334 protein-coding genes, 3 tRNA genes, 3 rRNA genes, 2 other RNA genes, 5 pseudogenes and 1 riboswitch (2 of these 348 cut by a window edge) are annotated in these 461373 nt (G+C 63.2%); of the genes and pseudogenes, 159 read left to right on the top strand and 188 right to left on the bottom strand.

Features of this window, described 5'->3' with window-relative positions; genetic code table 11:
- The 7 genes from BUS42_RS15365 to BUS42_RS15335 form a co-directional block, all read right to left on the bottom strand.
- Positions 1-306, bottom strand: the start of a protein-coding gene (locus BUS42_RS15365) for an ABC transporter permease (protein WP_074307665.1). Its footprint begins 1110 nt before the window's first position; the window shows 306 of its 1416 coding nt (coding positions 1-306); it begins with the start codon at positions 304-306; its stop codon lies off the left edge, out of view.
- Positions 307-351: 45 nt separating this feature from the next.
- A complete protein-coding gene (locus BUS42_RS15360; protein WP_410001712.1) occupies positions 352-1008 on the bottom strand; it encodes an ABC transporter ATP-binding protein in 657 nt (218 codons plus the stop codon).
- Complete coding sequence (locus BUS42_RS46475) at positions 912-1523, bottom strand: HNH endonuclease (RefSeq protein WP_410001711.1); 612 nt, start codon at positions 1521-1523, stop codon at positions 912-914. The genes BUS42_RS15360 and BUS42_RS46475 overlap by 97 nt, the downstream gene beginning before the upstream one ends.
- A 56-nt stretch (positions 1524-1579) precedes the next feature.
- A complete protein-coding gene (locus BUS42_RS15350) occupies positions 1580-1792 on the bottom strand; it encodes a DUF896 domain-containing protein (protein ID WP_074307659.1) in 213 nt (70 codons plus the stop codon).
- 220 nt (positions 1793-2012) lie between these two features.
- A complete protein-coding gene (locus BUS42_RS15345; RefSeq protein WP_074307658.1) occupies positions 2013-2954 on the bottom strand; it encodes an IS630 family transposase in 942 nt (313 codons plus the stop codon).
- A gap of 145 nt (positions 2955-3099) precedes the next feature.
- Positions 3100-3399: a type II toxin-antitoxin system RelE/ParE family toxin gene (locus tag BUS42_RS15340; RefSeq protein WP_074307657.1), complete on the bottom strand. Its 300-nt coding sequence runs from the start codon at positions 3397-3399 to the stop codon at positions 3100-3102.
- On the bottom strand, positions 3396-3680 hold the full coding sequence (locus BUS42_RS15335) for a type II toxin-antitoxin system ParD family antitoxin (protein ID WP_074307656.1): 285 nt from the start codon (positions 3678-3680) through the stop codon (positions 3396-3398). The genes BUS42_RS15340 and BUS42_RS15335 overlap by 4 nt, the downstream gene beginning before the upstream one ends.
- 120 nt (positions 3681-3800) lie before the next feature.
- Here BUS42_RS15335 and BUS42_RS15330 point away from each other — a divergent pair, with 120 nt between their 5' ends.
- Both BUS42_RS15330 and BUS42_RS15325 read left to right on the top strand, forming a co-directional pair.
- Positions 3801-4082: a hypothetical protein gene (locus BUS42_RS15330; protein WP_074307655.1), complete on the top strand. Its 282-nt coding sequence runs from the start codon at positions 3801-3803 to the stop codon at positions 4080-4082.
- Positions 4079-4519, top strand: coding sequence for a CRISPR-associated protein Cas4 (locus BUS42_RS15325; protein WP_143206339.1), 441 nt, complete (start codon positions 4079-4081; stop codon positions 4517-4519). The genes BUS42_RS15330 and BUS42_RS15325 overlap by 4 nt, the downstream gene beginning before the upstream one ends.
- 86 nt (positions 4520-4605) lie before the next feature.
- On the opposite strand, the gene BUS42_RS15320 is transcribed toward BUS42_RS15325, so the two are convergent.
- Entirely contained in the window at positions 4606-4905 is a 300-nt protein-coding gene (locus BUS42_RS15320; protein ID WP_074307653.1) for a hypothetical protein, read from the bottom strand.
- Positions 4906-4909: 4 nt separating this feature from the next.
- On the opposite strand from BUS42_RS15320, the gene BUS42_RS15315 reads away from it, so the two are divergent.
- Complete coding sequence (locus tag BUS42_RS15315; RefSeq protein ID WP_074307652.1) at positions 4910-5176, top strand: hypothetical protein; 267 nt, start codon at positions 4910-4912, stop codon at positions 5174-5176.
- Here the strand turns inward: BUS42_RS15315 and BUS42_RS15310 are convergent.
- Positions 5160-5357 carry a hypothetical protein gene (locus tag BUS42_RS15310; RefSeq protein ID WP_074307651.1) on the bottom strand — a complete coding sequence of 66 codons (198 nt, stop codon included), beginning with the start codon at positions 5355-5357 and terminating at the stop codon, positions 5160-5162. The genes BUS42_RS15315 and BUS42_RS15310 overlap by 17 nt on opposite strands.
- 158 nt (positions 5358-5515) lie before the next feature.
- On the opposite strand from BUS42_RS15310, the gene BUS42_RS15305 reads away from it, so the two are divergent.
- Positions 5516-5731 carry a hypothetical protein gene (locus BUS42_RS15305; RefSeq protein WP_159452228.1) on the top strand — a complete coding sequence of 72 codons (216 nt, stop codon included), beginning with the start codon at positions 5516-5518 and terminating at the stop codon, positions 5729-5731.
- Between the two features lie 3 nt (positions 5732-5734).
- Here the strand turns inward: BUS42_RS15305 and BUS42_RS15300 are convergent, their stop codons facing one another.
- The 8 genes from BUS42_RS15300 to BUS42_RS15265 all read right to left on the bottom strand — a co-directional run bounded on the left by BUS42_RS15300 (position 5735) and on the right by BUS42_RS15265 (position 13704).
- Positions 5735-7066, bottom strand: a complete 1332-nt coding sequence (locus BUS42_RS15300) for a hypothetical protein (RefSeq protein ID WP_074307649.1) — start codon at positions 7064-7066, stop codon at positions 5735-5737.
- Entirely contained in the window at positions 7063-7710 is a 648-nt protein-coding gene (locus tag BUS42_RS42750) for a hypothetical protein (protein WP_143206337.1), read from the bottom strand. Before BUS42_RS42750 ends, BUS42_RS15300 begins: the two co-directional genes overlap by 4 nt.
- 376 nt (positions 7711-8086) lie before the next feature.
- Positions 8087-8797, bottom strand: a complete 711-nt coding sequence (locus tag BUS42_RS15290; protein WP_254053533.1) for a tyrosine-type recombinase/integrase — start codon at positions 8795-8797, stop codon at positions 8087-8089.
- A 36-nt stretch (positions 8798-8833) separates the two neighbouring features.
- The gene (locus BUS42_RS45135) at positions 8834-9088 is read right to left on the bottom strand and encodes a hypothetical protein (protein ID WP_254053532.1); all 255 of its coding nucleotides are present in this window, start codon (positions 9086-9088) and stop codon (positions 8834-8836) included.
- A gap of 9 nt (positions 9089-9097) precedes the next feature.
- Positions 9098-9298 (bottom strand): hypothetical protein, encoded by a 201-nt coding sequence (locus BUS42_RS15285; protein ID WP_074307647.1) that lies wholly within the window; start codon positions 9296-9298, stop codon positions 9098-9100.
- Between the two features lie 548 nt (positions 9299-9846).
- Positions 9847-11220, bottom strand: coding sequence for a Gfo/Idh/MocA family protein (locus BUS42_RS15275; RefSeq protein ID WP_074307646.1), 1374 nt, complete (start codon positions 11218-11220; stop codon positions 9847-9849).
- A gap of 232 nt (positions 11221-11452) precedes the next feature.
- On the bottom strand, positions 11453-13231 hold the full coding sequence (locus BUS42_RS15270) for an ATP-binding cassette domain-containing protein (protein WP_074307645.1): 1779 nt from the start codon (positions 13229-13231) through the stop codon (positions 11453-11455).
- A 281-nt stretch (positions 13232-13512) separates the two neighbouring features.
- Positions 13513-13704, bottom strand: coding sequence for a hypothetical protein (locus tag BUS42_RS15265; protein ID WP_074307644.1), 192 nt, complete (start codon positions 13702-13704; stop codon positions 13513-13515).
- Between the two features lie 506 nt (positions 13705-14210).
- Here BUS42_RS15265 and BUS42_RS15255 point away from each other — a divergent pair.
- The 4 genes and pseudogenes from BUS42_RS15255 (at position 14211) to BUS42_RS15240 (ending at position 19148) form a co-directional block, all read left to right on the top strand.
- Positions 14211-17000, top strand: coding sequence for an MGH1-like glycoside hydrolase domain-containing protein (locus BUS42_RS15255; protein WP_254053531.1), 2790 nt, complete (start codon positions 14211-14213; stop codon positions 16998-17000).
- A 162-nt stretch (positions 17001-17162) separates the two neighbouring features.
- Positions 17163-17291, top strand: a pseudogene (locus BUS42_RS46470) (DUF2252 family protein); the annotation flags it as partial.
- Positions 17292-17373: 82 nt separating this feature from the next.
- A complete protein-coding gene (locus tag BUS42_RS15245; RefSeq protein WP_074307642.1) occupies positions 17374-18249 on the top strand; it encodes a bile acid:sodium symporter family protein in 876 nt (291 codons plus the stop codon).
- Positions 18250-18359: 110 nt separating this feature from the next.
- A complete protein-coding gene (locus tag BUS42_RS15240; RefSeq protein WP_074307641.1) occupies positions 18360-19148 on the top strand; it encodes a bestrophin-like domain in 789 nt (262 codons plus the stop codon).
- Between the two features lie 251 nt (positions 19149-19399).
- On the opposite strand, the gene BUS42_RS15235 is transcribed toward BUS42_RS15240, so the two are convergent.
- Together BUS42_RS15235 and BUS42_RS15230 are read right to left on the bottom strand one after the other, a co-directional pair.
- Positions 19400-19948, bottom strand: coding sequence for a hypothetical protein (locus BUS42_RS15235; protein ID WP_074307640.1), 549 nt, complete (start codon positions 19946-19948; stop codon positions 19400-19402).
- A gap of 210 nt (positions 19949-20158) precedes the next feature.
- Positions 20159-20932 (bottom strand): class I SAM-dependent methyltransferase, encoded by a 774-nt coding sequence (locus tag BUS42_RS15230; protein ID WP_074307639.1) that lies wholly within the window; start codon positions 20930-20932, stop codon positions 20159-20161.
- 193 nt (positions 20933-21125) lie between these two features.
- Between BUS42_RS15230 and BUS42_RS15225 the strand changes: the two genes are divergently transcribed.
- Complete coding sequence (locus tag BUS42_RS15225) at positions 21126-22643, top strand: hypothetical protein (RefSeq protein ID WP_254053530.1); 1518 nt, start codon at positions 21126-21128, stop codon at positions 22641-22643.
- Positions 22644-22654: 11 nt separating this feature from the next.
- On the opposite strand, the gene BUS42_RS15220 is transcribed toward BUS42_RS15225, so the two are convergent.
- Complete coding sequence (locus BUS42_RS15220) at positions 22655-23131, bottom strand: hypothetical protein (protein ID WP_074307638.1); 477 nt, start codon at positions 23129-23131, stop codon at positions 22655-22657.
- 423 nt (positions 23132-23554) lie between these two features.
- Between BUS42_RS15220 and BUS42_RS15215 the strand changes: the two genes are divergently transcribed.
- The 7 genes from BUS42_RS15215 (at position 23555) to BUS42_RS15185 (ending at position 33186) form a co-directional block, all read left to right on the top strand.
- Positions 23555-24355, top strand: coding sequence for a hypothetical protein (locus BUS42_RS15215; protein ID WP_074307637.1), 801 nt, complete (start codon positions 23555-23557; stop codon positions 24353-24355).
- Complete coding sequence (locus BUS42_RS15210) at positions 24352-25707, top strand: phenylacetate--CoA ligase family protein (protein ID WP_143206335.1); 1356 nt, start codon at positions 24352-24354, stop codon at positions 25705-25707. The genes BUS42_RS15215 and BUS42_RS15210 overlap by 4 nt, the downstream gene beginning before the upstream one ends.
- Positions 25708-25877: 170 nt before the next feature.
- A complete protein-coding gene (locus tag BUS42_RS15205) occupies positions 25878-26609 on the top strand; it encodes a hypothetical protein (RefSeq protein ID WP_074307635.1) in 732 nt (243 codons plus the stop codon).
- Between the two features lies 1 nt (position 26610).
- On the top strand, positions 26611-28023 hold the full coding sequence (locus tag BUS42_RS15200) for a hypothetical protein (RefSeq protein WP_074307634.1): 1413 nt from the start codon (positions 26611-26613) through the stop codon (positions 28021-28023).
- A 245-nt stretch (positions 28024-28268) separates the two neighbouring features.
- Complete coding sequence (locus BUS42_RS15195) at positions 28269-31331, top strand: mechanosensitive ion channel family protein (protein WP_074307633.1); 3063 nt, start codon at positions 28269-28271, stop codon at positions 31329-31331.
- A 411-nt stretch (positions 31332-31742) separates the two neighbouring features.
- Positions 31743-32717: a DUF1559 domain-containing protein gene (locus BUS42_RS15190; protein ID WP_074311084.1), complete on the top strand. Its 975-nt coding sequence runs from the start codon at positions 31743-31745 to the stop codon at positions 32715-32717.
- A complete protein-coding gene (locus BUS42_RS15185) occupies positions 32704-33186 on the top strand; it encodes a hypothetical protein (protein WP_074307632.1) in 483 nt (160 codons plus the stop codon). Before BUS42_RS15190 ends, BUS42_RS15185 begins: the two co-directional genes overlap by 14 nt.
- A gap of 85 nt (positions 33187-33271) precedes the next feature.
- Here the strand turns inward: BUS42_RS15185 and BUS42_RS15180 are convergent, their stop codons facing one another.
- From BUS42_RS15180 to BUS42_RS15155, 6 genes are all read right to left on the bottom strand, one after another.
- Complete coding sequence (locus BUS42_RS15180; RefSeq protein ID WP_074307631.1) at positions 33272-33976, bottom strand: ABC transporter ATP-binding protein; 705 nt, start codon at positions 33974-33976, stop codon at positions 33272-33274.
- A 61-nt stretch (positions 33977-34037) separates the two neighbouring features.
- A complete protein-coding gene (locus BUS42_RS15175; protein ID WP_074307630.1) occupies positions 34038-35531 on the bottom strand; it encodes a DUF3526 domain-containing protein in 1494 nt (497 codons plus the stop codon).
- 437 nt (positions 35532-35968) lie between these two features.
- Positions 35969-37399: a DUF3526 domain-containing protein gene (locus tag BUS42_RS15170; protein WP_074307629.1), complete on the bottom strand. Its 1431-nt coding sequence runs from the start codon at positions 37397-37399 to the stop codon at positions 35969-35971.
- Between the two features lie 65 nt (positions 37400-37464).
- A complete protein-coding gene (locus BUS42_RS15165) occupies positions 37465-38184 on the bottom strand; it encodes a hypothetical protein (protein WP_074307628.1) in 720 nt (239 codons plus the stop codon).
- A gap of 67 nt (positions 38185-38251) precedes the next feature.
- Positions 38252-38479 (bottom strand): hypothetical protein, encoded by a 228-nt coding sequence (locus tag BUS42_RS15160; RefSeq protein WP_074307627.1) that lies wholly within the window; start codon positions 38477-38479, stop codon positions 38252-38254.
- 51 nt (positions 38480-38530) lie between these two features.
- Complete coding sequence (locus tag BUS42_RS15155) at positions 38531-39622, bottom strand: DUF1559 family PulG-like putative transporter (RefSeq protein WP_143206482.1); 1092 nt, start codon at positions 39620-39622, stop codon at positions 38531-38533.
- Positions 39623-40264: 642 nt separating this feature from the next.
- On the opposite strand from BUS42_RS15155, the gene BUS42_RS15150 reads away from it, so the two are divergent.
- From BUS42_RS15150 to BUS42_RS15115, 8 genes are all read left to right on the top strand, one after another.
- Positions 40265-44203 (top strand): DUF6797 domain-containing protein, encoded by a 3939-nt coding sequence (locus BUS42_RS15150; protein WP_254053529.1) that lies wholly within the window; start codon positions 40265-40267, stop codon positions 44201-44203.
- Positions 44204-44774: 571 nt separating this feature from the next.
- Positions 44775-48200, top strand: a complete 3426-nt coding sequence (locus tag BUS42_RS15145) for a DUF1553 domain-containing protein (RefSeq protein ID WP_254053528.1) — start codon at positions 44775-44777, stop codon at positions 48198-48200.
- An 83-nt stretch (positions 48201-48283) separates the two neighbouring features.
- On the top strand, positions 48284-49741 hold the full coding sequence (locus tag BUS42_RS15140) for a DUF1501 domain-containing protein (RefSeq protein WP_074307625.1): 1458 nt from the start codon (positions 48284-48286) through the stop codon (positions 49739-49741).
- A gap of 210 nt (positions 49742-49951) precedes the next feature.
- Positions 49952-53086 (top strand): c-type cytochrome, encoded by a 3135-nt coding sequence (locus BUS42_RS15135; protein WP_074307624.1) that lies wholly within the window; start codon positions 49952-49954, stop codon positions 53084-53086.
- 642 nt (positions 53087-53728) lie between these two features.
- Entirely contained in the window at positions 53729-56893 is a 3165-nt protein-coding gene (locus tag BUS42_RS15130) for a PSD1 and planctomycete cytochrome C domain-containing protein (RefSeq protein WP_074307623.1), read from the top strand.
- A 402-nt stretch (positions 56894-57295) separates the two neighbouring features.
- On the top strand, positions 57296-58738 hold the full coding sequence (locus BUS42_RS15125) for a DUF1501 domain-containing protein (RefSeq protein ID WP_074307622.1): 1443 nt from the start codon (positions 57296-57298) through the stop codon (positions 58736-58738).
- A gap of 133 nt (positions 58739-58871) precedes the next feature.
- Entirely contained in the window at positions 58872-60800 is a 1929-nt protein-coding gene (locus BUS42_RS15120; RefSeq protein WP_074307621.1) for a PSD1 and planctomycete cytochrome C domain-containing protein, read from the top strand.
- A gap of 19 nt (positions 60801-60819) precedes the next feature.
- Positions 60820-62265, top strand: a complete 1446-nt coding sequence (locus BUS42_RS15115; protein ID WP_074307620.1) for a DUF1501 domain-containing protein — start codon at positions 60820-60822, stop codon at positions 62263-62265.
- Between the two features lie 218 nt (positions 62266-62483).
- Here the strand turns inward: BUS42_RS15115 and BUS42_RS15110 are convergent, their stop codons facing one another.
- From BUS42_RS15110 to BUS42_RS15090, 5 genes are all read right to left on the bottom strand, one after another.
- Positions 62484-63797: an MFS transporter gene (locus BUS42_RS15110; RefSeq protein WP_074307619.1), complete on the bottom strand. Its 1314-nt coding sequence runs from the start codon at positions 63795-63797 to the stop codon at positions 62484-62486.
- A 102-nt stretch (positions 63798-63899) separates the two neighbouring features.
- Positions 63900-65483 (bottom strand): carboxypeptidase-like regulatory domain-containing protein, encoded by a 1584-nt coding sequence (locus BUS42_RS15105; RefSeq protein ID WP_254053527.1) that lies wholly within the window; start codon positions 65481-65483, stop codon positions 63900-63902.
- Between the two features lie 347 nt (positions 65484-65830).
- Positions 65831-67273 (bottom strand): DUF1501 domain-containing protein, encoded by a 1443-nt coding sequence (locus BUS42_RS15100; RefSeq protein ID WP_074307617.1) that lies wholly within the window; start codon positions 67271-67273, stop codon positions 65831-65833.
- A 24-nt stretch (positions 67274-67297) separates the two neighbouring features.
- Positions 67298-69922: a PSD1 and planctomycete cytochrome C domain-containing protein gene (locus BUS42_RS15095; RefSeq protein ID WP_074307616.1), complete on the bottom strand. Its 2625-nt coding sequence runs from the start codon at positions 69920-69922 to the stop codon at positions 67298-67300.
- A gap of 360 nt (positions 69923-70282) precedes the next feature.
- The gene (locus tag BUS42_RS15090) at positions 70283-73828 is read right to left on the bottom strand and encodes a PKD domain-containing protein (RefSeq protein ID WP_074311078.1); all 3546 of its coding nucleotides are present in this window, start codon (positions 73826-73828) and stop codon (positions 70283-70285) included.
- A 427-nt stretch (positions 73829-74255) separates the two neighbouring features.
- Here BUS42_RS15090 and BUS42_RS15085 point away from each other — a divergent pair, with 427 nt between their 5' ends.
- The 3 genes from BUS42_RS15085 to BUS42_RS15075 all read left to right on the top strand — a co-directional run bounded on the left by BUS42_RS15085 (position 74256) and on the right by BUS42_RS15075 (position 80141).
- Entirely contained in the window at positions 74256-75647 is a 1392-nt protein-coding gene (locus tag BUS42_RS15085; protein ID WP_074307615.1) for a GntP family permease, read from the top strand.
- Between the two features lie 290 nt (positions 75648-75937).
- Positions 75938-78604, top strand: a complete 2667-nt coding sequence (locus BUS42_RS15080) for a PSD1 and planctomycete cytochrome C domain-containing protein (protein ID WP_074307614.1) — start codon at positions 75938-75940, stop codon at positions 78602-78604.
- Between the two features lie 73 nt (positions 78605-78677).
- Complete coding sequence (locus tag BUS42_RS15075) at positions 78678-80141, top strand: DUF1501 domain-containing protein (RefSeq protein ID WP_074307613.1); 1464 nt, start codon at positions 78678-78680, stop codon at positions 80139-80141.
- 89 nt (positions 80142-80230) lie between these two features.
- Here BUS42_RS15075 and BUS42_RS15070 read toward each other — a convergent pair whose 3' ends face one another.
- Positions 80231-80560 (bottom strand): STAS domain-containing protein, encoded by a 330-nt coding sequence (locus BUS42_RS15070; RefSeq protein ID WP_254053526.1) that lies wholly within the window; start codon positions 80558-80560, stop codon positions 80231-80233.
- Positions 80561-80637: 77 nt separating this feature from the next.
- Positions 80638-82686: an FAD-dependent oxidoreductase gene (locus tag BUS42_RS15065; RefSeq protein WP_074307611.1), complete on the bottom strand. Its 2049-nt coding sequence runs from the start codon at positions 82684-82686 to the stop codon at positions 80638-80640.
- Positions 82687-83120: 434 nt separating this feature from the next.
- On the opposite strand from BUS42_RS15065, the gene BUS42_RS45130 reads away from it, so the two are divergent.
- Positions 83121-83288, top strand: coding sequence for a hypothetical protein (locus BUS42_RS45130; protein ID WP_254053525.1), 168 nt, complete (start codon positions 83121-83123; stop codon positions 83286-83288).
- A gap of 316 nt (positions 83289-83604) precedes the next feature.
- On the top strand, positions 83605-84417 hold the full coding sequence (locus tag BUS42_RS15050; RefSeq protein WP_074307609.1) for an efflux RND transporter periplasmic adaptor subunit: 813 nt from the start codon (positions 83605-83607) through the stop codon (positions 84415-84417).
- A gap of 139 nt (positions 84418-84556) precedes the next feature.
- On the opposite strand, the gene BUS42_RS15045 is transcribed toward BUS42_RS15050, so the two are convergent.
- Complete coding sequence (locus BUS42_RS15045; RefSeq protein WP_074307608.1) at positions 84557-84940, bottom strand: DUF2500 domain-containing protein; 384 nt, start codon at positions 84938-84940, stop codon at positions 84557-84559.
- 1122 nt (positions 84941-86062) lie between these two features.
- Here BUS42_RS15045 and BUS42_RS15035 point away from each other — a divergent pair.
- The 4 genes from BUS42_RS15035 to BUS42_RS15015 all read left to right on the top strand — a co-directional run bounded on the left by BUS42_RS15035 (position 86063) and on the right by BUS42_RS15015 (position 92968).
- Complete coding sequence (locus BUS42_RS15035) at positions 86063-87541, top strand: sulfatase (RefSeq protein ID WP_074307606.1); 1479 nt, start codon at positions 86063-86065, stop codon at positions 87539-87541.
- A 148-nt stretch (positions 87542-87689) separates the two neighbouring features.
- The gene (locus BUS42_RS15030; protein WP_074307605.1) at positions 87690-89297 is read left to right on the top strand and encodes a sulfatase family protein; all 1608 of its coding nucleotides are present in this window, start codon (positions 87690-87692) and stop codon (positions 89295-89297) included.
- Between the two features lie 359 nt (positions 89298-89656).
- Positions 89657-90820: an SGNH/GDSL hydrolase family protein gene (locus BUS42_RS15020; RefSeq protein WP_254053524.1), complete on the top strand. Its 1164-nt coding sequence runs from the start codon at positions 89657-89659 to the stop codon at positions 90818-90820.
- 1038 nt (positions 90821-91858) lie between these two features.
- Positions 91859-92968, top strand: a complete 1110-nt coding sequence (locus tag BUS42_RS15015) for a DUF1559 domain-containing protein (RefSeq protein WP_074307603.1) — start codon at positions 91859-91861, stop codon at positions 92966-92968.
- A gap of 511 nt (positions 92969-93479) precedes the next feature.
- Here the strand turns inward: BUS42_RS15015 and BUS42_RS15010 are convergent.
- Together BUS42_RS15010 and BUS42_RS15005 are read right to left on the bottom strand one after the other, a co-directional pair.
- Positions 93480-94805 carry a PHP domain-containing protein gene (locus BUS42_RS15010; protein ID WP_254053523.1) on the bottom strand — a complete coding sequence of 442 codons (1326 nt, stop codon included), beginning with the start codon at positions 94803-94805 and terminating at the stop codon, positions 93480-93482.
- Between the two features lie 285 nt (positions 94806-95090).
- Positions 95091-95621 carry a hypothetical protein gene (locus BUS42_RS15005; RefSeq protein ID WP_074307601.1) on the bottom strand — a complete coding sequence of 177 codons (531 nt, stop codon included), beginning with the start codon at positions 95619-95621 and terminating at the stop codon, positions 95091-95093.
- A 665-nt stretch (positions 95622-96286) separates the two neighbouring features.
- Here BUS42_RS15005 and BUS42_RS15000 point away from each other — a divergent pair.
- The gene (locus tag BUS42_RS15000; RefSeq protein ID WP_074307600.1) at positions 96287-97795 is read left to right on the top strand and encodes an Ig-like domain-containing protein; all 1509 of its coding nucleotides are present in this window, start codon (positions 96287-96289) and stop codon (positions 97793-97795) included.
- 119 nt (positions 97796-97914) lie between these two features.
- On the opposite strand, the gene BUS42_RS14995 is transcribed toward BUS42_RS15000, so the two are convergent.
- Positions 97915-99300, bottom strand: coding sequence for a Gfo/Idh/MocA family protein (locus BUS42_RS14995; RefSeq protein WP_074307599.1), 1386 nt, complete (start codon positions 99298-99300; stop codon positions 97915-97917).
- A 727-nt stretch (positions 99301-100027) separates the two neighbouring features.
- Here BUS42_RS14995 and BUS42_RS14990 point away from each other — a divergent pair.
- A complete protein-coding gene (locus tag BUS42_RS14990; protein WP_074307598.1) occupies positions 100028-100303 on the top strand; it encodes a hypothetical protein in 276 nt (91 codons plus the stop codon).
- 207 nt (positions 100304-100510) lie between these two features.
- Here BUS42_RS14990 and BUS42_RS14985 read toward each other — a convergent pair whose 3' ends face one another.
- Positions 100511-100903: an ArsR/SmtB family transcription factor gene (locus tag BUS42_RS14985; RefSeq protein ID WP_074307597.1), complete on the bottom strand. Its 393-nt coding sequence runs from the start codon at positions 100901-100903 to the stop codon at positions 100511-100513.
- A gap of 218 nt (positions 100904-101121) precedes the next feature.
- Positions 101122-102771 (bottom strand): long-chain fatty acid--CoA ligase, encoded by a 1650-nt coding sequence (locus BUS42_RS14980; protein WP_074307596.1) that lies wholly within the window; start codon positions 102769-102771, stop codon positions 101122-101124.
- Between the two features lie 525 nt (positions 102772-103296).
- Here BUS42_RS14980 and BUS42_RS14975 point away from each other — a divergent pair.
- Both BUS42_RS14975 and BUS42_RS14965 read left to right on the top strand, forming a co-directional pair.
- The gene (locus BUS42_RS14975; protein WP_074311074.1) at positions 103297-104211 is read left to right on the top strand and encodes an alpha/beta hydrolase; all 915 of its coding nucleotides are present in this window, start codon (positions 103297-103299) and stop codon (positions 104209-104211) included.
- Positions 104212-104682: 471 nt separating this feature from the next.
- Complete coding sequence (locus tag BUS42_RS14965) at positions 104683-105621, top strand: alpha/beta hydrolase (protein WP_159452227.1); 939 nt, start codon at positions 104683-104685, stop codon at positions 105619-105621.
- A gap of 140 nt (positions 105622-105761) precedes the next feature.
- Here BUS42_RS14965 and BUS42_RS14960 read toward each other — a convergent pair whose 3' ends face one another.
- The 6 genes from BUS42_RS14960 to BUS42_RS14940 all read right to left on the bottom strand — a co-directional run bounded on the left by BUS42_RS14960 (position 105762) and on the right by BUS42_RS14940 (position 112364).
- A complete protein-coding gene (locus BUS42_RS14960; protein WP_074307595.1) occupies positions 105762-107258 on the bottom strand; it encodes a DUF1501 domain-containing protein in 1497 nt (498 codons plus the stop codon).
- A gap of 76 nt (positions 107259-107334) precedes the next feature.
- On the bottom strand, positions 107335-107907 hold the full coding sequence (locus tag BUS42_RS45125; protein ID WP_254053522.1) for an amidase family protein: 573 nt from the start codon (positions 107905-107907) through the stop codon (positions 107335-107337).
- Positions 107856-109100, bottom strand: coding sequence for an amidase (locus BUS42_RS14955; protein WP_254053521.1), 1245 nt, complete (start codon positions 109098-109100; stop codon positions 107856-107858). Before BUS42_RS14955 ends, BUS42_RS45125 begins: the two co-directional genes overlap by 52 nt.
- Positions 109101-109431: 331 nt before the next feature.
- Positions 109432-110754 carry a DegT/DnrJ/EryC1/StrS family aminotransferase gene (locus tag BUS42_RS14950; protein ID WP_074307594.1) on the bottom strand — a complete coding sequence of 441 codons (1323 nt, stop codon included), beginning with the start codon at positions 110752-110754 and terminating at the stop codon, positions 109432-109434.
- Between the two features lie 42 nt (positions 110755-110796).
- Positions 110797-111582 (bottom strand): amidohydrolase family protein, encoded by a 786-nt coding sequence (locus tag BUS42_RS14945; RefSeq protein WP_074307593.1) that lies wholly within the window; start codon positions 111580-111582, stop codon positions 110797-110799.
- Positions 111579-112364 carry an amidohydrolase family protein gene (locus tag BUS42_RS14940; protein WP_074307592.1) on the bottom strand — a complete coding sequence of 262 codons (786 nt, stop codon included), beginning with the start codon at positions 112362-112364 and terminating at the stop codon, positions 111579-111581. Before BUS42_RS14940 ends, BUS42_RS14945 begins: the two co-directional genes overlap by 4 nt.
- A gap of 296 nt (positions 112365-112660) precedes the next feature.
- On the opposite strand from BUS42_RS14940, the gene BUS42_RS14935 reads away from it, so the two are divergent.
- Positions 112661-113107, top strand: a complete 447-nt coding sequence (locus BUS42_RS14935; RefSeq protein WP_074307591.1) for a pentapeptide repeat-containing protein — start codon at positions 112661-112663, stop codon at positions 113105-113107.
- Between the two features lie 42 nt (positions 113108-113149).
- Here the strand turns inward: BUS42_RS14935 and BUS42_RS14930 are convergent, their stop codons facing one another.
- Positions 113150-114523: a transposase gene (locus BUS42_RS14930; protein WP_074307590.1), complete on the bottom strand. Its 1374-nt coding sequence runs from the start codon at positions 114521-114523 to the stop codon at positions 113150-113152.
- 565 nt (positions 114524-115088) lie between these two features.
- Here BUS42_RS14930 and BUS42_RS14925 point away from each other — a divergent pair.
- The 6 genes from BUS42_RS14925 to BUS42_RS14900 all read left to right on the top strand — a co-directional run bounded on the left by BUS42_RS14925 (position 115089) and on the right by BUS42_RS14900 (position 125734).
- Positions 115089-115817, top strand: a complete 729-nt coding sequence (locus tag BUS42_RS14925; protein ID WP_254053754.1) for a tetratricopeptide repeat protein — start codon at positions 115089-115091, stop codon at positions 115815-115817.
- A gap of 446 nt (positions 115818-116263) precedes the next feature.
- Positions 116264-118288, top strand: coding sequence for a PQQ-dependent sugar dehydrogenase (locus BUS42_RS14920; protein WP_074307588.1), 2025 nt, complete (start codon positions 116264-116266; stop codon positions 118286-118288).
- 446 nt (positions 118289-118734) lie between these two features.
- Entirely contained in the window at positions 118735-119367 is a 633-nt protein-coding gene (locus tag BUS42_RS14915) for a TetR/AcrR family transcriptional regulator (protein WP_074307587.1), read from the top strand.
- A 131-nt stretch (positions 119368-119498) separates the two neighbouring features.
- Positions 119499-122768 (top strand): efflux RND transporter permease subunit, encoded by a 3270-nt coding sequence (locus BUS42_RS14910; protein ID WP_074307586.1) that lies wholly within the window; start codon positions 119499-119501, stop codon positions 122766-122768.
- A gap of 4 nt (positions 122769-122772) precedes the next feature.
- Entirely contained in the window at positions 122773-124083 is a 1311-nt protein-coding gene (locus tag BUS42_RS14905; RefSeq protein ID WP_074307585.1) for an efflux RND transporter periplasmic adaptor subunit, read from the top strand.
- Positions 124084-124648: 565 nt separating this feature from the next.
- Complete coding sequence (locus BUS42_RS14900; protein ID WP_254053519.1) at positions 124649-125734, top strand: hypothetical protein; 1086 nt, start codon at positions 124649-124651, stop codon at positions 125732-125734.
- A 28-nt stretch (positions 125735-125762) separates the two neighbouring features.
- Here the strand turns inward: BUS42_RS14900 and BUS42_RS14895 are convergent, their stop codons facing one another.
- From BUS42_RS14895 to BUS42_RS14875, 5 genes are all read right to left on the bottom strand, one after another.
- Complete coding sequence (locus BUS42_RS14895) at positions 125763-126083, bottom strand: hypothetical protein (RefSeq protein WP_074307583.1); 321 nt, start codon at positions 126081-126083, stop codon at positions 125763-125765.
- 284 nt (positions 126084-126367) lie between these two features.
- Positions 126368-127237 carry a glycerophosphodiester phosphodiesterase gene (locus BUS42_RS14890; RefSeq protein WP_083670205.1) on the bottom strand — a complete coding sequence of 290 codons (870 nt, stop codon included), beginning with the start codon at positions 127235-127237 and terminating at the stop codon, positions 126368-126370.
- A gap of 352 nt (positions 127238-127589) precedes the next feature.
- Entirely contained in the window at positions 127590-129011 is a 1422-nt protein-coding gene (locus BUS42_RS14885; protein WP_083670204.1) for a DUF1254 domain-containing protein, read from the bottom strand.
- 750 nt (positions 129012-129761) lie between these two features.
- Positions 129762-129836: transfer RNA gene (locus BUS42_RS14880), tRNA-Pro, on the bottom strand.
- A 93-nt stretch (positions 129837-129929) separates the two neighbouring features.
- A tRNA-Pro gene (locus BUS42_RS14875) sits at positions 129930-130004 on the bottom strand.
- An 84-nt stretch (positions 130005-130088) separates the two neighbouring features.
- Between BUS42_RS14875 and pyrF the strand changes: the two genes are divergently transcribed.
- Positions 130089-131036: an orotidine-5'-phosphate decarboxylase gene (pyrF, locus tag BUS42_RS14870; protein ID WP_074307582.1), complete on the top strand. Its 948-nt coding sequence runs from the start codon at positions 130089-130091 to the stop codon at positions 131034-131036.
- A gap of 176 nt (positions 131037-131212) precedes the next feature.
- Here pyrF and BUS42_RS14865 read toward each other — a convergent pair whose 3' ends face one another.
- Complete coding sequence (locus BUS42_RS14865; RefSeq protein WP_074307581.1) at positions 131213-131938, bottom strand: SIR2 family NAD-dependent protein deacylase; 726 nt, start codon at positions 131936-131938, stop codon at positions 131213-131215.
- Positions 131939-131947: 9 nt separating this feature from the next.
- The gene (locus BUS42_RS14860; RefSeq protein WP_074307580.1) at positions 131948-132187 is read right to left on the bottom strand and encodes a hypothetical protein; all 240 of its coding nucleotides are present in this window, start codon (positions 132185-132187) and stop codon (positions 131948-131950) included.
- Between the two features lie 381 nt (positions 132188-132568).
- Between BUS42_RS14860 and BUS42_RS14855 the strand changes: the two genes are divergently transcribed.
- On the top strand, positions 132569-133000 hold the full coding sequence (locus BUS42_RS14855) for a hypothetical protein (protein WP_074307579.1): 432 nt from the start codon (positions 132569-132571) through the stop codon (positions 132998-133000).
- Positions 133001-133182: 182 nt separating this feature from the next.
- Here BUS42_RS14855 and BUS42_RS14850 read toward each other — a convergent pair whose 3' ends face one another.
- From BUS42_RS14850 to BUS42_RS14805, 11 genes are all read right to left on the bottom strand, one after another.
- Entirely contained in the window at positions 133183-133728 is a 546-nt protein-coding gene (locus BUS42_RS14850) for a hypothetical protein (RefSeq protein ID WP_074307578.1), read from the bottom strand.
- A 10-nt stretch (positions 133729-133738) separates the two neighbouring features.
- Positions 133739-135313 (bottom strand): spermine/spermidine synthase domain-containing protein, encoded by a 1575-nt coding sequence (locus BUS42_RS14845; protein ID WP_143206333.1) that lies wholly within the window; start codon positions 135311-135313, stop codon positions 133739-133741.
- A 38-nt stretch (positions 135314-135351) separates the two neighbouring features.
- Positions 135352-136422 carry a DUF420 domain-containing protein gene (locus tag BUS42_RS14840; RefSeq protein ID WP_074307576.1) on the bottom strand — a complete coding sequence of 357 codons (1071 nt, stop codon included), beginning with the start codon at positions 136420-136422 and terminating at the stop codon, positions 135352-135354.
- A gap of 153 nt (positions 136423-136575) precedes the next feature.
- Positions 136576-136989, bottom strand: a complete 414-nt coding sequence (locus tag BUS42_RS14835; protein ID WP_074307575.1) for a cytochrome C oxidase subunit IV family protein — start codon at positions 136987-136989, stop codon at positions 136576-136578.
- A gap of 76 nt (positions 136990-137065) precedes the next feature.
- Positions 137066-138136, bottom strand: a complete 1071-nt coding sequence (locus BUS42_RS14830; RefSeq protein ID WP_074307574.1) for a cytochrome c oxidase subunit 3 — start codon at positions 138134-138136, stop codon at positions 137066-137068.
- 145 nt (positions 138137-138281) lie between these two features.
- Positions 138282-138560, bottom strand: coding sequence for a UbiA prenyltransferase family protein (locus BUS42_RS45120; protein ID WP_254053518.1), 279 nt, complete (start codon positions 138558-138560; stop codon positions 138282-138284).
- A complete protein-coding gene (cyoE, locus tag BUS42_RS14825; RefSeq protein ID WP_254053517.1) occupies positions 138530-139153 on the bottom strand; it encodes a heme o synthase in 624 nt (207 codons plus the stop codon). The genes BUS42_RS45120 and cyoE overlap by 31 nt, the downstream gene beginning before the upstream one ends.
- Before the next feature lie 56 nt (positions 139154-139209).
- On the bottom strand, positions 139210-140193 hold the full coding sequence (locus BUS42_RS14820; protein WP_074307573.1) for a COX15/CtaA family protein: 984 nt from the start codon (positions 140191-140193) through the stop codon (positions 139210-139212).
- Between the two features lie 141 nt (positions 140194-140334).
- A complete protein-coding gene (locus BUS42_RS14815) occupies positions 140335-142170 on the bottom strand; it encodes a cytochrome c oxidase subunit I (RefSeq protein ID WP_074307572.1) in 1836 nt (611 codons plus the stop codon).
- On the bottom strand, positions 142167-143003 hold the full coding sequence (locus BUS42_RS14810; protein ID WP_074307571.1) for a cytochrome c oxidase subunit II: 837 nt from the start codon (positions 143001-143003) through the stop codon (positions 142167-142169). The genes BUS42_RS14815 and BUS42_RS14810 overlap by 4 nt, the downstream gene beginning before the upstream one ends.
- A gap of 195 nt (positions 143004-143198) precedes the next feature.
- Positions 143199-144506, bottom strand: coding sequence for a c-type cytochrome (locus BUS42_RS14805; RefSeq protein ID WP_074307570.1), 1308 nt, complete (start codon positions 144504-144506; stop codon positions 143199-143201).
- Positions 144507-144893: 387 nt separating this feature from the next.
- Here BUS42_RS14805 and BUS42_RS14800 point away from each other — a divergent pair, with 387 nt between their 5' ends.
- Together BUS42_RS14800 and BUS42_RS14795 are read left to right on the top strand one after the other, a co-directional pair.
- The gene (locus BUS42_RS14800) at positions 144894-145742 is read left to right on the top strand and encodes a CPBP family intramembrane glutamic endopeptidase (RefSeq protein WP_074311064.1); all 849 of its coding nucleotides are present in this window, start codon (positions 144894-144896) and stop codon (positions 145740-145742) included.
- Positions 145743-145773: 31 nt separating this feature from the next.
- The gene (locus tag BUS42_RS14795) at positions 145774-146712 is read left to right on the top strand and encodes a metallophosphoesterase family protein (protein WP_074311062.1); all 939 of its coding nucleotides are present in this window, start codon (positions 145774-145776) and stop codon (positions 146710-146712) included.
- A gap of 102 nt (positions 146713-146814) precedes the next feature.
- On the opposite strand, the gene atpC is transcribed toward BUS42_RS14795, so the two are convergent.
- From atpC to BUS42_RS46465, 9 genes are all read right to left on the bottom strand, one after another.
- Positions 146815-147261: an ATP synthase F1 subunit epsilon gene (gene atpC, locus BUS42_RS14790; RefSeq protein WP_074307569.1), complete on the bottom strand. Its 447-nt coding sequence runs from the start codon at positions 147259-147261 to the stop codon at positions 146815-146817.
- 44 nt (positions 147262-147305) lie between these two features.
- Positions 147306-148742: a F0F1 ATP synthase subunit beta gene (gene atpD, locus BUS42_RS14785; protein WP_074307568.1), complete on the bottom strand. Its 1437-nt coding sequence runs from the start codon at positions 148740-148742 to the stop codon at positions 147306-147308.
- Positions 148743-148865: 123 nt separating this feature from the next.
- Positions 148866-149795 carry an ATP synthase F1 subunit gamma gene (atpG, locus tag BUS42_RS14780; protein WP_074307567.1) on the bottom strand — a complete coding sequence of 310 codons (930 nt, stop codon included), beginning with the start codon at positions 149793-149795 and terminating at the stop codon, positions 148866-148868.
- Positions 149796-149927: 132 nt separating this feature from the next.
- Positions 149928-151637: a F0F1 ATP synthase subunit alpha gene (gene atpA, locus BUS42_RS14775; RefSeq protein WP_074307566.1), complete on the bottom strand. Its 1710-nt coding sequence runs from the start codon at positions 151635-151637 to the stop codon at positions 149928-149930.
- The gene (gene atpH, locus BUS42_RS14770) at positions 151594-152235 is read right to left on the bottom strand and encodes an ATP synthase F1 subunit delta (protein WP_074307565.1); all 642 of its coding nucleotides are present in this window, start codon (positions 152233-152235) and stop codon (positions 151594-151596) included. Before atpH ends, atpA begins: the two co-directional genes overlap by 44 nt.
- Entirely contained in the window at positions 152232-152927 is a 696-nt protein-coding gene (atpF, locus tag BUS42_RS14765; protein WP_074307564.1) for a F0F1 ATP synthase subunit B, read from the bottom strand. Before atpF ends, atpH begins: the two co-directional genes overlap by 4 nt.
- Before the next feature lie 139 nt (positions 152928-153066).
- Positions 153067-153381, bottom strand: coding sequence for an ATP synthase F0 subunit C (gene atpE, locus BUS42_RS14760; RefSeq protein WP_074307563.1), 315 nt, complete (start codon positions 153379-153381; stop codon positions 153067-153069).
- Between the two features lie 145 nt (positions 153382-153526).
- Positions 153527-154348, bottom strand: coding sequence for a F0F1 ATP synthase subunit A (atpB, locus tag BUS42_RS14755; RefSeq protein ID WP_074307562.1), 822 nt, complete (start codon positions 154346-154348; stop codon positions 153527-153529).
- A gap of 136 nt (positions 154349-154484) precedes the next feature.
- A complete protein-coding gene (locus tag BUS42_RS46465) occupies positions 154485-154703 on the bottom strand; it encodes an AtpZ/AtpI family protein (protein WP_074307561.1) in 219 nt (72 codons plus the stop codon).
- A 662-nt stretch (positions 154704-155365) separates the two neighbouring features.
- Here BUS42_RS46465 and BUS42_RS14745 point away from each other — a divergent pair.
- The 4 genes from BUS42_RS14745 to BUS42_RS14730 all read left to right on the top strand — a co-directional run bounded on the left by BUS42_RS14745 (position 155366) and on the right by BUS42_RS14730 (position 158551).
- Entirely contained in the window at positions 155366-156439 is a 1074-nt protein-coding gene (locus tag BUS42_RS14745) for a DUF4912 domain-containing protein (protein WP_074307560.1), read from the top strand.
- A 289-nt stretch (positions 156440-156728) separates the two neighbouring features.
- Positions 156729-157487 carry a UvrB/UvrC motif-containing protein gene (locus tag BUS42_RS14740; protein WP_074307559.1) on the top strand — a complete coding sequence of 253 codons (759 nt, stop codon included), beginning with the start codon at positions 156729-156731 and terminating at the stop codon, positions 157485-157487.
- 178 nt (positions 157488-157665) lie between these two features.
- Positions 157666-157822, top strand: a non-coding RNA gene (gene ssrS, locus BUS42_RS14735) — 6S RNA.
- Positions 157823-157909: 87 nt separating this feature from the next.
- Positions 157910-158551: a 5-formyltetrahydrofolate cyclo-ligase gene (locus BUS42_RS14730; RefSeq protein ID WP_074307558.1), complete on the top strand. Its 642-nt coding sequence runs from the start codon at positions 157910-157912 to the stop codon at positions 158549-158551.
- Between the two features lies 1 nt (position 158552).
- Here BUS42_RS14730 and BUS42_RS14725 read toward each other — a convergent pair whose 3' ends face one another.
- The 4 genes from BUS42_RS14725 to BUS42_RS14710 form a co-directional block, all read right to left on the bottom strand.
- The gene (locus BUS42_RS14725; RefSeq protein ID WP_074307557.1) at positions 158553-160532 is read right to left on the bottom strand and encodes a hypothetical protein; all 1980 of its coding nucleotides are present in this window, start codon (positions 160530-160532) and stop codon (positions 158553-158555) included.
- Between the two features lie 174 nt (positions 160533-160706).
- Positions 160707-161975 carry a DUF6807 domain-containing protein gene (locus BUS42_RS14720; protein ID WP_074307556.1) on the bottom strand — a complete coding sequence of 423 codons (1269 nt, stop codon included), beginning with the start codon at positions 161973-161975 and terminating at the stop codon, positions 160707-160709.
- 397 nt (positions 161976-162372) lie between these two features.
- Positions 162373-162843, bottom strand: a complete 471-nt coding sequence (locus BUS42_RS14715; protein WP_074307555.1) for a carboxypeptidase-like regulatory domain-containing protein — start codon at positions 162841-162843, stop codon at positions 162373-162375.
- A 109-nt stretch (positions 162844-162952) separates the two neighbouring features.
- Positions 162953-163963 (bottom strand): DUF1559 domain-containing protein, encoded by a 1011-nt coding sequence (locus BUS42_RS14710; RefSeq protein WP_074307554.1) that lies wholly within the window; start codon positions 163961-163963, stop codon positions 162953-162955.
- A gap of 1059 nt (positions 163964-165022) precedes the next feature.
- Between BUS42_RS14710 and BUS42_RS14695 the strand changes: the two genes are divergently transcribed.
- The 3 genes from BUS42_RS14695 to hemW all read left to right on the top strand — a co-directional run bounded on the left by BUS42_RS14695 (position 165023) and on the right by hemW (position 167028).
- Positions 165023-165376, top strand: a complete 354-nt coding sequence (locus tag BUS42_RS14695) for an RNA recognition motif domain-containing protein (protein WP_074307551.1) — start codon at positions 165023-165025, stop codon at positions 165374-165376.
- A gap of 119 nt (positions 165377-165495) precedes the next feature.
- Positions 165496-165753, top strand: coding sequence for a NifU family protein (locus BUS42_RS14690; protein ID WP_074307550.1), 258 nt, complete (start codon positions 165496-165498; stop codon positions 165751-165753).
- Between the two features lie 135 nt (positions 165754-165888).
- A complete protein-coding gene (gene hemW / locus BUS42_RS14685) occupies positions 165889-167028 on the top strand; it encodes a radical SAM family heme chaperone HemW (protein WP_074307549.1) in 1140 nt (379 codons plus the stop codon).
- Between the two features lie 115 nt (positions 167029-167143).
- On the opposite strand, the gene BUS42_RS14680 is transcribed toward hemW, so the two are convergent.
- Positions 167144-168025 carry a ParB/RepB/Spo0J family partition protein gene (locus tag BUS42_RS14680; protein WP_074307548.1) on the bottom strand — a complete coding sequence of 294 codons (882 nt, stop codon included), beginning with the start codon at positions 168023-168025 and terminating at the stop codon, positions 167144-167146.
- Between the two features lie 149 nt (positions 168026-168174).
- On the opposite strand from BUS42_RS14680, the gene BUS42_RS14675 reads away from it, so the two are divergent.
- Positions 168175-169047, top strand: a complete 873-nt coding sequence (locus BUS42_RS14675; RefSeq protein ID WP_074307547.1) for an SDR family oxidoreductase — start codon at positions 168175-168177, stop codon at positions 169045-169047.
- Between the two features lie 97 nt (positions 169048-169144).
- Positions 169145-170485, top strand: a complete 1341-nt coding sequence (locus BUS42_RS14670; protein WP_074307546.1) for a monooxygenase — start codon at positions 169145-169147, stop codon at positions 170483-170485.
- Between the two features lie 144 nt (positions 170486-170629).
- Here BUS42_RS14670 and BUS42_RS14665 read toward each other — a convergent pair whose 3' ends face one another.
- Together BUS42_RS14665 and BUS42_RS14660 are read right to left on the bottom strand one after the other, a co-directional pair.
- On the bottom strand, positions 170630-172111 hold the full coding sequence (locus BUS42_RS14665; RefSeq protein ID WP_074307545.1) for an APC family permease: 1482 nt from the start codon (positions 172109-172111) through the stop codon (positions 170630-170632).
- Between the two features lie 88 nt (positions 172112-172199).
- On the bottom strand, positions 172200-174581 hold the full coding sequence (locus BUS42_RS14660) for a M28 family metallopeptidase (protein ID WP_074307544.1): 2382 nt from the start codon (positions 174579-174581) through the stop codon (positions 172200-172202).
- A gap of 414 nt (positions 174582-174995) precedes the next feature.
- Here BUS42_RS14660 and BUS42_RS14655 point away from each other — a divergent pair, with 414 nt between their 5' ends.
- Positions 174996-175517, top strand: coding sequence for a hypothetical protein (locus BUS42_RS14655; RefSeq protein WP_074307543.1), 522 nt, complete (start codon positions 174996-174998; stop codon positions 175515-175517).
- Between the two features lie 94 nt (positions 175518-175611).
- Here BUS42_RS14655 and BUS42_RS14650 read toward each other — a convergent pair whose 3' ends face one another.
- From BUS42_RS14650 to BUS42_RS14640, 3 genes are all read right to left on the bottom strand, one after another.
- Positions 175612-177798, bottom strand: a complete 2187-nt coding sequence (locus tag BUS42_RS14650) for a site-2 protease family protein (RefSeq protein WP_074307542.1) — start codon at positions 177796-177798, stop codon at positions 175612-175614.
- Positions 177799-177946: 148 nt separating this feature from the next.
- Positions 177947-178879, bottom strand: coding sequence for an efflux RND transporter periplasmic adaptor subunit (locus BUS42_RS14645; RefSeq protein ID WP_074307541.1), 933 nt, complete (start codon positions 178877-178879; stop codon positions 177947-177949).
- 152 nt (positions 178880-179031) lie between these two features.
- A complete protein-coding gene (locus BUS42_RS14640; RefSeq protein WP_074307540.1) occupies positions 179032-181101 on the bottom strand; it encodes an efflux RND transporter periplasmic adaptor subunit in 2070 nt (689 codons plus the stop codon).
- A 375-nt stretch (positions 181102-181476) separates the two neighbouring features.
- On the opposite strand from BUS42_RS14640, the gene BUS42_RS14635 reads away from it, so the two are divergent.
- The 15 genes from BUS42_RS14635 (at position 181477) to BUS42_RS14570 (ending at position 203949) form a co-directional block, all read left to right on the top strand.
- Positions 181477-182016 (top strand): RNA polymerase sigma factor, encoded by a 540-nt coding sequence (locus tag BUS42_RS14635; RefSeq protein ID WP_074307539.1) that lies wholly within the window; start codon positions 181477-181479, stop codon positions 182014-182016.
- 11 nt (positions 182017-182027) lie between these two features.
- Complete coding sequence (locus tag BUS42_RS45115; RefSeq protein WP_254053516.1) at positions 182028-184850, top strand: YfbK domain-containing protein; 2823 nt, start codon at positions 182028-182030, stop codon at positions 184848-184850.
- Between the two features lie 218 nt (positions 184851-185068).
- Positions 185069-186109, top strand: a complete 1041-nt coding sequence (locus tag BUS42_RS14625; RefSeq protein WP_074307538.1) for an NAD-dependent epimerase/dehydratase family protein — start codon at positions 185069-185071, stop codon at positions 186107-186109.
- 235 nt (positions 186110-186344) lie between these two features.
- The gene (locus BUS42_RS14620) at positions 186345-189266 is read left to right on the top strand and encodes a zinc-dependent metalloprotease (protein ID WP_074307537.1); all 2922 of its coding nucleotides are present in this window, start codon (positions 186345-186347) and stop codon (positions 189264-189266) included.
- Positions 189267-189410: 144 nt separating this feature from the next.
- Positions 189411-190424 (top strand): LacI family DNA-binding transcriptional regulator, encoded by a 1014-nt coding sequence (locus tag BUS42_RS14615; RefSeq protein WP_254053515.1) that lies wholly within the window; start codon positions 189411-189413, stop codon positions 190422-190424.
- A 457-nt stretch (positions 190425-190881) separates the two neighbouring features.
- Positions 190882-192072 carry a DUF1549 domain-containing protein gene (locus tag BUS42_RS45110; RefSeq protein WP_254053514.1) on the top strand — a complete coding sequence of 397 codons (1191 nt, stop codon included), beginning with the start codon at positions 190882-190884 and terminating at the stop codon, positions 192070-192072.
- Between the two features lie 32 nt (positions 192073-192104).
- On the top strand, positions 192105-194159 hold the full coding sequence (locus tag BUS42_RS45105) for a DUF1553 domain-containing protein (RefSeq protein WP_254053513.1): 2055 nt from the start codon (positions 192105-192107) through the stop codon (positions 194157-194159).
- A gap of 17 nt (positions 194160-194176) precedes the next feature.
- On the top strand, positions 194177-195652 hold the full coding sequence (locus BUS42_RS14605; RefSeq protein ID WP_074311056.1) for a DUF1501 domain-containing protein: 1476 nt from the start codon (positions 194177-194179) through the stop codon (positions 195650-195652).
- Positions 195653-196084: 432 nt separating this feature from the next.
- A complete protein-coding gene (locus tag BUS42_RS14600; RefSeq protein ID WP_074307536.1) occupies positions 196085-197098 on the top strand; it encodes a LacI family DNA-binding transcriptional regulator in 1014 nt (337 codons plus the stop codon).
- A 455-nt stretch (positions 197099-197553) separates the two neighbouring features.
- Positions 197554-197991: a hypothetical protein gene (locus tag BUS42_RS14595; RefSeq protein WP_074307535.1), complete on the top strand. Its 438-nt coding sequence runs from the start codon at positions 197554-197556 to the stop codon at positions 197989-197991.
- A 49-nt stretch (positions 197992-198040) separates the two neighbouring features.
- Complete coding sequence (locus BUS42_RS14590; protein ID WP_074307534.1) at positions 198041-198964, top strand: DUF1559 domain-containing protein; 924 nt, start codon at positions 198041-198043, stop codon at positions 198962-198964.
- A 231-nt stretch (positions 198965-199195) separates the two neighbouring features.
- Positions 199196-200521 carry an MFS transporter gene (locus BUS42_RS14585; RefSeq protein ID WP_074307533.1) on the top strand — a complete coding sequence of 442 codons (1326 nt, stop codon included), beginning with the start codon at positions 199196-199198 and terminating at the stop codon, positions 200519-200521.
- 15 nt (positions 200522-200536) lie between these two features.
- A complete protein-coding gene (locus BUS42_RS14580) occupies positions 200537-201985 on the top strand; it encodes a hypothetical protein (RefSeq protein ID WP_074307532.1) in 1449 nt (482 codons plus the stop codon).
- A gap of 118 nt (positions 201986-202103) precedes the next feature.
- Entirely contained in the window at positions 202104-203282 is a 1179-nt protein-coding gene (dgoD, locus tag BUS42_RS14575) for a galactonate dehydratase (protein ID WP_074307531.1), read from the top strand.
- 127 nt (positions 203283-203409) lie between these two features.
- Positions 203410-203949: a hypothetical protein gene (locus BUS42_RS14570; protein ID WP_074307530.1), complete on the top strand. Its 540-nt coding sequence runs from the start codon at positions 203410-203412 to the stop codon at positions 203947-203949.
- A 36-nt stretch (positions 203950-203985) separates the two neighbouring features.
- On the opposite strand, the gene BUS42_RS14565 is transcribed toward BUS42_RS14570, so the two are convergent.
- Positions 203986-205908, bottom strand: a complete 1923-nt coding sequence (locus BUS42_RS14565) for an SUMF1/EgtB/PvdO family nonheme iron enzyme (RefSeq protein ID WP_074307529.1) — start codon at positions 205906-205908, stop codon at positions 203986-203988.
- A 522-nt stretch (positions 205909-206430) separates the two neighbouring features.
- Positions 206431-208092 carry a tetratricopeptide repeat protein gene (locus BUS42_RS14560; RefSeq protein ID WP_074307528.1) on the bottom strand — a complete coding sequence of 554 codons (1662 nt, stop codon included), beginning with the start codon at positions 208090-208092 and terminating at the stop codon, positions 206431-206433.
- Positions 208093-208515: 423 nt separating this feature from the next.
- On the opposite strand from BUS42_RS14560, the gene BUS42_RS14555 reads away from it, so the two are divergent.
- Positions 208516-209139: a 3-keto-disaccharide hydrolase gene (locus tag BUS42_RS14555; RefSeq protein WP_074307527.1), complete on the top strand. Its 624-nt coding sequence runs from the start codon at positions 208516-208518 to the stop codon at positions 209137-209139.
- Between the two features lie 293 nt (positions 209140-209432).
- Positions 209433-210857: an IS1380 family transposase gene (locus BUS42_RS14550; protein ID WP_074307526.1), complete on the top strand. Its 1425-nt coding sequence runs from the start codon at positions 209433-209435 to the stop codon at positions 210855-210857.
- A gap of 455 nt (positions 210858-211312) precedes the next feature.
- Here BUS42_RS14550 and rho read toward each other — a convergent pair whose 3' ends face one another.
- Positions 211313-212557, bottom strand: coding sequence for a transcription termination factor Rho (gene rho, locus BUS42_RS14540; RefSeq protein ID WP_410001710.1), 1245 nt, complete (start codon positions 212555-212557; stop codon positions 211313-211315).
- A gap of 418 nt (positions 212558-212975) precedes the next feature.
- Complete coding sequence (locus tag BUS42_RS14535; protein ID WP_074307525.1) at positions 212976-214175, bottom strand: RNA-guided endonuclease InsQ/TnpB family protein; 1200 nt, start codon at positions 214173-214175, stop codon at positions 212976-212978.
- A 161-nt stretch (positions 214176-214336) separates the two neighbouring features.
- Here BUS42_RS14535 and BUS42_RS14530 point away from each other — a divergent pair, with 161 nt between their 5' ends.
- Both BUS42_RS14530 and BUS42_RS14525 read left to right on the top strand, forming a co-directional pair.
- Positions 214337-216376, top strand: coding sequence for an ATP-dependent helicase (locus tag BUS42_RS14530; RefSeq protein WP_074307524.1), 2040 nt, complete (start codon positions 214337-214339; stop codon positions 216374-216376).
- A 140-nt stretch (positions 216377-216516) separates the two neighbouring features.
- The gene (locus BUS42_RS14525; protein ID WP_254053511.1) at positions 216517-218112 is read left to right on the top strand and encodes a hypothetical protein; all 1596 of its coding nucleotides are present in this window, start codon (positions 216517-216519) and stop codon (positions 218110-218112) included.
- A 152-nt stretch (positions 218113-218264) separates the two neighbouring features.
- Here BUS42_RS14525 and BUS42_RS46015 read toward each other — a convergent pair whose 3' ends face one another.
- The 7 genes from BUS42_RS46015 to BUS42_RS14495 all read right to left on the bottom strand — a co-directional run bounded on the left by BUS42_RS46015 (position 218265) and on the right by BUS42_RS14495 (position 225987).
- Positions 218265-218390, bottom strand: a complete 126-nt coding sequence (locus tag BUS42_RS46015; RefSeq protein WP_256386149.1) for a hypothetical protein — start codon at positions 218388-218390, stop codon at positions 218265-218267.
- Between the two features lie 363 nt (positions 218391-218753).
- Positions 218754-218987, bottom strand: a complete 234-nt coding sequence (locus BUS42_RS14520; protein WP_074307522.1) for a hypothetical protein — start codon at positions 218985-218987, stop codon at positions 218754-218756.
- A 6-nt stretch (positions 218988-218993) separates the two neighbouring features.
- Positions 218994-219986 carry an FAD binding domain-containing protein gene (locus tag BUS42_RS14515; protein ID WP_074307521.1) on the bottom strand — a complete coding sequence of 331 codons (993 nt, stop codon included), beginning with the start codon at positions 219984-219986 and terminating at the stop codon, positions 218994-218996.
- 3 nt (positions 219987-219989) lie between these two features.
- The gene (locus BUS42_RS14510) at positions 219990-222140 is read right to left on the bottom strand and encodes a xanthine dehydrogenase family protein molybdopterin-binding subunit (RefSeq protein ID WP_074307520.1); all 2151 of its coding nucleotides are present in this window, start codon (positions 222138-222140) and stop codon (positions 219990-219992) included.
- A gap of 3 nt (positions 222141-222143) precedes the next feature.
- Positions 222144-222785, bottom strand: a complete 642-nt coding sequence (locus BUS42_RS14505; protein WP_074307519.1) for a (2Fe-2S)-binding protein — start codon at positions 222783-222785, stop codon at positions 222144-222146.
- Between the two features lie 283 nt (positions 222786-223068).
- Complete coding sequence (locus tag BUS42_RS14500; RefSeq protein WP_074307518.1) at positions 223069-223518, bottom strand: OsmC family protein; 450 nt, start codon at positions 223516-223518, stop codon at positions 223069-223071.
- Positions 223519-223794: 276 nt separating this feature from the next.
- Positions 223795-225987, bottom strand: a complete 2193-nt coding sequence (locus BUS42_RS14495; RefSeq protein WP_074311052.1) for an arylsulfatase — start codon at positions 225985-225987, stop codon at positions 223795-223797.
- Positions 225988-226214: 227 nt separating this feature from the next.
- On the opposite strand from BUS42_RS14495, the gene BUS42_RS14490 reads away from it, so the two are divergent.
- The 5 genes from BUS42_RS14490 (at position 226215) to BUS42_RS14470 (ending at position 234322) form a co-directional block, all read left to right on the top strand.
- Entirely contained in the window at positions 226215-226469 is a 255-nt protein-coding gene (locus tag BUS42_RS14490) for a hypothetical protein (protein ID WP_074307517.1), read from the top strand.
- 738 nt (positions 226470-227207) lie between these two features.
- A 16S ribosomal RNA gene (locus BUS42_RS14485) occupies positions 227208-228721 on the top strand.
- A 620-nt stretch (positions 228722-229341) separates the two neighbouring features.
- Positions 229342-232151, top strand: a 23S ribosomal RNA gene (locus tag BUS42_RS14480).
- A 251-nt stretch (positions 232152-232402) separates the two neighbouring features.
- Positions 232403-232511, top strand: a 5S ribosomal RNA gene (gene rrf, locus BUS42_RS14475).
- The 16S, 23S and 5S rRNA genes sit together here, the layout of an rRNA operon.
- Before the next feature lie 443 nt (positions 232512-232954).
- Positions 232955-234322, top strand: coding sequence for a transposase (locus BUS42_RS14470; protein ID WP_074304734.1), 1368 nt, complete (start codon positions 232955-232957; stop codon positions 234320-234322).
- A gap of 220 nt (positions 234323-234542) precedes the next feature.
- On the opposite strand, the gene BUS42_RS45100 is transcribed toward BUS42_RS14470, so the two are convergent.
- The gene (locus BUS42_RS45100; RefSeq protein WP_254053510.1) at positions 234543-235055 is read right to left on the bottom strand and encodes a sulfurtransferase; all 513 of its coding nucleotides are present in this window, start codon (positions 235053-235055) and stop codon (positions 234543-234545) included.
- The gene (locus BUS42_RS45095; protein ID WP_254053509.1) at positions 235052-235405 is read right to left on the bottom strand and encodes a rhodanese-like domain-containing protein; all 354 of its coding nucleotides are present in this window, start codon (positions 235403-235405) and stop codon (positions 235052-235054) included. Before BUS42_RS45095 ends, BUS42_RS45100 begins: the two co-directional genes overlap by 4 nt.
- Positions 235406-235553: 148 nt before the next feature.
- On the opposite strand from BUS42_RS45095, the gene folP reads away from it, so the two are divergent.
- Complete coding sequence (gene folP / locus BUS42_RS14460; protein ID WP_074307516.1) at positions 235554-236405, top strand: dihydropteroate synthase; 852 nt, start codon at positions 235554-235556, stop codon at positions 236403-236405.
- The gene (locus BUS42_RS14455) at positions 236402-237679 is read left to right on the top strand and encodes a glutamate-5-semialdehyde dehydrogenase (protein ID WP_074307515.1); all 1278 of its coding nucleotides are present in this window, start codon (positions 236402-236404) and stop codon (positions 237677-237679) included. The genes folP and BUS42_RS14455 overlap by 4 nt, the downstream gene beginning before the upstream one ends.
- A 115-nt stretch (positions 237680-237794) precedes the next feature.
- Here the strand turns inward: BUS42_RS14455 and BUS42_RS14450 are convergent, their stop codons facing one another.
- The 20 genes from BUS42_RS14450 to BUS42_RS42740 form a co-directional block, all read right to left on the bottom strand.
- Positions 237795-238133: a GlsB/YeaQ/YmgE family stress response membrane protein gene (locus tag BUS42_RS14450; protein WP_074307514.1), complete on the bottom strand. Its 339-nt coding sequence runs from the start codon at positions 238131-238133 to the stop codon at positions 237795-237797.
- Positions 238134-238169: 36 nt separating this feature from the next.
- Positions 238170-238706 carry a hypothetical protein gene (locus BUS42_RS14445; protein ID WP_074307513.1) on the bottom strand — a complete coding sequence of 179 codons (537 nt, stop codon included), beginning with the start codon at positions 238704-238706 and terminating at the stop codon, positions 238170-238172.
- Positions 238707-238744: 38 nt separating this feature from the next.
- Positions 238745-239614, bottom strand: a complete 870-nt coding sequence (locus BUS42_RS14440; protein ID WP_074307512.1) for a hypothetical protein — start codon at positions 239612-239614, stop codon at positions 238745-238747.
- A 561-nt stretch (positions 239615-240175) separates the two neighbouring features.
- Positions 240176-241906: a vWA domain-containing protein gene (locus BUS42_RS14435; protein WP_074307511.1), complete on the bottom strand. Its 1731-nt coding sequence runs from the start codon at positions 241904-241906 to the stop codon at positions 240176-240178.
- Positions 241907-242200: 294 nt separating this feature from the next.
- The gene (gene lptE, locus BUS42_RS14430) at positions 242201-242752 is read right to left on the bottom strand and encodes an LPS assembly lipoprotein LptE (RefSeq protein WP_074307510.1); all 552 of its coding nucleotides are present in this window, start codon (positions 242750-242752) and stop codon (positions 242201-242203) included.
- A 55-nt stretch (positions 242753-242807) separates the two neighbouring features.
- A complete protein-coding gene (locus BUS42_RS14425) occupies positions 242808-244106 on the bottom strand; it encodes a tetratricopeptide repeat protein (protein ID WP_074307509.1) in 1299 nt (432 codons plus the stop codon).
- A gap of 4 nt (positions 244107-244110) precedes the next feature.
- Positions 244111-244857 (bottom strand): DNA repair protein RecO, encoded by a 747-nt coding sequence (recO, locus tag BUS42_RS14420; protein WP_074307508.1) that lies wholly within the window; start codon positions 244855-244857, stop codon positions 244111-244113.
- Positions 244858-245017: 160 nt separating this feature from the next.
- Positions 245018-246304, bottom strand: a complete 1287-nt coding sequence (locus BUS42_RS14415) for a hemolysin family protein (protein ID WP_074307507.1) — start codon at positions 246302-246304, stop codon at positions 245018-245020.
- Positions 246292-246816 carry an rRNA maturation RNase YbeY gene (gene ybeY / locus BUS42_RS14410; protein ID WP_074307506.1) on the bottom strand — a complete coding sequence of 175 codons (525 nt, stop codon included), beginning with the start codon at positions 246814-246816 and terminating at the stop codon, positions 246292-246294. Before ybeY ends, BUS42_RS14415 begins: the two co-directional genes overlap by 13 nt.
- Positions 246816-249056 (bottom strand): HD family phosphohydrolase, encoded by a 2241-nt coding sequence (locus BUS42_RS14405; RefSeq protein WP_074307505.1) that lies wholly within the window; start codon positions 249054-249056, stop codon positions 246816-246818. Before BUS42_RS14405 ends, ybeY begins: the two co-directional genes overlap by 1 nt.
- Before the next feature lie 111 nt (positions 249057-249167).
- Positions 249168-250196: a PhoH family protein gene (locus BUS42_RS14400; protein ID WP_074307504.1), complete on the bottom strand. Its 1029-nt coding sequence runs from the start codon at positions 250194-250196 to the stop codon at positions 249168-249170.
- A 573-nt stretch (positions 250197-250769) separates the two neighbouring features.
- On the bottom strand, positions 250770-251687 hold the full coding sequence (locus BUS42_RS14395; RefSeq protein WP_074307503.1) for a phosphatidate cytidylyltransferase: 918 nt from the start codon (positions 251685-251687) through the stop codon (positions 250770-250772).
- A 269-nt stretch (positions 251688-251956) separates the two neighbouring features.
- Positions 251957-252775 (bottom strand): isoprenyl transferase, encoded by an 819-nt coding sequence (locus BUS42_RS14390; RefSeq protein ID WP_074307502.1) that lies wholly within the window; start codon positions 252773-252775, stop codon positions 251957-251959.
- Between the two features lie 179 nt (positions 252776-252954).
- Positions 252955-254262 (bottom strand): adenylosuccinate synthase, encoded by a 1308-nt coding sequence (locus tag BUS42_RS14385; protein WP_074307501.1) that lies wholly within the window; start codon positions 254260-254262, stop codon positions 252955-252957.
- Between the two features lie 174 nt (positions 254263-254436).
- Entirely contained in the window at positions 254437-255588 is a 1152-nt protein-coding gene (gene carA / locus BUS42_RS14380) for a glutamine-hydrolyzing carbamoyl-phosphate synthase small subunit (RefSeq protein WP_074307500.1), read from the bottom strand.
- A 152-nt stretch (positions 255589-255740) separates the two neighbouring features.
- The gene (locus tag BUS42_RS14375; protein ID WP_074307499.1) at positions 255741-257444 is read right to left on the bottom strand and encodes an ABC transporter permease; all 1704 of its coding nucleotides are present in this window, start codon (positions 257442-257444) and stop codon (positions 255741-255743) included.
- A gap of 129 nt (positions 257445-257573) precedes the next feature.
- On the bottom strand, positions 257574-258944 hold the full coding sequence (locus BUS42_RS14370) for a DUF1501 domain-containing protein (RefSeq protein WP_074307498.1): 1371 nt from the start codon (positions 258942-258944) through the stop codon (positions 257574-257576).
- Between the two features lie 651 nt (positions 258945-259595).
- On the bottom strand, positions 259596-260066 hold the full coding sequence (locus BUS42_RS14365; RefSeq protein WP_074307497.1) for a hypothetical protein: 471 nt from the start codon (positions 260064-260066) through the stop codon (positions 259596-259598).
- A 61-nt stretch (positions 260067-260127) separates the two neighbouring features.
- Positions 260128-261204, bottom strand: coding sequence for a DUF1559 domain-containing protein (locus tag BUS42_RS14360; RefSeq protein WP_074307496.1), 1077 nt, complete (start codon positions 261202-261204; stop codon positions 260128-260130).
- A gap of 559 nt (positions 261205-261763) precedes the next feature.
- Positions 261764-262018: a TOBE domain-containing protein gene (locus BUS42_RS42740; protein WP_074307495.1), complete on the bottom strand. Its 255-nt coding sequence runs from the start codon at positions 262016-262018 to the stop codon at positions 261764-261766.
- Positions 262019-263158: 1140 nt separating this feature from the next.
- On the opposite strand from BUS42_RS42740, the gene BUS42_RS14345 reads away from it, so the two are divergent.
- The 3 genes from BUS42_RS14345 to BUS42_RS14335 all read left to right on the top strand — a co-directional run bounded on the left by BUS42_RS14345 (position 263159) and on the right by BUS42_RS14335 (position 265988).
- Entirely contained in the window at positions 263159-263743 is a 585-nt protein-coding gene (locus BUS42_RS14345; RefSeq protein WP_074307493.1) for a hypothetical protein, read from the top strand.
- Positions 263744-263908: 165 nt separating this feature from the next.
- Positions 263909-265177: a metallophosphoesterase family protein gene (locus BUS42_RS14340; RefSeq protein WP_074307492.1), complete on the top strand. Its 1269-nt coding sequence runs from the start codon at positions 263909-263911 to the stop codon at positions 265175-265177.
- Between the two features lie 94 nt (positions 265178-265271).
- The gene (locus tag BUS42_RS14335; RefSeq protein WP_074307491.1) at positions 265272-265988 is read left to right on the top strand and encodes a DUF2278 family protein; all 717 of its coding nucleotides are present in this window, start codon (positions 265272-265274) and stop codon (positions 265986-265988) included.
- Between the two features lie 488 nt (positions 265989-266476).
- Here the strand turns inward: BUS42_RS14335 and BUS42_RS14330 are convergent, their stop codons facing one another.
- From BUS42_RS14330 to BUS42_RS14320, 3 genes are all read right to left on the bottom strand, one after another.
- Positions 266477-267574, bottom strand: a complete 1098-nt coding sequence (locus tag BUS42_RS14330; RefSeq protein ID WP_074307490.1) for an ABC transporter ATP-binding protein — start codon at positions 267572-267574, stop codon at positions 266477-266479.
- A complete protein-coding gene (locus BUS42_RS14325; protein WP_074307489.1) occupies positions 267571-268899 on the bottom strand; it encodes a hypothetical protein in 1329 nt (442 codons plus the stop codon). The genes BUS42_RS14330 and BUS42_RS14325 overlap by 4 nt, the downstream gene beginning before the upstream one ends.
- 247 nt (positions 268900-269146) lie before the next feature.
- A complete protein-coding gene (locus BUS42_RS14320) occupies positions 269147-271042 on the bottom strand; it encodes a M20/M25/M40 family metallo-hydrolase (RefSeq protein WP_074307488.1) in 1896 nt (631 codons plus the stop codon).
- Between the two features lie 264 nt (positions 271043-271306).
- On the opposite strand from BUS42_RS14320, the gene BUS42_RS14315 reads away from it, so the two are divergent.
- Both BUS42_RS14315 and BUS42_RS14310 read left to right on the top strand, forming a co-directional pair.
- Entirely contained in the window at positions 271307-272404 is a 1098-nt protein-coding gene (locus BUS42_RS14315; protein ID WP_074307487.1) for an aminopeptidase, read from the top strand.
- 103 nt (positions 272405-272507) lie between these two features.
- Positions 272508-273797 (top strand): hypothetical protein, encoded by a 1290-nt coding sequence (locus BUS42_RS14310; protein ID WP_074311050.1) that lies wholly within the window; start codon positions 272508-272510, stop codon positions 273795-273797.
- Positions 273798-273871: 74 nt separating this feature from the next.
- On the opposite strand, the gene BUS42_RS14305 is transcribed toward BUS42_RS14310, so the two are convergent.
- The 10 genes from BUS42_RS14305 to BUS42_RS14250 form a co-directional block, all read right to left on the bottom strand.
- A complete protein-coding gene (locus BUS42_RS14305; RefSeq protein ID WP_074307486.1) occupies positions 273872-274570 on the bottom strand; it encodes a pirin family protein in 699 nt (232 codons plus the stop codon).
- 107 nt (positions 274571-274677) lie between these two features.
- On the bottom strand, positions 274678-275139 hold the full coding sequence (locus BUS42_RS14300) for a DoxX family protein (RefSeq protein WP_074307485.1): 462 nt from the start codon (positions 275137-275139) through the stop codon (positions 274678-274680).
- Positions 275140-275423: 284 nt separating this feature from the next.
- The gene (locus BUS42_RS14295; RefSeq protein ID WP_254053508.1) at positions 275424-275699 is read right to left on the bottom strand and encodes a hypothetical protein; all 276 of its coding nucleotides are present in this window, start codon (positions 275697-275699) and stop codon (positions 275424-275426) included.
- Between the two features lie 763 nt (positions 275700-276462).
- Positions 276463-276533 (bottom strand) — tRNA-Cys (locus tag BUS42_RS14290).
- A 2754-nt stretch (positions 276534-279287) separates the two neighbouring features.
- A complete protein-coding gene (locus tag BUS42_RS14275) occupies positions 279288-280139 on the bottom strand; it encodes a tetratricopeptide repeat protein (RefSeq protein ID WP_254053507.1) in 852 nt (283 codons plus the stop codon).
- A gap of 192 nt (positions 280140-280331) precedes the next feature.
- The gene (locus tag BUS42_RS14270; RefSeq protein WP_254053506.1) at positions 280332-281336 is read right to left on the bottom strand and encodes a biotin--[acetyl-CoA-carboxylase] ligase; all 1005 of its coding nucleotides are present in this window, start codon (positions 281334-281336) and stop codon (positions 280332-280334) included.
- Between the two features lie 74 nt (positions 281337-281410).
- On the bottom strand, positions 281411-282325 hold the full coding sequence (nadC, locus tag BUS42_RS14265; RefSeq protein WP_074307481.1) for a carboxylating nicotinate-nucleotide diphosphorylase: 915 nt from the start codon (positions 282323-282325) through the stop codon (positions 281411-281413).
- Positions 282326-282662: 337 nt separating this feature from the next.
- Entirely contained in the window at positions 282663-284735 is a 2073-nt protein-coding gene (gene uvrB, locus BUS42_RS14260) for an excinuclease ABC subunit UvrB (protein ID WP_074307480.1), read from the bottom strand.
- Between the two features lie 10 nt (positions 284736-284745).
- Entirely contained in the window at positions 284746-285147 is a 402-nt protein-coding gene (locus tag BUS42_RS14255) for a ComEA family DNA-binding protein (RefSeq protein ID WP_074307479.1), read from the bottom strand.
- 133 nt (positions 285148-285280) lie between these two features.
- Entirely contained in the window at positions 285281-286765 is a 1485-nt protein-coding gene (locus tag BUS42_RS14250; protein ID WP_074307478.1) for a HEAT repeat domain-containing protein, read from the bottom strand.
- 325 nt (positions 286766-287090) lie between these two features.
- On the opposite strand from BUS42_RS14250, the gene BUS42_RS14245 reads away from it, so the two are divergent.
- From BUS42_RS14245 to ftsY, 9 genes and pseudogenes are all read left to right on the top strand, one after another.
- Complete coding sequence (locus tag BUS42_RS14245) at positions 287091-288713, top strand: trypsin-like peptidase domain-containing protein (RefSeq protein ID WP_074307477.1); 1623 nt, start codon at positions 287091-287093, stop codon at positions 288711-288713.
- A gap of 102 nt (positions 288714-288815) precedes the next feature.
- Positions 288816-289117 (top strand): annotated as a pseudogene (locus tag BUS42_RS45090) (response regulator); the annotation flags it as partial.
- Positions 289115-290263, top strand: a complete 1149-nt coding sequence (locus BUS42_RS14240; protein WP_410001709.1) for a sigma-54 interaction domain-containing protein — start codon at positions 289115-289117, stop codon at positions 290261-290263. The pseudogene BUS42_RS45090 and the gene BUS42_RS14240, both read left to right, overlap by 3 nt.
- A gap of 331 nt (positions 290264-290594) precedes the next feature.
- Positions 290595-293144: a hypothetical protein gene (locus BUS42_RS14235; RefSeq protein ID WP_074307476.1), complete on the top strand. Its 2550-nt coding sequence runs from the start codon at positions 290595-290597 to the stop codon at positions 293142-293144.
- A 335-nt stretch (positions 293145-293479) separates the two neighbouring features.
- The gene (gene uvrA / locus BUS42_RS14230) at positions 293480-299878 is read left to right on the top strand and encodes an excinuclease ABC subunit UvrA (RefSeq protein ID WP_074307475.1); all 6399 of its coding nucleotides are present in this window, start codon (positions 293480-293482) and stop codon (positions 299876-299878) included.
- Between the two features lie 1130 nt (positions 299879-301008).
- Positions 301009-301638 (top strand): transcription antitermination factor NusB, encoded by a 630-nt coding sequence (gene nusB, locus BUS42_RS14225; RefSeq protein WP_254053503.1) that lies wholly within the window; start codon positions 301009-301011, stop codon positions 301636-301638.
- 53 nt (positions 301639-301691) lie between these two features.
- Complete coding sequence (locus BUS42_RS14220) at positions 301692-302129, top strand: TIGR03067 domain-containing protein (RefSeq protein WP_074307474.1); 438 nt, start codon at positions 301692-301694, stop codon at positions 302127-302129.
- A complete protein-coding gene (locus tag BUS42_RS14215) occupies positions 302116-303144 on the top strand; it encodes a PHP domain-containing protein (RefSeq protein WP_254053502.1) in 1029 nt (342 codons plus the stop codon). The genes BUS42_RS14220 and BUS42_RS14215 overlap by 14 nt, the downstream gene beginning before the upstream one ends.
- A 1-nt stretch (position 303145) precedes the next feature.
- Positions 303146-304051 (top strand): signal recognition particle-docking protein FtsY, encoded by a 906-nt coding sequence (gene ftsY, locus BUS42_RS14210; RefSeq protein ID WP_074307473.1) that lies wholly within the window; start codon positions 303146-303148, stop codon positions 304049-304051.
- Positions 304052-304343: 292 nt separating this feature from the next.
- On the opposite strand, the gene BUS42_RS14205 is transcribed toward ftsY, so the two are convergent.
- Both BUS42_RS14205 and BUS42_RS14200 read right to left on the bottom strand, forming a co-directional pair.
- The gene (locus BUS42_RS14205; RefSeq protein ID WP_074307472.1) at positions 304344-304706 is read right to left on the bottom strand and encodes a hypothetical protein; all 363 of its coding nucleotides are present in this window, start codon (positions 304704-304706) and stop codon (positions 304344-304346) included.
- A gap of 781 nt (positions 304707-305487) precedes the next feature.
- Positions 305488-305850 carry a hypothetical protein gene (locus BUS42_RS14200; RefSeq protein ID WP_074307471.1) on the bottom strand — a complete coding sequence of 121 codons (363 nt, stop codon included), beginning with the start codon at positions 305848-305850 and terminating at the stop codon, positions 305488-305490.
- A 697-nt stretch (positions 305851-306547) separates the two neighbouring features.
- Here BUS42_RS14200 and BUS42_RS14195 point away from each other — a divergent pair.
- Together BUS42_RS14195 and BUS42_RS14190 are read left to right on the top strand one after the other, a co-directional pair.
- Positions 306548-307150, top strand: coding sequence for a sigma-70 family RNA polymerase sigma factor (locus BUS42_RS14195; protein ID WP_074307470.1), 603 nt, complete (start codon positions 306548-306550; stop codon positions 307148-307150).
- Positions 307151-307263: 113 nt separating this feature from the next.
- Positions 307264-308835, top strand: coding sequence for a serine/threonine-protein kinase (locus BUS42_RS14190; protein ID WP_074307469.1), 1572 nt, complete (start codon positions 307264-307266; stop codon positions 308833-308835).
- A gap of 107 nt (positions 308836-308942) precedes the next feature.
- Here BUS42_RS14190 and BUS42_RS14185 read toward each other — a convergent pair whose 3' ends face one another.
- From BUS42_RS14185 to BUS42_RS14165, 5 genes are all read right to left on the bottom strand, one after another.
- The gene (locus BUS42_RS14185; RefSeq protein WP_074307468.1) at positions 308943-309980 is read right to left on the bottom strand and encodes a redoxin domain-containing protein; all 1038 of its coding nucleotides are present in this window, start codon (positions 309978-309980) and stop codon (positions 308943-308945) included.
- Positions 309977-311395 carry a hypothetical protein gene (locus tag BUS42_RS14180; RefSeq protein WP_074307467.1) on the bottom strand — a complete coding sequence of 473 codons (1419 nt, stop codon included), beginning with the start codon at positions 311393-311395 and terminating at the stop codon, positions 309977-309979. The genes BUS42_RS14185 and BUS42_RS14180 overlap by 4 nt, the downstream gene beginning before the upstream one ends.
- Before the next feature lie 52 nt (positions 311396-311447).
- Positions 311448-312419 carry a DUF1559 domain-containing protein gene (locus tag BUS42_RS14175; protein ID WP_074307466.1) on the bottom strand — a complete coding sequence of 324 codons (972 nt, stop codon included), beginning with the start codon at positions 312417-312419 and terminating at the stop codon, positions 311448-311450.
- Positions 312420-312596: 177 nt separating this feature from the next.
- Positions 312597-313040: a hypothetical protein gene (locus BUS42_RS14170; protein WP_074307465.1), complete on the bottom strand. Its 444-nt coding sequence runs from the start codon at positions 313038-313040 to the stop codon at positions 312597-312599.
- Positions 313041-313247: 207 nt separating this feature from the next.
- On the bottom strand, positions 313248-314432 hold the full coding sequence (locus BUS42_RS14165) for a hypothetical protein (RefSeq protein WP_254053501.1): 1185 nt from the start codon (positions 314430-314432) through the stop codon (positions 313248-313250).
- A 158-nt stretch (positions 314433-314590) separates the two neighbouring features.
- On the opposite strand from BUS42_RS14165, the gene BUS42_RS14160 reads away from it, so the two are divergent.
- The 6 genes and pseudogenes from BUS42_RS14160 to BUS42_RS14130 all read left to right on the top strand — a co-directional run bounded on the left by BUS42_RS14160 (position 314591) and on the right by BUS42_RS14130 (position 327922).
- The gene (locus BUS42_RS14160) at positions 314591-316186 is read left to right on the top strand and encodes a DUF1549 domain-containing protein (protein ID WP_074307463.1); all 1596 of its coding nucleotides are present in this window, start codon (positions 314591-314593) and stop codon (positions 316184-316186) included.
- Between the two features lie 370 nt (positions 316187-316556).
- Positions 316557-318068 carry a neutral/alkaline non-lysosomal ceramidase N-terminal domain-containing protein gene (locus BUS42_RS14155; protein ID WP_410001708.1) on the top strand — a complete coding sequence of 504 codons (1512 nt, stop codon included), beginning with the start codon at positions 316557-316559 and terminating at the stop codon, positions 318066-318068.
- A gap of 843 nt (positions 318069-318911) precedes the next feature.
- Positions 318912-323471: an Ig-like domain-containing protein gene (locus BUS42_RS14150; RefSeq protein WP_083670201.1), complete on the top strand. Its 4560-nt coding sequence runs from the start codon at positions 318912-318914 to the stop codon at positions 323469-323471.
- A gap of 370 nt (positions 323472-323841) precedes the next feature.
- A pseudogene (locus BUS42_RS14145) lies at positions 323842-324054 on the top strand (hypothetical protein); the annotation flags it as partial.
- A gap of 450 nt (positions 324055-324504) precedes the next feature.
- Complete coding sequence (locus BUS42_RS14140; RefSeq protein WP_074307459.1) at positions 324505-325998, top strand: IS701 family transposase; 1494 nt, start codon at positions 324505-324507, stop codon at positions 325996-325998.
- A 676-nt stretch (positions 325999-326674) separates the two neighbouring features.
- Positions 326675-327922, top strand: a complete 1248-nt coding sequence (locus tag BUS42_RS14130) for an IS256 family transposase (RefSeq protein ID WP_074304623.1) — start codon at positions 326675-326677, stop codon at positions 327920-327922.
- On the opposite strand, the gene BUS42_RS14125 is transcribed toward BUS42_RS14130, so the two are convergent.
- Positions 327824-328732 (bottom strand): LLM class flavin-dependent oxidoreductase, encoded by a 909-nt coding sequence (locus BUS42_RS14125; RefSeq protein ID WP_083670199.1) that lies wholly within the window; start codon positions 328730-328732, stop codon positions 327824-327826. The two genes, BUS42_RS14130 and BUS42_RS14125, sit on opposite strands and share 99 nt — an antisense overlap.
- Positions 328733-329476: 744 nt before the next feature.
- Here BUS42_RS14125 and BUS42_RS14120 point away from each other — a divergent pair.
- On the top strand, positions 329477-330511 hold the full coding sequence (locus tag BUS42_RS14120) for a DUF1559 domain-containing protein (protein WP_074307457.1): 1035 nt from the start codon (positions 329477-329479) through the stop codon (positions 330509-330511).
- Between the two features lie 429 nt (positions 330512-330940).
- On the opposite strand, the gene BUS42_RS14115 is transcribed toward BUS42_RS14120, so the two are convergent.
- The 3 genes from BUS42_RS14115 to BUS42_RS14105 all read right to left on the bottom strand — a co-directional run bounded on the left by BUS42_RS14115 (position 330941) and on the right by BUS42_RS14105 (position 335885).
- Complete coding sequence (locus BUS42_RS14115; RefSeq protein ID WP_410001685.1) at positions 330941-331888, bottom strand: ROK family protein; 948 nt, start codon at positions 331886-331888, stop codon at positions 330941-330943.
- A gap of 255 nt (positions 331889-332143) precedes the next feature.
- Complete coding sequence (locus tag BUS42_RS14110; protein WP_143206332.1) at positions 332144-333604, bottom strand: DUF1501 domain-containing protein; 1461 nt, start codon at positions 333602-333604, stop codon at positions 332144-332146.
- A gap of 22 nt (positions 333605-333626) precedes the next feature.
- Positions 333627-335885, bottom strand: coding sequence for a PSD1 and planctomycete cytochrome C domain-containing protein (locus BUS42_RS14105; protein WP_074307455.1), 2259 nt, complete (start codon positions 335883-335885; stop codon positions 333627-333629).
- 292 nt (positions 335886-336177) lie between these two features.
- On the opposite strand from BUS42_RS14105, the pseudogene BUS42_RS14100 reads away from it, so the two are divergent.
- Positions 336178-337523: pseudogene (locus BUS42_RS14100) on the top strand (DUF1501 domain-containing protein).
- A 55-nt stretch (positions 337524-337578) separates the two neighbouring features.
- Here BUS42_RS14100 and BUS42_RS14095 read toward each other — a convergent pair.
- From BUS42_RS14095 to BUS42_RS14085, 3 genes are read right to left on the bottom strand one after another with little or no spacing between them, the layout of a single operon-like run.
- Positions 337579-338694: an MBL fold metallo-hydrolase gene (locus BUS42_RS14095; protein ID WP_074307454.1), complete on the bottom strand. Its 1116-nt coding sequence runs from the start codon at positions 338692-338694 to the stop codon at positions 337579-337581.
- On the bottom strand, positions 338691-338936 hold the full coding sequence (locus BUS42_RS14090; protein WP_074307453.1) for a DUF3006 domain-containing protein: 246 nt from the start codon (positions 338934-338936) through the stop codon (positions 338691-338693). Before BUS42_RS14090 ends, BUS42_RS14095 begins: the two co-directional genes overlap by 4 nt.
- Positions 338937-338977: 41 nt before the next feature.
- Entirely contained in the window at positions 338978-340153 is a 1176-nt protein-coding gene (locus tag BUS42_RS14085) for a sialidase family protein (protein ID WP_074307452.1), read from the bottom strand.
- Between the two features lie 343 nt (positions 340154-340496).
- Here BUS42_RS14085 and BUS42_RS14080 point away from each other — a divergent pair, with 343 nt between their 5' ends.
- Complete coding sequence (locus BUS42_RS14080; RefSeq protein WP_074307451.1) at positions 340497-341435, top strand: alpha/beta fold hydrolase; 939 nt, start codon at positions 340497-340499, stop codon at positions 341433-341435.
- A gap of 233 nt (positions 341436-341668) precedes the next feature.
- Here the strand turns inward: BUS42_RS14080 and BUS42_RS14075 are convergent, their stop codons facing one another.
- The 3 genes from BUS42_RS14075 to BUS42_RS14065 all read right to left on the bottom strand — a co-directional run bounded on the left by BUS42_RS14075 (position 341669) and on the right by BUS42_RS14065 (position 346669).
- Positions 341669-343999 (bottom strand): FdhF/YdeP family oxidoreductase, encoded by a 2331-nt coding sequence (locus tag BUS42_RS14075; RefSeq protein ID WP_074307450.1) that lies wholly within the window; start codon positions 343997-343999, stop codon positions 341669-341671.
- A 140-nt stretch (positions 344000-344139) separates the two neighbouring features.
- Positions 344140-345249: an alkene reductase gene (locus BUS42_RS14070; RefSeq protein WP_074307449.1), complete on the bottom strand. Its 1110-nt coding sequence runs from the start codon at positions 345247-345249 to the stop codon at positions 344140-344142.
- A 478-nt stretch (positions 345250-345727) separates the two neighbouring features.
- On the bottom strand, positions 345728-346669 hold the full coding sequence (locus tag BUS42_RS14065; RefSeq protein ID WP_074307448.1) for an IS630 family transposase: 942 nt from the start codon (positions 346667-346669) through the stop codon (positions 345728-345730).
- Positions 346670-346826: 157 nt separating this feature from the next.
- On the opposite strand from BUS42_RS14065, the gene BUS42_RS14060 reads away from it, so the two are divergent.
- Positions 346827-348080: an IS630 family transposase gene (locus BUS42_RS14060; protein ID WP_074306086.1), complete on the top strand. Its 1254-nt coding sequence runs from the start codon at positions 346827-346829 to the stop codon at positions 348078-348080.
- 294 nt (positions 348081-348374) lie between these two features.
- Positions 348375-348806, top strand: coding sequence for a hypothetical protein (locus tag BUS42_RS14055; RefSeq protein WP_074307447.1), 432 nt, complete (start codon positions 348375-348377; stop codon positions 348804-348806).
- A 397-nt stretch (positions 348807-349203) separates the two neighbouring features.
- On the opposite strand, the gene BUS42_RS14050 is transcribed toward BUS42_RS14055, so the two are convergent.
- From BUS42_RS14050 to BUS42_RS14040, 3 genes are all read right to left on the bottom strand, one after another.
- A complete protein-coding gene (locus tag BUS42_RS14050; RefSeq protein WP_074304624.1) occupies positions 349204-350568 on the bottom strand; it encodes an IS701 family transposase in 1365 nt (454 codons plus the stop codon).
- A gap of 102 nt (positions 350569-350670) precedes the next feature.
- Complete coding sequence (locus tag BUS42_RS46460) at positions 350671-350934, bottom strand: zinc ribbon domain-containing protein (RefSeq protein ID WP_074307446.1); 264 nt, start codon at positions 350932-350934, stop codon at positions 350671-350673.
- Positions 350886-351590 carry a transposase gene (locus BUS42_RS14040; protein ID WP_074307445.1) on the bottom strand — a complete coding sequence of 235 codons (705 nt, stop codon included), beginning with the start codon at positions 351588-351590 and terminating at the stop codon, positions 350886-350888. The genes BUS42_RS46460 and BUS42_RS14040 overlap by 49 nt, the downstream gene beginning before the upstream one ends.
- A 44-nt stretch (positions 351591-351634) precedes the next feature.
- Between BUS42_RS14040 and BUS42_RS14035 the strand changes: the two genes are divergently transcribed.
- Both BUS42_RS14035 and BUS42_RS14030 read left to right on the top strand, forming a co-directional pair.
- Positions 351635-352582, top strand: coding sequence for an aldo/keto reductase family oxidoreductase (locus BUS42_RS14035; protein WP_074307444.1), 948 nt, complete (start codon positions 351635-351637; stop codon positions 352580-352582).
- A 38-nt stretch (positions 352583-352620) separates the two neighbouring features.
- On the top strand, positions 352621-353223 hold the full coding sequence (locus tag BUS42_RS14030; RefSeq protein WP_074307443.1) for a TetR/AcrR family transcriptional regulator: 603 nt from the start codon (positions 352621-352623) through the stop codon (positions 353221-353223).
- 302 nt (positions 353224-353525) lie between these two features.
- On the opposite strand, the gene BUS42_RS14025 is transcribed toward BUS42_RS14030, so the two are convergent.
- Entirely contained in the window at positions 353526-355358 is a 1833-nt protein-coding gene (locus BUS42_RS14025) for a hypothetical protein (protein ID WP_143206331.1), read from the bottom strand.
- A gap of 446 nt (positions 355359-355804) precedes the next feature.
- On the opposite strand from BUS42_RS14025, the gene BUS42_RS14020 reads away from it, so the two are divergent.
- From BUS42_RS14020 to BUS42_RS14010, 3 genes are all read left to right on the top strand, one after another.
- Positions 355805-356479 (top strand): PP2C family protein-serine/threonine phosphatase, encoded by a 675-nt coding sequence (locus tag BUS42_RS14020; RefSeq protein ID WP_074307441.1) that lies wholly within the window; start codon positions 355805-355807, stop codon positions 356477-356479.
- A 182-nt stretch (positions 356480-356661) separates the two neighbouring features.
- A complete protein-coding gene (locus BUS42_RS14015) occupies positions 356662-356943 on the top strand; it encodes a hypothetical protein (RefSeq protein WP_074307440.1) in 282 nt (93 codons plus the stop codon).
- Between the two features lie 56 nt (positions 356944-356999).
- Positions 357000-359795 carry a heparinase II/III family protein gene (locus tag BUS42_RS14010; protein WP_074307439.1) on the top strand — a complete coding sequence of 932 codons (2796 nt, stop codon included), beginning with the start codon at positions 357000-357002 and terminating at the stop codon, positions 359793-359795.
- Positions 359796-360120: 325 nt separating this feature from the next.
- Here BUS42_RS14010 and BUS42_RS14005 read toward each other — a convergent pair whose 3' ends face one another.
- Complete coding sequence (locus tag BUS42_RS14005) at positions 360121-362874, bottom strand: glycoside hydrolase family 15 protein (RefSeq protein ID WP_074307438.1); 2754 nt, start codon at positions 362872-362874, stop codon at positions 360121-360123.
- 240 nt (positions 362875-363114) lie between these two features.
- Between BUS42_RS14005 and BUS42_RS14000 the strand changes: the two genes are divergently transcribed.
- Positions 363115-364014 (top strand): sugar phosphate isomerase/epimerase family protein, encoded by a 900-nt coding sequence (locus BUS42_RS14000; protein WP_074307437.1) that lies wholly within the window; start codon positions 363115-363117, stop codon positions 364012-364014.
- Between the two features lie 28 nt (positions 364015-364042).
- Here the strand turns inward: BUS42_RS14000 and csrA (BUS42_RS13995) are convergent, their stop codons facing one another.
- Positions 364043-364249, bottom strand: coding sequence for a carbon storage regulator CsrA (csrA, locus tag BUS42_RS13995; RefSeq protein ID WP_074307436.1), 207 nt, complete (start codon positions 364247-364249; stop codon positions 364043-364045).
- A 298-nt stretch (positions 364250-364547) separates the two neighbouring features.
- Positions 364548-365405, bottom strand: a complete 858-nt coding sequence (gene aroE, locus BUS42_RS13990; protein ID WP_074307435.1) for a shikimate dehydrogenase — start codon at positions 365403-365405, stop codon at positions 364548-364550.
- A gap of 144 nt (positions 365406-365549) precedes the next feature.
- On the opposite strand from aroE, the gene BUS42_RS13985 reads away from it, so the two are divergent.
- Positions 365550-365738 carry an ATP-binding cassette domain-containing protein gene (locus BUS42_RS13985; RefSeq protein ID WP_074307434.1) on the top strand — a complete coding sequence of 63 codons (189 nt, stop codon included), beginning with the start codon at positions 365550-365552 and terminating at the stop codon, positions 365736-365738.
- Here BUS42_RS13985 and BUS42_RS13980 read toward each other — a convergent pair.
- Both BUS42_RS13980 and BUS42_RS13975 read right to left on the bottom strand, forming a co-directional pair.
- The gene (locus tag BUS42_RS13980) at positions 365725-366429 is read right to left on the bottom strand and encodes a metallophosphoesterase (protein ID WP_074307433.1); all 705 of its coding nucleotides are present in this window, start codon (positions 366427-366429) and stop codon (positions 365725-365727) included. The genes BUS42_RS13985 and BUS42_RS13980 overlap by 14 nt on opposite strands.
- Positions 366426-367051 (bottom strand): annotated as a pseudogene (locus BUS42_RS13975) (MBL fold metallo-hydrolase). Before BUS42_RS13975 ends, BUS42_RS13980 begins: the two are co-directional and overlap by 4 nt.
- A 416-nt stretch (positions 367052-367467) precedes the next feature.
- Between BUS42_RS13975 and BUS42_RS13970 the strand changes: the two are divergent.
- The 9 genes from BUS42_RS13970 (at position 367468) to BUS42_RS42725 (ending at position 378495) form a co-directional block, all read left to right on the top strand.
- The gene (locus BUS42_RS13970) at positions 367468-368658 is read left to right on the top strand and encodes a DUF1571 domain-containing protein (RefSeq protein ID WP_074307432.1); all 1191 of its coding nucleotides are present in this window, start codon (positions 367468-367470) and stop codon (positions 368656-368658) included.
- A gap of 471 nt (positions 368659-369129) precedes the next feature.
- Positions 369130-369660, top strand: a complete 531-nt coding sequence (gene rimI, locus BUS42_RS13965) for a ribosomal protein S18-alanine N-acetyltransferase (protein ID WP_015249875.1) — start codon at positions 369130-369132, stop codon at positions 369658-369660.
- Between the two features lie 341 nt (positions 369661-370001).
- Positions 370002-370931, top strand: a complete 930-nt coding sequence (locus BUS42_RS13960; RefSeq protein WP_254053498.1) for a hypothetical protein — start codon at positions 370002-370004, stop codon at positions 370929-370931.
- A gap of 180 nt (positions 370932-371111) precedes the next feature.
- Positions 371112-372479: an outer membrane protein assembly factor BamB family protein gene (locus BUS42_RS13955; protein ID WP_074307431.1), complete on the top strand. Its 1368-nt coding sequence runs from the start codon at positions 371112-371114 to the stop codon at positions 372477-372479.
- A gap of 140 nt (positions 372480-372619) precedes the next feature.
- Positions 372620-374218, top strand: coding sequence for a bifunctional phosphoribosylaminoimidazolecarboxamide formyltransferase/IMP cyclohydrolase (gene purH, locus BUS42_RS13950; RefSeq protein ID WP_074307430.1), 1599 nt, complete (start codon positions 372620-372622; stop codon positions 374216-374218).
- A 506-nt stretch (positions 374219-374724) separates the two neighbouring features.
- Positions 374725-375414, top strand: a complete 690-nt coding sequence (locus BUS42_RS13945) for a peptidoglycan recognition protein family protein (protein ID WP_074307429.1) — start codon at positions 374725-374727, stop codon at positions 375412-375414.
- A gap of 857 nt (positions 375415-376271) precedes the next feature.
- Positions 376272-376676, top strand: coding sequence for a GntR family transcriptional regulator (locus BUS42_RS13940; protein ID WP_074307428.1), 405 nt, complete (start codon positions 376272-376274; stop codon positions 376674-376676).
- 16 nt (positions 376677-376692) lie between these two features.
- Entirely contained in the window at positions 376693-377649 is a 957-nt protein-coding gene (locus BUS42_RS13935; RefSeq protein ID WP_083670197.1) for an ABC transporter ATP-binding protein, read from the top strand.
- Between the two features lie 645 nt (positions 377650-378294).
- Positions 378295-378495 (top strand): hypothetical protein, encoded by a 201-nt coding sequence (locus tag BUS42_RS42725; RefSeq protein ID WP_143206329.1) that lies wholly within the window; start codon positions 378295-378297, stop codon positions 378493-378495.
- Between the two features lie 240 nt (positions 378496-378735).
- Here the strand turns inward: BUS42_RS42725 and BUS42_RS13925 are convergent, their stop codons facing one another.
- The 4 genes from BUS42_RS13925 to BUS42_RS13910 form a co-directional block, all read right to left on the bottom strand.
- On the bottom strand, positions 378736-381468 hold the full coding sequence (locus BUS42_RS13925) for a YXWGXW repeat-containing protein (protein ID WP_074307425.1): 2733 nt from the start codon (positions 381466-381468) through the stop codon (positions 378736-378738).
- Positions 381469-381726: 258 nt separating this feature from the next.
- Positions 381727-382974 carry a DUF1501 domain-containing protein gene (locus BUS42_RS13920; protein ID WP_074307424.1) on the bottom strand — a complete coding sequence of 416 codons (1248 nt, stop codon included), beginning with the start codon at positions 382972-382974 and terminating at the stop codon, positions 381727-381729.
- A gap of 75 nt (positions 382975-383049) precedes the next feature.
- Positions 383050-384423, bottom strand: a complete 1374-nt coding sequence (locus BUS42_RS13915) for a DUF1800 domain-containing protein (protein WP_074307423.1) — start codon at positions 384421-384423, stop codon at positions 383050-383052.
- Between the two features lie 333 nt (positions 384424-384756).
- Positions 384757-386535 (bottom strand): DUF3352 domain-containing protein, encoded by a 1779-nt coding sequence (locus tag BUS42_RS13910; protein WP_254053497.1) that lies wholly within the window; start codon positions 386533-386535, stop codon positions 384757-384759.
- 260 nt (positions 386536-386795) lie between these two features.
- Between BUS42_RS13910 and BUS42_RS13905 the strand changes: the two genes are divergently transcribed.
- Complete coding sequence (locus BUS42_RS13905) at positions 386796-387335, top strand: FHA domain-containing protein (protein ID WP_074307422.1); 540 nt, start codon at positions 386796-386798, stop codon at positions 387333-387335.
- A 58-nt stretch (positions 387336-387393) separates the two neighbouring features.
- On the opposite strand, the gene BUS42_RS13900 is transcribed toward BUS42_RS13905, so the two are convergent.
- Positions 387394-388359: a TauD/TfdA family dioxygenase gene (locus BUS42_RS13900; RefSeq protein WP_074307421.1), complete on the bottom strand. Its 966-nt coding sequence runs from the start codon at positions 388357-388359 to the stop codon at positions 387394-387396.
- A gap of 292 nt (positions 388360-388651) precedes the next feature.
- On the opposite strand from BUS42_RS13900, the gene BUS42_RS13895 reads away from it, so the two are divergent.
- Genes BUS42_RS13895 through BUS42_RS13885 form a run of 3 tightly spaced genes read left to right on the top strand, consistent with a single transcriptional unit; the run spans position 388652 to position 391316 of the window.
- Complete coding sequence (locus BUS42_RS13895) at positions 388652-389647, top strand: sulfonate ABC transporter substrate-binding protein (protein WP_074307420.1); 996 nt, start codon at positions 388652-388654, stop codon at positions 389645-389647.
- Between the two features lie 58 nt (positions 389648-389705).
- Entirely contained in the window at positions 389706-390542 is an 837-nt protein-coding gene (locus BUS42_RS13890) for an ABC transporter permease subunit (protein ID WP_074307419.1), read from the top strand.
- Positions 390543-390584: 42 nt separating this feature from the next.
- A complete protein-coding gene (locus BUS42_RS13885; protein WP_254053496.1) occupies positions 390585-391316 on the top strand; it encodes an ABC transporter ATP-binding protein in 732 nt (243 codons plus the stop codon).
- 179 nt (positions 391317-391495) lie between these two features.
- Here BUS42_RS13885 and BUS42_RS13880 read toward each other — a convergent pair whose 3' ends face one another.
- From BUS42_RS13880 to BUS42_RS13860, 5 genes are all read right to left on the bottom strand, one after another.
- Complete coding sequence (locus BUS42_RS13880) at positions 391496-391849, bottom strand: hypothetical protein (RefSeq protein ID WP_074307417.1); 354 nt, start codon at positions 391847-391849, stop codon at positions 391496-391498.
- 674 nt (positions 391850-392523) lie between these two features.
- Complete coding sequence (gene csrA / locus BUS42_RS13875) at positions 392524-392793, bottom strand: carbon storage regulator CsrA (protein ID WP_015249859.1); 270 nt, start codon at positions 392791-392793, stop codon at positions 392524-392526.
- 136 nt (positions 392794-392929) lie between these two features.
- Positions 392930-393406, bottom strand: coding sequence for a flagellar assembly protein FliW (gene fliW / locus BUS42_RS13870; RefSeq protein ID WP_074307416.1), 477 nt, complete (start codon positions 393404-393406; stop codon positions 392930-392932).
- A gap of 414 nt (positions 393407-393820) precedes the next feature.
- Positions 393821-395122 (bottom strand): DUF6807 domain-containing protein, encoded by a 1302-nt coding sequence (locus BUS42_RS13865; protein WP_074307415.1) that lies wholly within the window; start codon positions 395120-395122, stop codon positions 393821-393823.
- A gap of 92 nt (positions 395123-395214) precedes the next feature.
- Positions 395215-395502, bottom strand: coding sequence for a hypothetical protein (locus tag BUS42_RS13860; RefSeq protein WP_074307414.1), 288 nt, complete (start codon positions 395500-395502; stop codon positions 395215-395217).
- A gap of 317 nt (positions 395503-395819) precedes the next feature.
- Between BUS42_RS13860 and BUS42_RS13855 the strand changes: the two genes are divergently transcribed.
- Positions 395820-397127 carry a BRCT domain-containing protein gene (locus BUS42_RS13855; protein WP_074307413.1) on the top strand — a complete coding sequence of 436 codons (1308 nt, stop codon included), beginning with the start codon at positions 395820-395822 and terminating at the stop codon, positions 397125-397127.
- On the opposite strand, the gene BUS42_RS42720 is transcribed toward BUS42_RS13855, so the two are convergent.
- On the bottom strand, positions 397110-397424 hold the full coding sequence (locus BUS42_RS42720) for a hypothetical protein (RefSeq protein WP_143206327.1): 315 nt from the start codon (positions 397422-397424) through the stop codon (positions 397110-397112). The two genes, BUS42_RS13855 and BUS42_RS42720, sit on opposite strands and share 18 nt — an antisense overlap.
- 1305 nt (positions 397425-398729) lie before the next feature.
- Between BUS42_RS42720 and BUS42_RS13845 the strand changes: the two genes are divergently transcribed.
- The 3 genes from BUS42_RS13845 (at position 398730) to BUS42_RS13835 (ending at position 405386) form a co-directional block, all read left to right on the top strand.
- Complete coding sequence (locus tag BUS42_RS13845) at positions 398730-403748, top strand: diguanylate cyclase domain-containing protein (protein ID WP_083670544.1); 5019 nt, start codon at positions 398730-398732, stop codon at positions 403746-403748.
- Between the two features lie 574 nt (positions 403749-404322).
- The gene (locus BUS42_RS41900) at positions 404323-404643 is read left to right on the top strand and encodes an FmdB family zinc ribbon protein (protein ID WP_159452225.1); all 321 of its coding nucleotides are present in this window, start codon (positions 404323-404325) and stop codon (positions 404641-404643) included.
- Positions 404644-404942: 299 nt separating this feature from the next.
- Complete coding sequence (locus tag BUS42_RS13835; protein ID WP_074307411.1) at positions 404943-405386, top strand: CBS domain-containing protein; 444 nt, start codon at positions 404943-404945, stop codon at positions 405384-405386.
- A 968-nt stretch (positions 405387-406354) separates the two neighbouring features.
- On the opposite strand, the gene BUS42_RS13825 is transcribed toward BUS42_RS13835, so the two are convergent.
- A complete protein-coding gene (locus BUS42_RS13825; protein ID WP_074307409.1) occupies positions 406355-407425 on the bottom strand; it encodes an isocitrate/isopropylmalate dehydrogenase family protein in 1071 nt (356 codons plus the stop codon).
- A 131-nt stretch (positions 407426-407556) separates the two neighbouring features.
- Positions 407557-408504, bottom strand: a complete 948-nt coding sequence (locus tag BUS42_RS13820) for a DUF1571 domain-containing protein (RefSeq protein ID WP_074307408.1) — start codon at positions 408502-408504, stop codon at positions 407557-407559.
- Between the two features lie 325 nt (positions 408505-408829).
- On the opposite strand from BUS42_RS13820, the gene thiC reads away from it, so the two are divergent.
- From thiC to BUS42_RS13800, 6 genes are all read left to right on the top strand, one after another.
- Positions 408830-410176, top strand: a complete 1347-nt coding sequence (thiC, locus tag BUS42_RS13815; RefSeq protein ID WP_410001684.1) for a phosphomethylpyrimidine synthase ThiC — start codon at positions 408830-408832, stop codon at positions 410174-410176.
- Positions 410177-410321: 145 nt separating this feature from the next.
- The gene (locus BUS42_RS13810) at positions 410322-410552 is read left to right on the top strand and encodes a DUF433 domain-containing protein (RefSeq protein ID WP_074307406.1); all 231 of its coding nucleotides are present in this window, start codon (positions 410322-410324) and stop codon (positions 410550-410552) included.
- 1 nt (position 410553) lies between these two features.
- A complete protein-coding gene (locus BUS42_RS46455) occupies positions 410554-410712 on the top strand; it encodes a DUF5615 family PIN-like protein (RefSeq protein ID WP_159452224.1) in 159 nt (52 codons plus the stop codon).
- Positions 410709-410918, top strand: coding sequence for a DUF5615 family PIN-like protein (locus BUS42_RS46450; RefSeq protein WP_410001707.1), 210 nt, complete (start codon positions 410709-410711; stop codon positions 410916-410918). The genes BUS42_RS46455 and BUS42_RS46450 overlap by 4 nt, the downstream gene beginning before the upstream one ends.
- A 21-nt stretch (positions 410919-410939) precedes the next feature.
- Positions 410940-411338: a 5'-nucleotidase gene (locus BUS42_RS46445; RefSeq protein WP_410001683.1), complete on the top strand. Its 399-nt coding sequence runs from the start codon at positions 410940-410942 to the stop codon at positions 411336-411338.
- A complete protein-coding gene (locus BUS42_RS13800) occupies positions 411254-412618 on the top strand; it encodes an IS701 family transposase (RefSeq protein WP_074304624.1) in 1365 nt (454 codons plus the stop codon). The genes BUS42_RS46445 and BUS42_RS13800 overlap by 85 nt, the downstream gene beginning before the upstream one ends.
- A gap of 299 nt (positions 412619-412917) precedes the next feature.
- On the opposite strand, the gene BUS42_RS13795 is transcribed toward BUS42_RS13800, so the two are convergent.
- From BUS42_RS13795 to BUS42_RS13780, 4 genes are all read right to left on the bottom strand, one after another.
- Positions 412918-413673 carry a gamma-glutamyl-gamma-aminobutyrate hydrolase family protein gene (locus tag BUS42_RS13795; protein ID WP_074307405.1) on the bottom strand — a complete coding sequence of 252 codons (756 nt, stop codon included), beginning with the start codon at positions 413671-413673 and terminating at the stop codon, positions 412918-412920.
- Positions 413674-414291: 618 nt separating this feature from the next.
- Positions 414292-416133: a cytochrome b N-terminal domain-containing protein gene (locus tag BUS42_RS13790; RefSeq protein WP_074307404.1), complete on the bottom strand. Its 1842-nt coding sequence runs from the start codon at positions 416131-416133 to the stop codon at positions 414292-414294.
- Positions 416126-416656 (bottom strand): QcrA and Rieske domain-containing protein, encoded by a 531-nt coding sequence (locus BUS42_RS13785; RefSeq protein WP_074307403.1) that lies wholly within the window; start codon positions 416654-416656, stop codon positions 416126-416128. The genes BUS42_RS13790 and BUS42_RS13785 overlap by 8 nt, the downstream gene beginning before the upstream one ends.
- A gap of 185 nt (positions 416657-416841) precedes the next feature.
- Complete coding sequence (locus BUS42_RS13780; protein ID WP_074307402.1) at positions 416842-417834, bottom strand: DHH family phosphoesterase; 993 nt, start codon at positions 417832-417834, stop codon at positions 416842-416844.
- A gap of 600 nt (positions 417835-418434) precedes the next feature.
- Here BUS42_RS13780 and BUS42_RS13775 point away from each other — a divergent pair.
- Both BUS42_RS13775 and BUS42_RS13770 read left to right on the top strand, forming a co-directional pair.
- Positions 418435-418986: a hypothetical protein gene (locus BUS42_RS13775; RefSeq protein ID WP_074307401.1), complete on the top strand. Its 552-nt coding sequence runs from the start codon at positions 418435-418437 to the stop codon at positions 418984-418986.
- 1069 nt (positions 418987-420055) lie between these two features.
- A complete protein-coding gene (locus BUS42_RS13770) occupies positions 420056-420301 on the top strand; it encodes a hypothetical protein (RefSeq protein ID WP_074307400.1) in 246 nt (81 codons plus the stop codon).
- A gap of 101 nt (positions 420302-420402) precedes the next feature.
- Here BUS42_RS13770 and BUS42_RS13765 read toward each other — a convergent pair whose 3' ends face one another.
- Positions 420403-421386, bottom strand: a complete 984-nt coding sequence (locus tag BUS42_RS13765; protein WP_074307399.1) for a GDP-mannose 4,6-dehydratase — start codon at positions 421384-421386, stop codon at positions 420403-420405.
- 277 nt (positions 421387-421663) lie between these two features.
- On the opposite strand from BUS42_RS13765, the gene BUS42_RS13760 reads away from it, so the two are divergent.
- Complete coding sequence (locus BUS42_RS13760) at positions 421664-422491, top strand: hypothetical protein (protein ID WP_254053495.1); 828 nt, start codon at positions 421664-421666, stop codon at positions 422489-422491.
- Between the two features lie 119 nt (positions 422492-422610).
- On the opposite strand, the gene BUS42_RS13755 is transcribed toward BUS42_RS13760, so the two are convergent.
- Complete coding sequence (locus tag BUS42_RS13755; RefSeq protein ID WP_074307397.1) at positions 422611-423045, bottom strand: hypothetical protein; 435 nt, start codon at positions 423043-423045, stop codon at positions 422611-422613.
- A gap of 541 nt (positions 423046-423586) precedes the next feature.
- On the opposite strand from BUS42_RS13755, the gene BUS42_RS13750 reads away from it, so the two are divergent.
- Positions 423587-425260 carry a hypothetical protein gene (locus BUS42_RS13750; protein WP_083670192.1) on the top strand — a complete coding sequence of 558 codons (1674 nt, stop codon included), beginning with the start codon at positions 423587-423589 and terminating at the stop codon, positions 425258-425260.
- Between the two features lie 170 nt (positions 425261-425430).
- Positions 425431-426612 carry a tetratricopeptide repeat protein gene (locus tag BUS42_RS13745; RefSeq protein ID WP_254053494.1) on the top strand — a complete coding sequence of 394 codons (1182 nt, stop codon included), beginning with the start codon at positions 425431-425433 and terminating at the stop codon, positions 426610-426612.
- On the opposite strand, the gene BUS42_RS13740 is transcribed toward BUS42_RS13745, so the two are convergent.
- The 6 genes from BUS42_RS13740 to BUS42_RS13710 form a co-directional block, all read right to left on the bottom strand.
- Positions 426593-427741, bottom strand: coding sequence for an aminotransferase class V-fold PLP-dependent enzyme (locus BUS42_RS13740; RefSeq protein WP_074307395.1), 1149 nt, complete (start codon positions 427739-427741; stop codon positions 426593-426595). The genes BUS42_RS13745 and BUS42_RS13740 overlap by 20 nt on opposite strands.
- 355 nt (positions 427742-428096) lie before the next feature.
- Positions 428097-429143 carry a ThiF family adenylyltransferase gene (locus tag BUS42_RS13735; RefSeq protein WP_074307394.1) on the bottom strand — a complete coding sequence of 349 codons (1047 nt, stop codon included), beginning with the start codon at positions 429141-429143 and terminating at the stop codon, positions 428097-428099.
- 330 nt (positions 429144-429473) lie between these two features.
- A complete protein-coding gene (locus BUS42_RS13730) occupies positions 429474-429746 on the bottom strand; it encodes a MoaD family protein (protein ID WP_074307393.1) in 273 nt (90 codons plus the stop codon).
- 144 nt (positions 429747-429890) lie between these two features.
- Positions 429891-431159, bottom strand: a complete 1269-nt coding sequence (gene thrC / locus BUS42_RS13725) for a threonine synthase (protein ID WP_074307392.1) — start codon at positions 431157-431159, stop codon at positions 429891-429893.
- Positions 431160-431361: 202 nt separating this feature from the next.
- Positions 431362-431501, bottom strand: a riboswitch (SAM riboswitch).
- 928 nt (positions 431502-432429) lie between these two features.
- Positions 432430-433812 carry an ankyrin repeat domain-containing protein gene (locus tag BUS42_RS13715; protein WP_074307390.1) on the bottom strand — a complete coding sequence of 461 codons (1383 nt, stop codon included), beginning with the start codon at positions 433810-433812 and terminating at the stop codon, positions 432430-432432.
- 233 nt (positions 433813-434045) lie between these two features.
- Positions 434046-434510: a nuclear transport factor 2 family protein gene (locus BUS42_RS13710; RefSeq protein WP_074307389.1), complete on the bottom strand. Its 465-nt coding sequence runs from the start codon at positions 434508-434510 to the stop codon at positions 434046-434048.
- 710 nt (positions 434511-435220) lie between these two features.
- Here BUS42_RS13710 and BUS42_RS13705 point away from each other — a divergent pair.
- Complete coding sequence (locus BUS42_RS13705) at positions 435221-435955, top strand: class I SAM-dependent methyltransferase (protein WP_410001706.1); 735 nt, start codon at positions 435221-435223, stop codon at positions 435953-435955.
- 414 nt (positions 435956-436369) lie between these two features.
- Here the strand turns inward: BUS42_RS13705 and BUS42_RS13695 are convergent, their stop codons facing one another.
- Positions 436370-437119 (bottom strand): ATP-grasp domain-containing protein, encoded by a 750-nt coding sequence (locus tag BUS42_RS13695; RefSeq protein ID WP_074307387.1) that lies wholly within the window; start codon positions 437117-437119, stop codon positions 436370-436372.
- A 417-nt stretch (positions 437120-437536) separates the two neighbouring features.
- Here BUS42_RS13695 and BUS42_RS13690 point away from each other — a divergent pair, with 417 nt between their 5' ends.
- Positions 437537-438181, top strand: coding sequence for a hypothetical protein (locus BUS42_RS13690; protein WP_143206325.1), 645 nt, complete (start codon positions 437537-437539; stop codon positions 438179-438181).
- A gap of 145 nt (positions 438182-438326) precedes the next feature.
- On the opposite strand, the gene BUS42_RS13685 is transcribed toward BUS42_RS13690, so the two are convergent.
- Positions 438327-438623: a hypothetical protein gene (locus tag BUS42_RS13685; protein ID WP_074307385.1), complete on the bottom strand. Its 297-nt coding sequence runs from the start codon at positions 438621-438623 to the stop codon at positions 438327-438329.
- A gap of 871 nt (positions 438624-439494) precedes the next feature.
- Here BUS42_RS13685 and BUS42_RS13680 point away from each other — a divergent pair.
- Both BUS42_RS13680 and BUS42_RS42715 read left to right on the top strand, forming a co-directional pair.
- Complete coding sequence (locus BUS42_RS13680) at positions 439495-440346, top strand: DUF1559 family PulG-like putative transporter (RefSeq protein ID WP_143206324.1); 852 nt, start codon at positions 439495-439497, stop codon at positions 440344-440346.
- Positions 440346-440732, top strand: a complete 387-nt coding sequence (locus BUS42_RS42715) for a DUF1559 family PulG-like putative transporter (RefSeq protein ID WP_143206323.1) — start codon at positions 440346-440348, stop codon at positions 440730-440732. The genes BUS42_RS13680 and BUS42_RS42715 overlap by 1 nt, the downstream gene beginning before the upstream one ends.
- Before the next feature lie 93 nt (positions 440733-440825).
- Here BUS42_RS42715 and BUS42_RS13675 read toward each other — a convergent pair whose 3' ends face one another.
- The 4 genes from BUS42_RS13675 to BUS42_RS13660 form a co-directional block, all read right to left on the bottom strand.
- A complete protein-coding gene (locus BUS42_RS13675; RefSeq protein WP_074307384.1) occupies positions 440826-441722 on the bottom strand; it encodes a sugar phosphate isomerase/epimerase family protein in 897 nt (298 codons plus the stop codon).
- 41 nt (positions 441723-441763) lie between these two features.
- Positions 441764-443167, bottom strand: a complete 1404-nt coding sequence (locus tag BUS42_RS13670; protein WP_074307383.1) for a DUF1501 domain-containing protein — start codon at positions 443165-443167, stop codon at positions 441764-441766.
- Between the two features lie 241 nt (positions 443168-443408).
- Positions 443409-445838, bottom strand: coding sequence for a tetratricopeptide repeat protein (locus tag BUS42_RS46145; protein ID WP_261340753.1), 2430 nt, complete (start codon positions 445836-445838; stop codon positions 443409-443411).
- Positions 445839-445974: 136 nt separating this feature from the next.
- Entirely contained in the window at positions 445975-447021 is a 1047-nt protein-coding gene (locus tag BUS42_RS13660; RefSeq protein WP_254053493.1) for a YybH family protein, read from the bottom strand.
- A gap of 401 nt (positions 447022-447422) precedes the next feature.
- Here BUS42_RS13660 and BUS42_RS13655 point away from each other — a divergent pair, with 401 nt between their 5' ends.
- Positions 447423-450491 (top strand): proline dehydrogenase family protein, encoded by a 3069-nt coding sequence (locus tag BUS42_RS13655; protein ID WP_254053492.1) that lies wholly within the window; start codon positions 447423-447425, stop codon positions 450489-450491.
- Positions 450492-450609: 118 nt separating this feature from the next.
- On the opposite strand, the gene BUS42_RS13650 is transcribed toward BUS42_RS13655, so the two are convergent.
- Positions 450610-451107: an aminoacyl-tRNA deacylase gene (locus tag BUS42_RS13650; RefSeq protein WP_074307380.1), complete on the bottom strand. Its 498-nt coding sequence runs from the start codon at positions 451105-451107 to the stop codon at positions 450610-450612.
- A gap of 204 nt (positions 451108-451311) precedes the next feature.
- Here BUS42_RS13650 and rnpB point away from each other — a divergent pair.
- From rnpB to dacB, 7 genes are all read left to right on the top strand, one after another.
- Positions 451312-451758, top strand: an RNA gene (gene rnpB / locus BUS42_RS13645) — RNase P RNA component class A.
- A 249-nt stretch (positions 451759-452007) separates the two neighbouring features.
- Positions 452008-452283: a hypothetical protein gene (locus tag BUS42_RS13640; protein ID WP_074307379.1), complete on the top strand. Its 276-nt coding sequence runs from the start codon at positions 452008-452010 to the stop codon at positions 452281-452283.
- A 758-nt stretch (positions 452284-453041) separates the two neighbouring features.
- Positions 453042-453587 (top strand): succinate dehydrogenase, cytochrome b556 subunit, encoded by a 546-nt coding sequence (locus BUS42_RS13630; protein WP_074307377.1) that lies wholly within the window; start codon positions 453042-453044, stop codon positions 453585-453587.
- A 77-nt stretch (positions 453588-453664) separates the two neighbouring features.
- Positions 453665-454105 carry a succinate dehydrogenase hydrophobic membrane anchor subunit gene (locus BUS42_RS13625; RefSeq protein WP_254053491.1) on the top strand — a complete coding sequence of 147 codons (441 nt, stop codon included), beginning with the start codon at positions 453665-453667 and terminating at the stop codon, positions 454103-454105.
- A gap of 65 nt (positions 454106-454170) precedes the next feature.
- Positions 454171-456018, top strand: coding sequence for a succinate dehydrogenase flavoprotein subunit (gene sdhA / locus BUS42_RS13620; RefSeq protein WP_074307375.1), 1848 nt, complete (start codon positions 454171-454173; stop codon positions 456016-456018).
- Between the two features lie 40 nt (positions 456019-456058).
- On the top strand, positions 456059-456802 hold the full coding sequence (locus BUS42_RS13615; RefSeq protein WP_074307374.1) for a succinate dehydrogenase iron-sulfur subunit: 744 nt from the start codon (positions 456059-456061) through the stop codon (positions 456800-456802).
- A 98-nt stretch (positions 456803-456900) separates the two neighbouring features.
- Complete coding sequence (gene dacB / locus BUS42_RS13610; protein ID WP_074307373.1) at positions 456901-458526, top strand: D-alanyl-D-alanine carboxypeptidase/D-alanyl-D-alanine endopeptidase; 1626 nt, start codon at positions 456901-456903, stop codon at positions 458524-458526.
- Between the two features lie 310 nt (positions 458527-458836).
- Here dacB and BUS42_RS13605 read toward each other — a convergent pair whose 3' ends face one another.
- Complete coding sequence (locus BUS42_RS13605; RefSeq protein WP_143206321.1) at positions 458837-459535, bottom strand: hypothetical protein; 699 nt, start codon at positions 459533-459535, stop codon at positions 458837-458839.
- Positions 459536-460374: 839 nt separating this feature from the next.
- Here BUS42_RS13605 and BUS42_RS41895 point away from each other — a divergent pair.
- Positions 460375-461373, top strand: the beginning of a protein-coding gene (locus tag BUS42_RS41895; RefSeq protein ID WP_254053490.1) for an SGNH/GDSL hydrolase N-terminal domain-containing protein. Its footprint extends 1941 nt past the window's final position; the window shows 999 of its 2940 coding nt (coding positions 1-999); it begins with the start codon at positions 460375-460377; its stop codon lies beyond the right edge, outside the window.

Genomic DNA, 461373 nt, shown 5'->3' with positions numbered 1-461373 from the left:
CTCGAGGTGGACCGAGACGCCGGTGTAGGGGTCGACCCCCGGGTCGACGAACGCCAGCGGCGGCTTGGGCTTGAACACGTAGAGGCCGTAGTGTGCCGCGGCGTGCGGGTTCTTCTCCTCCTGGTCGTCGAAATGCTCTCGGGCTTCGACCTGCGCCCGGTCGTGCTCGTCGCGGAGCTCGCACCAACTGCGCCAGCTCACGGCCGTCGCGGCCACCAGCAGCACCGTGACGATCGCCGCCGACCAGCGGAACCGGCCGTCGCGGATCAGGTCGCAGAATTCTTTGCGCGCAATGCGAAGGATCATGAATCGCCACCCCGCCAGACCGTTACGATTGATGCAAAAACAGAATCAATCGTGCATGTGTTCCAGGTAGATGCGTTCGAGGTCGGCGTGCCCGACCTCGTCGGTTTCCAGGCTGGCGACCATTCGTCCTCGCTTCATGATCCCGACCCGCGTGCCGGTCTCTTTGGCGTGGAACAGGTCGTGCGTGGCCATCAGCACGGCGACGCCTCGGTCACGCAGCGTGCGGAGCAGGTTCGCGAACTCGTTGGAGGCCTTCGGGTCGAGGCCCGAGGTCGGCTCGTCGAGCAGGAGCGACTCGGCATGTTTCGCCAGGGCGATCGCGATCCCGACCTTCTGCCGCATCCCCTTCGAGTACGTCCCGACCCGTCGCTCGGCCGCCTCCTCGGGGAGCCCGGACTGGCGGAGGAACTCGCGCAAGTCGGTCGGCGAGTACTCATCGTGACCGGCCAGCGCCGCGAAGTACGCCAGGTTCTCGAGACCCGAGAGGTTTTTATAGAGCATCACCGTTTCGGGGATGTAGGCGACGTACTTCTTGGTCTCCAAGGGGTTGGCAACCACGTCGAGCCCTCGGATCGTGACGGTTCCCGAGGTCGGCGCGATGAAGTTCAGAAACAGGTTGATCGTCGTCGTCTTGCCGGCGCCGTTGGCCCCCAGCAAGCAGAAGATTTCGCCCGCCCGCACCGAGAGGTCGAGCGAATCCAGGGCTGTGAACCCGTTGTACGACTTCGTGAGCGACCGGGCTTCAAGCATGAGCGAGGCAACTCCATCGGGGGGGACTGTTGCGAACAGGATGGTTTTGCCAGAGGCGGCCACACGATAGCCTTGAATCGTCGGCTCGTTGACCGGTTTTCGGGGTCGGGGGTGTACCTCGAACGGATGCGACCGATGCCACTCGACGAGTTTGCCACCGAGACCACGCGGTCAAACGTTTGGGTTACGATTGCGGAAATCGTAATACTGTCCGAAAGGATGATGATAGACGGCCGCCAACCCGGTTGCAAGGGGCGATCGTCGGCCATTTTTCGGGGGTTGAACAAGGGCTCGATTCTCCCGGTATCCGGGTCGATGCCCGTGAGATTCGGCCCCTTCTTGTGCGAATTGCATCGCCCGCACGCGACGCACAGGTTCTCGGGCTCATCCGAGCCGCCGTGCTGCTTCGCGGTGATGTGCTCGATGTGGAAGCCGATGAAGGGCTGGCCCCTTGCGGAAGGCGGCAATATTCGCAACGACCCTCGGCTCGCTGCCTCACGAATCTGCGGGTGCCAGCATTCATTTACGAGTTCGGCTGCTTGGCGGGCACGGAGCGGGCTTTTGCCTGGAGGATGGCAATCACGTCGAAGGCATCGATGTAGGCGGTGTACTTAGCCCGTTCCTCGTCGGTCAGCTCTCCCTCGTTGGACTTGTCGGCCAATTCATCGATTCGAGCCTGAACATCGGGTACGGCCCGAAGTCCCGCCAGTTCGCGAGCGAACGAGAGGGGCATCATCTGCCCGACGGGCTCGAGGAGCTGCGAGAGTACGTCGGGGTGTGGTGAATCTGGCTCATGGGGTCCTGCTCCTCAGCGATGCGTCTTCCGAGCCTCCAGGACATCACCGGTGAAGGGGCCTGGCACGCACGTTGTTGCGTCGGAAGGTTTTGAGGGAGTTGGCTCGTGTCGTACCCATGAGTTATCGGCCCATCGCTCGGGTGATTACGACTAGAGCGCCTCACAGTTGCATAGCATACGCCGCACGGTCCTGGAACCATCCGGCGATGTTTTCGGGGGTGACGTCATGCAAGGCCGAACCGAACGCCGCATAGACCGTCTCCTTCGTTCGCGCCGCCGCCGACCTCATCGCACCCTTGACCTTCGAAAACATCTCCTCAATCGGTGTCAGGTCCGGACTCCACGGCGGCAACGGCACCACCTCCGCTCCGGCCGTCTCGACGGCCTCGATCGCATCTTCCGACTGGTGCGGCTTGAGATTGTCCCAGATCACCACGTCCCCCGACTTCAACTCCGGGACCAACACCTGTTCCACGTAGGCCTCGAACACGTCGGTGTTGGTGGCGCCCGGGAAGGCCAACGTCGCCGTCACCCCGGAGAGGCCCATCCCGCTGGTCAGCGTGATCGAATCCCAGTGCCCGGGCGTCGTGGAGTAGACGCGTTCTCCCACCGGGGCGCGGCCGTAAGTCCGGGTCATCGCCGTGTTGGCCCCGCATTCGTCCACGAAAACCAGGCGTTTCGGGTCCACGCCAGCGAGTCGCTCGCAGAATTCGCGCCGCTGCTCCTGGACGTCCGGGCGGTCCTGCTCCTGGGCACGGGGCACCTTCTTCTTGCGCGGCAGCCCCAATTGGCTCAAGGCGCGCGAGATGGTCATCAGGCAGCACGAGAGGCCGAGTCGTTGGCGGCATTCCTCGAGTGTGGCATCGGGTTGCTGGCGGATCAATTCTCGAAGCCGTTCCAAGTCCTCGGACCCGAGCACGGCGGGGTTGCCACCGCCGTGCGGTCTGGGTTCGACCGAGCCGGTCGTGCGATGGAGTTGGAGCAAGCGTGTGACGAAGGAGATACTGACCAGGAACCGGTTCGCGATCTGGCGTACCGACCCGTCACCGCGCTGGATCGTCTCGAGGACCCGCAGTCGGAGATCTTGAGAATAGGGTGTCATCGGCCACCTCCTAACTCAGATCTCCTTTCAAATGGCGTGCCATCCAACTGTTAGGCGCTCTAACGGGCCCGGTCAGGACCGTTCGGCTCGCTCCTCCTCAATGATGGCCTGGGCCATCGACCCCGGAATCCGAGACGTCTCCTGATTAAGCCTCGCTCATGATGCTCTCGACGTCGCGTCGTCCGTGGAGGATGCGGAGCACGACGATGGTATCCATGTGAGGGCGAAAAAACGCGACGTAGGGACGCACCACGACGCATCGGAGTCCGGGAGAAATCTCTTCGCGGAGTCGCCCGGTCTCTGGGAATGCGGCTTTCGAGCGGCACGCGTCGAGGATTTTTCGATGGATCCGATTCGCCGTCCGCTCGTCCCTCGCATCGGCGATGGTCGCCCAAATCTCGGCCAGGTCGTCTTTGGCTTCGTCGGTGAGTAAGGGCTCTTTCATCGAGACTTCGATGCCTTCTTCGCCGCGAGTCGCTGTCGACCTTTCGTCTTGGCCTCTTCCAAAGTCGCCTCGTTGAACGGCGACACCTGACCCCGGTCGGCCTGGTCGATGCCGACCTGAATCTCGCGTCGAAGCTCGATGAGCTTCCGTTGATGAAGCTCCTCCTTCTCCTTCAAGAGCCTGAGCCCTTCGCGGATGACCTCGCTTGCCGAGTGGTACATCCCGCTCTGGACTTTGCCGTCCACGTACTTTTCAAGCTCCGGGGTCAGTGAGACGTTCATGGGCTGGGTTCCCTGGGGAAACAATCGGTTTTTCGAAGCGTACACCCGATAACAGTAAATAACAATTTTAGTTATTCAGCAAAGGTCGTCGGCCCTTCGGGCTGACGTTCCGGCAGAGGGGTGTTAGCTTGGCCTGGATGCGAAACCTCAAACCTCGATGACTACGTCAAAGCCACCGAAATCGGCTCCTACGCGTACTGCCCGGAAGCCTGGCGACTTGGCGACGGCTTGAGGCTTCGCTCAAGCAATGAATTCAACCTCAGACGGAGCGAGCAAACGCACGTCGAGACCGCGAAGGTCGAGCTGCGAAGTCAGTCGGCGAGCCGTGCCGGGTGGGTGCTGCTCATCGTTGCGGGGCTCATCCTGCTCGCCATCGTTCTCTTCTACAGTGCTGGCCGATGAGGGAGCAGCTCCTCCTCGTCGCCCTGGTGCTCGCCTTCCTGGGAGCACTGCTCCTCTGGTGGTCCGCTCGTGCACGAGAGGGGATGGGTTTGGGCTCCGGTGAGACAATCGCCCTCGACAATCAAGAGCTGGTCTCGGAGCGGTTAAAGCTCATCGGGCGTCCCGACCGCATCGTGCGGGAGGATGGCGGTTTGATTCCCGAGGAGGGGAAGCCGTCCGCGAAACGGGTCTATCCGGGGCACCGCCTCCAGCTCGGGGCCTATCTCCTCTTGATGGAGGAGGAGTTCGGAGAGCGGCCGCCGTACGGCGTGGTCGTGATTCGAGACGGCGAGAGGGGTCGAGTCGAGAACACCGAAGCCCTTCGCGAGGAAGTGCTCGCGGTTGCCGAGAAGAATTCGAGAGCATTCGGACAAAACTCAACGACGAGATATGCGTGAGGCAACCCGTCTGGAAGTGTCGTGCCTGCGGCCAGCGGGGGAACTGTCGGCAAGCCGGCTCGCGAGCCCGATTGTGCGAGAGCAGCCTACAGTCTTGGGCCGCGTCGTCGACGAATCTGCTGCTCGGGAGCTTGCCCCGATGGCTTCTCAGGGGCCTCGGGACTCAGCTTCTCCCGCCGTTCGAGTGCGAGGGCCTTTTGCAACCTCGAGGCGTCGACGAGGTCCTGCGGCTTTCCCGCCGCGAGGTTGGCGGCGAGGAGCTTCTCCAGGCTCGGGAAGTTCGCCTCGACCTCTCCGAAGCGGAACACCTTCTTCGAGGCCCAACACTCGTTGAATTCGACGCCGTCGATGCTTTTAAGGATGTCGATTCGGTTGGGGGAGGCCACGCCGATGGTCAGGAAGGAGTCCCTCTCTGTGAAAAACCCCTCCGAAATGCTGACTGACCATCGGGGATCCATACTCCTTCAGGGCCGCATAAACGAGCTTCGCGTTCTCGGCGGTGCGATTGACCCAGACGTCGAGGTCTTTGGTCGCCCGAGGTTCTGTGTGGACACCCAGGGCGTGGCCGCCGATGACGAGATACTCGACCCTCCACTTGTTGAGGAGTTCGAGCAGATCCTTCAGGTCTTTGCTGAGGGAATCAGCCACGGAGGGTAGGCTCCGCGGCCTCGGAGCGACGGAGGACGGGGTGAATCTCGACGTGACTGCGGTCGATACGCTGGGCCTCGGGGTCCATGCCGCGAGCGAGGAACCACAGGTCGAGCATCTCGTAAATGGCGTCCCAGACGGCTGTGGGGCCGAGCTGCCGCCAATGGAGGATGCTCTCTTCAAGGAGCATCTCTCCGGCTTCGGGGCCACGTATTGTAAATGCGGACCTGCATGTCCTGCCTGGGGCTCATTCCGGTCTTCTCCTCGCTACGGTGGTCTGTTCAGGGTAGCACGAATCGAAGAGGCAAGCACGCAGGATTCAACCTTGTGACGGGCTACGAGTCGCTCATGGCTTCGGTCCTCGCGGAGTATTCCATCGAGGCGATGCACTCCGACGAGTTCATTGTGAACCTTTGGAGTGAATCCCCCGATGCCGTACTCGAAGCGGTACGTGGGCAGAGGGCGAATCCGCAGAAATCGGCGGAAGTACTCCTCGCCATGCTGGAGAAGTGCGGCCTCTCCGAGACGGTCGCTCGCATGCGTGCCCAAAGCAGCGAAAAGTGAAATCTAAGTAGTAATAAGAGTTCTGAGTTCAGCTGCACGAGCAGAAACAGAAGACAGGCTTACATGTGGCTCTGTGCTGCTATGAAGAAGGTGTCGAACTGTTTTGTCGTTAAATGTCATTTTTGAAAGGTTGTATGTTTTGACCAATTCAGGCCAGCGAGAAGCTGGCTTCCCGCCGTAGTTGAGCTTGTCGAGCAAAGTCTTGTCGCGTGGAAGGCATTCGTTGATGTAATACTCCCACTGTTCAGGCCTTAGCATTGTCAGCAGATTGGTGGCGTATTGAATGGCAGTCCAGGATTGCCCGTAGGAGTTGCCCAGCCATACAGCGAGCGTGGCCTCTATGCACTTTCCGAATGCTGGTTTAGGTATGGTCGTACCCAGGCTTGCAAGGTTGGACATCGGAGCCGCCTCGTTGTGAAAGTTGTTGATGCCAAAATGGGCGTCCAAAACTTTCGCCGCTGCATCGATGAAAGTGTTCGACCGTAACGACTCCGGCACGTAGTCAAAGCCGTGAACGCTTGTCAAAGCCCGCTTCAGACCGGCAGTGGCGGGGCGGTTTCCTGCGGAATTGACCTCTGCGTACGCTTGGCCGACCTGCCATTTTTCCTGAGTTTTGAGCTTGTCCCATAAGATGGGAACTATCAGTGTCGTGTTACCGACCGCGTGCTCAAGAGCGGCTCCTTTATCCGTCTTGACGAGTGAAAGTAGTGCGGTGACCGTCGTTCGGATAAAAAAGTAAGGGGATGATTTGATTGTTTGGACTTCGCTGTCTGTCGCGTTGAAAGAACGTTCGGACAAAGACTTGCGGAATTCAACAAAATGAATGGCGTTCTCGAATCTGGCCTTGCCAAGAATGCTTGTGATGCAAGCCTTCAATAGAGATAAGGCCTCCTCTCGCTCCATCGACTCGTACGTATCGCCTGTGAATTCGAGATTTGCGAAATGCGTGACAATTTCAAGCGAATGTTTTAGACGCATCGATTGAGTCGTCGTCACCAGACCCAAGTCTTCGGCCAGCGATATGGCCTCGATGTCGCTGATGGAAGTAGAGGGGTCTGATTCGTCAATGAAGTCCGAGCGACCGAGCATCTCCCCGACAAACTCCATGCCCAGCGTCGCCAACTGCCTCTTCAGGGCGGCGGAAGCTTTGGCCCAGACGAAGGTCGCCACCATCTCATAGCTTTCAGAATCGAATCCGGCAGCGATTGATTTTTGGTCTCTTGGCGAAAGAGTAGGCGTCGCATAACGCAGCACATCTGTCGGTGTGGAAGTTCCTGCTGGAATGACGACAAGGTCTGTCGGCTGCCACACGGTAATCTCGTGGTTGTCGCTCATGATTCCCCTCCCGCACATTCCGTATCGCCATCCTGAGACCTGAATAGAGCGGCCATCAACGTAACATTCGTGCGATTCCGCATAAGCTCATAGGTGCGCCGACGCCCGCCACCTTTTTCGGCAAGAGCCTTCTTTTCCGCGTCGTCCGGCTTCAAGAAGACGCGGAATGCACGTAGCGTCCCATCGGCACCGAACACCACGACGCCGTCACTGTTGACCATACCCTCCAGTAAAACCTCTGACGCCTGTAGTTCTGCAAGGGCGATAGCGGTCCTCTCTGTAATGGCTCTGGAGTATCTAGCGGCTAAATCAACCACGGGACTTAGCCAGGTTCCTGCGTCCAGTGTGTGGTCGTGTGATTTGAGTGTGGACGACGAGTCGACTACCGCGAGGAGAGTACCATGTGAGTGGAGAAGTTTGTCTGTCATTAGGCTTTTGAGGTATGGGACAAATCCAGCCCGCCTGTCGTCTGCTATCTGGCTGGCAGCAATGCAAGCAAATTTGGAAACGTGGTCGGAGAGCGTGGATTTTGAGGCCGGTGATGAGGTGAACGATACCGTGTATGTGCGATGTTTACTGATGAGGAGTTCAACCACGAGGTGTCCTCTGTTTCGTATCATCAGCACAGGAGAAGTTGGCTCCATGTCGGCTAGCGACTCTTCCGCACTGAGAGCGACAGAGTGGATTTGGGACCGGAAAATGCCATATTGGAATTCAGGTGGGGTCGTCCAAGTGATGAATACTGACCATCCTTCGGTCGCCAGTCCAGCACTGTTTTTCAGAATGTCTTTTGCGGAGTCGGGCGAGTAATTCGACGTTCCTAGGGTGATGCGGTCGGCACCTGGGGCTATCGCCGTGAGTGTATCGAGATTATTAAAAATATAGATTTGAGGAAATAACGGGGTGTTCTCCTCGCGATACGATGAGAGTAAGCAGACGATGTCTCTTACAAGTGCTTATGTTATTATGTACGCGAATCCCGTGGCCTGTACGAACTCTTGTAGATGACCTTGGAGCGATTCACGTATTGAAAAAGCCGTCAGCATACCAGGTGTCCATTTGTGTCGTTGTCCGCTCGATTTCAGCGAGCGTGATTTCGTCGTCGGTTCGGTCGTAGAGCTGTGTCGTCTTGGTGCTCGCGTGGCCTGCGATTTTCCGGGCTTTCTCGATGTTGCCTCCTGAAGCCATGAGCGCGGTGACTCCCGTCGCCCGGAACGAGTGGTTGCAGAGCTTGTGCGTGAGGCCGACCTCGGCCACTCTCCGCTTCACCATCCCCCATGCGTCGTTTCGCCGAAGCGACGTCGCTTTCAACTCGCCGCTCCTGCGGTTGCCCGCACGAAAAAGCGGCCCTCGCTTGTCGCCCTCGATTCTCGCAGATTGGATGTAGGCATCAAGGTGCTCCTCCGCTTTATGATGCACCAGCACCTCCAGACGCCTCCCGCCCTTCTTGTGGAGCCTGAGCCGCCACTTCTTCCCGTTCGCATAGTAGTCGTCCACGGTCAGCGAGAGAGTCGCTGAGATGCGGGCGAACGAGTAGGTCATCACGGCGATGAGGGCTCTATCCCTGAGCCCCAAGAGAGTTGAAGGCTCGATGCTCGTGAGAAGCGTTCGAGTGTCCTCGGCCGAGAGATACGGCGTCAGCCCCTTCGAGACGACGTGCTTCAGGCCACTCACGGAAGCTGCGGGGTTCACCGGGATGATTTGTCCGGTCACCATCCAGTCGAGCAGCATCTTGATGGCGGCTAGGTGTTGCTTGACCGTGGGCTTCTACCTGGTGGCACCCAGCTTCTCGACGTAGGCGGCGACGGCGACGGGTTCGAGCGTTTGAAGAGTGAGCTTGCGGTCCGTATACCACCTTAGGAACTGAGCAACGGGCTGGGTGTAGGCCGCTCGCGTGTTGGGGTTCCGAATCTGAGCGGTGAAGAACTCGATGAAGCGTCTCCCGGCCCGGTCGCCCTCCTGGGCGATGAGGGCGGGCAGGACGATTCCGCCGCCTCTATGCTGGACAAGCTCTCCGCTCATCACTCGACTCTAAGGATCGATCGGACGAGCCGCATCGTCGGGGGTTTCGACGGTGAGGACGAGCTGTCGCTCTTCGTTGAAACAGATATCGACGATGCGGCACCCTCGCAACTCATTAGCGGGCAGCTTGTCACCGAGAAAGTAGAACGCCTGTTGGCCCCCAATCTCGGGGTTTTCATCGAAGTCGATGTAGAACGAGCAGCGTCTCATTTTGCCGGTCCCTCTCAGGTCTTTGAATGCACGCATGTTTTGCCCGATTTTTGCCGGAAAGAAAGGGCGTTATGTCCTGTAATCGGGCCATGGGGCCAGGGGGATGGGGGCCTGTACGAATCCGCCGGCTTCCGGCCGGAACCATGTTGGCATCAAATTGAATGCATTCAGGTTCATCCGGCGGAAGCTCACGCAGCCCGGGAAACATCGATACTGCATTATTCAACCAATTTGTATCTCGTCTCGTGGATCGCCAGGATCTTCAGTTTGAAGAATTCCTTGTCGCGAAACCCATAGGCTTGGCGCTTCATTGTCTTGATCTTGCCAACCCCATGCGAACCAGGGTTTTGTTAGACGCTCTTAAGACTGGACCAGATTTTGGGGGGCAGGCCATACGTTAACCTGTTTCTCAACAACCTTCTCTCTCTCCTCCGCGTCTCCGCGTGAATCGATTTTCGCGTCGAGCCCAATGCGCTGCGAGGGGGGCGGGCGTCATCCGCCGGCCCCCCTCGCATCAGGTTCGTATTGCAGAACGGGCGATCGTGCGCTCAGGAGAGGGACCAGCCCTTGCGGGGCTCGCGGCGGATGAACGGCTCGGCTTCGGGAGCGTTCGGGGCGTAGACCTTTTCCGAGTCCCACTCGAGCTTTTTGCCGGTGCGATAGGCGACGTTGCCCAGGTGGTTCGCCTCGGTGAGCCAGCCGGCGTACTCGAAGTTGCTCATCGTCGGTGAGCCGGTCTTACAGGCTGCCACCCATTCGGCCCAGTGGCCGATCGACTTGGGGATGAACGGCTCGGGGGGCTTGAAGTCGACGAAGTCTTTCTCAGGGAGGAGCTTGTGCTTGCCGTAGTCGGCCAGGATCATTCCCTTGGAGCCGATGAATAGCATGCCGTTGTCCCACTTGGGGATCCCGCCATCGGTCCAGATCTTCGGCTTGTCCTCGCCCTGATACCAGGTCAAGGCCACGGCGGGCAGGTCGCCGCGAGCGTCATATTCGTATTTGGCGTGCATTGAGGCCGGGGCGATCTCGGGGTGGGGCGGCGGGCCGAACGCTTCGATGGTCCGAGGCGCCTGGAGCTTGAGGGCCCAGAATGGCAGGTCGTTCCAGTGGCTCCCCAAATCGCTCATCGTGCCGTTGCCGAAATCCCACCAGCGATACCACTTGGGCCCGGGGAAATAGGCGTCGGCGAACGGCCGGTTGGGCGCGGGGCCGATCCAGAGGTCCCAGTCCAGGCCGGTCGGGATCTTCGAGGATTCGCGGGGCCGTTCCACGGTCGAGAGCCCGCCGAGATCGAGCGTCTTCGCCTTCTCCGGATCTTGCCAGCCCCAGGCCCGCGAGACCCAGACGTGAACTTCGCTCACCGGGCCGATGGCGTTGGTTTGAACCAGTTCGATGACGCGGCGGAAGTTATCGCTGGCGTGCATCTGGTTGCCCATCTGCGTTGCCACCTTGGCTTTGGCGGCGGCCAGGCGGATGACCCGAGCCTCGGCGATGTTGTACGTCAGCGGCTTTTCGCAGTAAACGTGCTTGCCGAGTTGGAGGGCCGGCAGCGTGGCATAGGCGTGGGTGTGCTCGGCCGTGCTCACGACCACCGCGTCGAAGTCTTTGGCGTGGTCGTAGACTCTGCGGAAATCCGCGAACTTTTTGGCTTTGGGGAAGGTCAGTGCGGCCTTGGCGACCGCCGGCTCATAGACGTCGCAGAGCACCACGATGTTCTCGCCGGAGAACTGGTCGAGGTTGTGGGCCCCTCGGCCGCCGGTGGCGATCATGGCGATGTTGAGCTTCTCGTTCAGGTTCCGGCCCCGAACGACGGCGGGAGCGGCGAACGCCCCGAGCGCCGTGCCTGCCACGACCTGAGCGAACTGGCGGCGTGTGGGCTGAGACTTCGGCTGTTCGGCCGACGAGGAAGAGGTCTGGTCCATTGAGCTGGCTCCAGTTTGACCCGTTCGAACCGCGTGACCCAAAGGGGCGGGCTCCCGCCCCTCTCGCGTCCCACATGATGGACCGCGCCTCGACCGGTCGCAAGCCCTTAGTGCTCGGACCCGCGCGGGACCGCCTTGGCCTGTGACGCACGGGTTCCGTACTCGGAACCCGTGCGGGAACCGCTTGGTCCGTGGCACCCAGACAGAGCCCCCTCGTTTCCCCGGATGTCGGTCATGCCAGGGCTTCTAGCGTCTCCCAACGCTCATAGGCCAGGGCCAGGTCGCGTTCCAGGGTTTCGAGCTGCTCCTTGGCCACGGCGATCTCGCCGCCATCCTTGCGGTAGAAGGCGGGATCGGCCATTGTTTCGTGGAGCGCCCGTTGCGCCTCCTCCAACTGATGGATCCGCTTGGGGAGGTCGTCCAGTTCCCGTCGTTCCTTGCCGTTCAGCTTGCGGGGCCGCTCGGGCGGAGCGTTCTCCTTGGTCGGGGTGGAGCTGGCTCGTTCCTTGGGGTCGGCCGGTTTCTCGGTCGGTCGCTGTCTGAGGTAGTCGTCGTAGCCGCCGTCGTACTCCTTGACCTGGCCGTCGGCCTCGATCGCCAGGGTGCTGGTCACGACGTCGTTGAGGAAGGCCCGGTCGTGGCTCACCATCAGCACTGTCCCTTGATACTCGACGATCAGGCTCTCGAGCAGCTCGAGGGTCTCGATGTCGAGGTCGTTGGTCGGCTCGTCGAGCACGAGCACGTTCGAGGGCTTGGTGAACAGCTTGGCCAGGAGCAGGCGGCTCCGTTCCCCTCCGGAAAGCACCCGGGCCAGGCTTCGCGATCGCTCGGGTGGGAAGAGAAAGTCTTGGAGGTAGCCGATGATGTGCCGGGACTGGCCGTTGATCGTGATCGTGTCGTAGCCGTCGGAGACGTTCTCCTGAACCGTCTTCTCCTCGTCGATCGTGGCTTTCAACTGGTCGAAGTAGGCGACTTCGAGGTTGGTCCCCTGACGGACCGTTCCCGCTTGCGGCTCCGATTGCCCGAGCAGGAGTCGAATGAGCGTCGTCTTGCCCGAGCCGTTGGGGCCGATGATCCCGACCTTATCGCCGCGCATGATGGTGGTCGTCAGGTCGCGGATCACCGTGCGGTCGCCGTAGCCGGCGCTGGCCCCTTTGGCCTCGATCACGAGGCTGCCCGACCGGTCGGCCTCCTGGACCTGCATTTTCGCCGCGCCCGAGCGTTCCCGCCGCCGTTGCCGGGCGTCGCGCATCGCCTTCAAGGCCCGCACTCGTCCTTCGTTCCGGGTCCGCCGCGCCTCGACCCCCTTGCGGATCCAGACTTCCTCCTGGGCGAGCCGCTTGTCGAAGAGGGCATTTTGCTTGCTCTCCGCGTTGAGAACCTCTTCTCTACGCAGGAGGAACGTCGGGTAGTCGCAGGCCCAGTCATGAAGCGCCCCGCGGTCGAGCTCGACGATCCGGGTCGCCAACCGCTCCAGGAACACGCGGTCGTGGGTCACGAAGATCAAGGTGCCGCCGAACCGGAGCAAGAAGTCTTCTACCCAGCGAATCGACTCGATGTCGAGGTGGTTCGTCGGCTCGTCGAGCAGCAGGATATCGGGCTCGGCCACCAGGGCCTTCGCCAGCAAGACCCGGCGCTTCATCCCCGAGGAGAGCGCCTCGAATCGAGCGTCGGGGTCCAGCCCCATCCGCGAGATGATCGTGTCGACCCGATAGTCGACCCCGTGCCCCGGGTCGTCGAGGCCACCGGAAACCTCCTCGGCGACCGTTTTTTCCTTGGCCCGGGGAACTTCCTGCGGGAGCCGCGCAATCCGCAGCCCTTGCTGGCGGATGACCTCTCCCTCGTCCGCTTGCAGTTCTCCCTCGATCACCCGCAGCAGCGTGCTCTTTCCTTCACCGTTGCGTCCGAGCAGACAGAGTCGCTCGCCCCGCTCAACCTGGATGCTGACCTGATCGAGCAGCCGAGGACCACCGAAGGCCAGGCTGACGTCTCGCAAGCTGAGTAATGCCATGGATCCTCTTGCCATCAACGGTCGAGCGACCCTCGTCGGCCTGACTCCGAGATGGGTCGCGCAGATCGGTCGTTAATGGCCAACGTAACAAAGGAAGTGCCCAAAGATCGAGGCGAACTCTTCGGGACACACAAAAAAAGGGGTCGTGGACCCTTGTCTCACCCCTCGGACCTTGACCGGGAATACCTTCTCCAAGGCGAAAATGGTGCTCCTGCAGGGGCCGCACTCGACGGGACCTCGGGACCACTCGGTCGTTGGTCCTCTCGCAGTGGGGGCCGTCCTTACCCTTGGCCCCAGAGCTGACGCTGCCGCCAGAGGATTTCCTTCGAGGCCAGGGCAGACCGCTCGCTGGCCTGGAGGCCGGTTCGAGCAACCTTTCGGATGATGAACGAATCGGTCGGCGTCTCGCAGGGAACAGCCGGTCGGCCTTCCCGGCCGTGAGGGCTCACGCAGGTACTGGTAGGTTTGAGCATCCCCTTGGATCACGCGAGACTTGTCTGCCAAGCGTCGAGAACTTTCTGGATCATCGACTTCCGTATCGATAACGGAGTCCTGCAGATCCTCGACGACGTGCCCCTCAGTATTTCGTAAACAATGACATGTGGGCGGGGCATGGCACCAGTATAATCAATATAGTTGAAATGGAAGAAGATTTTGCCTCGCTGGTCTGACGAGGGGCGTTGAGGGCGAACCCGGAGCCTCGCGACCGATCGTCGCGTTGGGGAAGAGGAAATCGATTCCGAATATCCCGGATTGCGATTTCGACGGATACGAAAAGACGAAGCGAAGTCGTACGCCCTCTGAGGGAACAGGCGGTGGCACCTTTCATCGGCAGGTCGGTTCGACGATGGGTCGTGCGAGACCCGGAAGGGATCTGCTGGCTTTGGCCCCCGAGGCGAAATTGTGTGACCAGCACGAACTGTTTCGGGCGACTCAGGACCTCGGTCTGGTCCCGGGGAATGACAAGGATATGTAAGATTTGCCATTCGGAACCGAAGGCAGGTGCCATGTGACCGCGGAACACGTTCGGCTTGAGGAGGCCAACGAGCGGAAGGTCCCCTGGAAGGCGTGGGGGCCGTATCTTAGCGAGCGGCAGTGGGGGACCGTGCGCGAAGACTACAGCGAGAGCGGCGACGCCTGGAACGACTTCACCCACGACCAGGCCCGCTCGCGTGCCTATCGCTGGGGGGAAGACGGCTTGGCGGGGATCTCCGACGATCAGCAGCGGCTCTGCTTCGCGCTGGCCCTCTGGAACGGGAAGGATCCGATTCTCAAGGAACGCCTGTTCGGCCTGACCAATAGCGAGAGCAATCACGGAGAGGACGTCAAGGAGTACTACTTCTACCTCGACAATACTCCGACCCATTCGTACATGAAATATCTCTATAAGTACCCGCAGGGGACGTTTCCCTACGGCGACCTTGTCGAGACCGGGCACCGCCGGGGTCGGGATGAGTTCGAGTACGAGCTGCTCGACACGGGCGTGTTCGATGAGGATCGCTACTGGGATGTGTTCGTGGAGTATGCCAAGGCGTCTCCGCAGGACATTTTGGTCGCGATCAGCGTGTACAACCGCGGCCCGGAGCCGGCCCTCCTGCACGTACTGCCCACCCTCTGGTTCCGGAACCAGTGGTCCTGGCATGATCGCCCCGACCGCCCGCGCCTCCAGCAGGTTGCCGGCACCGGCGCAAGCATCATCCGGGCCGTCGACAGCAAGCTGGGGGAACGATACCTCCATTGCGAGGGGGATGTCCCCCTGCTTTTCACCGAGAACGAAACGAACACACAGCGGATCTTCGGTGTCGCGAACCGGAACCCGTACGTCAAGGACAGCATCGATCAGTGCGTCGTCCACGGCCTCGACGGTGCCGTGAATCCGGAGAAGACCGGGACCAAGGCGGCGGCCCATTATCGCCTGACGGTCGGCCCCGGCGAATGCCGGGTGATCCGGCTCCGGCTGTCCGACGTCGCGCCCTCGGCCGTGCCCCAGGGCAACGGCGACGGCCCGTTCGGCGATCGCTTCGATGCGATCATTCGGACGAGGCACGCCGAGGCGGACGAGTTCTACGCCGCCCTGATTCCTCGCTCATTGGACGCCGACGCTGCCAACGTGATGCGCCAGGCGCTGGCGGGGATGCTGTGGTCCAAGCAGTTCTACCATTACGACGTCGACAAGTGGCTCGAGGAACGCGGGTCCGACCCATTCCAGGCAACGCGGAAGGCCTCCCCGCGCAACGAACACTGGCATCATATGTATAATGGCGACATTATCTCGATGCCGGACAAGTGGGAGTACCCCTGGTACGCCGCGTGGGACCTCGCCTTCCACGTCCTCGCGCTGACGCTCGTCGACCCGGACTTCGGCAAGCAGCAACTGAAGCTGATGCTGCACGAGCGGTACATCCACCCGAACGGCCAGATCCCGGCCTACGAGTGGAACTTCGGCGATGTCAACCCGCCGGTGCACGCCTGGTCCACCATCTTCACCTACCGTCTCGAAGCGGCACAACGCGGGGAGGGAGACAAGGATTGGCTCAAGAGCAGCTTTCAGAAGCTGCTGCTGAACTTCACCTGGTGGGTCAACCGCAAGGATCGGACGGGGCGAAACGTCTTCGAGGGGGGCTTCCTGGGCCTCGACAACATCGGGGTCTTCGACCGCAATGCGCCGTTGCCGACCGGTGGGTGTCTCGAACAGGCGGACGGTACCGCCTGGATGGCCTTGTACTGCCAGAACATGCTCGAGATCTCCGTCGAACTGGCGAAGACGGATCCGGACTATGGGGAGATGGCACTCAAGTTCGTCGAGCATTTTCTGTGGATCGCCTCGTCGATGGCGCACCTGGGTGAGGACACGGGGATGTGGGATGAGGAGGACGGCTTCTTCTACGACGTCCTTCGGCTGCCCGACGGCCAGGCACGGCGACTGAAGGTCCGGTCCATGGTCGGCCTCCTCCCACTCTGCGCCGCCACGACGATGGAGGGGGAGTTACTGGCCAGGTATCCCGAGCTCGGGGAGCGGTTCCAGTGGTTCCTCGAGTCCCGGCCCGAGCTCTATGCTGCGATCCACGATCCGACGAAGCCCGGCGTCGCGGGGCGACGGCTCGGGTCCATTCTGGACGAGGTGAAGCTCCGCCGGGTCCTGTCGAAGATGCTCGACGAGAAGGAGTTCTTGAGCCTGTACGGGATCCGCTCCCTGTCACGCTATCACGCCGACCATCCCTATGTGATCTCCGCGGGGGGGCAGGATTACAAAGTGGCCTACCTCCCTGCCGAGTCCGACACTGGCATGTTCGGGGGCAACTCGAACTGGCGCGGCCCGATCTGGATGCCGGTGAACGCCCTGATCATCCGCGCCTTGCTGCACTATTACCTCTACTATGGCGACGGATTCACCGTCGAATGTCCCACCGGATCCGGTCGCCGGATGACCTTGTATCAGGTGGCCGAGGAGCTCTCCCGGCGCCTGTCCGCCCTCTACCTGAGGGGCCCGGACGGCCGCCGTCCGGTCTACGGCGGTTCGCGGAAGTTCCAGGAGGACCCGCACTGGCGTGATTATCTGCTGTTCTACGAGTACTTCCACGGCGACAATGGGGCCGGGCTCGGGGCGAGCCACCAGACCGGCTGGACCGGGGTCCTCGCTCGCCTCATGCACCTCTTCGCGACCCTTACACCCGAAGAGGCCCTGGCAGGCGGCAAGGCCTCCTATTTCAAGATGACCGCGACTGAGCGAAACGGCCCGAGGGCGCACGCCCCCAAGGTCGGCGGGTGATCAATTAGTATAGACGTGAAGAAATGAAAATATTCTGATGAAAAAGGTCCAGGGTTCGTCCCGGTCCGGCCCGTCCCCCGCGATCGAGAGTATCCCGTCCACGGGGACCGATCACTCACTGGCGGAACTCCGTCAAATGGACAAACGCCTCCGAGAGAACGGCCCATTCGCTACGAACGCATGATGCGGAGTCCCTTCACCTGGTATCGCGGCGCGGTGCTCAACATGGCTGCGGACCCGGCAACCACGCCGGTGTCCGGTCCGCTCCGCCGATCAGAGCGAGCGCGATGACGAGGGGGCCACAGGGCCGGTTTGATGAAGCGCACGGCCTATTCAGGGCCTGAGTATTCAATCAAAGAATAAGGATAAAGCGATGGGTGACGCCCTCATCAAGCTGCTGAACGTCATCGCCCTCATGGCGATGATGTTGTCGATCGGGCTGACGGTGAAGTACGAGCAAGTGGTGGCCTCGATCAGGCAGACCCGTCTGGTCGCACTGGCGCTCTTGGCCAATTTCGTGCTGATACCTTTGATCACAGTCGGTCTGCTCGCCGGCTTTCAGGCCCAGCCTTTGGTCTCGGCGGGATTTCTCATCCTTGCCGTTTGCCCCGGCGCACCCGTCGGACCACCCTTGGCCGCTATCGCCAAGGGGAACGTCGCGGTCGCAACCGGCCTGATGGTCATCCTGGCGGCCTTGTCCGCGGTACTCTCCCCGGCACTACTGAGCATTCTCCTGGCCCGGATTTCGCCCGAGGGCAACCTCCACGCCGACTATCTGGCGATCGTCCAGAGCTTGCTGATCACCCAATTGCTGCCCCTGGGCTTGGGGCTGGCGATCCACCACTGGGCACCCTGGTTCACACGAGGGGTCGTCAAACCGATTGGCATCCTGGCGAATGTTTTGCTTCTTGGCCTGGTCGGACTGATTGTGGCCGTCCAGCATGAAACCTTGGCGGCCATCCGGTTCCGCGGTTGGGCGGGGATGATCCTTCTCCTGCTCGCTAGCCTGGGAATCGGCTGGGGCTGTGGGGGGCGCGATCTCTCCAATCGGAAAGCTTTGGCCACGACCACTGCAACTCGCAACCTGGCCGTGGGACTGGTGATCGCCGGCGGCAACTTCGCGGGCACTCCGGCTGTCACCGCCGTGGTTGCCTACGGGCTCGTCTCCATTGTCGGCGCATTGGGTTGTGCCCTGCTGCTCGGTAGGTACGTCGCTATCGAACCCAAAAATGCCCATATCAGGCCATAAAGCCGGATCGCCGCGAACGGATCCTGGTTGTGGTGATTCCTGAAGCTGAAACCAATAAATTGTCAGGGTTTGATCATTCCGCAAATAGTCTGAGGCGGAGCGAGAAAAACATGGACCGCGGCGGCCCGATCGATCTCTTCACGATCTGGGAAGTCTTCCTGGCCACCGTGGCGGTGGTTCTGCTCTCGATCGAGGGGGGATTCCGTCTTGGGCAGTATCGGCGTCGGCGTTCGGAATCGGAGGATCGGCCGCCGGTCGGCGAGATGGTGGCGGCCACTCTCGCGTTACTCGCGTTCCTGCTCGCATTCACGTTCGGCCTGGCCGCTTCGCGCTTTGATGTGCGACGGGGGCTGGTCATTGATGAGGCAAATGCGATTGGCACGACCTACTTGCGTGCGGCGTTGCTCCCCGAGCCCCATCGAACGGAGGTCCGAGCCCTCCTCGGCGAATACGTGGACGTGCGTCTGCAGGCCGTCGAGACGGGGAAGCTGGCCCGGAGCATCCGCCGATCCGAGGAGTTGCACGCTCGGCTCTGGGCTCATGCGGTCGCCGTTGGAGAGAAAGACCCCCGCTCGATCGTCGTGGGCTTGTTCATCGGGTCGCTGAACGAAGTGATCGACCTCCACACCAAGCGCCTCTCACTCGGGGTGGGGAATCGGATCCCCGGGACCATTTGGGCGGCGCTCTATTTCGTGGCGATTCTTGGCACCTCGGTGATGGGATACCATTCCGGGTTGGCCGCCGCAGGGAGGTCGCTGGCGATGCTCGCGCTTGTTCTTGCCTTCTCGGCGGTCATGACGTTGATCGCCGACCTTGACCGCCCCCAGGAAGGGATGCTTCGAGTGAGTCAACAAGCGATGACGGATCTCCGCCATTCGTTCACGGAGAAGCGTCCATGAACCGGGGAGCGCCCTGGGCACGTCTTCCGTCTCGGGCGAATTCCGACCGGGACACCCACCGATGGCGGGTCCCCGAAGACAGATCCCCACCCCCCTGGTCGTCGATAATGGCCATGGGGCCATTCCATTCGACCAGGTCCTGGTTGGGGGGGGCCGCCATTCCGGATCCGACGTCCGCAACGAATCGGCCCGGGTCTCCCGGCGGTACGGCTTGCCTTGGCAAGAATCGCGAGGAGGGCTTCGGCACGTTCCTACTCGATCCCGTAGGACCGAGGCGCCTGCCGCCACGATTCCATGGCTTCGCCTGTGACCGGATCCCGGTCGGGGATCGGCAAGGTCGCGATCCGCAAGATCGCGTCCCGGGTTTCCGCCGCGGACGCCTGGTCGTCGCGGACCAGATCCCAACTGCGGCCTTCGGGGTAGCCTCCGACAATGAACAGATCGCTCGACTCGCCGATCTGGATGTGCGACACGCCGGCGGCCATCACGAGGACATCGCCCGCCGAGAGCCTCACTTCAGGGCCGCCTTCACCGCCGAGCCGCAGGTCCGAGTACCCACGCGCGAAGCCAAGCACCTCGTGCGTGGTCGAATGATAATGATAGTAGTTGTAAACCGCGGGCTCACGCCAGTTATTCAGCCAGTTGTTCCGCCTGAAGGTGGCTTCGATCACGTCGGTAAGGTCGACGCCAGGATCGGCCTTGATCGCGGCCCGGTAAATGAGCACGGGAAAGCGACTGTTGGGCGCGTTCCCATTGGGCTTCAACTCCAGCGTTTCGAGACGGGGACCGCCTTCAGCCATGACTTTGCCTCATTGAGCGTCGGGAGAAAACGGCTCATTCTAGGTCTGGGCTTCGCTCATGCAACCAAAATCGGTTCCCGATTCCCGGGGGTCGAGATTGACGGCGATTGAGGGTATGCGTGTTTTTATGACTGCCGATGTTTTTGATGCGTGTGTGGGTTAGGTTTGTTGGGCTGAGGGCATCGACTCGCCCAGGCAAGGGCAAGGCGTTCAGGACGGGGTGCGTCCGACGCGCAGGTGGAGTTTCCATTGCACGGCACGTCTCGCGCGTCGGCCGCGTCTCCAGGTCGCGGCGATGCGCTTCAACTGGGCGGAGACGAACTCGACGGCCTCCGGGTCGTCTTCGGAGTCGGTGATCGCCTGCCAGGTGCGCAGGTGGCCGATCAAGGAGTCCAGGGACCAGGTCTCCTCGGCCACGAACTCGGGGGCGCGGAGCTCGAGGAACGGGAACCGGAGGTGGAGGTAGCTGTCGTCGAGCTCGCGGCGGTCGGGGGGCCAGTAGGAGGCCAAACACGGGGCGTCGTAGAGTTCGTTGATCATCCTGTCGAGCTGGCCCTGGTCGACGACCGGGAGGTCGTGGCACCAGACCGCGAGGACACCGCCGGGAACGAGGACGCGCCTGGCTTCGGCATAGAACGAATCGAGGTCGAAGCAGTGAACCGCCTGGGCCGCCGTCAGTAAGTCGACCGAAGCATCGTCGAGACCGCTCCGCTCGGCGGGCTCGCGACGAAACTCGACGCCCGGGTAGGGGTCGACGATCGCGATCTGCTTGTCTGACGCGTCGGTTGCGATCACCTGGCCAAAGTGGGCGGCCAGTCCCCGGGCGGCCTGGCCACCACTGCCGGTGCCGCAGTCCCAGGCCCGCTCCTTGCGGGCGGCCAGGGACGCGAGATAACGGAACAGGGATTCGGGATACCTTGGGCTGTACTGCTTATACCGAGCGGCAACCACCCCGAAGAACTCGTCTGCGTCACGGTGCGGCATTCCACGGAACTCACAACGGGGCTTGGATCCGGCGCTAAGCGTGGTCTGAACTATCTCCGACCTGGCCCGAGACTGCAACCCTTTTGGCGGATCCTTTACCCCTCTCTTGCCCGTCACGAAGGGGCCGGCTAGTGTCGTCTCTCGCGGTCACAGGCCTTCACGAATCCCAAGGCGACGGGACGACCCCAACCTCATGGCCACGATCCAAAGCGATCTTCCGTTCAATCCCTCGCCGGGCGATGTCGGGAGCCGAGGGAGCGGGCTTGAACTCTTGCGGGCGGTCGTCCTCGGCGCGATGGCCGGCGGCCTGGGGTGGGGGATTCGCGGGCAGTACGGCCATGAGACCGGCGCGATGATCGCCGGGGTCCTGATCGGGTTCGTGCTGGTGCTTCTGTTCATTCCCCGCGCGACCTCGCTCCAGGGGGCTCGGGCGGTGGCGCTGACTGCCGTCGGCATTGCCTTCGGGGGGTCGATGACGTACGGCCAGACCGTCGGACTGACTCACAACCCGTTCTTCGTCGGCAACTGGGCGGCGCTGCGCTGGGGGATGCTCGGGCTCTTCCTCAAAGGGGGAATCTGGTTTGGGTTCGCCGGCGCCTTCCTCGGCATCGGGCTGAGTGGGAAGCGGTGGCGCCCGTGTGAGATGCTGAGATTACTGGTGGCGATGATGGGCCTGATTCTCGTGGGCGTGCGGGTCTTGAACCGGCCGTTCGACCCCGCGCACCGGATCTTGCCGCCCCTCTATTTCTCGTTCGACTGGTACTGGCAGCCGAACGCAGGGGCGGAGCTGAAGCCGAGGCCGGAAGTCTGGGGTGGCTTGCTGTTCGCCCTGGCCGGGCTGACCGCCTATGCCCAGTGGGTCCGCCGCGACCGGCTCGCGCGCAACCTGACCGCCGTCGGCTTCCTCGCGGGGGGGCTTGGGTTCAGTCTCGGCCAGTGCATCCAGGCATTCCATGGATGGAATCGAGAAATGTTCCAATCAGGCGTCTTGCAGACGGTGGAGACGTACACCAACTGGTGGAACATGATGGAGACCACCTTCGGAGCGATCGGCGGCGGCGGGCTCGCGCTCGGCCTCTGGTGGAACCGTCGGCTGATTTTGGAAGAGGCCTCGGGGGATCAGGTGTCAATCTCGCCCCCTTGGGAGTTCGTGATGGTGGCCGCCCACCTGATCCTGCTCGTCGGGGCGGAGTTCCACCTGATTCCAGGCCTGGATTATTTTCTGGCGTTCGGCCCGTGCATGGCGGTAGTGGCCCTCCCCGGAATCGTGGGCGGGCGGTACTGGCCCTCCCTCTTTGCGCTCCCGATCGTGGCCGTGCCGATCGCAGGCAAGACACTGCTGGCACTCTCCTACAAGGAGCAGGTGGTTTCACGCCCGCTCGGCTGGGGCCTTCTCGTGGCGTTACCGCTTGGCCTGACGCTGTGGGTGGCGTTCTGGCTGGTTCGGAGGGGAAGGGCAGGGCAGTCGGCCGCGCGATCCGCGGCTACGGGCTTGCTGCTGACCACCTGGCTCTATTTCGCGCTGAACTTCGCGTTTTTCCGGTGGCCCTGGCCTTGGGCCGAGTGGACCATGCGCACGCCCAACGCGCTCATTTTTGCGGTCTGCGCAGTCGGTCTGACCACTGCGGCGGTGGCGCTGAGATCGTCCGGAGACGGGGGGCAAGCGGAGGAGTCTCCCGGCGAATCCCCTACGGGCGTGCCGCCGGGGTGACACCCAAGCGGTCATCGATTCGGCGCTGGCAGGAGGTCAATGCCGGAATGGTCCGCCCGGACGCGCAGGCGAATACAGCGGATACCGTTGTTTTTCGCATCCTCGGTCCGGTGGCTGCCGGTCGCGATAGACGTGATGAAGAGCGACCCGTCGGGGAGTCCCATCGCCTTGCCGTAACCGGCGGACGCATGCCAGTAGCCCGCGTTGAAGCCGACGAGCCACACGCCATTTTTGAGCCGGATCGGCGACTCCCAGCCCACGAAACCGCCGTAACCGGGGAAGTGATCGGGCTGATTGACTCCCACCCCGACGATGATTCCACGGCAGTCTTCGGGTTTCCGCTTGGAATCGCCGTTTTCGATGACTTTGACCCGAGGATGCGGGGCTCGCTCCTGTTCGCGGGAGTTTGACGGTGGTGGCTCGCCTTGCGCCAGGGCAGCAAGGTCACCCAGGAACGAGATCGAGACGATGACTGTAAAAAATATCAAGGTTCGTGGACGAGGTGATAAATAAATTATCGTTATGCGATAATGGCTTGATGTTGTTGCTGCGTTTGAGGGGGCGACGGACTAACCCGGCGAAGTGCGCCCCTGGGATTGGACCAGTACCATCGTCAATACTGGCCATCCAGGAGCCTCCTTACAATGCCTAAACGCCGTCGCCGGCCACCGCGGTCCAATCAGCTTCTCCTCTGGACACGAGACCTCGGCCCGTATCCAATGAAGCGGCCAGTCCAAGCCCAGGCGCGGTTCCGGCGGTGCGGGGCCACACTCATCCGGGGAATTCCGGCTGGATGAAGTCGGTCGTCGCTCTGCTCCGAATTGCCCGACGGAGGGTCCGGAACTTGGCTAGACATTGATGTTTGTGTGTTGTGGTGTTGAGTGATTTGATGTTACGTCCTGGAGCGGTTCATGTCCGATGTCGAGGACGTTCTGATCGCCACGGCCGGCAAGGCTTTTCGACTGACTCGATTCTACGGCGAGGTGTATGAGGCGGAGCCGGCCGACGTCTCCGAGATCCCGTTCGTCTCAGTCTCGGACTATCACCGGGCGGCCGGCCTGCTCGACTGCGTCGTCGACCGGGAGGCGATGATCGGGACCTTGCCGCCGTATTTCAAGGACGCGAGCCGGTTCCCGTTCACCGTCCCCGAGGACGAGGCCGAGCTCGTGCTCAGGCAACGGCGGATCGTCCGGGCGTTGCACGATCTTGGCGTCGACTTCGGCGCGTCCCCGCGATTCCTGATCGTGGCCGACGGGCGGCGCGGGCCGTTCGCCTGCGAACTCGCCAAGGGGATCTACTGGGAGGGGTTCCAGGCTTCCGTGACCTTCCTGAACGGAGCGGGCGACGATCTCCGGGAGGACGTCGCCATCCACGATCCCGACTATGTTGTGCTGACGAGCCGCCGACATCTGCGCCATGCGCTCGAGCGGCCGCGACACACGGTGATGCTCGTCGAGCATTGCGGCGATCGCCCGATCGACGATCTCGAATACCCTTCGCTGCTCTACGCCGACGAGGTCGACCTCATCGGATCGCGTGCGGCCGGCCGGCCCGTGTACGACTATGACGCGGAACAACTGCTGATCGAGGTCGACCCGGCGTCCCTCCTCTCGCACGTCAGCAAGCTGCAATTCACGTGTTTCCCACTCGTCCGTTACGGCCTCGGTCAGCGCCTGCCGACGGCAAATGCCCCGAAGAAGGAAGCCTCATGATGGTCCGGTTTCATCGTCATGAGGACGGGTCGGTGAGCCTCCTCGGGACGCGCGAGCGCGACCTCGATCGGATGAGGCGATTCTTCGCGCGGCTTTACCGCGAATTCGGCCACTACCGGGCCGTCATGGATGGCTCGGGGTTGCTCCCGGAGGATTCACCCATCGAGGTCCTCGGCCGGTTCCCGCACACGAGCCGGGAGGACTATCGCGACATCCTCCAGCCCGAGGCGCTCTCGCGGCTCAGCGGCGACCGATTTGTCTGCGATTACAGCTCGGGATCCACCGGCCGATGTGTCCTGCGGCTGGCGACCCCGGCCGACGAGCTCGCCGAGCAGGCGATCACCGCGCGGGTCTTCCGCAGGGCCGGGATGCGGGGCGGGGATACGTTCGTCTGCGCCGACGTCGGATTTCCCGAGATCTACGACTTCTACTTCCGGGCCGCGAGGGACGTCGGGGTCCGGCGGGCGACCTTCCTCCACCTCAATCGCGATTACGGGCGGTCGCTGAAGCCAATTCGAGGCCTCGCGCCGGACGTATTCCTCACACTACCGAGCCTCCTGGTCCGGTCCTGGCCCCACCTGCGGTCGGTCTGGCCCCGCCGCCGGTCGCCCATCCGTTCCCTCATCTCCATGGGCGAGCCGATGCACCCCGAGTTCAGGAGGGAGATCGCCGAAACGCTCGGCTGCCGCGTCTATTCCTTCTATGGAACCACCGAGACCGGCGGGTTGGCCGGCGAGTGTGACTGCGGGGCAGGGGACCACTTCGATCCGACTCTGATCGGCGCGACGATCGCCCGGCCGGAATTCGTCGACGATCAGACGGTGCAGGGCGAGCTCTACTTGACGACCTGGCACCTCCGCGACCACCCCGTCGTGAAATATCGCGTCGGCGACGTGGTCCGGGTCACGACCCGGCCGTGCGGGTGCGGAGAGGCCTCTCCCCGGCTGACCGTCGTCGAGCGCACCCACGAGGGTTTCGTGCTCGCCGGCATGAAACTCCGCTATCAAACCATCCTCGACGCCTTGAATCGGGTCGCCGGGGACCTCGGCCTGCTCGCGATCACCCTCAGCGACCTCCCCGAGTCGGAGGGGCATACCCTCATGCGGATCGACCTCCCGGATCGGTTGGCGCCGCTCGAACGCGAGCTCCTGGACGTCCTGAGATACGAGATCTTCGAACTGGACGACCTCTACCAGTTCGGGCTCGTGCGCTTCCAGTTGGACTTCCACACCGACGAGGCGTTCGACCGGCGCAAGGTCCGCCGCGTGACCGATCGACGTCGCTACCTGGGCGACGACTCGTGGGAGGACGCCGATGGTTCGTCGCCGGATCGGACACCCGGCGGCCTCTGACCTTGAGCAGTGCCGGCCGATCCGGGAATCCGATGCCCTTGCCATGGTCGAGCAGGCCCACTAGGGTGGGAAGATCGGGACTCGAGTGAATTCCGCAATTTGCCCGGCCGGCGTGTCCGCCGGGGCGGGTCTCGAGATCAGCGAGTACGCCTTGGTCCGGGAGTCCGCCCGTGTGTGCCTATGCCAAGACCGCGCCCGGCGAGACGTTGACCTACCGTCCGCCCGACCTGCAACGGTACGCAGGGGAGCAGTTCTGCCTCCGGATCACGCCGGAGGACCTCGATCTCGATCGCTGCTTCTTCGTCTACCTCGACGAGCGGTTCGAGGGCTATTCCCTCCGCAAGCTGTTCCAGACCTACTTTTTCGCCCCCGGGCCCGAGCAGGAGGCCGAGATGGCATCCTGGCTGGAGCCGTGGCTGCACATGGACCCGATGCTGCCGAAGAAACGCATGCTCCTCCGGCAAATGTTCGCCAAGGTGCGCGAGCATTCGGGCAAGGTGCTGTTTTACATCAATCACGGGCCCGGTCCCCTCAACCCCGATGACACCGTCCGCAGCCATCTTGGGACCAGCGTGTTCGACGACGGCAGCTTCGACGACAAGATCCTGGACGTAGTGATCGAGTTCTACGCCGACGACGAGCCCCTGCCCGAGCTGGATCAGTGGGCACGGTTCGACCCGATCGACACCTCGCCCGCCGGTGCCGGTGCGGGTGCGTGGGCGGGTGCAGGCGCGGCAGGACCCGCCGCGGACTTCAATCGGAGGAGCATCTTCGGCACACTGGGCATGCTCATGATCGCCATGTTGAGCTTGCCCTTCCTGTTGTTCAGTTGCAGGGGGGGAAGAGGTGGCAATCCCCGACGTGGCTTCGGGGGAGGTGGCTTCGGGGGAGGGATGCTCTAAATTGACAGGCCGGTTCGAATTCGTCCTCATCGACCCCGTCCGGGACTCGTCCCTGAAGATCGCCATACCCCATGCCTGTCGGGTCCGGACCCTCGGGGACCTGTTCTCGTTCTATCGCTTCGCTGATCTTGAGACGCTCGCCTCCGCCTCCGCCTCCGCCTCGGCAGGGCAACTCCTCGAGCTGAGACGATACGCGGACAGCCTGTTCCTCCTCACGGACGGGGGAGCCCTGGGCGAGCTCGACCCCGACCTCCGGTTCAAGATCGGCGGCCGGGCGTGCGATCTGGATCATCGGTTCGACGGCGCGACTGCCGCCGGCCCGATCCCGATCGAGATCGACCGATCCCACACGGGCTATACCCGGAATTGGCCGGCCTACCTGTCGCGGCGCTGGGGACTCAGGGCCGACGCCTTTTCGGAATTCGTCGAATCCGTCGTCGAGGAGGCCTACGGCCGGGAGGCCGGGACTGTCCTGCGGCTCGACGCCCCTGACCGGGTCCGCCGCTTCCTCACCGCGGTCGCGGGACGGATCCATGCCGCTCCTTACGAGACCTATTCCCGCTACCTCGAGCCTTGCTCGCCGTTCAGGGGCTGCGATCAGACCCTCGATCGGATCCTCGAAGGCGACGGGGGCAACTGCGCCGAGAAGGCCATGGCGCTCTATCTCGTCGCGCACGCCTACGGGATCCAGGCCGAGGTCGTCCTCGGGGGCGAAGAGGCCGTGGGGAGCTTCCCCTATCGTACCCTCCGGTCGATCCTCGACCGGCGCACGTTTGACTTCGCGGGCACCCAGGACGCGCAGCGCTACTGGCAGCACTACGCCATCCTCTGCCGGTTGGCCGGAGACGCCGAGGAGCACCTGTTCTGCGATGTCGCGGGGTCGAACATCCCGTTCCTCTGCCTGTGCACCGAGGAGGCCTCGGCGTACCTAAACCCGGCGTGCAGGAAGGCAATCCGGGTCGCCATCACCCTCGAACCGATCCGGCTCTATTACCACAGGCTCGCACGCCGCCAGGACTTGCCCCTGGATCTCTACTACGCCATGGAGCACTTCATCGAGTCGATCGATGTGATCCAGACGGTCGACAACGAACTCGGCCTCCTGCACACCGGCGACTATTGGGTCGGCGCGGTCGCCTACCGCGGCCGACGCGAGCTTGGCCGTATCATGGGCGAATACGAACGATTCGTCGGTCGGGCGGGCTTCGACGCGCGAGCCGACCTCTGTTTCACCCGGAACTTGATCTCGGCCCGACATCCCCTCCTCGAGCAGTTCCTCGGTGCCTACCCACGCGGGGCCAGCCGGATCAACGCGGCCGACACACGGATCCGGCAGCGTATCCGTTCCGCGGATCCTCACCTCGAAACGTGTTATGTCATTGTCAACCTGAAGAAGAAGGCCGTCCGATCGTAGGCCAGGGCGGGTGCCAGCCGCCGGACGGCCCGATCATGAGCCGCTGCAACGATTGGCGCTGCAACGGTGCGTCATTTGCCCGAAATGATGGTGATCGTTGCAAAAGATGGGCTTGTGATTCGACTTGATTCGATGTGAGGAACGAGTATCCTCCATGCCCCCGAGCCGGGTGGCCCGCGATCCGAAACAGGCGGGATCAGGACTGACGCCCGGCTCGTTCCGCATCGCGAGGCAGGGACGTCCCCATGAACATCTTGAGGCTCTCGCTGATCTTGATCGTTTTGGTGCTCGGATCGCCGGCGCTGCCGGCTCAGACCTCCGACCCCAAAGCCCCCACTATCGAACTCCCCCCACTCCCCGCTCTGACCCCCGACCCCAAAACTGCCGACACTCCCGCCGCCCCCGCCCCCGCTGCCGAGTACGCCGGTGCGAAGCCGAGTGAGGCCGCGCGCTGGAATAACCGTACGACGCCGCGCAAGATGTTGGAGACGTTCTACTTCGCGATCACGGGCTATGACCGCTCACCCAGCCTGATCGTCAATGCGATCGACTGCCTCGACCTGAACGGCCTCGACCCCGAGATGCGCGAGCGGGACGCCGCGCTGCTCGCCCATCAACTTGAATTCATCCTGAATCGCCAAGGGATCCCACTCTACTCAGTCCCCGATCACTCCGAAGGGGACCGGGTGGTGCTGGACGAGGTGGGGGGACAGCCGATTGCGTTGGCGAAGCAGGCTGACGGCCTCTGGCAGTTTGACTCGACCACGGTTGGGCGGATTGGGCGATTGAGGAAGCTTGCTTCCGCCGGGCAACATGAGGCGCAAGAGGCCCGGTCGAAAATGGCCGAGGGGCGGACCGATCCGGCCGCGACGATTCGCACGTTCGCCGGGGCCGCGATGGGTCGGCGCGACTTCGCGGCGGCCGCACGGTGCCTGGACCTTCGCGACATCCCGTCCAAGCTCCGCGCCACCGAGGGCGCGAAGATGGCGCGGAAGCTCGCGTTCGTGATGCAGCGGTGTGGGTTCATGTTCTCACAAGAGGTCCCCAACGACCCGGAAGGCTATCGCTACGTCTGGCACTCCAACCATCGCGGGCGGATCATGCTGGAGCGGGTCCGACTTCCCGAAGGGCAGGACGCCTGGCTGTTCACACGCGGTAGCCTGCGCAACCTCGATGCGCTGGTCGAGGGGTTTCGCGCCAGGACGCCCGACCCACGCTACGCCACCATCGGCGTGGTGATCGGTGAGGACGTTCTGGTCACCGACCGCGAGGCGAAGGTGCCGCCGCCGGCGGGCGTGCCGGCCGGGCTGGGCTCGCCCCGAAAGACGCTCCGCCTGTTTCTCGAGTCGATGGACGAGCTGGAGTTCGACGGCGATCGGTCGCGGGACTTGCTCGCCTGCCTCGAACTCGACTCGCTGGCGCCTGAGATTCGCACCAGCATGGGGCTGCGGCTGGCCGCCAAGCTCGAAGCGGTCTTGCACCGGCTCCGCGTCGATTTGATGTCGGTCGCCGACACCTGGGAGGCGGACTCGCTGGTCCTCGGTCGCGACACCGATTGGCAGGTCACCCTGGCTCGAAGCAAGGATGGCGCCTGGCGATTCGACCGTGAGACCGTGTCCCGCGTGCCCGACCTGTTCGAGCGGCTCACCCCCGAGGAGAAGACGGCCCGCGAACGGCGGTCGAACTTTCACTCGGCACAACAGGTCATGCGAACCCTTCTGCATGCCTCTGACAATGGCGATCTCGATCTGGCGGCCCGCTGCCTCGACCTCGACGGCGTGCCTCAGGGCGCCCGTGAAGAGCTGGGCACGATCCTCGCCTACAAGCTCAAGTTCGTTCTTGACCGGATCGGCCGAGTGGCGGTGGAGGAACTCCCATCCGAGGCCGACGGCCCCCGGTATCACTATTACCGTGGCCCGTTGGGGCGGATCGACCTGGTAAGACGCTCCGAAGAGCCTCGCCTCGGCGACTGGCAGTTCTCACGCGAGACGGTCGCGCGGATCGAGTCGATGTTCCGCGGCCTGGCCGATCGCCCGGTCGACGCGACCTTGTCACGCGAGCGGGCGGTGACGGCGATCCCCTCGATCCGGGTGGTTCCCTCGCTCTGGCTTCGCCATCAGTTGCCCGCCTGGCTCCGTGGCCCTGCGCCGGGGCTCGACCTCTATCAGTGGGTCGGCCTGGCAATCGCCCTGCTGACCTGCGGGGTCGCGTCGTGGTTGGGGCTCCAGGTCATCGAGCGGTTGGCCTGCCGCGCCCTGCGTTGGGGCGGGTTCGACCTCGATCGCGAGCTGGTCGCCAGCAAATTGCGGCCCCTCTCGTTCCAGCTCGGCCTGATCTGCCTCTACCACCTTCTCCGGTTGCTCGACCTGCCCGCGGCCGTCGTCGGGGCCACGATTCCGGCCGTGAAAGTGGTCTGGATCGGCCTGCTGGGCTGGACGGCCTTCCGCCTGATCGACCTGGGAATGATCCTCTACGCCCGGAGCGAGCGGCTGCACGACCGCCGCAGCCTCAGCGACATGATCGTGCCGACGGCCGCCAACGGCATGAAGCTGGCCGTGCTGGTGGTGGTGGCCTCCTGTCAGGTCTACCTGATCGGCAGCCGCGAGACCCTCACCCAGCTTCTCGCCGGGCTCGGTTTGGTCGGTTTGGCCGCGTCGCTCGCGGCCCAGGACACCCTCAAGAACTTCTTCGGAACCCTTCTGCTGATCGGCGAGCATCCGTTCCGCATCGGCGAACATGTCGCGGTCCAGAACGTGGAAGGAACGGTCGAGAGCGTCGGCTTCCGCTCGACCCGGCTGCGCACCTTCGAGGACTCGTTGCTCACGATCCCCAACTCAGTCATGGCCGCCGCCCTGATCGACAACCGAGGCGCCCGAACCTGCCGACGCTTCCGCACCACCATCTCGCTGGCCTACGGCACGCCGACTGACAAACTCGTCGCCTTGCGTGACGCCCTGAGGGCGTTCGCGGCGAGCCAGCAGCCCCGGTTCATCCCCGACAAGATCGAGATTCATATCGGTGGCCTGAGTGCAAGCTGCGTGGAGCTTTTCATCCAGCTCTTCTTCCGAGTGCCTTCCTTCACCGAGGAAATGGCCTGCCGCGACGAGCTGAGTCGGGAGATCCTGGTGCAGGCCGAGCGTCTTGGCGTCGAGCTCGCCTTCCCGACCCAGACGATCCACCTGGCCAGCTCCGGCGCCGAGCCCACGCCGGGCCCTCGGATGTCGAAGCCGTTCGGTCGCGAACGCCCGGAGGCCTCGCGGCACGGGATCAGCTTCCCCGCCAGTGGGTTCTCCACTTCGACCGATTGACCGACCGTCCCCCGCGACCCGAATAAGGATACGATCCTCGCGAGCGGCCCTGATCCGCTTGCGGGGATCGTTCTCGTTCCATCATGGTCGCATGTTGATTCCTTCGCTTGCTCCCTTGCGTTGTGCCAGGGCACTCGGTAGTTTAACAAAAATATGACTGTGATTGATGGGCGTCGGAGACCAACACGCTTGATCTCGCCGTTCTGATTCCTGAAAACCTACGCACACGCCAAGCTTTTCGTCTCTTCGCATGCCGACGCTCGCTGAGAGCACCACCGACTCGCAGACACCATCATTCCTCCCGGCGCACCGAACCCGGCACGGCCCCTCCGACGGCGGGGTGATGCAATGCGCAAGCCGCATCGTGATCCGATCCGGGTGAAGTCACGGGGATATCCGGAGGCCAGGATCATGAAGTCGAGCCGACGCGACGCGTTCACCCTGATCGAACTGCTCGTAGTGATTGCGATTATTGCCGTCCTGATCGCCTTACTTCTCCCCGCGGTGCAGGCGGCGCGCGAGGCCGCCCGGCGGATGCAGTGCGTGAACAACCTCAAGCAGCTCGGCCTGGCGCTGCACAACTATCATGGTGTGAACGATCGGTTCCCCATCGGCGTCGGTCGCAACCCGCTCACCGGAACGAGCATGATCGACCCGATTACGAACCTGCCCACGACCTTCAAGCAGCCGTTTGTGGTGGGCCTGTTGCCGTACTATGAACAGCAGAGTGCTTACAATGCTTATAATATGAACCTGGTCTTTAATACTCCCGACAATCTGACCACACGCACCGTCCGCCTGGCGATCTATCAGTGCCCGTCCGATACCCCGCAAGTCTTCGGCCAACTCGCCGGCGCCGCGAATGACCCGAGGGACCCGAAGGGGAACTACGGCCCGAACTGGGGAACGAAGGAATACTGGGACCAGGGGTTCGGGACCAAGGTGGCGGCGGCTCCGTTCTACATGAGCTATGGGGCCAGTTTCGCCGAAATCATCGATGGGACCAGCAACACGCTGGCGATGTTGGAGATGCGTCAGACCCCCTCACCCAGCGGGAATCCGCAAGCCACTGACCGCCGCGGCCGGCTCTGGAATGACGACAGTGCCTGCTATCAGGTCTCGACCCGGTTCGGACCCAACAGCCGTCTGCCGGACCTCAGCGTTTGCGTTCACGACCCTGGGCAAGGCATCCCTTGTATCAACGACACCGACTCCACGCACTCCTTGACGTTCTACATGGGCGCCCGCAGCCGGCACCCGGGCGGCGTCAATGGCCTGCTCTGCGACGGCTCGGTCCGCTACTTCAAGGACTCGATCGCGCTGCCCCCTTGGCAAGGGCTGAGCACCATGCGGGGCGGGGAGGTGATCTCCAGTGACCAGTACTGATTCGTTTCGCACGGTCAGGGGTCGGCCGTCGGTGGCGCTTGGTCTCGCACTCCTCATCGCGTCGGTCGCCGGGTGCGGCGGCTCGTCGGCCGACGGCTTCTCAAGGTTCCCGGTCGAGGGCACGGTCACGCTCGACGGGAAACCACTCAACACCGGCACGATCAGCTTCAACGCGCTCCAGCAAGGCGCCTCGGCCTCGGGCCCGATCGCCGATGGGGCGTTCCGGCTCGCCGATGCCGACGGCCTTAGCCCCGGCCCCTATCGCGTCGAGATCTACAGCCTCCAGCCCACGGGGAAGAAGGTCCCGCATGCCGACGACCCGGGGATGCTGGTCGACGCGACGGTCAACGTCGTCCCCAAGTCGTACAACATCAACTCGGTACTCAAGGCCGAGATTCCCTCCGGGGGACCGAAGGAGCCGTTGTCCTTCCCGCTGGTCAGCCCGCCCGCCAAACCACTGAAGCGGTAACCGAGCCGCCTGCCGTCCGGGGACCAAACACCGGACGGCTCGACCTGGGGTGGAGGGGACAATAGATTTGCGGGTGTTGATGGGATCAGTCATGCATGTGGCTGAGGTAGAGTCGCTCCAAATCGGCGTGACCGATCTCGTCGGTGCGCATCGTGTCAACCAATTGACCTTGTTTCATGATCCCGAATCGGGTGCCCGACTCCTTGGCGCGGAAGAGGTCGTGGGTGGCCATGAGGACTGCGACGCCCGCATCACTGAGCTGTTCGAGCAGTCCCGAGAACTCGTTGGAGGCCTTCGGGTCCAGGCCGGAGGTCGGTTCGTCGAGCAGGAGTGCCTCGGCCTCCTTGGCCAGGGCGATTGCGATTCCCACCTTTTGACGCATCCCTTTCGAGTACGTCGAGACCCGCCGACTCGTTGCCTGGGCCGGCAGCCCGGAACGAGTGAGGAAGTCGGCCAGATTCTCGCGAGAATAATGACCTTTACCGGCCAGGGTGGCAAAGTATTCCAGGTTTTCCAGGCCCGAGAAGTTTTTATAGAGCATGACCTGCTCAGGGATGTAGGACAGGTATCGCTTGGTCTCGAGCGGGTTCTCAACCACATCCAGCCCCTTGACGCGAACCGTCCCCGAGGTCGGCTGGATGAAGTTGAGGAAGAGGTTGATGGTCGTCGTCTTGCCCGCACCGTTGCCCCCCAGGAGGCAGAACACCTCCCCGGGCTCGATTGTGAGGGTGAGTCGGTCGAGGGCGAGCTGCCCGTCGTAACGCTTCGTCAGACCGATCGCTTCAAGCATCGAACAGGTCTCGTTGAGGGAAATAAAGGGGGCGAATCCAAGGATTCACGAAAATGCAAATTCAAGACGTCGTGATGGGACTGCGCAAGCGAACCAACCCGACGACGTAGAGAGTCGCGGTCCAGGAACCGAGGATTAGAAAGCTCCGCCCGAGCTGCGTCGGGTGAAGTCGTTGCCCGAGGTCAAGCCCGCTGTAGCTCGGTAGGCGGTCGTAGTCGTCCAGGATCAGATCGTCTCGGGTCATCATCTTCGGACGCAGATAATCCATGAACTCGGTGTGGTACTGCTCGGCGAGCGCCGTGAACTCGAGGTGATGTGTGAGGCTGGTCCCGGCGAGGTCGTCCATCGCCGCCTTGACGGCGAGGGCCGGGGAGAGGGACTGCCACAGCCCCGCGAATCGGACCTGATCCGTAATCCGATCGCGATGACGCTGGAGGACGGGCCGCATCTGCCGATCGACTTCGAACCCGATCACGTTCCAACGCATTTGGCCATAGGGATCTGCTTGCTTGTTCGGCCGTTCCAGCTCGGGATGGTCGCGATAGTATTGATCGAGGAGTTCCCGGCCCTTCTTCTCGGCTTCGGCGTTGACTTCGCGCTCGAAGGTAATGAGCTCGGCTCGAGGGGGGGGCGGTGAAGCGAAGGCGGCCCCTTTGCTGATCGCGGCCGGGACGACGATGACCATCCCAATCCAGCAGGCCATCAGGGCGATCGCGTGGGCAATCGACGAGCCGCCGAGCGTGTTCAAAGTCAGAGCCAGCCCCCCCCAGAGCGCACCGTAGACGAGGACGAGCGCGGCCCAAACTGTGAACCGGGCCGCCGTCGCAGGATTGAGAAGGTTCGTCCCCCCCGCGAGCAGCCCTAGCGCGGACACGCCGACGACCAGGGACACCGGCACGCCGACGCGGACAAGGAGCCTGGCCAGGACAACCTGGAGATAGGGAGTCGGCTGAGAGAGCGTCAAGGCCAGGACGCCTCGCTCGCGGTCCGTCGAGATCAGGTCGTGGTTGAGCACGAGCAGGACCAACGGGAAGAGAGCGACAGCCAGCGAGGCGAGGTCGAAGGGCCCGGTCGCGAGCTGGAACGGGTTGATGATGTCTTCACGCTCGAAATTGGTCCGCTTCGATCGCGCCGTGATTTTGAGGCGGTCCGGCCAGAGGTCGCTATGGCCGATCGAGAGGGGAGCAAGCGGCGCCGGGGGAAGTAACGCATTCCAGAGCGCCCCGAAATAGGCGAGCGACGTCGGCAACTTCGCGATCACGCGCACGGTCTTCGCGTGCGACTTCTCATGGTCGTTCAGCGAGCGGCCCGCGATTTGTTCGAGATCGGTCTGATCCGTGAAGGCCGAGCGGAGGAACTTGTGGTTCTCGATCTCCTTGGCTCGAAACTGATCGATGACGGCCCGGCGTTCACCAGACCACGACAAGCCCACGCCGAAGGCGAGCCCCGTGAGCACGGCCAGAATCGCCAGCGTCAATCCGAAGGACCGTTCGGCTGCCGCGAGCCGCCATTCCCATTTGACTAAATGAAAGAAATGCGGAAGTGTTGAGTGCATGCCAATCGACTCCAGCACTGAGGGGGGGGGCACCGTTTACAAGGCGGGCGAGAGCGGAATGCCCCTCGCATTGCATTCAAGTGGAGGAATCGAGGGAACCAGCTCTGATTCAGCCCCGATGTGTGGCGCATGACAGTTCGGGATCGTTCGCCGAGTCCCATGCTTTCTACCAAGCGGGGCGGCCCGAGGTTTCTCAGGGCAGCCCGCTGGAGACCCGCCCAGGACGCTCATTCGCCCTGAAAGGCGGTCGAACGGGGGACGCCCACCGGGGCCGAGGGGTGTGGGCTTTATCCTCCCCCGAGTTAGGCTATCCTGTTGTGTGTTTGGAGTGGAGACATGACGAATAAATTGTTCATTGTTCATTGTTCGGGGTTACTGGGGTCGCCACGTCGGGGCGGATACCGGCGCGAGCGTGGGTAACTCGGCGGTAGGCCTCTCTATTCGTCGTTCTGAATCCGGGGTTTGGCCGTAAGGGCGAGGCCGGCTGAGAGGACGAACCAGGCCTGGAGCAGGATGAGCCCGGGGGCGGAGTTACGGGCGGCCCAGGTCCAGTCAGGCATTCGATAGCGGAACGTATCCACCGACTCCCACAGGTCTCGGCCGGCCTGCCCGCCTTCCTCCGTCGGCCCCGCCGGCTTCTGGCGGGCGAGGGCTTCATTCATCGCCCGAATGAGGCCGCGACGATACGTCTCTGCGGCCCGGCTGAATCGCTCATGGTGCGGCCGGTCGGTCCCCGTCAGCGACATCGAGGCCATCCGGATCGCGAGAAAGGGCGACGCCCAGGCGCAACTCCCCACGACCTGGTCCTGGCGGCCGAAGATCGCCTCGAGGGATGCGTTGGCTTCATCGTGGAGTTTGTCCGTGAATTCTTCGGAGGCCTGCATCATGACGCCCTCGAAGTTGATCGGGAGGTCTTGCTTCCGCTTGACCTGATATTTCGCCAGGTACTTGGCCTCCAGCTCATTGACCATCGCGCGGACCGGATTCTCACCTTTGGCGTTGAAGCGGGCGGCGCGGTTGGACTTCTGCTCGAGCTCCTCCTGCGTGGGGAGGGGATGGAGGCGGCTTGCCGACTCGTTCGCCAAGCGGGGCACGAGCAGCGTCGACGTCGCCCAGACGGCGATGAGAAGGATGAGGGCCACCTTGGAGGACTTTGCCCGAGCAGAGACGGCCAGGGTGAAGCCGATCCACCCTCCCAGGTAGGCCGCGTAGCCGAACGCGAGTAGGCCCGCCCGGATCACGATATCTGAGGGCGAGCCTCCATCCTCCGTAGTCGTGAGGACCCAGCCAAAGATCGGGGCGAGTGGCGCGATGATGAGCCCGACCACCGCCAGGATCGCGATCGATTTGCCGAGGACCAGCGTTCGGTTCGGGATCCCGAGGCTGAGCACGAGGGGAAGCGTCCCTCGCTCACGCTCTCCGGAAACGGCCGAGAAGCCGAGCAGGATAACGACCAGAGGGAGCACGACCTGGAGCATGAGGGCCGTGGTCGAGGCGTCGAATCGCAACGAGTCCGTCGCGTCCGCGGCCGGTCGGTTTGCCAGGCGATGCTGATGATGCGCCTCGATCCTGACGGTTGTTCCCAGGTAGGGGTCGAGTCCGGGGTCGAAGAAGGCCAAGGGGGGCTTCGGCTTGAACAGGAAGATGCCGTGATGGGCTGCGCCGTGGGGATCGCGCTGGCCTTGATTCAGCCAGTTCTCCCGCGCGGCGTGCTGCGACTGGCGCTGGACGTTACCGAGCCGCCGCGATTCGTACCCGCCGATCGCGAGGACGCCAACGAGCAGAACCGGGACGACGGCGACCGACCGGCATAGCCGTTGATCGCGGGAAAGCTCGCGCAGTTCTTTGCCGACTACCTTCCAGAGCATAGGGGATCTCGTTCCTCGATATCGATCATGCAAAAAATGAGGCCGCGTGATCGGGAGGGGGACGCTCAGGAAACCTGTTCCGAAGGGGGAGAGGTGGCCGGATAGCCAACCCGGCTGGCGGCGAGACCGGCGGCAACCACGCCGATCATCGACCAGGCCAACGCGACGGCCCTCCGCTCCGGGATCAATTGCTCGACATAGATCCAGGGGGAGAACCAGGCGAGCAGCGGAGGATAGAGGACACCCCAGGCAAGGCCGCCTGCCCCTGCTCGGGCCACGGCGCGGCGGCCTTCTGTCGGATCCGAGCACCTGAAGCCAGCTGCTATACCGGCCGCGATCCCCAGCACGGCCCAGACGAGACCGTGGATGATCGAGGCCAGGGCGAGGTCCTGGTCGCCGACTCCGCGGAGGCCGAAGGAGGCGAATCCCACCGCGCCCGCCAAGGCGCCGAGTGCGAGACCGACCAGGCCGGCCTTCGACATGCCGGTGATCGTTGCTCGACGGATCGACTTGGCTCGGGGCGTCGCGAGGTAGGATGTGCCACCCAGCGCCAGTCCCATCAGGCCCAGGCCGAGCGACGCTCTGGCCAATTTCTGCCGGCGGAACAAGGTTTCCAGCCGGATCGCAACCGACGGTAGGGGAGCCTCGCCCGATTTGGCAATGGCCTGGTCGGCGAACGTGAACGACTGCTCGGTCGCCACCAACAATACCCAAGCGAACGCCCCTCCGAGGCCGATGCCCAACAGCGAGGACCAGACTCCGCCCTTGTTCCTCGCGTTCCTCATCGCGCCTCCCCCGCCGTCACGACGGATCTCCTCATCACCACAGAGCCTTGCACCTTGTCGATCCCGATCATTTCGGGGCGAGATCGCCGTATTCCAATTCGAGACGTTCCTGGCGAATCCGCTTCTCTCTCTCGCTGAGCCCAGGCGGATTCTTCTTCTGTTGCTCGTACTCTTCCCGGCGTTGTTCATCCTGTTTCGCGATGATCCCCGGAGAAGGTCCGCACCCGCTCGTATGCCCCAGCGTGAGCAGTAGGAATCCGAGGCGCCAGTTTGTGCTGTTCGCAGTCATGCTCATGCCTCGCTCGGTTCCGATGGAAGTGCCGCCGACTTCAGGGGCGAGGCGACGTCACCACTGGTCTCCACCGATGCTTTCCCCGCCGTTGTTCGATCCCAGGGCCCACCAGACTCTCGGGTCGATCGTCTGTTTCGCGAACCGGACGGAGCCGTCGCCCATCAAGGTGTTGACTCCCCCCGAGTGGGCGCTGCTCGCGGTGGATCCGCCGTCGCCGTCCCATTCGTGGACGTTGTCGGCCCAGTCTGAGCTATTCGGGAAGTAGCACGACTTCTGGTTCGGGGTCATGAGGTGATTGTAGGTGTTGTGGTTGGAGACATATCCATCGAGCCATTGAGCGCCCACACGAATCGATGCGGCCCATCGGTCGCTCAGGGGCAGGGCCTGGCAGCGCGCGGCCAGGGAGACGAGGGTTTCCGGCGCGGTGTTTGCGAGCCAACGATAGACGACTCGGGTATCGGGGACGCTGGTGTCCAGGTAGAGCAGGCCGTCGTTCTTGAGCCGTTCGCTGTAGGCGACGGTGTTGGAGAGACCGTCGCTGACCGTTGCGGGGGTGATCTTGATCCTCGGGTCGGACCTGGCCGCCGCGAACCGCTCGGTCGCCATGTCATAGTCGAGGGAGACCAATCCATTGGGCTTCGGCCAGGCGGTGTCGCTCATGGTCCGTTCGCCGTTGACACCGGTTGCGTTCCGGGGCCAGCCGAAGTTGCCGACGTAGCTCAGGTTGCCGAAAATCCTTGGGCTGGGGAGCAGCTCGTTGCGGCGGTTCTTCACCGGATCGGAGGGGCAGAGGAAGACGGCGATCGTCGCCTCTCTCGCCGTCCGGTTGCCCGAGTGCCCTGAATAGACGTATGCGTTTGGGTCGGAGAGAATGATTCCGTTGGCGACTGTCGGGTCGATGTAGGGGAGCATTCGGGTCTGCGCGGTGTAGTACGTGGCGGCCGGGTCGTTGGCGGGGAAGAAACCGTGGGTGTCGAGATGGTTGTGCATCGCCAACCCGATTTGCTTGAGGTGGTTCGTGCATTGGGCCCTCCGCGCCGCCTCGCGGGCTGCCTGGACCGCGGGAAGCAGGAGCCCGATAAGGATCGCGATGATGGCGATGACCACCAAGAGTTCGATCAGTGTAAAGCCGTTCCGTCTCATCATCTTCACCTTGCGTGTCAATATTTATTGAAAGGGAAGGGGAACAGCCATCGATTTAGGGGAGAACCTTGTCGATGCCGAGCGTCTCGGCTACGTCCACGGGTTACACTATCATTTGTGCCGGCCAACGTTCTTTCGTTCCCACTCTGCTGCTTTTCGTCCCTCGCGCCCTAATCATGCCCCGCTTGGGTCGCTTCTCCTGGGACCGCGGGCGTCCCGCCTACGGTCCCAGGGGATATCGGAAAAGGAATCCACACGTGATGCAGACCCCGCGGGGGCGACCGTCAGTGCCAGCCCGACGCGTTCGACGGGCACCCTTTAGGGGCTGCGAATTATTCGGATTGGATTATGTTTCGTTCTCAAGGGGCTTGCGCCCTTGGTTAGGAACAGTTGCCCGTAGGGGCGGCTCGGAGGAGCGCTCGATCGCCGATTCGAGAGCAGAGCCTCCTCCTCGGCCTCGGCGCTCCGTATGATATGGCCCTGACGAACTTCCCCGGTGTGGACCATGCTTGCATGGCGGGCCACGGCGAGAAGACGGCACCTACGACACCCACCTTCGCGGAGTACCGCCGGATGACGTGTGACTCAGAGAGAAGTCGAAGCCGACCCCGTTCTCGGCTTGGACTGACGCTTGGAACGTGGCTTTTGGGTCTCCTGTCACCGGCCCTGGCCTTGGCGCAAACGCCGCCGGGTCAAGGTAATCCGCTTCAGTCGGGCAAGGCCGACGACGGGAAGGCCTTGTTCTCGCGAGAGAATCTGGTCGCCTGGTGCATCGTCCCGTTTGATTCCAAGAAGCGCGGGCCCGAAGAGCGGGCGGCGATGCTCGAGCGGCTTGGGTTCAAGCGGTTCGCCTACGACTGGCGGGCCGAGCATATTCCGACGTTCGACGCGGAGATCGAGGCCCTCAAAAAGCATGGTGTGGCGCTCGATGCGTTCTGGGTGGCGCCCGGGGAGCTGAATCACGAGTCGAAGCTCATTCTCGACGTGCTCAAGCGCCACAAGATCAAGGTGCAGCTCTGGGTGCTCCTGGACTTCGGGGCCGACAAGGTCTCGGGGGCCGAGCAGGACCGGCGGGTCGAGGCGGCCGTGGCGAAGCTCCGGCCCCTCGCCGAGGCGGCCCAGGCGATTGGGTGCACGCTGGCGCTCTACAACCACGGCGGTTGGTTCGGCGAGCCCGAAAATCAGCTGGCGATCATCGACCGGCTCAAGCGGGACGGCGTGACCAACGTCGGGATCGTCTACAACTTGCACCACGGGCACGCTCACGTGGCGCGGTTCCGGGAGCTTCTCGCCTTGATGAAACCCCACTTGCTGGGGTTGAACCTCAACGGCATGGGCCCCGAGGGGGATGCGAACGGGCGAAAAATTCTGCCGCTCGGTCAGGGAGCCTTCGACCTCGACCTGCTTCGGACGATCCGCGATAGCGGCTACGGCGGCCCGATCGGGATCCTCGGCCATACCCAGGACGACGCCGAGGAACGGCTCAAAGACAACCTCGACGGTCTCGACTGGCTTCTGCCCCAACTCGAAGGGAAGCCGGCCGGCCCGCGGCCGACTCCGCGCACGCCGGTCCCGGGCCTGCCGCCGCAACCGAAGGTCTCGGACGCGGACCGGCGGACCATGGACACGCTCATCGCCGAGTCGCGCGCGCAGGGCGATCCCAGGCGGGGGGCCGAGGTGTTCGCCGCCGCGCAGTTCGGCTGCCTCTCGTGCCACAAGGTCGGCGAGCAAGGGGGAGCGATCGGCCCTGAGCTGACGAAAGCGGGGGTCTGCCTGACCCCCGAGCAGATCGTCGAGTCGGTGCTCTGGCCCAAGCGCCAGGTCAAGGATGGATACAACGCAACCGTCGTGGCGACCACCCAGGGCACCCTGATCCAAGGGTACATCCAGTTCGATACCGAGCGCGAGCTTGGCCTCCGCGAGGCGACCTCGGGGAAGACGCTTCGCCTGGCGAAGACCGACGTCGAGGGGATGAAGGAGCAGGGGACCCTCATGCCCGAGGGTTTGGCCGAAGCGATGACCACCCGTCAGCGCCTCGACCTGGTCTGCTTCTTGATGACGCTCGGCCTGCCCGGCGATGCCAAGGCCACCGCAATCCTCAAACAGTCGCACGCTCCTGCAAAATTTACTTATGAGAAAGGGCCTATCGCACCTGAGCTCTGGCCCAACCGGGACCACGCCGTGAACCGGGATCGGATCTATGACTTCTACGCGAAGGAAGCCGAATCCTTCGCGAAGCAGCCGGAAATCCCGCCGCTCTTGCCGGCGTTTCCGGGCCTCGACGGTGGCCGCGACGGCCACTGGGGGAACCAGAACGACGACACCTGGATCGACGGCCGCTGGAACAAGACCGACCTGGGGTCGGTGCTCAGCGGGGTCTTTCGAGGGGCGGGGGTGACGGTCCCCAAGGGGGTCTGCGTCCGCCTGGGCGAGCGCGGGGAGTTGGCAGCCTGCTTCAATCCTCAGACGCTCAACTATGAAGCGGTCTGGCAGGGGGGCTTCGTGACGATCTCGCCCCGCCGCCACGGCCTGCTTGAAGGGCTGACCCTGGAGGGAACACCGCTCGAGCGTCCTGCCGGCAAGAAGCCTGACGAACCGTTCGTCTACCATGGGTTCTACCGCCATGGGAAGCGGGTCGTCTTCTCGTATCGCGTCGGTGACGTGGAGCTGCTCGACGCCCCCTGGGTCGAGGAGGGCCGGTTCTCCCGCGTCGTGGCGCCGGCCGCCACGCATCCGTTGGCCGCGCTGGTGCGCGGCGGGCCGCCGCAGTGGCGGCAAGTGCTCGAGACCAAGGGGGCGCGAGGGGAGACCCGGCCCTATGCCGTCGACACGATCGAGGTGCCGTTCAAGAATCCGTGGAATGCCTTGATGTTCTTCGGCGACCACGACTTCCTCGCCGATGGTACGGCCTTCCTCTGCACGATGACCGGCGACGTCTGGCGCGTCGATGGGATCGACGGTTCGCTCGCTTCGGTCCGCTGGCGACGCGTCGCCTCGGGGCTCCACCATGCCCTTGGCCTCGTGATCGCCGAGGACCAGATCTACGTCCTCGGCCGCGACCAGATCACCCGGCTGCACGACCTCAATCACGACGGTGAAATCGATTTTTATGAGTGCGTGAGCAATGCTTATGAAACCTCGGCGGCTGGCCACGACTTCATCGCCGGCCTTCAGCGCGACCCGGCCGGCCGATTCTACACGGCGTCGGGCAACCAGGGCCTGATCCGGGTCGACCCCAACGGCAAAGACGTCGCGGTGCTGGCGACCGGCTTCCGCAACCCCGACGGCCTTGGCCTTTCCCCCGAAGGGGTGCTCACCGTGCCCTGCTCGGAAGGGGACTGGACCCCGGCCTCGATGATCTGCGAGATTCGCCCCGGTGGTTTCTACGGCTATGGCGGCCCCAAAGGGGGACTCCCGCCCGACTTGCCGCTGGTCTACATGCCTCGTGGCCTGGACAACTCGAGCGGCGGCCAGGTCACCGTTCCCGACGACCGCTGGGGACCGCTCAAAGGGCAGATGATCCACCTGTCGCATGGGTCCGGCACCCATTTCCTCCTGCTTCGCGACCAGGTCGACGGCCAGCCCCAAGGCGCTGCTGTCCCGCTCCCCGGCGACTTCCTCTCGGGCGTCCATCGCGCCCGGTTCAACCCCAAGGATGGTCAGCTCTATCTCTCCGGCATGACCGGTTGGGGCACGTACACGCCGGCCGACGGCTCATTTCAGCGGGTTCGCTACACCGGCGATCCGGTCCAGTTGCCGGTCGAGCTCCATGCCCGCGAGAACGGAATGCTCGTCACCTTTTCCTCGCCCGTCGATCGAGCGGTGGTTGAGTCGCCGGAGAACCGGTTCGCCCAGGCGTGGAACTATCGCTACGGGCCGGGCTATGGCTCACAAGAATTCTCACCCCATCACCCGAGCATGCCTGGACACGATGCGCTGACGATCCGCTCGGTCACGCTCCTTGAGGATGGACGATCCCTCTTCCTCGAGATCCCCGACTTGCAGCCCGTGAATCAGCTTCACCTGCACCTTCGAGTCGATGCGTCGCGGCCGGTCGACCTGTTCGCCACGGTCCACAAGCTTGGGACTCCGTTCACGGGCATCCCCGGCTATCGTCCGGTTTCGAAGGTCATCGCGGCCCACCCGATCCTGAGCGACCTCGCGCTCGCGACCCACGCGAAGCCGAACCCGTGGGGCAGGAAGAACCCGAATGCGCGACCGATCGTTCTCGAGGCGGGGAAGAATCTGACGTTCGTTCCCGCGTCGTTCGAGGTTCAGGCGGGCGAAATGGTTCAATTGACGTTCAAAAACCCGGATGTGGTTCCCCATAACTGGGCCTTGATCCGGCCGGACTCGCTGCCTCGGATCGGCGAGCTGGTCAACAAGATCATCGCCGAGCCCGACGCGGTCGCACGCCACTACATTCCCAAGTCGGACGACGTCCTGGTTTATGCTGATATGGTCGCTCCCCAGGATCAGTTCATCATCTCGTTCCAAGCCCCGGCCGAGAAAGGGCGCTATCCGTACGTCTGCACGTTTCCCGGCCACTGGATGGTGATGAATGGGGTTATGATTGTAAAGTGAGGCAATAAGCGACACTGTAGCAAGGAGACCGGGTTGATGGATCTGGGTGGCCCGGACAACTTGCTTGTCCGGGTCGCGAAGCGACAAGAGGCTTTGGGTTTGGCCCGGCCCGAGCGAAAGTCGCGGCCGACCGGACGCCTCTTGCGGCTTCGCCGCCCGGACAAGCAAGTTGTCCGGGCCACTCGGCCACTGGATGGTGATGCATGGGGTCATGTTTGTAAAATGATACCGCGGACGAACGTGGTATGTCGATCCGAGACGAGACCTACCGTCGGCGCAAGCCTCTCGCTTGGGGGGCGGACGATGCGTTATACTCCGGGGTGCCGCTGGCCAAGCCCTGGCGGTCGCATGAGGCGGCATCCCCAACCCCACCCACCTTTTTTTGCGTAAACGGTTGCTAACCATGCACTGTACGCCCCCTTCGCCGATTTTCACCGAAAATCGGCGCAACCGGCTTTCTGCGAGCGGTCTTGCTGCCAGCCTGGGTGCCACGGGTCCCCGTCGGCGTCAGGTGCCGTCGGCTGCGTTCGTCCTGGCTATGGTGTTCGTACACGTGTCCGGGGGAGGAGCGTTGGCTGGCGACCCGCCGGCCCGGCCGATCGACTTCAACCGGGAGATCCGGCCGATCCTGTCGAACGCTTGCTTCACGTGCCACGGGCCGGATGCCGCCAAGCGGAAGGGGGTCACGAAGCCACTCCGCCTCGACAACGAGGCCGGGGCGTTCGCCGACCTCGGGGGGTATGCGGCCATCGTTCGAGGCGATCCCGCCGAGAGCGAGCTGATTCAGCGGATCCTCTCCGACGACCCGATCGAGAAGATGCCGCCGCCGCAGCACGGCAAAACGCTCGCACCGAAAGAAATCGAACTGCTGAACGAATGGGTCCGGCAAGGTGCCCCCTATGCCAAGCACTGGTCGTACGCCAAGCCGGTCAGGCCGCCGCTGCCCAAGGTGAATGACACCGCCTGGCCGAGGAACGCGGTCGACGACTTCATTCTCGCTCGCCTGGAACGCGAAAAGCTCAAGCCCAGGGCCGAGGCCGACCGGTTCACCCTGATCCGCCGGCTGAGCCTTGACCTGACCGGGCTACCGCCGACTCTTGAAGAAGTCAACGCATTCGTTAATGACACAAGCCCTGACGCCTACGACCAGCTCGTTACCCGCTTGCTCGATCGGCAGACCTACGGCGAGCACTGGGCCCGGATGTGGCTCGACCTGGCCCGCTACGCCGACTCGGCTGGCTATGCCGACGACCCGCCGCGGATGATCTGGGCCTATCGCGACTACGTCATTCGGTCGCTCAACGCGAATAAGCCGTTCGACCGATTCACGATCGAACAGCTCGCGGGCGACCTCCTGCCGAACCCGACCGAAGAGCAGCTCATCGCGACCGCCTTCCACCGCAACACGCTGACCAACAACGAAGGCGGGACCAACGACGAGGAGTTCCGCAACGTCGCCGTCGTCGACCGGGTCAATACGACGATGGCCGTCTGGATGGGGACGACGATCGCCTGCGCCCAGTGTCACGACCATAAATATGATCCACTCACCCAAGAAGAATACTTCAAGCTCTTCGCGTTTTTTAACAACACCCAGGACCGCGACCTCAAGGACGAGAGTCCGCTGATCTCGTTCTTCACCGACGACCAAAAACAGCGCAAGGCGACCTTGGAACGCGAAATCATCGCCCTCAAGCAGACGCTCGACACACCGACTCCCGAACTGCTCGCCAGCCAGCAACGGTGGGAAGATGCGTTCCCGACCGAGCTGCGCTGGAAGCCGCTCCGGCCCGCTGGCATGAAGCCGCGAAGCGCGGCCAAGCTTTCCCTGCTCGACGATCAATCGGTCCTGGTGGAATCGGCCGGGGCGAACACCGACGTTTATACGTTGAAGCTGGCCGCGGACGGGGGACGACTCAGTGCGCTGAGGCTCGAGACCTTGCCGCACGAGACGCTTCCTGACCGTGGGCCCGGGCATGCGCCGGGGGGGAACTTCATGATCTCCCGGGTCCTGGCGTCGGTCACGCCGCCCGGGGACGGCAAGCCGGCCGGCCGGTTCGTGCGGGTCGAAAACCCGGGGCCAGAGAAGATCCTTTCGCTGGCCGAAGTGCAAATCTTCCGCGGCTCGGAAAACGTGGCGTCGCGGGGCGAGGCCACGCAGAGCAGCACCGGATTCGAGGGCCCGCCCCGGTTGGCGATCGACGGCAACACCAACGGTGACTACACCGAGGGCAAGTCGACGACTCATACCGAGGTCTCGAACAGTCCCTGGTGGGAGCTGGACCTGAAGCAGACGCAACCGGTCGACCGGATCGCGATTTGGAACCGGACGGATCACGGCTTGCACACGCGACTCAGTGGTGCTCGGGTCAGCTTACTCGACGAGAAGCGGGAACCGGTCTGGACGCAGGTGGTGGAGACGGCCCCACAGCCGAGTGCGGAGTTCTCGCTCAGCAAAGCCAGAGACATCACCTTCGTGGCGGCTCTCAGCGATGATCCGGAGACCTCGGCGACCGCGGCCGATGTTTTGAACAACCAGAAGGTGGCCACTCAAGGCTGGGGACCGGGGGGAACGGCCGGGCATCCCCGCGCCTTGACGCTCCTGACTGCGGCCCCACTCGCGATTGAGCCCGGTTCGACGCTGACCGTTACCATTGAACAGGTCTCCAAGCGAGCGAAGCACACGCTCGGCCGGTTCCGGCTCCTGGTCTCCGACGACGAACGCGCGGGGGAACTCGCGCGGACGCCAGAGAATGTGCTGGCCGTTCTGAGGACACCACGAGCAGACCGCACTGACGCTCAGCGCCAAGACCTGGCCCGGCACTACCGGGCCCTGGTCGCGCCCGAGTTGAAGGTCCCGCGCGAGCGGCTCGCGGCGGTCGAGAAAGAGCACGCCGCGATCAAGCCCGAAACGAGCGTGCCGGTCCAGCGCGAGCTCGCCAAGGCGGACCGCCGCAAGACGAAGCTTCAGCGGCGTGGCAACTATCTCGACCAGGGGCAAGAGATCGTCGAAGGGGTTCCCGCCACGTTCCCGCCGCTCCCGGAGGGGGTGCCGGTCGACCGGCTGGCGCTGGCACGCTGGTTGGTGGCCGAGGAAAACCCGATGACGGCCCGGGTGATCGCCAATCGCTGCTGGGAGCAAATCTTTGGGGCCGGTCTGGTCCTGACGAGTGAAGAGTTCGGCTCGCAAGGGGAGCCACCGACCCATCCCGAGCTGCTCGACTGGCTGGCGGTCGAGCTGGTTCGCGGTGGCTGGGACTTGAAGGGGTTCATCAAGCTGCTGGTGACCTCGGCGGCCTATCGGCAAGACTCGCGGGTCGACCCCGAGTTGCTCGACCGCGACCCGGAGAACCAGCTCCTTTCGCGCGGGCCTCGGTTCCGGCTCTCGGCCGAGATGATCCGCGACCAGTCGCTGGCGGTGAGCGGCCTACTCAGTCCCAAGATGTATGGACCGCCGGTCAAGCCGCCGCAGCCGTCGTCGGGTCTGGCCGCCGCGTTCGGCGGAGGGATCGACTGGACGACCAGCCCGGGGGCCGACAAGTATCGTCGCGGGCTTTACACGACCTGGAGACGCTCCAACCCCTATCCTTCGATGGCGACCTTCGACGCCCCCAATCGCGAGGTCTGCATCGTGCGGCGGATGCGGACGAACACGCCGCTCCAGGCACTCGTCACCCTGAACGATCCGGTCTACATCGAGGCGGCCCAGGCCCTGGCGCGGCGGATCGCCGCGCGGGGCGGGACGGCCGCCGAGAAGGTTCAGTTTGGGTTCCAGCTCTGCCTGTCCCGGCCCCCGACGGATGCCGAAGTCGAGCGTTTGGTCCGGCTCTATGAAACCACACGTGCGCCGTTCACCAAGGATCTCAAGCGGGCCAATGACCTCGCCGCCAACCCGCTCGGGCCGGTGCCGGCCGGCTCCGACGTCGCGGAGCTGGCTGCCTGGACGGTCGTCGGTAACGTGCTTTTGAACCTGGATGAAATGCTCATGAAACGTTAAATGGATTGGGATGCTCCTCGCCGCTCTCGTCGTTTCGCGTTCCAGGACAATTCTCACTCTGAGCCGCCTTGGGGGAACGTTTGATGGATCCTCGACTCGAACGACTCCAGCACATCACGCGCCGGCACTTCTTCAAGGAGAGCCAGGTGGGCCTGGGCGCGATCGGGCTGTCGTCACTGCTGGCCGGCGATGCGCCGGGGGCGAGTGTGGCATCCAAGGTTGTGGATCCCCTGGCTCCGCGGCTGCCGCACTTCGCGCCCAAGGCGAAGCGGGTGATCTACCTCCACCTGACCGGGTCGCCGCCGCACCTCGACCTGTTCGACTACAAGCCTGAGTTGGCCAAGCGGGACGGGCAAGATTGCCCCGACACGTTCTTGAAGGGGAAGATGTTCGCGTTCACCTCGGGAACGCCCAAATTGCTGGGGACCCGACGCAAATTTGCCCAGTACGGCGACGGGGGAGTCTGGATGTCGGACGCCATCCCGCACCTCCAGACGGTGGCCGACGACGTCTGCGTGATCCGGTCGATGAATACCGACCAGTTCAACCATGCGCCCGCGGAGTTGCTGCTCTATACCGGTTCCCCGCGCTCGGGTCGCCCTTCGCTCGGAGCCTGGACGACCTACGGGCTCGGGACGGAGAACGAGAACCTCCCCGGATATGTCGTCTTGATCTCGAGTGGAGTTCAGCCTAACGGCGGGAATAGCTCGTTCGGCAGCGGTTTTCTCCCCTCGGTATTCCAGGGGGTGCAGTGCCGCTCGAAGGGGGATCCGGTCCTCTATGCCTCCGACCCCTCGGGGATGGATCGCACGCTCCGGCGGGAGAGTCTCGATGCGCTCCGAGACCTCAACGAGATCCAGGCGAAGGAGCTGGGGCATCCTGAGACGCTCACGCGGATCGCGCAATATGAGCTCGCGTTTCGGATGCAGACGTCGGTGCCTGAGGTGATGGACATTGGTCGCGAACCGCAATGGATGCTCGATGCGTACGGGGCCAAGCCGGGGGCGTCGAGCTTTGCCAACAACTGTCTGCTGGCCCGTCGCCTGGTCGAGCAGGGGGTTCGGTACGTCCAGCTCTTCGACTGGGGCTGGGATTTCCACGGCACGAGCGCTGACCAGGATATCGTCGGCGGCCTCACGAATAAGTGTGCCACGATGGATCGGCCGGTCGCGGCCTTGATCAATGACCTGAAATCACGTGGCCTTCTGGACGAGACCCTGATCATCTGGGGCGGCGAGTTTGGCCGGACCCCGTTCCGCGAGGGGCGCACCGCCACCAGCTCCCTGCTGGGGCGCGACCACTTCCCCGACTGCTTCTCAATGATGATGGCCGGCGCCGGCGTGAAGCCAGGGTTCATGTATGGCGAGTCGGACGAGCTTGGGTTCAGCGTCGCTCGCGACAAGGTTCATATCCACGACCTCCAGGCCACGATCCTCCACCTGCTCGGGTTCGACCATGAGCGTCTGACGTATCGCTTCCAGGGACGTGACTATCGGCTGACCGACGTGCATGGGCATGTGGTCAAAGATGTCCTGGTGTAAGGAGTCTGCTTGCTTGTTGGTGCCGTTGAGCCCTGGCGTTCGGTGCTTGAATGGCAATGGTCGCGGTCTTCCCCAGGGTGTCACGGGTTGAGTCCAACTTGTGGCACCCGAGGCAAGTCAATCCCTCCCCCCCACCCCTTGGTAGATGAATCGTATTTGCACGCATGAGGGTGTGTTTCACGACCTCGTTTGGTTCATTGGAGAGATCGAGTGCCTTTCTTCCCACAGCGATGTTCACGGGGCGTATCGTCCCTGGTCTTCATGATGGTCGCCGGCTTTGCCGCCCACGGATCGCCATCCCGGGGGGCCGACAAGTCGGACCGTGAATTCACCCAGAAGCCTGAGGTCGCTCCGTCCCAGGTCCGGGGCCAGGCCAAGGAAGCGCCCAAGCTGAACCCGGCGCCGGACAAGCTGAAGCAAGGCCCGGCGCCGACCTGGATCTGGGGGGCGAAAGCCGACTCCCGCTATTTCCTGCGGAAGGAGTTCGCCGGCGATGCGAAAACAGCCTGGCTCAAAGCGACTTGCGACAACAGCATGGTGCTCTTCCTCAACGGGAAAAAGCTCGCCCAGAGTGGGGAATGGGAGACGCCGGTCGAGCTGGAAGTTCACGACCTGCTGCGCCCGGGCCTGAACGAGATCGTCGCTCAGGTCGACAACGAAGGCGGGTCGGCCGGGTTTGTGTTCAAGCTTGCCCTGACCATGCCCGATGGAAGCACGCGCTACGTCGTCTCCGACGCGAGCTGGACCGCGGCCGACCGCCGCAGCGCCAAGACCGGGGAGGCGGTCCAGACCCATGGAACGATGGGCGTGGGCCCTTGGAATGACGTCTTCTCCAAGCCGTCCGGCCTCGCGTCGACGACCCGCGACGTGTTTGAGCTCTTGCCCGGGTTCCAGGCCGAGCGGCTCTTCACGGTCCCGCGCGATACGCTGGGCTCGTGGGTTTCGATCACCGTCGACAACAAGGGACGGCTCATCACCAGCGACCAGGGAGACAAGGGACTCTGCCGGATCACTCCTGCTCCCATCGGCAGCGATCAGCCCACGAGGGTCGAGCGGCTCGACGTCAAGATCAGTGGAGCGCACGGCCTCCTCTACGCGTTCGATAGCCTTTATCTCTCGGTCAACGACGGGCCGAAGAGCGGCCTCTATCGGGCCCGGGACACGGACAGCGACGACCAGTTCGACCAGGTGGTGAAGCTGGCCGAGATCCTGGGCGCGGGGGAGCACGGGCCGCACGGCTTGCGGCTCTCGCACGACGGCAAGTCGATCCTGATCGTCTGCGGCAACCATACCAAGCTCCCCGCGAACGTCCACGAAGGGGGCGTGCCTCACGACTGGAGTGAGGATCACTTGCTCCCTCGTCAATGGGACGCCAACGGCCACGCGCGGGGGATCCTCGCTCCGGGCGGGTACATCGCCAAGACCGACCCCGACGGCAAGAGCTTCGAGATTCTCAGCAGCGGCTGTCGCAACGCCTATGACTTCGACCTCAACCAGGAAGGGGAACTCTTCGCCTACGACTCGGACATGGAGTGGGATATCGGCATGCCTTGGTATCGCCCCACCCGGGTGGTCCACGCGACCGACGGCAGCGAATTCGGCTGGCGGAGCGGGACCGGCAAGTGGCCGGTGAGCTACCTCGACAGCCTCCCTCCCATGATCAACATCGGCCCCGGCTCGCCGGTCGGCGTCACGTTTGGCTACGGCGCCAAGTTCCCGGCCAAGTACCAGAAGGCGCTCTACATCCTCGACTGGACCTTCGGCACGATCCGGGCGCTTCACCTCGAGCCAGACGGTGCGAGCTACCAGGCCAAGTCGGAGGAATTCGTCTCCCGCACCCCACTGCCGCTGACCGACGCGACGATCGGACCCGACGGCGCCTTTTACTTCACGGTCGGCGGGCGCGGGACCCAGTCGGAACTCTTCCGCGTCTCGTACGTCGGCAACGAGCCGACCAACCGGTCCGACGCCCCCGACCCTCGGTTCGCGGAGTTGCGGACCCTGAGGCGGAGCCTCGAGCAGTACCACCACCGCGCGGCCGAACCGGCCAAGGCCGTGGCGTACATCCTCCCTTATCTCGGACATGCCGATCGCTTCATCCGGTTCGCCGCGCGGATCGCGCTGGAACATCAAGACGTGACGCTCTGGCAGAAGCAGGTGCTGGCCGAGCGGTCGCCCGAAGCGTTGATGACGGGAATTGTCGGTCTGGCTCGCAAGGGCGACAAGGCGCACCAGCCCGATCTGATCAAGGCGCTCGCTCGGCTCAATTTCAATGCGCTCGACGAGGCGAAGCAGCTCGACCTGCTACGGACCTGGTCCCTGGTCTTCATCCGAATGGGTGAGCCCAGTCCCGAGTTGGCCTCCCGATTGGCGAAACAGTTCGACAGCGTCTTCCCGGGCAAGTCCGAGCTGCTGAACCGCGAGCTGGCCAACATGCTCGTCTACCTCAAGTCGCCGACGATTGCCGCCAAGTTGATTGCCCTGATGAAGCAAGAGCGGGGAGCGGAGACGACCGAGTCCGCCGACCTGCTCGCACGCAACCCCGGCTACGGCGGAACGATCGCGCGGATGCAGGCCAATCGGCCCGATGCGCAAAAGATTCACTATGCGTTTGCGCTCCGGAATCTGCGTGAAGGATGGACGCTCGACGAGCGGAAGTTCTACTTCCAGTGGCTCGAGACCGCGCGCAAGTGGAGCGGAGGCGCGAGCTATCAGGGGTTCATCAATAATATTGATAAGGACGCATTCGAGAACGCGTCCGAGTCCGAGCGTCTGGCCGTGGAAGCCGCGGGGGCCCGCAAGCCGTTCCGCCTCAAGGAGCTTCCCAAGCCCAAGGGCCCCGGCCAGCATTGGGACCTCAACGCGGTGCTCGGGTTGAGCCCGGCCCGCCTCTCCGGCCGTAACTTCGCGCAAGGGCAGAAGATGTTTTCCGCGGCCCGCTGCGTCCTCTGCCACCGGTTCGGCGGCGAAGGGGGCGCCACCGGCCCTGACCTGACCCAGGCCGCCGGCCGATTCAGTCTCAAGGACCTGACCGAGGCGATCGTCGAGCCGAGCAAGGTGATTTCGGACCAGTATCGCGCCACGGTGATTGCCACCAACGCGGGCAAGGTTCACACGGGCCGGATCGTCAGCGAGTCGGACAAGTCGTACACGATGGTCGTCGACCCCGAAGATCCGACCAAGGTCGTTGAGATTCCCAAAGCCGACGTGGAGGAACAGGCCCCCTCGAAGGCTTCGCTGATGCCCGACAAACTGCTCGACACGCTCAGCCCCAACGAGGTGCTCGACCTGCTGGCCTATCTCCTCTCGCGCGGCGAGGCCAACGACCCGATGTTCCGGAAGTAAGCGGGCCCGCTCTCTGCCTCTCCAAGGCCGATTCGGTGGTGGGCTGTGCCCACCATCGCGATTCTTTGTGCCAAAAAGACGCGGATCTTAACCACGAATCACACGAATGACACGAATGAATTTAAATTTAAAAAACAATTGCAATTAACGATTGTTTTTTGAGTGATTCGTGTCATTCGTTTGATTCGTGGTTAAAATTCTTTGTTTTCTCTTGGTTAGTTTGATCCATTTGAGTGAATTCGGTTGCCAATTGCTGTCGATTCTATAGAATCGTGGGGGTGTTCTGCAGAATCTGGTTGCGTTGGATCGCTGGTTTCGCTACGATTTAAGAGGGACGGGTTCGTTTCGAGGTCGCGGGTGCGCGCTGGAATCGAGGGGCCTGTTCCGTTTCATTGAGTCGAGTGACGTCCGGAACCTGATGCCTGCCCACCGATACGGATGTGGGGTTCGCGAGGATCGGCTCAAGATCCTTGTTTCTTACCTTCCGCGCCGTGTCGTACACTCAAGACCAGCGACACTTCGTCCTTCTTTTTCACTGTGCGGGGCCAGGTCTCGGTTTGGCCTGAGTAAAGAAGTGGGACGGGACGAGGTCAGCAACCCAGCCAGTCTCTCCGCTTGAGAATGAATTCACGAGGGCCGCTCATGAGCCGTCGAATCGGGGCCGAGAACTCGGGTCATACCAGGAATCGGGCCGTTGCCGCCGCACTCCTCTGGCCGCTCTTACTCGGGATGGGGGCCGCCCCCGGTGCGTCAGCCCAAGCCAAGCGGCGGCCGATCGAATTCAATCGCGAGATCCGGTCGATCCTCTCCGAGAACTGCTTCGCGTGCCATGGGCCTGACAAGAGCCATCGCAAGGCCGACCTCCGCCTCGATCTCCGCGAGGCGGCGCTGGAGAAAGAGGCGTTCGTTCCCGGGAAGCCCGAGGAGAGCGAGGTCATTTCTCGAGTCTTCAGCACAGCACCAGACGAGGTGATGCCCCCGCCTCAGTCGCACAAGACGCTCACCACCGCACAGAAAGACTTGCTCAGACGATGGGTTGAGGACGGGGCCGAGTATCAACCGCACTGGGCTTATGTCATCCCCCAACGCCCCGAGGTCCCGGCCGTCAAGCAAGCGGGCTCGGTTCGTGGCCCGATCGATGCGTTTATCCTTCGTACGCTGGAGTCGAAGGGGATCAATCCGTCGCTCGAGGCCGATCGGCGCACTTTGCTGAGGCGTCTCAGTCTCGACCTCACCGGCTTGCCCCCCACGCCAGCCGAGGTCCAGGCCTACGTCTCTGATGACGACCCGAAAGCCTACGAACGGCAAGTCGATCGCCTGCTCGACTCCCCGCACTATGGCGAGCGGATGGCCGTCCCCTGGCTCGACCTGGTGCGGTTTACCGACACGGTCGGCTATCATGGCGATCAGAATCAGCGGATCTTTCCGTATCGGGATTACGTGGTCGACGCGTTCAATCGCAACCTGCCGTTCGACCAGTTCACCGTCGAGCAACTGGCCGGTGACCTGCTCCCCAGCCCGACTCCCCGGCAGCTTGTCGCCACCGGTTTCAATCGCTTGAACATGATGACCCGCGAGGGGGGCGCCCAGCCCAACGAGTACCTGGCCAAATATGCCGCCGATCGGGTGCGCACGGTGGCGATTACCTGGCTCGGCTCGACTCTGGGATGCGCGGAGTGTCATGATCATAAGTTTGATCCATTCACGACCAAAGACTTCTATAGCCTGAGCGCTTTCTTCGCGGATGTGAAGCAATGGGGTGTCTACTCCGACTACGGCTACACCCCGAACCCCGAACTCAAGGGCTGGACCAACGACTATCCGTTCCCCCCTGAGATCGAGGTGGAAAGCTCGTACCTGGTGCGGCGGCGTGAACGGCTCGAGCAGCGGATCGAGCAAGTGGTGACGCGGTCCGCCGAAAAGTTGGCGTCCACTGCCGACGCGCAGCAGGCATTCGAGGCCTGGCGGAACGCGAGCCTTCAGTTCCTCGCGAAGTGGCCGGCAACCTGGGCGGTGGCTCCGGCGATCGCGGACGACAGCGACGAGGCCGTGGCCCAGGCGGATGGGAGCTTCCTCCTGAGTGGCTCAGCGAAGGAAAAGGCGAAAACGAATAAGAAAGTCAAAGATGACTTTGGTTTTCGATTGAAGCCAGGACCCGGTTGGTTGGCCTCGATTCGCCTGGAAGTGCTCCCGCACGCAAGCTACGGCGGATCGATCGTGCGGGGCGGTGCGGAAACCACGACCATCCAACTTACGGCGAAGGTCAAGTCGGCCAAGACCGGAAAAGAGACCGGGCTGACGTTCGCGTATGCCGACGCCGATCACAAGGATGAGCGTTACGCCAACGGCGCTGCGTTGCTCGGGGTGAAGGCGGCCTGGAAGACCTCGACTCGGGATCGCAAGTCTCCGCAAACCTCCGTCTGGCGGCTCACCCAGCCGATCCGACTGGCCGAAGGGGACGAGCTGATCGTCACCGTCAAGAGCGACGGCGCGGGCTGTGTTCGGCTTGCGGTCTCGCCGTTCGGGTACGACGACCCCAGGGAGCGAAGGCTCGGCACGCTGCTGGCGGCCGCCCTTCGAACGGCGCCCGAGGCGCGGACTTCGGAGCAGTCGTCGCTGTTGCAAGCTGCCTACCTGGATGGCACCGGCTGGGATTCCGCGGCCCTGGCCGAGGTCAACGGGCTCAGGCAGGACGTCGAGGAATGCCGTGGCGGCCGTGCCTTCAGCATGATCACCGAGGCTCAAAAGCCGAGGCCGATGCGCGTGCTGGGACGCGGCAACTGGCAGGACGAGAGCGGCGCGATCGTCGTGCCGAGCGTCCCCGGCTTCCTCCCACAACCCGCGAATCCCGAAGGCCGCCGGCTCACGCGGCTCGACCTCGCCCGCTGGCTCACCGCTCCGGAGAATCCGCTGACGGCCCGCGTTTTCGTCAACCGCCTCTGGAAGCAATTCTTCGGCATCGGCATCAGCAGTGTCATGGAAGATGTGGGAGCGCAGGGCGAATGGCCCGTCCATCCCGAATTGCTCGACTGGCTGGCCGTCGAATTTCGCGAGAGTGGCTGGGACGTCAAGCACGTTGTGAAACTGATGGTGATGTCGGCAACTTACCAGCAAGATTCGCGACTCCGGCCCGACCTGGCCGAGATCGACCCGGACAACCGCCTGCTTGCCTGGCATTCCCCGCGCCGGCTCGAGGCCGAGTTCGTCCGCGATAACGCCCTGGCCGTCGCCGGGCTCCTCAACCTCGAGATCGGCGGCCCGAGCGCTCACCCCTATCAACCCGAGGGGTACTATGCCAACCTGCAGTTTCCCGACCGGGTGTACAGGGCCGACGACGATCTGAGGCAGTATCGCCGCGGCGTTTACACCCACTGGCAGCGCACCTTCATGCACCCGATGCTGGCCAACTTCGACGCTCCCTCACGCGAGGAATGCACCGCCTCCCGGCCGCTCGCCAACACGCCGCAGCAGGCCTTGACGCTACTCAACGACCCGACGTTTGTGGAGGCGGCCCGTGTTCTGGCCGTGTCGCTCGTGACGGCAAAGGAGGAGTCGGACGACCAACGGATGGACCGTCTCTTTCGCAAAGTCCTGGCGCGGCCGGCCCGCGCTGGGGAGACGCGCTCGCTCTTGACCTTCCTGAACTCGCAGCGCAGCCTCTACGCCAGTCGGCCCGACGACGCCAAGAAACTGCTTCATGTCGGCCTGGCCCCAGTGCCGCCGGGCCTCAACGAGCGCGAAGCCGCGGCCTGGACGAGCGTCTGCCGGGTTGTCCTCAACCTCAATGAGACCATTACGCGGTATTAATGTGGGTGGGGATATGTTGATTGGTTAGACGCTGCCCTGGGCTACCTTTGGCCGCCCTTTCGGGGCTAAACCGGCGAGAGTCTACTTGTCATTTGTTTGAATTTAGCCCCAACGGGGCGGTCCAAGGAAGCCCAGGGCAACGCCCTGGGGAATCAATATGTTCGTGTTTGAGAGCCCTGAAAGGGCGACCTAATGGGGCATGCCAGCACGACCGGCGTCACCAGGTTATCGCTCGGATTAGGACGCCCTTGCAGGGCTTGTGAAGTTGGATATGACGATTTCCCGGGGCGTTGCCCCGGGCTTCCTTGGGCCGCCCCGTTGGGGCTAAGACCGGCGAGAGCGTGCGTATCGCGTCGGTAAACCGCTGTAGGAATCGGTCCAGTGAGATAGGTGCTAAAGACCATGACTCACGACATTAACGCATGTCAGCGGAGCTTGTCGCGACGGACCTTCCTCGGTCGTTCCGCCTACGGTTTGGGAGGGTTGGCGCTCTCGAGCTTGCTCGAGCCGCAACTGCACGCGGCGCCCGCGGCGAATTCCGCGGGGCGCTGGCAGGGGGTGGTTCGTCCGCCGCACCTGCCGGTGAAAGCGAAGCGGGTGATTCACTTGTGCATGGCCGGGGGGCCATCCCAGTTTGAGTCCTTTGACTATAAGCCTGAGTTGAAGCGGCTCGACGGCAAGCCGTTCCCCGAGTCGTTTACCAAGGGCCAGCAACTCGCGCAGTTGCAGAATGCCGCGCTCACCGCACGCGGGTCGTTTGTCGACTTCCGCAAGTATGGTCAATCCGGTCAGGAGGTCTCGGACCTCTTCCCGAACATTGCCCGTGTTGCCGACGACATTTGCATTGTCCGATCGATGCAGACGGAGCAGATCAACCACGACCCGGCTCATGCATTCATGAACAGTGGGTCGATCATCAAGGGGCGGCCGAGCATGGGCTCCTGGCTGCTCTACGGCTTGGGGTCGGAGGCGGAGGACCTGCCGGGGTTCATCGTGCTCACCTCCTCGGGCAAAACGGGGCTTCAGCCGGTCTCCGCGCGACAGTGGTCGGCGGGCTTCTTGCCGAGTAAGTTTCAGGGGATCCTCTTCCAGTCGAAGGGGGATGCCGTGCACTACATCGGGAATCCCGAGGGCGTCTGCCAGAGCGCCCAGCGCCAGGTGGTCGAGGAGGTCAACCGGCTCAACGGTCTGCTCGCCGAGGATCGCCTCGACCCGGAGATCCAGACCCGGATCAGCCAGTACGAGATGGCGTTCCGGATGCAGTCGTCCGTGCCCGAGCTCACCGATTTCGCGAGCGAGCCGGCCCACATGCTCGACCTCTATGGTGTCAAGCATCCTGGCGATGGCAGCTTCGCCTCGAACTGTCTACTCGCCCGCCGGCTCGCCGAGCGCGGGGTGCGGTTCATCCAGCTCTATCACCGCGCCTGGGACCATCACGGGAACATCGAACCCGGCATGCGATCGGCCGCCGAGGATGTTGACCGTCCCAGCGCCGCACTCGTGAAAGACCTCAAACAACGTGGTATGCTTGACGAGACCCTGATCATCTGGGGCGGCGAGTTTGGCCGGACCCCGATGGGGCAGGGGACCGGCCGGGACCACCATATCCTCGGCTTCTCCCTCTGGATGGCCGGCGGAGGAATCCAAGGGGGCCTGACCCACGGCGCCAGCGATGAACTCGGCTACCGCGCCGTCGAGGACGTGGTCCACGTGCGTGACTTTCATGCCACCTTGCTGCACCTCTGTGGGATCGACCACCGCCGGCTCTCTTTCAAGTATCAAGGGCTCGACGTGCATCTCACAGGTGTTGAACCGGCCAAGGTGGTCAAAAAGATTCTCGTTTAGCAAGATGTGTGCACTTTTATCTCCATCTCGGCGCCCTGTTGCCGTCGGGTATGGTGATACCCGATAATAAGCTGAGATCAGGCCAGTTTGACCTGGCCTTTGGCTTTATCGATTCGATCGTCAGGGTCGCTCCATGAGACAAAATCTCTCGTTCCGGTTCGCCGCCGGGCTGATCGCCCTCGGTTTCGTCGTGTCGTCGGGGTTTGCGGCCGATCCGAAATCGGTGGACTTCGCCCATGACATCGTGCCGCTGATCAAGGATCGGTGCGCCAAGTGCCACACCAATGGAACGTACAAGGGGTCGTTCTCGCTGGACACGCGTCAGGCGACGCTCAAGTCAAAGGCGGTGGTCCCCGGCAAGAGCGAGGAGAGCGAGCTGGTCGCTCGGCTTTTGAGCGACGACCCTGAAGAACAGATGCCCCCCAAGGGGAAGGGGGAGCGGCTCACGGTGGCGGAGGTGGCCCTGTTTCGAGGTTGGATCGACCAGGGGATGCGCTGGGAAGAAGGATTTACGTTCAAGCAGGGGACTTACGTCGCCCCCTTGAAGCTGAAGCAGGTCGAACTTCCCCCCGCCCGGGACGGTCGCGACCACCCGATCGATCGGATCGTCGACGCCAATCTCGCCGAGCATCAGGTCGCTCGGCCGCCTGCGATTGATGACGCCACGTTTCTGCGGCGGATCGACCTTGACCTCAGCGGGATCTTACCCAAGCCCGAGGCGCTCGAAGCCTTCCTGAACGATTCGAGCGGCGACAAACGGGCGCGTCAGGCCCGTCGCCTGCTCGATGACAAGGAAGTTTACGCCGAACACTGGCTGACGTTCTGGAACGACCTGCTCCGCAACGACTACAAAGGGACCGGCTACATCGACGGCGGTCGCAAGCAGATCACCGGCTGGCTCTATCAATCGTTGGTTGAGAACACGCCGTTCGACCGGTTCGTCTACGAGCTGATCAGCCCCACGGCCGAGTCGGAGGGGTTCATCAACGGTATCAAGTGGCGCGGGCGGGTCAACGCCAGCCAGGTGCCCGAGATCCAGTTCTCACAGAACGTGTCGCAGGTCTTCTTTGGCATCAACATGAAGTGTGCTTCCTGCCACGATAGCTTTATCGACCGCTGGAAGCTCGACGACGCCTATGGCCTGGCCGCGATCATCGCCGAGCAACCGCTGGAAATTCACCGGTGCGATAAGCCGACCGGCCGGATGGCCGAGCCGAAGTTCATGTGGCCCGAGCTCGGATCGATCGATCCCTCGTTGTCGAAGTCGGAACGCCTGGCGCAACTGGCCCGGCTCGTGACCGACAAAGACAACGGCCGATTCTCGCGGACGATCGCCAACCGGATCTGGCAGCGCTTGATGGGCCGTGGGATCGTCCACCCGGTCGACGTCATGGCCAACGAGCCCTGGAGTGAAGACCTGCTCGACTACCTGGCCGGCTACCTCGTCGACCACAAATACGACCTCAAAGCGCTGATCGAGCACATTGTGACCGCGCAGACCTACCAGTCGCGTCCGGCCGTGCTGAAGAGCGAGGCTTTGGGGGATGATGACTACGTTTTCCGAGGCCCCGAGGTCCGGCGGATGACGGCCGAGCAGTATCTCGACGCCGTGTGGGCGATCACAGGCGCTGGGCCGAGCAAGCCGGATGCGCCGGTGAAGGGGGCCGCGGCCCGGGCGGCCGAGTCCAAGGCTCGTCCCAAGGTACGGGCCTCGATGGTCAATTCCGACCTGCTGATGAGGTCGCTCGGCCGCCCGAACCGCGAGCAGGTCGTGACGACGCGCGGCGACGTGCTGACGACCTTGCAGGCCCTCGATCTGTCCAACGGCCAGATCTTGACCGACCTCGTGACCCAAGGGGCCGCCAACCTGCTCAAGGCGCAGCCCGAGGCCACCGCCGATCATTGGATCGAGTCGATCTATCTACAGTCCCTCAGCCGCCGTCCGAGTGACGGTGAGCTCACGACCGCCCGCGAGCTGGTTGGCTTGCCTGCCACGCCGGAGGGGCTGGCCGACTTGTTGTGGGTGGTGTTCGTGCTCCCCGAATTCCAGTTGATTCGTTGAAGAATTAAAGAGGACTGTCATGGGACACCGTTTCGATGACGATCGCCACCCGAGCCGTCGCGAATTTCTTCAAGGGGTGAGCGCGGCCACCTTGGCGGCCCTGGCGATGGGCGAGCCCCGGTTCGTCCGGGGCGAGGAGCCGGTCCAGCAGCCCACGCCCACGGCCGACACCTGCATCGTGCTCTGGATGGCCGGGGGGATGGCCGCGCCCGAGACGTTCGACCCCAAGCGGTATACTCCGTTCGAGGTCGGCGTCCCGTCCGAGAAAATTCTCTGCACGTTTCCAAGCATTGATACGGCCGTCGACAACATCAAGATCTCCCAGGGACTCGAAGAGATCGCCAAGGTCATGGACCGGGCGACCTTGATCCGAGGGCACGTGGTTGCCGATCTGGGCAACATCCTCCACTCGCGCCACCAGTACCACTGGCACACCGGCTATGTTCCGCCCCAGACGGTTGCCGCGCCCCACATCGGCGCCTGGATGGCGAAGGTCCTGGGGCCGAAGAACCCGGCGATCCCCGCGTTCCTCAACATCGGTCAGCGACTCGAGGGGCACGGCGAGTCGGAGGAACTGAAGGCGTTCACGACGGCCGGGTTCCTCGGAAGCGAATACGGCCCGTTCAACCTGCCGTACCCGCTCGACGCCGTCGCGGCGGTCCGTCCCCCCAAGGGGATGTCGCGCGACCGGTTCGCGAACCGTGAGCGTCACCTCAAGGCGTTGATCGCGCAGAGCCCGCTCGGTGAGCTGGCGAGCGACTACCACCAGGAGTCGATCGTCCGCGCCTTCGAGAACGCGCATCGGCTCCTCAACTCGCCCCATCGGGACGCCTTCGACCTGACCAAGGAGCCGAAGGAGAGCTTCGAGAAATACAACACGGGCCGGTTCGGCCAAGGTTGCCTGCTCGCCCGCCGCTTGACCGAAGCCGGCGCACGGTACATCGAGGTGACGACCGAGTATGTGCCGTTCGTGAGCTGGGATACGCACGAGAACGGCCACACGACCGCCGAGGAAATGAAGAAGTCGATCGACCGACCGATCGCGCAGTTGATCCTCGACCTCGAAGAACGGGGTTTGCTCGACCGGACCCTGATCGTTCTGGCCAGCGAGTTCAGCCGCGACATGATGGTCGAAGGGGTTCCTGGCAGCACCGCGAAAGACCAGTCGCGGGCCTCGTCCGACGTCATGAAGGAGATGAAGCACTACGGCCTCCACCGGCACTTCACCGGCTCCGGGTCCGTTGTCATGTTCGGCGGCGGGATGAAGAAAGGGTTCCTTCACGGCGAGACCGCTCCCGAGCGTCCGTTGCTCACGGTCAAAGACCCCGTCTCGATCTCCGACCTGCACGCGACCATCTTCACGGCCATGGGGATCTCGCCCAAGACCGCGTTCGACGTCGAGAAACGCCCGTTCTATGCGACCGAGGACGGCAAGGGTGTGGCCGTCAAACCCTTGTTTGCCTGATCTGGCAATACCTGATGGACCGTGCCTAGAGCGGTTCCCGACCGGCTGGCGCACGGAAAAAGGGGACAGGCACCCGGCCTCCAAAGCGTTTGGTGAAATTCAAGGGCTCAGGGGCCGGGAGCCAGTCCCCTTTTTCCTCCGCTGTGCGCAATGCAAAGGAGAACCGCTCTAAGCGATGAGAGGGCACGGCCCACCAGGCGATTCGTTGTTGACGTGGATCAGGCTCTGACTCGGCGTACCACGGCCGATTGGTTCGGGTTGAGAAATAACCAGGCGATGCTGCCGGCCAGGTAGATGGCGGCGAACATGTAGAGGACCCAATCCCAGTTGCCGTTGGTCGCTCGAATGTGGGCGATCAGGTATCCGACGGCGATCGGGCAGGCGATGGCTCCGATGTTGCCCGACATGTTCATGATGGCAAAACCGAGCGCGGTGTGCCGGCCGCTGATGTCCATGGTGGCGGCCCAGGTGGTGGGCGAGGCCAGGCCGGAGAGCAAGGCACCTAGCGAAAGCATGGCGACGGCCGCGAGCGGATTGTTGACGAACGTCGCTGCCAGGGTGGCGAGGGCGCACGTTCCCAGCGAGAAGGCGGCCACGCCACTCCGGCTCAGCCAACGGCTACCGGTCCTGACGAGGATGACGTCGACGACCGGGCCGCCCAGGAAGCTGCCGACCACGACCCCGGCCAGGGGGAGCATGCTCAGGTCGCCGGCCCGCGAGGTCGCGACGCCGAAACCCTGCTCAAGGTAGGCGGGGAACCAGGTGATGAACAGGGCGTAGCCGAACGCCCGGAAGAATGCCTGGATGCAAAGCGCCCACATGCTTACGCTCAATGCCATGCTCATTAGCACCGCACCGAACGAGGTCACCTCAACGGTGCTCTTGTCCTTCGCGTGCGTAGCGACGTCGGCAAGGTCGAGCTCCGGGTCGTGGAGCCGCGACCGGATCGGAGCGACCTCGCGAATCAGTTTGAGTTCCGCGAGGTTGACGCCCGAGTGTTCGGCGGGCGTGTTGCGGAACCAGAGGGCGAAGGCCACCGCCCAGACCACGCCGACCAGCGCGTAGACCTCGAACGCGCCTCGCCAGCCGAGCGGGTCGAGGAGGCGGACGGTCAGGCCGCTGGCGATGACCGCTCCGACCGACATCGAGCCGGTGATCACCGCGCCCGCGGTCCCTCGGCGCGATTCGGGGAACCAGTCGGCCAGCGCCTTGATGATCACGGCGAACAAACCGGCCTGGGCGGCTCCCATGGCGATCCGCGACCATCGGAGCACTTCATACGACGGTGCCAGGGCCGAGGCCAAGGTCATCAGTGACCAGAGCAGCGCGAACGTCGTGAGCGTGATCCGGGCCCCGATCCGGCCCCCCAGCCAGCCTCCGGGGATTTGCAGCCAGATGTAGCCCATGAAGAAGCCGCCCAGGACATAGCCCATCTGGACGGCGTCGAGCTGGAGATCGGCCTGGATGGTCGTGGCCGCCGTGGAGATGCTCGCGCGGGTCAGGTACGACACGATCGCCGCGCCGGCGAGCATGGCAAGTACCCCCCAGCGGACGTTCGTCGGGCGCTCGGAAAGCGGACTCGTCGTCGGCTCAGGCTCAGGGGGGTCGTAGGGGGATTGCGAAGTGGTCGTAATTCAGGCCTCCAGAAAGCGGTTGAGGACGTTCGAGGTGATCCGTGACACATGGTCGTCGACCAGCACCGCACTCGTCCAGGTGATCGAGCCGGCGGAAAAGACGGCCCCGCCGCCGTCCGCCTCATAATAAGCGAGGTCGGCCCCTCCCTCGTCGGGGTTGAGCCCCTTCGCGAGCCGGACGACCCCTGCGGGTGAGCTCGGCGAGACCTTGTCGGTCTCATGCCCCGAGGCCCCCCCTGCGCAACGCATGTGCAAGCTGTTCTGGCCGAAGACATCGCCTGTTTTCAGACCTGTGCCGGCATAGATCCAATGCGCGGCGTTTGAGACCCGGAACGGGGCGGAAGTCATGATCCCCTTTTCGTCGTAGACGACCCCGAGCAGGTTGGCCTCCGACTCGCCACGCATGTGGAACCGGCTCTCGAGCCCCAGGCGGATCAGTTCGCGGGCGTCGCCGTTTTGATAGATGACGGCCGAGGGTTCGACCAGGTCGACCTCGCAGTTGATCCCATTCCCCCCCAGGTACATCAACCGCCCGCCGCGCTGATGGACCCAGGCTTTGACCCGGTCGTACATCTTCCGCGTCCAGTATTCCGGATGCGTGCTGATGATCAGAACTTTGTAAGCGTCGAGGTTGAGGACCCCCGAATCGAGCTGGGTCTCGGCATAATAGTCGTACGCGAACCGGTTCTTTTCGAGCCAGCCCAGGAGCCGCCACTCGGCGGGTGCCAGGTGGCAGGCCGCGCGGCCTTCGATCGGGTCGGTCACCTTTTCGGTCTCGGCAATGTGGTTGATCGCCTCGGGCCGCTCGAAGGAGAGGGGGGCGTAGTAGTCGCCGGCGTAGGTGACGTTCTCGGGGTCGGTGTACCGCCTCAGTTCGAGCCGAGAATTGACGATCGGGGTGGGAGGCAACTGGTCGGGGTTGATGTAGTTGCTCCGGCCACCGAAGCTGTTATAAGCATTCCAGGAGATGTTTGAGGCGAGCACCGCCACCGGGGCCGAGGGGGCGGCGGGGGCCACGATCCAGGGGAACGAGAACTCCGCGCCTCGGGCGGTGTGGGCGTGGAAGTAGTAGAGCCCGGACCGCTCCGGGGCGTCGACGTACTGCTTATGATGCGGGCTCGTATACCCTTGCTTGTTCCACTCCGCGCCGGTCTGGCTGAAATCACCGTCGGGCGTGATCTGCATCGTGGCGCGAGGGCCGTGCTCGTCGAACCAGCCGAGATTACGGATGAATTCCTTTTCGAGTCCGTACCGCCAGAGCCCGAGTTTGTACGGCTCGACCGAGTGGACCCGAAACTCCGACTTCTCGCCCGACTGGACCCACTTCGGCCAGGCGTAGCCGAGCAGGCCGTCGGTCAGCAGTCGGAACTGGACGGGTGGCCCCCCTCCCAGCTTGACTTGCACACTCTTCGAGCCATAGCCCGGTTTGGCGAGCGTGACCTTGTACGAACCGGGCTTGAGGTCGACATGAACCGAGCCGGAGGCACGCGAGCGGGTCTCGAACGAACCCGACTCGTTCTCGAACTCCAGGAGCACGTCGGGAAGAGCGACGTAGCGTTCATCACTCACGTAGCCGATCAGCATTGCAAAGCCCCAGCGCGATTGCCGCAGCGCCGGGTTTGGAAAACGACGATCATCGCTTCTGCTTCCCCGCCGAGCGTCTCGAAGACCAAGGACATCCAGCCTGCCCGCCGCAATCTTCGACGGAATCGAATTGTGACAGGTCGCACGCCCTCGCTCCAGCGGTTACCGGTCCGGAATCCGCTTGCGGCGGCTTCGCTGCGTTTCTTCTCGGGTGGGCATGGCCCACCAGTCTTGTCTTGGAGGGGAGGCCCCAGCCTTCCACCACCCCAAGAAAGCGGCAGGCTGAAGCCTACGCTCCAGGAGAAGATGAAGATGGTGGGCCGTGCCCACCCTACGAAAACAAATTCTCAGGCGAGCAAGCCTTGAACGACTCGCGCCGGCTGGCCGTCGACCAACGAGCCGTTGCCGTTGGGGCGTTTGAAGACGAGGGTTTGGTGGTCGAGGCCGAACAGGTTGAGGAGGGTGGCGTGGTAGTCGGAGTGGGTCACGACGTCGTCGACGGCCTTGTGGCCGAGCTCGTCGGTCGCGCCGTGGACGTGGCCCGCTTTGAAGCCGCCGCCGGCGAGCCACATGCTGAAGCCATAGGTGTTATGGTCGCGGCCGACGTTCTTCTCGTTCTGGACGACGGGCAGGCGGCCCATCTCGCCGCCCCAAGCCACCACGGTCGAGTCGAGCAGCCCGCGCTGTTGCAGGTCGCGAACGAGGGCGGCCGAGGGCTGGTCGACCTTGTGGCACATCGCCGGCAACTGCTTGAGGATGCCGCCGTGATGGTCCCAGTTCTGGTTGCCGGTGCAGACCTGGACGAACCGGACGCCACGCTCGACCAGGCGTCTGGCGATCAGGCAGCGGGTGCCGAACTCGCGGGAAGCCGGGTCGTCGAGGCCGTAGAGCGTTTGCGTCGCGGCCGACTCCCCGGAGATGTCGAGCGCTTCCTTGGCGGCCGTCTGCATCCGCGCGGCCAGCTCGTAGCTGGAGATCCGCGCGGCCAGGTCTTGCTCGCCGGGCCGCGCTTCGAGATGGTCCCGGTTGAACCGGTCGAGATAGTCTAGATAGCGGCGCTGGACGCCTCCCGCTAAATGAGGCGGAGGATCGAGGTTGGGGATTCGAGGCTCGGTGGGGCGGATCACGGTCCCCTGATAGAGCGAAGGGAGCCAGCCCCCTGTCCAGTTATCGACCCCGATGACCGGGAGACCACCGGGATCGGTCAGGACGCAGTAGGCGGGGAGGTTCTGGCCCTCGGTGCCCAAGGCATAAGTGAGCCACGCTCCCAGGACTGGCCGGCCCGCCGCGATTCGTCCGCCATTCAGCGCATTGATGGACTGGCCATGGTTGTTCACGCCAGTCTGCATCGATCGGACCAGGGTGATCTCGTCGGCAATTCCGCCCAGGCCGGGGAGCAGCTCGCTGAGCTCCATCCCGCATTGCCCGTGGCGCTGGAATTTCCAGGGGCTGCCCAGGAGTTTGGCGCTCGCCTGGCCGGCGTTGTCGTATTTGATGTCGCCGGTGAAGCTCGTACCATTTCGCTTGGTGAGCTCGGGCTTGGGGTCGAACAGGTCGAGGTGGCTCGGCCCCCCTTGCATGAACAAGGAGATCATGGCGCGGGCGCGTGGCGGCGCGGGCGGAGTCTTGGGGGTCAGGTCATAGACCGGCCGCACAAAGTCGGGCTTGGCCGGGGCGGCTAGGGCCCCTTCCTGATTCAAGAGCCAGGTCAAGGCTAACGAGCCGATCCCCATGCTCTGCCGGGCCAGGAAGTGGCGCCGCGATGAGACCTCGAAAGTATTGTCCGACATGGCTCCTCCCCCCCCCTTTCCGCGTCAATCCACGTAGAGAAATGCGTTGGAGCTGAACAAGGCCTGGCAGAAAGTGGCCAGGGCCTGGTGGGCCGGATCGGCCTTCTTGCTCGGCTTGGCGTTGCGGGTGGCGGCAAAATCCGCTTGCTGGTCGGCCAGGAAGCGCACGGCCGATTCGACCTGTTCCGGGGCGGGTTCGAGGGCCAGAGCCAGTCTCCAGGCGAGCTCGACTCGCGCCTTTGGAGCGTCGCCCGCTTCGTGGGCGACTCGGCCGGCGAAGGTCTCGGCCTGTTGCACCACGAAATCGTTATTCATCATCATGAGTGATTGTGGGGCGACGGTCGAGCTCGTCCGCCGTTCGCAATTGGGCGTCATCGGCGGTGCATCGAAGGTTTCCAGGAGGCCGAGCGGGAGGCTGCGGCGGACCTGGATGTACAGGCTCCGACGCCACTCCTCGGCACCCAACGAGGCACGCTGGCTGACGGGGCGGCCCGCTGCATCACGGTTGTCAATGCCGACGATGACCTGCCCCGCCTCGTCGATGGCGACCGGAACGGGGGGACCGTACATCGTGGGCGTGAGCTGACCGCTCACGGCCAGCATGGCGTCGCGGACCGCCTCGGCCTCGAGGCGACGGACCGGCATCCGACCGAAGAGCCGGTCGTCGGGATCGATCGCCTCCAGCTTCGGCTCGCGCCGGGACGATTGGCGGTAGGCGGTTGAGGTCAGGATCAACCGATGCAGTTTTTTGAGCGACCAGCCGTTGCTCATGAATTCATCAGCGAGCCAGTCGAGCAAGGCGGGATGCGAGGGGCGGTCGCCGAGCATGCCGAAGTCGCCCGGCGTGTTCACGATCCCCCGCCCGAAATGGTGCAGCCAGACCCGGTTGACCAGCACCCGAGCGACGAGCGGGTGCTTGCCGTTGGTCAGGTGACGCGCGTAGGCGAGCCGCCGCCCCGAGGTTGGGAGGGCGGGATCGTCGACCGGAATGTCCGGGGTCTCCGAGGCCGCGGTCAGTACGACCAGTTCCCCCGGTTGGACGGCCTGGCGGGGCTGCTGGATGTCGCCGCGGAAGAACAGGTGCGTGGTCGGGATCTGTCCCGGCACCTCGGTCAGGGCGTGCACGAAGTCTTCGGCGGGCCGTTTTTCGCGGGCCTTCGCCACCTGGCTGGCGAAATCCTTGGTCAGAGCGGCGAACGCTTTCGCGTCGTAGAGGCTGACGTTTCCGGGCGAGACGTTCAGCCGCGGGTAGGTCTTGAGCCACTGCTTCTGCGCGGCGGTCCGTTTCGCCGCGGGGGTGTCGCGGGCCTCGCGAAGCTCGCCACGCAACTCCTCAGGTGCCTCGGCCAGCTCTTGGTCGAAGACCTTCTGGACCAGGACCGCGAGCGCCTTGGCCCGCTCGCTGTCGATCGCCTTGACCTCGGTGTCGACGCTCGCGGCGCGGCTGCGTTCGTCGGCCGTCCAGAGCGAGACCAAGCGGGCCGCGGGCGGTCGCCAGTTCTCCGGGTTGTAGGCCGGCTCGAAGAGGGCTCGGAACCGGTAATAATCGTCCGCCGGAATCGGGTCGTAGCGGTGGGCGTGGCACTGGGCGCAGCCGACGGTCAGGCCGAGCAGTGACGTCGAGACGATCTTGATCGTCTCGGCGATCGTGTCGTTGCGGGCCAGGGCCTGCTCGGCCTCCGGATCGCTGCTGCCGTCGGGCGCCATCCGGAGGAACCCGGTCGCCACCAGCTTGTCGACCGCATCGGGAGCGAGGTCCTGGTAGGGGGGAGTGAGCATCTCGTCCCCCGCCAATTGCTCGCGGATCAACGTGTCCCAGGGCCGGTCGAGGTTGAGCGACCGGACCAGGTAGTCACGGTATTTGTAAGCATATTTCCGCTCCGCGTCCTTGGCGGAATAACCGTCGCTGTCGGCGTACCCGGCCACGTCCAGCCAGTGCCGGGCCCAGCGCTCGCCGTAACGGGGCGAGGCGAGCAGCCGGTCGACCAGCCGCTCGTAAGCGTTGCTGTCTTCGTCGGTCAGGAAGCGATCGACTTCCGCCGGGGTAGGGGGGAGTCCCGTGAGTGTGAACGTGACCCGACGGATCAAGGTTCGCTTGTCAGCCTCCGGGGCGAATTGGAGGTTTTCCTTCTCGAGTGGTTCGAGCAAGAACGCGTCGATCGGGACCCGGACCCGCGCTTGATTTTGGACGCGTGGCGGATCGGTGCGGCGGATGGGCTGGAATGACCAGAACGCCTTTTCCTCGTCGGTCGGCTCGACGCCCGGCGCGAGCTTTGCGGGTTCGGGCCGCGCGGTGACCGCTCCTTGATCGATCCAGGCGGCGATGAGTTCCTTATCTTTGGCCGAGAGCTTCTTGTCGAGCGGCGGCATCTCTTCGTCGTCGATCCGCTGCCAGAGAAAGCTCTCTTGATGGTTGCCGGGGACGAGCGCCTCGCCGGAAACTCCCCCTTGCTTCATCAAGCGGACCAAGCGAAGGTCGAGCTTGCCCTTGGGCTTCTCTTCCTCACCGTGGCACTGAAAGCAGTGCGCCTTGAGGATCGGCCGGACATCCTGCTCGTACGTCAGCCGTCGACTCTCGGGTTCCGAGGCGCTGACGCGGGGAGGAAGTGCCAAAGCCAGCGCCAACAAGAGGAGCCAACGTGTCATCATCACCGTGGACTCCGGCGGCCAAGGGGCCGCATTACGGTGGGAAGGTTGCAACCGTAAGAGTCAAACCAAGGTGCAATCAGGGCAGGGCGGGTGGTTCGAACGTCGATTTCGTGGAATCGACCGGACGGACCTCGTTTAACAATAGTCGAACCTCCCGGGGCATGCAAGAGAGTCCGGCTGGCGTTTTTGGCCTCTCCTTTTTCCTTCCCTATTCCCCCCTGGGACGCCCGCGGTCCCAGGGGAATTGAAATGAATCGATTAATCAACTAGTCAAGTGGTGTGAATGCTGTTGGGCGTAAAGCTGATTCACCAAAGACAGGGAGCTTACGCTCCCCGCTCGCCTATCAGGCGAGCGAACAATTACTTGGCGTTCGGTTCGTCGACGACGACGTGGAGTCTTGCAACCGCCTTGGCGCCTTGGCGGTTGGCGCGCTCGACGCGGACGAGATAATGACCGGGCTTGGCGAACGGGTGGGTCAGGATCGCATAGCCGTCTTTGGCGAGCGGCTTGACGGTGCCGTCGGAGTGGCTTGTGACGGCCGGGGTGCCGTCGCCGAAATCCCAGGTTTCTTCGCCGTCGGTGGTTCGAAACGTCCGTACCTTGAAGGTGACTGGCTCGCCCGGCTTGATCCCGGTCGTGGGCATGAATGAGGCGTGGATGGTAGGCGGAAGCTGGTCCGGGTTCGAGCGGTCGAGCACCTGGACGATGGCGAAGTCGTAGTCGACGTGGCCCTGACGATCGGTCACTTTGAGAATCTCGGTGTACGCACCAGGACGATCGTAGACGTGCTCAACTTTTGGTCCATTGATGGAGGTGCCATCGCTCAACGTCCATTCATAACGGGCGAGGCTCCCTGAACGGCTCCATGACTTGGTGCCGTCGAGGGTGACCGGCTCACCGGTCCAACTGAGCCGATGAGGTCGGGCCACGGCTACGAGGTCGGGCTTTTGCTCGCGCTGAGCGGCTTGCCAGAGGTAGGCGTAGCCTTCCTCGGTGCCCCAACGGCCGGATGGCTGCTGGCTCTTGATCTCGAAATGGAGGTGGGACCAGCCGCCGCTCGCCCCTTCTTTGCCGAGAACGCCGATCTTCTGCCCTTTGCGAACCGACGCCCCTGGGGTGATCGCCGGGTCGATCGATTGGAGATGACTGTAGCGGTAGTACCAGCCTTGGGGATCGACCAGGTAGACGACGTCATAGCGTGGGCGGGCCGGCGTATCCTGGAAGCCCGGTGTGAGCGTGGTCCCGGCGCTGGCGACGAAGCCATCGGTCGCCGCCACGACGTCGACAAGGCCCTCTGCGCCGCCGATGTCCAGGCCGCTGTGATAGTAAATCTTCTTGACGTCGGGCTTCTCGCCGCCATCGACATAGACGGGTTCGTTGGCCATTTGCGTGCTCGTGGCGAACCAGCGCTGGCGGACCGGGTAGCTGAAGGCCGTCGGATCGATCCAAGGTGATTTTGCCGGCCAGAGCCGGATCCGGGCATCCTTCTCGAGCGCCCACGAGTCTTCGCCGCTGTTGCCGCGGCATCCCCCCGTGATCGGGCAATCCACCTGCACGCCTCCGGCGGGAACCGGCAAGTTGTAGTTGCCCGTGGCGAGGGTGACAGGCTTGCCATTGACCTCGACTTTGACCTGGGCGCCACGCACGGCCTGGCGGATCGGGTCGCGGTCTTCCTTGAGGTCGATCAGCTTGACGGTTGCCTCCTTGCCGTCGGCGAGCGTAACCACCGCCGATTCGCCCACGGAGAGGTCAACCACCCGAACCAGAGGCTCCGTCGTGGGCCGGGGCGGGCCGGGCTTCAGGGACAACTTCGCGTTCGCGTCCTGGGCTTGGTAGGCCTTGGTGCTCAACCGGTAGGCCGCGGCGACCTGCTCCGGCGACAAGGGGCGTCCGGCCGGGTCGACCGACGCGGCGATTGTGAGCGGGCGAGGTGCGACGAGCGCCGCCAGGTCGGGCAGGTCGTAATCGACGAGGGCGCCGGGGACAGTGTTGGAGAGCTGGTCACGCGTGATCGGTGTCCGCACGATGTCGGACCAAGAGGTAATCGCGCTGTCAAGCGAAAGGGCGTTGATCCTTGGTTCGAGTGCCGTGGCATGAAGGGCGATCGGGCCGGCCGTCCCCTGGCCGATCAGGGCGATCCCGTCTTGATACTCAGCGGCGACGGCACCAATCACGGAGAGCAGGTCGCCCACGCGTTGCCCGAGCAGAGGGCGGCCGAGGTTGATCGCGAGGAACGCCTCCTTCGAATCCACGCCGAATGGCCCCGACTTCGTGCTGGGAGCGGTCTCGCCCATTCCCCGGAGGCCCACAATCAAAACGGGATTCCCTGACTTGGCCAGGGGCTCGCTCTGATGCCCCAGGGCCAGGCTCTCGCGTTTGTCGTCTCCAACGACGACAGTCAGGCGCTTGCCTTCCCCTGTCTTCTCAGGAATGAGGAGCAGAGCGGGCACCTTGATCCCGGGTTCGGTTGTGAACACAAGCTTGCGGATCGTGTAGCCAGACCGTTTGAGTGCCTCACCCCGTTCTTCGCGATCGGCGGGCGTGATCGAGTCGCGGAGGCCAATCCGCCGGCGCACCTGGGCGAGCCGGGTGGCCTTGTCTTGTTTCGCTTGCGATTGCTCGCGGCGCCGGGCGAGTTCGTCGGCGTGCTCGATGTTGAGGTCGAAGACCGACTTGCCGTGAAAGCTGCTCAAGACCTGGCCGGTCTCGGTGCATTGAAGCTGCGCGTCGGTTGCGATCGCGAAGTCGCTCTCGACCGGGGCATCATCAATCTTCAAGAGCCAGCGCCTCAGCCAGCGGGTCGCGGCCTCGCGCCTTGGCTTGGTGAAGCCGTGGGGTTCGTCCGACTCGAACAGGTCGACCCGTTCGCCGAAGCCGAGCCGGCCGTAGACCAGCTTCACCTCACGAAAGGTATCCCAGCTTCCCTGGATGTCGAAGAAGTCACGCGTGCCGACCGAGAAGAGGGTCGGCTTGGGAGCGCGGAGGATCGCATAGTCGCCGTGGTCCATGCCGAAGGCGACCTGGCCGGTGATGTTTTGCTCGGCGTCTTGCGGGCCGATCGTGCTGAAGAGCCGGTCGAGCGAGGTGAGATAGCACGACGGCGCGGCCACGGCGATCCGGTCGTCGAGGGCCATCAGGTAGGCCGTCAAGGTGCCGCCTCCCGAGTTCCCCGTGCAGCCGAGTCGCTTCGGGTCGACCTCGGGGCGCGAGGCGAGGTAGTCGAGGCTTCGAATGCCGTCCCAGATCCGGTAGGACGCCAGCGAGCGGCCGACGAGTAATGACCCGATCCCGGCCATGGTATGCTCGGTGGTGCTTCCTAGAATCGCAGCTTTCCCCTGGTCGTCGAGCAGTTGGAGCCTCTCCCCCTGGCCGATCGGGTCGTAGCAGAGCGCGGCCATGCCGTTCTTTGCCAGGGAAATGCAAATGCGCTGATAAGTGTCGCCCGCCTTGCCGTTCTGGCTGTGGCCGCAAGGGACCAGGACTCCCGGAACGGGTGAGTCCGTCGTGGGCAAGTAGAGCACCCCCGTGACGTGGTGACCGGGCCGGCTCTCGTAGACCAGACGCTCGACGCGGTAGCCGTCGCGCGGGTCGGTGGCGACGACGCGGGCGTTGAGCGGCGTCTTCTCGGGCAGGTCGCCCAGCGCCTCGAGGAACTTGGCACGGATCTCCGTCTGCCGCTGGCGGACCGCCTCGGGCGTCTGCAAGCCGGCGACCGTCTTGCGTCGCGCTTCGAGAAGTTCGTGGGCTTGGCGCTCCAAGGCTCGGTAGAGCATGGTTCGAGGCTGCTCGTCGGACTTGAGCACGGTGCCGATGTCCTCGGCCCGAAGCGGGCCGGCCCCGAGGACGATCCAGACGCCGAGGACCAGGCAGAATCGAGAACAGATCGAAGAGTCGGCAGGTTTCATGTCCGCGGCTCCCAGGAGGCTGTCAGGCCGGTACGGCACGATTTTGGCCACGTTTGCGTCGTTTGCCAAAGGGGCAAGAGGCGGGATTGTCGTCGAGACGGCTCGTCTCTTGTGGTGTGGACGGCTTGCCACAATAATCGGTCCGATCCGTCGGGGAAATCCTTTGCTCCCGAAGCGCCTTCGAAAAAGGATTCTCCAAACGAGACTGTAGCAAGGATACCGGGATCTCGTTCCCACGCTCTGCGTGGGAACGAGTTTTTGTCGCGAGTTTCGGCCTCCGGAGCAGACAGAAGGCCCGGTTTCCTTGCGACAGACTTCTCCAAACCGCTCGACGACCTCGGCTCGCACCGTCTGAGAAAAATCGCGACGAGCCCGTCCGCCTTATGAGGCGATTGGTTATTGATGATATTTAATAAGAGGAAGATGAATGAATCTTGAAGTTCTTGCGATCGTGGTCTCGTTGGCCCTTTTGATGGTGCTGGCCTACCGGGGGTTCCCGGTGATCATCTTTGCCCCGATCTGTGCGCTGCTGGCGGTCGGGCTTTCGGGGAGGGCGCTCCTGCCGAGCTATACCGAGACGTTCATGACGGCCGCGACCGGTTACATTCGCTCGTTCTTCCCACTCTTCTTGATGGGCGCGATCTTTGGCAAGTTGATGGAGACGAATGGGTCGGCCGCGGCCATCGCTGGGTCGATTGCCGGGTTACTGGGGGCGCGGCGGGCGATCCTGGCCGTCGTGCTCGCCTGTGCGGTGCTGACCTACGGCGGGGTCTCGCTCTTCGTCGTGGCGTTCGCCGTCTATCCGTTTGCCTCGGCCTTGTTCCGCGAGGCGGATATCCCCAAGCGGCTGATCCCGGGGGCGATTGCGTTGGGGGCGTTCACGCTCACGATGGATGCGCTGCCGGGTTCGCCGCAGATTCAGAACCTGATTCCCACCCGCTTTTTTGGAACCGATACCTACGCCGGGCCGGTGGTCGGCATCATCGGGGGCGTGTTGGTGCTTCTGGGCGGCCTCTTCTGGCTTGACCGTCGTCGCGCGATGGCGGCCGCCGCGGGCGAGGGGTACGGCACGGGGCATCGCAATGAACCGGAGGTCGGGTCGAACGAAGGGCGGCCCCCCTTGTTCGTCGCCTTGATCCCCCTGGGCCTGGTCTTGGGGGCGAACTTCGTTCTGAGCCGGACGGCGTGGTCGGTCGCGAACTGGTATCCCGATGCGGTGCTTCATCGCGACTTTCCCGCGGTCAACGTCGCGGCTTCGGCACCGACCTGGGCCTTGATCGTGGCCCTGGCGCTGGGGATTACCGCCGCTTTGGCGATCAACCCAAAGCGCTGGAAGGACCGGTTCTCGGGAACCCTCACCGCCGCCACCTCGGGCGCTCTGCTCGCGATCTTCAACACGGCGTCGGAGGTGGGATTCGGTAACGTCGTCAAGACCTTGCCCGGCTTCTTCGTGATCCGGGACAGCGTCTTCCTCGTGAGCCGTCACGTCCTCGTGGCCGAGGCGGTTGCCGTCAACGTGCTGGCCGGGATCACCGGGTCGGCCTCGGGGGGGCTCTCGATCGCCCTGGAGGTGATGGGCGCACGCTACCTGGAACTGGCCCGAGCCCAGGGGATCAGCCCTGAGCTGCTCCATCGGATTGCGTCGATGGCGTCCGGCGGTATGGACACCCTCCCGCACAACGGCGCGGTGATTACCTTGCTGGCGATCACCGGCTTGACACACCGCCAATCCTATCCCGATATCTTTGCGATCACCATCCTCAAGACCGTAACCGTGTTCGCCATGGCGTTCGGAGTCTCGGCGTTCCACGGGGGCTGATTTACAAAAGAGGCAGAGCGCCTGCCCGCTACGGTTACGATGGCAAGGGGAGCCCCCCGGATCGCTCGCTGGGAAGCCCGTCGACGCCGGTGGGGAAGATGTTGTAGAATATAAATTCAACGCAGGCCGCTTGCCGACACCTCCCTGAGGGTTGCGATCGCCACAGCCTGGGGGCCAGCTCCCACGGGGCTTCGGCAACGCAACGGGGAGCCTGCCTCTTCCTCCATATAACAAACCTCGACGGACGTGTCAGCCGTATCAAAATTCATCCGACGACGATGGGACAGGCCATGCGAACCATGCTGACGACGATGCCTGCCAGTCTGCTCGCGACGGGGTGGCTCGCCATCGCCGTTTCGGTGGCGCAAGGGGGAGACGGAGACCCGCGGTTCAACCGCGACGTCCGTCCGGTCCTCGCCGAAACCTGCTTTCGCTGCCATGGGCCGGGGGTCAAAAAAGCGGGTCTGCGGCTCGATCAGCGCGAGGCGGCCCTCAAGCCGACCGAGAGTGGCGAGATTCCGATCGTCCCGGGCAAGACGGACGAGAGTGAGCTCATCCGCCGGATTTTCAGCGAAGACGAGAGTGAGGTCATGCCTCCTCCGAGCGCGAAGAAGCCGTTGACCCTCGAGCAAAAGAATCTGCTGAAGCAGTGGGTGGAGCTCGGCGCACCCTACGAGGCTCACTGGTCGTACACCGCCCCGGTCAAGGACCAGGCACCACGCCCGCAGAAGGGGGCCAGCGCAGGCGCAGGGAACCCGATCGACGCGTTCATTGCCGACCGGCTCCAGCGCGACGGCTTATCGATGACGCCCGAGGCCGATAAGGAAACCCTGATCCGTCGCGTCGCGTTCACGCTCACCGGGCTGCCGCCGACGCCCCGCGAGGTGGATGCGTTCCTGGGTGATTCCTCGTCGAAGGCTTATGAAAACATGGTGGAACGCTATCTCTTCTCGCCGCGGTACGGCGAGGAGATGGCCCGCCACTGGCTCGACGTCGCCCGCTATGCCGATACCCATGGACTCCACCTTGATAACGAACGGCAGATGTGGCACTACCGCGACTGGGTGGTCAAGTCGTTCAACGACAACCAGCCGTTTGATCGGTTCACGATCGAACAACTGGCGGGGGATTTGCTCCCGGAACCGACGCCCGACCAACTGATCGCGACCGGCTTCAACCGGTGCGGGGTGACGACCAGCGAGGGGGGCTCGATCGACGCCGAGTGGTACTTTCGCAACGCTGTGGAACGTGTCAGCACGATGGCCGAGACCTGGATGGGAATGACGGCCGGTTGCGCCGTCTGCCATGACCACAAGTTCGACCCGCTCTCGGCGAAGGAGTTCTACTCGCTCTACGCCTTTTTCTACTCGGCGGCGGGCCCCGCGATGGACGGGAACGCCCTGCTGCATGAGCCGACTTTGAAGTTGCCGACACCGCGGCAAAAGGGGACGCTCGCGGAGCTCGATGCGCGGCTCGCGGAAGTTCGCCAGGAGCTGGACCGACAACGTCAAGCGCTCGCCTATCGCGACCCCGCCGAAACGGCCAAGCCGGTTGGTGCGGATCAGGCGGCCTCGAAACCGTCGGCGGAGGGGGTCGACCCTCGGGCGAACGACCCGAACCAGTCGTTCCGCGCCTGGTCGAAACTAGGGGGAGTGACCGAAGCAAAGTCCGCCCCGGCCGGGATTCAGGCGCTGCTCAAGAAGGCCCATGCCGGTCCCTTGCCTCCGGCGGAAGAGTCGTCTCTTCGCGCTTACTACCTCGAGAATGTCTGCGAAGCGACCAAGGGGCCGTTCAAGCCGCTGCTCGAGCAGGTGACCGCCTTGACAAAGGAACGCACCGAGCTGGACGCTCAGATCGTCGCTACTTACATTTTCAAAGATCTGGATAAGCCACGCGACGCGTTTGTCATGCTTCGCGGCCAGTACGACGCGCCGGGAACCAAGGTCGAGCCCGGCACCCCCGCCGTCTTGCCCCCGCTCCACCGTGGCGGGACGGGCACTCGTGCCACGCGCCTCGACCTCGCGAACTGGCTGGTGTCGCCGGAGCATCCGCTGACGGGGCGCGTGACCGTGAACCGGTTCTGGCAGCAACTCTTCGGCACCGGACTCGTCAAAACCGCCTTCGACTTCGGCACGCAAGGGGAACCACCGAGCCACCCCGAGTTGCTCGACTGGCTCGCCGTCTCGTTCCGGGAGAGCGGCTGGGACGTCAAGGCGCTCGTCCGGCTGATGGTGAACTCGGCGACGTTCCGCCAGTCGTCGCGGATCACGCCTGACCTCTTGAAACGCGACCCGGAGAACCGGCTCTACGCTCGCGGCCCGCGGTACCGACTCGACGCCGAGCAGATTCGCGACAATGCCCTGTTCGTGTCCGGGCTGGTCAACTTTGAAATGGGGGGCAGGGGAGTGCGGCCCTATCAGCCGCCCAACATCTGGGAGCCGGTTGCCTTCACGGGGTCGAACACGCGCTCCTATCAGCCGGACACGGGCGCCGCGGTCTATCGCCGGAGCCTGTATACGTTCATGAAGCGGACAGCGCCGCCGCCGTTCCTGACGAACTTCGATGCGCCGAACCGCGAGGCGTTCTGCACCCGCCGTGAGCGGAGCAACACCCCGCTCCAGGCGTTGCAACTGATGAACGACGTGCAGCACTTCGAAGCGGCCCGCGCTCTTGCCGAACAGATGATGAGCGACGGCGGCGCGACGCCCGCCGACCGGATCCGCCACGGCTTCCGTCTGGTGCTGGCCCGCCGGCCGGAAGCGGAGGAGCTCAGCACCCTTGAAGATCAGTTCGGCAAGCACCTCGCCCGGTTCGTCCGCGATCCCGAAGCGGCGAAAAAGGTCGTTCACGTCGGCAACACACCATCGCGGGCGACACTGCCTGAGCTCGAGCTGGCCGCCTACGCACTCGTGGCCAATACGCTTCTCAACCTGGATGAGACGGTGACCAAGAACTGATCTGGTCTCGCCGTTGATGTCGATCTGAGATCATCGCCCGCCCGACTTAAATCTCTGCCCGAGGTCCTGGCGCATGAACCCGCTCTTCGAATACCAGCAGCAACAGAACCGCCGTCAGTTCTTCGGCGACGTGGGGCTCCGTGCCGGTGGGATCGCCCTGGGAATGCTCCTGGGTGAGTCGGCCGCACGAGCCGCCGCAACCGATCGGATCCAACCCGCGCGGGCCGACCTGCCGCACTTTCCGCCCAAGGCCAAGTCGCTCATTTATCTTCACATGAACGGTGGCCCGTCCCAGCTCGACCTCTGGGACTACAAGCCGCAGCTTCAAAAACACTTCGAGAGCGACCTCCCCGCGAGTATCCGCAACGGCCAGCGGATCACGACGATGACCAGCGGCCAGACCCGGTTCCCCGTCGCCCCCTCGAAGTTCGCCTTCCGGCAAGCCGGAGAGTGCGGGACCTGGATCAGCGAGCTCCTGCCGCATACCGCGCGGATCGTCGATGAGATCGCCTTGATCAAGTCGGTGCACACGAACGCGATCAATCACGACCCCGCCTGCACGTTCGTCATGACCGGCAGTGAGATCCCGGGCAAGCCGAGCGTCGGCTCGTGGCTCTCGTACGGCCTCGGGAGCGAGAGCAACGACCTCCCTGCCTTCGTCGCGTTCACGCCGACGTTTCCGAAGTCGGGCAACGGCCAGGCGCTGTTCACGCGGATGTGGAGCAGTGGCTTCCTGCCGACCACGCACAACGGCGTTGCGCTCCGCGGAACGGGGGACCCGGTTCTCTACCTTCAGAACCCGTCGGGCGTCACCGGCGACGATCGCCGCGCCATGCTCGATGCGCTGGGCAAGCTCAACAACCGCCAGCTCGAACGGTTCGGCGATCCCGAGACCCGAACGCGGATCGCCCAGTACGAGATGGCCTTCCGGATGCAGTCGAGCGTGCCCGAGCTCGTGGACGTTTCCAAGGAACCGGCGCACATCCTCGACCTCTACGGCCCGAACGTGCAGACGCCCGGCACCTTCGCCCACAGCGCCTTGATGGCGCGTCGGCTTGTCGAGCGCGGAGTGCGCGCGGTGCAGATCCTCCATCGCGGCTGGGACCAGCACTCGGTGCTTCCGATGGCGCTGGGGAACCAGTGCCTCGACACCGACCAGGCCACCGCGGCGCTCGTCCTCGACCTCAAGCAGCGCGGCTTGCTCGACGACACCCTCGTCGTGTGGGGAGGCGAGTTCGGTCGCACCGTCTATTCTCAGGGGACGCTCACGAAAGACGACTACGGCCGCGACCATCATCCCCGGAACTTCTGCATGTGGATGGCCGGGGGGGGAATCAAGAAAGGGATTGTCGTCGGCGAAACCGACGACTTCAGCTACAACGTGGTGGACGAGCCGGTGCACGTCAACGACCTCAACGCCACGATCCTCCATTGCATGGGAATCGACCACGAACGGTTCACATACAAGTTCCAGGGCCTCGATCAGCGCCTGACCGGCGTCGAACCCGCGAAGGCCGTCGCCAAACTGCTCGCCTGATCACAATATATCAAAAGGCGAGCAGGGGCTGATTGCTCCTTCGCTTTCCTCTTCATATCGCGAGCCAAAGGCGAGCGAATTCTTCGCGCTCAGGGCGTAAACGCTTTCAAGGCCGCGGCCTCATGGTCGTGGATCTCGACATACTTGCTGAGGCCGATGATATCGGCCCCGACGCGAACGTCGGGGTCGAGTTCACAGAGCTTGATTTGCTGCCCGGTCGCGTTGGCCCCGTTCATCAGCTTGGCGAGGACGGCGAACCCGGTGCTGCTGAGGAAGCGGACATGGCGGAAGTTGAGCAGGAGCCGCTGCGCCCATTCCTGGCCGGCCACGGTGCTCAACTCGGCGCCGAGTTCGAGAGCCAGGTCGGGGCCACGCAGGTCCTTGCTCGTAATCTCGACGACTGCAACATCGTTGACCATGCTTACGTCGATATGTTTAAAATCAGCGGTAGCCATTCTAGAGACCTTTCTCGGGCAGTCGAACGCAGGGATCCGGTTTAGCGGGCAGTCTTGAGGAACTGGACCGCGTCGATGATGACGTGGCCCGTCGTCCCCTCGTTGAGGATTTCCACGGCCGCCTTGTCATTGAGGTCGAAAGTGCCGATTCGGACGAACGGCTCGTCCGACTTCGGTGGCCCTTTCTTCTGGTCGAGTGTGACGCGGGCGATCCCGTTCGCGTGGTGGATTCGGATCGGGATCGCCGAGGCGCGATTGTCGTTCGCCGTGTAGGCGACCCGGACTTCATATCGGCCTGGTTCCAGCTTGGCGCGGAAGGTGGCCGACTTTTTGCCTTTATCGGTGTTGCCGTCATGGCGGTAGCCGGCGCCGACGAACGGACCGACGACCGAGCTGGTGCCCCAGTTTCCGGTGAGCTCGGCCGCTTCGTCATCGACGACGACTCCGGGGAGCGATTGGGTCGAGAGCACTTGTCGTGCGGTGCGGGGCAGGTCGAGCACCTGGTGGTCGGCCAGCAGTCTGCGCTGGAGCGGGGCGTAGTCAACGTCTTGGACCCCGGTGCCGGCATCGATCGCGGCGGCGGCCGCGGTGGCCGCGGACTGGCCGAGGATCAGGAAGACCGGCTCCATCCGGATCGAGCCGTAGGCGATGTGCGACGACGAGAGGCAGACCGGCACGAGCAAGTTGGTGCACTCGGCGGCCTTCGGCACAATGGCGCGGTAGCTGATCGGGTACGGGCCACCGGGGCTGACCTGGATGTCTCCTTCGTTGCGGGCCTGGCCATTCGCATCGACATAACGCTGGACGTGATGTGAATCCATGTTGTAGGAACCCATCCCGATCGGCTCGGGCGTCGGCTCGGTCCCTTGCAGGTGGCGTTCGGTCATCACGAAATCGGTGACCATCCGCCTCGCTTCGCGGACGTAGATCTGGTGCGGCCAGTGGCCGTTGTCGGTGAACTCGTCCTTGGGAAGACCCCAGCGGCTCATCGCGGTGCGGATCGGCTCGGGAACCCCGGGATCGTTGGCGATGTAGTACATCAGCCCCTTCTGATAGAGCTCATGTTCCTTGATGATCTCCCGGCGCCGGTCGTACGACCCTTCCGGGTAATCGTAGTTCATCCCGATGTTGTCGGTCGAGAAACCACCGTGGTTGTTCGTGTCGGTCTTATGATTGGGGACCGGGTCGAACTTGTTGAAGACCCCTTTCCAGCCGGTCCGGAGGTAGCGGCCGAGCAGTTCGTACTGCTTCGGGTCGTATCCGTTCGGCTTCTCGAACGGGATTCGGTTCCCGTCGTCGTCGGTCAGGCACATCCGGAAGCAGTAAGCCTGGATCCGGTTGTCCGCTTCGCCATCCTGGCCCGGCGAACCCGCGTGGATCCGGGGGAGCAGGCCGCTCGAGGGGTCGCCGGGGACGACATAAGGGTCGACGGGCTTCTCGAACTGGTGGCTGACCGCGCGACGGGTCTGGACGCCGTTCATCGTCTCTCCATACTTCGCGTTCGCCTCGCGTCCGACGGTAAATGAGACGCCGGCCGCGGCCATCAGGTCCCCCTCGTAGGTGGCGTCGATGAAGACCTTGCCACGATAAGTCTTGCCGCTCAGCGTGCGGATCGCGACGATCTTCGTCCCTTCCTTCGTGACCCCTTTTTCGCGGTCGAGCCATTCGTTGCGCACGACCGGGATTTTCGATTCGGCGACCAGCTCTTCGAAAACTTTCTCGGCGATATGAGGCTCGAACGCCCAGATCGCGTCCTCCTTGCGGTGATAAAGGCGATAATCCTCGGGTTTCTGCTGCTTCCAGTTCTCCGGCTTGTCATAGTGGGCCTTGATGCGGCGATAATACTCGAGCGCCAGGCCGCCGACCGCTTCCTTGCGGCCGCTGTCGGTCCAGCCGAGCCCGCCACTCGTCAACCCGCCAAGGTGCACCTCGGGCGCGACGACGACGACCGACTTGCCCATCCGCGTGGCTTGCACCGCCGCGCTGATGCCGGCGGAAGTCCCCCCGTAGACGACCACGTCATAGGGGTCACGGACGGGTTCATCAGGTTGCGGCGCGGCGATAACCGCGCAAAGCAGCAGAGCGTACATCGGCAACAAACCTCGACATTTGGAGTTTCAGGCCCCCGTGGGGGGAGAGGGCAGGGTCGACCGGTTCCGGGGAAAGCAACGGCGGATCGCCTTTGTCACATTGAGGTTACAGGCGGAGCTAGGCCGAGGCAATCGTGAGTGCCCTTGAATCGGCGATTCGCCGCCTTTTGACCGAGCGTCGAAGCGATTCCAGAGGTCGGAACGCTTGCCCTTTGGTCCTTACCGATACCGTTCGGACGATGATGTCATTGACGGTCTTGGTTTTGACCGTGGCCGAGAGGGGACCGCATTCGCGGGTTCCGGATGCCATGGCGTCTGATTCAACGGTTCCAAGTCTCGAACACTTGACCCACCCCAAGCGATCATTGCGGGGCGCTTCAACGAAGCTCATCTCTTGGTTCTCGCAACGGCTCACGAGAGTTTGGAGTCTCTTTATGAAGCGACCTGAGCGGAATGCGGGATTGTCGTGGCTCTCCTCGTATGGCAAGCGCTGGTGGGACGGCTTCAGTCTCGTTTTTACCACGATGTGTGCGTTTGCGGTCGTACTCTTGCCGTTTCGACTGTGGGACCACCTGGAGAAACAATACGGAGCCGATTTTTAATGACTTACTTATGTTCATGTCGCGTAGATCGTGCTTGGTGGCCCGCCGTTTTTTAGCATGATTTTCCGCGCTCTGAACTTTGAGCGTTCGAGAGCCGGAGAGCCCGGAATTTGACGACGGTGTTCCGGGAACCGTCCAAGAAGCTTAGCTGTTCATAAGGCGTCGCGTGTTAAATTATCGCATGGTTAAGAATTGAAAGGTTGTCGGCATGAGCGAAAGAAATTCCCGGCGACGGTCATGAGGTCGACGAAGGCTGGACAACCCCGCAGGCCCGGCAGATACTGGGCTCACCCCCTCTCTGCCTGGAGACTCTCCGATGCGAGCCACGATGTTCGTTCTGGTTGCGGGACTGGCTTTCCGATCCGCCGACACACGCGCTGACGACCCGCCGAAGGGCTGGGAGTTCACTGGCCGGACGCAGGCCACCGCCGTCGATGTACGGGCGCGGGTGACGGGCCACCTGACCCGGGTTGCGGTCCGTGAGGGGGATGCGGTCGCGGCAGGGGATTTGCTAGCCGAGATCGACCCGCGGGTGTACCGGCTTGATCTGGAGGCGGCCAAGGCTCGGCTGATGATGGCCGAGGCCAAGATGCAGGTGGCCAAGATCAAGGCCGCCAACACCAGGAGTTTGCTGGAGAAGAAGGTGATCAGCCAGGACGAGCTGGTCCTGCACGCGGCGGTGGAAGCGGAGGCGGAAGCCTCACTCATCGTCGCGAAGGTGGAGGTGCAGCGGGCGGAACTGATCCTGTCGTGGACGCGGGTCACTGCCCCTTTCAAGGGCCGGGTGAGCCAGATCCAGGCCAACGAGGGCAGCCTCGTCACCGCCGACCAGATGCACATCCTGACGGTCGTGGCCACCGAACCGCTGTATGTGACGTTCAAGGTGCCCGAGGCCATCGTTTTGCAATTACGCCGCGACGGGCTGTCCGAACCGGGTAAGCTGGTCGTGGCGGTCGCGTTCGCCAACGAAGAGGGATACCCTCACCTGGCGGAGCTGAACCTGATCGATCCGGAGGTCGATCCGAGGACCGCGACCGTGCGGTTCCGGGCCACGGTCCCAAATCCGAAGGGGCTCCTCTCGCCCGGGATGTCCGCCCGCGTTCACCTCACCCCTGCACCCAAATCGTGAAGGCGATGCGACCTGGCGCGGGGCGAAGTGGCGAGGCATCGGTCGATCCTCCGAGGGGGGGCTTGGCGGGAACGCCGTCATGCTGATGCCCTGCGACTCGAGGACGTGACGGGCATTTTCAGCGATCTCAAATCGCGATTCACTCCGTCACGCGCAAAGGCCGCCTGTCGAACCCGTGGTAGCGGGTGCCCTGGTATGTCAGCACTCCCTCATCCCCCTCCACGAGCAGGCCGTACTCTGCATCGGAGATGCCGAACTCCACTCGTTCGCCGGATTTCATCTCGAACGTGGTGAAGTAGTACGTCCTGACCCGCCCGTGGGAATGCATGTGGGAATGCGAATGGGACATCCCGCCTCGCACGTCGCTCCGCTTTGCCACGATGCGGGCGGGCACCGCCTGGACCGGCAGGCTGTTGTTGCGCGACCACTCCGCGAGCCCGGTGACGGCTTGGTAAGCGATGGTGCCGATGACAAGTACGAAAACCGCGCCGATGAAAAGCGGAACGAGCACGAACGGATCCATCAGGCAACCTCCGGCTGCGTTCAAGGGATGGGCGATTTTTGCGAGGGCAGGGGAGCCCGCGCCAGGGTGGACAGGAAGCCGTAGCGGGATTCTACTCGGGCGGTGTTCGTTTGGCCAGAGACGTGAGACGAGTCGCAGATTGGGGACTCAGAGTCTGTCTCGCAAGCTCAGGGTGAACCGGTAAATGAAGGATGTTTGGGGGCCACGAGTTCCGTACTCGGAACCCGTGCGCGCCAGGCCCAGAAGGCATTCCCACTTCACCTGCGTCTTGAAACGATTCCGGATTCGGAGCGATTGCCCCTCAGTGCCAACCGAATACAATACGGGCATCATGATTGAATCGGCCTGGGTCGTATCGACCTTGGCCGAGACGGGGGGCTCTGTCGCCTGGCAGAGGGCCGCGGCCGGACCCAGGATGACGGCAAGCCAACGGTCAGGCGCTCAACGATGGCCATGTCCCCGTGAAATTCAAAAACTTGGCGATGTGTTGGAGCTAAGATGATTCCGTCGGATGCGAGTAGGGGCGTGTCGTTGGTATCTTCGCTTGGCAAGCTCTGGTGGGACGGCTTTAGCCTCGTTTTCACCACTATGTGCGCAGCGACGGGGGTTGCTTTGCCCTTTCGCATCTTGTACCACCTGGAGCTACGGTTGGGAGGTGTGACTCCATGGCTTGGGGGTATGAACGTCGCGTTGCTGGTTTTGGGCGGCCCCCTGATCTTTCGTACGGTTTTCCGCGCACTGAATTACAAACGACCAAGAAACGAGAGACTGTAGTCACGATCCCGGGCTCTCGTTTCCACGCTCGGCGTGGGAATGCCGTCTGCGACGCTCCGCGTCGTCTTGTCTTCCCCGGCGGGCGGGGCCGCAGAGCGTGGGAACGAGTTTCTCCCGCGAAGTTCGGCCTCCGGGGCAGACAGACGGCCCGGTTTCCTGGCGACAGACTCAGAAACGAAGTGACTGAAATTTGAAGATTATTCATGAATGATGAAATGATGATTCTTGTTCGCTGATTGATTAAGAAGCATTTGTGATGATTGAGTGTAGGGCCTGTGCTGTTTTGTCTTGGAGGCAGCGTACCCGCGATAAAATCACGAGAAGACCTCAAAAGGGAGAGCTTCGCTCATGCTCGGTGCGTTGACCTGTCTCGTATTGGCCCTGGTTGCTCCCGGTGAGGGCCAGCCGGGCGCGGACTCGCGCGATGGCAGGCCCAATGTCCTCTTGATCGCGGTCGACGACCTCAACGATTGGGTCGGCTGCCTGGGTGGGCACCCGCAAGCGCAGACGCCGAACATCGATCGGCTCGCCCGGCGCGGCACGCTCTTCACGAACGCACATTGCCAGGCGCCGCTCTGCAATCCGTCACGATCGAGCGTGTTGACGGGGCTCCGGCCGTCGACCACGGGGATTTATTCGCTCCAGCCGGGCCTTCGCGCGGTGGAGGCGCTCAAGGATCAGGTCACGCTCCCCCAGGCTCTCGCGGCGCAAGGGTACTCGACCTTCTGTGCGGGCAAGATCTTTCACGACGGGGCCATTCCTCCCCGCGATCACGCGCAGGAATTTCAGGTTTGGGCGGTGACCGGAGGGATGCCGTTCCCACCCCACAAGTTCGTCGAGACCCCCGATCCGATCAAAGCGATGGATTGGGGCCCTGTTTCTGGGAAGGATGAAGATCAGGCCGATTGGAAGAGCGCCGACGCCGCCATTGCGCGGTTGCAGTCGCCCCCGCCGGGCAAGCCATTCTTCGTCGCGGTCGGCTTTCGCTTGCCGCACGTCCCTTGCTTCGCCACCCCGCGCTGGTTCGACCTCTACCCCGACGACGAAACGCTCGTCATGCCCCCGGTGAAAGACGGCGATCGCGACGACGTGCCTGAATTCTCCTGGTACCTCCACTGGAAGCTCCCCGAGCCGCGCCTGTCCTGGTTGCTCGAGGCCAAGCAGTGGCGCCCGCTCGTACGCTCTTACCTCGCGAGCATCAGCTTCATGGACAGCCAGGTCGGCCGCGTACTCGATGCGCTCGAGGCGAGCGGCCAGGCCGATCGAACGGTCGTGGTGCTCTGGTCCGACCACGGCTGGCACCTGGGGGAAAAAGGGATCACCGGCAAAAACACCTTGTGGGAGCGGTCGACCCGCGTCCCGCTCATTTTCGCCGGCCCCGGCATCGGAGCCGGCGCCCGCTCTGCCCGGCCAGTCGAGTTGCTCGACCTCTATCCGACCCTCGTCTCGCTTTGCGGACTTACCGAACGCCCGGGACTCGAAGGCCACAGCCTCACGCCTCAGTTGAAAGACGCCTCCGCGCCTCGGGCCTGGCCGGCGATCACGACCCACAACCAAGACAATCACGCGATTCGCACTGAGCACTGGCGATTCATCCGCTACGCCGACGGTTCCGAGGAACTCTACGATCACCGATCCGACCCGAACGAGTGGTCGAATCTCGCCAACGACCCGCAACACGCCGAACTCAAACGCGAGCTCGCGGGCTGGCTCCCCAAACGGAACGAACCCCCCGCCCCCGGGAGCTTCGCGAGGTTGCTCACGAAGGTGAACGGTGTCTGGACCTGGGAACGCAAGCCGATCATCCCGGCCGAGAAGAATCCCTGATGTCTTGAGCCTGACCCGGTTTGGCCGTAGAACAATGAGGAAGGGTCGGGTGGGCGGTGTGCCCCCTTTGTCAGCAAGTCGCGTATGACGACGCGTGGGTCGTCCCGCCTTGCATGGGATCCCGTCCGCGTGTCGAGAGCGTATCTCCATGTGCAGAGTACTACCCAATAGCAGGCCCGCTCGCACCCTTGAGCGACTCGGGGCCTTCTTGATCGTCTGCGGTTCCCTGATGGCAGCGCCGCCGCCGCGTGTGGTGGCCGCGGAGCCTACCAAGCAACCTAATATCCTGTTCATCTTCTCGGACGATCACGCGTACCAGGCGATCAGCGCCTACAACGATCCCCGCAAGCTGATCGAAACCCCCAATATCGACCGGATCGCCACAGAAGGTATGCGGTTCGACCGTTGTGTCGTACCCAACTCGATTTGCGGTCCCAGCCGCGCGACCGTGCTCACGGGGAAATACAGTCATGCCAACGGGTTTTATAACAACTCGGGCAGCCGGTTCGACGGCTCGCAGACGACCGTGGCCAAGCTGTTGAAGGGGGCGGGCTACCAGACGGCCGTCGTCGGCAAGTGGCACCTGGTGAGCGATCCGACCGGGTTCGATTACTGGCACATTCTGCCGGGGCAGGGGGTCTACTACAACCCGCCGATGATCGACAACGGAACGCGCGTGAAGCATGAGGGGTACACGACCGATATCATCACCGACCTCACGATCGACTGGCTCAAGAAGCGGGACAAATCGAAGCCATTCCTGATGATGAGCCAGCACAAGGCCCCCCACCGTGAGTGGGCCCCCGCGCTCCGGCACCTCGGGCACGACAACGACCGAAACTATCCCGCGCCTGCGACGCTGTTCGACGACTACGCCGGCCGGGGCAAGGCCGAGCATGACCAGGACATGACGATCGCCAAGACGATGACGGCGAAGGACCTCAAGTTCGAGGCCCCTCCGCAACTGACCCCCGACCAACGCCAGGCCTGGGATGCCTACTATGCGCCACGGAACCAGGCGTTCGAGAAGGCCGACCTCAAGGGGGACGACCTGGTCCGCTGGAAATACAACCGCTACATGCACGACTATCTCGCCTGCATCAAGGCCGTCGATGAGAGCGTCGGGCGGTTGCTGAAGTATCTCGAGGACGAGGGGCTGGCTGAGAACACGATCGTCGTCTATGCGGCCGATCAGGGCTTCTATCTCGGAGAGCACGGCTGGTTTGACAAGCGCTGGATCTTCGAGGAATCGTTGCGGACGCCGTTCATGGTGCGTTGGCCCGGTGTGACCAAGCCCGGGAGCGTGAACACCGACCTCGTCTCGAACCTCGACTTCGCCGAGACCTTCCTTGAAGCCGCGGGCCAGCCTGTTCCGGCCGAGATGCAAGGAAAGAGCCTGGTCTCCGTGCTCAAGGGACGTACGCCCGAAGATTGGCGGAAGAGTTTTTATTATCACTACTACGAGTATCCCGGCCCCCACAACGTGCGCCGGCACTATGGCGTGGTGACCGATCGGTACAAGCTCGTCCGCTTCTACGGTCCCGACGTGGATGAGTGGGAACTCTTCGACCTCAAGGAAGATCCGCAAGAGCTGCGGAGCGTCCACGGCCAGGCCGGCTACACCGAGATCCAGAAAGAACTCGAGCAAGAGCTGGCCCGCCTCCGCAAGGAACTCAACGTCACCGAGCAGGACCCGCCCGAATCGGTCATCCGCCCGGCCACACCGAAGGCCGCGGCCAAGAAGCAGGCTCGTTGACACTCATCACACACCGCGTCGTCCCCGGAATTCGTCCGGGATCGTAGGGCGGGCACGGCCCACCAGGTGATGCGATTTTTATCAACAACATGCCATCGAGCTAAGAATCCCCCTCGTTCCCACGGTCCTCCGTGGGAATGCCGTCCCCGACGCTCCGCGTCGTCTGGCCCTCGCAAGCCGAGGACGCAGAGCGTCCCAGACTTCATTCCCACGGGGGACCGTGGGAACGAGTCGCGAGCGGCTTCCTCGCCCTGGATCGGGTCGTTGATTTTTATGAGTTTTGTGGCATTGTGGTCCGTGCCTTCTCAAAGAAGGACATGGCATTGATCTCCATGTAAAAAGGTATATAGAGAGTGGTGATGATGATGATGATGATGAAATCTTGTTTTCGATATCGTGCCATCTCAATCTTTTTGCTGTTGTGCATCAGCGTCTCCGTGGCGATCGGCGCCGAGGCGACGAAGCTCGATCCCGCCCGCGCCAAGAGCGAGCCAGGCTCGGCGACCTTGTGGTACGACATTCGCGACCTGGGGGTCGAGGGGCAGGGCTGGGAGGAGACCAAGAGTCCGTTTGACCGGCTCCCCGCGAAGGCCGAAGCAGTCGTGCGGAAGCCGGTCTGGGACTTGTCCCGAGACTCGGCCGGGCTCTGCGTCCGCTTTGTCACCGACGCGCCGACGATCGAGGCGCGTTGGACGCTGAACAAGGCCTTGCTGGCGATGCCCCACATGCCCGCCACGGGAGTGAGCGGGCTCGACCTCTATGCACGAGCCGACGATGGGAAGTGGCGATGGTTGGCGGTCGGCCAACCTAAGGTCTCACCCACGAACGCCGTAAAGCTGGTTACCGGCCTTCCCAACGGCCCACGCGAGTTTTTGCTCTATCTGCCGCTCTATAACGGGGTCTCGTCGGTCGAGCTCGGGATTTCCAAGGACCACCAGATCGCCCGGGCGGAACCTCGCACTGTGGAGTTGCGGAAACCGATCCTCTTCTACGGCACATCGATCACCCAAGGCGGCTGCGCTTCGCGTCCGGGAATGGTCCACACGGCGATCCTCGGCCGTCAGCTCAACCGGCCCGTCATCAACCTCGGCTTTTCGGGCAACGGCAAGATGGAGCCCGAGCTCGCCGACCTGCTGGCCGAACTCGATCCGGCCGTCTATGTTCTCGATTGTCTTCCCAACATGAGTTCCAAGGACGTCGAAGAACGGGTCGAGCCATTCGTGCATAAGCTCCGCAAGGCGCATCCCGACACGCCGATCGTCCTGGCCGAGGACCGGAACTATACCAGCGGGTTCATTCTGACCTCACCCCGCGAGCATAATGAACGCAATCACGCCGCGCTGCGGATCGCGTACGAGCACCTGGTCGCCGCGGGCGTGAAGGGCCTGCACTATCTTCCGGCCGACCTGCAGATCGGCAGCGACGGCGAGGGGACCGTGGACGGCTCACACCCGACCGATCTCGGCTTCATGCGGATGGCCGAGACCTTTGGCGCGGTCCTCGGGCCGATCCTCGGCAAATAGGCTGCAACGAAGGTCCCATGAGGGGACGATTTTGACTCTCGCATCTCCGTGACAAGCCTAGTGGCCGCATGCCATCGCGCTTCCCTCGCAAGCGAAACGCCTATCCCCTCCGATCCACCCGAAACGGGAACTGAGCGGGGAGTCTGGGTGTCACGGAGCCCAAGTCCGGGACCCGTGGTACTCAGCCTCCCCTTTGCTTAGGAACGGGACGCAAATCACTTCCCGATTTCAGAACGATTCACGGACATGCCCCGCTACGCCGTTAATACTTATATGAGAATCTAAAACTGCAAAACAAGCTTATGTCTTGAATACGCCTCGGGCTATTTGGTTTAAATTCAGCCCCAACGGGGCGGTCCAAGGAAGCCCAGGGCAACGCCCTGGGGGTTCAACCACGACGCTTAGCAGCCCTGAAAGGGCGACTTAAAAGGTTATATCAGAACGACCTACATCGCAAGTCCGCCGCTCGAACTAGGCCGCCCTTACAGGGCTATGCTATTTAAACGTGTCGATTTCCCGGTGCGTTGCCCCGGGCTACCTTGGGCCGCCCCTTTGGGGCTGAAACCGGCGAGAGCGTGCGCCACTCGACGGTAAACCGCTGTAGGTCTCGCCCCGGCCTACCTTCGTGGGGTTAGACTCGGGAAGTGATTTACGTCCCGTTCCTTAGTGATCGACAACGATTTGCGGGTTTCCGTCCACGTGGGACTGCGACTCAATCAAATTTAAAAAGCGACGGACTGCCTGATACCACTCATCCATTTTTGTGTGGCAATCGCCAATTTGATAGAATCGTGCCTGTTGGCAGTTGGCAATCTAGGCGCAGCAATCGCTGATTTGATAGAATCGCGACTGCTTGACCGCCAATAATTTCAGAAGATGAATCGGGGCGTTCGCGATCTGGAGACTCCCTGTCTCTTGCGTGCTCGTTTGCGCCTCATGCGCTAAATCAAATTGAATGATGCCGATATTGTTAATTCAATTATAGTGGCATCATTATCTGTTTGTGTCACGATCGATTCCTTTGTCAAGGAGCATCGAATGCGCCGGCGTGGATTCACATTGATCGAATTGTTGGTCGTCATCGCGATCATTGCCGTTCTGATTGCCTTGCTCTTGCCGGCGGTTCAGGCGGCGCGGGAGGCGGCCCGCCGTTCCCAATGTATCAACAACCTCAAGCAAATCGGTTTGGCCACCCACAACTACATCTCGGTGAACAATGTCTTTCCGCTTGGCGATCTGTACCCCTCTGGCTCGAACCAGACGGGGGTGAACGGGATCAAAGCCAACGGCAACAGCACGTATAGCTACGGCTGGACGCTCAGTATCGCGCCTCAGATGGAACAGCAGGCCGTTTTCAACGCGTACAATTTCTGCTTTTCCTTCTCCGACGCCACTGGGTCGACGGCCACCAACTCCACGGTCACCTATAACCAACTCGCCGGCTTGCTCTGCCCGTCCGAGAACTCGCCGGGGCGGCCGCAGGCCCCCTATGCGACGCTCAGTTATGTGGGCAATATTGGTGGCTCGGGGGCGATCCGAGTCTTCTCGGGGACGATTATCAGCCCCACCTTCAAGACCGGCGCGTTCGCGAGCGGAGTTTCCCCAATCAACACCATCGGGGTTGAGTCCGTGACTGATGGACTGAGTAACACGGCGATGTTCAGCGAGCGGCTGACGGGCGTCCCCGACAACGCCGCCGTCTACCGAAGCGATACGAATAACGCGAAACGCGCCATGTTCCAATCCAATCAGAATGCGACGATCAATTCCAACGATGTTGCTGGGGCCCTGGCCGTCATGAATGGCTGTAAGGCTTTGCCGCCGACCGCCAAGGCGGTCACCTCGTATCGCAACGGGCAGATCTGGATTATCGCCCACCCTTGGGCGACCGTCTTCAACCGCTACAACCATCTCGGGACCCCGAACACGATCTCGTGCGAGTCGAGCAGCAATACCGGCACTGTCAATGGGGCCGGCCAAGGTGGAGCGCTTGCGACCGTGCCACCGACGAGCAACCACTCCGGTGGGGTCAATATGGCCCTGGCGGATGGTTCGGTACGGTTCATCAAGGACTCCGTCAACCTTCAGGCTTGGTGGGCACTTGGCACCCGTGATGGCGGCGAAGTCGTCAGCGCTGATTCCTACTGAGGGGCGATCCGCAAGATTTGTTGAGGGCGAGGTCCTCAGGGCTCGGTCGCCCTGATCCGCGGTCAACGCGTGCCCCCCGCATTCCTCCCATTAACCCGAGAGTGATCCTCAATGTTGCGCACCGCAACCCGTTGGTCTTTCGTGCTCGCGGCATGTCTCTTCTTTGGTTGTGGACCGGCGGGCGGTATTCAGCCGGGAATCCCGTCCGACACCACGCCTGCCGTTCCGTCGAATCCCACGCCCGATATGGCCCCCAATCCGGCACCAACCAAGATATAAACTGATAGCGTCGGGAGAGCCGGTCGGTCCGACGCCCGCCGGCGCGTCGTCGAGCCCACCCGAACCGCCCAGCCAAGAGGCCGTTGCAAGACGCCAGCTTGGCGAGGGCGGTTTACTTTCGGGGTGCACACACAAGGAAGGGACACGGGTTCGAGCGGTTCGTTGGCTGATGGCGCGTGGTGCCTGTCCCAACGGTTCGACGAAATCTTCCAGACCGAGAAGCGAGCCATCATCAGCGCGGATCGTCCTCTTGGGCTTTGGACCCTGCGGGCTTCGGGGTGCCGGCGGCCGCGATCCGTTTCTCCCAGCCGACGGGCTGCGTCCAGGCCTGCTCGACCTGGTTGGCGAACGCGGGGTTCTCGGGTGGTTTCGACGAGCTGACGATGGCCCGCACGTAGAGTTCGTTGCCGGTTAACTCGTAGCGGGCCTTGGTCCCTTCGACGGTGGCCAGGACCCGGCCCACGTCGTCCGAGTACCGCTGGGTCACTCCGAGGTCTTTGCCCGCCTTGTCGGTCATCGGCTTGCGGGTGCGGTCATACCCTTCCAGGGTGCCGACGAACTCGGTGGTGTACTGGGCATCGCCATCGGGCTCGATTTCCAGTTCCAGGCTCTGGCTCTCGGGCGAATAGCGGACGTCGCGCAAGGTGACGCCGCTGGAGGCGTAGAAGTCGCGCGACTCGATCGCGAGGATGATCGACTCCGGTGTCAGGTGCCGCGAACGCACCATGATCCAGCCGCGGCCCGGCGAGGCCTCCGCTTGGCCGAAGTAGTTGTGAGAGTCGTCGGTGCCCAGGCCGGAGACAGGCGCCTCGTTCATCTCGCCGATCCGTAGGGTGTTCACGATGTCCCACATCCGATCGATCCCCACATGCGTCGCGTCGCCCAGGTGATTGACTCCCGGATGGCCGTTGTAGACTTCGAAGAACCGCTCCTTCGTCACCATCGCCAACTCTTCGCCGGTGATCCCATACTGGAAGTTCGGGTGGTTGACGTGCCCCAAGATGGGCCGGCCCAGCCGTTCCCCCTGCTTCTGCATGGCGTCCAGGTTGTTCTTCATCACCTCCACGACGCTTTTTCCCCCCTGGGGCGCGATCAGCTCCAGCACGTTGCTGGCGTTCATGTGGATTGGCTTTTTCTCGAAGTGGTCGGTCAGCTCTTCCCCCTGGATCATCAAGAATCGTCCGGGCTGTTCGAGCAGGGCACGAAACTCACTGAGGGGCTTGAGCCGGACTTGGCGGTCGCCTTTGACCGTGCGGGTCTCGACCCACGAGGCGCCGAACCGCTCGCGATAGCGTGCGAATCCGTCGTTTTTGGCCTTTGCGTTGACCTTGGCCACGCTCACCCACTTCGGGCCCTGGCTGAGGATGTTGTGGTCGGAGAGGGCGAGAAAGTTATAGCCGTGCCGGACATACCAGTCGGCGATCATTTCAGGATAGTCGTTTCCATCACTCCAGAGGGTGTGCGTGTGGAGGTTCCCCTTGTACCAGGTGAGGGGCGGGTCGGAGACCACCAGGTCGCTCGGCCTGGGTCGCGTTTGACCGTCGCCCGCGAATGCCAAAGTTGTGAGTCCGAGAACGGTAATTGCAGAATAGCAAAAACGAGTCATATGCGAATTCCAGTGCGAAAACCGGGAGGTCAATCTCGGCCTGTTCCCATGGTTCTTGATTGAATGATCTTATGAAACGGTGGCTCGGACATCCCATGGTCCGGGCCACCTCGCCCAATCTTGAGGAGGCATCGGGAGAATTCAGGTCAGACTTCGACCCCGATCCCGGCCCCTGCTTTTCGCGCCGGGACGTGGATCGTGTCCAGCCTGTTTTGGCCCGTTCGTTCCCGGGATCGATCAGGGCTTGATCTGGACGTGGAACCCGGCGGCGTTCAGGGCGTTGACCACCTCGGCGGCGTTGAAGTCGCCGGTCACCTCGAAGTCGGCCTCCTTCGGCTTCACGGTGTTGCCGCTGACGCCGGCGACGCTCTTGACCGCTCCCTGGATGGCGTTGCCACAGGACTTGCAGCAGTTGTGCAGGTTCGTCAGCGCAAGGCTTTTGACCTTGCCGGTCGGCACATTGGTTTCTTTCTTGATCGAGAGCGTGCTGCTCGCGATGTCGCCGTGGTAGCCGGCCGCCGCCAGGGCGTCGATGGCCGTTTGCGCGGCCTGGTCGTTGGTGGCGGTCAGCGTTACCGTCTTCTGCTTGCGGTCACTGACCTGGCTGACGCCGTCGAGGCCCTTCAAGGCCGTGACCACACCCTTTTCGCAGGCGCCACAGCAGAGGTGGACACCTTTGATCTCCACCTTGGTCTCAGCGTGTGCCACGTTCCCCACGCTCGAGAGGCTCAGCAGGCTCGTCGCCACCATCCCTAAAAACAGTCGCATGCGATTGCTCCGAATCCGACCGCCCGGTTTCCCGCTTCAAGGGCCGCGATCGGCGATCGCGCGTCATCAGAAGTCCCTTGAATGAACGCGGGCGCATGTTGGAATCACCCAACATCGCGAACGAGATTACCCGATGGCCCGCGCTCGCGACAGGATTCTCCCCATCGGAACCGTCTGAGCTCAGGGGGAGCTTTCCCCTCGGTTCACCCACGCGACAGACCGTGATCGCCCGGCCGCAACGGTCGTGGAAGCAGTGAAGGTCTCGGCGAATTTCGACGGTTGGGCTTGTGGTGGGATTCCCGACGGTTGTGCCGGCTGCGTGACGGCAAGATCGCGTTGTCGTTTGGAAGGGTTGGCGGGTGGAATTCGACCAGGTGGGCCGGCGGTACGTGGGGCTGACTTAGAGCGAATTGACTCTCTCCAAGTGATTACCAAATGGGTTTTTAGCTTTCCTCAACGTGACGATCGTTCTGAGGTTGAGGGTTTTTATACGGCTCCACGCATTGACTTGACCGGATTTGGCGCTAAGGTGGGCAGTGGTGATGATATCGAGAAAACTGCTTTCAAGATCGGCGATTCCCCCTGTCGATGAGCGCTCTGTGGCGGGCCGTCGTACTGCTCAGCGTGATGCCGGCCCCGGGCTCTCGCTCCGAAGGGTCATTTCCATGAAGACTGATGGTAAGATGCGTCGGGGCTTCAGAGTCCACTCGAAACGAGTGGGCTCGATCCGGCCGGGCATCGAGGCGCTGGAACGTCGGGAATTGCAGGCGGCGTTAGGTTCCGCGGTCGTTTTGGACTCGCTCTCAACCCTCGACTCTCAGGGGGTGACGGTCGAATATGACGTGTTGAACGCGGATCACGGCCAGCCGTTCGAGCTGGGCATTTATCGTTCGTCGGACGACCGGTTTGATGCAGGCGACCAGACGGTGGCGACCTTGATGGTCGGCGGGCCGGGCACGCCGGCTCGCGACGACCTGGGGGCCGCGCCGCTGGCGGAGGGGCACCACCGGCTCACGCTCGCGTTGCTCGGTGGCCTTCCCCCCACGCCGGAGCAGCCGTATGTGCTCGCCGTCGCCGACCCATCGCGAGCCCTGAGCGGGGGCGCCGAGGGCGAGAACACGGTGGCGTTCCGGAAGTATACGATCGGCGTGCTGACCCACGGCGGGTTCCAGACCATGTCGTGGAAAGATCGCGGGGCGCCCTGGGCGCTCCAGATGGCGAAATCACTCCAGGCCCAAGGGTACGACGCGGTCATTCCCTATAATTGGGTCGCCGAGAGCCGGACGCCGGGCGCGGCGGCGAAGCAAGGACCGCGGGTGGCCCGGCTCGTCGAGCTCGCGGCGAATCAGGCGCCCGCAGGGGAACCCGTCGACGTCCACTTCATCGGCCACAGCGAAGGGACCGTGGTCAACAGCGTGGCGATCCGCTACCTGGAGAAGAACGAGCCGGAGTCACTCGCCCGAGGCTTCATGAAGGCCACCCTGCTCGACCCCCACGCGGCGAATAACAACGCCCCCGGCGGTCGCCAGTACAGCGTCTCAAAGGGGCTGATCGGCGACCTGGCCCGGTGGATCATGGACGGCTATCAGAAGAAGGCCAAAGATCCGTTGCCGGTCGTCTGGGACAATGTCGACGCGGCCGACGTCTACTATCAGCGCACGCCGATCTCCGCGGCGAAGGGCTCGAATAATGGGATCTACAACCTTTGGGGCCAGGTGCCGGTCCCGGTTCAGGGCGACACGCCGGTCCGCTACTACAACTTAACCGGGGTTGGGATTAGCCATACGGGATATGTGAATGTCGTGGATTGGTATCAGGTGCATGTCGTGCCGACCCTGGGCGAGAATTCCCCGTTTACCGACCCGAGTTTGTTGAGCGGTGAGCCCGCACCGGGTTCCGACGCCACGCAGGTGCGAACCCCGACCTTTCAAGGGACGGCCGCGCCTGGGACCCGGCTGAGCTTACGCGCCGCGCCTCGCGCATCATCGCAGCCGATCGTCCTTGGTGATGTGGTCGCCGACGCGGATGGTAAGTGGTCCTTGACCAGCCGGCCGTTGCCGGACGGACGGTATCACGTCCGTGCCAAGGGAGTGGCCGTCGCTGACCCGAAATGGCCCCGGGTGCTGGTCATTCCCAAGACGACGATCGGGACGATCACCGTCGACGCTCATTGAACCCCAAAAAAAATGACCGCGTCCCTCTCACCCCCTCGGCCGCATGGGATCGCGGCCGAGGGGGTGGATGGTTCGCGGGTTTCGCGTTGCGGAACGCGCCAACGAGTCTGGCGTGCGGCTCAAAACTCTCGGTTTCTCACGATCCCCGGCTGGGGCACGGCGTAGAGGCCGTTGGGGCCCTTCTGGAGCGGGGCGGGGGAGTCGAGCGTGAGCTGGTCGACGTACGGGGCGAACTCATGTTCGCAGTTGAGCATTTCATCAAAGGTGACGACCTGACCGGTGTGGCAGGCCATCCGGCCCATTGAGGTGACGAGGCTGGCCTCGGCGCCTCGCTTGACCTCGTTGTACGGCTTGTCATTCCGGATCGCGTCGATCAGGTGGTCCCACTCGAGCTGGTACGGGTTGGCCTCGGGTTGGGGGGCGGACCAGACGAGATCTTTGCGGGTGACCTTCTGCCCCTTGTAGATCCGGCACTTGGCGGGCGAGTGGCCTGAGGTCGAGATCACCGCCGAGCCCTTCGAGCCGTGCGCGTAGCTGGCGAACTCCTGGTGGCAGCCGGTGATGTTCCGACCTTCGAGGAAGAACTTGGTGCCGTCGTCGAAGGTGTACTCGACGGAGTAGGTGTCAAAGTTCTGATCGATGTTGTCTTCGCGATAGGTGCGTGCTCCGCTCCCTTTCGCGCTGACCGGCCAGGCATCCTTCATCCAGCAGCATTCGTCGATGTTGTGGATCAGGAAGTCGCTATAGCAGCCGCCGCTCGCCCAGAGGAAGCCGTGGAACCGCTTGATCTGGTACATCAGCTCGCTGATGTCGTCGGGCTTGGGGCCGGTGAACGCCGTGCCGACCGGCCCGGTCTGGCGGTAGGCCCGGAGCGTGAGCACGTCGCCGATCTCGCCGTTCTTGATCCGGTCGAAGAGCTCGGTGCGCGCCGCACAGTGACGGCACATCAGGCCGACGCCGACCTTGAGGTTCTTCTTGACCGATTCCTCGCCCAAGGCAAGCATTCGGCGCGTGCTCGGCCCATCGACGGTGACCGGCTTCTCCATGAAGACGTTGAGGTTGCGGGCGATCGCCTCGGTGAACTGGACCCAGCGGAAGGCGGGGGGGGTGGCCATGATCGCCACGTCACCCGGCTCGAGACATTCCATCGCCTTCTTGTAGGCGTCGAATCCGATGAACTTGCGGTCGTTAGGGACGTCCACCGTGTTGGTCTTGCTCGCGTCGGCAAACTCTTTCGTGAGTTGGTCGTGAGCGCGGTCGAGCTTGTCCTGGAAGACGTCGGCCATGGCTACGAGCTTGATCGGTCCCTTCTGGACCGACAGGGCGTTCGCCGCCGCGCCTGTGCCTCGTCCGCCGCAGCCGATCAAGGCCACCTTGATGGTATTGTTCTCGCCAGCGTGCACGCTGGGGATGGCAATCCCGGCCAGGGCTGAGGTCGCGGCCGCTATCCGGCCCGTGTCCTTGAGGAATTCGCGACGAGACGTCCCACCCTTCGGTTCGGTCATGGAGAGGGTCCTTCGGCAGGGAAATCAGGGGTTCGTGCGAATCCACGAGAGGAGTCGCGATCAAGGGGGGGAGCCACGGATCGACCCGCTACAGCAAATCGTCAGCGTGGAAGCCGGCTCCCGGTCATGGGGTAGGCTGGGGCGTCGACTGCCTCATCATCAGAAAGTCGCGCTCGCCCGCCCACGGGGAGCGAGCCTATTCATCAGCCTAACAAACCCGCGACGATCCGCAAGTGGGCTGATGCGTGATCGTTCGGCATACCGCTTGCCCAAGGGCCGCTGGACCGCCTCGACCGGACGCCGCCGGGGCCGGCCGTCCCTGGCCTGCGAGTCCTAAAAATCTAAGGTTGGCATAATCGCTTTGTTTAGCTCGATCGTCGGTCAAAAAGCTTGCACAGATTCGATTTTTTTGTTGACAGTTTCGGGTGGCACTTGGAAAATGCAAGCGCAATAGAAAGTGGACTGGTCTGGTGCGAGACCACTCGCACGCAATCACGCTTGTTCACGTTGGGGGCGGGTCGGCTCGACGGGTAACGTCGGAGCGGATCGAGTTCATCCCAATCTGTTGTCTGCAACGATTACCATCGGACGGAGAGGGATCGCGATGCGGCGTTCCTACCATTTTCGCGTTGGATGGTATGAATTGTGATCATTTCGATTTAAGTGAGTCCGTAAGTTTTTAAGTTCGAGCTGCCGATGTCCGCCTGTTGGCGAAGGAGCCAGAGCGATGGAAAATCGCTTCGACCTTTCCTGGGATTCATTTCCCAATGATGGGGCGTCCGCCCCGGTCGCAGTTCCGACGGCCGTCGATCCTGACGAGTATGATGAACTCTTCCGCGCCTGGTGTCAGGAACGGCGTGAGAGTATCGAGTTAAAACTTTGTCTCGACGAAGCGGTGCGGCTACTTAAGCATTTGTTTGCCAAAGGGGAGGTCACCTCGGAGTGCCGCCGCCGGGCGAAGCAGTTACTCCTGGCAATCAAGAATACCGAGCACGGTCCGTGATCGGGTCGACCGACCAGGCCTCAGGCTCTTAAATAATCAAAGGTTGTCACGGCCGGGCCGCTTGGGTGGTTCCCGGCCATCTTCGTTTTTTTGGGGGTCGGTCGCACTCGATTCTCCCCGACAAGGCTCCAGGGCGGACTCCCCCGTGAGACCAACTCGGGTGCAGCCGAGTGGCGAGGGAGATCGACGTGGAGCCGCGCGAGGGAATCAGCCCTGGTAGGTGAGGGTGAAGTCGTGGAACTTGACCTTCTTGGGAGTCTCGCCGAGGGCGGAGAAGAGGGTGAGCAGTAAGTCGCCGAACGCCTCGGTGCGGACGCTATAAAAGTTATGCTTGGCTTCCCGGCGCGCCTCGATGAGGCCGGAGACGCGCAGGAGCGCCAGGTGGTGGCTCACGGCGGGCTGGCTCTGGCCGAGCCGGGTGCACAGGTCGGTGACGTGAAGTTCCTGGTTCTGGACCAGGTAAAAAAGGATCCGGAGTCGCGTCTCATCTCCGAGCAGCCGGGACACTTGAACCAGTTCCCGGATCGCGTCTTCGAAGACCCGATTCGCCTCGGTTGACCCGTTGCGGGACTCTCCCTCTCGCTTGACGGACTTTGCCATGATGTCTCAGCGACTCCCCTTCGTTGTTGGTGAATAGCACGCAGTGCGAAAGGGAGCAGCAGAAGTCATACCGAAAAAGCAGATTCTTTGGAGAAAGATTGAGATTAACTGTGTGCGAAGGATTTCATGGTCATGAGCCATGGGACGCGTGCGTGCGCGAGCCCGCTCGTGACGGTTGAGGTTCGCGCGAATTTGTCGGGGCGCTGACTGCGGGGGGCTCAGGTTGGTTGGGTCTCGAGCGGTGGGCAGGGGAGCAACAGCCGGATCGCTTTCTTGTCGATCTTGCCGATGCTCGTTTTGGGTAGCACCGTCACGAGATGGACATCCTCGGGTTTGGGGAGTTGCCAACGGGCGAACTTGCGGCCGAGCAGGGCGATGACATCCTCGGGATCCACCGGCGCTGCGAGTTCGTTGCGCATGACTAAGAAAAGGACCGGCAACTCGTCGCACGCATCGTCGGGCCGGCCCACCACCGCGGCCTCGAGGACCCCCGGATGCGCCAGGGCCTCGTTTTCCATGTCGACGCTGGAAATCCATTCCCCTTTGCGTTTGATCAGATCTTTCTTGCGGTCGGCGATTTGCATGTAGCCCCGCTCATCCATCGTCGCCATGTCCCCGGTTCGGAACCAGCCGTCGGAGGTGAAGGAGGCATCGGCTTCCGGATTCTCATAGTATGCGCTGGCGACCCAGGGGCCTTGCACGACCAACTCGCCCACGTGCTGGCCGTCCCAGGGAAGATCCAGGCCGGTGTCATCGAGTATTCGGGCCTCGAACGTGACGACAGGGATGCCTTGCTTGACCTGGACCTGGAGCCGTTCGGTTTCGGTCCAGCCGACCATGGCCGACTTGAGCCGAGACATCGTGCCGACGGGGGAGGTCTCGGTCATCCCCCAGCCTTGAACGACGTTGATCCCAAAATCCTGCGCGAATCCCTCGATCAAGGTCCGAGGGGCGGCGGCTCCGCCGACGAACAGGGTGTGTAACCGCGAGAGGTTGTGCCGGTTCTCTTTGAGGTATTGGTAGAGCCGGTTCCAGATGAGGGGGATGCCGACGGCGATGGTGACCTGCTCGGCCTCGAGAAGCTCGGCGAGCGGGCGGTCGAGCACGAGCGGACCGGGAAAAACCTGCGTCGCCCCGGCCAGGGCGCTGGAGTAGGGGAGGCCCCAGGCGTTGACATGAAACATTGGCACGACCGGGAGCACGACCTCGCGCTCGCTGACGGCCGAGCAATCGACCATGCATCCGGCCATCGCGTGCAGGTAGGTTGAGCGATGGCTGTAGAGCACCCCCTTGGGTTCGCCGGTCGTTCCCGAAGTGTAGCAGAGCCCAGCGGCCGTGTTCTCGTCGAATTGGGGGAACGCTTCGTGGTCGCTGGCGGCCTCCATCAATTGCTCGTAGTCCACCCAGGGGGTAGGCAAGTCGGCCGGCTCGGGGCCGCGCTCGTCCATGAGGATGTAGCGTTCGACCGACGGCAACTCGGGTTGCAGACCCGCGAGCAGGCCCGCCAGGGCGCGGTCCGCGAAGATGACGCGATCTTGCGCGTGGTTGAAAATGTATCGAAGTTGGTCGCGATGGAGCCGGAGGTTGACCGTATGGAGGACCGCCCCGAGGCAAGGAACGGCAAAGTAAAGCTCGAGGTGGCGACGGTGGTTCCAGGAAAAGGTGGCGACCCGGTCTCCCGGCTTGATTCCGAGGTCACGCAGCACATTCATGAGCCGGACCACCCGCGCGTGCAACTGGCCGTAGTTCGAGCGGTGGATCGATTCATCCTCGAACCGGCTGACGATCTCCTTCTCGGGGAAGTAGCGAGCCGCTCGCTTCAAGATGCCCGAGATGACCAGAGGACAATCCATCATCAGGCCGTTCATCACGCATCTCCGAGGTCGGTTTCTTGACGACAGTCAAAGCGATTCATGCAACGGATGTGTGAGGATAATCGGGCGGTGGCCCGGATGCTATCCGACAGCGGAAAACAATCGTGGCTTCTCGACTCGGCCCAAGTGGCTCTTTTGCCGGGCCGGTTCCACGGCACTTGGAAGCCTTATTCATGAAGTTTGATGGTTTTTAACGTTAATGGATTTGGAATTGTAGAAAATGTGGAATGTCTAAATGATTGATTGTGAAAATGGATTACGGACAGGCGGTGCGGTTGCGGTCCCAGGAGGGGGCTCTCGGTTTTCGCGAGACTGTCGCAAGGATCCCGGGATCTCGTTCCCACGCTCTGCGTGGGAATGCCGTCTGCGACGCACCGCGTCGTCTTCCCTGGCGGGCGGGTCCGCCATCGGAGAGGCTTGAGCCTCACCGCTTGGCGGCTGGCGTGGGGTCGGTTATCGTTCGAGGTCGATCCGTGGGTGAAGGTCGCGCTTGCCAACCAACCAGAAAGGACAGACCTCATGAAGATTCAAGCCATGGGCCTGGGATTGATCCTCACGCTCGGCACCTCGATGGCGATCGCTTTCGAAGCCCAAGCGCCTCGAACGCTCGACGTCTGGCCGGGCCCCGCACCCGGAGAGGTCGGTTCGATCGGTGAGGAGCAGGCCAAGAAGAAGGCCGATGGGACGACCGTCACGAGCCTGACCAACGTGACGAAGCCGACGATTACGCTCTACCGGCCGGAGGCGTCAAAGAACAGCGGGGTCGCGATCCTCGTTTGCCCGGGGGGCGGGTATCGGAACCTGGCCTGGGACCACGAAGGGGAGCAGGTGGCGCGTTGGCTCAATGAGATCGGGGTCACGGCAGCCTTGCTCAAGTATCGGGTTCCGCGCAGGGAGGGCACCCCGGACAGTCAGCCTCCTCCGCAGGCGCTCATGGACGCCCAGCGTGCCCTGAGCCTGATTCGCAGCAATGCCGCCGACTGGGGGATCGACGCGAAGCGAATCGGCATCCTCGGCTTCTCCGCCGGCGGGCACCTTGGCGCCTGGGCCGCGACCAATGCCGATCAGCGCGGCTACGAACCAATCGACGCGGTCGATCGCGTCGATTGCCGCCCTGATTTCGCGGCCCTGATCTATTCGGGGGGAGTCATCAAGAAGGGGGCAAGCGAGCTGACGCCCGAGATTCGCGTGACCTCGCTGACGCCGCCGATGTTCCTGGTCCATGCCAGCAACGATAACGTGAGCCCGGAGAACAGCGTCCAGCTCTATCTCGCCCTGAAACGGGCCGGCGTGCCGGCCGAGATGCACCTCTATGCCACGGGAGGCCACGGCTTCGGCATGCGGCCGAGCGAACACCCCAGTTCCACCTGGCCGCAACGGTGCGAGGATTGGCTCCGTGCCCAGGGGATCCTCAAGGCGGATAAGACGCGTTGATGAGAATGTTTGCCCTTGGTCGCGGTTGCGGTCATCAGGGCCCGCTGTGTGCTGACGTCTCGCCCTCGGTTCCAGGGCGAGACGACTGTGTTCTCGCCCGGGCAAGGTGCATCAACCGGAGCGCCTCCGCCTTGGACTTTCGACCGAGCTCGCGGGCGAGTTTCGCCTCTTGAACCGCCCGCAATTGCGCTTGCCTGACCTGCTCCCACCCGCGAATCGCTCGGGAGAGCGGGTAAAGCAGGAGAGCACAGCCTGCAACCGCGATCATCAACGATCGCAAATTGAGCCGAAATCGACGAGGTGGCACGGCCTCCAACATCTTTTGGGTCTCCTTGGTCCGTGTCGCTCTCCCATCATACCGTCGGGGCCGGAGTGATTGAACTCGACCGGAAACTTCGCCGCTCAGCGCCTGGTATCGACTGAGGATGTCTCGATCGGAGATCGAGATCAAAACAAAGGGAGGTTGTGATCGTGAGGGAGTTTCGGTCGACGCTGTTCGTCACGCAGAGGATCACCCCCAAACGTATCAAACATTGTTCGTGGCTTCTCGCGGTCGTGGTTCTGATCTGGCTGGTCGGTTCCCTGGTGGTGGCCCATCGACTGACCCGGCGTCGTCGCGCTCCCTTCGCCGAGCCGGCCCCGACCGTGGCCTGGGGAGCGTTCGAGTCGACCCGGCTCTCGACTCGAGACGGACAGAAGCTCGGGGCCTGGTATGCGGAGGGGAAGGAGGAAGCGGCTTCGGTCCTGCTGCTGCACGGCAACGGAGGCCGCCGCGGGAACTGCCTCGATCGGGCTCAGATCTTTGCGGCCGAAGGCTGCTCGGTGCTTTTGATCACGCTCCGGGCTCACGGTGACTCCACGGGGCAGATCAATGATATTGGCCTCAGCGCTCGCCACGACGTGGTCGCCGCTGTCGATTTCCTCGAGCGACGTCGGCCAGGCCGGCCGGTGGTCGTGCTCGGAACCTCGATGGGCGCGGCGGCGGCGATCTTCGCGTCCGGAGAACTCGCTCATCGGGTCAGCGGTTATATTCTGGAAAGTCCCTATGAGCATTTGAGGAGAGCCGTGCGGAACCGCACCGAAACTGCGCTGCCGCCGCTCCTGGATTGGGTCGCCTACCAGGGCCTTCTGCTCGCCTCTTACGTCGTCCTTCCCGACTTGGACGCGATTTCGCCGGTCAAGTCCATTGAAGGCATCCCACCCGACGTACCCGTCCTGATCCTTGCGGGGGGAGCCGACCGTAAAGCACGTCCTCAGGAAGCCAAGGCGCTCCACCGCCGCGTGAAGTCTCACGGCCGGCTGATCCTGTTCGAGAAGGCCGGCCATCTCAATTTCCTCGAGACGGACGGCACGCGCTATCGCCGTTCGCTGATCGACTTCGTTCACTCGCTCAAACCTGGGACGACGTGATTCTGATCCTCGTCTCGCACAGGGTTGTTGAAGCTATGTCGAACCCGTGATGTCTTTATCGGTAATTTGCGATTTCCCGTTGGGTGGGCACGGCTACCCCAACGGGAATCGTTGGACCGACGATGACGGCCGCGGTTGGCTCAGGCGAGGATCTCGCGGATCGGTTTGCCGAGGTCGATCTCGAGCCGTTTCTGGCCGGGGACTTCGAGGCGCCGGGGGTCGAGGCCGAGTTGATGCATGACGGTGGCGTGGATGTCGGTGACGTAGTGGCGATTTTCGACGGCGTGGAAGCCGAGCTCATCAGTGGCGCCGTGGACGACGCCCCCTTTGATTCCGCCGCCGGCGAGCCAGACCGAGAATCCGAAGGGGTGATGGTCGCGGCCGTCGGCCCCTTGGGCGCCGGGGGTGCGGCCGAACTCGCTCGCCCAGACGACCAGGGTTTCGTCGAGCAGTCCTCGCCTCTTCAAGTCTTTGATCAAGCCGGCGATCGGGGCGTCGACCTGGCCGCAGAGCTGGGTATGGCCGGCGCGGAGGTTGCTGTGCGCGTCCCACGCCCCGGCGCCGCCATTGGCGCCGTGGAAGATCTGAACGAACCGGACGCCGCGCTCGACCATCCGTCGCGCGGCCAGGCACTGGCGACCGAACGGCCGGGTGGCGTCCTGGTCGAGGCCGTAGAGGGCCTGGGTTTCGGGACGTTCGTTGTCGAACCGGACGACCTCGGGAACCGCCAACTGCATCCGGGCCGCCAGTTCATACGACCGGATCCGGGCCCGCAAGGCAGGATCGTCCGGATAGCGCACGGCGGACATCTGGTTGAGCCGACCGAGCAGCGCAAACTCTTGCGCCTGCTCTTCGCGGTAGATCTCCGGCCCGGGCGAGGCGAACGGGAGGGGATCGTCGGGGTTGGCTTCCAGGCGGACCCCGTCATGCTCGGGGCCGAGGTAGCTGCCGCCGTGCCCCGCCATGCCGCCGCAGCAGTCGGCCAGGGGATCGCCGAGGACCACGAAGCTGGGCAGGTCGTCGTTCAACGAGCCGAGTCCGTAGTGAATCCACGAGCCGATGGTCGGGAACGGGCCTTCAAGCGCGTGCCGGCCGGTGTGGAACTGGAGCTGGGCGCCGTGGTCGTTGTCGGTCGTCCACATCGAGCGGACGACGGCGATGTCGTCGATACAGCCGCCGACGTTCGACCACCAGTCGCTGACCTCGATCCCGCTCTGGCCCCGCTTGCGGAACCCGTTCTGGAGCGGATAGATCTTGGGCTGGATGGCATGGTTGCCGGCGACGAACTCGCGGAGGTTCTTCTTGTTGTACGGCGAGTCGAGCACGCTGTTCAGCGGCGTCTCGGCGATCGTCTTGCCGGCGTACTTGGTCAGGCTCGGCTTGGGGTCGAACCCTTCGACGTGGCTGACCCCGCCCACCATGAAGAGCCAGATGACATTCTTGGCCTTGGGGGCAAAATGCGGCAGACCGTTGGGCGGAGCCCAACCGCCGCCGATCTCCTCGGCGCGGGTGACGCCGTCGCGATTGAGCATGGCGCTGAGGACCAGGCCAGTGAAACCGAACCCGAGGTCGGCGAGGAAGGCGCGCCGGGGGGTTCGACCGCAGCTCGGATCGCCTGAGTGTTTGGACACCGTCATCGGTAAGTTCCCTCGGGGATCCTGGATCGACTCGCTCGATCGTAGCGTCGGCGGGGAGTCGGGACAAGCAATACCGTCAGTTCTCGGCCTTGGTCACCGTGGTCTCCTCGGCCAGGAAACGCTCCAAAGGGGGGCGTTTGAGGTGGTGTCCCGCAGCCTGCTGATAGGCGTTGGCCACGGCCAGCAAGGTCGTTTCGCCGTAGAGGCGGCCGGTGAACGTGATCGAGCCGGGGGCGTCGCGCCCCTGGCGACTCGCGAACGTGTCGGGCAGGACGGCGGTCGGGTGGCCGGTCAGGTTGGTGATCTCGAGGTCTTCGCCATCACCGACGTAGAGGTCGACGGTCTCCATCAGTCGCGCCATCGATCGCATCAGGAGCGAGCGGACCCGGGCGGCGCGGAGGTACTCGACCGCGGGGGTGAACTGCCCCTGGATAAACGCGGCCGGCCAGGTGTTCAGACCTTCCGTGACATGTTTACGGGTCAGTTCGTCGAACACGGCGGCCGCCTCGGTACGAAGCATCAGTGAGACGGCCGAGGCGGGATAGTCGTCGGGCAGCGCGATCGGAACCAGGGTGACGCCCAGTTCGCGGAGAATTTTCAGGTCCTCGCGTTTGTCGACGGGGCGGTCGGACTTCTCGAAGTACCCCACCTTGAGCCCGCGGAGGGCCACTCGGGGGGCCAGGCGAACGGATGATCGACGGCGCTCGGGTCGAGGCCGTCGAACCCGTGGATCGCGTCGAGCACCAAGGCACAGTCTTCCATCGAGCGGGCGATCGGGCCGAGCTTATCCATCGACCAGGAGAGGGACATACAGCCATGCCGGCTGACCCTCCCGAACGTCGGGCGCAGCCCCGATGCGCCACAGGCCTTGCACGGGGAAACGATGCTCCCGAGCGTCTCGCTGCCGATTGCGAACCCGACCAGGCCGGCCGCGACCGAAGCGGCGGACCCGGCCGACGAGCCGCTCGACCCGCGGCGCGGGTCCCAAGGGCTGCGCGTCATGCCGCCGAACCAGCGGTCTCCCTGGGCGAGGGCTCCGAGCGTGAGCTTGGCGACGAGCACCGCCCCCGCCTCCTCCAACCGCGCGGCCACGGTGGCCTTCTCATCGATCACGCGATCCTTGAACGGAGTCGCCCCCCAACTCGTCGGATAGCCCGGATAGGCGATCAGGTCCTTGGCTCCCCACGGGATCCCGTGCAAGGGCCCGCGATAAATCCCGGCAGCCAGCTCGGCGTCGGCCTTGGCCGCTTGCTTCAATGCGAGTGCTTCAGTCAGCGTGACCACGCACTTCAAGAGGGGGTCGAACCGTTTGAGCCGGTCGATGTAGAGAGTCGTCAGCTCGGTCGCGCTGACTTGCCGGGTGCGGAGCAAGGCCGAGAGTTCCGTCACCGGTAGGAACGCCAGAGCCTCGTCGGAATCGGGACGTTTGGGAGCCTGCCATTCGGTCGGACTGGCCTGGTTGCGGCGGACCCCTTCGGAAGGGCGAAGCCCCGGGGCCGGCACGAACGAGAGGGCCGGCGGGACGTCGTAGTCGACCTCGACCGCGCGGAGCGTTTTGAACGCGTCGAGGCTTCTCTGCACTGAGCGGGCCGCGGTCTTGCGCTCTTCGTCGGTCAGCTCCAGGCCGGCGATCCACTCGGCCTGCTTGATCATCTCCGGCGAGACTTTTCCCGCCTCGTCAGCCTGGACCGCCAGGGCGCGACGGAACGTGGCCGTGCCGATCCCGAGTGCCGCCAGGGCTTTCAATGTCGCCCGTCGGGTCGATCCTTCACGGATGTCGTTGGAGTTCCTCGCAGTCGCTTCTGAGGAACGACCTGGGACACTTGGGGTCTCGTGGGGCATGGAGGTCTCGTTTCGTCCGAGGTGGGAGAAGTGCGGTACGCGACTCATGGATTTGTACTTTCCGGATCGCCTGGCGCCCGATCGAAAAAATGGGCAAGCTCTCGCCGGATGGTGTGCGCCATCGGACGAACTCAAAGAAAGAATTGAAGATTTTGACCACGAATAACACGAATGACACGAATGGAAGCAATGACTGGGGATTCAAATTGCCAAAAAACATGTTGAGTTTCGTTGGCGTTCATTCGTGTCATTGAATTCATTCGTGGCTAAGTCTTCTCTGCTGGGAAGCACCTCATCCTCTGGGCGTGACCTCGCGATCTTGTTCGCTGTTTCAAACGGCGTAGTGGGTTGCCACTTTTTGGACGGCCGCGGCCAGGCTCAGGACGTAGTCCTCGCTCATCCCCTCGTGAATCGTGATCCGGACGCCAGTCTTGAGGATCGCTTCCGCTTCGGGGCAGGAGACCTTGGCGTAGTCCATCGTGGTCAGGCCGAGCTCTTTCACGGGCCAGCGGCCGGCGAAGAAGCCATGTTTCTGGAAGACAGGGTTGCCGTAGAGCGGCACGGGAATGTATCCCGCCGAGGCGGGAACGCCTTCCGCGGCCAGGGCCTTGACGAATTCGGCTCGATCGCACTTGAAGGCTTCGGGCCGGAGGCGGAACATCAAGAACCAGTATGTCGAGCGGTCGTCGGCATGGATCTGGTGGGGCTCGATTCCGGGAGCGCCGGCGAGCTTGGCGTTGAGCCGATTGCCGAGCTGTGAACGCTTCTCCGCGATCCCTTCCACCCGCGTGAGCTGGGCGGCGGCGAATCCGGCTTGCGGCTCGCTCATCCGGTAATTCGTGGCGAAGACCTCGAACAGGCCCCCTTTGGCGAGTCGGTCCATTCCTTTGTCGCCGAACCGCTGGAGGAGCGGGCCGAACCGGGGGTCGCTCGAGGCGACCACGCCCCCTTCGCCGCTGGTGACGTGCTTGGCGGCTTGCAGTGAGAAGCAGCCGATATGTCCGACCGTGCCGATCGGCTTGCCGCGGAATTTGGCCCCCCAGGCCTGGGCGCAGTCCTCGATGAGGACCAGGTTGTGCTGGTCGGCCAACGTTTTCAGGGCGTGCATGTCGCACGGGTTGCCGGCCAGGTGAACGGCGATGATCGCCTTGGTCTTGGGCGTGATCCGCTGCGCCACGTCTTCGGGATCGAGGTTGTACGTGTTCCGCCCCAGGTCGGCGAAGACGGGGACGGCCTGCTGGTAGATGGTGCCGATCACGGTGCCAATGTCGGAGATCGGGCTGGTGATGACCTCGTCCCCCGGCTCGATCCCGGCCGCCGCGACGGCGATGTGCAAGGCCGCGGTGCCGGACGAGCAGGTCATCACGTGCTCAAGCGGGCAGGTCTGCCGGAACCGATCGATCAGCAAGGTCGTCTGCGGCCCCTTCCAATAGAACATGTTCGCTTGATCGATGAGGGCATTCATCTGCTCGCGTTCGGGCTCGCCCCAGCGGACATGCTTGGGCATGGCCCCTTGCACGGCCTTTGGCCCTCCTTGCAACGCGAGTCGCTCGGATGGGGTCGCCTCTTCCTGACCGTATAGCTTGGCGGCCCCCATGGCACCCGAGGTCGCGGCGAGGAACTGGCGGCGAGAGAAAGGATTCTTGGGTGTCATGGCAGAAATCCTGTTCAGATGTTTTGTTGTGGACTCGTCGGTTCAACGCGCCGCGGGAATCAATTGCCGCGCGTTTTGCTCCTGGATCGCCCGCAATTGAGCCGGGGTCAGGTCCGACTCTTTGAGTTTCAGGAGGGCCGACTCGAAGTAGAGGTAAGGCGCATGGGACCCGAAGAGAACACGATCGACGGGCACCTCCTCGAGCAGGCTCGCCACGCCACCGGCACCTTCACGTGAGGAGAGATCCACCGAGACGTCGCCGGCCCTGACCACCTTTTGAAGCGCTGGCCCGCGAATGACGCTCAGTGAGTTCAGCAAGAGCAGACGAATGCCTGGAATCGTTTCGATCACCGCCACGAGCGGGGCCGGGTTGACCGGGGCGACCCGGAATGCGTGGTGCATCATCCGTTCGTCCTCCATCTGGAGGCAGAGCGCGACCACCAGGTTGCGCTTGGTCGCCAGCGCGAGGAGTTGGGCGAACGCCGGGTGGTCGAGTGCATACCCGTGGTAGTTCGGGTGGAGCCGGATCCCCGGCATCCCGTGCTCCTCCACGCATCGCCGGAGATCCTCTTCCCAGTCGGGCTGGGCTGGATTGACCGACCCAAACGGAACGAGGCGGATGCCGGACTGGGCACGACACTCGTGGGCCAGGCGCGCGTTAACGCTGGCCAGATCCTTGTGGAGCAGGCCGTCATAGCTGCCGGCCCAGGCCTCGACCACGCCCTGGCCGCTCAGTGTCGCCACGAGCCGGGCCGGGTCATCGTGAGGCACGCGGCGGGTTGGCCAGCGCGAGAGATTCACGTTGGCGTCGATGATACGAGGCGTCACAGTCGGACCCCCTTCGCCTGGAGGATCGGCCCGAGCAGCCGCTTGAGGTTGCCCGCGAGAATCAGTTTCTTGGCCGCATCAGGAATGTCGGCCCCATGCACCTTGGCGAGTTGCGACGCAAAGCTCCGTCCACCGGCGTCGCTGCCGTAGATCACGCGCTCCGCGCCGAGCTCGCGCACCGCCATTTCGGTGATCCCGGCCACCGGGTCTCCGCCAGCCAGGTCCGCCGCCACATTCGGTCGCGCCCGGATGGCCCGGATTCCCAATTCCCAATCCCCCCCGGTATGCCCGCAGATCAGCGTGGCCTTGGGATGCCGACCTGCCAGGGCCGCGAGATCCATCGGAGTCGACTCTCCCGGGAGGTTTCCCGTGGCTTTGATCCAGGTATGCTGAAAAATAACGGCGTTGAGCTCCGCCGCTCGCTCGACGATCGGATCCAACTCCGGGGCGTCCGCATGCTGCGCCACCCAGAGCTTGACGCCGACCATGGGGCCGTCGCGCACGCAACGGTCGAGCTCGGCGAGGCTCTCCTTGACGTGTTTCGGGTTGAGATAGACAAACCCGAACGCCCGGTGGTGCCAGTGACTCAACGCCTGGAGGACTTCGTCGTTCTGCTTGCGGAAATCGTCGGGGGAGGGGTCGTACGACCAGTTCATCCCCATGTAGACGCAAATTCGGGCAATCCCCATCCGGTCGGCGTACTTGATGAGCTGAACCATGCGCTCATCGGGTGTCCGGCCGGGAACCCCGGAGAGATGGCAGTGTAGATCCCAGACCTCCACAGGTTCTCCTTTGTAGTCGTCGATTGTTCCCAGGCAGACGAGGGCGTACAGTCACCGATGCGGCGCTGTCCGATCGTACGAAGCGATGCCTACCCTTACAAGAAAAAGAACGACAAATCCATGCCGAGGAGGCGCTGCCCGATCGTACGAAGCGGTACTTTCGCTCTTGGAGGGTCGGCTACAGTCTGCCTCCCTCTTTTTCGAGATTTTGGCAGGCTGAAGCCGACCCTCCGAGGATAATCGGGAAGGTCATACCGTCGGCCGACAAGAAACTGGAGTCGTGCCGAGGTGATTCCATGCGGATTACGACCTCAGGAGGCAGGGTTCTCCTCGAACGCGAAGGGAATCTGGAACGGGCCGAGCTCTCGGGCCTCAAGCTGTCCGATGCCCATTTCGCTCATGAATTCCTCGTCGGCGCGAACCTGACGAGCGCGATACTTATAGGTGCCAACTTTGATGAGGCGGATTTGTCGGACGCATGCCTCGTGGATGCTTTGATGTCCGGAGCATTTTTGATGTCCGCAAAATGCGATAATACAAACATGAGAGGTGCTGACCTCTACTGGGCTCTGGGGTTCCAGGCGTCGTTTCGCGGCGCCGATCTGACCGGAGCGGATTTTCGAGGGGCGGACTTGCAGGAAGCCGACTTTACGGGAGCAAGCCTTGAGCAGGCCAACTTCGGCAGAGACAACCTCAATGGCTCGACTAAGCAGGTGGACATGGTCTTCCATAACATCGAATGATGTGCAAAGCCTGGGTGCCACGCAACGTCGATTACTGATGCCTCATCCTACTGCACTCATGTGCTTGTTTAGCAAGGCTTTCTGTTCCTGAGTCAGGGTGTGGAGCACAGGCGGTTTCGGCGGCTTATGCGGTTTGCGACGAGGCCACTTGCGTGTGGCTTTCGGGCTCTTCTGCTTCCGGCACCCGGCGCGGCAGCCCGCGAGTCGCTTGTGGTAACACTTGGCCTTGGGTTTCACGGCCGCGTCGATCTCCTTGCGGATCTCGATCAGAACTTTGCGGGGGCTGATCACTGGGCCATCGGTCGCCGACGCCGACGCCGACGCCGGCCGAAGCGCCAGGTCGGCATGCGCCAGGAGGATCTGCGTGGCCAGCAGTGACAACTCGGCCTCGCGATGCACCAAGGCCACCGTGCGGCTAGCGAGTTTCAATTTATTGATTATACGCTTGTATGTGCGAAATAGTCCTTCATTACGCCATCTCCAGCGGTAGAATTTGGCGGCCGTCGCCGCCGACATCCGGGCTGGGTCGAGGACGTCGGTCAGGAGCCAGACGTCGCGTTTGACCGACCCCTTACCCTTGCCCTTGGCCGGGATCCGGATCAAGCGGCATTGGATCGGCGCTTCCCCTTTCTTCTGGACATAGTTCGGCCAGTACAAGACAGGGCCTTCGGTCCAATCCTCCAGGTTCGCCACTTCGAGGGTGTAGAGGTCGACCCGCGACGACATCCGGAACAGGAACGATCGCTTGACACCGAGGATCGCCCGGACCAGATCGAAGCCCATATAAGCGGCGTCGCAGACGATCAGGGCCTCGGGCGAGAGGGTGGCGAGCAAGTGCCTCAAATGCTCTTGCTCGGCCGCGGTGCCCGGGCCGAGTCGCCACGACCAAAGCAGTCCCGTGGGCAAGTGGACGAACGCCGTCAGCCAGACGTTGGGGGCCGCGTCGTTCTTGCCGGCCTGCCCGAGTCCCCGTTCCAACTCGGGGGTGCGGGGGCACTCGATCCGCGAGCCGTCGCAGCCCATCGGCTCGAAGCCGTCGACAATCCGCCGCGACCCCAGTCGGGCGTGGATCTGTTGCCGAACCCCCGCGGCCAACGCCCTGAGTTGTCGCATGGGGACGCGTCGCATCGCTTTCTGGAAGCCGACGAGGGTCTTTCCCGGGCGTCTTCGCGACTCATGGCAGGCGACGTAGTATCCCCGGGCCTTCTCAAACCTCTCGGACTCGGAGTCGCCGGTGGCCCAGGTCATGGCGAGCATGACCACGACCAGTGGCTGGAGATCCCACCGCGGCGCCGACCGCCTTTGAGGAACAACCCCTCGGGCTTGCTTCCAGACCGTCGGGGTGAGAAACTGTCGGACATAGCCGATCAACGACTGCGGTTGCTGCAAGCCTTGCAGCGTCCGAGCTGCCTTCATCGCCGTTCTTCCTCAATCCAGGTGAGTGCCGGTTGCTAGCCGCACCCATCATGACGAAGAACGGCGATTTTTTGCCCCCCCTTCTCTCGAACGAACCGCAGCCACGGAGCGGCAGTAATTCTCTGGTCCGGTGAGAGTTACATCCGTTGTTGACGACGCCGAGTTACTGACGTTGGGTGCCACGGGTTGTACTCAACCCGTGAGCCAAAAACCTGGGTAATCGCTCACGGGTTGGGTACAACCCGTGGCACCCAGTGGGCTTTGCATCCCCGAGGTCACCCATCAGAAAATCAAAGGAAACCGAGACCAACGGCTTAGCGTTCAAGGAACCAACTTTAGCGAGACGGACCTGAAAACAGCCCTCTTGGAAGGGGCCTTGTATGACTCACGAACACGCTTCCCCGAGGGATTCAACCCGAAGACGAGAGGCATGATCTTTCGTGAGCAAATCAATTAAACATGGAATTTAAATAAATAAAATTTGTGATTTGAGGTTACGAAAATGGATAGGCAAAAGCTCACGCCAAGAGATCTCAAATGCAAATGGATTGCTGCTCGATTGCTCATGGTGTTCGGGGCCCTTGGGCTGGCGGGTTATGCTCTTAGCTCGGAGGCTGGGAAACCGCTGGCCTGGCTCCTGGTCGTGGGCATCCTTTTTCTTTTCATGGGCCATCAGGAGCAAATGGAACGGCTCAAAGATCGGGTTGTGCAGTTAGAGAAGGCGAACCGGGTTTCCCTCGATGCCCACCAACGACATTTGGACGCTTGGGCCAGGTTCAAGGGACCGGAAAGTCAGGACGTGGCCGAGGCCCTTCATCGCTTCGCGCTTCTCAATGACGAATTGGGCAAGCCTGGGGAAGCAGAACCACTCTACCAGCGGGCGTTGAGCCTTTGGGAGAAGACGCTGGGAGCTGAGAGCGAGGAGGTGGCGGGGTGCCGCTCCAATTTGGCGATCCTCTACCTCGATCAAGGGCGGTTCGAGGAGGCCGAACCGTTATTTCAACAAGCCCTGGCGGTCCGCGAAAAAGTGCTGGGAGCCGATCATTCTGAAGTCGCGATCAGTCTCACCAATCTGGCCTCGTATTACCAGGCGCGGGGCAACTTCTCCGAGGCTGAGCGACTCCAGCAGCGGGTGATATCGATCTGGGAGAATGTGTGGGCTTCCGATCATCCTGATCTCATCACCCCTTTGGAATTTCACGCGAGTTTGCTTCGAAGAACCAAACGATACTCGGAGGCGCGGTCGGTTGAAAAACGGATCAAGGCGATCCGTGAAAAGCAAATGGGGCGATAACCGCCCAGTCTATAAAAGTCAACGACCCGCCATGGAGCGAGGATTCACCCTCGTTCCCACGGTCCTCCGTGGGAATGCCGTCCCCGACGGTCCGCGTCGTCTGGCAGGCCTTTTCCCCCATTCTGGCGGCTCATCCCGCGTTTGGGGGTGGCCAGGATCGGAGGAGTTCCCGATAGTGGAGATCGTTTTCGAATGGCTGCGTTTGCGCTATGATCGTGTCATAGCTCGCCATGCTTGTGGCGGTTCGCAGGCTGTTGGTATAACGGGCCATCCCGGCGCGATGGCGGCGGTTTCTGACACGATCGTAGCGGCGGGCGTGGTGACCATTCCGCGGCGATCGGGTTGCAAACGATGCGAACCGTCGTCGCTCCCGAGTCCGGCTCGTTTTGTTCGCAGTGCGGTGTGGCACCAAGGTGGGGTGCCCCCGAGTCACAGGAGTGTTCGCAATGAGGCAATTGCTGTTAGGTCTGGCATGGGTGGTGGGTGGTGCGGTTTCTCAGGCGGGGGCTCAGACGCCGCCCAAGGTCGTGGTGACGGGCCTGACGAACCCGGAGTCGGTGGTGGTGAACTCGCAAGGGCAGGTTTTCGTCACGGTCATCGGCGAGCGCGAACGCGATGGCGACGGCGCCGTGCTGAAGATTGAACAGGGCAGGGCCGTGCCGTTCGCCTCGGGTCTCGACGACCCGAAGGGGCTGGTGGCTCACGAACAATGGCTGTACGTGGCCGACAAGACGCGGGTCTGGCGGATCGATGGGAAGGGCAAGGCGGAAGTCTTCGCCCCCGCCTCGGCGTTCCCAACGCCCCCGTTGTACTTCAACGACTTGGCCGTGGATGTGGAGAGCGGGACGCTCTATGTCAGTGACTCGGGAAACCGCAAGGGGGAAGGCGGGGCGGTCTTTCGGATCTCGCCGAAGGGGGTCGTGAGCCGGGTTCTCGACAAGACCCAGTTTCCGAAGCTCCACACACCGAACGGCTTGCTGCTCGATGGGGCGTCGCATCTGCTCCTGACCGATTTCGGCACGGGCGTGGTCTATCGGATCAAGCTGGCCGATCATTCGGTCGAGCCGATCGCCGACGGCCTTGGGGCTCCCGACGGGCTCGCCTGGGACCAGTTCGGGCGTCTCTTCGTGACCGACTGGAAGGGCGGCCGGGTGTTCGTCATTGCGCGACCCGGGGCCAAGCCCGTACTTCTCGCCCAGGGCCTCAAGAACGCGGCCGACCTCACGGTCGTATCCGCCACCAAGCGGCTTTTGGTTCCCGACATGGGTGGGGGCACGGTGGTCGAGGTGCCAATCACCGTCCCGGGCGCTGAGGTTAACGAAGAACCGCTTCCCTTGAAAACGGCGGTTGCGTTCCCCGACCTGCAGTGGGCTGGTTGGAAGGGCGAGACCGAGGACGGCCTGGTCCATACTTTGCGGCCGGTCGTTCTGACGCATGCCGGCGATGGCTCGAACCGCGTCTTCGTCGCCACCCAGCACGGCGTGATCCACGCGTTCGCCAACGATCAGAAGGCGACCCAGACTACCCGTTTCCTCGATATCCAGGATCGCGTTTCCTACAAGGACGAGACCAACGAGGAAGGCTTCCTGGGGCTCGCGTTTCATCCGAAATTCAAGGAAAATGGATATTTTTACGTTTTCTACACGCCGAAGTCGGAGAAGCTGACGAATATCGTCTCGCGGTTCCAGGTCCGCAAGGACGACCCCACCCAGGCTGACCCGACCTCCGAACTGGAAATCATTCGGTTCACCAAGCCTTACTGGAACCATGACGGTGGCACGATCGTCTTCGGGCCGGACGGCTTCCTCTACCTCACGCATGGCGACGGAGGCGCAGGGAACGACCCCCACGAGAACGGCCAGAATCTGAAGACCCTGCTCGGTAAGGTCCTCCGGATTGATGTTGACCACAAGGAAGGCGGCAAGAACTACGCGATCCCCAAGGACAATCCGTTCGTCTCCCAGGCCGACGTCCGTCCCGAGATCTGGGCCTATGGAATTCGCAACATCTGGCGGATGGCATTCGACCGCAAGACCGGCTGGCTCTGGGCGGGTGAGGTCGGTCAGAACCTCTGGGAAGAAATCGACATCATCACCAAGGGGGGGAACTATGGGTGGAACCTCCGTGAGTCGCTGCATCCGTTCGGCGCCAAGGGCGTCGGCCCTCGGCCCGACTTGATCGACCCGATCTGGGAGTACTCCCATCATGACACGGGCAAGTCGATCACCGGGGGCACCGTCTATCGCGGTTCTCGCCTGCCGGAGTTGGATGGGGCCTACCTCTACGCCGATTACGTGACCGGACGCCTTTGGGCCCTGCGTTATGATGAGTCCCAGCGCCGCGTCGTCGAGAACCGCTCGATCCCGTCGCCCGGCTTGCCCGTCCTGTCGTTCGGGCAGGACGAACAAGGGGAGGTTTACTTCCTGACCACCACCAACACCGGTCAGGGAATCTATTGGCTCACGAAGTGATCGAGTGACGATATCAATGCCTTATCGCTCCGTACTTACGGAGCCTGAGGACTTCTTGGGTGGCCCGGACAATCCGTTTCCGGGCCACCCTTTTTCGTTGGCTTGTGTGGCATGAAAGCGAAAACCGCGACCACCTTTTGAGGGCCTCTGATCCTCCGTTGTCGAGACGATGGGGCGTTATTGGTGAGCTATCGAATCCGTGGGTGGTTGCGTGGATTTTTTTTGGAGGGGAGGGCGAGGCCGAGTCTGGTTCCGGAATCGATGAGGGGCGTCGATCTCGAATGGTTCATCGGCTCTTCTTGATCGTCTCACGCTTTCGCATGAACTTTCCGCCCTGCGATTGCGCCGACGTGTTTTGGGTGGGCACGCGGGAAAAACGACCCGTTTCGGACTTGAGAAAAGGGGCCCCTCTTGACTAGTTGACCGATCAGTCTAGTATTGGCAACATGAGTGAAACGCGAACAAAGCGACCGCCTGTCGCGACCCGGACAGCCTTGATCACGGCGGGAACGCACCTGATCTTGGAGAAGGGGTACAACAATTGTGGCCTGGAGGAGATCCTCAAGGAAGCGAAGGTTCACAAAGGTTCGTTCTATCATTTCTTCAAGAGCAAGGAAGACTTCGGGCTGCACGTCGTCGCCGAATACGCCGCAATGCGGATGGCGAGTCTTGACGAGCAACTTAATAATACCGAGGTAAGGCCGCTGGCTCGGCTCCGTCGGTTTTTCGAGTTGGCGGCGCTTCGGCATCAGTCGCTGGGGTATCGAAAAGGTTGTCTCTTCGGCAACCTGGGCCAGGAGATGGCTGACCACAGCGAGGTCTTCCGGACACGACTTGAAGAGGTGCTGACCGAGTACCGGGCGAAGATCGCTCGCTGTTTCCGCGAGGCCCAGCAGGTTGGCGACCTGCGCGCTGACTTCGACGCGGACCGACTGGCCGGGTTCTGCCTGAACAGTTGGGAAGGGGCCATCCTCCGCATGAAGGTCGCCAAGAGCTATGAGCCTCTCGACGACTTCCTCTTCGTGATGTTCGAGACTGTTCTCAAGAGCAGCTCTCCCTCGGACACACGTCCCGTTTGACACGGGTCGTCGGGCTTCGGCCCCGGCCTTTTTTTGATTGATTTTCAACGCCTACCCTTGGCCTGTGCGGCGCCACGGCACGATCGATCATCGATCGCGTCCGCCGCTCCTCAGGAAGGTTTCGCTCCCCCATGTGGATCGTACGTCTCGCACTGCGACGGCCGTATACGTTCGTCGTGATGTCGCTTTTGATCGCCGTGCTCAGTGGCGTGACGCTCTTGCGCATGCCAATCGACATTTTTCCGGAGATCAACATCCCGGTGGTTGCCGTGGTGTGGACCTATCCCGGCATGTCGCCCGATGAGATGGAGAAGCGAATCGTCACGATTCACGAGCGGGCGATGACGACCACGGTCAACGACATCGAGCATATCGAGTCGCAGAGCCTGTCCGGCGTGAGCGTGATCAAGGTCTTCTTCCAGCCCGGCGCCAAGATCGAAGCCGCGGTGGCCCAGGTCAACGCGATCAGTAACGCGGTCCTCCGCGTCCTGCCGCCGGGGATCACGCCCCCGTTCATCATCCGCTTCAGTGCGTCGAACGTCCCGATCCTTCAGGTGGGCGTCGGTGGGGACGGGCTCTCGGAGCAGCAGCTCTACGACATGGGCCAGAACTTTATCCGGACCAGGCTAGCGACGGTCCAAGGGGCGCAAATCCCGCTGCCGTTGGGGGGCAAGCCCCGCCAGGTCATGGTCGACCTCGACCCCGATGCGCTCTATGCGAACAACCTTTCACCCTCCGACATCTCGCTCGCGATCAATGCCCAGAATTTGATCTTGCCCGCCGGAAACGCCAAGATCGGGCCTCGGGATTACCAGGTCCAGCTCAACAGCAGTCCCGACGTGCTCGAGGCACTTAACGACCTGCCGATCCGCCACGTCGGAGGCGCGACGATCCATATCCGCGACGTCGCCCAGGTCCGCGACGGGGCGGCCGTGCAGTCGAACATCGTCGTCAAGGACGGCCAGCGCGGCAGCTTGCTGACCATCCTCAAGGCGGGAGGCGCTTCCACGCTTGACATCGTGGCTCGAGTCAAGGCCGCGATGCCCTTGATCAAGGCGAGCTTGCCCGATGCGCTCAAGATCGACTTTCTGTTCGACCAGTCGGTCTTTGTCCGCCACTCGATCGAGGGGGTGTTGCACGAGGCGGCGATCGCGGCCGTGCTCACGGGTCTGATGATCCTGCTTTTCCTGGGAAGTTGGCGGAGCACCTTGATCGTCACGATCTCGATTCCGTTGTCGATCATGATCTCGATCTTGATCCTGTCGGCCCTCGGGCACACGATCAACACGATGACCTTGGGCGGTCTGTCGCTGGCGGTCGGGATCCTCGTGGACGACGCGACGGTCGAGATCGAGAACATACACCGCAACCTGGCGATGGGGAAACCGTTGAAACGCGCGATCCTCGACGGGGCCGAGCAGATCGCCGTGCCTGCCTTCGTCTCGACGCTGGCGATCTGCATCGTGTTCATCCCCGTGACGTTCCTCTCGGGGGCGGCCCAGTCGTTGTTCACGCCCTTGGGAATGGCGGTCGCCTTCGCCATGATGGCGTCTTACTTCCTGTCTCGTACCCTGGTGCCGACGATGATCAACGGCATGCTCGGTAAGGAAGTGGAGCTCTACCGCCAGAACGCGCACGAGCTCGAGGAAGAAGGGATCCACGTCGAGTACACGCCCGAGCTCGATGCGTTCGGTCAGCCGAAGCCTCCGGCCAAGGGCGACATCTTCTGGCGGATCCATCGCGCGTTCAACCATCAGTTCGAGAAGGTCCGGGGTCTCTACACCGCGATGCTCGACTGGGCGCTCGAGCATCGCGCCTTGGTCTGCTTGGGCTTTGCCTCATTCGTGGGGGGCACCTCGCTTCTGTTCGGCGAGTTGGGGCAGGACTTCTTTCCGACGGTGGACGCCGGCCAGATCCGGATGCACATCCGGGCGCCGTCCGGGACCCGACTGGAAGAGACCGAGAAGCTGTTCACTCGGGTCGAGGAGGTGGTTCGCAAGACGATCCCGCCCCACGAGGTGGCCACGATCCTGAGTAACATCGGCCTCCCCGCCAACGGCATCAATCTCGCGTTCGGCGACTCGGCCACGGTGGGCTCGGCGGACGGCGAGATGTTGATCGCGCTTCATGAACATCACGGCTCAACTCCCGAATACGTTGCCAAGCTCAGAAAGCTTCTGAGTCACGACTTCCCCGAGGCCACCTTCTTCTACCAGCCGGCCGATATCGTGGGCCAGATTCTCAACTTCGGGCTGGCCGCGCCGATCGATATTCAGATCAGTGGGAACCGACGTGATGAAAATTACAAGGTCGCTCGCGAGATCGAGAAGGAGGTCGCCAAGATCCCAGGGGCGGTGGACGTCCACCTGCACCAGATTGTCGACGCCCCGATGCTCCAGGTGAACGTCGACCGGACGCGGGCCGATCAGGTGGGACTGAGCCAGCGCGACGTCGCGAACAGTTTGCTCGTCACGCTCGCCTCGAGCGGCCAGGTTGCGCCGAACTACTGGATCGACCCCAAGAACGGAGTCAACTACCCGGTCGCCGTTCAGACCCCCCAGCGTCTGATCGACTCGATTGAGGCCTTGAACAACACTCCGATTGTCGCGCCGGGCGCCTCGGCGAACTCGGCCCAACTGCTCACCAACGTGGCGGACGTCGATCGTGGCGTGACGGCGGCGGTGGTGAACCATTACAACGTCCAGCCTGTCTTCGACGTGTACGCCAGCGTGCAAGGCCGCGACCTGGGGGGCGTCGCGGCCGACCTCGATCGGGTGATCGAGAAGATCGCCGGCCCGGTCGATCCGCTGACCGGGATCCGGACGAAACTGCCCAAGGGATCGAACCTGATCCTCCGCGGGCAGGTGGAGAGCATGAAGTCGTCATTCAAGGGGTTGGCGTTCGGGCTCGTCTTCGCGGTCCTGCTCGTTTACCTGCTGATGGTCGTGAACTTCCAGTCCTGGCTCGACCCGTTCATCATCCTCTGGGCGTTGCCGGGGGCCGTCGCCGGGATCATCTGGATGCTCTACGCGACTCAGACGACGATCAACGTCCCTTCGCTCATGGGAGCGATCATGTGTATTGGTGTCGCGACGGCCAACAGCATCTTGATGGTGACCTTCGCCAACGGCCGGCGTCTCCAAGGCGACGACGCCCGCACCGCCGCGCTGGCCGCGGGTCGGACCCGGTTCCGCCCCGTCTTGATGACCGCCCTGGCGATGATTATCGGCATGCTGCCGATGTCCCTGGGCATGGGCGAAGGGGGCGAGCAGAACGCCCCACTCGGCCGAGCGGTCATCGGTGGCCTGAGCGTGGCAACTCTCGCCACCTTGTTCTTTGTTCCGGTTATTTACAGCCTGCTGCGGCGCAAGCCGCCCATCGTTCAGACAGACGAGGATTGAGCCCATGACCACGGTGAACCTCACGCCGGACCAGACGCTGCCGGGCGTTAGCGTCCCTTCCGAGCATCCCAGGCCCGCCCGTTCCTGGAAGCCCCTCTTCGCCGTCTTCGGCCTGCTCGTCCTGTGCGGAGCGGTGTTAGGTGGCCTCTTTACCGTTGGCCGACGGCCCCGGCAAGAGCAACGGACCACCCTTTATGCCGAGACGGCCGAGGCGATCGCGAGCCGGCCTCGGGTCCAGATTTCGGTCCCGTTTCGGCGTGACAAGCCGGCGGATCTGACGCTTCCAGGCGAAATCCGCGCATTTCAAGACACCAACATTTTTGCTCGGACCGATGGGTACGTCAAACGCTACCTTGTGGACATCGGCGACAAGGTCGAGGCGGGGGCGCTGTTGGCCGAGATCGATACTCCTGAGCTTGACCAGGAGCTTAAGCAGGCCCAGGCGCTTCTGGCCCAGTCGAAGGCTAACCGCCAACTCGCCGAGTCGCGGCTCGAGCTGGCCGGGCTCACCCTCAGACGCTCCCAGCAACTCAATAGTCGAGGGGCCGAGACCCGGCAAGTTCTTGACGAGTTCACCGCGGAATTCAAGGTGGCCGAGGCGACGCTCCTGACCGCCGCGGCCGATATCGAAGCCAAGGCCGCCAGCGCCAACCGGCTGGCCGAGCTTCAAAAATTCCAGAAGGTCTTCGCCCCCTTCCGCGGCGTCATCACCGAGCGAAACATCGACACCGGCGCGCTCATCAGCTCGGGCTCCAGCCAGCCGCTCTACCGGATCGCGCAGACCGATAAGCTCAAGGTCTATGTCAACGTGCCGCAAGCGAACGCAATCGGCATCAAAGCAGGCCAGCATGCCGAGGTCTTGGTACGTGAACAGGCCAACCGGAAATTCGTCGGCAACGTGACGCGAACCTCCGGGGCGATCGAGACCCGGTCGAGAACCTTGCTCACCGAGGTTGTCCTCCCCAACGAGAAGGGCGAGCTCTACGCGGGCATGTACGTGAGGGTCCGCTTCGACGAGGCAGGGGGCCGCCCGCTGCTGATCCCGGCCACCACCCTGGTGATCAATACCCTCGGCACCCGCGTCGCGATTGTGGGCCCGGACGACGCGTTGCACTACCAGGAGGTTCAGCTCGGACGCGACTACGGCCAAGACGTCGAGATCCTCCAGGGCCTTTCGGGCACCGAACGGCTGATTCAGAATCCCACCGAGAATCTTGTCGAAGGCGTGAAAGTCGAGCCGACCGAACCCGCTCTGAAGACCGCCGCGTTGATTGGGGCCGGCGCGATCGCCGCGAAGACCACGGCCCGGCAGTAAAGCTTCGCCGAAGCCGTGATGAATTCATCAATGCTTTGCGATCGATCGGCGGTCCGGATCGGATTCATTCCGTCGGGTGGGTACGGCCCACCTGACGGGAATCGTTGGACCCACGATGACGCCAGGGCCGATTGCGCCGAAGCAGGGGGAAACGGGTTCGGCGAAGCTTGACTTAGGAGTGGGAATGGGTAAAGTCGCTGTCGCAGGCCGTTGGCCATGCGGCTTGAAATCAGATTGCCGTTTTGAGCGAATGCTGTTTCTGGATCAGAGCGGCGATGCCTGAACATCCGCCGGACCTTGGTTCTCGAGGTCTTGTCCTCCGATAACGGTCGGTCGGTCGTTCGGTTCTGGTGGTGGTTCGCTTTGGAGTTGCTCCATGCGGTTGCCGGCTACCTGCCTGAATCGCCTGGTTGCCGTTGCGGCTCTTGGCCTCATCGTATTTGCCGTAAGGCTTGGCAGAATTGACGGCGGGCCGCGGTTCGCCAGGTTGGGCGCGGCGCCTCGATGTCGGGCGGTCAGTCACCAGGTCTTGATTGACCCCAACACGCACTCATCGATCAACCTGTTGAACCTTGAGACGGGTGGGATCGAACGCATCTCGGTCGGCCGGCCGGATACGTTCGCGTACTCCGTCTGTTCTCCCTGGCGGGACGGGCTGGGGCGGATGCATCTCGTCGCCCAATGGCGCGGCTATGATGAAAACGGCGGCTGGGCCGCGGGTCTGGCGCGGTACGCGCTCCCCGGCGGCGAGGTGCTCGATCGCGTCACGCTCGATGTGCCGTCGACCGGCCCGCCCTGCTGGTCGCCGGACCTGTTGGCGACGATCCTGTTCGCGGGGACCGACGGGCGGCTTTACTGCCTTGGCTTCAGCCACCAGGGCGACTTCAGGCGGCCTGGAGGGCACGTTCCGGCCCCTCATCCACTGGCCTGGAAAAACCCGCTTCGCGGCGCCACCGTGGTTCGGATTCTGGATCCGACCTGGCCGACTGATCCGAGGCTGGGGAGGACGCTCCTTGTCTCGATGGCAGTCCGGGAAGATGAAGATGCGGTCGGCAGGGCGAACCCGGAATTGCCGCAGTTGTGGTGGCTCCGGCTTTGCGCCGATGGCCTGGCGATCGAGTCGGCGGGACGGCTCGTTCAACCATCGCTCGAGCATTCCGCCTTGCCGATTCAAGAAGAACGCATGGCCCGCATTTCCACGACTCCCGACGGTGGCTTGGTCCTGGCCTTTCTGGTCCGTCATGTCGGGCGCACCGACCTCCAGTTGCGACTGGCGACGGTGGCCCACGACGAGGAAACAGGAACGCTCCAGGTTGATGGGTCGGAGGTGGTCGCGTTGGCTGAGGGGCTCGCTTGCAGCCCCCCGGTTTTCTCCGAAGACGGTCGATGGGTCTACGCCACGGTCAAACGCGGCTTAGAGGAGGTTCAGGCCGAAACACCCGTGCGGGTCAAGCGATATTCCGTCGGCGATGCGCTGCGCAAGCCGTCGATTACGGGGCGTCCTTGTACGTTTCTCGGTTTCGCCCCACGAGAATGGGAGCCCTCACACGTTGATGGGAACCGAGGCTGCGAGGCCTGTGGAGAGGCTGAGCTTCCTCTCCAGTGGAGGACCTGTCCCGCATCCACTCCGCCGTTGAGCAAACGCGGGTGATCCTGACAAGTGGTCGGACAATTGGCTCTCAGTCAGCTTGCCTTGCCTTGATTTCCATTCCTTCGTAGGCGTTGACAACCTCGACGACGGCGACCGTGAAGGCCCGGATCGTCGTTCCCTCGGGAAGGCTTGCTCGATACTGCTGGAAGTCGGCGTTCGCGTCGTCCCAATCGGTGAACACGAGCGCGAAGTCGGACAGGTGGGCGAGGGTGCCGATGGGGCTGGTGTACCATTCCGCCGGGTCGTTGAGCGTGGTGTCATCCAAGAGAGTGGGGATCTTCCCGTCCGGGGTGACGACCGCGTAGAACTCGAAACTGCCGTCGAGGTCTCCGAAATCCGTCATCATCATGCCTCCCGCTCTGTGGTCGTTTGTCCTCTCGACGAGAGGGAAGCCAACAGTCTCTCATAAGCTTACCGTTTTTGCACGGAGCGGGGGACAAGTTGACGCGGTTCGCTGCTGCCCGGTTTGAGGCTTCATCTGTCAGACGATCCGGTCCGCCATAGACTTACCGCGGAGTCGCAACGGGTTGAGCACGCGGTTCGGCTCAACCTGGCGTTGCCAACCCGCCGGCTCGCGGGAACGCTTGCCAGCAAGATGATGTCATTAAACCCGCGCAATCCGACGGTAAACCGCTATGAAAAAACATTTATGGGGATATCGTCATTCAAACAAACGAGTTGAATTTGCTCGTTTTTGGCTTTCCAAGTTTGAATGGCGACGGGAATGTCACAGCAAATGGCATCCACCCCGAGTCCGACGGCGAGCTGGTAATCTTGCAGAGTGTGCCCCGGCCAGCCATTGACGAGGAGTCCCGCGTTCTGGGCTTCGCGGACCGCGGCTCGGCTTGTTCCTTCCATTCGGCAGCCGATCCGTTTCACCCCAAGCTTCTGCGCCTGCTTGATGAATTCCGGAGAACAGGGGCCACCGGTGATCAACAGCAGATCGGCATTGGCATCCAGGCCCTTGACAATCTTCAGAGGCCGTTCATCAAACGAAGTGAAAATGTAAAATGATCCTTTCGGCTGGCGGGCCACGACGGTCTCGTGCAGTTTCCGGCAATACTCCTCCAGTCGTGCGTCCGGGTACAGCTCCTTGTTGCCGGTCTTCATTTCCAGCTCGAGGTAAATTCCGGGTTTGTCGGCGAGAAAGGAGAGGAGTTCATCCAGAAACAGGAAGCCTTGGCCTTTTTTCTTCGTCGTGATCGTGCGTAACTCGGCGGCCGTTTTGTGTTCCACCGACCCGGTCGCGTTGTGGGTGCGGTCGAGCTTGTCATCGTGCAGAATGACCAGTTCACCATCCTTGGTCATGCGGACGTCGGTCTCGAACCCGCGTAACCCTTTTTCATAGCTGCCCCGAAAACCCTCCATCGTGTTTTCTTCGAACTCGAACGCACCACCTCGGTGAGCGTAGAGAAGTCCCTTTTCCTGCGCGGTGGCCTGACCAACCGCTCCGAACAACCCGCCAGCCACCAGGATGAACGCAAACCAGAGCCGAGTTCTCATCGTACTTGCTTTTCCTTTTGGTTCGTGTGCCGTCCGCTTGCCTTGACGGAAGGCCTACCCTTTCGAAGGATAGCAGAAGCGTTGACCGTTCGAAATGGCCCGCTGAATGCCACGGGGTTGGCGTTCCCGACGGGGCGTCGGTTTAGTAGTTGTGATATGAATTAATGGGGTTGTATTGACTGGAATGCGGGTGGGGCGGTTCGGAGTGATGGGAACAAATGTTTGGAAAAGGTGGGGTTGCGAGAGCACATCCTGGCCGATCGATCAATTGCGTTGGCCCGGAGAACCAGCAAATCCCGCCAACAGTCGTGTTTACGACTGTTGGCGGGATTGATTCTGCGATCGGTCTCTCTTATTTGACCCGCTCGATCGCGGGTGGTTTCCAACTGCCGTCGAGGATCGCCTGCTTCGGCCAGTACAGCCGCATGAACAGGTTGAACGAATCCTTCGGGGCAGGCAGCCAATTCGGCTCTCTGTCCTTCCCAGGGGACTCGTTCTGGAAGGAGAGGGTGAGTGACCCGTCCTCGTTGAACTGGAGTTTGTCCCGATTCCCAATGGCGTACCGATCGATCGGGTTATCGACAAAGAATTGCTTTGAGTTGTACATGGTAATGGACCAGAATGCTTCAACCGGAGGGAGTTGGCCCCTTGGGAAGTGAATCGTGTATCGGTTCGCGCCGCTGAGTGGTTTCCCGTCCGAGTCAACCTTTGCATGCGGGTAGATCGCGTCGTCGGGGAGATTGGCACCCAGGCCCACCAGCGCGACGACCGCTCGGAACTGGTAATTCGTTCCGTACCGACCGATGTCCATCATCATGTCCCAACCGTTGACCAGCTTCCCTTGCGGCTTCTTCGCCTCGGCGATGATCGAGTCTCGTCCCGCTGATACCCCCCGTTCGAGTCCCTTCGCCACCCCTTCGTCGAGTTTTGCTGGGACGAACGGCTTGCCGGGCACGACCCCGATTTTGGCGAGATTTTCGACCATCTCCTTGTCGGCCGCCGCTGGCGGGTTGTCCCTTAATAGGTCCGCCAGCCGGCCGAAAAATGCGGCGGCATCCATTTTTGCGACCTGCTCGACAGGTGGCGTCTTGGCATCGACCTTCGGGTTCACCGGCTCGTCGGCCGGCGGATTGTCGTTCTTCCCCCAGGCGGATAGCGGGATGAGCTTGTACTGAGCCTTGAGTGCGCAGACGGCCGCGAAGTCCGATTTGCCGTCGGTCTGTGTGCGACCGATGATCCACACCAAGCTCGTCGGTGACTTGATCTCCGTCACTGCGTCCGGGACCTTGCCGGTGAAGTTCGGGCCGACGATTGCATAGGCGCCCTTCTTGTTGCCGGTCGTGCGCGTGCCGGGAGAGGCGAATACATTGGTCCACCCATCGAGCATCTGCATCAGGTAGTACCGATCACCCATATCCGGCAGGATCAAGACGAGCGGCTCTTTCGAGAGGTCGAGCCAAGAAAAAGAGTACAAGGTGTCTGCGTTCGGGCTGACCACGCTGGTGAAGGTGGCGTCTGGGAATTCCTTGGAGTCGTTGAACTGGTTGATTGGCGCTGCCGTCGTGGTCGGCTTCGGAACTGCAGTCATGACTTGCCGGCTGATGTCCATGAGGACCAGGGGGTAACCGTAGACGTAGGCTTCGGTCGCGAGCTGAGCGGCCTCTGCTTCGGTGAGTTTGCCCGGCAGATCAGCGGCTGTGGCGGACGCCAGCCACGCGAACAGCGTGCCGGCAAATAGCATCGTCGGGGCGGTCAGAAGCACAGGCGTTCGCATGGTGTCATCTCCTGGAGTTCGCTCTCTGGCAATCTCGAAGTCGAGGTCTGATAATGGGAACAATCGTCAGGGTTGATTCTGCCCATGCGGCGTGGAATCGCCACGATCCATGCTTGTTTGTACCGCCGAATGCGCAACTACGGCAAGGGATTACAGCAAATGGAAGAAAAACGCCCCATCCAAGCCACACTCAATTTGAACTAAGGAACGGGACGCAAATCACTTCCCGATTTCAGAACGATTCACGGACGTGCCCGCTATGTCGTTAACCCTTTATGCGACTCTATGGCCGCAAACAGCCTTATGTCTTGAATGCGCCATGGACTATTTGGTTTGAATTCAGCCCCAACGGGGCGGCCCAAGAAAGCCCAGGGCAACGCCCTGGGGACTCGTTCACGAGAATGAGCAGCCCTGAAAGGGCGACTTAAAAGGTTGTACCAGAACGACCTACATCGCAATGCTGCCGCTCGGACTAGGCCGCCCTTACATGGCTCTCAAGTATGATCATGTCGATTTCCCGGGGCGTTGCCCCGGGCTACCTTGGGCCGCCCCGTTGGGGCTGAAACCGGCGAGAGCGTGCGCCACTCGACGGTAAATCGCTGTCGGTCTCGCCCCAGCCTACTTTCGTGGGGTTAGACTCGGGAAGTGATTTGCGTCCCGTTCCTTAGTGTTCATACACGAAAAAGCCCGGGACTTAAACCAGAAAAGCCCTTCGGTCTGATGACCGAAGGGCTTTTCTGGATAACATAGTCGGGGCGGCGGGATTTGAACCCACGACCTCTAGACCCCCAGTCTAGCGCGCTAGCCAAACTGCGCTACGCCCCGATGATTTGCAGGCAACCTCATGTTGTGAAAAGAAAAAAAGGTGTGCGGTTGTTTACCGCAAACCTTGATTCTTGCGATCCTTCACTCAGTAAGTCGGGGCGGCGGGATTTGAACCCACGACCTCTAGACCCCCAGTCTAGCGCGCTAGCCAAACTGCGCTACGCCCCGAATTCTTGCAGACGACTGCGTGTTGAGTCGGTATTATAGAGGGGGGAACGGATCTGTCAATGCAGTACCGAGAGGAATTACGTCGTGCACTTCGCGGATCGCTTGAATGCAGCCGTAAAGCGAGTGGGAACCCCGATCTGTGTGGGGATCGATCCGCGGCCTGAGGACCTGCCACCGGAGTTTCTCGACAAGTTCCCGGGCGATCGGCCGGGAGTGGCGGAATCGCTCCGTGTGTTCGGGAGTGGCGTTGTCGATGTGGTCGCTCCGCTCGTGCCGATCGTCAAATTCCAGGCGGCGTTCTACGAGGCGTATGGACCCGAAGGGGTGGGGGCGCTTCACGCCACCGCGCAGTACGCCCAGGAAAAAGGACTTCTCGTCCTGATCGACGGTAAGCGGAACGACATTGGTTCCACGGCCGACGCCTATGCTCGGGCCTATCTCGGCAAGGTTCCCGTGGGCGAGAAGTTCGAGCCTGCCTGGCACGCCGACGGGCTGACGGTCAATCCGTACCTCGGGAGCGATGGGATCTCCCCGTTCGTCAAAGTGGCTGCACGCGAGGGGAAGGGACTCTACGTCCTCGTCCGGACGAGCAACGCCTCGGCCGGTGAGTTCCAGGACCTGGTCGCCGGCGGGAAGGCGATCTACCAGCATGTCGCCGAACGCTTGGCGCAATGGGCCGAGCCGTACCGAGGCGAGTCCGGGTATAGCCTGCTCGGCGCGGTCGTGGGGGCAACCTATCCCGATCAGCTCGCCGAACTGCGGGCGGCTCTGCCCGGCATCCCGTTCTTGGTGCCAGGTTACGGCACCCAGGGAGGCTCCTCCAAAGACGTCGCTCCCGCATTCGATGCCGACGGTCTCGGTGCGATTATCAACAATTCACGCGGACTCACCTACGCCTACAGCCGACCCGCCGCTCGTGCCAAGTACGGCACCGATTGGCAAGCGGCGATCGAAGGGGCCGTCCACGAGATGATCGACGACCTCGCCGGCAATACGAACGCGGGCAAGCTCCGCCCGCCCGCCGCGGAGTGAGCTGAGCGTTGTCTACGAGGGGAAGGTCGGCTTGCTTGTTTTTTTCGATCCTCAGGCGAGCGGGGAGCGTGAGCTCCCTGTCTTTCGAGGTCGGATGAGGACAGGGAGCTCACCCTCCCCACTCGCCTGGATGAAATCCGAACGGCCGGCCTGAGCCCGTTCAACGGTCGGTTCAATCAGAGAAGGTCGGCGAGGAGTGGCAAGATTTCCGCGGCCTTGCCCTGCAGGACGAGGTCGACCTCGTCGCTGATGGGAGTGGGCTCGAGATTGATTTCGATCACGGTACTTCCCGCGCCTTGGGCGGTGGCGACAAGTCCGGCGGCGGGGTAGACGACCGCGCTGGTGCCGACAACCAGGAGAAGCCGAGTGTGGCGGACGGCCGTTTCGGCGGCCTCCCACACGTCGGGCGGGAGTGTCTCGCCAAACCAGACGACGCCCGGGCGGAGGAGCTGGCCGCACGCCTCGCAATGGGGCAGGGGGGCGAGCGTCTTTCCCACGCTGTCAAAAGTTTGCGCACAGCCGGTGCAGCGGACGTCGAAAAGGTTGCCGTGCAACTCGAGAACGTCGCGACTCCCGGCGCGCTGATGGAGCCGGTCCACGTTCTGGGTCACTAGCGTGAGGCTGGTCAGATTGCTGGCGAATTTCGTGAGTGCCCGATGTCCGGGATTGGGCTCGGCCCGCGTAACCAGTTCGCGGCGCCAGTTGTAGAACTCCCAGACGAGCTCGGGATTGGCGGCGAACGCCTGAGGAGTGGCGAGGCTCATCGGGTCGCGCCCGTTCCAGAGCCCTCCCAACCCCCGAAACGTCGGGATCCCGCTCTCGGCCGAGATCCCCGCGCCGGTCAGGACCGCGACTTGGCTCGCTTGGGCCATGAGTCGCGCTGCGTTCTTGAGTTCATTCATGACGGAATCTTAGAACTCAGGCAGGCTGCCCCGCTTGACGCCTCGAGCGATCATCAGTGCCCCGGTGCCGAGCAGGGTGAAGGGCATTCCCATCATGAACAGGACACTCCAGTTATAGCCGTTCTTCATGTTGGCCACTTCGCTCGGCTGCGCGGCGACCGCTTCCTTGCAGTTGGGACAAGCCGAAAGGTCGGCTGAAAGCCCCAAAACCAAGACGAGGACCGGGAGAACTCTGCCTACATGTCGCATCCGGCGGCTCCCTGGCAACAACGACCCTTAGCCGATTCAGAAAACCTCAAACTGATAATCACTTACGTATTCTAAGCCGGCCCGCCCCCCGGGTCAATTCCATCGCCCACCCGGCCGAGCATCGACCGCACCCGAAAAAATGGAGCAGTCCGGCGGGCGATGACGCTTTGCACGTGCCAACTCCCGATGCGGATCGTAATAAGAATAACCTCGAGGGAACGGAGTCTCTCGAGGGTCCTAATAGTTGATTAACTCGATCTGGATGGTAGCGTTAAAGGAAGTTAGTGCGAAGTTCGTCCTGGGGTCTTGTCGATCTTATCAAAGTCGGCCTTCGTTTCCGGGGGTCGTCCACTTGATCTTCCAGAGTGAGGGATCGCGTCGATGAATGCCAAACTGTTTGCGGGTTTCGTGCTCGCGGTCATGGCGTTGGGTGCGGCTCCGGAGTCGAACGGGGACTTGCCCAAGCTCCAGGGACGGTGGGAGACGAAGGTCGGGCTTCGCAAGGCGACGGTCGTCTCGATCGAGATCAAAGGGAATGCGGTGTTGGCCACGATCGCGACGCCACAGGGGCGGAAGATTCAGGCGGACGGAGAGTTGAAGATCGATGAGACGGCGACGCCCAAGGCGTTGGATTGGGTGAAATTCACCACGATCGACGGCGAAGAGGTGCCCGAGATGCACGCGATCTATCGCCTTGAAGAGGGGCGGCTCTATATCCGAAGCGGTGGATTCAACGATGACCGCCCGACCGCTTTCGACGCCGGCGAAGGCGTCTGGGCGAACGTCCTGGTCTTTCAGCGCCCGGCGAGTTGACGCCGGGCCGGTGACGGGCGAGGAAGCGGTTTTCCTCACGATCAGAAACGTCATGTCTGCATTTCGCAGCCCTGCGGGGGCGACCGTCATGCGCCGAGGGGTGGTTCAGACGGTGGAACCTCCGGGGCTGAGCAGGCCCCGCCCGTCCCAAAAAAACGGCGTGGGCTTTTCATTTCTGACTCTCAGTCGCCGGAGATCAGGGATGGGGCCTCGCTACGGCGAGGGCGGACGGCGCCCTTGAGTTGGCAGAGGGCACTGGCTGCGTAGGCTCCGATCACGAGGAGCATCAGGGCGGAGTTGCCGGTGGCCATGCCGATGTACTCGCAGAATCCACCGATCATCGCCCCCACCAGGTTGGCGCCGAAGAGCGCTCCAGGAGTGAGTGTGCCTCGAAACGTGGTCGAGAAGATCAGGCCGGCGAAGAAGATCGGCAAGGGGACGACCAGGAGCGCCCACGCAACGCGATTCATGAGGGGCTGAGAAAGCACGAATTCATGGGGGACATAGTAGAGGATGAGCAAGGCGGCAAAGAGGGGGACGTACAAGAGAAGAGAGAAACGGATCTTGCTGGCAAGCATGTTTGCGGCGAGCACCATCACGAGCACCCCCGCAACGACGATCGTGGTCACCAGCCAGGTGGATCCGAAGTAGAGCGAGCAGTCTCCGATGCTCTTCGTCTCCAGAAGCAGGAACCCGAGTCCCAGGAAGAGGAAGTGGGCATCGTTCACTCCCCAGCGTTCACTTCGGAGCCGGACGATACTCGCCAAGGAGATCGCGAGGTTCGCCCCGATGACCAGGAGATAGTCCCCCGGAATCGTCTTGGACTGTAAGTAGAGGAACGGCCAGTCGTCGGTGGCCGGTTCGATCTTCGAGAACCGGGCGAGGTCGTAGCGAAGGTGGTTGAATCGACCGAACCGCGAGACGGGTTCGATCGTCGTCTTTGCCTTCAGCGCACAGACGATGAGTTGGCCGCCGTCCATGTAGACGATCGGGGTCGTCCCCGTTGCATTCGCAACCATGAGAATGATCTTTTCCGCCAGCCAGGGGCGTGCCACCGCGAACGAGAGAGAGCATCCCGCCGTCATTGAGGAGGCGATAGGCGGTCCGAAGGCTCTCGACGGTGTAGGTGAAGCCGTCGAGTCTCAGGTTGCTCATCGACGTGAAGAGGGCCTGGGAGTCAAGGAAGCCGAAGACGACCAGGTCGTAGCCCGGGCGCGCGTTCTGGAGGAAGGCCCTGGCGTCGTTGACGTGAACGCTCACGCGTGGGTCGTCGTAGCAACCCGCGGCGTTATCCCTGCGCGAGAGCTCGATGAGCTTCGGGTCGATGTCCACCGCGTCGACGGTTCGGGCCCCTGACAGGAGCGCGGCTTCCATGTCCATCCCCCCGCCGGCGCCGAGAACGGCGACCCGCGTCCGACCCGTCGCCAGTGTGTAGGGGAGCAGGTACTGATCGCGAAGATAACGGACGAGCCTCGCTTGCGGGGCGTCGGGCGCGTAGCGCTCGAGGTCGATCGTACCGTGCATCTGGTAGAAGTCTTGGTTGACGCTCACCGAGTAGATCGGCGGGTTCCGCATCGTCCGCAAGTCCGCGGGCGGGGGAGGAACGATTGCGGCAGGCTGATTCGGGTCGTGGACGGTGATGTAGTAGTAGGGCGACCAGATCGCTCCCGAAGGGTTTGACCAGGCCAACGCGCCCAGGCAGACGAGCACGGTGGGCACGTTCCAGATCCAGTGCTTGCGCGCTGAGAGGGCCAGCACGACGATCAGGATGGCGGCCATCCCGAGCACCGGGGAAAAAAAGAGGAACGAGAAGAGGCCGAAGCTGAGCGTGCCCGTGAGACTTCCGAGCAGGTCCCAGGTGTAGGCCCGCAGCGTGGGCAGCCTGCCGAAGAGTTCGCCGATCTGTTCACCGAGGGGAATGAAGAGAACGGCATTGGCGAGGAAGACCCCAATCAGGGTCAGATAGTTCATCGCCGTGCTCCCCGCGGCGAAGAAGCGGATCTCGCTCCCACTGTCCGGCAAGGTGGCGGTTCGGCAGAGGAGCAGGACCCCGATGTTGCCGGCAACGAGGAGGGGGAACCATCGAAACAGGTTCCACCTCCGGCTCGATGTCAGCGCCCCCCAACCCAGCCCCAGGAAGGAACTGACGAGCAGCAAGTTGGCATAGTAGGCCACCAGTCGCACGACCGAAGGCGCCCATCGGATCAGCAACAGTTCGAGAAAGAGGGCGATGAAGGACATCGCGAACAGTCTTCGGGCGCATGCCCGAGCGGTTGCAGCGTCATCCTTGGCGGGGGGCACCTCGGTAGACATGGGCAGGTATCCAACGATCGGTCGAAGGAAGAACGTGGTCAGCCGTGGGGAAACTGATAGAGCATCAAATAGATGATGACGCCCGTGATCGAGACATAGAGCCAGAGAGGAAAGGTAACCTTGGCGATCCGCGCGTGGCGCTCGAACTGGCGGCGCAGGGCGCGGACCAGGGTGATCGCGATCAAGGGGACGATCGCCGCCGCCAGAACCACGTGCGAGAGCAGGATCGTGAAGTAGAGCGTCCGAATCGGCCCGATGCCGCGGAACGGGACGCCTCCGCCGATTTCATAGTGGTAGACCAGGTAGCAGATCAGGAAAAGGGTCGAAACGGCGACGCAACAGGACATGCAAACCGCGTGAGCCTGGACGCGGCCGCGGCGAATCAAGGCCCAGCCGAGCAGGAGAAGCACGCCGGAGGTCGCGTTCAAGGTCGCGTTCACCGCGGGGAGCTGACGGGCCCAGGCGGGTCCTTTGGGGGGGGCCGGGGCCAGTTGCTTGGCTCTCGCCGTCAGGGCGTCGAGCGTGGCGCGATTGGTCGTGTCGAAGTAGCCGATGACCTTGTTGCCGGGTGCGACCAGGGCCAGCCGGTCGCTGTGCGAGATCGCCTCGGCCCCGGCCTCGACTTCGCTGGGGCTGGCGTCGGCCAGGCCGAGCTTGAACCGGTCGAGAACCAGAGACTTGACCTCGGCTTTGGGACCGGTCAGGAACCACCAGCGATTCGGGTCGGCTTTGAACGTTTTCGCATAATTGGCGAGCACCTCGGGCGTGTCGCGTTCGGGGTCGACCGAGAGACTGACAAGCTGCACCGAGGTGTCGGCGAGCTTCTCTTGAAGGCCCTTCATGACCCCTGTGATCCGGGGGCACGAGAGCGGACAGTGGGTGAAGATGAAGGAAGCCACCCAGACCCGACCGGCCAGGTCCGCCTCGGTGATCGATTTTCCCGATCGCTCTGTGAGCTGGAATTGCCCGAGCTCGAACGGGTGATCGCTGAGGTCGTGCCCGGCGGGCGCGGGGGTGGCGGTGCGTCGCGCGGCCGCGAGGCAGAGTCCGGCCGACACGAGGACAGTTCCCAGGAGCACGGAGAGGCCGAGGCGGTAGGAAGCATCCACGGTGGGCGGGCCATTTGCGGTTGGAGGAGGGGAAGGAGACGTGTTTTGTTGTTGCTATTGTTATTAGATTCAAGCGAATCGCGAACGATTGCCGACCCGGCCCGTCCCCCTCTTTTTTTCAAGGGAGTACGGACGGGGTCGGCTCCTGATCGATTAGCCGACCGGCTTCGATGCCCGAAGAATCGAGACGGCGGCCCCGGGCTGGACCGGGGTGGTCTCAACCCCTTCGAGGTCGGGGTTCTCTTCGGTCACGGGTTGCATGGCGACGTCAGGGAAGAGGGCGAGGGTCAGGACCATCGCCAGGATGCTCGCCGGGATCAGCATGGCGTAGACCCACTTCCCCTCAAACTTGAGGTGCATGAAGTAGAGCCCGACCAGGGTCGCCTTGATGATCGCCATCGACATCAGGCCGAGTACCAGGACGATAAACGCGTGGTTGGCGAAGATCGACGCGTAGAAGTATTCGCTGAGGGTAAAGACGATCAGGATCAGGAAGATCTTGATGTACTGTGAAAAATGCGACTCGACGGCCATCTCCTGCTCGTGAGTCAGGTTCGTGTTGGACATTGGCGTGCTCCCCTATGACATCGCGGAATCCGCGGACGAGGTCCGCCGTTTCCGATCAGATCAGATCCAAGGTCGATCAGATGAGGTAAACGACGGTGAACAGGAGGATCCAGACCAGGTCAACGAAGTGCCAGTAGAGGCCGACCAGTTCGACCGGGCTGTAGTGGTCCTTCCGGAACGACCCGGTGAGCGCGGATTTCAGGGTGAGGCAGGCGAGCATGATCACCCCGCCGGCGACGTGGGCCCCATGGAACCCGGTCATCGTGAAGAAGCAGGAGGCGAAGATGCTGACGCTCGGGCGGAAGTGTCCCGTGGCGCTGATGCCCGGCGGGTAGTGGTGTCCGAACATCAACTGGTAATATTCGTAAACCTGAATGCTGAGGAACCCCGCCCCGATCAGTGTGGTGGCCGCCAGCCAGAGCGTTCCCTTTTTGCGTTCGTCACGCTGAAAGCTACTGAGAGCGAAGACCATCGTCACTGATGAGCAAATGAGCAGGAACGTGTTGGCCGCGGTCAGGTCGATGCTCAGCGGGTTGGTCATGAAGTCATACGGCTTCGGCCAGTTGAAGAAGGCGAGTGGCACGATCGAGGTCGTGGCGCCGACGCCGTCGAGCTCGTCGTGAACCTTCTGGGCCTTTTCGGGCGCGACGCCGAAGAGGACTCCGGCCGGCAGCGAGTGGACCAGGTGTTCGGCCTGCTCGTGCTTGAACTCCTTGGTCAGCTCGTCCTTGAGCTTGTTCGCCTTGGCGTCGTCGGGCTCCCTGCGTTCGATCGCCAGCAGCCGCTTGCCGAGCTCCTCGGTCTGATACTTGTCGAAGGTCGTGTTCCGCTCGAGGATCTCCACGACCTCTTCATGATTCGGGCCGACGGCCTTCAGGATCACGCCCTGGGCATTCTTATTGACCGTGCTGAGGTCGGTGGTGGTGGCGGGCGGAAACAGGTTCGAGAACGAGGAGGGCGGGCTGCCGGCTCTCAGGACGATATACGACCCGATCAGGCCGGTGAAGAACATGATCTCGGTGGCCAAGAACAGCCACATCGCCACCTTGCCGGGAGAGACAGGCGGGTGCTGGACGGCCGTTCGGGCGGCCGGCGTCTTGTGGCCGGCAAGCTCGGAGCTGTTCGGAGGATCAGCGACGTGTGCCATCTCTCAACCTCGGTAGAAGAAAAACCATTAGAGAGCACGAAGACACGAGCGAAGAGAACGATGCTCAGAACTTTGGGTCCGGATCCCCTTTTTCCCTCGTCGCTTCGTGCCTTTTATAGGGTGCAGAGTCGGGCGTTTCGTCAGGTCAGGCCGGTAACGGGTTCAAGAGCAGGAGCAGCAGGATCGCCGGCAGATAAACGAACGAGGCCCACATCAACCGGCGGGCCGACTGATCCGAGACCCCCGCCCAGAAGCGGACCGAGTAGTGCAGGTAATAGATCGCCAGGGCCAACGCCCCGGTGAAGTAAACCGGGCCAGCCAGGCCGATCGTCGCCGGGAGGAGGCTGGCCGGAACCAGGGCCAAGGCGTAGCTGGCCGCTTGCCGGCCGGTCATCACGCCATCGGGGTCGACCACCGGCAGCATCTTATGCCCCCCCTGGCGTAGTCCTCACGATAGATCCAGGCGATCGCCAGGAAGTGGGGAAACTGCCAGAGGAAGACGATCAGGAACAGGGCCCACGCCTCGATGCCGAGCCGGCCGGTGGCCGCGGCCCAGCCGATCACCGGGGGAAGCGCTCCCGGGATGGCGCCGACGGCCGTATTCAAGGTTGTGACTGGCTTGAGCGGGGTGTAGACGCAGACGTAGAGCACGAAGGTCAAGAGCGCCACGCCCGCGGCGATGAGGTTGGTGGCGACCACCAGGATCGCGACCCCGGCGAACGCGATCAGAGCGCCGAAGAGGGCGGCCTCACGCGGCGCGAGCCGGCCACTGGGCAGCGGCCGGCCGGCCGTTCGCCTCATCAAGACGTCGCGGCGCCGTTCCAGATACTGGTTCCAGGCACTGGCGCCCGAGGCGACCATGCCGGTCCCGAGCAGTGTCAGCAAAAGGGTGGACGGGTGTGAGGAGCCACGGGCGCCGAGCACGAACCCGGCCGCCACGGTGGCCAAAACCAAGGTGGCGACCCGGAGCTTGGCCAGGGCGGCGTACGCGGCGAGCCGACCTCGGACATCGGCCATGGCCGTCTCAGTCGACGATTCGGCCAGACCCGGCCGGGCGAAAGACACCGCGGTCTTCAAGCGACTACCTCCAAACCAGGAGCGGACTGGCTCGACCAACCCGGCGCTTTGTGCGCTGGGGTCAGGTGCCGGTACGCTCGGAAAGTCAAAACAACCGACGTTGCAAGGAGCAAGGCTCCGTTCGCTTGGTGTCCGGTTCGGACCATCGCCTGGAGGATCGTGACCGTCCGCGGGATCCCGTCAAACGGCCGAAGCATCCACCAAGAGGCGACCCCCAGGACGACTTGGAGCATCACCACGAGTGCCATCGCTCGCGCGGACGGAACCAACTCAGGGAGCGCGCCGCGGTTCCGTTCAACCCGCCAGGCGAGCATCGCGGCGTGGCCCCAAACCGCAAAACCGAGCAAGGCATGAGTCAGGAGTGACGCCGACGCCATCCAGGGGAAGTGGCGCAGCCAGGCGCCGACCGCGATTTGCGCGGCCACCAGAAAGAGAGTCACCGCCGACCGGCGTCGCAAATGCGACGAATCGACCGTCGGTGTCGTGCTCGTGATCCAATCGCGTCCTGTGAGGACGCAGAGGCTGACCATCAGTGCGAAGAAGGCTTGCGCGGTGACGCCGTGGACCGCGGCCAAGACGGTCGAGTTCTGGGTGACGCGCGTGCCCCCCAAGACCCCTTGGCCGATCACCGTCACCAGCGCGAGGACCCCGAGCCATTTCATCGACCGCCGCGGTTCGGCGGCCAAGAACCAGATGGCCAGAATCAGAGTCGTGAACCCGACCGCGGCGCCGTAGAGCCGGTGGGTATGTTCAACGCGAACGCCGAAGGGAGCGTTCCAGAAATCATAGAGGAACATGTTGATGCCGAACGTGGTCGGCCAGTCGGGCACGGCCATGCCGACGCGGTAGGTGGTCACCGACCCCCCGACGAAGATCAGGGGCCATGTGAACACGGCCGCGACCACGGCCACCCAATGGGGACCGGGCTTGTACGCCGGCGCGGACGCAGATCGGATCGGGTTGAGACGGTCGTTGGCCATGGAGGATCGATCGAACTCGCGTACGGAAGTAATCCATCAGTGCTGGCGTGTCGCACACACCCTGAGGTAACGGACCGGGCGCCCTCGCGGTTCGCTTTGGAGTCGAGGATCGCCCGGTATCGAATCAACTGTGCCGGCGGATCAGGCCATGACCGGGTCGAGTGGGCCGGCCTCGGCCGGCCGGGGCATCGTCTGCGGCAAGAAGTCGTCAGGCAGGCCGGGGACGCTGAACTCGTAGGCCGGGTGGTAAACCGTCGGGATCGTCGCGAAGTTATAGTGCGGCGGCGGCGAGTCGGTGGCCCACTCGAGCGAGTTGGCCTTCCAAGGGTTGGGCCCGGCCTTCGGGCCGGCGACCATGCTGTAGAAGAAGTTGATCGCGAACGGGATCTGCGCCAGACCCAAGCCAAAGGCGCTGTAGGTCATGATCACGTTCAAGTGGCGGAGGCTCGGGGTGTTCAGGTAGGGGAACGCCGAGAAGTCCGCGTAGCGGCGTGGCATGCCGTGCATGCCCACGATGTGCATCAGGAAGAAGGTGCCGTTGAAGAAGATAAAGCTCAAGAAGAAGTGGACCTTGCCCCACCGTTCATTGAGCATCCGGCCGAACATCTTCGGGAACCAGTAGTAGATGGCCGCGAAGATGCCGAAGGTGGCGCCACCGAAGAGGACGTAGTGAATGTGGGCCACGATGAAGTAGGTGTCGTGGATGTGCATGTCGACCGGGGTGGCCGCCATGAAGATTCCGGACAGCCCGCCGATGACGAACATCGCCACGAACGCCATGGCGTTGAGCATCGCCGTGGTGAGCTGGAGCCGTCCGCCCCACATCGTGCCCAACCAGTTGAACACCTTCACGGCCGAGGGGAGGGCGATCATCATCGTCGAAAGCATGAACGTGGCCCCGAGGGCGGGGTTCATGCCCGACTGGAACATATGGTGTCCCCAAACGATGAAGCCGAGCCCGGCGATTCCGGCGATCGCGAAGACCATCGGCTTGTAGCCGAAGAGCGGCTTACGCGAGAAAGTTGCGATCACGTCCGAGACGAATCCCATCGCCGGCAGGATCATGATGTAGACGGCCGGATGGGAGTAGAACCAGAAGAGGTGCTGCCACATCAGGGTCTGGCCGCCGCCCACCACCGGCGGGGCGTTGGCCACGCTCCAGCCGACCGGGCTGAAGAAGTTGGTGCCGGCGGTCCGGTCGAGCAACTGCATCACCAGGGCCGAGGTCAGAACCGGGAGCGCGAACGCTTGGAGGATTGCCGTGATGAACAAGGCCCAGACCGTCATCGGCATCCGGAACATTTTCATTCCGGGAGCGCGAAGCATGATCACGGTTGTGATGTAGTTGATCGATCCCATCAACGACGAGACGCCGGCGAACAAGATCGCGATCAGCCACCAGGTTTGCCCGTTCAGCGACCCGGGGGTCGACCAGCGAGCGACGGTCAGGACCGGGTAAGAGGTCCAGCCGGCCTCGGGCGATCCCCCCTCGACATAGAACGAGTACATGATCGCGACCATCGCGAACGGCATCGCCCAGTATGAGAACATGTTCAGCTTCGGGAAGGCCATGTCCCGGGCGCCGATCATGAGCGGGATCAGGAAGTTGCCGAACGCACCCGTCAGGAGCGGGATGACCACGAAGAAGATCATGATCGACGCGTGCATCGTGAACAGCTTGTTGAAATATTCCGGCGGCATCCGGTAGCCGAGCGCGGGGCTGGACCAGAGCGACTTGCTCAAGATCGGGATCGGCGACCAGGGCCAGGCCAGTTGCCAGCGGACCGCCATCGCCAGGAGGCCGCCGAGGACGAAGAAGATCAGGCCCGAAATCAAGAATTGGATGCCGATCACTTTGTGATCGGTCGAGAACACATATTTGGTGAGGATGTTGCTGGGGGCCGGGTGAATGTGGTCTTCGTGTCCGTGCGATTCGGCAGTATGACCGTGCCCGTTGCCGGCGTGTTGTGCGCTCATCGTGGATTCACCTCTCCCTGAGGGCCGCCGACCGCCGCGAGCTGGCTGACGTTTTGCGCGTCGATGGCTCTCTTCATCCAGTCGTCGAACTCCGACTGGTTTTCATGGACGGTTACGTTGCCCCTCATCTTGTAATGGCCCCAGCCACAAAGCTCTGCGCAGGCCAGGTCGTAACTCCCCGCGCGGTCCGCGTCGAACCAGACCGGGATGCTCAGACCGGGCACGGCGTCTTGCTTGATCCGCATCTGCGGCAAGAAGAACGAGTGGAGCACGTCGGACGACTTCAGGTGGATCAACGTGGTCTTGCCCTTCACGAAGTGCAAGTCGTTGACCAGGTGAAGGTCATCGGGCGTGTGGAGCCGGCCGTCGGGGCCGGGATACCGCATCACCCACTGGAACTGCCGCGCAGTGACCTCGGCCAGCGCTTGCACCTTGGGGGCGTTGCTGCGGAACTTGATATCGGCCCACGTCCCCATCTGGTAGAGCGCGATGAACACCAGAATCGCCGCCGGGATGATCGTCCAGACCACCTCGAGGCTCTGGCTGCCGTGGAAGTAAGTCGCCTTACGAACCGGCCGGCCTTCACTATCGGTTTGATCCGCGAAGCGGAAAGTCACCCAGACCAAGGCGACCTGCGTGCCGATGAACGTGATGCCCGTGATCACCAGGATGATGATGAACAGGCTGTCGATCTCGCGACCGAAGGTTGAGATCGTGTGATACGGCTCGCTCGGGCTGTTCGGCAACCACCAGTCCGGGTTGAACGGCGCATAAACAAATGCGCCAATACAAAACAGCGCGGCCAGTGCAAACAGCAGACTCCAATAACGCACGGAAACGCTCCCTTGATCGAGCTTCGAGTGCGAGAGGTCGGAGAGCGGCGGTGGCGTCCGACTCGAAACGATCCGGATTCATGAATTCAGGTTCAACGTGTGGTCATGGCTCGCTCGGCACGACTCACCAACTCGGCAACAACTCGGGGAATGACTCTCTTCAGATCCGAACCAGAGGATGCTCCGGCGCGCTCCTCAACGCTGGGCCACGGCCGGCTTGGCCGGGGTCGCGTTGGCGGGAACCGCCCCCTCGAGCAGCTTCGGTTCGTAAGGCAGGGCGAGGACGAAGTTCACGACATCCCAGATTTCGTCCGCCTCGAGCGTGGGGTAGTGACCCGGCATCTTGGCGCCCGTGATCCCCTTGGCGATTCGCCAGTAAATGTCGAGCGGTCGCCGGCCCCCCTTGAACACGCCCCGATTGAGGTTGTTCGGTCGGAGCGGGTTTCCCCAGTCGTCGAGCGAGTTCTTCCACTGCTCACGAATCTCTTTGCGGTAGTTCTGGAGCCGCTCTTCTTGGAGGCTCGGATCCCCGCCGAAGACCACGTCGTTGAAGACGTCTTGAGCGACGAAGCTCACGCCGTTGCCCAACGCTTGGGGACCATGGCAGCCGACGCAGTCGACGCTGTTCCCCTTGCGGGATTTGTGGCCCAAGAACAGGTCGCGACCCCGGAGGATACTCTGCCGGGTGGCCGGCGTCCGCGCCACCGGCGGGTTGAACACCTGGGCTTCGACCGATGTCCACTTGTTGATGACGTTCTTCACGACCCCGTCAACGACTTCATCCGAGAGCGCCTCGGGATCGTTCTCATCGGCGATCGAGGCCTCGTCGATCAGGCCCAGTTCGGTCTCGCCCCGCATGCTGAGGAAGATCGCGTAGTCGAGGACTTGTTCGATTTCGCCGTCGGACATCAGCGAGTCGAACGCCGGCATCGAAGTGCCGTGCAGGCCGTCGCGAATCGTCCGTCGCAGGTCGTCCCGAGTCGGCTTGGCGCCGTTGGGTGTGGAGGTGAACTTGAACTTGCCCGGCCGGTAGTCGCGGGGCCGGGGGTAGAGGAAGTCGGCGGTCGGGCCATTGCCCGCTCCGGTGACGCCGTGGCAGTGCAGGCAATGGCGGCGATAGAGCGCATAGCCGCCATCCTGTCGCTCTTTGACAGGGGGCTGGCCTGGTTCCGCCGCGCGGAGCACATAGATTTGTTTCGGTCGCGCTTCCACGCTTTCGCCGACGGCGATCAGGTTCGCCAGGCGGCGACCTCCCGAGGGCAGGCCGGAGCCCGGTGGAACGTGAATTTCTTGGGGGTTCGGCCCGAACTGCTTGGCCAGTCCTTTACGAACCCCATCTTGGAGCTTGGGCTTCCCGGCGAGGTTGGCCTTGGTCTTGTCGGCCAACTCCCGGGTCAGAGCCTCGGATTCCTCGTACTGCAACGGGCCGGGATTGAAGGAGCCTCCGCATCCGGCCAGTGCCAACGAACCGACGATCCAAGCGAGACGAAACCGCGAAGTCACGCGCCAACCCTCCCTACGCGGGCATTCCCGTACGACCCCCAGAACCCTCGAACCTCTGCGGTTACGAGGGAATTTCTCCCGCTCGATTCGGATCAGAGTGAGGCCGAGCCGGACACGCAAGAGCATCTCAAGCGGATGCTAGTGTCCCAGTGGCGAGGGCAAAAGTTGTGAATGGTTGAGGATGGCTTCCGCAGTCGCCGCGTCCTGACCATCCCAAGAATATGGCTCATCGGCCATCCGCTTATGTTAGCCGTCCACCGAATCGCCTACAAGGTCCCGTGCTATTTCGTTGTTTTCGGTCTTTGCAGAAATTATGACAATTATGAAATTGCCAGAGCTTCAGCGCGCGGCTGGATTTTTTGGTTGATTTTGCCGATTTCTGAAGATGTGCGTACTTCCACCCGACGAGTCCCACCGCCGCCTGCCCGGCGCCGGTCCCGTTTCGGTTACGACCACCGCTGGTGGGGCGAAACCGAAGGGACGGCTGTCGAGGATCGTCGTTCCTACTGGACGCTCACACGCAGGCCGCTTCCCTGCCTCGCCTTTGTCACGCCGATTTTGCTGACCTATGAATTCGGGGTGCTCTGGCTGGGAGGCAAGTCGGCCGCTTCGTATCGGACAGGCGCCGACGCCTGGATGCGACACGTCCTGGCCGGCGTGGGCCTGACCGATCATTGGTTCCTCCCGTTCTGTCTGATCATCGCCTTACTCGCCTGGCATGCCACCAACCCGCGTGACTGGAAGTTCAGACCGTCCTCGCTGATGGGCATGGCCTTTGAGAGTGTGCTCCTGGCGGTTGCCTTGGTGGGCCTGAGTCGGGTCGTCGATATTGGGTTCACTTGCTTGGAGCATGCCCCCACGGTGGTCTCGCTGGGGGCGGAGCCGTCGGCTCAGGTGCATCCCGCCGCGCCTCTGATTGGGTTCCTCGGTGCCGGTGTCTATGAAGAAGCGCTGTTCCGCCTCGCCCTCGTCCCCTTCTTTTTCGGCGTCCTCCGACTGTTGCAGACGCCGACCGTCCTGGCAAGCTCGATCGCGGTGACCACGTCGGCCTTGCTCTTTTCCCTGGCACACCACGCCGGAAGCCCCGGCGAAACCTTCACCTGGTTCGCCTTCATTTTCCGCTGGCTGGCCGGGGTTTATTTCGCCTGGGTCTTCGTGGTCCGCGGGTTCGGCGTCGCGGTCGGCACGCATTCTGCTTATGATGTGCTGGTGGGTTGGATCGGCTGGCACTTATAGGTCGATGACGCGTGTGCGGAACGGGGGCGGCGTGCGGATCATTCACCTTTCCGACATCCACGTTTGGCGGTATGCGTTCAACCCGCTCCGGCTGTTGAACAAGCGGGCGGTCGGCATGTTCAGCCTGCTCGCGGGGCGCGCCGGCAGGTTTCGCCTGGAGCGGCTGCACGAGGTCGTCACGCGGGTCGTTGGCCTGGCTCCCGATCATGTGCTGATCACGGGCGATCTGAGCACGACCGCCCTGGCCGACGAGTTTCGGGAAGCGCGGTCGGCGTTGGCCGAGCTCCTCCTCGACTCGACCCGGGTGACGGTGATCCCGGGCAACCACGATCGCTACACGACCGGTTCGGTGCGCTATCGCCTGTTCGAGGAATGGTTCGGGATGTTCTCACCTCCCGGGCCTTACCCCTGGCTTCGCCCGCTCGACGACGAGACCGCGATCCTCGGCCTGGACGCCACCCGGTCGCACCTCTCGGCCCGTGGTTATCTTCCCACGGAGCAACTGGATCGGGCCCGCGCGCTGACGGGCGGGTCGACCGCGTTGCCGAAGCGATTGATTGTCGCCTGTCATTATCCCGTGGTCGCGCCGGCCCCTTACGCGGTCGAGCTCGAGCCCAAGCGGATGACGAACGCGGTCGAGGTCTCCGACTGGCTGGCGACGATCGGCAGGCACCTCTATTGTTGCGGGCACGTGCATGCGGCCTGGGCGTTCGTCCCCGAGGCCTTGCCCGATCAGCTCTGCCTGAATGCAGGCGCGCCGCTGCTCCGCGATCCGACCGGCCACCGCCCGCCCGGATTTCTTCAGATCGAGCTCGAGGGGAACGAGGTGACCACGATCCACCATGCCTGGACGGGCCATGAGTGGTCGACTCGTCTGCTCTCTCAGACCCCGGATTTCTTCCGCGCGCAGCTTCACCCAACCCCGGTTCAGGATGATCTCTGCAACCGTTTGAGGCGAGCGGAGAGCTGATCGCTCTCTGGCGTCCGGTCGACTTGTTTGCCCGGGCTCGAAGACAGGAAGCTTACGCTCCCCGCTCGCCCTTTGGGGGGCGAGCGGGGAGGGGCAGGCTGATTACTTGGCTGCGCCGATGTGGAGTTGAGCGCGAGCTCGGGAGATCGCCTTGTCCTTTTCGGCTTGTTCGAAGTCGGTTGCGGCCCGTTGAACCTGGGCCTGCTCGAGTTCGCGGGCGGCGGCCGCGGTATCGAGCTTGGCGGCGGGAATGGCACGGTTGGTGAGCACGGTCACCACATCGTCACGGACTTCGGCGAAGCCGCCGTCAATGAAGTAGCGCTGGGTGATCCCGTCGCTCTTGGTGCGCAACTCGCCGTAGCCGAGCCGGCCGATCAAGGGAGATCGGCCGGGGAGGATACCGAGTTCGCCGTCGTAGAGCGGCAGGACGACGAAGTCGACGAGTTGGTCGAACAGCGTGCGTTCCGGGGTGACGACCACGCACTGGAGCCGGTCGCCCTGTTTCTTGCCGGTCTTATTGACCGGCTCCATCGTCTCGTGGGTAGCCATCGCGAGGCACGCTCCTGGAAAATCCGCAACGGGGTCGACTGCGCTCAGCGCGCCATTCGCTTGGCTTGTTCTTCGGCCTGATCCACCGAGCCGACGTAGAGGAAGGCCCCTTCGGGGAGGTGGTCCCACTTGCCGTCGCAGATTTCCTGGAAGCTGCGGATCGTATCGGCGAGCGGCGTGTACTGACCGGCCTTGTTCGTGAACGGCTCGGCCACGAAGAAGGGCTGCGAGAAGAACCGCTCGAGCCGGCGAGCGCGATGGACGATCGTCTTATCCTCTTCGGACAGTTCGTCGACGCCGAGGATCGCGATGATGTCGCGAAGCTCGCGATAGCGCTGGAGGATCGACTGGACCCGGCGGGCGACGTCGTAGTGCTCTTGGCCGATGTACTGGGCGTCGAGAATACGCGAGGTCGAGCCGAGCGGGTCGACCGCCGGGAAGATTCCCTTTTCGGCGATCGAGCGCTGGAGCACGATGAAGGCGTCGAGGAAGCCGAAGGTCGTGGCGGGGGCCGGGTCGGTGTAGTCGTCGGCCGGAACGTAGACGGCCTGGACCGAGGTGATGGCTCCCTTGCTAGTCGATGTGATCCGCTCTTGCAGAGCACCCATCTCGCTCGCCAGGGTCGGCTGGTAGCCCACGTTCGACGGCATTCGGCCGAGGAGCGCGGAGACTTCGCTACCGGCCTGGCTGAACCGGAAGATGTTGTCGATGAAGAGCAGGGTATCGGCACCGGTCGAGTCGCGGAACCACTCGGCCATGGTCAAGGCCGAGAGAGCGACGCGAAGGCGGGCGCCGGGGGGCTCGTTCATCTGGCCGAAGCACATCACGGTGCTATCGATGACCGACTTGCCGGTGGCCCCGATCTTGGTGTCCTGCATTTCGAGCCAGAGGTCGTTCCCTTCGCGGGTCCGCTCGCCGACCCCGGCGAACACGGAGTAGCCGCTATGGACCTTGGCGATACGAGCGATCAGCTCGGTGAGGATGACCGTCTTGCCCAGCCCCGCGCCTCCGAAGAGGCCGATCTTGCCGCCGCGGACGAACGGCGTCAGCAGGTCGACGACCTTGATACCGGTCTCGAAGACTTCGGTCTTGGGCGACAACGAGTCGAATGCCGGGGGAGTGCGGTGGATCGGCCAGTGCTCGGAGGTCGGCACCGGGCCGCGACCGTCGATCGGCTTGCCCAGCAGGTTGAACACCCGCCCGAGCGTTTCCTTGCCGACGGGGACGGAGACCGGTCCACCGGTGTCGACCACGGCCATCCCGCGGACCAGGCCGTCGGTCGAGCCCAGGGCCACGCAACGCACCCGGTTCCCGCCGAGTTGCTGCTGGACCTCTCCGGTCAAGCTGATCCGGACACCCTTTTGTTCGGAATCAACCGTCAAGGCGTTGTAGATGTTGGGCAAGTGCCCATCCTCGAACTCGACGTCGAACGTCGAGCCGATCACCTGGGAAATCCGTCCATATGCAGTCGCGGTGGCCATTGGGCTATCCCCTGTCGGGTAGTTGATCATCAGGGATTCACCACAACGACCCTGAGATCCACGACGCAGGGATGAAGCAGACTTTCGTCTATTGCGTCGTTGTGGTGAGTTGAGTTCATCTTCTTATTCGAGAGCCGCGGCACCGCCGATAAGCTCGGCCAGTTCGCGAGTGATCTGCGCCTGTCGGGCACGATTGTAGAGCCGGGTCAGCGACTTGATCATGTCGTCGGCGTTTTCGGTCGCCCCTCGCATGGCGACCATCCGCGCGATCTGTTCGCTGACGGCCGCGTCGAGGAAGCACTTGAAGAGCCGGACCTTGAACGAGACCGGCACGATCTCCTCGAGAATGCTCTTGGAGTCGGGCAAGAACTCGTAGGGGACAGCCTGGGCCTTCGAGGTCGCGGCCGGGCCGCCGATCGATGTCACCGGCTTCGCCTGACGAACCGACGCGGTGGCTTCCGCAACCTGCGCCGTGGTCATCGGCAAGAGGGTTTGAACGACCGCCGTCTGGCGGGAACTGGTGACGAACTGGGTGTAGGAGACGTCGAGTCGATCGATCTCTCCCTTGATGTACATCCCAATGTACTTGTTGGCCAGCGCCTCGATCTCGTCGAATTGGGGCCGGTCTTCAAACTGAGTGTACGAGGTTGCGGCCGGGGTGCCGCGGAACCGGAAGTAGTTGATCCCGCGCTTGCCAGCCACTTCCAAGGTGGTCGGGATCCCTTCCGCCTCGTTGTCCTGGAGGACCCGAGTGGCGACCCGCAGGACGTTGCCGTTGTAACCGCCGGCCAGACCTCGGTTGCTGGAGAGAACCAGGAGGAGCGAGCGACGCACCGGCTCGCGCACCTCGAGCAACGGGTGCGAGACGTCGAGCGAGGTGGCACCGAGGTTGGCCACCAGCTCGGCAATTTTGCGCGTGTACGCCTCGGCCTCGGTGGCGCGATCGAGCGCCTTCTTGAACCGGGCGGTGGCGATCAGCTCCATCGTCCGGGTGATCTTGCGAATGTTTTGCACCGACTTGCGGCGCTTGACGATCGCTCGGGCCTTGGCCATCGGTGGGTCTCGTGGAAGCTGGGATGATCCGCTAAGAATTCAGGGAGTCGATTTCCGGCTGCGGTGGAGACTCCGAAACGAGTCTTCACCGCAGCCGGTCACCGAACCGTATCCGTCCGGAAGCAATCGTCGTCAGGCCCCTGCGCCGGCCAGAGCCGGCGTCTTCGAGGCGGACGGGCGATAAAGCGCCTTGAACTCAGTCAGCGCCGCCTTCAGGTCCACGATGATCGCGTCGGAGAGCTTCTGCTCTTTGTCGAGGCGAGTCCGGACGCCCGAGCGATGGTCGCGGACGAACGCCAGGAACTCCTGCTCCCAACGGGAGACCTCTTTGATCGGCACGTCGTCGAGGTAACCTTCGGAGCCGGCGAACAGGCTCATCGCCTGGTCGATCGCCTCCATCGGCTGATACTGCGGCTGCTTGAGCAGTTCGACCATGCGATAACCGCGATCGAGCTGCTGCTGAGTCGCCTTGTCGAGCTCGGTGCCGAGCTGAGCGAACGCCTCCAGTTCACGGAAGGCCGCCAGGTCGAGCCGCAAGCTTCCCGCCACCTTCTTCATGGCCGGAATCTGGGCTTTGCCACCGACCCGGGAGACGCTGATGCCGACGTCGACAGCGGGACGAACCCCCGCGAAGAAGAGGTCGGGCTGGAGGTAGATCTGGCCGTCGGTGATCGAGATCACGTTGGTCGGGATGTAGGCGGAGACCTCCCCTTCCAGCGTCTCGATCAAGGGCAGGGCGGTGAGCGAGCCACCGGAGGTCGTCGTTTTCACGACCTTATGCCCTTGCGCGTACTGTGCCTTGAGGTCGTGCTTGGCCTCTTCCAGGCCCGGAACGCCAAGGTAGACCTTCTTGTTGACTCCCCACTCCTCCGTGACCGTTTCGGTCTCGGTGGGCGCGTGGTCGGGGACGATCACGTATTTGTTGGCCAGCTTCGCCGAGCGCTCCAGGAGCCGGGAGTGCGCGTAGAAGACGTCGCCGGGGTACGCTTCGCGACCCGGCGGGCGGCGGAGCAAAAGGGAGATTTCGCGGTAGGAGACGGCCTGCTTCGACAAGTCGTCATAGACGACCAGGGTCGCGCCCCCCTTCTCGTACATGAAGTACTCGGCCATGGCACAGCCGGCGTACGGGGCGATGTACTGGAGCGGAGACGGGTCGCTGGCACCGGCCGAGACGACGATCGTGTAGTCCATGGCGCCGTGGCGGCGGAGCACGTCGACCAGGGCGGCCGTCGTCGATTCCTTCTGGGAAACGGCGACATAGACGCAGATGACGCCCTTGCCCTTTTGGTTGAGGATCGCGTCGATCGCAATGGCGGTTTTCCCCGTCTTGCGGTCGCCGATGATCAACTCACGCTGACCGCGGCCGATCGGGGTCATGGCGTCGATCGCCTTGATCCCGGTCTGCATCGGCTCTTCGACGGGCTGACGATCGACGATCCCGGGGGCCGGCGATTCGACGAGCCGGGACTTGTCGGTGACGATCGGTCCCTTATTGTCGATCGGCTCGCCGAGCGGGTTGACGACGCGGCCGATCAGGGCCTCGCCCACGGGAACGCGGAGCAACTGCCCGGTCGCGGTGACGGTCTCGCCTTCGTGGATCGTGGTGTAATCCCCGAGGATGATCACGCCGACCGACGATTCCTCGAGGTTGAGCGCCATTCCCTTCACGCCGTTATCGAACGCGACCATCTCGCCGGTCATCACGCCCGAGAGGCCGTGGATCCGCGCGATGCCGTCGCCAACCTCGAGCACGCGGCCGACCTCGGTCCGGGTGACCTGGGCCTGGAACTGCTCGATCTCACTCTGAATCACTGAAGTGATTTCGTCGGCTTTGAATTTCATGCGTCTTTCCTTCGATCAGTCGTTGGCGAAGCTGTTCGAGGCGGTTGCGGATCGAGGCGTCGTACACGTCGTCGTCGAGCTGGATGACCATGCCACCGATCAGGGACGGGTCGACTTCGAGCTGGACGAGAGGCGTCGCGCTGAGCATTCGGCCGAGATGTTCGCGGAGCGCGTCTTGCTGGGCGTCGTCGAGCGGAACCGCGGTCCGGACCAGGACCGGCCGGCGGTTCTGCCGCTTGTCCCAGAGGGCCCGGGCGGCCTTGACGGTGGCGCCCAGGGACCCGAAGCGGCCGTGGCGGTTGAGCACACGGAGGAAGTTGATGACCGTCGGGTGGACCCGACCCTCGAACACGGAAACGAGGGTCCGGTCCTTGTCGGCGGGCGAGACGAGCGGCGAGGCCAGCACGGCGGCGAACTCCGTGTCGGGCCCGAGCACCTCGTTGAAGATCGCATCGAGCTCGTCGAGGATCTCGTCAACCTGCCCCGCGTTCTGGGCGGCGTTGACCAGCGCTTCGGAGTAGGACCGCGTCACCTGGGGGACGTCTTCGAGGACCGTCCCGTGGACCGACGGAGTCGCGGCGGTGTCTGCGGCGGTCATGCGGAGTGGCTCCCCTGACCGTTGCCCAACACCGGCAGCTCGCTCATCGCGGAAGCGACGAGGCGGCGGTGGTCGTCACCGCTGAGGTCCTTGGCAAGCACCTTGCCCGCGACCGAGACTGCCAGGTCGGCCGTCTTGGTCCAGATCTCGGAAAGCGCGTGGTCGCGTGCCGTCTCGATTTCGTGGCGGGCGCGCTTCTGCTCGACCTCGGCTTCGGCTCGCGCTTTCTGGATGATCTCCTCGGCGGTGGCGCGGGCCTGGGTCCGTGCTTCTTCGATCAGGGCGCGAGCCGAGGCCTCGGCCTCGGCCACCTGACGTCGATGTTCCGCGAGCAGCTTCTCCGCTTCGTTGCGAGCGCGCTCGGTGTCGAGCAACACGTGCTCGAGGTGCTCTTCACGCTGGTGGAGCGCCAACAAGAGCGGCTTCCAGGCAAATTTGCCCAGAACAAACAAGAGTCCCAGGAAAACGACAACCGTCCAGATCGCCACGGACGGCTGGGGTTCGAGAATATTGGGCTTGGCTTCCCCGTGACCCGAGGGAGCATGCGCCTCGCCCGCCCCCGCGGCCGCACTATCATGAGCGCGAACCTCGGTGTTGTGGGCTTCAGCGGGTTTGGGGGTATCGGCCGCCCGGGCGAGCGGTCCGAATGCCAAGGCCATCAAGGCAATGGCCGCAATCAGTTGCCGGGGCATGGATGAGGACCTCGTGAATGGTTCAGTGCGACCCGCCCACGACCGAGAAGGCCGGGGGAGACGACCGGATGACCCTCGACACAGGTCGAGAGCCACCGGTCCGACGGCTCGTGGTCCGAACGTTCCGCCGATCGTTCGCTCAGTACGTTTGCAGCAAGATGATGATCAACGCGAAGAAGGTCACACCTTCGATCAGCGCGGCCGAGATGATCATCGCCGTCTGGATGTTGCCGGCCGTTTCGGGCTGACGAGCCATGCTCTCGACGGCCGACTTGGTCAGGCTGCCGATCCCGTAGGCGGCACCCATGATCACGAGGGCGACACCGATGGCCCGGAGATCCGCGAACGGAGCACTCGGGGCCCGGACCGGCTCGGGAGCCGTCTGGGCGGACGCGGAACCCTGAGCAAGCAGCAGCAGACCGAAGGCGAGGACGGCGGACTTAACGAATTTCATCGGACCTTTGTCTCCTAGATGGTCTCACATGAGGGGAGAATCTGCGGTTGCCGTGTCCGGCCCGCCGTGTTGAAAGGGGCGGCGCGCCGAAATCAGCTTCCGCCCCGGGTGACACGACCACCCGTACGACCGCACTTGCCCCGGCTCAGTGCGGGTGAACCGCCGAGCCGATAAACAACGCGGACAAGAAGGTGAAAATGTACGCTTGCAAGAACGCAACGAACATTTCGAGAAGGCTCAGGAGGATCAAGCCGAAGACGCTTGCCCCCATCACCGGCCAGAAGATGAATCCTTGGGCCATGATGATAAACCCAAGGATCACCGCCAGCACGACGTGCCCGGCGAACATATTCGCAAACAATCGAACCGCCAGCACGACGTGGCGAATCAAGAGGCCCGCCACTTCGATCACGAACATCAAGCCCCAGAGTGGCGGCTTGAGCCACCAAGGGACGTCCAGGTGCGGCACGATTCCAATCCAGAATCCAGCCACCCCCATCTCACGCATCCCGGCCAGAACCACCGTGCCGAGCGTCATCAAGGCCAGGACCGCGGTGACGTTGATATTCCCCGTCGCCGACGCCATGCCCGGGACCAGGCCCAGCAGGTTGTTGAACAGGATGAAGAAAAACAGGGTCCAGAGATAAGGGAGAAACTTGTCGGCTCCGTGCCCGCCGATCGCGGGCCTCGCGACCTGGTCGCGAATAAACAGGAGCAGGGCTTCGAAGAGATTCACGAACCAACCACGCGACACCGGAGTCTTGCGGATCTGGCGGACCACCAGAGGCAGGATCAGCAGCATCAATATCGCGGCGACCACCTCGGTGACCATGAACCGCGTGATCTGCAGACCGGCGATCCGCGGTAGCTCCATCTCCAGCGAATAAGTCGGACCTTGCCAGTGAGGGAATTCCAGACTGGGATGGTCGACAACGTGGCTGAGTGGACTGTGACCGTGCTCAGGCATGGCTGCTTTGATCCTGTTCTCTCATCAATCCGCGACAGCGATCGACACGTCACCGAGACTGGCCAGGGCGAACCAATCCGCCCAGTCAGCCCGTCCGTCCGGCTTCCCCCTCGACTTCAGGGAAAGCGTTGCTTGATCATCGGGATCCTTCGCGAGCGATCCGGAGGAGGTGCATCATTCCGACCGCAAAACCCAAGACCGCCCCAATTAGGGTGGCCAGGGGGCTGGTTCGCCACCAGCGGTCGAGTCCCGCACCCATCAATGGAGGGAGCGCGAACTCCAACCCGATGGTGGAGATTCGGGAAGCCCACTGGATTCCGACGGACAGTCTCGAGCGTGGTTCAGGCTGGTTCACAAGCGCCTCCCGCGCCCTTCCATCTCAGGACGGAGGGCGAGACCCCGAACGATTTCGATCAGCCGGGAGACCTCGCAGCAGTGGCGAACCAACGTTTCGAGAATATTTATACCCGCCCCATTTGCCCTGTCAACCGTCCACAGGCAATCTTCGAGAAATTTTTCACAATGTCATCGATTGTGTTGTGGCAACAGGTTTTGGGGAGTTCGCGAACCCCCACGGTTGGGGGGCGGGCCGGTTCGTTCGGAATGTTACAGATTTCGGGATTTGTCCACGGGCGGACACTGAGAGGGGATTTTTGTTTGACAGCAGAGGTGGGATTTGTTATGACCTACGAAGCGAGTTGCTAGGTATTAGTCCGGTATGAGCCAGAGTGGGGACCTGCATATGATGTCACCCTTGCGCTCCGGATCCGATCAACGTGAAAGGCGGCCTCTTCCCGTAACCTGACGGGCGAGAGAGTCGCCTTTTATTCGTTTGATGGGCCTCCGAACGCGGGCGTTGGTGGCATCGCCTCTCTCCTTTTCGTGGCTGACTGGACGGTTCCTCAGTCCGGGAGGCATGGAGTTTTCCGGATCGGCTCACTCAGGGATGATCCACGCGTTCCTTGTCCGAATCCGCGTTCCCTCAGCAACACCGCGGATAGAGACGGAGTGGCCCGCATGACCGTCGATACGCTCAAGGACTGCAATAAGAAGTATCTGGCGCAATTGGCCAAAGATCAAGGGATTGTCGGGTGGCATGCGATGCGCAAAGATCAACTGATCAAGGCGTTATCCGTCCCTGCCACAACGCCGAAGAAGTCGGCAGGCAAGTCCGCGGTAAAATCGGTTCCGTCAGTGGAGATCAATCCGAACGCGTCGCGCAAAATGCCCGCGCCTTCAACCCCCGCCCGTCCGTTGACGGTCGTCCCGCCTCGGTCCCTCGACCACGCCTGCGTGAAGGACCGGATCATCGCCATGGTCCGCGATCCGTACTGGCTGCATGCTTACTGGGAGTTGAGTCGTTCGACGCTGGCCCGGGCCCAGGCGGCACTCGGGCAGGACTGGCACACGGCCCGGCCGATCCTTCGGGTCGTGGATGTGACCAGTGAAGATACGACCTCGGCATCGGAACGTCATGTCCGCGACATCGAGATTCACGGGGGGGTGAACAACTGGTACATCGACGTCACTTCGCCCCCGCGGGCGTATCGAATTGACATTGGCTACCTGGCTCGTCGGGGCAAGTTCTTTGTCCTGGCGCGATCGAACGTCGTCAGCACTCCCAAGGCGGGTGTTTCCGACGTGTTGGACGAGAACTGGGCCAGCGTGCAGGAGCAGTTCCAGAAGATCTACAGTCAATCGGGGGGGAACGCGAGTCACCCCGCCGGGACTAACGATCTGCGGGACTTGTTCGAGGAGCGACTGCGGCGGCCGATGCAGGGCCTCTCGCTCCAGAGTCTCGGCACGGGGGCGTTGGCGTCGCTCGGGCGCGATTTTCACTTCGAGATCGACGCGGAGCTGATCGTCTACGGCACCACCGAACCGAATGCTCGGGTCACGCTCCAGGGAGAGCCGGTGCAGCTGCGGCCTGACGGGACCTTTACCGTTCGGTTCAGCCTCCCCGACTCTCGGCAGATCATCCCGGCGGTCGCCGCCAGCCCCGACGGGGTTGAAGAGCGGACGATCGTGTTGGCCGTCGAGCGGAACACCAAGGAGTTGGAGCCGATGATTCACGACGGCAACGAACTCTGAGACTCGTCGGCGACCGCGTTTGATGCGATCGCCTTCACGACGACACCTCGCGGCCCGCGCCGAGCACCCTTTGCTCGACGCGGGCCGCGTGGTGTTTTCCAGGGATCGAGCGTCGCGGCCTCACGAACCAGAGGGGCCGTGGCACCAAGCCCGGCGCGGAGTCAAACGGAAATCATCCCTCCCCTTTTACCAATCCTCGATGGTCCCGCTTTCCTCGTCACCGTACAATTCCCCTTGGGATGAAAACAGGATCCGAGAACCGCGGCCCAAGACAGGGGAGGCGCATCGATTGAGCAAGGACATCACGCCCATCCTGACTGGCTGGGAGCATGACCCGGACGAAATGCAGGTCCGGATCGTGACGGGAGACGACGGCCGCGACAAGATCCAGATGCGGATGGACCTCGGTCTGCTTCAGATGGAAATGTCGGGTCGGCCCGATGGCCGGAGACCCGACGATCACGAGTCGCTGCTGGAACTCTACGAGGCCCGCTCCTCAGCCGACGACTTCTCCCTCGACATCGCCGCCTGCGCGGCCCTGATGCAGGAGGGGAGACAGTATTATCAGCGTTATCTTGCGGCGTTCCATCTCCAGCGGTACGACCTGGTGGTGCGGGACACCGACCGGAACCTCCGCCTTTTTGCCTTCGTGGTCCGGCATGCGTCGCGCCCGCGGGACAAGATCGAGTTCGACCAATACCGACCCTACGTGATGATGATGCGGACCCGCGCCCTGGCGCTGGACGCGCTCGCGAAGAACGACTCCTCCCAGGCGATCGTACAAATCGACGAAGGGATCGAGGGGATCCGTGAGTTCCTCAAAGACTACGAGCAGTCGGACCACGAGGCCGAATGCATGGAGTTGGGCTTCCTGATCCGTTGGAAACGCGACATCGAGAGCAACCGCCCTCGAGGTCCCCTGGAACGACTGGAGCAGCAGCTCGAGCTGGCGGTGGCCCTGGAAGACTATGAAGAGGCCGCCCGGATCCGCGACCAACTCGTGCGCCTTCGAGGGACCGAGATCGCCTCGTCTGAGCCGCATCCCTAGACCCGTCTTGGCGACCAGCGAGCTCCCCGCTCGCCTTACGGGCGAGCGAATCATCGAAATCCTGGTGTTCTGTTTCCACGATGGGGGGCGAGCGGGCGGTCGGGTCGTTTTCGTCCTCTTTCTGCTTGAAGGCGAGGTCAGTCGCGGCTAGACTAAGCCTGTCTGGTCTCGGCTGGACATGCCTCTGCCATGTACGAGAAGGGGTGTACTTTTGGCGAACCAATGAAAACCCGTTGGGAGCCGATTCAATACCTCTGGGCTTGTCCCTGAAGGTCTAAGGCGCCCACTTGAACTGCGGGTTCTCAAAAGCGCTCCGACGGCATTGCGGTGGAGGCCAACCTAATCGTGCCCGTGGTTACTTCCGGGATTCCGGACGTGATCGCGGGCCGATTCTTTTTTCCCTCGGTCAGGACGTTAAGGCCATGGATCTCCGGGCGCGGAAGCGAGAACTCCGCAAGGCGATGGTCGAGCGGATCCTGGCACTCGACCCGGCGGATCGACGGACTCATGAGGCGAACCTCGCCGCGCGATTCACGAGTCTTCCAGGGTTCGCCGCCGCAAAGTCGGTCTTGCTCTACGCCACGGCCTTTCCCGAAGAGATCGCGACTCAGTCGATGTTGGAGGTCGCGCTGGAGCAGGGCAAGCACCTGGTCTGTCCCCGCGTCGATCGAGTCCAACGGCGACTCCGGCTCTACCGGGTCGGGGACCTCAACACCGATTTCAAACGTGGGATGCTCGGGATTCCCGAGCCGCACGACGGCTGCCCCGAGGTCGAACCGGAACAGGTCGACTGGGTTCTCGTCCCAGGGCTTGCATTTGATGCCCGCGGGTATCGGATCGGTCGAGGAGCGGGGCACTACGACCGCTTGCTGCCGACCCTTCGACACGACGTGCCGCGCTGGGCGCTCGCGTTCGATTGCCAGATGGTCGATGCGCTGCCCGTCGAGCCTCATGACGTGTCGCTCGACGGCGTCGTCTCACCAGGGACGACCGTCGTCTGTCCTCGACCCGAGGACACGGGGGCGAATCCCGTGTGGCGGGACGACGATTCCGATCGCGCTTGAATCAGGTCGCGAGCGGGGCCTGGTTCCACCGCCGCCGGCAAGCCAGGGCCGCGCTGAGGACGACAGCGATTCCGAAGGCGTGCAGTCCCCAGCCGAGCGCGAGGCCCTTAGGTGCGATCCGCAACTCGAGACGGCCCTGGGAATCGGCCCGTGCCACGAACGGTTTCGTCCACTCCGCGCATTTCTGGTTCGGGAACGCGAACGCGCCGTTGATCCGCCACCATGAGCCGGGATTCTGGTTGATCTCGACCACTTGCCCCGGCCGCGTCCGATACACGATTCGATTCGGACTCCAGAACTCGGTGGTCAGAGGCGCATCGTCGTTGGTCCAGGCCTCGCCTCGGTAACGGGTGTGGCCCTGCCAGAGCCGGGCGGTCGGTAGGTTGCGGTCGTAGCCGAGCAGGGGTTGATAGCCCCGGACGATCCCGTAGCCTCGGAGGACGGCCGCGAATCCGAGACCGTTCTCGACGTTCACCAACGTGGCGGTGGGGGGGCCTGGAAAGAGCGACTCCACCGGCTCGACGCTCGAGGCGACCGCGAAAATCTGATGGCCGTAGCCAATCAGATCGGCCGCGATCATGATGACCAGGCCCGCGGCCAGAGCGCGGTGGAACGCGTTCCCCTGAGTCCGCCACCGGGCGAGGACGCTTGCGGCCGAGAGGCCAAGCCCGAGCATGGCGGGAATCCGCCATCGGGTCACGACGTGCATGGTGGAGAAAACCGGTCCTTGCGCCAGCCAGTAGCTCGGATGGGTCCAGCGGATCGAGCCGATGGCCAACCAGAGACCGAGGAAGGTCAGCGTGTGCCACCACCGCCAGCCGTGAATCAGGCTGATCAGGGCCAGGAGGAGGACGGCCGGCCCGACGTAGCAGGCGGACTCCCAGAAGTAGGTCGAGGTGGCGGCCTTGAGGACGGCCGGCCCCGGCTTGTAGAGCATCCAGTCGAGGACCTCGCCGACCGAGGCGTCGAACGACGACTGCCACTTCCGCGGAAAGTCGGCTAACACGAGCGCGGTGGTGGCCAGCCGCCAGCCGGCCAGGGCGAGCCCGACGCCAACCGCCGCGACGGTATGCCACACGAGTCGGCCGCGAAGCGGTCCTGGCTGGACGCGCAAGGCGCGAATCCAGACGAGCCCGGCGAGAAGCAAGCCGTAGAGGGTGGGATACTGGATTCCGCTGAGCACCGCGAAGGCGGCCCAGAAGCCGAGCCAGAGGCCATCCCGGAACCGGTGGCCGATCCGGAATGCGGAGAGGAGGAGCCAGGGCAGAGCGCAATAGCTCATCGGGATGAAGTGCCCGGCGACCGTGTAGACGAGCACGCCGCCATTGACCCCGTAGATCAGGGCCGCCGCGGCCGCCGCCCAGGGCTCGCGGAACCAGGTCCAGGCGAGCCGGCGCGCCCCCTCGACGGCGATCATCAGGTCGATCACGGTAGCCAGATGCAGCCCCGTCGACGTTCCGAGCAGCAAAACCAGGGGCGTGGCGATCGAGAAGACGCCACACTGCGGGTCGCTCGCCAGGGGGAAGCCGCCCCGGCACCACGGGGTCCACCAGGGAAACTGGTGCGCGACGAGGATCACCCGCCGGATGCTCTCAAATTTTTCGAGGAAATAGTCCCAATCCCCGAAGCCGAGGTTTTCGGGATGACTGAGCAGGGGCACCGCCAATGAGGCGACCGCGATCTGCAAGGCCCAGGGCAGCCAGACGCTCGAGCGGTCGGCACCGGCTTCGCGGGACGGGGCCGGCCAGGCGTCCCCGGGCTTTACGGTCAGAAGGCGGCGGAACCCCAGCGCCAGGATCGTCAGGAAAATGGCCTGCCCCATTCGCTTTCGCGTGGGCCAAGGGATGACCATGAATAGGTCGAAGAGTAACGGTCCGAGCAGAATCGCCAGCGCGACGAGCGCCAGAATCGCCAGCGGCCAGCGCGAACTTGGCCCTGGACGCTTTCGCAGGACTGCGAGCAGCGAAGGACCAATCGCCATAGCAACAACTCTCGGAAAGGCCGCGAGGAGGACGCGCCGACAGGGGAGGGGAAAGATCGTTCCCCAGGGTGGACCCGTCTATTGTTTCAACTCGGAGACGGGACCACCAGAGCAACCTGACCTGACCCCCATCAGACGGCTTGCCTCAGCGATTCGTGTGTCGCGGTCACACCGTCACTTGGCCTCGACTTCGACGCGCGGTGGCTTGGCATACGCCTGGAATTCGGCGGGCAGGTTGGCCGCAGCCGTGTCGCCGGCGTGGAGAATCAGGCGGTAGCGGAACCGGATCGACTCCCCGTTCGGGAGCACGTACTCGCCGGACCGCGGCTGGCCGAAGTCGTGCCAACCGAACGGATTGGCGGCGAAGAGGCCGTAGGTCCGGACGTGCCAGGTGGTCGGATAGCGGAAGCTATCGGGGTGGTTCAGGATCGCAATTCCGACCGTCTTCCCTTCCACCGGGCCCGTGTAGTCGACCCAGGGGGAGGCCTTGCCCCAGGCTCCGTCGTCGGTGAGCCCCTCGGCGTTGACGATCTTGCCCCCGGCGTTGGTCTTGCTCTTCACGTCCATGCTCGAGGCGACTCGGAGTCCGAACATCCCCTCCTTCGTGTCGCCGAAGGTCACCGGACCGTCGGTCGCCTTCAGGGTCACGTCGAAGTCGATGACCCGATTCTTCCCGAGCCCGTAGAAGCCGACCACGCGTTCGTCTTCGAGCACCTTCTTGCCATCGGGCCCGACCCAATCGTCGGTCGTCCGGATCACGGCGGCGAGCTGGCCATTGTGAACGATGGTGCGCGCGGTTTCCTTGATCGATCCGAACTTGGGATTGGGTTTGTTCTTCGGGTCGGAAGCCCAGAAATCGAAGCCGTTCACATTTCCATGTGTAAAAAACAACGACCGTTGATGGGGGTGATCCTCATCTTCCCCTTTGACCACCTTCATGGGGTAGGCCCGGGTGTAGGAGGCGCCGGTCGGTCCGATGACGGGAAAGTAGTATGGTTTGAACGGCTCACCGCTGATGTAAGTCGCAAACGGTTGACCGCCGGTCTCGATGGGAATCTCATTGGCCTTGAGGCGGTCAGGGGCGATGGCTTGGCCCGACTCGGTCGCTTCACGCCCCGAGATCGTGTAGGAGCCGGTGCCGTCGGCCTCGGCGCGGTCGGTCGTCAGGGCGATGAACGTCTTACCCGCCGATTCGAAGACCTCGGCCGGTGAGGCCGTGCCATTGTCGCCCTGCTTCAGGGTGTAGAGGCCCGGAGGGAGCGTTCCCTTGAGCTCGGCGACCACGAAACGGCCGGCGCCACTCGCTCCGTTCGCATGAATCACGACGGGCCGATTGACGATCGAACGAGGCGAGGCGTCCGCCGCGCTGGCCGGCCTCCCCGAAAGCAGGGCCAGAGCCCAGCCGAGTACCGCGAGTGGGGTGTACCGCGTCGAGGCAGTCATGGGACGACTCCGAGGTTCGAGGCGTTTGCAGATCGTGACACCCCTCGCCGATCGCCGCCGACTACCGGGTCGGAGCGTTTGCGACGACCCCTGCCATCGGCATCGCGGGCATTGCAACGATTTTCGGTGGTGGTCGGCGAGCCGTGTCCCATTGAGTGGTTCCGCGATACGTCGTAATCGCCCATGGAGCCGGTTGCAAGGGAAAAGCCCCAAGGATTCCTAAGCCTTGTGGACGTCGGGACGGCGATGCGGCCTCGGCGGAGCGCGGGAAACCCCGTCAAGAAGGAACTGAAACCCACAAATGAAGCGGGGCGGAACGGTTTTCACCGTCCCGCCCCGCTGCATGATTTGGAGTGCGGAAGCTCAAGTTCAGGGCCATTCCCACGGGGAAAGGAACTTACTTCTTCTCGGTCGCGGTGGTCGACTTCGACTTGATATCGAAGTCCATCACCGGTTCCTCAGCGGTCACTTCACGCTCGAAGTTACCTTCGAGTGTTGCGGACGCCGGATCATTCTTCTTCTTCGCGTCGGGTGCCGATGCCGAGAGCTGTGCCATGAACGGGTCGTCCTTGAACGATTCGTTCGTGCTCGCGGGTGGAGGAGGGACCTTGAGGACCGCGACCTGAAACTTACCAGCCGCCACTCCCGGTTGGTCGCGGGTCATGAGCTGATACTTCCCGTCGGGTCCACTCTCGGCGGTCGCCGGCTGGGCGAGAGCGTTCGACGGTTCCGGGGTAAAAATTACGCTCGCCCCTTCGACGGGCTTGCCGTTGTTCGTGACTGTACCACTGATGGGAAGCAGTTTCGGGCCCGATTCGCCACAACCGCTCAACAACACGGCCATGGCGGCCATGATCATTCGTCGCATTATTGTCCTCGTCAAATCAAGTCGTGATTCGTTCGGGGCGGCGAACAGAATGTCTTGAGTGGCTTCGACCACGAATGGGGCCGAAGTCACCCAGCCCCCTTGGTGATGGTCAATAAGCATCAGCGCTAATAATTTCACCATTTCGCATGGTGTGAAGTGCACACCATGTGTAGGGATTGATCGAGTTCTTGATGAAACGGACGCTGCCGTCGGCGAAGGCTACGTTGATACCGCCGGAGTGGGTGCTACTGAAGGTCCAGGCATACCCCAGTTTCTTGGGGTTGTTCGCCGGGGACACGAGCCGGGGGAGAGCCGGTGCGTTGGGAAGCGTGTACAGGAAATTGTCGGCAACGCCGCCCGGGTAGACCATGCCGTGGGTCGAGGTCCACATACCTTGTCCCCACCATGCACCATAATCGGGGTTCGTCTTCTCGTGCCTGGATTCGCCGACAAACACGGTATTGCTGGTGCCGTCTTTGATGGATGCGAGGGAGGTCGACCAATCGGTTCCCGAGAAAACTCCTTCATCCACCGGACGTCCACTCGCCCAATTGCGGGCGTTGTAGGTCTCGTAGTACTGGCTGGCGGCGAGTAGGTAACTGGTGCGAACCGCATTGTTGGCGGGATAGGCCGCGGAGGTCGACGTATAGGGAGCCGGGGTGATGTCGGACGGACAGAGGTAGCTGGCCACCATGGAGCAGGTGACCGTGGTGTTGCTCAGGTAAGCGCTCGTGCCCCCGACCAAAACCTTATTGACTCCCGAGTTGACCGCGTTGGTCGACGGGAGGCTGAAGTTGTATGCGTTGTAGAGCGCCGTCTGCTCCAGAAAGCTCAGGATCATGGTGTGGGCCGTGGTATTCAACACGAGCCCCTGGCCACCGGCGTCGTTGGAGACCGCCAAGGTGCCCGCCGAAAAAATTTTCGCCGGCGGTAACCCGCCGTTTGAGCTCTCGTAATTGTGCATGGCCAGGCCGATCTGCTTCAGGTTATTCACGCACTGCGACCGGCGTGCGGCTTCCCGGGCGGCTTGGACGGCAGGCAAGAGAAGCGCGATCAAGACGGCGATGATTGCGATGACGACCAACAGCTCGATGAGCGTAAAAGCATGGCGTTTCTTCATGAATCGAATCCTTGGAGCGAGAGATGTTAGCGACTGATCAGTAACGAAACAAATACCGTGAAGACGACAGGGAACGAGAAACCCGATCAGGGAGTGAAGGCGTGCCCTGAAAGGTATAAAAACATAAATGAAAATGCGAAGGGGGGATTGTTTTAGACTTGATATTCCGCTGGGCAAGATCGAAGTGGCGCTCGACGGCGTCGTCTCACCCACTCGGTTGCAACACAAAACCAGGAAGGTGGAAGCAAGAACAGCGATTCCGTGTCACCTACTTTCGATCATCAGCGGATTGATACACGCCACTGTAGCGGTCGAGGTTGCCATGTGGATAGACTAGATTTACAGTAAATCTCTCGAACCCGTTATTCGTCTCAGGCTAATGAAATCAAGGTTGACCGAGGCCCCCCTCATCAAATGGCCTTTGAACACTTGAATTGAGGAGCACACCCAGGGGAGAGCCATTTTTTCATTAAGCGATCAAGGGGTGCAGGGTGGCCCATGAATGTTTCCGCTGGTTATGGCGGCCAGTGGCTTTCCGTGACGTTTTTGAGGCAGGTACTCCTGGCCACGATGCGCGGCGAAGCGATCACGCGGGCGAAGTCGAGCATGCCGTCCTGGTTCTCGAGGTTGACTCCGGGGCCGCTTGGGCCGGCGGATCGAGGCGTCTTGCTCGGGAGCTTTGGCGGGATAAGTGATCCATGTTTGTGGGTATTTGGGCGGATGAATCTTTTCGGGATCATTTGGCTTGGATCCGAATGCCGCTCCCTTGAGCCCTTCGCCACCCGAATGGACGTCCACAACGGCTTTTGCGTTGAAGCGGGGAGTGGTCCAGGCTTATACTAATAAGGAGGGCAAACGGGAATCCGGGCTCGTCCGGCGTCCTGCTTATGCCTCGAGGAATTCGAACTGGCGAGTCGGAAGTCGGGCGGGGAACGCTCGAGACGGCAGCCATGACGGTTGAAGACGCTGTCGGCTCGGGTGATGGTCCTTTCGGGGGGACCCGGGCACGCCTTGTTGTGGATTTCGGCGCAAGGGGAGAGCCTGTTCTAGGCAAAAGCGATGGCTAAGCGGCTTTATGTGGGAAACCTTGGCTTTTCGGTGACCTCGGAAGAACTCCAGGCCCTCTTCGAGTCGTTTGGAGCGGTCTCCACCTCTCAGGTTGTCGACGATCGCGAAACGGGTCGAAGCCGTGGCTTCGCGTTTGTCGAGATGGTCAACGACGCCGAAGGCGATGCCGCGATCCAAGGTCTGGACGGCAGTGACTTTCAGGGGCGCCGGCTCAACATCAGCGAAGCGCGGCCTCGAACGCCCGGAGGTGGCGGCGGTGGGGCTGGTCCCCGACTGGGTGGGACCCGAGGTGGCGGGTATGGGGGTGGTGGCGGCGGGTATGGTGGCGGGAGCCGGGCCTATTGATCGAGACGGTAAGGAGAGAAGCATGCTGGGGAAACGCGTCGGGCATTCCGAGAGCCGTTGCCCTGGCCATTGATTGTTTCGCCGACACGTATCACGAACCGCCATGTCCGGAACCTCTTATGACTGACGCGAACCTGCAACGCCAAGAACTGAAGCAACGCGTGGAAGCGGTCCTCGATGAGCACGTTCGGCCGAACCTTCGGGCCGACGGGGGCGACCTCGAACTGGTCGACATCGACGAGGACAATATCGTGCAAGTTCGATTGCAAGGGGCGTGCCAGGGCTGCTCGTCGGCCTCGTATACGTTGACCATGGGGGTCGAGGCGACCCTGAAGTCACACGTCCCTGAGATTCGGTTTATCGAGGCCGTGCTTTGAGTTGCGTGGTTCTCGGGTCTCGATCTCACGATCCGCGAAACTTGAGTGGCTTCTCTTGCGCTCGGGCGGTTTTGCTTGCGGGTTGTTCATGCTTGCTTTGTTTGTTGGCAATATTTTTGAAGTTGGTTGTCGAAAATGGTTGACTCTTGGATTTGGCCACGCGCCGCTTACATCCACATTCCTTTTTGTGCCCATAAATGTGGCTATTGTGACTTTGCTTCGCTCGCTGGCGTCGACCATTTGGCCGACCGCTACCTCACCGCCCTGGAGAGTGAGATGGCGAGGATGGGGACTCCCCAACCGGTGGAGACCATCTTTGTGGGGGGCGGGACGCCGACTCGGCTCGACGCGGGTCAGTTGCGGCGGTTGCTGGCGATGATCGGGCGCTGGTTTCTCTTGGAGCCAGGCGGGGAATGGACGGTCGAGGCGAACCCGGGGACACTCGATGAGGAAAAGGCCGACGTCCTGGCGGCGGGCGGGGTCAACCGGGTGAGTCTGGGAGCGCAGTCGTTCCAGCCGGCCTTGCTGCAGGCCCTGGAGCGGAATCATGCCCCCGAAGAGGTGGCGCGAGCGCTCGACTTGATCCGGCCGCGATTCCCGTACTGGTCGTTCGACCTCATCTTCGGCGTGCCCGGCTCCACGCTCCCGCTCTGGGAGGCGGACCTCGAAACGGCCCTGTCGCTCGGACCGGCCCATCTATCGTGCTACGGCCTCGTCTACGAGAAGGGCACGGCGCTCTGGAAGCAGTGGCAGGCCGGCCAGGTGCGCGAGGTCGACGAAGAAGCCGAACGGGCGATGTACGAGCACACCATCGACCGCTTGCGGCAGGCTGGGTTGCTGATGTACGAAATCTCCAACTTTGCACGCCCTGGCCACGAGTCGCGGCACAACCTCATCTACTGGGCGAACGACGCCTACTTCGGGGTCGGCGTGGGGGCGGCCCGCTACGTTGACGGCATCCGTTCGGTGAACACACGCGATCTGCCGGCGTACCTGCGACGGATTGAAGAGGGGCGGGAGGCGACCGGGCCCACCGAATCGCTGGAACCGGAGGCCCATGCGCGCGAGACGGCCGTCCTGATGCTGAGGCGGACCATCGCCGGTATCGATCGCTCAGACTTTGCGCGGCGAACGGGCTTCGACCTTGACGAACTTGCGGGTCCCACACTCAAAAAGTATGTGGGGAGGGGCCTGCTCGAAGAGGACGGTAACCGGGTGCGCTTCACTCGAGAGGGCCTGTTCCTGGCCGACAGCGTGCTCTGCGAGTTGGTTTGAGCGGACTTGCCGGCTTGGGCTTTGATTTTCAGGCGAGCGGGCTCCAATGAATCCCGTCGGGTGGGCACGGCCCACCCGACGGGCGATTTTCGCTCCAGAACGCGACATCGACGGGTCAGAGTTTGCGGAGTTGGTCGGCCCGGGCGGCGAGCTTGATGACGGCGGCCTGGAAGAGACCGCGTGTGTTCGCGCCCGCGGATCGGTAGGCTTCGGTGAACCCTTCCGCTTGCGTCCAGTTGATGACTTCCATCACCTGCTTGGACATCAGCGAGAGCATCTCATCGATGGTGGGGGCCGCCGAGGGGACGGGGTCAGAGAGCGCAACGGCCTTGGAGTCGGCATCTTGCCAGGGGGCCAGGCCGGTCGGCTCTCGCGATACCGCGGGCATCGGCGACGTGGCGTCGTCCCAAGGGGGGGCGTCGCTTTCGCGGCCCCCTCGGTCGCGCGGGTCGTCCTGCTGGGCGCTCGACTTACCCTTGGGCAGGTGCTCGTTCGGATCTTTGGGGAGACCGGCCGAGGAATAGGTCTTTCCGTCCGCTCCGACCCGACCGGGGTTGTTCGGGATCTGGTTGCCCTCGATCAGGCTGCGCCGCGTCTTGGCGACCAGTTCCCGGCTCACTCCCAGTTCCTCGGCCATCCGCCGATCGGACCAGTCGTGATGGAGCCGAAGTTTGACGTCGACGGCTCGCCGACGCTCGGAGCGGGTTAACGGCAAGCCGTGGAACAGGTTAACGCTGGAAACGAAGTCGAGTGCCTCTTCGAACGACCCCTCGACGATCTCTGCCTTGATCGTCCTTCGCCCGAGTGTGATGGCCGAGGCATGGCGGTGGAACCCGTCCGCGACCAACCAACGCCCGTCGATCTCGTAGACGGTGATCGGTGGCAGTCGATCCCAGGATTCGGCATAACGTTCGACTGTGAAGTCGTCGAGCCGGTCACGCAAATTCAGATTCGGGTCGAGGACCAACTCGTCCAACGGCAATTCGCGAATGTTCATCACGGTCCCTCTCCTCAACAAGTTGATCCTGTCCCGCTCCTCTGAATCTGTTCTGGATCCTCCTGTCGGCTTATCATCGGCCTGGTCGATGCTCGTCTTGCGGAAAATGTATTGAATGCGGGATTTAAGAAACCAAGGGGGTTCAGGAGATGCGGGTTGTTCTCACAGGGGCAAGCGGTCAGCTTGGGTCGACTCTTCTCGTTCAACTGGTCGAGGGCGGGCATGAGGTCCGGGCCTGGAGCGGCTCCGAGGTCGGGACGCGCGGGCCGATTTCCTTGCGGCCCGTGGACCTGACCGAGGAGCAGGCGGTGGCGCGGGAGTTGTCGGACGCGGATCCCGAGGTCGTGATCCATACGGCGGCGCTGAGTTCGGCCGAGGCGGTACGTCGCGACCCGGTTCGTGGGCGCGCTGTCAACACCGAGGCGACCGCGCGGTTGGCGGCTTGGTGCGCGGAGCACGATCGTCGGATCGTGTACACGTCGACCGACCTGGTCTTCGACGGTTCGAGGTCGTGGTCTCGCGAAGACGATCCCGCCGAACCGATCCTGGCCTACGGGCGGACGAAGCATGACGCCGAACCCGCCGTCCTGGCGGTGCTTCGCGGACTGGTGGTGCGGATGAGCCTCATGTATGGACCGTCGCGGTCGGGACGCGCGAGTTACTACGAGCGGACGATCGCGGGACTTCGTGAGGGGACGCCGCAAGCGTTTTTTGAGGATGAGTACCGCACCCCGCTCGACCTCGAGAGCGCGGCGCGGATTTTGGTCCATCTGGCCGAGTCGGAGGTTCGGGGCCTGCTCCATGTTGCCGGGCCTGAGCGGGTCAGCCGTTTCGACCTGGTGCGTCGCCAGGCGATCGCGCTCGGGTTGGATCCCGCGCTGGTGGTCGCGAACCGCCAAGCGGATCTGACGTTCGCCGAGCCTCGCCCCGTCGACGTCTCGCTCGACACCTCAAAGTTGAGGAATCTCTTTCCCGACTTGCACCTCCCGAAGATTGAGGAGGCGGTCATGACTTATCGTTGATGAGTATTGAAACACCGACCGAGGTCGTCGTGTATTGAATTGGGTGAGAAGACTGGGGTGAGTCATGGCCGCGTTTGAGCGATCGGGAGGCCTTTTGATGCGACGATGGTTGGGATCCTCTGGAATGGCGCTGGTGATGGGGATGTCGGGAGGGGCGGCTACCGCTGCCGAGGCCCCGACCTATCATCGCGAGGTCGTCCGGATTCTCCAGAAGCACTGTCAGGACTGTCATCGGCCGGGGCAGGTGGCTCCCTTCTCGCTTCTGCACTACGATCAGGCGCGGAAGCGTGGGGCCGACCTGGCGGCCGTGACCGCTGACCGAAAAATGCCCCCGTGGCATGCCTCGAGCAAAGAGGGGGGGCCGTTCCGAGACGCCCGCGTGTTGTCTCAGGACGAGATTGCCACCCTGGGCCGTTGGGCCGAGGCCGGTTGTCCCGAGGGGGCCGTCGCCGACGCCCCCGCGCCGCGGACCTGGGAGTCGGATTGGTCGTTGGGCACTCCCGACCTGGTTCTCAAGGCCACCGAGAGCTATACGCTCGACGCCGAGGGCCAGGACGAGCTCCGCGTCTTCGTCTTACCGACCGGCTTGACCGAAGGCCGGTGGGTGGCCGCCGTCGACTTCCTCCCGGGGAACCCGAAAATCGTCCACCACGTCCTGGCCGCGTTCGACGTGCGAGGCGCGGCGAAGAAACTCGATGAAGCCGATCCGAAGCCCGGCTACAAGGCGTTCGGCGGGTTTGGCATGATCCCGTCGGGAGGGCTTGGGGGCTGGTCGCCGGGCAAGGTGGCTCTCCCCTTACCTGATGGGGTCGGCCGCTATCTTCCGGCCGGTTCCGACGTTTTGCTTCAGGTCCATTATCATCGCAGCGGCAAGGTTGAGTCGGACAACACGTCGATCGGTCTCTACTTCGCCAAGCATGAGGTCGACAAGCAGGTACGGGGAGCTCGGATCATGCCCCCGTCACCCGGACTGTTCAGACGCCCGACGCTCTTGATCCCGGCGGGTGATGCTCACTACGAGATCAGCGGCACTCAAACAATCAATGAGGATTCGCATCTTATTGCCATTACGCCTCACATGCATTGGCTTGGCAAAGATTTCTTGATGAAAGCGATCCGCCCTGATGGGTCGACCGTGACCTTGATCCGGATCGATCAATGGGACTTCAACTGGCAAGGGGCTTACGACTTTGCGACGCCGGTCCCTCTCCCCAAGGGAACCCGGATCGAGATGAAGGCCCACTTCGACAACTCGGCCGAGAACTCGGCCAATCCCACCTCGCCCCCGGTCGCCGTTCACTGGGGTGAGCAAACGACTGATGAGATGTGCATTGGTTTCCTTCAGATGACCGTCGACGACGAGCACCGCAAGAACCAGCCGCCGCCTCGGTTCGCCCTCCCGACGGCTGACCGGCTCTCGAAGGAAGAAAAGCCGTAGTCCGCCCGGCAGACTCCTTTCAGGAGCGTTCCGAGAGTCGAGATGGTCGGCCTTTGGGACCTTACTAACCTGCGCAACGAGGGGGACTGGCGCGAGCCAGTCCCCCTCGTTTGTTTGCGTCGGCTTTCTCGTTACATCCACAGGTCAGGGTTCGTCGACGACGACCGCGGCCCCGTTGCGAGAGAAGACCCAGTAGGCGGGCAGGCCGAGGACGACGATCAAGAGCCCGGCCATCGACTCGGCGGGCGTCGCACGGAGCATGTCGGCCATGAGCAAGAGCGAGGCCATGAGGAAGAGCAGGGGGGTGAACGGGTATCCCCAGGCGCGATAGGGACGAGGCATGTCGGGCCGCTTCTTGCGGAGGACGAACACGCTCCCGATCGCCAGCATGTTGAACATGTTGGCGCCGAAGATGACGTAGGTGTAGAGGAGTTTATAAAGCGGGGTCTGGTTCAACTTGGTCCAGACGGAGACGATGAAGGTGGGGAGACCGCTGTCCGGGCCGGGGGCGGGCGCGACGATGAGCACCGTGCCGATGACCGTGAGCATGATCGCCCAGGTCCCTTGCGCGATGATCGCGTTGGACGGGGTTTGGAATCGAGGATGAATCCGGCAAATCCGCATCGGGAACAGGCCGTCGCGCGCCATCGCGAAGTAGGCCCGGGGACCGGTCAGGGCATTGCCGTTGAGTGAGATAAAAGTGGAACACATCACCAAGAATGAGATCGCCAAGACCCCATTGTTTCCGAGGAGCCGGTAACAGTAGAGCGCGGCGACGGCCTTGTCTCCTCGCTTGACGTCGGCCAGGGCGGCGATATCGGGAAGGGGCAGGACGAAGTGGTAGGCGAGTGTCATCGCCAGGTAGAGTGCGATCAAAGCCCCCATCCCGAGCACCAAGGCTTTCGGGATGTTCCGCCCCGGGTCCCGGACCTCTTCGGCGAGTGAGGTCAGGTTGACCCAGCCGTCATAGGCCCAGAGCACGCCGACCATCGCGGCCATCATCCCGCCCAGGAGCGAGAGGTTCAGAGCCGGGGGGAAGAGCGGGGTCAGGTTGGCGGATTTGCCGCCGCCGAGCACGAGCGGCAGCATGATCAGGGTGATCAGGCCGCCGACCTTCAGCGCCGTACCCGCGACCTGGACTCGGCCACCGATCGCGGTCCCCAGGACGTTGATCGTGGTCACGACCGCGATCGCGGTGACCGCGGCCCCGGCCTGCCAGATCTGGTCGCGGATGTTGCCGGGCGCCGGAGCGAGGTGTGCGAAGTAGGTGGCGAACGCCGCGGCCAGCGTCGCCATCGAGCCCGTTCTCATGATCAGGAACTCGGTCCAGCCGAACAGAAAGGCGGGCAATGCGCCATAGGCGGCGCGGAGGTAGACGTAGAGTCCCCCCGCGCGGGGGATCATCGCCCCGAGTTCGGCCAGCGTCATCGCGCCCGCCAGGCTGAACATGCCCCCGATCACCCAGACGAGCACGATGCCCGAGATGTTCGGGACGTCGCGCGCGACTTGCGCCGGAACGATGAAGATGCCTGAACCGATCACGGAACCAACGATGACGCAGAGCGCCTGAACCGGGCCAAGCACCCTGGGCAGCTTGGTGAATTCCCTGGTTGTCGTCTCACTCATCCGGGAAGTGTCCTTTGTCTCGCAGAAGACCGGCGGGGTAGGAAAGAGAGGTGGATCAAGGAAGGATCGCGAACGCGAACCTGGACGTTTATGGTTTGGCGGCCGATTCCGCGTCTTTCATGGCCATCGTCGCGGCGTCGATCCGTTCGACGAGCGCGGCGACTTGGCTGGTCAGCATTTCGGTGTTGCTGGAGGCAATTGCCTGGCGAACGCCGGGGAGTGGCCAGCAGGCGTAGCCGGTGGTGAGCCCGGGGGCGTAGACCGAGTGCTTGAACCAGGGGCGGTCGGGGAGCCCGTTCTTGAGCAGGAACGCGCGTTCGACCCGGCTCAAGGCGTCATTGAGCCGAGAGAGCCGCTCGGCCGTTGCCCCTTCATCCGCGGCCACGACGGCCGCCTGGCGATCAAGCGACTTCGCCTGGGCCGCAAACCGGGCGATCGACTGGCTGAGCTCGGACACGCCTTTGAACCGAAACGGCGGCTTGCTCGGATCGGCGCTGGAGGCGCGGGCCTTTCGCTCGACCATCCGCCTGAGCTCGTCGAGATGTTCGCCGAGCACTTCCGCATACGGGGTGAAGGTCAAGGGGACGACGTTGGCCGCCGCCGCGCGCATGACGAACACGGTGTAGAGTCGCGCGGCCATCGTGTGGGTGAGGAATTCAGGATCGCCCTGCGTCTCCATCCAGTGGAAGTTGTCGTAGATCGAATGATAGACGCCATAGCGACCGCTGAAGCCGACGTCGATCGCGGGGATGCCGAGATGGTCGAGGAACGCAGTGTAGTCGGAGCCGGAACCGAGCGGATCCATCTGGGGAGAGAACCGTGGCGCAACGGAGCCATCTCGGTGCGAATCCTTCTCGGCTTCGGGCGTGGCGAGGTCGACCGGTGCCTGGCTGATCCAGCGTGCCCGTTTGCGCTCGACCCAGCTCTTGCGGAGCGATCGCCCGGTGCGGAGATCCGTCACCGCGTCGGCGGAGTCGAGCAGGAGGTCGCGGAGCGACGGAACGCCGTCCACGTCAAGCTCCGTACCGGCGACCGCCGAATCCACGTTGAGCATCAACACCGCCTTCTCGTCGAGCGTTTTCTCATGCTCTTCGGCCCATTCGGTCGAACCGACCAGGCCGTACTCTTCAGCGTCCCAACTAGCATAAACAATCGTTCGTCTTGGCTTCCAGCCGTTCTTGACGGCGGTCCCGAGAGCCCGGCACATCTCGAGCGTCGCGGCCGACCCGCTTCCCGGATCGACGGCGCCGTAGACCCAGGCGTCGCGATGGTTGCCGACCAGCACCCAGCGATCGGGTTCGACCTCCCCTTTGAGCTTGGCGACCACGTTCCAGATCGTTCGGAGCTGATAGTCCATCGTGGTTGAGAAGTTCACTTCAGCCGGTCCTGGTCCGACGTGGTAGGCAAACGGCAGCCCGCCTTGCCAGCCCACCGGGACGTTGTCGCCGGCCAGGGCCTCGAGGATCGGCCGGGCGGCGTCGTAGCTGATCGGCAGCGCCGGGATGCTCGCGAAATAGTCGTCGCGGACCAGGCCGGTTTCCTTCTCCCAGGCATCGCCGGCGTGGCGCAACTCAGGGGAGATGATGCCCGTGGGATTCGGGGTGGCGTTGAGCGGAAAGCCGTTACGAGCATCGAACGGGAGTCGCTTGGCCCCCTTGATGGACGGCCCGTTCGGGGTTGAGGGGTCTCCCGGCCCGAGCGAGAGGAACTGTACGCTGCCGCGCTGGATCGCCGAGCCGGGCCGGAAGGGGCCGTCGGGGTAGACGTCTCCCTTGGCATAGCCGTCGTCGGCGGGGTCGGAATAGATCAAGAGTCCCACGGCACCGCGCTTCTGGGCGTTGCGCACCTTCAGGCCGCGGAAGATTTCGCCGTACCGCGCCAGGACGATCTTGCCTCGGACCTCGATGCCCAGCCTGTCGAGGGTGTCAAAGTCCTCCGGTCGGGCATAGTTGGCATACACCACCTGGGCGTTGGCGGTTCCCGAGGCGCCATAGCCATGGAAGGCGGGGAATGCTTGCTCGCTAGCCGAGTCTTTGTCGGTTTTGACGAAGGCCTCAAGCACGGGCAGTTTTTGTCGGTTGGGGCGGATGAGCTCGAGGCTGGTGCCGTAGACCTCGTCGTTGGCGAGTCGCGAGTTCTCGGGATAGTTGAGCAGGACCTCATATTCGACGATGCTGGCGTCCCAGCCCCATTCTTGCAGTTTATCGCGAACGAAGCGGGCCGTCTTGTGGTCGGCGGGGGTCCCCGCGACGTGCGGCTCTTCGGTGAGCGTGCGGAGCCAGGCGCGGGCATGGGCGGGCGTGGGAACGGCCAACGCACGGGTTTCGGCCTCGAGCTCGGTCGCGCGCCGCGCGGACGAGAAGCCGAGGGGCGAGGACGAACGCTCCTGCTCTTGCCCAAATCCCGCGAATCCCGACGTCAACACGATTGCGACGGTACCCAATACGGCCTGAGTCGTACGTCGCAACATAAAAACCAACCTCCTGGATATTGATGCTTGACAGACTCTGGGGGCAAGTCCAAACTCAGAGCGTGGTCGGCTGCCGTTGGTCTGCGAGAATACGCGGACTTGATGCGCGAAACCAGACCCCAGCTTGTAAACCCGACCGACAGCGCGGTTTCGAGTCGACAACCCGAGAGATTCGCATCAATGCCCGTCGTGTCAAGTGCCTCCACTCGGCTCGCACAGGCCGCCGTTTCTCCGCGGGTGGGCTATCCCTCTCTGGTTCCACGTTGCGATCCCGGCTCGGTCGATCCGGCGAGCGCATACGAATTGTCCACATCGACCAGCGCGGCCATTTTCCGGCAACTTCCGAGGACCGGCTCCGGCCTCGCCTGTTCCTGACGTCGGAGGCGACGTTGGGGTAGAAGGGGGAATCTCCTCATGGCATTGTCGTTCACCGTCGGTGGAACCCGAGGGACCTTCGAGGAATCGTTCGCCAACGAGGTCGCTGGGGTTCTCGACCATGCCTTTGGCGCGGAGGGCGATTGGGAGGGGGTGCCTCCTTGCCATTTCGGCGAACTCGCGGAGGCTGGCTGGACCGATCTCCAGACGCGCGCCGTCGAGCTGCTTGGCGCCGATGCGGTCGTAAACCTGCTGGCCCTGGGCCAGGATGGCCGGGGTGTCTATCTCCCGGCCAACGTGCGGACCGTCTCGTTGCCGCTGTCGGCGGGGGCGGCCTTGCAGTGTGCGAGCCTGCCCGGGCTCCGTCAAGAATTAGCGGAATTGGCCGGGCGCTGGGATCTGGCGCTCGACGATGAGGCCCTCAAGGAGCTGCTGAACGTCCATCGCGACCCCGATGACGGCTGGGTGGCTGATGCCCCCGAGATTCGTGCCTTCGCCCGGCTCGCCCTGGCCGCCAATGAGGCTGTACGTCGCGATTGCCCACTCTGGCTGGTTGGCTGATTCTTCGACTTCGTGCTTCAAGAAGTCAGGGAGCCGATGCTCCACTTCGCTCGCCCGTAAGGCGAGCGAAGTGCATCGGCAGCCTGTTCGTCGTTTAGAGCGTGAAGTGGAACGTCTTGGTGATGAGCCGCCAGAGCCACCAGCCGAGGGTGTGCGTGCCGCCGTCGATCTTGGCGAAGCCGCGGAGCCCGGGTTGGAGGGCCAGGTTAGAGTTATCCAGGGGGATGATGACCTCATAGACCGCGGTCAACGGTTTGGCCTGGTTCGTCTTGGGGTCCTGCTTGGTCGCGATCTCGCCGCCGGCGAGGTTTGAGAGCTCGGGAGAAATCTCTTCGCTGTTCCGCTTGGAGATCTCGCCGACGTGGCTCTTGAAGGTGAGCTCGGAGTCGCCATAAATCTTCAGCCAGGTGCGGCGGCCGAGCTTGACGAGGTCGATGTCCCCCTGGTCGAGGATCATGTGGGCCTCGAGGCGATGGGGGTCGGCCACTTCACAGAACGGCTTGCCGGGCTTGAGCCACTGACCGACCGTCTCGGGATGGGGGACGCCCATGACCCGACCGTCACGATGCGCGACCAGGGTCAGCTTGCCGAGTTGGTCGACCACTTTGCCGATGACCGGTTCGAGGTCGGTGGCCATCTGCTCGAACTGTCTCGACTGGGCCCGATTACTTGGGTCGGAGCCGCGACCGAACCAGACCGCCTTGATGAAGTTGACCCCTTGCTGCTCCTGCAACTGCATCCGTTCGCGAACCTTCTCCGGGTTGGAGAGAATCGCGAGCTCGTCGCCCGCTTTGACCGGCTGGCCGTCTCGGACCTTCAGTTCAACCAGCCGGCCGGGAACTTCGGCGTAGACTTCCTCGGGATTGGCCGCCGTCAGGACTAACGTCCCCTGAACCCGTAACGGCGTCGGGATCAGAAGGACTCCGGCGAGGATGGCGATGGCCGCCACCGCGAAGCCGGCCGCTCTTGCCTTTTTCACCTTGCGCATCCTCCCCGGGGTGCGGACGAACTTGAACATCTGGTAGATGGGCATGCCCACGAGCGGAACCAGCGACCCGATCGCCATGATCGCGCTGATTGAGCCGAGCTTGTACGGTTGCAGGAACTTGTAGAGGAAGAACAAGATGCTGAACGTCACGATCCAGCGGTAAATATAGCTGGCGACGGCATAGGTAACGAAGAGTGACCGCCGTGATCGGGGCATGTAGCTCTGGACCGGCACTTCCAGCCCGAGCACCTTCTCCTGGAACAGGTAAGTGAAAAACTGCGTGCTCTTGATCCGCAAGTTGGGGATTTCGAGCCAGTCGGCCATGACGTAGTAGCCGTCATACCGGAGCAGCGGGTTGGCATTGAACAGGATCGTGTTCACCGAGCAGATGAACATCGTTGCCAAGCTGAGGCTATTCAAGAGTCCTTGTTCGGTGTTCCACCAGACGAACGTGGCGAGGCTCGCCAGGAAGCACTCGACGTAGATGCCGGCCGCCGAGATCCAGATCCGTTTCCACTTGCTGGGTAGGAGCCAGCTATCGGTCACGTCGCAATAGAGGGCCGGGGTAAGGACGAGGAAGAGCATCCCCATCTCGTGGACCTCGCCGCCGAAATGCTTCGCCGTCAGGCCGTGACCGAACTCGTGGATGATCTTGATGATCGCCAGACTACACCAGAAGTAGAAGATGGTCGACCAGTTGAAGAAGCTCTGGAAGTCGGGCAGGCGGGCGCTGAAGGTGGACCACTGGCTGGCCACCAGGGTCAGCGCGGCGAGCATCATCCCCACGCTGAACGTGATGAAGTAGGGGGTGAAGAGCCAGCGGAAGTAGGGGTACATCCCGGTCAGCATCTTTTCCGGGTCGACGACCGGGATCTTGATGTAGAGGATGTTGGCGATGAACTGCCAGACCTTCTTCCACTGGTTCTTGCGTCGACGGCGGATCAGCACCTTGGCCTGGTCGGGGCTGTCGATCTGGGCGAGCCCCGCCTCGTGCAACTGGGCGGTGAACCGAATCAGGTCCTCGATCGAGATCGTCTGGGGACGATACTTGCGTTCGAAGGCCCGTTTGACGTCCTGGAGGTTGGTCTTGCCGTCGAACTGCTGGAGCAGGAAGTATTCCTCGATCTTGAATCGAAAATACTTCAGCGCGATCGGGTCTTTGATGACGTAGTGCGTCATCCCCTCATAGAACTGGGGCTGAACGATCAGGTCGGGCCGGAGCTTGACCTGGAGGTGCTCGGCGGCCTGCCCCATCGGGGCTGCTGTAGGTACCTGAGAGGGAGCGGAACTCATCGGCCGGCGGCCCTCGACTCGGGTCGGTTGTGGGACGTTCTACGAGCGATCGGCATTGGCATCGGGTCGACTCGCATCAAATCAAGCCATGGCTCGAAGCCAATGGGTGGCGATGGGTCGTGTGAGTTTTCAGAGTCAAGGAGGTCGTTCAGCGTCCGAGGCCCACCGGGGTCCTGGATCCGACCGTGGGGTTGGCTGCGCCGCCTTCGGTGCCGAGCAGGATCGTCATCGACGCCTTGGCGCCGGGGCGGAGCTCATGGTCCGGATTGTCGAACTCGGCGTAGATCCGAACCGCGACCTCGGCGATCGGCTGGATCTGTGGGTCGACGAAGGTGATCTTGCCACGGAATCGCTTCTTTTCGATGGGCGCTCCGCCGAGTTTTTGCTGGAGCTCGACGATCTGCCCCTCTTTGACCCGGTAGGCATATTCGAGCGGGATGTAGGCCCAGGCGCGGAGCTTGTCGAGGTTGCCCAGGCGGACGACCGCCTCGTTGGCCCGCACGCTTTCGCCGGGGCCCTTGATCCGCTCGATCACGATGCCGTCGAAGGGAGCCCGGATCGTGTGCTCGTCGAGCGCCTGCCTCGCCAACAAGAGATCGGCCTCGTCGAGCTTTTGCTTTTCGATGGCCTCATTCTTCATCTCTTGGGCGACTTTGACCTCGGCCTCGGCCTTGCGCATCTCTTCGAGCGAGACCATTCCCGGATTGCGCTGATTGAGCCGCGCGTTCGTCGCGACGATGGCCAAGGCCAGCTCGCGCTGGGCTTCGGCCTTATTCTTGGCGGCCACGTTCGTCACCAACAGCTCGGCTTTTTTGACCGTTAAGTCGGCGATCTCCTTGTGGAGAACCCCGATCGGCTTGCCTTTCTGGGCGAGCATGCCGTTCTGGAGCTCCATCGTATCGATGACCCCTTCACGGAGCGCGGCCACGTCCGACTTCTCGATCCAGTCGATCGTGGCGTCGTGGACGGGCAGGGTATCGCCGGCTCGCGATGCCGGCGCCGGGACCTGGGCAGTCGAGGCGATCGAAAGAACGGTGACGAACCCCGCGGCCAGCGCGGCGACTTTTTTCGGGAAGAGCATGGCGAGCCTCCGGGAGATAATGGGCGTAAATATCGAGTCGGCAGCGGGGGTTGCGATCGACCGCGGATGGCCCTGTCCGTCCGTTCCGACGGGAAGGAAGAGACGCGAGCACCACGCGATCGGTCGTCAGTCAGCCCCCACTGCGGAGGGCGTCAACGCAAGAACGGCCAGCGGAACAGGACGGTTTCGTAGAACACGTGGACGACGTCACGAAGCATGACGTAGGCGAGGCGTGCCTTTCCGCAATCAATCCGGGCTCGGACCTCGGCTCCCGGGCGGAGGGCCTGGTTCCGTGAGAGGAAGTCTTTCTGGACGTCCTGGCTGAACCCGACGGTCACCTTGACGACGTGCTTCGTCTCGACGAGTTCCGCCTTCGACCCGATCCGCACGACGTAGCCGGGATAGCGGTGCTCGGGGTCGGTGGCCGTGACGAAGTAGGCTTGCAGTCGCGAGCCGACCGGCTTCTTGCCGTCCTTGATCTCGGCCTCGAGCCGGCTTTGGGAGTCGAGCACCGGCCCCATGTCATCGTCGGGCACCTCGACCTCAAGGACCCACTCCCCCTCGGTGGAGGCGACCGCGACCAACTCCTGACCGATTTCGACGGGACGACCGAGCAGGTTTTTGCGAACCTCCCAGGTCGTGACGATCCCGTCTTGAGGCGATCGGACCTTCATCTCTTCGAGTTGCTCGTTGATGCTCTCGATTTGTTCCTGGGCGGACTTGGCCGTGATCGTAGCCGCCGACTGCTGGGCTCTGATCTGATATCTTTCGGATTCGGGCGCCGTGATGGACTTCTGGGCCTGGTTCCCGAGAAAGAGAACGTCACTCTCCGCCTTCTGCTTCTCGGCCATGAGTTCCTTGAGCCGACGCTCCAACTCCTTGCTCTCGAGCCGAACGAGGAGGTCTCCCTTGCGGACGGACTGACTGTGCTCGACCGGCACTTCGACCACGATCCCGGCGGTCGGTGCGTAGACGTTGTGCCGGTTTTCGGGCAAGAGTGAGCCTCGCCCTTCGATCGTCAGCTTCCAGGGGACGAACGTGAGGACGGCGATCAGGCCGACCACCGCGACCAGGACGCCGATGATCTTGGCCAGGGTTCGCCCGCGGAAGAACCGCCAAGGGGAGCCCATCAGCTTGAGCATCGGCAAGAGGAAGATCTTGTCGTGTTCCTGTGCGTTCCAGAGCGCGGTGGAGGCGTGGCGCGAGACCACCTCGGTCCGGGCGTGCGCATCGGTCGGCGCCATCTCGTCGCCGATCTGCTCGGCGACCAGGCAGCCGAACGGGACCTTCTCCTTGCCTTGTTCGGGCTCGGGCTTATGCAGCAAGGTGACGATGACGGCCTTTGATCCCGACTCGTCGACGTACATTTCGAGGGCGTCGCGGATGTCGGGGGCAAACCCCTCCGTGTTGCCCGTATAAACCAGGTCCTCGCCCGATCGGATGACGACCTTGCAGAGCCGGGTCAGCTCTCGGATCAGGTTGGCCCGTTGCTCGACGACTTCCTGGCCGCTGACCGCCTCGACCATGATCCGGCCGCCGATCTTGGCGGCGACGCTGAGCCGGTCGCAGCCGACGAGCCGTTTGCCGTCGTTGGCGATCGCGTAGGCGGTCTCCTTCAGGTCGAGCGAGCCGTGGATCTGGTGGGTGAACCCTTCGAGCTGGTTCCAGAGCCGCTGCTGCGACATCATCTGTCGCATCTGGCGGTTCTTGAGGTAGTTGCCCGCCAGGTCGCAAAGGTCGCTGACGAATCGGAGCGTGCTTTTCTGAGTGGCCGCGCGCCGGGTCGGATCCATCAGGATCTCGATCAGGCCGACGACCTGCCGGTCGACCATCAACGGGGCGATGATCAACGAGAACGTCGTGGGGTTGCCGGCGTTTGGCTGCCCCTCGATTGTCGCTCCCGGCGGGATAATTTGGGGCTGGGAGGCCTGGATCATGCAACCCAAGAGCGCGTCGTGGGGTTGCGTGCGGACCCGGCCGTCGAGGAGGCCCGTGAGCCGGAATTCAAGCTGGTGTTGCAGCTTGATGCTGCCTTTTCCGTCCAGCAGCCAGAATGCTCCGCCCGAGGCCGCGACCGCCGCAACGGCACGGTTGAGGAACTCGACGTAGAACTCAGGCGGTTGAATGTCCGACTCGGCGAGATCGGCGATCTCGGCCACCAGCTTGCGGATCTGGTTCTTTGTCTGCTCAAGCAGACCAGGATCAATCGTTTCTTCCGGCATGGTGGGTCCCGGTTTTGAACGCCAGAGTCCGAATCATCGAGTCGCCAATCGCCGCGCCTGGCTCGACGATGCTCAGTCAAAAGGGAATCGTCCGCTCGCGGCGCATGCGGCACACAGGCAACGGGACGGCGAGCCGGGAAACCTTCCTAAGAATTTTTTTCGTCAAGTGGACACCTGGTTCCCGTGCCGAATCCGTGTCTCTCCGAATCCGTTGGATTTCTCGAAATGGCTCATGCGATTCCCAATAGCAACAGGCGAGTGGGGATTCCCTGTCAGAACGTGTCCGCGGCGATAAAGTGAAGCTCCCTTCTAAGAAACTTCGCCGTCGTGCGTCATCAGAGCTGTACGGAAACCGTCCCAGTCCGAGCGAAGCCGATGCCTGGCCAGCCAAGTTCCGCAGACAATGGACCCTGGGTCCGTGCCGCCGTCGCCCGCTTCGAGGCGCCCCTGACGCTGTACGCCACGCGTCTGCTGGGGGATGCCGACGCGGCGCGCGACGTCGTTCAGGAAACGTTCCTCCGCCTGTGTGTCCAGGATCGCGCGGCGATTGACTCGCGACTTGCCGAGTGGCTCTTCACGGTCTGCCGCAACCGTGCCCTGGACGTCCTGAGGAAGGAGAGTCGTATGACTCGCTTGAGCGACGAACAGGTTCATCATTGCGCCAGTGCCGACCCAAGTCCCCCAGACGTCGCGGAACACCGCGAGTCGGCCGCACGGGTTCTCGACTTGGTCGAGACGTTGCCTCCCAACCAGCGTGAGGTCATCCGTCTCAAGTTTCAAAATGGGTTCTCCTACCAGGAGATCAGTCGAATTAGCGGCCACAGCGTGACCAACGTCGGCTACTTGCTGCATGTCGGTCTGAAATCCCTCCGCAACCAACTGCTCGACGGCCAGCCGGCCGAAGCCACTTCGTGAAGGAGTCCGTCATGACATTCGATGCCAGTGATCCCCGGCTGACCGCCTACGCGCTGGGCGAACTCGACGGCTCGGAGCGGGCGGAAGTCGAAGCCCTCCTTGCCGAGAATCCGCCGGCTCGCCAGTACGTCGCGGAGATTCGCGACACTGCGCAATTACTCACGGATCAATTTCGGAGCGAGACCAGCCCCGGCCTCGCCGCCGAGCACCTCCAGGCCATCGAAGTCGGCCTCCAGCCCAAGCCGACGCGTCGATCGCTCCCCCGCTGGGTCCCCTTGGCCGCCGCGGCCTGCCTGCTCGGTGGTATCACGATCGCTGCTTGGGTCGCGAGCCGCTCGACTGTCAGCCGAATCGCGCTGGCGATGAAGGACGAGCCTTTGCCCCACTACGCGTCACGTGGTAAACCGCGCGTGCCGGATCTCTCGTTCCCCGCTCCCTCCGCGCCCGTGACCGCGCCGGTCGCTCCGACCACAGCCAACGACTTCTCGATCGCACCGGGAGGAGATCGGGAACTGCGCGATGCGGCCACGGTGGCTTTGGCCCCGGTTTCGGCCCTTGGCAAGCGGAGCGACTCGGGCGAAGCCGCGCCTCTTCCGATGCTGTCAGGTGCCGAGAGCAACGCTCTCGCCAGGCAGGAAGCGGTTTCGTCGGAAATGTTGGTCAAGGATCAGCAGGGACCGCCGCTCGAAGCCGCGCCCACGGGGCGTTTTCAAGGCGACGGTCTCGCCGCGCAAGACGAGATTCGGGCCAAGGCTCCGACGCCGCTTGCCTTGCTGTCCCGAGAGAAGGAATCCCATCAGCCGTTGCCAAGTGAATCTCGGGGCACCACCCATCAGCCGTTCCCAAGTGAATCTCGGGTCGCCCAACTGTCTCAAAATGGTTCGGCTTCCCCCGAGGCCAAGCTGTCGCCGCCAGCGGCTTCGAGTTCACCCCTGCCGTTCGTCGAGGCGGCGCAACTCGCCAGCAGTGATCCGACCACCCAGACTGAGCGGGCGGGCATCAAATCCCCCGAAAGCTTCAAGAAGCTGACTGCGGACCGGCGACGAATGAGCTCCCCGGCCAAGCCATTGGTCGCGCTGTCCCAAGGCCAATCTGTTGGTGGAATGGGCGGTGGGATGGGAGGTATGGGGGGCATGGGCTTGGCTGGTATGCCAAGTCAAAGCCCGGCTTCCCACCAGCCGCAGTCCGGAAATTCGCCGTTCTTGGGTGCTCAGCCTCAGGGTGTTGACTCGCAGCAGAAGCTCGGTGAGTCAATGAACCAGTTGCATCGAGGAAAAGTCGATCTTGGGGCAATCGTTTTGGATTCGAGGGGCTTTGAGGGAATGGTCCGCCCGGAAGCTGGAGTTGCCGGCGACAAGGTCAAACAGGATTTGCATGGGTTCGACCCGAAATCTTCGCCTGCCGCCCCTGCGCCGGCAGACGCGGAAGTCTACGCTCGCGTGGTGGACAACCCGTTCGTCCAGGTAGCCGCCGAGTCGCTTTCGACGTTCTCGGTCGACGTGGACACGGCGAGCTATGCAAATGTGCGGCGGTTTCTCGGGCAAGGTGTCATGCCTCCCAAGAACGCGGTCCGAATCGAGGAGCTCCTGAACTATTTTCCGTACGACGACCCGCCGCCGTCGGCCTCGAGCAAGGACCCGTTCTCGGTCCGGGTTGAGGTTGCCGACTGCCCCTGGAACGCCAAGCATCGTCTGGCCCGGATTGGGATCAAAGGACGGCCGATCGATCAGGACAAGCGGCCGCCGAGCAACCTCGTCTTCCTGGCCGATGTCTCCGGCTCGATGGATCACCCCAACAAGCTCCCGCTCTTGCAGTCGTCATTGCAGACTTTGGTGGAGCAGCTCGGCGAGAACGACCGAGTGGCGATCGTCGTCTACGCCGGCGCCTCGGGCCTGCACCTGCGCTCGACCTCCTGCCTTCACAAGGCGGAGATCCTCTCCTCGATCGCCCAGCTCCGGGCCGGTGGATCGACCAACGGCGGGGCCGGCATTCAGCTCGCTTACGACACGGCCACCGAGAATTTCATCAAGGGAGGGACGAACCGCGTCATCCTGGCCACCGACGGCGACTTCAACGTGGGGATCGTCGACGACGCCAAGCTGACCGAATTGATCCAGGCGAAGGCGAAAAGCGGCGTCTTCCTGAGCGTGCTCGGCTTCGGCATGGGCAACCTCAAGGACGGCAAGCTCGAAAAGCTCGCTGACAAGGGCAACGGCCACTACGCCTACATCGACGGACCGAAGGAGGCCGAGAAGGTCCTCGTCCAGGAGATGGGGTCGACCCTCGTCACCATCGCCAAGGACGTCAAGATCCAGGTCGAGTTCAACCCAGGTAAGGTCGACGCCTACCGGCTGATCGGCTACGAAGACCGGCTCTTGAAGAAGGAAGACTTCAACAACGACCGCAAGGATGCCGGTGAGATCGGCGCGGGGCACCACGTCACGGCTCTCTATGAGATCGTGCCCGGGGGGACGAACAAGAACGGCACCGCGGTCGACCCGCTCGTGTTTCAGAAGACGGAGAAACCGAAGGAGCCACGGAATGAACTCCTCCTGGTGAAACTGCGGTACAAGCGTCCCGACGAAGATCAGAGCCAGTTGCTCGAATCGTTTGTGACGGATGAGGGGACCGAATACGCCCGGGCCTCCGACGACTTCAAGTTCGCCGGTGCCGTGGCGGGCTTCGGGATGCTCCTGCGGGGCTCGCCGCATAAGGGAACCCTGACGTATGCCGGGGTGGTGGAGCTGGCCACCTCCGCGCTGGGCAAGGACCCCTCGGGTTACCGGGCCGAATTTCTTGGCCTGGTGAAAAAGGCCCAGGAACTCAGCCGCTGAGGCCCGTCCCATTCGTGTGGTCTCGTCGTTCGGTCGGTTGGTCCGAACGACGGGGCTTCGCGGAGGATCAGGGCCTGGATGGGTGGGCCGAGGGCACGCGACGACGAAGAACGCTCAACCAGGGATCGGGGGAGCGTGTAGAATGGAGTGGGCCTCGTCATCATCAGGTGACGAGGTGCCCGGACTCATCGTTGTTGCGGAAAAGGAAGGGATCCGAAGTGGCCGACAGTGACCTTGACCTGGTGACGGGGGGAACGGGTCTCCTGGGGAGCCACATTGCCGAGCAACTCGTCGCGCGAGGCCGGAGAGTACGGGCCTTGGTCCGCGCGGGGAGCGCCACGTCGTTCTTGGAGTCACTGGGCGTCGAGATTATCCGCGGGAATCTGACCGACCCGTCGGCGTGTGCCCGCGCCACCCAGGGGGTCGCCGTGGTTTACCACGCGGCCGCCAAGGTGGGTGATTGGGGCCGCTGGTCCCAATTTCAGACGGACTGCATCGATGCGACCCGGAACCTGGCCACGGCCGCGAGCGCGGCGGGGGTTGGCCGGTTCCTCCATATCAGCTCCACCAGCGCCTATGGGCATCCCCACGATCAAGTCGAGCCGATCGACGAGACGGCGGCCATGGGACAGAACGTCTGGGTCTGGGACCCGTACACCCGAAGCAAGGTCGAGTGCGAGCGGCTCCTCTGGCAGTTGGCCGAGTCGGGTCGACTCGCGGTGACGGTGATCCGCCCGAGTTGGCTCTATGGCGAACGTGACCGGACCACCGTCGCGCGGCTGGTCGACCGGCTGCGGAGGGGGAAGGTGCCGATGATCGGCCGAGGGGACAACCCGCTGAGCGCGGTGTATGCCGGAATTGTGGCCGACGCCGCCATCCTCGCCTCAGGTGACCCTGGTTCGGCCGGCGAAGCCTACAACATCACTAACCAGGGCCGGATCACCCAGCGCGAGTTCCTCAACCTGTTCGCCGAGGCCTGCAATGCCCCTCGGGTCGTGAAACGGGTTCCCTATCGCGCGGTCTACTCCGCCGCCTTCCTGCTCGAAGCCCACGGCCGTCTGACCCGCCGCCCGCGCCCACCCCTCATCACCCGCTACGCCACCTGGCTGATGGGCCGTGAGCTCGAATACAGCACCGAGAAAGCCCGGACCCGGCTCGGCTGGGAACCCTCGTTGAGCTACCGTGCGAGTATCGAACGGTCGGTCCGCTGGTATCTCGAGCACGAAGCGGCGGCCGCAAAAGTCGCTCAGTTCGCCTGATCTGTGTTTTTGCGTCATATTGCCCGACTTCTCGATTCTGCGGATCCGAATTCATTCAACCGGCCCCTTGTCGGTCCCTTTCGCTTTAGTCATCATGAAAATGTGCGGGTCAGGCCATGAATGCGGGCTCTCGAAATGGGTGCGATTGAGGCACCGATTGCGGCGCCCGGAGTGGTCTTAGCCTGGTCGATGCCAGGCTTGCCAGACCCGTCTCGAACCTTGCGAGGGGCACCGTATGAAGCGGTATTGGGCGATGGGTTGGGTCACGGCGCTCGCCGTGACGGCCGGATTCAGCGGCCTGCGGGCCGACGATGAGAGACCAAGACTAGCCGGCGCGACGAAGAGCGACGACTCGGAAAAGAAGTTCCGCGACTTCGCCGACGTCACCAAGGGATCCGAGAAGATCGACGGCTTTCTCACGCTCCACCACAAGGACGATCATCTCTACGCCGAGATCAAGCCGAACCAGTTCAATCAGCCGATGCTCGCGCCCATCGCGATCGCACGCGGCATGGCGATGGCCGGCCAGCCCTTGAATTTCGGTGACGAATGGGTCCTCGTCTTCAAGCGGGTGGGCGACAAGGTCCAGCTCATTCGCCGCAACATCCACTACAAGGCCCCCGCCGGCACCCCGCTGGATAAGGCGGTCAAGCAGAACTATACCGACTCGGTCCTGATGGCCTTGCCCATCCTTAGCATCAACCATGCCGGCGGCCAGAGCGTCGTGATCGACCTGTCCGACATCTTCTTCTCCGACTTCGCTCAGCTCGGCTTCGGCTCGCTCGATCGGAACCGGACCCACTGGCACAAGATCAAGGGGTTTCCGAATAACGTCGAGCTCGAGGTCGAGGCGACCTTCGGCAACTTCGGCCGTTCCTCGATGTCCAACGATGATGGCGTAGCTGACGGCCGTGGGCGCACGATCGTGATTCACTACAGCTTGGCGAAGCTGCCGGAACACGGCTACAAGCCGCGGTACGCGGATAACCGCGTCGGCTACTTCCTGAGCGCTCTGAAAGACTTCGGCCTGAAAGACCCGGACACCAACTTCGTGCGCCAGGTCAACCGCTGGCGGATCGAGAAGTCGGACCCCAAGGCCAAGCTCTCCCCGCCCAAGAAGCAGCTCATCTGGTACGTGGAAGACACCGTTCCGCTTGAGTACCGCCCGTTCGTCGAGGCCGGGATTCTGGAGTGGAACAAGGCGTTCGAGAAGATTGGCATCAGCAACGCATTGGCGGTCCGCTGGCAAGAGGATGGTCGCGACGACTTTGATCCCGAGGATATCAACTACTGCACCTTCCGCTGGATCACCACCAGCAACCCGTTCGCCATGTCCTGCTTACGGGCGAACCCTTTGACCGGCGAAATGATTGATGGCGACGTCATCTTCGACGCCAGCTGGATCCATTACTGGAAAGAACAGTATGCCTTCCTGACGGGCACCCTGCCGGCGACCGGTCTTGGGGATGCCCAGACCACGACCCTGGACATCGGCCAGGTGATCAGCCCGATCATGGCGGCCAAGCAGGGATTCGGTCTGCCGGTGACTCTGCCGTCCCGCCTCCCGGGAATCGGCTCCGCGCTCGTCGGGACCGACATCCCCGAGGCCGTTCCGGCCGAGTGGTCCGGCCTCCAGAAGCAATTGAGGAAGCGGCAGGGATCGGGCCAGTTCTCGTCCTGTCAGTACAGCCTCGGGATGCACCACGAGATGGGGCTGGCCGCCATCAGTCTGGCGGCGGTTGCGAATGCCGACAAGGATACAGATAAAGTCACGGACAAAGACGATAAGGATAAAGATAAGGACAAGGACAAAGAGAAAGCAAAAGACGAGGCCAAGCTTCCCGACGAACTCTTGGGGCAGTTGATCAAGGAAGTCGTGATGCACGAGGTCGGTCACTCGCTCGGCCTGCGGCACAACTTCAAGGCGAGCTCGATGCTCACCGCCGACCAGTTGAACGACACGTCGATCACCCGGGTCAAGGGGCAGGCCGGGAGCGTGATGGACTACAACCCGATTAACATCGCGCCCAAGGGCCAGAAGCAGGGCGATTTCGTGACGACCACGATCGGCCCTTATGACTACTGGGCGATCGAGTACGCCTACGCGCATCTTGATGGGGACGAAGCCGAAGGGTTGAAGAAGATCGCGGCCCGGTCGCCCGAAGGGGACCTGGTGTTCGCGACCGATGAAGATATGTATCTTGCCAATGATCCGCTGGTGAACGTCTATGACCTCGGGTCGGACACCTTGCGGTTCGCCAAGGAGCGGATCACGCTCGCCTCGCAACTGCTCAAAGACCTGGATGGCAAGGTGGTCAAGGACGGTGAGTCCTGGGCGCGCGTCCGGAGCGCTTTCAACACGCTGCTCAACCAGTGGGGCAACGCGTCCCACTTGGCCTCGTCGTACATCGGCGGCCAGTCGGTCTCGCGCGACCACAAGGGGAGCAAGGGGGAACGTGACCCGATCACACCGATCAAGGGGGCCAAGCAGCGTGAGGCCTTGACCTTCGTGACCGAGCAGATCCTCAGCGACAAGGCGTTCCAGTTCTCGCCGGCCCTGCTGCGCCGGCTGACCGCCGAACGCTGGTATCACTGGGGCAGCGACTCGCTGGCTTCGGGGGGCGCGGCCGACTACCCGATCAATCAGCGGATCCTGGCGATCCAGAAGATCGTCCTCAGCCAGTGCTTCGACGCCGGCGTCCTGTCGCGGCTCCAGAACCAGGAGATCGAGGCTGACTCAGGTAGCCAGCCGCTGAAAATGGCCGAGGTCTTCAGCGTCCTGACCGACGGCGTCTGGGCCGAATTGGCCGTACCGGCCGAGAAAGGCGAGGGCAAAGCCCAGGAGTTGGCCCTTTCGACCATCCGCCGCAACCTGCAACGCGAGCACCTGCGGCGGCTCTGCACCCTGGTGCTGGGAAGCCGCCGGAGTCCGTATGAGGACATGTATGCGTTCATTAGCTTCTCCGGCGGTGGCTCGGTTCCGGCCGATGCCCGAAGCCTCGCCCGGTTCCATCTGAAGGAGATCAGCAGTCGGATCGGCAAGGCGCTCGACCAAAAGGATGTGACGATCGACGACACGAGCCGGGCCCACCTTGAGGAGTGCCGTCACAAGATCGGCAAGGTCCTCGACGCCGGGATCGAGTCCAACGAGCCCTGATGATCGTGGAGCTGCGTCCCGTCCGCGAGACCCGGAACGGAATCGGCCCGGCCTTCACCATGTGGAGGCCGGGCCATAACATTGGTTGATTTTTGGGTTTTCCCGGACCAGACCCTCGGCCATTTTGGCAAGGCGCGATTTTCCATGAGCGTGACCATGCGTGACGTGGCGAAACAGGCAGGGGTTTCGCTTCAGAGCGTCTCGAACGTGCTGAACGGCCGGACCTCACAGATGCGTGAGGAGACCCGTCAGCGGATCCTTCAGTCGATCCGCGACCTGAGCTATCAGCCCAATGTGCAGGCCCGCGGTTTGCGGCTGCAACGGACCAAGACGGTGGCGTTCCTGACCATCGACCCCGCGGTGCGGTTTCTCTCCGACCCGTTCCACGTGGCGATCCTGAGCGGGATGGTGGACACGCTGCGTCAGCAGGATTACGGCCTGCTGGTGCAGGGGTTCCATCCCGACCAGGCGGGAGGTAAGTTCCGCCGCCTGGTGCATCAGCGTCGGTTCGATGGTGCGGTGGTCCACCTGTCCGGCTCTCCGGAACGTCGTGCGGAGCATATCGAGGAGATCGCGAGCACGGGTTGTCCGTTCGTGCTGATTGAGGACCGGGCGGAGGCCGCGACGGTCGGCTGCGTGCTGGCGGACGACCGTGGGGGGGCGGGTGCGGCGGTGTCGTTGCTCCAGGGTGAAGGTCACGAGCGGATCGGTTTCCTCGCGACCGACCGACATTGGCCTGCGGTGGAGAAGCGGATCGCGGGTTACGAGGAGGCGATTCGTGCGGGGGGAGGGAGCTGGAGTGAGGTCTGGGGAGTGGAGCGTGAGACGGTGGAGGGAGCGCGGAGCCGAGTGGAGGCGGTGCTCCGTGCCGACCCAAGCGTAACGGCGATTCTGTGCGCCAACGACGTGCTTGCGGTGGGTGCGATCCAGGCGGGGAAGCAACTCGGTCGGAAGATCCCGACGAGCCTGGCGATCATCGGGTTTGATGACTTCGACTTCGCGCCGTACGTGGATCCGCCGCTGACGACCGTGGCGTTGCCCGGAGTCGAGATGGGGGGCCGGGCCGCGGAATTGCTACTGAGCTACATCAAGAACGGCAAGTTCGAGGTGGCCGAGGTCGTCTTCCCCACCAAGCTGATCCGCCGCGGTAGTGCTTGATGTGCTGATCCATCCATGCGGCCCTCACCTTTCTCACTGTCATAATGCATAAGCCGTTGGATCGATCTTGGGACGTGAAAATCGACAAATCTTCCGGTAGAGAACTTGACGGCCATGGGTTCGCCTCTTAAGTTCTCTTTAACGATAAAGTGCGGCGAAAAACCGGTGAGTATCCGAATTCACCCGCGTCGTGGCTTGAGAGAAACTTTTGCGGATCTCCGCCACTCACCCATGAGTCGCCCGACGCCCCTTCCGCCGGGCGGCCCGAAGTCGCCCTGAGGCGGGAACACTTGGTCCGCGTGCCAATCCTTTGCCGTGCCTGCGGTGACGATGTCCCCGGCTTTCGATGAGGCGTTCTGAATTACAGCCGACTTCCGACGGAGATCTTCAACTCTCCGACCGTTCGACCCCTCCGCCCATCGCATCGGTTGGCGGGAAACGATGGAGATTCACCGGGATGCGTGCTGCCCTTGCCCCCCTGACCGTCCTCGGGTTTGCTCTGGTCGCTACGACGACGCTGGCCGATGAGACGGTGGACTATGCCAAGCAAATCAAGCCGATCTTCGCGGGCCGGTGCTACGCCTGCCACGGCACCCTCAAGCAGAAGAGCAAGCTCCGCACCGATTCGGTGAAGTCCCTGATCAAGGGGGGGGACAGTGGGCCGGTGATCGAGCTCGGCAAGAGCGAGGAAAGCCTCTTAATCGACCGGATCACGGAAGAGGGGAAAGGGCGGATGCCTCCCCCGGGAGATGGCGAGGCGTTGAGCGCCGAGCAGGTCGCCTTGATCAAAACATGGATTGACCAGGGGGCCGTCGCCCCTGCCGACGATGCGCCTGAACCCGACCCGCGCGACCACTGGGCCTTCCGCGCTCCGGTCCGTCCCTCGGTTCCAGCCCGCGATGGCACGCGCCCCGGCAATCCGATCGACGCCTTCCTCGCCGCGGGTTGGAAGGCGAACGGATTGACCCCGCAACCCTCGGCCTTGAAAGGCCTGTTGCAGCGTCGGGTCTACCTCGACCTGACCGGCGTTCCCCCTACGGCCGAGGATCAGGCCGCGTTCCTAAGCGACGATTCGCCCGACGCCTACGCGGTGATGGTCGATCGCCTCCTCGCCGGCAAGCCGTATGCCGAGCGGTGGGGACGACACTGGATGGACATCTGGCGATACAGCGATTGGTGGGGGTTGGGTGCCGAGCTCCGCAATAGTCAGAAACATATCTGGCACTGGCGGGATTGGATCATCGAGTCGCTGGATGCCGACAAGGGCTATGACCAGATGGTCCGGGAGATGATCGCCGCTGATGAGTTGACTCCCAACGATCCCGAACGGCTTCGCGCCACCGGGTTCCTTGCCCGCAACTACTTCAAGTTCAACCGCAACACCTGGCTCGAAGAGGTCGTCGAGCACACCGGCAAGGCTTTCCTGGGCTTGACCTTTAACTGTGCGAAGTGCCACGACCACAAATTCGACCCGATCAGCCATAACGAGTATTATCAATTCCGCGCCTTCTTCGAGCCCTATCAGGTCCGGACCGACCAACTTCCCGGCGAGCTCGATTTCGAGAAGGGGGACTCCCCCGCGCCTTTGACAGCAACCTCGATACCCCGACCTATCGGTTCGATCGCGGAAATGAAGCCCATCCGCTGAAAGCTCAGCCGCTCAAGCCGGGGATTCCGGCATTGCTGGCCTGGGCGGATCTGGAAATCAAGCCCGTGACGCTTCCGCTGGAAGCTTCCCGGCCCGGGTTGCGTCCGTTCGTGCTCGAAGACCAGCTTCGGGCCGCGAACGCCCGGGTTGCCACCGCTCGGGCGGCCTTGGCAAACTCAAGGGACCAACTGGCCGCGGCTGAGGCGGATAAGTCGTCGGTCACCGCCAGCGGGGCCGACGTCGCGGGGAGCTACAGCCTTCGCGACAACTTCGCCGGGGCGCGCCCCGCCGACTGGGAGACGACGGCCGGGCATTGGGAATATAAGAACGGCAAGCTCCTCCAGGAGAATCCGGCCGAGATCCGGTCCGTCTATCGGACCAAGGCGAATCATCCGACCGATTTCCGGGCGAGCCTCCGGTTCACCATCACCGGCGGCGAACCGTGGCGGTCGGTCGGTTTGAGTTTTGACTCGGCCGAGGGCCGCGAAGTTCTCGTCTATCTGAGCGCCCATGCCGGCGGACCCAAGCTGCAAGTCGCCTACCAGCAAGCGGGCAACTACTCCTATCCGCCGGGAGCGGCTCTGGGGCGGCCGATCAAGGTCGGCGAACCGTATGAGCTGACCGTGAGCGTGCGAGGGCCTCTGGTGAACGTCGCGATCAACGGCGCGCATGCGCTGGCCTACCGCCTGCCCGTCGACCGGGCTCCCGGCGCGGTCTCGCTCGTCACTTTTGCGGCGCAGGCGGAATTCACGTCGATCGAGCTGGCCCCTCTTCCTCCCGGAGAAAAGCTCGTTGCGGGCGATTCGCCTTTGTACAAGGGAGAAACGCCGGTCGCGCAAGCCAAGGCCGCCGTGGCGCTCGCGGAGAAAGTCCTCGCGACCGCCTTGGCCCAGCCGGAAGCCTTGCAGGCACGGGCCGTCGCCGATCGCGCTCGCCATCGCCAGACCCCGGCCGAGGATGCGAAGGCACTGGCCATCAAGGCGGCACACGCGGAACGGCACGAAGCGTTAGCCAAGGCCGAGGAAGAACTCGCACGCATCGAGTTGCAGGCCGATGCCAAGGCGCAAGATGCGGAAGCCAACCGCAAGAAGCACGAGGCCGCGACCGTCGCCCTGGCCGCAGCCCGCAAGGCGTTCGACACGGAGAGTGAGGAGTACACCCCGCTCCGCGGCGCGGTGAAGGCGGCCGAATCGCCCACCGACAAAGACGCTCCGAACGTCCTGACCTTCCCCACCACGAGCACCGGCCGTCGCACCGCGCTGGCGAACTGGTTGACCGACCGGAAGAACCCGCTCACGGCCCGCGTCGCGGTCAATCATATCTGGACACGTCACTTCGGCAAGCCGCTGGTGACAACCGTGTTCGACTTCGGTCGCAAGGGGGCGCAGCCGACCCATTCCGAGTTGCTCGACTGGTTGGCCGTCGATTTCATGGAGAATGGCTGGAGCATGAAACGGCTCCACCGGATGATCGTCCTCTCCGACGCCTATCGCCGCAGTTCCTCAAGCCTCGGCGCCAACTCCGCCACCCTGGCCGCCGACCCGGAAAACCGGTTCTATTGGCGGATGAACCCGGTCCGGATGGAGGCGCAGGTTGTCCGCGACAGCCTCTTTCATCTCGCCGGCGAATTGTCCGATCAGGTGGGCGGTCCGCCGGTCCCACAGACCGATCCGATGTCTCCCCGGCGAAGCCTTTATTTCGTGCATTCGCACAACGACCACAACAAGTTCCTCTCCACCTTCGACGATGCCAGCGTGCAGGACTGCTACCGCCGGGGCGAGAGCGTCGTTCCCGTGCAGGCGCTGGCGCTCTGGAACAGCCGCCTTGCACAGACCATGGCGGCGAAAATCACGAACCGACTGAACACCCGGCTCGGCGACGCTACCGACGCCAAGTTTGCCGCCGAGGCGTTCCGGATGCTCCTGGGCACCACTCCGACCGTCGCGGAACGCTCGGCGTGCGAGCAAGCCCTCACCGATCTGAAGTCGCTGTTGGAAAAGCGTGGCGCCAGCCATCCCGGTGACCGCGCCCGCGAGATCCTCGTGCAGTCGTTGCTCAACCACAACGACTTCATCACCATCCGATGACAACGGACGCGCGAACCATGCCAGACCCAAGCCATCCACGCGGAGGCTCCTGCCCAGGAGTCCACCGCCGCCGTTTCCTCGCCGACATGGGGATGGGGTTCACCGGCCTCGCCCTCGGGGCCATGCTCCAGCGTGACGGCGTTGCTCGCGGTTCTGACGGCGTCTGGACGCCCCCCAACGGCCGTCCTCACTTCCCCGCCAAGGCCAAGTCGGTCATCTGGCTCTTCATGAACGGCGGCGTCAGCCACATGGAGACCTTTGACCCGAAGCCAGAATTGAACAAGTACGCGGGCAAGACGATCGCCGAGACCCCTTACCAGGGGACACAGGACCCGAAGAAGCTCGCCCTCGCCCGCGTCGTCGTCGTGAATGATGCCAACGGCCAGTCGCGGACCAAGCTTTATCCGCTCCAGATCGGCTTCAAGAAGTACGGCCAGAGCGGGATTGAGGTCAGCGACTGGTTGCCGCACATCGGCGGCTGCATCGACGATCTCGCCGTCGTTCGCTCAATGTACACGACGGACAACAACCACGGCGCCCAGACGCAATTTCACTCGGGCCGTCACATGCTCGACGGCGAGTTCCCCAACCTCGGGGCGTGGGCTCACTACGGGCTCGGTTCGCTCAACGACAATTTACCCCAGTATGTTTCGATGGGCGTCCGGGAATACTGGAACAAGAGCGACGGCCATTACCTCGGCCCGGCGCACGACGCGATTCCGATCCGGATCGATCCCGCCAACCCGCTCGATTACGGCCGCCCCGAGATGGATATCGCCGACGCCGAGCAGCGACTCGGCTTCGGGTTGGTCGATCGCCTGGATCGGCTCCGCGCTGTCGAGTATCCCGACGACCCGACCCTGACCGCGCGGATCAAGGCCTATGAGCTGGCCTACCGGATGCAAGGGTCGCTTCCCGAGGTGATCGACTTCCGCGGCGAGACCGCCGAGACCCAGCAACTCTACGGCCTTGACGACCCGAAGACGAAGGACTTCGGGGCACAGATGCTGGCTTGTCGGCGGCTGGTCGAGCGCGGAGTCCGGTTTGTCCAGGTGCAGGACGGCGGCGGCGGGGCAGGGGCCTGGGATGCCCACGGTGCCTTGAGGGCCAACCACACCGAGAACTGTCGACGCATCGACAAGCCGATCGCCGGGCTCCTGACCGACCTAAAGCGCCGCGGACTCCTCGACGAGACGATCGTGGTCTTCGGCACCGAGTTCGGCAGGACCCCGGGCTCGCAAGGGAGCGACGGCCGCGATCACCACATCTACGGCTTCTCCGTCTGGATGGCCGGCGGTGGGATCAAAGGGGGCGTGGTCCATGGCGCCACCGACGAGATCGGCTTCCACGCTGAAGAGAATCGCCACTACGTTACCGACGTCCACGCGACCATCCTCCACCTCTTGGGCCTGGACAGCCGCAAGTTGGAGATCCCCGGGCGCAAGCGTCTGGAGATCGATCACGGTCAGCCCATTCGCCAAATCTTGGCGTAGGGCCAGCCTGAGCAGGTGGACATTGTCTTCCCTGATATTTGATGATGTGCAAGCTTTGGGTGCCACGGGTTGTACTCAACCCGTGAGCCAAAAACCTGGGTAATCGCTCATGGGTTGAGTACAACCTGTGGCACTCGGTGGGCTTTGCATCCCCGAGGTCACCCATCAGAAAATCAAAGAAAACCGAGACCAACGGCTTAGGATCACGCTCAGCCCTTTGCTTCTGAGCCCCAACCGGGCGGCCGAACGGATCCTACTAACCGGAGCAATTCTCTCAGACTCATCGCTCGGATTCGGCCGCCCGTTTTAGTTAATTGAAATATGCTGAGGGTATAAATTGAATGGGTGGTGCCTCGGGCAGGCTTAGATGCGTCCCGTTGGGGCTGAAACCTCGGGAATAGGCCTCGGCACAATGGCAAGGCGCGATTTTCCATGAGCGTGACCCTACGTGACGTGGCGAAACAGGCAGGGGTTTCGCTTCAGAGCGTCTCGAACGTGCTGAACGGCCGAACCTCGCAGATGCGCGAGGAGACCCGTCAGCGGATCCTCGAGTCGATCCGCGATCTGAGCTATCAGCCCAATGTGCAGGCCCGCGGTTTGCGGCTGCAACGGACCAAGACGGTGGCGTTCCTGACCATCGACCCGGCGGTGCGGTTTCTCTCCGACCCGTTCCACGTGGCGATCCTGAGCGGGATGGTGGACACGCTGCGTCAGCAGGATTACGGCCTGCTGGTGCAGGGGTTCCATCCCGACCAGGCGGGAGGTAAGTTCCGCCGCCTGGTGCATCAGCGTCGGTTCGATGGTGCGGTGGTCCACCTGTCCGGCTCTCCGGAACGTCGTGCGGAGCATATCGAGGAGATCGCGAGCACGGGTTGTCCGTTCGTGCTGATTGAGGACCGGGCGGAGGCCGCGACGGTCGGCTGCGTGCTGGCGGACGACCGTGGGGGGGCGGGTGCGGCGGTGTCGTTGCTCCAGGGTGAAGGTCACGAGCGGATCGGTTTCCTCGCGACCGACCGACATTGGCCTGCGGTGGAGAAGCGGATCGCGGGTTACGAGGAGGCGATTCGTGCGGGGGGAGGGAGCTGGAGTGAGGTCTGGGGAGTGGAGCGTGAGACGGTGGAGGGAGCGCGGAGCCGAGTGGAGGCGGTGCTCCGTGCCGACCCAAGCGTAACGGCGATTCTGTGCGCCAACGACGTGCTTGCGGTGGGTGCGATCCAGGCGGGGAAGCAACTCGGTCGGAAGATCCCGACGAGCCTGGCGATCATCGGGTTTGATGACTTCGACTTCGCGCCGTACGTGGATCCGCCGCTGACGACCGTGGCGTTGCTCGGAGTCGAGATGGGGGGCCGGGCCGCGGAATTGCTACTGAGCTACATCAAGAACGGCAAGTTCGAGGTTGCCGAGGTCGTCTTCCCCACCAAGTTGATCCATCGCGGCAGTGCGTGAGGAAACTAAACATCCATGCAACATTCATTGTGTGAACCCATCTTGAGGATTCACCTTCGCGATCGACCTCGCGACGTGAAAATCGACAAATCTTCCAATATAGAACTTGACGGCCATTGGCTCGTCTCTTAATTTCTCTTTAACGATAAAGTGCAGGCAATAGCCCGGTGGCGGCTGGCTTTCACCGTGTCGTTACTCGAGAGGAACCTTTCGCATCCCTCCTTCTCACGGGCTGAGGACTCACACCCGTGAAATCATTGCCCGGTGTCACTTCCGCCGGGCCGCCGTCTCGAGGGAGACCATTCGTGGACTCCTGGATGTCGTGTCGTTCCTGAACGGTCTGGATTTCCCCATCCAGTGCCGAAGGAGGCACGGCCCGAATCGCTTGGTCTGAGTTCGCGGCCGAAAACCCGTCGGTTTGCGGCCTGGGCATTCTTTATCGGAGGCGAATTGACATGGACTCCTCGCTCGGCGGCAAGTGCCGGCGACTGTCGACTGGGATTGTCGTCCTCGCCTGGTTCGGGGGTTGCGGCGGTGCGGGCGATGACCTGCCGCGCCAGGAGATCTCGGGGAGCGTCATCCTCCAAGGGACGCCGCTCTCGGAAGGGATGATCCAATTTCGGCCTGAGACCAATCAGGGGACGTTCGTCAGCGCGGCGATCCGGGATGGAAAGTATGCGATCCCGCGCCACGAGGGACCGGTCGCGGGAGGGTATCGGGTGATTATCACCAGTCCGCCGAAATCAACGGCCGCAGCTTCCGAGAGCGGCCCGGGCAAGGCTCCGCCGTCCCCTCCGGACCTCATCCCCAAGAAGTACAATGCCTCGAGTACGCTGAACGCCGAGGTGAAAGTCGGACAACCGAACTCGTTTGATTTCGATTTGAAGAAGTGAGTGAACAGGAACGTAACCATCATGCCGTCATGAAGAGAGGGGTCTTGTTATGGAACGCCGGTGTCGTGGATTCACGCTGATCGAGCTGCTGGTCGTCATCGCCATCATCGCCGTTCTGATCGCGCTGTTGCTCCCCGCCGTCCAGGCGGCGCGCGAGGCCGCGAGGCGAGCGCAATGCGTCAACAACATGAAGCAGGTCGGGATCGCAATGCACAATTATCACACCACGATCAACTCGCTCCCTCCCGGCAAGAGCGACTGTTGCTGGGGGTCGTGGATGGTCTTCATTCTGCCGTATGTCGAGCAGCAAAGTCTTCAGAATAGCTATAATTTCTCGTTCTCGCCGAGCTACAACGTCGGCCAGACCACCTATTACTTCGGCGCCATCCAGACCACGGTCACCAATCGGAGGATCGGCACTATGACCTGTCCGAGTGACACGCCGAACGCGCCTGCGTTTGATGTCACCTCGCACAGCTACGCGGTGAATTACGGCAATACGGCGATGGAGGAGCAGGCGGAGCTGAACGGGATCCGCCACGGCGGTGCCCCGTTTGCGAACATCTATGGCAAGCCTGGTGCCTTTAGTTTCGCCGACATCCCGGATGGCCTGAGCAACACCCTCCTCGCCTCCGAGGTGATCATGGGGCAGGGGACCGACCTCCGCGGATTCACCTGGTGGGGTGATGCCGCGGGCTTCTCAACCTATCTTCCACCCAATAGCACCGCCCCCGACGTCATCTACTCTTCGGATTATTGCAAGAGCGGTTATATGCGCAATCCTCCGTGCATCTTCCCCGATTCCACCGCCCAGCCTCGCATGTTCGCCTCGCGCGGCCGGCATCCCGGCGGAGTGAACTCCCTCTTTGGCGACGGCAGCGTGAAGTTCATCAAGAACACGATCAACAGCGTGACCTGGATGAGCGTCAGCACGACCAAAGGGGGCGAGATCGTTAGCGCTGACGCCTACTGAATTGGAAACGCCCAAGCCACCCGGGAGACGCCCTCGTCCTGGCGCGGTAGCATCTTCCGGGTGGCAATCTAATCAGCAGGCGGACATGGTCTGCCTTTGGATGGTGCGTGGCACCCGGCAGTCGATGCAAGGCCGCGGTCATCTCTTCGGTTCATCAAGGCTCACCGTGCCCATCTGCATAAGGCGATCAAGTCATCATCCCGGGGGGCTGGTTTGGAGCAAGACGCAAATTTGAGTGGAGCGACGGGTGTTGCGAGCCTTGTAACCGATGAGGATGTCCTCCTCCAAGATCGGTCCGCCGCTGCCGGCGCGTCGGGGGTTCGCCATCTGATTCTGATCTGGCTCTGCGTCGCCACGACGATCGCCTACATCGATCGCGGCTGTCTGAGCGTGGCTGAGAAGCTCATCCGCGCCGACCTCGGGCTGACCGAGTCGCAGATGGGGCTGGTGATGAGCGCCTTCTTTCTGGCCTATGCGCTGTTTCAGATGCCCGCCGCGGGGTTGGACCATGCTTGGGGGGCTCGGCGTGCCCTCCCCGTTTTCGCCGCGGCCTGGTCGCTGGCCACCGGGCTCTGTGGGGCCACGCACGGGGTTGTCTTACTGCTGGTGGCGCGGTTCTCGATGGGCGTCGCCGAAGCGGGGATCTTCCCCTCTTCCACGGGGGTGCTGAGCCGCTGGTACCCCGTCTCGCGACGCGCCTGGGTCAGCGGGATCCTGACCAGCTTCATGGGCGTCGGTGGGGGCATCGGCGCGGCCTTGACAGGGTTCATCCTGGTCTATGTTTCCTGGCGTTGGATGTTCTTGCTTTACGCCGTGCCAGGGCTGATCTGGGCGCTCGGGTTCGCGCTCTGGTTCCGCAACAACCCCTGCGAACATCCCTCGGTCAACCCGGCGGAGCTCGCCTTGATCTCCGCAGGGGCAAAAAGAACGGATCAACAGGTCGTTGGTCCGATCGCCTGGCGTACCCTCTTGGCCAATCGGGCGGTCCTCGGCCTGGTCTTACAGCAGTTCTTCCGCGCCGCCGCGGCCATCTTCTACCTGAGTTGGTTCCCGACCTATTTGCGCGAAACCAGAGGCGTGGGCGTTTGGGAAGCGGGCCTGCTCACGAGCCTTCCGCACTGGACAACCATGCTCGGCTGCCTGGCTGGAGGCTGGCTCTCGGATCGGGTCCTGGCGAGGACGGGAAGTCTCCGGCTCGCCCGCCAGGGAGTTTCCGTGGTCAGCATGCTGGTGGCGACCCTCCTGATTGGCCTCGCTTATCCGATCGCCGATGCCCGACTGGCCGTGCTCGTTCTGAGTATCGGGGCGTTCGCCGCCGCCCTGGCCGGGCCCTGTGCTTATGCGCTGACGATGGACCTGGGAGGACGTAACACTCCGCAAGTCTTCGGGATTATGAACACGTCTGGGGCGATTGGCTCGATCCTTTTCCCCATCATTGTTCCCAAGCTTGTCGTGATCACGGGGTCCTGGGATGCCGTCCTCACGTTCTTCGCCGCGATCCATATCGTGGCCGGAGCGTGCTGGCTCATCTTCGACGCCGACCGCGACACCATCTGACTTCACGGACCGATCATGAAGCCGACTCCCCTGGAAACTCCGCAAAGCCTCTGTTCGTTCGGCGTGGCCCGAGGCGACGTTACCCCCCCGGTGGGGATCTATCACCGGATGTGGGGGGCCGCCTCTCATGAACGGTCCACCGGGGTGCATCGACCGCTCACGGCCACCGCGGCTTTCATCGCTCCGCCGAACCAACCGTCGGCGGGCATCGTCTTGGTGGCGCTCGACCATTGCCTGCTCTGGGACCTCGAGGCTCAAAAGGTCCTCGACATTGTCGCGGCGCGGGCCGGGATCGCGCGCGAGCAATTGCTGGTTGCCTTCTCGCACACGCATGCGGCCGGCCTGATGGATACCGGACGCGCGGACCGCCCCGGGGGCGACCTCATCGCCCCCTACCTCGCCGATCTCGCCGAGCGCCTGGCGTGCCTTGTCGCCGAAGCGATGGCCCAAGCCGAGCCGACCACGCTCTGCTACGGGCTGGGCCGGTGCAACCTGGCCGCCCATCGCGACACCTTCGATGAGGCCGGCGGTCGGTTCGTCTGCGGGTTCAATCCCGATGGCCCCGCCGATGACACTCTCATGCTTGTCCGCGCCACCAGCGCCGAGGGCCGGACGCTCGCCACGATGGTCAACTATGCTTGCCACCCGACCACCCTGGCCTGGCAGAATACGCTGATCAGCCCCGACTTCCCCGGGGCGATGCGCGAGGTTGTCGAACAGGCCACCGGCGCCCCTTGCCTGTTCTTGCAGGGGGCCTCGGGAGAACTCGGGCCGCGTGAAGGCTTCGTTGGCGATCCGGCCGTCGCCGATCGCAACGGCCGGCAACTCGGGCACGCCGCGCTCTCGGCGTTTGAAGCGATGCCGCCGCCACGGACCCGATTCGAGTACGCGGGACCGGTCGAGTCGGGGGCGGTTATCGGCACCTGGCGTCACGCCCCGCTCGATGCCAATCGCCTCCGCGACCTGGAAGTATGGGACCTGAAGCGCTGGTCCGTCGACCTCTCCTACCGCCCCGACCTTCCCACGGCCGAATCCACACGTGAGGACCGCACCCGCTGGGAGCGCGAAGAGCAAGCCGCCCTGGCTCGTGACGATCGCGCCCGGGCCGCCGAATGCCGGGCCTTCGTCGAGCGGATGGACCGGCAACTCGTCCGGATCGGCAACCTTTCACCCGGACCCACCTTCCCGTTCGACGTTTTGCTCTGGAAGACCGGCGGCGCTGTCTGGCTGGCCGTCGGGGCCGAACATTACCAACACTTGCAGGTCGAGCTGCGGCGCCGGAGCCCCCATGCGGCCATCGTGGTGCTGACCCTGGTCAATGGTTGGCAACCGGGTTATTTGCCCACGGCGTCCGCCTACGATCGCGGGATCTATCAGGCCGACGTGGCCGTGCTGGCCGCTGGTTCGTTAGAGTTGCTGACCGAAACCATCGCTGCCCAGATCGCCGAGTGGTTCCCCACCTGAAGTGGCGAGCCACCGTAGTCGATATTCCTTTCGCCCTGGAGGGTATCGACGCTGGGCTCCCCACCCTGACGGAGTCTGAGTCGTCCGTTCCGGGTGATGCGAATCAAAGAGAGATTTTATGAAAATTACAAAGATTGAAACGTTTGTTTGTCATGCGCGGATGCGAAACTGGATCTTCGTCAAGGTCCAGACGGACCAAGCCGGGCTCTACGGCTGGGGCGAGGCGACCCTGGAGTGGCATACCCGCGCCGTGGTGGGGGCGATCGAAGACATCTCGCAGCTCTTGATTGGCGAAGACCCCACGCGGGTTGAGCACCTCTGGCAGATGATGTATCGCCAGCATTTCTGGCACGGCAACGGGATCGTGCGCGGGACGGCGATTAGCGGGATCGACCTGGCCCTCTGGGATATCGTCGGCAAGATCCACGGGGTTCCCTGCCACAAGCTCTGGGGAGGGGCGGTCCGCGACTACATCCGGCTTTATTGCCACCTCGGCGGCGGCCGGATGGAAGACTTCTATCAGACCGACCCCGCCGACGCCCGTCGGTTCGGCGATCTGGCCCAACGCGCGGTCGCAGAGGGCTTCACCGCCTTCAAGTCGATGGCTGTTCCTGAAACCATGCCGCTCGAAGGGCTCCGCCCCTTGAAGTACGCCGAGGCCTGCGTCAAGGCGATGCGCGACGCGGTCGGCGACGACATCGACATCATGGTCGACTGCCACGCCCGCCCTTCTCCTCGGATGGGCCTGCGTTTTGCCAAGGTCCTCGAGCCGTACGGGCTCTACTTCTTCGAGGAGCCCTGCTGGCCCGAGACCATTGAGGACATCGCCCTCATCCAGCGGTCCGTGTCGACCCCGATCGCGACCGGCGAACGCCTCGTCTCGCAGCACGCCTTCCGCGAGTTGCTGGAACGTCGCGCCTGCAGCGTCCTCCAACCCGACATCACCCACTGTGGCGGCCTCTCCGAAGCCAGGCGGATCGCCGCGATGGCCGAGGCTTACCGGGTCTCCCTCGCTCCGCATAACCCGCAAGGACCCGTCAGCACCGCTGCTTCGCTCGAGCTCGGATTCGCAACGCCGTCCTACATCATCTGCGAAGCTGTGCTCGACGACGTCCCCTGGCGTTCCGAAGTCGTCCGCGAGGGTTTCACCATCGAGCCCAAGGGACGCATCGTCTACCCCAACACGCTCCCCGGACTGGGGGTCGAAATCGACGAGGAAGCGATCAAGAAACACCCCTTCGAACAGGAAGTCCTCCTCCGGACCTTCTATCGAGACGGCAGCGTCGGCGACTGGTGAACGCCTGGGATGCAGTGGGGCAGACGCCACGGTCCGAATCGACTCGACGCCGGCTGGAGTGGAGGGCGTCGAGTCGAACGGCTGCAAGTAAAGACACTTGGAAAGACGTACATTCAGGAGGTCAGGAATGCGTTGGCTTCGGCTTCGCGCTCTGATGTACTGGGTTGTTGTCGTCGCCCTGGTGCTCGCCCTCTGGATCCAGCACGAGCGAGCGAAGGTTCGAGAGGCCCATCTCAGGTCTGCGCTCCGGACGGCACGCAACCATGCCAACGGAGTGATCTTGGCCGAGCTCGATAAGCCCGTGAACATGCCGTTTGACACCGGAACGACGCTCGCGGGCCTGGTCTCCCATGTGAAGCGCTCGACCGGCTGGGTCGCGACGGATACGTGGTACACCAAGCAGGTCTTCCGCCGGGAGTACGGCCCGTTGCAGAACGGGATCCCCTTCTACGTCGATCCGGTGGCTCTGGCGGAAGTTGGTGTGACGATGCAAACTCCAATCACGATCGCCTCACGCGGCGTGCCGCTCAAGAACTCGCTTCGTTCGGTGCTTGGCGAGGTCGGCCTGGGTTACCACGTCAAGGATGGGCTCCTTTTCATCACCACAAAAGACGACGCCGAGGAGGCCAGCCAGGCGGACCCGATGTCGGACGACATGGTCCCGTAGGGGCCGCGATTGCGGCCCCTACGGGAATCCCAACGTTCAAAACGGCGGCGGTGCATCGCCGGTCGGGTTCGGTCCCGGGGTGGTTCCGCCCGGCGCCGCGGGCTTGGGCGGTGGCTCGAAGGCATTGCCCGGTCCTTCGACGGCGAGAACGCAGCGGAATCCCAGGAAGGGGAGACGCTGGTCGAATTTCATCCCTTCACGTTTGGTGACGGTCCAGCTCTTCGAGCCCCCTTTGACCGCGAGTTGAAAGGTTCGTGGCACGATGGTCGGGCCGGTCGGGTCGGAGAGCTGCTGGTTCTTGACCAGCACGTAGTACCGGGAGTCGTACCAGTCCTTGGTCCATTCCCAGGCATTGCCGGCCATGTCGTGCGCTCCGAAGGGGGAAATGTCGTCGGCGTACGACATGATCGGTTCGATCTGTCGGGCTTTGCGCGACTTCGCCCACTCGGGCGGATCATTGCCCCAGGGATAAATTCGCCCATCAGGGCCACGGGCCGCCATCTCCCACTGGGCTTCGGTGGGGAGCCGCTTGCCGGCCCAGGTGGCGAAATCTTTCGCCTCCTTGGCGTTGACCATCACCACCGGATTATCGACGGACGTCGGTGCAATCGTCGCTTCGCGTGCCAGCGCCCGGACCCGGTCGGTTCGCCGGCCGACCTCCTTCTCGAAGAGGTCGAATTGGCGGACACTCACCTCATGCTGATCGATGTAATACGTCGAGAGGAAGACGCGATGCGCAGGGCGTTCGGCCGCCTCACCGTCGTCATTTCCCATCAGGAACTCGCCACCAGGGACCAGGACCATGGGGGCACCATCTCGATCACCGACGATTTCCAACGCCCAGCCCGACTCGTGGGCCTGAGTCCCCGGGCGGGAGTGAAAGCCCTTGGGTAACGGGCGACCGACCGGAGGCGCGATCTTCTCGGGAGCGTTGGCTTCCCCACCTCGAGCCGGTTCCGCGGGGTTCGCCGGGTAGATGATGGCGACCTCGGCCGAATTTCCTTGCGGGGCCGTCGGCGCAGTCGCATCGACCACCTTGGGTGCTGGCTTTGGCGCAGCTGGCTTCGGCGCGGTGGGGTTGGCAACAACGACGGGCCGGTCGATGAAGAGGGGCAGGTTCTTCGCCGGCCGCCCCAGCGCCTCCTTCGCCTCTCTGGCTGCGTTGGTGTTCGGATAGGCGGCCACGACCCGTTCGAGCAAGGAGATCGCCAGCTTCGCGTCCCCTTTCTTGGCGGTCTCGCGTGCGCGCTCCAACAGGCTATTCGCTTCCTGCTCGAGGGCTTGTGGGTTCTGCGGCGGATTTGGGTTGTCGACGACGGGGATGTCGGTGTCGGGAGTATCCCCGCCCGAGAGACTGGGCAGGTAAGTGCGGATCGTCATGAACCCGGCGACCACAAACACGGCGAGCAGGGTGCCTCCGATGAGGATCCGGACTCTCTGCCGCGCCTCGTAGGTGTCGAAGGTCGGCGTCTCCTCGACGAGCGCTTTCTTGGTCACATCGGAATCGTCGGAACTGGCTTTCCGCTCCCGCGGCTTCGACTTGGCGGCCGGTTCCTTCTCGCTCAGTTTCCGGACGGTGCCGGCCCGCTCAATACCGCCCCCCTCGGGCCGGCGACCGGTCGAACCCGACGGTGCCGGTTTCGTCTCGTTCGCCTTTGTCTTCACTTTCTCAGTGGAGGCCGACGCGGCTTCCTTCCGCTTGGAACGCTTCAATTCCTCAGGATCCGGAGCCGCTTTCCAGAGGCGAGGCAGAGGCGCCGGTGGCGGAGCGGAGGGACCCGAACCGCGCGATCGTCCGTGCCCGGGAGGAGACTCCTCGCTCGCGTCGTCCAGCCCTGGGCTGAGACTCTCGTGCTCCTCCTCAGGGTCAACAGAATCGTCGCCGGCCAGTCCGTAGACCTCATCGTCGGCGTTCGAATCATCCGGTCGATTCGGTCGGGGATGCTCGAACTCAGCCATGCGATCGCTCCTAAGTGATGAGCGAGCCTGGGGAAAAAAAGGGGACCGAGATGAGTCGATAGCGTCTCGATCTTACTCTATCACAGTATCGCCCGGCCCAGTGCCGGACAAGAGGAACAACCCCGCATCCTTGGTTGCAATGGCCGTTGCGACTGGCTGAGACGAATTTGCATATTTTACGTTGATGTCCGGATGGGTGGCCGCAGTGGCTTGAGACCGGGGTCGAGTCACTGCGCCCCGAGGTCCTTTGGCCCCAGGCCGCGGCCGGAGCCCGATCGCCAAGCGGGGCGCTGGCACTGCCCCCTTGTGAGCGCCAACACCCTTCCTCCTCCCCCCCTGGGACCGCGGGCGTCCCGCCCGCTCTTGAATTGACTTCAATGGAATTGAATGGAATTGCGGGCGGGTCGCCCGCGGTCCCAGGGAATCCCATCGATTCAAGCAAGACAGGAGCAGGTGGGACTGCCGCGGCCATTCATTCCCAGAGAATCGAGGAAGGCCATGTTCGCCGGCTTCATTTTGACCTCATTCGCCCGAGAGGCAGAAGCAGGATGATGAGAGTTGTACGTCCGCGTCGCTCCACTGCTTTTCCCACCGTGCTCGGACCTCCTTCGCTTCCTTGTCCTTGTTCTGGGCCTCAAGGGTCCGCATCAGTCCGAACAGGGCCCATCCGTTGTGGGGCAGCCGCTTCAGATCTTCGCGGTAGACGGCTTCTGCCTGTCCGAGACGTCCCGACTTCAGGAGTGCCGCGCCGAGCACGTGCCGCACCGGCATGATCCAGTCGGGCGGCTCGTCGTACTTGAGGGCGTCCTCGGCCCGGACCGCCTGCTCCAACGCAGCGAAGGCGGCCTCCTCGTTTCCCTCGCGATAGAGGATTTCTCCCGCGAGCAGGGGTTCGGCGACGTCGAGGAGCGCGGAGCCCGTGCTGTTGCCGAAGCGGGCGTCCGCCGGGACTCGGGTTCGGGCCAAGGCGAACTCCTTCTGCGCTTCGCGGGCCCGCTCGATCCGATCGGTGGCGGCGAACGCTACGCCTCGGGCCGCGTGCCGGAGTGCCCGGGCGATCGGGAACGCCGCCTCCGGCTCCGGAGCCGCCAGAATCTCGTCCCACCGGCCGAACCGCATTCGCACCTCCAGCGGCATGGCAAAGATTCCGTCGGCGATCGCCGCGTTCTCGCGTGCCCACTCGATCGGCATGTCGGCCAGCATGGCGTCGATCGTACGGATGGCCTTCCGGCTCTCGCCCCGCATCAGGGCGGCGTAGGCCAGCAAATGCTGGTTATGGAGCATGTAGAGCCGGTAAAACCCTTGAGTCGGCCGGATCGCTCGGTAAGCCTGATCGGCCGCGATCGCGCGTTCGTTCGTCTCGGCCGCTTCCTTCCACCGGCCGAGCCGCACGTCGATGTGCGACGGCATGTGGACCAGGTGGGGGAGTCCCGGTTGCAAGAAGCGCAACCGATCGGCGGCCGGCAACGCTTTCTCGGGATGGGGCGAGGCCTCGACCGCATGGATGTAGAGGTGGCAGGCGAGCGGATGGTCCGGCTGGATCGCCAGCGTCTCCTCAAGGGTTTTGACCACCAGGTCGGTGCCCGGCTGAGCCGCTCCGTTGGCCTGCCAAAGGTCCCAAGGCCGGAGATCCATCAGGGCCTCGGCGTATATCGCGCCCACATCCGGATCCCTGGGATGGTCTCGCCAGACCGATTCCATCGCCGTGGCATACGCCTGATCGAGAACCTTGCGATCCTCCGGCGGTTTCTCCGCATACCGCTGGGACGCCGCCTCGATCAATGCCTGCTCCACCGCACTCGCCGTTTGCCTGTGCGACCGCGCTTGCTCGATCGCTCGCGACGCGGCGATGCCTCGCTCCTCGGGCACGACCGGGTTATTGATGTGCGGCCCATTGGCCATCGCGAGTCCCCACCACGCCATGGCGCATGCGGGGTCGAGCTCTGTCGCCTGCCGGAACGAGCGAATCGCCTCGTCGTGGTTGAACGCCGAGAGAAACGCAAACCCCTGATCGAAGTAGCGTTGCGCCTCGGGTGAGTCGGTCGTGATCTTGCGCCCATGAGTTCCCAGTCCCTCGAAGATCGGCTCGCGGGGAAGAGGGGCTACGAACCCCGCGCCCGTTCCGATCGCGATCAAGGTCAGCAGTGCGGGGAGGAGCGCCTTCGGACGTCCGTGACTCCACATCGAAACTCCGCGAAAAAAAGGAGTGAAGGGGGGGGCAGCCTCCCTTAATCATAGGCTGTCGCATCCTCAACGTTAACCGTGAGGGCCTCCTCGAAACGACCTGCGCGTGCCGGGGCGCAGGCGACTGACGTACCGGACTTGAAGTGCGAGGCCGCCTGCATCTTGCGGCCGAGTGGATCGAGAACGTAGAAGGAGGACCGGAGGTATGGGCCAACCCCTGTGTGATGGGGTGTCCTTGTGAGGTGCTTGGACCTCCGGCTTGCCCCCTGATTCACGCGGAGACGCGGAGGAGAGGGAGAGGAGGTCGTTGATAAATCGGCCAACGGAGCGATTGATTTTGACCGATGGATCCATCCTCGCCCTGTGGGGCCCAGTTACAAAGTCGGAACTCGCTGTCTCCTTCATTCGCGAAAGGTATTGCTGATGCGGTATTGCTCTTGGCTTCTGGTCGTGTTTATGGCTTCCGTTTCCCTCGGGGCCGAAGACGGCTTCGTCGCGCTGGTCAAGGGAGACGACCCCGCGCAGTTCGACCTGATCGGGATCGACCCCGATGCCTTGAAGATCGTCAATGGCGAAATCAAGGTCATGGGGAAACCCCACGGCTACTTCGTGACAAAAGCAATCTATCGAGATTATGTGCTGAAATGTGATTGGATTTACGAACGACCGGAAGGTCTGGCCGATGATGCCAAGTTCGACGGGAACAGTGGCCTTTTCCTCCATGTTCAGAAGCCGCACAAGGTCTGGCCCAAGTCGATCGAGGTCCAGCTCATGAACGCCGACTCCGGGAACCTCTTCGCCATCTTCGGAGCCAAGTTTACCGGATCCAAGGATGCCCAGGCCCAAAAGAAGGCGATCAAGCCGGTCGGCCAGTGGAACCACCTCGAAGTGACCTGCCAGAATGGCCGAATCACGTCCACAATCAATGGAGTCGAAGTGAGCCGGGGCACCGGGGCTTCGCCCGACAGCGGTCAGATCGGCTGGCAATGCGAAGGCACACCGATCCAATTTCGGAGGATCATGATCAAGGAACTCAAGGGCGACTAATCGACGAGCAGGATGGGATGGCCCTCTGTCCGGGAGGTCTTTTCCGTAGTCCAGTCGTTGGAAAAGATTGTGGGGGCGAAAAAGCACGGCGGAGGATGCAGCGACTTGTGTATTGTGGAAATGTATTAACTTGGGAATTAAGAGTTATGTAATGAAAAACGAGGCAAAAATTGCTTGCATGTCGGTAAGTATGCCGCTAGCCTGGATTTCTCACCAGGGATTGAATCGGGCTGCCTTGCGTGTCATAGGTGGAATTGCGACAACCACTTTTGACACCGAACCAAGGCAGCCCGATGGCTACAGAGTGTAACTCGACTTACCTCGACTTTTCCATCCTCGGTCACCGCCAAGTGCTCGCCGATTTTGACGGTGGCGTCATCTCTTCTGATGGCGGCGCACTCCTACTGCGACAGACCGAAGCCCGCACCGCGATCATCCGCCAGTTCGCCGCCTGCTTTACGGACCATCGCGAGCCCGACCTCATCGAGCACCCCTTGGAACACCTCGTCGCCCAGCGGGTCTACGGCCTGGCTTTGGGCTACGAAGACCTCAACGACCACGACGATCTCCGCCGCGATCCCTTACTGGCCACCGTCGTCGGCAAGACCGATCCCACCGGACAGGACCGGCCACGGCTCCGCGATCGCGGCAAGCCGCTGGCTGGCAAGAGCACCCTCAACCGCTTGGAACTGACCCCTGTCGGGGCCGACGGACAGAGCCGTTACAAGAAGATCACCTGTCAGACCCATGAGGTCGAACGGCTCTTCGTTACCCTCTTTCTTCAGGCCCACAGCCGACCCCCCGAGCGGATCGTTTTGGACCTCGACGCCACCGACGACACGGTCCATGGCCGCCAACTTGGCCGCTTCTTCCACGGCTACTACAAGGGATACTGCTATCTCCCGCTCTACATCTTCTGCGGCGACCACCTGCTCTGTGCCCGGCTGCGTCCCTCCGACATTGATGCCAGCGCCGGCTCGGTGAAGTACCTCCAGCGGATCGTCTCGCAGATCCGCCAGGCGTGGCCTCAGGTGAAGATCCTGATCCGCGCCGACAGCGGGTTCTGCCGCGAGGAGATCCTCCGATGGTGTGAAGACAACGGCGTGGATTACCTGATCGGCCTGGCCAAGAACACCCGGCTGACGGCAGCAATCGCGACCGAATTGGCCGAAGCGCGACAGCAATTCGAGGCGACGAAACAGCCGGCGCGGGTCTTCGCCGAATTGCGTTATCAAACGCAGAAGACTTGGAGCCGAGAGCGTCGGGTAGTGGCCAAGGCCGAGCATCTGGGCAAGGGAGCCAACCCGCGGTTCGTGGTCACGTCGCTCTCGGCGGAGGAACGAGCGGCGCAGCCGCTGTACGAGCAAGACTACTGTGGTCGCGGTGAGATGGAGAACCGGATCAAGGAGCAGCAACTGCATCTGTTCGCCGATCGGACCAGTGCCCACACGATGCGTGCCAACCAGATCCGGCTGTTCTTCTCCTCAATCGCCTACGTGCTGCTGGAGGCCTTGCGGCGGTTGGGGCTGGCGGGAACGTCAATGGCTGAAGCGCAGTGCCAGACGATCCGGCTGAAACTCTTGAAGATCGGGGCGTTGGTCCGTGTGACGGTTCGCAAGGTGTGGGTGAAGTTCTCGAGCGGTTGCCCGTATGCGGAGGTGTTCCGGCGTGTGCACGCCAACTTAGCGCGGTCGGATCCCAGGATCCAGAGGTGCTGAACCGAGGAGACGCAGTTCAACAAGGCGGAGAATACCCCTCCCGAACGAGGGGGTAAGGATCGGGGTGCGCTCCCGCCTGAGCGTGGAGGCCTGAGGAACTGGGTTTGCACCGCCCTGAAGAGGTCCGACCGGGTCCAAGCCAACGTGAAGAGCGGGCGAAAGACCCCGTGGGTCGCGAGTGGCGGGGGCGAGCGGTCGAAATCGTCGAGCGATCGGACCCCGAATGAATAGGGTGAGAAATCGCGGCTAGGGCATTGGTGCATGCTTCGACTTGAATGGGGTTTCAGGGGTATGAACGCTTCATCGATTCGCGCATAGACGGAGCCTCGGGTCTTGGTTAAGAAGACCGAGGCGAAGTCGTTGCGCAGCGGAGCCCGGGGCCTGGGCGGGCGATGCCAAGGGCGTACTTGGAGATGGAGTGGCTGAATCGACGTCCGGATTCCTGGGGGCGGACGTCAGTGATCCTTCTGGAATTGGCCGATTCGTTCGAGGAAGGCTTTGTTGCTGGGGAACTTGCCCATTTGCCGGACGAGTGATTCCATGGCTTCGGTGGGCTTGAGTTCCGAGAGGCTGCGGCGGAGCAGGTTGACGCGGCCGAGCGTTTCCGCGTCGAGCAGTCGCTCTTCCTTGCGGGTGCCCGATTGCTGGATGTCGATCGCCGGCCAGACGCGACGGTCGGACAGGCGGCGGTCGAGGACGACCTCCATGTTGCCGGTCCCCTTGAACTCCTGGAAGATGAGTTCGTCCATCCGGCTGCCGGTGTCGATCAGGGCGGTGGCCAGGACGGTGAGCGAGCCCCCTTCGTCGAAGGTCCGCGCGGCGCCGAAGAGCCGTTTGGGAACGTCCATCGCCTTGATGTCCATCCCGCCCGACATGGTTCGGCCCGAGTTGGACCCTTTGTTATAGGCCCGGGCGAGCCGCGTCAGGCTGTCGAGGAGGATCAGGACTTGCCCTCCCGTCTCGGCGATCCGCTTGGCGCGATCGACCGTCAACTGGGCGAGCCGGATGTGCTCCTCGGTGGAGTGGTCCGAGGACGAGGCAATGACCTCCCCTTGGATCGTCCGGCGCATGTCGGTCACTTCTTCGGGCCGCTCGTCGATCAGCAGGACGAAGAGGGTGAGCTCGGGGTGATTCTTGGTGACGGAGGCGGCCAGTTGTTGCAGAAGGATCGTCTTGCCGGTCCGCGGCGGGGCCACAATCAGGCCGCGCTGGCCTTTGCCGATCGGCGTGAGCAGGTCCATCACGCGCATCCCGAGGGGTTCGGGACCGACTTCGAGATGAATCCGTTCGAACGGGTCGATCGCGGTCAGGTCGTCGAAGCCCCGAAGCCCGAGGTACTGGTCGGGCGTTCGGCCTTCAATTTCCGTGAGTTCGGCGAGGCGGAGCGATTCTCCCCGCTTGGCCGGACCCTCGACCCGACCGGTCAGTCGCACCCCTTGGCGGAGCTGGAACTTGGTCAGCAGGGGAGAACCAACGTAAACGTCGTTCGTCCCCACCTTGTAGTTCCGCGCGGGGTCGCGGAGGAAGCCGTACCCCTTGGGGTGCATCTCCAAGACACCGGAACAGGATTGTTCGGCCATGCTCATGGCAATCGCTCGGAGTAAATGGGGAAGGCAATCGATGCGATTCAAACGGTGGCAGGTGCCGTGCCGTCCGGCACGACGAAAGTCGCGGGCAATCGATCGGGTGGAAATTCCAATGAGGGTGACGGAACCTCTCGGTCAGGAGATCATCCCCGATGATCCGGCCGTCGGTCGGGTGGAAGGAGGGATCATCCGTTGAGACGAAGCCCAAGAGAGGTGTTGGCAGGTTGAAACGTTCCCTCAGGTTTCCACCCTGCAAGGCACGGAAAGGATTCGTCTCGGCTATCAAACATACAAGGCGGCTGCCTGGTCGTCCATGCCGAAACCGCGAGAATAAACCTTAGGAACGCCACACACGACGCTTGTACCCATCAAAAATGATCGGGAAGCCGGCGGTTTGCCCGGGAAGCGAACGCGTTGAATCGGTCGTTTCGATTGTCGCGCGGATCGGTTTGGACCGGCCTTGGTGAGAGACTGGTTTGCAAGGGATCCGATCGTATAGTGAAATCCTCCGTCGCGTAAACGCGACGGCTTCCTACGAGGAACTTGCGAGGTTGCGGTTACCACGATGACGACTCAAACGAGCCACCTTCGGTTCCCCGCTTTCGGCGCCAGAGCGCCCGGGCGGTGTCACGCCGCCCACGCCAGAGGGGCATGCCCCTCTGGCAGCGAGGTTCCGGGCCGCGTTTAGGTCGGCGTTGAGCCGATACCCGCACGCTTTGCAGGCGAACGCCGCCTGCTTGGTCCGGTTACCTCGTTCTGTGTGTCCGCATCGGGAGCACCGTTGGCTAGTATGCCTCGGGTCCTCCGCGATCACGGTAACGCCGCAGGCCGCCGCCTTGTAGGTGATGAACTGCAAGAGTTGTGCGAAGGTCCAGCCGGAGAGCATCCGGTTGATCTTCGCCGTCCCTTTGCAACGTTCGCGGATTCCGGTCAGGTTTTCGACGTGGAGGATGCCGCTGGCTTTCGCTACGGTGTCCACGATCTCGCGACTGACCTTGTGGTTATGGTTCGTCGCCCAGAGGTACTCTCGCCCCTTGGAGCGCTTGACCATGCCCACTTTGCGTTTCGCCTGCAAGGCTTGGCGATAGCGGAAGTAGCGGCTCCGGGTGTACCGGAGCGGCTTGCCGTCGAAGAACTTTGCGACTCCGGGGCCTGCCAGGACGGCGAGCTGGGCAAGGCCGAGATCCAATCCGAAATGCGGACGCTCGCGATCGGGCACCGGAACATCCGGCGACTTGACGGCGAGCATCAAAAACCAATCGTCTCCCTTGCGAACAAGCTCCGAGACACCGTGAGGGAGTTTCACGCGTTCGGCAAAACACGACGGAATCAACACAGGGAGCCAAAGAAATCCGTCGGGTGTGGTGATACGGACCACGGATTTGTCGGGGAAGATCCGCAGGTTCTCGGCGGCAAGCCGCAACGGCAGCGTCCGTCGAAACGTCGGCGGGTTCGATCGGCGGTCACGTTTTTTGCGTTCCAGGTGCGCGCGGTAGGCGGCGACGGCCTTGTCTCTTGCTTGCTGGATTGTCGAGGCAGGGAGATGAAACAACTCCCTTGCTTCCCTGTAACAATCGCGATGAATCACAGTCGTGTTCGTCGTTTTCAACGTCTCGATGCGACCCCAGTGAAACCGAACGCAAACGGTGAATATCTCAGACAACGATAAAAGGCGAGTCGCCTTGTTGTTGTTGAGAGATCGAAGCTTGAGTTTCAAAACACCGGTTTGCATAGGCGAATCATGGTGTTCTCGTGTTCTCTAGTCAAGACAGGAGCGGCGATTCCCCCGACAGCTAAAGCAGACGGTCCCCTCGCCGAATTTTGATGGAACCCCTATGATGACGATTCCAGAGACGCCCGATCCTCTCCAAGGGTTGATCAGCCAGGACTTGCATGCGGAAAATTCAACTCAAGAAGGTCGCCGATCAACGGCTCGTCGAGCGGTTCGGCCTCGACCTCAACGAATCGCAGCGCATGGCCGCATTCGCGCCCGACGGCGCGAACCTGATCCTGGCCGGCCCCGGCTCGGGGAAGACGCGGGTGATCACCTATCGCGTCGCCTATCTGATCGCCAAGGGGGTTCCACCCGAGTCAATCCTCCTGGTCACGTTCACCCGCCGGGCCGCGCGCGAGATGGTCGGACGCCTCGAGTCGCTGATCGGACCCCATGCGTCGCGAGTTTGGGCGGGGACGTTTCATCATGTCGGCAATCGCATTCTCCGACGCTCGGCCTCATTGCTCGGGTACGGGGCGAACTTCACCATTCTCGACAGTGAGGATCAACTCGACCTGATTCGCCTGGCGATGGACGATGCCGGACTCTTCGGCACCGGCAAGATGGCGCCGAAGCCGGCCCTGGTGCAGCACCTCCTGAGCTTTGTCTTCAACGTCGGCCGCCCTCTGGCCGAGGTCCTCGCCGAGCGCCATCCCGACTTTGCGACCTGGCGCCCCCAGCTCGAGAAGGCGGCCGAAGCCTATGCCAGTCGCAAACGCGCGGCCAATTCCATGGATTACGACGACCTGCTCGGACAGTGGGGACGCCTGATCCGCGAGTTTCCCGACGAACTGGCCGCGCAAGGGCGAATGTTTCGCCACATCCTGATCGACGAAATGCAGGACACGAATATCGTGCAGGTCGCCCTGGTCGAGGCGATCGCGCGGGCCGGTTCCGGCAACCTGACTGCCGTGGGCGACGATGCGCAGTCGATCTACCGGTTCCGGGGGGCGAACTACGACAACATCCTCAAGTTCCCGGACCGCCATCCGGGAGCGAAGCTGTTCCAGCTCGAGGTCAATTACCGGTCAACCCCCGAGATCGTCGCCTTCACCAATGCGTCGATCGCCCACAATCACTCCGGGTTTCCCAAGACCCTGGTCTCGGCCCGCTCGGCGGGGGTTCGGCCGATTGCGGTCCCCACGGCCGACGCCTATGAGGAGGCGGAATTTCTCTGCCAGCAGATCCTCGAGTGCCACGAGCAAGGCGTGGCCTTGAACCGAATGGCGGTGCTTTATCGCAACCACCACGACAGTATTCTGCTCCAGGCCGAGCTTGTGGCGCGTGGCATTCAGTACACGGTCCGGAGTGGTCTGAGATTCTTCGAGCAGGCGCATATCAAGGATGCGCTCGCCTATTTTCGGATCCTGGTCAACCCGCGCGATGATGCGGCCTGGCGCCGCGTGCTCCTTCTCTTGCCGGGGATCGGGCAGGTCAAGGCCGCCTCGATCTGCGACCATCTCGCGCGGGCTGCTGATCCGCTGGCGCTGCTCGCGACGGCCGAGACGATGGCCCTGTTGCCTGCCAAAAGCAAGGGGTTCTTCGCCGGACTGGTGGCCGACCTGAACAAGATCAGGGCGTCCGGCCCGGAGACTAACCCGGCCGCGGCGATCGCGGCGCTGCTGGAGGGCGGCTACCCCGCGACCCTCCGCGTCAAGTATGACCGTCCCGAAAACCGGATCGCCGACATCGAGCAGCTCGGCGTACTCGCGGCGCGGTACGAGAGTCTCGAGCGTTTGATCGCCGAGCTCCTGCTGGCTGGCGACGTCTACGGCATGGACACGCTCGCCGAGGGGGACAGCACGGCGGAAATCCTCGTCCTGAGCACGATCCACCAGGCCAAAGGGCTGGAGTGGTCGCGTGTTTTCGTCCCTCGCCTGATCGAGGATAGCTTTCCGAACTACCGGGCCTTGGGAGAGCCGGGGGGCGAGGAGGAGGAACGTCGGATCTTCTACGTCGCGGTCACCCGCGCCATGGATGAGCTCTACCTGACCTACCCCCTTCTGATCTCCCGGGGAGGACGAGGCCCCAGCGTGGTCGCCTCGCCGAGCCGCTTCCTGACCGAGATCGACTCGGCCTTGTACGAGCCGGTTCTCCTGGAGACCGAGTTCGATGCCGGTTGGATCCGCCCGGACCAAGCCGGTCACGACCGATTCTGAGCCCGTGATGCCATGGATCCGAGGGTTCTTGTCGCCCGTTCACCCAGGAGGAACCGGCTCCGATTCACCTTGTCGTGCAAGGGCGGGTCTGGCAGCTTAATAGGCCGAGAATAATCCTGGCCAAGCTCACCGGAGCGCGCATGGACCCGCAGCCGCCCGACTCGTTGACCTCATCCGACGATGAGACTCCCGAAGCGCTCCTCGAGGCGTTCCGCGCTCACCCCGAGTGGACCGAACGCCAGCGTGACGAACAGTTGGATCGATTGATCGAACGAGTGCCGGCCGATCGCCTGCTCGTCGCCGCCCGCGCGCGGATGGCCAACCTCAGCGGAACCGAGGGCGAGGTCATCCTCCGGATCATTGAGGCGCACGCGACCCCGGAACTGCTCCGTGAGTTGGGGGCGGCCCTGGTCGCCCAGCCTCATCTTTCTCCCGAGCGGACCTGGGAGGTAGTGACGCTGCTCGAAGGGGCGGAACTGCTCGATGAGTTCCCCGAGCTCATTGCACGCGCGGAGGAACTCGAGGAACTGCTCGACGAGGAAGGGTCGCTCGAGCAACTGGCCGAGCAACTGGAAGGGGATCCCGAGGGGACCTGGCTGGCACTTCAGGGGCTCGGAGCCGTGGAACCCGAGATTCGGCCCCAGATCATCGAAGGCTTGGCCCAAGGACCGATTGGCCCGGGGTTGGCCGAATTCCTCCGGCTCCTCTGCTTCGCGCACGATCCTCCGACTCGGGCCGCCGCGCTCGACGCCTTGGCCCAGCCCAGCGAAAATCAGGAGCACCTGGTCACGGTCTGGGAGTCGATCGCGGCCGACCACCCCGACGCCGAGGTTGTGGCCCGGGCCCAGGACTGGCTGGCGGGCCGCTCCCGCTCCCAGCCCAAGGTGGACGTCCCCGCGGTTCAGGAGGCGACGACGGCGATTCAGGCCGAGTCGAGTATCGCCCGGTCGCTGGTCACCGGCCTCGACGGCCGAGGGCGGGGGACGATCGTGCTCGCCACCTATCGGGGTGGCTCACTCGCCGCCGCGGCCTTCGTCTGCGACGTGACCCAAGGGGTTTGCGACGTGATCGGCCAGGCCGATCTCGACTCGCCGCGCGAAGCCGGCCTCTTCGAGCAACTCGTGGAGCAGACCGATCTCGAAATCGTCGAGGACGTTCCCGAACTGGCGCTCCGCCTCCTGGGGGGAAGCGTCTTGCTCTGCGGCCGCTCGACGCCCCCCACGCTTCGCTACTGGCTCGAGGCCACGATGCCGCCTGGCTTCCGTGCTCTGCCGTTCCCCGCGCCATTCCCGGGGTGGGATCCCTCGGTGCTCCGCTATGACGAGATGCCCGACCGCGCCCAGGCCGTGCTCGATGCCTGCCCGAACTGGCTCGATCACTCGCCCTTGACCTACGAATTGGCCGAGGAAATCGCGCTTCGCGAGGGAGGAGAGGCGTTGCCCGACCCCAGGCGAGACGCGGGCGCCTATCGGTTCCTGTTCGAGCACCGGCTGTTCGGTCAGCTTGAGCTCTACCGTCGGATGCTTTACTGGATGGCCTCATTCTGGCAGGCGGCCGGCCGCGAATACCTCGGCCAATCGGCGCTGGCGTTGGCCGGCCAGCTCTCCGATGCGCAACATTCTGTTCCCAGCCATCCGTTTACGGTTGCGCTGAGTACCCGGAGCTTGAAAACCGCCCAGGACAATCTCAGAGAGGGGATCGATCCGCGCCGAAAACCTCGGTCGATGGAAGCGTGACGCGTCTCGCCACAGTGGTCGGGGCGAGACGCATCACATCGATCAGGTCAGTGGTGACTCCGCGGTTGAAGGTAGGTCCCGCGGTCGGCGGATCTCGTGAGCTACGTCTCAGTTGAGCGGCTGAGACGGCACTCACTGGCCCCGCGAAGTCGTTACTTCTTGGCCGACTTCGCCGAAATGGGTGCGGCGGGTGCGGCTGCGGACTTGGCCGATGCGCCTTTCTTTTTCTCGTCGATCTTCTTCTGCTTGTTCTTGTCTTTCGGTGCCTTGTCGCCCATGGCAGCTCTCTCCCTACTCGAGGAAGTGACGGGAACCGATATGTAGAAGCCGTACCGCAAGCTGCGGTGTAACGACTCAACCTTAGAATGGTCGTAAAGTTGATTCGGATTCAAGAGGGAATTGCGGAAAATTTTCGACGAAATCGCCGCTTGGTCGCGTTTTGACGATTGGTGGTTCGGTCGCCTGAGGAAATCGCCTCCGGGCGAGCGGGGAACGGCTCGCTCCCTGCCATCGAATTGGCTCCCACGCGATCCCCTCAAAGGTGAGCAATCCGCTCCCTGTCGTCGGATTGGCTCCAATCCGAAGCCCCGATCAGACAGGGAGCGATCCGCTTTTCGCTCGCCTTTCCAGGCGAGCGAGGTTCAGATTGGTTCGTAGCAGGCCCGGGTTGGGTTGCGGCATTCGGCCCGTTCGACGAAATCATCGTCGGGCCCGAATCCCTTCATGGTTTGCAGGCACCAGAAGATGGTGTTGTCATAGTCAGGGTGCGAGTCGTTTTCAACGACGTCGGTGTAGACGTACATCCCTTTATTCCGCAGGTGGCGGCAAGGGATCGACGACACCACCGGGAGTTCGTTCGGATCGCCGTCGGACATAGTTGTTCAGACCTCCTCCCAGTACCGGTTCCCGGCCGCAGCGAGCAGGGCACGCTTGACGGCGGTGTTGGTGAGGGTGACCTTGTAGCCGTTCATCGACAACGGTTTGGCCGCGGCGACGGCGGCCGCACCGGCGGCGCCCGCGGTCTCCAACGTGATCGTCTTGCCCACGATCGCCTTCTCGGCCTCCTCGCTGCGATAGGGGATCGGCGCGACCCCCGCGAGGATCACCCGCGCCTTGGAGACCTTGCCGCCGTCCAGGGTGAGATTGACCGAGGCGAGCACCAGCGGCCAGTCGTGTGCCTGCTTCTGTCGCGCCTCGTACGAGGCGTTCTTCCCCTTGGCCGCCGGGATGGTGACCTTGGTCAGCACCTCGCCGGGTGCGACCGTCAACTCGCGGTCCCCATCGCTCTTGGGAATCTGGTAGAGGTCCTCGACCTTGACCGTTCGTTCTCCCTTGGGCCCGACGATCGTCGCCTGGGCCCCGAGGGCGATCAAGGGCGCGGCGAGGCTCGACGGGTTGACGAAGAGGGCGTCGCCATCGGTCAGGAAGATGGCGTGGTGGCGGTTGTCCCCGGCGCGGACCAGGCTCTTGCCATCCTTGAGGGCGAGCAGGCCGTTGCCGGCGCGGAAGTACCAGCAGCGGGGGCGCTGAAGCAGGTTGCCGCCGACCGAGGCCATGTTGCGGATTTGCGGGGTGCCGACCTCGAGCGTGGCCTGCCAGAGGGCAGGGTAGGCCTCGCGGAGGCCCTTGTGATCGAGCACGTCGGCGAGGAGCGTCCCGGCGCCGAGGGTCAGGCCGTCGCTGGTCGCGCTGCCCGAGATGCCCGCCAGCGTCTTCACGTCTTTGAGATAGACGACGCGCGCGGGGTCGGACACGTAGTCCTTCAAGCGGCAGAGCAGGTCGGTGCCGCCCGAGAGCGCTTCACTCTTGGGAGTGGCGAGGAGCTTGAGCGCGTCCTCGATGCTCGCGGGGGCGGCGTAATCAAAAGCATTCATCGGTCACGCCTCCCCATTCTTTGAAGACTTCATGGCCAGGGCGTTGAGCACGTTCCGGGGGGACATCGGCCATTCGGCGACCCGAACGCCGATGGCATTGGTCACGGCGTTGGCGATCGCCGCGGCCGTCGAGACCGTGGGGGGCTCGCCCACGCCGATCACTCCGCGTTGCTTTTGGTCGTACGGTTCGTAGCACCGCACGATGATCTCCGGGATGTCGGAGGCGCCGGCGATCTTGTACATTTCCATGTCGGGGTTGAGCATGACGCCGGTGGTCGGGTCCATCACGCGCTCCTCGAAGAGCCCGTAATTGAGGCCGCCGATCACGCCACCGTAAACCTGGCTCTCCCAGGTCTGCTTGTCGATGACCAGGCCGGTGTCCTGAATCGCGACGATCTTGTTGACCCGGACCACGCCGGTTTCAATGTCCACCGACACGTCCGCGAACTGGCAGCCGCCGACGCCCGAGGAGGCGAGGCTCTGGTCGAACTCGCCGATGACCGAGATGGGCATCATGCCGAGCTTGCGGCACGCGTCCTTCCAGGACATCTTGACCTCGCCCTTGACCAGCAGCTTGCCGCCGGCCAGCGAAAGGTCATCGGGGGTGGCGTTGAGCGTGGGGGCGAGCTTGGCGAAGAGCGCGTCGCGGGCTTTGATCGCGGCCTGATAGGTCGGCGGGCTCATCGACGGCGTGGTCGTCGATCCTCCCGAGCCTTGTCCCGGCGGGAATGTCGAGTTGCCGATATTCGAATGGATCTCGGTCGGTTCCAGGCCGAGCACCTCGGCGGCGATGATCGCTAGCACGGTCCGGGCGCCGGTGCCGATGTCTTGCGTGGCGCTCTTGACCTCGACGGAGCCGTCGGGGCTGATCGTACAGTTCACCTGGTTGCCGGCCACTCCGCGGCCGCCCCAGGTATGCAAGGCCATCCCGAGGCCGCGCTTGATCGGCCCCTTGCCATTCGTCCCGCGCGGCTTGCGGTTGCTCCAGCCGATCAGGTCAGCCCCGATCTTGACCTCGGCCTCGTAGACCGGCTTGAGGTCCGGCTTCTGATCGGCGGGGAGATTCTTGAGCCGGAACTCGAGCGGGTCGATCCCGATCTTGTCGGCCAGGTCGTCCATGGCCGCTTCCATGATCGAGCAGCCTTGGGGGTGGCCGGGAGCGCGCATCGCGCGGACCTTGCCGGCATTGACGAAGACTTCGGTGTGGCCGCGGGAACTATTAGGAATTTCGTAGATATAAGGGAGTGGGAACTGCGATCCGCCTCCGAGTCCCCCGGTCCCGTGGGTCTCGGCGATCATGGAGACGATCTTGCCGTCCTTCGTCGCACCGAGCACGACATGGCCCGAGGCGCTCGGCCGATTGCCGGCCGCCAGGTGTTCCTGGATCCGGTCGAGGAACATCCGGACCGGTCGTCCCCCCGCCTTCTGAGAAAGCTCGGCGGCGGCCAGACCCCAGATGTCGGCCCCGAACTTGGAGCCGAAGCCTCCGCCCATCACCTCGGTCAGGACGGTGACGTTCGACGTCGGGACGTTGAACTTGCCCGCGAGTTCGCCGGCCACGGTGCGAACGCTCTGGGTGCTCGCCCAGGCGACGAGCTTGTCCTCGCTTTCCCACTTGGCCGTCAGCCCGTGGGTCTCCAGGCAGACGTGGGTGATCACCGGCAACGAATAAGTCGCCTCGATCGTCACGTCGGCCGTCTTCATCGCCTCATCGGGTTTCCCTCGCGTGATGGCGCGGGCCTTGCGGGTGTTCCCCCCCTTGACGATCTCGGGCGCCTCCGGGGCCATCGACTGGGCCTCGGTGACGACGTGGGGGAGGATCTCGTACTCGACCTTGATGGCGCGGGCGGCGTCGCGGGCCTGCTCCTCGGTCTCGGCGGCCACGGCGGCGATGTCGTCGCCCTGGTACTGGACCTTCTTGCCCGCCCCGGTGATCACGAGCACGGCCTTCACGCCCGGCAGCTTCTCGGCGGCCGAGGTGTCGATCGAGACGATCGTGGCATTGGCGTGAGGGCTATAGAGGATCGTGCCGAAGAGCATCCCTTGGGGATGCATGTCGGAAGGGTATTTTGCCTTGCCCGACGCCTTGGCCATGCCATCGAGCCGGGGGATTCGGGTGTTGATTAGTCGCGGATTCTCGGGCCAACTCGCCATCGGTCAGGCTCCTTTCATGGCTTTCGCCGCGGCGAGGGCCGCCTGGAAGACGCCAATGTAGGTGCCGCAGCGGCAGATGTTGCCGTCGAGGCCACGCTTGATCTCTTCGAGCGTCGGCTCTTTGCCCTTGTTCTTATCGAGGTACGACTTGCACGCGGTGACGAATCCAGGAGTGCAGTAGCCGCACATCAAGGCATCGTTCTGGTGGAACGCGTGCGCGACGCTCGACTCGCCGGTGTCGAAGCTCTCCAGGGTCTCGATCGTCTTGCCCTGGCAGGAGACCGCCAAGGTGGTGCACGAGTAGACCGGAGCGCCGTCGATGATCGCCGTGCAGGCCCCGCAACTGGCGCGGTCGCAGACCCGCTTGGGGCCGGTGACGTCCAGCCGGTTTCGCAAGGTGTCGAGCAGGGTGCTCCGCGGCTCCACGGTGCAAGTCTTGGCCTCGCCGTTGACTTGCAGCGTGAGCTTGACTTCGCCGGATAGTACCTTCGGCTCTGCCGCTTCAGCCGCCTGCGCCTCCTCGAGCGCGGTGGTGGCCTGGGCCGTCAGCACGGCCGAGGCCGCCGCGAGACCGGACCCCCGCAGGAAGTCGCGGCGGCTAGGCCCTGACGGGCCCCCCTGGTTTCTGGGATCGTGTTCTGTCATCGCGCGAATCTCCCAGGATCATGGCAACCCCCGCCCGACCGACCGGCGAGGCTAGACGCACAGCCCGAGCGTGAACGCTGAACTATCTCAGCCCCACCATCGCTTCGCAAGCACCCACCGCGCCTGTCTTCAACCTTTTCTCATGACAGAGAATGGCTGATGGCAAGACTTTGCGATTTGTCGCGGGGAGATCCGCGGGTTAGGTAAAGCGGAGCTCAGTCTCCGATGCATCCATGAGCTTATGCTCGCGAATGGCAGAGCGTGGTCGCGGTCGGTGACCCGGTCAGGGCGACTCGACGGTGACCTCGGTCTTGACCGAGTTCGCGATGAAGCAGGCGTGGTGCGCCTGCTCATGCAGAAGGCGGAGCTCGTCGGCGGTCGGCGTCTTCTCACCGCCAAAGGTCAGTTCCGGGCGGAGCGTCACCCGAACGATCGCCAGGCGGCCCGCGTCGTCCTTGGCGAGCACGCCCACGGCGCGATCGACGTAGCCGTCCACCACGTACCGCTTCTTGGCGGCAATCGCAAGAAACGTGAGCATGTGGCAACTTGAGAGGCTGGCGACGAACGCCTCCTCGGGATCGACGCAGGATTCATTTCCGAGATAGGCAGGGGCCGCCGAGGCCCTGACGGTGATCCCCGCATCGAACGTCCAGTCGTGGTCCCGGTTGTAGTTCTCGTAGGCGAAGTCGGGTGTTTCCCGCTTCCAGGCGATGGTGACTGTATGCTCCGACATCGTGCTCGAACTCCTTGAGAAACCTAAAGAGGTCAATCAAAAGCGGTGCTTCGTCGAGGATGACCGTCCGTGGGGCGCCATCGGTTCCGGTCGCATTCCGCCTCCCTCAAGATGGGTTCTGGAGGCGCGAGTGCCTTGATCGCGAGCGTATTATAACGGTCGCAAGCCGAGGACTCCTGAGCCCACACAAACCAAAAGAAAAAGGACCCCGAACTCTTTCGAGCTCCGAGGCCCCCAGTTCAGAACCGGATCCAGGTGCGCCGTACCGAGTTACTATTACTTGTCGCCCACCTCAACCACGACGGACTCGATTTTGCCGGCATAAGCGGAGGGAGATTCGTAGGGACCGACGGGCCCGTTTGCATCGCGGCCCACTTCGAGGCCATCGACTGGCATTCGGGGCACAAGCTTACCCGGCACAGGGTCAGCGGCCGGCTTGCCGTCGACCTCGAGCGAGAGCGTTCCCTTCGGGGCCAGTCGGGCGATGACCGTATGCTCGCCCGTGGTCAATTCGGGGCCGACGACCCGGGAGGTGCTTTCGCCGGCTCGGACCAGGAAATGCGGTCGACCGGATTTCACGAACAGGGTGAAGCCGTTGACGGTTCCTCCCTGAGCGACGATGACGCCATCCGCCTGCGTTTCACTTGTTTGGAACCGGGCGCTGAGCGTGAACGGCTGACCGACGATGGCCGGGGCCTGGGAACGCTCGAGTCGATCGCCCGCCTTGAGGGCGAAGTGACGCTCCCGGCTGAGGCTTCCCTGGGTGGATTCCTCGGCCCGCCAGGCACCCAGCGGCAAGACGTCGGCCCGCGCGGCGTAGGCATCCCACTTGGCGGCCAACGCCTTGACCCGGTCGGGCTGTGCGGTGGCCAGGTTATTCTGCTCCGTCCGATCGACCGAGATGTCGTACAGCTCCCAAGGCTCGTTCTCCTTGGCCACGAGCTTCCACTTCCCCTCGCGAACCGCGCGGTTGCCTTCGTGTTCCCAGAAAATCGGCTGAGTTCGGTCCAATGGGGCCCCGTTGAACGCGGGACGCAGGCTCACCCCTTCGCGCGGCTTGATGCGCTGGCCGTCCACTTCGGTCGGATAGTCGGCGTTGGCGAGGTCGACGCAGGTGGCCATGATGTCGATCAGGTGGCTCGGCTGTCGCTCGAACCGACCCGCGCGATCGCGGCGAATTCCCGAGGGCCAGTGGGCGATCAAGGGAGTCGAGATTCCCCCTTCGTGGGTCCAGTGCTTGTATTCCCGGAACGGGGTGTTGCTCACGTTCGCCCAACCCCGACCGTAGGCAATGTAGGTGTCGGCCGGGCCGGGCAAGACCCCGGGGCCCGTCTTGACCCAGCGGCCGTCGCGCGTCTGCATCGGCGGCGAAGTCTTGGTTTGCAACTGGTCGGGGCCCAGCGGTTTCAGGTCGGCAGGTCCGTCGCCGTTAGCCGAGCGCCCGGTGTTCTCCGCGCAGCCGCCGTTGTCCTGCAAGAACAGGATAAGCGTCTTGTCGAGCTGCCCACTCGCTTTCAACTGGCCCACGATCCGCCCGATCCCCGCGTCCATCGTGTCGACCATGGCGGCGTAGACCTCCTTGCAGCGCGCCTCCCATGCCTTGTCCTTGACGTCTTCCCAGTTGTCGGACCCGGGGGAAAGCGCGGAGTCGGCCGCGATCAGGCCGCTCTCCTTCATCCGGCGAAGCCGCGCTTCGCGTCCCTCGGTGTACCCGGCGTCGAACCGACCTTTGTACTTGGCGATCGCCTGCTCGGGCGCTTGCATCGGCCAGTGAGCCGCAGTGTAGGCGACGTACAGGAAGAACGGCTTTTGGGGCGATTCCGCCCCGTGCTGCTGCAAGTACTTCACGGCGTTATCGGAAATCGCGTCGGTGTAATAATAGGAGTCGGGCGTGTACTCGGGGTCGTTCGCGACGGTGATGACATTGTTTTGCCGGCAGAGGGTGCCCGGGTCGTAGTAGTTCCCCGCCCCTGCGATCGTGCCATAAAACTTCTCGAACCCACGGCCGAGCGGCCACGAGGCCCGATCGGCGTTCGCGTCGATCAATCGCGTGACGTGCCACTTCCCGCACATATAGGTGCGATAGCCCGCCGGCCGAAGCGCCTCGGCGATCGTAACCGACTGCCGGTTCAAGACTCCGCGGTAGCCGTCATGCCCGCGGTCATTCATCATGTGCCCGATCCCCGCCTGGTGCGGGTACAAGCCGGTCAAGAGCGAGGCCCGGGTCGGGCAGCATCGTGCGTTATTGTAGAACTGAGTGAATCGAACCCCGTTCGAAGCGAGTGCGTCGAGATTCGGAGTCGCGATCTCCCCGCCGTAACAGCCCAGGTCGGAATACCCCATGTCATCGCTCATGATCACGAGGATGTTGGGCCGAGAGTCGTCGGCTGCCGAGGCCGGGGCCGCGGCAAGACCGATTCCCCCCAGCCCGAGGCAGGTCAGAACCAAACCAGACCGAAATCCGCGCATCTCAACCCCTGAAGTTAACGACCGATGAGCCACCATGGTGCAAAACGACCCGACGGCGAGGCGCATCAAGATCGCCGGGGTCATACTCGACAAATCTTATCGAATTCGTGATGGTTGCAAAAGGCTCGATCGCGACGCCTGCGATTGAGTGCGAGTTGGCCCCCGGAACCCATAAACTCTGCTAGGATGCCCTCGAATACCGCCATTTCCCTTGAGGACTGTTTGCCATGATGACCTCCCTTCTTAGTCGTAAAGATCGCCTGATCCGGATCGACCCGCGGGAAGCGGACGACCTCATTGCCCTGCTCCAGTTGGTGGGAATCCCGTGTGGGGCGCCAACCGCAGGGTCGCAACCCGGCGAGGTGTGCATCCCGTTGCCCAGCACCGTGGGAGATGCCGAGTTGGGGCGTGCTGAGGCGATCCTCCTGGAATTCAACCGGATGCGTTCCACCCGAGCGATGCACCACGCGCAAGATAACTGACCGCGGGTTTACGACGGCGGGTAACGTTTCGTGTGGGGTGGGCAACAAAGCCACCAGGCTTTACCGGAGAGGGTAGGGGGGGGCCGTCCGCCCCTCGAGAAGCCGATGGTTTGAATCCATGCTTGCGGATTCCCGTTGGACACGCTCCAAACTCGGCCTGATGGGCTTTCCCATTCAAGGGCGAAACCTGGTGGGCCGTGTCCACCCGACAAGAGGGAGCAGGCGGGCGGACACGTGGTCGCCGCCCTCGGTTCGCGAAAAGGGGAGCGATTCGGCAGTGGAGTGTTGACCTTCGGAGCCAACCTGCTATTATCTCCCTTGTCGCCTGTGTCACCACGGGTGACAACGAAACGGCCGGCTGACCTGGCGGCGGGAAACCGACGACCAAGACAGCGGGCCGCGATGTTGTCGGTAGGGTCGGCCGGCGTGACACGCCTTCACAGGCAAGTCGCTCCGGCCAATTGCTTCGGCGGCAGCTTCGTTCTTTGACAATCCGGTCGATCGTGGTTCTTGTGGTTAAAGAGAACCTTTGAGGGAAGCCGGCGTGGAGCCGTTTGAGTCGTCTCGACCCCGTTTGGTTGGAGGTCGAATCGCGACGGAGACGGATCCAACAGCCAACAGCACGAGGGAGCAGGGGCTTGCCCCGGTGCCCTCGAGCTGCGACCAGTTAGCAAATTCCTCAACCCTTTGGAAGGTGAGGACCGGATCTTCGGCTCTTCGGAGTCGGGGAGACGACCAATCTCGAAGGGTTTGATCCTGGCTCAGAATGAACGTTGGCGGCGTGGATTAGGCATGCAAGTCGAACGGGCCGCAAGGCCAGTGGCGCAAGGGTGAGTAAGGCGACGGTAACCAACCCCAAGATTGGGTATAGCCGCGGGAAACCGCGGGTAATCCCCAGCGACGCAACGACACCGGCATCGGTGTTTTGCCAAAGCTTCGGCGTCTTGGGACGGGCTGTCGTGGTATTAGCTTGTTGGCGGGGTAATGGCCCACCAAGGCTGCGATGCCTACCGGGCGTGCGAGCGTGGCCCGGCACACTGGGACTGAGACACTGCCCAGACTCCTACGGGAGGCTGCAGTCGAGAATCTTCGGCAATGGGCGCAAGCCTGACCGAGCGACGCCGCGTGGAGGATGAAGGCCTTCGGGTTGTAAACTCCTGTCGAGGGGGAAAAAGGGTCGAAAGGCCTTGATTGATCCCTGGAGGAAGCACGGGCTAAGTTCGTGCCAGCAGCCGCGGTAAGACGAACCGTGCGAACGTTATTCGGAATCATTGGGCTTAAAGCGCGTGTAGGCGGATTCGTGCGTCTGTCGCTGAAATCCCCCGGCTCAACCGGGGAAGGGGCGCGGATACGACGAGTCTGGAGGGGCATAGGGGGACCTGGAACTTCCGGTGGAGCGGTGAAATGCGTTGAGATCGGAAGGAACGCCCGTGGCGAAAGCGAGGTCCTGGATGCCTACTGACGCTGAGACGCGAAAGCCAGGGGAGCGAACGGGATTAGATACCCCGGTAGTCCTGGCCGTAAACGATGGGTACTGGATAGGGGGCTCGCCGATGGGCTCCCTGTCGTAGGGAAACCGTGAAGTACCCCGCCTGGGGAGTATGGTCGCAAGGCTGAAACTCAAAGGAATTGACGGGGGCTCACACAAGCGGTGGAGTATGTGGCTTAATTCGAGGCTACGCGCAAAACCTTATCCCAGGCTTGACATGCACGGATTAGCCGGCGGAAACGTCGGTGAGGCCGCAAGGTACAACGTGCACAGGTGCTGCATGGCTGTCGTCAGCTCGTGCCGTGAGGTGTTGGGTTAAGTCCCCTAACGAGCGAAACCCCTGTGTCTAGTTGCCAGCACGTAACGGTGGGAACTCTAGACAGACCGCCGGCGTTAAGCCGGAGGAAGGCGGGGATGACGTCAAGTCCTCATGGCCCTTATGCTTGGGGCTGCACACGTACTACAATGGGGCGGACAGAGCGTTGCTAGGCTGCAAAGTCACGCTAATCGCAAAAACCGTTCCTCAGTTCGGATTGCGGGCTGCAACCCGCCCGCATGAAGCTGGAATCGCTAGTAATCGCGGATCAGCATGCCGCGGTGAATGTGTTCCTGAGCCTTGTACACACCGCCCGTCAAGCCACCAAAGCGGGGGGCATCCGAAGTCGCCGGAGCCGCAAGGCAGGCGCCGAAGATGAAACCCGTGATGGGGACTAAGTCGTAACAAGGTAACCGTAGGGGAACCTGCGGTTGGATCACCTCCTTTCTAAGGATTTTTCTTAGAAAATCTCGGCTCTGAGGATCGTTCGACGTGGCTTCGGTCACAATGACGATTCAAGAAGGGCCGCATCGGCACCGTCTCCTTGATCAGATGGTATTTACGCCGGCTTCCCACGAAGGTTCTCGAACCACACACACGATCGACCAGGGAGGGGACCCCTCATCCGAGGGGTCCTTTCGCTTTCTTCCGTTTGCGTTGCACTGCTGGGTGCGGGGCGGGACCGTACGCGGTTTCGCCCCCTGGCCAGCGGCCAGTGCGGATTCTCAGGAGGGAACTTCAAGGCTTCGGCCTTGCGGGTCCGTCGTGGGAGTTCGGTCAGCTCTTTTTCAATTCGGTGGTTAGATCACGCAAGTGAGAACCGCAAACGAAGTGGTCGTGGCAGACCAAAGTAGAAGAATCTCTCCACAATACAGTGGAACCCTTACGGATGCGTGAGAGTCGCTTGCTGCGAAGCAACCGACCTCACATTGGGATCGTTACCCAAGTGAGAGTGACTCCTGCGTCGCGAGACGCTGGGCACTCGATCGAAGAGAGATCGGGGACTGACCCCTCGCCAGTCTGGCCGTCGAGTTTCTTTTGGGAAACCGCGGCGTCCGGATCGGCGTGGTCAAGCTCCTAAGGGCACGGGGGGGATGCCTAGGCGTCATCAGAGAGACAGGCGTGGAAGGCTGCGATAGGTCCAGGGGAGTTGCCCAACGAACGTCGATCCTGGAATGCCTGTAGAGACCCGGGGAACTGAAACATCTCAGTACCCGGAGGAAAGGAAATCAACCGAGACTCCCTCAGTAGCGGCGAGCGAACGGGGATCAGCCTAAACCGAGTGGGACACCACTCGGGGTCGTGGGGCCGATAACATGGGATGAGTGAGCGTCAGCTGAAGTCTCCTGGAACGGAGCGCCAGAGCGGGTGATAGCCCCGTAAGCGACGATGCAACCTCCCCTCTTCGGTACCCGAGTAGGGTCGGGCACGTGAAACCCGGCCTGAATCGGCGGGGACCATCCCGCAAGGCTAAGCACTCGATGACGACCGATAGCGAACCCAGTAGGGCGACCGAACGGTGGGAAGAACCCCGATGAGGGGAGGAGACTGAACCTGAAACCCCGTGCCTACAAGCGGTGGGAGCGCGATGTCTCTTCGGAGACCGCGTGACCGCGTGCCTTTTGCATAATGATCCGGCGAGTTACTGTATCCGGCCCCAGGTTAACCCCTTCAGGGGGGGAGCCGTAGCGAAAGCGAGTCTTCATCGGGCGCCATAGTCGGGTGCAGTAGACGCGAAACCAGGTGAACTACCCATGGGCAGGTTGAAGCGACCCTAACCGGTCGTGGAGGACCGAACCCACCAGTGTTGAAAAACTGGGGGAGGACCCGTGGGGAGGAGTGAAAGTCTTATCAAACCTGGAGATAGCTCGTTCTCTCCGAAATGGCTTTAGGGCCAGCCTCGGGACATATCACGCGGGGGTAGAGCGACGGAATTCGGTAGGGGGGCTTCCCGCCTACCCTCCGAAACCCAACTCCGAATACCGCGTGACGGACCCCGGGAGTCAGAACGTGGGGGATAAGCTTCACGTTCAAAAGGGAAACAACCCAGACCGCCGACCAAGGCCCCCAAATCGACGCTCAGTGGCAAAGGAAGTGGGATCGCGGTGACAGCCGGGATGTTGGCTTAGAAGCAGCCATCATTTCAAAAGTGCGTAACAGCTTACCGGTCGAGCCATCCCGCGCCGAAAATGACGGGGACTAAGCGTCGTGCCGCAGTCGCGGATCAGGTCAAACTGATGGTAGGAGAGCGTCGCCCACCGCAACGAAGCAGAATGGAAACGATCTGTGGAGCGTGGGCGAGTGCGAATGCCGGAACGAGTAACGACAAGACAGGTGGGAAGCCTGTCCGCCGAAAGCACAAGGTTTCCTGGGGAAGGTCAATCCGCCCAGGGTCAGTCGGGACCTAAGGCGAGGCCCAAGGGCGTAGCCGATGGACAGACGGTTAATATTCCGCCACCCGATGGTAAGGTTGAACGACAGAGGACGCCGGTTTCAGTCAGGTCGGGGTGCTAGAATACTCCGTGCCGCAAGGCCGACAGCATTCGATCTGGAAGCCTGATGCCAAGCCGGCCACGAAAAGCCCTGTCGGGACGAACCATCCGGCCCGTACCGCAATCCGACACAGGTGTGCTAGGCGAGTATCCGAAGGCGTTCGGGAGAACCCTCGTGAAGGAACTCGGCAAAATGACCCCGTACCTTCGGTATAAGGGGTGCTCTCCGTAAGGAGAGCCGCAGAGAATCGGCTCTAGCGACTGTTTATCAAAAACACAGGACTCTGCCAACTCGCAAGAGGACGTATAGAGTCTGACGCCTGCTCGGTGTCGGTAGGTTAAGGGAGCCGATGAGGCGTAAGCTGAAGTTGGCGACCGAAGCCCCGATAAACGGCGGCCGTAACTATGACGGTCCTAAGGTAGCGAAGTTCCTTGTCGGGTAAGTTCCGACCTGCATGAATGGCGTAACGACTGGAGCACTGTCTCCACGAGGGACCCGGTGAAACTGTAGCCGTGGTGAAGATGCCACGTACCCGCGGTCAGACGGAAAGACCCCGTGAACCTTTACTGCAGGTTGGCATTGGGTCAGCGTCCTTTCTGTGTAGCATAGGTGGGAGGCCGTGATCCGGCGGCGCCAGCCGTCGGGGAGCCATCGGTGAAATACCACCCTGAAATGACTCTGATCCTCACCGGTCCGTAGCCCGGACCGGGACCATGCTCATCGGGCAGTTTGACTGGGGCGGTCTCCTCCCAAAGAGTAACGGAGGAGTGCAATGGTACCCTCGGCCAGGTCGGCAATCTGGCAACATGAGCGCAAACGTAGAAGGGTGCCTGACTGCGAGACCCATCAGTCGAGCAGGGACGAAAGTCGGCGTTAGTGATCCGGCGGTGCTGGATGGAAAGGCCGTCGCTCAACAGATAAAAGGTACTCCGGGGATAACAGGCTGATCTCCCCCGAGCGTCCATAGCGGCGGGGAGGTTTGGCACCTCGATGTCGGCTCATCGCATCCTGGGGCTGGAGAAGGTCCCAAGGGTTTGGCTGTTCGCCAATGAAAGCGGTACGCGAGCTGGGTTCAGACCGTCGTGAGACAGGTCGGTCCCTATCTGCCGTGGGCGTAGGAAACTTGCGAAGGGTCTCCCCTAGTACGAGAGGATTGGGGAGGACCGACCTCTGGTGTACCGGCTGTTCCGCTCGGGGCATCGCCGGGTAGCTAGGTCGGGAAAGGATAAGCGCTGAAGGCATCTAAGCGCGAAGCCCTCTTCAAGACGAGGTTTCCAGCACGCAAGTGCGAAGGCTCCTGGAAGACGACCAGGTCGATAGGCCGGGAGTGCACGGCGAGTGATCGCCGCAGCCGACCGGTCCTAACAGCCGATCGCTTGACCACCCCGATCCGTCCGCCGGCTCCCTTGATCGGGACTCGAATCGGACAGGAATCAGGGTTGCATCATTCACCGATCGCATTCGATCGATCACACGGCGACGGATCCCATCCAATACGGGGACCACGCGTCGTGAAGAGACTCGAAGACGGTTGGTCATGCCCATCGAAACGCGCGGTTTGAGCTTGCGTGATGACCACACGAATCTGAACGACTGACACGTGCTCGGCAGGCTTGATCGCTTGCCGAGTGCTTTTCCGGCGAACATACTGACGGGGTCCCACCCGTTCCCATTCCGAACACGGCCGTTAAGCCCGTCAGGCCCATGATAGTGCCTTTGGCGCGAAAGTCGGTGATCGCCGGAATCCTTCAGCAACGCCCCGATCCTTCTTCATTGAAGGGTCGGGGCGTTTTTTATTGCGCGCTGGTTTGTGTGAAGCATTTCGCTCGCCCGTAAGGCGAGCGAATCCCGCCCGCGGTCCCAGGAAGCTCATGGCGGGAAACCCTAAGCACGTGGACCTGGTCTTGCTTTGCATTGAATCATGTACAAGCCCTGGGTGCCACGGGTTGTACCCCACCCGTGAGCCAAAAGCCCAGGCGATCGTTCACGGATTGAGTACAACCCGTGGCACCCAACGTCAGTAACTCGGCGTCGTCAACAACGGATGTAACTCTCACCGGACCAGAGAATTACTGCCGCTCCGTGGCTGCGGTTCGTTCGAGAGAAGGGGGGGCAAAAAATCGCCGTTCTTCGTCATGATGGGTGCGGCTAGCAACCGGCACTCACCTGGATTGAGGAAGAACGGCGATGAAGGCAGCTCGGACGCTGCAAGGCTTGCAGCAACCGCAGTCGTTGATCGGCTATGTCCGACAGTTTCTCACCCCGACGGTCTGGAAGCAAGCCCGAGGGGTTGTTCCTCAAAGGCGGTCGGCGCCGCGGTGGGATCTCCAGCCACTGGTCGTGGTCATGCTCGCCATGACCTGGGCCACCGGCGACTCCGAGTCCGAGAGGTTTGAGAAGGCCCGGGGATACTACGTCGCCTGCCATGAGTCGCGAAGACGCCCGGGAAAGACCCTCGTCGGCTTCCAGAAAGCGATGCGACGCGTCCCCATGCGACAACTCAGGGCGTTGGCCGCGGGGGTTCGGCAACAGATCCACGCCCGACTGGGGTCGCGGCGGATTGTCGACGGCTTCGAGCCGATGGGCTGCGACGGCTCGCGGATCGAGTGCCCCCGCACCCCCGAGTTGGAACGGGGACTCGGGCAGGCCGGCAAGAACGACGCGGCCCCCAACGTCTGGCTGACGGCGTTCGTCCACTTGCCCACGGGACTGCTTTGGTCGTGGCGACTCGGCCCGGGCACCGCGGCCGAGCAAGAGCATTTGAGGCACTTGCTCGCCACCCTCTCGCCCGAGGCCCTGATCGTCTGCGACGCCGCTTATATGGGCTTCGATCTGGTCCGGGCGATCCTCGGTGTCAAGCGATCGTTCCTGTTCCGGATGTCGTCGCGGGTCGACCTCTACACCCTCGAAGTGGCGAACCTGGAGGATTGGACCGAAGGCCCTGTCTTGTACTGGCCGAACTATGTCCAGAAGAAAGGGGAAGCGCCGATCCAATGCCGCTTGATCCGGATCCCGGCCAAGGGCAAGGGTAAGGGGTCGGTCAAACGCGACGTCTGGCTCCTGACCGACGTCCTCGACCCAGCCCGGATGTCGGCGGCGACGGCCGCCAAATTCTACCGCTGGAGATGGCGTAATGAAGGACTATTTCGCACATACAAGCGTATAATCAATAAATTGAAACTCGCTAGCCGCACGGTGGCCTTGGTGCATCGCGAGGCCGAGTTGTCACTGCTGGCCACGCAGATCCTCCTGGCGCATGCCGACCTGGCGCTTCGGCCGGCGTCGGCGTCGGCGACCGATGGCCCAGTGATCAGCCCCCGCAAAGTTCTGATCGAGATCCGCAAGGAGATCGACGCGGCCGTGAAACCCAAGGCCAAGTGTTACCACAAGCGACTCGCGGGCTGCCGCGCCGGGTGCCGGAAGCAGAAGAGCCCGAAAGCCACACGCAAGTGGCCTCGTCGCAAACCGCATAAGCCGCCGAAACCGCCTGTGCTCCACACCCTGACTCAGGAACAGAAAGCCTTGCTAAACAAGCACATGAGTGCAGTAGGATGAGGCATCAGTAATCGACGTTGCGTGGCACCCAACGGCGATTGCAACACCGCGGTCGCCCATCAGAAAACCAAAGAAACCCGAAACCAACGGCTTAGCGAGTGGTTTTGCGGAGGGGAACAGGGAGCTGACGCTCCCCGCTCGCCTTACGGGCGAGCGAATTCTTGAAGTGACCTGTCTTGTCCACGTTGAGGCTCGAACCGACCGGGGCTTGCCAGTTCGATCATGGGCTGATCGGTAGGTCGAGTCGGGGGCCCCACTCGTTCCACGAACCATCATAGTTGGTCAAGTTGGTATAGCCGAGGCGCGCCAGATTGAACAGGACGACGGTAGCGGCGACGCCCCCGTTGCAGTAGGCGATCGTCGGTTTCTCGGGGACGACGCCACGCTCGACCATGCGGCGGCGGATTTCGTCAAGGGGGAGGAAGCCCCCTTCCGGGTCGAAGAAGAGCTCGCGAGGAACGTGGACGGCGCCCGGGATATGGCCCCCGCGCGGCCCTCGACGTTTGGCACCGGTGAACTGGCCGGCGTCGCGGGCATCTAGGAGTTGGAGCCCGGGCGATTCGAGCCGGGCCAGGACCTTGGCGGCCGTGGTGCGCCACGAGGGACGGACCCGGGGCTCGAACTGTGCACGAGAGACGGTGACCGGTCCCGTCTCGACTTCACGTTCCTCCTCGATCCAGCGGTTCCAGCCGCCGTCGAGAACGCTCACTGCGTCATGGCCGTAGTAGGTCAACGCCCACCAGAGTCGGGTGGCGAACTGCCCCCCATGTTGTCGACGGCGATGACATGGGTCGACTCGTCGACCCCGCGCTCGGCCATGATTTGGGCGAATCGTTCCGGAAGAGCGATCTGGGCCGGGACGGGGTCGTCGGGATCAATGATATCTTTGGTCCAGTCGACGTAGACCGCCCCCGGAATGTGGCCGGCGAGGTATTCGTCGATCGCACCGCGATAGGTCGCCTCCTCGACCCCCGGCTCGAGGGGGCGCGTGGTGACGGAGCCGCGAACGTCGATCACGCGAACGTTCGGGTCGTGAATATGGTCTTCCAGCCAGTCGGTCGTGACGAGCAGGTCGTGGGGCATGGTCGAGGTTCCCTGGCGAGGGGGCGTGGCGAACACGTAAGATCAGAAGAGGGTATCGCGCGTCGTGTGTCTTTGGGAACGGCCGTTTTCGCCTCGTCGGATTCAAACGGCGATCGCTGGAAGTGGCCAGGACGGGAGAGGCGGGTCGATGATCAGGACGTGGGAGGCGCGGGGCCGGATGGTAGTGGCCGATCGAGTGCCTCGGGTGATGGGGATCGTCAACGTCACGCCCGACAGCTTCTCCGACGGCGGTCGCGCTGAGACGCTCGATGACGCGGTGGAGCAGGGTGTTCGCCTCGTCCACGAGGGGGCGGCGATTCTCGACATCGGCGGCGAATCGAGCCGGCCGGGCTCCGAGCCGGTCTCCCTCGAGGAGGAGTTGCGGCGCGTCGTCCCCGTGGTCGAGGCCTTGGCAACGCGGGTGGACGTCCCGATTTCGGTCGATACGACCAAAGCCGAAGTGGCTCGCCAGGCATTACAGGCGGGGGCGGCGATCGTCAACGACATCAGTGCGCTCGGCTCGGATCCGGAGCTCACGCGTGTGGTCGTCGAGGCGGGTGCGGGGGTCGTGCTCATGCACATGCAAGGGGTGCCCCGTACGATGCAGGCCGACCCGCGCTATAATGACGTGGTCGGGGAGGTGCTCGAGTTCCTCGAACGTCGGATCGCCTGGGCCGAGGCCATCGGGATCCCACGCGCGCGGATCGCGATTGACCCGGGGATCGGGTTTGGTAAGACGGTCGAGCATAACCTGTTGATCTTGCGGAACATCGATCGCTTTGCCAACCTGGGCTGTGTCGTCCTGATCGGAACGTCGCGCAAAGGGGTGCTCGGAGTGTTAACCGGGCGACCGGTGGGGGAGCGAGGGGCGGCGACCGTGGCCTCATCGCTTGCGGCCGGAGTGGGAGGGGCCAGCGTCGTTCGGGTCCACGACGTTGCGCCGATGGTTGATGCGATCAAGGTCTGGACCGCCATTCGAGGCTGGGACGAGGTACGATGAGCCAGGTAATCGAGGTCGACCAACTGTTGCAGGATTCTCGGGAGCTCGCCGACCGGGCGAAGGCCGCCGCCCGTCGGATGGCGATCGTCTCGGGAGCGGCGAAGGACGCCTGGCTGAAGCGTTCGGCGCAAGCGCTCGTCGAGCGTGCGGCGGAGGTCATCGAGGCCAACGCTCGCGACATCGCCGCGGCTCCAGGCTATGGGCTGACCGCCGCGGCGATCGATCGCCTGACTCTGAACCCGAAGCGAATCGAAGAGATGGCCAAGGGGCTCCTCGAAATCGCCGCACAGACCGACCCGATCGGCGAGGTGATCACCTCGAGCCGGCGCCCGAACGGCCTGCAAGTGACCCAGGTTCGGGTCCCCTTGGGCGTGATCTTCATGATCTACGAGAGCCGGCCCAACGTCACGCTCGACGCGGCCGCGCTCTGCGTCAAGAGCGGCAACGCAGCCATCCTGAGGGGGGGGAAGGAGGCGATCCACTCCAATCGCGCCTTGCACCGGGTGCTTGCCGACGAGTTGGCCTCGTGCGGTCTGCCGGAAGCGGCCGTGCAGCTTGTGCCCACGACCGACCGCGCCGTGGTCGGGCATTTGCTCCGGATGCCGGACAGGATCGACCTGGCGATTCCGCGAGGGGGTGAGAGCCTGATTCGCCGGGTGGTCGACGAAGCCGAGATGCCGGTCTTGAAGCACTATCAGGGGAACTGCCACATCTATGTCGATGCCGAGGTCGACCAGGCGATGGCGGTCCGGATCGTCGTGAACGCCAAGACGCAACGGCCCGGCGTCTGTAACGCCGCCGAGACCTTGCTCGTCCACCGTGACGTGGCCGCGAGCTTCCTCCCGCGCGTGGCTGAGGCCCTGATTGCGCAGGGGGTCGAGCTGCGTGGGGACGAATCGAGCCGTCAGATCGTTCCGATCATGTCGGTGGCCGAGCCGAGTGACTGGGATACCGAATACCTCGAGAAGATCCTGGCGATCGGCGTGGTCGACTCGATCGATGCGGCGATGACCCACATTGCGCGTCATGGCTCGGGGCATACCGAGGCGATTTTGACCCGCGACCTGGCCTCGGCTCGGCGGTTTGTGGACGAGGTGGACAGCTCGGCGGTGGTCGTGAACGCGAGCACGCGGTTCAACGACGGCGGGCAACTTGGCCTGGGTGCGGAGATCGGCATCAGCACCGACAAGTATCACGCCCGCGGTCCTTGCGGCTTGCGCGAATTGACCAGCACCAAGTGGGTCGTCTATGGCGACGGCCAGATCCGCGAGTGAGCCGAAGAACCTTCGCGCTTCGTCTTGGTTCGGAGCGTCTCCCCGCTATTGAGAAACCCGGTCGCGCGGTGGCGACCGGGTTTCTTGTCGAACGGGAAACGAAGTCGGTTCAGCTTCAGCCGTTGGGGCCTCGTGACAGGTCGTCGAAGACGGCCTTTTTGTAGTCTTCGTTCTTGGCCGGGCTGGACTCGGTGGGACCGCGGTTCGCGGTGGCCATATAGTAGAGCACCAGGAGCAGGATCGACCCACCGACCGCCGAGGCCCAGGTCATCAGGCTCCCCGAGGTGTCGAACCCCATCGCGCGGCCGATGAAGCCGCCCGTGAGTGCGCCGCCGATGCCGAGCAACATCGTCCAGAGCCAGTTCATTGGGTCACGGCCCGGGTGCAGCAGTCTTGCGATCGCTCCGGCCACCAGGCCGAATACGGCCCAGCCGATGATGTCGCCAATACCCATGGGTAAGTCTCCTGAGTTGAACGGGAGTGAGCGGGGTCAACGGTCATAAGAGCGGTTCAAAAGCTTGCCCGCGATCACTCCGACCAGGGCGGCGACGAGGGGCTTGCTGAGCCATCGCACGAAGAACGGCTTATCGGCGACGACTCGCTTGAACACCTCGGGATGGTTCTGTCGCGAATATTCCGCGAGCTTGGCGACGTCGTCGGGGCTGGCCTGGTTGGGGTCGCCCGAGCCCAGGCCGAGCATCTTCTGGAGCCATGACGGCGCCAACCCACGCTGTTGCAACTCGCTCATCAAGTCTTGGACGATCTCGGCGCGTTCGCTGGGCTGCATCTTTTCGGCGGCCGCGCGAAACTGGGGTGCGGCCTGCTCGGAGGAGAGCCGTTCGGGGTGAAACGTCTCGCCCACACCCGCCTCCACGTCGCCCCGCGGGGCCCGCGTGGAGAAATTGTCGAAATGCTCGAAGCGATCTTCGTCGTCGTCATTGCCACTACCGCCACCGCCGCCACCGGAACCCTTGGACAATTGCTCGAAGACGGCGGACTTGTAATCCTGATTGCCCCACTGCGGCATCTTGGGCCTCCACTTGCCTGAAGCTTTGGGTGACGTGTTCACTTTTCCCAGCTAAGACGGCCGTCCGCGCTCATCCGGGCCCTGCCGATCTTTTCCCCCTCGGGGTCGAAGACCGTGGCCATCAGCTCGCGGCGGGGGAATTCTTTCATCGCCCCTTCGAGGAGCGAGCGCGTCAACTCGGGCACATCGGTCGGCCTCGTTTCGCGCGTGACGCCGAACCAGAGTCGGCCGTGCCGTTCGAGGTCGGCCTGAACGTAGCGGAGATAGGTCTTGCCATGCTCTTCCGCCCACTCCGCGAAATTCCGGTCTGCCTGGGTCGAGCCACCGCGCGTCAGAGGGGCGGCCGAGGCCGGTCGATCGCGCTCCGCGGTGTTGCGGTTCGCCGTGTCGTCCGACTGTGCGGTGTCGTCGCGCCGGGTTGCCGATTCCCCTTCATGAGCAATGCGATATTGCACCCCGTGATCGGGGTGATAGATCGCCTTGAGGATCGGGGCGCCGCTGGGGTCGTACATTGACAGCGTGAGCGGCTGGCCCGGGAAATCCTTGCGGGCCCCCGCCATCAGGCTCTTGGTCAGGGGGAGTGTGTCGTCCGGGGTGACCGAGTTGTCGAGCTCGACCCGGATTTGGCCCCCCACCTTGGCGTTGACCGAGGCCTGGCGAACCATCCCGCCCGAGTTCTTTCGGAGGAACTCGGCGAATCGACGGTCATCGGCCGTCACTCCCGAGAAGCGGGCCTGGTCCTGGTCGACCGAGGCGGCATCGCGTCGCGACGAGACCGGCGGCAGTCCGGGGCGCTGAGAGGTCCGATACGCGGAGTCTCGTGCCGGGGCCGGAGCCGAAGGAGCCGGAGCGCAACCCGGCATAGCGCAGGCGAAGACAACCAGGGCGTTGAGAATACGTCGGCTCAAGGTGGTCTACCTCCTGGAAGTCGGGGATGAAACACGTCTCAATGTCAAAGCAAACGATGTGCCGGATTGATCGTGTTCTGAATCGAGCCCCACGCCGTGGCGATCCCACTTGCCTGGTGAGGAGTGAGATCGGCCGCGGGATCCAAAAGGCCAAGGCAGGGGGGAGAGTCGGGTGGGCACGGTCTACCCGGTTTCGCCTTTCAGAAGGAAGGGTTATCCACCCTGGCCAAGTCTTCTGTCGCATGGCTTGGTGGGCGGTGCCTACTTGAGAGGAGGCTTACCTGACAAGAGAACGTCGAAGACGGTGGGCCGTGCCCACCCGACGAGAGGCCGACTCATGGACTCAGGCCGCCAGGGCAATGCTCAGGGAAATCGAGACAAGGGCTAGGAGAGCGGGAGGTGTCGATTCGTAATTTTAAAAGAATGAGCGATTTGATATTTTTATGTGATTATGGTCGAGGGGGGGAGGCTCTTCCACTCACCATCGATTCCCCACGGTCGGTCTTTTCGTCGCCCCGTCTCCTAGGAGGAGTCGGGGCGAATCCGATCGGAAGGACTGGTTCAATGGCCGATCTGCTGGGCCTTTTTGACCAGCCCGAGGAATTCGGCCCGATAGCCCAAGGCATCTTGACCCATCGCCGAGCTGGCCAGTTCGTGAACGCCGGCGAAGGTCAGGGTTCCTTTGTCGGGCGAACCGCGCAGGAGCATTCCGAAGGCGGCCACCGCGCCGGCGAATTTGAAGTCGTCCGAGGCGCGGGCGTACTCGGTTCCCTTGTCGGTCACGCCGCGCTCCAGGAGCCGGCTTTTCTCCTCTTCCGGCAGCTTGTAGCGGAGCTTGACGGTGAGGCATTCGTCGCTGCTGGTTTTCGACCCCTCGGCTTGCTGGTACTTCAACGGATCGACGGTGGGCAGGCCGATTTCCTTGCCGGGAGGGACGAGCTCATAGAGAGCGGTGACGTGGTGCCCCGCGCCGATCTCACCGGCATCCTTGCGGTCGTCATTGAAGTCTTCCTTCGCCAAGAGCCGGTTCTCGTAGCCGATGAGGCGATAGGCACCGACCTTGTTGGGGTTGAACTCGACCTGGATCTTGACGTCCTTGGCGATGGTCACGAGGGTGGAGCTCAGCTCCTGGACGAGGACCTTTTCGGCCTCCTTGGCGCTGTCGATGTAGGCGTAGTTTCCGTTGCCTTTATCGGCGAGCTTTTCGAGGTTGGCGTCCTTGAGGTTGCCCATGCCGAAGCCGAGCACACTCAAGAAGACGCCGCTCTTGGCTTTCTGCTCGATCAGGCGAATCAGGTCGCCCTCGCTGGAAATTCCGACGTTGAAGTCACCGTCGGTGGCGAGGAGCACCCGGTTCGATCCCCCGCGGATGAAGTGGGCCACCGCCGTGTCGTAGGCGAGTTGGATGCCAGCTCCACCGTTGGTGGAACCGCCGGACTGGAGTTGTTCCAGGGCCGAGAGGATCACCTGCTTATCGAGGCAGGAGGTCGATGGAAGCACCAGCCCCGAGGCGCCTGCGTAGACAACGATCGCGACCCGGTCGTTCTCGCCGAGTTGTTCGACCAGTCGTTGCAACGAGGTTTTCAGGAGCGGAAGCTTGTTGGCATCCTGCATCGAACCGGAGACGTCGATGAGAAAGACCAGGTTGCTCAAGGGCCGCTTGTCCTGCGGGATCGGTCGTCCCTTGATGCCGATCCGGGCGAGCCGATGCGCTGCGTTCCAGGGACAGCCGGCGACCTCGACCCGGACCGAGAAGGGGGCGTCACCGGTCGGCGCGGGGTCATCGTAGGCGAAGTAATTCAAGAGTTCCTCGATCCGGACCGCATCTTTGGGAGGCATCATTCCCTGTCCCAAAAAGCGGCGTACATTCGCGTAGCTGGCCGTGTCCACGTCGATCGAGAACGTCGACAAGGGGGTTTGGGTGACCCGGAGGAACGGGTTGTCCTCAATCCGGCTGTAGGCCTCGGCCGTCGCCGTTTTTTCGGCTTCGGACGGCTTCGGATCGGGCGATTTGATGCCGGCCGCAAGGTCCATCTTGCCGGCCATACCCACGCTCATGCCGTCCATTCCAGGCGATTGAGGGGCCGCGGCACTCTCTTGAGGCAACGCACTGGAAAGGGACCGCCGTGTCGGAGCGCCCGCAGCGGGCGTCGGTTCCGCAGCCACCCCGGCGGCGGGGGCGATTTCCGCCTTGTCTTGAGCCTGGTTGGCACAACCTTGGAGTGACGCTCCAATCATGACCACGAGTCCGACGATCGCCCACCCGTGGCGGGATGCCTGGGACTTGCACATGAGACGAGTTCCTCGGTGAGACATGGATCGACCCTTCCGGCTTAGACGAGCCGGCGAACGCGAGGTTCCTTGGGGATCACGTGCCGAGGGAGGAATCCCTTAGGGCAGGGGGCGTGATTTTCGTTGGCCGAGAGGGAATGGGAGAGGAATGGCTGGTTTGGGAGGATTGCGCATTCGGAATCGCTTTTTGGATTCCGGGGACCTCACCTTCTCAGCCAGCCAGCCAGCCGATCCATCAAGAACACGGGCCGATCGCCCGTGGTCCCAGGGAGCGGATTCGATCGAGGTGTCGGATTAATCTTTTCCTTCGCCGGCGGACCAGGGCTCCTCCATCATGTCGACGATCTGGGTGGCGAGATTTTGGGCGACCCGATAGAACGCGGTCAGGGTGGATTCGCCGAGTTCGGGGGCGAAATAGACCATTTCGGAGACGAGGGTTGGGTCGCGGTTTCGCTCGTAGTCGAGCGGTGGGTTGTGGACCCAGTTGACCGAGACCTGCATGGTCGCCGTAAGCTGGCGCGGCAGGTTTTCCGGGTTTTCCACCATGATGTTCTTGTCGGCGTAGTTGACCGTCCCTTCGAGGATGGTGTCGGCATCCTCAAGGCGGCTGACGACCTTATAGGGGGTCCGCTTCTCGATCTCCTTCTGCACCAGTTCGGTGAGTTGGAGTTGGACGTCGCGGCGAAACGAGACCGAGCGGAACAGCGGCACGTAGACGGTCCGCACGTTGGTGTCGTAGGGGGCACGGAGCGAGTAACCGCAGCCAGCCTGCCCGGCGAGGGTCAGCGCTAACAATTGGAGGACGCCGCGTCGCGTCGGACCTGGATCGGGGATTGGATTTCGCATGAGACAGACCCTCCTTGGCGGCCGGTGTCGGGACGTTCTTCCTGAACGACCTCGATTAGTTCATTCCACCGGGTCCACCCATCATGCCCATGCCGGGCATACCGCCCATTGCGCCGTTGGCCCCGGGTCCGCTGCTGAAGGGATCCACACTGCCGGGAGCCGTCATGATCTTGCTGGGGAGCGATTCCTTGCGGGGCATCTTGGCGAGTGAGGCGAGTTCGGTCTTGGACTTGGCGGCCCATTCGCTCTTGGGCCACTTGTGGCGCACCTTGCCGAACATATATTCGGCGGAGGCCACTTTGCCGGTCCGTTTGTAGTAGGCGGCGATGAGGTAGTTGCGCTCGGCCTCTTGGTCGTTGATCAGGTCGAGGGTGTGGTAGAGCTTTTCGGTGTTCTCGGGGCGGTCGGGGAACGTGACCATGGTCTGCTTGATCATCTCACGGGCTTTATCGAGGTCGCTCGCGTCGTATTCGGGGCCGATGTAGTTCTTCATCCGTGCGTCGATACTGGCGAGTTGGGCCCGCTGGAGGTAGGGGCTCTTGGGGTGGTCGGTGGTGAGCTGGTCGTAGTGCATGGCGGCCAGTTCGTAGTCGCCCGTGCGCATATGCTCATCGGCAATTCGGAGCACGGCGTCGTCGGAGAGGGGGCCGTCCGGGTCGTGCTGGCGAACATGCTCGAGAGCGCGGAGGGCGTGGCCGTGGGCGTCGATCATGGGGCGTTGGCCGGTGAATCGGCCGGTCCAGGGAAGTTTCTGTTCGGGCTTGGCTTTAGGATCGTCCTCGGCGAGCCAGGTCTGGGCGATGGCGTACTCACGATCGACGAGTTTGCCGCGATAGAGGGTGCCGGGGTAATCCTTGATGAGGATCTCGAAGTTGTCTTCGGCCGACACGTACTTCCCGCGCTGAAACAGGGTCTCGGCCAGGTAGAATTGCCCCTTCTCTCCCCAGGGGGTTCCCTTCCGGTCCTTCGCGAGCTGTTTGAAGGCGGCCTCGGCTTCGACGAGCTTCCCTTGGTGGAAGAGGCGTTCGGCGGCCTCGAACTCGGCGTCCGCCTTGGGGTTGGACGGGGCCTGCATCGGCTTCCATCCGTTGGAGCCGAGGACGAGTGGTGAGCGTGCCTTGCCCGAGGCGTCACCGGTGGGGCCGCCGACTTTGGGCGTGAGCCAACGCGCCATCAGGTTGCGATCGTCGCCGAGCTCTTCCTTGGTGGGGCCTTTGGAGAGGGAGGAGTCGGTCCCCATCCGCCAGGTGTTCCAGGTGCTACAGCCGGAGGTCGCCAGAAGGGCCGCCACGGCGGCCCAGAGCCGAACGATCGGCAGGCAGCGGGGGGCGTATTGCTGGTTCACCATGGCCATCAGGTCAGGCTCCGAGATAGGGCAGAAGACGGGGGCGACGGCCTAGCTGATGACTGACGAGGTTACCCACGGTCGTCCGGACCGGGGCCAGGCTCGCGGGGCTGGCGTCGAGTTCGCGCCAGCCACCGCCGGGACTGGCCAGCACGCGGATCGCTTCCAGGGTCCGACCCGAGAGCGTGGCCACGTGCGGTTGTCCGGGCCGGCACAACGGGCAGAGCACTCCGCCCGTCGCCAGTCCGAAGGCGAATGCGTCCCCTCGGCCCTCGACCGGCACGCCGCAATGCGCGCAGGCCTCGAGGGTCGGCATCAGTCCCAGTTCGCGCAGGCAAGCCAGCTCGAACCGGAGCAAACGCCGGGACCGCGACTCGGAGTCGCCCAGATGCCGCAACGTAATCGTCGCCGCGTCGAACAGTCTCGGGTGTGAATCATGGAAGTCGGTCAGGTCCGACAGGATTTCGGCGATGTAGTAGCCGGCATACAGGGCCGCCAGGTCGCGGCGAAGTGACGCAAAGCGTTCGACGGGCGCGGCCTCGGTAACCAAGTCCAACGCGTCGGACGCCTTGTGCAGCAACACGATATCGGAAACGCCGAGGAGGTCAAGCCCACCCTGGAACGGCGACTTCAGCCGGCGCGCTCCCTTGGCCAGGGCCGAGACCTTTCCGAGCTCGCGCGTGAACAGGGTCACGACCGAGCTGGTCTCGAAGACGTCCACCGATCGGACGATCAACCCCAGAGTTCGGACGGCGGCCACGCGCGTGACTCCGGGAATTCGAGGAGACCCACCACGGGAGACAGAGAAACCACGAAACGAAATGGAACGCAAAGATTCGTCAATGAATTGACGTTTTGAATCGCTTGCTCTCGGATTTCATCTCGTGTTTGTTCCGAGCGTTCCGTGGGGGAAGCCTCGCTTAGATTCCCACCGCCGCGGCCGGCTGGAGGTCGAGCCGGAGCCGCCGGATCGAGTGGTCGGCCACTTCCACCACGGTGAACTCGACCCCGTCGTAGCGGAATGAGGCGCCTGGCTCGGGCAGTCGCCCCAGCGCGTGGAACGCCAGCCCCCCCAAGGTCAGAAAGTCCGCGTCGGTGGGAAGGTGGAGGCCCAGCCGTTCGTTCAGGAGTTCCAGGGTGATCGTCGCCACAACCTCGTATTTCTTCCCCCCCAGGGGATGGATGGGGTCGATCAAGGTGGGGACGTCATGCTCGTCGTCGATGGCTCCGACGAGTTGTTCGAGGAGGTCTTCGAGGGTGACGAGGCCCGCCACACCGCCGTACTCATCGAGCACGATGGCGAGCTGGATCCGCCGCGAGCGAAACTCCTCGAGCAGTTCGAGGGCGTTCTTGGTCTCCGGCACGCAGTAAGCCGGCCGGACGAGTTTCCGCGCGACGATTTTCTCGGGGTCCCTGCCGTCGGTCATGATCGGGAACAGGTCTTTGGCGTAGAGAATTCCCACGATGTCGTCGCGGTTCTCGCCGAACATCGGGATCCGACTTTTGCCCGTCTCGCGGAAGACCTGGGCCGCCGCTCGGGCCGTGATCGCTGAGGGCAGGGCCACCATCGACGACCGCGGGGTCATGATCTCGGAGACGTCGCGACGCGTGAGCTCGACCACGTTGTGCAGCAGCTCGTGGGCTAACTCGGGGAGGTCGGGCTCACTGCCGTCATGATGCTCGCTGTCGGCCGGGATCTCGACCTCGACGCTGGTCGGCCGGGGCGCGGAGTCGCCGGGGTTGGCGAGCCGGAACGCGATGGTTTCGACCATCCGCGACCCGAACGTCAAGGGGCTGGTCAGGGTCCGGAGCGCGGCCGCGAACGGCCAGAGCCGGACGATGACCGCTTCGGCAAAAACACGGCCGACGACCCCGGCCAGGACGTAGCCCGCCGCGCCGACCGAGAGGGCGATCGCGAAGACGGCCTCGACCGCCATGTTCGGCGCCACCTGATCCGCGGTCACCCCGAGTAAGGCAGCCAGCAACAGCCCCGTCACCACGGCCAGCGTCTCTGCGCCCCGCTCGGTCCGCTCGTCGAAATCCGCGACGTCATCGGCCAGCGCGGCCAGGCCGCGATCCGAGCACAGCGCCTCGAGCCGGCTTGGCGAGTAGGTGCGGAGCGCCCTCGCCAGCGTGACCGAGAGGAGGTGCAGGGCGAGAACGAAGAATCCCAGGAGCAGAGTCCAACCCAAGTTTAGACCGCCCACCGCACACTCTCCCGTTCCAGTTCACTGACCTCGGCCGGGCCGACCAGCGGGAACGTGTTGGTCAAGCCCTCGGCGGTCAGAATCTCGTCCTCGCGACGCCGAATTCGTGTCCGATCTTCGGGCGTTTGATCGTCATAACCACACAAGTGAAGCAAACCATGGACCACATAGAGCGCCAGCTCGGCGCGCGGGTCGGTTCCCGCCTGTCGCGCGGTCACCGCCGCCATTTCGGCGGAGACCACGAGCTCACCGGCCAGCGGCAGCTCGCCGGGCTCGGAGAGCGGAAACGTAATCACGTCGGTGGGCCAGTTGTGGCCCAGGTGACGATCGTTGAGCGTGTGGATCGCGCGGTCGTCCACCAGGACGATCGAGATCTCGGCTTGCCTCACCCCTTCGCCGAGCAAGACGCGGCCAGCCAGGCCTCGGAGTGTCTCGGGATCGATGGTGAGATGCCCTTGGGTGTTGCTAATCGTGATTTCCGTATAAGGTTGAATGATAATATCGTCGGCCATCAGGCGGTCCGTTGTTCCGGGTATTTGACGCGACCGTGGTAGATTCCGATCAAGGACTTGATCAGGCTCTCCCGGATCTCGCCGATTTCTCGCAGGGTCAGGCCACATTCGTCGAATTGGCCGTCGCGCAATCGTTTTTCAATGAGGTCACGAACCAAGCCTTCGATTCGTCCCGGCGTGGGCTCGGACAGGGTTCGGCTGGCGCTTTCGACCGCGTCGGCGACCATCAAGATGCCGGCTTCCTTGCTCTGAGGTTTGGGGCCGGGGTAGCGAAACGCCCGTTCCTGAACGGCCGCCGCATCGGGGTTACCGTCGTTGCGCCGGTTGGCCTCGTGGTAGAAGTACTCGACCAGGGTCGTCCCGTGGTGTTGCTCGATCAGGTCGATGATCCGCTCGGGGAGGTGATGCTGCCGCCCGAGGTCGACGCCGTCCTTGACGTGGCCGATGATGATCAGGGTGCTCATCGCCGGGGCAAGATTGGCGTGTCGATTGGCGGCTCCCGCCTGGTTCTCGACGAAATAGTGCGGTTTGAGCATCTTGCCGATGTCATGAAAATAGGCGCCGATGCGAACGAGTAAGGCATGGGCACCGATTCGCTCGGCCGCACTCTCGGCAATCGCGCCGACGGTGATCGAGTGGTTGTGCGTGCCGGGGGCGCGACGGACCAGTTCCTGAAGCAGGGGGTGGGTAATGTCCCCCAGCTCAAGCAGGCTGATCCCGGTGACGATCCCGAACGAGTTTTCGACGAACGGCAGACTGCCGCCGAGGAAAAAGCCGGCCATCAGACCCCAGCCGGCGCGCCAGAAGCTGTCGCTGGCGATCAGGCCGATCGGTTCGTTCTGCCACATCCCGGTGGCCCAGGTCAGCAGAAAGTAGCCCAGGGCGGCCGTGGCGCCGACCTTGATGAGTTTGGTCCGGGTTCGCACCTCATTGAGCGTGAGCACCCCCGCCGCGGTCCCTCCCATGACGACCAGAAAATGGTCGATCCCGGTCCCGAGCGCCAGGCTGGTCAGGAGACAGAGCGCGAACGTCACCATCAACGCGAAGTGCGGGTTGTAGGCGATGGCGATGATCATCGCCGCAATCGCCACCGGAATCAGCTCGGCATCCCAGGGTTGCATCGCCAGCAGGCGGACCAGGCCGATCGCCGCCACGACCAGGCCGCAGAGCGCGGCGACCCGATTCAGCTCACAGGCGACGGCCGGTTCGTGGCGAACGACGTAGTAGCCGATCAGCGCGAACAAGGCGGCGACGAGCAAGATCATCGAACTGACGCGACGGATCCGGCCGCCGATGCCGAGCGTTCCACTGGCCTTGTCGTGTTCGAGGCGGAGTAAAATGAGCTGCTCCTCCTCGATCTTCTGGTCCTGATCGAGGAGGACGTCCCCCTGGCGGTACGTGTCGTAGACGTCCTCGACCCGGCCCCGAGCGAGCTCGCGCTGGGTTGTGGTGTATGGCTCTTCGTAAGTCAGGGTGGGCGTGCCCGCGAGTTTCTCTGCGATCAACTGAAATAAGAGCGGGCCGACCCTGGGATCGCCGAAGGCGGTGACGAAGTCTTTGTAGACGGGGCCTTCGGGCTTGGCCACGCGTTCGGGAACGACCCGCTCGCGCGGGACCCGATGCGATTGCTTGGCGTTTTGTCCCGGTCCGCGCACGGCGAGGGTCCGGCTCGATTCCTCGTGCCGGGGCAGGGTGTCGTAACCGAGCACGCCATCGCGGAGCAACGGGGCGAACGCTTTGGCGATCTGCAAATGAAGCGCGTCGCGGCGTTCGGGGGTGTCGGTGGCCGCCTTGAGCTCTTCGAACGTCTCGTTCCTGAGTCTCCAGCTCGCTCGCAAGTTCTCGGGCAAGGCGTCGAGGCTCGACGCCTTGGCGATGGCGATCATGAGGTCGTCGAGCCGTTCGGCCAGGTCGCGAATCGGCGCGGGGTCGTTGACCATCGAGGGGGGGACCTGGTCGACCTCGGCTTGACGCTCGGTATTCGTCTTTTTCTGGTTGAGTCGTTTGAACTCAGGAACGTTGACGCGGACTTCGCGGGTCGGTCGCTGGCCGATCCGGAACGTGAAGGGGGGGCCGGATCCATGAACGATGGCGGCGGTCGCGAGAACGGCTACGCCCACGATCGCCAGCCTGGCCAGGCGATCTCGCTGCCTGGCCACGCGTCCTTGCTGGAGGGCGATCGGATTGGTCGGCCGGAGTTGGGCCCGGGTGAGTTTGGACCGACGTTTACCAAAGCTCATGGAAGCATCTCGAACACGCGTGGTCAACGGGGCCGAGCCCCATCCCACGCCGGAACGCGCCGGGCCAACGCTGGCACGGCTTCAGCGTGACCTGGGCGGTCACGCTTCGCCTCATTCCTTGGCGGGTCGGCCATCGTCCGCAAGGGGAGACGGCTCAACGCGGGGTCCCGCGTTTGGTCTCGCCTCTGTCCCTGCGTCCTTCGCCGACTCCGAACCTTCATAAGCTTCGACGATCGCCTGCACAAGAGGGTGCCGAACGATGTCGGATTTGTCGAGCCAGATCACACCAATACCGGGGACCGATTTCAAGCGATCCACCGCGTCAGCCAATCCACTGACGATTTCCGGCGGCAAGTCGACCTGCGTGATGTCGCCCGTCACCACGATCCGGGCATTTTGGCCCATCCGCGTCAGGAACATCTTCATCTGGGGGACGGTTGCATTCTGCCCCTCGTCGAGAATTATCACCGCGTCGTTGAGCGTTCGCCCGCGCATGTAGGCGAGCGGGGCGATTTCGATCAGGTCATTGCCCATGTAGCGGCGGATCTGATCATAATCCATCAAGTCGTGCAGCGCGTCGAGCAAGGGACGGAGGTACGGATTGATCTTCGCTTCCAGGTCGCCCGGGAGAAAGCCAAGATGCTCACCGGCCTCGACCGCCGGTCGGACCAGCACGATCTTCTTGATTTGTCCGCGTCTGAGCGCTGAGACGGCCTGAGCGACGGCGAGATAAGTCTTTCCGGTGCCGGCCGGTCCGACGCAGAAGACCAACTCATTCTCTTTCAAGGACCGCAAATATCGCCCTTGGCCCTCGGTTCGCGGCCGGACGATCTGTTTCCCTTCGCGAATCTCGACCGGGTTCGCCCGATCGGACTCAGTCACATTCAGCGACGCGTCAATCGCGTCGGCCACTTCGTCGCTCGTGATGGCAAGTTTCCGGCGATACAAGTCACGCAGTTGTTCGAAGACCTGACGGGCCAACTCAACGCGTTCGCTGTCCCCCTCGACTCGGACCTCACCGTGGCGCGCGACCACCTTGACCCTCAGGGCGTCACGCACCTGTCGCAGGTACTGATCCCGGCTGCCGAAGACGGCGAGCTCTTCTTCGTGTCCGCTCAGGCTAATCGTAACTTCCGGCATACCTTGCCCTTCGTCGGCACAAACCGTGCCGGGAGAACCGCAATCGTTCGATTTTCCCGGAACCACGACTCGCCGAGCAATGGATCCTATTATGGATGAGTTCCGTGGAAAAACGCAATGTCCCGTCAGCCGCATCGGGCCGTCCCAGCCTGAGACTCGGTTTTAAGCCGGTCACCCTTGAGGGATGGTCGGTTCCAATCGACCCGGTAATCCCAGACTTCCCCAACCGCCTGCCAGGGGAGCACTTGATTCTTGAGTTGTGGCGAATCGGCATCACTGATTACGAGACACAAGATGCGGAGGTTCGGTTACCGTTTGATCACACAAGGGAAAGGCGAGAGCGCCGAGGAGCCTGCGACCTCCACAGCCTTGGCTCTGGATTTGGTCACAACTTTGAGTGCCCCTTGGCGGTGAGGATCGATCGGGAACTGCCGGGCAGGGCCAATCTGACCAGGCACCCAAACCGAGCAAGGCGGAGAGTTTAGAGCGTCCATCGGGATCGGCAATCAAACGGTTGTTTTGTCTAGGTTGCTCAAACAACCCCGTTTACATGTCTGTGACTGGACTCTGGTTTCAAGGCCCGAACGCGAGCCAGTAGGCGAAGGCCACCGGGGCGGCGAAGAGGAGTGAGTCAATCACGTCGAGGACGCCGCCGAAGCCCGGGACGGCGGCTGAGGCATCCTTGCGAGCGCATTCGCGTTTGATCATTGACTCCATCAGGTCGCCGAATTGCGCGGCGGAGCTGACGATGACGCCGAAGCCGACCGCTACGGCCCATCCTAATGTCGGCACATGAAGCAGGTAGCGCGCCACGGCCGCGGTGATCAACGCGGCACCCACTCCGAAGAGCAGGCCGCCGATTGCACCCTCGATCGTTTTGTTCGGGCTGATCCGAGGCCAGAGCTTGTGTCGTCCGGCAATTCGACCGACCGTGTAGGCCCCGGTATCGGCCCCTTTGGAAGTCGCGACCAAGAACGCGAGGGGTAAAATGCCATGATAGGGACCGTGGAACCAGCGTAACTGGATCATGAAGCTACCGAGCAATCCCAGGTAGGCGACGGCGAAGGTCGACCCGGCGATTCTCGCGACCGTGTCGCCCGGTTTATGGCGTTGAAGGCTCTGGACGACGAACGCCCCCATGACGACCCCAACGAACGCCATGAGCGGCCAGCCGAGGTCGTTGACCGGTCCCAACGGGTCGTAGCTTCCCAAGAGATCGCCATGCGCGGACGTGGCGAGGAAATGGCTCGTCACGTGGGGAGCCCAGTTGGCGAACACCAGGGTCATGATCCCCGCGAATACCGTGTTGCCCGAAGGCTTGATCGTGGTGTTGCTCAGGAGCGCAACCAACTCCAGGCTCGCCGTCCCCATCACGATCAAGGCGAGGACGAACCAGACGGGGAACCAAGGGGCGAACCACTCGTCCAGGCAGAGCACCAGCAGGAGCGCCCCGACCATCGAGAATCCGAACACGAGGCGGGTGCTGAGCATGGTGGGCTTTATTTAAATGAAAGAGGGTGTGGGGGGTGAGTTGTCGTGAACTTAAGTGTTGTGTGTCGGATGGTGTCTTGTAGGGTGGGCACGGCCCACCTGGTATCGCCTTCGCGAAGTCAAATGACCTGGTGGGCCGTGCCCACCCTACAAGAGTCAGGCCGGCTTCTCTCGCACGCTCTAAGCTAAGTTCATAGCCTATCTCGGGCGAGAAGCAAGAGCCGAGTCCGTTCTCCGTACGTAACAACTCCGATGTGCGAATGGCTGAGCTACCGCGTGGCCTTGGGAGCGGCCGGACTCCGCGCCTGGCTGGCCTCCGGCGGCGACGGGAGGCCGCCGAACTTCCGCTCTCGGGACGCGAACGCATGGCAGGCGGCGAGGAGGTCGTCGCCGCGGAACTCAGGCCAAAGGACGTCGGTGACCCAGATTTCCGCGTAGGAAATCTGCCAGAGCAAAAAATTGCTCAGGCGCATCTCGCCGGCAGTCCGGATCAGGAGGTCCGGGTCGAGCATCCCATGGGTTGCCAGGTAGGTGGCGAACCGCGCCTCGTCGACTTGTTCGGGCTCAAGCGTTCCGGAGCGGACGTCTTCGGCCAAGCGGCGCGCGGCGTCGGCGATCTCGGTGCGTCCCCCATAGTTGACGGCCAGGCAGAGGGTCATGCCTGTGTTCTCGGACGTCTCCTCCACCGTGCGGTCGAACTCCTCGAGCACTGCGCTGGGGAGGCCCTCACGCCGGCCGATCATCTTGAGCCGGACGTTCTGATCCATCAACTCGGCCCGCTCCACCTTGAGGAAGTGGCGGAGCAGCCGGAGCAGGAAGGTGAGCTCGCGAGGCGGGCGTTTCCAGTTTTCGATCGACAGGCAGTAGAGCGTAATCTGGTCGAGGCCGAGGCGACACCCTTCCTCGACCACCGCACGGACGCTCTGGATGCCGCGGCGATGGCCGACGATGCGGGCGCGTCCGCGGTTCTGAGCCCAGCGGCCGTTGCCGTCCATGATGATCGCGACGTGCCTGGGCAGTTGCTCGGACGTCAACCCGAGCGCGGAGATCCGCGCCAGCCCTTCCTCCGAGATCGAGACGTTCGCCATGTTGAAATTACGATCCGGTGCCGTTTCAAAGGAAAAGACGCAACGCGCTGACAGAGCACGAACCGGACCGGCGCCGGGAAAACGTCAAGACTTCGCGTTCGGACGGAAACAGAAACGAAAACTCGAACGCGAAGCAGACAACGCATCCCGCCGCCGCACGGTCATTGCGAGGGGCCAATTCAAACGCGAGGCGCATCGTTACCCAGGATAATCGTCTGCCGCCGCTCAGGGCCGACTGAGACGATCGAAACCGGAACCCCGATCTGCTTCGTGAGGTAGGCGACGTAGTTCCGCGCCTCGACGGGCAGGTCGGACCAGGTGCGCACTCCGGTCAGGTCGGAGTCCCACCCGGGGAGGGTCTCATAGACCGGGCGGCACCGCTCGAGGTCGGACAAATGGCCAGGCATCTCGGCCACCTTGCGGCCCGACTCGTCCTCGTAGGCGACGGCGACCTGCAGTTCGGGAATCCCGCTCAGCACGTCCAGCAACATCAGCGAAATCTCGGTCGAGCCGCTGACCCGGGCCGAGTACCGCGCGGCCACGGCATCGAACCAGCCGCAACGTCGGGGGCGGCCGGTCACCGTGCCGTATTCCCGCCCCACCTTGCGGATCCGCTCACCCACTTCGTTGTCTTGCTCGGTCGGGAACGGGCCGCCGCCGACCCGGGTGGTGTAGGCCTTGACGACGCCGATCCAGCGGTCGATGTGCCGGGTCGGGATCCCCGAACCCGCCGCAATCCCCGCCGCGCTACTGTTGGAGCTGGTCACATACGGGTAGCTGCCGTGATCGACGTCCAGCAACGATCCTTGCGCCCCCTCGAAGAGGAGCCGCTTCCCCTGGCCGATCGCGTGGTGCAGCCAGGTCGTCGTGTCTCTGACGTAGGGACGGAGCCGCTCGGCGTAGCCGAGGTATTCTTCCGCGACCGCCCCCGCCTCGATCGGCTCGTAGTCGGGAAGCATCGCCAACAGGAGCCGGTTCTTGAAGGCGACGATCCGCTCGATATGCTCGCGGAACCGCTCCGGGTGGTAGAGGTCGCCGACGCGAACCCCGTGGACCCGGCCCACCTTGTCCTTATAGCAAGGCCCGATCCCGCGCCTGGTCGTGCCGAGGTGGTCGGCCGCGGAGGCCGACTCCTCAGTCAGCCGTTCCTCGGCCATGTGGTAAGGCAGGATCACATGAGCCCGGTCGCTGACGTGCAGGCGGCTGCCCATCTCAACCCCTTGGGCCGCCAGGGTCTCAATTTCCTTGAGAAGGGCGGGGGGGTGGATCACGACGCCATTGCCGATCACCCCTTCGGTCCCCGGGCGAAGGATCCCGGTCGGGATCAGCGACAGCTTGTACGTCACTCCGTCGGCGACGACCGTGTGCCCCGCGTTCGCGCCACCTTGGTAGCGGACGACGGCATCGTGCTGGTCACAGAGCAGGTCGACGATCTTTCCCTTGGCCTCGTCTCCCCATTGAAGGCCTACTACGCAAGTCGAAGCCACGGCACGTCGTCTCCGGTCTCGGCGAACAGGCGCCCGTCTCAGATCGGGTCGGGTCGCTTTGGAACGCAAAGATTCAAGGTAACGCCCTCAGGCCGGCTCCGTCAACCGCGTGACGAAGCGGAAGCCTGGGAAGACGTCGTAAATTGGGCAAATCAGATAAAGGCAGACTTTCGGTTATCTCATCATTTCGCGGAACTGGGCGAACAGGTACTGGCTATCGTGCGGGCCCGCCGAGGATTCTGGGTGGTACTGCACGCTGAAAACGGGAAGTTGGCGATGCCGAAGGCCTTCCAGCGTCTGGTCGTTCAGGTTGACGTGGCTGGCCACCACGTCGGCCGGGAGGGTGCTCGGGTCGACGGCGAACCCATGGTTCTGGGTCGTGATCTCGACCTTGCCGGTGGACTCGTTGCGGACCGGATGGTTTGCCCCGCGGTGGCCGAACTTGAGTTTGAACGTCGAGGCGCCGAAGGCCTGGCCGAGGAGTTGGTGGCCGAGACAGATGCCGAAAATCGGGATCCCTTTCGACTCCGCCGCCGACTGGATCAGGGTCTTGAGCGTGGCCGTCGCCTCGGCCAGGGCGCCGGGGTCTCCGGGGCCGTTGGAGAGGAAAATTCCATCCGGTTTGTGGTCGAGGATTTCGTTCGCGGTGGCCGAGCCGGGGACGATGGTGACCCGGCAGCCGGTGTCGACCAGGTGGCGGGGAATATTCCACTTCATGCCGAAGTCGAGGGCGACCACATGCGGCTTCGGTTCGGAACCGGCTCGGGTCGCCGATTCTTCGACGGATGTGGGGAGCGCAAACGAGGCGTTCAGTCCCGGTTCCCAGGGGCTCGACGTGTGGGGCATGACCTCACGAGCCAGGTCGCGTCCGACCAGGCCGGGGCTGGCCTTGGCCTTGGCGACCAGGCGGGCATCGTCCTGGTCGGTGGTCGAGAGAATCCCTTTCATCGCGCCTTGTTCGCGGGTCAAGCGGACCAGAGCGCGGGTGTCGATCCCCTCGATGCCGATGACGTTGTGTTCGGCGAGATAGGCGTCGAGCGATCCCCCAGCACGGTAGTTGCTGACCACCCGGCTGAGCTCGCGAATCACGAATCCGCGGACCCAGGGCCGGCCGCTCTCGGCATCCTGGTCGTTGACCCCGTAGTTGCCGATCAGCGGGTAGGTCATCGTCACGATCTGGCCGTGATACGACGGGTCGGTCAAGATCTCCTGGTAGCCGGTCATGCTCGTGTTGAAGACGACCTCGCCATCAACCTCGCCGCGGGCTCCGAAGGCCCGACCTGTGTAAACCGTGCCGTCTTCCAACGCAAGCTTCGCGATGTCCATGGGATTCGCTGGGTGCTCCCCGAAAATTCGGTGCCAAGAAGATCGTCAGTCAAGTTCGGCCGGGACCCAACTTTCCGCGACGCCGCGCGCGGCAACGTCTAGTATACAGGCCGTTCGTGGTCGGAGACCAGCCTTGCTCGAAGACGTTCCCTTTATGGTCGACCGTGGAACCAGTCGCCGAGCGGCTCGGAGCGGCCCTTCGCGGCCAGTCCGAGGGCCGCGACGTTGACCGCGATCACGCACGTTGCCAGGGCGGCGGCCAAGGATGGGGCGTCATCGGGTTGGTCGGCCAGGCGAAGAATCCCCGGCGCGACCGGCCGGTTTTCCACGGTCGGGGTCAGGATCAGCGCGGGGGAGAGGCTCGTCGTCGCTAAGACCAAGGTCAACAGGAGCACGCCGGGGGGCACGCCGAACCAGCCGGCCAATCCCGCGCGGTGGGCCTGCCGCTCGGTCGCCCCGAGGGTGATCGCCGCGTCGGTCAGTTGGCCAAGCGACCAACGCCCAACCTGCCGCGAGACGAGGATCAGAGGCGACTGGCACGCGGCCGCCACCGCCAGGAGGAGCAGGGGTCCCGGCGTTCGATCGAGGTCGAGGCCGTTTCTGAGGACGGAAAATCCGACGATCAGAAATCCGGGCCGCTCGCCGATCCGGAGCCAGTCGACCGCGAGTTGGAGGAGTCCTCCGAGTGCCAGTGCGCCGACCCCGATCGTAAGCGGCGGGAATGCGTCCGGCCACGCCGCCAGGCGAGCGACGCTTCGCCGTCGCCCTGCCCAGACGCTCAGCGAACGCGCGGCCACCAGGTTGATCGCCACCACCGCCAGGCCCAGTGCGAGGGAGTTGAGGACGAGCCGATGCGACTCCCCCTGATTGAGCCGATGTATGAACGCGGTGATCGACAGGGATCGGCTCTTGGCTGAAGTTCCTGAAGCGGAGGAAAAGGCGGAGCCGATCAGGGCCCAGACCGGCAGCCAGGCCAGGATTAGGCCTGCGGTGAGGAGCCCGAGAAAAACCGCCGTGCGAGGCCAACTCGAATCCTCCGCGCGGGCGATCGGCGGCCCCGGCGGCAACGCGCTCGGGCGGCCGCCCCACCAGTTCAGCAACAACCGGCCCACCATTGCGATACCGACGGCCTCAAGGGCAAGCACCGCCGCGCGGGGCATGGGATCGAGCCCCGAAGCCGCCTCAATGATCTGAAAGGCCAACGTCCGTCGCAGCCCCAGCACGAGCGGTGCGCCGGGCTCGACCAGGGCCAGGGTGAATACGGCCCCCGCGGCTCGCAGCGCGTAGGGGCGGACCGGAGGCCAGATCAACTCCCACCAGATCCGGAATCGGCCGGCTCCGGTCTGTCGCGCCGCGTCGATCCAACTCGGTTCCACCCGATCCAAGGCCGACGCCGTGGCCAGTGCAACCAGGGCGACCCCGCTGGTCATCTCGGCCCAGATCCAGCAGATCCAACTTAATTGGGAACCGGCCGGGCCGTCGACGACGAGGTGAGCCCCGAAGAGCAGTCGCAGCCCAAGCGCCGTGAACAGGGGAGAGACGATCACCGGTGCCAGAACCAGTGCGGCCAGTGGCCCTCTCCCCCAGAATCGCCACCCGGTCAATAGCCGCGCCAGCCCAACCCCCAGGACCAGCGACCCGAGCGTAATGACGAACGCCCCCAGCACACTGTTCAACGACGCCAGTCGTACAAACGGATCGAGCACCGCCAGCGCAAACGGGAAGACGGTGGGCCGGACCACGCCTCCCGGCCCCTGATCGACGAACGCCGCGGGCACGAGTGCCACGACCGGAGTCAGAAGGATCAACCAGAGCGCGAGGCCTGCGACTCGCCCTGTCCGACGGAGAAGACCCATGCAGACATTCCTCTTCGATGCAACCTGTTCGACCGTCGTCATCGTACCATAGCGGGCACGATTGGGGTCGCGCCGAGGGGCTGGATCTTGCGGGTTTCGTCGCGGTTGATGGGTTTCACCATTTGGCGATCAGCCGAGTTCCCGGATCGGCGAACCGTGTGGGAGGAGCGCGATGGGGCGACCGGCGGTGTCGGGCAAGGTCTGGGTCGGATCGATTCCGAGGAATCGGTACCACGTGGCCAGAAGGTCGCTGGGGTGAAATCGGCGATCCTTCGGCTCTTCTCCTTTATGGGTTGTGGAACCGATCACCTGGCCCATCGGCATGCCGCCCCCGGCCATCAAGACCGACATCGCGGCCCCCCAGTGCTCGCGGCCGGGCTGACCGTTGAAGTTGGAGAGCCTGGGCGTGCGACCCATCTCGCCCATGACGACCACGAGCGTCTCCTGGTTCATGCCTCGCGCGTGGAGATCCTCGATCAAGGCGGAAACCGCCTGGTCGAGCACGGGCAGCCGAATCTCCATTTGTTCGAAGATGTTCCAGACGCTGGCATGGTCGTCCCAGGAAAAGGCCTTCTGGCCCGGGACGTTGGGGAAGTCGACCGTGACGAGCCGGACGCCGGACTCGACCAGGCGGCGGGCCAGCAAGCAGCGCTGGCCGACGACGTTGCGGCCGAAACGATCGCGGAGCCTGGGATCCTCGCGGCTGAGGTCAAACGCCTCGCGGGCGGCCGAGCCTTCCAGCAAATCCAGGGCTTGTTGTTGATAGATGTCCAGTGCATTGACGGTTCCCGAGTCATCTCCACCTGGTGGCGGCTGGCCGAGGGAGGTCAGCAATTGGCTCCGGCGCGCGAGCCGGATGCGCTGGGCGGCGTTGAGCGAGAGGCTCGGAACGTGGAAGTTCGCCGCGCCGGGGTCGGCCGTCACCTGGAATGGCCCCGATGCCGGTCCGAGGTGACCTCCTCCCGCGTAGCGCATGTCCGGCAGTGCGACCCACTGCGGCAGGCCGGGGAGGCGACTTGGCAAGAGCTTCTGGGCCGCGTTGAAGATGAATGGATACTTGGGGGTGAATGGAGGCGTCTCCAGCAACTCGCCCGTATACCCGGTCAGAACGGTGTGGGTGCTGTTGACATGCCCGGGGCTATCGTGGGCAACCGAGCGGATCAAGGCGTATTTGTCGGCAATCCGAGCCAGTTGCGGCAACTTCTCGCTGATCGCGATCCCCGGCACATTGGTCGGGATCGGCCGAAACGTGCCTCGATACTCCTCGGGAGCGTCCGGCTTGAGGTCGAACGTCTCCATGTGACTGGGACCGCCCCAGAGCCAGACCACAATGATCGAGGGGCCGCGGGAGGGTGCTCGACCCGTTGCCGACGCTGCGGACTCGAGCCGGAGTAGGTCGGCGATTCCCAGCGTCGAGAGCCCGGTCAGCGATGCTCGCAGGAACGACCGGCGCGGCAACGCCCCCGGACAGGTCGCGCGATTCGCGGAGGCGTGGGGCATGGTGCGCTCCTTGGTGCCGAGGGAGATTGGGTCTAACCGCGGTTCCTTGGCCTGGTGATGTTCCCAGCGTCATCAATCCTCGAACAGTTGTCCGGCCAGTTTGAGATCATAACATCCCCTGGTCCTCTCGCAAGATCCGCAAAAAGGAGGGATGACTCTCCCGTGCCTCTTCTGCATGCGGATCGATGTTTGTGATTTGTAGGTAAATGCAACGGTAAAGTTGATTGAAATCAATGGTGGATTGAATCGGTGGTTACCCTCGGCCCACCGAACTCTATCGGTCAGCGGCCGGTTGAACTTCGTGCGGCAGTGGGTCGGGTCCGGGACTCGACTCCCAGCCCGCGACGTCGCATTCCCAGAGGCCCGGCCCTGGCGTGTGTTTGTTGGCCGAGATCCAGGCATCGAACTCGCCTCAGGCGGTGCCGGGACACTGTCCGCGCCGACTTCGTGGCGGGCATCGGATCCCGGTTCGCAAATCAGGCAGAATCAAATACTTCGACGGCAGGGCATGATCCGTGCTCAGTGCTGAATTTAACATCGAGAGGCCGCCAAGCTCCCGTGGAACTTGGCGGCCTCTGGAGTCAGGCAACCGGAGTGATCTCGATGGATTGCCGTTGGAAAGCCATCACGGCGAACCGGCACGCCAAGCCATCAATCGGTCAACTCGAAGTCGAACGTATTCGACTCGCCCGGGGCGACCTCGACGCTGAGTTTTGAGGTTTCGGGGGAAAAGTACTTGCGAGGAATGAGCGGGTCGCCTGTTCCTTGCATATCCTCGGGGAGCATACTGGCCGCTTTTTTGGCGGGGATCGGCTTGTCCGGTCCGCGGGAGACGACGGAGATCTTGTGGCTTCCGGCGTACGCCCCATCTTTCGGGGCGAAGGTGCCGAGTTGGTAGCGGCCATCGGAATCGAGCGGGCTCTGAGCCGCTCGGGCGCCCGACTTGTCGGGGGTGAAGTAGATTTCCCCTTGGGTTACGGGCTGACCTTTATAGGTGACCCGTCCCCGGACACTGTTTAAGCCTGGTTCCCCACCACCGCAACCGGCCAGTCCGATCGAGAACGCGAGAATTAGGCCAGCCGCCGTCCTCACGGTAATGCCTTTGTCGAAATCAACACGCATCAAAACACCCTTGTCTCTGTTGTCGTGGCTCCATTCCTGAATTGGGTCGGCAATAAAGGTATCAATAGGCGTCGGCACTGATGACTTCGCCCCCCCTGCGGCTGCCCAAGGCGTTATACGTTCTCTGGTCGATGGTCTGCTTGATGAAACGGACCGAGCCGTCCGCCATCCCGAAGTTTGCTCCGCCGGAGTGGAAGCTTGAGAAGCCTCGGCCAGTCCAGCTATTGGCCTTGGCGTAGGCCGAGTCACGAAGACACCTTTGGAGTGTCCAGTTCATCGGCAGGCATGTGCCGTTGGTGGCTCCCGTGCTTGTGAACCAGACGGAACTTTGCGAGCGGACAACCGACGCGACCTCGCCGAGAGCGAACGTGTTGCTCAGGCCATCGGTGATCGACGCGAAGGTCACGGCTGACGATACACTTCGATAATCGAACATGCCCCGATGGTTTGGTCCCGAGCCATAAGCACCGGTTGGGGACAAGCAGTCGGCCATCGGTGTTTCGGTAGCCGATCCCGTTGCGTTGCATCCACCACAGCCATAGCGCAGGCCCGATCCGGCTGTGTCATAGGGGCTGGACACGCTATTGTTGTAGCCGTCGCCGTAGCTCCCCGTGTAGTTGTTGAGCATGCCGTTTTGCAGGCCCGCTACCGGATCATCCTTCGTGCTTGGCCCGCCGATACAGGCGACGTTGGGCGTCGTCCGATCGTTTCTCAACTGGTTTCCGTTCGGATCACTCGGACAAAAGAACGAGTTAATCACGATCCGCCGCACGGTCGACATCGATTGGCAATCACAACTGTCCGAGAAATTGATCGCGTTAAACAGAGCACCCTGTTCGAGCTGATTGAGGACCATAGGCAGCCATCCCCACCCCTTCGCTTCCGGGGTGCCGAATCCTCCGCTGTAGGGATAACTCCCCACTGTTCCGATGTAATTGTGTAGCGAAAGATTGATCTGCTTCAAATTGTTGACGCATTGCATGCGTCGTGCCGCCTCACGGGCCGCCTGCACGGCCGGCAGCAAGAGTGCAATCAGGACGGCGATGATGGCAATGACAACCAAGAGTTCGATCAGGGTGAAGCCCTGACGCAAGCAAGAAAAAAGAGGATCGTCGCTTTTTCGAATCGATCGAGGCATTAATAACCTCCGCGGCAATGCACGCTAAAAAAATGAACGTTCTCGATAAGAATTGGCGCAATTCATAGAGCGAACCGAGGACGAAGAGACATCGTCCGATGAACGACCGTGGCGATCGGCCACAGCTGTGGGCTCGCATGATATGAGCAGCGATGGAAACTATTCCTACTCAGAAGAATCGTGGCGAAGCAATCATGCTCTTCACGTTTTCTACACAATTCATTTCTTGAAGCGGAGACTTAGCGGATTGGGTGACTTGGTGGCTCTAGCGCGTTCAGGACCGACATCGTCGTCAGTGGCTTTGGATTTTCAAGAACGCAAGCGATTCATCCTGATTCGATGACGATCACGGGAGGGGAAAGTTTGCGGATTCAAAAGCTTTGGATGGGTGGAGCGGTGGCTGGGCGGATTTGTCAGTCACCGTAAGGTTGCCGCGAGCAAGGATGCGCGACGCGATGCGTCCAGGCCGTCGCGGTTGCCGGATAAATCGGCACGGCATGGGGTATTTGGAAGTCGCCAAGGAGGAGCACGCGGGATCGGTCGTCTCGAACGGTCGAGACTAGGGGGCCTTGGGGATGGCGTATTTGCCTTGGAGCACGACGACGAGTTCGGCCGGGATTGAGAAGGTGAGGCTCTGCCCTTCGCGGAGGTTTTGCGACTGGCATTGGAGGGCCAAGGCGACGACGGGCCAATCGCCGGGGCCTCGAAGGTGGACTTGGCGGACTTCGCCCAGGAATATGAGGCGCTCGACGGTCGCGGCGAATCGGTTCGACCCCGGCGCGGGAGTCGGTAGCCAGGCACCTAAAGAGGGCAAGGCGGGAAACTTGGGTGATTCGTCAAGTCTCGCGACTGAGCACCCATCTTTGCCGAATCTCCCAGATATCCCGATTGAAGTGTGTGGCTGTTTGTCCCTCACGATTGGGGTCTCACCGAGGGGCTGGTTTTCTCGCGTTTCGTCTCGAGTGATGGGACTCGTCATTTGCGATCTGCCGAGTTCTCGGATCGGCGAGCCGTGCGAGAGGATCTCGTCGAGTCGGGCAAGGGCTGTGCCGGATCGACCTCGAGGAAGTGATACCCCATGGCGACTACGAGCGCGCCTCGGTTCCGTCGTGCGATTTGCGGCGGTAGGGGGGGAGATGGTACGCGTCATTTTGACGCCGAGGGAGATAAGGGCGACCCGACGGTCCCTGGCCCGATGACATTCGCGACCTTACCCTCGATCGAGAGAGCGCCTGGCCCTGTTTGAGATCATAACATTCCCCGGTCGGCTCGCAAGATTCGCCATTTTGATCCTTCCTGTGTATGGGCAGGCCATCGCTCGTGCAAATCAGCCCGAACGATCCGCGCCTGACGTTTTGGCTCTGTCTCGTTCCCCGGGGGCGGAGCCGAAGGGACACCGAGTTCGTGTTCAGACGACGATCCAGACCCGTGACGTCAGATCTCGCGTGAATCTTGACCGATCCCTTGTCAGTGTCAGAGAAACCAGATATCCTGCAATCCGATAGCCAATGAATGGGAAGCATACATGTCTGTGCTAAGAAGTGTTGGTATTGTCAATAAGATGCGACCACTTGGCATAGACTTCCCACGAGACTCAGGCATGGCCGAACAGGAGTGCGTTCGCCCTCATTTCTCGCCGACCATCGTCCTTTTCGGCCTCGCGATTCCACGGACCTTTGGTTTCGCGAGGCCGTCGCGGAGCGGGCTTCCGAATCGGCTGTGCCCGGCGGGGCCGCCGATCAGGCGAATCTCGATCTCCTCAGCTACGAAAATCCGATCCAGCAGTCTCTGGGGTGGGCCGCTCTGATCGATTCGAGGGATTGCGGGCAGTTTCGCGAGTGTACCGTCCCCTCCCCCCCTCCTTCTTGGATTGCCCGGAAACCTCCAACTTCGCGACGCCGACAGCACACCGCGGTTCACAACCTGCACTTGCACCTGCAACAGGAATGTCCCGATGGCAACCGTCCCACTCGCGCACTCGAACATCCTCCTGATCCGCCACGCCGAGAAACCGGATCGTGGCCCCGACCTCTCGCCCGCGGGCCAGGCCCGCGCCCGGGCCTACGTCGGTTATTTCAAAAACTATACGCTTGTGGGGGCGAACTCAGGCACTCCCATCCGGTTCACGCACCTTATTGCGGCGGCGGACTCGCCCGAGAGCAAACGCCCTTCGCAGACGATCGCGCCCCTGGCCTCGTCGCTTGGGCTGGCGGTTGAGAAAAAATTCGAAGACAGCGAATACCAAGCCCTGGCCGCACACCTGATGGACAAGGAGAAATTCGCGAATTCCGACATCCTGATCTGCTGGCATCACGAACGCCTCCTGCCGCTCGCCGGTGCGCTCGGCGTCGACGCCGGTGCGCTTCCCGCCTCGTCGGCCTGGCCCGATGGCTGGCCGGACGACGTCTTCGGTTGGCTCCTTCAGGTCAGTTATGACGCCGACGGCGGCGTCATCGCGGGCCGCACTGTCTGCATCAACGAACACCTGACCGACGACGACCTTCGGTCCCCGCCGGGCGATTCCCTTCCTTTGGGCTGACCTCCCCCCATCAGCCCCGGCCCACTGCGGGCGATTGGCAGAATTTTGCCAAGTGATCCCCGTGCCGGACAATCATGCCATTGGGTGCTGGGATCGTGCTGCAAATCAATGGGTATAGTTCTGTTAGGTGTAAGTTGATAGCGAATTGAAAAAAAGGGGCTGAAAATGCACGGTATTCCCCACCTCCCGCCGGGGCAGGGCACCCCCGTCAATTCCTCGCGGTTCAGCAAGCCACGCAGGCCGTTCGGCGATCCGGTGGCGTCAACGAAGAGCACACCTCGCTTCATTCCGCCGCCGTTTACGAACTTTCAGAATCTCTCGCTCCCGCTCGACGTTGTGCTGCGCAGCTCTGAGGAGGAGAAACGGATCGAGGCCGCGGGCAAGCTCGTCTTCCACTGTGTCGGTGACACCGGTGGGATTCACGGCACGGCCGCTCAGGAGGCCATTGCCCATGCGATGGAGGCGCAGATCCAGTCGGCGGCCACGCCCGACCGAGCCGCTTTCTTCTACCATTTGGGGGATGTCGTCTATTTCAACGGTCTGCGTGAGCTCTACGAGGTCCAGTTCTACGATCCCTACAAGTATTACCCGGCCCCGATCTTTGCGATCCCCGGCAACCACGACGGCGACACGATCACCAGGCCGGGCGATGAGCCGGACCACGAGACGACGCTCGCCGGCTTCCTCGAGAACTTTTGCGCCTCGTCGCCCAAGCATGTTTCGACGTATCGCGAGACGATGACTCAGCCGTATGTCTACTGGACACTCGAGGCCCCGTTCGCGACGATCATTGGTCTCTATTCCAATGTTGACGGCAGCCTCGACGGTCGCGGGACGATTGAGCAGCAACGCTGGTTCGAGGGGCAAATACGCTCCGCCCCGGCCGAGAAATGTCTGATCGTGGCCGTTCATCATCCTCCCTATTCGCTCGACGCCGACCACGGCGGGTCTCCCGCGATCCTTGCCGCTGTCGAACGCGCCAGCAGCGTCGCCGGGCGATGGCCCGACGCGGTCTTCTCGGGGCATGTCCATAACTACCAACGCTTCACCCGCGTTGTTGAGGAGAGGAAGATCCCCTTCGTCGTCGCCGGGGCCGGCGGCTACGCCGATCAGCCCAAGGCCCTGCATCAACTCCAACTCGATATGGCACGCCATCCCATCCCCGCGGGGAGGCCGTTCCAGACCACCGCCGCGGGGGTGGTCCTGGAGTGCTACCAGGAAACGAATCCAGGCTTCCTGCGGATCAGCATCGACGCTGACACTCTGACGGGCGAGTACTTTCTCGTCCCCTTCGACGATCCGCCACCCGACCAGCCGGTGGACAGCTTTCGGCTGAACTGGAAGACGCACCAACTGGTAGACCGCCCGGCCTCGGCCGCCCACGTCGCGCCAGCCTCTTCTGGTCATGGACACGCCAAGCCTCGCGGCAAGTGACTCGAACGATCGAGAGATCATCTCGGGGGGCCTCAATTCTCTGCATCGTTGATGTGACCGACCCATCGCTTGAACCAAAAGAAATGAGGAAGCCATGGCGCTTACGTACGGATTCGTCAAGTGCAAGGTGGCGGGCGACCCGCAACTGAAGTCGAGCCCTCGTCCTCACGAAATTCAGTATCATCTCCATGCCGCGCTTGATGTCGCGTCGCGTGGGGGTGGGGCGCCGGAAAAATGGGACATCGCGATCAACGTCGGGACGAGTGACTCCGACGACCTGCTCAGGTACAGGCTCATTTTCGACTTCCAGTCCGCTCTTCGGGACACACTCAAAGAGGCGACTCCCGGATTCCATGACCTGACCGGGAGCACGGGTCCGCCGGCGCTCGACTTCCTCCGTGGCGACGTCCTCAAGGCGACTGGGCCGTGGCGCAACAGTGACGTCATGGACGGCACCGGGCACCCCGAGCCCACGGCGACGCTCTCGAGGCTACTTCTGAACGCGAAAACGAATCAATACGACGTCTACGTCTTCGGCCGCACCTACAAGAGCGGGGGCCTTGGAATCCATGACATCCATATGAACCAGGGTTCGAGGGCTCCGTTTTTAAACAACGGTGTCGACGATCGAAATGACCACAACGATATCTGGCAGGACGGAGCGGTCCTGGTGGATCTCGGCACCGACCAATGGGCCGGATACTTTACCGCATTCACCCAGCAAACGGTCCCCACCAACAACGTCGGCAATCCCGAATCCGGCAGCCACCCGATTGGGGACTCCGACCCGGGCGGCATGGTCGCTCGGTAACTCGGCAACGTCCGATGATTTGATCGGAGACAGGAGCAGGCTCCGGTGTCGCGGTTTACCGGCGGATGGCGCACCAATCAGGGAGTCTGATCTTGCTTGGTGCGGAACATCAGGAGAGGCCGCCGAGGTCCAGGGGAACTTGGCGGCCCACGGAGTGATCTCAACGTTGCTGTGGATGTGAGCCTTGAAAAAAAAGGTGACTTGGCAGTTCCGGTTCGCTGGTTGATCGCGTCCTTGATGAATTGCACCGACCCGTCGGCCAGCAGCATGATGGGTGAGCCGGCTCGTGAATTCAGAGCGGGGCGAGAGCGTGCCCTGGGTAGGCGTAAGGGGGCTGGCACCGAAGGCAGGGACGTATTGAAGCTTTGACGGTCGGGGTCGCCGGGTGGATCGGCATGGCAACGGTAGCAACACGTACCGGTTCGGGCTGGAGCCCGTCGCCAAGGGGGGCGTTGGGGCGTTCGGTGGTCCCGGCCGGTCGCGTTGGATCAGACGTTCTTGGGGATGGCGTATTTGCCTTGGAGCACGACGACGAGTTCGGCCGGGATTGAGAAGGTGAGGCTCTGCCCTTCGCGGAGGTTTTGCGACTGGCATTGGAGGGCCAAGGCGACGACGGGCCAATCGCCGGGGCCTCGAAGGTGGACTTGGCGGACTTCGCCCAGGAATACGAGGCGCTCGACGGTCGCGGCGAATCGGTTCGATCCCGGCGGGATGGTTGTGCCGACGGACACGGCTTCCGGGCGGATCGAGACGGTGACGGGTGACCCGGCCGGCAAGGGACCGTTCAAGCTCTGGCCGACCATCCGGCCGAACGGGGTGCGGACGACGACCTCGCCCCGACTGTCGGCCGACTCGACCTGGCCTTGCACCAGGTTGGTCGGACCGAGAAAGCGGGCGACGAACGTGTCGGCGGGACGGTTATAGACCTCGTGCGCCGGTCCGACTTGAACCACCTTCCCCAGATCCATCACCGCCAGGCGGTCGGCCACGGACAGGGCTTCCTTCGCATTTTGAGTGAGGACGAGGGTGGTGATCTCGGTCTCGGCGTGGATCCGGCGGATCTCGTCGCGGAACTCCTCGCGCACCCGGCTCTCGAGTCGCGCCAACGGTTCGTCGAGGATCAGGAGTTGGGGCCGAACCGCCAGGGCCCGCGCCAGCGCCACGCGCTGACGCTGGAGGCTTGTGAGGTGGCCGGGTCGTTTCTCGGCCAGGCTATCGATCCGCAACGCGCCCATGGCTTCCGCGACCCGTTCCAGACGCTCCGCGCGGGGCATCCGCTGGACTTTCAGGCCGTAACCGATGTTCTCCGCCACGCTCAATCGCGGCCAGAGCGCATCGTCCTGGAACACGAGGCCGACCTTGCGTTCCTGAGGAGGGATGACGTTCATCACCCGGTCGTCGAAGAAGATTTCGCCATCATCGAGCGTGTCCAGACCGGTCACGAGCCGGGCGAGCGTCGACTTGCCCGCCCCGGTCGGACCGAGCAGGAACGTGAGCTCGCCCGGAGGGATTTCGAGCGAGGCCCCATCGACCACGGCGACTCGATCGTAGCGCTTGGTCAGACCTTCGAGGGTGACCCGGATCATGGCTTCAATCCTGTTGCTGTACGTGTGACCCGCCGGTAACGCTGGCGAGACCACGCGGTCCACTCAGCACGGAGCCAGGCCCGGAATCGAGGCTCACGCGCCAGGCGGCCATCCGCCGCGTGGGCAATCTCTTCCAATAACGCGCCGTCCACCAGTCGCTTCGGGCCCAGCCAGCTTCGTGAGAGCCAGGCGCGGAGCTCGGCGTCGGGGGCGAGTTGCTCGATGAGCGTTTGCACCAGGACCTCGGCATTGTCCCCTTCCAGCTTCTCGATCGAGGCCGGGGGCCACGGGGGCGCTTGCGTCAACCACATCGCCGCGCGGGCCGGCGATTTGGCACGGTTCAAGGTCGCCCAGGCGGTCCAGAGTTCCTCCTGAGCGTCGACCAGCGTCGCGCCCAGGAGGTCGGCCAGGAGCGAGTCGACCTCGAAATCCGCCGCCGGATCCTCGGCCTGTGGCTTCTCGGCTCGGCCTGTCTCGTTCAGGAACTGAATGAACAGCTGGGGGAGCTGTCGAGGACCAGGCCCCGCGACAATTCCGGCCCCCTCGATCCAGTCGGGTGCTTCAGGGGCCGGGAGGAACCGGACCGAACCGGACCGAACCGCGACGTCGAGGGCAACCGCCGGGGTCGCCTCTGCCTCCCCTCGTTCGACGGCCGCCAGCGCCGAGCCGCTTTGCCTGCCGATCCGCCGGGAGTTACCGGCACTCTGGACCAGCCGCGCGTAGCCTTCGGCCCAGGTTCCGGAGCTGAGTTCCCCCTTCGCCCAGGCCAGCGCGACCGGGTCGTGGCGCGGGTCGTCGAACGTCAATTGAGGAGGTCGGCTGGAAGCGGGCGGTTGCGCCGCGATGGGTGGGTTGGTCGCGGTTTTTGGCGAGGAATCGACCCCGCTCGGCCTGACCGCCCAACCCATCGGCGAGCGGTGGACGTTGTTCCAGAGGCGTGGCTCGGGGCCATCGATCGGGGCCAGCTTCCCGAGCTTCGCCAGCCGCCGATAGCTCGACGGCGGTCCGCCCAACACGATGTCAGGCGCGGGGGGGCGGGGATCCCAGCGTCCGCGGCGGGGCTGGACCACCCGGGAAAGGTCGAGGCCCCGCTCGATGGTGAGCCAATCGATCTTGATCCCCGTTCCAAACGGCTCCGGATCTGTCTTGGTCACGAGCCAGCGTTCGAACGCCTCGTCGAGCTGACTTCGCTCGGCCTGCGACCACGAGGTCGCGATCGTCAGGGAACCCGACTGACCGGGGATCCGAACGCAGCCGAACAGACCGAGGGATGCCCCTAGTAGCACCCCTCCGAAACTGAGAAGGCGGACGGCTCGGCGGCTCAAGTCGTTGACTCACTCAAAGTGGTAGAATAAAGGAGCCGTCGTATTGCTTTGTTTTTGTCTTGGCGATATGCCGACGGGCTGGCCGGGGTCTGAACCAGGTCCCCAGCCAGCCGTCCGTGACCAAAGGACTCTTGTAGGGTGGGCACGGCCCACCATGCCGTTTGATTCGCGGCTTGGTGGGCATGGGTGCCCGTTTCAGGAGATTTAAGGGCGAACGCTGGTGGGCCGTGCTCACCCTACGGGACGCTTACTCCGAAGGGCGATCCCCCAGGGTGATTTTGAGGGTTTCCTCTTTCTCGCCGCGCTTGACGACGACGTCCACCACGTCCCCCGGCTTGTAGCGGCCGAGGCTTTCGGTGTAGTCGTAAATCGTGGCGACCGGTTTGCCGCCGAAGCCCACGACGATATCGTTGGCCTTGAGGCCTCCCTTTTCGGCGGGGCTCCCTTCGCGGACGCCCGAGAGCTTGACGCCCTTGATGCTGTCGTCATAGTCGGGGATCGAGCCGAGGTAGGCGGAGATCGAGACCCGGCCCGGGTCGACGCCACCGCCGTGGCCCCCTTTCCGCACGACCTTGGTGAATTCAGGACGCTGGGGACGGCGGACGAGGTCGAGCAGGAGGAGTTCCGAGAAGTCGGCGATTCGCGACATCCCGGCGAAGTTGATCCGATCGGTGTCGTCGCTCGGGCGATGATAGTCGCGATGGGTCCCGGTGAACGCAAACAGGACGGGGATATCCTTCAAGTAAAAGGACTGCTGATCGCTGGGGCCGAGGCCTTCCGCAACTTTCTTGAGGGTGAAGCCGGCGGACTGGGCCAAGGCGTCGACCAAGCCCTCGGCTCCAGGTGTGGTGCCGGTGCCGTAGATGGTCAGTTCCTGTTTGTCGTTGAGCCGGCCGACCATGTCAAAGTTGACCATCATGATCGTGGATTTGAGCGGATAGAGCGGGTGCTCGACATAGTGCTTCGACCCGAGCAAGCCCCGCTCTTCTCCCGAGAACGCCATGAAGACGACGCGACGGGGCAGGGGGTCGGTGCGACGCGCCAGCCGGCGGGCCATTTCGAGGACCATCGCCGTGCCGGAGGCGTTGTCGTCGGCCCCGTTGTGAATGTCCTTCGAGAGGAAGGCGAGCGAGCCCGAGAACAGGCCGCCACGGCCGAGGTGGTCGTAATGGGCGCCGATGACGATCGTTTCCTCGGCGAGCGGCCCCGAACCTTCAAGGACGCCGACCACGTTCTTGGTCTCGAGGTCCTTGCGCTCGATCTCGACCTGGGCGTCGACTTTCCAACCCTTCAACTCGCGCGACCGGGGCTTGAGGTCGGAGTCGATCTCTTTCTCAAGCGCCTCGAGGCTGGGTTGCTCGGCATCGGCCAGCAACCGGTCGGCGAATTCACGCGTGACCGTCAGAAAGGGGAGCGTGGAGTTCGGTTCGGTGCCCGCTGCGCCGAAGGAGAGCAGCTCATCATTCTTTCCCTTGAGGGAGTACGCGTCATTGACGAGCAAGACTGCGGCAGCGCCGTGCTGGAACGCGTTGGTGGCCTTGTGGCGGAAGGACGCGAAGCTGGAATCGCGTTTGCCGTCGAACGGGCTGTCGTCCTTATCCTGCCGCGGTTCGCGGCGGATCAGGAGAACCACCTTCCCCTTGACGTTGAGGCCATCGTAGTCGTCGTAGTCGAGCTTCCGCGCGTTGTCTTTGGCCGAGATCCCATACCCGGCGAAGACCAGAGGCACTTCCTTGAGCGTTCCCCCCGTCCCAATGGCCAGCGGTCGGAAGTCGCGCTTCGGGTCGGCCTTGAGCGACTTCCCGCCAGGACCGGTCAGGCTGAGGTCGAGCGGCGTTCCCAGCGTGGGCGAACCACTGATCGAGAACGACTGAAAATAGCCGTCGGACTCGGCGGCCGGCTTGAGACCGATCGCCTTGAATTCGCCGGCGATGTAATCGGCTGCCGCCTCGATCCCTTGGGTACCGGGGCCCCGGCCTTCCCTGGCGTCGTCCGCCAGGTAAGAAACGTCGGACTTGAGCCGGAGCTCGGCCGGATTCGGGATGAGCTCGCCGGCGTGCACGGCCTGCCACGAACAAGCCAGGGCCAGGATCGCCGGCGCGAGCGCCGGTCGCATGACTCGGTGACGGATGGAAACGTGCATTCCAGAAGGCCCTTCGAGGGTGATGACCGGTGGGCGAGACCAACGTCCTCGGCCAACGCACGCCGAAACCTCGGCGCATAACACTGAGAATGATTCTCAGCCGTTGAGCGCAACGCGTCAAGCGCTCCCCGGCACACTCGGGGCTCGACCTGTCCTCGCCTTGAGTTTCCCACGGCCAAGCGTTGCGGACTCGACCTGGTTCCGATAAGGTGAATTCTTACGGACTGTGACAATTGTCTTGTACTTGCGACGGGGTGTAGTCGAGTGACGGACGATCTGACCGGCCGCTGGGCGGACTTGCTGGTCGACTATTGCTTGCGAGTGGCGCCGGGCGAGAAGATCCTGATCGCGTCGGAGCTGGAGGCGCGGCCGTTGGTCGAGGCCTGCTATCGGGCGGTGGTCTTGCGGGGGGCGGACCCGATCGTGCGGCTCGACCTGCCGGGCTTGAGCGAGTTCTACCTCCAGAACGCGACCGAGGCGCAGCTTGCCGCGGTGCCGCCGGTGGCCTTGTACGAGGCTCAGACGATCGACGGTCGGATCAGGATCTCGGCCGAGAGCGACACGCGGTCGATGAGTCGGATCGACCCCGCTCGGCAAGCGATCGTCGACAAGGCACGCGACCCGATCCGGCGGGCCGCCAGCCGGAAACGCTGGGTCTTGACCCAGTATCCGACTTTGGCCTATGCGAACGACGCGGGAATGAGCTTGGCCGACTATGAGGCTTACGTCACGTCGTCGATGTTCCTCGACCGACCGGACCCGGTCGGGGCCTGGCAAGCTCTCGGCCGTCGGCAGGCGGGACTGATCGCGTTCATGGCAGGGGTCAAGACGATCCGGATCGAGGCGGACGGAACCGATTTGACCTTGTCGGTCGCCGGCCGGACCTGGATCAACTCGGACGGTCGGCGGAACATGCCCTCGGGCGAAATCTTCACGGGGCCCATCGAAACGAGTGCGACCGGGCGGCTCCGCTGTGGATTTCCAGTCTGCCGCGGTGGGCGTGAGCTCGTCGGCATCGCGTTGGAGTTTGCCGAGGGACGAGTCGTCTCGGCCCGCGCGGAGGAGGGGGAGGACTACCTGCTCTCGATGCTCGACCTCGACGAAGGAGCCCGCCGTTTGGGGGAGCTCGGTCTGGGCCTGAACCCGGGGATCGATCGGTTCACCGGCAGCATCCTCTACGACGAAAAGATCGGCGGCACCGTCCATCTCGCCCTGGGCCAGAGCTATCCCGAGACGGGGGGGACCAACGAGTCGACCCTCCACTGGGACCTGATCGTCGACACGCGCACGGGCGGTCGAATCACGGCCGACGGGCGGGTCGTGATGGAAAACGGGACCTGGCACGTCGGTTCGGACGCCTGAGTTGAGAATCAACCGGTGCGGGGTGGTGCGGCTGGTCGACGAGGGAGTCGGCCACCCGTTCGGGGCAATGATGAACGGTCTCATGAGCCAAGGAGCAACCGACATGCGAATCGGGATGGCGGCTGTAGCGTTCTTGGGCCTGATGGTCATGGTCTCTGACACGAACGCGCAGACGGGCGATGCTGCGTTGCGCGATCGGGTGCTCCAACTCGTCGACCGGCTCGGAGCGCCCAAGATGGAGGCGCGGAAGGCGGCCGAGGAGGCCCTGATCAAGCTCGGACCGCGGATTCTCCCGCTCCTGCCCGAGGCGGGCAAAGCGAAGAAAGACGCCCGAGCGGAGGGGGTCGAACGGGTTCGCGCGGCCCTGTCGGAGACGCAGAATCAGGATCCGACCAACCTCGGCGCGTCCAAGGTCACGATCAAGGGGCAGGGGATCCGCCTGACCGAGGTGCTCAAGGCGCTCCAGACGCAGTCGGGCAACGTGCTGACCGACCTCCGGGAACAGGAAGGGGCCGAGGTCACCAACCCGGCGCTCGACCTCGACCTCACGGACAAGCCGTTCCTCGAAGCGCTCGACGAGATTGCCCGGAAGGCGGAGATCACCCCCAACTTCTATACAGGGGACGGATCGATCGGCCTGATGGCCGGGATTCCTCCTTCGACGTACCGCGTCTTGTACAACGGCCCGTTCCGGATCACGCTCCGCCAGATTGGCGCCCTCCGCGACTTCCAGGCCGATACGAAGACCGCCAACGTCCAGTTCGAGGTGGCCTGGGAACCCCGACTTCGGCCCATGCTCCTGGCGCTGAAGGCCGACGAGCTCTCGATCGTCGATGACATGGGCAAGAAGGTCGAGCCCCAAGTCATGGCCGAATCCACTGATGTCCCGCTCCGCCCGGACAACCCCGTCGCTGAGCTGAATCTCAACCTGGATGCCCCGGATCGAGCGGCCAATAAGCTGTCCTCCTTGAAGGTCAAAGCCGACATCACGATCCCGGCAGGCCTGAAAACCTTCCGATTTCCCAGCCTCGCCGCCGAGAACGTGACCAAGAAGGAAGGCGAGATTGCGGTCACGCTCAACGGGACGGAAGTCGACGAGCAAGTTTGGAAGGTCAACGTGGAACTCGCCTACCCCAGCGGTGGGGCGGCGTTCGAGAGCTATCGGCAGGGCCTTTTTAACAATCGCCTCTGGCTCCAGAAGGCCGACGGCTCTCGGTTCGAGCACAATGGCGGCTTCTCCAATAATGCGGCCGAAGGGGGAAAAATCGGCTTCGAATACCTCTTCGTCGATGCCCCCGGTAAACCGGCCGATTACCAGCTCGTCTACGAAACCCCGAGCAAGGTATTGACGCTCCCGCTCGAATTCGAGTTCAAGGATGTGCCCTTGCCTTGATAGGAATGGAGTCGATCGGCCCGGACCGGGTGGGGGGACCGGGCCAATCGTTCCCTGCTTTTTTTACGTTTTGTTCAGGCGAGGTCGAAGAGGAGCAGCTCCGCCGGTTGACCGGCCTCGAGTTCGACGACTTGGGTGTCGCTGAACGCCGCGCCGTCGCCGGCCTGAAGCTCCGTATTCTCCAGTTTCACCGTGCCTCGGGCGACTTGCAGCCAGGCATGACGGCCCGGTTCGAGGTCGAAGCGAACCGAGGCACCGGCGTCGAGCTTCGCCATCCAGAGCCGGGCGTCCTGGTGAATCACGAGCGAACCGTCACGCCCGTCGCCGGAGGCGACGAGCCGCCAGGCTCCCCGCGGCTCATCCAGGTCGAACGACTTCTGCTCATAGCTCGGCTCGTACCCCTTCCGGTCGGGGCGGAGCCAGATCTGAAGCAGATGGAGCGGCTCGTCCTTCGACGGGTTGGCCTCGCTATGGAGAATGCCGGTTCCGGCCGACATCCGTTGCAACTCTCCCGGGCGGATCACCGACCCATTGCCGAGGCTGTCGCGGTGGGCCACCGCACCCTCGAGCACGTAGGTGAGGATTTCCATGTCGCGATGGCCATGCTCGCCGAACCCTTGGCCCGCCTCAATCCAGTCTTCGTTCAAGACCCGAAGCGCTCGGAAGCCCATCTGGAGCGGGTCGACGTAATCGCCGAACGAGAAGGTGTGATAGGTATCGAGCCACCCATGTTGACGATGGCCTCGCTCGGCTGACCTTCGGATCGCAACCATGAGACTGTCCTCCTCATACGGATCGATGTCGTTGGACCCTTCGAATCGAATTTCACGCTTTCAGGAACCGCTCGTTACCTTTTATCCCAGACGCTTTCTCTCGCTTTTCAACCTGCATTCACGCCGTCGTGCTCTTGCGCGGCGACCGGTCGGACCCATGAGCCCACCGTCAGGCGGCCCGGACCAAGCAGGCCGATTCCGACGAGGAGGACGGCCAGGACCAGGGGATATTCCATCCCACCGTTCTGCACGCTGAGGCCGCGACTGCGGACGGCAAACGTTGCCACGGTCATCGTGACGACGAGCAAGGCGGCCGAAATCCGTGTTCCCACCCCCGCCAGCAGCGCCAGGCCGCCGAAAAACTCGGCCGAGCCCGCCAGCACCGCATTGACCATGGGGAATGGGACCCCAAGGCCATCAAGAAACCCTGAGAAACCCGTGAGCCCCGGCCCGCCGAACATGCCAAAAAGCTTCTGAGCCCCATGACCGACGAACACCACCCCCAGCGCACCCCGAATCACGAACCGGCCAAGCTCCGCACTCCAGACGCCTTGATCGCCAGCCGACATTGGATTGCCCTCGAAACAATGATTGTTGAAACAGCTAAATGGCCAAGTGGTAAGGAGGAAGACGTGGTGCTGAGCCGTACGTCGTTCCTCCTTCGTTAACCAAATGTACGTTGAAACAATTAACGTGTCAACAGGCAGTCGGGATTTCGCCTCGAATGCGAGGATTCGATTCGTTCGCACGTTCTGGAAGTGGGGGCAAGCGCAGAGCCGCGTAGGCCTCGCTGTCGGAGAGAGCTCCGAGGCGCGCGAGGCCGGCGGACTTCGGGGTGATGACCGACTTCGATTCAGGTTTCGTCCAGGTGAACTCGCCTCTCGAGTTCTTTTTCGTAACCCCAGATCAGGCCGTTGAGATAATTCCTTCGCCACGAAGAGAGGATAGCGAGGAAACTCCGGCGTTTTTGCTTCGCTCGTTCGAGGTTCGCCTGAATGAACGGGGTTGGGGCCGCGGTATCCCAGTGAGCCTCGAGCAGACCTTGGTCCCATGGACTCCGGTTCTGGCTCAGGAATTCGATCAGGTAGCTCCAGGTTGTATTTCGCCCGTAGTCGTTCGTTCTCGACATTGTCGAAACCGCCATTCCTGCCGTGGGAGAATGGATCCATCCCAATGGGGCCGCTCCCGTTTCATCTGGCCCATCGAGATCCCGAAACGTCTCCATAGACAGACGCGACCTCGCGTTCGACTTCACCTTCGACTCTGGCTTCTTCCGCGAAACTGAGGACGACGAGTGCAGGTTTCCGAATGCTTCTGTTTCGAGTCAATCGCAGTACTCAACGCACGCTTCAAAGGGTTCGTTCCGTTGGCCGGAGGGGCCAGTCCGGTAAGCCGTTCGTTCCCCAACCCGTTCACAGGGGCGCTCGCAAGTGGTGACGCAGTGAGCTTCGATCGAGTTTACCCATATCGGTGAGACAAATTCGTCTCAAATCGCCAAGAAAAATCGACGAAGCCTGTCACGAGCTGCAGATTTCCTTCGATTTTGATCGCTCTCGATTCGCCCTTCACCTTGAGAAGGCCCGCGATCTGTAGTCTTAGTTCGCTGCAGTTGGGGCAAACCGGTTCAGGGAAACTTTACCAGGAGATTCTTGTCGGGTCGGTTTCAGCCGGTCAGCACGGGGAGAAAAGGGGAAGTGTGGATGTTGCTTCGCAAGCCGGAAATGGCACGGCCCGAGCGGGTCGTTCGATCCATCGGATTGGTGTGAGCGGGGGGGATTTACCCTCGGGGGCGAAGCAATCCGGGCAATGCCGAGCCCTATCTAATAAAGTAAAGTCGCTTCAAAACGAAGAAACCCCTGGGGGACCAGGGGTTCTCAACCGCATTCGATCAGAGGCGCCGCCCGGATTCGAACCGGGGGTGGAGGTTTTGCAGACCTCTGCCTTACCACTTGGCTACGGCGCCTTACCGCGAAGGGACGTATAATACCGCCAGAGTGGCGGCTCGGCAAGTCGGGTTTTGATGAAGTTCAAAAGTAATCGGCGAACTCGAAGATTAGAAAATTTTAAGGGAAGGCCTTGCCAAATTCGGAGCGAGTCAGATAATAAAGGGGCAAGTAACGGACTCACCACACTCATTGCTGAAGTGAAGTCTCGCTCAAATGCAATTTTTACCGACCCTCATCACTGCTCTCGCGCTTCTCATGCCCGGAACGGGTATTGAGGCTGAGCGGTCGGTCGGTCTTGATGTTTTGAGCGTAACTTGGGCCACAACGAGCTACGAGCCTTCGCTACTGATTCATAGTCCCGCCGATTCACCTTCACCGTATCGCTTGTTGATTGAGGGTCTAGATGAGACCGCTCTCGGCGAGCAGGAATCGAATGAGATCGACTGTTCGACAACAGTCTCTCAGATCGTTTTCGGTGAAAACACCTTTCCCACTCTCCTTATGAGCTTCTCCTCGCCGCAAATTCTGCTTGCGAGGCCTCCGCTCGTCTTCTCCATTCTTCGCTGCTGAGATCCGTCTCACGCATCGTTCACGCCGCTTCCAGTCGACGGCTCGCTGTTGCTCTCAACATCTTCTGTTGAGGAGGGCCAGCCCGAAGTGGAACTTGTTAATGCGCGTACTGTGTCGTCACGGCGGCTAGCCAGGCGATGATCATGACTCCAAATCAGTGGTCTCAAGTGGTGCTGACCTCTTGGTGCGCTGGTGGTTCATTGGGGTGACACGCATTGGGTAATCAAACGTCTGCCGATCTCCAGCATCGTTGGTGGTCTGGTTGCGTTGATTTGACCGGTGAGTTGTTTCGTCCACAGAACAGAGCTTGTTTCATTGTCCATGTGATGGAGCCGTTGCTCGTTAATGCTGTCTTGCGTCGCGAAATGAAATGGATTTCAGCCAGTATGTCGCGTTTTTGCGTGAGGCTCATGAGCGGCCCGAGGATCCCGGCCTATGGACCGGCTGATGCCCCCGGGGGGGAAGGCATATTGCTTGCCGTGGGCTGGGATCCCCGGGCCGCTGAAATCGAGTCAGTTGCAGATATCGCAGGTTTTTGTTTGGAGCATAGCGGCCCGAGGATCCCGGCCTATGGACCGGCTGATGCCCCCGGGGGGGAAGGCACTTTGCTTGCCGTGGGCTGGGATCCCCGGGCCGCTGAATCTGTTGAAGGCAGAGTGGGAGGAGTGGTTGACTCTGTGAGTAGCGGCCCGAGGATCCCGGCCTATGGACCGGCTGGTGCTCCCGGGGGGGAAGGCACTTTGCTTGCCGTGGGCTGGGATCCCCGGGCCGCTAAAACCGAGTTAGTTGCAGATATCGCAGGTTTTTGTTTGGAGCATAGCGGCCCGAGGATCCCGGCCTATGGACCGGCTGGTGCCCCCGGGGGGGAAGGCACTTTGCTTGCCGTGGGCTGGGATCCCCGGGCCGCTAAAACCGAGTTAGTTGCAGATATCGCAGGTTTTTGTTTGGAGCATAGCGGCCCGAGGATCCCGGCCTATGGACCGGCTGATGCCCCCGGGGGGGAAGGCACTTTGCTTGCCGTGGGCTGGGATCCCCGGGCCGCTGAATCTGTTGAAGGCAGAGTGGGAGGAGTGGTTGACTCTGTGAGTAGCGGCCCGAGGATCCCGGCCTATGGACCGGCTGGTGCTCCCGGGGGGGAAGGCACTTTGCTTGCCGTGGGCTGGGATCCCCGGGCCGCTAAAACCGAGTTAGTTGCAGATATCGCAGGTTTTTGTTTGGAGCATAGCGGCCCGAGGATCCCGGCCTATGGACCGGCTGATGCCCCCGGGGGGGAAGGCACTTTGCTTGCCGTGGGCTGGGATCCCCGGGCCGCTGAATCTGTTGAAGGCAGAGTGGGAGGAGTGGTTGACTCTGTGAGTAGCGGCCCGAGGATCCCGGCCTATGGACCGGCTGGTGCTCCCGGGGGGGAAGGCACTTTGCTTGCCGTGGGCTGGGATCCCCGGGCCGCTTGTTTTGACAATCGTCCATCGAAGGGCGGTTCGCGGAACCCGGCCTCTCTGGTGGCTTCACGTTCCCGGGGGGGAAAACGTGGAGCTGTCGGTGGGTCGGGTTCCGCGGGCCGCTCCTCAAACCAGACAACGAGACTTGGCCGACGAAAAGGCGGTCCGCGGGGCCCGGCCTATGGGGCTATCTCACGTCCCCGGGGGGGAAGACGTGAGTTCTCCTGTAGGTCGGGTCCCCGGACCGCCTTGGCCTGACCGATTTGGGTGGCGCAGCCCCACCGTCGGTCGATGGGGAATGCCTCGGGATGATGTGCGGGGCCCGGGTTTGGCCCCAACTCAACCCGTGCGCCGATCACTCGGGCTCCCGCTCAACTCAGGGAGCCGCTTCAGCCCTGGGACCGCGGGCGTCCCGCCCACGTTTCCTGCATAGGATCTTCGATTGTCTCGTTGTCCCACGTGGATTTATGAGTCGGGTCCGCGATTGCGGACCTGACAAAACACAGGGTGGTTACGCTCTCGAGCCGATTCCATGGTGGGCCGTGTCCACCCTACAAAAGGCAGGGAGCATACGCTCTCAAGCGAGTCGGGTCAGGAACCTGCTTGGCTCGAGTTCGATCTAGCAACAATTGAGGCCTTGTGTCATAGAGTCACTTGTCGCTGTGCCATCCCGGCCGGCCCATGGATGGCACACGCGGAGGCCTTAATCGCGGTGGGATCGGTTTGCGGGGTGGGTAAAACCGCCACTCAACGGCACGAAAATCACTCGCCGTCGGTCTCGAGTGCCGAGACGAGGCCGCGAAGGCTTTCGTTATGGGGTTCGAGCTTGAGCGCACGACGCAAGGTTTTGAGTGCTTCACCACTCTGTCCGAGCTGGATCTGGCACTGCGCCATGCCCGACAGCGCTCCGAAGTGATACGGGTTGAGTTCCAGGACGCGGCGGCAATCGGTCACGCTCTCGTCGAAATGTCCGAGGAGAAAGTGGGCGAGGGCACGCTGATTGTAGGCTTCGGCAAACTTGGGACTGCGGTCGATCAATTGGGTGGCCAGGTTGATCGCCTCGTCGGTTCGCTGCCTGGCGATCAGCTTGCTCACCTGTTCGAGAGTCTTGTTATTCTCGTCGGTGTCGGCGCGAAACCAGATTGCCCACAGGGCATCGCTTGCCATCCGCCGCACGGTCAGGTCGTTGTCACGCAGCGCCTGGGCGACCGATGCGTTGCACTGAAACGTACCGTACAGGCCGAGTGCCAGGAGCGCTGCGCGGCGGGATTGGGTGTTTCCCGACTCGATTAGTCGACAGAGCGACCCTTCCGTATAGCGTGTCGAGACCGATTGACGGTAGTGCTCGATGTCCTGCTCACGCAAGAACGTTTCGTAATAGGTGACCAATAACGACCCGGTGTGCGGTTCCAACATGCCGGGGGCTCCTGAGCGGGGGGAGACGGTCGAGACGCCGGCCGGTGCGGTCGCGGGAACCGCCACCAGGGCCATGGCAAGCGCCAACACTGGCGCAAACGACGAACCGGCGACCGCCGTCGAAAGCGGATGGCAGGCATTCGCCGACCGGTCGAACCTGAGAGCGGTCTCGATGGTTCGGGACTGTCGATAAGCCATGCGCTGATCTCCAATCCAGAAGGCGGGAGGGACGATCTCTCTCGCGCTGGAGGCCGTTGGTCACGGGGTCTGGCCGGCCAGGAGAGAGTATCGGCAACTTTGGCGAGTGTATCAGGCGTTCTGACGGTGGGCCAGAGCCTGATGTTGCCTCTTTATTGAGTTGTTGTCAACGAGCGAGCGACGCGGATCGTCTCACGGGGCGACGATTGGTGCGTTTGGCCCCGGTCCCGCCCCGTCGTTGCACGGGGTCAGGGTGAGGACGTCGCGAATCGAAAACTGCCGGGCTCGGCCGTCTTGGTCGGATTCCGCCAGGGTTAAGCCACGCCTCAAATCCAGGTCAACGAGGCGGCCGACATGAGAACCGGAGGGGGTGGCGACTTCGACCATCTGGCCCAAATGTTCGCTCCGGTCGCGCCAGGCGGGATTCAGGGCGTCGGGACCGAGCGACCAGCCGCGATCGTACCATGCGTCGAGCCGCCGAATCAGAGCGCGAACCAGTTCGGATCGATCCACGGTTTCACCCATGAGGATCCGAAGCGAGGTGGCCGTTTCGTGAAGTTCCGTGGGGAAGTCGGCCTGGGAGAGATTTGCATTGAGCCCGATGCCGATCACTGCGCCCTCACCGCGTTCGACGAGAATCCCGGCGATCTTCCGTCCCGCGATCCGCACGTCGTTGGGCCACTTGATCCGTGCGTCGAGCCCGGTCCAGGCGGCGACGACCTCGGCCACCGCGACGGCCCCGAGCGCGGTGAGCCAGCCCGCCTCGGCCAGACTCTCGGACGGGAAGAGCAGGACCGACATCAAGAGGGACGAACCCGTAGGCGCCACCCATTGCCTTCCGCGTCGGCCTCGACCGGCCGTCTGCTCCTCGGCCAAGATCACGAGCCCTTCGTTCGCCTTGGACGCGGCGGCATTGGCGGCCAGGTCGTTGGTGCTGATGACCCGGTTCCAGACCGCAATCCTGCGGCCGACTCGTCGTGTTCCGAGCTCGTGCTCGATCTGGTCGGGACAGAGCCGCGCGGCCGGCCCGCGATAGGCGACGCCGCGGTAGGGATGACTCTCGAGCACGAATCCGAATCTCTCCAACTCATCCAGATCAGTTTGCACCGAGTCGAACGCCTCCCCATCCCCTAATTCGGCGATGGAGACGAAGGCGCCCTGGGCGTCGCGAAGACGGTGGAGGAGAGGAATATTCACGACGACTGTCACCCGCGGCAGCTACGAAATCAGGAAGAGAAACCGACCGTTCTCGCGTGTGGGGAACGAAGCAATCAACGTTTCGACCCGCTCGAAACGGGCGGGGGATCGGTCTCGAAGTCGAGACCGATATCGAGCGCCGGTGCCGAATGGGTCAAGGCCCCCACGCTGATCCGGTCGACACCCGTCCGGGCCAACTGGCGAACCGTGGCCAGGGTGATGCCGCCGGATGCCTCTAAAAGAACCTGGGGCGCTCGGGCGTTACGCCTCCGGACGGACTCGGCCAGCGACTCCGGACCGAGGTTGTCCACCAGAATGATGTCGGGTTGGCACGCGAGGGCCTGATCGAGTTGCTCCAGGGTATCGACCTCGATCTCGATCGTCGTCCCGGCAGGCGCGTGCGTACGTGCGGTGGCAATGGCCAGGCTGATCGGGTCCCCTTGTTCGGCGAGCCAGGCGAGGTGGTTGTCCTTGATCAAGACCGCGTCGTAGAGCCCGATGCGATGGTTCCGGCCCCCGCCGCAACGGACTGCGTATTTCTCCAAGGCACGCCAACCCGGTGTCGTCTTGCGGGTGTCGAGGATCACGGCCGACGTGTCGGCAACCTCGGCGACGAACCGGGCCGTCAGGGTGGCGATCCCGCTCAGACGCTGAAGGAAGTTCAAGGCGGTCCGTTCCATGGCAAGCATGGCGCGCATCGGCCCGGCGATGGACGCGATGGCGTCGCCCGGCCCGACGAGGTCACCGTCCTGGACGAGCGGTTTGAACCAAGTCGGCAACCCGAATCGCAGGGCCGCCAGTTGGAGAACGGGGATCCCGGCGATGACCCCTTCCTTGCGCGCGACGAACTGCGCGGCGCCTCGGCCGTGGGCCGGGATGATCGCGTCGGCCGTCAAGTCGCCAATCCCGCCGAGGTCCTCCGCGTAGGCCAGATCCATGAGGGTTTCGGCGTTGCGCCTCGCGGCGGGGTCGAACTCGACGGCTGCCATTGGGACGGAAACTCCGTGGACCTGAGCCCGGCTGATACCGGACTCTTTATTGCAGCCCCGAAGAGGCGACCGTCAAATGCGATGGCTGGCTCTGACGGTCGCCCCTTCGGGGCTTCAGGAAATCAATCAGTCGAATATTCCCCAGTGGCTTGTGCCCCTGGCTCTGAACGGTTGCCCCTTCGGGGCTGCAACGGACCCGCTAACCGACTTCAGAGACTGTCGCCACGTTACTGGGTTCTCAGCCCGGCCCCGGGTGGCCGGACTCCATCAAGCCGGTGCCCTTGCTAGAGTATCGAATTATGGGGCCAACGAGGAGACCTCGGCAAGCGATGTTCCTTTACTGGGTTTTGGGCTTCCGCCCTCCGCTGGCCCTGGCTTTCGACTTGGCCTTGGACTTGGCACTGGTGGCCTGGGCCGAGGCGATCGGTCGAGCAGGGCCGCCGTCCTGGCTCGACCGGAGTTGGAGGATCCGGTCGCGCAGGGCCGCCGCGCGCTCGAACTCGAGGTTCTCGGCGGCGGCAAGCATCTCGGCCTCGAGCTCGTTGAGGTATTCCTCGGTGGCGTCGGTCGTCTCGTCGCGGCCGACCGCCTTGCGGGTCTCGACCTTGGCCTGCATCTCTTCTTCGATGCCACGTCGGATCGACTTGATGATCGATTCGGGGGTGATGCCGTGCTCGGCGTTATAGGCGAGCTGCAAGGCGCGCCGGCGATTGGTCTCGTCCAGGGCCCGCTGCATCGACTGCGTCACCTTGTCGGCGTAGAGCACGACCTCGGCGTTGACGTGCCGGGCGGCGCGACCGATCGTCTGGATCAGTGAGGTCTCACTCCGGAGGAACCCTTCTTTGTCGGCGTCGAGGATGCAGACCATCGAGACTTCGGGCAGGTCGAGCCCTTCGCGGAGCAGGTTGACCCCGATCAGGGTGTCGAACGCCCCTTCGCGGAGTTCGCGGAGGATCGTCATTCGTTCGATGGCGTTGAGCTCGGAGTGCAACCACTTACAGCGCAGGCCTTGCTCCTTCATGAACCGCGAGAGATCCTCGGCCAGCCGTTTCGTGAGGGTCGTGACCAGGACTCGCTCACCCCGAGCGGCCCGCGTGCGGACCTCGGCCACGAGCGCGGGGACCTGGCCCCGCGCGGGCTCGATCCGCACGACCGGATCGATCAGGCCGGTCGGGCGAATCACCTGCTCGACGATCTCGCCCCCCGACATCGCCACTTCATAGTCACCGGGGGTCGCCGAGACGTAGACGCGCGAGCCGAGCTTCAACTCCCACTCGTCGAACCGGAGCGGTCGGTTGTCCAGGGCGCTCGGGAGGCGAAAGCCGTGCTCCACGAGGGTGCTCTTGCGGCTGAAATCCCCGGCGAACATCCCACGGATCTGGGGGACGCTGACGTGCGACTCGTCGATGAAGAGGAGGCTGTCGGGCGGGAAGAAGTCGAGCAGGGTGTTCGGGGTCTCGCCCGCTTTCTTGCCGGCGAGCGGCCGGCTGTAGTTTTCGATCCCCGAGCAGTAGCCGACCTCCAGGAGCATTTCGAGGTCGTAACGGGTTCGCGCTTCGAGCCGTTGCGCTTCGAGGAGCTTCCCTTGATCGCGGAGCGTTTTGAGCCGGTCCTTGAGCTCCTCCTGGATCCGTTCGACGGCCCCCTGGATCCGGTCCTCCGGCAAGACGAAGTGCTTGGCCGGGTAGATGTACATGTCGTCTTTTTTCTCGATGACCGAGCCGGTGAGCGGGTCGATCACGGAGAGGGTTTCGATTTCGTCGCCGAAGAGCTCGATCCGGAAGGCGATCTCCTCGTAGGCCGGCCAGATCTCAACGACGTCGCCCCGGACCCGGAACTTGCCGCGTTCGAAGCTGATGTCGTTGCGGTCGTACTGGATATCCACCAGCCGGAGGAGCATCTCGTCGCGGTCGATGTTTTCGCCCACCTTGAGGCGGACCATCATTTTGCGGTAGTCCTCGGGGGAACCGAGGCCATAGATGCACGAGACGCTGGCGATGACGATCACGTCGTTCCGGCTGACCAAGGCGCTGGTGGCCGCCAGGCGGAGCCGCTCGATCTCGTCGTTGATCGAGGCGTCCTTCTCGATATAGATGTCGCGTTGGGGGATGTAGGCTTCGGGTTGATAGTAGTCGTAGTAACTGACGAAGTAGCGGACGGCGTTGTGGGGGAAGAACTCTTTGAACTCGCCGTAAAGCTGCGCCGCGAGAGTTTTGTTGTGCGACATGACGAGGGCCGGGCGATTCATCTGGGCGATCACGTTCGCCATTGTGAATGTTTTGCCCGAGCCGGTCACGCCGAGGAGCGTCTGGTGCTTGTGCCCGTCGCGCAGCCCTTGCGTCAGCTCTGCGATCGCCTTGGGCTGGTCTCCGGCCGGTTGATAGGGGGACGCCAACTGGAAATCAGGCATGGGAATCCGTTCAACGAGCGTTATGGGCCATGGAAGGAGCCGTTGCCAGCGAGCGGTCGGCGGCTTGGAGGTTCGTGGGATCGATTCGGAGATGAGGTTGAAGTGCCTTGATCGTGGCCGGCCCCAACCCGCGGACCCGGGCCTCGAGGTCGTCGATCGATCGGAACGGTGCCTGCGCTCGCGCCACGACGATCCGGCCGACGAGCGAAGGACCGAGCCGTGGCAGAGCCATCAGGACCGGCGCCGGGGCGGTGTTCGGGTCGACGATCAACGGAGGCAATGGCGCCGGGGCGTCCTCTCCCCGTGGCGCGGCGACGAGCAAGCCGATGGCGCTGACCATCGTCGATACGATCAGCAGACCGCGAACCGGGGCGGTCCATCCCCAGAGCGGCCTCGAGGTTGCCGAGGGCATGCCGGTTCTCCTGATCCCCCGGCGCAGGGCACGAGGCAGACGTTCACGAATTCAAAGGATTATAGACGGCCCGTCAGCTCCGCTCAAGGGGCCGAGCGTCGGGACTCCGTGCCGCCTTGCCTTCGGTTCGCGGTCAACGGGAATTCCTCAGTTCGATTTGCTTGAGGGCGTCGCGGGCGGCCATGACGTCGAGCCCGTGCCCTTGGCCGTTGATCACCACGTCTTGCAACGCGGGGACGCTTTTGAGGGTTCCAATCGCTTGCAAGATCCGACAGACATCCATCCGGGCGAAGCCGTCGTGGTGCGTCAGGCCGCGGAGCACGGCCTCCTCGGCCGACGGTCCGATCGCCTTGAGTGCCTCGGCGGCTTTACCGCGGTCATTGGAGGTCATCAAGTAGTCGATCAGCGCCTCGGCCGCCTTCGGGTCGCGGAGTTCCTTGAGCGCGTCAAGGATCGCCCAGCGGACGTTGAATGCGGGGTCCTTGAGGACTTTAAGCAACGCCGGGGTGGAATCGACCCCACCCCAGACCGCCAGTGTTTTGGCGGCATCCGATCGGCAGAAGCCATCGGGGTCGGTGAGCAAGGGCTCGACCGCCTTGGCAATCTCGTCGCGCCGGTCGTTCGGCGGTGCGTTTTTGAGTCGTCCCAACGCCATTTTGCGGAAATGGGGGTTGGGCGACTTCAAGTCGGCAAGGGCCTGGTCCGTGAAGTCTCCCAGGACGACCCGGGGCTGAGCCGGGGCGACGGGGGGTGTGGGGGTCGGCATCGGCATCGGGTGCGGGAAATTCGGGCCGGGCCCTGCTGGCCTCCAGGGAGCGGGGGGGCGGGCGAAGCCGGGCCGCTCGGGTGGCCAGTGGTTCTCGGGAGCGCCCGCGACCTTCGGTTTGGGCTCATCCACCAGGAGATTGAAGATATCCGGGTCGATGGCGCTCGCCCCGGAGAGCAGCATGCCCCCGGTAAAGGAGACGAAGAAGGCTTCCTTCGTATGCTCCCAGCGGGAAAAAACATAGTAAAGAATGTAGAGTGGCATGAATGAACAGCAGAGGCCGTAGCTCGGCCCTTCGCGGAAGGCGACGACCAGGCAGCCGATGGCGCCGGAGATCGATAAGGTGTAGGCGACGAACGCCAGGGCGATCCAGGCAGGATTCAGTTCGGCCGCATGCCGCATCCAGATTTGCCGAGCGATGGCGAAACCGAAGAACGCCCCTAGAAGGAACACCCAGAAGGGGATGGTCGCGAAGTTGCTGAGTCCCGAATTCGTGTGCCGGCTGCGCTTCCTCGCCGCGGGCTTGGGCCGTTGCGGCAGGAGTTCATCGAGATCGGGCTCGTCGCTTGTTGAGGGCTGCTTCTGCCACGGTTCGTCATCAAAGTCGTAAGGGTCGCCATCGCGAGCGAAGGCCCGGGCCGAGGACTTGGGACGCGACGATGGCGCGCGTCTTGGAGCGGCGGCATTGTCGTCCGATTCCCGCGAGGTCGCTGGCGCGAACCCGCTCGCCGGTCGATCGTTCGGGATGGCGAACACGTGGCCGCACTGTTTGCACTTGCAGCGTTTGCCGGCCAGCTCGTTCCCGACCACGAAGTCCTTGCCGCATCGTTCGCACTGGAATGCGATGGACATCAGTCTCGTCCTCTGGACCTGGATCAGGAAAAAGCGGATCCGCCGAACGTGATGCGATGTGGGGTGGGCGGCGGCGACGCAACAAAAATCATAATCAGTGGCCTCGTGAATAAGAAGTCGCTTGCAGTGTGATTTCTCGATTCGAGTCCGCCCTCGCCGATTCCAGGGTGGGTTCGATTCCGCGCTGAGCGACCAACGGACACCGGGGTGGGACTTGGCATGGCGGGGGACTTCGCGTTATAGTCAAAAAATGAAGGTGGTGCGGGTCTGCACACTCCAGTAAGGAGATGGCCCGGCACGGGTGGACAAGGATGGGGTGAGACCGATGCCGACAACCTTCCGATGGCGGGCGGTCGTGTCGCTGACCATGCTCGCGCTAGGGACGTTCGGGACCATGACGGCGTTTGGCCAAGGCGAGGCCGAATCGCTGTCGGCGAGCTTTCGCAAGGCGGCCCAACGCGTTTTGCCCGGGGTGGTGACGGTTCGCCCGATCGGCAGGCCCAGTCCCTTCGAGGGGAATGGGCGTGGGGGACCCTTTCCACCCGGCATGGCTCCCGACGGCCCGCCCCCTGAGCGGGTGGGTGGCGGCTCGGGCGTTGTGATCGACGCCGAGAACGGCTACATCCTGACCAACGACCATGTCGTGCAAGGGAGCTCGCGCGTCGTTGTGGTCCTCGAAGACGGCCGGGAACGGCCGGTCTCCCAGGTCCGCCGCGACCCCAAGAGCGACCTGGCGCTGTTGATTATTGATGGCAAGGGACTGTCGCCGGCCGATTGGGGCGACTCTGGATCGCTCGAGATCGGCGACTGGGTCCTGGCGGTCGGGCAGCCTTTCGGCCTCTCCGGGACGGTCACGGCGGGCATCGTCAGCGGCAAGGGACGTGGGATCGGCGTGGCGATGTACGAGGATCTGATCCAGACGGATGCCGCGATCAACCCGGGCAATTCCGGCGGCCCCTTGATCAACCTGAAAGGGGAGATCGTCGGGATCAACACGGCGATCAAGACGACGGGCGGGGGCTACGAGGGGGTTGGGTTCGCGATCCCGGCCGCGCGAGCGCGGCGGGTCGCGACCGACCTGGTCGAGCACGGCCGGGTCCGTCGCGCCTACCTCGGGATTCAGATCGGCCCCGTCGATCAGGACCGGAGCGAGCAGCTCGACCAGTTCCGTGCGGTGGCGATCAACGGGGTTTCGCCGGACAGCCCGGCCGCCGCGGCGGGCCTGATCCGGGGTGATGCCATCCTCCGGCTCGAAGGCAAGCCGATTGCCGGTCCCGGAGCGCTCCAGGCGGCGATCGAGTTCGCACCCATCGACCAGCCACTGAGCTTGACGATCGATCGCGATGGCGAGCGGAAAGAGGTCCAAGTGACCCCCAAACCTCAGCCCGAGTCGTTCGGCTTGCCTGAGACGCCCGCCCGTCCCGAACCGCCCGGTCGTCCTGAGTTGCCGGTGCGACCCGGTTCGGAGCCCCCTCTGGAATTTGGCCCGGGAGCCTATCGGTTCCGTGGCCGCCCACCGGTCCCGCGCCCCGCTACCCCCGCGCCTCCGGCGGAACTTGACGAACCGAGGGAGACCGGTTTTCGGACCAACGCCACCCGGTTCGCAAACCTCGGACTTCGACTTCGCGAGTCCGCTTTGGAACGGGACCGGCGGTTCCGACCGGATCGCACCCAACACGGACTGATCATCGTCGACGTCGAGCAGGACGGACCGGCCGACCATGGCGGCTTGGAGGCTGGCATGGTCATCACCCGGGTGGCCGACCATGACGTGAAAAGTCTCGACGACTTCCGCAAGGCCCTCGCCGAAGGCCGGCCCGGGCAAGACCTCGTGATTCGAATCTTGAAGGGAACGAAGGCCGAGATCCGCCTGATTCCGCAACAATCTGAATCGAAATCCAAGGAATCGGTGTCGCCTGGACGCGAGCCCGAGTCTGCAACTCATTGACTGACCGACCCATTGACTGACTGACTGAGATCGCGACCAGACGCGGGGCAAACCACCTCCTCTAACCGCCCCCGTCCACGGACCGGACCATTGACCTCAAGAATGAGTGACGAAGGAGGGGGTTCCATGAAACGTCGTATCCTCGTGGTGGATGACACGCCACTGATACGTGAGCATCTTCGCGTGATTCTCGAGATGGACGGCTTTGAGGTCGAGACGGCCAGCGACGGTCGTTCCGCCTTGGCTTGCGTCCGTGAACGGATCTTCCATCTCGTCATCACCGACCTCCGCATGCCCGACATGAGTGGCATCGAGTTGCTGACGGCGGTGCGCGCCGAAAAGCTGCCGTTCGGGTCATCGTCCTCACCGGTCACGGCGACACCCAGGTGGCGCTCGACGTGATGAAGGCGGGGGCGGACGACTTCGTCACCAAGCCGTACGAGCCCGATCACTTGCGGTATCTCGTCCAGCGGATCCTCGAACGGCGGCGGTTGATCGACGAGCTTCAACAGCTTCGCATGCAGATGCGCGAGGATTACAGCTTCCATAATATGGTCTCCAAGAGCCCGAAGATGCGGAAAGTCTTCGACCTGATCAAGCAGGTCGGTCCGCTCGGCTCGACGGTCTTGGTCTACGGCGAGACGGGGACCGGCAAGGAGCTGGTCGCCCAGGCGATCCATGCCGCCGACACCCGCCGCCAGGGACCGTTCGTCGCCCTGAACTGCGCCGTCTTGCATGACTCGCTGCTGGAGAGCGAGCTGTTCGGCCACGAACGAGGCTCGTTCACCGGCGCGGATAAGCGCAAGAAAGGGCGGTTCGAGCACGCCGACAACGGCACCCTCTTCCTCGACGAAGTGGGCGACGTTTCTCCCGCGATGCAGGCCAAGCTGCTCCGCGTTCTCCAGTCCGGCACGTTCGAGCGGGTCGGCGGGACCGAGACCCTGAAGGTGGACGTCCGGATCGTCGCTGCGAGCAACAAGCGGCTTGAGGAGGAAGTCAAGGCGGGCCGGTTCCGCTCCGACCTCTTCTACCGCTTGAACGTGATCCGGGTCGACCTGCCCGCGCTTCGCGAGCGGCCCGAGGACATCCCGCTCCTGGCGATGCACTTCCTTGAGAAGTTCAAGCCGATGAGCACCCCGCCGGTCACCGAGATCGACACGGAGGCCATGCAAGCGCTCATCGACCACACCTGGCCGGGGCACATCCGCGAGCTCGAGAACGCGATCAAGGCCGCGGTGGCGATGGCCGACGGCTCAATCATCCACCGCGACGCGCTACCGCCCGCCGTCGCCCCCCGCACCCGCAAACCGATCAATATGAGTCCGTTGATCGATATCGAACGCCCCCTCCCTGACCTGACCACCGACCTGATTGGCCGCGTCGAACGCGACTACTTCGTCCGCCTCCTGGCCCAGTACCGCGGCAACGTCGCCCGCTGTGCCAAGCACAGCGGCCTGTCGCGGCGGAGCGTCACCCAAAAGCTGCAAAAGTATGAGCTCGACCGCACTCGTTTCAAAGACGCGGCGTTTGTCGAACCCGTCGAGGGGTGATCGACGGCCTCGGGTGGGAACTTGGCTGTCGAATTCTCGTCAGTCCATTTCCCACTACAGCCTGGCCTCGAACGGTCTCGATGCCGGCCGGCCTTGCGGGGCAGAGGCCAACCCGTCGTAGTCCGATTCGGCGATACCGAGGCACTCCTGAACCCTGGACCGAGACCTCGGGCCCACCTGGCATGGACCTTGGGGCTGTGCTCGACTACACTCACCGCCCCCCCTTCATCATCTGCCCCCCCATATCATCATCTCTGGAGGAAGTGAGACGCGTCCGCCCGTCGGACCGGGCGGAAGATCGACCCCTGCCGCCTCATGAGAAGGAGTTCCAATGAGCTGGTCGAGAATCTCCCGTCGAGCGTTCCTGCCTGGTCAGACTCCCACCCCCGTCTGGGCTTTGATCCTGTTCGCCGTTTACCCGATGACGGCGGTCGCCGAACCGGCGCAGACCGTTCCCTCGGATGGGCTGGCCGTCTATGTTGAGTACGACGGTCTCGCGACTCACGGCGATGCCTGGAAGGCCACCGCGGCCTACGCGATGTTCGAACAAACACCCGCCGGCGCGATGACGGCCGACATCGCGCGTCAGGTCGTCGACCGACTGCTCAGGTCCCTGCCCGACCCGAAGCCGAGTGGGGCCGAGCTGCTCTCCCTTCAGGAACAGATTCAGCGCCAGGGCTTCGCCCTGGGGCTCTATGACGAGGCCGATCTCGGGGCATCCTGCGTCGTCGTCCTCAACGGCTTCGGCCGCGGAGAAGGCCGCGAGTGGGCCAGCCGGCTGATTCGGATTGCGACCCGGCCGGGTTCGGAGGCGAACGACGGTATTGCCGTCTCCTCACGTATCCGGGGGCGCGAGATCTTCCAGGTCAATGGTCGCGCCCGGGCGATCCAGGTCCCCGGCGTTCCGTTCTTACCCGAGGCACCCGAAGCGATCGAGAAGTCCTCGTTCGATGCCCTGGCGTGGTGGTTCGAGGGGGACGACCTCATCGTCGTCGTCGGACCCACCGCACTGAACGCCGACGGGGCGAAGAACGACGCCACCAGGCCGCATCCATTGCGAATCGCCTCGGTGATCGACGCGATCCAGGCGAAGGTGTCGAGCGTCTTGACCCACCCCGGCCGTGCCGCCGCCCTGGCTGAGGGCCAGGACGTCAAGGGCTTCGAGTCCGACGGATTATTCTTTGTCGAAGCGGACAAGGCGCAGCGGCTGTATTCCCGGCACTCGAAATGGGCCGGCCGCGACGATGATCCGGACGAGGGGCAGACCTTGCCGGCGGGCAAATCCACCCACGATGACGTCGAGTTTTTTGCTCCGCTCCCCGTACTTGAATCCCTCGAAGCGAACCCCCGGCGCTCGCAGTTGAGGGAGCTGGGCCTCGATCTGACCGAGCGAGCGAATCCTCCTGTCGAAGACCTCCCGAAGGTTGCATCGACGCCACCGAACGCGTTGGCATCTCCGCCGCCGCTCCCGGATGAACTCTTGAAGCCGCAGGACGCCGGGCGCGATCCGGCCGTGTCGAAGACCGGCACGATCGCGGGACCCACGTCTCAGGAGAAGACGAAGGACCCTGTGAGCACGGCCAAGGCCCTCCTCGGGCTGGACGGAATCACGCGGGTCGTCGGCCGCTGGGGGTTCCAGGACAAGGCGTTCTTGACCGCGGTTCGGGTCGAGGCGCCCGCACCGCGCCGGGGATTGATGGCGATGCTCAATCAGGCCGGCTTCCGCAAGGACCGTTTGCCGCCAATCCCACGGGGTGCGCGGAACGTCATGATCGGGTCGTTCGACGCCGTCAAGGCCTACGATGCAGGGCGCTCCGAGTGGAGCAAAGGACCCCAGCTCGGCGGCGTCGCGGAGGCCGCTCGTAAATTCTCAAAGGCAGCCGACCTCCTCGTGTTCGAGACGACCGGCCAGCGGCTCCGTGAAGCGATTCTCGGCCACTTTGGGTCGACCTGGTGCCTCTATTCAGCGCCGGCTCGCCAAGAGGACAAGTCCGACCCGCAGACTCCGATCCTCTTGGTCGAGGTTGACGACGCCAAGGCGTTCGCTAAGGTGCTCGACGCGCTGGCGACCCGCATCAACGCTTTCCTCTGCCCCCCGGAGAACCGGAAAGACGGAAAATCCGCCGACGGCCTTCCGGCGGTCCTCGCGCTGGAGCCTCTACCGGCACCCGATCGGGGTTACCGCCTGACCACGCCGGCCGGGATCGTTTCGTGGCTGGGTGAGGGGCAGCAGCCGACGATCCAGGTGGGCGAGTCCTACGTCGCCTTCGCCGCCAATCCGGACCTCACGCGCGCGGCCCTGGCCACGGCGTCCCAGCCTGCTGCGGAGCGATGGACCCCGTCCGGCGAGCTGACCAAGGCATTCGAGTGCCTGCCGGCGGAGCTGACGTCATTGACCGTCGGTGATCCGGATAACTCGACCTGGCCGACGATATTCGTCTACTTGCCCAAGCTGGTCCAGCACATGGCAAGTATCTTCGATGCCACCAAGGACGATCGTCCCGGAACGGCGTGGGGTCCGAGGCTCCTCGGCATGCTCGGCGTCCCCCAGGCTGATGGGTTCCGACTGCGGATCCAGCCCGCCAACCAGCCCAAGGCCGAGGCTCTGAAGGCCCAGCTCTTCCCGAGCGTGCTGGCCACCTCAGTCGACGACCGCGGCATCCGCTTCATCGCCCGTGAGGCGATTCCCTTCGCCTGCTCCGGGCCCGGATTCCGTTGCTACGGAAATACTCCAGGTAGGTTGGCGCTGGTGATCGGGCTGAGGCCCTTTCTGTTCCCTTGCTTCTATGTGCAATTGAAATATTCTCCCCAGAAGCCAGGAGTGAATTACCTGCTCGGAATGAAATGGAAGTTTGCCACCAATGCGGTGGCCAACGATTGATTCTGCCCCGGCGTGGTTCAACGGCCCCAGGGCGACCCGGCGAGGAAGTCGACTTTGTGCGGCTCCTGGCCCAGTACCTCTGGCCGTTGTCATGTTGCCGCCATCATTTCAGGGATCTGGGTATTCGCCAAGGGGCTTGGGAGGGAGGTCCCGACGTGCGATTTGCCCCGAGACCGGGCAGACGAGAGCCTACGATTGTAGGCTCTCTTCGTTCTCTGTGGGGTGGGCTCAAAATCTGCGTGGACAACGATTCGATGACACGCGTATACTATCGAGTCAATTGAACAGTTGGCCGAGCTTGCAGGACTTCTCCCTGACTTGAGGACCCACCACGGATGGCCACGACGGACATTGTGATCCGCGGCGCTCGCGAACATAACCTCCGCGACGTCTCGCTCAACCTCCCTCGCGGTTCCTTGATCTGCTTCACGGGGGTCTCGGGCTCGGGCAAAAGCTCACTGGCCTTTGATACGCTTTATGCCGAGGGGCAAAGACGTTACGTCGAAAGCCTCTCGAGCTACGCGCGCCAGTTCCTCGGCCAGATGCCCAAGCCCGAGGTCGATCGGATTGATGGGCTGAGCCCGTCGATCTCGATTCAGCAGAAGACCGGGGGGCGGAACCCCCGGAGTACCGTCGGCACGATCACCGAGATCAACGACTATCTCCGGGTCCTGTTTGCGCGGGTGGGGCAGGGGCATTGTCCCAAGTGCGACCGGCCGGTCGCGGCGCAAACACGTGAGCAGATTATCGCCCGCGTGCTCGACTTGCCCGACGGCACCGCGTATAGCATCCTCGCGCCGGTCGTTCGCGGCCAGAAGGGGGAGTATAAAGACCTGTTCGGCGAACTGGCGCGGGCCGGCTATATGCGCGCTCGGGTCAACGGGCAGGTCTTCGCGCTCTCCGATAACCTGTCGCTCGATCGCCAGACGAAACACCATATCGAGGTCGTGATCGATCGGCTCAAGGCGGGGCCGGCGGTCCGGCCCAGGCTTGCCGAGGCGATCGAGTCGGCGCTGAAGCTTGGTGAAGGGACGGTCATCGTCACGCGGGACGGACAAGCGGATCTGCTGCTCTCGTCGCATTACGCGTGTGCTTCGTGTGGCCTGAGTTTCGACCCTCCCAGTCCGCAACTCTTCAGCTTCAACAGTCCACAAGGGATGTGCACCTCCTGTGACGGGCTCGGAGTCCGCCACGACTTTGACCCCAGCCTACTCGTGCCCGACCCCTCGCTCTCGGTCTGGAAGGGAGCGATCGAGCCGCTCGGTCCGATCAGCGGGGTGGGGAAGTGGCGAAGGCACTTGTTCGAGGGGGTCGCCGCCAACGTGGAGGCGGACGAGGATGGGCCTCCCAAGGGGACGATGCTCAAGGGCCCTTGGGGCGAGCTCGACCCACGCTGGCAGAACGCCTGGCTTCACGGCCTGGGCGACCGGATCATCGTTCACCGCTGGAAGAGTCGGAAGAAGAACTGGTCGCATACCGGGACCTGGGACGGGGTGGCCACCGACTTGATGGCCAAGTACCGGAGCGCCAACGGCAGCCCGATCCGCTCCAAGCTCGAACCGTACATGCGGAGCATGACCTGTCCCGAATGCCAGGGAGCGCGGCTCAACCCGAGAGCCCGCGCGGTGCGCGTCGGCGGGACGACCATGGTCGAGCTTGGCTCCATGCCGATCGGCCAGGCCGCGCAGTTTTTCGACGCCCTGGCCGGAGAGGAGAACGGAACGCCCGTCGTGCCGCTCGACGGCCTCTCGCGGACGATTGCCGATGAGTTGCTCAAGGAGATTCGCGGGCGGCTCGGGTTCTTGACCAATGTCGGCCTCCACTACCTGGCCCTCGATCGCGCGGCACCGACGCTCTCCGGCGGCGAGGCGCAGCGGATCCGGCTGGCCAGCCAGGTCGGCGCCGGCCTCGTCGGCGTGCTCTACATTCTCGATGAACCCTCGATCGGCCTGCATCCGCGCGACAACGACCGGCTCATCGCCACGCTTCAGCGGCTCCGCGACGTGGGCAACACGGTCATCGTCGTCGAGCACGACGAAGACACGATGCGCGCGGCGGACCACCTGGTGGACTTCGGACCCGGGCCAGGAGTGAAAGGGGGAGAGGTCGTCGCCGAGGGGTCGATCGCCAAACTCGCCGCGGCCCCCGCGAGCCTGACCGGCCAGTACCTCTCGGGACGCCGGGCGATCGAGGTCCCCAAGACGCGGAGGATGCCGGACGGTCGTGTCTTGAAGGTGGTCGGAGCGCGCCAGCACAACCTGCGGGGGATCGACGTCGAGATCCCGCTCGGCCTGTTCGTCTGCGTGACGGGCGTGAGCGGTTCGGGCAAGAGCTCGCTGATCGGAGATATCCTTCGCGATACCCTGGCCCGCGACCTCAACGGCGCGATCACCGAGCCGGGGGCCCACGACCGGATCGAGGGGGTTGAGCATATCGACAAGATCATTGATATCGATCAGTCTCCGATCGGCCGCACCCCGCGCTCGAACCCGGCGACCTACATCAAACTGTTCGACCTGATTCGCGACCTCTACACCCGGCTCCCCGACGCCAAGGCTCGCGGTTACAAGGCGGGCCGCTTCAGCTTCAACGTCGAAGGGGGGCGGTGCGAGGCCTGTCAGGGGAACGGGTCGAATCGCCTCGAGATGGACTTCCTCGCCGACGTTTGGGTGACCTGTCCGGTCTGCGAAGGGAAGCGGTTCAACCGCGAGACCTTGCATGTCCGGTTCAAAGGGAAGAGCATCAGCGACGTGCTCGAAATGGACGTTCAGGAAGCGCTCGAGCACTTCGTCAACGTCCCGAAGATCGCCGGCATGTTGCAGACCTTGCACGACGTCGGGCTCGACTATCTCAAGCTCGGCCAGGCCTCGCCGACCCTCTCCGGTGGCGAGGCGCAGCGGATCAAGCTGGCGCGCGAGCTGGTCAAGCGCGGGACCGGGCGGACCCTCTATATCCTCGACGAGCCGACCACCGGCTTGCACTTCGAGGACGTTCGCAAGCTCCTTGAAGTCCTCCACGGCTTCACCGTGCTTGGCAACACGGTCGTCGTGATCGAGCACAACCTCGACGTGATCAAGACGGCCGACTGGTTGATCGACCTCGGGCCCGAGGGGGGAGCCGGCGGCGGCCAGGTGGTTGCCGAAGGGGCTCCCGAACAGGTGGCGCTCGTGGCCGGTAGTCACACCGGCGTGGCCCTGGCGAAGGTTCTCAATCCGAAGAAGCTGGCGCTGTCGAAGAAGTCGGGGCTGGCGAAACGAGGTAAGCGGAAGTCGTCGGAGGAAGGGCTGGACACGATTTCCGTCCGAGGCGCCCGGCAGCATAACCTCAAAGGGATCGACGTCGACCTGCCCCGGCACAAGATGACGGTTTGCAGCGGCCCCAGCGGGTCGGGTAAGAGCTCGTTCGCCATCGACACGCTCTACGCCGAAGGCCAGCGGCGCTACGTTGAGAGCCTTTCAAGCTACGCCCGCCAGTTCCTCGCGCCGTTGCAGAAGCCCAAGGTCGAGCGGATCAGCGGGCTCTCGCCGGCTGTCAGCATCGAGCAGAAGACGACGAGCAAGAGCCCGCGGTCGACGGTCGGCACGGTCACCGAGATCCATGACTATCTGCGGATCTTGATGGCTCGGCTGGGGCAGCCCTATTGCCCGAGCTGCGGGCTGGCCATCGGTACGCAGTCGGCCGACGAGATCGTCGAGAAGATCCTCCACCTTCCCGAGGGGACGAAGATTTTCGTGATGGCCCCGGTCGAGCGCCGGGATGGCGAACAGTACGATGCACTCTGGGATGAGCTGCGGGCGACCGGATTCTCGCGGGTCCGGGTCGACGGCAAGTCGGTGAGCCTCGACACGCCTCCGAAGTTGAGCCATCGCCGGAAGCATCGGATCGAGGTCGTCATCGATCGGGCCGTCGTTCGTCGTTCGACTCGATCACGCCTGGCCGACTCGGTCGAGTCCGCGCTCGACCTGGGCAAGGGAGTCGCCCTGATCGCGCGGGTGGGCGAAGAGGCGAACGAGCTCAACTGGCCGGTCGACCGCTACAGTCAGCATCGCTCGTGCGATGGTTGCGGGCGAAGCTTCGAGGAGTTGTCGCCGCACCACTTCTCGTTCAATAGCCCGCTCGGCTGGTGCCCTGTCTGCGAAGGGCTCGGCATCCAGCATGGCGCGAACCCGGCGGTCCTGATCCCCGATAGCCGTCGCAGCCTGCGCCAGGGGGCGGTCGTCGTCTGGCCCGATTTCGGTGCTAACCCGCTCTTCGGTCGGATGATCGCGGCCCTGACGGAGACGCTGGGCATCGACCTCGACGTCCCGTTTGACGATCTCGAAGGCCGGCATCGGCGCACGATCCTTCACGGGGCAGGGGACGCCTGGTTCAAAGTCTCGGAGGCCGCCGGTCAACCGCCTTTTTCGTTCCAGTACAAGGGGCTCTTCCCGGCGATCGAGGAGGCGGGGCGCGTCTCGTTCGTCTATCGGTTCAAGCTGCAAGGGATGGTCGACGACGTGCCTTGCGCGTCGTGCATGGGGGCGCGGCTCCGCGATGACGCGGCGGCGGTCCGGTTCCATGACTTCACGCTCGACCAGATTGGTCAGTGGCCGCTCGGCCGCGCGTCGACCTTCTTCAAGAACCTGAAGTTGAGCGCGGACGAGAAGCATATCGCTGGCGACCTGATCCGCGAGATTCGCGACCGCCTGAAATTCCTGGTCGACGTGGGGCTCGACTACCTGAGTCTGGGACGAGGGACCCCGACTCTCTCCGGTGGAGAGAGCCAGCGAATCCGGCTCGCCAGCCAGATCGGCAGCGGCCTGACCGGTGTGCTCTACGTGCTCGACGAACCCACCATCGGGCTCCACCCGCGCGACAACGCCCGGCTGCTGACGGCTTTGCGGCACCTTCGCGACCTGGGCAATACCTTGGTCCTGGTCGAGCACGACCGGGAGGTCATCGAGGCGGCGGACTACCTTGTCGACTTCGGACCGGGCTCGGGCTCCGGCGGTGGCGAAGTCACCGGCGCAGGGACTCCGGCGAAGGTCAAGACGATCAAGAAGTCGCTCACCGGCCAGTACTTGAGCGGCAAAACGGCGATCCCGGTCCCGACGAACCGTCGCCCGGCCGACGGCCCGTCGCTCTGGGTCCGAGGCGCCCGGCACCACAACCTCAAGAACATCGACGTGGCGTTCCCGATCGGGATCGTGACCGTTGTGACCGGCGTCAGTGGCTCGGGCAAGAGCTCGCTCGTGGAAGACATCCTCTGGAAGGCGGTGGCCAAGACTTTGCACCGCGCCCAGGTGACACCCGGAGCGCACGACGCGATCGAGGGCTTGACCCTGGTCGACAAGGTGATCAGCGTCGATCAGACCCCGCTCGGGAGCACGCCGACCTCGACGCCCGGTACATATTCCGGGGTCTTCGACCTGATTCGCGAACTGTACGCCAAACTCCCCGAGTCCAAGGTCCGCGGCTTCACCTCGAGACGGTTTAGCTTCAACCAGGCGGGGGGCCGTTGCGAAGCCTGCGAAGGGGCCGGGCAGAGGCGGATCGAGATGCATTTCTTGCCCGACGTCTGGGTCACCTGCGAAGCCTGCGGCGGTGCGCGTTATACGCCCGAGACGCTTGCGGTCAAGTTCCGGGGCAAAACGATTGCCGACGTGCTCGAGATGAACGTCGACGCGGCGCTCGAACTGTTCGACAGTGTGCCCAAGATCAAACGGATCTTGCAGACCTTGCATGACGTCGGCATCGGTTACATCCCGCTCGGCCAGTCGGCGCCGACGCTTTCGGGGGGCGAGGCGCAACGGGTGAAACTGGCCGCCGAGTTGGCCCGGCCGAATACGGGAAAGACGCTCTACATTCTTGATGAACCAACGACCGGCCTCCATCTGGACGACGTACGTAAGCTTCTCGACGTGGTTCACCGGCTGGCCGACCTGGGCAACACGGTCGTAATCATCGAGCACAACCTCGAAGTGATCAAGACGGCCGACTGGTTGATCGACATCGGTCCCGAAGCGGGGGGCGCGGGGGGGGAAATCGTGGCGGCCGGCCCCCCCGAAACGATCGCCGAGACGAAGGGCTGTCTCACCGGCCTGATTCTCAAGGGGCTCCTGGCGGCCGGCCCCTACGCCGAGCGCCCGAAGTACGACCCCAAGGCCGCGGCCCGCAAGGCGCTGGCCGAAACCAAAAAGGCCGCGGCCGCCGCCGCCCTGGTCGAACTCAATAACGTGGTCAAGCCCCCCTGGGAGCTCGACGGCCGTCGTTGGCATACGCTCGATCGGGTCGGGCGCAGCGGGCGCCCCGCGCGTTGGGACGGGCGAATCCTCGAGCGGATCGTCGACCGAATCCAGGAACTGGGCGAGTTCTTGCCCACCGACTGGTCGCAGCGCACGGCCGTCCGGATCCTCGCCGACACGGGGATCACGCTCCCCTTCTTCCACGCCCTGACCAGCAGCGAGTGGATCGTCACGCTCCGGTTCAACGTCGGGCGCAACACCTTCAAGCCCACGACGTTAACCAGGGAACTCGGGTTGCTGCCGTTCCACGAAGGCGCCACGCCCGTGCACAGCCAGGCGGATCGGCTGATCGTGAGCAACCAAGGAGCGACCCAGGAAGTCGTCCTGACCTGTCACTCCGCCTCAGACCTGGAGACCCCGGCGTTCGACGCGTTCCTGGTCAAAGCCGTCGCTTCCTACGGGCGGATCGGTGAGTCCGGCAGTCTGATCAAGGCGAGCGAATTGCCCTGACCTCGGTTCGGCTCTGCTCCGCACCGAGCTATCGCCGATGACCGCGAGAACCGGCCACGCCACGTCGCGCGGGGATAAACCTGCTCGGAGCACGAGTTCACCGGGTCTCCGAACGCCGGAACCGCGTCCGATCCGATTGGGATAAGCACTCCGTTGATCATCAATCGGAGCCGTGTGCCAAGCCGACTTCAAGGAGACGCCGGGATGGCGAAGATCGGTCCCTTTAGCTTGGGATGGATCTTGGCACGCGTCGCATCGGGCGGGCGATGAGTGCAGTGCTACCGAGCGCGGCCGAAATCGCGTCGATGTCCGCTTGCCGGAGGTCGAGGTTGAGGACGACCACGACCTCCGGCAATGGCGCTTAATCTTATTGGTTTACTTAATTATTTATGCGGACTTAGGGTCGAGGCTTACAGGAATTGTTTAAATAAATAAGGGCGTTTTATTAGGAATCTTAGCGGTGGCCGGCTTATCGGAGTGCTAAATATCGTTTTAAAATATGACCGGCCTGGATTCTGGCACGAAGTCAGCCAAAACGGCGTCGGCCTTATTTTAATTACTTATCGCAAATCCTGCTTAATAAAACCGCAAACGCATTGCGGTTGGCTGTTTTACCGAGGAGGACCGGAGGGAGTGCGTTTCGTTTTGCACTCGTTTCAGGTCTCTGCTAACTCCTAGGCACGGTTTCCATCCGGTTTTGAACCACGGAGGTGCAAAAATTCTGGAAATACTCAAAAAGGGGTCGGGTTGACTGCCGGATGGGCGGGGATTTCCGCCTTGCTTGGGAGCTACGGGGGATTGCCGTTGGGAAATTCGCCGGCGGAGCCATGGACTTAAAATGAAAAGGCAGTTAGGGTTCCGGCGAACTTGACGTCATTGTCCGGCGGAGTCGGGGGGGATAGGGGTGGGTCGACCGTGGTGTTCGGGATGGCGAACGGCGTGGGAAAAACCGGTTTCGACTCGGCAGGTCGGCGGTGTTGAGGCGCGTCGACGCGCGATGCTGGCCTTTTCGAGTTGGGGCGGGTTGGCGTATGATTTTCCTTGTGAAGGATGGAGGACCGCCGCGACCTTAGCCGGGTGTTGAGCGGAACGAACTTCCAGACTGGCTCCGTGAGGCCCCGAAGGCTCCCATGACCCGACGCACCCGAGGCCGAGAGATTGCATTACAGGTCCTCTATCAGACGGAGCAAAATCCGGGGCTCCCTCCCCAGGAGATCCGTCGCTTCGTGGAGCGTCGCTTGCGGGGCGACAAGAAGCTCTGTGAATTCGCCGAGGCGCTGATTGCCGGGGTCCATGCCAATCAACCTCGGATTGACGAACTGATTTCCGCGGTGGCCGAGAACTGGCGGCTCGACCGGATGGCGGCGATCGACCGCAACATCTTGCGGCTCGGTGCGTTCGAGTTGCTCTACTGCGACGACGTACCCACCAAGGTCGCGATCAACGAATCGCTGGAGTTGGCCAAGCGGTACAGCACCGCCCAGTCGAGTCGATTCGTCAACGGGATCCTGGACCGGCTGCAAGCCGCCGAGCTCGCCTCCCGGGCGACTCCCGTGATCGAGGCCGTACCGGCACCGCTCGCCACGCCTCCGGTGGAACCCGGCCCGGTTCAGACCGAGACCTTGGTCTCGCCCGAGCCTTTGCCTGAAACTGTTCCCGTGGTGGGCGAACCTGCGGATTCGTCGGTGGTTCCCGCTCCCGAGGTGCCCGAGACACAACCCGAAGAACCGCCCGTCGATCCGAAGCCGACCGAGGAGTGAGCTCCACTCCCGACTCGTCCTGATCACACCGTCTCTGAAGTGGGAGACTCGCCGTGACTTGGCAGCCCGTGCTCGTCATGATGACCGGACTTCTCGCCGCAATGGGAACCGAGGCCGAGGACGTCGAGGCCGAGACGAAGAAGTTTCAGGGAGTTTGGGTCCTCGTCTCGACCGAGACTGACGGTCAAGTGGTCGCGTCGGAGTCGCTCAAGGGCCGCGACGTTCGGATGATCTTTGAAGACGATCGGGTAATCGCCAAGATGGGGGAGAAGTCACTCTCCCTCGGCACGTTCAAGCTCGATCCCTCACGGACACCTCGATGGTACGATCGCATTTACTCCGACGGCACTCCCAGGCGTGGGATCTATCGCCTGGAGGGGGACAGTTTGACGATTTGCCTCGCAGGCCTCGGCAAGGACCGGCCGCCTGGTTTTGGCACCAAGCAGGGCGACGGTCTCTCGCTGCTCGTCTACCAGCGTGAAAAACCGTAATCAGCGCCCAGGAACCCCGCGGACGCGAACGCGGACTCTGAAACGGCCAACGGCCCCGCCGCTCCGGTCGACCCGCCCCCCGGCGGCGGATCTCCATATCCACACCACGCATTCCGACGGCGTCTGCTCTCCCTGCGAGGTGGTGATCGCGGCGGCCAACATCGGCTTGTCCGCCCTGGCGATTACCGATCACGATACGCTCTCTGCCCAAACCGTGGCTCGGCCCGAGGCGACCCGGCTTGGCCTGGAGCTTGTGGGCGGGATCGAGCTCACCGCGGAATTCGAGGGCCGCGAGGTCCACATCCTCGGTCACTTCGTCCGCGACGACGAACCGGCCCTGGTTGCGGCGACAGCGACACTGCGCCGTGACCGCGTTCAACGCCTGAAGGGGATGGTGGATCGACTCGCCGACCTCGGCCTTTCGGTGGACCTGACCGTGCTGGGCCGGGCCTTCCCTCGCGCGACCCTGGGACGCCGCCACCTGGCCGAGTGGCTGGTACGGACGGGACAAGTCGCGGGCCACCGTGAGGCGTTCACCCGTTACCTGGGTGACGACGGCCCCGCGCACGTCCCCAAGCCGCGACTCGCGGCGGGCCTGGCGATCGCCTTGATCCAGGGCGCGGGCGGGGTTGCCGGTCTGGCGCACCCGCCCTATGATCTGCGGGAACTGACGCTTCGCGGCCTGGTCGATGCCGGTCTCGGCTCCCTGGAAGTGGCAGGGCATGGGATCGACGCCCGGCGCGGCCAGCGGTTGCGCGACTGGGCCGATCGCCACCAACTGGTGCCGATCGCCGGTTCCGACTTCCATGCCGGGGATCGTCCCGGCCGCTGGATCGGCTCGATCACCACGCCGGGCGCCGACCTCGAACGGCTCAGGGAGCGCGCGGCCAGTGTCCCCCTCCCGCCGGCGGGCGGTTCAGGGTCGCCAAGCGACCGGGAGGCCAGCGCCGAGGGACGCTGCCTCGCTGCATCCGATGAGATCGATAGAATAGAGAGAACTCTCGCTGAGGGATAGCATGGCGATCAAGGGGCTCCTCGACCGATTTCGCAAGGGACTGTCCAGGACAGCCCAGCTTTTCAATATTCGCTCATGGTTCGGACGCAAGGTCGACCAGTCGTTCCTGGATGACCTCGAGGCGCGGTTGATCCAGGCCGACGTGGGTGTGAAGGCGACCCAACGGATCGTCGATCGGGTGCGCGAGGCGTATCGCGATAAGACGGCCGACGAGGACCTCCTGAACTTCGTCAAAGCCGAGCTCAAGGCGCTTCTGGTGGATCCCAGGCCGGGGACTTTGGCGGTCTCAGCCACCAAGCCGACGGTCTATCTGATCGCGGGCGTGAACGGCTCGGGCAAGACCACGTCGATCGCCAAGCTCGCCCAGCGGCTCAAGGACGACGGCAAGACGATCCTCCTGGCGGCGTGTGACACCTTCCGCGCGGCGGCGGCCGACCAGTTGACCATCTGGGCCAACCGCTCCGGATCCGACATCGTCAAAGGAGCCCCTGGCGCTGACCCGGCGAGCGTGGCGCACGACGCCTGCGACCGCGCCCTGGCCCGCGGGTCCGACATCTTGATCGTCGATACGGCCGGCCGCCTCCATACGCAGTCGCACCTGATGCGTGAGTTGGAGAAGGTCCGCGGAGTCCTCCAACGAAAGATTTCGGGGGCGCCTCACGAGGTCCTGCTCGTGCTCGACGCCACCAATGGCCAGAACGCGATCCGCCAGGCCGAGGTGTTCACCAAGAGCATTGGCTGCACTGGGGTGATCCTGACGAAGCTCGACGGCACTGCCAAGGGAGGGATCGTCGTCGCCGTCCGCCAGACGATCGACCTGCCCGTCAAATTTATCGGGGTCGGCGAGGGCCTCGATGACCTCCAACCGTTCGACGCCGACACGTTCGTGGAGTCGCTCTTCACGTAATGCGACCTTCGTCTCCGTCGCCTTCCCTGGTTCCCCGCGCGGAACCCGGAAACCCTCGGTCGGACGCTCCAAAGATATCCGTGATGAAGTCGTCATCCATTTACGACAGATTCTCTCCCGTGAGGTGGGCACGACCCACCATCCCGATCTCCTTGTCAAAAGCGAGGTCAAGATGGTGGTTCATGCCCACCTCACGGGAAGTTTTTTTGGACCCCCGAAGCCGCCGAAGTCGGGGACGAAGCGTCAGACCGCTTCGTTTTCGAGCGTTCTTGAGTCCGCCTCGAGACTGGGGTCATTGGAACCGGAAGGCCCCGGAGTGAACTCCGGCCCGGACGTAGACGATGAGGCTCTGCTGCATCTCTTGGACCATGGCCGCACCCGAGCCATCGCGGACTCCGGTGTAGATGGTTTCATTCTCCTGCCAGGTGGGAAGGAGTTGGGCGTGCCCGAAGGGGATACGAGTGGAGAGTTGGCTGACGCGCGCGGCAAACTGACTGGCGTTTTGTGTCTTGAAGTAGTTGCCCGCCGCTTGGTTAAGCTGTTGCATGACACTGTTGAATGTGTTGTTGGTCAAGACCGGCACGAACGAAGAAGGGGCGGCTTTGGCTTCGAGGGATTCAACCTGAAGCTGAGTCTGACGTCGCGGCTTTCTCATCGGTGTCATCCTTTCGTCCTGGGTCTGTCATGGTTCCGCGTGAAGTGGAGAAACCGGAGTTGGGAGATCTGAGAGTGGACTTCTGATCCACAGGTGAGGATTTGCCGCTATACTGCCAATCCCGATAGGAGGATAGGGCGGGATCGTGCCGGCCCTCCCTCGGTCATGGCCCCTGGGGCGGCGCACACCTCGTGTCGCCACGGAGCCCGATCCTCCGTCCAGGCCATCCTCGATTGTAGCGCAGTCGAACCGTGCGAGCAACGACTTCCCGTAACTGAGACGGCGGCCTGAACTCACTCGCGGGTGGATCTCCACTGAATACGCCAAGGACGATGTTTGGACGTTAGTATGGTTGAGTGAATGAAGTCTGTGAGTCAACCTTTTAACACGTGACGGAGCGCCGCCTTCTCCCAAGCTTCGAGCCACCCGTCGTGGGGAACCCAGGGGCTGGTCAGAGGCTCGCCTGGAGCGTGCGAAGGCAGGAGCAAGAACGGAGCCGCCACTCCTATCAAGTGGCCGGAGTGAGGACGCCTTGCAGAGTTTTGCCAAATCAGAAATTGGCGAGCTAAGACGTGTTTAAGAAATTGTATTGATTGTTGGAGTGATCCCGTAGGGTGGGCACGGCCCACCATTCCGATCTCCTTGTTAAAAGGGAGGTCAGGATGGTGGGTCATGCCCACTCTGCGGGAACTTTTTTGGACCGCCGAAGCCGCCGAAGTCGGGGGCGAAGTATCAGACCGCTTGGTTTTCGAACGCTTTTGAGTCCGCGTCGAGGGTGGGATCATTGGAACCGGAAGGCCCCGGAGCGGACTCCGGCCCGGACGTAGACGATGAGGCTCTGCTGCATCTCTTGGACCATGGCCGCACCCGAGCCGTCACGGGTCCCAGTGTAGATGGTTTCATTCTGCTGCCAGGTGGGGAGGAGTTGCGTGTGTCCGAACGGAATACGCGTGGAGAGCTGGCTGACTCGCGCGGCAAACTGACTGGCGTTTTGCGTCTTGGAGTAGTTGCCCGCCGCTTGGTTAAGTTGTTGCATGACATTATTGAACGTATTCTGAGTCAAGACCGGCACGAACGAAGAAGGGGCGGCTTTGGCTTCGAGGGATTCAACCTGAAGCTGAGTCTGACGTCGCGGCTTTTTCATCGATGTCATCCTTTCATCCTGGGCTTACCGTCGTTTCAATCAGGAATTGGCAAGGAGGATGAGGGGTCGACCGCTCGCGATGAGGGCCGATCCCGCTTGGTCGAGCCTTCGTGGATCAAGCTTGGGCCAGCCTCTTGCCCGGACGACTCGCGCGACCGACAAGCGTTGGGGGGCCGACTCCGTTCGTGACGCCGTTGTCACTCGGTGCCAGGACAACACCGACTGCCCTTGGGAGCTCTCATCACACCGTTCGACGCGGTGTTCCTCCTATGAGGGAAAGACGCAATCGCAGACCCGATTAGCCGAATTTTGTTATCATTGTAGTTAAATATTGGGATGTATGCGTAGTGTAACAAAATAGGGGTTCTTGACAAGCGAGAATCGGATGGATTACTTATTGGGAGGAGTTTGGTGTTTTTAGCGAAGATTCGCTGTCGGGCACCGATGCTGGTGCGGCCCTGAGACGCAGTCGGGACAGGACCCGAAACAATCATGGCGGCGACTCCGTGGCGCCACGTCATTCGGTCGGTGCGCCCCGGCCGCGGATCGTCGGGTTCCTGACCTGCAGTGCAATCATGGTGCGTTGCGTGCTTTTGAAGCCAACCCATTTCTAAACAAACGGAGAAAGGCGCGATAGGTCCGAATTCGCTTGATGGTCTGTCGGGTTCCGTTTCTCGAAATTAGCGGAGGCTCGTCAATGAACATCCGTGATGATACGGCCCTGGGACGTTACCTTGCGTTGGCGCGAAGCGGCGATATTGCGGCGCGTGGGCACTTGTTGGAGCTCTACCGCGACTATCTCCACCTGACGGGGCGCTCCCTGATTGGTCAGGCGCTGCGAGCGAAGCTCGATCCCTCTGACGTCGTGCAGGAAACGTTTCTCAAGGCGCATCGCGAATTCGGCCAATTCCTCGGTGAAGGGGAGCCGGAACTGGTCGCTTGGCTTCGTCGCATTCTGATTCGCACCCTGATCGATCAGTCGCGGTATCACCGATCGCAATCGCGCCATCATGGCCGGCAGGAGTCGCTCGAACGAGCCAACGTGGGTGTGCGACACGCCTTGGCGGACACGGGCCTCTCTCCCTGCGCCATTGCCATCGATCACGAGCAGGCGGTTTTGATCGCCGAGGCGCTCGAGCATCTCCCGGAGGATTACCGCGAGGTCTTCGTTCTCCGCAACGTGGAGCAGATTCCCATCGAGGAGATCGCGGCCCGGATGGGCCGGTCGACCAACGCGGTCCGCAAATTGTGGACGCGGGCGATGCTGGCCCTCAGGCAGGCTCTGGAGGGCGTCCGATGAGCCCCGATCCGCTTCCGCCAAGGTTCTTCGCTGCCGCCAATCCATGTGGCGATGCGTTTAGGGAGTTGTATTGGGATTCCGATTTGGATGCCGATGAGAATGGAGATTGGGATGTGGACGTCGCCCGGGTCCTCGAGCCCTTTCTGGCCGCCGTCGAAGCCGGCCAACCGGCCGACCCGGCGCGACTGTTGGCCGAGAACCCGGCGATCGCCGGCCGGTTAAGGGCTTGTCTTGAGGTCTTGCGGATCGCCATGGGACCCGCCGACGGCGACGCACGGTCCGGTTCCCGAGCATTGCGCCCGGCTTCCGCGTCCGACCTGGAGTGGGATCAGAGTTTCGGCCCGCTGTTCCACGAACATGACCTGTCGGGATCGCACCTGGGCGATTACGAGTTGCTCGACGAGATCGCCCGGGGGGGCATGGGCGTGATCTACCGCGCCCGGCAGCGGAGCCTCAATCGGCTCGTCGCGCTCAAGACGATCGATTCCGGTGTCTGGGCCTCGGCCAAGAATTTGCAGCGGTTTCGGATCGAGGCTGAGGCGATGGCCCGGCTCGATCATCCCCAGATCGTGCCGATCTACGAGGTCGGGGAGTTTGCGGGGACCTGCTATTTCAGCATGCGCCTGCTCGAGGGTGGGAGCCTGGCCGATCACCTGCCAGGCTATGCCGCCGATCCTCGGGCCGCGGCGATTCTGTTGGCGGAGGTCGCGCGCGCGGTCCATCATGCCCATCAGCGCGGAGTGCTTCACCGCGACTTGAAGCCTTCGAATATCTTGCTCGATTCCGAGGGCCGGCCGCAGATCGCCGACTTTGGCCTGGCCAAGCGGTTCGGTGTCGAAGCCGACCTGACGATCTCGGGGATGGTCGTCGGAACCCCGGCCTACATGGCGCCCGAGCAGGCTGGGGGACACCGCGCAGACGTGACCGTCGCGAGTGATGTCTATGGCCTCGGGGCCATCTTCTATGCCATGTTCACCGGGAAGGCTCCCATCGCCGGCGAGAGCCTCTCGGATATCCTCGTGGGGCTCCGAGAGCGACTGCCGGTCTCGCCACGGAGTCTGAATCGGCGGGTCGACCGGGCCCTCGAGGCGATCTGCCTGAAGTGCCTCGAGAAGGAGCCGAGGCGGCGTTACGGCTCGGCCGAAGCGCTCGCGGCCGATCTGGACCGTTACCTCGCGGGCCAACCGATCCAGGCCCGCCACTACGGCCTCGTTCAGGCGGTCTTATTCCGCGCCCGTTCTCCGCAACAGATCCCGCTCGCGGGGCTCTTCGCAGTCGGTCTCGGGCTGGCGATGCTCGTCCGGGCGTCGACCGGTTTCGCCTTGCTCGGCATTGGCCTGATCGAAGTGGACCACCCTCGCCAACTCACGTTCCACCTCGCCCGCTGGACGGTTGGGTTCGGCATCCCGCTGATCGGGATCGGCTGGTCCACGCTTCAGAACCGGGCCTGGTCGCTCTGGGCCGGCGTCCTCCTCTCCATGTCGACACTGCTGCTCCTGTCCGGCCACCTGCTCGGTATTCTGGCGATCGACACGGGGGGCCTCAACGACCATGACAGTCCGTCGGTGCGGTTCGAGGCCGATGCCCTCCTCCTGATTCTTTCCCTGATGCTTCTCTCCTCCTTTCTGCTGGCCCTTTCCGCCTGGTATTCGACCGGGGGAGCGCGCCCGCCGGTGTCCCGTTAAGGATGCCATCGGCGAGGATCGCTCAGTGCCGCGGGCAGATACTGGCAGTCAGAAAGGTCTGGTCGGCCTCGTCTTGTAGAGACAACCCTGATACCTCTATCGCCAAATCATTCCTTCAAGTGGTCGGCTTGAGACGCGAGAGTCCGAAGGAGGTTGTGAACGGCCTCGGTCGACCAGTCTTTTCCCCCTTGAGCCCGGCCGATTTGGCGGCCTTCGGGGTCGATCAGCACCGCGCAGGGGAGAGTTTGCACGTCGTACTGGATCCGGGCCAGGCCGGTCTGATCGACGAATAAGGGGAGGTGCTTGGTTCGCGTGCGCGCGACTTCGCGGACGAGGGCGGCGTCGGGTTCGTCGACGCAGATGGGAAGGACGGCGAGCTTGGCGGTGGCGAACTCCCTCGCAAGCTGATCTAAGGAGGGGAGTTCGTCCATGCAAGGGGCGCAGGTGGTTCCCCAGAAGACGAGGAGGATCGCTTTCCCTTGGTCCTGATCGAGGGTGCGTTTTCGGCCGTCGAGTGTTTCGAAAGTCAGCGGCGATGCGGCGATCGCGGGCTCGATCGGTTCAAACCCCGCACCGCGCAAGAGTGCCTTTTGGGACTCGCTGGCTTCGGTTTCCCGGGGCGGTGGCCCGAGCGATCGCACGTAGTCGACCACCGCGTCGAGTTCTTGAGAGGAGAGGAGCTGGCTCCAACCGGTCATCGCGGTGCCGGGAATTCCTTGGAGGATCACGGAGCGGATCGCCTCGGGGGTCTCTCCGTGCGCCCGGGGACGGCTGGCAAGATCGCGTGGGGGAGGGCGAAGTGCGACGGCGTCGGGACCATCGCCCCGCCCCTCGGGGCCGTGGCAGCGGGCGCAGTGAACCTGGTACGCCAGTCTCCCTCTCTTGAATTGGACAAGACTCGAGTCGGGCGGTGGGACCAGGCTCGCCCGCGTTCTGGTTTCAAGGTCCGGTTGAGGTTCAGAGGAGGGGGGCTCCATCCCCCCTCGAATCGACCATGCCAAACCCGCGAAGAGGAACATCATCCCCAGGCTGAGGGCCGCCCACGCGAGGAGTCGCGCGACCGATTTAACGGACGCGGTTCCCTGGGGTCCGAGCGTCTCGGGACCGTCGGCGTGGGCGAGTCCCTCAAGCGATGATGGGCTCATCGGCGGTTAGGCTCCGTGGGGGCGAGCCGGACCATGACGACCTGCTTGCCCTCGGTGTCGAGTTCATTCCAGGCGACGAAGACGTCGCCTCCCGGGCTGACGGCGAGCGCTGGGTTGAGCTGAAACGCCCCGGCATGCGGTGCCAGAGCCCGGGCGGGACCGAACTCACCGTCTGCCTGGGAGGAAGCGTACATGATCGCCCGGCCCCCGCCCGACAACGGTGCGGTGTGCGCGTGCCCACCGTGCCCGCCAGCGCTTGCGCCTGCGACCGTGGCTACGGGGGCGGGGTCGAGGCTTTCGTCCCAGACGGCGTGCAAGGTGCCCGACGAGTCGGCGATGAGCTTGGGGTGTCCTTGCGCCCCCTTCGATCCTGGGCTCAACTCGCGCGGCGTGAATTGAAGCGACGGGAGCTCCGAGCTGGCGGCGTAGACCCGGTTCTTGCCCGAATGGGCGTCCATCCAGAGCAGGTGAAGCCGATCGCCGCTCAACGCCAGGGAAGGGCCATCGTGCGGGCAGCCCTCGAATTTCCAGTGCTCCGAGGTGACCGGCACCGGAGCGGCGAACGTGGCCTTTTCGCCGGGTTCGGAACGGGAAATGTGGATGTCGCGGTATCCCGAGTCGTTGTTGCGAAAGGCGACGAAGGTGGAACCTTGCGTCGAGCGCGCCACCGCGAGGTCGCAGCAGGGGCAGATCCCCTTGCCGTCGGGACCGGCGAACACGAGTTCCTCGGTCGCGAACATGTTTGCCGCTTTGTTCCCGAGGGAGAGAAACGGCTGCTGGCCCTGGTTTCGGCCGTCGAGCCAGGAGGCGCAGAGGGTTCCATCGGCGCCGGTCGAGAGCGAGGTGAAGCCGGGGCGCACGGCCTTGTCGCCGTGGACGCTGACCGGTTCCGCGAAGGTCGTGCCGCCATCGGTCGAGCGCGCGACCAGGTAGCGAACTTCGGGACCGCCGTTGACGGCCTCGACCCAACCGAGCCAGAGCGCTCCGGCGCTCGCGGTGAGGCGAGGCAGAACGTGGGTCGAGAAGGTCATCGTCTTGCCGGGCGACTTCGACTGGAATTTATAGATCGGGACCTTCCGCCAGGGGACGGGAGGAGCGAAGTTCGTTCCCCCGTCGGAGGAACGGAGCAGGTAGATCGTGCGTTCGAGGTCGCCGGTCTGCGAGGCCCAGGCGACGACCACGTGGCCCTGGTCGTCGACCGCGACGGCCGGAGTCTCGCGATCGGCCTGGATATCTTCGGGCCGCAGGACGTAGCGGCGCTCGACCTCGACCGGCGGCGTCTTCTTGGCGGCCGTTGCGCTCGCCGGTGGGGCAGGGGCAGGAGCCGTGTGGGATCGTACGCCGAACGCCATCCACCCCATGGCGAAACCGCCGGCCGCAAGCAGGGCCACGGCCAGAATGATTGACTTGGTCATGATCGACTCCGATGCATAAGCGAAGGTTGAGGGGACCGGCTCCGACTTCGGCTCAATAGTCCGAGCTCGAGACAACCTCACCACCCCCTCGGGTCGCGATCGCTCGCCATGAGATGATATTGACACTGTCCTTGACGAACTGAACATGGCCGTCGCAGAACAAGGTATTGACCCCGCCCGAATGCAGGCTACGGGCGGCCGTCAGGGCGGCGGCTCGACCCGAGTTCGTGCAGTCGGGAATGCGACTGTTAGGTGTGTTGAAGTGGTTGGATGCGGCCATGACGAAACTTCCGCGTGCCCATTCGCGGCCACGATCCCCGGTCCACTGGGTCGGGGCGAGGCAGGCGGCGGGGGAGAGTGGGGCGGAGCTCGTCAGGAACTCGGCGAACTGCCGGGTCCGGTCCTCAGGCGTGGCGCCACTGTTGTTCCGGCCCGACCCCTTGACCGTCTCGCCAAAGGCGACCGTATTGCTGAGGCCGTCGACGATGTCGGCGATCCGGACACAACTCGTGTCATAGAAGACGCCATCGGGAGCCGGGAATCCGGCGACGACCTTGAAGCTGCCGCCGTTGGTGGTGCCGGTCCCCGCGCAGGCCACGTAGTTGGTGGCGCCGAAGTCGGGGCTGATCCGCTCGACTCCATCGCTCGGGCAGAGGAAAATCTTGAGGGCCGTTGAGACCACGGTGGTGTTCGGGGCGTTGGTCAGGCCCCCCGAGGCGCTCAGGTCGACCGATGGGAAGTTGAAGTTGAGCGCATTGTATTGGTTGGTTCCTTCCATCGTGGTCAAGAGCTGTGACAGCGATGACCAGACGTTGGGATAGTTGGTGCGGCCCGAAGGAAAGGCACCTTTGGAACTTTCGTAGTTATGCAGAGCGATCCCGATCTGCTTCAGGTTGCTCACACACTGCAACCGCCGGGCCGCTTCGCGGGCCGCCTGGACGGCGGGGAGGAGCAGGGCGATCAGGACCGCGATGATCGCGATCACGACCAATAATTCAATCAATGTAAAACCACGACGGCGCATTCGCGCACTCCGATCAGCCTGAAGGAAGGAGACGCAGCGCACATCGTCCATTCGCGAATGCACGCCGGTCGCAAGTCGGTTCCCGTTCACAACGAAGACAGCAAGAGGATCGCGGCGGGTCGATGCCCTCAAAGCGCATCGACCGGACCGACATCGATCGATCTGAGTGTCTGGAGATCAGGCGGGAACGCAGCCTTCAGGGGGATCGTCGAGGCGTGAGGCGAGGAGGGCCGAGCGGAGCGTGTCTGCGTGGGAAAGGGGGGACGGAACGCCGAGGCTCGGTCGGAGCACCGTTTCCTCGGTCAGCGTGACCGCCTTGCCCATGGTCAGCCCGGTCGCGGACGTGGGAAGACCCTCGCCACCGCCGCAGGGAGCCGAACTGACACAAGGTCCGGTGCTGGGTTGGACTGAGTCGGTTGCCAGCGGTTTGGAGCTGGGTCGAGCCGGAGGAGTCGGCTTCGACTTGGCCGGCGAGCAGCAACATGAGGTTAAGCCACGGCACGACTTACACTGGCAACGGTGACCGTCGGCAACCGCCACGTGTGGGGAACCGGCAGTGACGGTGGCCCCCGAGGTGGTCGTCCCTGCTCCCGCGGCCAGCCCGAGGACCAGCAGGATCATCACGATCGTGTCGTGAGACCTGAGGCGGCTTCGGGTCGTTCGAGGTCGAACAGGCACGGCGATCGAGCCTTTTGCGAACGAGGGTGGGCAAGTCGATCCGGTTGTCGGTCGAAGCAGCAATCGTCCCGGGTCGGGCGGGATGTGTCAAGACTCTACCCGCCACTTGGAGTGACGGCCGTCGAAGAAACGCGAACATGATCAATGATGTTACATGTTCAAAAAAGGAACAGGAAGCATGAAGGCATGCTGCTCGTAGAGACTCCAGATCCCTTGCCAGGCCGTGTATTGGGTGAAGAAGACGATCAGGGCGTAGGCCAGGCCGGTCGCGAACATGGCGAGCCGACTTGTCCAGCGGAAGAACCAGTGACGCACCTGTTCGCGGCGCCCGGAACGGGCGTAGGCCCACCCTGTGAGGGTTCGAGCCGGGAAAATGAACCCGAGAAAGACAAGGCTGGGGAGCCAGGCGGTCTCGCGGGGAATCATTTCGATCTTGAGCAGATAGAGCGGGATCGCGAACGTGAGGGTCAGGAAGGCCGCCACGGCGAACGCCCAGGGGGCGCGCCGGAAGCGTTCACGCACCTCGCGATATTCGAAGAGCGCGGCAAACCGGTTCTCGGCGGCAAACCGCATCTGGAGGAACGGAAGCGCCAGGGAGACGATCGCCAATAACAACCCGCCCAGGATCCCGATCAGGGGGAAGCGTCGTCCCAACGCGATCAAGCTGACAGGAACCAGGAGCCAGGCCATCGTGCCAACCAACCCGAGGAGGCCGAGCCGGAAGTAGTAAGGAAAATGCAAGGCGGTGACGAAGTCCCAAACCTCGTCGCGGGCCGATGCGTAAATGCCACCCCGGCGCACTCTTCGGACGAGCCAGAGCGGGGTCGTGAACGGCCAGAAAAAATAACGAAGCTTGCCGCCTCGCGCACAGGCCGTCAACATATGGAGAACCATCAGCGCGGCGAGGATCAGCAGCCCCACCCGCCATCGCCGTGCGATCGGACCACCCGGATCGACGAGCTCGGCCGCCGCGGTCCAGGAGGCGATGACCTGGAGCGGCAAGAGCATCAGCGAGCAACCGATCACCATGCTTCCCAGACGGGCCGCCCGGCGGACCCCGATGAGCGCATCGCGCAATCGCCCGGTGCGGGCCACCCGCCCTCCCGATTCGAGCAGGTAGCCGAAGCTGAGCAGTTGCAGGATCGGTGTGGCCGACAGGATCGCGAGGCCGATGACGAGTGCGAATCCGCCAAACAGCCATTCGCTCGCCGAGCCGATCCCGTCCCGAACGCGTCGGATCAGGCCCGGCTTCGGGGTCAATGTCTTGAGGTAGGCCGGATCGCCCATGGCAGCACCGACTTCGAGCCCATTGGCATCGGCGGACTCGCTCGGCATCGTCGGAATCAAAACGCTGTTCATGCCAGGAACTACAGTCGATTCAAGGTCCTGGTTTCAAAAAAACCGAATCGGGGAATCGGGCCGGATTGCTGAAACGTTTCGGTCGCTGGGGTGGTAACTCATTCCGAACGGAGCAGAGCAAGGAGGGCCGATCGATGTGGGCTCGGAACATCCTTTTCATTGCGCTGATGCTCGGCGGTGCCGCTGCTCTGCGTGCCAATTTTTTTCCGCCTCGATCCTCCGGCCCCACGAAGATGCGCACCAGGGCCGCGGTCTCGCCTGAGGTCGTGGCTCTGGTCGATCGATTCTTTCGGCAACAGTGGACCGAGGAAGGGCTGTTGCCTGCCAAGCGAGCGTCCGAGTTGACGATCCTCCGAAGGATCGAACTGGCGCTGACCGGGTCGATCCCGTCGCTCGAGGAGATCCGCCGCTTTGAGGCCGGGCCGCCCGGCCAGCGCCTGGAAGTCCGGCTCGAGGGGCTGTTGCGCGACCGGCGCACTTCCGATTATCTGGCGGAGCGGCTGGCGCGGACGTATGTGGGGACCGAGGGCGGACCGTTCCTCGTCTATCGACGACGGCGATTTCTCACCTGGCTGAGCGACCAGTTACTTGCCAACCGGCCGTACGACCAGTTGGTCCGTGAGCTCATCGCCGCGAACGGGATCTGGACCGACCAGCCGGCCACGAACTTTGTGACCGTCACTTATGATCCGGAGACGAAGCGTCCCGATGCCGAGCGACTGGCCGGTCGGACGGCCCGCGCATTTTTGGGCGTCCGGCTCGATTGTGCTCAGTGCCACGACCATCCGTTCCAGCCCTGGAAACAGTCGGACTTCCAGGGTCTGGCCGCCTTCTTCGGTCAGGTCGGCTCCGGCTTCACCGGGATCCGCGACCGATCGACCAAGTATGAGGTCACCAACCGCAAGACCGGCCACCTTGAAACGATCGACCCCCACGTCCCGTTCCTTCCCGAACTACGGCCGACCGAAGGGCCACTTCGTTCGCAACTGGCGCGCTGGGTCACCGACCGCAAGAACGCGAACTTCCCTCGGGCGACCGTCAACCGTGTCTGGGCGCTGATGTTTGGCCGAGCGCTGGTGGAGCCGATCGATGATCTTCCCTCCGAAAGCGAACTCCCTCCCGTCTTGATCGAACTGGCCAACGACTTCGTGGCGCACGGGTACGACCTGCAACGGCTGATCCGCCTGATCGCGGCCACCGAGGTCTTCCAGCTTGAGAGTGCGTCCGAGGGCGATGTCAGTGAGCCGCAGGAACAGGGCTGGGCCGTCTTTCCAATCACCCGACTCCGTCCCGAACAGATCGTCGGCGGGGTCATTCAGGCCGGCTCCCTCGCCACGATCGACAGCGATTCGCCGATTCTGGTCCGGCTGGCCCGCTCGATCGGTGAACGCGACTTCGTGAACCGTTACGGCGACACCGGCGAAGACGAGTTCGACGCGGGCCGCGGCACGATTCCCCAGCGCCTCTTGATGATGAACGGCGAGTTAGTCCAGGACAAAACCAAGGACTCCCTCTTCAACGCCGCGCGGCGGGTCGGTTCACTGGCCCCCACCGATCGGGCGGCGGTGGAAGTCGCTTACCTGACCGTGTTGACCAGGCGGCCCACCGCCGACGAGTCGACCCACTTCGAGACTCGGCTCGCGGGCACCCGGGGCGACGAGCGAAGCCAGCGGATGACCGACTTCTTCTGGAGCTTGCTCAACGCCACGGAATTTTCCTGGAATCATTGACGTCCCCCCGCTTTCGATTTTCGGCCCGATCCTTTTCCCTCCCCCTGGGACCGAGGGCGTCCCGCCCGCAATTGGATTTTCTTTGTGTCTGCATTTGTTTATGTGATTCCATTCAAGAGCGGGAGGGTCGCCCGCGGTCCCATGGGCGTTCTTTTTGGACTCGAGCCGGCCCCCGGCGATTACTGACATGACCGACTCCTAGGCGCTGGCCTGAGCCCAACCGTCCCCCTATGCTGGGGAATTCGACGGCTCTGGCGCCTCGACCACGAGCGCAACGGGTGGGCCGGCCCTGTTGACCTTCCGCAGCCGAGTTCCTTCCGCTTGGCCTGGCGAGTCAACAACCTTTGGAAAGGACCGATCAATGAGTGGGATGGTCTTGAACGCCTGGGTTCGTCAGGTCCGCAGTCTGACCGTGGGTTCCTGTGGCCTGCTGCTCGCCATCCTCGGTGTGGCCGGACCCGCGCTGGGGCAGGCACGAACCGCCGAGCGGGTTGCGGGGAAGCCTCAGTTTCGCGCCGGGGCGTTCGCCAGCAACATCACGCCGCCACTTGGCGAGCCGATCGTCGGCAACTTTGAGATCCCGCTGGCCACTCACATCCACGACGAACTGCACGCGCGGTGCCTGGTCCTTGACGATGGGAAGACGCGGCTTGCTTTCGCGATTTGCGACAACGTGGGAATTCCGCGTGAGGTCTTCGACGCCGCCAAGAAGCTGGTCCAGGAGACGACTGGAATTCCCGGCGATCACATTTTGATGTCGGCAACCCATTCGCATTCAGCGACCAGTGCGCGAGGGAAGAACGCGGTTGTCGCTGACAAGGAACTCGCGGCGTACCAGCAGTTCCTCGTTCGGCGGATCGCCGATGGGATTCGTCAGGCGGCTAATAACCTGGCCCCCGCACAGATCGGCTGGGGAGCGGTTGACGTGCCCTCCCAGGTTTTCAACCGGCGCTGGCATTTGAAGCCGGGCACCCCGAACCCGAACCCGTTCGGCGGTGAGGACAAGGTCAAGATGAATCCGGGAAGTGGCGCGGCGACTCTGCTCGAACCGGCCGGCCCGACCGATCCTCAAGTCTCGTTCCTCTCCCTCCGCACCCCCGACGGTCGGCCGATTGCCCTGCTGGCGAACTACTCGCTCCACTACGTGGGGGGCGTCCCCTTCGGTCATGTCTCGGCCGACTACTTCGCCGTCTTCGCCGACCGCATGCAGCAGCTTTTGAAGGCCGATCGGCTCGAGCCTCCGTTCGTCGGGATCATGTCGAACGGCACCAGCGGCGATGTCAACAACATCAACTTCCGCACGAAGGGAGCGCCGAAAGCCCCTTATCAAAAGATGCGTGAAGTGGCCGATGAGGTCGCGGCCGCCGTGTTCAAGGGACACCAGTCGATCGTGTTTCACGACTGGGTCGAACTCGGTGCCGCTCAACGCGAACTGACCCTGGGGGTTCGGAAGCCAACCGAGGCGCAACGAGACTATGCACTCAAAGTCCTGGCCAAGCCGGCAGACGCCAAGCCGACCGGCCCCCACGAACGGGCCTACGCCGATCGCGTCTTGCTGCTGAACGAATCCCCCTCCGAGGTCAAGGTGCTCCTCCAAACCTTCCGCCTCGGCGACCTCGGGATCGCCGCCATTCCGTTCGAGGTGTTCACCGAGAGCGGGCTCGAGATCAAGCAGAAGAGTCCGTTCAAGTCGAGCTTCACCATCGAGCTCGCCAACGGTTCCTACGGCTACCTGCCCACCCCTCGCCATCACGCGCTCGGCGGTTACGAGACCTGGATGGGAACGAATAAGGTCGAGGTCGAAGCCTCCGAGAAGATCGTGAAAACGCTTCTTGACCTGTTTGTGGGACTCAAGAACAGCGGGACATCGTCAACTCAGTAACTGAAATCAGCACCTCTTGCAAGGCGATGTCTGAGTAACGCGATTGAGTCTCTTGCAGTTTACCAACGAATTGCACTCGCGACCGCTGGTTCTCCAGCGGTCTGCTGAAGCGTTCCACACGCTGTCGCCGGTTTTAGCCCCAACGGGGCGGCCTAAGAAAGCCCGGGGCAACGCCCCGGGGAAATCGTATGTTTGAATCTAAGAGCCCTGTAAGGGCGGCCTAATCCGGGGCGATGGACCTGGGTTGATTGGTCTGGTTGGGGGGGGCCGTTGAGACATAAAGTGGACCCCAAAGGTCGGTCCTTGTCGAGTAACTCGTTAGGATGGCTTGACCGACCGGGCTCGGCTCAATCGAAAACTGGCAGACTTGACTCCAAGCCGGCGCACCAACTGGCGAGCGCTTACCATTTTCGGCTTAACGTGGCGAATTGATCAGCAGATGCTTTGCATGTTTGGGATATTGAAGACAATGGCGGTCTGGATTGAATCGTCGTCCCAATGAGCCTGGTCAACCAATTTGTTGACGGCCCCATCCTGTGCTGTTATCTATGGGAGAGCTTCCAATCGTCGTTCTACTCATATGAAGTCCGAATGGTCGTGACGGGGCGGATCGAAGCCGGCCGCTTCGGAGACGGTTTGGGGCGTGCGAACTTCCAAGTCGCGAGGTTTTCACGACGGCCAGGTCGGCCTGACTCAAGCCCTTCTCCTTCCGCTTGAAAGCCCGAATCGTGCGGCCCGCATCAAGCGTCGATCCGACTTGGTCGCGACCGAGGGCGTTCCCCGCGCATCCGCGACCCTCCGCCTCTAGTTTCCCCCTCGCTTTGATCCAGGAGAGGAAACATCATGAGAGCTACTGATCGTCGTCTCGACCGCCGGTCCTCGACTCGAAGGAAGCCTCGGCTCTTGGTCTGCGAGCCGCTCGAGGCCCGCCGCCTGCTCGCCAATGTCAACGGCATCGCCACGACGGGCGTCTACGACGAGAACGTCGTCGACCCCAATACGGTCGACTTCGTCGCGACCGGCTCGAGCCTGACGAATACCCAGTTCGCCAGCCAGGTGGCGTCGGCCTTTGGGCAGGACATGGGCGGGGTGATCGCCGGGGGGCTCGGCGTGCTGTACAATTACGGCAGCACGCAGGCCAAGACGATGATCCTCGAACCCACCGACGGTACGAACTGGGGGATCGGCACGGGCTATCATATCTCGGGCACAAGCGGGTTCGCAACCTCCGCGCCGTACAACTTGCTCTCGATGAACTTCCTCCAGATCGAGAATGCCTCGCCTGACGAGCACGTCGTGACCTTCGGCCTGACCGCCTTGTCGATCACGGGGCGCGACTACGGCACCGTCACATTGACCGGCCGGCTGGCCGGCGGCGGCACGGCGAGCGCCTCGCGGCCGATCAACAACGCGACGGGGGCGGGCGACACGTTCTTCGCCCTGAGCGCGCCGGCGGGCGACTATTTCACCGGGTTTGCCCTCAGCTATAGCGGGGCCGTCTTCGGCACGCCCGACACCCGGCTCTGGTTCGACGACCTCGGCTTCATCACGGCCCCGGTGAACCGGGCGAACAACCTGGCGCCGGTCGCGAACGACGACTCGTACAACACCCCACAGAACCAGACGCTCGCCATCGGTGGCGCAGGCGTGCTGGCGAACGACTTCGACCCCGACGGCAACCCGCTCTCGACGATCCTGGTGAGCGGGCCGGCCCACGGCTCCCTGCTTTTGAATCCCGAAGGGGCGTTCTGGTACACCCCCACGACGGGCTATACCGGGCCGGACAGCTTCACCTACAAGGCGTTCGATACCCAGGACGCGTCGAACGTCGCCACGGTGAACCTCAACGTCACCCCGCCCAACCGCCCACCGGTCGCCCTCAACGACAGCTACGCGGTCATCAAGAACCAACCCCTGACCGTCGCTGCCCCCGGGGTCCTCGGGAATGACAGCGACCCCGACGGCAACCCGATTTCAACCGTCCTGGTGAGTAGCCCGGCCCACGGAACCCTTGCCCTCGCCGCCAACGGCTCGTTCACCTACACGCCGGCCGGCAACTACGTCGGCGCCGACAGCTTCACCTATCGGGCCAGCGACGGCTCGCTCAGCTCGAACCTCGCGACGGTGAGCCTGAAAGTTTCCGACCCCAACGCTCCCCCGGTGGCCAACAACGACTCGTTCACGATGAGGTGGAATACGTCGTTGAACATCCAGGCGGCCGGCGTCCTGGCCAACGACACCGACCCGAACGGCTTGCCGCTCACCGCCGTCAACCCCACCCAGCCCGCGCATGGAACGTTGACCCTGAACGCCAACGGCTCGTTCACCTACATGCCCAACGCCGGCTACTTCGGCATCGACAGCTTCACCTACCAGGCCAGCGACGGCACCTTGGCCTCGAACGTCGCGACCGTGAACATCACCATTCAGCAGGTGTTCGCCAGGCCCACGGCCGTCGCCGACCGCTACACGACGCAGGAGAATACCCCCCTGACCGTCGCCGCGCCCGGAGTGCTGGCCAATGACAGCGACCCGAACGGGTTGCCGCTCACGCCGATCGTGACCTCGTCCACAACGCACGGAACCCTGACGGTCAACGGCGACGGCTCGTTGACCTATGTGCCCGCCAAGAATTTCTACGGTACCGACAGCTTCAACTACTACGTGACCGACGGCAAGGCGACCAGTCTCTACGTGACCGACACAATCACCGTCGCACACGTCAACCAGCCTCCTGTGGCCAACAGCGACGGTTACTCGGTGGATGAGAATTCGTCACTCACCACAGCGGCGGCACAGACGGATGTGACGATGGTCAGCCAGCCGGGCGACTTCGTCGGTGCGGGTCAGACCTACAACTTCGGCACGAGCAACAGCACGATCGGCGCCACCGTGATGAGTGGCGGCGTCTATACCAACACGGTCGCCATCAGCGTGTCGACGCCCGGCGGCGAGTATTGGACCCTCCACTTCGCCGCGCCCAACCAGGCCAGGCTCCTGCCGGGCGTCTACAACGGCGCCACGCGCTGGCCGTTCCAAAGCACCAATACCCCGGGCCTTGACGTCAGCGGCGACGGCCGAGGGAGCAACAACCTGTTCGGCTCGTTCACCGTGACCCAGGCGCTCTATGACGCCAGCGGCAACATCGTGGCCTTCGCGGCCTCGTTCGAACAGCATTCGGAAAGTCCGACGGCGCCCGCTCTGACCGGCCAGGTGGCCTATCGTGCTTCGTTCGACAAGCCCGAGGGGGTCCTCTTCAACGATACCGACCCCGACGGCGACCCCCTCCGCGCGTCCGTCGTCGCGGGTCCAAGCCACGGCTCCCTGGCGTTCCACGCCGACGGCTCGTTCACCTACACCCCCAATGCCAACTACTATGGGGCCGATCAGTTCTCGTACCAGGCCAACGACGGCGCGCTCAACAGCAACGTGGCCACCGTGTCGCTGACCGTGAATAAGGTCGATCAGGCCCCCGTGAGCGTTCCGGACAGCTACACCGCACTGGAAAACACGCTGCTGAACGTCGCTGCCGCCGCTGGCGTCCTGGTCAACGACAGCGATCCCGAAGCCGACCCGCTCACGGTCGCCCTCGTCTCGGGCCCGGTGCACGGCACCTTGACGCTCAACCCTGACGGCTCGTTCTCCTACATGCCCGGAACCAACTTCTTCGGGCCCGACCAGTTCTCCTACAAGGCCAACGACGGCACGCTCGATGGCAACGTCGCCACGGTCTCGATCACCGTCAACCACGTCAACCAGCCCCCGGTCGCCAGTGATGACAGCTACACGCTCAACGAGAACGAGGTGATCGCGACCAACGCGCCCGGAATTCTCGCCAACGATACCGACCCCGACGGCGACCCCTTGATGGCCCTTCTCCTCAGCGCTCCATCACACGGCACCCTCTCGCTCAGCCCTTCCGGCTCGTTTTCGTACCGAGCCGACGCGAACTACGTCGGCGCGGACTCGTTCACCTACCAGGCCTTCGACGGCAGCCTGAAAAGTACGCCAGCGACGGTCCGCTTGCTCATTAACCGGATTAACCAGCCCCCGCTGGCTCAGGATGACCAATTTACAATCGCTGAGAACAACAACATCGGAGTGGGCATCCCCGGTGTTCTGTTGAACGACGTCAGTCCGAACCATGAGCCGCTGACCGCCACGCTGGTCGCCGGTCCTTCGCATGGCACCCTGACGTTCTCCAGTGATGGTGGATTCAGCTATGCTCCTGCAACGGATTTCTTCGGTGTCGACACCTTCACATATTCTGCGTCTGATCTCCAGTCGACGAGCAGCCCGGCCACGGTGACGATCAACGTCGTTCGCCGGAACCAGCCCCCGGTCGCCAACGACGATCGCTACACGATCAACGAGAACCAGCAGATCGGGGTCGGAGCCCCGGGCGTGCTCGGCAACGACACCAGCCCGAACCTCGAGCCGCTGACCGCCACACTCGTCGCGCAGCCCGCGCACGGCACGGTCTCATTCAGCAGCTCTGGCGCATTTACCTACGCCGCTGCCCCGAACTTCTACGGCACGGATACGTTCACCTACACCGCGTCCGACCGCGTGCTCACCAGCGGCCCGGCGACCGTGACGATCACCGTCAACCACGTCAATCAGCCGCCGGTCGCCTTGGACGACAGCTACTCCACGAACGAAAACACCCCGCTCGACATCGGAGCTCCGGGCGTCCTGGCCAACGATTACGACCCGGACAATGACCCGATCAGCCCGTTGATCGTCGCCGGGCCGCTGCACGGGAGCTTGACGCTCAACAGCGACGGCTCCTTCCGTTATCTGCCCGCCGCGAACTATTTCGGGCCCGACGACTTCACCTACCAGGTCAGCGACGGCGCGCTGACGAGCGCGGCGGCGACCGTTCACCTGACGGTCAACCACGTCAACCAGCCCCCGGTCGCTCTGGCCGACTCGTTCAGCGTCAGGAAGAACGGCAGCCTCACCATAATCGCCCCGGGCGTGTTGGCCAACGACCTTGATCCGAACGGCACCCCCCTGGTCGCCACTCTCGTGACGGGGCCCAGCCACGGCGCGCTCACGCTGAAGGCCGACGGTTCGTTCACCTATCGGCCGAAGAAGAATTACACGGGGACGGACTCGTTCACCTACACGGCCCGCGATGCGACCTTGGCCTCCAATCCGGCGGTGGTCATGATCAACGTTCTCAACCTCAAGTCCAACGCGAACCTCCAGGCGCAAGCGTCCGCCCCCGACTCTCGAGCCTCCTCCCTCGCTCTCGGTCAGAACTCCCTCGCCCCGGACTCAATCGAGCTTGTCCCGGTCGTCGCGCCCCAGATCGCACTCGACGATTCCATGCTCTGGGACGTCGCGGCGACCAACCTCCTCGACGCCAAATCCAAGAGCCGCTCGAAGCCTGTCTGACCTGGCGTGGGTCGTCCATCGTCGACCGTCATCCTTCGATGGCCTGGGTGCATTCAGGTCGACCCTTTTTGAGAGAGGCTGAGGTTGCCGCGCAGCCTCAGCCTCTCTTTTTTGTGAGCGCTCGCGAGTTGGTGCGCCGGCTTGGAGTCAAGTCTGCCAGTCTTCGATTGAACCGGGCCCGGTCAGTCAAGCCACCGGGAGATTGAGCGGGAGATTGAGTAGCCCGGGAGATTGAGGGAGATTGAGTAGCCAGGCACCTTAGTTGGGGGAGGTTGGGAACTTCAGTGAAGATAGGAGCTCGGTCGTTGCGCTAGATGAATTCGCCAGATTTCCCGCATTGCCCTCTTTGGGAGCCTGGCCACCGTTTCACGAGATCAAGCAGAAGAGTCCGTTCAAACCGAGCTTCACCATCGAGCTCGCCAACGGTTCCTACGGCTACCTGCCCACCCCTCGCCATCACGCGCTCGGCGGTTACGAGACCTGGATGGGAACGAATAAGGTCGAAGTCTCCGAGAAGATCGTGAAAACGCTTCTTGACCTGTTTGTGGGACTCAAGAACAGCGGGACATCGTCAACTCAGTAACTGAAATCAGCACCTCTTGCAAGGCGATGTCTGAGTAACGCGATTGAGTCTCTCGCAGTTTACCAACGAATTGCACTCGCGACACGGCCAGCGCACATCAAATTGCTTGAAATCAAGGGTTTTCTGCGAATTCTGTCGTAGAAAATCGGCTTCTTCTGAGGCCAAACGGCCGACTTTTCCCTGGAAACATGGGCAATTTGATGTGCGCTGGCCGTGCACTCGCGACCGCTGGTTCTCCAGCGGTTTGCTGACGCGTTGCGCACGCTGTCGCCGGTTTTACTGAAAGTCATATAAGTAATGTCCGCAATTTGCAGCCCCGGAGGGGCGACCGTCAATAGTTCTACAGCATCACTTCGATCTTCACCTTTGTGTTTGGTCGACGCAATAATAGAGGGTGAGGTAACGAACGGGCCTGCTCGTGGGATCTGACCGCTTTTCGGAGTTATGGTCATGACCACGGAAGAACTGCTCGCCGCGGCTCGAAACTTAGTTCACCTCCATGGGCGATTCGCACCACTCTTTGGCCGTGCGGAGCCTCGTAACCACTCTCGGATCTACATTTGCGGGCTCATCCAGAATCGAGGACGCAAGAGTGTCGAGCGAATGGCGCTCGATGGGGCCCACCTGGCTGGAGAGCCCAAGTCCCAAGCCAAGGTCCTTGCCATGCAAGGTTTCCTTACCGACTCCCCTTGGTCGCAGTCTGAGGTGCAACGCGAGATCCAAGCCGTCTTCGTCGAGCGGTTGGTGCCCTCGACGTCCCAATGGTCGGTGGGCAGCGTGGGCGTGATTGATGAATCCGGCTTCGTCAAACACGGTGAACACAGTGTGGGTGTCGCTCGCCAGCACTGCGGCCGGATGGGCAAAGTCGAGAACTGCCAGGTGGGGGTCTTTCTGGTCGGCGTGACCCCGGCCGGATCGGCCTTGCTGGACCACCAACTGTACCTGCCCCAGGAATGGTTTGAGGTGGAGCGGCCTCAACCGAAGCGGGCCCCCAAGTCGAAGACCAACCGGCCGCAACCTCCCCCGAAGCTGACCCCCGAACAGCGGCTGGCGAGGGAGCAACAACTTCAAGCACGGCGCAGTAAGGCCCGCATCCCAACCACGGTGAAATTCGCGACCAAACCTCAGTTGGCCGCGACACTGATCGCACGCTGCACGGTGCCGTTGAACTGGATCACGGCCGACGACCTCTATGGCCGCAACCAAGCCTTTCTGGAGGCGTTGGAGGGACGAAAGCAACGCTACGTCGTGGAGGTGCCGGGCTTCACTCGCGTGTGGATTGAGGCCCCGGAGCGATGTCAGGGGCCTGGTGCGGCTGGCCGCCGTCCCTCTAAGTCGATTGAACATGAATTCATTCAGCGATTGGATGACCTGGCGAAAAGCCTGCCGCCGGAGGCCTGGAAGATCCTCACGTTGCGCGAAGGAAGCAAGGGACCGCTGGCGTTCAAGTTCGCGCGGATTCGCGTTTGGGCGGTTCGCGATCGCAAAGCGGGGCCGCCGATCTGGGCGATGATCCAGCAATCGCTGGGGCCAAAGCCGACGACGCGTTACTGGGTCTCCAACGCCTCGGAAGAGACCCGACTGGAGGCGCTGGCGGAGGTGGCTGGCTGCCGGTGGCGGGTGGAAGAAACGTTTCAGGATGCCAAGACCCATCTGGGGATGGCGGACTACGAGGCGCGGGCGTGGACGAGTTGGCATCACCACATGAGCCTGGTGGCGTTGGCGCACTTGTACGTGACATTGACTCGCCAGGAGCAGCGAGAGTCGGAGCCGACGTTGACCTTGGACATGGCGATCCTGATGCTCGAGGCGAGTCTGCCGCGGCCTACGCTGAACGAGGAAGAGGCGGCGGAACTGATCAAGTACCATGTGGAGCGGAACAAGGCGGCCCATCAATCGCACCGAAAGACGTGGCTGGAGAACCATCCGGAAGTGCCCAGTTAAGTGATGCTGTAGAAATAGCCAGGGGCGCAAGCCCCTGGGAATCATGTTCAAACCAGGAATTTTTCAGGCCCGAAGGGGCGACCGTGAATCGCCGAAGCCTGACGCGGACGGTCGCCCCTTCGGGGCTGCAAAGACATCATTTAAGCTTGTCTCGTTACCAGGGGCTTGCGCCCCCTGGCTATGAACGGTCGCCCCTCCGGGGCTGCAAAAAAACGGACTTTACTTTCCTGACTCTCAGTAGCCCCAACGGGGCGCCTCAGGAAGCCCTGTTGGGGCTGAGAATCGGGATGGATGGGTTGCTTTGAGGATCCCGAATTCATTCCCCCCAAATCCGTGACGGTCAGGAAAATTTCGGCATGATCTCTCGTGCGAATCGCCGCAACTGCTCCTTGCCGCCGGAAAGCTGCAGTAGTACATATTCCGTACCCGCCTTGTTCAAAGCCGTGAGCATTGCGTAAATTTCCTCCGGCGTTCCGTAAAGTGCGTTGGACTCCGTTGCGCCCACAGTGTTGGCGTAAGCGAGAACATGAGAACCCGCGTTGCTGCCAGGCCCTCGCGATGCCGCGACCGGAGGTATTGTCGAAAGTCGTGGATGGAGGAAATGAAAAGGGCGGCGTACCCTTGGTGAAGTCTCACCCACACCAAACTTGCCAACAAGGCAAAGGAGTACGCCACCGTGAGTCAGTCTACCTCCGAGATCCGGATCTTGCCATTGGCCGGAAGCCATGATGTCCTGACCGAAGTCCTTCGCAACGGAGCCCGTGAGATGCTCGCCAGGGCCATCGAGGCCGAGGTCGCCGCCTGGATCGACGACCACGCTCATCTCAAGGACGAGGCCGGACGTCGCCAGGTCGTCCGCAACGGCTCCCACCCCGAGCGGACCATCCTCACCGGCTTGGGACCGATCGACGTCAAGCAACCCCGAGTCCAGGACCGACGCCCCCCTGAATCCCGAGAGACGTTCACTCCGGCAGTCCTGCCGCCCTACCTCCGGCGGACCAAGAGCCTGGACGAGTTGATCCCCTGGCTCTACCTCAAAGGCATCAGCACCGGCGACTTCCCCGAGGCTCTCAAGGCAATCCTCGGCCCGGACGCCCCGGGACTGTCGGCGAACACCGTGACGAGGCTCAAGTCGGCCTGGGAGGAGGAACATCGAACCTGGAGTCAGCGGTCCTTGAAGGGGAAGCAGTACGTTTATGTCTGGGCCGATGGCGTGCACTTCAACATCCGCTTGGAGGAAGGGCGGCAGTGCATCCTGGTGCTGATGGGGGCGACCGCCGACGGCAAGAAGGAGCTGATTGCCATCGCCGACGGCTATCGGGAGAGCGAGCAATCCTGGAAGGAGTTGCTACTGGACTGCAAGGCCCGTGGCCTGGAAGTCGAGCCTCACCTGGCAATCGGCGACGGTGCCTTGGGCTTCTGGAAGGCGATGCGTCAGGTGTGGGACACGACGAAGGAGCAGCGTTGCTGGGTGCACAAGACGGCGAACGTGCTGGACAAGTTGCCCAAGGGGAGCCAGGCGAAGGCCAAGGGGATGCTCCACGAGATCGACTTGGCGGAGAGCCGCGAGAAGGCGGTGAAGGCGTTTGACCTGTTCGTGAAGACGTACGAGGCGAAGTACCCGAAGGCGACGGAGTGCCTGTCAAAGGATCGAGATGTGCTGCTGACGTTCTACGACTTCCCGGCGGAGCAGTGGCTGCACATCCGGACGACGAACCCGATCGAGTCGACGTTCTCGACGGTGCGTCTGAGGCACAACAAGACGAAGGGGAGCGGGAGTCGGACGGCGTGCCTGACGATGGTCTACAAGCTGATGGAGAGTGCATCAAAGAGTTGGCGATCGTTGAATGGATCGGAGCTTTTGAGGGAGGTGATCGCTGGGGTCATCTTCGAGGACGGAGTGAAGAAAACCACCGCCGCCTGAAATTCTCCATCCACGAAGATTGACAATACCTCCCGCGACCGTGCGCTGGGTGTATTGCGCTTGTCGGGCGAGCGCTGCTGCTTTGTCGGCCTTGTCGTTCGCGATGTAGAGTTGGCGCGCCACCGCGACCTGCATGGGATCGAAGGTGTAGCCCTTGGCTTCGCGTTCGGAGCGATAGAGTGCGATGCGTTCGCCAATCGCGTCTGGCCCGGCATATTGATCGAGCATCAGATTGAATCCGTTGGCCGCGGCGCGGCGGATCGACGCTGGGCTTGCGGCGGCGACCCAGAACGGCGGATGGGGGGACTGTGCGGTCGGCGGTTCGACCACAATCTCCTCGAACTGCCAGAAACGGCCGTGATGGGAGAAACGCGAACGCGAGGTCCAGGAGCGCCTAATGACTGCGATCGCCTCCTCAAAACGCGCCTCCGCTTCCTCCTGGGAAATGCCGAACCCGTTGAATTCGCTGTGCCGGTAACCCTTGCCGACGCCGAAATCGAGTCGGCCGTTGGAAATGAGGTCGAGCGTCGCCGCCTGCTCGGCCAGCAAGATCGGGTGATGCCATGGCAGCACGATCACCGCGGTGCCGAGCCGCAATCGGGTTGTTCTCATCGCGAGGCAGGTGAGCAAGGTGAGCGGGGCCGAGACCTGATTCCAGCCGGTGAAATGGTGCTCGACCGAAAAGCTCGAATAGTAGCCAAGCGCCTCCGCCTCGACATTGAGCTCGAGATAGTCCCGAAACCCCTGCCCGGTTTCCGGACCAAGTTCATTGCTGTTGGCTTGCGCCGAACAGAGCAGACCAAAACGCATTGTCAACTCCCTTTTCTCTTGACCGACTCCGCACCATCCACCTGGGCTGGCTCCTCCGAATCAGTGACACGAGTTCCTGGTTCTTGGTTCGTTCTTGTCGATTGGTTGTATCGGCAAATTTAAATGATAGAAAGCATGCATGAATCTCATTCCCACGCTCTGCGTGGGAATGCCGTCTTCGACGCTCCGCGTCGTCTTCCCCGGCGGGTAAGGCCGCCGAGCGTGGGAACGCGTTTCTCCCGCGAATTTCGGCCTCCGGGGCAGGCCGTCGGCCCGGTTCCCTTGCGACAGACTCGAAGTTTGGCGTCAATCCTCGCGAAACCAACGCGCCAGTGGGAGGTGTGGATTTGGCGTCGATTGACATGCCATGTTACGAAACTCTTGACTCTTTGCGACCTTCCACTTGCGATTACTCCTAATTGCTTCGTAGAATCGACCCTCGCATCGGCTCAACAGGTCATAGCGACATGACTGTTGGCTCCACCGTGGCTTTGCTTTCCATTGCTGAGGGGCAGGATCAACGACCCACTCACTTCACCCTCGGCGACCTGAGAGTGTGTCGTTCGGTGCGATCGTTCCGACGTTGGGGTAGGGGGGCGGCGGTGGATTGAGAGGCAAATCGAACCGCGATTCCTCTGCGACGAAACGGGAAGTTGTCAGCGAATATGCGCATGTTGCGATTTGTTGCATCGCAAAAAAGGCGAAGCCTACCTCCACTTCGGACAAGCTCTGAGGGAGCCCTCCATGAACGTCGTCGCACGCCGATCCGGATTCACGCTGATCGAGTTGCTGGTGGTGATCGCGATCATTGCTGTCTTGATGGCGCTTTTACTTCCGGCCGTCCAGGCGGCGCGCGAGGCGGCCCGGCGGATGCAGTGCACCAACAACCTCAAGCAGCTTGGCCTCGGGCTCATGAATTACGAGACCGTCAACGGGGCCTATCCGCCGAAGTCAATTCAGACGGGGATCGGCACGAACGTTCCCGACACGGCGTTCGACTGGGGGACCAGTGCCCGGCTCCTACCCTTCATGGAGCAGGGGGCGATCTTCAACAGTATCAATTTCAGCTTCAAGTATCTGGCCCCGGCCGAGGCAACGGTTGGGAGCATGACCTTGAACGTCTTGCTCTGTCCCAGCGAACCGAGGCAAGAGGCCATCCTCTTTCGAGGCTACTACTATGGCGTGAACAGCTACGCCTGGTGCGTCGGAAATTGGTATGTTTATGGCGGCATGAACGGCCCACCGACTCAGAGCGCCTTCGCCACCAACCTGAGCCGCCGGGTCGCCGACATCCTCGACGGCACGAGCCAGACCCTGTTCGCGTCCGAGGTCAAGACGTATCAGCCGCAGTTGCGTCATTGCTTTCCCGAGGGGAGCGGAGGCACCTTCCCCTCCCTGAGCAATCCGACAAGCATGCTCGACCCGGCCGCGTCGCGCGCCCTCATCGTTTCGTCGTTCGGCCAGTGCCAGATGATCGCCGAGGGACATACGCGCTGGGTCAAGGGGGACAGTTATCACGGCGGATTCACCACCGTCCTCCCTCCGAACACAGCGGTGATCGGGCCGGGGAATCTCGACCTCGACCTGGCGTCTATCGACGAGGATGATGGGGGCCCAACCTATGCGGCGATCACAGCCCGGAGCTACCACCCGAGCGGGGTGAATGCCCTCTTCGGGGATGGCCGTGTGCAGTTCCTCAAGAGCACGATCAATCACCAGGCCTGGCGGGCTCTGGGCACCATCGGCGGCGGCGAAATCGTGAGTAGCGACAGCTACTGATTGGGATCGAACCGATGCTGGTGGCGGTTGTTTCCAGTGGTTTACCGACGTGATGCACACGCTTTCGCCGGTTTTAGCCCCATCGGGGCGGCCCAATGTAGCCCGGGGCAACGCCCCGGGAAATCGACATGCTTGTGCTTAATAGCCCTGAAAGGGCGACCGAGTCCGAGCGATAGCCTCACTACGTAGGTCTCGGTGGGCTCACACCTTAGGTCTCCCTTTCAGGGCTTCCGTTCCTCGTGATCGAATCCCCAGGGCGTTGCCCTGGGCTTCCTTGGGTCGCCCCGTTGGGGCTGAATTCGGACAAGGAATTTCTAAAACTGATCAGTTGATTGTGAATTAGCCGTGATCCATACTCTATCCGACGGTTAACCGCTGTACGTTGGGTCGGGGTGGTCGCTGGAACTTCGCCGGCCCGCGATTTCCCGCCTACGATTCATCGAGGATCGGCCCGTGCGCATCGATCAGATGGTGGATGGCTCCTGCCACGGCCCCTTGTTGTTTGCTCCAACGCGCGCGGAGGATGCGACAGTCGGCGAGCGAGGGGGCGAGGGTCCTGCGCTGGGTGAGCTTGCAGACGGTCTCGAATAAGTCGGCACGGACATCGAACAGTCGCCCATGGACGAGGAGGGTCGAGGGATTCCAAAGGTTGATCGCCGCGGCGATGGCGATTGCGAGATATTCGCAAACCTTTTGAAGTTCACGTTCGGCGATGGGGTTGCCTTCGCGGATCAAACGCTTCACGTCCTCGAGACTCACCACCTGGCCGACTTGTTCGGATATGCCGCGGGTGAGCGCGGAATCGGTGGCCAGCGTTTCCAGGCATCCCCGATTGCCGCAGCCGCAAACGGGACCGTCGAGCGCGACTGTGACGTGTCCCAACTCACCGGCCAAGCCGCTGTGCCCTTCCATCAGACGGCCGTCCATGACGACGCCGACACCGAGCCCGGTGCTGATTTCGAGCATGACGAAATCATCGAGAGGCTCGGGGGCGCTATACATCCGCTCGCCGAGGCAAAGCGCCTGCGTTTCTTGATACATCACGCAGGCGAGGCCTAAGCGCTGACTCAGGTCCTCCGCGGGCGAATGGCCGTCGGTCAAGTGCAGGTTGGGTGACAACATCGCCCGGCCGGTGCGGCTGTTGATGAGTCCGGGGGTGCTGATCCCCAGGCCTAACGTTTTGACCCCTGGCCGCGAAATCAGGTGGGTCGCAACCTCGGAAATTCGTGCGAGCAACGCCTCATAAGTGTCGGGTGTGGGGAACTCGACCCGTCCTGCCTCATGAATCGTACCGTCGAGACCGGCCGAGACCATGGTGCATCGGGAGGAGTCGAGCACCACCCCGATCACTTGCGCCCGGTCGCGCGCGAGTCTCATCAGGGTTCCCGGCCGACCCGGCGCCCTTTGGATCGAATCGCCCTCTTCCAACAATCCCGACTCGAGCAGGGAGACCACGGCTTTCGCCACCGTCGGTGCGCTAATGCCGGAGATCCTGGTGAGGTGCGCCCGCGTGCAAGGACCATGATCGCGAAGAACCTCGAGGACTCTTCGGACGGTCATTCGACGCAGGAGTTGCGGTTGAATCATCGACGACATGACGGTGGTTGCGCTCAAGAATTTGTGAAAGCCAATTCAAGCGATGATGTCATGGACCACCTGGCCCGCCACGTCGGTCAGGCGCTGGTCGCGACCTTCGTGGAAGTAGGTCAGCATCTCGTGGTTCAGACCCAGCAAATGGAGAATCGTGGCATGGATGTCATGAAGGTGGACCTTGTTGAGCACGGCTTCAAAACCGAAATCATCGGTCTCACCGTACGCGACTCCTCCCTTGACCCCGCCGCCGGCCATCCACATGGAGAAGCCGTACGGGTTGTGGTTGCGGCCTTTTTCCCCTGGTCCTTCGCTGAACGGCATCCGCCCGAACTCACCGCCCCAGACCACTAACGTGGTCTCGAGCAGGCCCCGCTGTTGGAGGTCGGTGAGCAGCGCGGCGATTGGTTGGTCGACTTCCGCCGCATGCCGCGAATGATTGGCCTCGATGTCCGTATGGGCGTCCCAGGTGTCATCGAGATGGCCGCCACCGGAGTAGAGCTGGACGAACCGGACCCCGCGTTCCACGAGGCGCCGCGCGACCAGACAGTTCCGGCCGAATTCATCGGTCGGCTGTTGGCCCACGCCGTACATCCGCTTCGTGTTCTCATTCTCCTGAGCGAGGTCGACGGCCTCAGGCGCTTCCGCCTGCATCCGGTAGGCAAGCTCGTACGAAGCCGCGCGGGCGGCCAGTTCATGGCCTCCCGGACGCGAATCAAGGTGCTCATGATTCAGGCGAGCGAGCAGGTCGAGCTGTTCGCGCTGGGGCTTTCCGTTGAGGTAGTCGGGACCGCGTAAGTCGAGGATCGGATTCCCGGTGGGTCGAAACAAGGTTCCTTGAAACCCGGCGGGCATGAAGCCGCTCGTCCAGTTGGGCTGGCCGCTGATCGGGCCTCCGCGCTTGTCGAGAATGACGACATAGCCCGGCATGTTTTGATTTTCATTCCCCAGGCCGTAGACCGCCCAACTCCCCAGTGACGGCCGGCCGATGAACGTCTTGCCCGTGTTCATCGCCACGAGGGCCGAACCATGCGCATGGCTATCGGTGTGGCACGACCGAATCACGGCGAGTTTGTCGGCGTGGTCGCGAACCCGGGGGAAATAGTCGGAGATCAACAGGCCGCTTTGGCCGCCGGGCCGGAATTTGCGAAAGGCAGGGGTCAGGTAGCCCACTTTGCGGCCGCCGGAATTGATGAACTTCTTGTCGGTGGGGAGCGGTTGGCCAGCGTACTTTTCCAGGATCGGCTTCGGGTCGAACGTATCCACCTGGCTCGGCCCGCCATTCATCATCAGGAAGATGACGTTGCGGGCCGTCCCGGGGAAATGCCCAGGTCGAGGAGCAAGCGAGTTCTTGTCGATCTCGCCCGCCGCCGCCGGCCTCGGAACAAATCCATCGAGCGCCAGCAGGCTCGCCAACGCGGTGCCGGCAAAACCGCCACCCATTTCCCAGAGGAACTCGCGGCGCGATTGGCCGCACGGGAAGAGCCGTTTCTCGCTCATCATCGGGCTCCTAACGCGTTCGCGTTCAGTCGACAAACATGAATTCGTTGCTGTTCATCAAAACGTGGCAGAGCGAAGCGAGGGCAAGCGTGCCGGCTTCCGGGTGATCACGAAACTGAATGGATTGCCGCTCGAGGTGTTCAAGGGCCGCCGCCAACTCGGTCTTGGTCGGAGAACGAGCGAGGACGCGCCGCCAGGCTCCTTCGACGCTCGCGGCTCGATCTTGGCTCGCGGTCGCGAGGACGAGCTCGGCCACGCGCCGACTCTGCTCGTGAACGAACGCCCCGTTGAGCAAGGCCAACGCTTGGGGAGCGACGACGCTGATGTCACGTTCACCGCAGGGCAAGGTGGTATCGCATGCGTCAAACGTCGTCATAAGCGGATGGATCAAGCTGCGGCGCGAATACATGTAGAGGCTGCGTCGGCCTTGTTCGCTCGCGGGCGAGGGGGTCGCATGAGTCTTGATATTGGACAGGCCGTCAAGCGCTTCCGGATTGATGACCGGCCGGAAGCTCGGGCCGCCGACTCGCAGGTCGAGTTGACCGCTCACGGATAAGATCGCGTCGCGAAGCGCCTCGGCGTCTTGCCTCCGGCGGATTGCCCGCCAAACCAGGCGGTTGTCCGCGTCTTTCTTGGAGTAGGACTCATGGTTGGGATGGACCGTGGCTTGTTGGTAGGCCTGCGAGGTCATCATCAGGAAGTGAATGGGTTTCGACTTCCAACCACCGCGGACAAACGCGTCGGCCAGCCAGTCGAGGAGTTCCGGGTGCGATGGCTTTTGGCCATTGAACCCGAAATTGTCCGAGGAACTGACAAGGCCATGGCCGAAGTGATGCTGCCAGAGTCGATTCACCGCCACGCGCGGGGTGAGCGGATTGCTCGGGTCGGTGATCCAGTTCGCGAGTTGTCGCCGGCGCTCGGTGGTTTTGGATTGCGCGGAGGGGGGATGAAACGGCTTGTCCAGGCTCGGAATCATCGAGAGGACGCCCGGCGGTACGACGGGGCCGGGGCGACTGAGCTCCCCCTTATGCAGCAGGTGGAACGCGGGCGGGTCGCGCGTTACGTCGGTCCAGCCGAGCACGTCATACCCCAGCTCTTCCCGGCTCGGGCCCCCCAGGAGCGCGCCCGTTCGCGGTTCGATCGGCCCGGGCCAGAACGCGGCGGCCAGGCGATAATAATCGGTCTGCGGGATCGGGTCGAACTTGTGATCGTGACAGCGCGCACACTTCACCGTCATGCCCAGGAACGCTGTGCTCGTGACGTGAACGAGATCTTCCAATCGCTCATACTTGTAGTCTTGAGGATCATTGGGCTCATCGTTCCAGGTGCCCAGCCGCAAGAACCCGGTCGCGACGACCGTTTGCTCGTCACGGTCGGGAAGCTCGTCGCCCGCGAGCTGTTCTTGAACGAATCGATCGTAAGGCTTGTCTTCATTGAGCGCGCGGACGACCCAATCGCGGTACTTCCAGGCCCCCGGCTTTTCTTGGTCGCGCTCGTAGCCGCTGGTTTCGGCATACCGCGCGAGATCGAGCCAGTACCGCCCCCAGCGCTCGCCATAGTGCGGTGATTCGAGCAGCCTCGTGATCAAATTCTCATAAGCTAACGGCGTCTCATCGCGCACGAACTCGTCCACCTCGTGGGCGCTGGGGGGCAGGCCGAGTAAATCAAACGAGGCGCGGCGGATCAATTGGCGGCGATCGGCGCGGGGAGCGGGACTCAATCCCTCGGCTTCCAACTTTGCGAGAATGAAGGCGTCGATCGGGTTCTTGACCCAATAGGCCTGGTTTGTCGTGGGCACACTGGGCCGTTCCAGCGGATGGAGCGACCACCAGTCGCGCCCCGCACGTACTGCGGTCGTCTTCTCGTCGCGGTCGAGCTTTCGACCGGCCGGCCAGGGGGCGCCTGCTGCGATCCAGGCACGCAACGTGGCGATTTCCGGCTCGGAGAGCTTCTGGGAGTGCCCTTGGCGTTTCGGGGGCATCTCGCCATCCACCACCCGCTCGAGGAGCAGGCTTTCCTCGGGTTTTCCCCCGACGATCGCCTCGCCACTCTCCCCGCCACGCTTCAACGATTCGATCCTTGTCAGGACCAAGCCACCCAATGCCCCGGCCTCGTTATGGCATTCGAGGCAACGCATGATAAAAATCGGCGCAACCTGACGATCGAAATCCGGCCCCTCCCCACTCCTCGACGTTCCACTGAGGGCGACCACGCCGACGGCAGCCATCCCGATGGCTCGAAGCCCGGCGAGCACACGGCCCACTCTCCCCGTTGTACGCCTCATGGATCCTCTCCCGAGAATGGGCCGCACTCCAATCGTGCAACGGACCACATCACCACGCCGTCAGATAGTTAAGAAACGTTATTAACTAAGGGTGACCCTAAAAACCTTGAGTGAGGAAGTCAAGGGGTGAGGGCCAGGCTTGTGGTTTGTCGACGGGAGTTCGCTCGCTGACTGCCGTCATTTTCGGGGAGGGTGAAACCGGGAAGTGATTGCCTGGGTAGTTCTGGATAAGCCGAATTTGGGAATGCTCCAGGAAATTTGGCGGGACTGACTGGTCGGATCGTTTAAGTAAATGGGACGGGTGCCCCGTCGTCAGCATGGAGGTCCCATGGAAGATCGGCAGGGCTTGGTTCCCGAACATGGCCATCGGTCGCGACGGGACGAGAGTCTCGTTTTTCCGGGGCGTCGGGACTTTTTGAGGTTTGCCGGGCTGGCGGGGTTGAGCTGGTTGACCCCGGTCGGCCACCTGTTGGCCGCGCAGGCGGAGGCGCGTCGGCAACCGGCGCAGTCGGTGATCCTGATCTGGTTGGCCGGTGGTCCGAGCCAGCTCGAGACATTCGATCCCCACCCGGGCAAGCGGATTGCGGGCGGAACCCAGGCGATCGCGACGGCCGTCAAGGGGGTCCAGCTTGCCCAGGGCTATGAGCGGCTGGCCGAGGTGATGACGTCGGTCGCGCTGGTCCGCTCGCTCGTGAGCCAGGAGGGGGATCACGAGCGCGGAACCTACTTCATGAAGAATGGATATCGGCCCGACCCGACTGTTGAGCATCCTTCGATTGGGGCCATCTGCTGCCACGAACTCCCCTCGGGGGGACCGGCATTCCCCGGCACATCTCGATCCTGCCGGGCCAGTGGCCGGGTCGAGGCGGTTTCCTCGGGGGGGAATACGACGCCTTCAAAGCGGGCGACCCGCTCCAACCGTTGCCCGACGTGACCTCGAAGGTCTCGCCGCGGCGTGAGGCCCAGCGCGCGATCGACCTGGAGGTCGTCGAGCGCGCGTTCCGGCGGGGGCGGCAAGGCCCGGTCGCGGCGACCTTGCATCGCGAGACGATCGAGCGAGCCCGGGTCATGATGACGTCGGCCCAGTTGAAGGCGTTCGACGTCAAGCAGGAACCCGCCGCGATCCGTGAGGGCTATGGCGACACCCCGTTCGGGCGGGCCTGCCTGGCCGCCAGGCGCCTGACCGAGGTCGGGGTCCGCTGCGTGGAAGTCACCTTGAACGGCTGGGATACGCATGTTAACAACCATGCGACCCACCGCAAACTCGCGGGCGAGCTCGACCCGGCCCTCAGCGCCTTGATTCGCGATCTGAAGGAGCGGGGGACGCTCGACCGGACGGTCGTTCTCTGTACCGGGGAGTTTGGCCGGACCCCCAAGGTCAACCTGGCCGGCGGCCGGGACCACTGGCCGAACGGATTCAGCCTGGCGATCGCCGGTGGCGGGATCCGCGGCGGGCAGGTGATTGGCGAGACCGATCCTGAAGGGGTCAAAAACCCGACGCAACCGACTCCGGTCGCTGACATTCACGCCACCATCCTGAAGGCGGTCGGGCTCGAGCCCCACAAGGAGAACGTCTCTCCGGTTGGCCGGCCGATCCGCTTGAGTCAGGGGACGTCGATCGGGACTCTCTTGTCCTGATCCATCCCCCCCGGGGTGAGGTGCTCGCGACGCTGCGAGCACGTCGCCCCGGTATTCAGCGTGCACGCACGTAGGGCCGGATTTCCGCGAGCCGCTTTTCGCCGATCCCTTCGACGCGAACCAGGTCGTCGACCGTTCGATAGGGCCGGCCCTTGACGATCCGATCGGCGAGGACTTGACCGATCCCGGGGATCTTCCGGAGCTGGGTCTTGCTCGCCTTGTTGATGTTGATCAGACCCAAGGTCGGCGTCGGCTTGGCGTGGCGATCGCTCCGGGCTCGACTGCGCCTGCGCGGGTCGAAACCGGACCAACCGGTCGAAACATCGGGGTGAGTGAAGACTTGCCAGTGGAGGCCGTCGCTCCGGATCGTCACGGTCCCGTCTCGGTCGGTACGGAGCAGGGGGATGTCGTACCGGGCCAGGAGCTCCACGGTCTCGGGGTGAGGATGGTGGTAGTCGTTATTCTTGCCCAGGCTGGCCACGGCGACGCGGGGGCGGACCAGGTCGAGCCAACGGGCGTCGGTTCCGTTGCGGCTGCCGTGATGGGCCAGCTTCAAAACGGTGGAATCCGCGCATAAGTTCGGCGCGGTGCGTTCCCACCACCGCCGCTCTTGAGTTTGTGCGTCGCCCGCAAGCAGCACCGAGAATCGGCCGTAGTCGACCCGGATCCCGACGCTATTGTTGTTTTCTTCCCTGGGGTCGTTCGGCGCCTGGGGGAAGATCGTGAGCACGACGGTGCCGAGCTCAATCTTTCGAGGCTCCGGCGTGGGGCCGATCGCCGGGATCCCCCGATCGCGCACGAGCCGGAGCAGCTTCAAGTAGGGCTCGCTCGTGTGCGATGACGACGAGGCCAGAAAGAACCGAGGGCGGAACGCGCGGATGACCTCGTCCATGCCGCCATAGTGATCGGCGTGGTGGTGGCTGACGACGACGAGGTCAAGCGAGCTCACGCCTTGTTGTTCAAGCGTTGACACGATGTTTGCGGATGGACCGGCGTCGATCAGGGCGGTCTTCCCTTCGGGAGAACGAATCAGAATTGCGTCGCCCTGGCCGACGTCAAGGATCGAGACGGTGACCGTCCCTGGCAGGGCGTGGGGGGGCGTCGGCGCGGCGCAGGATGCGATCGGAAGGCAGAGGCAGACGGCGACGACAACGCGGGAGACGAACCTCATAGCTTGATGTCTCCACCCGGGTCGGTGGCTTTCAGCTCCGCCTGGATCGCCTTGGTCTGGTCGGCCAGTTGTCGGGTGGCCTGGACGTCTCGGGCGAGCGAGAGCGACAGCACGTCTCCGGGGCGAGCCGCCTTGGGGAGGAGCCGTTTCGGGAGGTTGATTGCCGTGCCGTCGTCGGTCAGGAGCACGGCGATCTCCTGCCTCTCCCCTTCGAGGCGGTCGAACGATAGGCGGGTCTTCACGTCGTGATCCTCGCGGTCGACTGGTGGCTCACGTTCTTGACTCAATGGATGACCGTGAACCGGCCGTCGGGGTGTGCCACGGCGGTTGGCAGGCCCCAGACAGGGATTCCCCCTTCAAGGCGTCCCGATTCTCGGGTCGCCCGTCCCTCCGGGTCGAAGATCCGCCAGGCGAGGGCTCCGCCACGTTGCCAGCCGGTCCCCTCGGCCCAGACGAGGAGGGTTTCTCCTTGGGCATTCACGGCCAGGGCCGGGTGCTTGCGCTGGCCTTCACCGGGCGGCGCGATCGGTGGCGCGACGGCGCCGGTCTGCGGGTCGATGCGGGCGAAAGCGACTTGCCCCATCGTCTCCCAGGCGGCGACCACGCCCGAAGGGCCCTCAACGAGGGCCGCACTGCTCATCGGACAGGCCGCGACTCGCCAGGGTTGGAGTGACGTCGCTCGGAAGTGGGCACCGTGATCGGCTGACCGAAGCAGGATCATGTCTCGATTCATTTTGTCGCTGACGGCGCGGTAGAGCGAATAGAGTGTTCCCTGGGAATCGACGAGGGCTTTGGTGCCGCAGCACGCACAGGCGCCGGCGTTTCGCGCCATGACGGGTTCCTCGGGTGCGAAGGTCACCCCATCATCCTTGGATCGGGCGATCCAGACGCGACGTCCTTTCTCTCCGTCGGGGTCGGCGGCGAGTCGACCGTGCCAGGCGACATAGACTGTCCCGGCGGTGTCGGCGGCCACCGTTCCTCCTCCGTCGAGGCCAAAGGTCTGCCTCATCAAGTTGCGCTCGGGCTCGAAGCCCTGGCCCGAACTCTGCGAACGGGTATAGAGCATCGGCGCCCCTTCGATTGGGTTGGCCGGCCGCGCCGCGGAGGAACCGTTCCAGGCCACATGGATGCGCCCCCCCTGACCCAAGGCGATTTGCGCTCCTCGGATCGTGCCGGCCGCCACCGCGCTCCCGTCCTGGCGGTTGACCCGGATCGGTGGAGCGAACTCGGTCGTTCCGGGCTGGCTCCGTACGTAAAAGAGGTCCCCCCCGGTCGGCGGGCCCTTGAAGTAGATGAGGTGAACGACCCGTTGGGAGTCGCAAACGGCTTGGGGCTGGATTCCGCTGGCCGGCGTCTTGACCAGGGTCACCCGCCCGCTCTGGCCGAGCGTGGAAGAGGTTGATGCCATGAGGAGGAAGGCGACGACGAGGTTTCGTAAGTGCTGGGAGATCCCCGCCATTGTTGCTCCTCATTGGTTCGCGTGAAGGAGGATCGAAACAATGGTCCTCATCGTACTCGGCAAAGAGGAGGGAGGCGAAGGACTTGGAGAAGATCGCCATGGAGGAAAGAAAACCGTCGAAGCCGCCCGTTCGGGCGGCTTGTTTTGTGCAAGCCAAGTTCCTGTCGCCGATATGCGGCCATGGACTTCAGGGCGATAATCCCGAACCGCGGACAAGTGGCATCGATCGACACTGCATGCGATGATTTTGCTGATCTGAGCCCTGGCAAGGTTGCGAGAGGGAACCTCGCCGACCACACTTGCATTTTGGATCCCCTGATCTCGCTCTCAAGGAGCCTCGTTCATGATCCGCTTCCCCCTGTTCGCAGCCATGGTATTCGCCATCGGACTTCCAACCAACGCCCAATCGCCGGTCAAGGTGTTCCACAAGACCGTGAAGATCGGTGACCTGGACATCTTCTACCGCGAGGCGGGGCCGAAGGATGCCCCCACGATTCTGCTGCTCCATGGATTCCCGACCAGCTCGCAGATGTTCCGCATGCTGATCCCCGCGCTGGGGGACAAGTATCACGTGCTCGCCCCGGACTATCCCGGCTACGGCCACAGTTCGATGCCGATGCACGACAAGTTCACCTACACCTTCGACAACCTGGCGAAGGTGATCGACGAGTTCACCGAGAAGCTCGGCCTGACGAAGTACGCCATTTACGTCCAGGACTACGGCGCCCCGGTCGGCTACAGGCTCGCGGTCAAGCACCCGGAGCGGATCACCGCCATCGTGGTCCAGAACGGCAACGCCTACGACGAGGGCCTCGACAACGACTTCTGGAAGCCGATCAAGGCGTACTGGAAGGAGCCGAAGAGCAAGGAAAAGCGAGATGCCATTCGTGGGCTGGTCACCTACGAGGCAACCAAGTGGCAGTACATGACCGGGGCGAAGAATCCGGAGCTCGTGAGCCCTGATGGGGCGGCCCACGACCAGTTCCTCCTCGACCGCAAGGGGAACGACGAGATTCAGCTCGACCTCTTCCTTAGCTACGGTAGCAACCCGCCGCTCTACCCGAGTTGGCAGGAGTATTTCCGCAAGTACCAGCCGCCGATGCTGATCGCCTGGGGCAAGAACGACCAGATTTTCCCGCCCGCCGGGGCCGAACCCTACAAGCGGGACCTGAAGACGTTGGAGTACCACCTCATCGACGCCGGTCACTTCGCCCTGGAGACCAACGGCGACGAGATCGCCAAACTGATCAGGGAGTTCCTCGACAAACACGTCAAGAAATAACCCGAACGTCAGCGAGGAATGGCGAGCTGGACTTCAACGAGAGTGATACCGAGCTGGTTCATCATCGACCCCCAGAACGATGTCTTGAGCTCGGCGACGGTTACAAGGCTACAACTTCATCGCCAACGCGGTCCTGACCACTCGAGGCGGTGAGCGCGATGCGTGAGACAATCGCCTCCCATCGAAGCCGACTCCTGAAATCCTCGCGATGTCCGATCGGTGGCAACGAGGTTTCATGGCTTCGCTCCCGAGCGATTGATCTCGACGATGACGTGCTTCATGAGCGGCTGGTCACTCTGTGGGCTGGAGTCGCCGATGGGGCAGAGCACGTTCAGCTCGGGCATATAGCCCATCGACGACCCGGGCGGCAGGTCATAGGGGATGGCCCGATAGCCCCGGACCTGGCGAGTCGAGCCGTCCTTGGCGAAGCTCGTGATGTCGACCAGGTCAAACTTCGCCAACCCACGCTCCTTCATATCCTCGGCGTTCATGAAGACCAGCGTCCGCAAGTTCTTCACCCCCCGGTAGCGGTCGTCGTCCGAGTAGATCGTCGTGTTCCACTGGTCGTGCGACCGCATCGTCCCCAGCAGGAGCCGTCCTCCGACGGGCGCGACGTCGGCCAGCGGCGCGGTGGAGAAGTTGGCCTTCCCGGTGTCGGTGAGGAAGACCAGTTCGCGGGCCGGCTGCTTGAGCCGGAAGCCGAGCGGCTGGCGGACCCGGCGGTTGAAGTCCTCGAAACCGGCGATTGCCTCGGCCATCTTGTCGCGGATGAGGTCGTACTCGACCGCGTAGTCGGCCCAGGGGGTCTTCGAGTTTGGGAGGGAGGCCGTCGCCAACCCGGCGATGATCGCGACTTCCGAACGCGGGTGGGGCGAGCGGGCCTCCTTCATTCCGAAGGAAAGGTGGACCATGCTCATCGAGTCCTCGACGGTGATTCCCTGCAGGCCATTCCTGCCGTGGTCCTTCTCGGTCCGTCCCAGGCAGGGCAGGATGAGGGCGTCGCGCCCATGGACGATGTGGCTGCGATTCAATTTGGTGCTCACATGAACCGTCAGGTCGCAGTTCCGGAGCGCCGGGAAGGTGGAGGCCGGGTCGGGGGCGGCCCGGGCGAAGTTGCCGCCCATGCCGACGAAGACCTTCACCTCGCCGCGGATCATCGCCGGGATGACGCGGACGGTGTCGAGCCCGGGGGCCCGGGGCGAGGTGATCCCGCAGGCCTGGTCCATGCGGGCGAGCCAGTCCTCGCCGGGCCGGTGGTCGATGCCGCAGGTGCGGTTCCCTTGCACGTTCGAGTGCCCGCGGATCGGGCAGGGGCCGGCCCCCTCGCGGCCGATGTTGCCTCGCATCAGCAAGACGTTGACGATCTCGCGGATCGTATCGCACGCGTGCTCCTGCTGGGTCAGGCCCAGGCACCAGCCGATGATCGCCGAGCGTGACTTACGGTAGACCTCCGCCATCTCCCGGATCTTGGGCTCCGGCAGCCCGGATTGCCGCTCGATCTCGCGCCACGGGGTCGCCTCGACCACGGATCGGTAGGCATCGAACCCGGCGGTGTGCCGCTCGATGAACTGGCGGTCGATCGCCTTGGGGTCGGACTTCTCGCACTCGAACAGGTGTTTGGCGACGCCCCTCATCAGCGCCAGGTCTCCCGCGATCCGGGGCTGGACGTTGAGCGTGCTCGTCCGCGTCGATTGGAAGGTGGCCATACGGAGGATGTCGTGCGGCACGATCGTGCGGCGCGCGGCGGCCTCAACAAGCGGGTTGACGTGGATGATGCTTGCCCCACGACGAGAGGCCTCGGCCAGGGAGGTCAGCATCCGAGGTGCGTTCGAGGCTGCGTTCACTCCCATGATGATCAGGCAGTCGGTCTTCTGCCAGTCGACCAGGTCGCACGTTCCCTTGCCGGTACCGACGGCGGCCTGCATCGCCCGGCCGCTGGCCTCGTGGCACATGTTCGAGCAGTCGGGCAGGTTATTGGTGCCCAACTCGCGCGCCCAAAGCTGGTAGAGGAAGGTCGCCTCGTTGCTCAGACGCCCCGACGTGTAGAAGGCAGCCTGATTTGGGTCGTCCAACCCCCGGAGGTGGTTGCCGACCAGGGCAAACGCGTCTTCCCACGACACGGGGACATATTTGTCGCTCTCGGCGTCGTATTGCATCGGGTCAGTGAGACGGCCCTGGTCCTCCAAGGCGAAGTCGCTCCAGGTCGCCAGTTCGGAGACTGTGTGGGCCGCGAAGAAGTCGGGCGTCGTCTTCTTCTTGGTCAGCTCCCATGTCGCGTGCTTGATACCGTTCTCACAGATGTCCATGGTCAGGCCGTGCCGGTCGTCGGGCCAGGCGCAACCGGGGCAGTCGTATCCCCCGTTCTCGTGGTTCATCTTGAAGACGACGCGGGTGCCGTCGATCAGTTCGTGCTGCTTGAGCAGGACCTGGCCGACGCTGATCGCGGCCCCCCAGCCGGCGGCCGGGTGGTGAGAGTCCTCCTGCGAGAATTTGCCGCCCGCGTTGGGGCCGAACCCGACCGCGGACTCAGATGAGCTGCTCTCTGATCCAGGCTTCTCCGGCATTGTGCGCCTCTCTTTCATGGGCGGCCTCGCAGGCGTCGATCACGAATCTCCCCGAGTCGCTCGTTCTCCCTCACGATGTCGTTTCACCGGCCCGTGACCAAACCATAATCAGTGAAAACTTAATATAATAATGTTTGTGTTTATTGCTTGCCATTGCTGCCCATGTGGATCGTCGGATAGTCGGTGTAGCCTCTCTCATCGCCGCCGTACAAGGTGGTGAGGTCCAGCGGGTTGAGGGGGCTGTCGCGGGCGAATCGCTCCACCAGATCGGGGTTTGCAATATACGGACGACCGAAGACGATCGCATCGGCGCGGCCCGAGGCGAGCGCCTGCTGGCCGGTCTGTCGGTTGAATCCGCCGACGGCGAGGAGTGTTCCGTGGTAGGCCGCGCGCATGAGGTCGACCGGTCTGAGCCCCGGCATCGAACCCCCTCGCGAGTAGCCGGAGTCGTAGCCGACGTGGAGGTACGCGAGTCGAAAAGGGGCAAGCGACTGGGCGACGTGGGTGAACGTCCCTATCGGGTCGTCGTCCTCCATCTCGTTGACCGTGAAGCCGGGGGCGATCTTGACCCCAACGCGTTCGCCGCCTCGCACGCCCGCCACGGCGTCGACGACTTCCAGCAGGAATCTGGCACGGTTCTCGACAGATCCCCCGTAGCGGTCGGTCCGACGGTTCGATCCGCTGACCAGGAACTGGTTGGGCAGGTAGCCGGTGGCGGCGTGGATCTCGACGCCATCGAAGCCGGCGTCGACCGCCAACTCGGCGGCACGGCGATATTCCGCGACGACGCCGGGGATCTCTTCTGTCTCGATGGCGCGGGGTGTCTCGAACGCCACCTTGCCGGCGAAAGTATGGACGAGGCCGGAGAGCCGGATGGCCGACGGTGCGACCGGCAGGGCGTTGCCGGGAAGCAACGAAGAATGCGAGACTCGCCCAGCGTGCATGAGCTGGACGAAGATCCGGCCGCCGGCCTGGTGGACGACGTCGGTCACCTTCCGCCAGGCCGCAGCCTGCTCGGAATTGTGGAGGCCGGGGCAATACGTGTAGCCCCGGCCCATCGGGCTCGGGTGCGTCCCCTCCGTCAGGATCAGTCCGGCCGTCGCCCGCTGCGCATAGTAACTCACCATCAGGTCGGTCGGGACGCACCGCGCGTCGGCTCGGAGGCGAGTCAAGGGTGACATCACGATCCGATTGGGCAGCGTGATCGGGCCTAAATTCAACGGCCGGAAGAGTATGTCACCGTCCACCATGGGGGGACCCTCACTTTCTCTCGAAGAAATTTCGGTGCGTTCCTTTCCGTGAGCGTGGGATTATAGTGGCCCCTCCAATGCCTGGACCAAAAAAACGACGATCCTTCGCGACGCTTTCCTCAGGCCGTCGTACCGCTGGATTTTCTTTAGACCGTCCCGCGGTCTCGGAGCCCAGCGACGAGATGCAGGAGCGGAATCAGGCAGTTCGCCAGTTTTAGATCGTCCCGAATTTCGCAGACCACGGCCTTGGGTCTACGGGATGATATTCATCTCCCTCACCCTGGTGGACTGCCGTGGAAAGCTCACATGCGTGTCGAGGCAGTCCGCAAAGCCGGCCCGGCGAATCTTGATCGGTCATAGGCCGGTCATCGCCAGATACTTCAGTGGGTAGACTGGAGAGGTTTTAGAGAGAACGGCCACACGACTACCAACCGCAATGAACTACCCAGTGTCCCTGTCATGCCCCGTCTAGAGCGCCTCACCGTTGCATAGCATACGCCGCACGGTCCTGGAACCATCCGGCGATGTTTTCGGGGGTCACGTCATGTAAGGCCGAACCGAACGCCGCATAGACCGCCTCCGTCGTTCGGGCCGCCGCCGTCCTCATCGCCCCCTTGACCTTCGAGAACATCTCCTCAATCGGCGTCAGGTCTGGACTCCACGGCGGCAACGGCACCACCTCCGCTCCGGCCGTCTCGACGGCCTCGATCGCATCTTCCGACTGGTGCGGCTTGAGATTGTCCCAGATCACCACGTCCCCCGGCTTCAAATCCGGGACCAACACCTGTTCCACGTAGCCCTCGAACACGTCGGTGTTGGTGGCCCCCGGGAAGGCCAACGTCGCCGTCACCCCGGAGAGGTGCATCCCGCTGGTCAGCGTGATCGACTCCCAGTGCCCGGGCGTCGTGGCGTAGACGCGCTGGCCCACCGGGGCGCGGCCATAAGTCCGGGTCATCGCCGTGTTGGCCCCGCATTCGTCCACGAAAACCAGGCGTATCGGGTCCACGCCAGCGAGTCGCTCGCAGAATTCTCGCCGCTGCTCCTGGACGTCCGGGCGGTCCTGCCTCTGGGCACAGGGCCCCTTCTTCTTGCGTGGCAGCCCCAATTTGCTCAGGGCGTGCGAGATGGTCATCAGGCTGTACGAGAGGCCGAGTCGTTGGCGGCATTCCTCGAGCGTGGCATCGGGCTGGTGGCGGATCAATTCCCGAAGCCGTTCCAGGTCCTCGGACCCGAGCACGGCGGGATTGCCACCGCCGTGCGGTCTGGGTTCGACCGAGCCGGTTGTGCGATGGAGTTGGAGCAAGCGTGTGACGAAGGAGAGACTGACCAGGAACCGGTTCGCGATCTGGCGTACCGATCCGTCACCGCGCTGGATCGTCTCGAGGACCCGCTGTCGGAGATCTTGAGAAGAGGGTGTCATCGGCCACCTCCTTGCCGCGACTTCCTTTCAAACCGCGCGCCATTCAACTGTTCGGCGCTCTAGACCGACTTTTCGTATTCGATAGCCCAAGGGGTTGACGAACACCCCAAAATTACCTGGATGGACTAACTTACCAGCCACCAGGAGTTCACACGTCATGCCGGGCCAGGCGGCCAAGATCACCATTACCGAGTGCCAGCAGGAAATCCTTCGGACTTTGTCCCGTGCCACCACGGCACCCTCGCGACTCCGGCAACGCGCCTCGATCATCCTGATGGGCTTCGACGGCCTTCGCAATCAAGAGATCGCCGAGGCGGTCGGTCTGGTCCACCGCCAGGTCGGACGCTGGCGACGACGCTGGGCCAACGCTTGGGAGAAACTGATCAACATCGAATGCTGCGAGACTCGCGCCAAACTGCGCCATGCGATTGAAGCCGTCCTCACCGACGAACCACGCCCCGGCGCCCCCAGCAAGTTCACCCCAGAGCAGGTCACCCAGATCTTGGCGATCGCTTGTGAGCCGCCTGAGAAGTCGGGCCGACCGATCACCCACTGGACCGCTCGGGAACTGGCCGATGAGGTCGTCAAACGCGGCATTGTGGTATCGATCTCATCGTCCCAGGTGAGCCGTTACCTGGATGAGGCCGCCTTGCAGCCCCACAAGAGCCGGTATTGGCTCAACACCACGGAGAAGGATCCTCAACGTTTTGAGGAGCAAGTCAAGACGGTCTGTGACACGTACCTCATGGCGTCGGAGCGGGAGCGGAACGATGCGACCCACACCGTTTGCATTGATGAGATGACCGGTCTCCAGGCGCTGGAGCGGATCGCTCCCACCAAGGGGATGATCGCAGAGAAGTGCGAACGGATCGAGTTTGAGTATATCCGACACGGGACGTTATGCCTGATCGGCAACTTCGAAGTAACGACCGGAAAGATGCTCACTCAAACGATTGGCCCGACGCGAACCGAGGCGGACTTCGTCCGTCACATCGAGCAGACGTTGACTCTGGACCCGGAGGGATCGTGGGTATTTATAGCGGACAACTTGAACATTCATTGCACGGAAAGCCTGGTGAATCAGATTGCCGTGGCGTGTGAAATCCCCCTGGAATTGGGCAAAAAAGGTAAACGTGGGGTGCTGAAGTCGGTGGCGAGCCGGCAAGCGTTCTTGTCGGACACAAGTCATCGGATTCGATTTGTATATCTTCCGAAGCACAGCTCGTGGCTGAACCAGATCGAGGTGATCTTCGGAGTGATCATGCGAAAGGTGATTCGTCGCGGTTCGTTCACGTCGGTGAATGATCTGCAATCAAAGCTGTTGAACTTCCTTACCTATTTCAACAAGGTATTCGCGAAGCCGTTTCGCTGGACCTACACGGGTCGTCCGCTGATGAAGTCAGCGGCGTAAAAACAGAGAAGATGGGAGGCCCCGGGATGTTGGCCTCTTCATTAGCCTTCAAAAACGAAAAGTCGGTCTAGGTGCCTGGCTGGCGATCCTCAAAATCTAATCGGACTTCAGCTTGCCTTTTACAGGTGAATCAATCCCTAACTGTGTCTAAATTGATTGGAATCGTTTTTATGAGGAGCAAATTAGGAAAACTTGTGAGGAAACGCTTTGAGGTCGGTTTGAAGCAAGCTTTGCCTCAGTTCCTTCCTGCGACCGACCCGATACCTGCCGGTTGGCGCCTTTTTCCGATGGCAGGTGAGCCCGGTTTTCTCGGCATACGTGCTTCTGGGTGTCGGCCGCTTCGATGAATTCACAGTCGAGGGAGCATGGTCATGCGATGGCCGGCTTCCGGACCATATCCCGCTCGGGACTCCCGTCGATTACCCCGCACTTGGAATCGAACGTGACCAACCCGTGGAGAACCGATTTCGTTTTCGACTTGGGCAGCTTTGGGACCCTGGAGCCGACAAGTGGTGGGTGCTCGCTCCGAGTCCCACGCTCCATGACCATTACAGACGCATGGAACTATTATCGCAAGGTGTGCTTGAGGAAGATCCGCCGATTGAAGAAGCCATCGTCAAGGTCGAACCGTTGGTTAACGAAGTCATCATCCGGATCAAACTGTATGCCGTTCTTTGTTTTTTGGAGATTGCAAAAGGATTTGAGTGTGACAAAGAAGCTATCTGAGTTGGTGGACATGGGGTCAGGAAATGAGGGAATGCGTGATGCTTGGTGTGGTCTGTGTGACATGTGGCCAGTCTAGGTGCCTGGCCGCGGAGCCCCCGTCCGATAAGGCTCGCCCAAGGATTAGTCGTTATACCGCATTTCAGGTTTCAATTTTTGACTTCTGAAACCTTGCCGCCTACACTTGCTCCTGTCCGCACAGGATAAGGAGCCAAACGATGAGTAAGAATCCCCAGTCCTAAAGGGCGGGGCTTTCCGGCTGGGAGTTAACTCCCGCCAGTTCTAAGTTCAAGTTTCGCATAAACAGGGACGGATCGGGAGCGGCCCGAGGCCTGTTATCGACCCCGGCGACCCCTTGATCAAGTGCGAGTGAGGGCCGAAATCTCCGGCCGATGTCGGCTCAGCCCGCGCGGCTGAGAAACTCGGTGAGCTGCGCAATCCAGGCTTTTAGGTCATACCGGTTGGATAGCGCTCCCTCGGTTTTCTCCTCATAGCTGACCCGCCTCAAGGTCGTCAGCAGGTCGGCAAACGAGGCCTCTTGCTTCTTCGGATACCACGGGCGGACCGGAAAACGAAGAAATCGATGACCGGTCTGGTGGAACCAAACCACCACCAAGCTGTAGAGAAACAACGCCATCGGCGCGGTTCGCTCGATGGCCTTGGGGAGGCGATTGGCGGGATCCTCGAGGCCGAGAAGTTGCTTGGTATTTTCAAAAGTACATTCGATTGCCCAACGGTACGAGTAGGCCGAGAGAATCTGCGGGACGGTCCAATCGAGCTTGGTGCAGTAGAACATCTGATCGGGACGTTTCCCCTGGAGGTCACGCACCAAGACGATCGTCAGGAGTCGGTCCTTGCCGGCCTTGTAGTAGAGGGCCTGGATCGTCTTGACCGCCAAGCTGGCATGGAGCCCGAACTGGTCAAAGTCGTGTGGGGTCCAGGGTTGATTCGCATCCTCGGCCCACTCCTTCATGCCGGGGAGGCGCTGGCCTTTCTTGCGGGGCGCCCCTTTGGATTTCTCCTCCTTGGGAGGCGCTGGCTCATAGAGGGCCCCCTTGGGATGGACATGGCTAATGAGATGGACCGTGGGCGGAAGTTGGCCGAGGATGCTCTGGCCCCCATAGGCGCTGTCGCCGGTGATGACGATCTCGTCGTCGGGGAACCAGTCCGCCGCCAAGTGGATCAATTCCATCGCGAGTTCGGGGCGGGTGCGATGATTGGGATCGGGCTTTGCCTTTTTCTTTTTCTGGTTCTTTTTGCCCTTGGTTAAGCCTTGGCGGTTGACATAGAGCCGCATGGCGATGGGCAAGGCAAAGACTTTGGTCGGTGCCCAGAACGGGTGGACGACGATCAGGCAGAGGACGACCCAGTCGTGTCCCCAACTGACGAGAGCTTTGGCTCGACTGGAGATGAGTGGGTCGTAGTGCATGCCGGCGCCGTAGAGGGTGAGTCCGCGTTTTCGGCAGAGGGTGTCGTCGACGGCCCAGTAAAAAGTGGCGCCCGGTGCGAGGATGGAGACGACAAGCTTGGCCAGGGACATCGAGAAGTGATCGAGGTCCCAAGCGGCATGGCTGAAGAAGCGATGGAAGCGTGACCAATGTCCGATGCCAACCTGGCCGCTGGAGAAGATGAGTTCGGTAATATAGCGGTGGCGATTCGAGAGGATCCAGCCGGAGGCGATCAAGGTGAAGGTGTGGAAGGAGGGATTGGTGAAGACGGGTGTGAATTGCTGTAGCAAGAGGAGGAAGGAGGGTGTAAGTTCCATGGGTCGGCGTCCTGTGTCAGGGGAAATTGTTCGGTGTAAGGCCCAAACAATTTGCCAAAAACTGACAGAGACGCCGACGTTTTTTTTGGAGCCCTATTGAATCTACAAGTCGGAATTTGACATTTGGGAAAAGTGCGAAACTTGAACTAAGGCCATCTTACGGGTGGCCTGAGCCCGGATATTCCGGGCGGCGTTTTGGTCCGCGTTCGCACGATGGCCGCACGACACGCAGAGGAATTTCGCTTGGCTCGTTCGGTTCTCTCGACAACAGTGGCCGCACTCGTGGCACATCCGGGACGTGTTGCGTGGATCCACGGTCACAACGGGCACGCCTGCGAGCGTGGCTTTGTACGCGAGAAACGCCACGAGTTGGCCGAACGACCAAGTGGAGAGCCGGTTACGCGCGTCTTTGCCCCAAGCCGGTTGTGCTTTTTCCTGGTCCTCTCGACCGGCCTGCCGCTGTGCTCGTTGCCGTCGCTATCCGTGGCGATGTTGGCAATTCCCAGGTCGATGCCGAGGAAGTCGGTGGTGGGAATCGGTGTTCCATCGGCCACGTCCACGGTCACCAACAAGAACCACTTACCGTCCTTGCGGAGCACCAGATCGGCCTGCCCCTTGGCGTTGGTGAACTGCTCGGTCTGGTACCTCCCCATCACGAACGGCACGACAACACGACCCTCCAAGGTCAGGAGGCTGACTCGGTCGGCCTCCTTGAACGACATCATCCGTGGGTCGAACGGCATCGCGGTGTGCTTGCGGAAGTGGGGCCGCTTGGTCTTGTCCCGCTTGTACGCTTCGCAGACCTGGGCGATACACCGCACGGCCATCTGGGCCGAGAGGCCGAATCGCTCGCGGAGCAAGGCGTAGTGCGTCTTCTGGAGCTCAGTCTTGTTACTGACTTTGATCGCGAACGCTTCCCCGGCCAACCATTCGGCGGCTTCGTTGAACCGCTCGACTGTCGCCTTGAGGGGCGCGGAGTGGGTCTTGTCGGGGAAGAGTTGGGTCTGCAATGTCAGTTTCATATCCCAATCACAGGCAGTTCAGGTCGCTAAGTCAAGAGGCTAGCATGAACAAAGACACACGCGATTCCTCCGCGCGGCTAAAGCCGGGGGGCTTCCTCGCTAATTCTGGTGAAGCTACGCTCGGCGGCCGGTTCACATTCCCCGGCACGTCATTGACCGTCCAACGGATGGGCTACGGCGCGATGCAACTGGCCGGCCCCGGAGTCTGGGGGCCACCCAAGGACCCGGACGGTGCCGTCGCCGTGGTCCGCCAGGCCGTCGCGGCCGGCGTCAACCACATTGATACCAGTGACTTCTATGGCCCGCACGTCACCAACCAGATCCTCCGGCAGGCGCTGCACCCGTACCCCGCGGGACTGGTGATCGTCACCAAGCTCGGGGGCCGCCGACCTCCCGACAAGTCGTGGCAGCCGGCCATCTCGCCCCAAGAGCTGACTGACGGCGTCCACGACAACCTCCGCAACCTGGGCCTGGACGCACTCGACGTCGTCAACTACCGTGTGATGGGGGCGGGGCACGGCCCCGAGGAGGGGTCCATCGCCGCGCAGGTGACGGTGCTGGCCGACCTCAAACGCCAGGGGCTGATCCACCACATCGGCCTGAGCAACGTCACGGCCACCCAGGTGGCCGAGGCGCAGGCGATCACCGAGGTCGTGTGCGTGCAGAACCACTACAACCTGGCCCACCGCCACGACGACGCCCTGATTGACGACCTGGCCCGGCAGGGCATCGCCTACGTGCCGTTCTTCCCCCTCGGCGGGTTCTCGCCGCTGCAGTCGTCCACCCTGTCGTCGGTCGCGGGCCGACTCGGGGCCACGCCGATGCAGGTTGCGCTGGCATGGCTGCTGCACCGGTCGCCCAACATCCTGCTGATCCCCGGCACGTCGTCGGTCGCCCACCTCCGCGAGAACCTGGCCTCCGCTCAGTTGCCGCTTTCGCCGGAAACCCTGGCGGAGTTGGACGGGATCGGGACGGCGAACCACGGATTGTGACAGGCTCTCCGGTTGATCCAGCGTGTCGAGAGGTCTCCATGTCCCCCGCTGACGCCCCGTTAACCCGCGATCGGATTCTGGCCGCTGCCGAAGAGATCATCCGGCGGTACGGTCCGGCCAAGGCGACCGTTGTGGACGTGGCCCGGGCCTTGGGCGTGAGCCACACGGCCGTCTACCGGCACGTGGCGACCAAGGCCGAGCTACGGGACCTGGTCGTCGGGCGGTGGGTGGAGGAGACCATGCCCCCGCTTCGGGCCATCGCCGCCCTGTCGGACCCGGCCCCGCAGCGGTTACGGAGACTGATCGACGCCCTGGTCGCCGTCAAACGCCGCCGGGCCGCCGACGACCCGGAGCTGTTCTTAGCCTATCGGACGCTGGGGGCCGACGCCCAGTCCGTCGTCGCCGCCCACGTCGACGAGTTGGTCGGTCTGGTCGCGCTGGTCATCGGCTCCGGCATGCAAGAAGGCACATTCCGCAATGTCGACCCCGTGGCCGCCGGCCGGGCGGTGCTGGTCGCGACGTCCCGGTTCCACCACCCGGCCCATGCCGCCGAGTGGTCCGACCCGGCCATTGGTGTGGCATACAACGACGTGTGGAATTTGCTGATGGATGGGCTCTGCCCGGCGAAGATCCCCGGTTAGAGTCCGCGGTTACCGTTCGGTCGACGCGTTGCCGCGGTTGGGAGCCGAGGCGCATCGGGGTGAGTTGTCGGACACGGAGAGCGGGGCCGAAACTTCACTTACAAAGCCGGGCCGAGTGGTCTAGATCGTGGGGACCATTCAGGGTTCCCGGCGCCGAATCGTCGGCGAAGTGTCGGGACGAGGGGCGAAGGCCCCTGGAAGGATACGAGATCCCTCATGAGTCGAACCGGACCGGCCGTCGGAACGCAAGGTTCCCGGCCGATCCGGTCGCTGGATGACGCGATCAAAATCCCCTGGAGAGGTCAGTGATCCGGCTTGGCGGACCGCAGCGGTGGGGCGATGTTCGTTGCCTTCAAAGCGGAGTCGAGGTCGTGGCTCTCGTGACCCGGCTTTGGCTCGGCCTTGGCACGGGCCGGACTCTCCAGGCAACTCGGGCAGAGGATCGTCTGCTTGGCCGTGGGGGTGGCCCAGTGGTCGGATTCCTTCTGCTTCCTGAGGATTTCGCACGCCGGGCATTTGGAGTTTGCCGCCACCGCGGGTGATGGGGTGGCGAGGGGCAGGGGAGGAGGCAACTCAGCCGACGTCCCGAAAACACTCGGGTCGATTTGGAGGGGCGGCAGTGGCGGTTCGTCCGGCCCCGTGGCATCGGTTTGCCCGTGCGATGATTGCGGGCCCGCCTGGCCTGGCAGTGGAATCTTCGTTTCCGCGGAAGCGGCGTTCAAGTCATCGGCTTGGGGCGGGGAGCCCGGCTTGGAAGGAGTCGGCGGGGAAGTGCCCGCGTCCTCGAACGGGGAGCCGGGATTCTCCACTTTCGGCGTTTTCGTCGGTACGGCCGGCTCGTTCGCGAGCTCAGCCAGTGGCGGCAGCGGGTCCGGCATTTCGGCCGGCGGTGGCGACTGGCTCGGGTCTGCGGGCAACGCCGGCGACTGGCTCGGGAGCTCGGCGAGCGTTGCCGGCGCACTCGGCAGCTCAACGGCGGCGGGCGGTTCGGCCGGTCTCGCCGGATTGCCCGGCATCTCGGGCAGGGCCGGGGGATCGGCCAGAAGGTCGACGGCCCCTGGGGATTGGCTTGGCATCTCCGCCAGAGCCGGGGGTTGGCTCGGCGTTTCATCAGCCTGAGCCGGCAGTTCGAGGGCCGCGGCCGGTTGGCTGGTTGGCTCGGCCGGAGTGGGGGGCTCCGCCGGGAGCTCGGCCGGTTGCGTCGGTGTCGGTGGGAGCTCGACTGGCGGCGTCGGCTCCGTGAGTGAGGGAGTGGCGGTTGCCGACACCGCGGGCGATTGGGACTGGACCGCAATCGGTGCGATGGGCGGACTTGGGGCTTCAGACAAGGCCGGCGGCGGGCTCTCGACCTCCGGTTGCGACTCCGTCAGCGACTTGGCGGCGCGGACTGGGGAGATCGGCATGGCAATCGCCGTACGCTTGTTCGCCTCGTTTTTGAGGTTGGGAACCGAGGCCGGCTCGCCTCGCTTTGGCAGGTCGATCTTGGTCAGACCGCAGGCGGAGACCAGGTCCATCGGGCCTTGCACCGCGGGAGCGCTGAGTGGGGCTTGATTTTTAGGAGTGACGACGCGAGCCTGGGGGAGCGGGATCTGAGTCGGTTTGGAGACGGATTCCGCGGGACCACGAGACTGTTGTCGAGCGTGCGTCTCGGCGGGCTGAGCGAAAAGGGCCGGCCGCTCTGCCGTCTGACCCGTGATCGGATCCGGCGGAGCGACTCTTGACTCCCGGCTGGCCGCGAGCAATCCGCTCGGCAACGGACTTTCGCCATGCGACGACCGGGGCGTGGTCGACTTGGTCAGATGGGGGCCGTACGTGCTCGAGTCGCGGTAGGTCGCCAGGAAAAGATCATCAAGACTTGAAGCGTAGCCGCCGTCCGTCTTGATCGCAACCGGCGCGATCGGCGCTGGCTTGCGGCCTGCCGTGGTGGCGGCGGTCGCGGTTGCCGATCCCGAGGTCGATGCCGAGTAGGGGATCGGGGCCGGGCCCAACAGCGTCCCATCGGAACCGGCCGGTAGGCGGAGCATGTCCCGCCCGCAACCCAAGTTGGAACCGAGGGTCAGGAAGCCGAGGACGGCAAGTTGCCTGCAGCGGTTCCGTCGCCGCTCCGGCCTGTCGTCGTGACGTTTCTTGGTCATCGTCATTGCTCGACTTCCCCGGACATCCCGTCCAGCTCTGTTACCATGAAGTCCGCCTATGGCAGAGGATTGTGGTCCGACGACCACTCCTTTCGGCCTATGGCTGATATCGGTTTTATGGATTGCAAGGATTAAGCTGATCTGCGTGAAAATGCTCGTTCGCAGGATTGTCTCGGCTGGCTGGCTTCGGCTCCAGGCGCGTTGAAGGCAACGGGAACCGCGTTTCGTGACGACGAGAGCACGACACCACCATCGGTCGGGTCGGGGCCGATTTGAGGTGGTGGAACCCCCTTTTCTTTCCGACGACGAAATTGTTTGACGAATGTCGGGGCTATGATTAACGTGAAATTATGGGAATCGAATGTAAGGGATGGGTCGAGGGCGTGACTTCGAGGGACGCCTAAGACGATGGCCTACGGATTGGGGATCAAACGACGCATATCTTTGTGCCGACGATCACTGGATTCGACATTGCAGGCTGGAACCAGCAGGCCGAAGCAACCGGGGGCGACTTTTTCGAGTTCCAGGAAGTCTCCCGGGGGTGTTTGGCCGTGACCGTGGCCGACGTCTGCGGCCGGGGTGCTGGCGCCGCGGCGGTGGCCGACGAGTGCCGAGCCGCGGTGCATGAGGCCTTCGAATCGATCGGTGAGCCCGCTCGGGTCGCCGAGCGGGTCAACCGTCGGCTTTTCGCCGGTCGGCCTCCGGAACGGTTTGTGACCGCCTTCTTCGGGTTGCTCGATCTCAACGCACACCAGCTCAACTATATTTCCGCCGGGCATGGCCCGACCTGGTTCTATTCCAGCGCGTTGAACAGCCTTCGCGAACTCGAGGTCCACGGATACCCCCTCGCTCTCATGATCGAGGAATCGTTTGATGTGGCCGGCATGACCCAGTTCGCCCCGGGCGACTTCGTGGCGATTGTGACCGACGGTTTTTTCGAGTGGCTCGATCTCCAAGGCGAATGCTTTGGGACGCAGCGACTATGCGCTCAGATCCTCCGCGATCGCGACCGGTCGGCCGCTGAGATTATCAGTGGGCTTCGCACCGCGCTTCTCTCGTTCGCCAACGGAGTCCCCCAGCGGGACGATCTGACCGCGGTCGTGATCAAGCGAGTGAGCTGAGCGAGCTAAGCCGTTCGTAGGTCGTTGTTCCGCGAACCCTCAGGCTCGCTTGCAGCGTACGAAGTGTACGGCTACGATCGTGAGGCGGTCGGGCATCGATTTCAGGAGCGAGGGCGAAGGTTGGACCGGCATGGGGCCGGGGCCTCCGGTTCTCGAAAGCGTAGGGAACGGGCGCGTTTGCGATGGAAAAGACGACGTTCCGCTATCAGCCGATCTGCTCGGCTCCGCATTGCAGCGCTATCGCCGTCTACAAGGTGGCGGCCCCCTGGAGCAACGGCAAGAGCCGTGAGTTGAAGAATTACGGCCTGGCCTGCGAGGCGCATCGCGACTCGCAACTTGCGCTGGCCCAACTCCATCGCCAGGGCCTGAAACTCGCCGAGGGAGAAACGATCGGGCCGGTCGGTCTCTACGAACTGGCCGCGGGGCAGCGCGACGCCGAATTGACCCGGCTTCCTGACCACTAGGATCTCAGGGCGCGAGGCTTGCCTCCTCTCTTTCTCCAGGGACGGAACCCTTTATCATGCCAAGAAGGCTTTCGATCGTGGCTCGCTGGGCCTGTCGGGCGGGGGCCATGCTGGCCGCTCTGATCGTCTCCGCCGACGCAACCGCCGGTGAAGCCGCCGGCGCGAAGCGGATTCACAACCTCTTTGCCCAGTTTGAACTTCCCGATCACTGGGAAACGAAGTTCTGGGCGGATCCCAATGCCAAGGCGCTGTTGACGCTCGACACGAAGGCGCTGGCGGAGCTTGTCCCGGTGCAGGCGGGCATCCGCCATACGCGCTGCCCCGCCTGTGACGCGACCGAGGCGAGCAACTCACTGACCTGGTCGGTCAGCCGTCCGAAGGTTCTGACCTGCCGTCACTGCCAGGTGACCGTTCCGAATGAGACCTATCCCGCCAAGGACGAGAAAGAGAAGAAGGTCCCTGAAGACGTGGTGCAAGTCTTGCACGGGGTCTCACACCACTACCCTTACCACGTCGTGGAACCCGCCAAGCAACGCTACCCCGACGAGAAGCTCTACCTGGCGGCCAAGCGCGACTATGAAGCCCGCGAGTTTCTGGCGAAAGCGGCCCTCTATGCGGCGGTCCGCTACCACGAGCAACCGGCCGAGTCGAAAGATCCCGCGCTCGTCCGTTTGGCCTCCGTGCTGATCCTCCGGTTTGCCCAGGTCTATCCTGCGTACGCGACCCATTTTGACCAGCCTCTCTCTCCCAAGGTGTTTCAGCAGGCCGATTTACCGCCCCCCTATCGGCGCGGTTACCAGACGGGAAAGTGGGACTGGACGGCCAGCCTCGACGTGCCGTTGAACCTGCTGATCGCCTACGCCCTGATCCGTGACCAACCCGCGCTCCTCGAGGCGGGGCGAAGCCTGAACGATGCCCATCCGGCACGAACCATCGAGCGTGACCTGTTTCGGGCCTCGGCCGAGTTCGTCCGGCTCCAGCGCGAGGAATACAGCGAGGTCTCGCTGCACGCCTATCGCGGCCTCCTCGCCGCCGGCAGGCTCCTGGACGATCCGCAGTTGATCGGCGAGGCCGTCAAGCGGCTCGACGGGTTTTCCGAACGAGGCTTCTACTACGATGGCTTCTGGCGCCAAGGGGACGCCGCGGCCCATCGTCGGATCTTGAGCGTGTTCGACGGTTGGATCGACCGCTTGCTGGCTGGATATCCCGAGACTCCTCGGCCCCTCGAACTCACGAGCGGGCCCAACGCCGCGCCGGCGGGGGAGATCGGGGCGTTGCCGATGCTCGCTCTGGCCCGTCGGGCCGGTTCGGCGGCGTTGACTGATCCGCGGGTTCCCGAGATCCAGCAGGTGTCGTGGCCGGCGGCGATCGCGGCGCCCGGGACGCGCCGTCCATCGCTTCTGGGGGGAGTGGGGCTCGCTCGGCTCGCCATCGGTGAGAAAGGGGGGGCGCTCGACCTGGAAGTTCGTGGTCAGGACAACATCGGTGCTCCCCACTTCCAGCGTCAGGCGTTACGCCTGGCCGTCGGCGGTCAGCTCGTCCTCGGCGATCTCGACGAACAGGCTCCCACCGTGACGGGATGGGACCGAGCGACCGCGAGTCATAACACGGTCGTCGTCGACGGCCTGAATCAGCGCGAGTCTCTGGGCAAAGCCTCGGAACCTGCCCTTGGGGGCGACTTTCTCTTCTTTGCGGCCGATCCGGACTTCCAGGTTCTCAGCCTCGACGATCCTCGCGCCTATCCGCAATCGACCACCCGGTATCGCCAGACGCTGGTGGCGGCCGCGGGGTCGCCCAGTAGCTATGCCGTATCCGTGTTCGAGGTCCATGGCGGGCTTCAGCACGATCAGCTCTTCCATGCGGCGTCGGGCTCCCGCGCCCGCTGGCGGCTCTCGGTGGCGATGGGGGCCGGACCGGCGTCGTTGCTCCCCGAGTCGATCCCGTACGTGCCGTCGGCACGGGCGGAGGATGGCCGCTGGTTCGTCCAGGCGTATGGCGAGTTCGCGCCGCTGGCTCAAGTTCACCTGACCCGCCCGGCGATCGCCTGGCTGGGCTCATCGGGTGCGCCCGGGGTTCGGCTCCACTTGCTCGGTCCGACCCCGGTTGAGGTCATCACGGCGAACAGTCCCGACCCGGCCACCGGCGCAGCGCGCGCGAATGCCGAGGATTCCGGCCGCGCCGGCCTGGTGGTTCGCCACCGTTCACCGGACGGCTCGACCTTGAAGACGACCTTCGTCACGCTATTTGAGCCAACCGGCTCGGTCACTCCGCTCACGAGAGTGGGCCGGGTCGCCTCTTCGCCGGAGACCGTTGTCGTCTACGTTGAATCGGCCGGAGGGACCGAGCATCTGGTCATCAACCTCGCGCCCGGGACGACGCAGACGGTCGAGCTGACGCATGGCCAAACGCTCAGGACCGACGGTCTGGTCGTTCGGGTTTCCCCCCGTGGGTTGGTGCTGGCGGGAGGCACGTTCGCCGAGTCGGCCGGTCTGCGGGTCGAGCAGCAACCGTCGACCGGAGCAATCACGGGCGTCGTGCGTCATGCCTCCGGGGCGGGTCGAGGCTGGTTTGAGTCCGACCAGGCCCTCCGCGACGATGGGCACATGCAGGGTCGCACGATCCTGATTCGCCACGGCAATGATGTCACGCGAGCATGGACATTGCAGCAGGTCGAAAACATGAACCGGGGCTCGAGACTCTACGTGCTCGAGGAGCCTGGATTCGCACTCGAAACGAAGTCGTCGGCCGAGGCGCGGTATTACCAGTTCCCGCGAATCTCGGCGCCTGGCCCGCATCAGTTCCGCGTCTCGAAAATCACGAGGACCCCGGCGCCTCAAGAGGGACCTAAGTGATTCGTAGGTTTTTGCCTCTAGGCTGTTGACATTCCTGGTGGAACGGTTATTTTTATCGATGTCGGTCGTGTAAGCAATACCCGATCACGCCTCTCCGACCGACCGAGGCATCGGCTTCGATTATTCGGCCTCTTCTCTGTTCCGGCCCTATCGATCTGTATTCATACGGATCGATGGGGTTTTTTCTTTTTCCCGGAACAACGGCCGCTTTCACCCGCAATGAACCTGGTTTGAACCGATGCTCGCTCGGTTCATGGGTCCCAGGCACGAGTGCATCCCTGCACTCGATGCGGCCGATTGGTGATACGGTCCGGAATCGGCCGGCTTAGCCCCAACGCCAACTCCAGGTCGATTGGCCCTTGGGTAAGCTGACCGACCAGCTCAGCCGGCTGATTCGCGGCTCGTAGCTGGGGGGGAGGCTCTCGGGGGCGGATTGCCAAGGGCCGAGCTCGGTGAGGCCGGGGCAGGTGAGCGCGGCGTGGAACGTGATCGGGTGCTTCAGGTCTACCGTCAGGCTCAGGTGGTGGACCGTGCCTCCGATCGGCCGTTCGAGCCGGAAGGAGACCTCTCCGCAGGGGAAGGTCTGGGTCAGGCCGAGATGAGGCCAAGAGCTGGGCAGGGCCGGGTCGAGGTCGAGCCGCCGTTCCACGTGGTTGTAGTCGAGCCGGGCGAAGTCGAGCATGGTCTCGACGAGCATCGCATGGAGCCCCCAGACGCCCGAGGCCACGCCCGGTACGTAGCGGGGGGTGTCGTTAGGGCGGAGCACCGGCCGGAGCATCAAGCCCAACGGGAGCATTCGGCCGAGGGTTCCGTCGGTCATCGCCAGCGCTCGGTTCCAGTGCCGGACCTGCCCGGTCTCACGGCCGAGCTGGACCAGGTAGCGTGCGGCCCAGAGGGTCGCAAGGCTCGAGAGATCGTGGCTGTGCGACTCGCTGGGCGCCACGCTGGCCTTGGGAATCGAGGCGTCGAGTGACCAGCGGGCCAGGGCGTTGGAATCGGCGCCCACGGCGTTGAGGCGGAGGATCGCTTCGGCCGACCGGACCATCCTTGGGTCCGACGCGGTGAGAAGACCGAACGGGACGACGAGCCCGAGCACGCTCACGTCCAGGGCCTTCGAATGCTCAATCAGCATCTCCGGCCGGTTGGTCCAGAGCCCGCGCAAAGTCGAGAGCCGTCGTGCTTCCAGGAACCGACCGGTCTCGGTGTCGATCAGGCCGGGGCCGTCATCCCGGTCGGATTCCGCCTGGCCGTCGCCGAGGATGCCGGTCTCCCAGATTCGCTCCGCCAACGTCCGCCAACTTTTCGCTTGCTCGGGGTGATCGAGCATCTCGGCCAGCCGAGCAGCGGCCCGGAGGCCGGCCACGACACAACCGTTGGAATAGAGGAAGGCCCCGAATCGATGGTCCCAGATGCCGGCCGAGCTGATCAGGCTGAGGTCTTCGATCCAGCTCAGGCCGGGGTGTCCCGACTTCCCCGCGCAGACCATCGCGGCTTGCTCGATCATCGGCCACATGGAGGCGACGAAGTCGTGGTCGCCGGTGCGGAGGTAGTAGCGTTCCAGGCCCCAAGGGATCATGGCCGTCTGATCGACGGCGGGGGTTTCCCACTCCGGTCCCCCGTCGATCGTGTATTTCTGGAACCAGTAGGAGTACGGCCGGTTTTGCCCCCGGACGTGAGAGAGCCACTCGTAGATCCCTCGGCCGATCGAAGGGTGGCCCAGCCGCTCCATCGTGTCGGCGGTCCACATGGCGTCGCGCGGCCAACAGTACGCGCTCAGACCACGATCGAAGCCCGAGGCGATCGCGCCCCAGAACGCGTCGGAGTGAAGGGCCGCGGCCAATGCCGATCGGCGCAAGCTCACGGCATAGGTAGGTTTGGGGAAATTCAGGCTAGGCAAGACTTCGGTGAACGCGTCCCATTCCTGGCATGTCGACTGTTCGACCTGGTCGAGATCGGCGGAGCGGAACCAGGCGAGGGCCGGTCGCAGCCAGTGTTCGAAGGTCCCGGGGTCGCCGCGCCAGCCGGTAAACGCGGCGCTGACCAGCAGGTCGACCGTGACCGTCTCGCCGGCGGGCAGGTCGATCCTCCGGAGCAGGATCGCCTCGTTCGCGCCGGTCGGCTCGCAATGGACGTCGCCGCGATCGTCGAGAGCGACGGCAAACTCGACCGTCGCGTCGCGGGCGAACTTGCGGTTGGCGTGTCCGTGGCCGCGATTGGTGGCCAAGAGGGTGCGGTCACCGTCGTGCCAGCTCAGGCCCGGCTCGCCGATGCCGCCATTGACCTCGGCCTGGATGTAGACCCCGAACAACGCGCGGAGCGGCTCGGGGCCGTCGTTCTTGATCCGGAATCGCTTGAGGTACTGGCCCGGCGACTCGGTGCCTCCCGCCGTTCTGGGAAGGCTTTTGGCCATGGCCACGAAGTCGGTCACCAGCACGCGGATCGGTCCGGTCCGCGAGTTCAGCTCGGTCATCAGCAGGTTGGTGGCGCCGAGGTAGTGCTGGAACGATTCCCAGGAGAGCCGCTCGGTGAACCAGTCGAGCCGGCGCCCCACAGCCAGGCCCCCCACGATCGCGCGAAAGTGGGAGCGGCTCTGCGGGATGTCCCCCTCGGCGGGGCGGACGTCGGAGTGGAGCCCGACGGTCGGGAAGTAGACGTCGTAGGTGGAACCGCGCGAGTCGACCCGGACCGTCATCATCCGGTTGCCGACCAGGCCCTCGGGTCCCATGGCCACGATCTCGGCCGCCTCGGTCCGGTCGGGCATATTGGGGCGGACAACCGTGTCTTGGGGCGGACTGTAGACCGTCTCCGACCCTTCTTGTCGCGCCGCGGATCGGTAGTGGAGGCGAACCCCGACCGCCTGAGGCGGCACCGGGACATGCCAGAGGCTGTTCACCCCTTTATTCTCGATCCAATACGCAGGGAGCGGGCCCAGCGGCAGATCGTCGGCCGAAATCTCGAGCCAGACGACTTGGTTGGCCTCAATCGGGTGCGTACCGATGACGACCGCTGACCACAGCCCCGCGCGGACCGGGCCACCATGCCGTCCCTTTGCCGCCGCCTCGATCCAGGTCGCCACCATGTTTGAGATCGCCTCGTGCCCCCGCGAACCGGCCCCGGACAAAGGACTTTCTGCCCAACGCCCCTGAATCAAGGCGCTTGATTGTGAAGCTTCTCGCCAGTTGCGCCAAGGGCTGGGTCCGCTCGGCGCTGGCCTTTGCCAATTGGGGGGACATTCCCACGAGGCGTCCGACTACAATCGCAGGTCGCGAAATCAGGGCCGGACCGGATCCTAGGTCCCAAAAAAAATGAAGGGGAGCATGTGTATTCAAGTTTCAATGCCCGGGCGTTGGGTCTGACGCTTTCGACTCGAGAAACGATCGATTTGGCTGCTGCGGCCGGTTTTGGTGGGGTCGACTTTCTGATGCGTGAGCTGCGGGCCGAGGCGGTCGACCCGAAAGTGGTGCGGTCGCGTCTGGACGATCTGGGGCTCCGAGCGGGCGCTTGGTCCCTCCCCGTCGACTGGCGAGGCGATGCCGACCGGTTTACGCACGACTTGGAGCAGCTCTCCCGATATGCCGAAGCCGCCGCGGTGCTGGGCGCCGTTCGAACCGGGACCTGGGTGTTGCCTGAGCAGCTTGCCCTCACGGGACCCGATGGCGGCCGACCCACGTCATCCAAACTCGCCGCCACCGTGGAGCTGCACGTCCAGCGGCTCGGCGCGATCGCTCGGGTGCTCGCCAATCACGGCGTCAGGCTTGGCCTGGAAGTGATCGGCGTCGAGTCATTTCGCTCGGGGCGCGAAGTCCCCTTCGTCACTCGGCTGTCGGAGCTTGATCGACAGCTTGGCGTGCTTTGGCAAGAATCGGCAAATTTCGGAATTCTCCTCGACGGATTCCACCTCTATGCGGGAGGCGAGGCGATTGAGGCGGGGTTTGCGTGGGGGGTGGATCAAATTGTCTGGGTGCACGTCGCCGATTTGCCCGCGTCGGCTCCATCGGATCGTGCGGCGATCCAGGATCACGACCGGGGTCTACCGGGAGAAAACGGAGCCATTGACACCGCACAGCTCCTCAAGCGGCTGGCGGAGGCAGGCTATTCCGGTCCGGTGACAGCCGAACCAGGGGCAAAATGTCGATCAATCGAGGGTCGATCCGCCCAGGAAATCGCACGACTCGTTGCGTCGGCCATGACTGCGGTCTGGCCGCAACCAACACCGTGACCCACCGTCACGGCGTCATCCCGGAAGCTCAGCGGTTCAGTGCCGACACCGGCTCATTGGCGACGGCCACCGTCTTGCCACCACGAACCGGCGCGATCTCTTCGCGATAGACCGGAACTTCATGGGGAGCCTCGATACCGATCCGAATCTGGTTGCGGTCAATCTTGACCACCGTGACGACAATGTTGTCACCGATCACGATCTTTTCGCCAAGCTTCCTGCTCAAAACCAGCATGGGAAATCTCCCGCTCGTGGTGGAATGCCCGATGTCGAATCCCTCTTGACGGCCGTTGCCGGTTTGAGGCTCTGTCTACGTTATAAAGCATTCTCTGTGCCAAGGGGGCTTCGGCGCAAGCGGATTCGGTTCTAAAGGTCAATGAAATCTAGGGTTCGGTGGATTTCGGTGGATTCGGGTTGCCAATCGAACCACCGAACCAATTGTCAACATTGCCGCCCTTTCTTAGTTCACTATTGTAAAAATGGGAGGCGAAGGTGCCACTTCGCTCCTCGAAAAATGTCAAGGGAAATTAGAGTCAGGCGCCGAAGACCGACTCGAGTGCCTTCCGCATGACATCGGGGTTGGGTTCATGTCCTGACCACAAGCGTATGCCAATGATTCCCTGGTTGACGAGCATCCCAAGGCCGTCGAGGACCCGGCAGCCCCTGGTTTCCGCCTCGCGAACCAGCCACGTCCGCGGTGGATTCGGGATCACGTCGCTGACGATCATGCCGGGTCGGAGAGTACTGAGGTCAATCGGGACCTGGGCTTCGACATCCGGATAGAGGCCGATCGAAGTGGCGTTGACCACCAGATCCGTCCCTTCCGGGACTTGGTACCGCGCTTCCCAATCAGAAAAGGTGGTGGGAACCCCGGTCTTCTCGCGGATCAGGGCGGTGAGCACCTGACCACGATCCCGATCCCGGTTCACAATGGTCACCTGTGCAGCGCCCGCCAGGGCCAACTCGACCCCGATGGCCCGCGCCGCCCCCCCCGCGCCCATGACCACCGCTCGAAGGCCGGCGATGGGTCTAACCTCCTGCACCGACTGGAGAAACCCCTTGCCGTCGGTGTTGTCGCCAACCCACTCGCCCGCCTGGTTGATCACGCAGTTCACCGCGCCGATTTTCTCGGCGGCCGGACTGAGCCGATCGAGGTGTTCGATAACGGCAACTTTGTGCGGAATGGTTAGGTTTAGCCCTCGCCAGTTCATCGCCCGCGCGCCGCGAACCGCGGCGCCGAGATCCTCGGGGCGGACTTCGACGGTGAGGTAGCGCCAGTCGAGGCCCATCGCGGCGAAGGCGGGTTCGATCATGGCTTGAGTGGGGTTCTCGGCGACCGGGAAGCCGAAAACCCCGACCAGCTCCTGCTTGAACGAACGCGGCGTGCTCAAGAGACTTCCTCCGAATTGTTGCGGTCGTGAGAATGGTTCGATACGATCGCGAGGATCAATTCACCTTCAGATTCACAAGACCATGACCTTAACCGATCGGCCGGCGGGAAGCGATTTCCCGGCTGAGCGGCGGAAGAAAGCCGAATGATCGTACTGGCCGACGTGACGCAGCACTACGGGGTGCGGCCCGTGCTCCGTGGGATCAACCTCCCGATCGAGCGGGGAGAGGTGGTCGTGGTGCTCGGTCCCAACGGGATGGGCAAGACCACGTTGCTGGGCGTGATGGGGGGCGTGCTCTCGCCCCAGCGCGGGCCCGTCGTCAAGGCCGGGTGAGGCGCAACGGCCTGAAGCCGATGGCGTCGGCGGCGACGCACTGGTAGCGGATCCCGCGCACGTCGCCCTGGACAGCGAGCGACCATTGCCCTTGGATGTGGAGGTGGCCGTAGAGGCAGGCGGTGACCCCGGCCTGTTCGAACCGAGCGACGCAAGGGCCGGGCCGGCGATGCTGGTCGAACGGGGGGTAGTGCCAGAGCACGTAGAGCGGTTCGCCATTCTCCCGGAGCGGCGCGGCTTGTTCGAGCGCTCGGTCGAGGGTGGCCAGCGCGGCCTCGGAGGCGGCGACGAGTTTGGGGTCTTCGTCGTCCTCCAGCGGTACGGGAGCGCCTCGGGTGCCGCAGATGACGACACCGTGGGTCTTCACGGCATCACCATCGACGGCCAGGAGCGACTTACGGAGCATCGGCCGGATCTTCTCGACGTCGTTCCACCAGGTGTCGTGGTTGCCGGGGGCGAGGACTTTCGTCCCGGGCAGGCGGTCGAGCCAGTTGAGGTCGGGCTGAAGGTCGCGGTGGTTGCGCGCCATCGACAGGTCGCCGGGCAGGAGCACGAGATCGGCCGGGCGGACCACCGACCGCCACTCACGCTCGATTTTGGCGACGTGATCGCGCCAGCGCTCGGCGTAGCGCTCCCGGCGGTCGGGCTGAGCGAACGAGAGGTGGAGGTCGGCAATCGCCCAGACGATCATGACGGGTTGATCTCGTGGAGTCCGGCGCGTTCGCCGACGAAGGGGTTCGATTGCTTCTCGTTGGCGACGGTCGTGATGGGGCCGTGGCCGGGAAGCACCATCGTGGCGTTGGGCAGGTTAAAGAGCTTGGCCCGGATGCCGGCGATCAGTTGCGGGCCATTGCCCCCCAGGTCAGTTCGACCGACCGAGCCAGCGAAGAGCACGTCGCCTCCGAAAACGAACGGCGGGTCGAACTGGTCGCAGACGAAGACGACCGAACCAGGGCTGTGGCCGGGGATCTCGCGGACCTCCAACGAAAAACCGGCCACCTCGAGCCGTTCACCGTCGGCCACGAGCTGGTCGGCGGGGGACTGGTCAGCGGGAAGCCGAACGCCTCGCTGAGGTTGGCCTGGGGGTCGTTGAGGAGTGCGGCGTCGTTGCGGCCGATGATCAGGGGGGCGTCGGGAAAAACCTGCTTCATCTTGGCATTGCCCGCGATATGATCGACGTGGCCGTGGGTGTTCAAGATCGCCGTCAGCCGCAACCCCTGTCGGGCCAGGAGCTCAAGGATCGACTCGGGGTCAAATCCAGGGTCAATCACCAGGGCGTCCGACTGGCCGGGACGCCAGGCAACATAGGACATCTCGCCGAACGGGGCCGACTGAATCGATTCAATGGTGTACTCCGTTGAGGCCATGCTTGCTTCCTTGTCGTTTGAAAAAAACGGGCACTCGCGAACCAGGCGCGCTTGTAATTTCGCGCAGACAACCGCAAAAAATACAAGATCGCGCTTGCGAGCGTTGCCCCATGGACTTCGAGTCACCCTCGAGTGCGGATTATCCGATGATGGGAGGGAGCGAACGATCCGGCATGGTTGTGGCTTGGGAATTGCATGCCAAAATTGCACGGCAGGCCAATCCCACCAAGTCTTGACATCATCTGACTGATTGCTCGACGAAACCGGACTTCTCAACACGCTGCACCGGCAACGCTCGGCGCATGCCTTTGCGCTTTCGCTGTCCGAGCCGCCAGAGATCGATCGATCATAGAGGAAGACCCATGATCCCGAAACCGAGACCGCGGTTAGTCCTCACGGATCGGGGCCAGGCATGGAAAGGGCGGAGTCTGGCCACGCTGGCCGCCGCCCTCGGATTGTCGGCGACGGTGTGGGCGGGCGCGGATCGGGGCGGGTGGGAATTGCCGCCCGGCACCCTCCTGTATTCGACGGCCGAGGCGCCCCGTGAATACCGGGGCCCGCGTCCCACCCTTCAACTCGCGATGACCGATCCCACGGCCGCCACTTCGCGAGCGGAACATCGCTTCGACTCCGAACTCGTTCGGGCCCAGAATCAGGCAACCGAGTCCAATGCGGTCGCCCCCTCCACCGCGAGCGAGGCGGCGAACGCGCACGCGAAGGAGAAAGTCAGCGACAAGGAGAAGGAAGAGGTCCCCCGCGTCGCCAGCGCGGCTGGCCGAGCGCGGCCTCAGGGCCTGGACCATAAACCAGGATCGGCCGCGTCGCTCTCACCCTTGGCGGCTGAGGCTGAGGTCTCCCACGACCCGATCGTCATCGCCAAGCAGGCGATTGCCGACTGCCAGGATCGGTACAATAAGATTCAGGATTATACGTGCACGTTTCATAAGCGTGAGCGGATCGACGGTCGGCTCACGCAGCCCTTCATCATGGCGATGAAGTCGCGGACGCAGCCTCACAGCATCTACTTCAAGTTTCAGCGGCCCAAGAAGGGGCGTGAGGCGATTTACGTCGCGGGACGCCACGACGGCAAGATTGTCGTGCACGACGTGGGTTTGGGGAAACTGATCGCCGGGACGATGAATCTCGATCCCAAGGGGTCGATGGCGATGGAGGAGAATCGTCACCCCGTGACCGAAGCCGGCATCGGCGCGCTGATCGCGAGTGTGGCACGGCACTGGGCGATCGAGCTGACCCCGGGCGAGTCGCGCGTGACGATTCACAAGAATCTCCGGGTCGCCAATCACCCTTGTACGATGATCGAGTCGGTCCATCCTGAGAAGCATCCCAGTTACATGTTCCACATGGTCAAGCTCTACATCGATCACGAGCATGGCCTGCCGATACGGTTCGAGGCCTACGACTGGCCCAAGCGGCCCGGGGCGGCTCCGGAACTGGTCGAAGAATACAGCTATCTGAACTTGCGAACCAACGTCGGGCTTCACGACCGTGACTTTGACGCGACCAATCCGCAGTACTCTTACGGGCGATTTTGAAGCGATTCGGGTGGTGAACCTTCGAACGATCGGCCGGCCCGGCGCGGGTTGGCCGATCGTTTTTTTGGTGGCGCGGAGCCGGAGCGATTAATCCGCACAATCCTCACGAGTCTGCCGTGGTCTGGCCGATATCTAACGTCGGTGAGGCTCGGTGAGGGGGGGCGCCGGAAGGGGGCCGCCTCTCGGACGAGGGTTGGGCACGGAGCGGGTGTGGTGCGAGGGACGAGCGTGTTGAACCGGTTTCGGCCTGCGGAAGCGGCCTTGGCAGGTAACAGACCCTTCGCTAGAATCCGCCTCGCCTCGGGGGCTAAGGCCCGGTTCCTCTGGTTCCAGCGGACTGGGAGTTCCTGGGCCGGGGCGTCCCTTCCAGCTTGACCACTCGCGCCGAAGATGATGCGGGTCAGATTTCGCCGACCGCCCCCGCCGCGGGGGATGGTCTCCGTCCGTCCGTTCCATGGAAGGAGAGGCTCGATGAGCACGGTCCCGACCACTAAGGCTCAGGTCCGCGTCCATATTCGCTGGATGATCCGTCGTGACATGCCCGAGGTACTGGCCATCGAGCACGCCAGCTTCGAATATCCCTGGTGCGAGGAGGAATTCCTCCGTGTGCTCAGGCAGCGAAATTGCATCGGCATGGTGGCCGAATACGGCGAGCGCGTTGTCGGGTTCATGATCTACGAGCTGCACAAGAACCGGCTCCACGTGCTCGACTTCGCTACCCACCCCGAGTTTCGCCGCCAAGGGGTGGGCCAACAGATGGTCGCCAAGCTGGTCGGCAAGCTTTCCAGCCACCGTCGAACCCGGATCGCGCTCAGCGTTCGGGAGACCAACCTCGTGGGACAGTTGTTCTTTCGGATCCAGGGCTTCCGGGCCATGGAAGTCGTCCGCGAGCACTACATGGACACGGCCGAGGATGCCTATGTCATGCAGTACTTGCTCGACGAATCGGTGCTCGACGAGCCGATGCCGACGAACCGGATCGCCAAACAGTACGAGAACTGATCGAGCCCGCTCGATGGCTCTCGACTCCAGAATACTCGCGCGGCCCGCGCGGGCCAGTCCCCCTGGCCCGCGTGGGCCGTTCGGTCATGGTCCCCGTGTCCGTTGAGAATCCGATGGCTCCAAGGCCGTCGATTCGCGATAATCCCAAGGGAACACCACGATCGGCCTGGTCCCGCGAGATCCCTCTGATTCTCATGACTGACATACCCGATGACCTCGAGGGCCTGACTCCAGGCTCAACCTCGCCATCGCTTTCGCCCTCCCCCTCGGCTCAAGAACGCGGGGAGAGCGGCCCCTCCCGTCGAACGGTCTCCAACCACCGGACGCCTGATCTCGCCGCCATGGCCCCTTGGCTCCAGGCCGGATTTCTGGCGATTGGCCTACTTTCGGCCCTCGGCAGCAGCTCGGCTCTGATCAACGGCCCCGCGCTCCCCAGGTCGGTGAAGCTCTCGTTGATCCTTGAGGCGCTCACCCGGGTTTGCGCCCTGACCCTGATCGGCTGGCTGATCGCCCAACTCGTGCGGGTGCTGGCAACCGCGCTCGATGCCCACGCGAGCCGCGTGGAAACCGCCGAGTCGGCCGAGCGTCTGGTGATTTCCGCGCTGGGCCGACTGGCTGAGGTCCTCGAGCGCTCGGCGACTCTCGCTCCGTCGTTCGTCCCGGTTCCGGCGAACCCCGCGACCGAGATCGGCAAGGCGATCCAGGAGGCCAAGTGGGACCACGCCGGGACCTTGATCCGGGAGTTCATCGCGACCCATCCCGGCGAACCCGACGGGCCCCGGCTCACCCGGGAGTTCGAGACCGCGCGGGCGCTCGAGGCCCGCGGCCTGCGCGGCAAGCTTGACGCGGCGCGCGAGGCCAATGACCCCGACCGTGTCCTCGAGCTCCGCGACGCGCTCCGGCCGCTCCTTGACGAGGAGGCCCTCCTCGCTCTCGACCTGGATCTGACCCGGTGGCTGATGGCCCTGATCCAGAAGCGGCTCCGCACCGGGACGATTCGGGTCGACGTGGTCGAGCTCGCGACCAAGGTGGCCGAGCGGTTCGACCACACTTCGGAAGGAGCGAGCCTTCGCGCCTCACTCCCGACCCTCCGGCGCTGTGCCGGGCTTTGCGCTCGCTGCGGCAAACCCTATACCGGGATCGACGACGCTTGCCCCGAATGCCTGACGACCCCGTCCTTCCCTTCCTTCGGAACCGAATTCGATCCGGCGCCGGAATCGGCCGAAGACGAGGATCCGGATTCCACCGCTTTTTTGGACGATTCGGTATAATAGCGCCAATCCGAGTTCCGTTTTGGAGCCTTTGGACCCGCGAACCGGGGTTTTTCGAAATTCCCGAGTGTTCCTGGACCACCCAGCTTGACCAGGTGCGGAACGTCGGATAGGGATAAAGTGAGACTTTCCTATTCGGTTCGCAACTTAAGTCGTCGGCAACGGGAAAGGAGCGGGCCAATGTCCCGCCGTATCGTACTGAGCTGTATCTTCCTGGCTCTGATGGGCACCACGGTTCGTGCTCAGATTCCGATTTCTCGCGATCTTCTGCCCACACGCACCGCGCTGGGGCGCGTCGGGCTTGAGCGGAACTGGATGGCCGCTGTTCCGATGGAGCCGACCGAAAAGCTCCTCGAGATCAGCATGGCGGACAACCTGATCTTCGCCCAGACCGACCACGCCGGTTTCCATACGTTCGACTCCGAGTCCGGCCGTCTCCTCTGGTCGGCGCACCTGGGACGCCAATTGCGCGATGCCTTCCCGGCGTCGGTCAATTCGCGACTGGTCTTCGTGACCAACTCCAACTTGCTCTATGCCCTGGACCGCCACACGGGGCGGACGGTTTGGGTCGAGAACCTTTCGGTCTTGCCCTCAAGCCCGACGGCCTGCGACGAAGGGCAGGTGATGGTGGGGCTGAGCACGGGAATGCTCCGGTCTTTCAGCTTGTACCTCAAGGACGCAAAGGGTGTGGTCGTCAAGGACGCGAAGGGCCAGCCGGTGCTTTCTCCCCAGGCCTTGTTCGCCTCGAACTGGCAAACCTCCGGCCCGCTGAAGTCACGGCCCATCCCCGCGGGTCGGATGGTCGTGTTCGGTGGTCATGACGGTCGGGCCTACGTCGCTTTGACCGATACGCCCAAGATGCTCTATCGAATCGCCACCGGTGGCGCGATCGAGGCGCCGATCTCGTTCTTTGGCGCGAGGACCTTCCTGATCCCGTCGGCGGATCAAAATGTCTACTCGGTCGACCTGTTCACCGCGACGGTGATGTGGACGTTCTCGGCCGGGGCACCGGTGCTCCAGGAACCGTTGGTTGCGGATCGGGACGTCTATGTCGTCAATACCTCAGGGGTGCTCAACGCGGTCGACATTGGCAAGGGGAGCGCCCGGTGGTCGACCTCAACCCATGGCGGCCGCCTGATGGCGGTGACTGAAAAGCGAATTTATTTGGAATCGTACGATGAAGACCTTTTCATCGTGGATCGCGAATCGGGCCGGATCGTCGCTGACCCGCGATCGACCTACACCCGCGCGGGGGTCAACCTTCGATCGTACGACCTCAGCCTGACGAACACGATAAACGACCGGCTCTACCTGGCCTCGTCGACGGGCCTGATCTTTAGCCTGCGCGAGATCGGCCAGACGAAGCCCCGGTTGCTCCGCGATCCGAAGGCGCCCAAGTTCGGAAGCATTCCCCCCGAGGGAGTTCCGATGGAACCACCTTCCGGGATCACAGCTCCTTCGATCCTCGACTTGCACGTGCCGGCGGACGAGGCGAAGCCGGCTGCGGCTCCGGACGGTGAACCTGATCCGGCTCCCGAAGAGAAGTAAGTGTTGCTCTGAACTCTGTTTGACTTGTTGAATTTCCGCTGGGTGGTCGCCAAGTCCGAACTCCGGCCTCAACCGGAGTTGGTACTTGCGACCACCCTTGTCGCGTTGTCTGAGAACCGTCGGAGTGAAACGAGGGTCGAATGCACGAGATCGTACCAGTCCGCCGGGCTTTGTTGAGTGTCAGCGATAAAACGGGTCTGATCGAACTGGCTCGCGTTCTGGCGGGGCAAGGGGTCCACCTGCTGGCCAGTGGCGGGACCCGAACCGCCCTGACCGAGGCGGGACTCGAGGTGACCGAGGTCTCCGCCTATACCGGCCAGCCCGAGATCCTGGGCGGGCGGGTCAAGACCCTCCACCCGAAGCTCCACGGCGGGATTCTGGCGCGCCGGGAGATCGCCGAGGACCTCGCCGCCCTCGAAGCGCAAGGGATCGAGCCGATTGACCTGGTCGTGGTCAATCTCTATCCGTTCGAGGCGACGGTCGCGCGGGCCGGCGTCACGTTCGAGGAGGCCGTCGAAAACATCGACATCGGCGGCCCGAGCCTGATCCGAGGGGCCGCCAAGAACCACGCCCACGTGGCGGTGCTCACCGACGCCGATCAGTACGAAAGCCTGGCCAAGTCGCTCCAGGACCAAGGGGGGACCACCCTCGACCAGCGCAAGGCGTTCGCGCTCGCCGCCTTCGCCAAATGCGCCCGCTACGATCAGGCGATTGCCGAGTACCTCGGGCAAGTGGTGGGGCCGGTTGAAGGTGGGACCGAGGCCTTCCCTCCGATCCTCAACCCTCGATTCGAACGAAGAACGGTCCTTCGCTACGGGGAGAACCCGCATCAGCGCGCGGCCTTCTATGTCGAGCCCGGGACCGTTGGCCCCAACCTCGCGACGGCCCAGTCGATCCACGGTAAGGAGCTGTCGTACAACAACCTCCTCGACCTCGACAGCGCCTTGCGGCTGATCCGCCTGTTCGCCGAACCGGCCGCGACGATCCTCAAGCACAACAACCCCTGTGGCGCGGCCATCGCCGACAATCTGGCCGAAGCCTTCGAGCTCGCCTACGAAGGTGACCCCGTCAGCGCCTTCGGTGGAATCGTCGGCCTGAATCGCCGGCTCGACCGCGCGACCGCCGAACGGCTCTGTGTCCCTGGCCGTTTCATTGAAGCGATCGTGGCCCCTGGCTACGACCCCGACGCCCTCGCCCTGCTGACCACCAAGCCCACCTGGAAGAACAGCGTTCGCCTACTCGACCTGGGCGGCCCCATTGGCCCCGATTCGCCCGCTCCGGCCGGGTTCGACCTCCGTCGCGTCGAAGGCGGAATGCTCGTCCAGGATTGGGACACCATGGAAGCGGACCCCGCCTCCGGGACGGTCCCGACCCAGCGCACTCCGACTCCCGCCGAGCGTGTGTCGCTCGGTTTTGCCTGGCGGATCTGTCAGTCGGTCCGCTCGAATGCGATCGTTCTCGTCCGCGACCGGCAACTCGTCGGCGTCGGCGCGGGTCAGATGAGCCGACTCGATTCCGTCCGGATCGCCGTCACCAAGGCAGGGGACCGAGCGCAAGGAGCCGTCCTCGCCTCCGACGCCTTTTTCCCGTTCCGCGACGGCCCTGATACGGCCGCGTCGGCCGGCGTGACGGCCCTGATCCAACCAGGCGGCTCGAAGCGCGACAACGAAACTTTGGCCGCCTGCGACGAGCATCAAATGGCCATGATCCTGACCGGCCGCCGCCACTTCCGCCATTGATTGGCGTGCCGCAATAAGCCGCCGCCAGGCAGGCGGACCGGTGAAATCAGCCATGGCCAGCCGCGGAACAGACCCGTGGCTGGCCGTTGCTTTTTCAACGATCCGCAAAAGGGCGAATACTTCCAGAAAAAATCGGGTCATCTCCGTCGGCTTGTTGTGCCGGCCATTGAGACGGGGTGAGCGTTTCGAGGCTGCCGGGCAAGTCTCTGGCGCAATCCCAAGAATCACCGAGTTTTTAAACACTGTCGCAAGGACACCGGGTTGATGGATCGGGGTGGTCCGGGGCCAGCCGGGTGAATAACCCGGTAACGAGGCGACAGTCTCAGTTATTAGCGCTTTTTCGGATCGTAGTTTCGTCTCGTGGGGCGGACCGCGAGAGCCGTCGGACTGACAGGATGACCTGATCTTGTCCGTTCACGGCCGCGGATCGATAATCGTGCGGGATGACGAGGCCAGGCGCCCTCCTGTGAGCCGGCCTCGTTCCGGTCCCGAGAGGCAGGCTCGCCATGAAATCACCGATCGTTGCCGCCATCGTCGCGCTCCTCGCATCGCCGGTTCCGGCGGCCGAGGGCCCCAGCGAGTCGCCCACCGTGCCTCGGCCGGCGATCGTGTCGGCGTCCGAATGGGGCTCGAAACCGCAGCCGATCGCGGACGCACGCAAGCAGACGCCGAAATACGTGACGATCCACCATGCCGGCGTACTCTGGGAGGCCAAGGTCGCGCCCGTTGTGTTCGTACGGAACATGCAGTCCTGGGGCCAGAAGGAAAAGGGCTGGCCCGATCTGCCCTACCACTTCCTGATCGCTCCCGATGGTACCATCTTCGAAGGCCGGCCGCCGTCCTATGAGCCTGAGTCGAACACGAAGTATCCCCTGTCGGGGAACATCGGTGTCGAGATGATGGGCGACTTCGGGCGGCAGCGTCCCGACCCGCGACAGATCGCGTCCTGCGTCAAGCTCACGGCCTGGCTTTGCCACCACTACCGCCTCGATCCGGCGCAAGTCCGTGGCCACAAAGACGCCGCGCCGGGCCTGACCGATTGCCCCGGCAAGGACTTCGACCGCTACCTGAAAAACGGCCAACTCCGCCGGTGGGTCGAGGAGATGCTCGCAGGGAATGCTCCCGCAATCGACCCCGGCCCGCCCTTGCCCGACGGGCCGACGAAACCGATCCCGGCAACCGTCCCGGTAAATTAAGAGATATTTGGAAACTGTTGCCACGGTGCTGGATTTTCCGCCCACGCAACCCGGATTCATTGACCCGGCGATCTTGCTACAGTTTCGCATTGGCTGCCCCGAAGGGGCGACCGTTCATCGCCAGAGTACAAGTCGCTTGTGGATAGTCTGCACATGTGTAAGCTGTAGCAAGGATGCCGGGATCTCGTTCCCACGCTCTGCGTGCGAATGCCGTGTGCGACGCTCCGCGTCGTCTTGTCTTCCCCGGCGGGTGGGGCCGCTGAGCGGCCAGAACGGCATTTGCACGCCGAACGTGGGAACGAGTTTCCCCCACGAATTTCGGCCTCCGGGGCCGACAGACGGCCCGTCTTCTTTGCGACAGACTCCATCGCTTGTGTTCTTTAGCCCCGAAGGGGCGGCCGTCAGAGCCAGCCTTCGCATTTCACGGTCCGGACTGAATCGCTCAGTCGAAACGTCGGTGGCCCTCCCTTCAACGCCTCAACTCCCGCCGCGCTGATCCTCGTTCCACGCACATCGAATGTGGGCTTTCAGCCCGATGAACGCCGGTAAGCCCGCGTCCGCGATCGGCCTGCCCGTAATCTAAAAGGCATGGAGATTCGTGAGTTCCGAGAGCCTGATTAAACCAGCATTGCGGATCAGGCCTCTCCATCTCAACAACCGCTGGGAGTGGCGGTTGGAAGGGGACTTGAAACCTGATGCGAACTGTGTTAAGACGCTTAATACAGTTAGCCAGGATCGTCCTTCGTGGTGGGGAAGCATTTCCTCCTCAATGGCGGGAGGGAGTGCCGGTCTGAGGAGGCGAGAAACCAGAGACCAGTTTTTTTGAAACAATTAATAAAGGCAACCTAGGTGGTCTCATGCATTATGAAATCATCAGTGCAAGCCGGCTGCCGATTTATCAGCAATTGGTGCAGCAGGTGCGTGAGGCGATCGCTCGTGGCGACCTGAAGCCTGAGGAGCGGTTGCCCTCGGTGCGCCAGCTTTCGCGAGATCTCGTGATTAATCCCAACACGGTCGCCCGGGCTTATACCGAGCTCGAGCGCGAGGGCTTGGTCACCAATCGCCCGGGGCGTGGGGTGTTCGTTGCCGAGCCGAAGGACGAGTTGACCAAGGAGGCGCGGCGGCAGCGGTTGTTCGAAAGCCTCGACAAGTTTCTTACGGAAGCCGTGCATCTGGGGTTTTCGGAGGAGGAAGTCTCACGGCTTGTTGCCACACGATCGCGACAGTTTCAATGGAATCCCGCGAAGTCGGCATCGAAGTGAGCAGAAAGGCTTTTTCATGACACATGCTATTGTGAAAGAGCGACTCACGAAATATTACGGATCGCGGTGCGTGGTCAACAGCCTGAGCCTGCGGGTTCCGGCCGGGTCCGTCTATGGTTTTTTGGGGCGAAACGGCGCCGGCAAGTCGACGACGATCAAGATGCTCCTGGGGATGGTCCAACCCAACTACGGCCGGGTGGAGCTCCTCGGGCACGAGGTCGCCACTTTGCCCCCCGCGATGAGGGCCCGCATCGCCTACCTGGCGGAGGGACATCCCCTCTACGGTTGGATGACGGTCGCCGAAGCCGTGCGGTTTTGCCGCGCGTTTCATGCGGACCGTTGGAATCAGCCGTTGCTCGACCAGATTCTCGACCACTTCGAGATTCCCGCGCGAGCGAAACTTCGGCGGTTGTCAAACGGCCAGCGCGCCAACGTCGCCCTGGCCCTCGCGATCGCTCCCGATCCCGACTTGCTCATTCTGGACGACCCGACGCTGGGACTTGACACGGTCGCACGCCGCGACTTCTTGATGTCGATGATCCATCTGGTTCAGCGCCAGGGGAGGACGATCCTCTTCAGCTCCCATATCCTGGCCGACGTCGAGCGCGTCGCCGATCGGATCGGCATCCTGGTCGATGGCGTGCTCCGCGCCGACTGTCCTACCGAACACTTCAAGGAAAGCGTCAGCAAGCTGGTGCTCGAGTTCTCGGGTCGGCCGCCGACGTTTCCCGGCTGTTCAGGGCTCGTGCAGGCCTGGGAAGTGGGCCACCGACTCGAGCTTGTCATCGTCAACTTCGGCGATGAACAGCGTCAGGTCGTCGAATCGCTCGCGCCGCTCACCTGGGACGTCGTGGGCCTGAACCTGGAAGACGCGTTCGTCGACTACACCCGCGGGCCCCGGCGATCGCTGCCCGTTTTTGGTGAGGAATTCGCTCTCGGTCAAGAGAGCACCAGCGATCGAGGAGCGGCATAATCATGATCGCACGCAAAAACTCTCTGCTGCGCCAGTCGCTACTGGCGGCGACCCTCGCGGTCGGATTCGGCACCCTCTGGTTTGTGCTCACGCTCTGGCTCGGCACCTCGATTCTGAGGGCATGGCCGGGGTGGAATCAACCTCCTTTCGAAAACCTCGTGGTCAAGTCCGATGGCACGCCGCTCATCGAAAGCATCCCGTCTGAGAACATGAGTTTAGCGACGTATCGTGATATTAAAGGAGTGAGGTGTGATGCCGTGGGGAGAAATGAGCGGAGCCCGACGATGTACATGTCCGGAGGGCTCGAGACCTCTGGGGCCCTTTCCCAATCGTTGGGCTGGGAGCGCAGGATCAAAGTCTTTGTGGACGAGCGTGAGCCAACTGCCAATTGGTACTTCGTGCACGACGGCAAGCAGGAGGGGGGCGGCTACTTCGTCGGCTACGAGTCCGAGAGCAACCGGCGGATCGGTTTCATCGGCCGCTCCGGCTTTCGCTCGCATTCCGTGCCGACGGACGAGCAGATTCGCGTGCGAGGTGCGTTGGTCAAGTCCAATTTGTTCTGGAGCTCGGCGCCGGTTTCGATCGATTCGGGGCGGATGTCGATGATGCGACCCGATCCTCGGGATCTGCCGCCGCGATTGGTCTATGTGCCGTCCGGAAACCGCCTGCGACTTGTCGACCTTGCCGCGCGGACGATCGCGACTGCCGCTGGTATCGGTCGCGGTTCCTGCCTTCTTCGCTTATCTCATCCCAAATTGGTGGCTCGTCGGCTTGCCACTCCTCTTGCTCGTGGCGGCGACGCTTGTCAGCGATATCCTCTGGGAAAGCGAAACCCGCGATTTCTGAGACCTCGATGGTTCCTGCTCGTGCCGTGGGGAGGCCTCCCAACTGGGGGAACGCCCCGGGGCTGTTGCCGACTTCCTCTGCGATCGAAGTCGGCGCGAACAGCGTGCGGGATTGGAACACCGGTCGAGAGCCGTGAGCGAGCGAATCAGTAGGGAAAACAGACAGGGCCCGTCGCGGAACTGATCCGCGACGGGCCCTGTCATTGTGGTTGGGAAGCACACGAGCACGGCCGTTTCAGGATCAACGATGACCCCCGCCATGGCCGCCACCAGCATGGCCGCCACCAGCATGGCCGCCACCGCCATGGCTCATTCCGCCACCGCTGAAGCCTCCTGCATGTCCCATTCCCCCGCCGCCGAAGCCGCCGGGATGGCCGCCGGGATGGCCGCCCCCGCCGCCGAACCCTCCTGCGTGTCCCATCGCGCCACCGTTGAAGCCGCCGGGATGGCCGCCGCCGACGTTTCCGGGATGGTGCGCGGGAGCCGAGGCTCCAAACCCCCCTGCGCCACCGAACTGATGGGCCGCTCCCCCCAAGGCCTGATGTTGGGGCATGCCTCCTCCACGGTGAGCCGGGATTCCTCCCAGTGAACCCATCCCCTGGTTGAGGCCTTGAGCTCGGTTGAGATTCGCGTTCCCCCCAAAGTTGTTTCCACCACCATTCAAACCATGGTGGACAGGAATTCCCGCACCGTTGCCCAAGCCAGGCTGCCCGCCGTTGTGCAACGCATTGGCGTTGAGGCCGTTGACGTTGCCGTTGTGTCGCAACGCATTGGCATTGAGGCCGTTGTGATTGGCCCCGTTGTTGTGCATTGCGTTGAGGCCATTGAGGTTGGCCCCGTTGTTGTGCATTGCGTTAAGGCCATTGAGGTTGGCCCCGTTGTGTCGCGACGCATTGGCATTGAGGCCGTTGAAATTCGCCCCGTTGTTATGGATCGCATTGGCATTGAGGCCATTGTGGTTTGCGCCGTTGCGATGCAATCCATTCGCCCCCAAGCCATTGAGATTTCCGCCGTTCTGGTTCAGGCCACCCAACGATGAACCAATGTGCGAACCATTGAGATTCGCCGCGTTGTGGTGAGGCCCTGACGTGCTCGAGGTAAACACGGGACGCGCGGCGGTGTGGACGCGGGAGGCGTGATTCACGCCATTAAAGCCTGTATTCCAGTTCGACCCACCTAACCCCGACCGACCATGCTGCGTTTGCGCGGCATTGTGGAATGGACTGGCGAAGGGTCGTGATGACGGCGGCGCGATCACCCCGTTGCGATGACCCCCCATGACGCCGGCATGGTTACCCAATCCTTGATTTCGACCCGCGCCGATCGCATGAACATTGCGGATGTTGTTATTCACGAACCGTGAATTGGGCGAGGGGATCGAAATGTTGTTGCGGCCGTTTCCCCCATGACCGTTTCCCCATTGGCCATTTCCCCACTGGCCATTTCCCCATTGGCCATTTCCCCATTGACCATTTCCCCAGTGCCCGTTGCCCACATGGTGGTTCCCATGGGGGTTAAATGGAAAGTTGTTACGATGATGGAAGCCAGGGCGGCCAAAACCACCGAATCCGCCGAATCCACCAAAACCACCGAACAAGGGGAAGCCGAAGCCGCCGAAACCAAGCCCAAAAGGAGAGCCGAAGCCGCCGAATCCAAACGGAGAGCCGAATCCTCCGAGGCCGCCGAATCCAAAGGGCGAACCGAATCCTCCGAGGCCGCCGAACCCAAAGGGCGAGCCGAATCCTCCGAGGCCGCCGAACCCTCCGTAGCCCAAGCCGCCGAATCCTCCGTAGCCAAGGCCGCCGAATCCTCCGTAGCCCAGGCCGCCGAATCCTCCGTAGCCCAGGCCCCCGTAACCGAACCCGCCGATCGGGTAGTTGATCGCGGACATGTAGGGATATCCGAGCGTCCCGTAGAAGGGATAGTCGAGATAACCGTAGTAGGGCGAGAGCGTGCCGTACGCCGCGTAGCCGTAGTAGCTGCCGTTCGTGTCGTAGTAACAGCCGGGATAGCCGTCGTAGTTGGCGTTCGGCCGTCCGAAGGCGCCGTAGAGCAGTCCATAGCTCTGAGGCGAAATCTGGGTGTAGGGCTGATAAACGGTATTGCCGTTCCGAGCGGACGGATCGACTGAGGCCGGGGCGAACAGAGTCCCTCGGTCGTCGAGCGTCCGATCCCAGTAACCTTCCTGGAACGTCCACCCCTCGGGTTGGCGAACCCACTGTGCGGGGACCCACGACCAGCCTTCCTGGACCTTGGCCCAGAAGCCCGGCTTCCAGAGGACGCCGTCGCCGTCGGGGAAATACTGGCCGGGCACGTAGAAGTGGTCAGCGCCTGGCGATTCGCCGGGTTGATCGGGAGGATGATCGGCCGGCGGACCATCCTTGCGGAAGTCGAGCCGATCGGTCTTTCGTTCGCTCCAGAATCCGGCCACCCGGTACCAACCCTGGTCGTCGCGCTTCCAGTAGCCATTGACCCAGAACCGGCCGGGAGGTGGCACGCGCCAGGTCCCCGTTACCCAGACGAAGTCCTTGCGGCCATCGTCCCAGTCCCAGTACCCTTCGACCCATTGCGCGTTCGGGTTGGGGGCTTCGACCCCGGGGCGCTCGACGATGGGCGCGGGGGGCGCTTTCTCGACCCGATCGGGATCACCGTCTTTGGCGGGCGAGATAAACGCTTCGTGGACTGGCCCGTCGGTCAGTGCCTTGACGGGTCCCCCTTCATCCGCCGCTGGTTTTGGAGCCGGCTCGACGGCATTGCCCGGAGCCGCTTCGCCTGGAGGCAGAGCGCCTGGGGGCGGAGGCGGCGGGACGTCCGGACCGGCGACAGCCGCTTCGGGGCCGGGCTGCGGTGCGATGAGGGCAGGCTCCTGCGGTAACGGGTCAGCAGCCTGCGCGGCCACCGCGGAATGGGATTCCTCAGTCCATGGCAGGAGGGCCAAACAGAGGCCAAGCCCCATGGCAAGTCGGCATTTCATCGGTCGCACTCCGCCAGGCGGATGATTCAGCATCAAGGGGGTCTGTTAAGTTATACGAGGCTTGGCCAGAAAATCGCTAAAGTTGCCTAGAATTTCTCGACCCATCCCCGTTCAAGAGCCCCTTTGTCAATTCTCGCAAGAGGATATCAACAGGATCCCCTCTACCAAAGATGCCGCGCGAACCGGAGTCAGCGCGGCATTTTGGCTCAGAGGATGTCGATAAGTTTGCTTAAATTCCCTTTATTCGGTGTTTCCGGATCAAACCGATCGAAAGAGGGGGAGCGGTTCAAACCCCGCCCCCACGGCCTGACGGCTCGGGCACGCGAGCCAGGTCTCGAGCAGTGACGCGTAGACCCGCCGAAAGTCGGTGTGGTGGTTCAGGTCGCCGTCCTCAAGGTCTTCGAGACTGGGGTGCGGCCCGATCAGGCCCGCCGTCTTGACCGGTCCGACCACGAACAGAGGCGCGGCGGCTCCATGATCGGTGCCCCCCGAGGCATTTTCCGCGACGCGTCGCCCAAACTCGCTGAAGGTCAGCAGCGCGACCCGGTCTGCCTGGCCAGAGCCGGCCAGGTCTTTGTGAAACGCCGCGATCGAGTCGGAAAGCTCGGTCAGGAGTGCAGCGTGCGTGCCGAGTTGGTTCGCATGCGTATCGAAGCCGTCGAGCGCGGTATAGAAAATCCGCGTTCCAAACCCGGCTTTGACGATCTGGGCAATCAGTTCGAGACGGCGGGCCAGGCCATAATTCGGATACGACGATTTCCCGGCCGCGGGCTGAATGACCTGCTCGAGGCGCTTGCTGGAGTCATAGGCGGTGAGCGTGCTCCGTCTCATGAAACCGAGCAGAGGATCGTCGGCCGCCCGATCGAGGCGAGCGACCTGATCGAGGGCCGCGCGCATTGTCCGCTGGTCCCCGGCGTCGCCGGCAAGCTGAAGGCGATATTGCTCGAGCCGTTCCAGGGAAGGGGCTTCCGAGTGCTTGGCCTTTAAGGCCAGCGGCAAGCCGCGGTTGCCGACGTGGAGCGCCGTCGCGTCGCGACCGGTCGGGCGGGGCAGCGCGTCGATCGTCCGGCCGAGCCACCCGGTTTCGAGCGCTCCCTCCTCGCGCCGGGCCGACTCCCAGATCTCCATCGACCGAAAGTGCGAGCGGTCGGGGTTGGGGTAGCCGACCCCCTGGACCACCGCAAGTCGTCCCTCCTCGAGCAGCTTGGCCATCCCTCCCATCGCGGGGTGGAGACCCACCTCTTTGCTGATCTTGTGGATCTGTCCTGAAGGCAGTCGTAACACGCGCCGGTGCCTGGCATAGCCGTCGAGGCCGTGCGGGACCACGGTATTCAGGCCGTCGTTACCGCCTATCAACTGGACGACCACGAGCACCCGGTCGTTCGCCTCCGCGCTGGCCCCGTGGGCCGATCGGGCGAGAAAGGCCGGAACGGTGGTCGAACCCATCGAAACCAGGGTGCTGGCAGCCAGGGACGATTTCAGGAAGGCGCGGCGGTGGGATCGCATCGGTCAGGATCCTCGAGTCAGGGGGTGGCGATGGACGTCGCGGTTATCGTGAAAAATGCGAAATTGTTTGTATGATTAAGCAAGTTGATATTCGGGCGAAGTGAGGATGGTTGCCGCGATCTCCTTGGGGGCGACCTTGGCCGAAACGCGTTCGCGGAGCTTGCGGTCGAACGCGTCTTGCACCAGCAGGTCGATCAGGAAGTCGCAAGCTTCGCGTGAGGTCGTCGCTCCATGGAGCGCGGCCAACTCCTGGGGGTTCAGCCGCTTGCCGAGCGCGGCGTCCTGATCGGAGAGGAGGGCCAGGGCGAAGTTGGCTCGGGCGAGCATGGTGGTCGAGTTGGCCCAGGAGGCGCCGCCGTCCCAGCCCGCGACGCTGGGCGGGGCGTAGAGGTTCTGGCCCATTTGTCCGCAGGCCTGGGCCAGGGCGTCGGCCTGGACCGTCGGCTTGAGAACTTCGAGCGCCCGGATCGTCCCGATCGTGAATTCGACCGGGCTCTTCACGCGACGGCGGCGGACCGCCGTGGTGTGGAAAAGGTTCGACCGGAGGATCGTCTTCAAAGGAACGCGGATGTCGTAGCCTGACGCGCGAAACGGTTCGGCCAGTGACGCGATCAAGGCGGCGGGAATCGGGTCGACCTCGGTCACGAACTGGCGGATGAGTTTCTCGCAGAGGAACTCCGCGCAGGCGGCCTGGTCGAGCAGGATCGGGGCGATGTCGTCCCCTTGAAGGAGGCCGGCGCGACCGAGCACCTGCTTCGTGCCGAGGTCGTGCTCGCCCTGGATCACCTGGAATCGGTCGCGGACGACGAACCAGCCGGTGAAGGCGCGGGCCGCTTCCTGGACGTCCTTCTCGGTGTAATGGCCCCGGCCGAGCGTGAACAGTTCCATCACTTCGCGGGCGTAGTTCTCGTTTGGTCGCGCTTTGCGGTTCTCGGTCGAGTCAAGCCAGATCAGCATAGCTGGATCCTTGCCGATGGCCGAGAGCAACGTCTTGAAGTCGCCAAGGGCGTGCGACCGAAGCAGATCGTTCTGGCGCTGCATCAAGAGTGAATTCTTGACTTTGCCGTGTGAGGTCGCGAAGTGGTTGTGCCAGAAGAGGGTCATCCGCTCACGGAGTGGGTGCGGCGTGAAGACCATCCGGTAGAGCCAGATTCCTTGCAGACGCGCCAGGCTGGCCCCTTCGGCAAGTTGCCCGGACATGGCGTCGAGCATTGCGTCGAAGGCAGGGGCCGGTTGGCCGTCACCGGCGGTCGGCTCGCCCTCGATCAGGCGATCGACGCTCGCGTCCGGCCCGTCGCTGAGGTCACGCTGAAGGACCGACCAGGAGGGGGCGAAGCCGGCCCGTCGGTGAAGATGTCCCACGCGGGCCAGGTCCCAACGATCCTTGGAGTCGGGATCCCAGGGTGCCCAGGCCCGCGCGGGATCGGTGAGCAGCGGCGGTGAGTTCATCGGGTCCTCGAGGCTCCAGAGAGGGGAGGGGGGCTGTAAAAGATAACAAATTCGGATTTGATCTCATCTTGTATCCAGGGGCTTGCGCCCCTTGGACACGAACGTTCGCCCTTTCGGGGCTGCAATGAGAGACTGTAGCAAAGTAAACCGGGATCTCGTTCCCACGCAGCGCGTGGGAATGCCGTCCGCGACGTCTTCTTCGGCGGGTGGGGGGGGCCGCAGAGCGGCCAGGACGGCATTCCCATGCAGCGTGTGGGAACGAGCTTCTCTCGCGAATTTCAGCCTCCGGGGCCGACAGACGGCCCGGTTTCCTTGCGGCAGACTCTGCAATGATTAGTTCGCGAGGTCGAGATTGAGCTTGAGTCGTACGACCTCGGCGCTGTCCTGGACCGAGAGTCGGGCGAGTCCCAGGTAGCGAAGGAGTTGGGTCAGCACCGAGATTTCGTGCTCGGCTTGCGTCTTATTATGCCCTTTCTCAAGCATGTTTTGCATGACGAGGCGGGACTTGTTGATCTCGACGAGATCGGCCAGCTCGCGGCCGTTGGCTTCGACCATCAGCGTTCTGTCCTCGGGCTTTGCCGGTGTCTTGAAGGTCTGGATCAGGTCGCGCGCCAGGCTCACGCTCGAACTCAGAATGAAGCGGTTTTCAACCTGAGCGATCGCCGGGCTGAAGTTGTGTCGCGAATGGACCGGTTCCTTGGCGTCGGCGGGAGTTTTGGGGAGCATGTAGCGAGCGGTCGAAATCGTGACGTCCGCAACGGTCTCCGAACCCAGCTCCAGCGGCGGTGATTTCGACTGAACTCCTCCCAGGTTGATGAGGCCGACGATCGACTGAAAGGCCACCTTGAGACGTTGGGGGAAGTCGTTGTCGCCCGGCTTCAAGTCAACGACGAGCGCGAACGCAGGCAGTTTCATGTCGGGAACCGGTTTCAAGCTCGAATGGTCTTGCCGGGCGATCACCAATCTCCATTCGTCGCCCAGGGCTCCGAGCACGTCCGTGCCGAAGTCACGGGCACCGAAGAACTGCCCCGCGACGCCGTCGAGCTTGGCGAGCCCTTGCACGACCTCGGGAGGGAAGAGGTCGGCACGCGCTTCCCAGACACTCGCCAGATCACGCCAAAGGCTCAGGCTTGCGATGGTGCCGGGAGGATTGACCGGCTGCGTCGCGCCTCGCCCCTGGGGAGGAACGAACCCTTTCAAGGCGTCGGGGTAGCCCGATGGCGGGGTGGGCAAGGTGAGTTCCGCGGCCAGGCCGGCATCGGTCCACGACAAGGCCGCCGAGGCCCAGTCGGCCTTTCGGATCACCTCGAGCCATGACCCGAAGAGAAAGGTTGCCGGTAGCTTGGGATCTCCCTTGAAGGCGAATCGCTTCGGATCGAGCTCCCGGAGGCGGTCGAGCCGGACGAGGCCCCAGGCTTGCCGATCGCCCGCTTGCTCTCGTCTTGCCTTCCAGGTGGCGTCGTCGGCCAGGGACGCGCCCGCCTCTGCGCCATCCAGGACGCGATCGATCACCTGCTGGAGGGTTTTCAAGCGGTCGACGATGACCAGCTTGCCCTCGACGATTGCGTAGGCCCCATGGCCCGGTTCGTAGCCGGTGATCCCGCGATAGTCCGTCGACTGGATCGGATCCGCTTTTCCTTGGGAGTTGGCTTTCTCTCGCGCTCGGTCGAGGATCGTCTGATTGGTGCGCGTCAAGAATGCGGGATCGGTGGGCGTCACGATCAAGATCGGTCGTGCCGACTTGCCCGGCTCGCCTTCGACGGCCAGAACGATCCCTCCCCCCGTCAGGTCGCGCAGGCCTTGTTGCCAGGTGGTGCCGAGTTGCTTCGACACGTGCTCAAGCTCGGCGATGGCTTGCTTGTAGGTCTTGCTCCGGGTCGTTTGCACATAGCCAGGCAGCGCCGTGAGGGCATTCTGATATTTGTCACTGAGCAATTGATCGAGCAGCGGTGAGGCGTGGGACAACTCAAGGTAGATCGCCGCGTCTCCCGCGATCCAGCGCGAGGCGTGACCCCCATCAGCCCCCAACGAGGTCGACACACCCCACGCGAGCCAGAGTCCGGCAAACCCACAAACAATCCCAAAGCGCATGCGTTGGCCCAGTCGAGGCATCGGCGCAACCTCCACTCAGTGAAGAACGTTCCACTCGTCCCTGATTCGGATCTGTTACCTCTCCCCCTCTCGGCCGGTTTCAAAGTTCCCGAGATTGGGCTGGTGCCTGCTGTCAACCCATGGTAGCGTGGATGCAATCTGTTGGTTCGATTGTCCAAACCACCGATTCGGTGTTAAGATCTCCAGGTGGCGTCATCATCCAAGGACGGCGCGACGACTTGCCTCCGCTCGTTCCTTTGGCGGTTTTCCAAGGACAGACCATGAAAGCCGAACTCGTTCCCGATAATGGGGATCCGCCGATTGTGATCGACCGGGATCTCACGGTCGTGGGTCGTCGGGGCTTTTGCGACGTCACGATCGATGATCCCAGCTTGTCGAAGCGGCATTGCGTGCTGGTGAAGACGGACGGCCTGTTGGTGGTCCGCGACCTGGGGAGCACCAATGGAACGAAGGTCAAGGGGCAGAAGATTCGTTGGGCCGCGTTGTTGCCCGACGATCGACTGACCTTGGGTGGGTATAAGATGCGGGTCTATCTGGGACCTGACAGTGCGCCCGGCCCTTCGGAGAAGGCGCAACGAGGTCCTTCGGCGCGGGCCTCGACCCCGACGGGGAGCGCGAAGGGGCGGGACAAAGCCGCATCAGGTTTCGCGGCGCCCTCACCGCTGGGGATTCCCACGGTCAAGCCGTCCGCCTCGTGGCCGGTCGATCCGGACGAGGAAGCGGGGGGGACGAGCGGGAGTTGGCGCGAGCAGATGGGGTCGCTTGCCGAAAAAGATGATATTATCATCGAATTGGATTGAATGTCCTGGGAACGTCTCCTTTTTTACGTTTATGCTTGTTTGGGACGTGAGACGAAGGTTAATCGATGTTGGCGTGACGATGAGTTTGTGCACTCAGCCAGAGCCGCACATAATGCCGACGGCGCCCGGGGTCGGGGTGATCCTCAAACGCGGTGCGGTTATGGAGTGTCCAGCGATTGTTGGCGAAGAACATGTCGCCGGGGCGGAGCATGAACTCAACCCGAAGCTCCGGCCGGTTCAAAACCTGGTCGAGGGCGTCGAGCGCCTCGGTCTGTGCGGGTGAGAGGGGCTCGCCGGCTTTCTCGTGACCGACCTCGATCCAAGTCCGCAGGTAGCGGTAGATGAGTCCGCTCCTGTCTGTCGTGATGACGGGGCGGAGCGCCGTGGGCGACTCGCCCGGTCGGATACCGCCCCGGCGATCGACGTGGAACGCCTCAGCCAAGGTCCGTAACGAGTCAGGCGCGGACGCGGCAAGCTCGGCCTCGACCGTGTAGCCGCTCACGAGTTGGCTCAAGCCGCCCGACTTTGCCGGATTCAGGCAGAGCAGGCCGACGTAGTCCACCACCTCGTCGTCGAACGAGGCGTCGGTGTGATAGGTGCTCTCGGCGTTGGTGACGGAAAAGCGCGCCCCCTGGCCGATCGTCCGCCCTGTGTCGCGGACGTCGTAAAGCCGAACCCCCTCGACATTCTGCACCACGGGAGCACCCAGAAGCTGGCCCACAATCCAGTAGAGAGCGCTCCGGGCCTCGGGGGGTAAATCGGCCCCGGCGGGAGCTTCGATCACGGCAAACCCACGGCCCCGCTCCAGGTGGTCGAGGACCCCGGCGAACAGAGGGGCCCATGCCAGGCGGTCGGCCTCGTCGAGTGCGGTCCCGACCCGTCGAGTGCTCCCCCGGGCGAGCGCGACAAGCGCGTCGGCAAGGTCCGGAGGGAACGGGATGCGCCAAGCCGTTTCTGGTCCCACATCATCCCTGCGCCAGGCTCGTGGGTCGACTACGATGTCCGGCGACCTGGAATCCGCCATTTGGAATCAACTCCTCCGCTAAAAAAAGCGATTTTCAGGACGATGTCACGCTCTCGTTTGTTGTGCCGGAGGTCGGTCGGGGCTTCACCCGGGGCGAGCCGTGGACGATGGAAGCACGTTGAGCCGCACGAGAACCATAACGATCACTGACTAATTCGGTCAAGATTGTCTGGTTTGCTTCTGGTCCTCTCGATCGGAATCAATACGCCTTGATCTCACGGTCGGTTCTGGCCACACTATTGTCAATTCTCGATTAGCCCGGTCGGGATTGCGAATTGCGAGGTGGATTGAAATGATCCGACGATGGAACTCGACGGTGGGTTGGCTCACCAACCTCTACCTGGCGTCAGTCGTGGTCGTGGCCGGGTGCAGTGGCGGGGGCGGCGATGGTGCGCAAACCGAAGTAACGATCGGCTATCAGAAGACGGGGTCGTTGAATCTCTTGAGGCTACGGGGTGGGCTGGAACCCGCGCTGGCGAGGCTCAAGGCTCGAGTGAAGTGGGTCGGATTCTCTGCGGGGCCGCAACTGCTGGAGGCGTTGAACGCCGGGAGCATCGACTTCGGTCACACCGGCGACGCCCCGCCGATCCTGGCCCAAGCGGCCGGGGTGCCATTTGTGTACGTGGGCTGCGAGCCGGCGCGGCCTCGAGCGGAGGCGATTCTTGTACCCGCCGACTCGGCCTTGAAATCGGTGGCCGAGTTGAAAGGGAAGCGGATCGCGCTCAATAAGGGCTCGAATGTTCATAATCTCCTGGTCCGCGCCCTGGAACGTGCCGGTGTCCGCTACGACGAGGTCCGTCCCGTCTTTCTTCCTCCGTCCGACGCGCGCGCAGCGTTTGAAGGGGGGAGCGTCGACGCCTGGGCGGCATGGGACCCGTACTATGCCGAGGCCGAAGCCCATGCGAACGCACGGGTACTCTCCGACGGTGACGGCCTCGTGGCCAACCGCGAATTCCTGATCGCCACCCGCGCGTTCGCCCGCGACCACCCCGAGGTGATCGCCGCGATCCTCGACGGTCTCGGAGGACAGGCCGACTGGACGCGGTCCCACCTCGACGAGGTCGCGCGCCTCTTCGGGAACGAGATCGGGCTGGACATCGGGACGATGCGCCGGGTGATCGACCGCAAGGCGTTCGGCCTCGCTCCGATGGATCGTGAGGTTGTCGCCGAGCAACAGCGCGTTGCCGACCTCTTTGCCGAGCTCGGCCTGATCCCGGCGAAGCTCAGCGTCCGCGAGGCGGTGCTTGCGCCTACCACCACGAACTCATCGCAAGGGGCCGGCGGATGACGAGAGTCACGAGACAAGGGTCGAGGAACCGGTTCCAACCCGGCGCGGTGGTGTCGCGATGACCCTGATTCGAGCCCGACCACGCCGTTCCGTACCGCTCCTCGATTTCGAGACGGCCGAGCCGGCCCCGTCGCGCTGGCTTGACCGGCTGATCCCTTGGCTGGTCCCCGCGCTCGTGGTGGGGGCCTGGCAGGTCGTGTCGAGCCTCGGCTGGCTTCCGTCTCGGCTCCTACCGTCGCCCCTGAGTGTCGTCCGCGCGGCGGTCCGACTGACGGCCTCGGGAGAGTTGCCCTGGCACGTCGCCGTCAGCACGCGACGGGCCACGTTCGGGTTCGCGATCGGCGGTGGGATCGGGCTTGCGCTCGGGTTCTTGAATGGCCTCTCGCGGACGGCGGACCGCTTGTTTGACACGACGCTCCAGATGGCGCGGGCGGTCCCGCACCTCGCCCTGATCCCGCTCGTGATCCTTTGGCTCGGGATCGGCGAGACGGCCAAGGTGGCCCTCGTCGCTTTGGGAGTCGTCTTCCCGCTTTATTTGAACACGTTGCACGGCCTGAAGGGACTCGACCCGCGACTGACCGAGCTCGGGCGGGTCCATGGTCTTGGCCGCTGGCAGATGCTGCGGCGGATCCTGCTCCCCGGGGCCTTGCCGTCGATTTTGGTCGGACTGCGGTACGGACTCGGGCTAATGTGGTTGACTCTGATCGTTGCCGAGACCGTTTCGGCCGACGCGGGGATCGGCTACCTGGCAATGAACGCGCGTGAGTTTCTCCAAGCCGATGTGGTCCTGCTCTCGATCGTCCTCTATGCGCTCCTGGGCAAGCTCGCTGACTCAGCCACGCGCTGGCTCGAGCGACGACTGCTTCCCTGGCATCCGAGTCTACGATCGCGTTGATGTTCATGGTGAAAATACAAGGGGGCGGGTGTGGTCTGTGGAGTGCGACTGGAGATCCGGGGTCTCTGCCACCGCTACGGCGGTCGCGCCGTGCTGCGCGACCTCGACCTTGAGGTTGACCCCGGTGAGTTCGTCGCCGTGGTTGGCCGAAGCGGTTCAGGCAAGACGACGCTCCTGCGGCTGTTGGCGGGCCTGGAAAACCCGACTCGCGGGGCGATCCTTCAAGATGGCTCGCCGTTGACTGGTTTGAACCGGCGGGTCCGTCTCATGTTTCAGGATGCCCGTCTCTTGCCCTGGGATCGCGTTGCTGGGAACGTTGGCCTTGGACTGCCGGTCGAACAGGTCGGTCGAGTGAACTGGGCGCTGAAGCAGGTCGGGTTGGAGGACCGAGCCGAGGATTGGCCTCGCACCCTTTCCGGAGGCCAGCAGCAACGGGTTGCTCTCGCCCGCGCGCTCGCGGGGTCCCCTGGCTTATTGCTCCTGGACGAACCCCTCGGGGCGCTCGATGCCCTGACGCGGATCGAGATGCAAGCCCTGGTCGAGCAGGTCTGGAAAGCGTCGGGATTCACCGGAGTTCTCGTCACCCACGATGTCGAGGAAGCCGTCACCTTGGCCGACCGCGTGATCATCGTCGACCAAGGCCGGATTACCTCGGAGACCCGAATCCCTCTGCCCAGGCCTCGCCGCCGCGACTCCCCGGAGTACGCCGGACTCGTCGAGCAGATTCTCAGGCAGGTACTTAATAAGAATACCGAAACTTTTACCTATGAGTAATCCCTGTAACGAAGTGCAGGGATATCTTGTTGGTTAAATGGTGCAATGCATTGAAAGAGAGCCGATGAGCGGAAGTCCGGGTTGTTGGCCACGGGCTCATTTCTCACCCGTGGCACACCGTAGTCGATGCAAGGCGGCGTTCCTCCCTCAGGAAATCAGGGTAAACCGTGTTCATCGGCTTAGCCGAGGGGGATGGCTTGCGCACCGTAGATCGCCGCGACCTCTCCGCTCGGCAGGACGAAGACGCCTCCAAGCACCACGTGGTCGACGACCAGCCCGAGATTCAAATGGTGGACGGTCGCCGGGAAGCCACCGGCCGTGATTCCGAGGCAGGCCTCGAGGTGTCGGGGCGCCTCGCATCGTTGATCGGACGTGGGGACCTCGACGATGGTACCGTCCGTGAGCGGGATCGCTTTGCGGCGCTTTCTCCTTCGGTAGATGACCGCAATCATGCCGGCGGGAGAGTGACGGCGAAGCTCTACAATCGCGGACACTTCCCCGGATGCATTCACTTTCGATGTCGTGTCGTCCATCTCACAAGCTCCCCACGGGACGAGTCATTCTGCCGGGCTTCCCTTGCTTTCGTCCCAGACGGGATGGCCCCGGTTTCGAGTGTAATGTGTATGGAGATGTTCCTGTGTCGGGGGTCGCAGTTGAGCCGATCCATGCCACTGATGCCGGATCTCCGGAGATCGAGTCGGCCGAGATCGAACCGAGTGCGACTCACCCCATTGAGGCGTTCTCCCGGTACGCACAATGGAAATAAGCAATCGGCGTGCCAGGACTTTCGGATTGAGTGTAACCCATTGAATAGAAAGTGGTTGTGGAAAATGGGGTCGCGGGTGGGTTTGAGGAGGCGGGGGGAGGCGTCATGCGAATTGCACGATCGGTTCTGGCGGGCTGCACGACGAGATTGGGTCGCGTAAGCGATCAGGGCTCGAGGTTGTTTGTGTGAAAGGATGTGGTCGGTTTTGTGATTTGGGCGTCGGATTCTGATGAATTGCCAACGGCGATTCATGCCATTGGGTTTGGTTTCATGGCATTGAGCCATTTTGCTGGCCGGTGCGGTGCGGCAACGAAAACGGACGCGCGCTCCCCGGTAAGAACCAGGGAGCGGGCGTCCGGCGGGGATTCAAAACGAATCGCAGGCGGGGGCGGAAGGGGTCGGGCGTGGCCGGTTCCCCTTCCTTCGCCATGGAACGCGAGCTCAAATATCGTCGGTTCGCGGGCGACGCAAGTCGCGCCGAAGCGGCGGGTTATTGAGGTGTTCGAGCTGGCGGGCGTCGTGGGGGTCCAGTCGGCTCGCCTGCCGGTTTTCGCGTTGAATGGCCTCGTACACTTCTTGTCGGTGCACGGAGATTTCGATGGGGGCCGCGATCCCCAATCGAACCTTGTCGCCCCGGATATCGACCACGGTAATGACAATGTCATCACCAATGATAATGCTTTCGTCGCGGTGTCGGGACAGAACCAGCATCTTCTAGGCTCCTTCCTCCTGCCAACGAGATTCGTGACCGTCCCTGATCACGTTGCCCGGGCGCTCGGTTACCACGACGGGGCTTTCGACGACTGGGATGGCACGTCGCCGTTTGCGATAGTGACTGCTCGTCGGGTCACGCCGTCGCACGGAGCGGCGACGGACCAGGCAGCAGCGTGGGCGCAGGGGCTTGACTCGGGTCGAGCGGATACCGTACCGCATAGCGACTGGAGGTCAGCACCAGTTGCCGGCCAAGCCGACGGACCGGGTTGAACACCAGAGGCCCTTGGAGGTTGACCGTGAGGCCACCCCCCTCGCCGCGGTTGAGGATCACGTAGATGAGCGCCGAACGCTCTTCGTCCAGCTCCAGGGCCGTCCGGTCACCAGGACGGAGTTCGATTCGGTAATCGCTGACCGCCAAGGGGGGGGCGACCAACCCGAAGGCCAAATCTGGCGCGGTCACACTTTGCAACCACGACAGGCCGGCCACCACCGGATCGGGGAGATGAATGAACTGCGTGAATGTACGGAACCCGACCAATCCCTCAGGAATTCGGATCAGCTCCGAGTCTGAGGCCTGAATCAGGCCGAAGCGGGTCGTGACGATGTTCACTTCCTGTTTACCTCCTTGAACGGCAGGTTGGGGCAGAACCCCGACCCGACGCGACACCTAGGCGCCTCCGACCAGATTGAGCTGACCCCCGAGGGAGTCAAATCAGCGGCCGTCCTGATTAGGGCCGTTTCGCCTCGGCCAGAGCCGTTGAACGCGGCCACGACGCATCCCGCGGACACTCCATACCCCGACCCAGCGGCTTCCACCGTGATCCCGAGGCTGGTTTGACCGACCGTAGTATCGTCGCGCCAACGCGCCGAAACTCAGTCCAGGACTTCGGAAAACGCGATCCGCCGCCCTGTTGGAATGACTGGGCCGGTCAGTCCGTTTGTAGCGATCAGAGTCGGCCTGTTGACGGCCCCGCGTCACAACCGTTCCGAAGCTTAAGCGGAGTTGCCGGCGAACCGGAAATGGTTAGCGGCTCGCGGTTTTCGACTCCACCACAACGGCCGGCGGTTCGGCAAAATCGCGCCAAAGCCTCGGGTTGAGTTTGGAGTCGGGCCGCCCGTCGTGAATCACCACGCGGTAGCGGAAAACGGTGGGCGCGGTCGGGCTGATCGTGACCGTGACGTCGTGGCCGGGCACGTAGCAAAAGAAGGGGAGCAGGATCGGGTGGATCCGAGCGACGGTCGGGTGGTTGACGTTCGTCGGATGGTCGAGGATCATCGCCCCCCCGTACCGGTCCGACCCCGCCTCGACGGGACCCGTCAAGTCGACCCAGCGCGCGGCCTTCTGGTCGCCGCCCAGGCGGTTCAAGCCTTCGCTGGTCAGGACGTCGAGCGGCCCCTTGACGAACGGCTCAGGGCCTCGGTAAGCCATCCCGCCGTAGCGGTACGGCAAGAGTTCCATCGGTTCGTCCGTCGCTTGTTGCGTCGCAGTCAGGTCGAAGACCCAGTATGGGCTTTCCGGAATGTCGTAGGCTTCAATCCGCCACTGCTCGTTCAGAACGGTCCCGGCGCCTTTGGCCTGCCACTTGTGATGGCTCTCGATCCGAGCGGTCACCGGCCCCGCCTCCACGCGGTCGAGCCGGTCGAAGGCGATTTTTCCGCTCCCACTCTGAAAATTCCAGAAGTCGGGATGAAACGTGCCGACCTGGGTCTTCGTGTAGGCGAGAAAAAATCCGCGATGGTGGGTGTGATGGGGCGAGAAGTCCCCGGTAATCAGCGCTCCGGAGGGTGTGTAAGCCGGGTGGATGTAGGCGTCGCGGGTCTGGAGCGGTGGATAGTCCGGGTGCGAGACCGGGCGCGTGTTGTATTGAAACACCGGGCGGTCGCGGTTCTTGAGTACGATCGCACCGGCCGCCGGGTCCGACAGCGTCCACGGATTTGCCGCGTTGGCCGCTCCGTCGGGAGCCGCCTGGAATCGACGTTCGGTCCCCGCGGCTGTTTTTCCCCTCAAGATCCAGGTGAGTCGGACCGAAGACCCCGACTCGCGCGGCAGGGCTTCAACCTGGGCCACGAAGGGATCGAGGGTCGTGCCATCCTCGCGGATTTCCTGCAACCCGAATGGCTGCGGACCCGTTGCGATCGCCGGCGCCTTGGCGAGCAGGGCGTCGCCCCGGGCTCCCTGAAGGTCGATCCTGACCGGGGTGTCGACGCGGTCGTGGTCCCCCGCGCGGACCACCACGACCCATGACTCATCGCCGATCGAGTCTGTCGCGGTGCCCAGTGCCGTCGCCAGGATGGCAGCCAGGAGGGTGTAAGTCGTCGGTGCCATGAGTCAGGAGGCCTCCGTCGCGAGGAGCGAGTCACGGTGAGCGAGAGGGCGGTGGTTTGCAATGTCGACGGACGTGACGGGCGGTTGCGCGGTCACGACCGGTAGTTCTCTTCCAGTCCCCAGAGCCGTTGGAGCTGGCGATCGCGCTTGCCTTGCTCGAACCGGTAGATGGCGATCTCCTCAATCGTCTCACCCGGCGAGGGCTGATAGGCTTGCTGCCGCTCCTCGGCGTCGCGGAACACCGGACCGAGATGGTCCGCGCAGGCAAATCCGTAAGTCTTCAGTTCCGAAAAGCTCCCGCCGCTCCAGTGCGAGGCGACCTTGTAGGTGGCTGCTTCCCGGCACGTGGGCATCGAACAGTGAACGTGTGTGGTCGACATGGCCGCTCTCCTCAACAAGACGAAGGACCGAGTCGGACTCGGTGATGATGAACGCCCGATCGATCGAGAGAGGAAGAGACCACCGGACCGTTCCTTGCAAAACCAGCGATTCGAAACCAGAGTATGACGAACCGGCAAGAAAGAATTAAGGGCCTATTCCTTGAAAGGGTGAATCCCTGAACGACTCCGTGGTTCCGGCCTGGCCGAGTGGACCTTGGAGAGCCGGCGCGAACCTGAAGGCTGTCCCGCGGCAAACTGGGGATGGGGGCTGGGCCGCCGTCGGGGAATCGGTCTCCATTGATCGGGAGCGAAAGACGATGGGTGTTGGATTCTTTTTGACGGGGCGTTACGAAGTTCAACCCGAGGAAACCAATCCCGAAGCGTGGCTGGTCCGCGTCACGTCCTGGATCAGGGATCACGGGAACGAATTCCTGGAGGGCGTCCGCATCGGTCAGGACCACGAGGGGAAGCCGACCGCCTTTGCGAGTTTGCACCCTTCCGCCGAGGAGGTCGCGTTGATTGTCCCGGAGCCGGGTCGGGTCGTCGCCTCGGGCAAAACCTCCACCGTGGGACCGGGATACCACATCGTCGTCGCTGATTTCATGCGCCGACTGGGGGAGGCGGTGGGGATTGTCTGGGATGGGCCGGACGACGAGGCAGGGACCGGTGATGAAACCGGTTATTTCCACGAAGGTGACGAGACCGCCGTGGAAACCGAGTTCCTCCAGTGGCTCCGCCAGGTTGCCTCAATCGTCGCCGAGAAGCTGTCGGAGGACTATCAGGAGATGATGGTCTCGATGCCGATCGGGCATCGCTACCCAGGCCACGGCCCTTTGATCACACCGCTTGGTCCTCGTACCCTCGAATGGGTTCAGGCCGTCGCCAGCGACCCCACGCAGGGAATCGACCTTTTCCCCTGGTGGTCCAAGGAACGTGACGCCCGCTTTTTTCTGGGCAGGGCGCTCTGCCGGATCTGGAAGGAGGTCCGGTGGCGCACCCCCTTGACGGAGGTCGAGGCAACACTCCTTATGAGCGTGCATCGCGATCTTGCCCGGGCCCACGATCTCGACCCCTCGCTCGACTACCCCTGGCGGGAATGGGAGGAACTGATCGATTATCTTGAGGAGTTTCATGATGATCCGTCAATTGTGCGGGCCGACCTGGTGCAGGCTGTGACCCACAACGCGGCCAAGGCGCCCGAGAGCCGTCGAATCGGCTATCGGCGGTTGCCGGTCGAAGTGGAACTGACGGGGGGTTGGTCGATCAAGGTCCCGGGTGCGATGTCTGAAGAGTGGGACGAGAACGGGACCTGGAGCGGTTGGGATGGACAGCGGACCGTCTGGTTTTCGTCATGCACCATGACCAAGCATGACGGCAGTAAACCGTCGGCCGCCGAAATCCTCGCCGACGCGTCACAGCCCGATGGGCCGTTGCTGGAGTCCCAGGAGCCGCCGGTGCTCGGAACAGCCGTATTCGCAGCCTACGAAGAGGAGGGAAGGCGGTTGTGGCAATTGAGCGGCCGATCCGCCGTTGAAGGGGGACTCGGGATTTGCAATATTTTCGTTGAGGACGAAACGGAACGCGATTGGGCTGAGTCGGTCTGGCGGTCACTCCGGCATACCTGAATCATCGCGAGAAACTGACCCCATACGCAGGCCGATCGGACACTGATGCGAATCCCTCGTGTGCAATTCACGATCGGGCAAATCCTGCTCATTCCCGCTTTGATCGGCGTGCTTCTTGGCGCGGGAATCAACTTGGAGCGGCGAGGGTCTCGGCTCGTTGACTTCGAATATCCCTGTCTGATTATGAACGAGCCACTCGAAAATCCTCAGAAACTTATGAGTTTTGAAGAGGGTTTGATTACACTTGAAGACGGCAGGATCTTCGAGCTTGTCTTCGACAATGGCAAGTTGACTCATTGGGATCCTGCGCTCGAACTTCAGGCCGAGACCGATGGGGCTTTCTCGGTTTACAATAGTGTGGGGCTTCGGTACTGCGGTAACCGTAGCCGACAAAAACGTCCATGGATTTGCATTCCACTGTTTCCCCGAACTGTACAGAAATACTATCGCCAACTGGCCGGTCGTGCCCGGCTTGTGAAGGATTCCAGGCCACCGTCTCAAGGCGAGTAGCGTCAGACTTTCGTCTGGTACCATCTTTGATCCCCGTTCAAACCCCGTTGGACCACGAGAAGGGCGGATAATGTAGCAAGGGCACCGGGTTGATGGGTCATCCGTGGTGGGGGGCCGGACAACTTCACGTTCTGGTCGATTACTCCCCAGGTTTCGAGAGACTGAGTGGCCAGAGAGTTTTCTGCGTCTTGAAGGATCCTGTCGAAGTTTGATCGAGGTCATCCACTGGCTGTCAGCATTTATATGATGTTGTGGTTGCTTATTCCCGAATTCTGGTCGCCTTAGCTATGATGTTGCTTTGATAAAATGGGGTAATTGTGAAAAGTAATCCGATGGTCTTAGAATGGAAATCGGTAGAAAAAAATTGTGTTTATTGGTATGGAAAGACCAAAACTCGCTTCTCCTCGCAGGTCGGAGCAAGCACGACAGCCGGTCTTTTTGTGTGGATCATCTTACACGAGGATTTCGTAGGTGCAGTTCACGGAGAGGAAGTGGTCACCGTGGAGGCTGGAAAAAACCAGGCTCAGAATTGGCTATACTCATTCGCCAAACCCATTTCAATCGACAGCTAGGCGGCCCTACGTTCTGTGGTTCGGGCCACCCGAGAAGACTTCTGAGACATGAGGCGACTGCCGAGAGGTTGCGCAGTCTGGCGGTATGACTTGCGCCAAGATCTTGGGGATCAGCCGTGGATTCGATGGGCCGGCCCTGGCCTGTGTCGTGCGCTCTTTCCGTCACACCGCGGTCTCTGGTTGGGACGCGGGGATGGGGCGAGGGCGGACATTGCGTAAAATTGTTTCGCTAAGTTCAGAACTCAAATCGAGTTCGTCTCGTAAAAAAACCGGGGAATTCCTGATGCTTAGGCACGCGAATGGGACCTATGCTCTAGGAGACGGCGGCGGCATTGGGTTCCTTTTTCCGTGTGGCATGCGATAACGAGTGTCACGCGAGCTTCCGCGTGCTCGTACATTTCGGAAGCGAGCGGGGATTGCGCACCCAGTGAAACGGATCGATGAAACGACCACGTCGAACCTCAATTCTCCGGAGCGATCCGGTCGAAGTGGGGGGCCCGTGGATGACGCGATTGATCTCATGGCAGAGACTCAACTCAACCCGCCGACGACCACTGAAGGTGGTTGGGCCGCACCACTCGAACGGATGATCCCCACGGTCGACTCCGAATCGGGCCCTGCGCCGATCGCGATTCTTCATGAGAGCGATCACACGCGAGTGCTCCGCTTGACCCTGCCGAATCGGTCGCCCGATCGCCTGATCGTGAAGGAGATGTTCGGTCCGCGCGCGAAGGCGCGGTGGCGGCACGAGCGGGGAATCCTCGAGCGATTGGCGGGTGTCTGCGGGGTGCCGCAACTGGCACCCTCGGCAGAATATGCGAATGCGAACGCCCTCGCGATGGAGGATATGGCCGGCGTGTCGTTGGCGGAGGCGATCCGCGTTGGTCGGATGACAATGCCCGAACTGGTGGAATTCGCGGTGGGGCTGACGCGGATCGTCGCGGCCCTGCATCGCCGCCGCGTGGTTCACAAGGACATCAACCCGGCCAATATCCTGCTCGCGGGGCCGGGTCGTCGGCCATTGCTGATCGACTTCGACCTCGCCACCACGTTCGCCGAGGAGCGGCCGGGCTTCGTCCACCATCGCGAGATCTCAGGCACGTTGGCCTATCTCGCCCCCGAGCAGACCGGCCGGACGGGCAGGGCCGTGGATCGGCGGGCCGACCTCTACTCGCTGGGCGCGACCCTCTACGAGTTGGCGGTCGGTCAGCCCCCGTTCGTGGGCACCGACCCGCTCCAGTTGATCCGCGACCACCTGGTACGTGTGCCGACGCCGCCGGCCGAACGGAACCCGCTCGTTCCGAGGGCGCTGTCCGAGATCATCATGCGCTTGCTTGAGAAGGAGCCCGATCGGCGCTACCAGTGTGCCGAGGGCCTGGCGGACGACCTTGCCCGGTTGCGCGAGATCCAGACGCGGGGAGAGGACGGCACTTTTCCGTTGGGGGAACGCGACTTTCCGATCCGGCTCTCCCCTCCCTCCCGGCTCATTGGCCGGGAGCCCGAGATCGAGGCGTTGCGCAAGGCCTTCGAGGGCATCGGTGACGACCGGGCGCGCGGCGTGCTGATTTCCGGGGCGCCGGGCGTTGGCAAGACCGTACTGATCGACGAGCTTCGGCCGATGGTGACGGCGCGTCGGGGCTTGTTCGTGGCCGGGAAGTTTGAACAGTATCACCGCGATGCGACCACGGGGGCGGTGTCGCAGGCTTTGCATGCCCTCGGCCGCCTCCTGCTGGCCGAACCGGAGCGGGAACTCGTCGACCACCGGGCGCGGATCCTCCACGCTTTGGGACCCAATGCCGGCATGATCACGGCGGTCGTGCCGGAGTTTGCGCTCTTGCTCGGGGCGGAGCCCGAGATCAGTCCGGGCGATCCGGTCGAGGCCGAGGCACGGTTGCGCCAGGCGGTGCTGGAATTGCTGCGGGCCGTCGCTTCTCCGGCCCGGCCCGTGGTCATGGTCCTTGACGGCCTGCAATGGGCTGGGCCGACGACGATCCGCTTTCTCGACGCCGTGTTGGCGGATGAAACGCTGCGCGGCGTGTTGATCGTGGGAGCCTATCGCGATGCGGAGGTCGAGGCGGCTCATCCGCTCGCGCCGATGCTCTCCCGATGGGAACGGCTGGACGTGGCGCCGTTACGGCTGAGGTTGGAGAACTTGCCGCTGGCCGACCTGGGAACGCTCCTGGAGGAGATGCTGCGACTGCGGCCGTCCGAGGCAATCCGACTGGCCGCCGTGATTGGCGATCGGACCGGAGGCAATCCGTACGACACCGTGGAGCTGGTCAACGCACTCCGGCAAGACGGTGCGCTGATTCTGGGCCCTGAGGGGTGGGGCTGGAACGAAGCCACGGTCCGGCGTTTCGTCGGGCGGAGTGAAGTGGTGGACCTGCTGGCGGCACGCATCGACCGGCTGCCAGTCGAGTCGGCGGAATTGCTCGAGACGATGGCCTGTCTCGCCGGCGAGGTGGGACTCGACCTGCTGGAGGCGGCCAGCGGTCTGACCGCGTCGGCGTTGGAAGCGCGGCTCGCGCCGCCGCTCGAGGATGGGCTTCTGGTGTTGGATCATGGCGATCCCAGCCTGATTTTCGAACGCACCGGCGCGGTGCGGTTTCGCCATGACCGCGTGCAGCAGGCCGCTTATCGACGCCTCGACCCCTCGGAGCGGCTTGCCGTCCACCTCGACCTGGCGCGGCGGCTGGTGACGTTTCCCAACCATAGTATCGATGCGGCGGATCAATACTTGCCGGCCGTCGAGGCGATCCACGACCCGGACGAACGCCGTCGGGTCGCCGGTCTGTTCCGTGAGGCGGCCGCGCGTGCTCGCCTCGTGAGCAACCATGTCACCTCGGATCACTTTCTCGAGGCCGCCATGGTGATGCTTGGCCCCTTGGGGAGCGTCGCCGATCAGGACACGCTCGCGGACCTGGAGTTCGAGCGGCATGCGGCGTTGTCCAGCCTCGGCTGCCTCGACGAGGCCGACAGTCTCTACCGCTCGATCGAACGCCGTGGCCATGACCCGGTCGACCTGGCCAAGGCGACCTGTGTCCAGATTGGGAGCCTGTCCCATCGCGGTCGATCGCGCGAAGCCTTGGAGCTTGGGCTCGACCTGCTGCGGCGACTCGGGGCGCGCACCGTGGGGCCGAATGTTGAGGCGGATCTCGCGCAGGGAGCGGATGCGTTTTGGCGCTGGGCCGGAGCGGACGCGAGTCGGGACGAGCGCACCTGGTCGGAAACGTACGACCCCCGCGTGTTCGCCATCGCCAGGCTCATCAACCGGATGATGCCGGCAGCCTACTTCTGCGATCGGATGCTCCAGGCTTGGTTGGTGCTCGAGGGCCAGCGGCTCTGGGTTGAGCACGGTCCTTGCCCCCCCTTGATCTGTCCGTTGGGACACGCCAGCCTGGTCACCTTCCTGCTGCGAGGAGACTATCGCGCCGGCTACCAGGCGGTGCGGCACGTCCTGGCGGTGGGCGAAGCCCTCGGTTTCCAGACGGAAACCGCCCAGGCACGCTTCCTGTTCGCGATTCATAACGCGCATTGGTTCGAGCCCTTGGAGAATGACCTCCAGTATGCCCACCAGGCTCGCGAGGATTTGATGCAGGGCGGTGACCTGCAATTCGCCTGCTTCACCTACGTCCCCGCAATCTGGACCCTGTTCGAGTGCGGGCCGACCCTCGATCGTCACGCGGCCGAGATCGAGTCGGCGATTGCCCTGGCCGAGCGAATCGGCAACGTCCAATCCCTGGCCGGTTTCGTCACATCCCGGCAGATGTCGCGCTCGCTGCGCGGCGAGACCGATGCGCCGGGCGTCTTTTCGGGACCCTCGTTCGACGAGGCCGAGCATCTCGCCAGCATGGTCCGCAACCCGGTCTCTACGTGCTATTTCCATGTGAGTCGGGCATTATCGGCCGCCTTGTTCAATGACGAGCCGGAGCTGGCCCGGCAAGCCGCCCTGGCGGTGTCGATGCTGGCCAACATCGAAGGCGCCTATGCCGTTGCCCTGGTGCATTGGCTTCAGGCGCTTGCCTGGGCGAATCGCGCCCGGACGGCCCAGCCGGAAGCGCGGGCCGCGAGCCTCGTCGAGCTTGATGAGTGCCGAGACTGGCTGGCTCGTCGCGCCGCAGATGCGCCGGGCAACTTCCTCCACATGCTGCGGCTGGTCGAGGCCGAGCGGGCCTGGGCCGTCGGCGACTTTCAGGGGGCCGCTTCTGCGTTCGATGCAGCGCAACATGAGGTCTCGACTCGACAGCGTCCCTGGCATCGCGCGTTCATCGCCGAACGGGCCGCTCGGTTCCATCTCGCACACGGCCTCGAACACGCCGGTGGCAAGCTGCTGGCCAAAGCGAGGCGGCTCTATGGGGCGTGGGGGGCGACCGCGAAGGTGCGCGAGCTCGAGCAGAATTACCCCTTCCTGCGGACCGTCGACAGTCCCCGAAAACAGGGCGATTCACCCGGCAGCAGTGGTGTCTCCGCCGATGCGATCGACATGCTGGCGATCCTCCGCGCTTCGCAAACGCTGAGCTCGGAGACCAGCCTCGATCGGATCAAGACTCGAGTCGGCGAATTGCTTGGCGCCATGACCGGCGCGACCAAGGTGCTGGTTGTGTTGCGCGACGACGATTCCGAGGGATGGTGCCTTCCCTCGGCAGGCGAGGACGGGGGGCCGATCCCGGTGGACGAGGCCGGCACGCGGGGCCTGCTCCCGCTCTCGGCGTTCCACTATGCCGAGCGAACCCGGGAACCGTTGCTCGTGGAAGACGCGACGCGCGACGACCGCTTCGCACGCGATCCCTACATCGCCGCCCTCGACTGCTGCTCGCTGCTCCTGGTCCCGATCTCGAGCCAGGGCGTCCTTCGCGCGATCCTGATGCTGGAGAACCGGCTGAGTCGAGGCGCGTTCTCGGCCAGCGGGATGGACGCGGTCATGCTGATCGCCGGTCAGCTCGCGGTGTCACTGGACAATGCGCGGCTCTATGCCTCGCTCGAACGCAAGGTGGCCGATCGGACCGAGGCTCTGGGGGCGGCGAACCGCCGATTGGAGGCGCTGAGCGTCACCGATTCGCTCACCGGATTGGCCAATCGACGTCGGTTCGATGAGGTCCTTGCGGCCGAGTGGCAGCGGGCGGAGCGGTCCCGGATCTCGCTCGGTGCGGCGATGATCGACATCGACCATTTCAAGCTGTACAACGACCGGTATGGTCACCTCGCCGGTGACGCCTGCCTCCGTCGGGTCGCCGAAGCTCTGGAGGGGAGTATCCGTCAGGGCACCGATTGGGTGGCCCGCTACGGTGGCGAAGAATTCGCATTGATCCTGCCGGACGCTAACATCGCCATCACGCGGGAGGTCGCCGAGCGAGCCTGCACCGCAGTCGCCGCGCTGCGAATTCCCCACGAGGGGGCGGCCCGCGGGATCGTGACCGTCAGCATCGGGATCGCCGCGATTGCGCCATCTCCATGGGCCACCGCCGAGCAACTCCTTGAGGCCGCCGACGTGGCGCTGTATCAAGCCAAGAACAATGGCCGAAACCAGGTTGCATCGTGATGTTTGGCTTCGATAAATGGTTTGGGGGTTGGTTTTATTGGATTTGTTGAGTGCTGTGTTGCTGTTGTTTTGCTTGGTTTAAGCACGTGGGCTCAAGAAGGTTCGAGAAAGAAGTGGCCCCACAATCGGGCCCGCTCCTCATTGGGTCGTTCAAGACGAACCCGACCCCATTTTTTTGCAAGTGCTCGGCAGATGGTGCGCGTCGATGCCCTCGGTCAAGGACATCCGGGTCGACCGTCGGGTTCTTTGTCGAAGTTTCGAGTCGAGATCGGTCCGCCTAAGCCCCGTCCTTTGCCTGGACGCAGGCCATCTGCCGAGCGCTTACAAAAAAATGGTCTTTGCGAGGCAAAGCCCGGGGGAAATCGTTGAAATTTGGGGGAAGGCCCCAAGAGCCGAGATGCGAGTCGGGAATCCACAAGCACTTACGCACACCGCAACCGGCTCCGTGAGCGACGGCCCCGCTTGACGGCCTGTCCCCATTTATCTAAGATCTGGGTTGACCTGCTCATTTCACCTCACAGGTCAACGGTACATCCCGCCGAAGCATCGATCGGCAGGGAGCATGATAGGAACCGTGATTCGCCTTCGGCGGGCGACGACACTCAGGGCCGAGTTCGAGCGGTCCTTCGGCACGGACAGCGATCCCGACGGCCGCACGAACGACCTCACGGTGCCAAGCTATCGGGGCAGGGTCCGGGTCCGCCGGGGTCGGGAGGGAGGTCCAGCTATGCCGATGTATGAGTTCGAGTGCGCCGACTGCTCGAAGACCTTCGACGAGAAGGAGACCTTTGAGGAGCATGACCGGCACAAGGAGATCCGGTGCCCGCACTGCGGCGGCACCAACGTCCATCAACTCGTGACGCCGACCGGCGTCAAAACGTCCAAGAAGTCGTGAGGCTTCCTCGGCGATCAGGGAGGGAGCGATCCACCCTGGCCCGCCTGGGACACCGATCCGCTCCACCATCGTCCCGATCGAGTCAAGCCAACGGAACGGTCTGGAGGAGGATTTTCGTGTTGCTGTGAATGGGACAACTTTCTCGGAGCCCTGAGCCCAGGAGGTATGTCATGAACTGGGGTCAATCCCGAGGCAAGCTCAAGGAGACGTGGGGGCGGTTGACCGCCTCAATGACTCACAGGAGGACGCCCAGAGGCGTCCAATCGAGAGATCGACTCAGCGGGAGGAAGGAGGACGCCATGCAGGTCCGAGAGATCATGACCGGCGACCCCATCTGCTGCACTCGGGAGACCGGCCTGCCCGAGGTGGCCCGCATGATGGTCGAGCACGACTGCGGGGTGATCCCCGTGGTCGAGAGCCGAGAGAACAGGAGGCCGGTGGGCGTGATCACCGACCGGGACATCACCTGCCGGTCGGTGGCGATGCGAAGGAATCCGCTGGAGATGACGGCGGGCGACTGTATGACTCCGACGGCGATGACCGCCCGGCCGGAGACCAGTCTGGAAGACTGTGAGCGGCTGATGGAGGAGAAGCAGATCCGCCGCATCGTGGTGGTGGATGAGCGAGGCAGCTGCTGCGGCCTGGTGGCGCAGGCGGACATCGCCCGGAAAGCGACCGAGCATGACGTGGCCGAAGTCGTCAGGGAAGTCTCCCGACCTACGGCGACGGCCTCTCATCGATAGCGACTTCCCGGCCCCCCTGGGGCCGGCGTCTCCGTGGCCCGCTTCGCCGTGCGGGCCATGGCATTCCGGGGGTGCGGCCACGCTGGATTTGCGGAGGGAGCCGGAGGAGCAAACTGCTCCCGGCACATGGAGGAGGCCCCGTGACAAGGGCAGGCGAGGGCAATCACCAGGTAGCACCTGGCGGCTTCGTCCACCCCGAAGGCGGGAAAGGGGTCAGGATCGAATGGTACGAGTTTAAGAGCGGGCGTGCACTGGTTTTGGTTGCAAAAACAGTGTACAGGAGCCTGAAAAGGTACTGTACGGAATCCTTATCCTCGTGCCATTCGAACCTGACCCCATTTTTAAATCAGATCCTAGTAGGATTTCACTTCAAAAAGCGATGATCCAAGTCGGTCGTCGATGGTCCGCTCGAGGGAGGCACGGCGATCGTTGTTGCGGTAAACCGACCGCGCCAGCTCGACGAACCGGGGCCCGAAATCTCCCGACCGCTCGCAGGCCCGGAGCGCTTCCTCGCTCAGCCAGATCGCTTCATTGATCGTTTTCAGCTCGACCCTCAGTGATCTTGTCGATCAGGTCGCCTGGAGAGATCTCCACCGCGATCGGGCGAACGGGGGGCACGAGTTTCTCACGCAATGCGTTCGCCATCCGTTCGAAGACCTCATCCCACCTCGTATTTGCGGACCTCCGAAAGAGGCGTGTGGTGGGATACCAGGGGCTATCTTCCCGCTCCACCATCCAGCGAGTCCGGCAGCGCGACCCAGACGGGGGCTCCCATCGCGCCGGGATGTGGGCGAGGGAGGTTTTGAGGATCCTCGGCACGCTCATGAGGGGGAGCCTGAACGTCGTGCGAGGGCAAGGGATCCCCGTGCGCGATCAGGCGATCGTGTGTGTGATGAAGTCTGTCTGACGTCGGATTCTGTGCACTTCGGGTTGACGAGGATTCGTGATGCGACCGAGGAAGAATCGGCTCAGCCGATCGCGCGGAGGATGGCGGTGGTGGCACCGCGGGTCGTCGCCAGGCCCTTGAGGTCGGCGGTCCGCGCTTCGCCCGAGGCGAGCGCCGCGGTCACCGCCAGTTCGATCCGTCGCGCGGCCGCGGCTGGGGCGGGGTCGTGGTGGGTGTCGGCCAGATGGTCGAGCATCATGACGACCGAGAGGATGGCGGCCAACGGGTTGGCCACCCCCATCCCGGCCAGGTCGGGAGCCGTGCCGTGGCACGGTTGGAAGACCGCGTGCCGCTCGCCCAGGTCGGCCGAAGGAGCGACGCCGAGGCCGCCGATTAGCCCGGCCGTGAGGTCCGAAAGGATGTCGCCCAGGAGGTTCTCAGTCACCAGCACGTCGAATCGTTCGGGCCGCCTGACCAGTTCCATCGCGGCCGCATCCACATAGAGGTGGTCGGCGGCCACGTCGGGGTATTGAGCGGCCACCTCATCAAACACCTTTCGAAAAAAGGCGAACGAGCGGAGGATGTTCGCCTTGTCGACGCACGTGACCCGGGGCTGAGCCCGGCCGCGACGGCGCGCCCTGCGGAACGCCGAGTGGACGACGCGCTCGGTTCCCCGACGTGTGATCACTTGAGTGTCAGTCGCAAGCTGGTCGCCGAGGACGATCCCGCCTCCGAGCGAAGCGAAGATCCCCTCGGTGCTCTCGCGCACGACGACGAGGTCGATCGCCGGATCACCCGCGAGCGCTCCGGCGACGCCTTCCAGGCGTTTTGCGGGACGGATGCCGGCGTAGAGGTCGAGCTCGATCCGCAGAGTAACTTGCGGAATGATCTCGGTGCCGTCCGGATAGCGGACGTCCGGCAAACCGCAGGCGCCGAGCAGAATCGCGTCGGCCGCGCGGCAGGCCGCCAGCGTCGACGCGGGGAGTGCTTCGCCACACTCGAGGTACGTCCCGGCTCCGGCGGGAGCCTCAATGAGTTCGACTCCGAATCCAGCGCCCACCCGTCTCACCTCATCGAGAATTTCGAGTGCGCTGGCGATCACTTCGGGGCCGATCCCATCCCCCCTGACGACGGCAATTCGATAGGTCTTCATCGCTCGCCCCGCACTGGAACCGTTCTCGCTCGAGCCAAAGTCGAAGCGATTACAATGCCAGACCCGAAGCCAATCGGCCAGATGCCAATCGGTCGGGTTCCTGGAAACGCCGGCTGCCTTAATCGTGCGGTTCAGTAGCGGTGAAAGGCGTAAGCGGGGTTGGCCGGATCGAAGTCGAGGGACGAGAGCGGGACGCCGAGCTTGAGGTCGTCGTAGACGTAGCGTTCGGCCAACGAGAGCTGTTCTTCACGACCGGGCTCAGGCCAGTCGTAGTTGCTGATTTTGAGCGGGATCCGCGACTCGACGTCGTAGAGGACCTCGACGTAATAAAACGGCCGCGAGCCGTTCTTGTTGAGGTGGCGATGAACGGAGCGGAGCCAGGGGCGGCCGTCGTCGTCGGTGATCCGGTCGAGGATGGTGATCGCCTCGTGGTCTTTGAGGTCGAGGCGACGAAACTCAATCAGCTTATCGTTCAGGTTGCTGAGGCCCGCTTCGGTGATGGAGTGGCGCGTTTCGGCCATGGCCAGCGGGTGGTCGGGGGGGACGGCCAATCGAGGCACGAGCCAGCGCGAGACGCCGGTCGAGTGGGCGATCACCTTGTTCTCGTGATGGCCCTCGGCGTAGACCACCTCTTTCCCTGCCTGCGGGTTCAGGAACTTGAAGTAGACGGCGAAGGGACGCTGGCGAACCTTCATCGCCAGGGTCTGCTCGGCGCCGAGAACTCCGCGGAGCCGTTCCGTTTTCCGGAACGTGGCGGTGTAGCCGTCAATGCGATCGAGTCGCTTGCCGACATCGAGCAGCGTCTCGAGCAGGAGCGTTTTCGCGGGTTCCCCATCGAGTGGGTGATCGGGCCAGGCGGGCGGTCCCTGGGGCAGAGTGGGGGTTGAGGCGGATTTTGCCGGATCGGCGATCGGTCTGGTATGAGAGCCGGGCGGGAGGTTTGTTTCGATATCCTCAAGGGGCGCCGTCAGCCACCAACTCGTGCCCGCAAGGCCGGCAATCGGGACGAAGCACAGGAGACTCCAACGCCAGCGGTTGGATCGCACGCGAGATGGGCTCACGATTGGGCTTGCCGCCATGCCAACAGCTCCAATGTCGCGGTCTCGAAGAATTATGTCGGATAGGTGGTGGGGAACCCTGTGCGCGGAGGATTCCTTAGGTGAGCTTATCGACCAGTGTTCGCAAAAAGTTGAGGTTCGTCAATCGATTTGGTCTCGATTCGCGAGAGCGACGGTCACGATCCCGTGGTCGGGGCCGCCGAGTGAATTGACCGATCTGGGACCGGGTGTCTAGGATAGGACAATCCCGGTGTCTTTGGGACCGGGTTTCATTTTAGAATCGACAGACGCGGCCATCGATCGTCGCACGGCAACCGACCGGCTCTCGGAGGAGAATACTCGCACCATGACACAGATCGAAAAGGCGCGACAGGGGACCGTGACACCCGAGATGGAGTATGTCGCCGGCCGCGAGAATCTGGAACCCGAGTTGGTCCGGTCGGAGGTGGCGCGGGGGAGGATGGTCATCCCCGCCAACATCGTCCACTTGAAGCAGGGTCTTCAGCCGATGGGGATCGGCATCAAGGCCAAATGCAAGATCAACGCCAACATCGGCAACTCGGCGGTCACCTCCGACATCGACAACGAGCTGGCCAAGCTCAAGATGGCCGTCGACCTGGGCGCCGATACGGTGATGGACCTCTCGACCGGAGGCAACATCAACGCGATTCGCGACGCGATCGTCGCGGCCAGCCCGGTCCCGATCGGAACCGTGCCGCTCTACCAGGCGATCCAGCAGGTGAAGCACGTTGAGGACCTCACCGAGCAGGACTTGCTCGACGTGGTCGAGCACCAGGCGAAGCACGGGGTCGACTACATGACCCTGCACGCCGGGATCCGCCGCGAGTACATCGCCCTGACCGCGCACCGGATCACCGGCATCGTGTCGCGCGGCGGTTCTTTGATGGCGCAGTGGATGATGGCGCACAAGAAGGAGAATCCGCTCTTCACCCGGTTCGACGACCTCTGCGACATCATGCGGCACTACGACGTCACCTGGAGCCTGGGGGACAGCCTCCGCCCCGGTTCGATCGCCGACGCCTCCGACGCCGCCCAGTTCGCGGAATTGAAGACGTTGGGCGAATTGACCCGTCGCGCGTGGGCACGCGGCTGCCAGGTGATGGTGGAGGGTCCCGGGCACATTCCGATGGACCAGATCGCCATGAACATGGAGAAGCAGGCGATCGAGTGCAGCGAGGCGCCGTTCTACGTCCTCGGCCCGCTCGTGACCGATATCGCGCCCGGCTACGATCACATCACCTCGGCGATCGGCGCGGCCCTGGCGGGCTGGCATGGCGCGAGCATGCTCTGCTACGTCACTCCCAAGGAACACCTCGGCCTGCCCGAAGTCGAAGACGTCCGCCAAGGGGTGATCGCCTATAAGATCGCCGCGCACGCCGCCGACCTCGCCCGTCACCGCCCGGGTGCCCGCGACCGCGACGACGCCTTGAGCCGAGCCCGTTACTCGTTCGACTGGGAGCAACAGTTCGCGCTCTCGCTCGATCCCGAGACCGCCCGGCGGATGCACGACGAGACGCTGCCCCAGGATGCCTTCAAAACCGCCGCCTTCTGCAGCATGTGCGGTCCCAAGTTCTGCTCGATGCGAATCACCGAAGACCTGCGTAAGCACGCCCTCGAGGCCGCCTCGCTCGTGCAGCTCGGCGAACCCGAGCCCGCGGGCGCGAGGAACTGAACCTCCCTCGAGTTCGGCTCCGGGGCGGTAAAACGCTGAGGCAAGCGAACTCGTGCGGTTTCGAAGGTTGGTAACAAGGGCACGGCTCACCCCTCTTGAGGGATGGTGAGCCGTGCCTTTGCCCGATTCATAAAAGGAGCAGTCCATGCATTGGCAAGACCGCATCATTGTGGACCCGGCCATTCTGACCGGGAAGCCCGTCATCAAAGGCACTCGGATGGCCGTCGAGTTCATCCTCGAACTTCTCGCCGAAGGCTGGAGTTACGAACAGATTGAGCAGAACTATCCTTCTCTGACCGACGACGACATCCAGGCAGCCCTCCACTATGCTGCCGATGCTTTGAAGCGGGAACGGGTCTACCCTCTGGCGGTTTGACGTGACGAAGCTCCTGGCCAATGTAAACGTCGCTGCTGCCGTGGTCTCTGCCCTCCGGGCCGACAGCCACGATGTCGTTTGGATCAAGGAACTCGGCCGAGGCTCCACCGACGATGTGGTGTTGGCAATGGCACTCGCGGAGAACCGAGTGTCCTCCTGACCTTCGACAAGGACTTCGGAGAACTTGCGTTCCACCTGGGTCGCCTCGCCACACCCGGCGTAATCCTCCTCCGTCCTCGACTTCGGTCCCCTGACTACCTGGTGCGTTTCGCCCAAGCCGTTCTCGCTCAAGGCCACACCTGGGAAGGTCACTTCGCGGTCGCCGAGGAAGGCCGACTACGAATTGTCCCTCTTCCAACTCCTTAAAAGTGAGTATCGACGAAATCTATGCCAGCCGACCTCTCGAAAAGCCTGGTGATCGGGATCTCGTCCAGGGCCTTGTTCAACCTGGAAGAATCGAACGCCGTCTTCGAGAAAAACGGAGAGGTCGCCTATGGCAAGCTCCAGCATGCCTTTGAAGATCAGATATTTAAGGCGGCAACCGCCGCGTCTAAGTTCAAGTTTCGCACTTTTCCCAAATGTCAAATTCCGACTTGTAGATTCAATAGGGCTCCAAAAAAAACGTCGGCGTCTCTGTCAGTTTTTGGCAAATTGTTTGGGCCTTACACCGAACAATTTCCCCTGACACAGGACGCCGACCCATGGAACTTACACCCTCCTTCCTCCTCTTGCTACAGCAATTCACACCCGTCTTCACCAATCCCTCCTTCCACACCTTCACCTTGATCGCCTCCGGCTGGATCCTCTCGAATCGCCACCGCTATATTACCGAACTCATCTTCTCCAGCGGCCAGGTTGGCATCGGACATTGGTCACGCTTCCATCGCTTCTTCAGCCATGCCGCTTGGGACCTCGATCACTTCTCGATGTCCCTGGCCAAGCTTGTCGTCTCCATCCTCGCACCGGGCGCCACTTTTTACTGGGCCGTCGACGACACCCTCTGCCGAAAACGCGGACTCACCCTCTACGGCGCCGGCATGCACTACGACCCACTCATCTCCAGTCGAGCCAAAGCTCTCGTCAGTTGGGGACACGACTGGGTCGTCCTCTGCCTGATCGTCGTCCACCCGTTCTGGGCACCGACCAAAGTCTTTGCCTTGCCCATCGCCATGCGGCTCTATGTCAACCGCCAAGGCTTAACCAAGGGCAAAAAGAACCAGAAAAAGAAAAAGGCAAAGCCCGATCCCAATCATCGCACCCGCCCCGAACTCGCGATGGAATTGATCCACTTGGCGGCGGACTGGTTCCCCGACGACGAGATCGTCATCACCGGCGACAGCGCCTATGGGGGCCAGAGCATCCTCGGCCAACTTCCGCCCACGGTCCATCTCATTAGCCATGTCCATCCCAAGGGGGCCCTCTATGAGCCAGCGCCTCCCAAGGAGGAGAAATCCAAAGGGGCGCCCCGCAAGAAAGGCCAGCGCCTCCCCGGCATGAAGGAGTGGGCCGAGGATGCGAATCAACCCTGGACCCCACACGACTTTGACCAGTTCGGGCTCCATGCCAGCTTGGCGGTCAAGACGATCCAGGCCCTCTACTACAAGGCCGGCAAGGACCGACTCCTGACGATCGTCTTGGTGCGTGACCTCCAGGGGAAACGTCCCGATCAGATGTTCTACTGCACCAAGCTCGATTGGACCGTCCCGCAGATTCTCTCGGCCTACTCGTACCGTTGGGCAATCGAATGTACTTTTGAAAATACCAAGCAACTTCTCGGCCTCGAGGATCCCGCCAATCGCCTCCCCAAGGCCATCGAGCGAACCGCGCCGATGGCGTTGTTTCTCTACAGCTTGGTGGTGGTTTGGTTCCACCAGACCGGTCATCGATTTCTTCGTTTTCCGGTCCGCCCGTGGTATCCGAAGAAGCAAGAGGCCTCGTTTGCCGACCTGCTGACGACCTTGAGGCGGGTCAGCTATGAGGAGAAAACCGAGGGAGCGCTATCCAACCGGTATGACCTAAAAGCCTGGATTGCGCAGCTCACCGAGTTTCTCAGCCGCGCGGGCTGAGCCGACATCGGCCGGAGATTTCGGCCCTCACTCGCACTTGATCAAGGGGTCGCCGGGGTCGATAACAGGCCTCGGGCCGCTCCCGATCCGTCCCTGTTTATGCGAAACTTGAACTAAGGTGCTGAGCAATCCGAATTCGACAAAGGCCGAGAAGACGGCCGCCGCGTCGTCGCTGCCCCAGGAGGGCAAGGCTAAGTGATTCCGCGGTCGCGCAGCGAAAAGCCCCTCTCGTTGTGAAAAGGGGCTCAATTCGTCGCATTGTATTGTGTTGCGTCGATCGATCAATCGATCGGGTCTTGTCAGCTCGCCTTCGCCAGCGAGAGGGGGACCCGGTTCCAGGTGGCCGCCGCGGTGGTGAAGGCCTCGATGAGCTGCATGTCGAGGGAAATATTCCCTTCGTTTTCGGGGTGCCACTGCACGCCGACAACCCACCAGCCCTTTTCTCGGCCTTCGTAGGCTTCGATCAATCCATCAGGGGCGAGCGCACCGGTCCGGAAGTTCGGGGCGAGCTTGCGGATCCCCTGGTGGTGGTAGCTGTTGACGCGGATCTCACCCGGGCCGTAGATCTCTTCCAGCCGGGTGCCCGGCTCCATGATCACGGTGTGTCGGTGGACGCCGCCCTGGAGGTCGCGGTGGGGGATACCCCGAGGCATATCTTCGGGTAAGTGGAGGTAGATTCCACCGCCGTTGACGACGTTCAACTCTTGCATCCCGAGGCCGATCCCGAGCACGGGCATCCGCATCTGCTGGATCAGTTTGCAGAGCATGCGGTCGGACGCTTCACGCCGTTCGGGCATGACCGTCACGGCAGGGTGGGGCGAGAGGCCCATCTTCTTGGGGTCGAGGTCGTCCCCGCCGGTCAAGAGCACGCCGTCGAGCTGCTCGAGGATCGGTGCGAGGTCGTGCTCCTTGATGAGCGGCGGAATCATCACGGGAAGCGCGTTGGCGGAAAGGATGCAGTCGAAGTAGCCACTGTGCATGTAGCTGTGCGGGGTGCGGCCCTTGGTCGTGGCGCGATAGTCAGTGTTGATCCCGATCAGAGGTCGGTCTTTCATGGCGGGCTTCCTTCCTTGCGTTGCGTTGGCGTCAGCGAAATCCATTCGATGACCATCCCGGGGCGCTTCCACGATCCACCGTGAACCGCGGAGTTCGACGAGCCAAGCCGGGGCGTCTGCCAGTGCGCGACGATGCCGTCAGACGGCGATCGGCGCGTCCGCAATTTTCCCGTGATCTCCAAGCACAACCGCAGGGACGCGGACCCTGAGGGATGTGCGAAGACCAAATCAAATTGTCCAGGTCTCAGTAGGTGTGACGCGAGAGTGGAAGTAAATTCGTGCTGATCGTCGTGCCTTTGTGTCAGGCAGTGCGACCGAGTCTAGCCGCGACTTGAGGCTTACTCAAGAAAAATCCACGGTTTTCCGGCTGTTTGCCCGACTTTTTCGGGTTCCAGGGCTTTGGGGAAGCCAGGGTTACGGATCCTTGTAAACCTTGCCAAGCCGTACTGTTCAAACATCTCGGTGTCCGCGATCAGGGCGCGTGGGCTGCCCCTTTTTTGAGAATCCCAGGGCGCGTTTCTGGCCCAAACGCGATCGGCCCCGGAAGAAAGTTCCGGGGCCGATGTCGGCGCTACCCTCGTGTTTTCGATTCAGGACCCGCGGGCCAGGTCCCAAGCCTCAGTGAGGGGCCTTTTTTCCAGCGGCCGCTTTCGCCTCGGGGGAGGTGGGTTTGGCCACGAAGTAATCGTTCTTGAGATACCGGACGAGCATGTTGACGTCGTTCGCGGCGAGTTGCTCGCTGGTGAACGCGGGCATCTGATCCTTGGTTTCGAGGTAGCCGTACAGGTCGAGAGCGCCCGGCTTGTGGATCATCCGGGTGATCCACTGCGGTGAGCCCCAGGCGAACAGCTTGGGGGCGTCGCGATAGCCGCCCTCACCGATGCCTTCCGTCACGAGATGGCATTGCTTGCAGTCTTTGTTGAAGACGACCAGGCCGGGGTGCTCGGCGACCCCGGGGCTTTCGACCCACTCTTCCGGAGTCATGTCGGCCGGGATCTCGGCGAACGAGGCGACGAACCGGGCGACGTCGTCGAGCTCTTGCTTGGTGAGCTTCGACCCCTTCTTCCACTCGGCCATCCCGTCGCATTGCGGGACCTTACCGAAGTAGGCGTCCGCTCGCGGGTTCTCGAGGAGGCCGCGGATCCAGGTGTAGGAGCCGTAGTCCTTGAGGTCGGAGGCCACCTGCGGCGTCGAGACCGGTTGGCCCTTGCTGTCGCTCGAGAGCTGTCCCTTACCATCGAAGTAGTGGCAGCTCAGGCACTTCTTCTCGAGCACGGCGCGGCCGTGGGTCAGCGGGTCATGGCGGAGGACATAGGCGGCCCCTTCGGGAGGAACGCCGATTTCGCTGGCCAGCAAGATCGCCCGCTGGCGGGCCTCATCGGCCTTGACCCGGTCGGCCTGGAAGCTTTCGTTCGCGGCGTCGGACCGCATTGCTTCCACGGTCAGGAAGCCGCCGCCGCCGACCAGCGCGAACACGAAGCAGCAGGCCAAGAAGTGGGCCAGCTTGCGCGGGAGGATCCGGTCGAAGAGGGGGAGCAGGAGCAGGACCACCATGATCGCGGTCGGGATGATGATGGTGCCGATCATCTCACGATTGCCAGGAAAGTACTTGAGCATCTGGAAAAGTGAGAGGAAGTACCACTCGGGTCGCGCCGGGTAGTTGGCGCTGGAGGGATCGGCGGGAGCGTCGAGATTGGCGCCCCCCTCGCTGACCACGAGGTAGACCAGGACGCCGAAGACGGCGAGGCTGGCGACGCTGTCCATGAACAACTGTTCGGGCCAGAACGTTCCGCGCCCGAGCTTCTCGGCATTCCGCGGGGGAGTCAGGCCGTGCCGTCGAAACAGGGCGACGTGCGCGAACAGGCAGAGGAAGAAGAGGGTCGGCAGAACCCCGACGTGGAGGCCGAAGAACCGGGTGATCGTCTGGTTGCCGTACTGGGTGCCGCCCACGACGATCTTCTGGATGGCGGGACCGAGCACCGGCGCTCCGCCCGAGATATTGGTGGCGACCTTGGTGGCCCAGTAGCCTTTCTGGTCCCAGGGGAGCAGGTAGCCGGTCAGGCTGAAGCCGAGTGTGAGAAACATCAGGGCCATGCCGAACCACCAGTTAACCTCACGCGGCTTGCGGTACGCTCCCGCCCAGAGCACTTGAAGCAAGTGCATCGCCAGGAGAACGACCATCGCCTGCGATCCGAAGTGATGGATCCCCCGGATAAACCAGCCTGCATACATCTTGTTGCTGATGTAAAAGACGCTTCCCCAGGCCGTTGAGGATGACGGGCTGTAAGACAGCATCAACAGCAGGCCGGTCGCCAGTTGGATCATGAAGGTCGTGCTCAAGGCCGAGCCGAACACGTACCGCCAGCGCGCGCCACCGGGAATCGGCTCCTCGAGCGCTTCGTGCACGAGGGCCTTGTAACCGGTCCGATTGTCAAGCCAGTTGGTGAGTTTGTTAAACAAGGGGGATCTGCTCCTCGGACTGGGCCCGGAACCGCTGAAACTTGACCTGGATCTTCGGGTCTTTATCGTTCGAGAGCGTGACTTCGAGCCCATCCATCGGGCGCGGCGGGATCTTGTTCGTCGCCTTGCCGCAGAGGTCGAAGCTGCTGGTGTGGCACGGACAGAAGAAGCTCTGGCCGTCCTCCCCGAGACTCACCGCGCAGCCCAGGTGGGGACACTCGGACGAGAGCGCGATCACCGTCTCCTTCGAGTTGCAAGGGGGCTGGCGGACCAGCCAGACCGAGCTGATCGCTTCCTTGGGATAGTTCACCCAGGCGTCTTGCCGTTGCTCGATGATCGGGACCGACATGGGGACGCCCACTTTGAGGTCGCTGAGCTTCGCGACCTCCTGGAACGCCCCCGCCTCGTCCTTTTTCTTGAAGATTGGATCCAGGAGGTAGGCAACCCCTGGTATGGCCAGACCGAGGCCGACAAGGTTGCCCACCACGACGGTGCCGTAGCGGTAGAAATCACGACGGTTCATCAGGGGAACTCCAGCGACGACGAGGCGGGTTCGACCAACGGGGCAGGGGGGGAGCGGTCCGAATCGCTTGGGATCAGCGGGCTTCGGACCGCTATCGTTCGATCTTCGCTCGAAACAGGAGGGAGGCAGCCGACTGACTGACTGACTAGCTAACGATACAATACAATCTAAAGCAATGCGTGACTTTATGCGATGTTCAAGGTCTGCTGGACCGCGGCCAGGACCCGTTCGATGCTCTCGGAGAGTGGGTCGGGCAACGTGGCTCCGGCCGCCGCGCGGTGGCCGCCGCCGCCGAAGAGACCGGCCAGGCGGGCGCAGTCCATGCCCTGGCGAGATCGGATGCTCAGTTTGATTCCACCGTGCGTCTGCTCGAAGAAGAGCAGGCCGACCTCGACCCCTTTGAGGCTCACCGTGAAATCGATGAGGTCTTCGGTGTCCTGGGGGATCGCGCCCGACCGCTCAACGCTCTCGCGCGTCACGGTCGCATAGGCGATCCGGCCGTCTTCGACGGTTTTTAGACCCGAGAGGGTCTCGCCCATCAGGCGGAGCCGGCCCAGGCTGCTGCGTTCAAACAACTGGCGATAAATCTCGTTGATCGGGGCACCCGCCTCAACGAGGTCCGCCACGGTGCGCAAGGTGTCGGGCTTGGTGTTCGGGTGATGGAACCAGCCGGTGTCCATCGCGATCGCGGTCAGCAGGCCGGTCGCCACCTCTTTCGTGAACTTGGCGCCCAACGCCTTCGTGGCCTGGACCACCAACGTTCCCGTCGCCTCGGCCGTCGTGTCCTTGAGAAAGAGCGCCCCGAGGTCATCCTGGCTGACGTGGTGGTCGATCACCACGCGGGGGCCTTTGAAGTCGCGGATCAAGTCCGCCATGTCGCCCAGTTGGCTCCAGGCCGAGAGGTCGAGGATGATCGCAACTTCGCGGTCCGCCAGGTCAGGCTGACCCGCCAGGCTGCCGAAGTGCTCGAAGAAATCCCCTTGCGGATCGAGGAAGTCGTATCGGGGAGGGGTCCGGCTTGAGTTGACGACTCGGACATCCTTCCCTTTTTGCCGAAGTAACCCGGCCATGCCGACTTCCGACCCCAGTGCGTCGCCATCGGGGCGGACATGCGTGGTCAGGAGAAATCGGTCATGGGTCTCGATCAAATCGGCAAGGGGGGTCCAGTCGATGCTCATATCGGGACTCAGGCGGGTGTCGAACTCCTGTCAGCCCCTCATCTTAGCGAACGGCAGACCCCCCCCGCAACCCATTCGAGACTTCTCTCCGGACCCTCGACCGATGTGTCGGATTTCAACCTGTCTCGAAGTGGATCGACGCGGAAGGGAGAATTCCGACAGGCGGCCTGGGAGCCGGATAGTGTCACCCCGCCGGTGGAATGCCGATCCGGCCAGAGTGCGAGATGAGTGGGTGGCCGACACGGACCGGGAGTGGGATTGAGAGCGGATCGGGTACCCGGGACGGGGGGAACCGCTCCTGGGATCCCGATCAAACGATTGGGGCACCCAGTTTGTGGGTGCCCCAATGGCGGAGGCCTCGGTCCTTGGAGAGACCCGATCGGGTCGGGAGCCGGGAGCGATTCTCCTCAGTCATGAACCCCACGTCTGAAGACGGGGGGCTTGCCAGTAGCCTCTTCCGGGATTCGACCCCCGGCGTCAACAGCCCCGACATTAGGTCGCACGACTTCGACCCAGTCATCGATACCTGAGTGTGCTGTTGGCTCCCCGGGGGGGAGTGCCGTCAGGTAGTGTACAGATTGTCTCGCATGGATTTGCCTCATGCAAGAGCGATTCACGCGATTCCTCCCCACGACTCAAGTCGGGGGCTGCCTCGCTAGTTTTGGTGAGGATGCGATCCAGGCGGCAACTTCATTAGCCCCGGCGCGACTCACGATCCTCGTGATGTCGGCCGTGACCACGAGAGCCCTGCTCTTTCTTGCTCTTGCTCTTCTCGCCGCGGCACTGACGATCCTCGCCACCGCGACGGCCGTGGGCCTCGCCCTTCTCGCTATGTTTGGTCAACTCGACCTTGCCTCGGCGTGCTTCACCGCTCCGTTGCTTGCCATTGCCTCGGCGATGCTCGTGCTTGGCCACACTTCGGTGCTCGCCATCACCCCTGCGGTGTTCGTGCTTGGCCACACTTCGGTGCTCGCCATCACCCCTGCGGTGTTCGTGCTTGGCTTCGCCTCGTTGCTTGCCATCGCCCCTGCGGTGTTCGTGCTTGGCTTCGCCTCGTTGCTTGTCATCGCCCCGACGATGCTCGTGCTTGGCTTCGCCTTGGGGTTTGCCATCGCGACTCGCGTGGGAACGGGCTTGGTCGCGGTCACGTGACCCGTGCTCGCGTCGCACTCCTCGTTCGCGGCCCCCATCTCGGTGAGCCTTGCTTTGATGCGAACGGGCGTCCCGTTCGCGGTCACCATCTCGGTGACCTTCGTCGGCCGTCGCGGCGCCCCCGCAGAGACCAGTCAGAGCCACCATCAGCGCGGCCACTCTCAATACCATGGACATAGGATTACTCCCTGGCTGAAGTGCATGAACGTCGGTCTTTTCCCCTAAATCACTAATAGCGTCAACGCGGGCAAGGATGGCCTTGAAAAGAGAATGCGACGTTGGGGTATTCAGCAAAATGTTTGGAATTGATTAAAATGAAGCGGGTGGCGCACGGTAATCCATGGGGGGGCACGTGTGGGGCCTTGTACGTCTGGACCCCATGTGGCTCAAGGAGTCAGCGGGCTTCTTGGGCGTTGTTCGTGGTCGCGAAGCGACAAGTGGCGTTCCGCGAGTTCAGGCCGTTCGCTTGGCGACGTCTTTTTTTTGCGAACGTCTTGTGGCTCCGCTACATTCGAGGGTAAATCGCTGGAGGAGCCGTGAGAGCAGGGGTCCAGTGGGTGGCCTCGGCCTAAGCACGTGGACCTGAGCTTACTTTGTATTGAATTATGTGCAAATTATTGATGCAGCCCGTGGCACCCAACGGCGATTGCATCACCACGGTCGCCCGTCAGAAAATCAAAGAAAACCGAGACCAACGGCTTGGCATCCCTTTTGGCAAGCGTGGTGGATCGTTCGAGGCCGGGGGCGAAACCTGGTGGGCCGCGCCTGCCCTACAAGAGTCGGATTGGCTTCTCGTGCGCGCCATTTACCTGGCTTGCTCGATCTCTGATCCCACTGAAAGTCAGTCGCGCAGGTTGTTGGCCGGCTCGGCAGGGAGGTGGGCAAGCCGGTGCCGTTTGTGCTGCGCCGTGGCAATGTGGCAATTCGGAAGCGTCGGTTGAACTTATCAGGCTAATATGAGACACTTACCGACCTGCCCTGGACTCTTTGTTTCGTACCCGCCGACCCACCTGCCAATTTACCCACCAAACTGCCCACTCCAAACGGCTTGAAAAACTTGAGGATACCCATGCGTAACGTCTATAGCGGCGTGATTTGGTTCATGCTGATCTCGGGGGCCCTTTTCGCCGTTGCTTCGCAGGTGGAACGCCCGGAAGAGATGCCGCGACCTGAGTCGGCGCCGGGGACCGTGATAGGCCACCCGAAGGATTGTCTGGCCTGCAAAACTCAGAAGCGAGGGCAAGCGTTGCCCGACGAGATTGATGAAAAGACCGTCTGGTTGGGGTGCGCCGACAACCGCCCGGCCCGGCGCTGAAGCCTGAATCGAGCCGGCCCGGTGGCGGCTGCCGGAGTCAGAGGATTTCGAGGATCGCGGACCCCGGCGCTGGGGCCCGCCGATCCGCAAGGGGGAAGGGGTCAGGTCGTGTACGCATCGACCCGGAACCGAGCGATATTGTCGCGGATCCAGGCGATCGTCTCATCGAGTGCCTGGTCGAGCGAATATTGCGGCGACCATCCCCAGAGTTCCTTGGCGAGGTTCGTTCCGGCCAAGAGTCGGCCGACCTCGCTGGCCGCGGGGCGGACCCGTTCCGAATCGGTCTCGACCCGGATCGGTGTCCCGAGCCGCGCGGCGATCCGCTCGACCAACTCCCCGATCGAGACGTCGTCGCCCCGGCCGATGTTGACCACCTGGCCGAGCGCTGCGTCACATCCGGCGATGGCCACGAACCCCGAGACCGTATCCTTGACGTAGGTGAGGTCGCGGCGGGGATCGAGGCTCCCCAGACGAATCACCGGGCGCGTGAGTGCCTGGCTGATGATCGTCGGGATGATCGCCCGCGCCGACTGGCGAGGTCCGAACGTGTTGAACGGTCGGAGAATCGTGACGGGCAACCCGAACGCGCGATGATAGCTTTCGCCCAAGGCGTCGGCCGCGATTTTCGTGGCGGCATAGGGGGACTGACCCCGTAACGGGTGCCGTTCGTCAATCGGCACGACCTGCGCGGTGCCGTACACTTCGGAGGTCGACGTCAACACGACCCGTTCCAGCGCTCCGCTCGCGCGGCACGCGTCGAGCACGTGCGCGGTGCCCAGGACATTCGTCTGCACCACGTCGTACGGGTTCTGGTACGAGTACGGGATCGCGATCAAGGCACCGAGGTGGAACACCCAGGCTCGCCCCTCAACGGCTTTGCGGACCGCCTCCGGATCCTTCAAGTCACCACGGTGCACCTCGAGAGCTCCCGCGATCTCGGACGGAAGACCGTCGAGGTGCCCACGCTCATCCCGGCCGTTGTACCGGGTCAAGACCCGCACCTGGTGGCCATCACGGACCAGACGTTCGGTCAGGTGACTTCCGATGAACCCCCCCGCACCTGTCACCAAAACCGTCTTGCCCATCGCAGGCCACTCCTTGGGATCGAATCGAACTCAGCGCTCTATTCCTGACGGAACCCGCCGTCATCCTACGGATTTCCGCTCATCGAGCAACGCGAAATCACCTCCGTCGCTCGGCTTCGCGGGCGCTCGTTGGGGATCGGCTCCATAGGAATCTCTGCCTGAATCCCCCGAAACCCCTAAAGGAACGCGTCTGCCCTGTCGATATTGTTTGACACCGAAGGATCAATGGGTCACCACGGACGACTTCAGACGACCCCATTGAACGGATCAAACTGCAATGACGACGCTACAATATCGCGGAGAACGACCGATGGTGCTGCGCCTGATCTTAGTCGGGCTGGTCATCGGACTCGGTCTGAGCATGCCGCCTCGACGTGACCTGGATACGCTGAGCCGCTCCGCGCAACACTGGGTCAACGACCGCCTCGCGGAATGGGATCCGCAAACCACGTCGGACCAGGGGGTGTATGTTCTCGTCGACGACCCCGCCGAGACTTCGCTTCCGTTGTCTGCTCCGGCGCTCACGCTGGTCTCGGACGAGGAATTTGCCGGCGTGGTCGACGATTCGGTCGCCCTGTTCGCTCAAGATGTGCTTGCGGCGACGACTCGGGAAATGGACCAACTCGTCAAGAGCAGCGACCAACTGGCGGTTTCGGATCCGTCGAAATCCCTGGCGATCGACCTGCCCACTGAACCGGCCGCGCTTCAGAGTGAGGAGGCCAATCCTCTCGACTTGATCGAGCTCGTGTTCGAGGGTTGGGCCGAGGCCATGCCCCTGAGCATGCCGGTCGAATGGGTCGAGGCGAATGAGTCCAATCCCCTCGACCTGGCGTTTGAGGAACTGATCGAGACCACGGTGACCCAATTCGACCAGGACGCCTCCGCGCTCGCCGCCCTGACGCTCGAGATCCACCAAGACCGGGATCCGGGTGAGGCCGCTGCTTTGGACCGGAGCTCCGATGGGAATGAAGCCGCGACCGTGGCCACCGTCGCGACCGGGCGAGGCGAGAATCGACTGACGAACGCCGTCCGCCTGACGCGTGAGGCGGTCGTTGCCTGGGCAAGCCTGATCCACGGCCCCGCCGTCGTCACCATCTCGCGCTGAGGGAATGGATCAGTTGCCCGCCGATGACAGAGACGGAGACGACCCGGTGCCCGCGTGGCCCCGGGTCGTTTTTTTTTTGGGGGGGGGGGGTTCTGTCGGATCATTCCGAGGGCGCGGCCTCAGGTGATCTTCGGTGGGGAGCCGTTTGACCCATCGGAGTAAGGCGTGGAGTCGTCGATCCCCGGGATCAGCTTGAGGGCAAGCATTTTACGGTAGCCGAGTTCGTTGGCGACCTTGAGCACTTCGCCGCAGGTGGGATACGAGCGGCCCGATTGCATCTTGAAGTGCTGCATCGCATTCATGAACTCGATCTCGTCGTCAGTATACTGCTTCTCGAAGGTGGTCGGATCGATCCGCCTTCGCCGTTCTTTCTTGACCCGTCCTTCGGGGGGACTGCTCGGAGGATTCGCCGTTGGCGTCGCGTGGGCCCCTGTCTTACGAGTGTGCTGCGGGGGGCCACTCCGACGGTCGTGCAGAATCGCGTCTTCCGGGATGGCGGGTGGATCGAATTTCTTCGCCGTGGACGGCGTCTTTTTCTTAGGGCGATCAGACATGACCAATTCTCTGTTCTCCCCTGACTGAGGCGGGGTCGTTTCGATCGCTCGGAGGCGACTCGCCGAGTGAAGCTGATTTCGAGGAATCGCCGTCTGTTTGGAATCGATGGACCCTATCCTTCAGCCGTCGCACCCTCACGCCGAGTGATGGATCGGGATTTGCTCTAACTGTTGATAGAACATCCCTCTAAGGCTGTCAAAAGCGATCGCGGTTCGGCACGTTGACAATCGGCATCGTGGTGGTGGCGACGGGCCGCTGGCCGATTTCGGGCCACCCCGATTTGGAGCAGGGGATGACTTGTGCCTCAAGGTGTTCTATGTGGCATAATAAGAGAAACCGTAGGAGAACGGTCGCAACCTTGCTCTCGACTTGATTTTGGTCCCGCCGGCGCTCGGTGAGCCTTCATCGATCCGGCTGGTCCTCCGTGGTGGAATCGAATCCGATTTGCTGAGTCACGGTCGTTCTCTTTTGATGACAATGACGCATCCCCACGCTCGTACCGGACGTAAGGCCGGGATCCCCTTCTGGAGACGAACAATCATGTCCCAAACCGCGAGGATGTGGAGAGGTCTCGGGCCGTTGACATTGAGCGGCCTGCTCTTAACCGGTGTCTCGTCACGAGCCGCCGACACGCCGCCGTTGCCGAAGCAGCTCACCGAGCTCGGCCGACAGGCATTGGCGCAGGGTGCGTCCGAGCAGGCGAAGTCCTTCTACCGCAAGGCGCTTGAACTCGACCCCCGCAACGACCAAGCCAAGCGGGCATTGGCCCGGATCCAGGTCGCATTCCAGGCCCCGCCGGACGCGCCGCCCGCTGAGGCCCCCCCTGCCATTTCCGCCGAGGCCCCGCCCCCCGCGCCGGTTCCAGCAGGCACCGAGGCCGCCGCTGATCGCCAGCCCCAGGCCACGCTCGAAGAAGCGGCCCGCGTTGCCGACGTCGTTCGCCAGCAGCTCGTCGCCGACATCAATCAGCGGCTTCAGGCCGCTCGCGAGCTGGTCAATGGCGGACAACCCGAGGCCGCGCTCACCACGCTTCGCCTGGCACAGACTGTGGCACGAGCGGCCACCGACGTCCCCGAATCGGTCCGCAACGACCTCGATCGACGGATCCAGTCGCAGATCCTCTCCACCGTCCGCGCCGAAGAGCGGATCGTCCAGGAGCAGGCCGAGCGGCTCCGCCGTGAGGCCTCCGCCGACCAGCGGATCCGGGCGCTCGACCTCGTCGAACGCAATCAGGCGACCGTCAGCGTGATGATGGTCCAGTTCGACAGCCTGATGGCCCAGGGGACGTATAATATCCTCTACAATGGTGGCATGGGTGACATCGGGATCGCCACCGCTCCGTTCTACGAGGCGCGGATGCTCGCCCAGAAGGCCCGGGCCTTGGTCCCCAACGATCCGACCCCCCGCGCCGGCGTGATGGTGGCCGAGATGGTGGGCTTCCTCGCCCAGGAGCTGGCGTTTGAGCAGCTCAAAGAGTTCCGCTTCATGCTCTCGCTCCAGGACGTCGATCGCGCGGCGGTGCCGTTCCCCGATACGATTACGCTCGAGTATCCCGACGCCAACCAGTGGCGTACCTTGTCGGAAAAGCGAATCCGTCGCTACGGCCGCGCGGTCGACTTGCTCGATCGCGACGTGAAAACCAAGTCGATTCTGGCCAAGTTGGATGATCCGATCTCGATGTCGTTCGGCAACGAAACGCCGCTCGAAGACGTCCTGAAGTACATCAAGAGCGCGACCACGGGCGCCAACGACAACGGGATCCCGATCTACGTCGACCCGGTCGGCCTCCAAGAGGCTGAGAAGACGATGACCTCGCCCGTGACGTTGGACCTGGAGGGGGTGCCGCTCAAGACCACCCTTCGGCTGATGCTCAAGCAACTCGGCCTGACCTACACGGTGAAGGACGGCTTGCTGACGATCACGAACGAAGACTCCGAAGACCAGCCGACCGAAATCCGCGTCTACCCGGTGGCCGACCTGGCGATCATCCCGCTCTCGCTCATGGGTGGCGGTATGGGCGGTGGTATGGGCGGCGGCATGGGCGGTATGGGCGGTGGTATGGGCGGCGGCATGATGGGCGGTATGGGCGGTGGTATGGGCGGCGGCATGGGCGGTGGTATGGGTGGCATGGGCGGCATGATGTCCGTCCCCGCGACCGATCCCGCGCAGTCGGCTGACTCGGCCGGTGCCTTCTCGCAAAAAAAAAGCAGCTAATTGAGGCGGCCCAGCCCGCTCCCTCAACGGTTCAACCTTCCCGGGACCAGCGTGGCGTCAAGTCACCTGGTCCCGGTGGCGTTTCCTCCCCGCGCACTTCGTCGGGGAAGCCTAATCGCGATGCCCCGCTGACGATCGCCCCCGCTCAGCCTTCGGCGGCCCCTGCCGGTTTGATCCCGATCGCCCCCGCGGCCAAGGGGAGCGTGAAAACCCAGAAGAAGTCGGCGAGCACGTTTCAATATTGGAAAAACTACTATCGAACGCATCGCGAAACGTCCAACGATCTCAAGGAGAAGGTTACGCTTCTCAACTTCAACCAGAAGAGTCAGGACGTCGAGGCGGTTCTCAGGGGCTTCTTGGCCTACCACAGCAAGGATGCCGAGCCCTGGATGTATGAGGCGCTCGCCCTCGCGATCAAGATGAACAAGGGGCCTGAAAAGGACTTCAAAACCTCCCTGGGGTATGCGGCCGACATGGCGCAACGGAGCCACAACCCGAACCACCTCGTGAGCGTGGCCGATATGATGCTCTTGAACGGCGAATACGACCGGGTCGGAACGCTCCTGGACGAAGCGGCCGAGAAGATCCCCCACCGGTCCGAACCCTTGATCATGATGATCAACCTGGCTCAGAAGACGAAGGATCCGGAACGGATGGCGATGGCCATCGAAAAACTCTTCTCCCTGGGCTGGCCCGGCTTCGATGAGAAGGTGCGTCGCGAGGCCCGACAACAGGCGGAGACCCTGGCCAAGAGCCTGCGGGAGGAGGGACGAACCCCCGAGTCTGAGACCCTCTTGACGCGTGTGACCGAGGCCGAGTTCCGCGACGTCTTCGTCAGGCTGACCTGGACCGGTGATGCTAGCCTCGGCCTGATGGTGGAAGAACCACTCGGCGCCACCGCTCGCGACGTTGCGCCTCGAACCGTCTTCGGGGGCGCAATCATCAAGGGAGGCTATGGCTTACATCCGGAGAGCGTTTACGTCTGTCCGCGCGGCTTCGACGGCGATTACACGATCCGGATCGAGACGATCTATAACAACCCCGACAAGCCCGCCCTCGAGGCGACCCTCGAAATGATCACCCACGAGGGGACTGCCGACGAGAAGAAGGAGACCAAGACGATCCGGGTCAGCAAGACGCCGGACCCGGTGGTCGTCCACTTGAAGGGAGGGCATCGCAAAAACGTAATGCCGTTCCTCGCTCCCCCGACGTTGCCCCCGGCCGATCAAACCAAGGGAACGTCGAAAGATTCCGATAAGCCGAGCGGCGCGACCCGCCCGGCGCCGGAAACCTCGAAGGCGATCGAGGTCGAGCCGGCGCGGCCGGCTGAGGTCAAAGAACGCCCGCGGTGATCTCGGTCAGGGCGTTCAGGAACGTGGCGATCTCCTCGTCCGTGGTGAACGGACCGGGGCTGACACGGAGGGTACCGTCCGGGAAGGTGCCCAGGGCTCGGTGGATGTAAGGAGCACAGTGCAGGCCGGGCCGCACGGCGATCTCGAAGCTGGTGTCGAGGATCGAGCCGAGGTCTTGGGGGGTGAGTGCCTCGGGAACGACGAGCGAAAGGGCTCCGACATGCGACGCCGGGTCCCACCGCCCGGTGATTCGCCAGCCTTCGGTCCCCTCGGCCCAATCGACGACGCGTTGGAGCAACGCGACCTCATGGCGGCGGATCTCCTCGACCCCGCGCTTGGCGACCCAGGCGAGGCCCGCGGCGAGGCCCGCAACGCCGAGCACGTTGGGCGTTCCCCCTTCGAGCAGGTAGGGGAGGACGCTCGGCTGGGTCTCGCTCGACGAATCACCGCCGGTCCCCCCCTCGCGCCAGGCACGAGGGTTGGCTCGCGGCCCGACGTAGAGGGCCCCCGTGCCCGTCGGTCCGTAGAGCGACTTGTGCCCGGGAAAGGCGAGAAAGTCGATCGGTGTGGCCCGCAGGTCGATCGCGACCACGCCGGCCGACTGCGCGGCGTCGACCAGGAACAGGGCGTTCGCCTCGCGGACGATCGGGGCGATCGCTTCGATCGGCTGGACGGTTCCCAGGACGTTGGACGCATGGGTCAAGGCCACCAGCGCCGTCTTCGGCGTCAGCGCCTTGCGAACGGCCTCCGGATCGAGATAGCCGCCTTCCGAAGCGAGCCGGGTCAGGGTGATCACTCCGGCCTTCTCGAGCGCACACAACGGCCGGCTGATCGAGTTATGCTCCAGATCCGACGTGATGACATGATCGCCCGGCTTCACGCTCCCTTTGATCGCCAGGTTCAGCCCATCGGTACAGTTGAGCGTGAAGATCCAGCGGTCGGGGCTTTCGCCTCGAAAGAACTGGTTGAGGGCGTGCCGCGTGTCATCCAACGTGCGCTCGGCGGCGACGGCCATCCGGTGCCCGGCCCGCCCGGGGTTGGCCAGGTTCGTCCGAGCGAACGTGTCGAGAGCCTGGTAGACCGGCTCGGGCTTCGGAAAACTGGTGGCGGCGTTGTCGAGGTAGATCATGATCGGATCCGATCTCAGGAGGGCTTTCACCACAGAGACATTTTTGGCGTCAAAAGAATGATTGGTTGAAGCGACTCGGGATGGTCAGGGAAAGTACGACTGCGAGGCCTTGCCAAGGGGCAGGGTCGCCGTGGCTCCGATGGGCGGCCGAGCCTAGCTAGGGGGCAGAACGTATTATGAAAAAAATGATCTTATGTGTGTGTTACAGCCCTGGAGGGGCGGCCGTTCTTAGCCAGGGGCGCAAGCCCCTGGGAAATACTCGACATGTTTGCACGTTGCTGCCCCGGAGAGGCGACCGTCAGGACCCAGCACCGGCCTTGTGACGGTCGCGTTCTCCTGGGTTGGTCCGGAAGTGTCAGCTCCCGACGAACTGGGCATAAAGCGAACGCGCCTTGGCGATATCGTTGGTTCCCTTGATGATGGCCCGGCCGTCGGGGAAGACGGTGAATTCATGGCCCTCGGTGGCGAACCGGAGCATGAATGCGTTGTGCCGGATCTCGCCCAGGGCGGCGAGTCGCGTCGCCATCTCGGCGAAGTTCAGGGGCTCCGAGCGGCGGGTGGCGATCTGCACGGCGTTGCGCCCGCAGAGGGTCGTCGTGTGCGAGCCGAGCGCACCGTCGAGCCACTCGAACTTGCGCTGATTGCAACAGGGACAGTCGACCTTGCCCAGCAGGCCGGCCACCTTGAGGCGGCGGAACGACCACTCCCAGAGGTCGACCATGATCAGCTCGGTATTGAGTGCATCGTGCGCTCCGCTGAGCAGCTTGATCGCTTCGACGGCCTCGAACGAGGCGATCACGGCGACCGCCGGACCGAGCACGCCGGCCGTCTCGCAGGTGGGCGTCATGCCGGGCGGCGGGCTGGTTTCGATCAGGCAACGGATGCAAGGGGTCTTGCCCGGGATGACCGTCATGGTCTGGCCTTCGCTGCCGATCACGCCGCCGAAGATCCAGGGCTTGTTGAGTTTGACCGCCGCGTCGTTGATCAGGTAGCGGGTCTCGAAGTTATCGGTGCCGTCGAGGATCAGGTCGGCATCGCCCACCAGGTCGAGGATGTTGGTGTGGTCGATGTCGGTGACGACCGGCTCGATCGTGACTGCGCTGTTGATTTGACGCAGCTTACGCGCGGCCGCTTCGGCCTTGGGCAGGTTGTCGGCCACGTCCTGTTCGTCGAAGAGGATTTGCCGCTGGAGATTGTGCGTCTCGATGAAGTCGCGATCGACGATCCGGATATGGCCCACCCCCGCACGAACGAGGTGGTTGGCCAGGACGGTGCCGAGGGCGCCACAGCCACAGATCGTGACCCGGCTCGCCATCAGCTTGCGTTGTCCCGCCTCACCGAGCGCGGGGAAACGGACCTGACGGCTATAGCGATCGAGCGGGTCGGCTACGTCGGAAGACATTGGGAAATTCCTGGTCGCGGTCGTCCGCTAAAGGGGGGCGCGCTCTTGAAGAGATGGAACGATGACAATTCGCTGTCGCGTTCACTGCCCCAGGATACGGCCTTGGTCAAGAACGCGAACCCAGAGGCCGGGAGCTCACGAGTCCGCTGAGGATGGCGTGTCGAAGTACTTCGCCTCGCCTGGTCCGGAGAGCAGGGCAGGGTGGGCCATCCGGGCTCATCCCCCATCGTCGATCCGTGTGGGAGTCTCGAGGAAGGGGATGTGGCCCGAATCGAACCGAACCGAATCGAATCGGCGGCTGCCGCTGAGTATTCGGCCGAAGCCGATTGCTCAGCCGCCCGCGACCGCCGGGATGATGTCGACGACGTCTTTTTCGACGACGGGGGTGGCCAGGTCGTCGAGGTAACGGATGTCTTCGTTATTCACGTAGACGTTGACGTATTGCTGAAGCGCCCCGGTGCCGTCAAAGATCCGTTTCTGGAATTCGGGATACCGCGATCCGAGGTCGCTGAGGACTTCTGCCACGGTCGTTCCCTGGGCTTCGATCCGGGCTTGGCCGCCGGTGTGAGGACGCAACGGAGTGGGGATCGTAACGACCGACATAGTTCCTATCCTTCGCTTCTGAAATAAAGGCGTTGAGGCACGGCGGACATTCAAGTGAGGGCGAACGGCGTCCGTCATCCCGCGTGGGATGACGGACGACCTTCCTCATTCTACGGAGGGTGTCGAGCGGCGGCTGAGGTCAGGTCAGGCCTCGGTGGTGACCAGCTCCGGCGACTCGGCCCCGACCAGGGCCTCGAATTCCGCCAGGCTCGGCTTGATGACGACCGGGCGGGCGATCTTGTCGATCAGGGCCTCTTGCGTCTTGAGGCCGTTGCCCGTGATGCAGAGCACGGTCGAGGCGTCGCGGTCGATCTTGCCTTGGGCGATCAGCTTTCGGGCCACGGCGACGGTTACACCGCCGGCGGTCTCGGCCCAGATCCCCTCGGTCTCGGCCAGGAGCCGCATCGAGTCGACGATCGCGTCGTCATCGACGTCTTCGCTCCAGCCGCCGGTGTCGCGGATCAACTGCGAGGCGAAGTAGCCGTCGGCCGGGTCGCCGATCGCGAGGCTCTTGGCGATTGTGTCCGGGTTGCGGACCGGCTTGACCCGGAGTGCGTCGGTCTTGACCGTGTTCGCGATCGGGTTGCAGCCGGTGGCTTGCGCTCCGTACATCTTGGTGTTGACCGGCCCCGAGACCAGGCCGAGTCGCTCGAGTTCCTTGAACGACTTAAAGATCTTGCCGATCAGGCTGCCGCCGGCCATCGGCACGACGACCTGGTCAGGGATCCGCCAGCCCATATCCTCGGCGATCTCGAAGCCCATCGACTTCGACCCCTCGGCGTAGAACGGGCGGAGGTTGACGTTGACGAACCCCCAGCCGAACCGAAAGGCGATCTGCGAGCAGAGGCGGTTGACGTGGTCGTAATTCCCTTGGATCGCGATCACCTTGGCCCCGTAGATCGTGGCGCCGAGGACTTTGCCCTGCTCGAGGTTGTCGGGGATCAGGACGTAGGCATTCAATCCCGCGGCGGCCGCATTGGCCGCGACGCTGCCGGCCAGGTTGCCCGTCGAGGCGCATCCGACCGTCTCAAACCCAAGCTCGACCGCCTTCGACAACGCGACGGCGACGACGCGGTCTTTGAACGAGAGCGAAGGGTGGTTGACGGCGTCATTCTTGATATAGAGCTCGCGGAGCCCGAGCGCCTTGGCGAGGCGGTCGGCCCGGATCAAGGGGGTGCCGCCCACGTGTCGGCCGACGGTCGGCTCGCCGTCCACGGGGAGCAGCTCGCGATAGCGCCACATCGTCCTGGGGCGTGATTCAATCGCCTGCCTGGTGAAGGACTTCGCGACCGCTTCGTAGTTGTACGCGACTTCGAGCGGGCCGAAGTCCTCGGTACAGAAGTTGAGAGCTTCCTTGGGGTAGACCTTACCGCAGAGACGACACTTCAGCCCGCTGACGAATTCTCCAGACACCGGCGATTCTCCTGTAACTCCGGCCCGACTCGCGGTCAGGCGAGTCCAAATAAGGACGGAGAGTCGAGGACGAACGACCCCTCAAATAAAGCGAGTGGGCGTCCCGGTGCGCGGCATCCAGAGTCACTGAAGAGAAGATGGAAGTGAGGATAAGGCAGGTCGTTGGCGAGAGACGTGGCTAGGCACGCCATCACCGAAGACTATCTTATCTGTCCCATCTGCGAGTCGAACCGTTTCCGGCTCGGACCACGCTGGGGCAGGAGTTAGCACCAGCATCCACCAATTGGTAGACCGGTTGCTGTGGCGTCGCAGGGCCCGTCCCTCAGCCACTCTGGATAAGATGCGCACCAAATTGTGAATGATGAACTCTACAAGGCAAACCCGCATCTCGTCAAGCGAAAACCGGTTGGCCCCCGCCGCTTTTTTTTCTAGGATGGGGAGAGCGGGTCAAGGGTTCCCGACCTGGGCCGCGGTCCCTCCCAAGGAGAGCGGCTGGGAGGGGCGTGGCCCTGGACTGCGTCCTCACCGCGGGAAGACAGGGAGCGGATCGCTCCCTGTCCCTCCATTTCAATGCCGATCCCTGGTGTTCCCTGGGACCGCGGGCATCCCGCCCGCATCCGGTCCGAAGCCAACCCCCACTCACTGTACCAAGCATCTGGAAACTGAAAAATTTGCATTTGTGCAAGTTCTTGAGCCGCTTCAGGATGGTTGTCGATCCAACTCAGGACGTTCGTGGCCACGAGACGTGAGATGATATCCGGCAGCTCCGAGCTTCCAATCCGCGTTTTAATGCAGCCTCCCCAGACCACATTCGGGTAAATGACCGACATCAGGGCGACGATCACGTTCCGTCCGCGTTTCGGGCTGCGGCGGAGCTTGAGTTTCTCGTGAATCTGGCCAAAGGCATCTTTTGAACAACCCGAAAAGGCCATCGTCAACGTCCATAAGAGGGCGTTTTCGGATGGCCTCAACGGTCATTAAATCCGTGGGATCGGTCGCTTCGGCCATGCGCGTTCACGACGTCGTCGTGCCTCGATCGTTTCGTTTCAGGAGAATTTGGACGTGCGGCGGATGATAATATTTCAGAATAAAACTAGAAAATGATTGCATGATTTTATGTTGTTTTGCACGAGAGACGGGTCCTTGGTGACCAGTCGTGCGATCGCTTCCAGATCACCGGTGACCGCCCCGCGGAAGAGATCCGATGCCTCCGAACCGATCCCGGTCGACCACTTCCACAATTCGTTTCGCTTGAGTTCGTCGGGTTGGATCACGGTTGGTGTGCTCCATGGGATTCGAGCAGGGCATCGACTTCGGGATAGCCCGATGGGTAGGCAACCCCTGCCACCGATGCACCCGCACGCAGCAGCGTGGCGACCGACTCGGGCGAGCGCCGATGCGTCCAGTGCGAGTCGACACACGCTTTCACGGCGAGCGCGAGTGCGGTGTGACCGTCACCGTCCGGTGCATCAACCGTCGCACCTCGGCCGATCAAGAACGTCACGGTGTCGTGCCGAGCCCTCCACGCGGCCACGTGAAGCGCCGTGCTGTTCGGCGCGACACCGAAGTAGCCGTCGCCCGGCGCGTGCAATGTGCTGATACCAACACCCAGGTCGAGGAGCCTTCGAACGCCTTCGGTGTTCCCGTTGCCGGCGAACTCCGCGACCACCTCGCCCCCCTCGGCGATCAACTCGCTGACGAGGTTTGGTTCCTCATTCGTGAGCGAACGGATGGCGTCGTCGTCGCTTCGGGCACATGCCGCAATCAGGCGATCGACGCCGTGCAGTTCGATCGGAATGCGTCGTCGTTCCAAGAGGTCGAGCACATCAGCCCGGCCTCTTCGCGCCGCGAGAGCCACCGATGATCGGGATGGCCCTCGGCGGCCGTGCCCCGAGTCTCCGCGGATCGCCGGGTCGGCTCCGTGATCGAGCAACACTTCAATGATCTCGAGTGCGTTGTCGCTGAGGAGGGCGTTGTGCAACGCCGTCTTGCCCCAGTGCGTCAGTCGGTTTGGCGCGACGCCCTGCTCGAGGAGCCACTGGATCGCCTCGAAGTGGTGGCAGTCCGTTTTGCGAAGGAGGAGGGTGGCGAGGCTTTCGTCGTTGAGTCTACCGCTCTCGACCAGGGCTTTCAGCACGCCCATCTCATCGCTCTCGGGCGCGTGATACGGAGTCTCGCCGTCGTTGGGATCGGCACCACGCTCGAGGAGGAGGCGTGTCAGCCCCTCGTGGTGGGCGACCCCCGCCGCGCCGTAGAGGACGCTTTCCCACTCGGGCTTGGGCTGTTCGTGGCGTGCGAACCAGCCGCTGTTCGGGCTGGCGCCGGCATCGAGCAGCGCGGTCGCCGTCTGCACGAACCCGTCCGAACGCGCGGCGTCGAGTCGGAGATAGCGCGAGAAACAAAGGTACGTCAACGGATCCCAACCGCGCGGGCCCCCCTTCGCCGTGGCGTTGCCGCGATCGATTGCGAGAAACCTGCGCACGGTGGCGACTTCCCCAAGCACGGCCGCGGCGAAGATGTTGTGGCCCGCGACTTCGGGCTGTGCGCTCAGAATCGCTTGGGCCTCGTCGAGAGTTCCCGAAGTGTGGCCGCAGTCGAGCGGAGCGCATGCTGCCTCAATAAATGCCGCCACGGAATCGTCGATTCCGGTCATCCGGTTTCCCCTCCTTTTTTAAGATTGGTATGCGTAGGATAAACCCTGTCCTGGGGTCGTTCCAGAACCAATCCGCGAGGAACGCTGGGGACGAAACCACCTTGTCGTGAGGGTGGGAATGGACCCGAAATCGGGCGCCGGGTGAGTTGTGACGAAGCTCGTTTTCTGAGCGTCAATGGGATCGGGAGACGAAGTGGATCTGTCAGGCCGGGTGCCTTGATGCGCTTGGATGATCAGCTTTGTGTGTCAGTGACGAGTTGACGCATGCGGATGAGCTTTCCATCGCGGAAGGTATGAAACTGCACCCATTGGATGTCGTATCTCTGGCCGGTCACAAGATTTCGGCCCCGTTCGCACCCCGCAGCGACCACGGTGTCCCCTTGGGCGACAACCGACTGCAAAACGGGTTGCTGCTCCTCCACCATCGCGTAGTTGTTCCGGACTGCCTCGGCCACCTTCTGACGGCTCTGCCAAGAGCCGAGATAGGGTACGGTCGATGTTCCGAGGATCTCGATGCCGACGTCTTCGGCCAGCATGTTCACAAAAGCCGTAAAATTCCCCTGTGCAATCGCTCGATACAAGGACTGGAGAACCAACACGTTGCCGGCCTCGACTTTCTTGTCCATCACTTTCGGATCACCCTCACTGAAGGCATCCGGAAACCGATCGATGAAAGCCGTAACGATGGCATCGCTCATGATTCGATTTCTCCTCGGCTCATGTCTTCGATGGGTCGGATTCACGTGTTTTAACGTGACATGCTTGTAGGGTGCAATCCAAAAACTTGCGATACTCGTTAGTATGATTCAGGACGGTAAGAGGTGAGGGACGCTTCCGTCCACCTCCCTGGGGCACTCCGCGATCGCGGTTTACCTCTGGGATACCGATTCGGCGAGACTGTCGCCACGTTACCGGGTGCCCCGGATCCACCAACCCGGTGCCTTTGCTCCAGTGTCGACCTGTGAGTCTGTCGCAAGGAAACCGGGCCGCCTGTCTGCCCCGGAGGCCGAAATTCGCGGGAGAAACGAGATCCCGGTATCCTTGCTACAGCCTCCAATGAAGCGGGAATTCCTCGCCTCACCTCATCGCGGCGGGTTGCGGGCTGAACGCAACTCGTTGTGTCCTAAGGCGATACTTGCTGGCTAGGAATGGAATTGCACGATGCTCAAAGAATCCATGGCAGATCGCCAACTTGGCTGGCGGAAGCGGGAGGTTAGGATCTTGCATGGATGCGCAGGATATGTAATAAAGGGACTCCCTCTCTCACGGGGGAGAACCATGTCGAGAGCTCAAGCTTCTTGCAGAACCATTCTTAAGGTGGTTTCCGGCATGGTGTTGACAACGTGCAACGGAATGGATTCACACCATCGAGACGAGTAAGATGATGGAACGTCAGACATCCTCACTAATCCGGAAGCTCATCCGTCGCTCAGGCTTAGAGATCTCTTGGGCGGATCGCTCCCGACACTGCTTTCACTCTAGCGGTTACCTCCGCCATAATGCTCGACGTCTCGAGCACCTCGCCAGCCTGCTGCTGCCAGTGGGTGGGAAGTCGGTACTCGAGGTGGGCGCAGGTATTGGGGATCACTCGAATTATTTTCTGGACCGAGACTGCCAGGTCACGATCACCGAGGCACGCGACGAGAACCTCCGGCACCTGAAAAATCGGTTTCCGGAATCCGATGTTCGCTTCCTCGACATGGAAGATCCGAAATTAGACTTACCGCCGTTTGAAGTTGTCCACTGCTACGGGTTGCTCTACCACCTCGCGGACCCGGTGCGTGCGATCGAGTTCTTGGCCGAAAAATGTTCCGGGATGCTCCTCCTGGAAACGTGTGTCTCCTTCGGTGATCTGGCTGAGATCCGCCGCGTCTCGGAAAGTCGCCGCGATCCGACGCAGGCGGTTTCGGGTACCGGTTGCCGACCCACCCGGCGCTGGCTGTTCGAGAAGTTGACAAGTCTTTTTCCGCATGTCTACGTCCCGACCACGCAGCCGAACCACGAAGAATTTCCGCTCGACTGGACCTCTCCGGAAACGTTCCCGTCCGGACCGAGCCGAGCGGTCTTCGTGGCCTCCCGCCAGGCGATCGCGAGTGACGTCCTCAGCACGACCCTCATGGATCGGCAGACCAGGCACCCTTGATCTTGCCGGTATGCTGAATCGATAAAGCATTGGTTGATAAGAGAAATGGTTGTGTTTCATGGGTTCCGGATTCGGAGCCCGTGAAATACCAGCCCGTTCCTCTCCAGGTAGGTCATGATGGCCGGGACCTGGAGATCGACCCCCGTCGTTGCCTCGGCGTGTGGATTCCGCAGCCGTTTGGCGATGCGGACCTGTTCTTCAATGTCTTCAGAGTGGGCGGCGATGTGCTCTGCGTAACGCTTGTCTCGATCGACTCGATTGCCTCGGCTTGCGGGATGGACTCGCCTCTGATGACGTAGCCGATCTCCCGGTTGTCCTCGCCATACTCGCCGTCCCACTCCTTCGGGCGGGTTTTCCGTTACTGGAGCCCGCCGGCCCGCCCCATTATCGTTTCGACCACCCACGAGGGCATCGTCACAATCCACATGTGCCTGGATTGACGACGGTTGCCGCCTGCAGAACCTCCAGCACGTCCCGTGGGTCGCAGCCGTAGATTCCCGCCCCCGACGCTTCGTTGGCCTCGACGACCGCAGGGCCGACGCCTCGGATGACCCCAGCGTCGAGGACCAGTGCGGGCGGGAGATCCACGCGGGGGTCGGCGAGCAGTCGGTCCATCAGGCCCCTCGTCGTCGCCGCCAACTCGGGCTCGATGACCCATTCGTCGCCGCCCCTGGCCAAGACTCCGTCCAGCCAGTAGGGGGACCAGGCGTGAATCCGACGGTCCCGCACGAAAAAGCGGAACTCGGCGATCCATTCGACCGGCTCGGAAGCCAGAACCGGGTCGTCGTCGGGCATCTCGGTCAATTCGGAGCCGCTGGCGTAGACCTTGGCCGGGAACGACTTCTGGTTGGGCGGCTTGAGGAACACCGGGCCGGGGAGTGTCCGGGCCTCTGCGGCGGTCATCAAGCGTACCGCTCTTCCGACGTACTCCCGAGGCAGCTTGATGAGAAAGTCTTCCGGCGGCTCGATCACTGACAGCCCAAGCGACTCGGCGACCGCCGTGTTGAACAGCGGTTCGGCGAAGAGGACCGGCTCCTCGGGCTCGAAGTCCTCGGGGCACCGCCAACTCGCCAGCCGCATCACGTCCCAGCCGAGGGCGATGGCCGCTCGCCGCAGCTTGATCGAGTCGTCGGAATATCGTGGTGAGAGGATCAGCGTCGGCATTAGCACTCCGATTGGCTCGATCCCGTTTGACTCGTCGGCGTGGCAGCAGGGGATCCCACAATGATGGACCCACACGATCGGTCCAGAGTTCGCATTGGGACTCAGAGAATCGCATCCGAAATCGCGTTTCCTGAGATACCCAGACGCGAGGCTGCCGCGACATTGGAAGGGACTTTGTCCACTGGAGGTTGAGTCGATGTTTGCTCTGTGGCGGAATGCTGCGGACAATCCCGCAACCTGCCTCGGTGAATCGTGTAAGCGGGCTTGCGATGGATCGCTCGATTTGAGGAAGATGCGCGATGATCCAGGGCGATCAATCTTGACCGGCTTTGCGTCGAACACAGAATGTCTCGTCTAGGAGCGAGGGTTGGGACTCGAACTCAAGGAAGGATGGCCATGCGTCTACGAATACCCCTCGTGCCCATAGCGATTCGCGTTCAATGCGAGCGACGGCCTTTAGGCCCACTTCGTCCACAGTTGTCGGTGTTGGGGCTTTTGATCATTACCGCGTTAATCGCTGGATACATGACACGAGTCACGTTGCCGGAGAGGAAGAAACGCTTTCAAATCGCCGATCAAGTGATCAGCGATCAAATCGCGTTATTCCTGAGGGCTGCTGAGGGGGAGAGGGCACGGGAACGTGAGATCAGACGTAGACTCAAGGGATGTCTGGCAGCCGCCGAAAAGGAAGAAAACGAGGCGAAGCAGTGGGCAGAGGGATCGGAAAAGCGACAAATTCACGCTCGCCTAGCCCAAGATTGGATCAAAGCCGCACGGAATGTGCCAATGCCGTTTGCGGATCTCGCGGCCCGCAAGGCGCTTGCTCTTGAACGGCGTGCGGAAGAACTTCGGAAAGGCCAACGTCAATCAGCAGAAGGGATTGCTTATATCGAGAGCCTTGCCCGAAGTGCGGAGAAATTGCCTGATACTCCAGAGTGGCAACGACTGGAGTTGGCCCCCCAGCTAGAGTTATTGAAGAGCGAGAAGATGTCAGAGCAAGAGGCGAAACTCGTGAAAACTTTTCTCGCCTCGAAACATCGAGGAAGCATGTCAGGACGATGAGGCCACAGCTTTAGAGAGAGTTCTCGTTCATCCCGACAAGTTTGCGTGGGCCCTCCGGCCAATAACCGCGTGGGCAAACCGCTGTGAGCAAGCGTCAATCCGGCCATCCGTCTCCGAGGCGGATCGGATCCACGGATGCGACCCATCAGCCCTCCTCAACCGGTCCCGTCTCCCAGCCCGCCTCGGCGAATGCCCGCTCGACCGCGTCGAACAATTCGGGCGGGTCGTTCATGACCGCCATTTCGAAGGTGGCAAACACCGCGACGCCCTCCTCGACCGTGAAGTTGAGGGTCGATTCCAAACCGTCGAACACCACCCAGTGTCCCCATTCGTCCGCTTCCTCGCGGCAAGGATACCCCGTCGCGGTCAGTTGTTGGACGTGATCGGAGACCGAGCGGCGCGGGCATGCGTCCGGGGCCACGAAATAGGCTTCTCCACCCATTGAAGGTCGACCTCGCCGCTTCGGAGGTATTGACATGAGCAGGAAATGCCCACGTGCTTGTGGGGGCTTTCCCCTCCCCACAGGAGCGTGCTGGCTAACGTGACCGTTGTCCCCCACCTCCGCACCATACCCGTTTATTACACCTCTTGCAAAGTCCCTGCCCGACGGGCGGCAAGATCGGGCGGCGCTAGGCTACCCTCACCCGTCAGGTCCGTACCATCGCCTCCATGCGGGGCGGCTTCTCCGATGTCACGGAGCAGACGTCGGACAACGGTACGATTTCCGGTCCTGCCCAATTACAGGGCCGGTGGATTGGTTTGTCTGAGGGTTAGCACCCGTCGGGATCAGCGAGATGTGTTCGATCTCCCGTGTTTTCATGCGCATGGGCCACAAGCCCAAGCTTATGGGCCGCCCGGACCTCTTGTTGGCCGTAGTCGCGAAGCGACAAGTGGCGTTCCGTACGCTCCACGCGGGTCGCTCGATGGTTCGGTCTCGCGTCACTCACTGGTGGCTGGGCCCTCACGGACACCAAGTTGCCTGGCCATCCACCCAAGAAATCCTCTGACTCCTTGCCTGCTCTGAGATCCAGGGTCGATGCCTCTCCCCATGATTTCCGTGCGCCACGCGACGGCAGACCGCTGTAAGGTTAACGAACTTCTGCAAACAGTAACCTTGCGACATTTTTGAACACCCGATCGAACCGCACCATTCCCCACGTTCCAGGACGTGTCCATTTCTCAGGAGTATGCTGTTGTTTCTTGATTGACTGAGTGCTAGCATGCATTTACTTAATTCTGAGTGCACAGCCCATTCGAGGTTGGTGTGGGTCGCGTTCAGCGACCGGCCGATCAGGCACGGAAAGGGGGATGGCATGCGTTCACGTCTTCGCGCTGGCTTTACGCTGATTGAGTTGCTGGTTGTGATTGCGATCATCGGGGTCTTGGTCGGATTAATGTTACCGGCGGTAAGTTCGGCCCGTGCGGCGGCGCGGCGGGCGAAGTGTCAGAGTAATCTCCGGCAGGTTGGCCTCGGGCTCCTTGGGTTCTTGAATGCATTCAACAAGTTTCCCAATGCCGGTACCTTCGCGGAGAATCCCGATGTGAATCTGGGGGACCCGACTGATCCGGACCATCCGTCCTGGATCTGGACGTCGATCTCACAGCCGGGGAGCCTCACCAAGAACAACCCGATGCTTTCCAACTGGGTGGTGGAGGTCCTGCCGTATATCGACAGCAAGGATCTTGCAAATGCATGGAGACATGAGCAGAATTATTTGAGTTCAGCGACGACGAAGCAGGGAATGCCGTCGAACTTAAAGTCGTCGTCAACCAATCTTGACATTTTGGTTTGTCCTGATGACACGACGCTTCAGACGTCGCAGGGGAACCTCAGTTATGTCGTCAACGGCGGCTTCGCCCGCTGGCATGCCGAGCCCCTTTCTTGGACGGGGCACAAGTTCGATGGTGATCTGTCGGGCGGGAACGGGGGGATCGCCGCCTGGGGGCCACAGGCGCCGGACGTCGGCAAGCGGACGAATTGGGGGCTGAATCAGAGCACCTGCAAGAAACTGGGGGTGATGTTTCTGGGGACGGCGAAGGGGGGATACCCCTGGGACATTCAAACGAGCCCGGTCAACCTCGAGGATGGGGCGAGCGCGACTCTGTTGGCGAGTGAGAACATGCTGGTCGGCAGTTCCACAGGCTCACCCGTCTTGGGGGGCTGATGACGAACTGGGCATGCCCATTGCCCAACTTCTGCATGTTCACCGCCTCGGATAACGTGTGCGGCAGTGCCAGCACCCCGGATTGCACAAGCGGCGGTCTGGCCGCGTCCGCGGACGCTGATGGCCCTGGATGGGCTTTGGCCAATCAGGACGGCTCGTACGAGAACATCAACGGCGGATACCGACTGACGATCGAGGGGACGTTCCCCTATCTCTTGAGCAACCATTCCGGGGGCGTGAACGCGGTCTTCTGTGACGGCTCGATGCGATTCCTCAAGAGCTCGATCGCCGGCAGCGTCTACGCCAAGCTCGTCACTCCGGCCGGGAGCAAACTCCCTTACTGGTGCACTCAAATGCCACTCAGTCAGGATGCGTTCACTCAGTAGCGGAGGCGAACCCGTCAGACCCAGGTGCGTGAAAGCATGATCTGAACTAACGGTGTCAGATCATGCTTTTTTGTTGGATTAATTTCGGAGTGATTATGAGAAATGTTGTTTGATCATTGCTCGGAGGAACGCGAGCGACTCGGCCATCTCGCCCATTCCGTTCATCCCATCCTCGATACTGATCCAGCCGCAATAGTCATGCTCGGCCAGGATGGTGAAGATTGTGGGGTAATCATTTAATCCTTTGCCGGTCACTCCATGGAGCAGGTTGGGCGAGTAGCCGAGCGTGCCGTCGGCCTGGCGGAGCTCGTCGAGCGTCGTCCCCTTGGCGAGGTAGCGATCGCTGGCGTGCATGCTCACCACGCGATCGGCGACGGCCCGCAAGAGCTCGATCGGGTCGTCGCCGGCGACGATCGCGTTCGACGGGTCGTACTGCACGCCGAAGTGCCGGCGCTCGGGGATCGCTTTGACCAGGTCGAGGAAGACATCCTGCTTCTGGGCGAACTCGGGGTAGCGCCAGAAGCCGTCCTTGTAGTGGTTTTCCAGGCCGAGCACGACGTCGTGCTCCCGAGCGACCGGCAAGAGTTCCTCGATGCAGGCGACGACCCACTCCAGCCCTTGTTCACGGCCGACTTGGGGGTAGCGTTGACCCGAAAGCACCCGGCAGACGGTGCCGGGGCCGCCGAGCCGTCTCGTCACTCGGATCAGGGCGGCTTCCCGGTCGATGGCCCGCCGCCTGGCGTCGGCGTCGGGATTGGTGAAGTCGGGCGAGCAGCAGAGCATGGGCATGGCGAAGCCAGCCTCGCGGATCGCGTCGCCCACGCGGTCGATGTAGGCGTCGTCCAGGCTGGTGAAGAAGCCGTCGTACATCTCAAGACCGTCGGCGTCGAGCGATCGCGCCTCGGCGATCCAGTCGAAGACTGTCATCGAGCGCTGGCCGGCGATCTCGTCGAGGTAGCATTTCGGGAATGCGGAAATTTTCGGGGGCACGGAGAGCCTCTCCTTGGAGGACGGCCGGATCGCGAACCGGCTCAGGCGAGGATGGCCGCGATCGGCCGGCCTTCGGGCACGACGGTGAAGGGGCGTCGGAACTGGTCGTAGAGGAGGAGATCGGCTGGAATCCCGAGGCACTGGTAGATCGTGGCGATGATCTCGGCCGGGGTGACGGGGTCGAGGTGCGGGCGGGCACCAATCTTGTCGCTGGCGCCATGGACGTGGCCCGCCTTGATCCCGCCGCCGGCGAGGAACAGGCTGTAGCCGAAGTTCCAGTGGTCACGGCCCGCCGCGGGGTTGATCTTGGGACTCCGCCCGAACTCGCCCATGACGACGACCAGCGTACGGTCGAGCCGGCCCCGCGACTGGAGGTCGTCGAGCAGCGACGAGAGCGCGGCATCGAGTTGCGGGAGCAAGGTGTTCTTGAGGGTCTTGAAGTTGTTGCCGTGGGTGTCCCAGGTGGCGTTGGCGTCGGGCGCCCAGGAGATGCTGGCGACCCGGACGCCGGCCTCGACCAGTCTGCGGGCGAGCAGCACGCTCTGGCCGTAGATGTTCCGGCCGTAGCGGTCGCGGATTCGCGGGTCCTCGCGGTCGATCCGGAACGCGTCCTGGGCCGTCGGCGCGGTGAGCAAGTCGTACGCCCGCGCGCGAAAACCGTCGACGTCACGGAGCCGCGGGTCACGTTCGTACCCCGCCGGGGTGCCGAGCACATTGTCGAGCCGTTTCCGGCTCGCGAACCGCGCCAGGTCGACACCCGCCGGGTGCGAGAGCTCGGGCATTGCGAAGTCAGGCGAGTTCGGATCCTTGAGGACGAAGAGCGGGTCGTGCGTCCGCCCGAGCCAGCCGCCGAAGAATCCAGGCTGGGGCGGTCCCCCCGCGCCCTCGGCGGTGATATACGGCATCGCGACGAACGGGACGATCCCGGTCTCGGGCGGCCGGTGGAGTCCGACAACCGATCCGATCGCCGGGTTGTCGGTCGGCTGGGCTCGTCCGCCGACCTCACCGCGGTCGTGCCCGGTCAGGCCGGTATAGACGGCCGCCCCGTGCGAGTTGTTCACGCTGTGGTGCGCGGAGCGGATCAGGGTTCCCAGGTGCACCTGGCGGGCGAACAGGGGCAGGTGCTCGGAAACCTGGACACCGGGCAGACTCGACGCGATCGGCCGGAACTCGCCGCGGATCTCGGCCGGCGCATCGGGCTTCATGTCCCACATGTCGAGGTGGCTGGGCCCGCCGTTCAAGAAAATCAGGATGCAGGAGTCGGCCGTCGGCGTCACCTGATCCTGGGGACGAGCGCGACGCCGTGCCCGGGGGGCGGCTCCCGCCTCGGCGCGGAGTAGGTCGGTCAGGCCGAGCCCGAGCGCCAGGCTGGAGCCGATCTCGATCATCTCGCGGCGAGAAACCCGACCAGGGCCGGGGCAAGGGCTTGGCGATGGTTGGGACACGACCGACCTCCGCGTCTGATCTCGGCTTCACTGTTTAATACTTGCCGGATCTTAAACCGGGCCGCACGTGGTGTCGAGGTGGTCGGTCCTGGCAGACTTGGAATCGGGCGGTCGTTTCCCGCGGTTTTCTTCGTGATTCCCAACATCGGGGCCGGTTGTAGGCTGGAAGAGACGTGGTCTGATTTCGATTCGCTCGCCTTGGGGGGCGAGCGAATCGAGCGGGCGGGGCCGTTCGTTCGGCTTAGCGTGTGAAGGTCAAGCCGGGGGCCTTGGCTCCGGCGCCTGGGGGGGCGAAGACGAATTTGTCGGGGCCGGACTGCGTGACCTTGCCGACCAGCGGGGGGCCGTCGGTATGGAGCAGGGCGAGCGTTCCGTCCTTGAATTCCGCGTGGCCCTCAAGGGACTGTTTCTGACCCTTGTTATCGATGTCCCAGGTGAAGGCGCCGTCTTCCTTGAGCGTCAGGGCGACGGAGACGTCGGGCGTCGGCTGGGCCTTCCACGTTCCGGCCATCGCGGCTGGCGGAGGGGGAGGGGGGCTTGTCGGGGCCGGCTCCGTGGCGGTCGAGGAGGGCGTGGTTGCGGCGGGTGAGGTTGAAGGCGGTTGTTCTGGGACCTGGGCCGGTGTTGCTGCGGCGACCTGAGGCTGAGGCTCGGGGTTGGCGGGCTTCCGGAGCGCCTTGACGAACGACGCCGAGAGTTGGTCCTTGGGCTGAAGTAGAGTGACCTGTACGAATTGGTCCAAGGCCTCGTCGTTGTGTCCCTCAACCATGTAATGGTCCGCCAGGAGGAACCGGCCGGCCGGTGAGTTGGGGTTGGCCGTGACGTACGCTTCCAGGTTGCGGAGCTGGTGGGTGTAGGTGTCGACGTCGGGGTAGAGCCCGACGAGCGTGGACCAGTTCCACCCCGGTCCGGCCGTGAGCACGGCGTATTCGACGGCCGCGGCTTCGTCGTATCGCTGGAGAGCGAACAGGGCCAGAGCGCGGAATTCGTGGACCACCGGGACGTTGGGAGTCTGCTTGATCACTTGATCGGCCAGTTCGACCGCTCGCGCGTAGTCGCCGGCCTGGAAGGCGTCGCGCGCGGCCGCGAAAATCTGCTCGGTGCTGGTGGCGATCGACGGGTCGGGAGCGGCGGCAACGACGTTGATCGGCTGCGAGTAGTCGAAGACGACGGCCGACGTTGCGGGCTGAGTCACGACCAACGTCGAGGCGTAAGGGTTCGCATAGTCACTGTAGAGCCAGTCGCTGGCCACCGAGCCGAGCCCCCAGTCGGTATAGTCGCTGGCGCCCCAAGTCGGGACGACGTAATTCATTCCATAGCCGACGGTCGGAGAGCCAAACCCGCCATAGCCGAGTGCGCTGTTTGAGACACCAAACGCGGTGCCGAGCCCAAACGAGGTCAGTGCCCCCGCGCCAAAACCGGTCAAGAACCCGGAGCCCCCACCCCAGTTGCCGCGGTACCAGTTGCCGTAGTAGGGGGAGGACCAGCCGCTGTTGCCGCCCCAGCCACCACCCCCCCAACCTCCGCCGCCCCAGCCACCGCCACCGCCACCGCCCCAGCCACCACCGCCCCAGCCACCACCGCCGGTCACGGTGTTCACGTTGTTGTTGATGATCGTCGGGGCGCCTCCGTAACCCGAAGAATAGCCTCCGCCGCCGAAGTTGTTGTTGACGAAGCTGTTGCTGACGGAATTGGTCCGGCTGACGATCCCGAGGTTGTCGCCGATCTGTCCGAAATTGCCGGAACCAATGTTGTTGCCCGATCCGGCCCAGGGGCGGTTGTTGATGTTACCGCCGCCAAAACCGGGGCGATTGCCGCCGCCGAGCCAGGGATTCTGGACCCCACCGCCGCCCTGTCCCGGGCGGTTGCCCCAGCCCTGTCCTGGGCGATTGCCGCCGGCAAGCCAAGGATTCTGAACGCCACCGCCGCCTTGTCCGGGACGGTTGCCCCAACCTTGGCCGGGCCGGTTACCTCCGGCGAGCCAGGGATTCTGAACGCCACCGCCGCCTTGTCCCGGTCGGTTACCACCGGGGAATCCAGGCCTCTGGACACCGCCGCCACCTTGTCCTGGTCGGTTACCGCCGGCGAATCCGGGGAATCCAGGGCGCTGGACCCCGCCGCCGCCTTGTCCTGGTCGGTTACCACCGGGGAATCCGGGGAATCCGGGACGCTGGACCCCGCCGCCGCCTTGTCCTGGTCGGTTACCACCGGGGAATCCGGGGAATCCGGGGCGCTGGACCCCGCCGCCGCCTTGTCCTGGGCGATTACCACCGGGGAATCCGGGGAATCCAGGGCGCTGGACACCCCCGCCGCCTTGTCCCGGTCGATTGCCTCCCGGAAAACCGGCTCCCGGTCCTGGCCGGTTACCACCGCCGAAGTTGGGCCGGGACATACCGCCCGGGTTGCCGGCGAAATTGGGGCGGGTCATGTTGCCAGGGGACGGGCGGGTCATTCCGCCCATGGCGGGCCGGTTGACGGGCATGGAGGGTCTGGTCATGCCTCCACCGCCTTGCATGGGACGAGCCATGCCGCCTCCCCCCGCGGGGCGTCCGCCGCCAGCACCCCCGGGGCGCCCCCCACCGCCACGACGTTGGGCGTGAGCCAGGTCGGGATTGGCGAAGAAGGCGGTTATTGCGGCAAGCAAGAGGATGGTCTGCCGAGAATTAAACATGGACATCCTCGAGAGGTGATGTGAAGCCGTTGGGTGTGCGGATACGCAACAAGGCTGATTTTGTGGCCTCCCGGCGGCTTGCTCAGGGGCCTGAGCAAGCCACCGGGAGGAGGATGACGTGGTCGGACGGGCCGCGTTACTTTTCCGGCTTGCCGGTCGCGGCGGGCTGAGGCTCAAGTCGAGCATGAGGCAGAGCCGGTTTCCGAACCATCACGACGTCGGCGATGTCGGGCGCGAGCTGGCCACCGATGATCCGGTCGATCGAGCTGGATTTCACCACATCCTTATTCAGGATGGTGTGGATCTGGGTGGCCGAGTTGGGCTGGCCGTCGTGACGAGTGCCCTGAGCCTTGACGATCCACTGGTTCTCGGCGGTCCGCGTCCAGAGTCCTTCGCCGTGTCCCCCCTCGGAGGAGAAGACCCACGACTTGATCTGAGTGGTCTGGGGATCCCAGCCGATGAACATTGTGCCCGAGGAGGCCTTCTCGCCCTGGATCTCGATACTGTACGTGCGGATCAGAAAGCTTTTGTTGTCGGCCCAGCGAATGCTTGAGCTGACCTTATTGTCGCCGCTCTCGTCCACCCAGTCACCGACCATCCACTCGAGCTCCTTGAGCCGTTCGTAGGGGGTGATGTCTCCGCCAGGAGCGGCGTACTCGCGAATCTCGGCGAGCCGCCACTTGCCCTCTTGGAGGATCGTCAGCACGCTAAAACGGGTGAATTCGTTGGCGTCGCCGGTGCCCGACGAGAGTCGCGACATGCCCTCGACCCGCGCCACATCGGCGGTGAGGAAGCGAATGGATTCGATGGTGCACTCGAGCTTGACCCCCGGAACGTTCTCAAGCTCCTCGGCGTACATCATGCCAATGTCCGATTGGCCGCGCGTCTCGGACCCGGAAGGTTCGACGACCACGGCGTCGGCGGTCAACAGTTCGGTCAGCGCCTCGACGTCGTGGACGTTGAAAGCCTTGGCAAACGCCTGAACTTGTTCACGGATCGCGGCCTCCTTGGGGTTGGAGACTGGGGCAGCCGCAGGTGCGGATGCGGATGCGGGGGCGGTTGCGGGGGCGGGAGTGGCGGCGGGCTCTGCCTTCGCATCGGTCGGTTGGGCCTGCGGCGGTGAGTCACCCGAGGCCATCACCATACCGGCGCAGGTCAGGGCCAGCGCTGCGAGCCAGGTCATGCGCGTTCTCATAGCGGCTTGCCTCATAAGAAGGTGGACATGAAGCTGGGCTGGCGTTGCCAAGCCGGCAACGCCGGACCGCGGTGACCGATCGAGATGAGGATGTGTCTAACCTACCGAGGATCGAGATCCAGGGTCAACCTCTCAGGGGCGAAGGCGGATATCAGCAATTTTCGATTCGCGCGGGAAATCAAGCGACAGGTTGTTCCCTGACGCTCCCGCTCACCTGAGTCGTGGGCGCGGGGCCGGTTCTCAAGGAATGACTCTCCCGCCGTTCGCGATCACCGGAAGGGCCGCCGAATAAGTGATCCTTATGGTCCGTCCTGCCGTAGAATAGGGGTGGCGGGAGGCGTTCTGATCTCGCTTACCTCCCGTTCTCGGAGGGCTCGTCGATGGCCTCAATGACTGCAAGTCGTGATGCGACCTCGACCTCGATCGAACACCGAGCGCGCGAAATCGGCCGCGTGCTGTTCGCCAAGGTCGGGGGCGGACCCAAGCCCTGGGAACGCGGGTGGTGGGATGACCGCATGATGAACCTGACGCTGGGCGACCCCCTAGTCAAGGTCCAGCTCTTCCGGTTCATTGACGCGATGCCCGTGCTCAAAACCCCGACGGCGATCCGCCGGCACCTGGTGGAATATCTGGATGAGGCGGGAGATCGGGTCCCCTGGTGGCTTCGACTCGCGGTTGCGCTGGCCCCGGCGGGAACCCTGGGAGAACGTGCCTTAGCGGGGATCGCCCGGTTCGGGGCGACCCATATGGCACGGCGGTTCATTGCCGGCGCAACCCCCGACGAGGCGCTCAAGACGGTTCTCGCCCTGCGGCGGCAGCGGATCGCGTTCACGGCGGACCTCCTGGGAGAGGCCGTGATCAGCGAGCACGAGGCCGAACGCTATCAGCAGACCTGTCTCGACTTGATTCGCGGCCTGGCTCGCCCGTTGGGCGTCGAACCGGAGATACCACAAATCGACCGCGATCACCGCGGGTCGATTCCTCGCGTGAACCTGTCTTTGAAACTGACGAGCCTGACGGCCCGCTTCGATGCGCTTTACGACCATTCGACGCTTTACCGCGTGGCCCGTCGGCTCCGCCCGATCTTGCGGACCGCACGCGATCTGGGCGCCTATGTCCATGTGGATATGGAACAGTACGCCCACAAGGATTTGACGCTGGCGATCTTCAAGTCGGTGCTCTCCGAGCCGGAGTTTCGCGACTGGCCCGATGTCGGCATCGTCATTCAAGGGTATTTGACCGAGACGGAGGCCGACCTGGGATCGCTGCTCGACTGGGTCAAGCAGCGGGGCACTCCGATCACGGTCCGGCTCGTCAAGGGGGCGTACTGGGACTACGAGGTGGTCCTGGCCCGCCAACTCGGCTGGCCGATCCCGGTCTATCTCCACAAGTGGCAGACCGACGCCTGTTACGAGCGTTCCGCCCGCTTTCTGATGGAGCACCACGAACAGTTGCGCCCGGCCCTGGGCAGCCACAACGTGCGGAGCCTGGCGCTGGCGATGGCGGCCGCCGAGACGTATCACGTGCCGGATGATTCCTACGAGATCCAGATGCTCCACGGCATGGGCGAGCCGATTCAGCGTGCCTTGGTGGCCGACGGCAAGCGGGTTCGTGTCTACACCCCGTATGGCGCAATGCTCCCCGGCATGGCCTACTTGGTGCGGCGACTGCTGGAAAATACGTCGAACGAGTCGTTCCTGAAGGCCAGCTTCACCGACCATGCTCAGGTCGAGGAGCTCTTGCGCGATCCCGAGGAGGTCGGAGCCATGTGGGGCCGGAACCAGCCTTCCCAACGCAAGCCCGGGTCGTTGACCGCGAACGCGGCGGCGCCGGTTTTGACACCGTTTCAGAACGAGCCGCCGACCGACTTCACTCGGCCCGAGGCCCGCGCTGCGATGAGCGAAGCGCTTCGCGTGGTTCGCGGTCAGTTCGGCCGGGTCTACCCGCTGGTTCTGAACGGTCGCGCGGTCGCCACCGGGACTGAGTTCACCTCGACCGACCCCAGCGAGACCGCTTCGGTTGTCGGCCGATTCGTTCAGGCTCGCCCCGAGGATGCTCGCCAGGCGATCGCGATCGCGCGGGAACGACTTGCGGCGTGGTCGGCTACCCCCGCCGCGGACCGCGCCTCGGTCCTCCTCAAAGCGGCTGCGCTCATGCGTGCGAAGCGCTCGGAAATCTCGGCCTGGGAAGTCTACGAGTGTGGCAAGCCCTGGCGCGAGGCCGACGGGGACGTCGCCGAGGCGATCGATTTCTGCGAATTCTACGCCCGCGAGATGATCCGGTTGGCGGAGGGGAAACACCGCGACGTTCCGGGCGAGACCAATGCCATCGAGCGGATCGCCCGCGGAGTCGTGGCCGTGATCCCGCCTTGGAACTTCCCGCTGGCGATTCCGACCGGGATGACGGTCGCCGCCCTGGTCGCGGGAAACACGGTGGTGCTCAAGCCGAGCGAGCGTGCCCCGAGGATCGCGCTGCTGCTGGGCGAACTGCTTCGCGAAGCTGGCCTTCCCGAGGGGGTGCTGACCGTTTTGCCCGGTTTCGGCGACGTCGGCAAAGCCCTCGTGGATGACCCGCGGGTGGCACTGATCGCATTCACCGGGTCGCGCGATGTGGGTCTCGAGATCAACCGCAAGGCGGCCGAGCCGGCGCACGGGCAGAACCATGTCAAGCGGGTGATCGCCGAGATGGGGGGAAAGAACGCGATCATCGTCGACGATGACTCCGACCTCGACGAGGCGGTCGTCGGCGTCTTGCAGAGCGCCTTTGGCTACGCGGGGCAGAAGTGCTCGGCCTGCTCGCGCGTGATCGTCCTCGACGGCGTTTACGACGCCTTCGTCGCGCGGCTCGTCGATGCCGCCCGCGCCTTGCCCGTCGGCCCGGCCGACAACCCGGACACCGCGGTCGGCCCTGTGATCGACGCCAAGGCCCGCGTGCGGGTCGAAGGCTACAAGACGATCGCCGAGGGGGAAGGCGATGTTGTCTTGTCGGTCGATGTGGGCCCACTGGTGGCGCGAGGGAACTACGTCGGACCGCTGATCGTCGCCGGGGTCCACCCCGACGCCAGAATCGCCCAGGAGGAGGTGTTCGGACCCGTCCTCGCCGTCCTCCGAGCGAGCGATCTCAACGATGCGCTTCGGATCGCCAACGGCACGGTTTACGCCCTGACCGGTGGACTCTATTCGCGGAGCCCGGCGAACATCGACCGCGTCAAACGCGAGTTCCGGGTGGGTAACCTCTACGTGAACCGGCCGATCACCGGCGCACTCGTCGATCGCCAGCCGTTCGGTGGCTTCCAACTCTCGGGCATCGGCACCAAGGCCGGCGGGACCGACTACCTGCTCGAGTTCCTCCTGACCCGCACCATCACCGAGAATACGATGAGGCGTGGGTTCGCCCCTGAGTCCGACGGAGCCTCGACGGCGGCAACTCCAACCAATGAGGCGGCTCTCGGCGTCTGAGCCTCGGCGTTCCGGCCGTAATTCAATCGAGTCGTTGGATTGAAACTGTGGGCGGGATGCCCCGCTCCCCCCTCTGATTCACAAAAGTGAGGGCAGAGCGGGGGAGCGGGGCCAGTCTTCACCCGGCTTTGCGATGCGAATTGCGACGTTGACGCGGGCTCGTCGCCAGTGCGAACCGGGTCCGAATCGGCGATTCGATCGCTTCGTAGTCGCGGTAGCGCATCCGTACCCCCTCGTGGCGGGAGTTTCCCACGAATACGATCTCAGAGCTGCCCGACAAGCTGGCGTCGACCAGGGTCGTCAGCCCGTATAACCGGCCAAACGGCGGCAACGCCCCTCGTTCGCAGTCGCCGAAGATCCGCTCGACCTCGTCCTCGGTCGCGATCCGAGGCGATTGGCCATGAAGCGCTTGCGTCAGTCGCTCCATATCGATCCGTGCGGTCGCCGGCAGGACCGCCAAGACGTAGGCCCCTCCCGTACCGACCAATACCCCTTTGGCGACGAACCGGCCGGAAACGTGAACGGTTTGCGCCAGCTTGGACGCCGAAGGGGCCGGTGGGTGCAGCAGCGTCTCGAACCAGACGTGACGGCTCTGGAGATAGTCGCGGATACACATGGGTGGAGGCCTCTAAGGATTGGGAGGATATCCACAGTATAAAGCACATAGTTAAAATGGGAAATTTGAATCGAAAAAATTGAGTAGATAAATTGCAGGGTGAGTCTTGCGGGTTGCGGGAGGGGGTATGAGGGAGAATCCGCGAATTGTTGAAGAATATTGGTTGAGGCGAGGCAGCCGTGAGATATGATAAGTGATGGGTTCGTGACGGACTGGATGATCGCCACGGCGCTTGGTTTGATGGAAACATCAAATCGAGGGCATGCCGTAGAGGAAAGTCCGGACTCCGTAGGGCGCGGTGGTGGGTAACGCCCACCGCCCGATTGATCTCGGGAAGGGAAAGTGCCACAGAAAACAGACCGCCACGGCGAACTTCGGTTCGCTGGGGTAAGGGTGAAACGGTGAGGTAAGAGCTCACCAGCAGGTCGGGTGACCGGCTTGGCTTGGCAAACCCCACTGGGAGCAAGACCAAATAAGGGAGCAACGTTGCCGGACTGACCGCAAGGGAGGGCCGGCGGCGGCGGATTTGCCCGATCCGGATGACTTCCGGGTAGGTCGCTAGAGGCGCCGGGCAACCGGCGTCCCAGAGAAATGATCATCCGGGGACGTTCGCGTCCCCGACAGAATCCGGCTTACAGGTTCGTCACGATCCCACCTTTATACGATTCGATGACGCTTTGACGAAAATTCCGTTCACGAAACCGGTCGGCGGCCGTGAACCGTCAGGCGCTCTGAGTGGGCCTGACTCGCGTCGAGAAACTCTGAACCGAACTGAATTGCCCCTGCGATTCCCGAGATGATCCCTTGTCTCACCAATCCTTACCTGCTATGATGGATGCATCGGGTCAAGTGCTCAATGCCTCCGAACTTCGCCCCTTACCGGGCGGGGAGGAGCAGGATATGGATACGGAAATGGTGGTCACGGGCGCAATCATCGATTCTTGGGTCGAACCTTCCGGCGCATTACGGGATGCGTCGCGTCTGGTCTTGCAGGTGGCACCGCTGGGCCGCCCCAAGGATCTCATGATCGTCGAGGCGGAAGCCTCGCTCGTCCCGGATCGAGGCTGGCTCGAGGACCTGGGTGAGAACCTTTGTCACGGCAGTCCGGTCGCCGCGGTGGGGCGTTTGACGCTCGGCGGGTTCTTCTCGGCCACGCAGATTCATCTCGCACGCTGAGGTCCGTCCGGATCGCACTCCCGCCGGTCTTCACCGCGACTCAGGTTCCTCCTGGGTCCGTGTTGATGGCCAATTCGCTTTTATTTAAGCTCGATGCTCGCGGCGGTCCAGGGCGGCAGCATTCGCCAAAAGGAGCCGGTCGTCGAGAGATCGATGCTGCGATGCGCTCGGCCTTGGCGTGATCGCAGGGCCAACGATTTTCGTAGCGTGGGCACGGCCCACCTCTGAACCTTCTCGTTGGCAAGGAGATCGGGATGGTGGGCCGTGCCCACGCTACGGGAAGTCCGCGATTGCGGACCATCCCTCATGGGTTATCATCGCGGATCCCACCTCCAACGAGGCCAACATTGAAGATGGTCCGCAATCGCGGACGCTACGGGAGGACTCCGTGCCGTGCGCGCACCTTGGCGCGAGCGAGGCCCGGGGCGGATTCGCCCGGGGGCTGAGTTCGGCTCGGCTCGGGGAACGAACCGGGGGGCTGCGGAGGACGGGCAAAATTTACTGTAAGTTTTATCTCAGAAATGAGATGCGTTACGAATTCCGTGTGGCCATGGGGTTTTGATTCCGGAGTGCCCCCTTGACCCGACGCGCCAATACCTCTACAAAATCTTGAGGTTAAGCCGATTGAGGATCTCGGCTGACTCGGGCACCGTGGCTGAGGAGTCTCGCCCGACGACGTTGTCGAATGCGCCTGGGCTAGGCGAAGGGGCTTTCGAGCCCACTCTCATTGATCCGCCCTCCTCGGGATTCCGATTCCCATGTCACAGACATATCGAAGTCCGCGGTATTACCGTCGCGGACTCTGGTCGCGTTTGGTTGAGGGCCTTCGCTATGGTGGCGGGCTCGGCCAATGGTCTTGGCTGCTCCATCGCGTGACCGGACTGGGTATTTTGCTTTACCTGGTCGCGCACATTACCGACACCTTCTTCGTCGTCGTGAACCCAGCCTGGTATGACCATACCATGGCGCTCTACGGCGGCACGATGTCGGGCCAGTACTACTGGCCGATCCGCTGGGCGTTTCGGCTCGGTGAATTGGGGCTGATCGCTTGCGTCCTCTTCCATTCGCTCAACGGCATTCGCGTGGTGCTGTTCGACTTCTGGCCGAAGGGGGTGCAGTACCAGCGACAGATTTTCCTCTTCGTGGTGGTCGCCTTCTGGGCGATCATGATTCCGGTGGCGATCTGGGTCCTCTTGCCGTTGTTGAAGGCGCCTGAGTACGAGAGCCTGCCGGAGCCGGTGATCACCTCGGCGCGAATTGAGACGGACAAGGGAACGATTCAGCCGCGACTTTCGATCGGCTGAGGTTTCGCCGGTTGGCATCGAGACAGAGTTTTAAAGTGAAGGGGACCATGGTGGCAAGTTCGGGTCGAGGTCGGCGGGTGAAACCGAGCGGTGGATTCGAACTGGGCGCGTGGTATTTCATGCGGATCTCGGGCCTAACGCTGGTCTTGCTGGCGCTCGGTCACCTGTTCATCGTCCACATCCTCTTCAATGTCGAGACGATCAATTACGCCTTCGTCGCGGATCGCTGGACCAAGCCCGGCAGCGGCTTCTTCTGGCGGCTCTGGGACCTGGCGATGGTCGTCCTCGCAGTGATCCACGGCCTCAACGGCCTCCGCCAGATCCTCGACGAGTACATCGTCCGGCCTGGCCGACGCGTGATTGTTCATACCCTGATCTGGACCGTCGCGACGGTCCTGGTGGGTATGGGCAGCTACGCGATTCTCATGTTCGAGAAGGACCAAGAGTACATCAAGGCGCATCCCCGCAAGGGACAGTCTCAGACGGTCACCGCTTCGGTCGCTCCCCGCGGCCGTTGACGGCCGAGTGGCGTTCGGGCCTGACACCAAGGGCGGGGATCGATCGTCCTCGCACCAATAAGACCATGAATTATCACAGGTTCGACTGCATCATCGTGGGCGCCGGCGGCGCGGGTATGATGGCCGCGCTGGAGTCGAGCAAGCACGTCGGTACGGCCGTCGTGAGCAAGCTCTATCCGACGAGGTCGCACACCGGGGCCGCCCAGGGGGGGATCGCCGCGGCGCTCTCCAACCTTGAGGACGACTCGTGGGAGAACCACGCCTACGACACGATCAAGGGGGGCGACTTCCTCGTTGATCAGACCGCCGCCGAGATCCTCTGTCGCGAGGCGGTCGACTGCATCTACGACCTGGAGCACATGGGTCTCCCGTTTGACCGTACGGCCGACGGGCGGATCTCCCAGCGCCGATTCGGCGGGCACACCAAGCCGAACCCGAAATACGACCCGAGCGCTGAGCCTGGCACCGAGGCGGCCAAGCCGCGGATCCCGGTCATGCGCGCTTGCCATGCGGCCGACCGCACCGGCCACATGATCCTCCAGACGCTCTATCAGCAGTGCATCAAACAAGGGGTGACCTTCTTTGATGAGTACCACATGCTGGATCTCATCATGGAGGATGGCGAGTGCCGTGGGATCGTGGCGATCGAGATCGCCACGGGAGAGCTCCACACCTTCCACGCCAAGAGCGTGCTCCTGGCCACGGGCGGCTTCGGCCGGATGTTCAAGGTCTCGTCCAACGCCTTCGCCCTGACCGGCGACGGCCCAGCGATCGCCTACCGCCACGGCCTCCCCCTGGAGGACATGGAGTTCTACCAGTTCCATCCGACCGGGATCTATCGGCTCGGGATCTTGCTGAGCGAGGCCTGCCGCGGTGACGGCGGCGTGATGTTCAACGGGAAGGGGGAACGCTTCATGGAAGTGTACGCCCCCAACTTGAAGGACCTCGCCAGCCGCGACGTCTGCTCGCGATCGATCTATCAAGAAGTCCGCGCGGGTCGAGGGGTCGGCGGTAAGGACTTCGTCTACCTCGACATTCGGGCCGAGACGATCAACAAGTACAAGACCAGCCCCACCGGGGCGACCGTCGATAGCGCCTGGGTCGAGAAGCGGCTGCCCGACATCATCGACTTCGCCCGGACCTACCTCGGCGTCGACCCGATCAAGGAACCGATGCCGATCCAGCCGACTGCCCACTACGCGATGGGGGGGATTCCGACCGACGTTCACGGCCAGGTCCTTCGCGACTCCGCCGGCACGGTCGTCCCCGGCCTCTTCTCCGCGGGGGAAAGCGCCTGTGTGAGCGTCCACGGCGGCAACCGGCTCGGCACGAATAGCCTCGTCGACCTCGTCGTGTTCGGCCGTCGGGCCGGCCGCGCGATGGCGCAGCACGCCTTGCACCGTCAGTTCGAGCCGCTCCCGGCCAACCCGCAGGCCGCCACGGCCGCGGCCGTCGAGGCGCTCTTGGCGCGACCGCGCGGCGAGCCCTGGGTCCGGATCCGCGACGAAATGCAGCAGACCATGATGGATGACTGCGGCGTCTACCGGACCGCCGAGGGCTTGACCCGGGCCCGCGATAAGATCGCCGCACTCAAAGTCCGCTACGGTTCGATCGGTGTCGCCGACAAGGGGTCGGTCTTCAACACGGGACTGCTCGAGGTCCTCGAGCTGGGCTGCCTGCTCGATCTGGCCGAAGCGACCGTGGCCTGCGCCCTGGCGCGGAAGGAGAGCCGAGGCGGGCACTCCCGCGAGGACTTCCCCGACCGCGACGATGCCAACTTCTTCAAGCACAGCCTTGTCTATTCGGCCGGCGTGAGCGAAACACGCGTCGAGTATAAGGATGTCGACGTCATTATGGTCGAGAAGAACGGCGAGCTGGTGACCAAGTACCCGCTGGAAATTCGGAAATACTGATCGGTCGAGGACTCGCGGACACGGATCAGAGGATAAAGACATGGTCGCCAATGCAGAGTCTCGCACCCTCACGGTCAAGATCAAGCGGTACAACCCGGAGAGCGACGCCCCGCCCCGGTGGGAGGAGTTCCGGGTCGCCGCCGATCCGATGGACCGTGTGCTCGACGTGCTCCAGAACGTCAAGTGGGAGCAGGACGAGACCCTCGGCCTGAGGCGCTCGTGCGCTCACGGCGTCTGCGGATCCGACGCGATGCGGATCAACGGGACGAACGGTCTTGCCTGCAAGATCTTGGTCAAGAACCTGAAGGGTGACACGCTCACGATCGAGCCGATCCTCGGCCTGCCGGTCATCAAAGACCTGATCGTGGATATGAAGCCGTTCTTTGATCACTATAAGTCAGTTCTCCCGTTCCTGATGAATGACGACCCGGCCCCGACGACCGAGCGACTGCAGTCGCCCGAGCAGCGGGCTCGGTTCGACGACTCGACCAAGTGCATCCTCTGCGCCTGCTGCACCACCGCCTGCCCGCCGTTCTGGGGCGATCAGAACTACGTGGGCCCCGCCGCGATCGTCAACGCGCACCGGTTCATCTTTGACTCCCGCGATCAGGGGGCGGCCGAGCGGCTGGACATCCTCAATGACACCGAGGGGGTCTGGCGCTGCCGGACCGTGTTCAACTGCACGAGCGCCTGCCCGCGCGATATCAAGGTGACCCAGGCCATTCAAGAGGTCAAGCGAGCGATGCTGACCGGTAGCATCGACTTCGAGGGGGCCGCCGAATAACGAGAACGAAGGCCTGATCGACGACGTCGATGTCGGCTGGCCGGCGCGCTCCCTTTGTGCGAATCGATCCATCTGCTTCGTATGGAGGAGCGTCGCCAATGGCTGCTCGGCTTCTACGTTGGTCGTTGATCGTCGGAATTGGGTTCGGGGCGGCAGCCGTCTCTGCGACTGCGAGGGGGGGCGAGCCGCTCGAGCCGCGCGTCGAGGAAATCCTCAAGACGAAGGGTTTTGAAGGCGGGCACTGGGGCATCCTGGTCGTGGACGGGACGACCGGTAAGACCGTTTATGAGCATAATGCCGACCAGATGTTCTGCCCGGCGTCGGTCACCAAGCTTTTCAGCACAGCGGCGGCCCTCAGCGACCTGGGCGCGGATTTCCGGTTCCAGACCCCTGTCGTCCGGCGCGGAGAGGTGAAGGACGGGGTCCTCCAAGGGGACCTGATCCTGGTGACCCGGGGCGACCTCTGCATGGGCGGACGGACCGGCCCCGAGGGCAAGTTCCTCTTCCGCGATAACGACCACACCTATTCCGACGGTCACTTCGACGGTGAGATCGTCCCGTCCGACCCGCTGGCCGCCCTCGACCACCTGGCCCGTGCGGTCCAGGGCGCCGGGATCAAGACGATCACCGGAGACGTCCTGGTCGACGAGCGGTTCTTCGAGTCGACGTCGAGCACGGGGAGTGGCCCGACCCGTGTCGGCCCGACCGTGATCAACGACAATGTGATCGACATCGTGGTCACGCCGGCGGGCTCGGCGGGAGAACCGGCGGAAGTCCGCTTGATCCCGGAAACCGCGTTCGCCTCGGCGGACATCCAGGTCGATACGGTCGAATCGGCCCAGCCGCCTCGGCTGACGGTTCGCGCGGTGGGTCCGCGTCAGTTCTCGGTCCGCGGCCAATTGCCGGCCGGCCACAAGCCCGTGGTCAAGGTTTACGAAGTGGAGGAGCCGGCCGCCTTCGCCCGCACGCTTTTCATCGAACGGTTGCGGCGACGTGGGGTACAGGTCGCCGCATCCGCGATCGGTGACAACCATGTCGCGAACCTGCCCACGACCGCGGAGGTCGCCAAGCTGGCCAAGGTGGCCGAGTACACTTCGCCGCCGTTGCGCGAGTATCTCCGCGTGATCCTCAAGGTGAGCCACAACCTTCACGCCAGTACCCTCCCGCTCTTGATCGCGGCGCATCATGGAGAGCGGACGCTCGCTGAGGGGCTCCGGCGCGAAGGCGAGCTCCTCAAAAAGCTCGGAGTGCCGATCGAGACCATCTCGTTCGGCGGCGGCGCGGGCGGAGATCGGGCCGATCTGGTCACCCCGCGCGCCACGGTCGCCTTACTCCGAGCGATGGCGGCACGCCCCGACTTTCCCGCCTACGACGCGGCCTTACCGGTGCTCGGCCGTGACGGCACCCTGGCCAAGGCCGTCTCCGCCGAAAGCCCGGCACGGGGCCACGCACGCGCCAAGACCGGCACTTTCTGGCTCGAGAGCGGCTTGACCGGCCAGTCCGTCCTGACAAGCAAGGCCCTCGCCGGCTACATGGAGACCACCACGGGACGTCCGCTCGTGTTCGCGTTCTTCCTCAACGAAGTCGCTCTCGACGCGAGTGGTCTCCAAGTGTCCGAGGCGACCGCGAAGGCGGGACGCCTCCTTGGCTCGTTATGCGAGGTTTTCTATCGCTCGGACGAGCCCAAGACCCCTTCCCCCGCGCCCGCCGTCTCCGGTCCGTAAACCGCCTCGGACTACTGAGGGCCAACGCCGAGCCATGCCTCGGCTGTTGGCCTCAAATCGCCAACCACCGATCCAATCAAGACGGAGAGGCTTGGACCTGCCGACGATCTCCCGCTGTGTATCGACCGGTCGCTTGCCCGCGATCGAGCGATTCAGGTCTGTCGAGTAAGCCTGGTTACGCGACCTCGAGCGCCATGAGCGAATAGGGTCCCTCGAGGTGGAGCAGGTTGTCGAGGATCCACCGGTGGGGGCGACGACTCGAAGCGCGGGAGGATTACGCCGCTGAAGAAGGACGCCGATGGCCAACCCGTCAGGCACCCTCGGGGCGATCCAGCGGCTTTGGAAAGTGGTCCACACAATCCGGGAATGACTCCTCGAACACGTGTCGCCATTCCTGCTCCGGCCTGCCTGAGATGTCTCTCATCTCGGTATAAAGCCGTAAAAGCTGATCTCGGGTCAGGCAGAGGTCGAGATGCTCCAGCCACGACGGCTCACACCAAAACATGCCGCCTTGCTCCAGGTCACGGGCCATGACGGAGGTGATGAACTCCCGCGCCCGATCAACCTCCCACGCGTTCCGAGCCCAACCGACGTGTAATTCCTCACCCTTCAAGAAGCGATCGATCTCGGGGAATACGTACGGCTCGGGGAGTCGGCTCACAATCTTCGGGAAGGCCCGCTCGAATTCTTCCCGCCATTCCTCCTCGAACCTGTGCGACTGATCGCGGATGTCTATGTAGAGTTGGACAAGCTGCTCGTTGCTCAGCGATCTTGCCAGCAGATCGAGGTGGTCAGCCCCGTGAGCCAGTTCGCCGATTTTGCTGACCATGCGGGACAAGCCGTAGGTCAGGTTTGCACGGATTTCCGAGTGACCCCATGCTTCAGCCATCCACTCCGTCGGGAAGTCCCGAGCGGGCATGGAGTACAGCTTGTCGTAGAACTTTGACGTGTCCATATTGCGGGGTGCCTCGAATTGAGTTGAAGAGGAATGTGGAAGAGGCCATCGCATCAAATTTGGTTAGTGACTTTCGATAATCCGAGGCCAAGCGAGTATGTTTTGCTTCAGACGGAAATGGAGAGACGCCCCACCCGAGTTATACTAAAACTCGGCAGGAGTCACGAATGGCCAGGCACCCCATTTGAGGAAAACAGGAGGCATGGGCAACCTGCTCGGGTGTCCACATGGGCCGCTGCGTTGTTTAATCCCTCCAAGCTTCCCTGTTGAAGTGCCTGACGACTTAGCCCTCCCCCACCAGAGAGCGAGGAATGCCCCTCGTTCCCACGGTCCCCCGTGGGAATGCCGTCCCCGACGCTCCGCGTCGTCTGGCCTTCGCAAGCCGAGGACGCCGAGCGTTCCAGACTTCGTTCCCACGGGGGACCGTGGGAACGAGTCGCGAGCGACTTCCTAGCCCTGTGTCGGGTCGGTGTTTTGTTGGAATTACATGTTAAAATAAATAAGAAAAATTTAAAAATTAAGATTTGTAAATAATCAATATTGTTAATCGTTAAAAAACGTAAAAACTAAACATATTAAAAGAAAAAATAAAAGTGGTAATATTATGTAGCGGGATATTTTATTTGTTGTTAGTGTGGAAATTTTCACGGATTTTGAAATCGTGTCTTTGATGTGGGATGCTTGCCTCGAGAGAACAGGGCTATCGAATTCCTGGCCGAACGGCAAGAGCAGCAACTTACAATGCGGTATGTGGGCTGGTATGATCCGTTGCCGCTTTTTGCCTTCCTGCCCGAATGAGCATGGATTCGTCGTCGACGGTCATGCCTGATCTTTATATGCCAAAAACAAGGACAAGCAAGATGACAATGTCTTGCCGTGCTGGATTAATTCTGTTGGCTCTGCTCGCTTTGCATCCTGGCCGTGTCACGGCCCAGGAGGTGAAGTGGCGCGACGCGGCGACTTTCGAGATCGAGGGCAGGGGGTGGGCCAAGACCTCGGGCCCGTTTGACCGGCTTCCGGATTCCGCCAAGAGCAAGGTGACTCAATTGGCCTGGGACCTGAGCAAGGAGAGCGCTGGCGTCTGTATTCGATTCGTCACCGACGCGTCGGCGGTCAGCGTGCGGTGGTCGCTCACGAGCGGGTCGCTCGCCATGCCCCACATGGCCGCGACCGGGGTCAGCGGCGTCGATCTGTACGCCCGATCGGCTGACGGCTCGTGGCGGTTCGTCGGCAACGGCAGGCCGCACAAGCAGGAGGGCAATCTCGGCAAGTTCGAATTCCCGGAAGGCCCCAAGACTCGGCGCGAGTGCCTGCTGTATCTGCCCGTGTACAACGGCACGAAATCGCTCGAGATCGGCGCGGCACCGGACGCGATTTTAGAAAAGGCGCCGCCGCGTCCCGAAACCCTGCGCCAGCCGGTCGTCGTCTATGGAACGTCGATCGTCCAGGGGGGCTGCGCCTCGCGGCCGGGGATGGTCTGGACCTCCATTCTGGGCCGGATGCTCGATCGGCCCATAATCAACCTGGGGTTCTCGTCCGCGGGCACGATGGAGGTGCCCGTGGCCGAGCCGCTCGCCGAGCTCGACCCGGCGGCCTACGTGATCGACTGCACCTGGAACATGGGCGACAGCGCAGAAGTGTATCGGGATCGCGTCACCAAGCTCGTGCAGACAATCCGCAAGGCACGCCCCGATACCCCCATCATCTTCGTGGGCCAGTCGCTGTTTCGGCCGGAGGGGCACCCCACGGACCTCACCCGAAGGCTGGAGGCCGCAGTTCAGTCCGTTCAGAAGGAGGGGGGCAAGGGTGTTATCCTCGTTCCAGGCAGAGACCTGATCGGCGACGACGGCGAGGCGACTGTGGACGGTGTCCACCTCACGGACATCGGGATG

This window comes from Singulisphaera sp. GP187 (genome assembly GCF_900129635.1).
Taxonomy (GTDB): Bacteria; Planctomycetota; Planctomycetia; order Isosphaerales; family Isosphaeraceae; genus Singulisphaera.
Note: the sequence above shows the minus strand (reverse complement) of the source record. Positions and strands in the feature narration are given on the sequence as shown.

Bases quoted from the DNA above. Each gene is read 5' to 3' on its own strand.
- BUS42_RS14560 (WP_074307528.1), bottom strand. From the start codon at position 208,092: ATGTGGAGTCACGGACGTCCGAAGGCGCTCCTCCCCGCACTGCTGACC.
- BUS42_RS14435 (WP_074307511.1), bottom strand. From the start codon at position 241,906: ATGTGCAAGTCCCAGGCATCCCGCCACGGGTGGGCGATCGTCGGACTC.
- BUS42_RS14905 (WP_074307585.1), top strand. From the start codon at position 122,773: ATGACCACGGTGAACCTCACGCCGGACCAGACGCTGCCGGGCGTTAGC.
- BUS42_RS14720 (WP_074307556.1), bottom strand. From the start codon at position 161,975: ATGACTGCCTCGACGCGGTACACCCCACTCGCGGTACTCGGCTGGGCT.
- BUS42_RS14815 (WP_074307572.1), bottom strand. From the start codon at position 142,170: ATGAGCGCACAACACGCCGGCAACGGGCACGGTCATACTGCCGAATCG.
- BUS42_RS14340 (WP_074307492.1), top strand. From the start codon at position 263,909: ATGCACGGTATTCCCCACCTCCCGCCGGGGCAGGGCACCCCCGTCAAT.
- BUS42_RS14865 (WP_074307581.1), bottom strand. From the start codon at position 131,938: ATGAATGAACTCAAGAACGCAGCGCGACTCATGGCCCAAGCGAGCCAA.
- BUS42_RS13915 (WP_074307423.1), bottom strand. From the start codon at position 384,423: ATGAACTCACCGCCGCTGCTCACCGATCCCGCGCGGGCCTGGGCACCC.
- ybeY (WP_074307506.1), bottom strand. From the start codon at position 246,816: ATGGCCGACGATATTATCATTCAACCTTATACGGAAATCACGATTAGC.
- uvrA (WP_074307475.1), top strand. From the start codon at position 293,480: ATGGCCACGACGGACATTGTGATCCGCGGCGCTCGCGAACATAACCTC.
- BUS42_RS14065 (WP_074307448.1), bottom strand. From the start codon at position 346,669: ATGACACCCTCTTCTCAAGATCTCCGACAGCGGGTCCTCGAGACGATC.
- BUS42_RS14300 (WP_074307485.1), bottom strand. From the start codon at position 275,139: ATGTCGGCTGGCGATCAAGGCGTCTGGAGTGCGGAGCTTGGCCGGTTC.
- atpD (WP_074307568.1), bottom strand. From the start codon at position 148,742: ATGGCCACCGCGACTGCATATGGACGGATTTCCCAGGTGATCGGCTCG.
- lptE (WP_074307510.1), bottom strand. From the start codon at position 242,752: ATGCGAAATCCAATCCCCGATCCAGGTCCGACGCGACGCGGCGTCCTC.
- BUS42_RS13605 (WP_143206321.1), bottom strand. From the start codon at position 459,535: ATGCGATGGCCTCTTCCACATTCCTCTTCAACTCAATTCGAGGCACCC.
- BUS42_RS14980 (WP_074307596.1), bottom strand. From the start codon at position 102,771: ATGAACGGCCTGATGATGGATTGTCCTCTGGTCATCTCGGGCATCTTG.
- BUS42_RS15105 (WP_254053527.1), bottom strand. From the start codon at position 65,483: ATGCTGATCGGCTACGTGAGTGATGAACGCTACGTCGCTCTTCCCGAC.
- BUS42_RS14920 (WP_074307588.1), top strand. From the start codon at position 116,264: ATGAGGCAATTGCTGTTAGGTCTGGCATGGGTGGTGGGTGGTGCGGTT.
- BUS42_RS14335 (WP_074307491.1), top strand. From the start codon at position 265,272: ATGGCGCTTACGTACGGATTCGTCAAGTGCAAGGTGGCGGGCGACCCG.
- BUS42_RS15075 (WP_074307613.1), top strand. From the start codon at position 78,678: ATGAACCCGCTCTTCGAATACCAGCAGCAACAGAACCGCCGTCAGTTC.
- BUS42_RS15160 (WP_074307627.1), bottom strand. From the start codon at position 38,479: ATGAGCATGACTGCGAACAGCACAAACTGGCGCCTCGGATTCCTACTG.
- BUS42_RS14365 (WP_074307497.1), bottom strand. From the start codon at position 260,066: ATGCGTGTTGATTTCGACAAAGGCATTACCGTGAGGACGGCGGCTGGC.
- BUS42_RS46145 (WP_261340753.1), bottom strand. From the start codon at position 445,838: ATGTTTAATTCTCGGCAGACCATCCTCTTGCTTGCCGCAATAACCGCC.
- BUS42_RS14580 (WP_074307532.1), top strand. From the start codon at position 200,537: ATGAAGCCGACTCCCCTGGAAACTCCGCAAAGCCTCTGTTCGTTCGGC.
- BUS42_RS14295 (WP_254053508.1), bottom strand. From the start codon at position 275,699: ATGTCGAGAACGAACGACTACGGGCGAAATACAACCTGGAGCTACCTG.
- BUS42_RS14250 (WP_074307478.1), bottom strand. From the start codon at position 286,765: ATGTCCATCGCATTCCAGTGCGAACGATGCGGCAAGGACTTCGTGGTC.
- BUS42_RS13835 (WP_074307411.1), top strand. From the start codon at position 404,943: ATGCAGGTCCGAGAGATCATGACCGGCGACCCCATCTGCTGCACTCGG.
- atpA (WP_074307566.1), bottom strand. From the start codon at position 151,637: ATGAAATTCAAAGCCGACGAAATCACTTCAGTGATTCAGAGTGAGATC.
- BUS42_RS14555 (WP_074307527.1), top strand. From the start codon at position 208,516: ATGCGGTATTGCTCTTGGCTTCTGGTCGTGTTTATGGCTTCCGTTTCC.
- BUS42_RS15065 (WP_074307611.1), bottom strand. From the start codon at position 82,686: ATGTACGCTCTGCTGCTTTGCGCGGTTATCGCCGCGCCGCAACCTGAT.
- BUS42_RS14160 (WP_074307463.1), top strand. From the start codon at position 314,591: ATGTGGGCTCGGAACATCCTTTTCATTGCGCTGATGCTCGGCGGTGCC.
- BUS42_RS13810 (WP_074307406.1), top strand. From the start codon at position 410,322: ATGCATTGGCAAGACCGCATCATTGTGGACCCGGCCATTCTGACCGGG.
- BUS42_RS14730 (WP_074307558.1), top strand. From the start codon at position 157,910: ATGGATCTCCGGGCGCGGAAGCGAGAACTCCGCAAGGCGATGGTCGAG.
- BUS42_RS14930 (WP_074307590.1), bottom strand. From the start codon at position 114,523: ATGAAGGCAGCTCGGACGCTGCAAGGCTTGCAGCAACCGCAGTCGTTG.
- BUS42_RS14360 (WP_074307496.1), bottom strand. From the start codon at position 261,204: ATGCCTCGATCGATTCGAAAAAGCGACGATCCTCTTTTTTCTTGCTTG.
- BUS42_RS14595 (WP_074307535.1), top strand. From the start codon at position 197,554: ATGGACTCCTCGCTCGGCGGCAAGTGCCGGCGACTGTCGACTGGGATT.
- BUS42_RS14675 (WP_074307547.1), top strand. From the start codon at position 168,175: ATGCGGGTTGTTCTCACAGGGGCAAGCGGTCAGCTTGGGTCGACTCTT.
- BUS42_RS45120 (WP_254053518.1), bottom strand. From the start codon at position 138,560: ATGCTGCCGGTGGTCGACCCCGATGGCGTGATGACCGGCCGGCAAGCG.
- BUS42_RS15325 (WP_143206339.1), top strand. From the start codon at position 4,079: ATGAGGGAGCAGCTCCTCCTCGTCGCCCTGGTGCTCGCCTTCCTGGGA.
- BUS42_RS15115 (WP_074307620.1), top strand. From the start codon at position 60,820: ATGGGACACCGTTTCGATGACGATCGCCACCCGAGCCGTCGCGAATTT.
- BUS42_RS14615 (WP_254053515.1), top strand. From the start codon at position 189,411: ATGAGCGTGACCATGCGTGACGTGGCGAAACAGGCAGGGGTTTCGCTT.
- BUS42_RS14390 (WP_074307502.1), bottom strand. From the start codon at position 252,775: ATGGCGAACGTCTCGATCTCGGAGGAAGGGCTGGCGCGGATCTCCGCG.
- BUS42_RS15265 (WP_074307644.1), bottom strand. From the start codon at position 13,704: ATGCTCAAACCTACCAGTACCTGCGTGAGCCCTCACGGCCGGGAAGGC.
- BUS42_RS15170 (WP_074307629.1), bottom strand. From the start codon at position 37,399: ATGCTCTGGAAGGTAGTCGGCAAAGAACTGCGCGAGCTTTCCCGCGAT.
- BUS42_RS13825 (WP_074307409.1), bottom strand. From the start codon at position 407,425: ATGAAGACCTATCGAATTGCCGTCGTCAGGGGGGATGGGATCGGCCCC.
- BUS42_RS14245 (WP_074307477.1), top strand. From the start codon at position 287,091: ATGCCGACAACCTTCCGATGGCGGGCGGTCGTGTCGCTGACCATGCTC.
- BUS42_RS14015 (WP_074307440.1), top strand. From the start codon at position 356,662: ATGGAAAAGACGACGTTCCGCTATCAGCCGATCTGCTCGGCTCCGCAT.
- BUS42_RS13730 (WP_074307393.1), bottom strand. From the start codon at position 429,746: ATGTCGGTCGTTACGATCCCCACTCCGTTGCGTCCTCACACCGGCGGC.
- BUS42_RS13905 (WP_074307422.1), top strand. From the start codon at position 386,796: ATGAAAGCCGAACTCGTTCCCGATAATGGGGATCCGCCGATTGTGATC.
- BUS42_RS14060 (WP_074306086.1), top strand. From the start codon at position 346,827: ATGCCGGGCCAGGCGGCCAAGATCACCATTACCGAGTGCCAGCAGGAA.
- BUS42_RS14650 (WP_074307542.1), bottom strand. From the start codon at position 177,798: ATGAGTTCCGCTCCCTCTCAGGTACCTACAGCAGCCCCGATGGGGCAG.
- BUS42_RS14025 (WP_143206331.1), bottom strand. From the start codon at position 355,358: ATGACCAAGAAACGTCACGACGACAGGCCGGAGCGGCGACGGAACCGC.
- BUS42_RS13770 (WP_074307400.1), top strand. From the start codon at position 420,056: ATGCGTAACGTCTATAGCGGCGTGATTTGGTTCATGCTGATCTCGGGG.
- BUS42_RS14510 (WP_074307520.1), bottom strand. From the start codon at position 222,140: ATGGCGAGTTGGCCCGAGAATCCGCGACTAATCAACACCCGAATCCCC.
- BUS42_RS14710 (WP_074307554.1), bottom strand. From the start codon at position 163,963: ATGAAGAAACGCCATGCTTTTACGCTCATCGAGCTGTTGGTCGTCATC.
- BUS42_RS14120 (WP_074307457.1), top strand. From the start codon at position 329,477: ATGAACGTCGTCGCACGCCGATCCGGATTCACGCTGATCGAGTTGCTG.
- dacB (WP_074307373.1), top strand. From the start codon at position 456,901: ATGGCTGCTCGGCTTCTACGTTGGTCGTTGATCGTCGGAATTGGGTTC.
- BUS42_RS14925 (WP_254053754.1), top strand. From the start codon at position 115,089: ATGGTGTTCGGGGCCCTTGGGCTGGCGGGTTATGCTCTTAGCTCGGAG.
- BUS42_RS15245 (WP_074307642.1), top strand. From the start codon at position 17,374: ATGGGTGACGCCCTCATCAAGCTGCTGAACGTCATCGCCCTCATGGCG.
- BUS42_RS13650 (WP_074307380.1), bottom strand. From the start codon at position 451,107: ATGTGTATCCGCGACTATCTCCAGAGCCGTCACGTCTGGTTCGAGACG.
- BUS42_RS13735 (WP_074307394.1), bottom strand. From the start codon at position 429,143: ATGTCTTCCGACGTAGCCGACCCGCTCGATCGCTATAGCCGTCAGGTC.
- BUS42_RS14820 (WP_074307573.1), bottom strand. From the start codon at position 140,193: ATGGCCAACGACCGTCTCAACCCGATCCGATCTGCGTCCGCGCCGGCG.
- BUS42_RS14425 (WP_074307509.1), bottom strand. From the start codon at position 244,106: ATGGCCATGGTGAACCAGCAATACGCCCCCCGCTGCCTGCCGATCGTT.
- uvrB (WP_074307480.1), bottom strand. From the start codon at position 284,735: ATGCCTGATTTCCAGTTGGCGTCCCCCTATCAACCGGCCGGAGACCAG.
- BUS42_RS14500 (WP_074307518.1), bottom strand. From the start codon at position 223,518: ATGTCGGAGCATACAGTCACCATCGCCTGGAAGCGGGAAACACCCGAC.
- rimI (WP_015249875.1), top strand. From the start codon at position 369,130: ATGAGCACGGTCCCGACCACTAAGGCTCAGGTCCGCGTCCATATTCGC.
- BUS42_RS14845 (WP_143206333.1), bottom strand. From the start codon at position 135,313: ATGTCTACCGAGGTGCCCCCCGCCAAGGATGACGCTGCAACCGCTCGG.
- BUS42_RS14255 (WP_074307479.1), bottom strand. From the start codon at position 285,147: ATGCCCTCGGCAACCTCGAGGCCGCTCTGGGGATGGACCGCCCCGGTT.
- BUS42_RS14175 (WP_074307466.1), bottom strand. From the start codon at position 312,419: ATGCGCCGTCGTGGTTTTACATTGATTGAATTATTGGTCGTGATCGCG.
- BUS42_RS14860 (WP_074307580.1), bottom strand. From the start codon at position 132,187: ATGCGACATGTAGGCAGAGTTCTCCCGGTCCTCGTCTTGGTTTTGGGG.
- BUS42_RS14470 (WP_074304734.1), top strand. From the start codon at position 232,955: ATGAAGGCAGCTCGGACGCTGCAAGGCTTGCAGCAACCGCAGTCGTTG.
- BUS42_RS15310 (WP_074307651.1), bottom strand. From the start codon at position 5,357: ATGCTCCTTGAAGAGAGCATCCTCCATTGGCGGCAGCTCGGCCCCACA.
- BUS42_RS15015 (WP_074307603.1), top strand. From the start codon at position 91,859: ATGCGCCGGCGTGGATTCACATTGATCGAATTGTTGGTCGTCATCGCG.
- cyoE (WP_254053517.1), bottom strand. From the start codon at position 139,153: ATGGCCGATGTCCGAGGTCGGCTCGCCGCGTACGCCGCCCTGGCCAAG.
- BUS42_RS15285 (WP_074307647.1), bottom strand. From the start codon at position 9,298: ATGAGACGCTGCTCGTTCTACATCGACTTCGATGAAAACCCCGAGATT.
- BUS42_RS13860 (WP_074307414.1), bottom strand. From the start codon at position 395,502: ATGTCGACCACACACGTTCACTGTTCGATGCCCACGTGCCGGGAAGCA.
- BUS42_RS13845 (WP_083670544.1), top strand. From the start codon at position 398,730: ATGGCAGAGACTCAACTCAACCCGCCGACGACCACTGAAGGTGGTTGG.
- BUS42_RS15095 (WP_074307616.1), bottom strand. From the start codon at position 69,922: ATGATGACACGTTGGCTCCTCTTGTTGGCGCTGGCTTTGGCACTTCCT.
- BUS42_RS15155 (WP_143206482.1), bottom strand. From the start codon at position 39,622: ATGATGAGACGGAACGGCTTTACACTGATCGAACTCTTGGTGGTCATC.
- BUS42_RS13960 (WP_254053498.1), top strand. From the start codon at position 370,002: ATGGCCCCTTGGCTCCAGGCCGGATTTCTGGCGATTGGCCTACTTTCG.
- BUS42_RS13715 (WP_074307390.1), bottom strand. From the start codon at position 433,812: ATGACCGGAATCGACGATTCCGTGGCGGCATTTATTGAGGCAGCATGC.
- BUS42_RS15340 (WP_074307657.1), bottom strand. From the start codon at position 3,399: ATGAAAGAGCCCTTACTCACCGACGAAGCCAAAGACGACCTGGCCGAG.
- BUS42_RS15120 (WP_074307621.1), top strand. From the start codon at position 58,872: ATGAGACAAAATCTCTCGTTCCGGTTCGCCGCCGGGCTGATCGCCCTC.
- BUS42_RS14715 (WP_074307555.1), bottom strand. From the start codon at position 162,843: ATGCGACGAATGATCATGGCCGCCATGGCCGTGTTGTTGAGCGGTTGT.
- BUS42_RS13855 (WP_074307413.1), top strand. From the start codon at position 395,820: ATGGGTGTTGGATTCTTTTTGACGGGGCGTTACGAAGTTCAACCCGAG.
- dgoD (WP_074307531.1), top strand. From the start codon at position 202,104: ATGAAAATTACAAAGATTGAAACGTTTGTTTGTCATGCGCGGATGCGA.
- BUS42_RS14200 (WP_074307471.1), bottom strand. From the start codon at position 305,850: ATGAAAAAGCCGCGACGTCAGACTCAGCTTCAGGTTGAATCCCTCGAA.
- atpH (WP_074307565.1), bottom strand. From the start codon at position 152,235: ATGACCGCCGCAGACACCGCCGCGACTCCGTCGGTCCACGGGACGGTC.
- BUS42_RS14570 (WP_074307530.1), top strand. From the start codon at position 203,410: ATGCGTTGGCTTCGGCTTCGCGCTCTGATGTACTGGGTTGTTGTCGTC.
- BUS42_RS13935 (WP_083670197.1), top strand. From the start codon at position 376,693: ATGACACATGCTATTGTGAAAGAGCGACTCACGAAATATTACGGATCG.
- BUS42_RS13895 (WP_074307420.1), top strand. From the start codon at position 388,652: ATGATCCGACGATGGAACTCGACGGTGGGTTGGCTCACCAACCTCTAC.
- BUS42_RS14935 (WP_074307591.1), top strand. From the start codon at position 112,661: ATGCGGATTACGACCTCAGGAGGCAGGGTTCTCCTCGAACGCGAAGGG.
- BUS42_RS14670 (WP_074307546.1), top strand. From the start codon at position 169,145: ATGCGACGATGGTTGGGATCCTCTGGAATGGCGCTGGTGATGGGGATG.
- BUS42_RS14275 (WP_254053507.1), bottom strand. From the start codon at position 280,139: ATGGCTTATCGACAGTCCCGAACCATCGAGACCGCTCTCAGGTTCGAC.
- BUS42_RS15305 (WP_159452228.1), top strand. From the start codon at position 5,516: ATGGCTTCGGTCCTCGCGGAGTATTCCATCGAGGCGATGCACTCCGAC.
- BUS42_RS45130 (WP_254053525.1), top strand. From the start codon at position 83,121: ATGAAGCGACCTGAGCGGAATGCGGGATTGTCGTGGCTCTCCTCGTAT.
- BUS42_RS15315 (WP_074307652.1), top strand. From the start codon at position 4,910: ATGGTCAGGAAGGAGTCCCTCTCTGTGAAAAACCCCTCCGAAATGCTG.
- BUS42_RS13755 (WP_074307397.1), bottom strand. From the start codon at position 423,045: ATGTCTGATCGCCCTAAGAAAAAGACGCCGTCCACGGCGAAGAAATTC.
- BUS42_RS13760 (WP_254053495.1), top strand. From the start codon at position 421,664: ATGACGACGCTACAATATCGCGGAGAACGACCGATGGTGCTGCGCCTG.
- BUS42_RS13980 (WP_074307433.1), bottom strand. From the start codon at position 366,429: ATGATCGTCTGGGCGATTGCCGACCTCCACCTCTCGTTCGCTCAGCCC.
- BUS42_RS42720 (WP_143206327.1), bottom strand. From the start codon at position 397,424: ATGAGTCAACTTGCCATTGTCGAAGACAAGCTCGAAGATCCTGCCGTC.
- BUS42_RS14035 (WP_074307444.1), top strand. From the start codon at position 351,635: ATGAACAAAGACACACGCGATTCCTCCGCGCGGCTAAAGCCGGGGGGC.
- BUS42_RS14975 (WP_074311074.1), top strand. From the start codon at position 103,297: ATGAAGATTCAAGCCATGGGCCTGGGATTGATCCTCACGCTCGGCACC.
- BUS42_RS14960 (WP_074307595.1), bottom strand. From the start codon at position 107,258: ATGACGGTGTCCAAACACTCAGGCGATCCGAGCTGCGGTCGAACCCCC.
- BUS42_RS45095 (WP_254053509.1), bottom strand. From the start codon at position 235,405: ATGCCCCACGACCTGCTCGTCACGACCGACTGGCTGGAAGACCATATT.
- BUS42_RS13765 (WP_074307399.1), bottom strand. From the start codon at position 421,386: ATGGGCAAGACGGTTTTGGTGACAGGTGCGGGGGGGTTCATCGGAAGT.
- BUS42_RS14550 (WP_074307526.1), top strand. From the start codon at position 209,433: ATGGCTACAGAGTGTAACTCGACTTACCTCGACTTTTCCATCCTCGGT.
- BUS42_RS14030 (WP_074307443.1), top strand. From the start codon at position 352,621: ATGTCCCCCGCTGACGCCCCGTTAACCCGCGATCGGATTCTGGCCGCT.
- BUS42_RS14165 (WP_254053501.1), bottom strand. From the start codon at position 314,432: ATGCCGAGCGAGTCCGCCGATGCCAATGGGCTCGAAGTCGGTGCTGCC.
- BUS42_RS42750 (WP_143206337.1), bottom strand. From the start codon at position 7,710: ATGGAGCCAACTTCTCCTGTGCTGATGATACGAAACAGAGGACACCTC.
- BUS42_RS15005 (WP_074307601.1), bottom strand. From the start codon at position 95,621: ATGCGACTGTTTTTAGGGATGGTGGCGACGAGCCTGCTGAGCCTCTCG.
- BUS42_RS14895 (WP_074307583.1), bottom strand. From the start codon at position 126,083: ATGATGATGACGGATTTCGGAGACCTCGACGGCAGTTTCGAGTTCTAC.
- BUS42_RS14070 (WP_074307449.1), bottom strand. From the start codon at position 345,249: ATGGTGGACGGTGACATACTCTTCCGGCCGTTGAATTTAGGCCCGATC.
- BUS42_RS14450 (WP_074307514.1), bottom strand. From the start codon at position 238,133: ATGGGTATTGGCGACATCATCGGCTGGGCCGTATTCGGCCTGGTGGCC.
- BUS42_RS14590 (WP_074307534.1), top strand. From the start codon at position 198,041: ATGGAACGCCGGTGTCGTGGATTCACGCTGATCGAGCTGCTGGTCGTC.
- BUS42_RS14105 (WP_074307455.1), bottom strand. From the start codon at position 335,885: ATGAGGCGTACAACGGGGAGAGTGGGCCGTGTGCTCGCCGGGCTTCGA.
- BUS42_RS13695 (WP_074307387.1), bottom strand. From the start codon at position 437,119: ATGCCGACGCTGATCCTCTCACCACGATATTCCGACGACTCGATCAAG.
- BUS42_RS45135 (WP_254053532.1), bottom strand. From the start codon at position 9,088: ATGAGCGGAGAGCTTGTCCAGCATAGAGGCGGCGGAATCGTCCTGCCC.
- BUS42_RS14150 (WP_083670201.1), top strand. From the start codon at position 318,912: ATGAGAGCTACTGATCGTCGTCTCGACCGCCGGTCCTCGACTCGAAGG.
- BUS42_RS14835 (WP_074307575.1), bottom strand. From the start codon at position 136,989: ATGTCCAACACGAACCTGACTCACGAGCAGGAGATGGCCGTCGAGTCG.
- BUS42_RS14345 (WP_074307493.1), top strand. From the start codon at position 263,159: ATGGCAACCGTCCCACTCGCGCACTCGAACATCCTCCTGATCCGCCAC.
- BUS42_RS15300 (WP_074307649.1), bottom strand. From the start codon at position 7,066: ATGAGCGACAACCACGAGATTACCGTGTGGCAGCCGACAGACCTTGTC.
- hemW (WP_074307549.1), top strand. From the start codon at position 165,889: ATGGTTGACTCTTGGATTTGGCCACGCGCCGCTTACATCCACATTCCT.
- BUS42_RS15090 (WP_074311078.1), bottom strand. From the start codon at position 73,828: ATGAAACCTGCCGACTCTTCGATCTGTTCTCGATTCTGCCTGGTCCTC.
- BUS42_RS14375 (WP_074307499.1), bottom strand. From the start codon at position 257,444: ATGGGTCTTCTCCGTCGGACAGGGCGAGTCGCAGGCCTCGCGCTCTGG.
- BUS42_RS14125 (WP_083670199.1), bottom strand. From the start codon at position 328,732: ATGCGTTTTGGTCTGCTCTGTTCGGCGCAAGCCAACAGCAATGAACTT.
- BUS42_RS15235 (WP_074307640.1), bottom strand. From the start codon at position 19,948: ATGGCTGAAGGCGGTCCCCGTCTCGAAACGCTGGAGTTGAAGCCCAAT.
- BUS42_RS14955 (WP_254053521.1), bottom strand. From the start codon at position 109,100: ATGCCCCACGAGACCCCAAGTGTCCCAGGTCGTTCCTCAGAAGCGACT.
- BUS42_RS15130 (WP_074307623.1), top strand. From the start codon at position 53,729: ATGAGCCGTCGAATCGGGGCCGAGAACTCGGGTCATACCAGGAATCGG.
- BUS42_RS14305 (WP_074307486.1), bottom strand. From the start codon at position 274,570: ATGGTTGCGATCCGAAGGTCAGCCGAGCGAGGCCATCGTCAACATGGG.
- BUS42_RS15125 (WP_074307622.1), top strand. From the start codon at position 57,296: ATGACTCACGACATTAACGCATGTCAGCGGAGCTTGTCGCGACGGACC.
- BUS42_RS14010 (WP_074307439.1), top strand. From the start codon at position 357,000: ATGCCAAGAAGGCTTTCGATCGTGGCTCGCTGGGCCTGTCGGGCGGGG.
- BUS42_RS14655 (WP_074307543.1), top strand. From the start codon at position 174,996: ATGGCATTGTCGTTCACCGTCGGTGGAACCCGAGGGACCTTCGAGGAA.
- BUS42_RS15275 (WP_074307646.1), bottom strand. From the start codon at position 11,220: ATGGACCAGACCTCTTCCTCGTCGGCCGAACAGCCGAAGTCTCAGCCC.
- BUS42_RS13780 (WP_074307402.1), bottom strand. From the start codon at position 417,834: ATGAGCATCGACTGGACCCCCCTTGCCGATTTGATCGAGACCCATGAC.
- BUS42_RS13615 (WP_074307374.1), top strand. From the start codon at position 456,059: ATGGTCGCCAATGCAGAGTCTCGCACCCTCACGGTCAAGATCAAGCGG.
- BUS42_RS14400 (WP_074307504.1), bottom strand. From the start codon at position 250,196: ATGCCGGAAGTTACGATTAGCCTGAGCGGACACGAAGAAGAGCTCGCC.
- BUS42_RS15215 (WP_074307637.1), top strand. From the start codon at position 23,555: ATGTCCGATGTCGAGGACGTTCTGATCGCCACGGCCGGCAAGGCTTTT.
- BUS42_RS14040 (WP_074307445.1), bottom strand. From the start codon at position 351,590: ATGAAACTGACATTGCAGACCCAACTCTTCCCCGACAAGACCCACTCC.
- BUS42_RS13750 (WP_083670192.1), top strand. From the start codon at position 423,587: ATGTCCCAAACCGCGAGGATGTGGAGAGGTCTCGGGCCGTTGACATTG.
- BUS42_RS13890 (WP_074307419.1), top strand. From the start codon at position 389,706: ATGACCCTGATTCGAGCCCGACCACGCCGTTCCGTACCGCTCCTCGAT.
- BUS42_RS13655 (WP_254053492.1), top strand. From the start codon at position 447,423: ATGACTGCAAGTCGTGATGCGACCTCGACCTCGATCGAACACCGAGCG.
- BUS42_RS13800 (WP_074304624.1), top strand. From the start codon at position 411,254: ATGGAACTTACACCCTCCTTCCTCCTCTTGCTACAGCAATTCACACCC.
- BUS42_RS15210 (WP_143206335.1), top strand. From the start codon at position 24,352: ATGATGGTCCGGTTTCATCGTCATGAGGACGGGTCGGTGAGCCTCCTC.
- BUS42_RS14725 (WP_074307557.1), bottom strand. From the start codon at position 160,532: ATGGCGATTGGTCCTTCGCTGCTCGCAGTCCTGCGAAAGCGTCCAGGG.
- BUS42_RS14240 (WP_410001709.1), top strand. From the start codon at position 289,115: ATGAAGGCGGGGGCGGACGACTTCGTCACCAAGCCGTACGAGCCCGAT.
- BUS42_RS14950 (WP_074307594.1), bottom strand. From the start codon at position 110,754: ATGACACCCAAGAATCCTTTCTCTCGCCGCCAGTTCCTCGCCGCGACC.
- BUS42_RS14370 (WP_074307498.1), bottom strand. From the start codon at position 258,944: ATGCCCCACGCCTCCGCGAATCGCGCGACCTGTCCGGGGGCGTTGCCG.
- BUS42_RS15070 (WP_254053526.1), bottom strand. From the start codon at position 80,560: ATGGTCAACGATGTTGCAGTCGTCGAGATTACGAGCAAGGACCTGCGT.
- BUS42_RS42715 (WP_143206323.1), top strand. From the start codon at position 440,346: ATGACGAACTGGGCATGCCCATTGCCCAACTTCTGCATGTTCACCGCC.
- BUS42_RS13820 (WP_074307408.1), bottom strand. From the start codon at position 408,504: ATGGCGGCAAGCCCAATCGTGAGCCCATCTCGCGTGCGATCCAACCGC.
- BUS42_RS15165 (WP_074307628.1), bottom strand. From the start codon at position 38,184: ATGAGGAACGCGAGGAACAAGGGCGGAGTCTGGTCCTCGCTGTTGGGC.
- BUS42_RS15020 (WP_254053524.1), top strand. From the start codon at position 89,657: ATGATGATGATGATGATGAAATCTTGTTTTCGATATCGTGCCATCTCA.
- nadC (WP_074307481.1), bottom strand. From the start codon at position 282,325: ATGGCAGCCGTCGAGTTCGACCCCGCCGCGAGGCGCAACGCCGAAACC.
- BUS42_RS46445 (WP_410001683.1), top strand. From the start codon at position 410,940: ATGCCAGCCGACCTCTCGAAAAGCCTGGTGATCGGGATCTCGTCCAGG.
- BUS42_RS15290 (WP_254053533.1), bottom strand. From the start codon at position 8,797: ATGCTGCTCGACTGGATGGTGACCGGACAAATCATCCCGGTGAACCCC.
- BUS42_RS15225 (WP_254053530.1), top strand. From the start codon at position 21,126: ATGGCCACGATCCAAAGCGATCTTCCGTTCAATCCCTCGCCGGGCGAT.
- BUS42_RS13795 (WP_074307405.1), bottom strand. From the start codon at position 413,673: ATGAAAGACCGACCTCTGATCGGGATCAACACTGACTATCGCGCCACG.
- BUS42_RS14235 (WP_074307476.1), top strand. From the start codon at position 290,595: ATGAGCTGGTCGAGAATCTCCCGTCGAGCGTTCCTGCCTGGTCAGACT.
- BUS42_RS14690 (WP_074307550.1), top strand. From the start codon at position 165,496: ATGACTGACGCGAACCTGCAACGCCAAGAACTGAAGCAACGCGTGGAA.
- BUS42_RS13710 (WP_074307389.1), bottom strand. From the start codon at position 434,510: ATGAGCGATGCCATCGTTACGGCTTTCATCGATCGGTTTCCGGATGCC.
- BUS42_RS13660 (WP_254053493.1), bottom strand. From the start codon at position 447,021: ATGACCTGGCTCGCAGCGCTGGCCCTGACCTGCGCCGGTATGGTGATG.
- BUS42_RS14890 (WP_083670205.1), bottom strand. From the start codon at position 127,237: ATGAGAACTCGGCTCTGGTTTGCGTTCATCCTGGTGGCTGGCGGGTTG.
- BUS42_RS13945 (WP_074307429.1), top strand. From the start codon at position 374,725: ATGAAATCACCGATCGTTGCCGCCATCGTCGCGCTCCTCGCATCGCCG.
- BUS42_RS14680 (WP_074307548.1), bottom strand. From the start codon at position 168,025: ATGAACATTCGCGAATTGCCGTTGGACGAGTTGGTCCTCGACCCGAAT.
- BUS42_RS15345 (WP_074307658.1), bottom strand. From the start codon at position 2,954: ATGACACCCTATTCTCAAGATCTCCGACTGCGGGTCCTCGAGACGATC.
- BUS42_RS14530 (WP_074307524.1), top strand. From the start codon at position 214,337: ATGCGGAAAATTCAACTCAAGAAGGTCGCCGATCAACGGCTCGTCGAG.
- BUS42_RS15085 (WP_074307615.1), top strand. From the start codon at position 74,256: ATGAATCTTGAAGTTCTTGCGATCGTGGTCTCGTTGGCCCTTTTGATG.
- BUS42_RS14180 (WP_074307467.1), bottom strand. From the start codon at position 311,395: ATGACCAAGTCAATCATTCTGGCCGTGGCCCTGCTTGCGGCCGGCGGT.
- BUS42_RS13955 (WP_074307431.1), top strand. From the start codon at position 371,112: ATGTCCCGCCGTATCGTACTGAGCTGTATCTTCCTGGCTCTGATGGGC.
- BUS42_RS45110 (WP_254053514.1), top strand. From the start codon at position 190,882: ATGCGTGCTGCCCTTGCCCCCCTGACCGTCCTCGGGTTTGCTCTGGTC.
- BUS42_RS15035 (WP_074307606.1), top strand. From the start codon at position 86,063: ATGCTCGGTGCGTTGACCTGTCTCGTATTGGCCCTGGTTGCTCCCGGT.
- BUS42_RS14915 (WP_074307587.1), top strand. From the start codon at position 118,735: ATGAGTGAAACGCGAACAAAGCGACCGCCTGTCGCGACCCGGACAGCC.
- BUS42_RS14660 (WP_074307544.1), bottom strand. From the start codon at position 174,581: ATGTTGCGACGTACGACTCAGGCCGTATTGGGTACCGTCGCAATCGTG.
- BUS42_RS14990 (WP_074307598.1), top strand. From the start codon at position 100,028: ATGGAAAATCGCTTCGACCTTTCCTGGGATTCATTTCCCAATGATGGG.
- BUS42_RS15230 (WP_074307639.1), bottom strand. From the start codon at position 20,932: ATGCCGCACCGTGACGCAGACGAGTTCTTCGGGGTGGTTGCCGCTCGG.
- BUS42_RS14140 (WP_074307459.1), top strand. From the start codon at position 324,505: ATGACCACGGAAGAACTGCTCGCCGCGGCTCGAAACTTAGTTCACCTC.
- BUS42_RS15140 (WP_074307625.1), top strand. From the start codon at position 48,284: ATGGATCCTCGACTCGAACGACTCCAGCACATCACGCGCCGGCACTTC.
- BUS42_RS14115 (WP_410001685.1), bottom strand. From the start codon at position 331,888: ATGAGACTCGCGCGCGACCGGGCGCAAGTGATCGGGGTGGTGCTCGAC.
- BUS42_RS14495 (WP_074311052.1), bottom strand. From the start codon at position 225,987: ATGCGCGGATTTCGGTCTGGTTTGGTTCTGACCTGCCTCGGGCTGGGG.
- BUS42_RS14320 (WP_074307488.1), bottom strand. From the start codon at position 271,042: ATGCACGTTTCCATCCGTCACCGAGTCATGCGACCGGCGCTCGCGCCG.
- BUS42_RS15270 (WP_074307645.1), bottom strand. From the start codon at position 13,231: ATGGCATTACTCAGCTTGCGAGACGTCAGCCTGGCCTTCGGTGGTCCT.
- BUS42_RS13880 (WP_074307417.1), bottom strand. From the start codon at position 391,849: ATGGACGACACGACATCGAAAGTGAATGCATCCGGGGAAGTGTCCGCG.
- BUS42_RS14565 (WP_074307529.1), bottom strand. From the start codon at position 205,908: ATGGCTGAGTTCGAGCATCCCCGACCGAATCGACCGGATGATTCGAAC.
- BUS42_RS14005 (WP_074307438.1), bottom strand. From the start codon at position 362,874: ATGGTGGCGACCTGGATCGAGGCGGCGGCAAAGGGACGGCATGGTGGC.
- BUS42_RS13680 (WP_143206324.1), top strand. From the start codon at position 439,495: ATGCGTTCACGTCTTCGCGCTGGCTTTACGCTGATTGAGTTGCTGGTT.
- BUS42_RS14170 (WP_074307465.1), bottom strand. From the start codon at position 313,040: ATGATCCTGCTGGTCCTCGGGCTGGCCGCGGGAGCAGGGACGACCACC.
- BUS42_RS13775 (WP_074307401.1), top strand. From the start codon at position 418,435: ATGCAAGAGCGATTCACGCGATTCCTCCCCACGACTCAAGTCGGGGGC.
- BUS42_RS15190 (WP_074311084.1), top strand. From the start codon at position 31,743: ATGAAGTCGAGCCGACGCGACGCGTTCACCCTGATCGAACTGCTCGTA.
- BUS42_RS46015 (WP_256386149.1), bottom strand. From the start codon at position 218,390: ATGGGCGACAAGGCACCGAAAGACAAGAACAAGCAGAAGAAGATCGAC.
- BUS42_RS14520 (WP_074307522.1), bottom strand. From the start codon at position 218,987: ATGTCCGACGGCGATCCGAACGAACTCCCGGTGGTGTCGTCGATCCCT.
- BUS42_RS13920 (WP_074307424.1), bottom strand. From the start codon at position 382,974: ATGCGATCCCACCGCCGCGCCTTCCTGAAATCGTCCCTGGCTGCCAGC.
- BUS42_RS14985 (WP_074307597.1), bottom strand. From the start codon at position 100,903: ATGGCAAAGTCCGTCAAGCGAGAGGGAGAGTCCCGCAACGGGTCAACC.
- BUS42_RS14195 (WP_074307470.1), top strand. From the start codon at position 306,548: ATGAACATCCGTGATGATACGGCCCTGGGACGTTACCTTGCGTTGGCG.
- BUS42_RS15195 (WP_074307633.1), top strand. From the start codon at position 28,269: ATGAACATCTTGAGGCTCTCGCTGATCTTGATCGTTTTGGTGCTCGGA.
- BUS42_RS14885 (WP_083670204.1), bottom strand. From the start codon at position 129,011: ATGCGAACGCCTGTGCTTCTGACCGCCCCGACGATGCTATTTGCCGGC.
- carA (WP_074307500.1), bottom strand. From the start codon at position 255,588: ATGGACATCGCGAAGCTTGCGTTGGAAGACGGCACGGTTTACACAGGT.
- BUS42_RS45115 (WP_254053516.1), top strand. From the start codon at position 182,028: ATGACATTCGATGCCAGTGATCCCCGGCTGACCGCCTACGCGCTGGGC.
- BUS42_RS14445 (WP_074307513.1), bottom strand. From the start codon at position 238,706: ATGCCGCAGTGGGGCAATCAGGATTACAAGTCCGCCGTCTTCGAGCAA.
- BUS42_RS13640 (WP_074307379.1), top strand. From the start codon at position 452,008: ATGGATACGGAAATGGTGGTCACGGGCGCAATCATCGATTCTTGGGTC.
- BUS42_RS14855 (WP_074307579.1), top strand. From the start codon at position 132,569: ATGAATGCCAAACTGTTTGCGGGTTTCGTGCTCGCGGTCATGGCGTTG.
- atpG (WP_074307567.1), bottom strand. From the start codon at position 149,795: ATGGCCAAGGCCCGAGCGATCGTCAAGCGCCGCAAGTCGGTGCAAAAC.
- BUS42_RS14910 (WP_074307586.1), top strand. From the start codon at position 119,499: ATGTGGATCGTACGTCTCGCACTGCGACGGCCGTATACGTTCGTCGTG.
- atpC (WP_074307569.1), bottom strand. From the start codon at position 147,261: ATGGCTACCCACGAGACGATGGAGCCGGTCAATAAGACCGGCAAGAAA.
- BUS42_RS15000 (WP_074307600.1), top strand. From the start codon at position 96,287: ATGAAGACTGATGGTAAGATGCGTCGGGGCTTCAGAGTCCACTCGAAA.
- BUS42_RS14525 (WP_254053511.1), top strand. From the start codon at position 216,517: ATGGACCCGCAGCCGCCCGACTCGTTGACCTCATCCGACGATGAGACT.
- BUS42_RS14620 (WP_074307537.1), top strand. From the start codon at position 186,345: ATGAAGCGGTATTGGGCGATGGGTTGGGTCACGGCGCTCGCCGTGACG.
- BUS42_RS14830 (WP_074307574.1), bottom strand. From the start codon at position 138,136: ATGGCACACGTCGCTGATCCTCCGAACAGCTCCGAGCTTGCCGGCCAC.
- BUS42_RS14405 (WP_074307505.1), bottom strand. From the start codon at position 249,056: ATGAGCTTTGGTAAACGTCGGTCCAAACTCACCCGGGCCCAACTCCGG.
- BUS42_RS15080 (WP_074307614.1), top strand. From the start codon at position 75,938: ATGCGAACCATGCTGACGACGATGCCTGCCAGTCTGCTCGCGACGGGG.
- BUS42_RS13785 (WP_074307403.1), bottom strand. From the start codon at position 416,656: ATGAACCGTCGTGATTTCTACCGCTACGGCACCGTCGTGGTGGGCAAC.
- BUS42_RS13740 (WP_074307395.1), bottom strand. From the start codon at position 427,741: ATGATCTACCTCGACAACGCCGCCACCAGTTTTCCGAAGCCCGAGCCG.
- BUS42_RS14050 (WP_074304624.1), bottom strand. From the start codon at position 350,568: ATGGAACTTACACCCTCCTTCCTCCTCTTGCTACAGCAATTCACACCC.
- ftsY (WP_074307473.1), top strand. From the start codon at position 303,146: ATGGCGATCAAGGGGCTCCTCGACCGATTTCGCAAGGGACTGTCCAGG.
- BUS42_RS13910 (WP_254053497.1), bottom strand. From the start codon at position 386,535: ATGCCTCGACTGGGCCAACGCATGCGCTTTGGGATTGTTTGTGGGTTT.
- BUS42_RS14745 (WP_074307560.1), top strand. From the start codon at position 155,366: ATGACCGTCGATACGCTCAAGGACTGCAATAAGAAGTATCTGGCGCAA.
- BUS42_RS14095 (WP_074307454.1), bottom strand. From the start codon at position 338,694: ATGAGGTTCGTCTCCCGCGTTGTCGTCGCCGTCTGCCTCTGCCTTCCG.
- BUS42_RS14665 (WP_074307545.1), bottom strand. From the start codon at position 172,111: ATGAGTGAGACGACAACCAGGGAATTCACCAAGCTGCCCAGGGTGCTT.
- BUS42_RS14080 (WP_074307451.1), top strand. From the start codon at position 340,497: ATGATCCGCTTCCCCCTGTTCGCAGCCATGGTATTCGCCATCGGACTT.
- BUS42_RS15110 (WP_074307619.1), bottom strand. From the start codon at position 63,797: ATGCTCGCCGGCGCGGCGATCGTGTCGTACCTGACCCGCGCGAGCATC.
- folP (WP_074307516.1), top strand. From the start codon at position 235,554: ATGATCAGGACGTGGGAGGCGCGGGGCCGGATGGTAGTGGCCGATCGA.
- BUS42_RS13925 (WP_074307425.1), bottom strand. From the start codon at position 381,468: ATGAAATGCCGACTTGCCATGGGGCTTGGCCTCTGTTTGGCCCTCCTG.
- BUS42_RS15050 (WP_074307609.1), top strand. From the start codon at position 83,605: ATGCGAGCCACGATGTTCGTTCTGGTTGCGGGACTGGCTTTCCGATCC.
- BUS42_RS14645 (WP_074307541.1), bottom strand. From the start codon at position 178,879: ATGCTCTTCCCGAAAAAAGTCGCCGCGCTGGCCGCGGGGTTCGTCACC.
- BUS42_RS14995 (WP_074307599.1), bottom strand. From the start codon at position 99,300: ATGACCGAACCGAAGGGTGGGACGTCTCGTCGCGAATTCCTCAAGGAC.
- atpE (WP_074307563.1), bottom strand. From the start codon at position 153,381: ATGAAATTCGTTAAGTCCGCCGTCCTCGCCTTCGGTCTGCTGCTGCTT.
- BUS42_RS14310 (WP_074311050.1), top strand. From the start codon at position 272,508: ATGCGAATCGGGATGGCGGCTGTAGCGTTCTTGGGCCTGATGGTCATG.
- BUS42_RS14505 (WP_074307519.1), bottom strand. From the start codon at position 222,785: ATGACAGAACACGATCCCAGAAACCAGGGGGGCCCGTCAGGGCCTAGC.
- BUS42_RS13865 (WP_074307415.1), bottom strand. From the start codon at position 395,122: ATGGCACCGACGACTTACACCCTCCTGGCTGCCATCCTGGCGACGGCA.
- BUS42_RS13985 (WP_074307434.1), top strand. From the start codon at position 365,550: ATGATCGTACTGGCCGACGTGACGCAGCACTACGGGGTGCGGCCCGTG.
- atpF (WP_074307564.1), bottom strand. From the start codon at position 152,927: ATGCCCCGGCAACTGATTGCGGCCATTGCCTTGATGGCCTTGGCATTC.
- BUS42_RS42725 (WP_143206329.1), top strand. From the start codon at position 378,295: ATGTGCCGTCCGGAAACCGCCTGCGACTTGTCGACCTTGCCGCGCGGA.
- BUS42_RS13685 (WP_074307385.1), bottom strand. From the start codon at position 438,623: ATGGGTGGAGAAGCCTATTTCGTGGCCCCGGACGCATGCCCGCGCCGC.
- sdhA (WP_074307375.1), top strand. From the start codon at position 454,171: ATGAATTATCACAGGTTCGACTGCATCATCGTGGGCGCCGGCGGCGCG.
- BUS42_RS14075 (WP_074307450.1), bottom strand. From the start codon at position 343,999: ATGCCGGAGAAGCCTGGATCAGAGAGCAGCTCATCTGAGTCCGCGGTC.
- BUS42_RS15175 (WP_074307630.1), bottom strand. From the start codon at position 35,531: ATGCACTCAACACTTCCGCATTTCTTTCATTTAGTCAAATGGGAATGG.
- csrA (WP_015249859.1), bottom strand. From the start codon at position 392,793: ATGCTGGTTCTGTCCCGACACCGCGACGAAAGCATTATCATTGGTGAT.
- BUS42_RS14695 (WP_074307551.1), top strand. From the start codon at position 165,023: ATGGCTAAGCGGCTTTATGTGGGAAACCTTGGCTTTTCGGTGACCTCG.
- BUS42_RS14600 (WP_074307536.1), top strand. From the start codon at position 196,085: ATGAGCGTGACCCTACGTGACGTGGCGAAACAGGCAGGGGTTTCGCTT.
- BUS42_RS14515 (WP_074307521.1), bottom strand. From the start codon at position 219,986: ATGAATGCTTTTGATTACGCCGCCCCCGCGAGCATCGAGGACGCGCTC.
- BUS42_RS14535 (WP_074307525.1), bottom strand. From the start codon at position 214,175: ATGCAAACCGGTGTTTTGAAACTCAAGCTTCGATCTCTCAACAACAAC.
- nusB (WP_254053503.1), top strand. From the start codon at position 301,009: ATGACCCGACGCACCCGAGGCCGAGAGATTGCATTACAGGTCCTCTAT.
- thiC (WP_410001684.1), top strand. From the start codon at position 408,830: ATGACACAGATCGAAAAGGCGCGACAGGGGACCGTGACACCCGAGATG.
- BUS42_RS14085 (WP_074307452.1), bottom strand. From the start codon at position 340,153: ATGGCGGGGATCTCCCAGCACTTACGAAACCTCGTCGTCGCCTTCCTC.
- BUS42_RS14640 (WP_074307540.1), bottom strand. From the start codon at position 181,101: ATGCCGGAAGAAACGATTGATCCTGGTCTGCTTGAGCAGACAAAGAAC.
- BUS42_RS14455 (WP_074307515.1), top strand. From the start codon at position 236,402: ATGAGCCAGGTAATCGAGGTCGACCAACTGTTGCAGGATTCTCGGGAG.
- csrA (WP_074307436.1), bottom strand. From the start codon at position 364,249: ATGCTGGTTTTGAGCAGGAAGCTTGGCGAAAAGATCGTGATCGGTGAC.
- BUS42_RS14110 (WP_143206332.1), bottom strand. From the start codon at position 333,604: ATGATGAGCGAGAAACGGCTCTTCCCGTGCGGCCAATCGCGCCGCGAG.
- BUS42_RS14635 (WP_074307539.1), top strand. From the start codon at position 181,477: ATGCCTGGCCAGCCAAGTTCCGCAGACAATGGACCCTGGGTCCGTGCC.
- BUS42_RS15045 (WP_074307608.1), bottom strand. From the start codon at position 84,940: ATGGATCCGTTCGTGCTCGTTCCGCTTTTCATCGGCGCGGTTTTCGTA.
- BUS42_RS13630 (WP_074307377.1), top strand. From the start codon at position 453,042: ATGTCACAGACATATCGAAGTCCGCGGTATTACCGTCGCGGACTCTGG.
- BUS42_RS14205 (WP_074307472.1), bottom strand. From the start codon at position 304,706: ATGAGAAAGCCGCGACGTCAGACTCAGCTTCAGGTTGAATCCCTCGAA.
- BUS42_RS14395 (WP_074307503.1), bottom strand. From the start codon at position 251,687: ATGCTCAGCACCCGCCTCGTGTTCGGATTCTCGATGGTCGGGGCGCTC.
- BUS42_RS15030 (WP_074307605.1), top strand. From the start codon at position 87,690: ATGTGCAGAGTACTACCCAATAGCAGGCCCGCTCGCACCCTTGAGCGA.
- BUS42_RS13900 (WP_074307421.1), bottom strand. From the start codon at position 388,359: ATGGCGGATTCCAGGTCGCCGGACATCGTAGTCGACCCACGAGCCTGG.
- BUS42_RS15240 (WP_074307641.1), top strand. From the start codon at position 18,360: ATGGACCGCGGCGGCCCGATCGATCTCTTCACGATCTGGGAAGTCTTC.
- atpB (WP_074307562.1), bottom strand. From the start codon at position 154,348: ATGCCTGAGCACGGTCACAGTCCACTCAGCCACGTTGTCGACCATCCC.
- BUS42_RS14155 (WP_410001708.1), top strand. From the start codon at position 316,557: ATGGTCTTGAACGCCTGGGTTCGTCAGGTCCGCAGTCTGACCGTGGGT.
- BUS42_RS14185 (WP_074307468.1), bottom strand. From the start codon at position 309,980: ATGAGCCCATCATCGCTTGAGGGACTCGCCCACGCCGACGGTCCCGAG.
- BUS42_RS14605 (WP_074311056.1), top strand. From the start codon at position 194,177: ATGCCAGACCCAAGCCATCCACGCGGAGGCTCCTGCCCAGGAGTCCAC.
- purH (WP_074307430.1), top strand. From the start codon at position 372,620: ATGCACGAGATCGTACCAGTCCGCCGGGCTTTGTTGAGTGTCAGCGAT.
- BUS42_RS15350 (WP_074307659.1), bottom strand. From the start codon at position 1,792: ATGATGCCCCTCTCGTTCGCTCGCGAACTGGCGGGACTTCGGGCCGTA.
- BUS42_RS15180 (WP_074307631.1), bottom strand. From the start codon at position 33,976: ATGCTTGAAGCGATCGGTCTGACGAAGCGTTACGACGGGCAGCTCGCC.
- BUS42_RS15335 (WP_074307656.1), bottom strand. From the start codon at position 3,680: ATGAACGTCTCACTGACCCCGGAGCTTGAAAAGTACGTGGACGGCAAA.
- BUS42_RS14490 (WP_074307517.1), top strand. From the start codon at position 226,215: ATGATGACCTCCCTTCTTAGTCGTAAAGATCGCCTGATCCGGATCGAC.
- BUS42_RS15100 (WP_074307617.1), bottom strand. From the start codon at position 67,273: ATGTCGGACAATACTTTCGAGGTCTCATCGCGGCGCCACTTCCTGGCC.
- BUS42_RS13940 (WP_074307428.1), top strand. From the start codon at position 376,272: ATGCATTATGAAATCATCAGTGCAAGCCGGCTGCCGATTTATCAGCAA.
- BUS42_RS13970 (WP_074307432.1), top strand. From the start codon at position 367,468: ATGATCCCGAAACCGAGACCGCGGTTAGTCCTCACGGATCGGGGCCAG.
- BUS42_RS14330 (WP_074307490.1), bottom strand. From the start codon at position 267,574: ATGATCCGGGTCACCCTCGAAGGTCTGACCAAGCGCTACGATCGAGTC.